Raw genomic sequence first — 461,373 nt, 5'->3', positions numbered from 1 at the left:
TAAAAATGTGAACGGTGACTAGGCGGTGACTGAAATAAACTCAAAACGATTGACATCAAATAATCCTTTATCCGTCAATTTAAGCGTTGGAATGACTGGAAGCGTTAAAAACGAAAGAGTTAAAAACGGATTAAAGTTGAGCTGTGGTGATAAGCATTCTAAGGCTTCATGAAGATGATGAAGCTCTTGAACCACTTCATCACATGAACGAGCGGTGATTAACCCTGCAATTTCAAGTGGAATTTGTGCCAAGACTTTTTGATCTTTAACAACAACAATTCCCCCTTTAATGGCTTCAAGCGTTTTAGCTGCAAACAGCATCTCTTCATCACTCACCCCACAGACAATTAAGTTATGTGAATCATGAGAAATCGTAGTCGCAATGGCTCCAGCTTGTAGTTTTAATCCTTTTAACATCCCAAGTCCAATATTTCCAGTGAAGTGATGACGTTCAATCACCGCTACCTTTAATAAATCGTGCTCGACTGATGAGTGAACTTGATCCGTCATGTTCAAATCCGTTAGTGCATACTGACGATGAATCGTTTCTAATTTATTAGGAATTAACTCAATGACATTTAAGACGTTACAATCTTTTGAAGAAATTTCGAAGGATGTAACGTTTAAATCCTTTGGTAAATGAACACTGTTTTCTACCATCATTGGAACTTGCATTGGGAGATCATCAATTAAAAGCTTATTTTCATGAACCACACAAGTTCCGTTTTTATATACCGCATGAATGTTAAACGTTTCTAAGTCATCAAGAAGAATAAAGTCGGCTATAAATCCAGGCGCAATCGCTCCTTTATGTTTCAGTTGATAACACTCTGCTGTATTTAACGTACTCATCTGGATGGCTGTTTCAATTTTCAATCCACTATGAACGGCTAACTTAATTGCTTGATCAATACTTCCCTCTTTAATTAGATCATCAATGTGCTTGTCATCAGTACAAAAACAAATTCGACGACTATTTGCAAGACTCGCCACTTGAATTAAATCTTTTAAATTTTTAGCGACGCTTCCTTCTCGCATTAAGACATACATTCCACGTCGTAATCGGTCAATCACTTCTTGGGCAGTATGACATTCATGATCGGTTAAAATTCCCGCTGTTAGATACGCATTTAATTGATTCAAATCAAATCCAGCCCCATGTCCATCAATTTGATGACCGAGTGTTGAAGCGTCTAATAATTTTTGTAACATGTCTTTCTCACCATTTAAAACGGCTGGAAAATTCATGACTTCTGCTAACCCAATTACTTTTTCATGATGATACAGTGGCTTTAAATCTTTAGCAAGTAATGTCGCTCCTGAGTGTTCAAACGTTGTTGCAGGAACACATGATGGAAGCATCACGTACATATCAAAGGGAATCTCTTTTGTTAAATGTAACATCAATTCAATCCCTTTAACCCCTAAAACATTAGCAATTTCATGCGGATCTGTAATCATTGATGTAATTCCATGCTTTAAAGCTTCTTTATAATACTCTCGTGGTGAAACAAGTGAGGATTCAATATGAGCGTGCGCATCAATTAAACCTGGGCAAATATACTTCCCTGTTCCATCGATTTCTTCCTTTCCACTATATGTTCCAATCCCAACAATATAGCCTGATTCAACAGCAACATCTGCCACAAAACGATCATTTTGAAAAACATCAATAATCGTGACATTCTTTATGACTAAAGATGGTTGTTGCTGATTTGATGCACATTCAATGCGCTTTTTTAACTCATTTAAATTCTCTTTCATCTTCCTCACCTCTTGAAGTTTTATATTATTCAATCATATCTTGCGGCAAAAGTCTACTATTTTATACTATTTTTTCTATTTTTCTAATTTGATTAGTTTGATTGGATAACATCAATGTTTTCAGTCAAGAAAATGATTACGGATGAACTCTAGTAAGATAACACCCTTGTTAATCAAATAAAAAATGTTAGACCAGTTCAACTGACCTAACATTTTGGTGCTAGTATAGTTTGATGAACACACTCTAGTTAAGTGTTTCTATACAATTCATGAAAAATATAACACTAAACTCTATACTCCCAAAGTTTGGATATGAACTAGAACGCCCTCTCTCTATTTGTTATAATAACTTTAGCTTTAAAAGAGGAGAGGTTTTATGAGAAAACTTAGTATTCAATTATTACTCATCGTTTTAGCTGGTTGTTGTTATGTAATCACTCGTTTTTACCCTATTGATCGAATGTTTATTGAAACGTCTTACTCGACCGGTTGGAATCAAGCATTCATTCAACGATTTAGTCAGCTCACAGGCCTCATTCCTTTTTCTTTGTTTGAATGTTTCATTTATTTGGCAGTATTGACTTTGCTAATTACCTTTCTTTATTATCTTTTCCAAATCATTCATCATCCTCATCAACGACTCACCTTATTCATTAAAGGTTTCCTTCAACTCATGACAGCTTTTTCAATCGGTTATCTCATCTTTCTTCTTTTTTGGGGAATGAATTATCATCGGGCTTCGTTAGAAACGAGGTTTTCTTTGAGCACGACGACACATTCAAAGGAAGAATTAATTGAACTTTATACTCATTTAATGGAGATGGCTAATGAAGTCCGCCCATTAGTTGATGAAAATGAGGATGGTGTTTTTAAAGCTTTCACTGATTATCGTGGTGTTTTTAAACGAGCTTCTTTGGGCTACGTGGAAGCTTCTAAAACTTATCCTGTTTTAAGCGGAAATTATGGAGACCCTAAACCTATCTTAGCGTCTAACTGGTTAAACTACACGAATATTACCGGTATTTACTCCCCGTTTACGGCAGAGGCTAATGTCAATATTGCAACTCCTGATTCAACGCTTCTTTTTACTACCATGCACGAAATGGCACATCAAAGAGGATATGCACATGAAAATGAAGCTAATTTCATTGCCTTTATCACGTGTCTTTCACACCCAGATGCCGATTTTATTTATGCTGGGTATTTATCAGCTTTAAGTTATACAAACGTTGCCCTCGCAAAGGTCGATCGTGAAATGCTAATTCAGTTAAATGAACAACTCGATGAATCCGTTCGACGCGACCTTCGTTACGTAACAGCCTTTTGGTCTCAGTATGAGGGAAAAGTTGAGGAAACCTTTCAATCAATGAATCAATCTTATTTAACCTTTAACGGCGTTTCAGATGGCATGCAAAGCTATGGACGTGTCGTTGATTTATTACTAGATTATTATCAGCCTATAAAATAACATAGGCAAAACAATAGAAATATGGTATTTTAAATTTAAGGAGGGATAGAATGAAGTGTGATGTATTTGGAAATGACTTACCTGGGGTATCGATTACACTCGATCAAGGAGAAAGTGTGTATACACAATCTGGCGGAATGGCTTGGATGGATGAGCAAATCAAAATGGAGACGAATTTAAAAGGCGGCCTCATGAAAGGCATCGGGCGTATGTTTTCGGGTGAGTCATTATTTATGGCAACCTATACTGCTACCGCACCGAATCAAGAAATTGTATTTGCTTCAACGTTTCCAGGTCAAATTTTAGAATTTGATCTTCACAAAGGAGAAGAATGGATTTGTCAAAAAAGTTCCTTTTTAGTCGGTGAACCAAGTATTCATTTAAATGTGGAATGGACTAAAAAGTTTTCTGCTGGATTATTTGGCGGTGAAGGATTCATTTTACAACGAATTAGTGGTGAAGGAAAAGTCTTTTTAGAAGCAGCGGGAAGTGTTGTGAAGCGTGAGTTAGCAGCGGGTGAGGTCATTAAAGTCGATACTGGAAATGTCGTTGCCTTTAATCGAAGTGTTCGATATGAAATTGAAACAGTCAAAGGCTTTAAAAATATTTTCTTCGGTGGCGAAGGATTATTTTTAACGAAACTAACCGGTCCAGGAACGGTTTATTTACAAACCTTAACGATGCAAAATGTAGCCACTCGATTAATTCCTTATATCCCAACAAGCGGAAACTAAAAAACTCATATCGTTTGACGAAAAAGATGACGGTGATCACTAACGACCGTCATCTTTTATTTTGTTTGACTACTTTTCGCCCAAGTCATTAAGTAGTCATAACACGAAATATAACAGTTATTTATAGGAAGTCGTTCATATGGATGATAATTTTTTACTGTGTTAAATCGCCTTAACCAGTCTGTTGTTTCCAAGATTCCTCTTTATAATCCCTATAGTGAGTCATTTTTTAACTGATTCTAAAAATTAATCATCTCTTTTTTGAAATTTTCTTCAATAAAAAAAGGCACAGTGGAGACATTCATCCACTCTGCCTTTTTAATTGTCTAATGAGATAAATGTCACAGTTTTATCAACGGTGTAACAAATCAACTGATTTATTAATCGTTCAAATGAGATAACTTCATCTTGAATTAATCGCTTTTGAGACGTTAACAAATTAAAAACCATTAATTGTTGCTCTGATAAATAATAGAGGTCATAGCCAATCACCAAAAAGTCTGTCGCGTTTAACTCATAACGACACATGATTTCATCACCATTTAACGTGATTACCTCACCGGTTTGTTCATCTAATGCAAAAACCATACCAGACTCGGCCACTAGTTTTTTTACAGTTACCTCTTCAATTGTTATAACATCTGTTGACTCATTTTTTGGTTGAATCATTAAATTTCCTGTTTGAGGATCTTTATAGTAGATAAACTGATGAGTTTCTAACGCTACATGACTCATGTGTTGTGGTGTTAGATTTTGGTTGAAACATTTAGATAAGTCAGCGATTTTCTCTTCAACTAACCCCAATCGATGACCATAGTTCTCTTTAACTTGTTCGACCTCAAGCAATCGTTCATAAGCGGATGACACCTGATCTAACTCCTGATGAAGTGACTGAATTTTTTGACTTCCTTTTTCAGATAGTTCGACAATCTCTTCTAATTGTACCATTTCCACTAATTCATCTAGATTTTGGCGTAATCCTTCCACTACATCTTTAAAGTTTAAAATGGTTGAGTCTAATGTTGCAAGGCGCTTCGCTGCTTTTTCAAACGTTTTAATTAAGTCTAAAAATTCAGGTTCCATACTCTCACCCTTTCAATTCATTTATGTTTTTTATCATTTGATCAATGACCTGCGTTTGTTTCATCAGATGAATCGAATATAGCTTATTAAATCGCCTTAACCAGGTGATTCGTTTGTCTTGCTGATAGACAAAGCTCAATACATCTTTCCCTTCTCGTTCAAATTCAGCTTGAATTTGACTATAAGGTAATCCTTGAAAAACTAAGGCCTTTAAATAATTTAGATGATCGTTTCCTTGTCGATAGCACTGAGCTGCTTTTTCATATTCTTTCAGCCTCATTAACTCATGTCCCGCTTCAACATGAAGTCCCGATTTATTTTTAATTAAAGCCTGACACCGAGCGATGTCATGAGTGGCCTCTTCTAACTGGGATAGCTCATACTCCCTAATTGCTTGTTCATAAAGTTCTCGACGTTCATACAGTTGGGCTTCCTTATAAAACTGATTATCCGTTGATAATTGACTAAGCTTTAATTCAGCCTCATCAAACGTGTCAAAATATAGAAATTCACTTTCTAATCGATCATATAATGACAGTGGCATCTTCTCTTCAACAAAACACAAATGATGACGAGCTCGTGTTAAAGCCACATAAAGTAAGTTAAAATAATAACGATACTGATTTTGAAACATGACCTCTTCATTTAAAATGGTTTCCCAAATCAAGTGATACTTACTCATGACGTTATAACAAATGATATAATCTTTTTCAATGCCTTTAATTTCTTCAACTGTAAAGACAGCCCCTTTTAACGGGGTTAATCGCTCAAAATTTTTCTTTTCTTCTTCATCAGGCACAACAATCGCCACATAATGACGATTTAAGCCGGTTTCAATAAATTTAACAAGCTCCTGAAACGATTTCGGATCAAAATAAAAAATCGGCGATTGCTCCCCACGAATCGGAACCTCATGATAATCATTTTTCTTATTCAAACCAAGTCGTTCAATGCGAAGATCCACGACTTGATTGGCTAAGTCAACGACTTCTTTCGTACTTCGGTAATTTTTAACAAGCTGATGTTTAATAAAATCAAGATGTGTATTAGACGTTTTTAAAATACTTTCAATTCTTCCGGTATGAAAATAAGTCGGGCGAATGGTTTGATTAATATCGCCTGTAAATAGCAAATGATTTCGATGACGCGCTAATCGAATTAAACAGTAAATTTGAATTTCTGTTAAGTCTTGAATTTCATCGGCAATGACAAAATCAAATAAAGAAATCTCTTGATTCATTAACTTTCTTAAAAAAAGACGTGCCAAATCATTTTCGTCAACTTTTCCTTCTTCTAGCAAAAAGCTTTGATAACGAAGGGTGAGTTCGTATAACAATTCACGCTCCGCAACGGTATATAGACAATACTGCTCGTCTAACTTTAAATAAATCTCTTTTGGAAGGATCGGATGATTGATGAGATAATCATCTAACCATTGATGCATCAATAAAACAGCTCGCAATTCATACTGATCTAAAAATCGACTTTTCGCCTCATATAGCTTTTCTGCGTGTAAAACTAAGATATTGTCTTCACGAGTTGCTAGTCCCTTTTTAACAATAATATCAACGACATCTGATGGAACTGAATGATTTGACAAATCAATGCGATAATCAATCCACTCTTTTGGAATCATCCCTTTGATAATCCCTCGAATTTCTTTAAAAATATCATAAATTCCAAGTCCAAGTTGTTTTAATAATAACGGTTGTCGTTCAATGATCCACGTTCGAAACACTTCAAAGCTAACCGTTTGATAGCTTGAGACTTCTTGTGATAAATAATCATTGAGATGATAAAATTGAACACGTCTACCAATCTCTTCTCCCTTGTATTCAGGGGATTCTTGAATAATTTTTTGAAATAGCTTTTTAGCGTCCTCGACTAAATAAGAAGAATACGTAAAATAAGCAATTTTAATTGGCTGAGTTGCTAAAAGAAAAGCCTTATGAATATTAATGGTCGTTTTCCCGCTTCCAGCACTTCCAAAAATAAACATGGGTGCATCCGTTGGAGCTAAGCATCGAAACTGTTCATCATTTAAATAGTAGATGGCTTTATCATCTCGCTCATCTAAAAGCTGTCCCATTGTTTCAACGTTGATGACGCGTGTGATGACTTCATTTGGATCATAATCAAAATTGATATATTGTTGATCGACATAATCATCAATGGACTCTTCCGTTGTCAAATATTCTTCTATCTGTTGATTCGTAACGCCGATCATTCGACCTTGCATCGATTGATCATCGTGATGACAATAGTCTAAAAATAAAATCGCTTGACGATATTCTGAACGCACACGATCCGTATCAAAGGTAAAAAGAATTCGATCGCCTTTATTAATACGAAGCTTAAAAATACGAAGACCATTTCGATTATGCTTGATTTCTCGAACCGACACACCCGCTCGCATGGCCGACATATTATATTTTGACGCTTCATATTCCTGAACAAACTGACTCATTTTTTGTAGGACAAAGGATTCTTTCCCTTGAGGGATGTGACTTAAAAACAATTCCGTGACTAATATCTTCATGTCATATCCCCTTTCTACATCATCTTATCTATATTTTATCAAATTAGACACTAAATGTATATGAAAACCGGTGCTTGCTAAAATCACTCGATTCACTTCTATCTTTTAGTTTTGAAGAAACGAAAAAAAAGATTCCTCTAATTGTAAAAAGGAATCTTTTTCATTTATGATTGAAAATCACTTAAAAATTCAAGTGAGCCACTTATAAGTTAATTATGAAGCATTTGAAACATCTGCGCTTGTTTCATTCCATTCTTCATGCTCATATAACTGATCTCTTTTTTGTAAATAAAAGTAAATTGCTACTAAAACAATTCCTTTAGCCACACTACTTAAAGTAATTGCCCACCAAACACCATTAATTCCTAAAAGCTGTGGTGTTGCAATCAAATACGCTAATGGAATGCGTGCCCCGGTTAAAATAATTCCAACAATGGATGGAATATAAGTTCGCCCAAGTCCATTAAATAATCCTTGTGTCGTAATTTCAATGCACATAAATAGCTGAGAATAGCCTAGAATTTTTAAATAATCCGTTCCTTGATGAATCGCTTCGTTTTCATTTAAAAAGAACTTGAAGATAGGTTGTCCTGCAAATACTAATAAAAGGGTAGTGATGACACCTAGACTAATCGCTAAACCAAGCGTCGTGCGATATCCTTTTTGAATTCGATGATATTGTTTCGCTCCATAATTTTGTCCAACAAACGTTCCTAAAGCCGTTGAAAATCCACCCGCTGTCATCCAAGAGATGGATTCAATTTGAGATCCTACTTTTTGAACAGCAATCGAAACCGGCCCATAGGCCGCCACTAAACGTCCAAGAACCATCGCAATAATGGTAAACGCGCCATTTTGGACTGCCCCTGGAAATCCGATTTTACATAACACTTTGATTGATTTCATGTCTGGCTTTTTAAACAAATTAACTTTTAAATAACTTAACTGACTTTTCATCATCACGGCGATAAAACAAGCCGTCACGACTACTTGTGCTCCCGCTGTTGCTAAAGCAGCACCTAAAACACCTAACGCAGGAATCGGTCCAAACCCTAAAATTAAAAGAGGGTCAAAAATAATATTAAAAATTAAACCAATCGTATTGATAATAAATGGGGTTTTACTATCTCCTGATCCATTAAAAATCGCCGTTAAAACCGGATTAATAAAATAAAATACCATGACATAGGCCATAATTTCTAAATAAGTATAAGACATCTGAATAATCTCAGCATCGCCTAAATTAAAGAAACTAATCAATGGTTTTTTTAAAAGTAATAAACCGATCATGTAAATGACAGCCAACAAAATATTAATTTGAATCGCACTTCGAATGTATTGTTTCGTATCATCTAGTTGTTTCGCTCCCGTTGACTGAGCGACTTTAATTTCAGCTCCAATCTTGGAAATCATAATAAAGGCCATCGCTAACCATGTAAAAAAACCAGCCGTCCCAACAGCAGCGACCGCTTTACTTCCCACTTTTCCAATCCAAATCATATCCGTTAAGTTATAAGCCATTTGGATAAAAGAAGTTCCCATAATCGGCATAGCTAACTTAACTAAATTTCTGATGATTGGCCCTTCCGTTAAACTAACTTTACGCCCCACTTTTCAACACTCCTTTCGTGATGATTAGTCCTGTCTAATCTTCTATCTTTACGGTCACCTTTATCGTCTATGACTCACTTTATTCGGTTGCCCAAATTTTCATTCCTTAAAATCGTCTCGCCCCGTTTTTTTCGTGGAACGTTCAAACAACTTATATAATTCAAACGATTGAGGCAATATATAGACGTAGCAAAAAAATTATGATTTTAAAAACGTTTAATCACTAACTCTTAATAACTTGTTTCTTGTGGTGTTTAGATTTTCTTGAACTAAAGCTTGTAAGTAGTTTCTTTAATCCATAAGAAAAGCTAGTGTCCAAAGATCACTAGCTTTACAATTGGTTGAGAAATTATAATTTAACAACGTTAGAAGCTTGAGCTCCGCGGTTTCCTTCAACGATTTCGAAAGAAACTTTTTGTCCTTCTTCTAAAGTTTTGAATCCTTCACCAGTAATTGCTGAGTAATGTACGAATACATCCTCTCCCCCCTCAACTGAGATGAATCCAAATCCTTTTTCTGCATTAAACCATTTAACTGTACCTGTATTCATAATAAATACCTCCGAAAAGAAATAAAAATTTTTTACTTAATACTATTTTGCTACCCACATCATTACCCTTAGTACTAACCCCAAGAAAATCTATTCGATTGCTTCTGTGAAATAAACCAAAAGAATTATTAAGTACATCTTTAATATATCACATTTTCAAAAAAACGCAACCTAATACTGTATATTTTTTCTTTAAAAAGTAATTTTTTCCATATGTTTTTATTAGTTACTTTAGATTTATCATAAAACCAATTCGTTGAGTAATAATTTCAAAAATTTTACAAAAATATTTGCAGTTCGTGTCATAACATGTTATATTAACAATCGTCAAATTTCGATTTTGAGTGACGCATGATTTGTTTTAATCAAGCAACTCACTCAAATCCTTCATATTAAACCGTGAATTCAAACTAAACATAGATTTAACTTCTTATGAGATGAAAAGGAGAGGACCGGATGAAACAAACACGAAAACCAACTCTATTTGAAGCACTGCTTCCCATCATATTTTTAATCATTATTTTAGTCTTATCACTAATGATTTTTCATGTGGATCCGCAGATTCCACTCTTATTAGCAACGGCATTCACTTCTATTTTAGGTGTTTATCGCCTTGGTCATAAGTGGTCAGACCTTGAAGATGGAATTATTGATACCATTAAGATCGCCATTCAAGCCATTTTAATTTTACTAATTGTCGGAAGTCTGATTGGAACATGGATTTTAGGCGGTGTCGTCCCTTCAATGATTTATTGGGGATTAAATATTCTTTCTCCTAAAATCTTTTTAGTCGCGACTTTACTGATTTGTTCGATTGTTTCGATTGCCACAGGTTCATCTTGGACCACAGCTGGAACAGTCGGAATTGCTTTATTAGGAATTGGACAAACGCTTGGTATTCCATTGCCTGTCGTTGCAGGTGCAATTATTTCGGGTGCTTATTTTGGTGATAAAATGTCTCCGCTATCTGATACGACGAACTTAGCACCAGCAATGGCGGGGGCAACGTTATTTGAACATATTAAACATATGATTTTCACCACTGCTCCAGCCTACCTCATTTCGATCATTTTATATGCAATTCTTGGGTTTAAATATGCTGGTCAATCATTAGACACAGCACAAATTGATATTATTAAAACGACCTTATCATCAAGCTTTCATACGTTATCACCTATTCTTTTACTTGCACCGATTAGTGTTATTACGATGGTTATTTTAAAAATTCCAGCCTTACCTGCCTTACTCACTGGAACGTTATTCGGTGGGGTATTAGCCATGATTTTTCAAGGGGCAAATTTAGGAGATGTCATGAATGCGATGCACTACGGTTTTGAATCTCACACTGGAGTTGTAGCGGTGGATGAATTATTAACACGCGGTGGTTTAAATAGTATGTTATGGACTGTATCGTTAGTCATCTGTGCTCTATCATTTGGTGGAGTTTTAGAAAAAACAGGTATCCTTGAAACGATCGCAACACAAATTTTACAATTTGCTAAAGGAACATTTGGCTTAGTCTTTGCAACCATTATCACGTGTATTTTTACCAATATTCTAACGGGAGATCAATATTTAGCGATTGTTATGCCAGGTCGTATGTACAAAGATGAATATGAGAAACGAAATTTAGCCGCTAAAAATTTATCACGTGCCATTGAAGATAGTGCCACTGTGACATCGCCTTTAATTCCTTGGACTACTTGTGGTTCGTATATGCTTGCAACACTTGGCGTTAATCCGATTAGCTTCTTACCTTTTGCGTTCTTTAATCTTTTATGTCCAGTCATTTCATTGATTTTAGCTGCAACGGGTTGGACGATGGAAAAACGTCACACTAACTCATAAAAAACTTTTCCTAAGTGAAACAACCATTGATCTTCAAGAGGCCACTGAAAAAGGAGCTTATTATTTATAAAATAATAGGCTCCTTTTTCCTTACTCTCTATCATATCCATTTTTTGTATGAGATTCAATAAACCTATCTGAAAGATCGCTTGTTTTTCTGTCACTAACTTCACTATTCTCTTCGTATTAACGACAAAAGCTGTTAAATAGGTCTGGATTTTCATGCCGAAAAGTCTCGCGAATTTACATGTTTGAAATCCGTGAGACTGTTTTAACTCGGCATTTTTCGCCTCAATTTTATAACGTTGTTTTTTCCTATCCTTAAATTCATTTGTCTTCTGATAGTCGATGGCTTTTTGATGAATGTCCGATTTAAGGGTCATGGAATAAGTTTTAGATTTTGCCCCGGGTTTATAGCACCCATCTCTTAAAGGACAATGCTTACATTTTTCTATTTCAAAGTAATAGGTTAAACTCTGATTCTTTTTTTGATTTTTCTTTCCCGTACGGGCTTTTCTGACACTTAAATGTCCAGCTGGACATCTCATTTGTCCCGCATCTTTATTATATTCAAATCCTTCAACTTCTCGTTTTCCACCATTTAAGACAATTGGATTTAACGGCGTTACAGCCGTTATATTTTCTTGCTCCATGTACCCTAAGTTCTCTTTACTTGAATAGGCGGCATCCGCTAAGACTTCTTTCACTTCTATCCCGTTCTTTTTTGATTTTTCAACCAATGTTTTCAAATACTTTCCATCACTGACTTCACCCGTGGTCACTTCAATCGCTGTCATGAGACGCTCCTCCGTGATGGCTAGATGTGTCTTATATCCGGCAAACGCCTCAGTTTTAGATTTATAACCCATTTTAGCTTCTGGATCTGAGACAGAAAGAATGGCTTGGTAGGTTCGATTTTTTAGGATATCTAACGCTTTTTCTCTCGCTTCTTGAATCTGTCTATTTTTATCTTGATAGCGATGAGAAAACTCTATTAATTCTTGAGTATAAATGACCTCTTCTTCAAGTGAAGCAGTGGAATGAAGCTTTGGAGGAACATGATCCTTCACCTCAGGAACGTAACGATAAAGTTGTTTTCGGATATTTTTAGAAACCTCTCTTAAATTCTCAATGGGAGTTTTAACTTTATACCGACTTCGTGTATGTGTGGCATCCATGATCAGTGTCTTTGATGGAATTAAGTTCTTTTGAATCGCTTGGTTAATCACTTCACCTAATAAATCCTCTAAGATGTCCTCCTGATTTAATCTCAGTTTTCTGAACTTAGTTAAGGAAGACGGATGCATGAGTGGATCTTCGGGGTCTAAATTCAAAAAGTATTTATAAGCCATATTGACTTGAGCCTCTTGAATGACACGCTCATCCGACAGATTGTAAAGCATTTTAAGGAATAATAACTTAAACATGACTTCAGGAGAATAGGCAGGACGTCCATAATCAATGGAATAACGATCACTTAGTAACGGTGTGACAAATGAAAAATCAATCTGTTCCTCGATTAAACGTAAGGGATGATTTTTGGGAACGATTTTATCGTATAAGGGATGTCCTTGAGAAAGATTTAAGGATAATTGTTCAAAGTCTTTAATCATGATGAGCCTCCAAAAATGTCAATGATAGTAAAATTATATCATGTATAAGAAAAACCACTGAGACAATTCTTGCTTCAGTGGTTTCCATTTATTGTGATGCGTTTTTCAGTGACCTCATCTTCAATGGTTGTTTTTTATTAAAAGAATGAAGCAACTATCATGACTTACATAATTTGCATGATGATCAAGAAAATCATAAAGCGGACAGAACATCTGTCCGCTTTATGACTCCCTAATCTAGTTCTTTCTTCTTTTTAATAGACTTCATTTTATTAATCACTTGACCGATCATGTATCCGATAATACCAAACATGAAATAAATCTTACCGTAAGAATACATTAAGTCTTGTGTGTCATCAGCCTGTAAACCGATAATGAATAACATGGTGGATAAAATAGACATTCCTAAAGATAGACCTATATTGATCCGATTTAAAGCACTGATAAGACCTTGGATTAAGATTAATAAAGGAAATAACGCGACTAATGAAACAGCCATTATTCCTTTCATATCTAATCCCACATTAAGTCCAAAAGAACTAACCCAAAGAATCGTTATTACTAATATATACAGCGTAGGAAATAAAACAATAGCCATCGTTTTCTTTGTCATCAACACTCCCCCTATGACATCATCATTTAATACCATTATACATCATTTACCAAAAATAACAATCGATTGATTGAAAGGATAACAATGTGTCAATGGATAAGACTCGCTTTAAACGTGCTAACCTAACTGTCGTTGACATCATCAAATTAATGCGACGTAGCAGTCTCATGATGAATCATAAAAACGTAGGACCCTCCTGACTATATTCGTCTAAAGATTCCTACGTTTCTTATCTATCGTTTAAGAGTGATTTATTTTCAAACACAAGCAACGGTTTAATCCATCAGTTGAACCGAAGGATTAAACAATGTAATTCCTGTATTTATTCCTTTAAACTCCCATCCTACCTTCAGATAACATGCTCCATTTGGCACAGGATAGGTCACACATACGCGTTTAAACTGTGGTGTCACTTCTGCCACCACATTATGAGAATATACATCCACACACACATCTGCTTCATTATAAAAAGCGACTTTATAATTAATTTCTTCTAGATCATTTCCACGAATCACTAAACCAACCGTTACTTTTTTAGCTTCATCACACGCTATTGTTTCCGTATAAACTAATCGCTCATACTCCTCCATATGAAAACTTAAACTAGCCACTTTATGTGATTCGATGACTGTTTCATCAAAATGTAAGTACTCGTTCGTTTTAAAATAACGTGGCTGTTCGTTTTCTCTTTCATGCCAGTTGCTATTTTTAATTTGATTTCCCTTCATTCTTACTCCTCCAATCCCCCTCATTTTATCGTTTTAAGTAAAGTTGATAAATATCCTCTTTAAAATCAAGTGGAAGCTCCTCTTTCACGTATATTTTTTCAACTTGAAATCCAAGCTTTAAATAAAGACAATAGGCACGTTCGTTACTTGAAAACACACTCAATCGAATGGTTTCAATGTTTCGTTGATCAAAACACGCTTTTATAAATGCCTTTAAAACATAACTACCAATGCCCTGTCCCCAAACGTTAGGTTGAAGCCCAATACTTAACCATGCTTCCGATTCGCTCTCATCAAAATCACTCAACGTAATAAAACCAACCCATGTCTGATTTGAAAAAATAGAATAATAACGCTCCGTTTGCATCTGTTCATATTCATCAAACCAGTGATTTAAATCGTTTAACGTCTGCTTATGTTCTTCTATCTCTCCGTAATGCTTAGTAAACAACGGATCCTGATATAACGCGCCTAACGATACTAAATCTTGACGCTTTAATGGTTGATAGTGAAGTTGATGTAAAGATTGAATTTGCTGCATGATAAATCTCCTTTAACGCCCTTTGAATAAAATAATTCTTAAATCTAAACAAATAAATACGGCAAGAATAATATCTAATACCCATAAAAGATAACTAAACAATAAAATAAATCCTGCTTTAAAAAAGTAGCATAAAAAAAATCGATAAATAACAATGGAAATTAAAATCCAAACGACTAACGCAACGGCTAAACTAATGGGACTCATGCACTTGTTAATGAGCTGAACATGAGTAAAAAATAAAAAATAAATGATTCCCGCGACGACAGCTCCGGTAAAAAGAAAATAAAATGTTCCCCACAACCACCCCGTATAACAAAATTGAACTAAGACCTGTGACACGAAAAAGAGTGAAAAAATACTGGCTAAACTTCCAAAAAGATAGCATTCTTTCACAACCTTTCGCCCTTTTCCTAAATTTTCATTCATAAACAATGCTAATATTCCGATGATCGGAAGAAGTAACGCTAATAATTCAAGCAATCCTATCCTAAATCGTAAGATTAATACACACAAAAAAGTGACTAAGAAGCAAAAAGCATTAATTATGCAATGAACCTGTAACACAAAATGCCTCTGATATTGGATTGGGCCCTTCATTCTCACCCGCCTCCCTTATTAATTCATCTATTACAATGTATTCTTCAGGTGACAAAAACATGAACGAAGATTCTCTCTATTATCAAACACATTTTGCTAAAAAAACAGTTAAGAAGCGTCGCTTTCTTAACTGTCAGTTTGATTATGATTTTTTACTTGCAACCACACCATAAATCGCTGCTAATGTGAGGAAGGCGACACTTCCATAGCTTATCGTTTTTTTATGTTGTTCACCAAAAAAGTATTTATCTCTTTCATCACATGCTTCTATTTTAAGGGTGATCTCATTTAGCAATTTAATTAATTCTAATTTCAATTCCTGAGGTAATTCATCTTTTTTTAACAACTTAATAATGGCCTTTGACACTTTGTAATAATATTTTTTCGTTTGCTTGCTCAGTTTTGACGTTTGTTTCACTGTTTTTTGATTCGTTTTAAGAACTTGTTTGGTTTGTTTCAGTAGTTTTGGAACTTTTTTCAACGCTAATTCGTTAGGATTTGAGTCTAGCTGTGAAATTAACGTTAATAAATCCATGTATGCTATTTCTTCTAAATTCGCTGAGGAATTCAAAGATTTGTCTTTTATTTCAGACTTTTGATAGCCAATTACTTTTTCCATCATCATCAAACATCCTTTATCATGAAAGATTTCTTTTTATTTTAGCACATTTTTCGTTTCATATGAGTCTCATGTTCTTTTTTTTGAATCCAATCAGATTTTTTTACATGTTTTAAAACATTTATCAAAATAATAACACATAGGAATCGCAGTACGAGATCAAAGTTTATGGTATAATTTAAAATGAGGTGTTACATATGAAACAATTAAAAATTTATTTCACATCGGATTTACACGGTTATATCTATCCAACCGATTATACCGATCGAACAGAAAAACCAATGGGACTTTTAAACATCCTGTCTCAGTATAAAAAAGATGGTAATACATTAATTATTGATGGTGGAGATACGATTCAAGGCTCGCCTTTTATGACATTTTTAAGTTCAGAGAACTTAGAAAAACATCCAATGGCGATGGTGATGAATGAAGGTGGTTACGATTACGTCACACTTGGAAATCACGAGTTTAATTATGGATACAACTATTTAAAATCTTATTTAACACATTTAAACGCTAAATGTTTATGTGCTAACGTTGTCGATAAAACAGGTGTTTTACCAATCGCATCTTCTGATATTAAAGTGATGGAAAATGGATTAAAAGTAGGAGTTATTGGATTTACGACTGACTTTATTCCAATTTGGGAAAAAGCCTATAATTTAACGAACTTTGAAGTCCGCGATACCTTTTCATCCATTCAAGCTTTACACGATGAGTTAAAATCTCAAGTTGATGTTTTAATTGGGATTTATCACGGAGGATTTGAGTACGATTTACAAACTCATGAACAATTAAGTTCTTCATCAGAAAATATCGCCTATAAGATTTGTAAAGAGTTACAATTTGATTTATTATTAACAGGACATCAACATGTTCCTTTACAAAATCAAACGTTATTTGGAACACATATCATTCAAACGCCACATAATGCAGCAAAATATGCTCAAGTGGAATTAACACAACATGACGATCAATCGATTACAGTGACTTCGTCATTAAATGCGGTGGACATTAATCCAGAACCTTCACTCTATCAAGCATTAATGCCACTTGAAGAGCGTATTCAAACATGGTTAGACTCTCCAGTTGGTTACTTAAATACCGAGTTACAACCAACTGAACGTATCGACATGGCGATTCACGGATCACTACTTGCCAACTTTATTAATCAAATTCAATTAGAAGTTTCTGAGGCTGATTTAGCATGTACGTCTTTTGCCAACTCGATTAAAGGCTTTAATACAAGCGTAACGGTTCGCGATATCGTCTCAACTTATGTTTATCCAAATACATTAGTCGTTTTAGAAGTAACAGGGCAAATTTTAAAACAAGCACTAGAAGTTTGTGCCTCATATATTCATTATGAAAATGGTGAAACTTCTGTTTCTCGTCGTTTCCTTCAGCCAAAAGTCTCTCATTATAACTACGACTTTTTCTCAAATGTGTTTTACACATTTGACTTAACGAAGCCAGTGGGTGAACGTGTGACGTCAATGGTCGTTAATAACCAAGAGGTCCAACCTGAGGATACGTATAGTTTAGTGATGAATAATTACCGTTCAAGTGGAGTTGGAGGTTATGACTTTTTACGTGGCTGCCCTGTCCTAAAAGAAATCCAAATTGAAATAACAGAAATTATTATTGATTACTTTAAGAAGCATCAACATGTGACAGTTGATGATCGTCAATTTATTTCAGTTATTAAATAAAATCTAAAAAAGCCATCATCTTTAAGATGGCTTTTTTAAACTTCACTTGATTGTCTTCACCGACTAAAGCCTTTTAAAAATTAATTTTGACACGTTTATGTTATTAATCTCTTCCCCTTATGAGATTTAACTTTAGAAAAAACACAAAATTAATGCTGTTTTATTAGTGTAAATTTATGTTTGTATGATACGATAAAAAGAAATTGGATTTTTTTGAAAGGAGTTCATTATGAATAAAAGATATCATCAGTATTTATTAGGGGGACTTTTCATCTTGATCGCTACGGTTATTCTCGTTTTATTTAATAAAAAATCTCCATCTGTTGAGCAAATTCCCGATACTTTAACGAAGCAACAACAGATTGATTTAACGTTGGGCGAGACCATCGAACAAGGTAACTATACCTTTAATAATCCCTATCTTATCCTTAATCCGTACGAATCGTCTCCTTTAACCGCCTTAATGGCCTTTAACACGGAAGACTTAGTCTCTGTTCGTGTAACGATTTTAGGAAAAGATGAGCACTCAACGTTTACACAAGATTTTGAGGCAGCTACTTCTCACCTCATTCCTATTTATGGGCTTTATCCAGATTCACTCAACGACATCATCGTGACGTTAAGTGATGGACAAACGAAAACGATTCAAATCAAAACGGATCCGTTACCAGAGGATCTCCCTTTACCTACGTCTATCAATGCAAATAAAGAGAAATTAAGTAACGATTTATACTTTTTCACGCCCTCTTCTGAAGGTTATACCGCTGCTTATGATGTGAATGGAGATGTGCGATGGTATTTAACGACTAAAAATGTTTGGGACATTAAACGCTTAAAGAATGGAAATTTATTACTAAGTTCTGATCGATTAATGGCTCCTCCTTATTACATGGCTGGATTAATGGAGATGGATTTATTAGGTAAGGTTTATACAGAGTACGTCTTTGAAGGTGGCTATCATCACGATGCGGTAGAATTACCAAACGGTAATTTATTAGTTGCCGCCAATAATCCAGCTAAAATGACCGTTGAAGACTATGTCATCGAACTTGATCGTTTGACGGGTGAGGTCGTTAAATCGTGGGATCTTTCCACTGTTCTTCCAACAGAGGCTGCTAAAAGCGAAAATTGGACGGAACACGACTGGTTTCACAACAATTCCGTTGACTTTGATGAAGAAAATCAAGCGATTATTTTATCAGGACGTCATCAAGATGCCGTCATTAGTATTGATTATGAAAGTGGGAAGCTAAATTGGATTGTCGGGGATCCGACGGGATGGCCTGAAGAGTTGTCCTCTTACTTTTTCACCCCAATTGGAGAAGACTTTGAATGGCAATGGTCACAACATTCCGCTAAAATGTTACCGAATCAAAACTTAGCGATCTTCGATAATGGAAACAATCGTTCAAAAGATCCTTATACGTACTTAAGTGCCAATGATAATTATTCAAGGGGTGTTATTTATCACTTAAATAAAGAAGAGATGACGATTGAGCAAATGTTTGAATTTGGAAAAGACGAAGGTTCTTCTTTTTACTCACCGTATGTTTCAGAAATTGATGATTTAGGAACGGATCACTATCTCATTCTCTCAGGTGGGATTGGAAGTTTAAATGGTGAGGCTTTAAATCAACCGGCTTATTTTTATGAAGATGCCACCCTTTCAAGTCGCATGATTGAAATGTTAGATGAAGAACGTCTCTTTGAAATGGAGTTACCCGCTCATTATTATCGTGCCTCTAAAATGAGCCTTTATCCTGAATCAACATCTTACTCCCTTGAACTTGGAAAACGTCTAGGTCATTTAGGAGAAACAAAAACACTACCTATCAAAGTAAATGGTTTATTCTTTAATGAAAATGAATTAAATGATACGTATCAAATCAACTTCACTCAAGAATCAGATCGTCTCATGATGACAGGAGCCTTTTATGAAGGGGATAAAGTTAAACTGATTTTAAATCGATTAGGTGATCAACGAGTGTACAGTGTTCGAATTACAACGACTCCTTATTCAGCAATGTGTATTGATTTGTTTAATCCTGATGCACTAACTGACGAAAATCAATTAATGATCACACAATTCATTAATGCTGAAGGGTTAAGTGGAACTTATGAACTTTATATTGAAATAAATAACGTTGTTTATCCAATTCATCAATCCGTCTCTTTTTAACCTCATCAAAAAGTCCTTTTCTAATAGAAAAGGACTTTTTCCTTGCTCTTTACCACAAAAAAGAGGAATTCAATGATTCATTGAATTCCTCTTTTAATTTAAATCGTTGTTTCTTTTGAAACGATGACTTCATGCTTTTTAGCACGTTTAGCTTTTTTACGAGAAATATTAATCAGTCGTAACATCCATTTAAAGCATTCGTTAAATAAGACAACCGTTGATCCTAAAGCAATGATTTTAACCCACATCATGAAACTTAACGGAACGGCATGGAAGAATCCACCTGCTAACTGAGTCACGGTGATTTGAATAATAAACGTGATAAATAAAATTAAAAGTGCCACTTTATTTTTAAAGAAATTCACGAAAATACTTACCAAACCAAATTCTCGACAATTTAAGGCGTTAAAAATGACTAAACTGACAAATAAACTGAAAATAACCGTTTGTTCTTCATTAGCACCCGCTGTCACATGCGTTAAATCTGCCCCTAAGAAGTTATACTCTAATTGACAAAGTAACACAATCATCATAAATAAACTATTCACTAAAATGGTTTGTAACATGAATCGATTAATAATATTTGCATTTTTCGAAATTGGTTTACGTTTCATGACTGCTTCACGAATTGGTTCTAATCCAAGAGCAAGCGCTGGAGGTCCATCCATAATAATATTCACCCACAGTAAGTGAATGGTTGTAAACGGTAAAGGATGATCCATAATCTGTGAAATAATTGTTAATAAAAAGGCGATCACGTTAACCGTTAACGTAAATTGTAAGTATCGTTGGAAGTTATTATAAATTCCACGTCCCCATTTAATGGCTTCAATAATCGTATTAAAACTATCATCTGTTAAAATAATATCCGCTGCATTACGACTCACTTCTGTTCCTGCAATTCCCATCGCAATCCCAACATCTGCTTTTGTTAAAGCTGGTGCATCGTTAATTCCATCTCCTGTAACGGCAACCACTTCACCATTTTTTTGAAGCGCTGAGACGATTCTCATTTTTGTATTTGGCATTGAACGTGCGACAATCGCAATATCCTTAATTTCTTTTCTAAGTTCGGCATCTGTTAAACTATCAATGTAACTTGCTTCAACGGCACGTTTACCTGCTGTTAAAATACCGATTTCTTTTCCGATGGCAATCGCCGTATGAATGTTATCACCCGTTAAAATTTTTGTTTCAATTCTTGCTCGACGTGCACATTCAATCGATTCTTTAACGCCTTCACGTAAAGGATCATTAATTCCAACAAATCCATGGAAAATAAACTGATTATCAAAGCGTTCTTTTCCGATAAACTCTTCTTTGCGATTTGTTTCTTGATAAGCAAAAGCAATAATACGCATCGCATCGGATTGTAACTCTTTCATTTTATTTAAAATGGCTTCTTCACGACTCTTAGTTAACGGGCGTACCTTTCCATCGACTAACTCCATTTTACACTGCTTCAAAATGACTTCAGGCGCACCTTTAGATAAAATGTGGTAATTCGTTTGGTGTTTCGTCACTGTTAACATAAACTTATTCGATGATGTAAATGGAAGTTGTCTTGCAATCGTCGCCTCTTCTCTAACTTGACGATAGCTTGGATTGTTTACCATCGAAATAATGGCCCCTTCTGTTGGGTTTCCGATGTAGTTATGATGCGTTCCATTAAACTCAACATCTGCTGAACTATTAATTAAACAGTTTTCAATAAATAATGGATAATTAGCGATGTCTTTAAATAACACTTCATGCCCATCGACAAACACTTTACCCACTTTCATCTTATTTTCTGTTAACGTTCCTGTTTTATCACTACAAATCACACTAATTGAACCGATCGTTTCACAAGCTTCTTTTTTGCGAATTAATACATTAATCTTCGCCATTTTTTGCATCGTCATGGCTAGTGTAATATTAATCATCGTTGGCAATCCTTCAGGAACCGCTGCTACAATTAACCCCACACAAACAACAAAGGCTGTTTTAATGCTTGGAAAGACAAAGTACATACTATCTAAAGAATGAACAAAACTATCCCAGCTTGTAAAATCAAGTTGAATATGACTATCTTTTAAAATTTGGATCAGCATATAGATAAAAAGCATCCCAGCAACTGCTGATGAAATAGAGGAAATTCGTTGTCCGAGCTTTCCTAACTTAATTTGTAATGGGGTCATCTCTTCTTCTTGATGTAATTCTTTTGCAATAGAACCCATTTCGGTTTCATCACCAATTTTAGTCACCTGCATTAAACCATAACCATTTCCTACTAATGTTCCTCCATATAGGATATGATCTTTCTCTTTTGTGACTTGATCAGCTTCTCCTGTTAACATATCTTCACGTAATTTAAGTTCAGTTGCCTCAAGGACCACTCCATCCGCTGGAACCATATCTCCAGTTTCTAAATACACTAAATCACGAGGAACGACTTCTGTTTTATGAATCACTTGTTTTCTTCCATCTCTAAGCACTTTAACAAGAATATCACCTGTCATCTTCTGTAACGATTCCGCTGCTTTTTTAGAGCGGCCTTCTGTCATACGACCGATGATAATTCCAAGTAAGACGGCCATACAGATTCCGACTCCATCTTGATATTCTCCTACTAAAAAGCTCATTCCACTCGCGATAATTAAGATCACCATCAGTGGTTCTTTAAAAACATCCAGTAATTCCAACCATAGGCCACGTTCTTTTGGCTTTGTGAATTCATTTGTTCCGTATTTCTCTTTTAATGCTTCGATTTCTTGCGGTTTAAGTCCTGTTTTCAAATTTGTAATTGTGATATTAGTTGATTCTGCTTCATTTGCCAAATGTTTAATGACCAACACCTTCTTTCTTTTTATTTTACAATCAACTCTATGCACTAAATTTTTAAAATAGAACTAAAAAAACTCCTCATTTGAAGGAGTTTTAATTTTTTTCTAAAAAATCAACAATTAACTGTTCAATCATCTCGGCCGCATATTTATTTTGATGCACCGTATCAATCGTTAAAGTTAGTCCCGCTTCTTGTGAAATTTCTTCCCATGACTTTCTTAAAATATAATGCTTAAAAGAAGGAATAAAGTACGCAAGCGGTGTTTTAACAACAGGTTTATGTGCTTTAGGCCGATGTCTTTCATAAAACTCAAGTTGTTTTTCATTTAACGGTAAATACGTAATGTTTTTTTCTCTTGCCACTTCTTGAATTTCTTGACTGTATTCAATGGCCGATTTAAAAGCAACGGAATGACGGTCTTCACTAATAAGGGGCAATGATAAAATCGCAAGCTTCGCTGTTGTTTTCATTTTTAACTCATCGATCAACGTTCTTAAATTTTGAATAAACCACTTTTCAGATGGTTTTTGAGGCAATTGTTTTTTGAGTTCAAAATGAAGTTCATTCGGTTTACTTAACTGAGCTAAAATATCGTTGGTTCCAATTAAAATAATAATATAATCTGGATGACAGTCAACAATCTCATCAATCCGTGATAAGACGTTGTAAACTAAATCGCCATTTACCCCAGCGTTAATAAAGTCATAGCCTTTACTTCCCATTTGAGCGGATAAATCATCAACAAAATTATGCGCCATCGTTCCTTTTGTATGGCTATCACCTAAACACGCCACAACTTTTCGCCCTATTGAAGGTTTTTGCTTAAACTTTTTAGGCGTATTTTTGGGTCGTTTACTAAACTCAAAAACAGTATAGCTACCAATTAAAAACGTGATGAGACTCAATAAAAATAAGATTATTTTTTGAATTTTTCTCACTTCAAACCTCCTATTAAACGCTTCTATCCTCTACTTGATGGGCTAAATTATCATCTGTTAGCTCATCGATCACCGTCTCTACCTCTTAGACTGTGCGTTTGTCTTTTATATTATAAACAATATTTTATGAAATGTGTCTTCTTCTCTTTCTTTAGTTAATAAAGGTTACCCTAATCTTCACTCTATTAGACATTCTTATTACTATTTAAAATAAATACATTCTATATATTATTTGTTTTCATTAGTCAGTCAAAACACTTTAACGGAAAGGAAATTCTACTTTTAAAACTTCTTATAACAGATCTTTAAATAAAAATAGGATACTAATATTAGCCTCCTATTTCATAGTATTTTTAAATTTTTCTATAACTGAAATAAATTGAATTAATGAGCTTAAATACCCAAATCAGTAAAGCTCTATTATAAATTATGGTTTATTTGATATTAATGACTGCATCTAAACATAAAGATAGAGCAATTTCAAATGAATCTCCACCCCATCCTCTTTCATCATAATTATGTATATCGGCTAATGTATCTGCTGTAAATAAAATTTGTCCAAATATTATGTTTCTAAATTCTGAGCAGGCAGCTAAAGAAGAACACTCCATTTCTACAACAGAACAGCCTTCGCTTCTTCTATATTCAACTTTATCTTTCGTCTCTCTGAAAAAGCCGTCCGTCGTCCATGTTAGGCACTCAATATAAGAATAATTATGTTTATTTAATGTCTGTTCAATCGCTTTTAACGCCATTGGATTTAACTCCACATATCTTGAAGGAGGCAAATAATGATATGAAGTTCCTTCATCTCTTAGAGCCTTTATTGGCACTAAAAACGTATTTTCTGGTATATCAATCAGGGCACCACATGATCCAGCGGATATGACTTCCTTAACTCCATAACTAATTAGCCAATCTAAAATTTGAGTTGCAGGGGCAGAACCAACAGGAGCTTGACATAAACAAATTTCATGCCCTTGGTAGTGAGTTAGATAGATAGGATAAACTTTAGTCGCTGATTCAAACTTCGCAACAATCTCACAATTATGTTTATTAGCATATTTATCAATATGATCACCTAAGAATGCAAATACCGCTTTTTTAGGTAATTGTAAATTTAATTTCTCATGATTAGGCATCAAAACTGAAAATTGACTATCATCGTATTCTAATATAGGTATTTCATTTTTTATAATTGCCATACTATCCTCCAATAGTTTTTTAATTTAATTTACATAATTTTACCATTTAATTAAATAAAAAACTATGATTTTTTACACCTTATATCTTTGTCTAACAAAACTTTAATTCTTCATTCATTAAACTCATGAATTTTTCCATTTTCTTCAACATACTGCATCTTTATTTATGATGGGTTCATCTACAACCTCAATAACCCCCATCGATAGACACGCATCTTTTATGAACCTATTAATATACTTATTAATTTATAAAATTTTCCAGTACTAGAAAATTGATGAATATCGATATATTTTTGTATTTTATATTTCTTATTGTCCAAAACTATAGTATCATTATACTTTGATAGCAAAAGCAAATTTTCATGATCTAGGAGGGATCTTATGTCTAACAAAACTACTGACCTAGGGAACGATGCAATTGGAAAACTCCTTTTCAAACTAGCAACTCCTGCTATTATTGCTCAACTAGTCAACGTTTTATATAATATTGTCGATCGTATCTTTATTGGCCGTTTACCTGAAGGTGATTTAGCGATGGCTGGGGTTGGAGTCGCCTTTCCAATCATCATGCTTATTTCAGCAACAAGTGCGTTAATTGGAATGGGTGGTGCTCCACTTGCTGCGATTAAAATGGGGAAACAGGATTATGACGGGGCTGAAAAAATTATTAGTAACGCCCTTTCAATGCTTGTCATTATTTCGGCTTTATTAATGACGGCTTTATTCATTTTTAAAGAACCTTTACTGTTAGCATTTGGAGCGAGTGAACAAACACTATCTTATGCGAATGATTATTTAGGAATTTATGTGTTAGGAACATTATTTGTTCAAATAGCTATTGGGATGAATCCTTTTATAAACACTCAAGGATTTGCTAAAATCGGAATGATGACTGTTATGGTCGGAGCCATTATTAACATTGTTCTTGATCCAATCCTTATTTTTGGATTTAACTTAGGTGTTAAGGGAGCTGCCTATGCCACAGTTGCCGCGCAACTTGTCTCTGCCATTTGGGTGCTTCGCTTCTTATTCGGTAAGAAGAGTACACTAAAAATTCGAAAAGAATTTTTAATTCCTGAAGCTAAAGTTGTTCTACCTATTTTGGCTCTTGGTGTTTCACCCTTTATTATGCAAGCCACTGAAAGTATTGTTTTAATTTCATTAAATAATCAACTTTCAAAATATGGTGGAGATTTAGCCGTGAGTGCCATGACAATTATTAGTAGTATTAACCAAATCATTTTACTACCTTTAATGGGACTCACATCAGGTGCACAGCCAATCATTAGTTACAACTATGGGGCTAAACAATATGATCGTGTCAAACAAACGTTTAAACTGTTATTAGTCGTTTGCTTAATTTATACGACAACGATGTGGGCTAGTTTAATGTTTATTCCTGAAGTCTTTGTTAATATCTTCAACGATAAACCAGAGCTTGTTGAAATTACCTCTCATAGTATTCGTATCTTCTTTGCAGGTATTTTTGTTTTAGGTGCACAAGTCGCTTGTCAACAAACATTCTTAGCGTTAGGTCAAGCAAAGATTTCATTAATTCTTGCCCTTTTACGTAAGATGATTTTATTAGTACCTTTAATCTTTATTTTACCAGCCACTTTAACTATGCTCATGACACAGCTAGATTTAGTTTTCTTAGCAGAACCTGTAGCAGATGTGTTAGCAGCTAGTACAACCGTTATTTGTTTCATCCTCTTCTATCGTAAAACATTCACTCACGTCATAAATGAAGACTAAAATATAATTCATAAAAAAACCGTTTAGTTTACATCAACTAAACGGTTTTTCCTTTTAACGAATGATCATAAACAAAAAATCCTAGATTATCTAGGATTTTTTTAATTAATGTGCTTTACCTTACAATCTGGACAAACACCTTTAAACGTCATTTCACACTTTGATACATCGACACCCGCTGCTTTTTCAACAATAGAACCAATACCTTGTAATTCTTCAATAAATAAATCATGTACTTCGCCACATTCTAAACATAAGAAGTGAAAATGATCATCTAATGTCCCATCAAAACGATCAGGATATCCTGGAATACTCACTTTTCGAATCATATTATGATCCGCCAGTTGAGATAAATTACGATAAACCGTTCCTAAACTTAAATTCGGATTATCTTTTTTTAACATCTCATAAATCGCATCCGCTGTTAAATGTAAGGGATTTTCTTTCACGCAGTTATAAATCATTTCTCGTTGTTTTGAATATTTCATATAAACCACCTACTTTACTCACTATATCTATTAATAATATAATAGTAATGATTACTAATTTAAGTATAGATGATTAACTCAAGAATGTCAATTAGTATGCTTTAACAACTATCAGTCAAATTTTGACTTTTTATTAACGATTCTTTCTGCTTTCTTGATAATTGTTTAATTTCATACTCACGACGACAAGCCTCTTGTCGAGTCTCATAATGTTTCGCATACTGTAACACAACAGGTCGACGCGTTCTTGTATATTTTGCCCCTTTTTTCGATTCATTATGTTCCCTCATTCGACGATCCAAATCAGTCGTATATCCTGTATAATACGTTTCATCTGAACATTTAACGATATAAACCCAATACATGTTTTTCTCCTCACACTCACTTCTTATCTACTATTGTACCAAGTGTTGAGCTTATCGACAAACTTTTAAATTTACCAATTGATGAGAACGAGAGTGATTTGATGTTTTTAATTAACTAACAATAATAGTCTCATTTGTTTGATAATTAGACTTGATCCATTTTTCACCTTGCTTGATGGAACTGATTTGGGGAATATTTCATCCATTTCCGAAGCAACTTTCAAAAACAATCAAAAAGGTTCAGGAAGTTATCTCGTTCGTCTTTCTACTTCATTTTTAGAACCAACTTTTAAAAATTTATCATCTTTTATCCCTCATTCCCTCATGAAAAACTTCTACTCTAACAATATCTCTTATTTGAAATACTAAAAAACTAGTCTTAATTAAGACTAGTTTAAAGATTTAATTTAAAAATATGTGATTATACACCTTTATAAAGAATGACATAATAGATGATGACTCCTAGTTGAAGCACAAGAAGTAGCGGGATGGTGATTTTAAATGACCAATGCTTCGTTTTATGACGGAATTGTTTCATTCCTGCATAAATCCCAAAGCTTCCAAAGCAAGCCGCACAAGTAAATAACGTTTTTTCACTAATTCGCCACTCTCCTAATCTTGACCGTCTTTTATCAATTCCCATCAAGCAAAAACCCAGTATATTAATAAAAACTAAATAAGCGATCCACATTAGTCATTCTCCACAACAAGGGAAGCAAATTGAAGCGGAATTATATTTACTAAATCGTGCGGATTCACTTCAATTTGCAATCCAATTTTACCACCACTTACAATAAATGAAGGAAGTGTTTGAGCACTTTCATCAATGACCGTTTGATAATTTTTCTTCATTCCAATCGGTGAACATCCACCTCGAACATACCCCGTTAATGCATTGATTTCACTCACTAAAATCATTTCAATCTTTTTCTCTTTGACGACTTTAGCTGCCTTTTTTAAATCTAATTCTTTCTCAACTGGAATCACAAACACGTAAATCGTTTGACTACTTCCTCGTGTCACTAACGTTTTAAACACCATCTCTTTACATCTTCCAATTTTTGAAGCGACTGTCACACCATCCATCGCTTCTTTCGCTTCATAAGTGTGTAGTTCATATGAAATTTTATGTTTATCTAACAAACGCATGGCATTTGTTTTTCCTTTTATCATAACGATTCCTCCTCATCTTTTGTTAAGTCTATTATACAATGAAACAATTTAAACAATCATCTCTTTTATGACACATAAAAAAATCCTCTTGTCTTCATCACAAGAGGATTTTTAACATTTCAGTTAAGCAAATGCCTTTTGATTCATACGCCACTCTTTGGCATACTCATCAAATAATTCATTGATCGCTCGACCAATTTTTTGATAATCTTCATCATCTAAATTAGCCAATGAGACACGAATCGACCATTCAGGACCTTCAAAGCCACTTCCGTTTAATAAAACGATACCGTAACGTTGAGATAAATCAAATAAAAAGTCTAATACGTGACGTTCTGTTTGTAAGTAATGAGCAAATGATTCGCCATACTTTAACTTCGCCCAAACTAATAAATCATATTTATTATAATACGCTGTATTTAATGAATTTTTAACAAATGGATAAGACTTTAATTCCTGATAAATTAACTGCTCACGACGACGACAAATCGCTTTTGTTTGTTCTTTATAGCGATTATCTTGGTCTAAACGTGCAAAAGCAGAAAAAATAGCCATTTGTACTTGTTGTGGCGTTGATAACCCTGCCGTGTGATTTAAAGCAACGTGACGACTATCTGCAACTAAACGATCAATAAATGAAATCGCCTCTGGAGTTGTCGTCAGTGCCTCATATCGACGATGTAACAACTCTTTTTCACAAGCTGGTAACTCGTTGATGAGCTCATTATATACATTATCTTTGGCTAAAGCAATGACACCTAAACGCCATCCAGTCACTCCAAAATATTTCGAGTAAGAATAAACCCCTAACGTATGGTATGGCATGGTCACCATTAACGATTTAAATCCATCACAAAACGTTCCATACACATCATCTGTGACAATCATTAACTTTGGATGATGATTCGTTACAATTTCTTTTAAATAATCTAATGATTCATCATTCATTGCCACAGCTGGTGGATTACTTGGATTAACGATACATGCCAGTTTAATCGATGGATCTTTTAATTTATCTAACTCTTCTTTTGGATATTGCCATGTTGGAACGCCCGCTTCATTCACTTCTGAGGCATGAATCCAAACAATTTCAAATTCATTTGAAGGTAAATTAGCAATTTCTACATATGGCGTGAAAATAGGAACAAATAAAGCGATTTTATCTTTTGGTTTTAAAATAAAATTTGCTTTTAATGAATCAAAGATACAACACATGGCTGCTGTTCCGCCTTCAACCGCAAATAAATCATGTGTAGACGTTTGAAAATCTCCTCCCATTTCATTTATTAAATAATCCTTCACCACTTGCTCGATATGAACTAACATTCGATCAGGAACAGGATAATTATCACCAATAATTCCATCGACTAATTCAAAAACCCATTCATCTTTATTAAAATGATGTTCTTTTATTCCATAGTCGATGATCTTTGCTAACAGCTCAATTCCCGGTGCCTCTGGGTGATTTTTTACATACGTTAAAAATCGGTCATAGATGCCAGCTTTTTGTGGCATTCCTGCTAAGTCTCCTTCACACCACGTTAACTGAGTTTCTTCAACTGCAAATTGACCTAACGTGAAAAAGGCTTGACGCGGTGTCGCCGCCGTCCAGTTTGGATTTCCACGTCCTGCATTTAACACTTGACGATTCGTTAACAATCTTGATCGTTCTGCAATCTTAATTAATTCATCTTTTAATTCAAATGGACTTAAGACTTTTACTTTTTCAATTAATTGTTTAATATCTGTTCGTTTCATCATTCTCTTCGTTGTCATACTTTTGTTACGCCCTTCTCTTTTAACTACCTATCCTTCCATACTTTCAAGAACGGATGTTTTCTTACTGACGATCAAAATCTTTAGTCAGCCTCTTTAATTTACCATAATCCTTCACTAAAACAAATAGTTTTGACCATTTATCTGACATTTTTCTTCATTTTCATAATAGCCCATAGTCTTTAGGTTCATGAACGAGGAAGCAATGATGACAATCTTATGTTTCATTTCTAACTTTCTTTCATCGTTTTAAAAATCTCGAGGATCCTAACCTAGCTCTTCATAAAAGAAAAGGAGGAATCGAGTTGATTCCTCCTTTTCATCCTTTTGTTACTCTGATCGAATTTTTTTAACAGCTAAACACTCAGCAAAACGCATCATGAGTTCATCCATATCAATGTCACATTCCTCAATTTTTAATCGACCTTCTACATAAAACAACGTATTTTTATAAACACGTTTCGGATCATTGACTGTAATATAACAGTCTTTTCCTAAGTAGTAAAACTGATCCAAATCATTATGTTCAATCAGACGTTTAAAAATCGGACGTTGCTTATGATCTTTTGTGAGTGTCGCGATCGGTAACACAACAACAAAAGGATAATTATCGTTATGATTATACTGATCTTTTTGAATAATAATACATGGGCGTAACTTAATACCTGTTACAACTTCAAGACTTTCTGACCGACGCCTTCCTGTTTCCGGCTCTGATTTTCCTTCAAATCCATCTAATCGCTCGATGATGCGGTATAAGTCTTCGTGCGTTTCATCTTTTTCAACAAACCGAAACGGTCTTCCCTGCGTATACGGTAAGGCGACGTAGAAGATTTTCCCACGATGAATATCTTTACTTTGAACAAGTCGAGGTAAATCCATGCTATTTATTCTTCTTTCTCAACTGCCTCTTCAAATTCTTTAACGCCTGAACGATTTTCTTCTAAATCTATGATATCAAATAGATTTTCTTCAAAGAATGCCGCAACGTCAAATTGTTGAAGAGGCGTTTTTCTGTGATTCCGTGTTGCTTGGGAAGACTTTGTTTCTCGTTTTTGTAACATCCCTTTATTCCATCCATCATTGCCTCGATTAACCATTTTCCTCACCTCGAATTAGAGATTTCGTAAGTTCTTATCCTACTTTAAGATAACTACAATCCTTGCTCTTTTGTATCTTATTCAAAGAATCCATTAGCATATATGCCATTGCCTAATTCATGAAGTTAAATTAACGTTGTCAGAATGAATATCGTTTTATGATAGTATATGAGTATTTTGACATGGCGTCTTTTCCTTTGTCACACTTGCTTTAAAATTTCTTTTTCATGACAACATAAAAACTCGTAGAACTATTATTCTACGAGTTTTTATGTTGTCTTGTCTTTTTTTCTAACCAAACGTAACTGATCCATCCAATGAGCAAGGTCAAACTCACTAACAAATAACGGATAACATCCTGCTTAATCAACGGTAAAACACCTTTTGTCACACCAACAGCTACCAGTCCGATTAAAACAAACTTTAAATATGGTTGGGGTTGTCGGCGATCATGATATAAAACAAGAAAAAAGAAACCAACTAATGTGATAAGATTTATAGCTTCTCTCATTTTAAGTCCACCTATGTTTTTTTCTTATTATATCATACTAGTGTGACTTTATCTCATGATGAATGACAACTTCCATCTAAAATTTCTATTTAGCACTTCTTTTAATTATTCAACCTCAAAAACAATCGATTCATATGGACGTAAATTTAAGCATCCTAGTTGAGTTGATGAGTCGTTATAATTTGATAGAACCACCTTTTTCACGTTCCATTTCGTTAAACAAATAATGGCTGGTTGTTCAAAGAAATTCGACACAATTAATAACTTTTTATCTTCATATGTTCTTAGGTAAGCATACACATTTGGATGGTGTTCATTTAAAAGTGTGTAATCACCATAAACAATCACATCTTTATACGAGCTAAAACGTCTTAATTCAATTAACTGACGATAATGATTAAATAAAGAATCTGAATCGTCCATTTGATTTTTTACATTAATCCACTTGTAATTTTCATTCACTTTAATCCATGGCGTCCCCGTTGTGAACCCAGCGTTTTCTTCATCACTCCACTGCATTGGTGTTCTGGCATTATCTCGTGAAGTGACATTAATATAACGTTTAATCAACTCTTCTGGATAATTTTCTTCTTTTAAACGTTTAATCTTTTCAAGCGTTGACACATCGCGGTAATCTTCTAGTTCATTATAATTGGCATTTGTCATTCCAATTTCTTCTCCGTTATAAATAAACGGTGTTCCCCACATCAGTAACAAAGAGGTCGCTAACATTTTTCCAGATTCTTTATGATAATGCGTGGGCTCCCCATACTGTGACATCACGCGTGGATGATCATGATTTAACCAGTATAATGGATTCCATGCTTGATGATAAAGACCTGATTGCCATTTTTTAAATACTTGTTTTAACTGGATTAAATTTGTTCGATTACTCCACGTTTCATCTAATGCATTAAAGCCATTATTGAGCCAACAATGATCAAACGTAAATACCATATCCAACTCTTTTGAGTCTTTAGCAGCATACTTTAAGGCATCCTCAATCCCAGCATCGCCTCCCACTTCTCCAACGGTGAAAATATCGTATTTCGAAAGAACTTTTTCATTTAATTCTTTTAAGTAAGTATGAACATTTGGAAGATTTGAAAACTTTGACCAATCTTCTTTATATTTTCCTGCACTATTCATCGTTGAGTCTGTAAACGTAAAGTCACGATCCAAGTGAGCCACCGCATCCACTCTAAATCCATCGATTCCAAGTTCTAACCACCACATAACCATTTTAAATAAATCAGCACGCATGTTTTCATTAGACCAGTTTAAATCAGGCATTTTCTTTGAAAAAATATGCATGTAATATTCATCTGTTTGTTCGTCTTTTTCCCAACATGATGGCGTAAAGAAGGAGGCCCAATTCGTTGGTTCCACTTCATTTCCAAAGGCATCTGACTTTCCTTTTTGCCAAATGTAATAATCACGATACGGATTATCTAACGACTGACGCGCTTCAACAAACCATGGATGCTCATCACTAGTATGATTTAAAACAAGATCCATAATAATCTTCATGCCTCGTTTTTTCGCTTCAGTTAATAATTCTTTAAACTCTTCAATCGTCCCAAATTCAGTCGCGATTTGATAGTAATCTGAAACATCGTATCCATTGTCATCCATTGGTGACTGATAAACTGGACATAACCAAAGAATATTAACCCCTAAATGAGCGAGATAATCTAACTTACTAATAATCCCTCTTAAATCCCCAATTCCATCCCCATTACTGTCGCAAAAGCTTTTTGGATAAATCTGATATGCGACTCCTTCTTTCCACCATTTACGTTCCATTGTACCCATGTTATTCATCCCCTCATGATCAACACTTAATCTAACCTTATTTTATCATAGCCCTCATGCCTGTTCTAACCTTTCCTGCCTGTAACCGATTCCACCTTATTCACTAATGGATTGTTATCATTTTTTAATTTAGAACGTCCCTTAATCTTGATCATCACGAAGCAAACGACCTTACCAAATTAAAATATAAATTCAAACAATCTTAAACCCCTTTAAGAAAGTGGTGAGTATTTTTCGCTCATTTGGTTGGCCTATCAACTTAGGCTATTTTTAACCCTTTTGAACTTTATTCTTTTTTTCACATTTTATACATGAAATCTGTATTTTTTTCGTTAGAATACTTAATTTATTACATTTTTTGCTAATTATTTGACATTTTTTTATTTTTTTCGTTTATCTTTGTTAAAAAAAACACAAAAAGGACTTACATTTTTAACCGTTTACTGTTAAAATATTGCTTGTCTTTTAGATACAAATTTAACCGTAGGGGGTACAAACATATGTTAAAAGGTAAACTTTTAATTGCATTAGCATCAGCAGTATTATTCTTAGGTGCGTGTTCAAACGGAGCTCCAAAAACTGAAGAGCCACAAACAAATCAATCAACAGAAGCTCAAAATGGTGAAGGATATACAGGAGCTTTAACTTATGAAACATTAGTTGATCCAACTGGAGAGTCAACAGATGTTGTTGCAATCTCAATGGAATTTGAAAATGGAAAACCTACTGGAGTAAATATCGATGTTTTAGTTGATGGAAAAACATCTAAAAAAGAAATGGCTGCTAACGGTGAATACGTAATGAGCCAAGCAGAAGGTGCATTACAATGGGATGCACAAATCGAAGCAGTAGAAACATTCTTAACAGAAAATAACTTCGATACAACAAAAATCAACCTTACTGATGAAGACGGACACACTGATACATTAACAGGTGTATCAATGAAAGTTGGTTCTTACGTACAATTAGTACAAGAATTAATGGATAAAGTAGCTGCTGGAGAAACTAACTTTGAATTCTCAGGAGTAAAAGAAACAACAACTGATGGTAACGTTATCGAAATCGTTTACTCTAACGGAACACCTGTTAACTTAAACATCGATGTTATCCAAGAAGATGGAACTTCAAAACGTGAAGCTTCTGAAGCTGGAACATATGACATGGGTGGAGAATTAGCTTGGCATGAGCAAATGGATTTATTAGAAGACTTCATCGTAGCTAACAACTTCGATTTAGGAAAAGTAACATTAACTGATGAAGATGGACACACTGATGCTGTAACTGGTGTATCAATCAAAGTTGGTTCATACTTACCATTAATCGAACAAGCATTAGAAAATAAATAATTCAACCAAAAAGATGTAGAGCCATTCTACATCTTTTTTATTATCTGATAAACTAAAGCATGGTCACTTCCAATCTTTAAACGACTTGATGCATTCTGATCAATAAAAAGCTCTCTCTATTGACTTAATCAAATAGAGAGAGCTCCCGTTAACCGACGAGATTATTTAGAATAAAAAGAATTCATCATCAGCTGTAGTTGAACATCCGCCATTGTTTTGGGAACAACAACCATTGTTACTTGCACTGCATCGACCATTAATATATCCTTGACGATATCCTTGTTGATAACCTTGTTGGCAACCTTTTTGGAATCCTTGTTTATATCCTTGTTGAGTTCCTTGTTGAACCCCTTGGCGATACCCTTGTTGACATCCTTGTTGGAACCCTTGGCGATAAGCGCCTCGACAGCAACATCCACCTGTATTACATGATGAACATGTTTGATTGCATGATGAAGTGCCTGTTCCATTTGTACTAGATGTTGATTGATTACCTGTTGCCGACGTAGTTGTTTGACCCACACGATAAACATTACCTGTGGCGAAAACATTACCTGTGGCAAGGACATCCCCACTCGTTACGATAGGTTGATTGTCACTACTTCCACAACGTCCACGTCTTCTTCCACATCCGTAATCTTCATCAGTTCCAAAATTATAGATTGAATTTGAATCAAAATTAGTAGTATTTGTATTATTACAGTTTCTATTACACATGTTTTTTTAGCTCCTTTGAGTATGTTAATTTTTCAACTACACTATACTTTATTCAAAGCCATCTTATTTGCATATGCTTTTATCCCAGTTTTAGTTTTATTTCCATCACTTAAAAAATAAGTAGTGTTTTGTCATATCTTTTGTTATAATGATTTAATAGTTAAAACTAATAAATCTAACGAGGTGATCGTTCTGATGACACAATCTCATCACTATGAAATGGAAAATGAAACAGTAAAATTAAAAGTTTATAATAAAAAAGGAAAAGAATTTACAGCTTTATTTGATTTAGAAGATCTTGATAAAGTGCAAGCCATCGACACATGGGTGGCACAATGGAGCAAAGAATTTAATACATACATTGTTCAAACAACGATTGAAGTGATTAAAAATGGGAAAAAACGTTATATTAGGCCAACCCTTCAATCTACTGTATTAGGGACAAGTCCAAATGCACCGATCCGCCATCTTAATGGTGATTTAATGGATAACCGTAAACAAAACTTAGAAATCTATAATCGTCGTCAAAAAAACGACTATGATATTTTAGAAAATGATGTCATTGCGATTCACTTAAAAGATCGTTACGGTAATTTAGTTAATAAAGCTTTAATTTCTGCTGAGGATCTTGATCGAGTAGTGACTGACGAATATACATGGGTTTGTCAGAAAAAAACAAATGGTCAACCTTATGCAATTGCTCATACAGAATCCGGACGTGTTTATTTAGATACCTATCTGACAAAGTGTGAACCAGGATTCCGTGTTCATCACATCAATAAAAATCCACTAGATAATCGTCGTCAAAATCTTGAAGTCAAAGCACTAGAAACGTCTGAAACAAATGAATAATTAAAAGAGGGGAATCTCAAAATGAGATTCCCCTCTTTTATCTGACAGCTACAAACAGTTGTAGCGGGACTTTTCTTATGAATGCAGATCAAATTCTACTTCAACTCCATAATGATCAGATACAATGTCTTTATTTTTGCCATTGAAAATAACATTTGATGATTTAACAGTCACAGGTTGATTCGTTAAAACAAGATCAATTCGTAAATCTCTTTTATTTTCAGACCATCCATCAATCTTTCCTACAACCGTTGACCCCTCATCTTTTGTTTTTGCTAATGTGTACGTATCAATTAAGCCTTTACTTAATATGTAGTCATACCCTTCTCCACGTACATTTGCATCATTATTAAAGTCTCCCATAATAATATTAAGCTGATCGGAATCTAAGTGAGCCACTAATTCATCGACTTGGCCTTTAAATGGTTCCTCTTCATCGTGATACCAGCCTAAGTGACAAGAATAAAACGTGATTGGCTGATTTTCATGCATAATTTCTAACCCAACAATACGACGAGTTCGGAAATGTTGAATATCTTGACTTTTTGTGACTAAAAAAGACTTCGCACTTTTAATCTCACCTTTTGTTAAAATAGCTAATCCTTCTTCATAAACATCGAATCCAATATGAGCAAGATCCCAAATAAATTGATAGTCATAAACACCCAACTTCATTAATTCACTCAATAAAACAACCGCGTAATTATCTTGTTTCACTTTCTCTTCTGTCGTTTCGTCGATTAATTGCATTACTTCTTGTAAAGCAATCACATCGTATTGTTTTTCTTTAATGACTTGTGCTAAATGTTTTATCTTTTCCATCTGATTTTCTTCTTGCCACGCATGACAGTTTAAAGTTAATACTTTCATTCTAATCTCCTATAGGCCTAAAATATCTTGAATTTCTGATTTTAACACGTCTGCTTTCGGTCCATAAATCGCTTGAATTCCGTTATCTTTAATAATTAATCCTAAAGCTCCTGTTGCTTTCCAATTTGGTTGATCAGATACACTTTCTGGATCCTTAACTGTAACACGTAAACGAGTCATACATGCATCTACATCTACAATATTTTCTGCCCCACCTAATAAGAAAATAATATCATTCGCTTGTTGAGTTCCAGCTCCAACTTTTACCGAAGCTCTCTCTTCTGTTGCTTCATCTTCCTCATTGTAATTTCCTAAACGCCCTGGTGTCGCAATTTTGAATTTTTTAATGGCAAAATTAAATAATCCAAAGTTTACAGCAAAGAATCCTAAGCAAGCTAAGACAAAGTTAATCATATCCCCTGTTAATCCGGCATTTGCCATTAATGGAATACGTGTCATAAACTCAATCATCCCAAAGCAGTGAATACGTAAATTAATTAGATCAGCTAACGCAAAAGCACATCCTGCTAAAATCGCATAAATTAAGTATAACACAGGTGAGATAAACATGAACATAAATTCTAATGGCTCAGATACCCCTGTTAAGAAAGTGGCTAAAGCTGCTGAAACAAACATTGATTTATAAGCTGATTTTTTCTCTTCATCAACGTTTTTAAACATAGCACACGCCGCTCCCATTAATGAAGCTGCTGATAAAATAACTTGACCGGCTTTAAAACGTGCTGGTGTGACTGAATTTAATAATGTATTGTACGCATCCATATCACCCGCAGCTTTTAAGTTATTTAAATCTGTTACCCAAGCTAACCATAATGATTCTTGTCCAGCTACAATTTGACCAGCATTTGATCCCGTTAAAATTTCATACGTTCCACCCAATTCGGTGTAGTTCATTGGGATGGTTAACATATGGTGAAGACCAAATGGTAATAATAAACGCTCTCCTGCTCCGAAAACAAACGGTGCTAAAATAGGTGCCGTATCTTGTGAAGTTGCAATCCATTGTCCAAAGCCATTTAATACTCCTTGTGCAAATGGCCAAATAATCGATAAGATTAAAGCTGTAACAACTGAACCTCCAATAACAACAAACGGGACGAAACGTTTTCCATTAAAGAACGCTAAAGCTTGTGGTAACTTATTGAAATTATAATATTTGTTGAATAATGAAGCTCCTAAAAATCCTGAAATAATCCCAACAAACACCCCCATGTTTAAAGCTGATGCCCCTAATACTTCTGTAAAGTAATCAGAAACGATCATGTCAGATCCAAACAATGACTGAACGGTTGCCGTTGAATCGGCTAACATCTCTGTTGAAACGCCAAAGATTGCTCCCGTAATACGGTTAATTAATAAAAATGCAATTAAGGCCGAGAATGCTCCACCTGCACGTTCTTTTGCCCATGACCCCCCGATTGCTACGGCAAATAGAACATGTAAGTTTCCAATAATAGCCCAACCGATGTCTTCCATAATGCGGGCGATTGTTGCGATAAGCGCCGCATCTCCAGACATTCCAACTAATTTTCCTAAAGAAATCATAATTCCCGCTGCTGGCATAACGGCAATAACGACCATTAACGCCTTCCCAAATTTTTGCCAGAAATCAAACGACATAAATCCTGGTTTTTTCATAACTATTTCCCTCCTATTGTTTTTATCTCATCATCACTTATCCTAAGCGATAAATGCGTGATTCAAATGGTTTTAATGTCAATTCACGAATGGATTCATGTTCATCCACTGAAATATTTGATAATAATAACTGATGACTAGATACAGATAAGTCATCTAACTCAATCCCCGTTTCTTTGTTCGTTAAGTTACATAAGATTAATACACGCTTGTGATCAAGTGTTCGTGTATAAGCATAAATATCCGTATGCTCCTCAAAGACTAAATCATAACTTCCATAAATAAAGACATCTTCTGATTTTCTTAAAGCAATCATCTCTTTATAGAAGTTTAAAATAGAATGAGGATCTTTTTCTTGAGCCTCAACATTAATGATTTCATAATTTGGATTCACAGCTAACCATGGGGTCCCCGTTGTAAATCCACCATTCGCTTCCTGACTCCATTGCATTGGCGTTCGACTATTCCCACGTGCTGTTGCCCAAATAATTTCCATAATATCGTCGTGCGCCATTCCTTGTTCAAGTTTAGAGTAATAAAGACCTGTACTTTGAACATCTTGATAATCTTCTACTTGATTGAATTTAACGTTTGTCATTCCGATTTCTTGTCCTTGATAAATGAATGGCGTTCCTTGCATCATGAAATACATCATTCCAAGGGCAGTTGCACTTTCTTTCCAGTAGTTTTGATCATCTCCAAGGGTTGAAACAATACGTGCTAAATCATGGTTTTCAATATATAAGGCATTCCATCCAACACCTTCTAAACCTTTTTGCCATTTAGTTAAGATTTTTTTTAATTCACTTAAATTAAGTCCTTGATTCCCTTGATCTTTCCACAAACCTAAATGTTCGAACTGAAAAACCATGTTAAACTTTCCTTCTTGTTCCCCTACCCATAAATGAGCATCCTCAACTTTTACGCCATTCGCTTCACCAACCGTCATAATGTCGTACTGATCAAAGGTATTTTTTTTCAAGTCATCTAATAACGTATGAATCCCTTCCACATTCATGTGTTTATCAAATGATGAAACATATTTTAATTCTTGTGGATTTGGCATATCTTTAAGTCCAGGTTCTTTTTTTATGTGGCTAATGGCATCGACGCGAAATCCATCAATCCCTTTATCTAACCACCAGTTGACCATATCATATAATGCTTGACGGACCTCTTCATTTTCCCAGTTTAAATCAGGTTGTTTTTTTGAGAAAAGATGCATGTAATATTGGTCTGTCGCTTCATCATATTCCCATGCTGAACCACTAAAAATACTTTCCCAGTTATTAGGTTCTTCTCCGTTTTTTCCATCACGCCAAATATACCAATCACGTTTTGGATTATCAAGTGACGATCGCGATTCAATGAACCATGGATGTTCATCACTTGTATGATTAATCACTAAGTCTGCAATTAACTTCATTCCACGTTTATGAACCTCAGCTAATAAGCGATCAAAGTCTTCCATCGTTCCAAACTCTTTCATAATATCTTGATAATCACTAATATCATAACCGCAGTCATCATTAGGTGATTTATAAAATGGACTCACCCAAATAACATCAATGCCTAATGATTTTAAGTAATCTAGTTTTAATATAATTCCGTTTAAATCCCCAATCCCATCTCCATTTGAATCCATAAAACTTCTTGGATAGATTTGATAAGCAACGGCCTCTTTCCACCAAACATGATTCATCTTTTCCGTCTCCTTTTTTTCTCATCCCGTTGTCTATAGTGATGAAATATCTTTTTAAAAGCGATTTCCATTACGTTTTTAAAAAAGTAATGCGTTTACTTTTTAATAAGTTGATTATATCGTTTTCATAATCTAAAAACAATGTGTAAACGATATGTAACCGGTATCTCATTATTCGACATTATATGTTTTTATGTATGATTTAACGCATCAATTAGTTGAAATTTTAACCCTTAACGCTTGTTTTCTTTTGATTCAGAGTTTTCAACTAATGAATAAATGATTCACTTTTCTTCTAAATCATGAAAACATTCTATCTTTAAATTATAGAAGAATGTTAGAGAACTAATTATACCCTCCATTAATATCCAAAAAAATGCAAAAAAAGATGTGATTAAAAGTTAATCACATCTTTTTAGAAATTATTCATATTTAAATAAAAATTCAATCGACAATCATCACGATCCACTATTATTTATCATTAACAAAATAATAACAGGGCGTTCCCTAGGCTAATTCACTTAGCTCTTAGCTTGAATGAAACAAACGATTTGTTACGTGATATCAATTAATTTGAGTTCATCTATTTAAAAGGTTGTTACCGTCCAGTCAATGGTATTGACTTTTTTCATCACATAATCAACAGCCATTTCAGGGTGAATCGTCTCTTCATGAGAAATTGTAATAATTGACATTGTTTGTGCTAATTTAACCGTTTCCAAAGTTGATAAGTCATTTAAATACGCATATCCAACACCTGCAATAAATGAATCACCTGCTCCAGTTACATTGACAACTTCTACACGATTTGGTTTCACGATTCCTTCTTCTTCACCTGTGCAGTAGTAAACGCCATCAGCGTCTAAGCTAATAAATACATGTTTAACTCCTAATGAAAGAAAATAGTGACCTGCTTTGCGAACATCATCAACCGATTTAATTTCAAATCCACATAATACCTCTGCTTCATGACGATTTGGTTTAACCGTATGAAAATATGGCATTAAGTGTTTAACATGTGCTGCTTTTGCAGCAGAAACAGGATCTAAAACAAATTTTGTTTTACCTTGATATTTTTTTACAATGTATTCAATAATATTTGGGTTATCTGCTCCAAAGAACATATATTCTGCCCCTTCAATAATTGAAGCTTTAGAATCAATAAACTCCTCAGTTAAATGATGATCCACATTAATATCTACAATGGCAGAAACCATTTCACCATTCTCATCTAAGATTGCAACATAGGTTGGGGTTGAAGCTCCTTCAACAACTAATGAATCTGACATATCAAAATTCATTGTTTTTGAATGTTCTAGAATACTTTTTCCTTTTTCGTCATTTCCTAACACTGAAATAAACTTTGTATTTGCACCGACACGTGCCATGTTTTCCGCAATGTTGCGACAAACTCCACCAAAAGATACTTTGACACGCCCTGGATTTGAGTCATGTGAGCGATAATTTGAAGCGGTAAATCCAAAAATATCGTAAATTGATATACCAAAGACTAAATTATATGCTTCTAGATTGTTTTTCATGCTTGTTAGCCTCTCCCTTTAGTTATAATGGTAGATCAAATGATCCGTACTTTATTCAGTCATTATATTACATTTTTCTACACCTGACAAGTCTTCTCATCTTGCTCCACTAAAAAACAAGCAACAACTATAGTTTGTCATTGCTTGGGGTTATTACATTTCGTAATCAACGACAATACGAGACGTTGCGGCAGGTTTTACAATTTCTGTCGCTGCTTTAACGTGTAGTGGATGATTTTGATAAAAATCTAACGCTTCTTTATCTGTCAACTCTGAGTATAAAACAACATCATAAGATGAGTCCGTTTGTAAAAAGTCAATTCCTACTTCTAGCTTAATTAAACCTTCAATTTGACCGTTTAAATCTTCTAATCCACGTTTAATCTGTTGCGCTGTTTCTTCTTTTGTTTGACCATTGATACCTTGAATTTTCCACATAACGATATGCTTAACCATCACGTACCTCCATTTTACTTTTCCTTTATTTTTATTTTACTGAAAATTTTCATATTATTCAATAGTTCGACAAATTTTGTAACGTTTTTTTAAATTTATTTTAAATAAATTGGATTTGAAATCGCATACTCAAATGATTCACTCGTCACTTCAAACACAACCCAGTGATACGCTGATAAATTTAATGTGACCGTCCCTATCGTTGGAACATTAGCAGCAAGCGGAATTTCTTCAATCACTTTACCATCAGCAATAATATTTAACTGTTGTAAATTTCCATGATTTGAAGCGATGAGATAAGAGATTTCGGCATCAACTACATTTTCTAATGTATCGCCAAAAGAAACATTATTCATCGTAATGTCCATGAGTGGACCATTTGTAATAAACACATGCCCTTGCTTAATTCCGTCTAAAATTCCTGTGATACTTTGCTCTTCGACTTTAATATAGTTTCTTGGATTTCCATTATACCATCCATCAGCCATCCACTCATTAAAGGTTTTGTTTTCACTGATTGAAGCCCCCATGCTACCTCCACTAATATCGTGATTATCAGAATTACCAAGTGCTGTGATTTTTACTCCTGATGATAATAAGTCAAACCATTTCTTTTTACTGATTTCATTATAACTAAATGAGGTCTCAACTCCGCTTTGATCAGACAAAGGCGGCATTGCACGTCCATTCCAAATTTCAATCGCATCAAATAAAGCCGCTTGTTCCCAATTTAAAAATTGACGTCCTGGATGATTAATTTGAACTAATCCCCCTTGCTCATGAATCATTGAAATCATTTTTTCTACATCATTTTTTGTTTCTAACTCTGTTATATCCAGTAACTCCGTTGTATTTAAAGCAACGTAATGACCTTGTTTAGTTGTAATTTCTTGTGAAGGAATGGCTATAAAATTAGAATCTTTAGCTAACGTCACCCATTCATCATTCCCACTTACCGTATTATGATCAGTTAATGCGCCACTATTTAAACCATTCGCCCGATTTGCATCAAACACTTCACTAATGGTGTTTCTTCCATCTGGACTAAATTGAGAATGTTGATGAAAATCGCCACTAATATATTGCTTGGCTCCCCAATCCATGATTCTTGCTAATGAAATAGATGTTAACGTTAACGGATTTTCATTTTGTACTTCAATGGGTAACTGTTTAATTTCATATTCATATCCTTTTGAAATCTCTAATGTATATCGTCCTTCATCTAATACAGCTTCAAAACTTCCTTCTTCATTACTTTGAATTCGTTTCACAATAGCTCCATCGGGATCAAAAAAACGTAACTGGGCGATCATCGGTTTTCCATGTTCATCCTCAATAACCCCCATCACCTCACCTTGTTTAAATTCAACCCACTGATTAACTAATTGATCACGCTCATTTAAAAACGGTTGAAGTTGGCATAAGGTCATTAATGAATAAAAAATTAAAAATGTATGTATCCAATACTTCATTCATATCACCTTTTAAGTTTAACATTCCACCCTAATTTACCCAGTTACTACTTCATTTATTCATTTATCCTCAAAAAAGCCATCTATTCTAATTAATAACACTTACTTAAAAATCATCATTTTAGAGAATAAACTCTATAACTAAAAAAACTTAGATCCATCGAAATCTAGGTTCTAAGTTTTTTATATTTTAACAACTAATCTAAAGACAGTTTTAAATCACCTAGCTTAATGAATCCTTTTTTATGTAGGATACGAACGCTTATCAAACTTATCAAAGCGGGAAGTATAAAATGTAAAATGATAACAGAGGGGATGGCTTGTGTTCCCATCACTGAAATCGTTTGAATCTGTCCAACTAGACCGCTTGTTCCCATGCCTGCGCCTAAACGATTACACTCCATCTTAAAAAAAGTAGTAGAAAGCATTCCGCATATGAAACTAGCAACTAGTGTAGGAATGATGATATACGGATTTTTTACCGCATTTCCAAACTGAATTTTTGACGTTCCGATGCCTTGTGAGAGCAGTCCATCTATCCCATTTTCATGATAGGAAATAACCGCAAATCCAACCATTGAACAAGCACATCCAACAACGGCTGATCCTCCTGCTAATCCTTCAAGACCTAACGCAACTGCTAAGGCTGCTGATGATATAGGTGACAAAATAACGAGACACATCACCATTGAGATGATAGCGCCCATATATAACGGTTGAAGTTGTGTGGCTTCATTAATAAACATCCCAATCATTTTTGTCACTTGGGTTATTACAGGTGAAAAAAAGATGCCAATCAGCCCACCAACGATTAAACAGCTCATTGGAACTAAGATGATATCGACCTTTGTTTTTCCAATCAATCGTTGCCCAATATATGCAGTGAATAAGGATGTTAAATAGGCACCGACTGGTTCACCAATACTTAAAACCATTTGCCCTTCTATTGATTGGATGGCTCCCGCTCCAATGACCGCTGTGACTAAACATGAAAAAAGAATCAGTGGTTTGACCTGAAGAGCCACCCCAACTCCTACGCCAATAGCGGGTGCCATTAAAACCTTTGCAAATTCACCTAACTGCTTTAAAAATGAAACATTGAATAACGTTCCCATTTGAATCAAAATGGTTCCGACTACTAACGTTGCTAATAATCCAGTTCCCATTCCATTTAATGTTTTAATCAACTGATTTCTCATATAATCCTCCTATTGTCAATACCTCTGTCTTGTCACGTAATCCTAAAAAAATTTCATGACTATGTCATGAAATTGATATTGATAAATTTACCATATTTTTTCTAATTATTCAATCACTCATAAATAAAATGCTGTTTCTTTAATGCAGTGACAATTTCCTCATACATCTTTTCGTCCTCAACTTCTAACGTATGATAATGAACCCCTTCGGTTAATAAAGATAACGGCTTGATTTCAGCTTGGCTCACTCGTTCAATAAATGATCGAACATCTTTTAAATAATTTAAGTTTAAAACTACTCGGATTTCTCCATAGATTGGATGTTCAACGATAACATCAAAAATCTTTCCACCGTACGATATAATTAACTCTAACTCGTTCTTTAGTTCATCGATTGACGATCCATGATGACAACAAATCGTTTTCAAAAGACCGGATGCGACTAGTTCTTGGATAAGATAACCAGTAGGAGTGGCTACAACTTGAATGCCTTTAGCACGTAATAATGCAATATCTTGTACGATGACTTGACGACTGACGCCATATTGTTTCGCAAGTTCACTTCCTTTAATCGGGTTTGATGTAGCCTTTAACGTTTCATAGATGGCTAGACGTCGTGCTTCTGAGTCCATCCTATCCTCTCCTCTCTTAAAATCTTTTCTTTATTTTAATCAAAACTAGCAAAGATGTCTACTCATGAATAAAAACTCAAGGATAACCTTGAGTTTTTTAATTAATTTAATTCATCTAAATAACTTGTTCCAATAGCAGGAATTTCTACACCAAAGTTTTGTGCTACGGTTGCTCCGATATTAGCAAATGATTTTCCAATCGCTAACTCGCCACCGTTTTGCATAGAAGGTGAGTACATGATAAGTGGAATGTATTCTCTCGTATGATCACTTCCTGCAGCCGTTGGATCATTTCCATGATCTGCTGAAATAATTAATAAATCATCAGCGTTCATTTGAGCTAATACCTCTCCTAATTGAACATCAAATTCCTCTAAACACTTGGCATAACCTAATGCATCACGTCTATGTCCATACATCGCATCAAAATCAACTAAGTTTAAAAAGGCTAATCCACTAAACTTACGTTTCATCACGTTTAATAGCTGATTCATTCCATCTTCGTTTGATTTAGTTAAGATTGAATCAGTGATTCCTTCACCTACATAAATATCATTAATTTTACCGATGGCAATGACTTCTTGATTAGCGTCCTTTAGTTCATTTAAAACGGTACGTCCAAATGGTTTTAACGCATAATCATGACGATTAGGTGTACGCTTAAACGCTCCTTGTTTTTCACCGATGAACGGACGTGCAATGATACGTCCTACTTTCCACTCATCTTTCATCGTGATTTCACGAGCGATTTTACAAATGTTCCATAACTCCTCTACTGGAATCACTTCCTCATGAGCCGCAATCTGTAACACAGAATCTGCTGACGTATATACAATCAGATCACCTGTTGCTAAGTGATGCTCTCCTAATTCATCTAAGATTTCTGTTCCAGAAGCGGATTTATTTCCAACGACTTTGCGTCCTGTGCGAGCTTCTAATTCATCAATTAATTCTTTAGGAAACCCAGTTTCTGTAAATGTTTGAAAAGGTTCTGTAATTTTTAGCCCCATGATCTCCCAGTGACCCGTCATGGTATCTTTTCCTGTCGATAATTCTTCACACTTTGTATAATATCCTTTTTCAGGCTTTATTGGCGCAACGCCTTCAATATCGGTTAAGTTTCCTAATCCAAGCTTTTGCATATTTGGCATGTTTAATCCGTTTGCCGCCTTTGCAATATGTTTTAATGTATTTGCCCCTAAATCATTATAGTCTTTCGCATCTGGTAATTCACCAGCACCAACAGAGTCCATAATGACTAAAAATATACGTTTATACTTCATATGCAACTTCCTTTCTAACGTACAAACTAATCCTTCATTAGTATTAATCATTAACGCTTACTTATTTATTATATTTCATTTTGTAAAACTTTGCGAGAAAAACCTTATTTTTCATTCCCCACTTGACCACTTCTTGGATGTGACAATTCAAACACACTGCGAAGATGTTCTTTACTAATGTGAGTATAAATTTGAGTGGTTGCAATATCTGAATGGCCTAGCATTTCTTGCACTAAACGTAAATCAACTCCATTTTCAATTAAGTGGGTGGCGAATGAGTGGCGAAGTTTATGAGGAGATAATTCCTTTTTAATGCCCGCTACTTGTGCTTGTTTTTTTAAAATTTTCCAAAATCCTTGTCGGGTCATCACGTCACCAAATCGATTTAAAAATAACGCATCATTTGCTTTTTTTAATAACTTCGGTCGCGCCACCGTTAAGTATAAGTCTAAAACATCAGCAGCTACCTCACCAATCGGAACCAGTCGCTCTTTATTTCCTTTTCCCTGACATTTAATAAATTGTCTAGATAAATGTAGATCCTCCATTTTGAGCGCTAGTAATTCGGAAACACGTAACCCTGAAGCATATAAAAGCTCAACCATCGCGTGATTCCTAATATCTCCCGGTGTCTCATGAGTAAAGCTTTCTAATAACGCATCGACCTCTTCTACACTTAAGATTTCCGGTAACTTACGTACCAACTTTGGACTTTCAATTAAGTCACAAGGATTTTTAAAACTCATTTTTTCAATCATTAAATATTCATGAAACGTTCGAATGGCAGATAAATGACGCGCCACAGATTTAGTATTTAATCCTTGTTCGTACAATTGAATAAGATATAACTGAATGTCTTCTCGCTCAATACCATCAACACGTTGGATACAATGTTTTTCCATAAATGATAAATAGCCTTTTAAATCGCGTTCATAATTTTCTTTCGTATTTAAACTCAATCCTCGATCGACCGTCAAATAGGTTAAAAAATAATCTAATTCGATTTGAAACTTCATGTTCTTCCTCCCTAAAAAAAGAGCTTCTACTTGAGTAGAAGCTCCTAAGCATTTTCTGATGATTGACACGATTGACACGTTCCATAAAAAGTGAGTTCATGATCCGTAACATCAAATCCATATTTTTGTTTGATAAAGACTTCGTAACTTTCTAACTCATCAGCAATTTCAATAATGCGATTACAGTTTGTACAAATTAAATGGTGATGAAAGTGATTTTGTTCATCTAAATCAATGACATCATAATAATTAATACCATCATTTTTAATTTTAACGGTACGAACAATTTTTAATTTCTCAAATAATTCAAGTGTTCGATAAATGGTTGCAATCCCAATGGAACTATCAATATGTCGAACTAAGTCATATAACGTTTCGGCAGAAAAGTGTTCATCTGAATGTTCGACGATAATGTTTAAAATTTGTTTGCGTTGCTTCGTTAATTTCGAGCCTGATTTAACAATCATAGCTTCATACTTTGAAAGTTGTGTCATGTTTTCACCATCTTGTTTATTGAATCTAAATTTAATTATATGTTTATTATAGCATTTCTGTTTCGAAATTAACATTGATTTGCAACGTGACCTTTGAGGTCGCATCAGACGATGTTGAAATGAAATCATCTGATGACTGTTCGACAGACTCCGATTGGCCTGCTTTTTCAAATTGATGATAGACCATCGGTTGGATGACATAAGTGATTCCTGAAGTAATTAATGTTAACATCATAATGATCACTAATTGATAAAAGTAGTATAGTAAATGTTTTTGTAAAATAGCCGTATTTTTTTTAAAGAAAATAATTTTAACAGCCATAATGACAAAACGTATCGTAAAATAGCCGCTTAAAATAGTCACCGCTAAAATAAGCAAGTATTGAAGTAACCATAAAAAACTAGTGAAAATAGCCTGCATCGGTGCTAATGTTTGAAAAATAAAAAACACATTAAATCCCGCTACCACACCTTTTAAGAAAACAAGAAATAAATTAACCACAACCCCAATAACAGTTAATCCTAATACCCACATGCTACCTTGATACATAAATTGCTTATAAAACAATTGATTAAATGACCACTGCGACTGATCAAAGGCATTAATATTTTCATTCACATAGTTTAACATAACACTTTGTGATGATTGCTCTAGTTTCATATAAAGTGAAGCCCCAATAATATCACCAATAATAACGAGTAATAGTAAGACATACATGACATATAAGACATAAGAGAACGATTTTTTGCGACGTTTTTGTGCGACCATGAGCACTCCCCCCTTCTTTTCAACCGTATGAAAAGAAAATGAGAATTATGCTAATCATGAATTAAATGATTTTAATTCATGCTCAATCACTCATCCACATCAACAACTTCTTTCAATCATAGTGCTTAATCCACAATTATTTTTTTAATTCTCGATTCTGTTGATGTCTTTTGTCAAGTTTAGTTTTTACCATTGATGATGAATAATTAAGTATTGAATGGCATAAATCGTTTTAAAGTCACAAATGCGACCTTCTTCGATTAACGTTAACGCTTCTTCTTTCGTGACATGATATAAGTTAATAAACTCATCTTCGTCTCCTGCAACTTCATAGTCTAATTTTTTTAAATTCGTCGCTAAGAAGTTTTCAATGTACTCATCACAAAAACCAGGAGAAGTTGCAAATCGACCAATCATCGTTAGTGTTTCACACGTATATCCCGTCTCTTCTTCTAACTCACGCTTTGCCGTCACAATCGTCGCTTCTCCCGGTTCAATTTTTCCAGCAGGGGTTTCAAGCGTGGCCTTTTTTACAGGATATCGATATTGCTCGACTAAAATTAATCGTTGATGTTCATCTAATGCGATTAAATTAACGCCACCTGGATGATGTACCACGACACGCTTCGCCTGTTTGTCATTTGGTAATTGAATGTCATCTTCAGTGACTTTTAAAAATGAATTTTTATAATATTCCTTCGTTGTTAATTGTTTTTCCTCTAACTGTTTCATCATTTTTTCTTTCCTTTCTGAATCCCTTTTTGAATGAGATGATTCCCGTGTTTTGTTTTAATTTTCTGAAGTGTTTGATTTAACTTCTCTTCCACAGCAAACGACTGATAGTTAAATAAATTCAGTTGCTGCGTGACTTTGTTAGTACTGACTAAGTTCGTCGTATTCACTCCAACTAAACGTAACGGTTGTCCCTCCCAATGTTCTTCAAACAACTCCTCAATAATGGAATAGAGTTCATCAACACGTTGAATTGGAATTTCAACGGTTTTACTTCGGGTGATTTGTTTGAATGTGTGATCTTTTAATTGAATACTAATCGTTTTAGCATATAATTGATATCTTTTTAAACGATTAGATGTTTTGATACACATTCGTTTAGCCTCTTTTTTAATTTCTTCATCAAAGCAATAGTCTTTCGTAAACGTCGTTGAATGACCAATACTTGATGGCACTTCGTACTTATTCGGATTAATAGGCGTTTGATCATTTCCTTTGCCATTTTCAATCCATTTTAAGCCATGTCGTCCGAAGAGCTGTTCAATTTTTTCTACTTCCTTATAATGTACTAAGTCTTCAATTGTATTTATGCCTAATTGCTTTAATTTCAGTGAAGAGGCTTTTCCAACACCAAACATCTCTTCAATCGGTAGGGGCCAAAGCACCGAAGGTAAATCTCGTTTTCGTAAAACGGTTATTCCATTTGGTTTTTTCATATCTGAAGCCATTTTTGCCAAAAATTTATTAGGTGCAATTCCAATACTACAACCGATTTTCAACTCATTTTGGATACGCATTTGAATTTGTTGCGCTAGTTTTACAGGATGAATTTGATGATAAAGATGTGTCACATCGACATATGCTTCATCAATAGAAGCCTTCTCGACTTGATCACTATACGTTTGCAACAACTCGATAAACTGTTGTGAAATTTTTCGATACAAATCAAAATTAGCGGGTACAACCACAAGTGATGGGCACTTTTTCTTCGCTTGCATGAGTGGCATGGCACTATGTACTCCAAATTGGCGAGCCACATAATTTGCTGTCGTCACAATTCCTCGTTTTGATGATTTTTCACCACTAATAGCTAACGGTAAGTTTTCTAATTCAGGGCGCAACGTGGTCTCACATGAGGCAAAAAAAGCGTTTAAATCAATATGGAATATAATTCTAAATATTGGCATTCCCAACGTTAAATCCTCTTCCTTTTTCAAAATATTTATATTATAATAGACTAAGTTACGGTATACATTATAGCAAACTTTGTCTATGAGGTGAATTTAATATGGCTAAAAAAGCACAACATAATTTAAATAAAATGAAAGGAACAAAGATCTTATTATTAATCTTAGCATTATCATTTGTACTCGTTCCATTAATTTCATTAATTATTAGTATCTTAAACTTAAAAAATATGCCTTTCTTTTAATATAAAAAAGATCATTTACTCGCGAGTAAATGATCTTTTTTTTATTTATGGTACAAAAACAAATGAAACTGGCGAAGACTCTACTTGTGCCTGCGACAGCGCCGTTACAGCATACGTATAAACCGTGTTTGGCTCTGCTTGTTCATCAGTGTACGTCTGAACGATCTCACCTGGCACACGTCCCATAACAGCTAAAATATAATCCGCATTTGAAAAGTCAATGCCTTCTGTATAACTTGCCTGTGGGATTCGGTAAATCACATAATATTGACTATTGTTGTCAGGTGCATCCTGAAACTGGACGAGACGACAATTGTCATCACAACGCGTCACGATTAAATTTTTAACGGGATAGGTTGGTCTCATTTGTAACCATGGACGAGGTGGAACTAGACTATAAGACGTAAAGACTTCCGTGTCTAATCGACGATTTGCCTCATTTAACGTTTGTTGTCCAGGTAAACTTTCTTCTTGAGGCAATAAGTTATGGTAAGTAAAGAATACAAAACCATCGTTATTTGAAAGTGTTCGAAGATAGCGAATTTCATCAATGATCTCATCAGGATTTTGCCAAGCTACATTCTGATAATCTTCATTGTATAAATAGATCCCAAGTCCCATGTACAGTTGAGTTCGTGAATTGGCCATGACTTGATTCCACCACGCCGCTACTTCTGCAAAAGAAGAAAGACGATCGGATAAAGACCAATAATTTTGAGGAACAATATAATCAATCCATTCCTCATCAACCCATAATTTTGAATTGACGTACTCACTTAGTGATGAAAGCTGAGCGGATGAAGTATTTGAACCAACACCACCTGTTTCCTCAGCAGATGCCCAAACACCAAATGGACTGATTCCAAATGCAATACTCTTTCCATTTTCCACATTATATTGACGAATGGTTTGAGATAATTGATAAATGAGTTGATTAATATTTTGTTCTCGCCAAGCATCAATATCTTGATTAGATTGACGATTCGCTTCATACGTTTGATAATCTGGACTTTCATCGGCAAAGCTAATCACCATTGGTTCACCATTCACTTCTGTTTCATACGAATACGGATAGAAATAGTCATCAAAATGAACTGCATCAATCGGATACTTTTTAACGACTTCTGTAACCGTTTGAATAATAAATTCTCGAACCTCAGGAACGCCTGGATCTAAATAAAGTTGGCGATTAAAATAATAAACCCAATCTGGATGTCGCCTTGCATAATGGGTATCTGTCAATGTATTTAATAGGCTTTCTTTTGTTGAGTTAGTACTCCCAGATGGCGTTAAGCGGAAAGGATTAAACCACGCATGAAACTCAATTCCCGCTAAGTGCGTTACATTAATCATCCAAGCTAACGGATCAAAGTCGCCCCAATTTGGTTTAACACCTTGTTGACCGGTTAAATAAACGCTCCAAGGATTGACACCTGATTCATAGAATGCATCGCCTTCAGGTCGAACTTGAAAAAAGATAGCATTTAAGGTCATCGCTTTACAGCTTCTAATAATTGCTAAAAATTCAGATTTAAATAACTCTACATTAAATCCATTTTCATAAACGGCAGTACTCGGAAAGTCATTGTTACGAACGGTGGTAATCCAAGTTCCTCGAAGTTCTTCCTTTTTAGGACTCAATGTTTTAGAAACCTCAACATTTTCTCCACCGACTGTTACGGGTTCATTTGTAAACGCATTAATCAATGTCTTTGAATCACCTGGCGAAACTCGTTGTCTTAAAGCAACTGTTTGAGGCACTGACTCTTTCGTCCTCAAATCTTCTGTTTCGTCTGTTTTCATCTGCCCACGCATCTGTTGGCAATATGGGCAGTTGCACGTCAGGGTATAGGTATGAATTTTATAATTTCCCATTTTTTATTAGATATCGACTATTGAAATTAACAGTCAATATCTCACCCTCCTCTCATCAACTCTTCAGTTTTTAACTTCGTGTTGTCGTCTTCTTTATACTGAATTAGTATATGAAAAAAGAATAAAGAGAGTGCCTATCAATCATCACCCAATGGATCAGTCGTTAAAAAAATATAAAAAGAGCATTGATAATCAATGCTCTAAAAATAGATTTATTTAAGATGCGACTTTATTTTTATGTTCTAAACGTAGTTTATCAGCAATCATAGCGATGAATTCAGAGTTTGTTGGTTTTGATTTTGACACACTTACTGTGTATCCGAAGATATTAGAAATAGCTTCAATATTTCCACGATTCCATGCTACTTCAATGGCATGACGAATGGCACGTTCTACACGTGATGCAGTTGTTTTATATTTTTTTGCAACATCTGGATATAACACTTTTGTAATTGAACCTAATAATTCAATATCGTTGTAAACCATATCGATTGATTCTCTTAAGTATAAATATCCTTTAATATGTGCAGGAACTCCCATTTCATGTAAGATATTTGTAATTTCTGATTCTAAATCAAATTCTTTGACCGCTGGACGACTTCCATATAAGTTATTCATTGGTCTTGATATTTCAGTTGCATCATAGCGCACGTTAATGTCGCGAATAATTTTTACAATTTTATTAATTTCAAAAGGTTTCATGATAAAATATGACGCTCCAAGCTCAGCAGCACGCATCATAATTTTTTCTTGATTAAACGCAGTAAACATAATAATATGTCGCGGACGTTTGTAAAGTGTTGGATTCTCTTTTAACTCCTCTAATACGCTTACCCCATCAAGATCTGGCATGACAACATCTAATAATAAAATATCAATTTCGCGTTGTCGTAATACCGATAAAACCTCATTACCATTTCCCGCCACTTCTACAACTTCCATGTCTTCTTGTAAGGAAATATACTCAGATAATACCGTTATTAATTCTTTATTGTCGTCAGCTAATAGAACTTTTAATTTATTCATTTTATGGCCCCCTAATTTTTCCGGTTATATATCTATTAAATTACACTTCCTTACATTTTTCAATAATTACTTCACAGTTTTTATGAGTTTATAATTTTTCATAAATTTATTCGACAAATATTTTTTATCGTGTTTTGTCTTTTATTTCAATCTATCTAAGAATACCTTCTACTTGTCTGATTATGTCGAAAAAACACAGATGCTATTTTAGGCTGCATCAGACTTGATTTTTGCTTGATGATAATCAATTCCTAACTCTTGTAACATCCACTCAATAAAGATTCCATATCCTGTTGTTGAATCATGAACAAGAACATGTGTAACCGCTCCAATAATTTTACCATCTTGAATAATTGGGCTTCCACTCATACCTTGAACGATTCCACCCGTTTCTTTTAATAAACGAGGATCGGTCACTTCATATTTAATTCCTTTAATGGATTTTTGAGTTTGAGGGCTAACTTCTGTAATGTTAATTTCAAAAGCTTCTACTTTATTTCCATTTAAAACAGTTAAAATTTGAGCAGGTCCTGTTTTAACTTCATTTGTATAAGCGATCGGTAATAATTGTTTATTGCTAAAAATATTTGAAGACATCACACCGTAAATTCCAAAGTTATTATTTTTTTCTAATGTTCCTAGATGTTCATCAAACATAATATCGGCTACTTTTTCACCTGGTTTTCCACTTGTTGCTTTACGAACGGAAATGACATTAGAATTAATAATTTCTCCATTTTTAACAGTTACTAATTCTTTAGTATCTTGATCAATAATTTCATGTCCTAAAGCACCATATTTATTTGAATTAGGGTCGATAAACGTTAACGTTCCAATTCCCGCTAATTTATCTCGTAAATATAGTCCTGTTGTCATCACACCATCTGTCGTTGTTACTGCGCGAACCGTAATGTGTGACGTTTTCCCTTGGCGACTAATCGTTAATATCACTTGTTTACTTTCTTGAGCTAATACCAATTGCTGTTTATACTCCTCTATCGTTGTTACTTTTTGATTATTGACAGCTAAAATTAAATCTCCTTTTAATACACCTGCTTCTTTGGCTGGGTTAATTGCACCTTCTGTTGTATTCACAAGGTAAGTATCTACGACAACTAATCCATCTGTTTGAATTTTAATTCCAATAGCATCACCACCAGGGATAAGCATATAACGATCAACATTTTGGCTTACTGGTGTCGACTCTTTATCTGAAAAATACGAAACTTCGTAAATTTTTCGTTTTTCATCAATCTGTAAAAGTTGTTCATTATTAGATTGTGCCCACGCATACTCTTGCGCAGGAGCGCCAATACTTAATAACGAGAAGACAAATATTAATATATTATGAACCAAAAAGCTTTTTTTATTAAATTTTTTATTCATATTGCGCCTCCTTTCAACTTTATTCGACACGAACTACAACATTATTATGGCTTTTTCGCTATCAAATATAGAAAAAAAAGAATTCCAATTTTTCTGTTTTACCAAACAAAAACTTGGAATTCTTCTTTTTATAGTTGTTGCAGGAGTTGTTTAGCATTTAATAACGCGGATTCAGTGATATTATCACTACTTAACATACGTGCTACTTCACAAACACGCTCATCCATCGTTAATTTTTTAACAGCTGTTACCGTTCGATTATTTTTTTCATATTTACTAACATGAATGTGATGATCAGCAAGTGATGCCACTTGTGGCAAATGAGTAATACAAAGAACTTGCTTTTGTTTAGCAATTTCTTTCATTTTTGACCCAATACTTGAAGCAATTTGACCACTCACACCTGTATCAATCTCATCGAAAATAATCGTTGAGACGTACTGTCCACGATTTAAAAGTGTTTTTAATGCGAGCATAATACGTGACAGCTCTCCACCTGATGCCACTTTGTTTAGTGGTTTCATTGGTTCACCTTTATTTGTACTTAATAAAAATTGAATGTCATAAATACCGTGAGTAGAAAAAATGGTGCTTAAAAGATCATCGGTTTTTAAACGATTAAACTCAATATCAAACTGTGCATTATACAGTTGTAAATCATGCAGTTCGGATACTAATTGTGTTTTAATTCGATTTGAAATCTCTACTCGTTTTTCATTTAAGCTTTCTCCAGCTTTAATTAGTTCACCGTGTGCTTTTTCTACCGCCTCATATAGCGACTGTTCATAGTGATCAGAATCTTCGATTTGATCCAGCTCAGTGACAATCTGTTCGTAATAATCAATAATTTCATTAATTTCTAAACGATATTTGCGTTTTAGCTGTTGTAATTCATTTAAGCGAGATTCAATCTCTTCAAGTTCATCTGGATAATAATTCAATTGATCCAGTTTAGAAGAGATAAAATCAATAAACTCCTCTAATCCGTAATAAATATCGCCCATCTGCGTGACAGCAGGTGTAATGCTTTCATCGATATTAGCTAGCGATTGCGTGGCATTATATGCTTGGTACAATCGTTCAACGGCTCCACCTTCGCAATTTAAATCATGTAAGATTTGTCCATATGTTTTATGCAGCTTATCTGAATTCACAATTAAGTGACGACGTTCTTCTAGTTCTTCAAGCTCGCCTTTTTTTAAATTAGCTTTTTCAATTTCATTTTTTTGAAATAAAATCAAATCTAGTCGTTTTTGTATTTCCTCAGCATTTTTCTTGAAGTTTAAATAAGACTGCTTGGCTTGATTAAAATTTTTCAACGCCTTTTGATAAGTGTCGTTCATTTGATGAACGGCTTCTGTTAAATCAAAATTATCAATTAACTGATAGTTATATTCATGATGAAATAAACGATGCGTATCATGTTGGACATGTATATCCACTAGATATTGTCCAATTTCTTTTAATTGATTAGCTGTAAGTAACTCACCATTTACGCGAATTTGTCCACTTCCAACACGCTTTATTGTTCGTTTAATTAATAACTGATTGTCAACAGGAATATTTTGTTCGAAAAGATAGGCTTTTAAAGGTTCATTGTGTTCAATCTCGAAAACACCTTCAATAACTGCCATCTCTTCATGGTGACGGATAAAGTCTGTAGATGCACGATCACCAATTAATAATGAAATCGCATCAATAATAATAGATTTTCCCGCTCCTGTTTCTCCTGTTAAAACTGTCATATTCTTATTTAAGTCTAATTCTAAAGATTCAATAATCGCCATGTTCTGAATTGACAAATGCGATAACATATTCATCACCTACTACAATTGATTATGTGCATCGCTTACGACTTGAATAATATCTTTTTCGTAAACGTTTGTTCGCATATTTTCATTATAGCCTATATGAACTAAAAATTCAATATTTCCTTCTCCACCTTTGATGGGTGAATAAGTTAATCCTAGCACACTTAATTCAAGCGCAGTAATAAAGTCAATAATGTCTTGAATAACTTTAGTATGAACTTTAGAGTCACGAACAATTCCTTTTTTACCAACTTGTTCTTTGCCCGCTTCAAATTGTGGTTTAATTAAAGCAACGATCTCTCCCTCTTTTTTCAATAATTGTTTTAAAACAGGGAAAATAATTTTTAAAGAGATGAATGAGACATCGATACATGCAAAATCAGGTGCTCCAAATTTTAGATCGTCTGGCGTCATGTAACGGAAATTTGTTCGTTCCATACAAACCACACGTTCATCTTGTCGCATTTTCCAATCTAATTGATTGTACCCAACATCGACAGCATACGATAATTTAGCACCATTTTGTAACGCACAATCCGTAAATCCACCGGTTGATGCCCCAATATCAATGATCGTTTTTTCTTTTAAATCAATATTAAACGTTTGAATGGCCTTTTCTAATTTAAATCCACCACGACTAACGTAAGGGCAAACATTTCCCTTTACCGTAATCGTTGATTCAACCGGAACTTTTTCTCCGGGTTTATCAATACGTTCTTGGTCTACTAACACTAGACCCGCCATAATCGCACGCTTTGCATTTTCACGCGAATTAAAATATCCTAACTGTGTTAATAACACATCTATACGTTCTTTTTTCATTTTACACCGACCTATTTTTTAATCACTTCTTTAATTTCTGCTTTGATGTCTTGAAGCGAAAGATGAAGTTCCTCAAGTACTTCTGGCACACTTCCGTGTTGGACGTAAAGATCAGGAATTCCCATTCGCTTCACCTCAACGACTTGATTCGTCTCGTTATAGTACTCTAAAATAGCTGTCCCTAATCCGCCAATAACGGCCGATTCTTCATAAACAATAAGCGGGACATTATAAGTTGCTAACTCATCTAAAAGCTTGTCATCTAGCGGTTTAATAAAACGAGCATTAATGACACCGACATCTAAACGTTCATCTTGACTTAATTGTTGTGCTAAGTTGACTAAGTCCTCTAAAATTGGCCCCATTGAAATAATATAGGCCATTGTTCCTGTTTTTAACGTTTGCCATGACCCGACTGGAATTAACTCAAATGAATCATAAGAAGCAACCATATCCGTGACCTCACCGCGAGGATATCGAATAGCGACCGGCCCATCGATTTGATAAGCTGTATACAGCAAATCATACGCTTCTTTTGCGTCTTTTGGCATCATGAGTGTCATATTAGGAATCGGACGTAACATAGGAATGTCATAAATTCCTTGATGGGTTTCTCCATCTGCTCCAACCACACCTGCACGATCGACTCCAAACACCACATTTAACTCTTGTCTGGCAACGTCATGATGAACTTGATCAAAGGCACGTTTAAAAAACGTCGAATAAATGGACACAAATGGTTTCATTCCTTGTGTTGCCATACCACCTGCCATCGTGACTGCATGCTCCTCAGCAATTCCAACATCGATTAAACGATTTGGATAAAGTCGTTGATATTCGTTTAAAGCTGAACCATTAATCATTGCTGGCGTAATGACTGCCACTTTTGAATCATGTTTCGTCAGTTCAATTAATCCGTTACAAATTAAATTACTCCAAGACACTTTATTTTCCTTTTGTGACGTGAAAACTTCTCCCGTTTCTTTATTAAACTTGCCAACACCATGCCACGTTCCAAGTTTATCTTGTTCAGCGTATGAGAACCCTTTTCCTTTAGTTGTTTTAACATGCACAATAACTGGCTTATCTGCTTTTTTAGCAAAATTTAAATTTTTAATCAGATCATCTAAGTTATGACCATCAACCGGTCCAAAGTATTTAAATCCCATGGCATCAAAAGGAATGTCTCCAATGACAAAGCGTTTTAAGCTTCCTTTCGCACGATACATCATGCGATTTAAAAAACTTTTATTTTTTAATATTTTTTTTAAGCAACGTTTCGTCGTTAAATAAGACTCATTGGTGCGAATACTTCCTAAGATGTTATGCATCGCACCGACATTTGGCGAAATAGCCATCTCATTGTCATTAATAATGACAATTAAACGTTTATTTGTATGACCGATATGATTTAATGCTTCATAAGCCATTCCACCTGTAAGGGACCCATCACCAATGACCGCCACCACATGATAATCTTCCTGACTTAAATCTCTGGCATATGCCATTCCAACGGCTGCAGAAATTGAAGTTGAGGCATGACCTGTTTCCCAACAATCATGCGCAGATTCCTTACGCTTAGGAAATCCAGATAGTCCTTTAAATTGTCTTAACGTTGAGAATTGATCTGCTCTTCCCGTTAATATTTTGTGAATATACACTTGATGTCCAACATCCCAAATAAACTTATCTTTTGGCGAATCAAATACTTTATGCATCGCCACTGTCAACTCTACTACCCCAAGATTTGATGAGACATGGCCTCCTGTTTTTGATAATGAATTAATCAAAAATGTTCTGATATCCTGACATAATACTTGCATTTCTGGAGTTGACAATTTTTTGATGAATGAAGGATCTTTAATTTTTTCGATGTCAAACATCTTTAATCACTCCAACCTTATGTTAAACATTTAACCTTTTTCATTGATAATAACAACTTTATCATATCATATTTCGACGTATTTTCCTATTAATTCCCTTTGCATCCATTTTCAAAAAAATAACAAAAGGCGATTATCTAACAATCGCCCCCTATGTTATGCTTGACGCTCTTTAATGTAATTGGCAATGGCTGCTAGTAACGAGGTGTCATTAGATAAGCGATCTAAAATCTCTAGTGCTTGCTTAATTTCATCCTCTAGCATTTGTTTGGCCATTTCTAAAGAAGTGAGAGAAACGTAAGTACTTTTACCGTTTTCTAAGTCACTCCCTACCTTCTTACCAATTAATTCACAATCCCCTTCAACATCTAAAATGTCATCTTTAATTTGAAATGCTAATCCGATATGTTTAGAAAACTGACGAAGCAACTCCACGACTTCTCCAGAAGCCTCTGCGATAATTGCCCCAGCAACAACTGAAAATTCAAGCAATCGTCCTGTTTTATTCGCATGAATTTCTTTTAACTGTTCAAGTGTAATTGTTGTATTTTCAGCGGCCATATCAAGCATCTGACCTGCTACCATTCCACTTGGCCCCGCTGCCTGTGCTAACATCCCGATCAGTGTTAAGCGTTGATGAGGCGTTAATTCCTGGTCACGACTCATCACTTCAAAGGCATGTGTCAATAAACTATCTCCAGCTAAAATAGCAGTTGCTTCCCCAAAAACAATATGATTAGTTGGCTTTCCACGTCTTAACTCATCATCATCCATCGCTGGTAAATCATCATGAATTAATGAATACGTATGAATCATTTCAAGCGCCGATGCTGTTTGGTATCCTTTTTTTGGATCAAGGCCTAGTGTCTCTAAAACAGCAAACAACAAAATAGGTCTTAATCGTTTTCCACCAACTGATAACGAGTAGATCATTGATTCTTTTAACTGATCCGGAATGGACTCATTTTGAATTAACTCTAACAAATATGCTTCAAATGGTGTTTTATGTTTGGCAATATATTGTGCTAACACTGATTACTCCCCCGATACCTCAAAATCAGTCGTTGCTCCTGATGGATCTACTAATTTAGCAACTTCGGACTCAATGTGTTGTAACTTTTGATGACATTCATTTGAAAGTGACATCCCTTGCTTATAAAGTTCAATCGAACGCTCTAGCGGTAAATTTCCTGCTTCTAACTGACGAACCACTTGTTCAAGTTGTTGTAATGCTTCGTCAAAGTTCATTTTGGATACACTCATTCAAATTCACCCCTTTGGTTAGTTTACCTTTGACACAATGTCTTCAACTGATGCTTTAATCGTTCCATCCTCTAAGACAACGGACACGGTTTGACCAACTGATAAATTGGCAACCGTTGTAATCATCTCTTGATTTTCATCAGTAACGACAGAGTATCCTTTTTTTAAGATTGATAATGGATTTAACATTTCAAGTTTAGTTAGTAAAACGTGATAATGTTGTTTTTGTTCAAGTAATCGTTGTGTCATACATCCTGACATCGTTTGAGTCAGTAAGGTGACGTGTTGTTTAGAACTTTCGACTTTACTCATCGGATTAAACTGACTTAACCGATGATGATGCGTCACTAATAACTCTTTGTGTCGATTGAGTTGATCTTGTAACACAAATTGTAACTTATCACTTAATTGATTTACATACATGAGTCGTTGCTCAAATAGTGCATGCGGATTTTTCATGATGTAATGCTCGGTTAATTGAAATAGTTTCGTCTTTTTTTGTTCAAACAACGTATTAAAGCTATGATTTAGCCGAACATTGAGTTGATTAAAATGAGCTAAGACATCCGGTAAGTTTGGAACAGCTAGTTCAGCTGCTGCTGTAGGCGTTGGCGCTCGATGATCGGCCACAAAATCAGCAATCGTAAAATCCGTTTCATGACCAACAGCTGATATAATCGGAATTTTTGATTCAAAAATGGCTCTAGCCACGCCTTCCTTATTGAATGCCCATAAGTCTTCAATCGATCCACCACCACGACCTACAATTAACGTATCCACCAAATTCATTTGATTGGCTTGCTTAATACAAGAAATAATCGAAGATTCCGCTTGCTCGCCTTGCACTAATGCGGGATAAACATAAACTTTAACAAGCGGGAAACGCCGTTTAATCGTCGATAAAATATCTCGAATAGCAGCTCCAGTTGGTGAAGTAATAACTCCTATGGCTTGCGGATATGTTGGAATAGGCTGCTTAAATCTTGCATCAAAAAGTCCCTCTGCACCTAAACGTTCTTTCATTTGAGTAAAAGCAACATAAAGATTTCCTACTCCATCTTCTGTCATTTCTTTGACATACATAGAATAAGAACCACCCGCTTCATAAACGGTGATATGGCCTTTGACAACCACTTGCATTCCCTCTGTTGGAACAAAGGTTAAATGTGAGGCGGCACTTGCAAACATAACCGCATTAATTTGTGCCTCATCATCTTTTAACGTGAAATAGATGTGACCTCGTGAATGGCGTTTAACATTTGACAATTCTCCTTTTAATAAGAGACCTTGTAAGTTTTTATCGTAATCAAATTTTAATTTAATATACTTCGTTAACGCCTTAACGGTTAAGGGCTGTCTTTCCTCCATATCTGCTCACATCCTACTATGCCATATTTTTACTAATTTGATCTAATACTTTATTGTTAAAGCTACGTGCTTTTCCATCTCCAGTATCTGAAAATTCTTTTGTTAATTCTAACGCTTCATCGATGACAATTTTAGTTGGTGTCTCTTGACAGAATTTCATTTCATAAGTTGCTAAACGTAAAATCGCTTTATCCACTTTGTTTAAGCGTGAGAAACTCCAACCTTTTAAGTTTTGATCAATGATTTGATCTAATTCTTCTTTATGTGTTAAAACACCATTCACTAATTCAAAGTAAAACTCATCTAATGTAAATTGACGTTCTACTTCTAAGATCTGATATGGTGTTACTTCTTCAGCCATTACTTCCATAGCTTCTTCTTTTAAACCTTCAACCATCCACTCAATATTTTCGATGGCTTCTTCTTTGGTCATCTGCCCCACTTCCATTTGATATAATGTTTGTACTGCAAATTGACGTAATACATGACGAATCACAAAAATCCCTCTTTCTATTCAAATCTTCTAAGCTGCTACAACTATATATAAAACGAAAAGTAATTCACTTGATGAGAACAACACTTCGCTTGTCAGTTTTTTAGCTACTAAGACAACCTATTGTAGCGTTAAAAGTTTTCTGATCTCAGACACTTATCGCTACTTATATATATTGTATACTATTTTTAAAGGTTTCAACTATATATGTTATCATATTTATGAAAAAATTGCGGAAAAAAATAAAAATAAACCACTTTCAGTGGTTTATTTTTTAATCAAAATCAATTGATACAACGTGAACGTAAATTTCTGATGTTTTTACAGAAGTCATATGATAAATCATTTGATGAATATTTCTTTGAATTTTTTCTGCTACTTCATTAATTGAATAGCCTGCTTTTATGCTGACATACACATCAATCACTAAACCGTTTGCATCAAATTCTACTTCAACACCATTACGATGTTTTTTACTATTAAAAGTATCGGCAATTGATTGTGAGATACTTTCAAACATTTTTGAAACCCCTTCAATTTCTGCTGTGGCGTTATGGGCAATCACTTCAAAAACTTGTGAATGAATTTCAATGTTCCCAATCTCTTGATTCGCTTCCTCAATTTTATAGTACTTTGACACAGCCATTTACAATCTCCTCCAATCGTATGCAACTATTATAATAATACTATAGTTTAAACGGTTGTGCAAATACTATCCCATTTATTAGATAAAAACTGTAAAAATATCTTTTAAAGCGAACCTCTCCTATGTTCTTCCGATTGACTTACTTCATCTTCACTTTCAATTGACATGAAATAAAACCTTCATTTCTTAACTAAAATAAAGGTGTTTAATTTTAAATTTTTTAAGCAAGCTAAACAAAAAGGATCGGTTCTATAATATTTGGTGTTGCTGATGAAGCAACGCTTTTTTCATGGCATAAAAAAAGAGACATCTCATCTCTATCCTGTTACAATGTTATCGACCAAGAAAACAATAGAAAGGATGGATTGAATGTCTCACTCATATTTTACTAGAAAATTTTTAACTATTAAAGATAAAAATATTACGTTCCAAGAAGATTATTTTGAAGAGGTGAAGCTTCATGGTGTGACTAGCTTCATTTTTAAAGGAATTTTATCTTATCAACCCACTCATTGCGAACACTGTGGCACACTATTTGATTCTAAATTTAAAAAGCATGGGTTCAAAACGTCTCGAATTGTCATTCCTAAAGTTTCACTCCATGATACTTATTTAGATTTAAAGAAACAGCGTTACTACTGTGGGCATTGTCAGTCGACGTTCACTCTAAAAACATCGATTGTTGAAAAAAATTGCTTCATCTCTTATCACACGAAACACGCCATTGCGTTAGAGGCTCAAAATAAGATTTCAGAGTCTGATATTGCCCGTCGTCATCAAGTCTCTCATTCCACTGTCAATCGTATCATTCACAGCTTCTATGAATCTCAATCATTAAATTTTAATTCCCTCCCAGAAAATCTTTGTTTTGATGAATTTAAATCGGTTAAATCTGCTCAGGGCCACATGTCCTTCATCTTTTGTGACGCTGATACCAAACAAATCATCGATATCATTGAAGATCGTCGCTTAAGCTCCCTTCAAACGTATTTTAAACGCTATACCAAAGAAGCACGTTCTCGTGTCAAACACATTGTCATTGATATGTATGCCCCTTATATCAGCTTAATTAAGGAGCTTTTTCCGCACGCGAAAATTGTCATTGATAAATTCCATCTCGTTCAACATATTTCTCGTGCGTTAAATAAAACAAGGATTCGATTCATGAAACAATTCAAAAAACACAGTCGTAAATTTAAACGTTACTGGCGCTTATTCTTAAAGTCCCACACGTTAATTAATACCACCACTTATCGCTCCGTTTACTGTTTCAAACAACCGATGCGAGAAATTGATATCCTAAACTTTTTACTTGATTTATCTCCTGAATTAAAAGCAACCTATGATCTTTATCAAGACTTACTCTTCGCTCTTCAAACCAAAAACTTCGAGCGATTCCATCACTTACTTCAAGCTAAATATCCTCTGATTTCTCCTGAATTCCAAACCGCTTTTCAAACGTTTAAAACGTACCAGTCTTATATTGAAAACACACTGACCACTTCGTATACCAATGGTCCCATTGAAGGGATTAACAATAAAATTAAAGTCATTAAACGAATCGCTTTTGGCTATCGAAGCTTTTACCATTGGGTCACCTACCATGCGGAGCATGTCTCCTCCACTAGTAGGGTAATTAAATCAAGAATTCTTATGACTCAAAATCTAACCAAACCTAAAGTAAAAATCCTAGCAGCATAGCCACTAGGATTTCAATTGAAGTCACTCATTGTAATAGGTTAAAAATTAATCAGCAACACTATTTGACAAAGAGCCAAAGGATCTTGATTCAACGTCTGATGACTTTTTAGAATCAAAATCCCTTTTTTTTTATTTTTGATGACGTTCGTAACGTTCTTTTATATAAAGTGCAATTGCGTCTTCATCATGATGACCGATGACACCTGTTGCGATCGCTTTAATTTCATCAACTGCATTAGCTGGTGCATAAGCCTCATCAGCAAACTCAAACATTGGTAAATCGTTTAAATTATCTCCAAATCCAATAATTTTTTCAAAATTAGCGTATTTCGCCAATGCTTTAATTCCGTTAGCTTTTGAAGCAGCTGCGCTATATAATTCCATGTATCCAAATCCTTCTTCACGCATCGCATAATAAGTCGCTGTAATTCCCTCCACTGATTGAACTTGACGATATGCTTCTTCAATTAAGTCTAATCGATCAAACACTAACATATTAACGATTTGATAATCTTCAACAATCGAGTTAAATTGTTCAATTTGTTCGAATTTTTTTAACGTTTTATCTTTACGTTGCTCATAAAAATTGGTTGAGACATGGTTATTCATTTGACGATAAAACACTGATAATTGGTCGTCTTTAATTCCATATACCATCGCTTCAAGCCCTAGCTCATCAAAAATCGTTAATGTTTTTTTAACCGCTTCTTTTTCTACATCAACGATTTCTAAATATTTTCTTTGTTTTAAATCATAGATTCCGACCCCATTCATGATCGTAATTGGCATACGGATATCTAATCCTTCTAATAACTCAATCACCGTCGCATGTGTACGAGCAGTCGCGACTGTAAACTGAACTCCTTTTTCAATTAAGTCATTAATAATCATTCGACTCTTCTCTGAAACTTTGCTTGACTTATTTAATAAAGTACCATCTAAATCCGAAACAAATAGCTCCATGTCCTCACCCTTCCTTCATGTTGTTATCTTTATTATAACAAAAAAAGACACAAAACGCTATGGTCAAAAACTCCTTAGCATTTTGTGTCTTTCTCATTTAAATTTAGCGTTTATTTGGGTTTTCTTGTGTTGCTAATTTATTTGTTGAAACCCACTCATTACTAAACTCTGTTTTTTGTTGATGATCGCTACTATTTCCAATAGCGGCTTGTCCTGCCCATTGATTATTAGTTTCTGTTTTTTCAGCTTTTTTATGATTTTTAGTTTTACAACTCATTATCATAACCTCACTTTCTTGTCGAATAACGACAATATTAGTATAAAACAATCCACTAAATTCATGCCTGACAGAAGCTACCTATTTCAATTTTTAAATCACTCGTGTTGATAAAAACACAATTGTACTCCTTTCGTTCGAATAACTTAAATGATTATAATTAAAGCTTCAATCGCTACTGCATCGAATCTAATGACAACTTAAGTTTAAGGTATGATGACTGATTTTAAGTGAGATTTGATACTACTTTTATACTATTTGACCCTCATAAAATCAAACAAACACATCGACATTAAAAGGATTACGCATAATAACCGTGAATTTTAATATAGCTTAACACACCATCTTTTTGAGAGAGTGGAAAATCTTTCAAGTCATACGTATGTTGGCACACTAAGTAGTCGATGATACGCCCATTTCGATCTAATACTTTTGATGTGACAATCATTGTATGAGTAATTTGACCATTGATGCGTTTTTGAACAAGATCGCCTAATTCCATGTCTTCATAGTCACAAAACGAGGCGTAAATTCCATAATTTTGCGTGTTCTTTTTATTATTACCAAGTAAATACGCTTCTAATGGTTCCGCAGCTGTCCACGATGGCGTTCTTGAATAATCACTATACCAATACCACTTCTTCGTGATGTCTTTGCCACTTTCATCAAACGGAATCTCCCCTGCATGTAAGCATTGAGAAATAAAATTTGTACAATCTCCACCATATTTTTCATAATCATGATAAATCGGATTGCGATCTAATGCCCACTTTCTGGCATAGTCAATCGCTTTTTGACGATTATATCGTTTTAATTGCATATTAATCACCTCTTTCTTTAATAAGATATTCGACTTCATCCTTATAAAGACATAAAAAAACGGTTCATTGAACCGTTTTTTGTGTGCTTATTTTGTTTTTGCTTGTTTTTTATATTCGTTAGCTTCACTTTCATTTGCCCAAACAAAGTGACCTGGTGTAATTTCTGTCCATGATGGTTTATCAACACTATAATCATGTTCATCTCCAGTATATACAATTAACTGTTTACTTTTTTCAAGTCGTGGATCAGGAATAGGAATCGCCGATAGTAACGACTTAGTATAAGGATGAAACGGATTTAAAAATAGTTCCTCAGCTTCTGCTAACTCAACAATACGTCCTTTATGAATAACAGCAATTCGATCTGAAATAAAACGAACAACCGATAAGTCATGGGCGATAAACAAATAAGTCAGCTCTCGTTCAGCTTGCAGTTTTTTGAGTAGATTTAAGACTTGAGCTCGAATAGAAACGTCAAGTGCAGAAATTGGCTCATCAGCAATAATAAATTCTGGTTCCATCACCATCGCACGGGCCATTCCGATGCGTTGACGTTGTCCGCCTGAAAATTCATGCGGATAACGCGTCGCATGCTCTGGCAATAATCCAACTGAAGTTAAAGCATCAACGACCTTTTGTCGACGATCTGCCTCATCTTTATAGAGATGGAAGTTAATCAATCCCTCAGAGATAATGTAATCGATCGTTGCTCGTTCATTCAAAGAAGCGGCTGGATCTTGAAACACCATTTGAATATTTTTCACGACATATTTATTCATGTCTCGTGAAAGCTTTCCATTAATTTTTTTTCCTTTATATAAGATTTCACCTTTAGAGGTTTCGTTAATGCGAATAATCGCACGACCAATCGTTGTCTTTCCTGATCCTGACTCCCCTACGAGTGAAAAGGTTTCTCCTTTATAAATGTCAAAATTGACATCCGAAACGGCAACGAAATCTTTAAATTTTATTTCCAAATCACGAACAGATAATAATACTTCACGTTCTTCAGCCATTAACTTGCACCTCCTTGTAATGATCCGTAAACTGAGACGAGTTTTTCATGTAAGTTTTGTAGTGGTTCTGGCATTTGGACTTGAGGTGCTCGTGGATCACGTAGCCAAGTTTTTGCAAAATGAGTCGGTGTAATTTCAAAGAAAGGAGGTTCTTCCTCAAAATCGATTTTCATGGCAAATTTATTTCGTGGTGCAAAGGCATCTCCTATAATTTCGTTATATAACGACGGAGGTGTTCCATCGATTGAGAAAAGTTCGGTTCCTTTTGTCCCTAATTGTGGAAGGGACGATAGTAAAGCCCATGTATAAGGATGCGCAGGTTCATAGAAGATTTCTTCTACCTCACCATATTCAATGATTTGTCCTGAATACATCACAACCACGCGATCTGCGACGTTTGCCACCACTCCTAAGTCATGAGTGATGTAAATCGTTGTGAATCCATACTCTTTTTGCAAATCTTTAATTAACTGTAAAATTTGTGCTTGAATGGTCACATCTAAAGCAGTCGTTGGTTCATCACAAATTAAAATTTGTGGACGACAAGCTAAGGCAATGGCAATCACAATTCGTTGACGCATTCCACCTGAGTATTGATGCGGATAATCTCCAAAACGTTTTTCGGCATCCGTGATTCCAACACGTTTCATAAGATCAATTGCCTTTTCTTTCGCTTCTTTTTTAGATAACTTTTGATGTTTTAAAATGACCTCAGCAATTTGAGAACCGATCGTTCGAACAGGATTTAGCGACGTCATAGGATCTTGAAAGACGGTTGCTATTTTAGCCCCTCGAATGCCTAACCAGTCACTATTCTTTTTCTTTGTGGCTAAGTTCTCACCTTCAAAAATAATCTCTCCATTTGTAATCATTCCATTAGATTCTAACATTCCAGTAAAAGATTTAATCAAAACTGATTTTCCTGAACCCGATTCGCCAACAATTGCCAGTGTTTCCCCTTTATATAAATCTAATGAGATGCGACGAATAGCATTTAAATAATGGTTATGAACTCTAAACTTAATTTCTAAATCACGAACTTTTAAGACAGTTTCTTTTTCACTCATCGTCTCACTCCCCTTCCTACATGTGAGTTCTTGGATCTGAGGCATCTGCTAATGCTTGACCAATTAAATAAAGTGATACGGTTACAACAGCTAAAGTTAAAACAGGTGCCCAAAATAAATGTGGGTATCCATTAAAGTAGTTTGAGTACTGATTAATCATACGCCCTAGTGATGGAATTGAAACATTTAATCCAATCTCTAAGAACGATAATGTTACTTCTGTTGAAATGGCTGCTGGAATTTCAAGTGAAACACTCGTCATCACAACCGATAAAAGATACGGTAAAATATTACGGGTCACTAATCGAAAAATTGGTGTTCCTAAACATTTTGACGCTAAGTTATACTCACGGTCACGAATGATCATGACTTGTGTACGAATAAAATACGCCGTTCCTAACCAACCTGTTAAACACATCGCGATAATTAATTGCCAAAATCCACGCCCAATCGCATAAAGTAAGACCGTCACCACTAAAATGTAAGGCACACTTGAAATAATATTATAAACTTCAAGCATAAACTTATCGATCGTTTTTGAAAATCCCCAAACTGATCCGACTAAGACACCAATCACTGTATTAATGGTCGTCACAATAAACCCAACCATTAAAGACGTTTTGGTTCCTGCCCAAACGACATCCCAAACTGAACTCCCTGAACCGTCTGTTCCATATGGAAACTGAGCTGAAATCCCTAAAAAGCGCATTTCAGGCTTATTAATATTTGGTAATACCATCGGATCATAGCCCGAAAAGGAAGGCTGAATAAAAGCAATTAGCGTTAACACAACAACGACAATTAATAAAAAGACAGTTAATTTATTTCCTAAAAACCCTCGTGCGACCGAACGCCAATACGAATAGGCAGGTGCTGCAATATGTTCAGATGCTGTTGCATCGTGTGTGACAAACTCAAATCTTGAATCACTCATGCTTAATGTCCCCCTTTCTCTTCTAAGCTGATACGTGGATCAACTAACGTTAATAACCAATCTCCAAGGAAGGTTGATAAAATACTTAAAACAGTAAAGATAAACGTTAAACCAACAACCATCGAGTTATTATAGATGGAAATAGAATCAGGTAAGATTTTCCCCATTCCAGGAATACTATAAACCCCCTCAGTAATCAATGCTCCTGAAATACATAAGATAACTGCTGCTGGAATTCCGTGAGCAATTGGTCCAATCGCATTTCTAAAAATATGTTTAAAGAAGATTTCATTTTCTGATAACCCTTTAGCACGAGCAAACTTCACATAATCCATCGTGCTTTGATCAATCATGTATCGGCGCATCCACATCATTCGACCCGCTACTGATCCTAACGTTAACGAGATGATTGGTAAGATATATGATCGATAATCATTCGCTCCAAGCATTGGAAACATTGATGGTAGTCCGAAATATTTTCCCCCGATAAAACGAACTAAAACAATGTAAGCTAATGCTGGGATGGCATTCATAAAGATAATATACCATTGACCTAACTTATCAATCCATTTTCCTTTATGGTTAGCCATTTGAATCCCAATAGGCAATCCAATAATATACGTTAATAACAGAGAAACAAGCCCCATCGAAAATGAAATGTGAATCATCGATGGATCACTTTTGATTGTTTCACAGTCGGCATAATGATCTGTAAAATTCTTTTGATCCATACTATCTAACGTCTCTTTATATTTACACGTATAGAAGTTTATTGACGATGATTTAACCTCTCCATTTGGCATCGTCACTTCTTGTTTCACTTTTTCTCCTTGAGAACTTGAAACAACTTCTAATACTTCTTGACCACTATAAGTTGGATATGACGTTCCTAAGTTTAGACGAATAAAATTTTGATGGATATAAGGAAAGCTTCCATTAAAATAAAGTAAATACTTACTTTCACATCCTGAACACATGAGTGCTGGACGTCCATTAAAATCTTTTCCAACATACACTTGACGCTCTAAATTTTCATTTTGAGTCTGAACTTTTCCTGGATAATCAATTTCGATTAAGTTCACCCACCAGTTGATTGCTCGACGTAAAACTGAAATTTCTTCAACCGCATAAGCTTGTCTTGATTGTTCAAAGAAGAAGGTTTCCCACCCTTGTTGCTGTTTTAACTCGATATAGTCCGACGTTTCCTTTGATTCAGGTAAAATACAGTTTGAATATTGCTCATTAGCCGTTCCATATAATCCTTTACAATAATCTTGAATCGTCTCATAATTTAAGTAACCCAACTTTTCCCATTGAACATATTTATAATTGGCATAATCGTCTGGCCTTTTTTGGATTTTTTCCACGTTGCTATCCAAAAAGAACACACGATCACGAGGGATAACTGAGTAAATTAATGTAAAAACAATCGTTAGCACCATAAATATCGAAAATAAGGATCTCAAAAATCGTTTAAACATATAGTGTTTCATGACTATTCCCCCTTTATTTTGATATACAAAAAGATTAGGGAAAGCCCCAATCTTTTTGTATATTTAAAGTCACACTTATTCCCCTAATTTACTTTCCCAATCTGCTTTTAGCGCTTCACGTTCTTCATTTGTTACGATACTATCAGATACTTGCATATATTTATATTTTGAATCTGATAATCCATAAGCTCCGTATAAGTTAGTATAAGGAACAACTTTTGAAACTGAGTAATTTCCACCTTGTGTGATGTATGGAATGAATAAGGCATTATCAAGTAAGTAAGCTTCTGCTTGTGCGTATAATTCAAAGCGTTTATCATTATCATCAATCACTGCTTCAGCCGCATCTTTTAATGCTTTAAATTCATATAATCCGATGGCTTCTTTAACCGCCGCATCTTCTCCAACTTCTGATCCTGTCCAGTTTAATCCTAAATATTTCAACATATCTCCACTATCTGGGTCCATGATATCGACGTATGTTTTTGGATCTCCGTAGTCTGGTCCCCAACCTGTTCCAATATAAAGATCGGTATTCATTGTGTCAGCTGTATTCATTGATGACATCGTCGTTGAGTCTGATAAAATGATATTTAACTTCACAAATCCATCTAAATTTGTTTCTAAGACATCAGCTAATGCTTGAGCAGCTTTTACGCCTTTTTCACTTTCACCATTTACAATAGCATCTAATTGAATTGGGAATTCAACACCTAAAGCTCCTAATTCCTCTTTTGCTTGATTTGCATATTGTAAAGCTAACTCTGGGTTATAATATGCAAGTTGTCCATCTGATAAATCAAATCCTTCTGGATACTCCGTTGGATTCGTTTGTGTTAACGCCTTAGAAACTAAGTCTCCGTATAATGTTCCTTCACTTGTTAACACGAAATCTGGTTGTGTTAATGTATTACGTAAACGTCCAAGTTTTAAATCTTCTCCCACGTATTGAGAGTTAACAGCCGAAATATCTGATGCATAGAAAATCGCTTTTCTAAACGCTGTGTTTTGTTTTGCTAAACTAGTATCTGCTTTTTGTTTATCTGTTTGTGGTGACACATCTTGAGTTTCATTTCCTGGTGCATGATAAATATTACGATCAAAAATCCATGAAATCCAAAATGTCGTTGATGTCGTACGGCTAATGTAAATCGCATCTCCGTATTTTTCTTTGGCCGTTTTATAAATAGCTGCGTTATCTGTATAAACAGGTGCCGCTGAATATTCACCTTTATCAAATCCATTGAATAAACTATCTGGATCTGATCCGTTATAGTAAACTAATTTTACTTTTGGAATGTACACGTGTTCAGCATCCCAATAGTTTTCATTAGCTGTATATTCAATCACTGATTTTGAAGCGTAGTTTGATAAAATGTAAGCCCCGTTGTAAAGAATTCCGTCTGCTGCGACTTCCCCAAATGAACAGTTCCCTGGATCTGGACTTCCTAATTTACATCCTTCTCCTTTACTTTCTAAGAATTCTTGATTCACTGGCATTAATGTTGAGTAAGTTGTTAACGTATGGAAATATGGTGTTGGTTCTTCAAGCGTATATTCAAGTGTATAATCATCAAGCGCTTTAATTCCAACTTCATCCCACTCAACTTCACCTTTTGTATAAGCGTCTAAGTTTTTAATTGTATACTGAACTAAATAAAGTGTTTGTGATTGGAATTCTGCTGCGTGGCGTAATCCAGCAACAAAGTCATGTGCCGTTACATCTGCATATTCTTCCCCTTCATCTGTAACCCATGTCGCTCCTTCACGAATCTTAAACGTAAATACCGTTGAATCGTCGTTTACTTCATAACTTTCAGCTAAAGCACCAACTAAGTTACCGTATTGATCATGCTCTAATAATCCATCCACAAAGTTTGAAGTATGTTCATTGTCAATAGCTTGGAATGAATAAAGGTAATCAAACGTATCTGGATCACTTGAGTACACATAGTTATAGTCGTTTCGATAAACGTCTGTACTTTCTGATCCTCCCTCATCTTGTGGTTTGTTTTCAGGCTCTTTTACTTCACTGTCATTACTACATCCCCCGACAGCAAGTAAACATGCTCCGGCTAACCATAAATGTTTCTTATTCATATCTGGTCCCTCCCTTTATCTCATCACCTGTTTGATGTGATGTTACGATGTATTATATTTCCATTTTTTGTAAAAGTAAATAGCGTTCTTCGATGAAATCGTTTTTAAATATTAAATTATGTTTTTTTTATGAACATTCCATGTATAAATCGTGTCTTAGTTTGTGATTATTAAGTCAACTACTTTTACTAATAGAAATTAAATGATTGTCTCTTATTTTATAATAGAGAGCATCTCATTTTTTCACCTTTTTTAGCAGATAATAAACCTTTTCATCTTCAAATCTTGAGTTTTTCTGATTTCAAATTACATTCCTTTTCTCCTGATGTAACGACTTTTGTATGATTTCTCGTTCTGTGATCGATCGAATTCAGTCAATGAATGATATCTTTAAAGCCAAACGTGTTCATTATTGAGCAGTTTATGAAGACATAACGTACGATGAAAACTTCTAGGTTTAAAGTTTTAGTCATCATTTTTAAACACGTTAAAAGATGGATGGTGTCTATTTATGTTAAATAAAAAAACCATAAAGAAAAAACTTCTTTATGATTTTTTTTGATTTGGCTGTGTTTTAAATAAATGTTGATGACTAAAACCAGTGGCCATATCAACGTCAATGGATGAATCGTTTCATGGCATCCACCTGACGTACATGTTTTTAGTTAAATATCAACACTCTTTTAAAACAGAGCCTTTGATTTAATCATTTTTAGTTTTATTTTTTATTAGCATTTGTTCGCCAACTTCAACTAAACGTTTCGTAATCATTCCACCAGCTTTTGCTGATAAAAAGGCGCGTTGTGCTTCTTGATCTAAATAATGATCCAGTGGAGCAAATTCCGAAGCAAATTCTACCTCTGATTTCTCATTTACTTTTCGATACGTTTGATGACTGTAATGTTTCATCATTAATCACCTCCACGTCTTTTATTATGTGCAAACAAAAATAACTCATGTTAAAAATTTAACATGAGTTATTCTGTCTCGCCCATTGATTTTAAGTTTTCAATTTCTGACTCTAATTGCTCCATTCGATTCATAAGTTTTTCTATCGTTTCTTGAAGTTTAATGATATGAAGCGCCCCATCTGTTGAACGTTCATTTCCATCTGCCTCATTTGTGTCTCGGGAAGACTTAGGTAAAACGTCCTCTTGTTGTGGAGCTTGATCCGAACCACTCACTGCTGATCCATTTTGTGAGCCTTGCTGAGTTTGTTGACAAAATGGATTATCCACATTAAAACTATCAGGGGTGAAATAACGCCCAGGACCTTGTTGATAATATTGTTGCTGTGCATTATAGGTTTCAATCGCTTGTCCTACAAGCTGTAACCAATTGCCGACCGCATTTTGTACATTAAATGGGAGTTCGTTTGCTATCACATTTCCAAGTAATTCACCAACAACGATAAACAACTCGGGATTTACATTTTGAAAGTCCATGTTATCACCACATCTTTATCATTTTCTCTACTTAGTTAAGATTACTTTATGATAAGAAGTGATCACATATGACTACTCACCCTCATTCTTTTTAAAACCGTTTCGTTTATTCAACCCCTAGTCGATTTAAAATATTTAAAAATGGTTCAATCTCTTTTTCACTTTCAAGTTTGACACCTGAACGATAAAACGTGACTGAAGGCGTCTCACTGATTTGAGCGTTTTGCTTCAACATTAGCTTTTCTAAGTGTGAAATTGTTCCTTTACTTCCATCAATAAGTTGAACCTCAGAAGAAAAAATCTTTTTAAATGAGTCTCGAAATAATGGAAAATGCGTACATCCTAAAACAACCGCCCCATACGTTTGAATGTCATAGTCATGAAGGGCCTGTTTTAAATACGGAAGAATCACCTCATCTGAAAATTGATCCGATTCAGCAAAACGGACCAAATCAGCTAACGGTAATAAATCGGTCTGATGATGTATATCTAACGTCGCAATCAGTTTCTTTAGCTTTTCTTCTTTTAGTGTGAGCGGTGTGGCAGTTACTAAAACACGTTGATCTTTATTGGAAACACACTCAATTGCCGGCTTCACCGCAGGTTCCATCCCGATAATTGGAATGTCATACATTTGTCGAAGTTCTGCCACCGCAATACTTGTCGCCGTATTACAAGCAATGACAATCATTTCTGCTCCTTCTTCAACTAAAAAATTAATCGCACGAAGCACATAGTCTCGAACTTCTTCTTTAGGTTTAGGCCCATAAGGGGCATGTAATGTATCTGCATAATATAAATATTCATGATTTGGCAAACGTTTCAGCGCTTCACTTAAAACCGTTAATCCACCAATTCCTGAATCAAAAAAACCAATTCTCATATTGACCTCCAAAACTTTTATCTAGATAAAAGTTTTTATAAAAAATAATTCTGATGTATGAGAATTATATCATGAAATCCTTTTGTTTGACTACCTATGAAAATAACGTAATCACAAACCGCTTCATGAATTTCAAATCACGAGGTCATCATTCATTTCTTCATGAAGTTTTTGCCTTTATTCATCTCTACGTTTTTCTTGATTCTAACGTCAGATTTTTATCTTTTAATCATCTTTTACTTGATGCTTCTTTGTTAACGATCTTTTCATCTTATTCTTTACTAAACTCTAGGTGCTTCACGATACTTGGAATTTTCTTTTTAGCTTGTTCAATCGCCTTTTGTCTTTCTTCTTCTGTTTCCCCTGTTCCATCCGCTAATAACTCTTCAAACTTTTTAATCCCCATAAACTTCATAATATCCTCGATGTATCTTAATCCTTTATTTAAAATGGGATTCATCATCCACATAACATTAGCCCCTGATGATTGGACATAAACAACGGTTCTTGGTTTATCATTTAACAATCCTTTTGGCATCGATAAAAGGCCATCAAACGTAATCGTTCTTCCGACTTGAACAATACAATCAATGTATTCTTTTAAAGGAGCGGGAAAAGATAAACTCCACATCGGAGCCGCAATCACAATCACATCAGCTTCTTTAAATTGATCGCATAGCTTCACAATTTGGTGAACTTCTTTTTGTTCTTTTGGCGGTAATTGTTCTAACGCTTCTTGGTGAATCATGCAGTTTCTTGACTCAAAATATTGATACTCTAATCTTGGAATATGTTCTTGATATAAATCTAATTCTTCTAGATGAAACTCGGGATAAACGGATTGAATTTCATTCACTAACGCACGACCAACAGTTCGACAAGTTGATTGTGTCTCAGGCTTAGAGTTTACAGTGATATACAGTAGTTTTTTCATGGTCACACCTCTACTTAATGATTGAATAAGTTACGTTAGCTAGTATGACCCACACTGCTTTATTTATGTCATTTGAATCAGCTCTCTCTTTTAATTAAGTCTTATTAAAACAAAAAATGAGATCTTTTTGATCTCATTTTTTAGGCTAAATTTCACTTCATTGTTTAACTCTCACTTATTGAAACTAGCTTCATCGTTTAGCAAAATGAAGCGTTATCTCGTTATGACTAAAAGAAATCATGACTGATGACGTCTTCTTAAAATTCGCCAGTCTAATTCGCCTTTATCAAGTGCGTTGACAAAAATTTCTGCTGACGCTAAATTCGTTGCAATTGGGACATAGTGAACATCACATAAACGAATTAAGGCTTGAATATCTGTTTCATGTGGCTGCGGCGTTAATGGGTCACGTAAGAAAATCACTAAATCAATATCTTCTGTTACGATCATCGCTCCAATTTGTTGATCACCGCCAAGCGGTCCTGATGCCAACTTACTCACTTTTAACTTCGTTCCAGCTTCAATTCGAGATCCCGTTGTTCCAGTCGTATATAATTCATGTTTTTTTAAAATGCGTTCATAAGCATAACAAAAATTAACCATTTGGTCTTTCATTCGATCGTGTGCAATTAGTGCAACATTTAATTTCAACATTTTCACCCTCGTTTCATTTTATCTTGTGACGGATTCTTGCGTCTTATTTCTTTTTCAACTAACAGTTGATCAAATTAAAGGTTTAATTCCCACTTTTCAATGGTCATTTCCACTTCCTCATCACTGATAAACTCAATGCCTTGAGCATCTAAACTTGAGTAAACCGTTGAAGTCATCGCATGAGCTCCGTTTTGAGCAAACAACTCGACTGAATAAGTATCCATAAGTAAACGGAGTGATAACTTACCATCGATTAATGAAACAGGCATTTCTCGATAGTTAAGACCTTCAATTCCGCTTCCACTTTGACGACGATCAAAGCTTAGGACCTCACGATCTTTTTCATAAAGGATTGTCGTTTCTTGTCCTTGACCTTTCATGACTTTTATTTCAAAACGCTTCGCTTGTTTTAAGTCAATGACCATTTCCATATCTAGATGACGACCTTCAATTCCCGCTAATGTTTTATGACCGTTAACAATCACCGAATCATGTCTAATATGCCCTGTTCGATACTTGTTAATTTCACGAACTGGCCATTGATACATCACATCGCCTTTAATCGTTAGCTCGCGTGGAATGGTCATTGATGTGACCCATCCGTATTGATCCGTTGGCATATTTTGATGCCAAGATTGCATCCATGCAATCATAATACGTCGACCATCTAAGCTTTCAGTCGTTTGTGGCGCATAAAAATCTAATCCATAATCAATCTCTTCCATGACACGACGCTCAAAATGAGCCGTCTCATAATTTAAATGTCCTAAACAATAAACCGTTGTGTTTGTATTTTTATGTCTGAATTCTTCAACTGGCACCCCTTGTGGTGACATAATTAAAACATCTTCTCCATCTAAATGAAAAAGATCTGGACATTCCCACATGTATCCAAATTCATGATTACTTTCTCCGACTAAACCGACATACGTCCAATCCATTAAATTTTCAGAACGATATAACAGCACTCGTGCACTATTTTCATCACTCTTACTTCCAAGGACACAATAATATGTTCCATCTTTTTTCCATATTTTCGGATCACGGAAGTCCGTTAAACTTGAACGCTCTGGCATTTGTTCAGTCTTAATGACAGGATTATGTTGATACTTTTGATAGTTAATACCATCTCCAACTGCTAAACATTGGACTTGACGAACAAACGATTCATCTTCAGGATTTGGATTCGTATGGCCTGTATACATTAAAATGTGTTTTCCATCGACTTCTAAGGCACTTCCTGAAAAACACCCACCTGTCTCATACGATTGATCCGGTGCCATTGCAACAGGTAAATACTCCCACTTAATTAAATCTCGACTTTTAACATGACCCCAGTGCATCGGTCCCCACTTCACATCATATGGGAAATATTGATAAAACAAATGATACTCCCCTTGATAAACAGAAAAACCATTTGGATCATTCATCCAACCTACTTCTGGCATATGATGAAATCTATTTCTTTCCTTTAACGAGATAATTTCATCTTTTTTACTTGCAACATATTCTCGTGCCTTTTTTAATTCATCACTTGTTTGCTGTAATAACTGTTCATTTGGAACAACCATTCTCATTTACACCCCTTTTTTAATTCCCTCAAAATCAAAACTACTCTCTTAAGTAAAGCGTTTTAGATACCACTCTATCATATAAAAGATTCTTCATTTTAGCAACTTTTTTATTAAATTTTTATCTTTTTTTACCAATCTTCTAGATGAATGAAGTACATCTTCTAATTTATAGCCGTTTAATTTTATTAATAAGTAGTAACCATCCTTTCGAACTATTTAAATCTTTTGATTAAATGTTTATTCATAACACATGACTTTAAAACAGATGGATGGTGTTTTAAATTCTCCAATCTCTTTGAAACCCACCTTTTCATACGTTTTAATCGCTCGGATATTAAAATTAGCAACAGTTAATCTAAACTTTTCACTCTTAAACTTTTTTTTGGCATGTTTCATTCCAATCTTAACAAAACTTGGTCCATATCCTTTGCCACATAATATGGGATTCATTCCTAAGCCAATATCCATGTAGGTTCGATCATCGTAAAATCCCTTTAATTTTCCAACGGATACTTGAGCCGATGTTCCATAACAGTAGAACCCAACAATTTGTTCACTAGGACTAATGACAGTATAGTATTGATCATGTAAAAACTCTTCGACACATTCCTGTGGTCCATCGAGGTTATACCAATCATACGGTTCGGTATATTGCCAAAACGCAATTTTCATCGCATCCTCTTCTTGCATTTTTCGTATTTTTAACTTCATTATCTCACTCCGTTTCATAAAAAAATCCAGTGATAAGATGATTCTTACACTGGATTATATGAAAAGATGTTACGTCGCATTAAACGAAACGGATGAATTTTAAAATTCTTTCAATCCGTTATTCATATTTACGTCATCTAAATCAGTTAATTAAAGAGTTGAAAGCAAAAATTTTTTCATTCTAAACAACGGTTTTAATAAAAATCTTATGACTAAAAGTACTTTCGTTGAATTTTTTTTGCTTACTTCACTTTTTAACATGCCCATCAGTTTTAAAAACTGACTGATTGCAATTATCGGTTATCTACCTTTTCTGGATATAAGTCATGATTCATTAAGCGGTACGCTGCCATTTCCTCATACTTCGTTCCTTTACGTCCATAGTTACAATAAGGATCGATACTGATTCCTCCGCGTGGTGTAAATTTCCCCCAAACTTCAATATATTTAGGATCCATTAATTTAATTAAATCTTTCATAATAATATTCATGCAATCTTCATGAAAATCTCCGTGATTACGGAAGCTAAATAAATAAAGTTTTAACGATTTACTTTCCACCATTTTTTCTCCCGGAATGTATGAAATATAAATCGTTGCAAAGTCTGGTTGCCCAGTAATTGGACAAAGACTTGTAAATTCTGGACAATTAAATTTAACAAAGTAATCATTATTCGGATGCTTATTATCAAATACTTCTAAAATATCTGGGTCATACGAATAAGTATAGGTTGTTCCTTGATTTCCTAATAACGTTACTGTTTTTAACTCATCTTGTGTGCGTCCTGCCATGTGATTAGTTCTCTCCTTTTTTAGCTAAATAGTTTTCAAGTCCACGTTGTCTTAAATGACACGCTGGACACGTTCCACAACCGTCACCTTTAATGCCGTTGTAGCAAGTTAACGTGTGCTCACGAATATAGTCAAGTTTTCCAAGAGCATCACTCATTTCCCATGTTTGAGCTTTATCAAGCCACATTAAAGGGGTATGAATCACAAAGTCATAATCCATGCTTAAGTTTAATGTGACATTTAACGATTTAATAAACACGTCACGACAATCTGGATAACCAGAAAAATCAGTTTCACAAACGCCTGTGACCAGATGGCGTGCCCCTTTGACTTTCGCTAACACACCTGCAAAGGTTAAAAATAACATGTTTCTTCCTTCTACAAAGGTCGAAGGTAATCCACCGTTTTCTCCTTCTTTAATCTCGATGTCATCACGTGTTAATGCATTAGGCGCTAATTGATTAAGAAGAGCCATATCTAAAATATGATGCTCCACACCAAACTCTTCACAAATCGCTTTTGCACAATCTAATTCATGACGATGTCGCTGATTATAATCAAACGTCACCGCAATGACTTCATCGAATTGTTCCATGGCCCAAAATAAACACGTGGTTGAATCTTGACCCCCACTAAAAACGACGACTGCTTTTTTATTCATCTTCATCACTCCTTATTTCATTAATAGAAGCATTTCTTGTCTTAAATTTGAATCCGTTTCAATTCGCTTCCCTTTATAAGTTACGGTTGTTGTCGATGAGTTTGGTTTTTTAATGCCTCTTGAAGTCATACAACTATGCTCACCTTGAATGAGAACAATAATGGCATCACTTTCTGTAATTTTTTCAACAATTTCGGCAATTTGCTCACCGATACGCTCTTGAAGTTGAAGTCGACGACCAACCATATCCGCGATCCTTGCCATCTTGCTTAAACCAATAATTTTTTCTTTTGGTAAGTAAGCTACACTCACTTTCATGTTATACATTAAGGCTAAATGATGCTCGCAGTAGCTGAAAATCGGAATGTCTCGAACAATGACAAAGTTATGATTCGACTGTTCGTCTGAAATTTCTTCTTCAAACGTTGTTCCGTACAAACTAGCGATTTCATCATTTGTTAATGTCATTCCGGCAAATACTTCTTCATACATTTTCGCTACTCGTTTAGGTGTCTCTTTTAATCCCTCACGATCCGGATCATCGCCTAGTGCGATTAAAATCTCACGAATACATGACTCAATCTTTTTAGTATCAATTTGACGATTCATCTTAAACTCCTCGCATTTCTTTTGGCCAAATATATTTGTGTAGTTGCAATTGTAAACGAACATCATTTAAGCAATGTTCTTTCATAAATTCAACAATTTCTTTTGGCTCAATGTTATCCGTGACAGGACTGAAATAAACTTGACATCGATCAATTAAATCATAACTTTTCATAATAGATAATGCCGTATGTAAATCTTCTGGTGCGGCGATGACAAATTTATAAACATCGTTTTGATCCACGGCCTTTAAATTTTCATGACACATCCTTGAACTCATTTTACTAGCTGGACATTTATAATCTAAAATAAAATGTAGCGAACGATTTTGATATTTTTCTTTTAACGCCGTAATATCAACTGATCCGTTTGTTTCAATGTGAACGACTAACTCCTGATCTTCAAGAAGCGCATCTAGTAATAATTCAATATTGGGCTGAATTAAAGGCTCTCCTCCCGTTAGTGTCACATTTTTAACATTCGTTTGTTTAATGTAACGATAAATCTCTTCAACACTCATTTGCTTAACGTTTGACGTCCCATCCCAAGAATAAGCCGTGTCACACCAACTGCATCTTAAGTTACAGTGAGAAAAACGAATAAACGTTGCTAACTCACCCGATGTTGGGCCTTCCCCATCAATCGAGACAAACGTTTCAATAATATTAAACATTACATCGCCTCCCTGTAAGTGCAGCTATTCGTTGGAGTCTCATATAACTCAACCTCTGTCACAGGGATTCCACGCTTTTTAATTTCATGATAAATATGACGTGACATTTCTTCTGCTGTTGGACGATATGGAACCATGAAGATATCAAATAATTTTCCCGATTCATTTAATTTATTGACCACACGACGTCCTTCTTCATTATCTTCGATCACTAACTTATGATCAAATAAGTCATGAATTTCTTTTAAAACAGCTTTGACATTCGAAAAGTCAGTCACCATTCCACGTAATTGCCCCTCTTCATGTAACGTTTCACTAGAGACCTTAACAACTAATCGATAGCGATGACCATGAATATTATTACACTTTCCTTCATACCCACTTAAGTAATGAGCCATATCAAATTGAATTTCACTTTTTAACGTAAACATACTTATTTCCTCCCTACAAAAAAAGCTTCTTTTATGAACATCACTAGACATACACAAAAGAAGCTTTTCTTTAGCAATAAAAAAAGGCGCAAAGGCGCCAATAGTTTCTTTATCTATACGAGCCTAGTTTTATTTAAAGACAGGATGGTCTGAATGAACTGTCTGATTTAATTTATAACCTTTATACCACAAATAGAATAAATTAGCAAGCCTATCTTCAAACAAAATTCTACATTTCTCTTATAACTATAAAAAAAGGAGGTTCTTTCGAACCTCATAAAACAGGGGATGATTTATAAATATTGGGATGAAAAGAGAGAATATTACGAAGTTTTTGGGGGAACTTCGTAAATATAAATTAGGGTAGTGTCTTGTTCTTCAAGACAGTTATTATTATGCCACAACGATCGCTACCCTTTGTGTTCTTTTTGTGTTAATTTGTCGAATCTTATCTTTTTTTATCTAATTGCTTCTCATGAAATAAAAAAAGGAGGTTCTTTCGAACCTCATAAAACAGGGGATGATTTATAAATATTGGGATGAAAAGAGAGAATATTACGAAGTTTTTTGGGGGAACTTCGTAAATATAAATTAGGGTAGTGTCTTGTTCTTCAAGACAGTTATTATTATGCCATAACGATCATTACCTTTTGTGTTCTTTTTGTGTTAATCTGTCGAATCTTATCTTTTTTTATCTAATTACTTCTCATGAAATAAAAAAAGGAGGTTCTTTCGAACCTCATAAAACAGGGGATGATTTATAAATATTGGGATGAAAAGAGAGAATATTACGAAGTTTTTTGGGGGAACTTCGTAAATATAAATTAGGGTAGTGTCTTGTTCTTCAAGACAGTTATTATTATGCCATAAAGATCATTACCCTTTGTGTTCTTTTGGTGTTAATTTGTCGAATCTTATCTTTTTTTGCTTATTTTAAAACCGATAAGTGACTTCGGCCCTCCTCTTCCCTATTCAATAGATGAAGCTAAGCAAACATCTGCAAATAATGGATAATGATCGGATGGAAATTGACCATTAATATGATCTTTAATAATCTTAGTGTGTTTCACTTCGTATTCTAAAGAAACAAAGATATAGTCTAAATGCATCCCTTTTTCGCGATCTTTAAATCGACTCATCGTTGCTTTATTATACATTGATCGATCATATTCTTGAACAGCGACAAAGCGTTGTTGATTAAATTGTCCTTGTAAAAAATCCTTAATCATTCGATGATTTGGATTCGCATTAAAATCACCCATTAAAATGATGGGAAGCTTTTCAATTTTTTGTTGTGCCTCAATATAACTTAAGATTTTTTTTAACCCATATTGACGCGCTGGTGATAAATAACAGTCTAAATGTGTGTTATACACTCGAACAACTTCCCCGTTTTCTAACTGAATTTTAGCTGTTGTACAAATTCGCGGAAAAATCGAATACCAAATAGAGCTTCCCATTTTATTCGGTTGATTAGATAACCAAAATGTTTCTTCCTCTAATATTTTATGACGCTTAGACACTAACAAATTATTATGTTCAACAAAAAATTTCTTGGTGCGTGGTTGACCAATCATATGATAATGAGTGAGCTGACTTTCTAAGTCTTGTCGCATTTTCAACGTCACTTCTTGCAAACCAATAATGTCACAGTCATAGTTATTCAAAATTTCATAAACGACTTCCTTTCGTCGACTCCAGCGATTTTTCCCATCAAAAACTGAATCTGAACGAAGATTAAACGTCATCACCTTCATCTACTCTCTCCCCTTTTAATTCGTTAAACCTTTCATTTTTTCTTTTTCTATTATATCACGGTTGATTCCATCTAAATTGTTTTTTTTACATCTATTCACATTAATTGATCTAAGTTATAAAAAAAGATTGCCTCAAAGGCAACCTTTTAAACAAATAAGACATATAAAAAGTGTGCAACGACTCCCGCACAAATTCCACCAATCGTGTGTGAAATAATTGCTTTACTACTTAATTTACGCACACCTAACGCATCCATCATTCCGACATGAGTACTTAAATAACCACTCCAACACATTCCCATTGCCGTAAAAACAGCAATATCATTTGGTGTAATAATATTTTCAGTAATAAAACGAGGAACTAACGACATAGCTGCTCCCACTGCACCAAGTGATGTCACAGGAAACGCAATGGCTTGAGCATCTGTAAATCCGAATAATGGATTTAAAATGAACATTAGTTTCTCTCCAAGGGCTGGAAGTAATCCAATTCCTTCATATGCCACACCTAAATACACAGCCTCTCCTGTCACAGGATCAGTTGAAGGACCAAATGTTAACAGCATGACAAAGGTACAAATAATTAAAACACCTGGGATAATAGACATTCCCATTTCAACCCCTGATTTTCCACCTTCAAGCATAGCATCTAGTACACGTTGAAAGATATTTCCATCACGAATTTCACGATGAGTTGTTAACTCGTGACTATGTGTTTCATCTGCTTCTTGTTGAGCGTGATTTGCGTAATATTTCTTTGTAAAACGTAGCATTAATCGTACACTGATAATACTTCCCACAACAGCTGCGACATTTCCAATGATCGCTGGTAGCATATACTCTTGACCCAGTGACATCATAAACGTTGTCACAATTAATCCCATTCCAAACGCGGTTCCTAAATTACAAAGAGCTGGAATTTGATAAGGTTTAAAAAACTTTTGGAATTCTTTATCTTTTGCAAACGAAATGATGGCTGGATTATCCGATAAGTACGTTGCGATTGCCCCGATAATACTTGCCCCTGGTAATCCATATAACGGTTTAACAAAGATAGATAACAATTTATTAATTAAAGCAATAACTCCAAATTCTGACAATAATGCACTTAAAGCTCCTGCTAAAACAGCAAGTGCCATAATAAAAAATACCGTATTTAATAATAAATCATGCGCCGTATTCATCATCACACTAAACATGATTCCGACACCCATTTGACGACCAATAAAGCCAAATACAACAACTAATATCCCTAAAAACACAAATGTCTCAAGGCTTACTGACTTGACTTTACGTTTTTCTTCATTCATGTCCTCGACTCCTTTTCCACTAAAGTAGATATATTCATTATATTGAAAATGAATGTTCCATTCAATGACGAAAATCGACACAATTTTTTCCATTTCCTGCTTATAAATAAAAAGATTTTGATTACCTGCTAAAAGCAACCAAATAAACTCAACCCATTAAAACTAAAATTTGCTGACTTAAAGATCCCATTTATCACTTAAAAATACGATTTTTATCACATTTTAGGTTAAAGAATAAATAAAATGATGCATACTATTAAAAAATGATTTTTTGGAGGTTATTATGAACGTTAAATCTTTTACGCTACTCTCTGCTTCAAGTCTAACCGTCATTCTTTTGACACTGTCTTTTTTACCGCACTCATCCTCTAATATTTTGATTGAAGATGAAGCCATCCGCTTAGATTCAACTCGTGTCAAAACGACTCCAATCGAATCGCTTTTTGATCATGAAACACCAACGATGGCTAATGCCACGTCTCAACTTCAGTTATTAACTAACGAACGTTTAACCATTGAGGATCAATTACAAACCCTTCAGGCACAATACGATCAATTAAAAGAACAACATGATATTTTAATGAATGAATTAAATCCTTATCTAACCTCTTTGTCTCAGCAAATTTTAGATCCACTAACCAAACTGAAACAGCAAGTTGAAAAACAATCCAAAAAGCATGCAGATGATTCAGTTTTTGAATCAAGTTTGTATGCGCTAAGTTTTGCAACGGATGCCATTGAACAATATATGACTAATCCAAATGAAGCGACCTACGAAACTTCTCTTCAAACAGCCTTTAAATTAATTGATCAAGAACTAAAAGAACAAGATACCTCAACTGTTTTTACACTTGCATCTAACGTTTTACAATCAGGCATTGATAAAGCCATTCTTCAAATCAGACTAAAAACCTCTAAACGTTTATTAGAAACATTTGAAACAAACTATGTCACAGTAAGCAATGATGAAACGAAGCAATTTAAAAAGACAAAGCAACAACAACTAGCCACTGAAGATGCATTGAACTTAACGGCTTTACAGCTGGATGAGGTTGCCTTACGTTTAAGCGGAATTCTTGATGAAATTGAACAAGTAACACAATAACCCTCCACTTAGTGGAGGGTTATTTTTAAATAAAGCGTAATGCTTTTAAGACGGCTTGCCCGACATTTTTTCCTTGTCCGATTAAAGGATAGGCATGAATATGAATTGCCGGATTTTGATTCATTTCAATGATCGCATAGTTTGATTGTTCATCTTCATAATCTTCAACAATCATATCCACGCCACAAATTGAAACATCCAATTGTTTCGTCGCTTCTACTGCAATGTTTTTAAAACGTTGTGGCATCAAATCCGTCATATCGACACTGTCGCCACCCGTACTAATATTCGAATTCTTTCGCAATTGAATCACTTCATTTTTGCTAGGAACATCATGAAGTGTTAACTGTTGTTCTTTTAAATGATGAAGTAAACTATCATCAATTTTAATTTTTTGAAGCGGTTTGTTATAGTCAGTCCCTCTTAAAGGATGCTTATTTTTATCATGAATCAACTGTTCAATCGTTTGAACACCGTCGCCAATGACATGAGCAGGGATTCGTTGTAAAACACCAATCACCTCTCCATTGATCACTAAAAAGCGATACTCATTTCCTCTTTGAAACTGTTCAATCACTACGCATGAATCATGCCCAAAGGCAATTTTTAACGCCTCAATCCATGATTTTTTTGATGTTAGCTTCTCCATCATCGTAATTCCTAGCCCGAAATTCGTACTTTTCGGCTTAATGACAAGATGCTTTCCTTTGTAACGTTCAAAGGCTTGTATCGCTGATTTTAACGTGGTAAACACTTCTCCTTTTGGAACGACAATGCCTTTTTCATGTAATATTTTTTTCGTTACGACCTTATTTTCCATCGCTAAAATCGTACTGTAAGAATCCAGTGCTGTTTTGGTCGCTTGCTGAACCACTTCTTCATGATTATTTTTCTTTAATCGAATGAAATTATCTTGTCTGTCTAAAATATCCACGCGAATGCCTTGCTTAATCGCTTCTTTGATTAAAATCTGTGTTGACAATTCTAAATCTTCAAATCCATATAATGAATATTCATTTTCTAAAATGGCGGCTTTATGAGCTTTAGCCAATTCAAGATTGGCACTAACATAATCACTTTTTGTCACTAATTGAACCATTTGAGCCGATAACGTTTGATCAGGATTTAAAATTTGATTCTGTTTTTGCTCTAAGATGCTTTCTAAACCAAGTGAAAACATCTCATTGATTTTTTTCATTTTAGTTAAAATATCCAGTGCCCATTCTGAAAATGAAACTCTTTCACTATTTCGTATCAATTTTAATTCATTCTGTAACCCATCCACAGCAACCAGGCGTTCATTTTCAGTCGCGTCTTTTTGCCAGTTCTCATCCTCTACTTCTTCTTCCTCTAGTAAGAATAAAATAAACAGATGTATAAACTGTAAATCCACTAAGGAAATGCCCGCAGGCTCAAAAGGATTTAAATCGATGGAGCGAATTTCAAGATATTCAATCCCTTCCTTCATTAAAGACTCCATCAAGTGATGAGAATCTTTAGCTTTTAGGCGAATCGGACTATAAAACTCTTTAAAACTTGCAATTTCTCCACTTTCAATATATTGATTTAATGACTGAACATAACGTTCAACATCTTGATAATCGACATAAATAGGGGTGTGATTTTGATAACCACAAGCGCTATTTCTAAATGAAACAGCCCCTGATCTTGTATAACTATGTGGCGCGACTTCTTTAGAGGATGTTTGACACTCGGTACAATAACTTTCATCAACAATCGGTGATGCGCCTAATAAATAAATTAACAACCAACGATGTCTAATATAATTACGCACGACTTTTAAATAAATCTGATCTTTAAACAAGCGATAATCTAAATCAGTGGTCTGATTTTTATAAAGCTTTTGAACTAATGTTTCTGAAAATGAAAAATTATAATGAAGTCCCGAAATCAATTGGCGTTTCCCACCGTATTTTTTAAGTAAATGTTGACGATAGTTCATCGCTACATTTCCCTCGAGGTTATCACTAAACATAGCAATTGGGATGTCTTGATCAGCTTCAATGGTACACGGCATCGATTGAGGCCATAAGTATTCCTCTTTTAATTCAGAAACAGTTAATTGATATAAGGCACATAAAAATTGATACACTTCTTCAACAGTTGAAAAGGTCGGTGTAATCATTTCGATTTGACTTTCTGAAAAATCAGTGGTGATAAAGGGGTGAGATAACTTATCACCAAATGCTTTTGGGTGTGGAGTTAACGCTAAATGTCCATCTGGTGTGACACGTAATCCTTCTCGTTCTATTCCGAAATTGGCTTGACGAATGTCCTCACTCTCTAGCTCATGCTTTAATTGTTGTAACATTTAAAATCCCTTCCTTTTCTTTTCGACGATAAACAGATAAAGCTACCACGCCTTTTAATAACATACTCACACTAATACTGATCCAAATGCCGTTTACACCAAAGCCTTGAATGAATAACCAAGCCATCGGAAGTCGTGCAGCTGTAAAAATGACACTAATCGTTGCTGGAATTTTAGGCATCCCTAATCCAACAAACACACCGTTACAAATGATTTCAACCGCCATAAACACCTGAGTTACGCCAACTATACGTAGATAATTGGCTGTTATTTTTATGGTCTCTTCTTCACGTACAAAACAGTGCGCCAATTGCTCTGGCACAACTAAAAAAACAACCGTCGTTATTAACGCATAAACGATTCCTATTCCCATTGCCACTCGAACGCCTTGTTTAATTCGTTCAAACGCTTTGGCACCAAAATTTTGTCCAACAAAGCTTGCAATGGCTCCATTTAAACCACCAATGACCATATAGGTGATCGATTCAATTTGTAATCCTATTTTTTGAGCGGCAATCGCCTCTGTTCCAAAGGTCGTAATCATCTTTGCTAACAAAATATTAACAACTGTAAATAAGACCCGCTGCGATGACATGGGAAACCCTAAGCGAATCATTTTAAAATAATCCTCTTTTTTATAGTTTGTTTGATAATCAAGCTCAAACAAGGTTCTTGATTTTAAATAAAAACAAATAGTCATCACGACGTTTGCAATCAATGTCGCTAATCCCGCTCCTAAAACCCCTAATTTAAAAAGATAAATAAAAATGGGATCTAAAATTAAATTTAAAATAACACCAATGGTACTAATTTTAAACGCCATTTTATTTTGTCCAAAACTATTATAGACACGGGTATACCAAAAATTAAAAAACGAGAAAACAAGCATCGGTGAACTCACCAGTAAATAGGCATATCCTTGAGCTTCAACCGCTTCATTTTGAACATTTAAAAATGAAATAAACGATTTTCCAACTAGTGCCGTAAATATTGCAAAAAACAAACCTACGATCAAATTCAAGCGAAACCCAACACTTAAATACTTTTTCTGAGCTTCAAAATCTTGACGCCCAATCGCATGTGACACTAAAATACCCGTACTAATGACGACACAAGCTTGAAGAGAATTCGCTATTCCAATTAAAAAGCTCGATGTTCCTATACTCGCGACCGCCTCACTTCCTAAAGCACCAACCAAAAGCATATCGACGAGATTATAAGTTAATTGTAAAACGGAACTTCCCATAATCGGTAACGCTAATGTCATTAAAACTGAGACGACACGCCCTTGTGTTAAATCCACTTTTTTCATGACGTCACCCCGATTATAAGTCATGATTTTGAATTCTTCGAACTAACTCCTCAACTTTAGCTTTAATCATATCGCGTGTTTCACGAAATGCTTCATCACTTTTTCCAGATGGATCTTCTAATCCCCAGTCTTCGCGATGTGAACAAGGTAAATGAGGACAGTTGACATTACATCCCATCGTAATCACAATATCCACTTCTGGAATTTCTTCTAAAAGTTTTGGACGTTGAGTCAGCTCCATATCCATTCCAATCTCTTTCATGATTCGTACAGCATCTTGATTAATCATCTCTCGCTGCTCAGTTCCAGCCGAATAGGATTCAAAAACATTTAATCCTAACACTTTTCCAAATGCCTCCGCCATTTGCGAGCGGCAAGAATTATGTACACAAACAAACGCTACTTTTTTCATTGAACAAACTCCATTCTTTTTTAATGTTGAAATTTTTCTAAATTAACTGCTTCAATTAACTGCCTAACAAATGGATAACGAATAAACACTTCATCAGGAATATAGTAATGAACCCACTGTCCTCGTTTGATCGATTGAATGAGTCCCACATTTTTTAACTTTATTAAGTGTTTGGACGTTGAAGACTGAGAAATATTTAATGCTGGCTCAATCTCACAGACGCATTTTGATCCATGAATTAACAAACACATAATTTGAAGTCGTTTCTCATCTGCTAATGCTTTTAACACATTAACATAACTCATGATTTCCTCCTTTTTCATATTCCAATACGAGAATATTCTTTCTCGGGAATATATTAACTTGAATTTTTTTCTTTGTCAATTCATATCCCTTATCTTTAACTTGTAACATTCTGCTTGAAGCTATACGACTGAGTGTAAAAAATGTCCACGTGATTATCCCCATAACTTATGCTATAATTAGTTGAATTATTTTAAAGTCGAGGAATTAATCATGCAAACATCGGATATTTTGAGTGGTTTTAATCAATATGGACCTCTCCTCATATTTATTATTTTGTTTTTAGAAAGCTTAAACTTAACCGGCATTCCTGCTATCATCATTTTACCAACCATTGGCTTTTTTATTAAAATGAGCGGTTCGAACTTTTTATTTATTTATCTCATAACCGTTCTTGGAAGTGTGAGCGGTTGTCTTCTTTATTATGTTGTCGCCATAAAATTCGGTCGTCCACTGTATGACTTCTTTTATCGTAAAATTCCTGCTACTCGACGTAGCCTAGAAAAAGCTAGTGAGTTAAGTGAACGTTACGGAGCCATGATGTGTTTTATTGGACGAATTTTGCCCACTGTTCGCACGTTCATTTCATTAATGTCTGGAATTTTTGCGATCCCTTTTAAAACATTCTCATTTTATTCGGCAGCAGGAATTGCCATTTGGAATTTTATGACACTCTTTATTGGTTATTTAGTTGCCCTTTACTCCTCATAAAGACACCATTAACTTATGGTGTTTTTTTCTTATATCTAAGTTAGAAGTGACACATCAGAATCTAGCGAATCATCTAGTCAACGATTGCTCAATTATTCATTTCAATTCAATCATCAATCATTATAAAAGATAAAACAAAGCCTGAATCATCCGTCATGATTCAGGCTTTTTGCTAATGTATCATTAATTTTCTAAAGCTTCTACTTCCTCTAAGTCTTCTAACGTCTGTAACGTTTCAACCATCTCAGCATCTTCTAATTCATCATTTAATGCAAGTGAAGGAAGTGTCTCTTCTTGGTGATCGTCAATCATCCCTTTTAAGTTAGCAATGCGCTCATTTATTGCTTTGACTTTTTCTTCAACTAACTGAATGGAATCAGAAAACTCAAAGTTCGTGATTGTTTCTTTTAGTTGCTCAACTTGTTCCTTACATGTCTCTTTAAACGATTGTTGATCAAAGCTTTGCACTTTTTCTTGTAGTTCCTCTACTTTTTCTAACAATTCAGCTTGTAATTCTTTTCCGTTTTTAGGTGTTAAAAACAATGCTGCCGCTCCACCCATTAAAGCACCTAATGTAAAAATGTAACGTTTCTTCATTAACTCATCATCCTCTTTTTTAATTTTCGCTTTTTTCTTTGATGTCGGATAAACGTAAAAATACGCCACCCCATTTTCAAACGTCCTTTCAGTTCATCCACCTTTAAACGGCTTTGAACTGATACGTCGTTTGGTAATTTTTTTAACTGTTCTGTGCTTTTAATGACTTCTAATGTTTGTCGATCAATGGTTGTTTTTAAACGATGTAACAAATAAATCGCACAAATCGTTATCATCACTAAGCAAGCAATTGAGGTTATCATTAACCAGTCGTGTAGTGTCAACCGTATCTGCCCCTTTTTCTTTAATCACTCTGTTTGTATTATAAACCCGATCAAAAAGGGATTCAATGATTTCATTACTTTCATTTCTATTTTTTACATTTTATTGAATTTATTACTATTAATGTGCAAAACTACTTCCAATTAATTTCCAGTTATAAAATACCAATGCAAAAAGAAAAAACATTAACTCAAATCCTTGTATAATTAAGTCTCGCACAACCAATTAACAAGGAGGAATTGAGTTAATGTTCATGGAAGGTATTATATCAGATTCTCATTCAATTTTCAAATTTTTAAAAGGGCTAGACTTAGACTTATTTCTATCGAAACCACAGTTTAGGCATCTTAACCATTTCCTAAATTTGATGATTAGTGAAACTTATACGGGCAAAATCTCTGCCGTTAAGCATTGTCATCGGACAACTTTTGGACGATTTTTAAATGATAGTTCCTGGGATGATGAGATGATTTCTAATCAAATTCAATCCTATCTTCTATCTTGCATTTACAATCGTTCACATCAAACAGGAAAACCTATTTACGTATTAGTAGATGATACAACATGTGTTAAAACTAAGCCCTCGTCACAGGCGACTTATCCTATTCAAGGATGTGGTTGGCACTACTCTCATCTTCATCATCAATACGTCTATGGCCATCAATTTGTTACCCTGATGCTTCAATGTGATGACGTCACCTTACCGTATCAAATCATTCCGTATGAGAAAGATAAACAGAGTAAAATTGAACTCGTTAAGGAGATTCTCACCACTTTACCTAAACCGCCTCATAAAGGATACATCCTAGCTGATAGTTGGTATACTTGTGAAACCTTATTCCAAATCGCTAATCAATTAGGCTTTTATTACTTAGGAGGAATCAAAACCAATCGAATCATTCTTCCGAAAGGCTATCGTCCGAAAGGGATTCAACTTAAATCATTTGCGAACACCTTATCCCTCAAAGATCTCGACTTAGTCACAGTTGGATCAGAGACCTATTATACTTATACATATGAGGGTCGAGTGAGAGGTGGCCATGTCGTCAAAATCATTTTGAGTTGGCCACAAAAGGCTCCACTTGAAGAAAAAGCCTTACGTTGTTTTATGAGTCATGATTTAAAATTGTCTGCTAAACAAATTCTTAAGCACTACACGAAACGTTGGCCCATTGAAATATTCTTTCGTGAAACGAAACAAAACTTTGGATTGGCTCGTTACCAAGTTCGAACATTAAAAGGGATTAAACGTTTGATGTTAATGATTCAATTCGTTTATCTGTATCTAAAGCGTGTAACTAAGACAGGGGATTGTATTGGCGAGAGTTTACGCGAATGCCAACGAAAACAAAAACAGGAATTAGTTAAGTTCATTTACATCAAAGCGCAAACCGGAGTAGGGTTAAATACCATTTTTGAAGAATTGAAAATTGCATAGAATCAGTGTATTTTCACCACATGGAAAATTTTTCTTAAAAACTGCACGTTAATAGTTTATTACTTAATGATGACATGCTGATATAAGCTAACATCAAAACAAAACCTCACCATTAGTCATCTTTTTCGGCAATATCCCTGACTTCATTTTACTTTCTGATTGTTCTTATGTTAAAATGAAACATAAATTCAACTAGGAGGCACAAAAATGAATCATGTGATAACTTTGTTAATGGTAACAATGGTTGGGGCAGTCATTGGTTGGATCACAAATATTTTCGCCATCAAACTTTTATTTCGTCCATTAACTCCAATTCGTATTCCTTTCACACCGTTTACGATCGTTGGTTTAATTCCTAAACGTCGAAATGAAATCGCAACAACAATTGCTGAAGTCGTTTCTCAAGAACTATTATCAGTGGATGATTTAATTAATGAAACGATCACTGATGAAGACTTACAACAAATTAAAGGCTATGTAAAAGAAAAAATTAAAGTCGTTATTGATGAAAAAACAGCTATGATTCCATTTCCTTTTAAAGGAATGATTCAAGGACCTGTTGAACAAATGATTGATCATGAAGTAGACCAAGGCTTAAACGAAGTCATGATTAATATCAAAGAGATGGTTAAAACGCGCTTAACAATTGAAGAACTCATTGAACGAAATATCAATGCACTTGATTTAGAAGAACTTGAACGACTTGTTCTAAAAATTGCGAAAAAAGAACTACGTCATATTGAATGGCTTGGCTTTTTCTTAGGTGGTATCATTGGTCTTATTCAAGGAATCCTTCTGATGTATATCTAAAAGGGGCTGTCTCAAAATAGATGGCCCTTGAATTAAAAATCTAAAAGATACAAAAAAAGGCAGTCCCATTCGAGACTGCTTTTTTGTATACTTTTTTTATGCGTAATCAAGAAAATATACATCAAGATTATACAACTTATTCAACTGGATATCAACTCTCTTTAACGATGGATATTCAAGTTTATATTCCACCTCATGATCCTGTACGTTTGCTTAATCAATTATTGGAGGGATTAGATGATAAAAAATTATTAAGCACTTACTCTGATAAAGGGAGAAATTCTGTCGTACCACCGGTGATCATGTTTAAGATTTTAATTTACGCGTACATGAATCGCTCTTTTTCTTCACGAGAAATTCAGCGACTTTGTCAACGGGATATTCATTTCATCTGGTTATTAAATGGATATCCAGCGCCTAGCCATCATACGATTAATCGATTTAGAAAACATCATTTAAGCGATGGTGTCATGGAAGATTTATTTGATCAATTCATTGAGTGTCTTCACACCTTAGATGAAATTCATTTTAAGAACCTATTTATTGATGGAACAAAAGTTGAAGCCAATGCCAATCGCTATTCGTTTATTTGGTTAAAATCAGTGACTAAAAATGAAGCGAAGCTCCAGGTCAAAATAGAAAAACTCCTTCAACAAGTGAATGACAGCTATCTCACTTCCTATTCATTTGATGTTAAGAATCCATTACCTGTGTTAGAGGCTTGTTTATTGAATTTAAAAGAAAAAGTCATCGAGCAATCTCTTGAATTTGTTTATGGGAAAGGGAAGCGAAAAACAGAGCTTCAACGTCAGATTGAAACACTTGAAGCATTCATAGAGAAACAAATCATTTACTTGGACTATCAAAAAATGATCGGTTCAACCCGCTCAAGTTGTTCAAAAACAGATCCGGATGCCACCTTCATGCGAATGAAAGAAGATCACATGAAAAATGGGCAACTCAAACCTGGGTATAATGTCCAGATTGGAGTTGAGGCCGAGTATATCGTAGGTGTGGGCGTTTTTCAGTCAGCTAACGATGTCCCCACACTCATTCCATTTTTAGATTCCCTGAAAGGTCGGCTTTCCAGAACGTTTAAACAAATCATTGCGGATGCTGGATATGAAAGTGAAGAAAATTATGCTTATTTGAAGGAAAACCATCAAAAAGGTTTCATTAAGCCCCTCAACTATGAAACCTCAAAAACAAGAAAATATAAAGCTCAACTGGGGAAACGAGAAAACATGACGTACGATGAACTCAACGATACCTATACGTGCGCAAATGGCAGAACGTTAAAACCGATCGAAGTTAAAATTCGAGAAAGTCAGACCGGTTATCGAAAAGAAGTCACGATTTATGAATGTGAAACCTGCCAAGAGTGTCCTTTGCGTTTAAAATGTACAAAAGCGAAAGAAGGAAACTCAAAACGATTGGAAGTGTCTAAAAAAATGCTTTCGCTAAGAACAGAGTCCCTTAAAAATATCCAAAGTGAAGAAGGGATTCTGTTAAGAAAGAATCGTTCGATTCAAGTCGAAGGTGCTTTTGGCGTGTTAAAACAAGATTATGGCTTCAGAAAATTTTTAACCCGTGGAAAAGTCCATGTCACAGTCGAACTATTGCTTCTATGTTTTGGATATAATGTGCAAAAATTACATAACAAAATTCAAAGCCATCGTTGCGGACAACAACTTCATCCAGGGAAAGTGGCTTAAAAAATCAGAATAGACTGTCATTTTGAAGGAAAGAAACGTCCTTCTTTTCGTCGTGCTTAAAATTAAGTCTAACCCATAAAATTAAATTTACAGACTGATTTTTTTACGATGAATAGCCAAAAAAAGGAGCATGTCGCTCCATGACTATAAAATTTTAGTCATTTTGATACAGCCCCTTTTATTTATCACGCGTTAAAAGATGTTTACTCTCTTTATTCATACTCTTTGACAATCCATTGATCATAAAAATCAATAATTTCTTTCATCACTGAAACATCTAATCGATAATCTAAGTCATATAAAACTTCATGATACATTCGGCGTATGTCTTGCGGCATTTCTCCTACTGACGGATAGTCTTCTTCAAATTGTTCACGAACTGTATCTAAAAGAGTTGGATTAATGACAATATCGTGCCCTCGATTTTGATAACTCATAAATTTAAAATGTTGAATCGATCCAAACAAATCAACAAATTTAGCGAAATTTTGTTGATAACTAACCACATCATCATCTTGACTATGCATAAATAAGACATGTGTCTTCGTTTGACTTAACGCGTCTAATCCATTTAATTGGACGTATTCACCAAACTTTAACCATTCATAAAGTTTTATATATGGCGTTAAAAGATGAGAGAGTTGACCTAAAATCGGTTCTTCCATAAAATTCATTAAATCCGCTGAATCATAAAATCCCGATCGTTCAACAATCGCTGTAATATCTTGATGTTTAGTTAAGACACTCATTGCCGCATATCCCCCTACCCCATGACCATATAACATAAGAGGTAAATCATCAAATGATTCCGAATCTTTAATATAATGAATAGCATAATCTAAATCAATAATGGCCTGTGGTAAGCCAACAATACTTCTTCCTTCACTTAAATCAGTTCCTGTTCCATCGAAAGCGAAAACAAGGTAGCCTTGTCTTGCCATATAATCAATTTCAGGTAAATACCGATTATGCCCAGCTTCAACTCCTGAAGAAATAATAATGATGCCTTTAGGTTGCAAGACTTCTACATTCTTATATAGGACACCTGCTAACATTTGATGATGATTGGATGAAAAAAAAGTTTGAGTCGCTTGTAACTGATCAAACTCCGCCACTTCGTATTTCAAATAGTCAGGTGTTTCTTGTCGACTTCCAAACCGATGCTCATACAGCATAAAACTCATCGCCATTGGAAGAAATAAAAAGATGGTCATTCCTATGAGCAAACTCATAAAAAGTCGCCTTTTTCGAAACTTCACCGTCATTCTCCTCCCTATTTTTCAATGATTACTTGCTTAGAGTATATGACACTGATTTTAAGTTATTCTATTAAAAACCATTCCCGCTCTTAACGACTCCCAAATTCCTTGTAAATGATAAAGTTTACCTCCCTTTCACCGTGAATTAGTCATCATTTTTCTTTAATCTCTACGTTCATGAGTAACCTTGTCGGTTAATCGATTAATGAAAATGATGATTCCTTAAATAAATTATCTAACGATTAAATCAGACTCTTTACAAATTCATTAACTTAAAAACAATAAAAGGTCACCGTGACCTTTTATTGTAAGAATGATCCTATTATTAAAAAATGGTAAATATTTAGATTAGCTTTCTTATCACTAGCTATTTAACAACAGTGAGATCACATCTCTGTAACAATAGAATGCTGACCTGAATTTTTATTAAGCCATATTTTTTATCCTTGTTTTCTTACTCCGTTAATGATTAAAATCTGTCGCATTATCTGGTAAAGAGTTCATTCGATGCAAGAACTGCTTGACTTTATCTCCTTGAGAATGATCGAAAGCATATCCTAAATAACTTCCAATTTCTTTTGCTAGTTTTTGTACAAACGGTTCAATAGAAAATAAGTTTTCCCAAACTGAATGAGGATTGATGATGGAACAGACACTGATATAGTCTAAGTACGTATGTTCTGGTAAATATCGCTTTAACCAACGTTTATGACGTCCTAAATCAACTTTCCAGTCATACTTAATACCGATTTTCCAGCTTAATAACGTGGTAATCTCTTGTAACAATTCTCCTTCATACATTCGGATGACTAATGGTATTTCATCTCGGTAAAGTGCTTTGGCCACTTCAATTTGATACCACCAAATATTATTTAATAACTCATGAAATTCTTCTTCGGTTGGTCGTTGAACATAATAGGCGCTATCATTCGGTTCATCAAGCGCATGAAGCAAATCATCTTTATCTAAAATGACTTTTGATAATGTTTCTTCGTAAATGACCGCCCATAACTGATGAAGCGAAATAAACTCTAGATCAAGTCTTACACCGTCTTTAAATTGAATTTGAAATAAATATGCGTAATCAGATAATACGCTTTTTCTACTAATGACAACTTCCCCTAAGTGATTCATCCAATTTGATTGATGAAGATAATCATAAAAAAAATTATCTTGAATAAATAATCGATAATGATAATCTCTTAATAAATCAATTGGAGCATGTTTGTTTAATCGTTGTCCTGTCTGAATCATCAGACGAATAGGTTCTTCTTGTTTCACAAACTGCAGAATCTGACTTTGAACTAAAGACGACGATCTCATTTTCATCATCGAATGTTGCTGATCGTGACTGAGACTATAAACAGAAAAAACCACCCCACCTATCATAATTTTTTCTTCAAGTGTCATTCCTAATCGCTGCACAAGATTCATCATTTTAAAGTCAAGTGCGTATAAACGAATAACTAACGTTTGAATTCTTAGAGTTCCAAAGGCATAATCCATGACTAACTTCAAACACTCTAAAACGACTTCCACACTTGTGTCCTCTATTTCCCAATCATAAACGATTTCAAATGTCATCAAATCTTTTAGTTGCTTTAATGCGATCGTCCCCACTGGTAATCTTGTTTCATCAAGAATGATTTCCCACTCTAAATATAATAAATGGGTTTGAGGTTGGATTAATAAATAAGGAGCATCCTCCCATTGTTGAATGGGGATATTGGTATGCTTCCCTTTAATCAAATGATACTGGCTTGTTTGTAAGTACATCTCTAACTCTCCAATTTTATCTTTATCTATTCCTATAAAAGCTATTTTATCGTGATTCGTACGAGCATTTATGTGTCAACGCTTAAAACAATTTTTACGTCTAAATAGTCTTTATTATCATTTTATGTTTATCTACAAAAAGTATACACTATCACCTTTTTTATTTTCCTCCCTTCTTTCAGATTGTTTTAAGACATTTATGCTAAAATAATGAAAAGAGGTGAAAGATATGAGAATACTATTAGTTGAAGATGAGGTTCGATTAGCGGATGTCATTGGACAAATTATGAAAAGCCAAAAATATACCGTTGATATTTTTAATGATGGCGATTCTGGTTTAGATTATGGTCTAAGTGGCATTTATGATCTCATTATTTTAGACGTCATGTTACCTAAACGAAATGGCTTTGACATTCTTAAAGAATTACGCCATCACAAAATCACAACCCCTGTCTTATTTTTAACCGCAAAAGATGAGATTAGCGATAAAGTCTACGGGCTTGATCTAGGTGCTGATGATTACCTAACGAAGCCCTTTGCCACCGAAGAACTACTCGCCCGTGTCCGTGCCCTGCTTCGCCGTCAAGGTGATGTGGTGACCGATGATTGTGTTCATTATGAAGAAACGGAACTTAATTTATCAACTCATGAACTTCGATGTCAGGAAAAGAAAGTACAACTTGGACTAAAAGAATTCAACATCTTATCTTGTTTAATGCATCATGGAAATCAAATTGTCACGAAAGAATTACTGATTGAAAAGGTTTGGGGGTATGACGCTGAGGTTGACTACAATAATGTTGAAGTTTATATTTCCTTTCTTCGAAAAAAACTTCAGTTTATCAACTCTTCGGTTAAAATTAAAACCGTTCGTGGAGTCGGATACTGCCTTGGAGTGAACTCCGATGATTAAAAAATTAAAACGTCGGTTTATTTGGATTAATTTATCCATTTTACTCACCATTTTCTTTGCCTTATTTGCTGGAACTTTTTATCTGATGTATCAAAGTGGAAAAACACAGGCCATTAAAGTAATGCAACAAATCGCTCAAACGGAAGGAAAAAATTATAATCTTCCTTATCGTGATTTAATGATGCCTCAATCGAAACACGATCCGATTCCTATTAATAAAAATTTATGGCGTGATAGTTTTACCATTATTTTAGATCAATCGAATCATCTCGTTCAAATGATTACTAATATTGATGAAAGTTCCGATTTAACAAGTTACGAATCATTAGTTGCTGATGTCCTCTCCTTAGAGAAAGACGAGGGAGTAATTTCATTCAATGATTTAAACTTACGTTATTTGATGCAAATTCATCCAAATGGAACAAAGATTCTTGTCTTTTTAGATCGATCATCAGAAATCGCAACCCTCTCACAACTGATTTTAGTGTTGGTTGCCATCGGTATCATTTCTATTATTATTTTATCGATTATTAGTTATTATTTAGCAACTTGGGCGATTCGACCAATTGCTTTAGCGTGGGAAAAACAGCAGCGATTTGTGGCAGATGCCTCACATGAATTAAAAACACCATTAACTGTCATTCAAACAACGACAGATGTTTTATTAGCGAATAAAGATCACACAATTATGAGTGAACAAAAATGGGTTGATTACATTAAATCAGAAACACAACGTATGTCTAAATTAGTGAGTGACTTACTGTACTTAGCCAAAGTTGATCGCCATGAAGCTTTAGTCAAGTCATCCTTTAATTTAAGTGAAGCGATTACACACGTGATTCTCCCTTTTGAATCCATTGTCTTTGAATCTTTGAAATCGTTAGAGATATCAATTGAACCCGACTTGATGTATGTTGGAGAAGAAGCTCGCATTCAACAAGTAGCCGTTATTTTACTAGATAACGCCCTTAAATATGCTCCTGTCGGTACAACGATTCACATTAGCCTTAAACGTCATCATTCGAGTTATCAACTTCAAATAAGTAATGAAGGAGAAGGAATTCCCCAAAAACATCTTGATAAAATTTTCGAACGTTTTTATCGTGTCGATGATTCTAGAGCTCGTGAAACGGGTGGCTATGGACTAGGCCTATCGATTGCAAAGTCTATTATTGATCAACATCACGGAAGCATTTCAGTGACAAGTGTTCTCAATGGACGAACAACATTCACCGTGACATTACCAACTAAATCCCAACGATTTTCACTTAAACATCTCATTCAAGAGCCCAATTAATGTATTGGGCTTTTTTTAATCATCTCGTTGGACTTTTAAATGAATTTTCGGTAAACTAATCAAAAAAAGGAGGAAAAACTAGTGTTAAAATTGATCTCTTGGAACGTGAATGGATTACGTGCTTGTGTTAAAAAAGGATTTTTAGATTTTTTCAATGACGTGGATGCAGATTTTTTCTGTGTTCAAGAAACAAAATTACAAGAAGGACAAATCGATTTAAAATTAGAAGGCTATTATCAATACTGGAATTATGCCGTTAAAAAAGGATATTCTGGAACTGCTATTTTTACTAAACATGAGCCATTATCCGTCGCTTATGGAATTGGAATGGAGGAACATGATCAAGAAGGACGTGTGATTACGCTTGAATATCCTCAGTTTTACTTAGTGACCGTTTATACGCCCAATTCACAAAATGAATTAGCTCGACTCGATTATCGCTTAAAATGGGAACAAGATTTTCGTTCTTATCTCACAGAACTTGAAAAACTAAACCCTGTCATTATTTGCGGTGATTTAAACGTCGCTCATCAAGCTATCGATTTAAAAAATCCTAAAACGAATACTAAAAATCCTGGATTCACACCTTCTGAGCGTGAGGAAATGACTCATCTTTTGGAGGCTGGGTTTATTGATACATTCCGTCATTTTTATCCGACTAAAGAAAACTGCTACTCTTGGTGGTCTTATCGTGCCAATGCTCGTTCAAAAAATGTGGGATGGCGCATTGACTATTTTATTGCATCAGCTAAGTTAAAAGATCAACTTGAGAGTGCACAAATTTATGCTGAAATTTTAGGATCGGATCATTGTCCAGTTGGATTAACCATTGATTTATAAAAAAAATTGACCATTCGTGCGGCATATAGTTTATCGTTAGCTATATGCCGTATCTCTTTTTTGTAAAAATAAGAAATCAAATCATCTCAAGCAAATAAGGCTCTGTCCATCTAATACAACTATTCCTTAACGCTTCTAAATCGTTCATTCATTCAAATTTTTTCTATTCTGTCCAATAAAAAAAGTCTCTATTCAAGACGTGATTGATTTAGATGTTTTAAGGTAAAAACGAGGAAGACACCCCCAATCAGTAAAAAACTGAATCCTTCTTTAAATGAATGAAGTACTTCCACTTCATTAAAACTCGGCAATGAAAGCTTCTGATTTTGATTGATAACAAAAAAGAGACAACCAAGTGCATTATTTAGACTATGTACTAAAATGGAAGCCCAAATATTTTTAAATTTAAGATATAAAGCGCCACATAAATATCCAAACACCGTTGCTCCAATAAAGTCGACTCCATGAAGAAGTCCAAAGCTAAGTGACATGGTTATTAAAGACCAAAAATCCGAAAAACGTTGAGATAACCGACTCAATATGACACCTCTAAATAACAGTTCTTCAAAAATAGGAACTAAAAAAGAGATCGTTAAACAGGCAAATAATCAATCGCTGTCATTCGTAAAACTTATAAGCGATTGATGAGATAGATTCATCGCTAACGATTTATTCACATAAAAAAGAAGACTTAAAACGACTGGATAACCACCTGAAGATATAAAATATTGCGTGACAAATACTAAAAGTCCACACCACAGGAATTCTTTATCTTTCAAGCCCTTTAGATTATACATCCATGCTTTATACCGATAACTTGAACAACTAATGACGTAACTAATCATGATCATATAACTAATAAAATTGATAAACCCACGATGACTGATTGAATGAATGAGCCATGATCATTAAATTCATCATGGACATCAACAATTGAATGAGACTACAAACGATGATTGTCCGCCAAGCTAACGTTTGAGAAAATTCTGTTTTCAATCTAATCCCCCCCCGCTTTCATCAAAATCTAAATTTATTACATAACACTAGCTTTGATGATGTGACGCGATCTCATCAAATACAAAAAACTATCCTTAATAAGGATAGTTAGCTAGCTTTATTTTTGGCCAAATTCGGTTTGATTAAATTGATGAAGTTTTAATAAGTGTCTAATTTGACATTGTAAATAATGACAATTATGACTAACTTCTAATATCATCTTAGCCGCATTTATGATAAAGATGATACTCCAAACACTGCTAAAAATAAGAATTTTAGAAGCTATTTTATAGCTATAAACAGTCGGTAATAGTAACGTTAAAACAAGCAATAACATTAATGCCCCGATTAAATACATATTGAATCGTAATCTTGCACTAATTCCAACTAATAAATTCAATGCATCACCCAATTTATGATTTCTCATTTCTAATAATCTAGTGGGAATGTTATTTCCTGAATTCATAAAGGCGTGTTTCATGTTTTTTGTCAAAGTTAATTGAATTAATAAATATTGACGAACGACTCCCACCACGATTCCCGTTATAATAATTAAGATCGTAATAAATATATATCCTTCAATGGTTGGACTTTTCATTAACAACGTCACTAATGAAAGAAGTGACAAAAAAGTTCCTAAATTAAAACCATCTAAAAAAGTCGAAAATGATTTAGGATTTTCCATATGACTTCCCTCCCTTTTTACATTTTTTTATTTTATCACCTCAAAAATGAATAACTTGTCTATCTCTGTCATCCATTCATAAATATCTTTGCCACTCACAGACTTTTATACTACAAAAATCACATTAAAACGACAACTAAACTTAATTAAGATTATCTAACTGCATATAAGAATGAACCATACCTAAACTATTATTCAACTGTATTAAATGATGTCTTTTAATCAGTAATTGAGTCTTTAGTTCCATTAAAAATGTTTTTAAGATGACACTTTACCTCTTGATTAATCTCCTCTTTCAAGATATCATTAAACCTAAGCTTTTACCGACAAAATATCTAACTAATAGACAAATTTAAATAAGGGGGATTTTCACGCATGTCTGTCATCACTAATTTTCAAGTTTATGACTTAGAAGAAACCATTATTTCAAGTGGCTATGCCATGATTGAAGAATATAATGAACAATATTGTTTAGAACAAATCAACACGTTAAAAGAAGCTTTAGCTTCTGATAACCGTCACTATACTCGTGTATTAAAGTTATTAAAGGCCCCTTTAAATAGTGGTCATTGCTCATTCGCTAAAGGGATTGTCGTTAATATGGATCTTACGTTTACAAATAAAGCATGGATTGAATTTCAACGTTATCACTTTGCCGATATCATTACAGGGATGAGCACAATGCACCGTATTAGTAAATTTAATTTAGAAGAGGCTTTTAACGAGTACACCGATCCAGTCATCATTGAGCGATTAAAAGAACTTCAATCCATCTATCATGAAACAAATGCTAAAGAGGATTATTTAAAGTTACTTTATTCAACACCAGCAGGATTAAAAATGACAGGTCGTGTAACGACGAATTATTTGCAACTGATGAACATTTGGTCACAGCGTCATACTCATCGATTACCAGAGTGGCGTCAATTTTGCGATGAGCTAATTGAAAAACTTCCATTATTCAAGGAATTTTTAATAGCAAATGGTCAACTAAAAGAAAATTAAATCAGTAAAAAACCTCGTATGATTGATACCCTATTAGAGTATTTTATACGAGGCTTTATTTTTCGCACTAATCTTTCATTTAAAATAAAAAGCTTGAAGTTAATGACTTCAAGCTTTTTATCTTCTTTTTTATTTATTAAGCTTCATGTCTTGGACGTTTTAAGAAGCCTAAAATAACAGCTCCAACAATCGATCCTACTAAGATTGCAACTAAATACATTGGCCAATTTCCTACGACTGGGAAAACGAAGATTCCACCATGTGGCGCTGGTAACGTACATCCAAAGATCATTGTTAATGCTCCCGCTACTGCTGCTCCTATCGCACATGAAGGAATGACTTTAAGTGGATCTGCCGCAGCAAATGGAATCGCACCTTCTGTAATAAATGAGGCTCCCATGACGTAATTGACTTTTCCTGAATCACGTTCTTGTGGTGTAAAACGATTTTTATAAAACGTTGTCGCTAATGCAATTGCAAGCGGTGGAACCATTCCACCTGCCATAACAGCTGCCATGACCATTTCGTTTCCTGATTGTAATGAAGCAATACCGAAAACGTAAGCTGCTTTATTAAATGGTCCACCCATATCGATTGACATCATAGCCGCTACAACAATTCCTAAAATGACAGCTGAGCTTGTTCCTAAACCATTTAAGAAATTAGTTAATCCGTTATTTAAATAGGCAACCGGAGGATTAACAACGAACGTCATCACCACTCCAACTAACAATGTTCCGAATAATGGATACAGTAGTACGGGTTTAATTCCCTCTAATGATGATGGTAAGAAACTAAAGACTTTACGTAATCCTAACACTAAGTAACCGGCAATGAATCCCGCTAGTAATGCTCCTAAAAATCCTGCTCCACCTGTGTTAGCTAAGAGTCCACCAACAAATCCAACGACCATTGCTGGGCGATCAGCAATACTAACGGCAATAAATCCCGCTAAAACCGGTAACAAAAAGCCAAACGCTGCATCTCCGATAGATTTAAAAAATGCGGCAAGTGGAGTATTCGATCCAAAGTTAGCTGGATTGATTGAACGATCATCAAATAAGAACGCAAGTGCGATTAAAATTCCACCTGCAACAACAAATGGTAACATATTAGAAACACCATTCATTAGATGTTTATATAATTGACGACCTAAACTTTCACTAACTTCTTCTTCTGTGTTTGCTGATCCTTCTGAACTATGATAAATAGGTGCATCTCCGTTAATGGCACGATTAATTAATTCCTCAGACTTATGAATTCCATCGGCAACTTTCGTTTGAATGACCTTTTTACCATTGAATCGAGCCATTTCTACTTTTTTATCTGCTGCAACGATAATCGCATCACAGTGTTCGATTTCTTCTTTAGTTAAAACATTTTTTGCTCCTGCTGAACCGTTCGTTTCAACCTTGATAGAAATTCCCATTTCAGCGCCTTTTTTATTTAACGCCTCTGCCGCCATAAACGTATGCGCAATTCCTGTTGGACAAGCCGTAACAGCTAGTACGCGTGGATATTTCGCATCTCCTCGTTTAGGTGCTTCATAAAACTCATCTGTTTGTGATTCTGTTTCTTCTTTAAACGCTTCTGTTTCTTTAGCGTCAATTAACGATAAAAACTCATCTACTGTATGAGCATTCATTAACTTCTTACGGAAATCTTCATCCATTAAAATAGTTGATAAACGTGATAACACTTCTAGATGAGTGTTATTAGCTCCATCCGGTGCTGCAATCATAAAGAATAAGTGAGCTAAACTACCGTCAAATGATTCATAATCCACACCCGCTTTACTAACTGCAGCTCCTAGACATGCTTTTTTCACTGCACTTGTTTTAGCATGTGGAATGGCAATTCCTTCACCAATTCCGGTTGTACTTTGCTCCTCACGAGCAATAATTCCTTTTTTATAGGCTTCCTTGTCACTTAAGTTCCCACTAGCATTTACTAAATCAACTAATTCATCAATCGCTGCTTTCTTATTGTCTGCTTTTAAATCCAAGCTAATTGACTGTCTGCTTAATAAGCCTGTAATTCTCATGGTTAGACCTCCATTTATAATTGATTAACATGAATCTCCGATACTAATTGATCAATATACTCACGTGTCGCCACATCACTTGAAAATGCCGTTGCACTTCCACTTGCAGCTCCTAAACGTAATGCCTCATCATAACGTCCTGTTTTTTGGTATCCTGCGATAAACCCAGCTACCATCGAATCTCCTGCCCCTACGGAGTTTTTCACCGTTCCTTTTGGAACATTACTGCGATAAACTTCCCCACTTTCAGTTAATAAAACTGCGCCTTCACCTCCCATTGAGATTAAGACATTTTTTGCCCCCATTTCTTTTAATCGCTCACCATAGTGAAGTAAATCCTCTAAGCTTGAAATGGTAACGTCAAACATTTCAGCAATTTCGTGATGATTAGGTTTAATTAAGAACGGATGATATTTTAACACATTTAATAATAAATTTTTTGTGGCATCTACGATGACTTTAATTTGCTTTTTCTCGATGTACTTCATGATTTGTTCATAAAAATCATCAGGAAGTGATGACGGGATACTTCCTGCTAACACAAGCGTATCTCCTGATTTTAGTTCATCTAGTTGACGATACAATGAATCAATCGCTTCTTGAGAAATGGTTGGACCTGCTCCATTAATTTCTGTTTCGTCTGTTTTAGTTTTTACTTTCATATTAATACGTGAATACCCTGAAGATAATGAAATAAAGTCGGTCTGAATTCCTTTTTCTTCTAAGCTTTGTTTTATAAACTCGCCTGTAAATCCACTCACAAATCCTAATGCTTTATTATCAATGTTGTGTTGATTTAAAATTTGTGAAACATTAATTCCTTTTCCTCCTGCATAAAAATTCTCTGTCGAGATACGGTTAACGGTTCCTTCAACTAATTGATCCATGTTAACAACATAGTCAATTGAAGGATTAAGTGTTACTGTATAAATCATTTTCTCACTACCTTCACTAATGTTTTATCTTGATATTGATTTAAATCTTCCTGGCGATTTGTGACGATGGTTGCTTCATCTATTTTTGCAAATCTAGTGAAACTTACCTCTCCAAATTTTGTTTCATCTACTAAAACAAAGACATCATTTGCCGCTTTGATCGCATTCTCTTTAATCATTGCTTCTTCTGGGTCAGGTGTCGTGAATCCATGTAAATAATGAACACCATTACTCCCCATAAAGCATTTATCAAATCGATAGCGTCCTAAAGTTGAAATGGCTTCATAGCCTACGACTGCTTTTGTTTTTGGTTTCACCTTACCACCTAACACAAAACAGGAGATGTTTTGGTTAATTAATGATTCAACATGAGATAAACCATTGGTCACCACAACAATGTCTTTATCTTTTAGATACTTAATCATCTCATACGTAGTTGTTCCTGAATCAAGATAAATACTATCACCATCTTCAACTAAAGAAGCCGCATACTTTGCAATTAAATCTTTTTCAGTCACGAACTCACTTGATTTATCGTGATAACTTTTTTCTATGAATTTATTTTGAACTGATACGGCGCCTCCATGGACACGCTTTAAATAATTCAGCTCCTCTAGATGATCTAAATCACGTCGAATCGTGGATTCTGATAAATTGAATTTTTCAACCAAATCAGCTACTCTGACCGATCCTTTTTGCTTTAGTTCGCTCACAATTCGTTGATGTCTTTCTTCTGTGATCAAAATTTCACCTCATATCATACTTTACCCAAATATTACTGTTTCTATTATTTTTAAAATATTATTTATGATGTTTTGATTACTTACAAGATCATTTTATTTCAAACGCTTACAAAAAGCAACCATTTTCAATCAAAATTCATTCAAAAACTTTCATTTTAATCACTTCATCTCAAACTTCCAATCAAAAAACCTTCAAAATCATTCATTTTAAAAAGTAATAACTGACCTTCTAACTCCATCATGTGTCTGAAAAAATTCATCTCTTGGCACAATAAAAAGACTTTGTAAAAGTGGATGACGTGTGCTTTACCCAATTGATACAAAGTCTAAATCTATCAATAATCTGATGATTGATCTTAAATTTCACGCGCAAAATAATATAAAGATCCATTTACTCCACAAAGACGCCAACCGTCTTTTCCAAGTTCGTTTAATCTCTCTTCTAATTGTTGATGAAGATCTGTGTATTCCGGATTTAGTGCTGATCTAATATCAATGTTTAATGTTTCTAATTTGTATTCGAATTTTTTCATGATTAGTAGCTCCTTTAATAGGTTTGATATCACATTATAAGAGCCACCTTAAAAAAATATTCCTAAATATTTAAATTTTTTCTAATGTTTTACTTCATTCATGCTGCGAGTGATAAAAATCGTGCTGTGTTACAGCAAGATTAATTTTCATGAGACTAATAACAAAAAAACCGTTTGGTTGTTTTCCAAACGGCATGATTCACTTCAATTAGCACTTTAGTGTGATGTTTTTATTCCTTTTATGCTTGAAATACTAAATCAAAACTAGATACTTTTTTATTGGCAGCCGCATGAGCTAATGCTGTTAATGTTTCATCAGTCATCGTTTCTAAGCGACCTTTAGATAAAACTTCCGCATTTGATAAAGAACACACAAATCGTGTATAAATTTGATCAACTACTGGAAATTTCACTTCTGTATCTTCACAAGATAAGATAATATTTTGACGATTTCCTCTAATTTTAACGGTTGCTGGACATTCATTAATATAGTTGATAAATTCTTTTTCTGTTCTCATGCTAGAAAACCCCTCTCATTTTTTATTTTTGTTTTCCTTGATGAGTTCATTATAGCATGTTGTGAATTTTTTAACAATAACTTTGTGAAAAAAAACTCAATGAAAGCTAATGAAAACGCAAACAAACTAATGAATAACCATAATTTATAAAGGTTTATCAAAAACAGACGTTATTTGAGGCTCTAATCTATTACATTCTTGTCATCTTTTGAGATGATTCTTCTAAATGTTGCAATAAAAAACTCTCTTGATGTCGTTCGTTTGATGTTTCAAACGAGGTATCGTCAAGAGAGTCTATTACGTTGATAAAATAGTCTTGGTTCAGCGTGCTTTTAACTGAGACATAAATATGAATTAATGATTAATTCATCTCCTTTGTCACAATATAATGAAGTTCCTCTTCGTTCATCTCATTTTTAATAATCTCAGTCTTAATTAAACCGCAATCGATCAGTTCTTTTAATCCAACCTCTAAGTCTTTTTTAGCTTCTTCAATTTGAGTTAATGCACCTAAAATATCGCTAACTTCTTCTGTAATTAAATAAATAAAGTAAATATAAATATTTTTGGCTGCGTCTGATAAATCCTTGCTTTCTAAAATATGTTGAGGAATATCCATTGTATTTTCATCGTAATAAAACTCAAAGTTTGTATAGTAATATGTTTTCATTTTGAATCCTTCCTTATCTAATCTAACTATGTCTAATTATACTAGACTTCTCTTTTTTCATCAAAATAATTTATGAATTCTTAAAATCAAACTCTTTTTTCATCCCGTTGATCTTTCCCTCTTTATTAACTCTTCATTTAAAAGAAGATGTCTAAGCAAATCGTGTTAAAAAAGAATTTCTCATGATTTGATGATGATTATGGATTTGACGGTTCATACTATTATTAACCAAATAGCTTACTTAAAATTTCATGATTAAAATGAATGATTTGTTAGAGCGTCAATTTTTTCTAAATGACTTTTAAATTCTTTTAATTAAACGCAACTCAACATCATCTTTTGCATATGATTAAGCATTACTACGGTTATAGGGAGGAGTCAGCATGATACAGATGATCAAACAAACAATAACTTACTTAAAGTGGGATTGGCCGACCCTTCTTTTATTTGAGCTTCTTCATAAACTTTTTGCACTTGTCGTCATCATTCCTTTATTTTTTTCCATTCTCACGTCTATGATGCTAAAAGCAGATTTAACTTATTTAAGCCCTTCTATCATTAATCGTTTTATTTTTTCTCCTTCTACTTTAATTTTAGGCCTTAGCATGATTTTGCTACTTGGATACTACTTTTTTTTCGAACTATCTGCCATCTTTTTGTATTATCAATCCGCCGTTTATAAGCAACACCTCTCTATTTTTTATCTCATTAAGCAGAGTGTTTTATCCTCTTTAAAAATTTTGCTACCTAAAAATCTTTTGCTTTTAATGGTACTAATTTTTTTCATTCCCGCTACAACCTTTAGTTTTAAAACGATTTGTTTAGATGGAGCTTCTATTACAGAATTTTTATTTGATTTTATTTATCAACGGGCTCCTTTACATCCACTGTATTTAATGTTCATTTTAATTCTTGAGGTTATTTTTATTCGACTGATCTTTATTCTTCCTTTATTTATTTATAAGAAACGATCATTCATGAAAGCCTGTCAAGAAAGTTTGAAATTGACCAAAGGATGTCCACGTTATTTAATTCCTTTACTAATTAGTTGGTCTTTATTCGCAGCGGTTATTTTTATGGTGATCTATGGTGTTTTAATTTTAGTCGTTGCCATTTTAACAAAGATCATGACGCCTTCATCAAAGGAACTCATGATTTTTTACGATGCATCCTTCACCATTAAAAATATACTTATTATCATTGTTCCTAGCTTCATGATTATTGGAAACTGTGGTTTTATTACAACGATCTATACCCTATTACCGTTTAATCACTTTGATGAATCCATTTCTTCTTATACCTCAAATCATCGTCATCCTATCTTAATTAGTTTAGCTATTTTAAGTTTATCATTATGTGTTGGAGAATTTATTAGTCCTGATAATTTATACAGTAAAAATGAGCATTTATCAGATGAGATTAAAATTATTGCTCATCGAGCATCCGCAACACAAGTGCCTGAAAATACGTTATCTGCCTTAGATTACGCCATCTTAAGTGGAGCGGATATGGCTGAAATTGATGTTCAACAAACGAAAGATGGTGAGTTAATTTTAATGCATGATTCCAATTTAAAACGAACCACTGGCTACGATAGTAAAGTAAGTGAGGCAACATTCGAACAAATAAGAGCCCTTGAAAGTGGAAGTTGGTTTTCAGATGAATTTTTAGGTGAGCCTATCCCGACGCTTGAGGATGTCCTTCAAAAAAGTAAGGGTGAAATCACACTGATGATTGAGATTAAAGCAAGTGATCACCCTGTTGATGTGGCACGTGATGTCATCAAACTGATTGAAAGCTACGAAATGGAAAAGCAGTGTATCGTTGGGGCGATGGATTATCGTGTCTTACAAGCCGTCAAAATGATGAATCCTCGAATCAAAACCGTCTATATTACCGCTCTTGCTTATGGTGATTATCAAGACCTTGAAGATGTTGATTATTACTCCATTGAGGCATCCTTTATTTCCTTTGCTTTAATTGATCAAATTCATCGATCAGGAAAACAAATCTATGCCTGGACCGTCAACAAAGATTCAACGATGCAATCCATGATTGCCATGCAAGTGGACGGAATTGTTACAGATGACCCTGTTTTACTACAAAGTCAACTTACTCAAATTAATGATCATTATGTTTCCTTCGTTGGGAATTTATTTTTTAGCAAACAATAACGTTCATCCAACTGATTTAAATTTACAATAATAGTAAAAAATCCTTATCTTCAAAGATAAGGATTTTTTGTCTATCGTTAAACTACTCATCATGCGAATGACTGAACAGATGCACAACCTTGATTGATAGATTCACTCACTGAAACAGCCTGTTTAAAGACGTAGCCCATTTGTTCATCATAAATCACCTTTAACCACAAGCCATCAGCTTCAATCACCTCAAATTTCGTATGAGATGGAATCATACTTAAAACTTCAGCAAATACTGACTTATCAGCTCGTAATTTCAAACTCGTCCATGTTTATTGATAGACGGGTATGTGGTGGACCAAAACTTTCACGATAAAACATCCTTTCTAATTTTATTTCCTTCCCATCTTATGATAAAATTCTCTTTTTAGTGTCGTCACCTCTTAAACTCGTTCGAATGACAAAATGGATTCATACTTCTTACCATTCTTTAATCTCGTTTTTTTAATGAATAATAACTGTCGTTTCATCTAAAATGTTGTCATAAACCCACTTCGCATGTTCAGGTGCTAATCGGATACAACCATGACTAAGTGCTTCATTTAATCGATCATCCGTCACTTTCATTCCTGTTGGATCATACAAAACAGAATGATAGTAATAGCCATTTTTTATGCGGGTGGCGTATTTGACTTGATATTGATCCGTTCCAAACGATGGCTTTCGTCCACTAATTTGAAAGGTTCCTGTAATCGTAGGAGTTGCAGCTGCTCCAATTGTACTTGGCCACTTGTAAAGTAAATTCCATGTTCCCTTTGTGCTTTCAAACACATACGTTTGTTTTGATCTTAAATCGGTAGTTAATAAATAAGGCGTCACACTCTTTATTTTATGGTCGTTCACGTATTTAGCCATATCATAGTAAAATAACGTGAGTTGATCCGCATTTATCTTTTGCCCGTCATCAGTTAAATATTGACTAAAAATATAACCAAGCTTGCCTTGATAAAAAACTTGACTCCAAAATCCTTCTTGCCCCACCCATTCAACTTCTTGATGCTTTTTAATTACTTTCATTGACTTTGAATCTTTTTTTGGCTGAGCGCGTAAATGAACTTGATTCGTCGTTACTTGAGTTTTTGACACCGCATCTTTAGACACATAACCGACTTGTTCTTTATAAGAAACTTCTAACCATTCATCATCCGTATCTAGCACTTCAAATCGTGAATAAGGTGGAATCACTGTTAAAATTTTTGCTATTTTAGAAGGCTCTTTTCTTAAATCCAAATGAACAATCGTATACTTATCATTCGTTTCTCTAACCTCTTCTTTACTCATTTTGAGTTCACCCCTTTACTCTATCTTTAAGTATCGTATGATAAAAAATGAGTAGAAGTGCCTAAGCAAAAAAAGATGATTTATAAAATTTAAAGTTAGCCTTCAAGACGTTTTAAGTGCTGATTAAAATGAATTTAAATACACGTTTAGAATAAAAAATCCTTCGTTTGACTAATATCCTTTCAAACGAAGACCTTCATATTCTAAAATGAGATAGATTATCTTATATAAAAATTTATCTCGATTCATGGCTAGCTAATAGTAACCTTTCAAACGTTTGACCCTGTTCATACTTTAAACTATAATCCTCTTTATATCTTGAATATAATTCAAATAGCTCTTTTGTCTCTTCTAAATGTGAATAAACTTTCCAATATCCTTTATAAAGATACGCCTTTCCTTCATGCTCAATAAAGCCAACGACATCTTCATAAGGATAGCCCAAAAAGAAGCCAATTTCGTGTGGAAATGTCTCATTGCTCATTAAACGATCTTTAAGATGGGATAAACAGACTTCCACACTGTTCATTTGATAGCCGATGTTTTCTAAAAAAGTTTTAATTTCAAGTTGATTTAATCGTTTTTCTAACTGTTTCTTTTCATAAACATAAACGAGCGCCCTTTTTTGACCATGTTTTAATACTTGAGCCACAAAATGCACTTGATCAAGGATTTGATTAACTTCTACTAACTCCTGTTGTAATTGATACTCTGAAAGATAAGGGTAACTAAATAAATTTGCGACTTTGATGCGAGCAAGTGCGGGAGCACAATGTTTTATCATATAAGGAATCATTTAACTTACCTCCTGATGAACATCAGTCCACTAAATCGTAACGTTTTAAAGAAATTTTCATAAACATTTGGTTTAACGAAAGAATAGTAACTGTTTAAAAATCAAAAGTCCATCTTTGCTGACCAATCCACCCTAGTGTATTGAGATTTGATTTTAATGTGTGAGATAAATCATGATTTTATACCATCCAAAAGGAATAAGCATTTCTCGTTATGCAAATGAAAAAAGGCAAACATTTCATGTTTGCCTTTTTATCAGTGTTATAAACTTTAACTAGTTATATGCTTTTTGTGCTTTTATTTTTTTACCTTTGATCGTTTTGGTTTTTAAGCCATCAATAACTGTCCAACCTTTTCCATTTAAAATATCAATGTAAGTGACTTGATCTTTAATATCAATAATTCCAATATCCTCTTTTTCTATCCCTTCAATGGATAAAATTGTTCCAACAAAATCAATCGCACGTAGTTTCTTTTTCTTTCCACCGTTTAAATAAATTTTCATAATTTCATTATTCGTGTCAGCGCGTTTTTGTAGACTTGCTTTTGGACGTTGTTTTAATTTTGTTAAAAAGGCAGCTTTTGCTTTTTCAACTTCTGTTGCCACAGGACGTTCCATCTCTGGTAATTCAAAACCAATGTATTTTTGAATTTGATCAAGCAACTTAGTCTCAAACGGCGTCACAAACGTAATCGCTTTTCCGACTTTCCCTGCACGTCCAACACGACCAATTCGATGAACGAAAGCTTCTTGATCATCTGGTAAATCAAAGTTAAATACATGTGTTAAATCACTAATATCAATTCCACGTGCAGCGACATCGGTTGCGATTAGAAATGCAAACTGTCCCATTTTGAAATTTCGCATGACTTCAAGGCGATCCTTTTGCTCCATTCCACCATGTAAACGATTCGTTGGATAACCTTTTGCCTTGAGTCCTTGATATAAAGCTTCGACTGCTTCTCGCGTCGAACAAAAAACAATACAACGATCCGGTGTTTCTACCGTTAATAAATCTTGTAATAAACGAACTTTTTCCTGCATACGAACTGAATATAACGCATGCTCAACTAAATCCGTGGCAATCGATTCAGATTCAATTTTAATTTCACTCGGATTTATTAAATAGCGATTCGCTAACTCTTTAATACGAGTTGGCATAGTAGCTGAAAATAATAAAGTTTGACGTGTTTGGGGTGTCATTTTTAAAATCATTTCAACTGTCTCGAAGAACCCCATATTTAACATTTCATCAGCTTCATCTAAAATAAGTGTGTTCATTTGTTTTAAACTCAACGTTCCACGCTCAAGATGATCAAGCACTCGACCAGGAGTTCCAACAACAATATGTGTCTTTTGTTTTAATTGTTGAGCTTGATCTTTAAATGGTGATTTCCCATAAACAGCAACCACCTTGAGTCGCTTAAAGCGTCCAATATGCATTAGTTCTTCTTGAATTTGAACAGCTAATTCACGTGTTGGCACTAAAATCAATGTTTGTGGTTTATTCTCTTCCCAATCCATTTGTTCACAAACAGGAATTCCATAAGAAGCTGTTTTTCCACTTCCTGTTTTGGATTGCACCACTAAATCTTCTTTATTTAAAACAGCCGGAATGACCTGTAACTGTACCTCTGTTGCTTCATGATATCCTAGTCCATCTAACGCTTTTAAAATATCAGGACTAAGGTTGAATTCATTAAATTTTGTCATGTTTCTACCTCTTTTAATTATGATTACCTTTTATTGTACCACTTCTTCAGCTTTTTGACGCTAAAACTTTATTTTCAACAAAAAAATCTCATGCGCCAACATGAGATATTAATTCTTATGACTGTTTTAGGCACTTGTCCTATTAAGTCATCTGTATTTCTACTATGATCGGATGAATTCATTATATCAACCTATGTATTAAAACACAAGCTTCAATAATTTCCATCCCTATCATTTGCTGAAGATATGAGTCGTAGATCGTAAATTTATTAAGTAAAAAAGATGCGTTAGCAAGTGAAAGAATAGCTCATTAAAAACGATTTGTTTTAATCAAATGAAAAAAGATAGTTCCTTTGGGAAACTATCTCTTCTCTTATTGAGCAACGCGTTCTAAAATATAATCACTGACTTCTTCTGGTTCAATCCCTAAAATCATCGAAAATTCTTCATTTAATAATTTTTTTGCTAAACTCATGACATCTTCATCATTTTTATTGATTTTTTTCATTGAAGATCCTTCTTTTTTATGATGATAAATACTTCTTATTAACGTAATTAATGATTCACAGTCCATTTTGTTAACCATCGAACGAAAGACAAGATTTCTTTCGCGAACATCATCGATCCAAAAAAGCTCATTAGATAAGATTTGTTCAATAAAGTTTTTCACGTCTTCTTTTGAATGTAATCTTCTTGCACTGACTTTTTGTGATTCCACAGGAATCATGATCGTCGTATGTTCCGTATAGATGGGATTTAAAACATAATAATCTTGAGGCTCATCCATTAAAAACTGTTCACTTTTAATATCCATTACTTGACAAACACCTGTTGTTCCATACATAATATAATCATTTATTTTAAACATAGTTAGACCGTCCTTTCAGAGAACTCATTTTCAACTGGACTGACGTTTTAAAATAGCTCACTATATCCTATTATACCACATTTTAGCGTTTATATGTGGTATAAATTTTGATTTTCAAAATTTAAGCCTTTATTCTCAAACTGGACATACAATTTTCTGTAAGTTTTATGATCCTCTAACCTCAGTAGGATCAACACTTTGACTGATAAATGCTTCATTAACATTTGCAGCCCATGATTAATAAATAATCTGTGTTATTGAGCATAAAAGTTCTCTTTTAGTATCTAACAGAGCTAATGAAATGGTTTCATCATCGTGATGGCCAATTGTTTCACTTGAACTAAATACCATTAAAAAATGGAGTGACTGACTTGATTGAGAAGCCGTCCTCCATTTTTAGTTTTATCATTTAATAATGACCTTTAATTAATCGTTCATTAATTTGTTCACTGATATCATTTCGTTTTTCATACACCCAGTCTAAATCAAAAGGAATGTCAAAATTTTTACAGAACGAATAATATAAATTAACTTTTTGATAATATGTTTCAAGGGCTTTTAAACTTTCTTCTTTAATAGCTGGTTTAGGTAATTCATCCACCTCTTGAATAAAATATTGCTCCACATAGCTTAGTAACATTGCCACAATTTCCTCGTTATGTACGTCAATTGGAAGTTTCATAATACGCCACTGTTCATGTTCACTAAGTTGATATCGCCTAATCTTATCTAAAATTAAAATATAGTCTCTAATATCCATTTTACGATACCATGGAACTTGTATAGGCGTGGTGCTCCAAAGCGCCAACTTTTCTTTTAGTGGCAGTCCTTCAATCTTTAAAATAGCTTCACTTGGTCCGATGACGGCTTCTTCAATTAACGGATCATCCATCTCTATTTTCTCCTTTAGAAACGAATAACCTTTTCCATAACTACAAACATATCCGACTTCATAAAGTCCTTTTCTACCGGCACGTCCTGCAATTTGTTTAACTTCTTGAGAAGTCAACCAACGTTCCTCTTCACCATCAAACTTTTGAAGATTCATAAAAATGATTCGTTGAATGGGTAAGTTCACTCCCATTCCAATGGCATCCGTTGACACTAAAATGATATTTTCATGCCCAGTAAAGTCATGATACTGCATCTTTCGTACTTCTGGGGGTAGGTCACCATAAATCACACTGGCTCGAATACCACTTTCACGATAAAACTTTGCTAATTCTAACACTTTTCGTTTAGAAAAAAGAATAAACGCATCTCCAACTTGAGCTTCACTTAATTTAAAGGGCTCCTTAACGATTTCAAGAGGCACCTGACGAACGTATTCGATCACCTCAAAATCATCTTCACAATCTTTTAAAATATCCATCAGTACTTCTTTTGAATTAAGTGCGCCACACAAATGAATTTCTTGGCATCTTAGACCAAGCAAGGCTCGTGTCCAAGCTGCTCCACGTTGAGAATCATCAATCATTTGTATTTCATCAATGACTGCCACTTCATACGTTTGATTAAGGTTTAGCTTCTCAATCGTTGAACTTTGATGAGTGGCACCTTCAATGAGCACTTCCTCTTCACCCGTTAACAAATGACACGGTACGCCTTCTTCATTTAAACGTTCGAAAATCTCTAACGCTAAAATTCTTAACGGTGCTAAATAGACACCACTTGTGCTTTGTTTTAATCGTTGAATAGCCTGATACGTTTTTCCTGTATTCGTCTGTCCTAAATGAAGATAAACTTTTCGTTTAATCGCTCTTGCCTCTTGATACTCATCTTTAGGATTTTGAGGAAAATGAGTTTGAAAGGCATCTGCCATTAGTGTTGGGATATGACTACTAACTAAGGCCGTTAAAATCCCAGAGGCTAAATACTCCACTTCAAATTGATCAACGATATCGTCAAATTCAAATTGTGTTTCATTTTTTTCATTATAGTCTTCTAATAATCGCCGTGAGATGTCATCTAATAGTTCCCGATAGTCTATCACTAAATCTTCATAACCTTTAATCGAACTTCCTTGCATCTGATGTAATTGCTTTAACTTTTTTCTAACAGATGCTTCGTGCGTCCAAAGATTACCGATTTTCGTATGTTTAATCACTTGTCTGATGCCTATTAATTGCTCTTTTAGCTGCTTAAACTCTCGATTATCTTTACGGTTTTTTTTCACTTTCATCACCTACTCATAGGATGAGCGAAATTTTTAAAAACATTTGTCGATTTAAGTCGTTTTTCAAATTTACTCCTTTATTTGATTACATCTTTTTCAACGAAAAAAAAGCTAACGTTCTTTTTTCGTTAGCTAATATTTTTTACTAATTTATCTTGAAATAACAACTTAATCAAATGAAGCCAGTTAAAGATCTATAATCATGGGTTGATATCACTTAACTTCATGCTTCATCCAAAAAGCATGATGTTTTTTGAAAAGATCATTTTTTTGAATACTTACACTAATAAAAAAATTTTACATTTAAGCTAAACGAATACTTCTTGGTGAGATCTGTTCTAATTTCAAAACTAAAAGAGAGGCAATCAGACATTTTAAGCCATCTCCCACTAAAAACGGTAAGACAGCTACTTTAAACGCTTGCACTACTGACAATTGCATAAGCCAAGTCATCCATAGAGTTCCCACTAAATAAATGATCGGCATCCCTACGAACGTTGTAATGACCAATACCTGCTTAAAATCATTTCCCATTTTTAATCGAAGCCAACTCATCACTGGCGCTGCTATTAAAAAAGCAAAAATAAATCCACCCGTTGGACCTAAGAGCTTGCCAACTCCTCCCATCCCTCCTGAAAAAACAGGAAATCCAAGTAATCCAATGAAAAGATATAATAACACCGTTAAAAATGCCTGGGTAGGAAGTAATACAAGGGAAATCACATTAATCATAATCGTTTGAGCGGTTACCATCGTGGGGGTAAAGGGTAACGGAAATGACAAATAGGCGGATATACATAATAATGTAATACAAATGGCTATCTTCGTTAATTCTTTTGTTTTCATTTTAATTCCTCACTTACCTAAATAAATGTTTTATCATGTCATAAACGTTAGAAACGACCAAAGCAGTCAATCAATAATCTAACTCTTAATGATGAAATCTATATCCATCGAATAGAAACTTCTCCTGAGTTTAAAATCATTTGTTCATTATTTTTTAATCGTACCACTAACTCTCCTTGTTCATTAATATCTTCAGCGAAAGCTTCATAAACGGTTTGATTTTTCGTAAACGTCACCCACTGTCCTAAAACATTTGATCGTGACTTATATTCTTCTAGTAGCTTCGAATCGTTAAGATTTGAAAGGAGTGAAAAGAGTTCATTTAGTAGATGAGCACACAGCTGATTACGCGTCAAATTTTTTGGATGTAATGAACCTGCTACTTCATTAATCTCTGATGGAAACTCAATGGTACAAACATTTAATCCAATTCCTATAATCATAAAATCTACCTGATTACTTTCAAAATCAGTGACAGCTTCTGTTAAAATTCCAGCAATTTTTTGTTGATCTAAATAAATATCATTAACCCATTTAATTTTTGGATGCTCATCAGTTAGTTTTTCAATCACCCGACAGATCGCCGTTGCGACGGTTGTTGTGACTTGAGTCGCTTGATTTAAATGAAGATTAGGTCTTAACACTACACTCATATAAATACCTGTTCCTTTAGGTGAATAAAATGTTCTTCCTAAACGACCACGTCCCTCAGTCTGCTCCTCAGCTAAAATAACCGTTCCATGAGGCGCACCCTTTAAAGCCTGTTGTTTGGCTTCCGTATTGGTCGAACTAATTCGCTGATAGACTTTAATCGGTAGTGGTTTCAATTCTTTATCTAAATAAGCATGAATTCCTTCTGAAGATAATAAGTCACAAGCGGGATTTAATTGATAACCTTTATTTACTATCGTATGAATTGGATAACCTTCCTCTTTGAGTTGGTGAATAGCTTTGCGTACTGCCGTTCGACTAGATGATAATTGGGTAGCTATTTCTTGTGCAGATAAATACTGCTCGCGATGTTTTTTGAGTAGCTTTAATACGTCACGTGTTAACCCCATGATTTTCCACCTCCTTTGGTCATCATCTTATCATCTCATTTTTTAGCTGTCAACTACTTTGATTATCAAAGCTAATAATTTAATAAATTGAATCTCTAGATAAACGCAAAAAAGCCGATGAAGGCCTTCATCGACTTTTTTTACAGCTACTAACTCATTAAATAAATCATGTTTCAAACCAACATGGCATTAATCATTACTAACTCATTTCTCTTTACCGTTTCTTCTAAACACCTGATTGATGTAATTAAATATGTTTTACCCTTAAATTAGGATATAGCCGTGAAATCATTTGAGTGAATACAACTTCTAACCAACTTTGTTTCTTTGAACGGCTCAAAATCATCCAAAAATCTTGACCAATGATCGCCAAGACGACTGGAACAACGATGACCAGTTTATGATAAAAAAATGCTTTTTCAAATTGACCATTCACTAAAGAAAAAAATGCACGGGTAAATCCACATCCAAAACAATCAACTTGAAAGAGATGATACCATATACAAAGACGACGACTTTCAATCCACTCTAAAGGTATCTGATACATAACGATAGCTAGGAATAAATAAAAAATAAATCGATAATATCTAAATCGCTTCATGAATTACTGAAGTGGTTGACCATTAGCATCTGTTGTAATGACACTTCCACAAAGAATTAAAATTCCTTCAATAAGCCCCCAAATTGCTACAGCAGCTGTTGCAATTCCACATGTGAAAATTCCTAACACGATACTTCAAACGAGCTGAATGACGGCTATAGTTGTATATCCTAAATAAAAGCGATGAATTCCAAAAGCTCCTAAGAAAATTCCTAATAAACCAGCCACGATTTTTGATTTAGCTTCTTTTGGTTGTTTTCTTAAATTTGTTCCACAACTCACACAAATATCAGCATTTTCATTCGTCTCCGATCCACAAACACCACAATAACTGTTTCCTTTCGTCGTTGCTACCCCACAGTGCGTACAGTAATCAGCATTTTCATTTAATTCTTTCCCACAATTTCGACAATACATAAACGATCGCCTCCCCTTTTAATTCTCTAACACTAACAGATTATTCATTTCTTTTGTAAAATATAACAAACAAAAAATCCTAGTGACTGAAACTAGGTCACTGAAAAACACATCACAATAAATGGAAACCACTGAAGCAAGAATTGTCTCAGTGGTTTTTCTTATACATGATATAATTTTACTATCATTGACATCTTTGGAGGATCACCATGATTAAAGACTTTGAACAATTATCATTAAATCTTTCTCAAGGACATCCTTATACGATAAAATTATTCCAAAAAATCACCCGTTACGTTTAATCCATGAACACATTGATTTTTCGTTTGTGACTCCACTACTCGGCGTGAACTATTCGATTGATTACGGAAGACCTGCCTACTCTCCTGAAGTCATGTTTAAGTTATTATTCCTTAAAATGCTTTACAATCTGTCGGATGAGCGTGTGATTCAAGAGGCTCAAGTCAATATGGCTTATAAATACTTTTTGAATTTAGACCCCGAAGATCCACTCATGCATCCCTCTTCATTAACTAAATTCAGAAAGTTAAGATTGAATCAAGAAGAAATTTTAGAGGAATTACTTCATGAAGTGGTGAGTCAGGCCATCGAAAAGGGATTCATTCAATCAAGGACACTGATCATGGATGCCACCCATACAAGAAGCCAATATGCCGTTAAAACACCGATTAAAATCTTAAGAGAAGTTTCTAAAACGATGCGCAAGCAGCTCTATCGTTATGCACCTGAACTCAAAGGCTTAGTTCCTCCTAAATTACCTTCGACAGCTTCACTTGAAGAAGAAATCACTGATACGCAGGAATTGATTCAGTTTTCAAGTCAATCTAGCCGTCAAAATATCAACATCCAAAAGGCGACAGAAAAGGCTTTAAATCTATTAAAAAATGAAACCTATCAAACGATTCTCTCTCTTTCAGATCCAGAAGCTAAAATGGGGTATAAGTCTAAAACTGAGGCGTTTGCCGGATATAAATCACATGTTGCCATCACTGAGGAGCGTCTCATTACGGCAATTGAAGTGACAACGGGTGAAGTTATGGAAAGTATTTAGAGACATTAGTAGAAAAATCAAAAAAGAACGGCATTGAAGTGAAAGAAGTCTTATACCTCTTTTAATTATTACTATCTTTTATTATATTACTTATTTGTCTTTTTGACGCCATTACTTAATTTTTATCAGATAGATTGTAATATTGTATGTGACCCATAAAAAAACTCATAAAGAAGTTACCACATCAAATTCTGAACATTATCGGATTAAAATAATAAAATTTGAGCATCAGCTACCTTCGTCTTCTCACTAGAAGATTCAAATCTCTTTTTATTCATATACTGACTCTGCACAGTTAGTTGGCGAAATTTTTCTGCGAGTGATTGATTTTTAGTGAATAAAGCTTTATTTCCTTCTATTAATTGTTGTTCAAGTTCTGTCATCCAAGTCGCCTACTTTGAAAAAGGTTTATCATTACAACTAGTATAAGTTATCATAAAAAAATAGAAATAAGAGATTTTCTCGAAAAAACCGCTTATTTCCATTAGTATAAGCAACCTGTTTTACATCTTGATTTTGTGGTCATTGTAAATTTTCATTTTCGATTCTAATATATAACAACATAAATCCGTCACGATCCTAGTATAAAGCTTTGTCTCAATCTTTTTTCTCCCACAAAATAAGAAGATAGTCTGATTAAACAAATCTAAATCATATTTATCAGTGAGGACATTAGTTAAACCCTCATTCCCACAACGCATATCGTTGTGGCGACAAACAATAGATCACCGACCATTTACGAAGTAAATACCTCCACCCATTAGTAGGGCTTAAAGATATTTTGAATCGTAGTAAAATTAACAAGCATACTTAAACAGCTCCATTAAAACTTCATCTAAAATATACTCTTATTTCCTCATTGTAAAACGTGACTTCAGTATCCTTAATTTTAAAGTAACAGGCAGGCATATCCTTACCGGTCGTAGATGCTGACTAAGACTTTAAATTAGGTTCACTCAATGTGACTGGAACTATAATAAGATTTTCTTTCATAAAAAATTGACCTCCTTATCTTTGATAACTACAGTATAGCTCAAAGTTAGAGGTCAAAACAGACATATTTATATGGCGTACTTTCGATTGAGGAAAAGCGTTTGCTTGTTATTCCAAAGTAGAAGCTGATTTAAAAGTTCCTGTTTATTTCGCAAATGCCTATTCGTCTTGGCAAAGAGGAAGTAATGAAGAGATTAATGAGGCAGAATGCCTCATTAATCATCGACTACAAAAATGTTTAGGGTGGAAAACTGCATAGATCACCTCCCCACGAAGTGGTATCCCTCTTTGATAGGAGTCGAGCTATTTCATGAGAAAGTGTCACAGTTGTATTAACAATTCGTTAGTCTAAAAAAATTAATCTTTAATTATTTCACTAAATCATATTTTACAAGATTTAGCGTTATCTCTTCATCGCTAAAAAATGAAATTCCCTCAGCATTTAAATCAGTAAAGATTAACATAGTCATTGCTTTATCACCATCATTAATAAATGTCTCAATACTTTGTTTATCTAAAATGAGCCTTAGTTTTAACAAACCATCTTTTAATGGTACTATTGCACTTTTTTCATTCAAAACAGCTCTTCTACAACCCGAAAATTTTCTATCCATTGTTAATAAGGATTTTTTCACATCGTATTTAATTTCAGTATAGCATACTTCATTTTGTGCGAGTTTAATTGAAAATTCATCACAGTTGATACTTGGTTTAAGGATAACTTCTAAATCAATTCTTCGTCCTTTAACAGCCTCAAATGTTTTATTACCTTTGAATGTAACATCTTTGTATTCAACCTTATTTTTTCGGTAATTTTCAATTTCTTTAACTGGGTTTTGAATTAATCGATTATTTATAACGTGTAGTTCTCTTGGTATACTCATTTGTCCAAACCATTCTCTACCTGGATTTTGTAAACCATTTGTGTCCCAATTTGCCATCCATCCTACCATAATCCGTCTTTGACTCTCAGTAAGAACAGATTGTGGAGCGTAGAAATCTAACCCATAATCAATTGCATGATTAATTTCTTCTTTAAAGATATTGTTCTCATTATCAAAATCACCGATTAAGCAAGCCGTTACATTCCCACCTCCATATTCATATCCTTGTGGTAAAACATCTTGTGGGCTAATTAATAATACACCTTTTTCATTCAACTCAAAGAAATCAGGACACTCCCACATTTTCCCTAGCCTATTTCCATTATAAGATAAAATATCTTCATATTTCCAATCAATTGCGTTTTTACTACTAAATAGAACAACTTGTCCACTACCATCTGCTGGTCTATTTCCTACTACGCATAAATAGCTACCATCTTCTTTTCTCCATATCTTAGGATCTCTAAAATCTACTTTACTACATCCTTCAGGTAGCATATCTGCTGTGATAACTGGATTATTTGGATGTTTTTTGTAATTAACACCATCTCCAATGGCAATACATTGTGTTTGAATATCGGTTTCCTCACCATTTGGAAGTTTTACTTTTTTCACACCTGTATACATAAGTAGGTGCTTACCATCATCTAACGTTACAGCACTTCCAGAAAAACATCCAAATTGATCATACTCTTGATCAGGTGCTAACGCCGTAGGCAGATACTCCCAATTAATCAAATCTTTACTTTTAGCATGTCCCCAATGCATCGGTCCCCATGAAGCACTATATGGGTGATATTGATAGAACATATGGTATTCATTATTATAAACACTAAATCCATTAGGGTCATTCATCCACCCAACTCGTGATGCTAAATGAAAGTCAGGTTTTTGTAGCTTAATTGCACCCTCATGATTCATCTCATACTCTCTAGCTTTATTTAAAATTATATTCATATTTGATATCCTCATTTCCCAGACATATTGAGATACGTTATTATCCTAATTATTCATAAGCTGCATCTAAATATTTTTGATGAATTTCTAAATATTCTTGTAGTCCATAAGCGTCTAAATCTTTCAGGTACTGACTCCACTCTTCATCAGTAACACCATTTTTAATCCAATCAGCTTTTTTAGTATTCATTAATTTTTCCAAATCAGTTTGAAGATTTGCTAAGCGTTTAGTATCTTCTTGATCCATAAAAACTACAGGATATACATATTCATGATTCATATCTGGTGTAAAGTACTCTTCAATCCACTCTAAACGATATTGTGCATCAGCTGGTGTAGTAACATAAACACCATAATACTCATCAAGAATAGCCAATGGGCCACCAACAGACTCAGCTTCACGAACTTCAACAGGTGATGCATCACCTAGAGGCGCATGTTGTAACATTTCTTCACCATCTGCATTTTTCCCTAATTCAAAGATATCAAACTCATCATCTTCACCATAAGTTCCCCAATTGTTTTGTGGAGATTGAAATGGATCATACATTTGATCTAAATATGCACATACTAATGCTGGATTTCCAGCTGCAGCTGTCACTACTGCACGCCCAACATCTACACCACTAGTAAATGAACCATTTTGAGCTGTTAAATTTGTCACATCAGCAGTTAGAACTGGTAATGGAACCCAATCATTAAGATTATCAATGTTTGCAATATCCCAACTAAAAGCAACTCCATAACGTCCTGATTTCCCTTTTGAGACATATGTAGACCAGTCTTGAGTAAACGCTTCTGCATCAATTAAACCTTGCTCATATAAAGAATGTAGCCATTGAATACCTTCTTTGTACCCCTCTTGTACAGCAGTACTAATGACTTCTAGATTATCTGTTACTGCAATATGTCTACTTTTATCTGGATCGCCGTATCCTTCCCCAAATCCATTAATTAATATTGAAGGATCTTGATCACCATCATTAATAATACAAGACATTGGAATAATATCTCCATCTATATTAAATTCTTTTTGTAAAGCTTCCGCATTATCTCTAAAGGCAATTAATATCTCTTCAAATTCCTCTACCGTTTCAGGTATTTCTAAATTTAAGAAATCAAGCCATTTTTGATTAATAAAACTCATATTTCCAACTGTTTGAATAGCTTTTTTCCCGCTACCTAATTGCTCAATCCAAGGTAGAGACCAAATATGTCCTTCTGAATCAGTAATCATAGTTCTATATTCTGGATATTTATTTAATATATTACTCAAGTTCGGCATATACGCTTCAATATAATCTTCTAATGGAAGAATAACTCCTTGTTGTGCGTATCTTAATAAATCACTTGTAGAAAATCCTGCATTCATTACAAAATCAGGTAATGTATTAACATCTGACATTGCTAATGTGATTTTATCTCCCCATTGATCTGATTGAATGGCTGTCCACTCCACCTCTACATTAGTAGCCTCCTGTAACCTTTTAAAAATTGTGCGGTTATTTGGATTAGATTCCGTATTAGCTGGAAACGTTGTCATTCCTTTGATAGTCGTCGTTTCTTGTAAAGGAAATTGCAGAGTTGCTACATCAACCTCTTGAAAATCCGTTTGACTTCTTAACTCTACTTTATTCCCACTACAACCGACTAAGGCTATAGATGACGCTAAAAAAAGACTAATTCCCTGCATAACTGTTCTACATTTCATTTTTTCCCCTCCATAAATTTTGTATTTTATATTACCCTTTAATCGATCCTAACATGATTTCTCCATCAAAATATTTTTGGAAAAATGGATACATCACAATTAAGGGTAAACTCGAAATAATAATTGTAGAATATTTTAATAACTCCGCTAGCTGAGCTCTTTCAGCCGTACTTTGTATATCTGAAATCATTCCAGACTCAGGTTGATTTTGAATTAATATCGAGCGCAATACAAGTTGTAATGGTTGCTTAGATGCATCATTTAAATAAATCATTGCATCAAAATAACTATTCCACATTCCAACAAATTGCCACAATGATAATACTGCAATAATTGGAAAACAAACTGGTAATAAGATTTTAAAGAAATAGACTAATTCATTAGCACCATCTACTTCTGCAGCTTCTCTTAACTCACTTGGAATACCTTTATAATACGTTCTAGCAATAATCATATTCCATACGCTAAAAGCCCCTGGCAAAATTATGGCCCAAATTGAATCTAATAATCCTAGATCACTTATTAATAAATATGTTGGAATTAATCCTCCCCCGAAAAACATTGTAATCATAAATATTAGATTAAAAATCTTTCTACCTTTAAAATCTTCTCTTGACATAGGATAAGCCGCTAGCAACGTCACTATAACCGAAATGACAGTAAATAACACTGAGTAAATAATAGCATTTTTAAATCCTGTCCAAATTGATGCATTATCAATTACCCTTTCATATGCTGTTAAGGTCCATTTACTGAAATCAAAAGTAATTCCTTGATTTTGTAAAGTTACTGGATCAACAAATGATGCAAAGATAATATATAATACAGGTACTATAATAGCTAATAAAAATAACCCCAATACCAAAAACGATAGCAGTAAAAATAACTTATCACTAACACATAGCTTATGAAATTTTTTTATCCTCTCCATACTATTCACCTACAATCCTTTTCCGTCATTCATTTTAGCAATAATTTTATTCACTAAAACTAATAAAATAATATTAATTACTGTATTAAATAATCCTACTGCTGTTGAGAATCCATAATCACCCTGTAGCAATCCGATTTTATAAACATATGTAGATATTATTTCAGAAGCTTGTAAGTTTAAATCTGTTTGCAGCGCATATGCTTTTTCAAAGCCGATACTCATAACATTTCCTGCTGCTAAGATAAATTGAATCACAACGATATCTTTAATCGCTGGCCATTCAACAGCCTTAATTTGTTGAAAAATATTAGCTCCATCGATAATCGCCGCTTCCTTCAACTCTTTACTTGCATTCGAAAGTGCAGCCGTGTACATAATCGAAGCCCATCCAGCAGTTTGCCAAATACCTGAGGCAATATAAATTGTACGAAATGCTGAGGGCATAGTCATAAAGTCTATATCTGTATTAAAGAATAAATTAAGCGGCCCATTTACTGATAATAATATTCGTATAATACCGCACAATACGATAACAGATATGAAATTAGGTAAATATAATACCAATTGAACTTTTTGTCTTATTTTAGAACTACTAATCCGATTTAATAGGAAAGCTAAGATAATAGGTACTGGGAACCCCCATAGTAGGCCATATATACTCAACTTTAAGGTATTAACTAGATATAAAATGAAATCTGGAGATTTCATAAATCTTATGAAGTGTTCAAAACCAACAAATTCACTTCCCAATATCCCCTTTATCGGATTATAATCTTGAAATGCAATTAATACCCCCCCCATTGGTAAATATTTAAATACCAATGTTAATAATAAAGCTGGTAAAAGAAATATCACATATAACTGCCAGTGGGATTTTATATATAATATTGTTTCTTTTGATCTACAACGCTTTTTCAGTTGTCTACCACGCTTTTTCACTTGGTTATTTCCCAAAACATGTGCGCTATTTTCCATGACTCTTCTCCTTTCTAAAATTAATTCACTCCACAATACTTTTACAAACGTAACACTACAACCGTTTACATTAGTATTTATATCAGTGTTTTTACACATTGTCAATAAACATTGTTATTTTTAACCAAAAAATATCCCAAATATTACATCTACAAAACCATTAATTGCACAAATCATCTTTTGTCGTTTGCACATTTTTTGTTACATTATAAAGCGAAAACATTGTGCAATTGACTATTTTTTATTCGTATATTATAATACTTATATATATTTCTATATTTTTCCGATACCCTATCATTCACTAAACCTAAATATATAAGTCCTTATAAGTTTTCATCACTGAGAAAATTTTAGCATGACAATGGTTGATCTTTCTGTCAAAAAAATTGATAGGATAAACCTGATTCTGAGATTATGAAATATATTTCACTACTTATATAAATATAAAAATCATTCTGATAAAAATATCAATATTAGAATGATAAAAATAAGGAGGATATATGTCAAATAGAGTAACAATTCAAGATATTGCTGATGCTTTAGGTATTTCTAGAAATACTGTTTCTAAAGCACTTAATAATACTGGAGTTATAGCAGAAGCAACTAGAGAAAAAGTTATGCAAAAAGCTATAGAAATGGGATATAAACAATTTTCAATCGCAGAATTTTCAAACTTTAATAATTTCAACGCTCTAGTTTCTAATTCTATAAAAAAAAGTGAAATCATTTTATTAACATCCACCTTCTTAAATAATTCACACTTTGCATCATTAATGCTTGATAAATTTCAACGTGAATTATCACAATTAAATTATACGCTTACAATCATCAGAGTTTTACCTGAAGAATTAAGCTCATTAAAACTTCCCTCTTCTTTTAACAAACATACTTGTGCTGGGATTATTTGTTTTGAAATGTTTGATAAAGATTATAATCATATGATTAGTAATTTAAATATCCCTATCTTATTCGTAGATTCACATGTTCTAACATCAAATCCTATTAATTCCGATTTTTTATATATGGAAAACACATCAGGAATTCAACAACTTATTTCAGAAATGGTTCATCGTGGCAAAAGAAAAATAGGTTTCATTGGAGAAATTAATCACTGTCAATCTTTCTATGAACGCTACCTAGCATTTCGTAATGGTCTATTGTTTCATAATATAGAGTATTATGATAAATTCTGTTTCACAAATCATAAGGTAGATAAATCGCTTCAAACACAAAGTTCATATTTGGAATACTTGCACAATTGCCTTGATAATTTAGATGAGTTACCTGATTTATTTATATGTGCAAATGATTTTATTGCATTAGATGTTATTAGCGTTTTAAAAATTAAAGGCTATAAGGTTCCCGATGATGTTCTTTTATGTGGATTTGATAATTCTCCTGAATCAAAGATTATATCTCCTCCACTAACAACTATTCATATCCACAGTCAAATAATGGGGGTTTGTGCTGCTGAACTACTATTTTCAAGAATTAAAGAACCTACTTTAAATTACCGTAAGATGTATACCGAAACAACACTCATACTTAGAGAATCAACAAATCACTAATGAGATTAAAAAGGAGAGATTTTTCATGGGTAATCTATTCGAGTATAACAGTCCTGTTTCAAAAGCACTCACAAACATCTGCTACAGTGCTTATTTAAATATTTTATGGTTTATATTTTCAATTCCTATCTTTACTATCGGAGCCTCAACGACAGCTTTATATAGTGTCTCACTAAAAATTGTTCGTAATGAAGAAGGTAATCTTACTAAAGATTTCATTAAATCTTTTAAACAAAATTTTAAACAAAGTACTTCTGTTTGGATAATTTTAACACTTTTAGGTACTCTTCTTTTAATTGATGGTTACATTTTATATCATAAAGGTCTAGATAATATTTTTTGGACCATCCTATTAGCCTCGTATTTCGTAGCTTGTGTAGCTTATCTTCTCATTAGCCTTTATATTTATCCATTAATTTCTAAATTTGAAAATAAAACACTCTATGTATTTAAAAATGCTTTAATAATTGGACTTCGTTTTTTAATATGTAGCTCTGTTATCACTTTCATTCATTTTATCATTATTTATACAATTATATTTATTTTCACACCACTTATTATCTTTGGCATGGGAATCACAGCATTAATTAGTTCTTATTTAATGTCTAATATTATACTTCAATGTGAACAGAAAACTAAAAGGCTTGACGAACAAAAACTAGTCTAGAAAATAAAGGAGAAATATATAAATGAGTGTGGAATTTAATAAATTAAGATATTTTTATGACTATTATAAATTTCATGTTTTAGCTATTATCCTACTACTATACTTCGTCATTAATATAACTCACGGCCTCCTATTTAGAAAAGATATCATTCTTAATATCGGTTTAGTTAATGTTAATTTAAGTGATCAAGCATCACTTGTTATAAGTGATAATTTTATTACTACTCTTACTATTGATGATGCTAAAGTACAACTTTACGATAATCTTTATATTAAAAATAATCCAACTGAAGAAGAATACGAAATCACCTATGCCTCACATTTAAAACTTCTAGCAACAATCAATGCTCAACAGTTAGACATAGTCATAATGGATGATTCTTCTCTAAATTATTTTAGTGAAAATGATTTCCTATATTCTCTGGATGAATTAAGTTCTAATAGTTCTCTACAAAACCACTTATTAACTATTGACGACACTTCCTCTGTTATCGAGATAACGAATAGCCCTTTAATGTCCAAATTTAATTTTAATGGGAATCTATATTTAGGAATAATTAAAAATTGTTCAAACAAAGATACTGTATTAACTTTTTTAAATTATTTATATCCTTAAATTTCTAACACTCTTTTTTTCAATCAGTATTTATCACTTGATATGAATTAAGAAGCGTATTAATAAGGTAATCTGGAACTTATGTCAAGGACATTTCAAAAAACCATGAGTTAAGCTACATTTGAAAGATGATTTCTGTCCCCCACAGGAGTCATCTTTTTTTAATTCCATTGATAACGTGCTATATTATGATACATCTTATATCGTTTGACTTCACATTTTACCTCATCTAATGTTTGGCATTCTTTAATAGGGATTCATCTTTGAAGTAATCAAAGAAAGATTCTTGTGGTGTATTATCCCAACAGTTTCCTTTTCGAGACATGGATTGACCTAATCCCTTTTTCTTTAATAGAGCTTGGAAGGTTAGGATGGTATCATGGCTCCTTGATCAGAGTGGATAAACGCTTCTGGATGAAGTGGGATTGGTTTATTCCTAAATAGTTTTTCAATGCTTTAAGTCCCCAATGGCATCCCTAAACTATCCGAAACATGATAAGATAAAATTTTAATGGTTGAGGCATCTAAAATAATCGATAGATAGTTCCATAATATAAATAAGTAATATCAGTGAGTAAGACTTTACCTGTTGTTTCTTCTCTAAATTCTCGATTTAAAAACGCGATGTTCTTCTATTGCTTTTAGTTGTTTTAAATAGGGTTTCCTTCGACGATGGGGACGGATAATTCTCTATCTTTTCATGATGCGTCTAATTCGTTTAAGGCTATAAACAATCCCCATTTCACCTTCTAATATCATTTTAATTTGAAGAGATCCTTTTTTGTATCCACGATGATTAAAAATGTTCAAAATAAGATCTCTAACCATTAAATCCACTTCTTCACATTTTAGTCGATTCTATTTTGCATCACCACTAAAATAGCGATAATAGCCTGAGCGTGAGACGTTTAAGGTATCACAAAAATAACCGATGACACCTTTTAAGTTAAAGTGTTCAATGACTTGTGTAATTAACTCATATTTCTGTGAAGGAGTGAGGGATTTAACTACTTTAGTCTCCCCCTCTCCATCAAATATACCTTTTTTAATAATTCATTCTCTGCTTCTAATAATTTAATTTTAGCTTCAAGCTTAGCTGTCTGCCCTTGAGCAGTTAACTCTCTATTTAAACGACGTGCCGAATTCATCGGAAGCGTATCTTTTAATCCAAATAATCCAGGTTTTTCATAAGCCAATTTCCAACTAAAAACAGCAGATCAAATCCGTTTCATGCCGATCATCTCAACATTAAATCCTGCTTGTTAAAAAAACATACGAGGAGTTTTGCCTTCATCTAGTTGTACAACTAATAAACGTTTAAATTCATCATGATAAATAATGGCTTTTTCAGATACCTTTTTAACATAAGGGTTTTTATTTAAAATGTTGATTTCTTTATCTGTAAACTTCTTTTGACTCATTCTCTTCATCATACTTCTCTCAAGTTAGACAGATTGTAATATTAAGTGCGACACATAAAAAAAGCTCATAAATAGGATCTTTGTTATAGAATGAAGTTACCACACCAAATTCTTAACAAGGAGATCTATTTATGAGTTATCACCATCTTAACACATTTGAACGTACACGTATAGAAGTTCTTTCAAAAATGGGCTACTGGGCGAGACAAATTGCCGAGCAATTAAATCGACATCATTCAACGATTGCTCGTGAACTGAAACGAAATACTCAAGAGACGTATCAGGCTGAGTTAGCTGATGAATTAGCTAGGCAACGTCGCTTAGTTTGTCATCGTAAAGAGTTGAGATCACAACAACTGATACAAATCATTCAAAAATATTTAAGGCTAACCTAGTCACCTGACCAAATTTCTAATACCGTTTTAAAGGGTGTTCTTTCATTTAAAACCATTTATCGTTGGATTTATGATGGAACCATTTTAAGTTGTTTAAGACAAAAAGGAAAGCGTCGAAAACCACGAGAAACACGTGGACGATTTAACATTGGAACCTCCATTCATCAACGTCCAAAAGACGTAAAAAGACGTGAAACGTTTGGGCTGGGTTCCCTGCCATTCATCGAAGATGAATAAATCCTCCACTGGTAGGGTATGGGGTATTGGATACCGTTGTTTCGAGTCGTGGTCAAAGTAAAGGTTGTTTAGTGACCTTTGTTGAACGTCAAACACGCTTTTATGTCGCCGTTAAAATAGAAAATCGCTCAGCAACAGAAATGTACCGAGCGATTAGTCAATTATATGAACTCTTTCCTAAAGACACCTTTAAAACTTATACCGTTGATCGTGGAAAAGAGTTTGCTTGTTATTCTAAAGTAGAAGCTAATTTAAAGGTTCCTGTTTACTTCGCAGATGCTTATTCATCTTGGTGCATAGGAAGTAATGAAAATGCCAATGGTCTTCTTCGAGAGTTTTTCCCGAAGAAGACAGATTTAGCACGAGTCAGTGACGAAGAGATTAATGAGGCACTTTTCCTCATTAATCATAGACCACGAAAATGTTTAGGTTGGAAAACTTCATGGGTCACCTACCCACAAAGTGGTATCCTCCTTTGGTAGGGAATCGAGCTATTTCATGAGAAACTGTCGCATTTGTATTGACAACTCGTCGTTTACTTAAATTTGCCCCACACTTTACACAAACATCAGCATTTTCATTTAATTCTTTCCCACAATTTCGACAATACATAAACGATCGCCTCCCCTTTTAATTCTCTAACACTAACAGATTATTCATTTCTTTTGTAAAATATAACAAACAAAAAATCCTAGTGACTGAAACTAGGATTTTTTGTTTGATTTACTTTGTTTTAGCTGTTAAATAATACGAATAAGATTGTACATTTTCTAACCAATCCTCACACAAAACGTCTTCATCTGAGATGGCTTCCCCATAAAAATAATATCCTTGCTGACTCATGCAGTAGTTATTGACATTATACTCACATGATCCACAATGAGCCTCTCGCTTTTTAGTCATTTTATCAACTCCTTTTTTATCGAACGAGAGTGAGGGTTTCACCAATGATAGCTGCCTTTGAATTAGCACCATGTCCAATATCCTCTGTTTTAACAATCGGTAATTGATCATTGTCAACAATCATACGAACTAAGTTGATTATATCAGGTTCATATTCTTTCTGTTGCATTTCTGTAAAATGGCCTAAAATTAAACCATTAATCTCTTCAAATATATGAAGTTGTTTATACTGATTTAAATAAGTCGCCATTTTTGCTACATCGCCACTGTAACTTTCTAATAATAAAAGTTTTCCTTTAAAGGATGGCATGTACTCTGTACCCGCTAACTTTAAGAAACAACGAATATTTCCACCGACTACTTCTCCTTGCATGCTTTCTCCTTGAATCCATTTCACATCCCATGTAAATAAATCTTTTTGGTTGTGAAAAAAAGTTTGATAAAACAGCTTTTGTTGATACTGAGCCAGTGGCCCAACTAAATGTCGGATTTGATAAAGATAAGTAGGGTGAGATGTTTTTTTATGTAACGCATTTAATACAACCGTTAAATCACTGTATCCAAAAAACGGCTTTGGGTGTCTTTTAATCATTTCATAATCTAAATAAGGTAACACTCCATTCGCTAAATCGCCACCTGAAACATCAAAAATAGCTTGAACTTGTTCATCTTGATAAAACTCCATAAGCATCTGCGCTTTTTCTTGATCCGTGGCATGATAAACTTGATGGATACGAAATAGTTTAGATGGCCACCTCACTTGTAATCCTAATTGATTTAAAGTAAGCTCTAGCTCCTTCATAACAGGGCGTTGACTTTCACTTAATCCATTAGAAAGGGCCACTATTCCTATGAATTGGTGTTGATTTAATATCATGACTTTTTTCACCTCAATTGGTTATCCTTCTAATTGACAACGTTCATGCTTTTTATTAAATGGGCTTAACATAATCGCTGTATTGAAAAGTCCTGGATAATGTTTACTTAAATAATTTAAATAATAACACCACTCATATGTTAAGTAACGATATAAGGCTGTCATATCTTGCTCTAAATGCAGGCGTTCACTTTCGTTTAAAGATGAGATATCACGAAGATCTAATTCTTCTTTCAAATGCATGATTAACATTAACATTTCAGTAAATGTTTCATGATCATGTAAACTTTCCGTTGTCATTAACGTAATTAATAAATTTTTCCCATCATGTAATAACTCTTTGAGTTGAATTAAATCGACTTTTTCTAAGGACACTTCATAGTGATACGTTGAGTTTAGTTGTTGAAGTCGTTTAAAATAGTCCTCATCCCAGATAGAAGGATCTTTAATACGTAACTTCTTACAAATTGAAACACGATCATCTTGCTCAACAAAGTAACCTAATAATTGTGTCCCAATTTCTGCATAGAACACTCCGACTAACATATTTAACTTCTCTTTTCCATGCTCTTTTTCACGTCGTTCGAGCATACGCTCTAAAATCATACTTGTAAAAAATACTTCCATTGGAATAAATGCAATATCCGCAACTAAGAAAATCATTGTATGATGAATATCTTTAAAAATTAAAACATGAATATAGTGTAAAATTAACGATAATAAAAGCAATCCTCCTCCAATGATAATATTATCTTTTACCCGCTTCTTCATAACTGGAATCAATCCTTTCTATTCATTTTATATGTCAATTTTTTATTATCTTATACCCTATCTTCCTTAATTATATCCAATTCGACTTTCTCTGACAATACGCTTTCATTCTCTTTGCTATTTCTAATGAAACAAAACTCACTCTTTTTGATACCACTTATACTTAGACGTTGATTGATGAGATGTTGACTTCTATTTTGGCTTTGTTTCATATTCATAAAGAGATCAACATAAAAGGAGCCTGCTCAACAGACAGGCTCCTTTTGCTATTAAATTACTTCATTAATTGACAAACGTTATTTGTAAATGCCACTGGATCTTCGATATCTAATCCTTCAATTAAACGGGCTTGATTGTATAACACGTCTGTAAATAAATCAAATTTTTCTTTATCTGTTTCATAAGCATTTTGTAACGATTTAAACACTTCGTGATTCACGTTAACCTCTAATACTTTATCTGCTTTCACTTGTTGTGCATTTGGCATCGCGTTTAATACTTTTTCCATCTCAATTGATAAATCCCCTTCATTTGCTAAGCAAACTGGATGAGATTTTAAACGACGGCTCGCACGTACTGATTTAACTTTTCCACTTAACGCTGTCGTCATTGTTTCAAATAATGTCGCAAACTCTTTCGTTGCTTCTTCATCTTGTGCATCTGTATCTAATCCTAAATCAGCGCTTGATACCGATTTAAATTCTTTATCTTGATATGACATTAACATCTTAATCGCAAATTCATCGATATCTTCTGTGAAGTATAAGATTTCATATCCTTTATCTAAAACTGCTTCTGATTGAGGTAACTTTTTAATACGATCAATTGATTCACCCACCGCATAGTAAATATGCGTTTGATCCTCTTTCATACGTGATACATATTCATCTAACGTTACTAATTTATCTTCGTGTGATGAAGCAAACATTAATAAATCTTGTAAAACGTCTTTATTTGCTCCAAAATCAGAGTAAACGCCATATTTTAATTGACGTCCAAATGATTGATAGAACGTTTCGTACTTCTCGCGATCATTTTTAATCATTTTCTCTAATTCATTTTTAATTTTTGTTTTAATGTTTTTAGCAATTAATTTTAATTGGCGGTCATGTTGTAAAATTTCACGTGAAATGTTTAATGATAAATCTTCTGAATCCACAATCCCTTTAACAAAGCTAAAGTAGTCTGGTAATAAATCTGAACATTTATTCATAATTAATACACCACTTGAATAAAGTTCTAATCCTTTTTCATACTCTGTTGTATAAAAATCGTATGGCATTTTTTCTGGAATGTATAAAATCGCATTGTAGCTTACCGTTCCATCGACACTTAAATGAACATGAGCTAATGGTTTGTCAAATCCAAAATGTTTTTCATTATAGAAGTTTTCATAATCTTCATCTGTTAATTCACGTTTATTTTTCTTCCAAATTGGAACCATACTATTTACTGTTTGTTCTTCAGTAATTTCTTCGTATTCATTTTCAGTACCTTCTTTTAATTGTGAACGTGTTAAGTCCATTTTAATTGGGTAACGAATGAAATCTGAATATTTTTTAATAATTGATTTTAATTTATAAACATCTAAATACTCATCGAAATTCTCATCTTCTGTATTTTCTTTCACTGTTAAGATGATGTCTGTTCCAACCGTCGCTTTTTCACATGGTTCAATCGTGTATCCATCAGCTCCGCAAGATTCCCATTTATAAGCTGTGTCTGATGTTAATGATTTTGTAATAACCGTTACTTTATCTGCAACTAAGAAAGCTGAATAAAATCCAACTCCGAATTGTCCGATAATGTCATGTCCATCTTCTAATTCTGTATCTTTTTTGAATTGTAATGAACCACTTTTTGCAATAACTCCTAAGTGCTCATCTAACTCTGCTTCAGTCATCCCAATTCCTGTATCTGAAATCGTAATTTGACGATTTGCTTCGTCCACTGACACTTTAATAAAATAGTCATCTGCATTGAATGTTAGATTAGAATCCGTTAAAGCTTTATAATAAAGTTTATCGATTGCATCACTTGCGTTTGAAATAAGCTCGCGTAAGAAAATTTCACGATGTGTGTAAATTGAGTTAATCATTAAGTCTAATAATCGCTTTGATTCAGCTTTAAATTGTTTCAACTTGATCGCTCCTCTGTTTTATCACTCGTTATAATAGAGTGCTAATATTTATATTTCATTTATATCACAACCCTAAATTAGTGTCAACTTTTTTCATGATTAAACCCTTTAAATTGAAGAAAATCGCATGTTTAACATGCGATTATTCTCCTAATTGACTTTCTTCAAACTTTTCGGCAAATCCAAATAATAGCTTATTAATAGGTTTCTTTAAAAAGATGGAAACTAACATAACCATGACCATATAGATCAACATAATGACGATATCTTTCATTAAAACAGTCACGACTACACCCCCGATGGCTTCGCGTGCAAATGAAATCGCATAAGTAAATGGTAAAAACGGATGAATCACTTGAAAAAATCTAGGCGTTAATTGAATAGGAAACGTTCCTCCTGATCCCGCGACTTGTAAAACAAGTAAAATAATTGAGATCACTTTCCCTACATTTCCAAATACAGAAACGAGTGAATAAATAATAAAAGTAAATGTGACACTCGTTAATAATGAACCAACGATAAATAGGGTTGGATTAACACAGTAAATGTTTAATAAGTATAAGTCGCCTAAAGCAATAATTAATCCTTGAATCAGTGCGATCGTGGCAAACAATAAAAATTTACCAAAGTACTCTTCAATTGGACGATAATTACCTAAAGCATGTACAGATAAGATAGAGATTAATAACGTGATTCCGACCCATTGAGCTAAAACACTGTAAAAAGGCGTCATCGCTGTACCATAGTTATGCATTGGAAAGATGGTCTCTTCGACTAAATCAACTGGTGAAGTCATAAAGTTTTGACGTTCAGTGACCGCCTCTTGTAAGATAGACAATACTTCTTTTAAATCTTGACTATTATTAATGTCACCAAGTTTTGAGGTGATTTCTTTGACCTTATCCTCTGCCTTTGGCAAACTAGAATTAACATACTCAATCGCATTAATTCCTTTATCTGCTCCTTCATAGGCTGTATTTAATAACGATTCAACCTCTGGAAGTTTATTTTGTGCTTCCTTTAACACTGTTAGTACATGATCAGCCGTCACATATGCCTCGTTAATCACTTCATTTAAAGCTGGCGTAATTGCTGTATCAAAACGGTTATAAATATCTTCCATAGTCGTGGATACATTAGTGAGTAGCGTTTCAACTTTATTTAATGCCGTTAAATCTGGTTCTCCTCCTTTAAGAAGACTTTCATACACTTGATTTAACACCACTTTGGCTTGATCGAGCTGATTAGATGTATCCGTTAGTTGGTTGATAACCTCATCTAATTTTCCGGCAGGAAACTTATTAAACGTCTCCAAAATCTTAACCAGTGACTGAATGAGCCCTTGGGTACTTTCTATTTTGCTAATTAAATTCGACACTAATTGTGGTGCTTGCTCAGTACCGTTTACAATCGCCTGTTTTAGCTCCTCTGTGTAAGTTAATAAGTCATTAGCAATAGATTGAACTAATGATATATCTTCTTTTAAGGTTGGCATAAAGTCTGCTAAAGACGATTTTGAAGTCTCAATGAAACTCTCTAACGAAGTCACCGTTGCTTGTGCTGACACAATGGTTTCACTAATGAGTGGTAAATCGGTTTGAATGGATGCAATTAAATCCTTTAACTGAATGCCACCTTGATGCGCAGTTTGAACCAATTCATTCATCTCATCAAACTTTGAAATTAACTCCTCTAGTTGATGATAAACTGTTGAAAGTTGAGGTAAAACTGTTTCTTGGATTTCTAAGCCAAGCTCTTTTCCACTTTCAAATAAAATTCCACTGACTGTTTCCACGATGGTTTTATTAATATTTTCTTGAACACCTGTTGCACCTTTACTCGTTAGTTTAGGAGCAATCGCATTAATTTTTTCATTGACGCGATAAATGATTTCACCCTTTTTTACCTCACTACTTACTAATGAGGTAATATCTTTTGAAAAGTTATCTGGAATGGTAATGGTTGCATAAAACTCTCCCTCTTCTAATGCTTTATCGCCCTCTTCTTCACTGACAAACTGCCATCCCATGAGGTCATTTTCTTTTAACTGATCAACCACCTCATCACCAATATTGATTTCACGATTATTAAACGTCGTTCCTTTATCGTTATTAATGACACCAATTTTAATTTGACTCGTTGCCTCTTGTCCATAGGGATCCCATGATGCCTTGATATTAAACCAAGCGTAAAGGGATGGTAAAATGCACAGTGCTAAAATGACAATCATCGCCGCATAGTTAGAAAAAATGCGTTTCAGATCGGTTTTATAAATGGTTAAAATATTTTTTATCATTTACTATCTCTTCCTTCTTTTACATCTTACTTGGTGACACATTCGCGACATTGACCTAAAAAAACGGTATGGCTTAAATCTAATTGAAAGCCAATTTCTTCACTAAAACTAGTCGCAATCATTTTTATTTCCTCGCAAGATAAATCTTGAACTTTTCCACATCTTTCACACTTTAAATGACAAGTCATTTCCGGTGTTTGCTCTTCAACGTATCGATAACAAGCCGTTGGACCACTTCCACGTAAATATTTTCTAATCGTTCCTTTTTCTAATAATAAGTTTAGATAGCGATAGACGGTCGACTTTCCTAACTGAATCCCATTTGACTGAAAGTGATGAATAATTTCTTCGGCTGTAATATGACGATTCCGATGGGTGACTAAGTAGTTTAAAATTAAACTTCTTTGCCTGGTTTGATATCCTTTTGACTGTGTCATTGTCTCACCTCATAACTTAAATTTGAAACTGAGTTTCAAATTATACGACATTCGTGTCAATTTGTCAACCTTTCAGACATTTAATGACAAAAAGGAGAAGGCTGCATTTTTAGGATACCTTCTCTGATTATTTTCATGCATAAAAAAAGAAGTAAGCCTCCTGACTTACTTCTTCATTTTACTTATTTAGATTCTACGACAATTAATGGCACTAACATTTCTTCTCGTGTTAATCCCGCATGTGTCGCTGTAAACTCAAACTTTTTCGTTTTAATCACTGGCATATAATCAAATAATTTTGTACTTGTTGCACAGGCAATAAAATCACCGATAAAATCAAGAGTCTTTTTATGTGGTTGACCTGGACCAAATAATCCTTTTTCAAGCGCTTCTTGGCGAGTTAATAAAATAAAATCGTCACTAAATAACTGATTAAAACGTTCTTTAAAGACATCTTTTAAATCTTCACGAATGAAAAATGACATTAAACGCCCCTCAATAAATGGCGGCATTAAAAAACAATCCATTAATTCTGGATACTCATTTAAATAAATCTTAGGTTCAACATCAATTAATCCATGATCGGCAGACACTAAAATTAACGTATCTTCCATCGTTTCTGATAATTGTTTTAATAAATCATTAATTTCTTGTAACTTTTCTTTTGTTTCTTTTGAGTAACATCCTGTTGAATGCATCGTTTTATCAGGATCTGTCCAATAAGCAAATACAAACTTTTCTTCATCTGTTTGACATAACTTTTCTACTTCTTTAAAGAAGCCTTTGGCATCATCTACACCTATTTTTTGATTTTTACCTCTATAGTTAATGTAGCTTGGTTCTACCATGTAGGCCTTCACTTCATGGTTAGTCGTTGCCTCCACTTGATCACAAACATGAGTATATCCCATTAATTCGTGACCGGCATGAGGAAACGCTAGCGCTTCTCCTGTATAACTATCTGTATTAATGAACGTATCAATACAACGACCGTATTCTTTAAAATACAACGACCATCCTAGCCATCCATGTTCAAATGGCGATTTTCCGCCATAATAGGCTGTCATAGCGGCTGTTGTCGTTGATGGAACAACAGATGTTAATTCAGCTTTAATCTGTTGATTTAAAAAGTCAGATGGTTTTAGGTTTTTTTCTAATGCATCTATCCCCATTCCATCAAAAACCATTAAGACAACATTTTTATACTTCTTACCTAATACTTCTTCAACTTCTGGTAAAGTCTGATGCCCAGTCTTAATACCATAGTAGTTCATGATGGTTGCCATTGTATTTAAAATACAACGTTCATAATTTGGATATATAATCGTCTTCATGTAATCACCTCTTTATTTCTTTTATATTATAAATCATTTCGTTATAGATTATCTACTGAGATAATTATTAATTTATTCCCAACTTCTTAGGCGATTGTTAATACCCTTTAACAAAGTTCTAATATACTATCATGTAACTGAATTACAAAGTGAAAGGATGTAGCAAATTATGAATCAAAATATGAGATGTCCAGGTAATGCCCCGGTTGTAGGAGGTACACCAATCATGGGTGGTGCTCCAATGGGATGTTCACCGATGCCAACTATACCACCAATGGGTCAATATGAAACTTGCTGTCAAGTTATTGAGCCAACTGTTACTTGCGTTCCGCAGCAACATCACTATCATCGTGTCGATCACGTCATTCCAGTAGTGGTTCGAAATGTCCACCATCACCATAATCAACATAGCTATGTTATTGATCGTCAAGAAACGGTTGAATCTTATCGTTATGACGAATATTTAGCAGGGCCATCTGTTGTCAATCAACCAACTGCTTATGCTCAACCCAGTGCTCAAGCACCTATGATGTCACCATCTAGCATGGGAAATCAACCAAACTCATACAATCAAATGGTGGGTCAACCAGCAGTTACCCAATCCTCATTTTCAACGAATCAAGCATCCATGATGAATCAATCGTTATATGATCAAATGATGTGTCAAGGTTTAATGTAGAGTGAGTGATCATGAAGACTAGTCGCTTGTGACTAGTCTTTTTTGATTTCATTTAACTTAAATGTCACCATCAAAAGATTATGATCGAAAACACTTATAAACGACATGAGTTTTTAAAAATTAAGAATTCATTGAAGATAAATAATAAAAATGACTAGCACTTGGCTAGTCATTTTTATTGAAGTGATTAGTCACCAATAATATCTAAAATGTAGTTTTTAAGAGTATTTGAGTTTCCACCGAAGATTGCTTGAACTCCACCTTTAACTTCCATAACTCCTGCCGCACCTAAAGCTTTTAAGCGATCTTTATCAACTTTAGAAGTATCTCCAACTTCAACACGTAAACGTGTAATACATGCATCTAAGTTCTCAATATTTTCTGCTCCACCTAATGCTTCTAATACTAATGGTGCTTTTTCTTTCCATTCATCAGTTCCAGCTGTAGCTGTTGTTGCTTCTGCAGATCCACCGTTACGTTCTTGGAAGTCTTTTTTAGAGAATAATTTTACTTCTTCGTTATCATCTTCACGACCTGGTGTTTTTAAGTTTAATTTTTTAATTAAGAAGCTAAATACAACGAAGTATAAAGCAAAGTAAACAACACCAACAACTAATACCCAGTACCAATGAGTCGCTACACCAGCTCCTGCAGGTAATAATCCGAATAAAACGAAGTCAATTAATCCACCAGAGAATGTCATCCCGATGAATACATCTAACATTGCCATTAACATGAATGATAATCCAGCAAATACAGCATGTACAACGAATAACACTGGTGCAACGAATAAGAATGTGAATTCTAATGGTTCAGTAATACCAGTTAAAATAGTTGTTAATGCAGCAGCTCCTAATAAACCACCCACAGCTTGACGTTTTTCAGGTTTAGCACATTTGTACATTGCTAAAGCCGCACCTGGTAAACCGAACATCATGAATGGGAATTTACCAGCTAAGAAACTTGTTGTTCCCATAACAATTTCATGCATTCTTTCTGAATCTAAACCTACTAAATCTCCCATTGAACCTAATTGAACGAAGTAAGCAGTGTTTGCTCCTTGAACAAGAACATCTTGTCCACCAATTAATAAGTTAGCCTCAACGAAAGATCCATACCAGAATGGTGTATAGAATACGTGGTGTAATCCGAATGGCACACATGAACGTTCAACTAATCCAAATAAGAATGAACCAAAAATTCCTGATGAATTAACAACATTTGCTAATGCTCCAATTCCATCTTGAACGAATGGCCAAACAAAGGCTAAAACCACACCAACTAATGCCATTACTAATGAAGTAATGATTGGTACGAAACGAGATCCTGCAAAGAATGATAATACAGGATGGAATTGAATGTTAAAGAATCTGTTATGTAACGCAGATGTTACCATCCCTGTAATAATCCCACCAAAAACTGACATATTTAACGTGAAGATTCCGACATTTGTTGTCACATAAGTTCCGTAATCTCCGACTTGATCAGGTGTAATCACACCTAATTTTGTCATTCCTAATCCTAATAAAGTCGAGATAACTTCATTCATGACAAAGAAACCAAATACAGCTGCTAATGCTGCTGTTGCTTTATCTTTTTTCGCTAATCCAGCTGCTACCCCAACTGCGAATAAAATAGGTAAGTTACCAAACACGATATTCCCGATATTATTCATAATCGTTAAAAGCGCTGTTAAGAACGCTGAATTATTAATTCCGTTAGCGATTGACTGATAAATAGCTGGTGCATCTGTCATTCCTGAAATTCCTAAAAATGCCCCACCAATTCCTAATAAAATCCCTGCAATAGGTAAAGCTGCAATTGGAAGCATTAACGCCTTACCTGTACGTTGTAAATACTTGAACATACAAATCGTCCTCCTATATAACTATAAACCATCTATAATTGATCTAACATGTGAATCCTTAATTGATCATAGGCTTCATTACGATTGTTATTATAATATAAATTTTCACAAATTAATACCCCTTCCAACAAATAGGTAACCGGTTACACAGTGTTTTTATGGTTTATTATTCCAATAATATGTGTTTTATGTCTTTTCTTATATCTTATTGACTTCCATTTTATTCATAAAATTTGAATCACATTAGACAGATCTTCCTGCAACAAACTATCTTTTTTCTTAGTTCTTATTTAAGTGATGCCACAAAATGTCTGGATGCGTATATCGCCCACCTAACTTTTTTTGTTGTTTAATCGTAATGGCTGATTTAGGACAATAATTCACACAAGCTAAACACGTATGACAGTTTTTTGTCCATTTTGGTTTTTGATCGACTTTTATACATCCTACTGGACAGATTCTTTCGCATATTTTACATGAAATACAATCTTCATTTACTTCAAAAGTTTTCATCTTTTTATCAACATTCTGTAATAAAGTAGACGCTATCTGAGTCACCCATCCTACTTGAACGCACTTATTAATATCAGATGTTTGTTTCATCTCTAACATCTCTTGATTCATTTTTTCAACTTGATGTTTGGCTTCATTCAATCGATCATGAATGTCTTGTCTTGATGATTTAAAACGATTATCTGGCATATGAATGGCATAAAAATGATGAAGCTTCCAGTTCTTAGCTTCTACTTCCTTCATCACTTGCTTCGCTACCTCACCATAGTGATGTCCATACGTCACCACCACGTCTAATTGATGAGGCATTTGATGTTTAAACGTTAGCTTTCTAATAAATTCGATAACTAACGGTGGTGCAGCAAAGTGATGAATTGGAAACACAAAAGTCAACTTCTCATCAGACGTTAAATCATATTCAAATTGTTGTTTTTGACTGGCTTGACTCATTGAAATGAGCGTTTCTGTTTGCTCTTGACTCATTTGTGTTGCGATAGATTGACTGTTTCCAGTTCCACTAAAGTAAAAAATCATCTGTTCTCACCCTTTCTCCTAAGTTTTTTTTAGATGATAAAATTTTTGGACTCTCATCATTATTACATAAAATAAACAAAAACAGGAATAATTTGAATAAAGAGGTGATTGGTATGTCAAATTCGTATGATAAAACATCTACGTATGAAGAACTAAAACAACTCTATGATCAACTACAGACTAATATCGAACAAACTGAAAAGTTATTAACGCATTTAACAGGAATAAAGGCAAGAAATTGTCTTCCACATAAGGCCCTTTATATTGATCGAATGCTCACTGAACAACATGAAAAATATCAACTGGATTTAAATAAAAGAGCGATTTTAAAGCAACAACTAAATATTTAAAAAGCATCAAACGTAACACTTTAGTTACGTTTGATGCTTTTTTTATCCTGCTAATACTTCATAAGACATGAGATTCTCTTTTCAATCATCACATAACCTCTACTTTTAGATGATTAATCTCTTGTAAAAATCCATGTCTTTTCATTTGATAAGTCTTCGTTAAACACATATCCTCCCTCGTTAAAGGCTTTCAGCTCATTCATGTCATGAATTTGATTCATTAAAATATAGCGTGCCATTTCACCACGTGCTCGCTTGGCGTACATGCCAATTACTTTGTACGCTTCGCCTTTTCGTTCTTTAAACTCAACCGTAATCACTTTATAATGTTTTTCTATTTGTTTAAAATCAATCGCCTTACTATATTCTTTAGAAGCTAAATTCAACAACACTTGATCCCCTGTTGTTTCTTTTAATTCACTTAAAAAGTAATCCGTTAACTCCCCTTTCCAGTAAGTATAAAGATCTTTTCCATGAAGTCCAGACCACGATAATCCCATCTCCAATCGATAAGGATTAATGAAATCAAATGGTCTTAAAACTCCATAAAGCCCCGATAAAATACGAAATGACTCATTAGAAAACTGTAGCGCCTCTTCATCTAAAGTCAATGAATCCAATCCTTTATAAGCCTCCCCTTCAAAAGCATGAATAGCAGGCATGGCTTGCTGATTTAACTGATAAAAGTTTTTAAATCGTTCCTCATTTATTTCTGCTAATGTATCAGACATTTTCATTAAAGTAGCCAACTCTTGCTTTGAATACTGCTGGAGTTGATTGACTAATTCCTTTGTTTTATCGGTAAAAAGAAGATGAGGTGATAAATTACAAGACTCTAATGTCATTGTCTTAAAGGTTTTAGCAGGAGACAGAATCATTAACATATTTAACACTTCCTCAAAACATTATTTTAATTAAGTATAATCTCATTTTATTTTGCTCAAACTTTTAACACAAAGTTTCATGATTATCTTATCATATTTCTTTACAATCTAACTTATCTATCACATAATAATTTTAAAGACTAACAAATTTTACAAAAAGGAAGTGACTACTATGAAATCTATCGTTTTAACGGAAGGAATGGAAGCTCCTGACTTTACGTTAATGGGATCAGATCATCAATTACACTCATTACGTGATTATCGCGGACGTAAAGTGATTTTATACTTTTATCCTCGTGATCATACACCTGGTTGTACGAACCAAGCAAAAGCCTTTCGAGATGCGATTGAATCATTTAAAGCACAAAATGCTGTCATCTTAGGAATTAGTCGTGACACAATTACAAGTCATGAAAAATTTACAACTAAACACGAATTACCCTTCTTATTACTTTCAGATACAGAAGAAACGGTTTGTAACCTATACGGTGTTTTAAAAGAAAAAAATATGTATGGTAAAAAAGCTATTGGGATCGAACGATCAACCTTTTTAATTGATGAAGCAGGAATCATTACAAAGATTTATCGTAAAGTTAAAGTAGCGGGACATATTGATGATGTTTTAGAAAACTGCTCATTATAATTCAAAAAAGTAGCTCACCTTTTGAAGATGAGCTACTTTTTTTATGTATACATTCGATCAATCACAATAATGCAGCGATAAGTGGGATGATCGGTTTGAATTTTATCAATGACTTCTTGTTTAATTTTTTCTTCGGTTAATTCCTTTGTTAGCTTTGATCCATCAATGACTAAGTCAAAAATTAAATTTTTATTGGGTTCGTGTCCAATAATTCTAAAGTCATGCATCGACATAATAACAGGATGTTGCTTAATAATTTGTTCAAGCTCTCCCTTCATCATTTTAATCTCTTCTGTTTCAATGCAAACCGGATCCATATGGATGACTAAATGAATGTTTAACTCCTCTGAAATTTGACGCTCCGCCTCGTCAATGATATCATGAATGGTCATTACATCAATATCCGCCGGAATTTCAGCATGAATGGAAGCAATAATTCGTCCGACTCCATAGTTATGAATCATTAAATCATGTGCTCCTGTAATATGATGATAAGATAATAATTTATTATAGATTTGACTGACTAATTCTTCATCAGGGGCTTCTCCAAGTAACGGACTGATTGTTTCTTTTACCAGTGTATAGCCTGCATATAAAATAAAACAAGCGACTAAAACGCCAGCATATCCATCAATTGGAAAACTCGTAAATCGAGCCACTAAAAAAGACAGTAATACCGTACTAGACGTAAAAACATCTCCTAGTGCATCGACTGACGCAGCTTTTAAAGCGTTAGAATTAATCGTTTCTCCCATCTGTTTATTAAAACGGCTTAACCAAAATTTAACCACAACTGAGATAGCCAATAAACCAAACGAAATCCATTCAAATGTCACATCACTTGGATTTAAGATTCGACTGATTGATGATTGAATAAATTGAACTCCCACTAACATGACCATAAAAGCAACAATTAATGCTGAAATATATTCAATACGCCCATGTCCATGTGGATGCTCTTTATCAGCTGGACGATTCGCTAATTTCACCCCAATGATCGTGACGACTGATGAAGCTGTATCTGAAAAGTTATTAAACGCATCGGCTGTGACAGCTATACTTCCAGCCAAAATTCCAACTGAAAATTTAATAATAAATAATAATAAGTTGGCAAGAATTCCGATTATTCCCGCGACATAAACATAGCGTTGTCTGACCATCTCGTTTTGAGCTTCGTCACTGTTTTTAATTAAATATTTAATTAACCATTTAGTAATCATGTATCATGACTCCAATCTATCTTACTTAAACTTAGTATCGCTATAATATCTTATCTTATTACATGGATTTTATCCAGTATTTAAGCTAAAATAAGTAAGTATGATTAATATTTACCAATAAAATAAATAATTTTCATGAAGATCAAATGACTGATTGCTCTTAGGAGGGGATTAAATGAGAAATTTCACCTATCAAAATGGAACTAAATTAATTTTTGGGAAAGACACTGAAAAATTAGTTGGTCACGAAATAGCCCAATATACAACGAAAGTTCTGCTTCATTATGGTGGAGGTTCGATCAAAAAAACTAAACTGTATGAGACGGTACTGACTTCGTTAAACAATGCAAACATCGAAGTGATTGAATTACCTGGGGTTCAACCAAATCCACGACTTTCACTTGTTCATGAAGGAATCAAGATGTGTCGAGAACAAAACATTACCTTTATTTTAGCTGTAGGTGGTGGAAGCGTCATTGACTCAGCGAAAGCCATCGCTGCTGGAGTTCCTTATGAGGGAGATGTTTGGGATTTATTCTGTGGCACACCAATTACAAAAGACTGTTTGCCAGTTGGAACGATTTTAACGATTCCCGCTGCAGGAAGTGAAACAAGTAGTGGATCAGTCATTACTAACGAAGAAAATGGTTTAAAACGTAGTTGCGGTCATTCAAGTATGCGCCCCGTCTTCTCTATTTTAAATCCTGAATTAACTTATACGTTACCGATGTATCAAACAGCATGCGGAATTGCTGATATGTTAGCACATGTTTTAGAACGTTATTTTACAAATGAACCTTCTGTTGATGTAACCGATCGCTTATGTGAAGCGACCATGAAAGCCATTATTAAAAACGGTAGACGTGTCATGAACGATCCGATGAATTATGACCTTCGTGCAGAGTTGATGTTAGCTGGTATGATTGCACACAATGGTAGTCTAGATGTGGGGCGTCTAGGTGATTGGGCAAGTCATGAACTAGAACATGAGCTAAGTGGACAATATGACATTGCTCATGGAGCGGGACTTGCGATTATCTTTCCAGCTTGGATGAAGTTTGTTTATAAGCATGATGTTCAACGATTTGCTCAATTTGGTCATCGTGTGTTTGACTTAGAGATTAACTTGAACAACTTAGAAGAAACAGCACTTCGTGCCATTGAATGTTTAGAACATTTCTTTAAAGAACTAAACTTACCCACTCGCTTTACAGAGGCTCACTTACCAACTGATGAGATCGAGTTATTAGCTCAAAAACTCGTTTCTCATTGTGAATCAGTCGGAAATTTCGTTAAGATTTATAAAGAAGATGCCTTAGCTATTTATCAATTAGCTCTTTAACAGATTTATCTACTAATTTAATCACGACTAAAAAGGTGTTCAAATTTGAACACCTTTTATCATGCCATTTTATCGTCATTAAACGGTTTATTTTAAACTTCAAGTCAATTCTCATCAAACGACTGCTACTAGTTGAATTTCTTTAAGACATACTGTCAGAGTTAGTTGTTTTCTTTGATAAGTGAGTAACTAAAAAATAAACAAAACGACCTATCACAAAACCACCGACTAATGCAAACGGAAGCCATTCTATGATTCCAATTAAGACTTGATTATAAAACACACTTATCCAATTAGACCAAAAATATGGTGACGAATGATTTGAAATATGCAAGTAAATACTTGATTCTCTACCTATAAACATCAAGTTGATCGCAAGAAATAAATAACAAGAAACGATGGAACTACTCCATGTTAATATACTTGCCACTACGGTCTTTCGTCTGGATTGTGACTGTTTTGATTCATACCAAGCGATTTTTAAGAGTGGAACTAACCATATTCCAAAGCATAAAACGGTTAGTGGTAGCGTCGATAGTCCTAGTTCTTGAACATAAGTTTGATAGTAAAAATCAAAAATACCAAAAATCACTCCTATGATTAAGTAAATGATCCCTCTTTTTTTCGTCATATCCCCTCTTTAATCATTGAATTAAGCTTTTCAGTTTGACCTTACTTATTATTATATAAGTTTACTAAAAACTAACAATAAAAATAAGATGCTTCATTTACCGGCATACTTTGGGTTAAATGACCTTGTTATCAATGAAACATGTGATGATTTATCATTTCATAGAATGTTCCTAGATTTTTGAAATTTCTTTTTGATCTTGAAAAAAATCATCTCTTCATGAGATTACATAAATCTTCCCTACTTCTATAAATATTAACATCTTTCTTCTGCTGATTGAATAAATTATACTAAACGGTTTCACTCATAGAAAGGAGGGAAAGAGACATGCTAATGTCCTTAAATCATGATTAACTTCCAGATTGATTATGCAGATGGAGCTCATCCCGACATTTTAGCCGCTTTAATGAAAGCTAATCAGATTCAAACCGAAGGTTATCAAACAGATGAATATTGTCAGCTTGCCAAACAATCGATTCAAAAGCATCTAAATGCGTTGGAATCTGAAATTTACTTTTTAGTTGGAGGAACGCAAACTAATTTAACCTTTATTTCTCATGCGCTTCGCCCTTATCAAGCGGTGCTATCCGCTTCGACTGGACATGTTGCAACGACTGAAACAGGAGCAATTGAAGCGACTGGACATAAAATCATTGAAATCATCAGTCAAGATGGGAAAATAAGCTTAAAGCAGCTTGAACAAACTTATAATAATTACGACGGCTTTCATAAGGTAGAACCTAAGTTGTTATATGTTTCAAACCCTACTGAACTTGGAACGCTTTATTCAAAAAAAGAGCTTGAAGCACTTTTTAATTTCTGCCATCAGCATGAGATGTATCTCTATTTAGATGGGGCCAGGTTAGGATCAGCGCTTGCCGCTTCTTCAAACACGATGAAGCTTTCAGATTATGCAAAATTGACAGATGCTTTTTATATCGGAGGAACAAAAAACGGCGCTCTTTTTGGAGAGGCTCTTGTCATTAACCATCCAAGTCTTCAACATCAATTTTATTTAAGCATGAAACAAAAAGGCGCACTTTTAGCTAAAGGGCGTTCACTTGGTATTCAATTCATTGAACTTTTCAGACAGAATCTTTACTTTACCATTGGTCAAGAAGCAAATGAAATGGCCCAGTTATTGAAAGAAGGGTTAAAAACTCTTAACTTCTCCTTTTTAGTAGAAACTGAAACCAATCAACTTTTTCCGATTTTACCTAATTCGCTAATTGATTATCTTCATCAACGATTTAATTTTTTAATTTGGCAAGCCTACGATGATACCCATTCTGTTGTCCGCTTCATTACCTCTTACGTGACAACGAAACAAGATGTTTATGAATTACTCAGTGCCATTATTCAATTTAAAGAAAAGAATGCTCTTCATTAACGAAGAACATTCTTTTTTTAATCGTGTCTTAAACATCCCATTTTATATAAGACCCAAACAATAAACAAAATAACGACGAGCATTCCAGCAAAGGGACTGCCGGTATACCAGCTTCCACGATTGATTGCCGTTAATGATTGCTGATTGGGCTGAGTTAGTTGTTGATTTAACTGAGTGACTTGTGATTGATTATTGTCTTGTTCTGTAAAAGATTGTATATTCATCATGTTTTTTTACGACATTTAAATAAACTCGTAAATTCACCTCTTCTCTAGCTTTTTTTGATGTGACTTTCAAAGTCTTTATAGTATATTCAACTAAAAATTAAACGGTTGCTTCTGATATAAAAACTCATGCTAAACGAAAAGCCAATGAATCTTTGAATAAAGACTCATTGGCTTTTTATCATTAACTTCTATTCTTTTGAGTGATCATAAGAACGAACTAATAAACGAACAAAGTTATAAGCGACAAATCCAATAATAATGGTTGTTACATAAAGTTGAATTCCTACAACTTCATGAATTAAACTTCCTAAGTGATTCATTCCTTGCGACGTTAAGTAAGCTGACATCTTAGTTGAAGCCACTAACCCAATCGCTAATGGGAACGTTAACGCTGCAAATCCAGGATGAAATTGAAACTTAAAGAACTTTGGAATATTAAATAAGATAAAGACTAATGTTGCAAACACAATTGTATACAATCCATAAACAACCATTGCCTGTGGGTTAGCAGAGACATTTAAGTAAGAAACCAAACATAAACTACTTGGTGCTAATAAAATCGCGGCTGTTTGTGCTAATGGGTCAGGTAAAGGACGACGTATCATACGAATTACCATAAATGGAATGAGAATTAAGAAAATCGCAATTCCATATCCAGTGATAACTTTTAATAAAGTCGTCATATTCATCGCTGTTCCTACAACGACAGAAACTAATAATCCATTATACGTCACAAACCAAGTCGGAACAAATGTTTCTTTTTGAACCCCCTTGATCACGTTACGATAAGTAAAGATTAAAATATGGATAGCATGTAAGATAAGTCCTACTAACCACACACTTTTTCCAATGAGCGGTGAATAAGTAAAGATGTAACTTCCTAAAATCATCGTTAGCATCGTAAAAGTCGCATATAAACTAGCTGGAATGACATTTTGATATTCCGTTTTAAATGTTTTAAAATGAACCGTAATCTTTAAAAACGCCGCTGTCCATACTAAACATCCGACTAGCATCGTGATATGTCTAATTCCTGAATACCCAAGCGTTGCATAAACGTTAGATAGTGTTGATAACCCAACCATTGTTGCTATCGCACCAACAGGCAAGTTTTCAATCTTTTGTAACAATTTCTTCATCAGTCATTTCTCTCCTCGTGTCAATTAATCGTTATAAGTAAATTGGCAGTTGTCTGTTAAATGGAAGAAGTCAGAATAATCGATATTAAAAATTGATTTCTCTACTTGAGAAATATTGATTTTTTCCCTAATTAACTGTGTTAACACACCGCTGTATGATAAATCTCCTTGAATAATCGCTCCATAGATGACTCCATCTTTATGAATAATCTTTTTATAATTTTGATATCCATCATCTTGAATTTCAATCTGATACGTTTCATCAGGAGCATCTGGTGTTCCAAGGGACATCGTTGGAATGTGTAAGAAATTCATCGTTGATTTACTCGCAAAGAAATCCGTTAATTCGCGTTTTTTCCCACACATATTAGCTGCTGCAATAATGGCTTCTTTAACCGCTGCTGGCCAGATTGGATTACGACCTGAAATATCTCCGGCACCGAATACTGACTCATCACTTGTGCGCCCGTATTCATCAAATAATAAACCAAAACGATCGCATTCAATTCCGCTACCTTCTAAGAACGCAACATTTGAGCGAACCCCCGTTGCCACAATTAAGAAATCACATTCGATTGTTAATCCATTTGATAAGACAAGTTCTTGAACCGCTCCAGCTTCATCAACAATCACTTCTTGAACCGCTGTATCGTAGTATTGCGTCACGCCTTCATTTGTAAACGCATCTTGATAAGTTTTAGCTGCACGCTTGTCTAATTGGATTGATAACATATGCCCTTTAAACTCAACTAATGTTAAGTTTTTACCGTAATGTAATAATCCCGTTAAGGCATCAATTCCAACAAGTCCAGCCCCCATGACAACAATATTTTTTGCATCTTTTGCCTTTTCTTTAATTTCAATAGCATCATCTAAATTTCTTAATCCGTAAACACCTTTTGCTTCTTTTAAATTTTTAACCGGTGGGAAAAATGTTGACGCTCCTGTTGCTAATAAAACTTTATCGTATGACACTTCACGTCCATCCGATAAGATTAAGACTTTTTGTTTAGGTTCAATTTTTTCAACTGAAACGCCTTTGATCCAATTAATTTGATTTTTTTCAATAAAACCATCTTCAACGAATTCTAATGCTTTAATGTCACGAATTCCTTCTAAATAGTGATGTAAAATACAACGTGAATAAATATATTCATCTTTTGAAATTAAAGTAATGTTTGCATCAGGATCCATTTCACGAATATATTTAACTCCGTTAATTCCTGCTGCTGAGGCACCAACTACTACATAATTCATCTTATTTTACCTCCTCAAGTGTAATAGCTTCCATTGGACAGTTAGCTACACATTGTGGCGTTTTTAAATCATGTGATGTACACATGTCACATTTCATAATATATTTTTGTTTTAAACGATCGGCTTTTAATACACCGTATGGACAAGCCATGATGCACATGTAACAACTTGCACATCGTGTTCCATCGTATTTGACATAACCTGTTTCTTTATCTTTAGACATAGCTCCTGTCATACAAGTGTAAACACATTCTGGTAAATCGCAATGACGACAAAAGATCGGTGAATTTTTTCCTTTACTATCTACTACGACACGGTTTCTTGAATCACAGCTTTCATGTGAGACAATACAAGCTGTGACGCAAGTTAAACAACTAATACATTTACTTCTATCAATCTTAATACGTTTCATATTAAGCCCCTTTCACTTTGTTGATTTGAACTGGTGTACTTTTATATGAAGGTTCTTTTGAATAAGCATCATAAACAGATGGTGTTAATGCATTGGTTTCAAGGTAGTGAATTGGCGCAAATAATTCATTGTAAGCCACTGTATCTGAAACCATCGCCATAAAACGACGAGTCACACCATTAATTGAGGTAATCTCCACTGTTTCTTGATGAGCAATTCCTAGATCTTTTGCTAACTCTTCGTTGATGTGAATATAAGCAACTGGTGAAACAGCATCATTTACATAAACAATCTCACGTGTACGAGTTTGAGTATGCCATTGACCAACCGTTCCTCGTCCAGTGTTTAACATATATGGGAATTCCTCACTTAACTGTAACGGATTTTCTGTCACTGCTTCAAAGATAAATTTTGCTTTTTCACTTGATGTATAATAACGTCCATCTTCGTATAAGCGACGCTCATCTTCTGTTAAAACATCACCTTCTTTAAATGGCCACTGAATTCCTTTTGAATCAACTAAGGCGTCATAATCAACACCTGTGATCTCACAAGGCATCCCTTTTGTACATTTTTTCATTTTTTCAAACACTTCTTTTGGTGTTTGCCATCCGTCTAATAACTCACCCATTCCTAACGCTTTTCCAACATTTAAAATAACATTGAAATCTGACATTTCATTTTCTTCCATTGGTAAAGCAGGACGTACAGCTGATAAACGACGCTCTGTATTAATTAATGTTCCTTCTTTTTTCGTTCCTGGAACAACTGGGAAGAACACACCGCAATCAGCAGAGCTATCTGTATCATCATAAATATCTTGAACAATGAATAACTCTAATTTTTCCATTGCTTCTTTAAAGGTTTCATTATTGATCCATGAATGACGTGGATTTGTACAAATAATCCATAACGCTTTAATTTCTCCAGCATTTATTTTTTCAATAATTGCATTATATGGTAAAGTTGGTTTAACTGGTAACCATGACTCATCGATTCCTAATGCCTCTGCCACTGCTTGACGACGAGCTGGATGATCATAATCGCCTCCTCCATATAATCCCGTTGTGTTACTAAATAAACGAGATCCCATGGCGTTACTTTGACCAGTAATTGAGTTTGCTCCTGTTCCTGGGCGTCCCATATTTCCTGTCATTAAGGCAATGTTAATAATAGCTTGTGCATTTCGAACTGCTTCATAACCTTGGTTAATTCCCATTGTCCACCAAAGTGAAACGGCTTTTCCTTCATGAATCATTGTTGCTAATTCCAACACTTGATCAGCCGTTAAGTTTGTTTTTTCTTCTACTTCATCTAATGTAAAGTCTTTGACGAATTCTTTAAACGATTCAAAGTTTTCTGTATGCTTTTCAATGTAATTTGCATCAATCCAATTGTTTTCAATTAAAACATTCGCTAACGTATAAAGAAGTGTTAAGTCTGATTTTGCTTTTAAGCGATAGAAATGATCAGCACGTTTAGCTGTCTCTGTATAACGTGGGTCAATCACAATGACTTTTTTCCCTTCGATTTGGTTTGCTTTAATACGTCCCCAAATAATTGGATGAGCAACAACTGGATTAGCCCCGATTAAAATAATTGTATCTGATAATTCAAAGTCGTTTAACGTATAAGGTGGCGCGTCAAATCCAAAACTTTGTTTATGTGCCACAACACTAGTTGCCATACATAAACGTGTATTTCCATCCACATTTGCTTTTAAGTAGTTACGCATGACATGTCCATATAACGACATCTCTTCTAACGTCATTTGTCCCGTACTAATTCCGGCAATACTTTCAGGTCCATATTGATCACGAATTTCATTTAATTTATTCGCTGTATACGTAAACGCCTCATCCCAAGACACGTATTCAAAGGTACCGTCTGCCTTTTTTAAACGTGGTAATGGATTTGGTTTATGAATTAAGTGTTGTTTATCTAAATTTAACCCTTTAATACATGAAAATCCTTTATTAACCGGATAATGTTTCGTTGGAATGACTTTTACGATTTTATCATCTTCTACCATATAATCTAAATTACAAGCTAACGCACAGTAATTACAAGTTGATTGTACTTTTTTCATAAGTATCTCCTTTCAAAAATAAAGCATAATTTTCACGACTTTAACTTTACATCAAGTGACTAGTGATCCGTCTTTTTAGATAACACCTAGCTCTTGAGCGTTTTATCATAAACGATATTGAGGCTTTCATCAAAATAACCAAGTTCTTTTTAATGTGCTTAGTGATGAGTTTAACGTGCTTTAAAGACGAAAAACTAAGCACTATGTATCCATATTAAGATTATTCACCTCTTTAGTTAAATAGAAGTTAGTTTTGAACGTAACGAATTCCGCTCCAATAAATATTATGCTTAACAATCGCTTCTTCACTTAAGTGAACATCTTGAAGTACCCATTTTTTAAACTCCATAAATCCTGTTCGATCAACAATATATCCAATATGTTCTTTTCCACCTGGAGCATCTTTAGCAATATATTCTGTGACATACTTATACGTATTTTGGATAATTTTAATAATACTCTCTTCATCAGCCCAAACAATAAAGTCTTCTCCTAATCGTGGATTTTTCTTACCTGTACGTCCCATAATTGCTAAACGATAGTATTTTTCTCGGCTGCGCGTCCAAGCAGCAGTTGGACAATTAATGACACATTCGCCACAACCAATACATTTTGAATGATCGCGCTCTACTTTATAGTTCACACCTTTTAATGCTCCTGTTGCTTTTTTCTTACACGCACGAACACAAGCTCCGCAAGACACACAACGATCTTTATCATATTGAGGTTTTGTCATTCCAATAATTCCAAAATCATGCATACGAGCCTTAATACAATCATTAGGGCATCCAGTTAAAGCAATTTTAAAGTGTAAATCATTTGGAAACACAGCCTTTTCAATACGCTTAGCAAAGTTCGTTGTATTGTAATTAGCAAATGGACAAACGTTATTTCCAATACAAGCTGACACGTTACGCGTTCCCGCAGCCGTATACCCTTTACCCGGAATTTCTTGATTGATCTCTAGTCCTTCAATAATCGGCTGTAATAATTCATTTACTTTTTCAATATCTTCAAATTTAATACCTGGAATTTCAAACCCTTGTCGAGTGGTGATATGTACTGCACCATTTCCATACGTATTTGCAATTTCATAAATTTTAAGTAATTGTTCTGCTTGAAGGGCTCCACCAGGTACTCTAATTCGAGAAGCGGTCACTCCACGATGTTTCGTCACACGAAACGCATTTTTCTTTAAAAGCTTAGTATTCACATCCATGATTTCACCCTCCTTAATCGATTAAATCTTTCCCTTTGGTATAGTTAAAAACAGGTCCTTCTAAGCAAATGTACGTATCATCAATCTTGCAATGACCACACTTACCAATTCCACAGCACATTTTACGTTCTTGAGAAATCCAAATATTTTGCTCTGCAATTCCACGTTTTAAAAATTCTTGAACGGTAAAATGCATCATCATTGGAGGGCCAACGACAATCACTTGTACGTCTTCTAAGTTCTTAATCGGTAAATCGGGAATAAACTTTGTGACTAAACCAACGTGTCCTTCATAACCCTCTTGTGCTTGATCAACTGTTAAAATAACTGTTGATGTTTCACTCCATCTAGCTAAATCTGATTTGAATAACACATCGTTTGGAGATTTAAATCCAGTAACTAAAGTAAATCCGTTTGAGCGACTTGGATCGTTAGCAAAGTAATCAACGACGCCACGAACTGGAGACAATCCTGTTCCTCCTGCCACTACAATTAGTTCTTTTCCTTCATAAAGACTCACGTCAAATCCATTTCCATAAGGTCCACGTAAAAATAAAGATTGACCTTTGTAATGATTGAAAATTTCATCGGTTACTTTTCCAACCTTACGGATCGTTAAATCCACATAATCTTCTCCAATTCCACTAACCGAAATAGGCGCTTCCCCATATTTAGGAATTGAGACTTCAAAAAATTGTCCTGGCTTTACGTCTCCCTCATAAGTCATTCGAAACGTATATTCAATGTCGGTATGTTGAATGATTTCTTTAATTGTTGATAAAAATGGAAGGTATTCATTCTTTGTCATTACTCCACCTCATCCATAGCTTTTCCTAATTTATTGATACAATTTGAAAACGAAATATATTCTGGACAAACATCATCGCAACGTCCACATCCTACACACATATGATATCCGTTACGTTTTTTAAAGTCATAAATTTTATGCATGACTTTAAAGCGCATTCGTTGTCCTTTATTTTCACGGAATTTATGACCTCCTGCCATATCCGTATAACCATCTACTTGACAAGACGCCCAAACACGTCGGCGTTCACCACATTTACGATTATCCTGATAGAAAATATCTTGCATCGTGAAACAAGTACACGTTGGACAAACAAAATTACAACGACCACAAGCAATACAACGCTCGCTATACTCTTCCCACATGTCAGAATAAATAATACGTAAATCCAGTTTTTCTGGAATATCGACATGAACAGCATTTTCAGTGACAAATTTAGGCGTCACCTCATGAGTCGACATATCTTTTAAGTCGGCATCTTTTAATAATTGCTCATCTTTAATCTTAAATGCAACCTGATCGGCTTCTAAATGAATATACGCATCATATTCATCGGTCTGATTTGTTTTCATATCCACACAAAAACAGCTATTAAAGCTTGTTTCGCATCCCATCACGATGAACTTTGCTTTTTCACGGAATTTTTTATAATAAATATCTTCAAATCCGTTTCTTAAATAAATTTCATCTAATCGACGAACTGCATGTAAATCACAGCTTCTTAAAAAGATTAATAGCTCTTGCTCATTCATTGAGGCCTCTTTTACTTCAGTTTCTGTAAAGAAAAACAATGTTTGAGTAATCGGCAATAAAACCTCTTTGTATGAGAAACTTGATTTTTCCTGAAATTCAATTTCCTCAACTTGTGTAATCGTTCCATAACGGACACGATCCGTATCAGAAAAGGTTCCTTCCCCCTTATACTTCTTCGGTGCGTAAATAACATACTTTTTGGCTAATTGATTTAATGTTTCATTAAACTTAGCTTTTGACATAATTAACCCCATTATAAAAGACCTCATTTCTTAAGTTCTTCACCATAATGAGGTCATTTTACTCTATTTTATTTTTTATTTCTGTGATAAAAATCACACATTTAATAAATTCGTGCATAAATACACAATAAATGTCGCATTTTGTCAAATGATATGCATTATCATTTGTTTTTATGATAATTCCCTAAAGCTTCAGGAGATTTAATCTTAATCTTCTTGCGCTCATATTGCACTAAATCGGCTTCTACTAATTTTTTTAAGGCACGAGAAACGGTCTCACGCTGAGCCCCGAGTAATTGAGAAAGATAGGACACGGTTAACGGAACATCAATAATATATTCGCCCTCCACTTCAACTCCATAATCATGATACAGTCGATAGAGTTTAGCGGCTAACTTTCGTTCCATCGCAATATTTGTTGGAGCATTTTTTAATTGTCTATAAGTTCTTCTTAACTTTGAACAAAACTGATCTAAAACGGCTTGAGCTAATTCAAAATCTTGTTCCATCATCGATAGAAATCGTTCTCTTGAGTAACTTAAAATCTCACATTTTTCAAAACAAATGCAATCAACGGCACTTGGTAATTGACTTTTTAAATGATCATTTAAAAGATGGCCCTGATCCAAAATAAAAATAACTCGCCCTTCACCCGACTCCCCTAATTTAGAAATCGATACCTTTCCATATAAAATAATATAGACTTGATCCACCATTTCTTTATCGCGAAAAATATAGCTCCCCTTTTTATATTGATTCACTTTCGCATACTTAACTAACTGTTGAACCGTCTCTTCTTTAACATTCGCAAATAAACTTAACTTTTGAATAGCTTCTCGACTCACAACTCCCATACTTAACACCTTCTTATTCATTAACTCTTCATTCAATTGTTTCTTTTCTATGATACAAAATTCTATCCTAATTTAAAATGTTTATTTTTATCAATTAGCGATTTAATAACACGTCTTTGTAACGAATTCAGATTTTTACTATGCTGTAAATATTATTTTATCCAAAATCATTAATAATAATATTTATAACTATCTTTCTAGTATAAAAACTTCCTCTTCACATATTAAAAATTTTATATAAAAAAGCGATTGTCGTCAGAAATCAACAATCGCTTTTTCAAGTTCCGTATCTTTATAAGATAATGAGAATTAAATAAATAAAAAATGAAATAGTGGAAATGATATGCCATCTAATATTTAATTTTTTATTTTTTATAGTTAGGCAACCTGTTCCTACAATGGCTAACATGATACACGAAAATCCGAAATACTTGAGAAAACTTTCCGTTCCGAATTTTACTACCGTCTCATATAACATTCCAACAGTTGCTAAACTCCCTAAAATAATGTGTAAGTTAACCGTTAATTTAGTCTTTTTCCCCAATGCTTTCGAAATATAATAAATGAGTAAAGCTGCAAAAAAACATCCGTGCGACAACAAAATAACACCTCCTTAACGTAATCCTTTTTCTTTTTTTATTACGGTTGTTACCGGTATGGTCTTAATTCTGAACATAAAATAATAAAATTTTATAATAACTAGCAGTACTAAAAAAATTCTCATATGTAAACTATTAACAAGAAAGAATGGAACGCAAAGCATCGCATCCGCTGTTAATAAGATGGTCCATTTTTGTTTTAACGTCATTTGACGGTTTTGCACAAAGTTTTCTAAATGCTTTTGATATAACTTCGTTGATTTAAACCAACAATCAAATCTCTCCGATCCTTTCACAAAACAAAATGAAGCTAATAACAAAAACGGAGTAGTGGGGAGTATTGGTAGAATGACTCCTACAATCCCAAATCCTAAGCAAATAAATCCACATATGACGAGTAACATCTTTGTTATTTTTTTCATTTTCTCACTCTTCCTTTCTTAATCAAACATGTGACGGAAAAACTCAAGAGGTGAATAAATTAAAATCCGTGGACCGGAAAATTTCATTACTTCTTTCACTTTATGCTTCATATCTTTTTTATAGCAATGGATAGGACATTTTTGACAGGTTGTTTTCTCATTTCCAAATTTACACAAGCTTAAACGTTTATGTGCATAATTTAATAGTTCCTGACATTCTTCACATAACCCTTCCGATTTATGTTGATGTTTTTTATGACAATATAACTCAATCATCAATTTAATAATCTTTTTTTCACGCTCAATTCTTTCTTTTGCCACCATATCCCTCCTATCAACGATAATCATTATCAATAAAAAGTTAAAATAAGGAGGATTAGAAGAATCTAATCCTCTCGTATTATTTTTTCAATACCAATTTTTGATTTTCTAATTTATAAATTTGATCACAGATAGCCGTTGTGGACTTACGATGCGAAATCATAACGATTGTCTTATTCTCATTGTAGTCTTTAATGGATTTCAAAATTGATCCTTCATTTAATGCATCTAAATTACTTGTTGGTTCGTCTAAAATTAAAACATCACCATTGTGTAAAAAAGCACGTGCTAATCCTAAACGTTGTTTTTCACCTGACGACACCATTCCACCTAATTCTCCTACTTTGGTTTCATAGCCATTCGGTAAGGTTTCAATGAAATCATGAATAGAGGCCTTTTTAGCTGCTTCAATGACTTCTTCTAACGTGGCATCAGATTTTCCAATTTTGATATTATTGTAAATCGTGTCATTAAATAAATAAGTTTCTTGACTGACTAATGTTTGCGTTGTACGAAGAGAACGCGTTGGAATCGTTGAAATATTAGTTCCATCAACTTCGATACGTCCTTTTTCAACATCAAAATAACGCATTAAAAGTTTGATAAATGTACTTTTTCCAATTCCACTCGGACCAATTAATGCTAACTTATCTCCTTTTTTTAGAGTTACAGAAGCTTGGTTAAAAATTGGGTTTTGTCCGTTTGGATAAGTAAACGTAACATCTGAGAATTTTAATTCATTCATTTCTAACAAACTCTCACCCGCTACTTCTAAGACTTGTGGTTCTTCATCTAATAGATTAAATAAACGCTGAGCACATGCAAAAGTGTGAGCTAACGTATTTGATAAATTACTTAACGCGACTACTGGTCCAAATGAGGAAGAAATAATAACTAGGGCAACTAAAACCAATGTTAAACTCAACTGTTTTGTTGTATAAAAATAAAATCCCATTCCAACAAAAACTAACATTGATGAAGTAATGATAACTCCTGTTAATCCTGTCACAAATCCCTCATGATCTTTAATTTTACGAACACTTTGATTCAGATGATTGGATTGTTCATTTAATGCTCTTAGACGATCTTCTCCTTGATTAAATAATAAAATTTCTTTTAGCCCACGTAATGAATCTAAAATATACTGATTGCTATTAGCAAAGGCTTCGCGATAACTGACACCGGCTGTTTTTACCAATATTGACGACAGGTATGGTACAACAACACCAACTAAAATAAAATATGCTGCTGAGACAATTCCATAAGCCGGATGAATTAGATATAAAATAATTGAAACAATACTATTAGTTAATAAAGCAATAGCAATCGGTGCAATCGTGTGCGCATAAAAGACTTCTAATAGTTCAATATCTGATGTAATTAACGAAATTAAGTTTCCTTTATCTTTTCCTTCTAACTTAGCTGGCGCTAATGTACGAAGTTTAGTAAAAATCTTATCACGTAAAAGATATAAAATTTTAAATGCAATATAATGTCCTGATAACTGCTCTCCATAGCGTAACAGTCCACGACTGACTGCACTTACAATCATGACGATAATTGCTGTTTGAAAGGTTACAAGGGTCGGCCCTTCAATCATTGTCCCAAGAGCAACAGCTGCAAAGCTTGCGATAGAAATAGCCGCTAAGAATCCCAAAACTCCCATGGTAATTGTAATAAACATAACTAAAATTAATGGCTTTAATTCCAAAATTAATCGCTTCATGATGCTAAATCCAGATTGACGTTGCATTATTCCACCTCCCTAATACGCTCTAATTGTTGTTGTTCTACTACCATATGGGCATAAGTTCCATTTAACTCCATTAATGTCTCATGTGATCCTGACTCAACTAACTCTCCTTGTTTAAACACATGAATCATTTTGGCACGTTTCACACTCGCTAAACGATGTGAAATCACCATAATAGTTTTTGTTTTTGATAAATCATAGATTGCTTCCCAAATGGCCTCTTCACTTTCAACATCAATGTTCGATGTCGCCTCATCAAATATAATGGCTTGGCGATTACCTAAAATGACACGAGCTAAAGCTAAACGTTGTTTTTGTCCACCTGAAAACGAACTTCCATTTTCAGATACTTCTGTATCTAATCCTCTTGGTAATGAAATAATGAAATCATATAATCGTGCTGTTTTTAAAGCAGCTTCTATTTCTTGATCCGTTGCATCTGATTTAGCCATTAATAAATTATCACGAATAGTTCCTTTAAAAATATGGCTATGTGCAGAAACTAATGACACGTGACGATAAAGCTCTTGTGGTTCAACCTCAGTTAAAGAAACACCATTTAGTGTAATTTCACCTTGACAAACTTTCTTTTGAGCTAATAATAACGATGCTAGTGTACTTTTTCCACTTCCACTCTCTCCAACAACTGCAGTTAATCCCCCTGGAGTTAAGTCAAATGAAATATTTTTTAACACTTCACGTTTACCATCGTAACTAAAATCGATATTTTTTATCTTAATCTCTAATTCATCTTTAGATGGAATCACTTTTAGATGATTAATCACATTTTCTTCTGTATCTAACAAAGCAAAAATACGATCAGAAGCAGCCATTCCATTCATCGCAATATGAAAATATGATCCTAATAAGCGCAAAGGAATAAAAAATTCTGACGATAGTAAGATAATAATAATTAAATCTCCCACTTGAAGATTTCCTGCTTTAAATTCATATAAAGCTACAATCGTTCCAATAGCTGATCCACCAAAAGCAATTAAGTCCATAATATTAATTGAATTTAGTTGCATACTCAACACTTTCATTGTAATACGACGAAAATTTTCTGCCTCTTCGTTCATTTCTATATGTTTTTGCTCATCTTGAGCGAATACTTTTAATGTTGTTAATCCTTGTAAATTTTCTAAAAACGTATCTCCTAAATTAGCATAGTTATTCCAGTATTCTTTTAAAATTCGCTTCGCTATTTTCATGATAGCAATGATTGATAGAGGAATTAAAGGAACACACAACATAAAAACTAAGGCGGCTTTCCATGAAATAAAAGAAATCACAACGAATAATGTTAAAGGTGCTAATAGCGAATAGAAAAACTGAGGAATGTACTTACCAAAATAAATCTCTAACTGTTCAATTCCTTCAATCGATAACTGCACCACTCCTGATGTTTTCTCAGTCTTTTGATACTCCATACCTAGGCGTAATAGTTTCTCATAAACGAATTGGCGTAATGTTGTACGTGCGTTTGCCGATGATTTATACGAAAAGACCCCATAATAATGGTGACTCACTAATTTAAAAATAAGTGTAAAAACTACAATCACGACACCTGTTGCTAGCGATAGATGCTGAGTTAACTGATAGGTTGACATGGCCTGCCATAACGATCCTGTTGTTAAATTTAAAATCTGCCCTGCTACCATTTGATTGATTAACTGCCCGATCAATAAAATAATGATAATGTTACAAACGATCCCGATCCAGCTACATAAGATTGTTAAACCCATATACTTTTTAGATTCATCACAAAGGTTGATGAGTCTTTTATTAATCATCATATTGACGTCAACTCCATTTCTTTTCAGTTTAAACTTGATAATCATTATCAACAACTATTTGTTAGTATAACATACCAATCATGATAATTTTTTAAGTATATTTGGATATTTTTATTTTCCTCTTCTTTTGACAACAAAAAAAAGTCTAATTCACGAATTAGACTTTAATCTAAACTTGCTTTAACAACATAACGTTCTTTCGTTGGACCAAAATAAATAAATGGATAACACGTCACCAGGGTTAATGTGGCTTTATTCTCTGATTCAAAAATATATGAATCATCAGGTTCTAAAATTGAAATATCCTCAACCGTATAATAAAAGACGCCTTTTGTTGTACGGACCATTAGTTTATCACCTAACTGAACCTCTTTTAATGACCATAAAAACTGTTCTCGGTGACCATAGATCAGACAATTCCCCATGTTTCCTGGTAAAGAGGACATCGGATCATGTCCTAACCCTTGTTCTAACTGCACCTCTTCAATTCCCTCAAGCAAAATAAGAGATTCGTTTAAAAACTCAATCCGACCGATGATTTCACCCGTTTCTACCAACGAAGACATGGATTGAGTGATGGAGTCATCCATCTTAAAAGCAACCCCGCCTTGAAGTAACTGAAAGTTTTTATAAGACTGTTGATTCATCTTCATCTCAAGCAATTTTAGTTGAGGAAAAGCAAAACAAACGAGTGAAATTAAAAAAATCAATCTTAATAAAATTAATCTATTTTTCTTCATGGCTCAATTGACGAACAACGACTACTCCAATACTCGATAACACTAATCCTAATCCTCCGATGAGATAAATCGGAGAAAAACCTGTGATTGGTAATGAATGCTTCTGTGTTGGTTCAATGGCTTGATGGGGAAAGCTAACCTCATACAAATCAATCGTCGTTGTATCAATTGTCACCACTTTATATTCATCGATCACATCAAAATTTTCTTGCGTCTTAAGAACTTTTAAGTTTAAAAGACCTGGAACGACTTCAATTAACACTTCTCCTTCAGCATTTGTGCGATAAATTCCAATCTGCTCTTCTTCACTATTATAAACGGCAACTTCTACATTCGCTAATCGTTCACTTGGATTAGCATCATTAAAAGCTATTACTTTAATGTAGCTAATCGCATCAGGATAACTTTGCGCGTAAGTTGACATGACTGATCCTTGTACTAATAACATTAAAAAACAAATCCATTTACTTAAGTGTTTCATTTCATCACCTTTTTATACGTAGATAAATATAGGTTTTACCATTTTCAAAAAATTATAACTGTTTAACGTTGGATTTTTTCTTTTTACTTTTTCCCCCGTTCTATTACTTTAAACATAATATGGTATAATAACCTCAAAGTCACGAAGGGGGAATTCAATCTATGCTTTCAGAAATCTTAATTAAAGATGTTTTAGATGAAGCTTTATCATTCGGTGCTGATTTTGCTGAAATCTATGTTGAACAAACACAATCGCAAGCCATTGATATGATCGGGGGAAAAGTTGATAAAGCCAATCGAGGAGAAGATTATGGAATTGGTATCCGCTTATTTCAAGGAACCAATTCAGTTTACGGTTATACAAATGATTCATCGCGTGAAAACTTATTAAAAACGGCACGTGAAATCGCCTCTGCACTTATGGGTGAAATGAGAACTCAACCGATTAATTTGACGCGTCAAAACATCATTACTCAACACCTTATTCAACAAGATTTAAATGATGTGCCAGCGTCACGACGAGTTGATAAGATGCGTCAAGTTAGTGAGATCATTAAAAATTATCATGAATCAATTACTCAAAGTTCTGTTGGTTTATCTGAAAAAAAACAACATGTCTTAATTGCCAATACTGAAGGAACGTTAGTGGAAGACACTCGTGTTTATACGCGTCTTTTCGTTCGAGCAGTAGCTTCAAACGGTCACGAAATGCAAACAGGTTCTCACGGACCAGGTGCACATCAAGGCTTTGAGTTTATTGAAGATTTAGATTTAAACTTCTATGCGAGTGACGCTGCTCGACAAGCGGTGACCATGCTAAACGCTGGTCTTTGTCCAAGTAAAAAAATGCCTGTCGTTATTGATAACGGATTTGGTGGAGTCATCTTTCACGAGGCCTGTGGCCATGGACTAGAAGCGAGTTCAGTCTCTAAAGGACTATCTGTTTTTTCTAATAAACTAGGTGAACAAATTGCTAATCCTTTAGTAACAGCTATTGATGATGGAACCATTCCAAACGCTTGGGGATCTCTGAATATTGATGATGAAGGAACACCAACACAGCGTAAAGTGTTAATTGAAAATGGAATTTTAAAAAGCTATATGATTGATAAATTAAATGGTCGTCGAATGAATATGCCATCAACGGGTTCTGGACGTCGTCAAAACTATCGTTTTGCACCCACTTCTCGAATGACGAATACTTTTATTGCAGAAGGGCCACATACTCGTGAAGAAATTATTGCTAATACCGAATATGGACTTTATGCTAAAAGTATGGGCGGGGGGTCAGTTAACCCAGGAACAGGCGATTTTAACTTTGCAGTGAATGAAGGATATATCATTCGAAATGGAAAAATTGCTGAACCCGTACGCGGCGCAACATTAATTGGAAACGGTCCAGCCATTTTACATCAAATTGATATGGTTGGAAAAAACTTAGCTCGTGCTCAAGGAATGTGTGGCGCTGCAAGTGGTTCGATTCCAACAGATGTTGGACAACCCATCTTACGTGTTAAAGAAATCACAGTCGGTGGAGCAAAGGGGGAATAAGGAATGATTAATTTTGATTTACTATTTGATGAAGGTAAAAAAGCTGGATTAACAGACATGGAAGTTTATGTCGTGAAAAACGATCAGTTTTCATGTAAAGTCTTTAAGCAAAATGTAGATGCCTATTCTGTTTCAAAAACACAGGGCTTATCATTTCGTGGAATCTATGATGGTAAGATGGGCTATACTTATACAGAAAAATGTGAAGATTCATCTATTCCATTTCTTATCTCAAGTGTTATAAATAATGCTTTACTAATTGAAAAAGAAGAAAATGAGACGCTTTACCCAGGTGATGAGCATTATGTTTCATTAAAGCTTTATAATGATTCATTTAATGAAGTGAGTGCTTTAGATAAAATTAACTTCTTAAAAGAAGTGGAAAAAGAATGTTTAGCTCTTGACCCTCGTGTTAAATCAGTGGATTACTGTTCATTTGCTAATGGAACAACGGAAGTTTCTCTTAAAAATACAAAAGGATTAGATCTTTTTGAACGCCAAAACTTCGCTTATAGCTATGTTAGTGTTTTAGTTTCTGAAAACGGAGAAAACAAAAATGATGGAGATTTTATCATCGGAACTGATTTCAGTCGATATACTCCAACATCTTTTGCAAAGAAAATCGTTAACAATGCTCTTTCACAACTAGGTTCAACGAAAGTAAAATCCGGAAGTTATCCGATTGTTTTAAAAAACTTAGTCGCTGGAGACATTTTACAAGCGATGAGTAACATTTTCTCAGCAGAAGCTGTTTTAAAAGATTTATCTCGTTTAAAAGATAAAATTGAAACAACGGTCGCTAGTTCTTTAGTTACTATTATTGATGATCCTCATTTAGAAGATGGAATGGGAAGTTCTTCATTTGACGGTGAAGGTGTCGCAACCGTTAAAAAAGAAGTCATTACAAATGGCGTTTTAAAAACTTACTTACATTCATTAACAACAGCTAGATCATTCAATGTCGCTCCAACTGGAAACGCCTCTCGTGCGAGTTTTAAAAGCTCTGTTAACATCTCCCCTAGCAACATGTACATCAAACCACAATCACTAAGTTTTAATGAGATCATTAAACAGGTCAATCATGGACTTTATATTACAGATGTTCAAGGATTACACGCTGGATTAAATGCTATCTCTGGTGACTTCTCGCTATCTGCTAATGGCTTTTTAATTGAAGATGGACAACTCACTAAACCTGTTCATGAAATGACCATCGCAGGGAACTTCTTTGATTTGTTACAATCGATTGTAGGAATTGGAAATGATCTTGATTTTGGTGCTTCTAATGTCGGTTCCCCAACGCTTTGGGTAAAATCTTTAACCGTAGCCGGGGAATAAATCCTCGTTTTTATAGCTAACTAACACTTTACTCTATCAACCATACCGTAGTTTGATTTAACTCATTAATCACAAAGATTCATCATAAAAAAGAAGGTCGTAACAGACAAGTTACGACCTTCTTTTTTAATCTCATATTAATTAACTATTATTTTGATTTTTCTTTTCGTTCATATCGCCAATATAAAAGAATAGCAACTAAACTAAAGAATGTTGGACCTGCAATCATCCATAAAGTTTTATCATAATCTCCAGTTGTAATCGGTTCGATAATTGAGAATGAGTTTGCAAAAGCAACGACAACTGTGACGATGATCGCAATCACAATTGCTAAACTTTTGTTCTTATAGATAACAAATGGTTTTTCAATTGAATCATTGCGCTTAAACGAAATGAATGCAATTGAGATAAATAAATATGGGATCGTCATCGCGACGTTTGTCATTAAAACTAATTTATCAAAGAATTTAGCCGCTGACTCTCCACCAAATGAAACAAGTAAAATTAAGACAATCGCAATAAACGCTTGTACTTTCATTGCATTAATAGGAAGACCATTTTTAGTTTCTGTTAATTTTTTTGGCCAAATCTTTTCAGGTGTTCCCTCAATTAATTGTTTTAATGGACTATATGATAACGTCATAAACGCTCCACTTAACGCTAAGAACATCGATAATCCAACAAAACGAGCCACCCAAGCTCCCATTTGAACAGCAACCACATCACTAAATCCAAGCGCATGTCCTAACTCATATCCTAGATTTTGCATAATGATATAAGCGACATTTCCATTATTAACGCCTGATGCTGATAAAACACTATCCCAATTTGTGAAAATTCCAATCATGAAAATTCCCACGACGTAACCTAAAGAAATAACTCCCGCTGCAATCAATAAACCTTTAGGGAATGTTTTAACTGGATTTTCTGTTTGATCAACTAATCCACCCACAACTTCCGTTCCACCAAACGCAAAGATTGCAAATGTTAAAAATGATAACATCGCTAGCATACTTTGATAATTAGCATTAGGAGACACTGTAAATGCTTCAGTCATACTTGAAATAGGTTGAGCTAATTGACCTTTATTTAAAATTAAAATGGTAATTCCACCAATTAGTAAAGCAACATTTAGTAAAGCAATAGCTGAACCACCAATTGATGTTACCTTTTTAATACTTTCTAATCCTTTTGAGATTAAGAAAAATACTAATAACAACCAAGCCACTCCTAGTAATCCAAGAACTTGTGTGCTAGATAAGCCTAAGATTCCCCATTGACTCGTTGTATCATGACCAAAAATCATATTTGATAATGGGATCCAGATTGTTGATGCGACATTAACCATCCAAATGATATATGACGCATACCACATAAAGATTCCTACAAAAGCGTAACGTGGTCCGACTGACTTCTCCATCCACGAGTAAATTCCACCTTTTTCATTTTTGTAAGCAGCTCCAAATTCTGCAATCATAAATGCAAAAGGAATGAAGAATGTAATAGCTGAGATGATATACCATGGAATTGCAGCATAACCCATCAAAAAGAATCCACGAGGCATGTTAGCAAATCCAAAGACAGATGTGAAAATCATCAAAATTAATGACACTAATGTTAATTTTCCTGTTGTACTTTTTGACATTCCTTTAACCTTCTCTCACTCTTGTAATAAGTTTTCTTTTAACCTCTGTCATGTTAATTTTTTTATCATAATTAACATTCCCAATAGGTATAATTTTATTCATACCAAAAATGAGCGAATTTTGTCAATAACAATGCTGTGTTTTTCGTCTTTTTTCATCCATTTTATTAAATTTGTTACGATAAACTATAATTGTAATCGTTAACATAAACGTTTCTAAGGAGATGAGAGGATGTTAGAACCGACCCCACTTTTTAAGCCTTATCAATTTGTTCAACAACTTGAGTTTAAAAACAAAGATATTCATCGATCAGATTTAGGGATTGATTACTTTGGATTCATTCAAACTAGCCGTGTTATTGAACGAACAACGATTGAATATGATGTTGTCTTTACTCAATCACCTGAACAACCGATTCTTGAATATTCACTACGCGCTTTACAAGAAGATGAAATTCGTGATTACTTAGCTCAAATTGCTAAATCACCAGATAAGTATTCTCAATTTATTCAATTACTAAATAGCGAACCTACATTAGAAAAATATCATCTTCATTAAAAATTCATCATCATTTAAATTAAATCGCTATAGATAAAAAGACAATGAAATTTTTTCATTGTCTTTTTATCGTTTAATGATATATTTCATCGCCATATGATCGATTCCGGCATCTTTAAAAACATCACCATATGCGATAAATCCTAACGTCTCATAAAATTTAATGGCTGTTAGCTGAGCATCTAACTGAATTTCAATCGCTTGAGTCTCTTCAGTAATATAATCCATGACCGCACTCATCATCTCTTTTCCAACGCCATGCCCTCGACATTCTTTTGTGACTGCCACACGGCCTATTTTTGCAACCTGATTGTCTTTTAAAATGATTCGCGCTGTTCCCATTGCCACCTCATTTTCATAAGCTACAAAAATAGGAACACAACCATCTAATTCATCTATCTCCTCATGAGCGGGTACGCCTTGTTCCCCCACAAACACATTGGTGCGAATTCTGAAGGCGTCTGCAAAATGTTTTTGATTTGTCGCTAAAATAACATTCATCGTTTCATTGCTATTACCTCTCCTTTGTAATAGCCTCTCCTTTCTCTTAGATTCATCATTTATGATCTCATGTATTTTTCATAATACGAAGTATAGCTACTATTAAAGTCTGCTAAACTTTCTTGATGAGTTAAATAATTCATTTGAGCGTTCTCAATAGCTGTATTCATCTTCGTCATCAACTCATCGAGCTTAGAAATCGTCGTCGTTTCATTTACTTCATTATAAAATAAAGCTTCTGCTTCATTTAAAGTGAGTAGGGACTCCACATACTCATTTAAACTCGCTTCATACTGCACATACTTTGTAACCAATTCCTCTGTGGCTTGTTTAATGGTTGGATCTTTGATTAAATTGATTTCTTCTGTTACCATCTGCTCATTTATCTGATTTTGCAAAATACACGTTTGATAGTCATTTAAGTACTTAGAACTTTCTTCAACGTTCTTTTTCCCTTCTTCAAGTAAAGGGGAAATATCCTCAAAAGAATCAAATCCTTTTTCGATGATTTCATTATAAATAGCCGTTTCCGTACTGATTAAATTCGTTAATGTTTCATTATTAATGTTACATGCATTCTGATTAGTAATTTGATGATTTAAATCACTAAAAAGTGCCTTTTGTTCTTGAGAACGACACCCACTTAACACAACAACCAACATGATAAATAGTATTTGAATCCATTGCTTCACCCTTGTCACTCCTTTAAATCATTTATCATCCATTAGTGTATCTTTGGGAGAATATTTCATACGTCATGCCGATTAAAACTGTAAATTTTTACTTAGTATAACTAAAAACATCATGATTAATGATCTAAATGACTTAAATTAAGATACCATTCTACTGAATTTATCATAACTTATAATAGGTCAATCACTATACTTAGTTTACGTATGATTTTAAAGGAGGGTTATTTATTATGCGCGAGGCTTTCGCTCCACCTCCTCCCTCTCCTACTGAACCTACTTCTAGCTTTATTCCAAATGAAAACGATATCGACCAAGGGTTAGGTCAAACTGAAGAAAAAGTAAATGCAAAAGATCGGGTTCCACCGGAATGTCCACCATTCTTACCTTTTTTACTTTCACTTGATCCTTATACTTTTGTGACACTCGGCTACCTTATCGCTATTTTTATCGCTATGGAAGCAAAACGTCCAGAAGAGCAAGAAGCCATTGGTAACTTTTTAGAGGTCATTGCAACTAATATCGAATATATTGCCGAGCAGGGATTTTATTTACAGGAGCTTGAGCAACGTCGTCAAGCAAAAATTGCGGAGATTGAAAAAAAAGAACTTCGCAATGAAATTAATGAGCTCAAACAAATAGTAGCCGAGCTTCAAGACCAAATTCTTTCTTCTTCAAGTGCGACAAGCTCATCACCTGAAACAAATGAAACAATCGTTGATAATACTGAATAAATAAAAGGCTCAAAGAACAACTACTCTTTAAGCCTTTTTTGTGATGAATGGGGAAATTTGATGAATAAGCATGATGAAGATCATAGCCAACAGACCACCACTCGTATCAATTAACACATCCATAAAGGTACAAGCACGACCTGGAACAAAGGATTGGTGAAATTCATCTGTACAAGCATATAAAAAAACAAACAAAATAGCGAGTGTCAATGCTTTTTTAAATGGTTGATAATCAATTAATACATTAAACATTAACCCATATAAAATAAAATATTCCGTAAAGTGAGCTCCTTTTCGAATGATTAACTGCAACTCTATTCCGAAAATTTCATGTGGAATAAAGGAAAAAATTGAAAGTAGCTGCTCAACTACTCCACTACTTTCAGACGATTGTTCTCCAGTCTGAGCAGAAAACAAAAAGATAATTATCGTCCAAGCCAATAAAGCAAACCATTTCAATCTTAATTTCATCTTTCATCCTCATAATGAGCCCCTCTAATTATCAAACTAGAGGGGCTATTTTTATTAATTGTAGTTTAAAATTGTTTCGCGAATGTCATCCCAGCGGAAGGCATCACGGATTCCATCTTCAATTGAATATTGAGCTTCCCAGTCAATTAACTGTTTAGCACGTTCACAGCTTGCATAAGCACCTGCTACATCTCCTGGACGTGGCTCAGTTTCAGTTTTGTTAACTTCACGACCTAATACTGATTCAAAAATTGATACTAACTCTTTTACTGTTACGCCGTTTCCTGTTCCTAAGTTAATAACTAAGTATGGATTCGCTGGATCTTCAGAGCGTTCAAATGCTTGATCAAAGTTCTCAATCGCTTTAACGTGTGCCATCGCTAAATCCCAAACGTGAATATAATCACGGATTCCTGAACCATCACGTGTTGGCCAATTAACTCCTGTAATATTAAAGATCGCTTCTTCACTTGAAGCTGCCTCTAATAATTTAGCTAATACGTGTGATGGGAACTGAACATGTGCCCCAGAACGTAATTTAGGATCTGCTCCAATTGGGTTGAAATAACGTAAAGCAATTCCATGCATTCCATAAGCTTGACAGAAGTCTTGTAAAATCATTTCCATCATATACTTTGTTCGAGCATATGGACTTGATGGTTTTAATGGTGCATCTTCCGTTACTTTAAATCCTGGAACCACATCGTATAATGAAGCCGATGATGAGAAGACAATATTTTTGCATCCTAAGTCATTTAAATTTTTAAATAATTCTAATGATTTAGCCACGTTTTCTGTGTAATAACCATATGGATTTTCCACTGAATCAGGAACGACAATTAAAGCTGCAAAGTGAATACAATGTTTAATCTCTGGATGATCCGTAAAGATTTGCTCTAAAACAGTTCGATCCGCAATATCTCCTTGATAAAAAATCTTTCCTTCTGTAAACTCTTTACGACCTGTTACTAATGAATCTAAGATAACTGGCGTATGTCCGTGATCTTCTAAAGCTGAAACAACTGTGCGTCCAATATATCCAGCTCCTCCGGTAACTAATACCTTCATATCCTTCATCCTTTCCTTTATTTCTAATTTCGTTCATTTAACATTCTACCCTAATTTCATGATTTAACCATTAAAGTAGTTACTATCACATAAATTTTAGCATAATTTGTCTATCAAAAAAACCGATTTTCGTCGTTTACATAAAAATTATTTCTTAATTCTTAAAAAATTTCCTTTTATTAGGTTAAGGCACGCCGCATTTAAACGTTTTTAGAATAAGATATCTTGTAACAAACAATAAGTGAGGTGATTACAAATGGCTACATACATCGACCAAGATCTTGGCGAACAATCTAATGATGCGAGTATAGATGTTTTACAATCACAGTATCAAGGTATTTTCGTTAAAGGATCAAACGGAATTACTATTAATCAGCAACAAGCACAAGCACTTCTCATCCTTCAAGTCTCTTTACAAGCTGCCTTAAGTGCACTTCTTATTGCATTTGATTTAGATGACGATGACGACGATGTTGTTGAGTTACAGTCTGTTATCCAATCAATTAAAGCAGCTCAAATACAAAATCAAAAAATTATTATTAAAGATAGTAATGGCATTAGCATTAATCAACAACAACTTCAAATTGATGCACTAATCCAATTAGCGCTTCAACTTCTTGCGCGTCTTGAAGCAAAATTTATTGAAATTTAATCATATCTTTAATCCCAATCGATCATAAGTGAGGTGAATCATTATGAGTTCTAGTTACTACCGCCCTGAATATCCTCATCAAAACCGTCCTCAACCAGATGGTCAACAAAATAATGAGGGTTCTATTACTAATTCCCAAACACAAACCCAAACACTTTTTATCAAAAAAAGTCATGGAATCACGCTCAATCAACAAGAAGCACAAGCCTTAATTGCCCTTCAAATTTCTTTACAAGCTGCTATTGAAGCAATTATTGCTGCTTTCGATGCTCAAGATAACGCCGATACAACTGACCTTCAACAACTGATTCAGCAATTAAAAGTGATACAATCTCAAAAAGAGATTATTGCTATTGAATGTTCGGGTGATCTTACCATCAATCAACAACAAATTCAAGTAGAATTGGTTGTCCAAGCGGTTATTCAGCTATTAGCAAAAATTTCTGCTAAAATCGTTGCTGCTTAATTAACGAACGATTTTTATCTAAAAACTTTCATTAGCGAATTAAAAAACACACGATTTTCTTTGGGTTAATAACTCCCATTCATCGTGTGTTTTCTTTTTCTATATTAGGATACATCTAGCCTTTAGTCATCATTAGCTTTGAGCTAACGGCATTTCAATCAAGATGAGATGACTATCTGTCTTTGCTTTTATTTCAATCAAATCTTCATAAATTTCTAACCCATCACGTGGGTTCATCTGTTCTTCATTTATTTGTGAGAGACCCTCTAATTGAATTAAGTAAGCTTGACGTCCCTCACAAACTTCAAAATGAAGCATTTTATCTGATTCTAAATGAGTCAACCAGACTTTAACCTCTTGATGAATTTTAAGAGGGGCATCATCTGTTGAAGCAGCTATTAAGTGCCACTTATTTTTATTGTTTTCTTGATTAAATGAAGCATACTTGATTGCTGGCATTAACGATTTTTGCTTTGGTGCCATCCAAATTTGAATCATGCGTACCGGTGTGTTTCCCCAGTTAAATTCACCATGTTCGATCAAGTTTCCTGCACACATATAATAAAAATCCCCTCGGTTGAGCGTTTTAATTTCAAACTGATGAGGCGTATGCGTCAAACTTCCCTCTAGAATATAAGTTAAAATTTCAACCTCTTTATGTTTATGTAAATCATGTCCACTCCCCGCATGTAAAATATCATCGTTAATGACGCGAAGAACACCAAATTTTTTTGAAGGCTGATGATAGTTTGCATTTGAAAAGTGAAATAAACTTTGAAGCCATGTATGATAAGCTGTTCCTAATTCTTTATGATCAACTTTTTTTATCATTGCTACTAACTCTCCTTCCCTTTTACTACCCGCTCCTTCCTATCCATGAATCAACCCTTTATTTATTCTATCATAGTTTAATTCTCATATTAGGTGTTAATTCAAGACAAATAAACCAAATATTTGGTACAAAAAAGTGATAGTTGAAACACTATCACTTTGGATATGACTTAATTAACTAAATATTCTTTATAGCGAATAAGTAATGTTCGTAACTTTCTCATCGCTTTAGCTTCAATTTGACGAATGCGTTCACGTGTTACGCCTTCAATTTCACCGATTTCTTCTAACGTTTTCTTTTCAGCTCCATTTAATCCAAATCGATGGGTAATGACAAATTGTTCACGTGGATTTAAACTTAAAATCATTTTATCCATATAAGCTTTTAAATCTTCATCCATCGCTTTCTTTTCTGGATTATCATACATTCTTGATCCACCTTGCGGTAATAACTCATTATCATTTGAAATTAAATCTTGCAATTCAGTATCTTCATCTTCTTTTGAAACGAATCCGTTTAACGATGTTGGTTTTAACATATACGTTTGAACGCGTTTAACTGCTTCATACTTTTCAACAGGAATATTTAATTCTCCGCATAAATCACTAACATCGATAGGCTCATCCCCTTGATCGGCTTTTTGTTCGTAGCGCATCACTTGATTAATCGATTCAAACATATGAACAGGAATGCGAATGGTAAATCCTTCATCCGCAATCGTTCTTGTCACCGCTTGCTTAATCCAATACGTCGCATACGTTGAAAAATTATTATCATAATTAAAATCAAATTTTTCGATGGCTTTCATTAATCCTTCTAATCCTACAGAAAATAAATCATCGTAGTCTAATTTGTGATGATAAAATTTAGTGTAACGACCAATAATTTTATGAACTAAATTTGTATTATTAAAAATTAACCATTCAAGCGCAGATTCATCGTTTTCAAGACGATATTTTTTTAAATACTCTAAGTTATATTGATAATCATTTGAATGCTTTCTCATTAAAAGGTTATGGGCACTACCGGATTCCGGGGTCATTGTTGATTTCTTACTTTTCGTATTCATTTTTCCATTACCCTCTCCCCTCTTTGAATCAGTCATCACAGTTTTTCTTTTTTTCTCACTGTTTTTTAGGTTAGCGACTTCTGTATGATTCATTCGATATCCCCTCTTTCTCATCGAACTGATTTTGCTCTTTAACGGTTGCTCATTTTCTTGATTTTTAGTTTCTTATTTATTTGCAATAACTCAAATATTAGAAACTGCTGTATGGTAAAAATTTTAGTTCGAATATTTGACTCATCTCATGATAAGATGTTCACCTTCTTTTACTAAACTTCCGACTACTGATAAGTAGATGATATCATTTGAATTTACTTTTTTTAAAGATTCTCTCTTGTTCGTCACTTCACTACCTCAAATTTAAAATGGCTGACCCATTCATGGCAAAAGATAGCTATTGCTTTTATCATTTCATCAGATTCTACCACTACTTTGCTATCATCTGATCACTAATAAAATTTCTTCATCTCATTTTATAAAAGCTTAAGTCCAAACCTCACTTTGATGCAAGTAACCAAACTTTCATCTACTATTAACCACTTGTTAAAATCATTCTATTTTTAATCAAACTGAAGGATTAACGTTAGGTTAACACTATTTCCATTTTGATTATATTAATTTTTCTTTATAATTATCACTTTTTCTCACATAATAATATCAAAATTCCAACTCAACATATGGAATTTTGAAAGGTGGAATGAACATGGGTAAAAATGAAATGGGTTCTCCTATGAACGCTTCAATGCAACAGGTAAAAAATAAATCAGATGTGGAATTTGGAACAGGTAATGTGGCCGATACACGTCTTGAAGTTAAAAAATCTTTACCAGAAGCTAAACGTTTCACTCAATCTTCAAAAGATCGCCGAAATAGTGAACAGTTATTAAAGCGATAATTAAGATCTTCCTATCCATCTTGGATAGGATTTTTTATTTCTTTGTATATTAGTACCATTTATAACCAATAATAAATTGAAAACTATATCTATATCCAATACGGGAGGAATTAATGATGCCATCAAACTCATTAAAATCTGCACGTCAACATATGACATTTTTCTTTTACTGCTCACTTTTGTTAGCTATCTTTTTTCTGTTTCAAATTCGATACACGTTAAATATTAGTTTTGCCAATTGGACGCTGTCACAATACGTTCTACTTTTTTTATTTTTTTCTTTTCTCACGATTTGCGGTTTAAAATATTATTCTTATTCTCGTGATTTAAAAATGGATCGTGTACGAATGGATTTAGAAGAGAAAAAGCTCAATCTTAAAAAAATGGCCATCCGTGAACAAGTCGCATCCATGAATCCTTATGATTTTGGTGAATTGGTTGCCGACTTATTTCGAATGAAAGGTTTTAAACGCATTTTTTTAACCCCACGTATGAATAAACATTTTTATGATATTGAAATGTATCTAGATGATCAAAAAATATTAGTCTCTTGTTTATTAAACGCGCTAGATTATCCCATTCCTCAGTCTTACTTAGATCGACTTCATTTAATGATGCGAAGTAATCAAATCGATCAAGGCGTTTTTGTGACACTTGGTCACTTTTCTAAGGAGTGTTATGAGTTTTCAGACGATAAACCCATTTATTTAATTAACGGAGACGAATTAATTGAAACATTAATTCACAGTTCAGACGATTAAGATTGTTTTTTCCTAAAATACTGCTGACAAAATAAAGACCACTGAATCTGATAATCTTCATGTGAGATGATAGGAAGATCGTTGATCGTAAGTTTTTGATTTCGTCGGCATAATTCGACGAAATCATCGATACAAGGTTCAAATTCATCAACATAAACAGATACCTCTTTAAATCCTAACAACTGTGCAACCTTTAACCGAGTATGACCATCAATGCAAACCCATTGTTTCCCCCTTTTAATAACTGAAACAATGACTTGTTCAGGTCGTTTAATCCACGTTAACAACTGGTTAAGCTTTTTTTCATTAATGTATAACTGACTCGGTTGAATACTTAAAAGATTTAATGATAAAATCTCTTTTTTAGGTTGATGATAAAGAACCTGCCTCTCTTTTGTTTCAATATGACTAATAAATCCACTATAAAATAAAAACTCTTCAATCACTACCTGCGGACAGTGGGCTGCTTTAGTATGTAAAATCGCCTGATGATGATTTATGATTTCAAACTCATATCTTAACGGCTGACTCTTCTCATCACTAAACAGCCAAAACGAAGTATTATGATTTTTTATTCCTTCATGTGTTTCAAGGCCATTATCTTCGCATCTTTCAACTCTCATTTCACTCCCCCTTAATGTACGTCATATACTAATGATATGAGTGATTCATCACTTTTTAATTTCTAATCATTAAAAAATATGTATTCTTTTTAAATGATTCCTTAAACAGAAATCACTTATTTGATTTTTTATCAATTTAATCTTATGCAAACTACTATGTTACCTATCTTCAAATTGGATTTAATCATTCCACCTCATTTTAAAGGAATGTACTAAATCCAGTTCATGACGAGTATTTTTGTGATTGAATACTGTTAGATTATCTTAGAAACTATTAAAAAATTGACTATTTTTGTGTGGATTAAAGCAAATTTTTACGAACGGATTATGTTTTTAGTAATGTCGCATAAACTATAATAGACTGATCATTTGTCGTAATAAAGGAGGGACAATGGATGTTCGAAGAATTAATTGAAAAAGCCACCCAAGTATTAAATCCTCGACAACTTTCTTCAACGGCTGAAGCAGGAAGTGTAGCTGCCGCCATTTTAACGAACAGTGGAAATATCTATACAGGTATTTGTATCGAAACCGCTTGTTCAATGGGATTTTGTGCTGAGCATGCCGCTGCCGCTGCGATGTTAACAGCAGGTGAAAGTCACATTGTGAAAATGGTAGCTATTAATAAACGTGGAAATATATTACCTCCTTGTGGTCGTTGTCGAGAATTCATTAGCCAATTAAATGATCACAATATTAAAGCGGAGGTCTTAATAAATCGTCAAAGAGCTGTCAAGCTCATCGATCTTCTTCCTTATGATTGGAGAGAAGCAAAATTTTCCGAAATTAAATAATTTTCATTGAGGCGCTCTTTATAAACAGGTGTGTGAGAGCATAAAAAAACTTGTAAGCCATAACTTACAAGTTTTTTTATGCCACTGATTTAATCAATGAGTTAAATTAGTTTTTTCATATCAAGAGGGAGTGGAACTTCAAATTTTAATGGTGCTTCCGTAATCGGATGAATCATTTCAATGCGTGAAGAGTGTAACGCCTGTCGTCTTAATGGTCCAACTTTAGCTGGTCCTCCATATAAGTGATCTCCTAACAGTGGATGCCCTAAATGACTCATGTGAACACGAATTTGATGCGTTCGTCCTGTTTTTAGTTCCAACTCAACAAGTGCGTACGTCTTAAATTGTTGTTTTAATTGATAATAAGTGAGCGCCGTGTCCCCATTTTTAGCCACACGTCGTCTAGCGCTATGATGACGATCTTTTCCAATCGGCGCATGAATCTTTCCTTTTTTTGTTGATAATCGTCCATTCACTAACCCTAAATACCAACGTTTAATCTTCTTTTCAGCTAACCAATGATCCATTAGACTATGTGCCAGATAATGCTTAGCAAAAATGATCCCACCGCTTGTATCCGTATCTAGTCGATGAATGTATCGAATGCGATGATGAATTTGATGTTCTTGATAATAATAAGCCACTCCATTTACTAGTGTGTTCATCCCCTCTTTTTGATCCGGATGTACCATTAATCCTGCGGGCTTATTAATAATGAGTAGATGATCATCTTCGTAAATAATATCTAATTTCATTTTTTGAGGCTTAAAATCGATTACTTCTTTTTCAAACACCGGGATGGCTAACTTATCCCCTATTTGTAAAACAGCGTTAAAATTAGCAATTTCTTTATTAAGTTTAACACGTTTATTCATATAAAGTTCATGAATTTTTTTTCGTGATAAGTGATAGTGTTGTAAAAATTCACGAACGGTTTGATTGGCTTGCTTTTGTTCAATCGTTATTATTAAATACTCGTCTTTACGAGTGACTTTCATAGGATCACCCTCATTACTTTTTAAATTGCTTAACGACTCCTACGACATCTTGTTTGAGATTAACTAATCCTAATCGTGATGAACGTGAGTCTAAACTATGATTTCGATTATCTCCCATGACAAAAAGAAATCCTTGATCAACCATAATATCAATTTTTTCATGATCATTCATAGGTTCTTTAAGATACGGCTCATGAATGCACACGCCATCAATAAAAAGCTTTCCTTTGTCAATGACCACATGTTCACCTGGTAGTCCAATCACACGTTTTAAAAAGAATTTATGTTGCTTTTTTTGATGAGCTTTAAAGGCGATTAAATCATGACGCCTTGGTTCACGCCGATGATACGTACGACAATCCAAAAGAATGGGTTGATTATTCGAAATCGTTGGGATCATCGATTCACCTCTTGCTAAAGCGATACGAACAAAACGGGAAATGAAATACCCGATCAATAAACTAGTTCCTAATTCAATGACATCATCTAATATCGTATTCTCTTCACTTGCCACACTCATTCAGCCTCCTTCATGAGTTCTTGTCTTATTATAACATACTCTTTCTCTCATGACCTTAAAACATTAAGCAACCTTACTTTGATGTAACCTTAAATCAAAATTTTTTATTGCTCAAATGATTCAAAAGATTGTATGAAACCACTAGTCCTTGTTTAATCTTCTTCATACACGTAAAATCTATTACCTCTGATCTATTTTAATCTCTCATTAAAACATAAACCGTTAGTTATATTTCTTAACGTTTTATGGTAAACTATACATAATTTCATCTAGCTTAAACATAATATATTGAATTGTTATTGGAGGATTGTCTTATGAAAACTGTTACGGATCGTTTCTTAAATTATGTGACTTATGATACTCAGTCTAACCCAAATTCACTAAGCACACCTTCTACTTCATCACAATTAGCATTTGGTGATGTATTAGTGGAAGAATTAAAAGAACTTGGATTAGAGGCAATTGAAAAAGATGAAAATGGTTATATCTATGCCACGCTTCCTGCAAATATCGATCAATCGATCCCAACGATTGCCTTTATTGCCCACATGGATACGAGTCCTGATTTTAGTGGTAAAGATGTTAAACCACAACTCGTTGATTATCAAGGTGGCGACATCATCTTAAACAAAGAGAAAAATATTATTTTATCTCCTACTGATTTTCCATCGTTAAATCAGTATGTTGGGCAAACATTAATTACAACGGATGGAACGACTTTACTTGGAGCAGATGATAAAGCAGGGATTGCTGAAATCATGACTGCCATTGATTACTTAACGAAACACCCTGAAATTCCACATGGTTGTCTTAAAGTGGCCTTTACACCTGATGAAGAAATCGGACGCGGAGCTGACAAATTCCAAGTTGAAAAATTTGGAGCAGATTTTGCTTATACGATGGACGGTGGCATTATTGGTGAGCTACAATATGAATCATTTAATGCAGCGGGAGCTAAAATCAAAGTCCATGGAAAAAGCGTACATCCTGGTGATGCTAAAGATAAAATGATTAATGCTGCTTTAATTGCCACTGAAATTGCAAGTATGTTCCCAAGACTTGAAACCCCACAACATACAGAAAATTACGAAGGATTTTATCACTTAACTGACATTAGTGGAAACTGTGAAGAGGCATTCTTAAACTTAATTATTCGTGACTTTGATACTGAACGCTTTGAGTCACGCAAACAATTTGTTGAAGATTTAATTAAAGAGTTTAATCAAAAATACCCATCAAACACAGTGGAGTTAGAACTGGTGGATCAATATTATAACATGCGTCTTCACATCGAAGATAAAATGCATATCGTTGATTTAGCAAAAAACGCCTTAATGGAAGTTGGTGTTACTCCTTTAATCGTACCTGTTCGCGGTGGAACAGATGGATCAAAACTATCTTTTATGGGATTACCAACACCAAATCTATTTACGGGTGGACATAATTTCCATGGAAAATTTGAATACATCCCTGTCCCATCTCTGGAAAAAGCAGTTGAAGTCATTGTTAAAATTGCTGAATTAGCTACTAAAAAAACTAGTCATTAAGACTAGTTTTTTCGTTTATCTGAAAATAGTAGCATAAGACTTTTAAACATAATTTTTATATCGAACCAGCATGTTTGATGTTCGATATAAAGAAGGTCAAATGCATATTTTTGATCCCACGTTAAAATCTGTTGATGATGTAATTGGCTCCAGTCCATCAGACCTGGTCGAACATCGTGTCGTTTCATCTCCAGCTCATTTGAGGTCGTTGATCGAATTAAAACAGGGCGTGGTCCAACTAAACTCATATCTCCTAATAAAACATTATAAAGTTCTGGTAAATGATCTAAATGATAAGTCGTTAAAAATCTCCCTAGTTTCGTTAAACGTTCATTAGGTAATAAAAATTGATGGCTGTGATCATGCGAATGCGCCATGGTTTTAAAGCGATATAGGGTAAACAACTTTTCATTCATTCCAGGGTATCGTTGTTTACTTAGGACAGGTGTACCGAGATTTAACCACACAAGGATGGCAATGATTAAATAAATAGGACTTAATAAGATGAGCATGATGCAAGAAATAACAATATCCATTAAACGTTTCATTTTTCTCCCTCCTTCATTGATAAAATTTTAACTCAAAACATTCTAAAAAGATGTTACAAACTTCCTTTTTATACTATTACTTTATGCGCAAGTCCCGTCTTTGTTCAAACGAAAAGGCAATCCAAACGGATTGCCTTTTTCATTAATTTCTAAATTGACTGTTATATAAATTAGCATAAAAACCATTGGCAGCTAGTAATGATTCATGATTTCCTTGCTCGATAATATCTCCTTGATTTAACACAAGAATTTGATCGGCACCTCGAATCGTACTTAAACGATGAGCAATGACAAACGTTGTTTTTCCTTCCATTAAACGTAGCATCGCCTTTTGAATTTCGGCTTCTGTTTTTGTATCAATGGAAGAAGTCGCTTCATCTAAAATTAAGATAGATGATTGAGATAAGACGGCTCGTGCAATCGCCAACAACTGACGCTGTCCTTGCGATAAATTACTTCCATTATCAGATAACACCGTGTCATATCCATCAGGTAATTGCATAATAAACTGATGAGCATTCGCCATTTTAGCAGCCTCAATAATTTCATCATTTGTTGCATCTAAACGTCCATAACGGATATTTTCACGGACCGTTTCTCCAAATAAATAAGTATCTTGAAGAACCATCGAAATATTACGTCGTAAACTACGGCGAGTCATCTGATTGATATTCACACCATCAATTAAAATCTCTCCTGAATCGATGTCATAAAACTTCGTTAATAAATTGATAATCGTTGTTTTCCCAGCTCCTGTTGGACCAACAATCGCAACCGTCTCTCCACGTCGTGCATGAATACAAGCGTCTTTTAAAATAGTTTTTCCTGTGTCATATGAGAATTTGACATGATTTAGAATGACATCTCCATCTAATTTCTCAATATCATACGCCCCTGCTTCATCTTGTTCAGGTGCTTCATCCATTACTTCAAAGACACGCTCAGCACCTGCTAAAGCTGATTGGATCGTATTAAAAATATTTAAGATTTCATTGATTGGACGAGTAAAGTTTCTCATATATAAAATAAACGTAAAGATCATTCCAACCGTAATACTTGATTGTAAAAGAGCTAAAACTCCTCCAACAACAGCGACCAATAAAAAGGTGAAGTTATTAATGAAGTTGTTAATAGGTCCCATGAAGCCCGATAAAGCTTGTGCCATAGTGGCACTTTTCGTTAAACGACGATTAATCGTTCCAAATTCTTTTTCTACAGCTTCTTCTTGTGAAAATAATAACACCGCTTTTTGACCTGACACGATTTCTTCAATATATCCATTTAACTTCCCTAAGTCTTGCTGCTGTTTAATGAAGAAAGGTTGTGTTTTTTTAACTAAAAAACGTGACGTTAAAAACATAAGCGGCATTGTGACTAATCCAACAAGTGTTAAGGTTGGGCTTAAAATAAACATGGCAATTAACATTCCAATAATGGTGATAATACCTGAAAACATTTGAGTAATGCTTTGTGAAAGTGTCATATTGATATTATCAACATCGTTCGTTAAACGACTCATTAAATCTCCACTAGAATGGGTATCAAAAAAGCGAAGTGGAAGTCCTTGCATCTTATCAAATAATTGACGACGAATTTCAGCCGTTGTTTCTTGCGCTAATTTAACCATGATCAAGTTTTGAGCATAAGTCGCTATCACACTAATGAGATAGACAGCTCCCATCAATAAACAAATCGCTTTTAAACCAGATAAGTTCCCCGGAATGATGTATTGATCAATCATCTCTCCATAATATTTCGTCGCTAACACACTCACTACTGTTGAAATAATGCAAAGAATAAAAACTAAGATGAGCGCATAAATACGATGATTTAAATAAGCAAGTAATCGCTTAATCGTTGATTTAGGATTTTTTAGCTTCTCTGCTTGATCAAAACGTCCATTTGGTCCTTTCCCCTGCGCTCCTGGACCTGGTCCCATTGGTTTATTCATGATCGATTGCCTCCTCTCCTAATTGTGAACTCGCAATACTACGATAGATTTCATTTGATTTTAATAACTCTTGATGCGTTCCAATTCCTGAAATTTCACCTTGATCCAGTACAATGATTTGATCGGCATCCATGACAGCTGAAATACGCTGAGCAATCATAATAACGGTGCTATCTTTCATTCGTGACTTAATGGCTTGCTGTAATTTACTTTCAGTGGCCATATCAAGAGCACTTGAAGAGTCGTCTAAAATTAAAATCTTAGGATTTCTAATTAACGTTCTTGCAATAGACACACGTTGTTTTTGACCACCTGATAAGTTTTTCCCACGTTGTTCAACAACCGTTTCATATTTATCTTCTTTAGCTTGAATAAACTCTAATGCCTGAGCATCACGAGCCGCCTCATCTAACTCAGTCTGACTCGCCTCATGATAACCAAATTTAAAGTTAGACGCAATGGTTCCAGAGAATAAAATACTCTCTTGTAAAACAACTCCAATCTGATCACGAAGTTCTGTTAGTGATAACTGTTTAACATTTTTTCCACCAATTAAAACTTCACCTTCACTAGCATCGTATAAACGTGGAATTAAACTAACAAGAGAACTTTTTCCTGATCCGGTTCCGCCAATGATTCCAACTTTTTGTCCTTGTTTAATATGAAATGAAATATCTTTTAGGACTTCTTCACTCTGCTCGTGATATTTAAATGACACGTGTTTAAACTCAATATCATAATTCGTTAAGTGATCCGGATTCATACACTCCTCAATACTTGAATGCGTATTAAAAACTTCATTAATACGATCAGCTGACGCTTTTGAACGTGAAAAGTTCATCGAAACCATAATTACCATCATGATTGACATCATAATTTGCGTTAAATAGTTAATAAACGCCATAATCTTTCCTGTTTCAAGTAATCCAGCTTGAGAAAGATGTCCTCCATACCAAAGCACTGCAATAATACTAAAGTTAACAACTAGCATCACGACAGGATTTAAAACAATCATCATTTTTTGAGCTAAAATACTTTGATTCATTAAGTCATCGTTGGCTTCATTGAAACGTTCTTTTTGTGTCTCTTCTATCGCAAACGCTTTGATCACACGAACACCTAATAAATTCTCACGCATGACGTTATTGACTTTATCAATTTTTTCTTGCATCGTCTTAAATAATGGAAATGATTTAGCCATGACAACTCCAACAAAGATTAAAATAATTGGGATGGCAACGACAAAGATAATCGATAATTGGTGACTCAACTGATACGCCATAAATAATCCACCCACACACAGTAATGGCGCACGCACTAAAAGACGAAGTGCCATCATCACCATCGTTTGAACTTGTGTAATATCATTTGTTAAACGAGTAATTAACGATGACGTTTTAAAATGATCTAACTCTAAAAACGACAACGATTGAATTTTTGCAAATAATCCATCTCTTAAACTTTGCCCAAGATTCACAGCGGCCATCGTTGAAAAGATCGAACACCCCACACCTCCAAGTAATCCTATAAAGGCATATAACATCATTTTAACTCCTGTCGCTAAGACGTAATGAATATCACCATTGGCAATTCCAATATCAACGATATTTGATAACATCGTCGGTAATGTTAAATCCATCGCAACCTCTAACATCATAAAAAGGGGGGCTAAAATCGCATATAAAATAGCTGATCCCTTTAAAAACTTTAATAATTTAAGCATCTGTTTGACTCTCCTTTCCTTTTAAGTTCTCAAAAATACGCTCTAAATACTGAATCAGATCTTCTTTTTCCTCTGAAGTAAATCCTTCTAGACATTGTTCATCAATCTCACTAAACACCATTTTTACTTTCTGCTTAGAGGCTCTTCCCGCTTCTGTCAAATACACATTCGTCATTCGTCGATCGTTTGAATTGATTTCACGATAAATGAGCCCACTCTTTTCTAAATGTCCTAATAAGCTGGTTGCCGTTGCCGGTTGAATATGACAATTTTTAGCTAAATCTTTTTGAGAACATCCATTATGATGATGTAAGTACTCTAACACTTTAGGCTGCCCTTCTGTTAACCCTAATTGTTGAAATCGTTGCTGACACGTTTTTTTATGCATTTTTGCCGTACGTATAAACACCCGATGTAATGATTTAGGACGTTTATCTTCCAACTCCTCCTTCATGCATAACCTCCTCCTCTTAAGCATTTAGATATCTAATTATTTAATATCTAAATATTTATCATACTTTAAAAATATTGTCAAATATCATCAAAAAAGAGGGTGACTCCTCTAGGTTATCACGCCTCTTGTTCTAAAATGACCCGTTACTCATTACGTTAGTTAAAAATTTAGCATGTTGCCATTCATATGGAAATAACGATAAATAGGTTGGTTCTATGTATCGATCATCAATCATAACAACAATTCCTTTATCTGTTTCTGTTCGAATGACGCGGCCAACTGCTTGCATCACTTTATTAAATCCTGGATAAACATAAGCAAATAAATAACCTTTATTAAACGTCTGTTCAAAATAAAGACGCCGTTGCTCTGTGAGCGGATTGATTTGTGGTAGCCCAACTCCTACAATAATAGAGCCAATGAGTCGATGGCCAACTAAGTCAATTCCTTCACTAAAAACACCACCTAAGACTGCAAAAGCAACCAGTGTTTGCTGTGGGTCCTCCTCAAAAGAAGACAAAAACAGATCACGTTCTGCTTCATTCATCTCTCGTTCTTGTTTTAACGTCACTTGTTGATCTCCAACTAATTGTTCATACGCTTCGTATACCATTTCAAGATAGTGATATGAAGGAAAGAAAACGAGATAGTTTCCTTTTTGTCTTTGAGTAACGTGATAAATGACTGAAATTAACGCTCCCACGGATTGATGTCGAAACTTAAATTTAGTAGAAATGCCGTGGTGAACATATAAACTCAAATGCTCACGTTCAAATGGAGAGGGAAGAAAAATTTGTTCGCATGATTCATCATGTAATAAAACGGTGTGATAATAACTCAACGGATGAAGCGTGGCTGAAAATAAAATACTTGAACGAACGCGTTCCATTCGTTCACTTAAATACAAGCTTGGATTTAAGCAAACAATGCTCACTTTAACATTTGCCCCATCACGTTCATATCGAAAACGAAAGCTATCATTATAAAAATCAGCAATACGTAAAAATTGATTTAGATCAAAATAAAGCGCCGTTAACTGAGGTTTATATTCTGTTTCAGGATAGTTGTATAAATACTTCTCTAGCACCTCTAATAGGCGTTTACTTTTATTTAACAATAACTGATCGATGTCTTTTTTAAACAAGTCATAACTGTTACTTTCTTCAAGCTCATGACCATACTCAATGAATTTTAATTTTAAAGCACCCAATGCCTTTCCTAGCGTTTGATTCCTTTTTTTAAATAGACGATGCATCTCCTCTATCACTGATTTGTTTAATGAGGCACTATACATCTCACACGCACGATCATATAAATTATGAGCCTCATCAATTAAAGCAATATGTGGGGACGGTTCATCAAAAAAGCGACGTAAATAAGCACGTGGATCAAACATATAATTATAATCTCCAATGACGGCATCACTAATCGATGCCATCGCCAGCGAATACTCAAATGGACAAACGCAATGCTTTTTAGCATAGTTTACGATTTGCTCTTTCGTATAAAGCATCTCCGATTCAAACAGATCTTTCGTTGCTACATTAATTCGATCAAAATATCCTTTTGCATAAGGACAGTAACTCGGGTCACATTTTACCTCATCCATTAGACAAATTTTTTCTTTTGCTGTTATGGTGGTTACTTTAGCATGCCATCCATTAGCTAAACATTTTTCAAAAGCTTTTTCAGCCACCCGGCGACCGATTGTCTTTGCCGTCAAGTAAAAAATCTTTTGTTCATGTTCATTCAACGCTTTAATACTTGGAAAAATCGTTCCCATTGTCTTTCCAATTCCAGTCGGAGCTCGCAAGAGCAGACGTTTTTTTTGTTTGACACACTGATACACTGCACCAGCCAACTCTCGTTGATAGGCTCGAAAATCTCCAAACGGAAACTGAAGTGTTTTCGCCGTTTTAAGTTTTAATTCCATGGAACGTAACAAAATAAAATACCATTCTAAGTAAACTTTCATGGTTTTATTGACAAATGGCTCAAGCATTTCTTTTGTATAAACTTGATCGAATGATCGTTGATTAATTCCGTCTAAATCACAATAAATGAGCCGAACGGTGATGTCTTCCCAATCTAAATGTTGGCACAGTAGTAAGTAAGCATAAAACTTTGCCTGTGCATAATGGGCGGGACGATCGTTTTCCTCAATCATTTCTAAACGACGCGTCGTTGATTTAATTTCTCCAACGATCCACCTTCCGTCTCGTTCAAGTAAAAGATCCATCCGTCCACTTAAATGAACCTCGTGTCCGTCTATGTTTAATACATGTTCTAAATAAACTTCACACTCTTCCTCTAAATAGTGCTCTTGAATGATTTGATGAGCTTTCGTCCCATACTGAGCACGATTAGCTTGAAAATATTCGAGATTTAAGTCGCCTTGTTGATAGACATAGCTCACCACTTCTTTGATCCCTTTACGAACCATCATCCTTTCACCCCATTTCCTATGTCATAAAATTGAATATAGCCATTCTTTTGCCAATAATAAAGACGAAGTTCGTCAGTCTGTTACCTCATTATAAAAGAAATTTTTTATTCTAGATAGATGATAATTCTTCCAATCATTTCAATATAAAAAAAGCGCCTCATAGGAAACTTTCTTCCTGTGAGGCGTCTCATTAACTAACGGCTTGAGTGACTCCAAACTGCTTCGCACGAGCTAACACACGATAAACATAATTTTGTTCCTCCGCTAGCTGTAACTTCATGCAAAGATTTTCATGTAATGAAGTAAACTCTTCAACAATTAAGTCTACAATTTCTTCAACGTTTTTATCTGATGTATGATGCTCCCACTGTTTAAGTTTTTCTTGTTGAGTGACACTTAATAACGAATCATTCCCCTCAAGATGTGCCCAATCAAGATAATGGTTTGGTTTATTTCCATTTTGAATCATCCACATCATCGCCACTAGCCAACGCATGACATCTAAACAGTGATCGACTTGATAAGCTTCATGACTTTGTAAACTTCGATAAAATTCATAGTACGTTGAGAAAAACTTCGTTCGCCAATCCTCTAAGTCTTCAAAACTAAAGTTATCTTTCATTTTTTCCGATTCCTTATTGATATATGCCATTAATCCATAGGTATCTTTTACAATCGTGACCTTCTTAAAATCTAGTGATGGTTGCAAAAACTTCGGATGATGAAAAGTGATAAATACTTTTAATAAATTTTCATAATGAACCGTCATGCTATTGGGTTGTTGTCGATTTTCTTCAAAAAAGAGGACCTTGCCAAACTTTGATGCTAACGCTCGTTTGTGCTTAATCATCTCCTGATAAAAAATCGGTTGAACCACAATATTTAGGTGAAGATTTAGATCATTACAGTAGTGATCCGTGTAAAAGATAGCCATCATATGTGATTGTTGTTTAAGTTCTTGTTTAATGACTTTTATCATATCTTCGCGTTCTAACTCTAGATGTAATTGATTTACAAAACATAAATCTCCCTGTCTCATCTCTTTCCCCTCCAGAACACCAACTTATGTCAATATTTGACATTATATCACATTTTCCTTAATTTGACTAGGCTACTGTCAGAACTTACGGCACAGAAAAGATGAATAATGAACTTCTCTTTTTAATGAACTGATCTCCTCAGTTTAAATGAAAATTACCCTGATGACTTTAACTCATCACTTCATCGCATGAATGATTTGATTCCTATTTATCACTAAAAAAAGATAGCCAATGGCTATCTCTTTTAATTAAACTAAGCGTGTCGTCCACTTTTCTCCATCCCAAATATCCGTGACAACATCACGATAGAATTCAGGCTCATGGGAAATTAGTAAAACACTTCCTTTATATTCTTTTAAAGCACGTTTTAATTCTTCTTTAGCGTCTACATCTAAGTGGTTGGTTGGCTCATCGAGAATTAAGACATTTGTTTCACGATTAATTAATTTAGCTAGACGAACTTTGGCTTGCTCTCCTCCACTTAAAACCATGACTTTACTTTCGATATGTTTTGTCGTTAATCCACATTTCGCTAAAGCCGCACGTGCTTCTCCTTGTGTTAAGTGAGGGAACTCATCCCAAAATTCTTGTAAACATGTTTTATCTTTTCCACCTTTGATTTCTTGCTCAAAGTATCCGATATGTAAATGTTCACCTAATTCAACACTTCCTGAAATTGCAGGAATTTCACCTAAGATACTACGTAATAACGTTGTTTTTCCGATTCCGTTCGCTCCACAAATCGCTATTTTTTGTCCACGCTCCATTGTTAAGTTAAGTGGCGCTGATAATGGTTCGTTGTACCCGATCACTAAATCTTTTGTTTCAAAAATGTAGCGACCTGACGTACGCGCTGTTTTAAAATTAAATTCTGGTTTTGGACGCTCAGCAGCTAACTCGATAATTTCCATTTTATCTAATTTCTTTTGACGTGACATCGCCATATTACGCGTTGACACACGCGCTTTATTACGTGCAACGAAATCTTTTAAATCAGCAATTTCTTGTTGTTGTTTTTTATAAGCTGACTCTAATTGAGCTTTCTTCGCTTCGTAAATACGAACAAAGTTATCGTAGTCACCTACATAACGATTTAACTCTTGATTCGCCATGTGATAAATTAAGTTAATAACACTATTTAAGAATGGAATATCATGTGAAATCAAGATAAAAGCATTTTCGTATTCTTGTAAGTAACGTGTTAGCCATGTAATATGAGCTTCATCTAAATGGTTGGTTGGCTCATCAAGTAATAAAATATCTGGTTTTTCAAGTAATAGTTTCGCTAATAAAACTTTTGAACGTTGTCCACCACTTAATTCAGTCACATCACGATCAAGTCCAATTTCTTGTAGCCCTAATCCTTTCGCTACCTCTTCAACTTTTGCATCAATCACGTAAAAATCATTATTTGATAAGATATCTTGAAGAACACCTACTTCTTCTAATAAAGCGTCCATTTCCTCCGGATCAACTTCTGCCATTTTCATATATAAATCATTGATTTTAGCTTCCATATCAAATAAATATTGAAACGCTGTTTTTAAAACGTCACGGATTGTCATTCCTTCTTGTAATGAAACGTGCTGATCTAAATAACCCACACGAACATTTCTTGACCATTCAACTTTTCCTTCATCTGGTACTAATTTACCCGTGATAATATTCATAAATGTTGACTTTCCTTCACCATTGGCTCCGATTAACCCAACATGTTCTCCTTTTAATAAACGGAACGATACATTTTCAAAAATCGCACGATCCCCAAACCCATGACTTAAGTTGGTTACGTTTAAAACACTCATTAATGGCTCTCCTTTCAAACATGAACAAGATTCATGTCGATTGAAATTTTTCTTCTTCGATTATATCTAACATTTGAATTAATGAAAAGAAAATTTTCATATTTTTCATCTGTTAATTTTCAACAGTGTGACCTTTTGATTTTAACTTTAACTGTTGTTCTCGAACAAAGAGCCATTTTTCATATTGTTGATCCCGCTGCTTCATCGTCACAATCTTATCACTTAACTGCATTCGCTTAAATTTCATCGGTGATAACCCATAGGGACTATAAGACTTTGTATACGGAATAATTCTTGAGATGGCATAACTTCCACCTGATGCATAAAGCGGAATAAAATACGCTTGGTCTAGCGCATAAGCCTCGGCATTAGCATAAAGTTGATAGCGCTTATCCATATTGCTTACTTCTAGGTTAGCCTGCTCTTTTAGTTCTTGATAAGTATACAGTCCAATTTCTTGTTTTAACTGTTTTTCTTCCTCACTTTGAACAACTCCTCGATTTAATCCGAAGCTTTTGAGTAAATCGCCTTGATCAGGATCTAAAATATCTAAGTAACTTTTAGGATCACCATAATCAGGAGACCATCCAACTGAAAAAACAAGATCTGTATTCATTAAGTCAGCCGTTTTTGAAGCCATCATATTTTCACGAGAACTCACAATCAAATTAACTAAGACTTCCCCTTCTAAATGTTGCTCAATACTTCCCTTTAAAGCTTGTGCACTTCGAAAGCTACTTTCACTTTCTCCATTGACAATGACATCTAAATAAATGGGAAACTGAACACCTTGTGCACTCAATGTATCTTTAGCCATTTTCAGTTGTTCTCTTGCCAGTTCAGGATTAAAAAATGCCATATGACCATCTTCAAGATTTAAGTCCTTAGAATATAAGGTTGGATTTAACTGTTGAAGTGCCGAGCTCACTAAATTTGCATAACTATTCCCTTCACTCGTTTGAACAAATGTTGGTTGCGTCAATGTATTTCGTAAAGAAATAGATTTTAACTCCTCACCCACCACCTGCATATTAATTGACTCGGTATCAATCGCTCGCATAATCGCACGACGAAATTCAGGATTTAAAATCGCTGCTTTTGTATCTTTTCTCTGTTGATTGTTTTTAGGTGAAACATCTTGATCCTCGTTGATTGGAGAATGATAAAGCTTTCGATTAAAAATAAATGTCGCGAAGGAAAGCGATCCGTTTGTATCCGTTACAAAGATGGAATCTCCATATTTTTGTTTTGCGATTTTAATAAGGGGCGGATTATTCACATCTAAAGGAGCAGAAATAATTTCTCCTCGATCAAACGCTAAAAATAACGTCGTAGGATCAGCTTGTTTCGAATAAATGAGTTTGACACGAGGAATATAGACCGACTCTTGATCCCAGTAATACGGATTAGCTTCGTATTCAATTATTGATTTTGACGTGAAGTTTTTTAAAAGATAAGCGCCATTATATAAGATTGAATCTGACTTAGCCACGCCAAATTGACACGTTGAATAATCAGGTTCTCCTAACCGACACCCAACACCTTTAGATTCTAAAAAGGCTTGATTAACAGGAAGTAAAATCGAATACGTCGTCATCGTCGGAAAGTAGGGAGTGGACTGATTTAACTCATATTCTAATGTATAGTCATCAATTGCCTTAACCCCGACTTCATCAAATGAAACCTCCCCATTAATGTACTCATCTAAGTTTTTAATAACCGATTGGACCAAATAAAGCGTTTGTGACTGAAAATCAGCGGCATGTTGAAGACCAGCTACAAAATCATGGGCCGTGACTTCTGCGTATTCTTCACCTTCATCCGTATACCACTTGACACCTTGTCGAAGGTGAAAGCGCCAAATCGTTGACTGCTCTCGCTCTTCCCAATCAGTTGCCATCGCACCGACGAGATTTCCATAACTATCATGTTCAATTAATCCGTCAATAAAGTTAGCAAAATGTTGCGAGTCAATCATTTTATACGTATAAAGATAATCAAATGTTTCAGGATCCATTCCATAAAAACCGATGTAATCATGTTTTTTAATCGTCTCCTCTTCAGCCTTCACTTGATTGACAACCATTCCTAAAAAAAGACTCATTACTAATAGACAACTCAATAACCAACGTTTCATTTCATCACCCTATCTTAAAAAAGTAAAAAGTAGCTCTTTGGCTACTCTTATTTTTCTACATTTTTTTTAAGACATACGGGCAATCACAATCTCTTTGCATTTTTATTAGTTATTTCATTTAAACTGATGCTTTTCTTCATCAAAAGTAATGACCCTCTACACGATAAGGGGTTCCATCCGTATGAGCAATCACATCAAAGATAACTTGTTCACTTAGCGTGAAATTTAAATCATCATCTTCTAGATAAACAGCTCCTCATGGCTAATGCATCTTGACTGCCTCTTTGTAATCTTTATAGAAACAGATAAGTTTTTCACATTTTTTCGCATAGTCTCTGGATCACTTCCGAAGGTCTCTCATTGATATGTTGAATAAATCCTTGAACAGCTTTTCTAATCTCATTTATATTTCTATAAAAGACGTTATGAATCACAGATTGTTTTAACCATTTCCATAATCCTTCAATTAAGTTTAATTCTGGACTATATGGTGGTAAAAAGATTAACCTTAATCTATTTTTGTGTTCGTTTAAAAAAGGTTGGATGAGTTTAGCGTGATGAATTCTTGCGTTATCTAAAATCATGACAATCTTTCCCGTTGGATATTGTTTGAGTACTTTTTTGAGGAATTCTAAAAAAATATCTGCTGTATAACGTTCTTCCTCCTGGACATAAACATGACCTGTCTCATAGTCAAGGATTCCTATTAATTTGACACTTTTATTATTTCCGTAAGTAGGAATAATCCGTTGTTTTCCTTTAGGAAACCAATTGTTGACTAATGATTGATAATCTCTGATAGAACTTTCATCTTGAAACAATAAATGATCAATCTCCCCACGAATCAAAATTTTTTAATTGTTCAAATTCCTGTTTAAATCCCTCTTGTTTTTCATGACTGGCTCTCGCTAAGGAGTAAGTCGGGCGTGTGTAGCTAAAACCTAAGCGTAACAACATGTCACGCATTCCACCTTTAGAGAATGAAATTCCAAAGGTTTGCTTCACCCAGATGCATAATAGCTTACAATCCCAAGTCATGTACGGTTCAATCCCAACATCAGCGGGCGTTTTATGGATGAGGGTATGGATTAACTCAGCTTCTTGCTCAGGTGAAAGTTTCTTCGGGCAGCCTGATTTTGGGCGTGGGTTTAATCCCTCAAGTCCATATTTTTTATAATTTCTAACATGTGTTCCGATGGTCTGAGCAGTAAAGGGAACTATCCTAGCGATTTCTACATTTTTATATCCTTGTAAGTGTAAATAGATGACTTGATAACGAGTATAAAGTTGTTTCGATGATGTTTCACGCATCGCTGTTTCAATTGATTTTAATTCTGTCTGATTCATAGTTGCCCCAATTTCTATCCTAAAATGTATGTTTAATATCTACTATTTTAACATACATTTTAACGAATTTTGACCTCAAGTATTTGAATTAAAAAACTATGAAATACATTTCTGTTTATATATTTATATGTTTGCGAAGAATGAGCCTTTTCCGAATCAATAATTAAATTGACCTCAGATTGCCCCATCACCTTAGATGAATATATGCTAATTCATTTGTATCTTTATCAAATACAAAAAGTGTGTGCTTTTCTATATTCACACAAGACAAATTTTGAAGATTTTGCTTGTGATTATTTCTTTTAGTTTGAATTCATTGTCTAAAAAAGATACCTACGACAAATAATAAAAGCAAGGATGTGATTAAATGAAGACTAAAAGAATGAATGTTCAGTGGATTAAATCAGTCACTATCTTGATAATGATCGTTACCATATATAAAATCATGAGCAATCTGGACGTGTATGGAATAGCTTGTTCTTTATTAGTCGTAGCGTTGATTTTATCGATTTCTTATGCGAGAAATCAAGCTCGAAAAGACATCGAAATGATGAAAAGCTCTAAGACTCGATCTTTACAGTTTGAATACATTCCACGAAAAACGAGAAGATTTAATGTTTTAAAATTGGAAGAATTAAGGGCAATGGATCCTTTCGCCTTTGAACGTTATGTAGCTAAAATTTTACAACTTCACGGCTTTTCTGGTGCTTATGCTACTCAAGAAGGTGGGGATGGGGGAAAAGATGTAATTTTCACGATTGACGGGAAGCTGTATTATTCTGAGTGTAAACGATTTGGAGCAAATAATTCGGTAGGAAGACCTATCGTACAAAAACTCGTCGGCTCCGCTTTGGCAGATAACGCTATTCCTTATGCAATATTTACGACGGGTCGCTTCACAAAAGAAGCTATTGAAGAGGCTAAGAAAACAGGAGTTAAATGTATCGGTCCTGTCCAACTTTTAGATATGATTGAGCGAGCAGAAAAGGCAGAAAGAGAGAAACAAGTAGAATCGACAGAATTAAATACAAGTGTTTCATCAAATTAAAAAGACACGCCCTTAAGGCATGTCTTTCAGTTTTGGAGTTGAAAAAGTAAATTTACATTGCTTTTTACAACTAAAAATGCAGAAGTTTTTGCAACACAAAAAGTAGGTAAAACCAATGGTTTAGCCTACTTTTTATTATTTTTACAATTAAGATTGTATTTGTTTTTACAGTTGTTAAACAATCGGTTATAAATCCTAAATTATTCACCATAAAAATGTAAAAAGCGTTGAGTCCTTAGTGGAATCAACGCTTTTTATCTATTTTTTATTTCACCTTTTAAGTGAAGCATTTTGCTATGAAAATAATCTCTCATTTGATATCGTTTTAATTGCTAAACCAAAACATATTTAAGGAGAGATTACTTTTTTATGATACATCAAGACCAACTTCATTTCAATAAAAAGATTAAATTTAATTTTAAAGGTGGAGATTTAACGTCGGATGCAGGACTTTTATTAATCCAAGAATTTATGCATCACGTGAAGTTTCCAGAACTATTGAAACAACATTTTCATTTAGAAACTGATCAAGCGATTCGAACTCATACGAATCATGAGCTTTGTCTTCAACAAATCTTTCAAACGATTGCCGGTTACCACTGCGCTGATGATGCGGATGAATTGCGAGTTGAACCTTTATTGACAACTTTGCTTGATAAGCCCTCGTTAGCTTCTCAACCAACTTTATCTCGTTTTACTCATCGATTGACGCAGGAAACAAGTAAGCAATTTGAACTCATCAATCAAAAACTCCTTTCGCAATTTTATCAAGTCGAAGCTCCTAATCATTTTATTTTTGATGTGGATTCCACTCATTTTCAGACCTATGGTCATCAATATGGGAATGCCTTTAATGCTCATTATCAAGCCCAAGGGTTTCATCCCCTCATGGTTTTTGATGGAATGACTGGAGACTGTTTAAAAGTTGAGCTTCGTGCGGGGAATGTCTATACTTCAAGGAATATCGTTTCTTTTATTGGTCCCTTATTATCACGCTATCAAAAGGAGTTTCCATCGAGCTATCGACTCGTTCGCGGAGATAGTGGATTTGCTCATAAAGAACTTTATAAGTTATGCGAAACGTTAAACACAAACTATGTGATCCGTTTAAAGGCAAATGCCACTCTCTATCGTTTAGCTAAAGAAGTAACGGATGTTTTTTTCGAAGAGTGTTCGCTTCAATATTCTCAACAATTCTATGGGGAGTTTGACTATCAGGCAAAGAGTTGGAATCACCCAAGACGTGTCATTGTTCAAGTGAGACGAAAAGCAGGTGAACTCATTCCCGATTATTTATTTTTAGTGACGAACATGGAAACAAGACCAGAGATGGTTGTTAGCCTATACGCTAAACGTGGGACGATGGAAAACTATATCAAAGAGTGTAAAAATGGATTTAGAATGGATAAAGTGAGTCATAAATACTGGATGACTAATGTCAACCGAATTCAACTCGTGGTGTTAGCCTACAATCTCATCAACGGATTCAGACGATTAACGTTACCTCATGAGTTTTCTAAGATGCAGATTGAAACCTTACGCACTAAACTCATTAAAATCGCTGCAAAACGAGTGAAACAATCACGAAGAATCGTGTTCAAACTCTGTAGTCACTATCCCTACAAAGAAATTTTTCATCACTGTTTAAAAACGATCCAGTTGATTCAGTTAGAGTAAGTGAGTGGATTCGTTCTTTGAAAACGAAATATTTTTTAGAGAAACACATCACCAAGGGGGGAGTCTACCCTTTTTTAGGGAGCTGGAGTATTAATTTACCCAAATTTAAGATCAAAACGATAAAAAGCTGTGGTTTAGGCTAAAATTTAGTCTACCCACAGCTTTGTTTGAATGATCATGAATAATTCAGGTAAATTTATTACCGTTTATTTTTTCTTGTAAAAGTTGATGTAAAACTGAATGTATTTTTAAACAAAAACCTAAATTATCATTGATACAACAATAAAAAATACGGCTACAAAATAGTCGTATTTTTTAATTACATTTAGTTGTGTAATTTTAAAACTTCCAATCCAAAACTGAAACTGTCGCCCTTAAGTACGTGTCTTTTTATCAATCTCATTTTCTCAATTCTCGTCTTTGTCCAAATATCCAACTAAGTAATATCCAATAGATCATCATATATTTTTTCACAGTAAGTTATGACAGTTTTAAAACATTGCTCATCTCATTTTGAATAACAACTATAAAAACTTCAAAGATAAAGTTTTTATAATCGCTTAGCTTTAGCTTGCTTCCAGCTAGGTAAAAGTTCCTCGACCAGTGCATAAAACTTAGCACTATGATTAGGTTGCAACAAATGACACAGTTCATGAACAACAACATACTCAACAAAAGCAGGTGATTGATGAATTAACTGCTTACTAAAGGTAATCGTTCCTCTAGTCGGTCGACAAACGCCCCACGTAGATGTCATTTGACGATATTTAGTTTCAATTGGTGCTATTCCTCTATCCTGAAAATAAGGCCAATAAGTCATCACATAGGTATGAATCATTTCTTGTAATTGAACAAACATCCAATTTTTAATCAAAAGTAATCTTTTTTCATCCGTGTATGATTGAGGGGCTGTTATCACTAACCCACCCTCTGTCCTTTCAATTAAAACTTTAGGTCCTACTTGATGTTTTATCTTTAAAGGATGACCGAAATATAAGATTTCATCTATTCCTAAATCAGTCGATGAATTTAAACTCGCTTCCACTTTTTTTAAAATCCACGACTTTTTTGCCTGAATAAACATTTCAATCGTTTGCAACTTTACATCAGGTGCCGCTGAAATTTCAATTTCTCCGTTTCGACGTACACGAAGATACATATTTTTAATGGGTTTACGAACGATTTTAATTTCTAAATCATCTAGCATTAACTTTTTTATACTCATCATTACTCTCCATCTCGTAGTGTTTTTTTGACATTATAACACAAAAAGAATAAATTAAAACATGCTCAACAGCGACTCTTAAAAGTAATCTGTCGATAAAGGGTTATTCTGTAAAATATTTGTTTTAAAATGGTGCGTTTATCTTAGCAGTTTTTAGTGAAACATGTTAAAATAAAAAAGTTATGTGAAAAATGTATAAAAAGAAGTCGGCTGTTATTTGAATACTGATCGACGACGATTTATTTAATGAAAGACAGGAGATTTACGATGTCAAAAAAAGCATTACTTACACTCTCACTTATTGGGACAACTCTTTACAGTCCCGATTTAATGAAGACAGTATTTGCAGAAACAGTTTCAGAAACAAATACACCGAGCGCTTTATTTGAGCGTTCATCAGTGAAAACTGCAACAACAACTGAAAATTTAAATTTGCGCGATAAGGCAAGCACGAGTGGAAAAGTTTTAGCAACGATTCCTAAAGGAAAGACTGTCACCTTACTATCTGATAGAAATGCGAATGGTTGGTATAAGGTAACCTATGATGGAAAAGTAGGCTATGCAAGCGGTGCTTATCTTCAAGAAAATCTATCGAATACAACCTCTCTTGGAAAAACAAAAGAAAATCTCAATTTACGACAACAAGCGAGCACAAATGGATCTATCTTAGCCATCATTCCAAAAGGAGAAACCATTAATCTTCTATCTGATAAAGATGTGAATGGTTGGTACAAAGTCAGCTATCTAGACAAAACAGGTTATGTTTATGGAGACTATATTACTAAATTAAATCAAGGATCTACTGGATCTAATAATCAAACGTCTTCATCTTCAACTCCAACAGAAGGTCAAACGACTGAAAACTTGAATCTACGCCTTCAAGCTAATACTAGCGGCTCAATTATCACAACCATTCCTAAAGGAACAACAGTTCAAGTATTAGCAGATAAAGATAGTAATGGCTGGTATAAAGTTAGCTACGCTGGAAAAACAGGTTATGTAAGTGGCTCTTATTTTAAAATTACCAAATATAGTTCAACAGAAGTAACTAAAAAAACAGGTTACGTTTATAACCTGAATGGCACTTTATTAAATGTTCGTCCGAAACCTTCAACTTCTGAGGCTCCAATTGGAACACTTGCTCAAGGAACCTCAGTTGTCATCGTTGGGGAAAGTGGAAATTGGTATCAAATCGAATTTAACAATAAAACAGCTTATGTTTCTAAAGATTATATTACCTTCACTGCTCCAACTCCTGAAGTCGTAAAGAAAACGGGTTATGTTTATAATCTTGATGGAACGTTATTAAATGTTCGTCCGAAACCTTCAACTTCTGAGGCTCCAATTGGAACACTTGCTCAAGGAACCTCAGTTGTCATCGTTGGGGAAAGTGGAAATTGGTATCAAATCGAATTTAACAATAAAACAGCTTATGTTTCTAAAGATTATATTACCTTCACTGCTCCAACTCCTGAAGTCGTAAAGAAAACGGGTTATGTTTATAATCTTGATGGAACGTTATTAAATGTTCGTCCAAAACCCTCAACATCTGAGGCTCCAATTGGGACACTGACTCAAGGAACTTCAGTTGTGATCGTTGGGGAAAGTGGAAATTGGTATCACATTGAATTCAATAATACAACGGCTTATGTCTCTAAAGATTATATTACCTTCACTGCCCCAACCCCTGAAGTCGTAAAGAAAACAGGTTATGTTTACAACCTTGACGGAGCTTTATTAAATGTTCGTCCGAAACCTTCAACGTCTGAAACTCCAATTGGAACACTGACTCAAGGAACTTCAGTTGTTATCACTGGAGAAACGGGTAATTGGTATCACATTGAATTCAATAATACAACGGCTTATGTCTCTAAAGATTATATTACCTTTACTGCTCCGACTCCTGAAGTCGTGAAGAAAACAGGTTACGTTTACAATCTTGATGGAGCTTTATTAAATGTTCGTCCAAAACCTTCAACTTCGGAAACTCCAATTGGAACACTAACTCAAGGAACTTCAGTTGTCATCGTGGGTGAAAGCGGGAATTGGTATCAAATCGAATTTAATAACACAACAGGGTATGTTTCTAAAGATTACATTACTTTCACTGCTCCGACTCCTGAAACAACAAAGCAAACAGGATATATTTACAATCTTAATGGAACGTTATTAAATGTTCGTCCAAAACCTTCAACTTCGGAAGCTGCTATTGGTAAATTATCTGAAGGAGAAACGGTTGTCATCATTGGAGAAACTGGGAATTGGTATGAGATCGAATATAACAATTCAACAGCTTATGTCTCTAAAGATTATGTAACCTTAACTGCTCCACAACTTCATCCAGATGCTAATATCGATTTCTCTAAAACGCCACGTACTGGAGTCGTTATTGATGGTATTTCCTCTTTAAATATCCGTCAAGCTCCGACGACGAATTCTTCAATTTTAGGAGCGTTAAAAAGTAAAGACGAAGTAACCGTGATCGGACGTGAAGGTAACTTCTACAAAATTAATTATCAAGGAACGGAAGCGTACGTTCATAAAGATTACGTAGGAATCAAAGCTTCTAGCACGACGATTAATGGACGTGTTAGCTATTTAACAACCCAATATAACTATACCTTATCGCAATTTGCACAAATTCAACAAAATCATACGTCTGGTACTCTTAGTACTATTATTAACTATTTAAATCCAAATCATACAATGCATTCAAACTATCTTCTTCAATTTTTAAGAATTGATCAATTTAGAAGTTTTAATGTCGATGGATTAAATAAGTTCCTTCAAAATAAAGGGGTGCTTCATAATCAAGCGCAAGCTATTTATGACGCTGCAAAATATTATAATATTGACCCGATCTTCTTAGTGTCTCAATCGATTCATGAAACGAACTGGGGAAGTAGTAATTTAGCAAAAGGAATTACGATTACGGATATTGCTGATGAAACAAAACCGATCAAAGATGCTAACGGAAAAGTGGTTGATTATGAACGTATTTTACTACCTGAACCAGTAACCGTTTATAACCTATTCGGAATTGGGGCTCAAGATCATGCGCCACGTTTACTTGGAACGACTTACGCTTATAAACGTGGATGGACAACACCAGAAAAAGCAATTTTTGGAGCAGCAGAATTTATTTCATTAAATTATATTAACTCTTCAAAATACGCTCAAAATACACCATTTAAAATTAAATATAATCATATCAGCGCTAATCAGTGGCATCAATATGCAACGACGCCTTGGTATGCTTACGAAATCGGTAAATATATGCATCAATTTGCCCATTTATATGACACTAATCAAGAATTTTTATTAGATATTCCAGTTTATAAATAGTTATAATAATCATTGATTAATGATGCCTAAAACAAAAAACCTCTAGCCGCTTATGTCGCTAGAGGTTTTTTAGTTATCCTATGATAAGTTGCTATCGTTTCGTCTCAACCGGTTGAATCCACACACCTGGATAATTGGCATGAGACAGTGTCTGCTGAACTTTTTTCGCTTCATTTAAGTCAGAATAAGATCCGCAAACCACTCGATAATATGTTTCCGTTTTTAAAGGCTCTGCTCGATCAACAACTTCATTTTTAGACTCACGTTCATAATTCATATTAAAAGCTTTACTTAAAGCAACAACAATCGCCTCAACATAAGCATCTTCCTGATTTAAGAACGTATATAAATCCCCTTCATTATCTAAATAAAACATTTCAATAATGTCACATGAAACGCCGCCTTTCCAGGCTTCTCGAATAATTCCATAATAGTCGGTATAGTTATAAGTTTGTCTAAATCTTAACGTGTTAGGATCGATATAACGTTCATAAAACTCACCTGTATAAGCTCTTGAAAAGATATTACGGAAATTATTTAATCGACTTAATTCTTCTTTTAAATAATATTCAAATCGTGCGCTATCTTCTCTTAATGGAACATAGATTTCTGATCCTTGATACTGCCCTGTTCCACCTGAACTATTAACATGAATACTGATAGCTAAATTGGGTTGTAATTCTGCAATTTGACGTCCTCTTGCAGAAGCGTTTCCGATATAAGTGTCATCTGTTCGTAACTGTGTGACTTTAAATCCAATTTGTCTTAAGCGTTGACTGACCTTGGTTGCTACTCGTAATGTTATATCTTTCTCATTATAGTAATTATAATGAGCACCTTTATCCCATCCACCATGACCTGCATCTACAACAATATACGGCATTTTTACCACTCCTCACTTCTAATTCAACTACCCTCTTATTGTATATGCCCCAATGGGCCAAACAGTATAGGCGCTATTCCTATTTAGAGGTGAAAGTAAAGTAATTTTAACCATCTTTTTCATTCAGAAATTAATAATCTGATAATGACTAGAACTCAACTCATTAGCACTTGTTTTACAATTCGTGAAAATAAAAAAAGCGGCAAATCTTTATCCGTGATTTGTCGCTTTTTGTTCTAATGTTGATGAAGAACGTGAACTAATCCTTGATCATATAACATTTTAATATGATCATCGTCTAATGAATAGTACACTACTTTTCCTTCTTTACGATAATTAACTAAGTGCGCTTGTCTTAAAACTCGTAACTGATGAGAAATAGCCGATTGTGTCATTTCAAGCAAACTAGCTAAGTCACAAACACACATCTCTGACTGAACGAGCGCCGAAAGAATACGAATTCGGGTTAAATCTCCCATCGCTTTATATAAATCTGATAATTTCAATAAATCATCATCACTTGGCATCTTCGCTTTAACTTTTTGAACGACATTTTCGTGAATGGCTTCTACGCTACACGCTTCCATTTTCTCACCTCGTTTAACCATTATGTGATGATTATATGCCTAACTAGACTAAAGTTCAAGAGTTAGAACTAAAATCGTCAATTTCTATCAAAGATTATAACGATTCTCGATCAAAAAGCCAGGACTTGACGATGGCTAAGTGTTCTCTTAATTCCCATTTGTAACGTTTATGAGAGGGCGATCTTGCTCCAATCATAATATGTTTAATCCCTATTCGCTTGGCTAAAAAAGATGTTCTAATACTATGAAAATCATTTGTAATAATTGCAATTTTTTCATCTGGTAATAACGGTTTAGACAAAAGTAAGTTTTCAAATGTATTATGAGCTTGATCCTCAAGGATAATTCGTTCGCTATCGATTCCATATTCTTCAATAAACACTTTTTGCATTAATTGAGCCTCAGCTAATAAAAATTCGCTTCCTTTTCCACCCGTCACCACTACCTTTAAATGTGGGTGTTTTTTTAGTAATTCTGCTCCTTTTTCTAATCGAGATCGAAGAGTTTGTGTCATTTCATTGGTTTTTAAGGTTGAACCTAAAATTAAAAGATAATTAATATCTGAAGGCAGTTGTTGTTTTAATGACTGATTCATTTTCACGTGCATTCCAACTAAATAAACAACTAATGTAGCAACTAATTCTACCATTCCTATCCCTCCCTCTTCACCTTCCTATTTCATCCTATGAGCTTTAGCCCAAAAATGTGTGAATTTCATCAGAGAAATTAGGACAATCGTCTATCTTTTGAAGATACTGCAGAGATAAATTCTTTTATAGATAAACGTCAGTATAAGAAGTTAATGACTAGTTCTCTTAGTCATAAAATCATGCTTAAAAAAACTTTTTTTCAAACTTAACGTAAAAATGATGACCAAATCAGAAAGCAAATCCAATTAAATACAAGTTCTTATCCAATAAAAAAACTCATAACAAGTTCCCAAGAAGGATCTAGTTATGAGTTATGTTTTAATGATCTAAAAAACGATAGTGGCAACAAGTTAATTTCTAATGCCTATCAACTTCATCTGATTGAACAAATGATTTTAAAATTCATAATGTGACTAAACACTATTCGCCCATTTTTTGATACTGTCTAACTAATGCTTCGGCACATTTAATTCCATCAATCCCAGCTGAAACAATTCCACCTGCAAATCCGGCTCCTTCACCTGATGGATACAATCCTTTGACAGTTAACGATTGTAACGTTTCGCTATCACGATCAATACGAACTGGTGATGATGAACGTGACTCAACTCCTGTCATCACAGCATCATTCATCGCAAATCCTTTTAACTTTCGATCAAAAGCTTTTAATCCATCTGCCATTGCTTCTGTAATATAATCAGGTAATAAGCGATTTAAGTTTGTTAACTTTACTCCTAATGCGTAAGATGGCTCTACCGATCCTAATTGTTTAGAAGCTTGTCCTTTTAAGAAATCACCGACTAATTGAGCAGGAGCTTTATAGTTACTTCCACCTAATCCAAACGCTTTTTCTTCTAAACGGCGTTGAAACTCCACACCTGCTAATGGATGATCCGAACCAAAATCTTCTGGGAACACTTGAACAAGAAGTGCACTATTTGCATTTTCTTGATCACGGGCATGTTCACTCATTCCATTCGTCACTAAGCGCCCTTTTTCAGAACTTGATGGAACAACAAGTCCTCCAGGACACATACAAAACGTATACACGCCACGACCATTTGAAGCTGTATGTGTTAAACGATATTCTGCCGCTCCTAATTTTTCATGTCCTGCAAACTCTTTATACTGTGCGACGTCAATTAATGATTGTGGATGCTCGACACGTACTCCAACCGCAAATGGTTTTGCTGTGAAATGAACCCCACTGTCATATAAATCATAAAACGTATCGCGAGCACTATGCCCAATAGCCACAATCACATGTTCTGTTTCAATGACTTCTTTCCCTTTAACTTTAACCCCTTTAATTTGACCGTTATCAATTAAAAAACCATTCGCTTGAGTATTAAAACGAACTTCTCCGCCTAATGAAATAATTTTTTCACGAATATTTTTAACGACTCCACGTAATAAGTCCGTTCCAACATGCGGATGTGCCATGTATAAAATATCTTCAGGTGCTCCCGCTTCCACCAATGCTTCTAATACTTTGCGACCTCGTAAATCTTTTACACGCGTCGTTAGCTTTCCATCTGAGAACGTTCCGGCCCCTCCTTCACCAAACTGAACGTTTGAGTTTGGATTAAGCTCTCCTTCAGTCCAAAACTTTTCAATCGAACGAACACGATCATCAACCGATTCTCCACGCTCTAAAACAATCGGACGATATCCCATTTCCGCTAAAATTAAAGCAGCAAACATTCCTGCTGGACCAAATCCAATGACAACCGGACGATGTTTCATTTTCTCAGAACCCATTTCTGGATATTGATAATCGATGGCTGGTGTCATCGAAACATTCGGTAATTTTTTAGCTAAAATTTTAGCTTCATCTTTAACGGAAATATCAACCGTATAGACAAAATCTAATTTTCCACGACGACGAGCATCGATTGATTGTTTGTAAATTCTATATTCTAATAAGTCACTTTCTTTTAACTTTAATTGTTTTAGTAATAATTCTTTTACTTTTTCAATTGGATCATCAATTGAAATCTTGATTTGAGATACTCGAATCATAACATCACTCACTTTCGTCTTATATTATAGCACAAAGCGACGCAAAATATCGTTTTGATGTTTGTTAATCAAAAAAAGTACGATTTCTAGTAAAAATCGTACTTCATTTTTCAATCTAACATTTAGTAAACGTTATAGATATTATCATATTGACTTGATTTTAAATAACCATTTTTAACATATTCATAAAAAACAAACATAGACATCGCATAAAGTGGAATGATATACACGATTAAAATTCCAAACGTTAACGATCCTAAAATAATCCATCCAATAAAACTTGATTGTAAAATAACTAATTCCCATTTATGGCCATTCATCATCTCACGACTACGTGTAATAGCCTCATCAATTCCAATCCCAGGATGATCATTCATAATAAACATGGCTTGCGAATAAGAATAAGCCTTAACAATCCCAGGAACAATGAACAGTAATGACCATAAAAAGAGATAAATATTTTTAACAAACACTAAACCAATAACAGCTCCTAGCTGATCAGTTGGAAAGAAGTCTTTTAAACTAAATTCTTGGCCACGACGAATTCGACGCATCACATCAATACTTCCATAAGAGACAATTGCCGTAATGGCTACTGGAAGCAACAATATTAAAAAGGGAATAAAACTTAAGACACTCGTCACGATCATACTTCCAATCATAATGATAACTGAACATAACGCAAATTTTAACCAAGCGCCTTTTTGCTGAAATTGCTCACGTGCCTGTAATTTAATCGTTCGACGCCACTCTATCTTTTGAAATAAGGCAATTATCACGACAATCAGTGGAATACTTCCACTAAAAAATAATCTCATATCATCACTCCGTTTTTCCTAAACTCTTATCTTCTATTCTACTTTCCTTTATCAAAAGTTTCAATACTTTTGTCGATAGATAGGTAGGTTTTAAATCCTTCATAGCGGAGTTAATAACTCTATTAAAACATTAGGATTACAATTTAGGAATCAATACTCAACTATTAGATAGCCGTATTCTTAAAACCATTATTTTTATACGAAAGAATTGATCGTAATTATCTAAAAAAACAACCCGTAGGTTGCTTTAAAGAGTGAATGTTTAATTATTTATCAAATAAGGACATAACCTCTTTTTGATTAGAAAGCGTCGTTTCATTAGTTGAAACACTAAACATGATACAATTATCCGCCATCATTGTATCATGTAATAAACCCATGACATTGTTTTGATAAACGATTTGGTGAACCGTTTCAGAGTTAGCTGTTACATAGGTACCTAATAGATCCCCTGAATCTGCCTCTTTGAACGAATAGTAATTATCATCTGAAGCGATTTCTTGGAGTGTGAGCTCTAAATTAATGGATTTCTGTACTTCGGTTAAAGTTAATGAGTGATCTTCTGCCATCTTCTCGCTAAGATTTAGGTAAGCGTTATAAAGATTAGATGATTCCTCACTTAACTTAGAAGTAATTGTTTTAAATTTATCCATATCAACGGTATTCAAAACGAGAGATGATGCCCCATTAGAAGATAAACTATGAGCTATCGCTAACGAGTCAGAGCTCTGGCTATTGGTGTACATAACGTCCGTTATTCCCTCTTGATCTTTTGGTTCTGAAACCATTAATTCTTCATTCTCATTGTGGAAGGTATAGATTTTTTGATTCCCATCAACTACTTCTTCGTGTGCATAATTTGATAACATTTCCGTCAACTCAGAACCTTTTAAGGATTGGGCTTCTGTCTTTTGTGCAATTTCGAAATAGGCATCTTTCAAAGATTCAATTTGAGCTGTTTCTTGTTTTGAACATCCCAACGTCATTAAGCAAATAAAGCTACTCAGAAAAAAAGATATTTTTTTCATTCATAATCCCCCCAATTATTGTTTTTGTCATATCATACCATAAAATACCTTTTATTAAATTTATGACTTAATCAAGTAATCATCCTTTATGTAACACATTGCCCGAATTTAAATCGTTATTCTTTAATTAATTTCAAATCCATTGAGAGAAGTTACTTAATCCTCACTGATTATGCCTTACTGATAGCGTGAAAATTCATTCTCCATCCACTCGCGATAATCATCTAAACGCCAATCATGACCGGTTTGTTTGGAACGAGTGAAACGCAAACGATAATTACGATGATGTGTTTTCCCTTTTTCTCCTTCAACGACCAATCCCTCCCGATTTAAGGTGTAATCGACTACACGAGCCGACAAACACACCACTACGGAAACTTCATTCATCGTGTCCAAAACAGACACTAAGCGAACCTCTGTAATGCGTTTTGTCTCAACATGAGGTGTCCAATTTTTTTGATCATACATTTCTAATTGAGATTGATGAAGCCTAAAGGGTTCAGGCGTTTCAACGTCTTTAACCGAGCGCATATCTCTTGAAGACCAAGCCTGTTGTACATTTAAGAAGATATCCTGTAATTTATTTAAAAAGTCATCTTCGTCAAAGTTTGGATCTATATCATATAGCCGCGCTAAGGCGATTCGAGTCTCATTTTTTTGTTGTTGATATTGGTTGAAACGTTTCAACAATCCCCGTCCTACTAAACCTCCTATCATTATTAATACGATAGGCGAATTTTGCGAACCATATCGTCTGCTATAGGGTCCCCGAGAATTTGGAAGATAAATAGTTCCCCCTCCACTACTACTGCTTCCTCCTCTGCTTGAACTACCGCCTGAAAATGTTCCTCCCACATCCGCTTGTGCAACCACTTGGCAGTATCCCATAACCAATGAAACAAGAATACCTAATACCATCCACCTTTTTTTCATATGACTTCCTCCTATTTCCTAACCCCAAAAATAACAGTAAGCTCTAAAGGAGACCATTTAATAGATCTTTGAATCTTTTTAGTTATTTTAATACCCGATTCTTAACTCATTTAAAATCTCTTTAGCCATCACTGTTATCATATATTCGCATTTAACGACTTTTAAATCCGTCCTGTTTACGTCTAAGCACAATTATATCACACGCTCACCGATTGAACTAGTGCTCGGGCATTATGCTGAATACTAAAACTAAAATTATCCCTCCCCCTTAATCGGAGAAATATATTATCACAAAGAGACACCATCTATTCCCAAAAGAATAGAAGAAGATGATTACCTAAGTTTTTAAAAATTTTCGTTAAATTTTAAGGTTACATTAAAAACTAAACTTTAACCTTACTATTATTGATATTAAAGAGCATTGTAAATTTAAATGAAGCTGTTGAATCTTAATTTTTCCTATAACAACAACTCTAACAGAACTTTAATTTTTTCATTTTAAAAAAAGAAATTCTCACCTTTAAGCGTATAGCATGTCAGGAGGTGAAAATCGTGCCAATCAAAACAAAACTCGTCTCGATTATTGAACGTGCTCAAGTATTAAAAGCTAGTGATATTCATTTCATTTTAAAAGATGATCAAATGCTTGTGCAATTTCGAACCGGCGTTTTAATGATTCCTCACGAAACAATATCCATATCTTTGTATCATCAATTACTGGCCTATATTAAATTTCAAGCAGCCCTAACGCTTACACATCCACGTCAACCACAATCAGGTCTTTTAAGACTTGAAACAACAGAGACGACTCATTTTGCCAGAGTCTCTATTTTACCAACGTCTCATTATCAAAGTCTTGTGTTACGTTTAATTAATCATCAACAAAAAAAGACACTCGATGAAATCCCTTATTTCATTCAAAATGCGGATGTCTTAAAAGATATGGCCGCCATGCAAGCCGGATTAATTTTAATTAGCGGCCCCACAGGAAGTGGAAAAACCACTACGACTTATGCTTTCATTGATTATCTAAAGCAACATCTAGGAAAAAGTATCGTCACCATTGAAGATCCGGTTGAATATCAACAACCTGATATTGTTCAAATGCAAGTAAATGAAAGTGTGGGCATGACATATGACGTTGGTATCAAGGAAATATTACGGCACGATCCGGATGTCATTATTATTGGTGAAATTCGCGATGTTCAAACTGCCCACCAAGCCTTACGGGCTGCTTTTACTGGACATCTAGTGATTTCAACCGTCCACGCTAAAAACGTCGTTGGAACCATCCATCGACTTCGTGATTTAGGACTTTCCGTTCAAGAACTTGAACAAGCGATTGTCGGAATTGTCAATCAACGTCTCATTCAAAAGGAAGATGAGCGCAAAGCGGTCTTTGAAATTTGCTTCGGTGAGCAGCTTGATGATTTATTTTCAAATCTTCATCAAGGGCATCTTGATTCACTACCCTATAAAACCATTGATGAGGAGTTATATCAATGTCATCACGTCAATTAAAAAGATATTGGACGTTAAGTGTTCAACACAAATTTCTATCCCGCTTCAGTCAACTCCTTGAACAAGGCTTTTCACTGGCTCAGGCTCTTGAAGTCATGGCTACACTTTTCAAACCAGAGGTAATTCAAGAGATGATTTTATGTTGTGCCCGCGGAATATCCTTTGCTAGCACACTTGAGAGTTGTCAGTTTGAAAAAAGAATCATTTATATCATCCGCTCTAGTGAAGAAGCAGGTTCTTTACTTCAAGGATTGAAAAAAGCTTCTGATTACAGTGAATACCAACTTAAAAGTAAACATGAATTAAATAAAAAACTACGTTATCCTTGCTTTTTATTCATCTTAATTATGATTATTTTGGCAGGCGTTTATTTCTTTTTCTTTCCTCAACTCGATCAATTTTATCAAAGCTTTAATCTTGAAGGAGATAAAAGCTTACTCAACCTCATTCTTTCTATGATTGGAGCCACACTTTTTCTCTTTTTAAGCATCTTTTTATTCATCTTTGTCGTTTTGAAATGGAATCACCCGATATTTCAAGCAAAAGTTAAGACGTTTTTATTTCACTGTCCACTTTTAAAATCATTACTTCAACGAATTTTCTCTTATTACTTTAGTAGTCAGTGGCTTGTCTTTTTAAATTGTGGGCTTCCGTTGAAAAAAAGTCTTTCACTCATGCAAGAATTTGAAGACATTTATCTTATCCAAACAATAATTGATGAATTTCAAAAACAATTAGAATTAGGTATTTCACTTGAAACTGTCATTGAAAAGAGTCCTTACTTTACACCCTATTTTAAGTTAATCATGAAGCATTCATTAGAAATTGGTCAAGTACCCGCTGAACTTAATCACTATACAAAAAACGAAATTATTAACCTTTCAAATGGACTTAATCAAGCCTTTAAAATCATTCAAACGACTTTTTTAATTCTCATCGGGATCATTATTTGTTTAATTTATCTCAGCCTATTACAACCCGTCTTTCAAATGACTGAACTTATTTAAATTTAGGAGGAATTCATTCATGAAAAAATTGACTAAAATGAACTCTAAAGGATTTACCTTAATTGAGATGATGATTGTTATGATCATTATTAGTATTTTAGTGTTACTTGTCATTCCAAACGCATCCAATATCTTAACAACAGCAAATACCGAAGGGTGTGAAGCGTTTAAAAAATCAGTGACAGCGACACAAACAGCAAATAAATTAATGGGTAAAGGTATTAATGAGGGGATATCTGTTGAAGATGGAAAGAAAGTTTGTGGAAATGATTATACCATTCCTAATTTTGAATGATGCGAATTAATGAAAAGGGCTTCACACTAATTGAGGCTTTAATTTCCTTGATTATTACAAGCATGATTTATTTAATTTTTGCCCCTTCGTTTATTAAATTATACGATTACATCAAACTCAACCAAGCGATTTCTGTTTTACAGTCAGACTTACATTATGTCAGGGAACACAATATGCTTCCACTTCAAAATCAAACCTTCTCTCTTCGAATTTATCATAACCAAAACTACTATGTCATTTTACAAAATGGTTCACAAATCAAAATAAAACGCGAACTACCTTCAGGAATTAAAATGCCTGCAAACATTACTTTAACAGATATTACCTTTAATGCTTTAGGTCATGTTGGGAGTGGAAAAACATTAGTCATCCAAAGTGAATACTTTAAAAAGAATCTTGTCTTTTCCATTGGAACAGGAGGAATTGATATTCGTAATGCAAAGTAATCAAAAAGGCTATATTTTAATCGAATGCTTAATAGGTATCATCCTTTTAACGACTGTCGGAATTAGTTTAATCCAAACGCTTCCTAAACTATTATCATTTGAACAACAACTTCACGTTGAACAAACCATTTATAATAAACTCTTTGAGCTCAAAGATCAAACACTTTTTTATGATCGTCGTTTTGAATTCCCCCTCACCTTTTATGAGCCTATTCATTATCAAGTCTTTGAAAAAAATCATCAATTATGTGCGACGTACCAAAGGGGGGATTCCTCTGTTCAAACACTTTGCTTTTAGTCTATCAAATCATGGATTTCTTCTCGTTGAACATCTTATCGCTATCTGCGTTATTTCAATCCTCATGATCACACTTACTCAGTTCATTCCCATGATTGATAACTTCCAAACTGACTTGGATCAGGCCACTTCTCAAGAACTAACTGCTCTAAGCACCCAACTACAAAAGGAAGCTAAATCTGCTACACATTTTTCAACAAATCAATCGACCCTTCAAGTTCATTTAGCAAATGGAACCGTTACTTCTTACAACGTTTCTAACCATCGCTTAATGAGACAAGTCGATGAAAAAGGTGGTGAAGTCGCTTTATATCACTGTGAAAAAATCGATATTCTCTTACATCAACCTCAGTGTGTTACTTTGAAACTTTATACCTCTAAAGATGAAACTTACGACATTTATCTTTCCTCTAGTTTATTTCCTTTAGAGGGGGAGGCATTAGATGAACAATGAAAAAGGCGTTATCATTCCACTAACCTTAGTTATTAGCTTAATGACCGCTACACTGTTACTTCACTTCGCAACTCGACTTGAAAATCAGGCCAAAACCTATGAACTAAAGCAACACTATTTACTTCTTACTCTTCTTGAAAAAGAATGTATCTCATTTATCGTCAATGAACTCAAAGACCCTAACTTTACTTCTAATCATGATTTTTCACCTAAAACAATCACTTTACATAATGGAACGACAGCGACCATTACTTACAAAAATGGCTATCAGAATCTTGATGTTACCTACAAATTTCTTTATAATGAATATCTAGGACAAGGAACTATTGACTATCATAAAAAACATCAAACATATTCTTTAAAGTAGAGGTGATCACCATGAAACCAATCGTCTTAATTGGGATGATGGGAAGTGGTAAAACAACCGTTGGAAAAACATTAGCGACTGAATTAAATTTACCTTGGGTTGATACAGATATTTATATTGAAGAAATGACTCATCAGACGATTTCATCTATTTTTGAACAACAAGGAGAAGCTTATTTTCGTGAGTGCGAAACAAAAGCTTTAAAGCAACTCATGGATCAATCAGGTGTGATTTCCACTGGAGGTGGAATCATTGTCCGTGAAGATAATCGCAAGCTACTTCACGAACAAACGCTTGTCATTTACTTAAAAACAACGATTCCGACTTTAATTCAAAGACTTGAAACCACTAATCGCCCGTTATTAAAAGGAGGAAATGTTGAACAAAAGTTAACCGATTTATTTGAAGCACGTGCAACTTTTTATGAAAACTGCGCTCACCTAACGGTTCAAACCGATGACTTAACTGTTCACGAAGTCGTTCATCAAATCAAACAGATGATAAAATAAAAAGAAGGGTTAAACCCTTCTTTTTATTTTAGTTATGAATCTATAACACTAAAAACGGATTACCTTTTGATTCTTCCTCAATCGTTGTACACTCTCCATGCCCTGGATAAACTAACGTATGGGGTGGTAAAGATAATAATTTTGTTCGAATACCTCTTACCAATTGATCATGATTTCCATAAATAAAATCTGTTCGCCCAATTGATCGTCTAAATAACGTATCTCCTGTAAATACAACCGCATCTGACTCAAAATAATAACACAGACTTCCCGGTGTATGACCTGGAACATGAAAAGCTTTAATCGTCGTATCTAAACACTCTATCACTTGTTCATCTGAAATAAAACGATAATCAAACGTATCATTTAAAACTAGACGTTCATAAATCATCGGTGATAAGTTAATCTCTGGATTTTCAAAGTATTCTTTTTCTTTTTTATGAGTATAAATAGGAACTTGATATTTCGTCACTAACTCATTAACTGCCCCAATATGATCAAAATGACCATGCGTTAATAAAACAGCTTCTAATTCTAATTTTTTTGTTCTTAAATACTGAATAATTTGATTAGCATTCGCCGCTGGATCGATGACGATTGCCTTCTTTTCATTTGAAACAATATAGCAAGTTGTTTGAACAGGACCTAATACTAACGGATAAACTTTCATCTTCATCACCTCTAACACGACTTAAAGCACCCTAAATAGGGTGCTTTGTTATTTAAACTGTTTTTGCTAAATAAGCTGAACCAACGATTCCAGCATCATTTCCTAATTCCGCTAAAACGAACTCTGTGTCACGAACGGCACTAAATGCAAATGATTGATAGTGTTTAACAATTGTATCGATTAAGATAGCTCCTGCTTTAGAAACTCCTCCACCAATAATGATTTTTTGTGGGTCAGTTGTTGCTGCTAAGTTAGCAGCTGCTAAACCGATATAGCGTCCTAATTGATCCACCATTTTTAATCCTACTGCATCTCCTGCTTTAGCTGCATCAAAAACATCTTTTGCTTCAATTTTTTCTAAGCTACGTAATGAAGAAGCTTCGTCATTTGCTGCTAAGTATTTTTCTGTTTCACGAACGATTCCTGTAGCTGATGCAACTGTTTCTAAGCATCCTTTTTTCCCACAGTTACATTGATTTCCATCTTCTAACACAACTGCTAAATGTCCAATTTCTCCACCAGCACCGTGAACACCAGCAACAACTTTACCGTCGACGATAACTCCGCCACCAACACCAGTTCCTAATGTAAACATAATCGCATCTTTTGAACCTGCAGCTGCTCCTAACCATAATTCACCTAATGCCGCAACGTTAGCGTCATTTCCAACCGCTACTGGAACTTGAACTAATGCTTCTAACTCTGATTTTACGTCACGAGTCCCCCATCCTAAGTTAACAGCTACTTGAACAACTCCGTTGTTATCAACTGGACCAGGAACCCCCACTCCAACACCTTCAATTTCATTCACTTGAATTCCTTTTTCTTCACATTTTGATTGAATTGTTGCAGCAATATCAGAAATAATATGATTTCCTTGATCCGCTTTATTTGTGACAATTTCCCATGACTCTAAAACTTCACCTTTCGATGAGAATAAACCACATTTAATTGTTGTACCCCCAACATCAATTCCAAATACATACTTTTTCATGTAAAACAATCCTCCTTATAACACTCTATCTAAATCGGGCAAATGAAATGATTCATTATTCCTCATCTTCGTTAATTATCTTTTTTATTTTATCATAATCTTTTTCTAATAAAAAGATGTAACCCCTTTAAATCTTAAATAGTCTAATACATTTTCCTTTTTAAAAAGGGCAAAAGACACTGTCAAACTGACAGTGTCTTTTATAAAAAATAAATTATTTAACAGTTGCTAAAGTTTCTTTTAAAACGTTAACAGATTTTGTTAATTTTTCGCGTTCAGATCCCGTAATATTTAATTCAAAGACTTCACGAACTCCATTACGGTTAATAATAGCAGGTACTCCTACGAATACGTCATTTTGACCATATTGACCATTTAAGTAAACAGAAACAGATAAGCTACTGTTCTCATCACTTAAGATTGCTTTAACGATACGAGCTAATGCCATCCCAATTCCGTAATATGTTGCGCGCTTACGCTCGATAATATGGTAAGCAGCATCACGTACATTAACATAAATTTGCTCTAAGTCTTCAAATTTGTATTGAGGATTATCTTTAATAATATCTAATAAAGGCATTACCCCAACTGTTGTATGAGACCATAATGGGAATTCAGTATCTCCGTGTTCTCCAACAATGTAACCGTGAACGTTACGTGGATCCACATTTAAGTATTTTCCGATTTCATAACGTAAACGTGCTGTATCTAATGTTGTCCCTGATCCAATAACACGATGACGTGGTAATCCTGATTCTTGCCAAGCAACGTAAGTTAAAACATCGACTGGGTTACTTGCTACAACAAGAATTCCGTTAAATCCAGATTTCATGATGTCACGTACAATTCCACGCATGATTTTTGCGTTTTTCTCAACTAGATCTAAACGAGTTTCCCCTGGTTGTTGATTAGCTCCAGCTGTGATAACAACGATATCAGCTGTTTTACAATCTTCATATGTTCCAGCCCAGATATCCATTTTATGTGGTGCGAATGGTAAACCATGACTTAAGTCCATTGCTTCCCCTTCAGCTTTTTCTTTGTTAACGTCGATTAAAACAAATTCCTCTAATCCACCTTGATTTAACATTGAATAAGCGAAACTCATTCCAACGAATCCAGTTCCTACTAAAACGACACGTCTAACTCCTGTTTGCATAATGGTCACCTCTAGTTTATAAATATATGTTTTTTTGACACATCTCCATAGTCTTCATCTTGATTTATTCAATCATTGAATCGTGATCAGATGGCTATGTGTCCTTATTTCAATTTCAATTATATACCATAATAAAATTTTTCACAAACAATATGACTCGAAAAATGTAAAAAAACACTTTCATAACCTTGAAAGTGTAATCATTGTAATTTAAATACTAAAAGTCAGTATTTTAAAAAGGTATTTAGCCTTTAAATGATAAATTTATAGTCAATTTTGATTAGGTGACTCCTTTAATCGTTAAAACTTTTCGATCACTGATCTTTATCGATTAACTTTTTATTGATGTTATTTGATAAACACTGCATTTCTTTTTTTGAACCAAATTGATCTTTGTTATTTGAGCAAGTTGAAAATAGATAGAAAGGTATAAAAAAAATCCTGTTGGATAACAGGATTTATAAAAAGGAAGTATTCCTTATTTTTTCTCGCGATGAGCAGTTGATTTACGGCAACGTGGGCAGTATTTATTCATCTCAAGACGTTCTGGGTTATTACGTTTATTTTTTTTAGAAATGTAGTTTTCTTCACCGCAAACTGTACATTTTAATGTAAGATTTACTCGCACTAAAATCCCTCCAATCTAATAACAACTTCTACATTATAGCATGAGAGAGTATAAAAAACAAAGTTTTTTTTATCATTTTGTACTATAAAGTAATTCTTTGTTGTTTAATATGATGTGTAAAAATTATAACAAATGCTGCTGCGTAGCTCAAGTGTTATTTTTAACTAAACGACACTCTTATTGCTAAAAATAAGAGTAAGATCGTGATTCCTTTTAATAGGATAACTATTTTTACCTTTATTATGCATAAAATCTAATTTTTTCTTATTCTATTCTTCCTGACTGACTGGAATTGTCGAATCAGCATTTTCTGTTTCTGTTTTTTCAGCTTCTGCTCGTTCCTTTTTCAAGTCAAAATAAGCTTGCATTGAACGTTGACCAATATTTAATGAAATTGGATGTGATTGAGTCGTTAATTCACCTTGAGGAACAACAACGGAAATTGCAATCTCTGGGCTATCTGCTGGAGCATAGGCAATAAGGGTACGATTATGCACTTCTATTAACTCACCATTACTATCTCTCATGTACTTTCCTTCTTCATCACGTGCATACTCTTCTGCCGTTCCTGTTTTTCCAGCTGGATTATAGGTTGCTTTTGCAAACACCGAATACCCGGTTCCGTTACTTGATTGTAGGGCGCCTACAAAACCTTTTTTCACCTGTTCTAAGTGTTTTTCATTAAGATCGACAACATTTAATAGTCTTGGTGTAAACCCTTCGAGCAATTGTTTTCCATCGACCTCCTCATTAGAAGGTAAGTAAATTTCTTTCACTAATGTCGGGGCAAAACGTTTACCATTTGTTGCAATGGTTGAGCCATATTGAACAAGTTGCATCGTGGTGTAAATATCAGCTTGACCGATCGAAAAGTCAAGTAATTTTCCTGAGGTGCGTTGAGATTCAATCAGTCCTGTTGATTCATTTGGTAAATCGATTCCTGTTGCAACCCCTAAACCAAACTGGTTAAAGAACGAACGATAATAATCAAAGACATCTAAATCTAAAACGAGTGGCATTCCAGCGTAATAATTAACGCCTCCTGCTAATGACATCGTTTGCTTAAAAAAGTAGACGTTACTTGATTGCGTTAACGCTGTAATATCATTAATGTTCCCCATAACCTTCCAAGAACCTTTGATTAATCCACCTTTAAATGACATTTTTTCATCCAAACGAACTTGCCCAAGCGTTGTTGCATTTGCATTATATCCAGCAAGGAGGGTAGCACCTTTTACAACCGATCCCATCGTAAAAGAGTTTTGGAATGTTCCTAATGAATTATCAGTAAAGACATACTCTTTCTTCTCGTCATCCCATTCAATAATACGTCCAGTCATTGCTAAGATTTCTCCTGTATTAGGATTAGTCATAACAATATACGCTTCACGTAAATACTTAGTCGTAGATGAATTCTTTTTAGCACTGAGCATTTCTTCTTCTACAATTTGATTGACAGCTGCTTGTAAATCAGCATCAATCGTTAGTACCATCTCATATCCACGTTGTCCTTCATAGATTTCATCATAGCTTGAAACCTCATTTTCCTTTGTTAAAACGTATTGAGACTTATATCCTCGAAGTAAATCTTCATAATAATATTCTAACTGAGATAGCCCTACACGATCATTGGATTGATAATCATGCGCAAGATAATATCCTGATGATGTTGCAGGAAGTCCTTGTTCATAAGTTGAGACCCTCCCGTAGATAGGATGCCACTGGGCAACACTTGGATACGTTCGGTTCCAGTCAACATCTGTATTAACACCTGGCATCTCTTCAAGGTGCTCATTAACAACGGCAATTTCTTCTTCAGTTGCCCCTTGTTTAACAATATTTGAGGTTAAATTGGTTCCTTTATTCATTTTAATAAAGATAGCGTGTGTTTCTTTGTCATGATCTGTTAACTGATTTAAGTGTTCTTCCGTAATTCGGCTAAGTTGAAGTTGATAATAGGCATCATTGTCCGAAGCTAATTCTTTTTGTTCCTGCTCCGTTAATAAGGCTTTTGCGTCTTCGGGAAATATTTCAATGTAAAGGTCCTTTAAATCTCGGGACGTTAATTTATCAAATTCTACCTCAATTAAATCGGCTAATTTTCCAGCGATTTCTTTCATCTCTGATGAACTAACTCCTGAATATAATTGATAGGTAATCGTATTAACCGCCTGATTATCCACTAAGACCGCACGATTTCGATCATAAATCACCCCTCGAGGCACATTTTTTTGTAACGCAATGGTTGAGGTCCGATCGATGAATGCTTGATAATCCGACGAATAGGTCACTTGAATCGCATATAGTCGAAAAATAACCACTAAAAATAAAATGAGGCAAACTGCCTTTAATACATTTATTCTAAAAACTAATGATTTAATTAGCTTTAATAACTTATCTAGCATGATTCTACACCTTTCCACTCTAACTTCTCACCTATTATATCACACTTCAAAAGGAGCAAATTGAATTTTTTATGTAAAAACTACTCTTATTATGTCAATTTTATAACAAGATGTTGCGTTAAAATGAATTTATTTCATCACGCTTCATTTGATTACTACTTATTTTAAACTTCTTCCAAAATTTAAGCCTAAAGTTAGCTATTCCATTTATGAACGCTTCCTTGTCTTTTCTTTGCAGAAAAGACAAAAAAAGCTGGCTTAAAATAATAAACCAGCTTTTTGTTTATTTATTTAGTGCTTCTTCATAACGATGTTCAACTTCATCCCAGTTAATCACATCAAAAATGGCACTTACATACTCAGGGCGACGATTTTGATATTTTAAGTAGTAAGCATGTTCCCAAACATCAATATTTAATAATGGTTGATAACCTGTGCTTAAAGGTGATTCTTGATTTGGAGCTTTAATGATTTGTAATTCTTTTTTATCATTTAAAACTAACCAACCGTAACCTGAACCAAATTGTCCAACAGCTGCTTCACTTAATAATTGCTTCATTCGATCAAAGCTACCAAAGGCTTTATTGATCTCTTCTGCTAATTTTCCGTGTGGTGCCCCACCACCATTTGGAGAAAGGCTACAGAAGTATAAATTATGGTTAACATACCCTCCCCCTTGATTAATAACATCTTGACGGATGTCTGCTGGAATCGTTTCTGGTTGACTTAAAATCTCTTCAATACTTTTCCCCTCGAAAAACGATGGATATCGTTTAACTAAATCATTTAATTTATCAAGATATGCTTTATGATGCTTTGTATGATGAATTTCTACCGTTTGTGTATCGATAATTGGCTCAAGTGCATTATAAGCATAAGGTAATGATGGTAAAGTGTAACCTGTCATAGTAATCCGCTCCTTTAATTCGGGTATTATAGTTGAAACCCCTCAAAATTATTATATAATTAAAGACGGGTATATATGCCCTTGTCGCATTTTATTACAAAATAAGCTAAATTGTGGGGTGAAAGATCGATGTCAAACATAACACATCGTACCAATACAAAACGTGTTAAAGTTGGGAATTTATATATTGGTGGTGCTAACGAAGTCATTATTCAAAGTATGACCACAACAAAAACACATGATATTGAAGGAACAGTCGAACAAATTAATCGTCTAGCTGAAGCTGGATGTCAACTCGTTCGTGTCGCTTGTTTAGATGAAACGGATGCAGCAGCTTTAAAGGAAATTAAATCAAAAATTTCGATTCCTTTAGTCGTTGATATTCATTTTGATTATCGCTTAGCACTAAAGGCTATTGAAGCAGGTGTTGATAAAATCCGTATCAATCCAGGAAATATTGGTAATGTTGAAAAAGTTCGTCAAGTCGTGGAGGCAGCTAAGGCTAACCAAGTCGCTATTCGTATTGGAGTGAACGCTGGTTCACTTGAAAAACATATTTTACAAAAATACAAAAAACCAACACCTGAAGGAATGGTTGAAAGTGCAAAATTCCATGTGCAAATTTTAGAAGAGCTTGGATTTGAAGACATCATTATTTCTTTAAAAGCGTCAGATACTGAGTTAGCGATTAAAGCTTACGAATTAGCTGCTCAAACATTTAAATATCCACTACACTTAGGAATTACAGAAGCGGGAACTGTGTTCTCAGGAACGATTAAAAGTGCAATTGGTCTTGGAATTTTATTAAATCAAGGCATTGGAAATACGATGCGCGTCTCATTAAGTGCCGATCCGGTAGAAGAAATTAAAGTCGCTCGTGAAATTTTAAAAAACTTTGGTTTAATTAAAAATGCTGCAACCTTAATTTCATGTCCAACATGCGGACGTATTCAATATAACCTGATTCCATTAGCACAACGTGTAGAAGATTATTTAACAACTATTCCACACGATATTCATGTCGCAGTCATGGGATGTGCAGTCAACGGTCCAGGAGAAGCTAAAAATGCTGATATTGGAATTGCTGGTGGTCGTGGTGAAGGATTACTAATTAAAAACGGAGAAATCATTCGTAAAGTACCTGAAGATCAAATGTTTGATACACTGGTTGAAGAAATTCAATTACTAATTAAAGAACGCGAGTCAAAAGAAAAACGAGAAGATTAATGTTCTCGTTTTTTATATTATGTACCATCAAATTGCTAACTTAACAACATGAACTTTTTTCAGAAAGCTTATTGCACATTTTTTCAATCATCACTTACTTCATTCATGACCATAACTCCCATAAAATCCTCTTTTTTTCTATCCGTAACCGGTGTATTTGAAAAAGTTACTCATTTTTTAGAACGTTTTACCATAGAATTCATAGTATAAGTGAGTACCGCTCATGATTGCAAAAGGGGGAATCGCTATGTATGAGCTACTGAAAGCAACCTTAATGCAACTTACCATTGAAGAGCTAAACTTATTAAATGTTAAAAATGACTTACGAATCGATTCTAACGATTTAGAGTGCTTTCATCATCTTTTAAGTCATCACTGGGATGAAGTGATGGACGAAAGTTCTTTATCTTTAAAACCCGACCAATTATGCACACACCTTAATTCATCTAATATATCTAAGTACAACGAACTCATTACGTCGATTAAACGTAATGTCATTTTTAATAAAAAATAACCATCTTAATAGATGGTTATTTTTATTATAGACGACCTAAAATACGCTCTAAATTTTGAGGATTAAACTCCCCTTTTTTAAACATTTCAATTTCTTGTTTATAAGGTGGGACCTTATCTTTTGAATCTTCTCCTACACTAACATAAGGGGTTTCTAAAATCTTAGGAACGTCTTTAAAATCTTCATGATACATAATGTATTTTAAAGCTTCGAACCCGATTTCCCCAAAACCGATATTTTCATGACGATCTTTTTTAGCACCACTTATATTTTTACTGTCGTTAATATGAAACGCAGATATTTGTTTTTTTCCAATTAAACGATCAAAAGACTCTAAAATGCCACCAAAATCATTCACAATGTCGTACCCTGCATCATGAACGTGACAAGTATCAAAACAAACGCGTAGCTTATCGTTATGAGTAACGTGATCAAAAATATAGGCTAACTCTTCGAAGCTACGTCCAACTTCCGTTCCTTTTCCGGCCATTGTTTCTAAAGCAACCGTGATGTTTGTATCTTTAGTTAAGACGGTGTTTAATCCTTCTACAATCTTTTGAAGTCCCGCTTCTGCTCCAGCACCAACATGAGCCCCTGGATGAAGTACTAAAGTATAGGCACGAAGTGCTTCTGAACGTTCGATTTCTTTTGCTAAAAACTCAACAGCTAACTCAAATGTTTCTGGCTTAACCGTATTAGCTAAGTTAATAATGTATGGCGCATGAACAACAATATCTGAAAGTCCATGTTCATTCATATACTTCCAACCTGCTTCAATATTTAACTCCTCAATCGGTTTTCGACGCGTGTTTTGTGGCGCACCTGTATAAATCATAAATGTATTTGCTCCATAAGAAGCCGCTTCTTTCGCAGCTCCTAGTAGCATCTCTTTTCCTGCCATTCCAACATGAGACCCAATCTTTAACATCACTTCTCACCTAGCTTTCAATTATTTACGTTTACGACGCTCTTGACGCTTCACTTGCTCCATTTGAGCTTTCATTTTCTTTTTATAACCTGGTGTTACTTTTTTCGGTTTACGAACTTTTGATTTAGCAATTTGATCAATTTCATTTTCTTTTTTCACACGTTTTTGACGTGAATTACGTGCATTAACTGATACTAACTCACCATTTTTAACTTCACGATAGTTAAAAGTAATTCCACGTTCTTCTAATTGTTGTAAGATTTCTTCATCTGATGAATCGTATAAAGTAATCGCGATTCCATCATAATTTCCACGTGCGGTACGCCCAACACGATGAATGTAAAACTCTAGATCTTGAGGAAGTTCGTAGTTAATAACATGACTAACCCCTTCAATATCAATTCCGCGTGCCGCAATATCCGTTGCTACAATGTATTGGAATTCTAAGTTACGAATACGTTGCATCATTTGACGACGTTGACGTGGTGTTAAATCCCCATGAATTTGTCCCACACGGAATCCTTGTGAAAGTAAGGCATTTGAAACTTCTGTCGCATGTTGTTTTGTATTAACAAAGATAATTGCTAAATATGGATTTAAGGCTTTTAAAATGTTAGCCACAATATTCACACGACTACGGTGCTTCGTTGGATATAAAATATGTTCAATCTTCACCGCTGTTTGTTGACGAGGTTGAATATGAACATGTGTTGGAGCTGCCATATATTTTTTCAAAAATGGCTTTAATGCTTGAGGAATTGTTGCAGAGAACACCATCATTTGTAGGTCACGCCCCATTGTTCCTGCAATTTGATCGATATCTGTTAAGAATCCTGTTTCAAGCGTCATATCAGCTTCATCCACCACAAACATTTTAGCTGTGTGAACTAATAAAACACGTTCATTAATCGCTAAGTCTTTAATTCGCCCTGGTGTTCCAATAACAATTTGTGGTTGTGTTCCTAATTTCTCAATTGTTTTATGTTTATCCGTTCCACCTACGTAACGGCCAATTTTAATTGGTTTATCACAAAATGATGCTAATTGCATCGCTACATTATAAATTTGTTCAGCTAACTCACGAGTTGGCGTTGTAATGACCGCTTGAACTTGATGTAACTCTTCATCTAATCCCTCAAAAATAGGAATTAAGAAAGCATGCGTTTTCCCGCTTCCTGTTTGAGATTGTCCAATAATATCTTTTCTCTTTAATGCTAAAGGCATAACCTCTTCTTGGATTTGTGTTAAAGTTTCAAAATGTAAATCAGCAACTGCTGCTTTTAAATATGGTTTTATATTTAAATCTTGAAAACGTACAGACATGAATACCACTCCTTCAATGGTTAGTATAACTAACTTTATCAAACTTAACGACATCATTCTCGTTATTTTTGCAAATTCCTTTTGACGCACAAATTCTATCTTACCAAATATCAGTGACCAAATTCAACCTCTATTCTTTATTATTAGGAGATAATCGCCGAAATATGATATAATAGTTCCAAAATAGAAACAGAGGTGAGTTCATTGAAAGTTATTAAAATCGCTCCTCGTGGGTACTGCCAAGGTGTCATCAGTGCCTTAAATATTGTGCAAGATGCCGCACTTGATCCCTCATTACCTCGTCCCATTTATGTGTTAGGGATGATTGTTCATAACGAACATATTACTAAAGCCATTGATCAGTTAGGAGTTATTACTCTTGATAATAAATCAAAAACACGTGATGAATTACTCGATCAAATCGAGAGTGGAACGGTTATTTTTACCGCTCACGGTATTTCACCAAAGGTTAAACAAAAAGCGATGAACAAAGGATTAACCATTATCGATGCCAGCTGTAAAGATGTCATTAAAACGCATACGTTAATGAAAGAACATATCGATGCCGGTTATGATGTGATTTACATCGGTAAAAAAGGTCATCCCGAAACAGAAGGTTCTCTTGGTGTTGATGCTCATCATATTCACTTAATCTCTAAAATAGATGATTTAGAACACTTACATCTGACGAATGATAAAATTATTATTACTAATCAAACCACCATGAGTTTATGGGATGTATATTCATTATCGCAAAAAATCCAAGAAAAATTCCCAAAAGCGCAATTTATTAAAGAAATTTGTAATGCAACTCAAGTTCGTCAAGAAGCAGTCGCTAGCCAAGCAGGTGAAGCTGATTTAACGCTTGTAGTTGGAGATCCACATAGTAATAATACCGCACGTTTATCACAAATCTCATTAGAACGTGCCAATACCCCATCATATCGTATTGCATCAGTGGAAGATATTAACCTTGAGTGGTTAAACGGTATTGAAACAGTTGCAGTTACAGCAGGGGCTTCTACCCCAACTCCAATTACGAAAGAAGTCATTGACTTTTTAGAAGCCTATGATAAAAATGATCCAAGTACTTGGGATCAAACATCTCGTATTACTTCTGATAAAGTTTTATTTAAACGCAAATAAAATCCAGGAATCCTGGATTTTTTTTATAATGAATGACTTGCAAACGTAACCCAATCATTTTTATAAAAACATAAACTCATAAATAAATCTCCTTGTTAAGAATTTGATGTGATAACGTCACTGTTTAACAAAGATTTTATTTATGAGCTTTTTTATGTGTCACACTTAAGATTCAAAAACAACAAACAGTGATTAAAACTAACTTATTTTTAGATCATTACAACTTTTTTTCTTGGTGAAAATAAGGCATTAAAAAATCCAGATTCATTCTGGATTTTTTATAACGGCTTTTCAAAATGTTGATAATCTTTTAAGCTCGTCCAATCTCCTCCCCACGTCCAACCATAACGTTTAAACAACTGATATACTGCATCATTTTTTTTTATGAGACCAAGTACACATTGATCACGATCAACATAGTCTTTCCCGTTTACCGGTAAAACTAACTCTTCTTTTACATAGGGATTTACTTTAGGATTTAAGTCAATCGCAAGTCCATACGCATGGTATGATAATTTCTTACCATCTGTCATATAGCGAAAATTAAAGGCACTACTATTGTTATCTTCCATTGATAACGTATCCGAACCGTCATAACAACTCATCACTTTCATCTTCTCGATAGGATATCCCATTAAGTAAAGTTCTTTAAAAATTTCAAGCACTTCATCTGCTAGACTCGCATTGACAATTAACTCTCCTACATGAACGAATCCATCATATCCATGATGTAAAACCGTCAAATATTTTAACTCCTCATATGAAATAATCGTTGAATCGAGTGGAACTTGTTGCTCAAGTTGATCCCCATATTTCTCAACTAATGAAATAGCTCGAAAACACCCCATTTCAATTCCCTCCTTCTCTTGTATACTAACGAAAGGATCAACTAAACACATGAGATTTGACTTGTCATTCAACTGATAAACTGTCTGTAAGCTAAGCATGACCTCAATCATCATCTAGATCCCACCTTCCTACTTACAGTTTACAACAAATGCTTTGAAATTATGTCAACTGCGTCAGATAATCCGTTTAAATAAGTGGACTAAACCTCTTACGACTCATGTTATTGTCACTAAATCGGTTGATTTCTATATTAAACCTTCCTTGTGACACTCAGTTTCTTCGTGATGAGTTAGTAACCGAAAAACTATTAAATGATTATTTTTTGAGGTGTTTTTATATAAAAACCACAACTCCTATCAAAGAGTTGTGGTTTTTTAATGACGCTACTATTGACGATTCACTTACTGAATAGCTGGAATGATTATCGTGACTTCTTGCTGATTGCTTAACCCATTAAATTGATAAACAGGTTGATAATATCCTTTTGAGTCTTTTTCATATTGTAAAGTGATCTCCTTAATCTCAATTGGATCGTCAAGACTTAAATTTTTAATATAACGATGATGAATCTTTCCTTCTATTAACTGTAAATATGCTTCTTGTTCAGATAAAAGGTTCACCTTTTTGAATTGATAAAACGGCGTCATCTCGTGATGAATCGATTCAATTTTCTTATCTTTCGTTAACGTACAGCGAATGATCCCATCCATGTACACACCGTCTAATTCACTTAAGTTCGCCTCTATGAGATAATCCCCATCTCCTGCATCTACAAAGGTCGTCTCTTTAGGCAACTGAACGCCATAGGACTCTAAAATTTCGGCTACTTCTTCTAGTGAAAATCCACTTTGCACTGGATGTTCCGACTGAGTCCAGTCATGAAACCAAATCTCTAACCCTGAAAAATATACCCAAATAGAATGACTTTGATCGGATGAATAATAAATGATAGCTTCATCATATGGATTTGTTTGACTTTCATCAACGGTTGCCCCAACATAAGAAAACCATTCATTAGCAACCTGTAATGTTTCTTCTTTTGTTCCAACTTTTGATGCATATACCATTACTTCATCGCGATCAGTCGATAAGGTTATCTCATCATTTAACATAATCGTTGGCATTTTCACCTGGTAAACAGGAGTACTACTTAAATTTCCAAACTCTTGTTTATGATACGTATAAAAAATAAAACTAAACAAAGTCACCGTCATAACTAATGGAAGCTGTCGCACTATAGTTCGAATCAGCGATGGCTTATGACCTTTAAACCACTGATAACCAAATGAGCATAAACTAAACATCCCATAACCAATCATACATCCGACGGTGTTATTAATTAAATCATCTATTTCAAAAATCCCTCTTTGAGTTAAAAACTGAACACTTTCAATGAGTAAAGTAAAAAGAAAACCAATTAAATAAGTAACCCACGCTTTTCGAAAAAATCCTCCGAAAAACGGAAGTAAAAAACCAAGCGGAATAAACATGAAGATATTTAAAATAATGTTTCGCCACTCAATAATGGAAAAATTATTCCACGCCTCTTTGTAAGAGCTAAATGGATGCCAATGAATTTGAGCTTCATAGTAAGCCCCTCTTCCTAAAGTAGCTCCTAGCACGACAAACAAATAGCAAGTAAAGATAACAGCTAATAATAACATTTTTTTAGATAAGCGTTTATCTCCCTTCATTGCTTTTTTATAGATAAAGACGTATGCTAAAAGAAAACATAGTCCGATTCCTCCAACTAAAATGAGCGCTTGAAATAAATATGCCTGTCCCATGCCAATAATTTCTGAAAGCCTCATCCTTTCACCCCTAATGTTACAATTTCAACTTTTTTCCATTATAACATAACAAAATTTTCATTTAAATAAAAAAAAACAAAATTCCAAATACCTAAAACGCTATATATCAGAAAACATAAAAGAGCTTAGAACAATGTCTAAGCTCTTTTTCATTGATTATTTGAATTGATCCGCCTGTGTTAAAAACTGCTCTGCCTTAGTTAAATAAGCAGATGCAATCAGTTTAAAATCTAACTGTAAGTCTTGACTTAAGCCAATTAAATCTTTATATAAAGCGACATTATGCCACTGTAAGCATTGGAAAGCACGCCATAAGTATAAACGTCTAAATTCTTGGACTTCAGGTTCACGCCCTAAGTAAATCGGTAAGAATTTTAAAGCTAACTCGAATTCTTTATTTCCGACACATGCTACATCATACATCGGATCATTATTCCCTGTAAACTCCCAATCTAATAAATAGGTTTGGTCTCCTTCCACTACCATATTTGAAATTTGGCTATCATTATGACAAATAACTTTTGGAAATTGATCTAAAAATTCACGCTGGCTTAAAAATAATTCTTTTAAAGTAAAATATTTTTTTTCATGTTGATACGAGAAATCAGTCACTAATTTTTCATAGGCAGTTAATCGATCATATGGTCGATAATCATCGTGGGCATTTAATCCTGACTCGTGTAAAACATGCAATACTTTAGCAACTTCTTCTAAATAAGGCTCCGGATTTTCAACCTCACTTAAAGGAGTTCCCTCTACAAATTTTGAAATTTTATATCCCGTTTGGGTATCAAAATAAATCATTTCATTATTCAGTTTTAGCTCGTCAACAATCTCAATGTTTGCTAACTCTTCCTCACGATTAACGAACATTTCTGCATTCTTTCCTGGAATACGAAAGGTATACTTTTCAGCACGGATCTCAATAACATACATTAGATTTGACATTCCCCCCATTAATCGGTAATCAATCTTTACCTCGTCTTCATAAACCCCTAATGCTTGAGCTGTAACAGATTTTATAATATTTTCCATAACTCTCACTCCTAAACGTAATAATTTGCTCTTATTATATCATAAAATTTCATAAAATAAACCACTCAATCAATACAGTTTTTAAAAATTGTATGGTTGTTTCGAATTGTATCGATACAATATAAATTAATATTTCAATAGGATACATAGTAATTTCTTATCGATAAACTAAAGTATTGGAGATTTTTAAAAGCCAACTTCTTTTTGACTCTCATGGCTAATTTAATACATAGTTGATAAAAAAAACGATATTGATCGCTCTTTTCATTACCTCTCTTTTAAATGTTTGATTTAGTTGAGATTGCATCTTTTTACAGCATTAGCACGAGACTTCTTTTAAAGGAATAGTTCAATTTAAGTAATGAAAACTAAAAAAGCCAGAGCAAAATGCTCTGGCTAGCTAACCTTTATTAATGGGCCCATTAACAAAGTATTATTCTTCAGTTTTAACTACTTCGCGTCCTTTGTAAGTTCCGCAAGTTCCGCATACACGGTGAGATAATTTCATTTCTCCACATTGTGGGCAAGCTACCATACCTGGTACTTCTAATTTGAAGTGAGTACGACGTTTACGCTTTGCAGTTTTAGATGTTCTTCTTTGTGGTACAGCCATTTTGACACCTCCTAGTTATCTTGAGTATCATTTAGCAATTTTGATAAAACTGCTAATCGTGGATCGACTTTTGGAGCAGCTTCTGATTCCTCAAAATCTTCTTCCGTTTCAAATTCGATTCCTTTTTTCTTCATTTCTTCGTAAGCACCTTCTTTTACAACACGTAAAGGTTTTTGTAGCAAAATATTTTGCCAAATAACCGGTGCAAGTTCAACAGTTGTTCCAGTTACAAGATATTCATCTTCTGCTTCATCATATAAATCCGCATCTAAAACAAACACTTCAACAGAGTCATATTCAAATGGGTATTCTACATCATCAAGCGTTAAGGCACAAGCTAATGTCATTGTTCCTTCCATATGAAGGTTAAACATAACTTTTTTACCTTGAAGTTGTCCTGTTCCTGTCACTTTAACTTTTGACAATTTACGAATTTCATCATGTGCGTTCACAATGTCTGAAAAATCAACTAATTCGTCAATTTCAAACACTTTTGAACCTTGTTTTATCAGTTGAGCAATCGCCCATTTCATCACAATCACCTCTAATTGCAACAGACTACATTATACATACTTTTTATTACATTGTCAACAAGTCAGTTGATAATATTCAACAAAAAGACGTGTAATCTTATTTATTTTTTTATCTTTCAGTTCACAACTGACTCTTTCTTTAATATAACCAACACGGATATTAATATCGATGCATCTTTGATATAATAATAAATAGGAAGGTGATACGATGAAAGCAACAGGTTTAATTGTCGAGTATAATCCATTTCATAACGGTCATTTATATCATCTAACTCAAAGCGTAAAGCAATCAAATGCAGATGTTTTAATTGTTGTTATGAGCGGACACTTTACTCAACGTGGTGAACCAACGATCCTTAACAAATGGGATCGCACTAAAATGGCACTCGCTAACGGTGCTGACCTTGTGGTCGAACTTCCTTATGCTTATAGTTGCCAACATGCTGACCTCTTTGCTAAAGGAGCCGTCTCTATTTTAACACATTTACACGTAAATGAATTAATTTTTGGTAGTGAAAGTGGAAATATTGACGAATTAATAGAGCTTGAAGCCATAACAAGTGAAAATAACTTTCAAAAAACGATTCATAAATGGGTTCAAACAGGACTTAGTTTACCGATGGCGCATGCCAAAGCATTAGAAGAATTCAACTTAAAACCTGAACTTGGAACAAGTCCTAATAATACACTTGGTCTTTATTATCTTCGTGCCATTCGTGAATTAAACAGTTCTATTCGACCAGATACATTAATACGAATTCATAGTGATTATCGAGACGTCATTCCTACACATGATCAAATTTCAAGTGCTACCTCAATTCGTAATCTTCGTGAACAAGGTGAAGATTTTACAGCGTTTGTTCCTAAAAATGTGCAAGAAATATTAATGAATCATTACAATCAGACAAAGACTTATCATTCTTGGGAAACTTACTTTCCTTTCCTCAAACAAAAAATTTTGACCATGACACCTAAACATTTGGCTCAGTTTCACGATGTTGAAGAAGGAATTGAAAATCGTCTATATTCGGCAATGATCAAAAGTACATCCTTTGAAGCGTTTATTGAAGCTGTAAAAACAAAACGCTACACTCGAACTCGTATTCAACGAATTTGTGCTAATATTTTAACGCACACGACTAAAGAATTCATTCAAGAATTACAACTTTCAACTGGTGCACCGTATATTCGATTACTTGGAGCGACTTCTACTGGTAAAAAGTATTTAAAACATATTAAAAAAGAAGTATGCGTTCCTATTTACAGTAAATTCGATGCAAAAGGACATCCGATGCTAAAACATGAACAAGGCGTGACAGGCGCTTATAGTTGTATTTTACCCGAACCACATTGTACGCATTTAAATATTTCAGAGTTTTCAAATTTCCCATTACATTTTGAGCGTTAACGACCCCCTTACTCTTATTTTTGGTGTATAATGAGCACATAGTAATCCGTTATGATAAAGGAGATTAGTAGTATGACTTTAAAAGATCAAATTAAACGAGAGATCGAACAATTAGTCGATCCAAGTACAAATAAAACATTAGGTGAACAAAACAGTATTCGTCACTTAGTCGTCGATGAAGAAGAGTCGGTGGTGACTGCTATTCTTGCCATCGGTTTAACAAAAGGACCTGAAGAAAAAACATTATCTCGTCAATTAGCTAAATTAATTAAAATTGACCATAAATTCCGTGGCATTAAAATTCAATTCGAGGAACTTCCTCATGAAGTAGATGAGTCAGATAATCAAAAGAAACCTATTTACATCGCGGTTACCTCTGGTAAAGGTGGTGTTGGAAAATCGACTGTTACGGCTAACTTAGCCGTGTCATTAACACGTCTTGGTAAAAAAGTAGGAATTATTGATGCCGATATTTATGGTCCAAGTATTCCTCATCTTTTTGAAATGAAAAAAGAAGGGTTCCAAATGGCTGAAAACAATAAAATTTATCCACCAGTTGCCTTTAATATTCCTATCATTTCAACCGAATTTTTCTTAGAAGATGATCAACCCTTAATGTGGCGTGGACCGATGTTAAATCGTATGTTAAATCATTTCTTTAACGACGTAGAGTGGGATTCAGATATCGAGTTCATGTTAATTGACTTACCACCTGGAACAGGTGATGTGGCCATCGATATTCAAAAACTAATTCCTGAAGCTCATGTTATTGTTGTGACAACACCTCATCCAACCGCTTCTCATATTGCTGTTAAATCAGGATATATGGCTAAAACATTAAAACATAACATCTTAGGTGTTGTTGAAAACATGTCTTATTACACAAATCCTGTTAGCGGTGCTCATGAGGCGATCTTCGGTTCTGGTGGCGGTGACTTAGTTGCTTCTCAACTAGGTGTCGATTTATTAACTGCTTTACCAATTGGACAACCTCAAAATTCGCATTCCATTTTCTCATTAGAAGAGGAAATTGGATTAGCTTACTTAGGATTAGCAAATAAAGTATTAAAAGCACTTAAATAAATGAAAAAGAAGCAAAATCACAGATTTTGCTTCTTTTTTTACTTTTTATCTATATAAAAATCAAAATTTTCTATATGGTGAAAAATAATTCACATGATAGAATGAAGCATACATGACAAAAACTTTAAGAGGTGTTTTATGAAGAACTATCAATCTGCTAAAAAATTAACACAATTGCGGCTTTCTTCTGCATTTCACTTACATCCTGGCATCATCATCCGTGATAAACGACTTCATCTTAACCTAACTTTAAATGAAGTTTCAGCAACGATTTGCGACCCCTCAACTTTATCTAAAATCGAAAAGGGAGAATATAAAGTAAATGCTTCTCTTTTATCAAAACTATTTAAAAAATTAGATCTTAAAGTAGTTGATACTTGGGATGTGACTGATTGGTTGGAACCCTTTCGCATCCGATTTTATCAGTATGACTTTTCATGCTTTCATGAATTAAAAGATAAACTCCCTCTTTATTATCAACAAAACTTAATTCAACTAGGTTTTCTAAGTTTTCACGAAAACTTTCAATCGTTTAAAGAACAGTCCGACGTCTTACAAAAGATGTGTGAATTTATGTCACTTCATGAGTTGCAGTTTTATTTTTATCTACTTGGTCGTTACTATGAAAAAATTTATGAAGGAGAATTAAGTCAAAATTACTATCAACTGTCTTACACGATTGCAAAAGAACTCCAACTCTGTGATCCGCTACTTTATCTTTCATTAGCTAGTTACTACTCGATGAAAAACAATTCCTTTAAAGCTTGTCATTTTACCAATTTAGCATTAGCACAATTTAAATCTTATTATGCGATTAAATATATGATTGACTGTGAGTTACTTCTTTGCCACGAATACATTAAAAAAGATTTACTCTCTCAAGCTCATCCTTTATTAAAAAAACTAAAAACACGATTAAACTATTCAGATCCTTATCACCAATCTCCAAAACTTTATACCATTTACGGACATTACTATGTGTCTTTACACGAGTATGAGAAAGCTGAAAACACGTACTTAAAGGCGATAAAAGAACACGCTATTCCATCACAACCTCTCTTATCCCTGATTCAACTTTATGAAACTTCCAATCAAATGATTAAGCTTAAAAAATTATTATATCAACTAAAGCAGCACAATTTTGATTTTAATCATCCCAAACACTTAAAATATCAATACTATTATCATTTAACTCATCATCCCAATTCGGATATCTTTCGAATTTTTCTACTTAAAAAGGCGCTCCCCTTAGCAAAAAAACAACATGATACAGAAAGTATTCATTTATTTTCTAAACAACTAGTTAAATTTTATCAACAGAATCGAAAATATAAAGAAGCTTTAAATGTCTTTTTACAACTTTATGAGACATCATAAACTTTTTTATTCTGGGGCAAAAACGACAAAATAAACTTTGTAAGCATTATATAATTAGTTTACCTCCATCGTAATAGATTGGCTTGAAAGTGAGGGATATAATGAAAGAATTATACATTCAGTACAGTTATTCTTATGAGCAATGGGGAGTGTATGATCCAGACATCGAAGAGTTTATTCATTATCATCCATCAATCAAGGAAGTTGTAACATATGCCTATGAATTAGCATCACTAATTAAACCGTGTCAAGTTAATTTGATTCCTCAATATCTATTAACGAGTTACACTATTTGCTGTTGTTACTAACTACATCGTCTGGATAAATAAAAGAGCTGTTTCGCTTTCGAAACAGCTCTTTTTATTGATAATTAGACTTTAATTTGACCTTTCACTTGATCAAGCAATCTATCAACTCTCGCTAAACTAAACAAGCTAAAAGTATACCTATGCCATCTAGCTTATCAAATGAATAAATTTTCTACTAAGAGGAATGTTAAATCGTATTTCAGTAATATATAAAAAAGATTGTATCCAAATGATCAATGATCACTTGAAATACAATCTTTTGTTTCTATTATTTTGTTTGATTTTGTTCTGATTGGCTATCATCTTGTTCTTTAGTTGTCGCAATCTCAACCATATCAGAAGCCATACTTTTCATTTCATCAGCTACATCTGATGCAACAAATTTAGCGTCATCTCCTAAACTTGCAACTGCTGTTTTGACTTCTTTGAAAACTTCTTTTGTGTTTTCTTTAACGGCATCAATAACAATAGTGAAGTTTTCTTCTAAATCTTCTTGTACTAATTGAGCTTCATCTTTGAAGTTTTCTTTTGCTTCCTCTAATCTTACAGCCATTTCATTTAACTTCGCCTTAATTTCATTGACCTTTGTTTCTAAATCAGCTTTTGAAGATTCTAGATCAAAATTATTAATGGCATCTTTAATTTCATCTAACTTATTTACAAAAGCTTCTTTAACGTCTTCAACTTCAACGTCTTTTAGTTTTGTTTGAATGTCATCTGCTTTTTTTAATAACTCTTTTTGCATCTCTTTACCTGATTTAGGTGTTAATAATGCAACCGCAGCAGCTCCTAAAGCAGCTCCTAAAACAAATACATTTCTCTTCTTCATAAAAAAACCACCTTTCATTCTAATATATTATATCTTACCCATTTTAATGCATCCTATAAGTCATTGAAAATGGTTATCTCACTTTTATCGACGTACTCGATTCACTAAAGAAAGAGCCTTAAAAATTCCTTGTCCATTTGAAACAGCTTCTGTGACATATTCTTCAACAACCTTTGTTTTTTCCTGAACATTTTCAACGATCTTTGAGCTTTCATTAACTAATGTTGTTGATTCATTTAATAAACGAATAAATGATTTTAACGTAAAAACCAGATAAATGGTCAGGACAATTAAACAAGCAATTGCTGTTAAAATTAATAAGTCTGATAATGTGAATGTTAAAGTTATACCATTTGCTAATACAAGCATCTTTCCCCTATCCTTTCGCTATTCTCCTAAGCTTCTGAGCGCCAAGGTAATCGTGTGTATGCATCTTCATATTTTTTAATATCTCCTGCTCCCATAAAGACCACAACAGCGGTTGGATATTGATGCAATTGATCCACTGTCTCTTTTGTAATAAAGTGACCACTATGGCATTTATCAATTAATGTTTGAATATTAACCGTTCCAGCACTTTCGCGTGCAGATCCAAAGATTTCTGTTAAATAAATATGATCTGCTAAATTTAAGCTTTCAGCAAACTCATTAATAAAAGCAGCAGTACGTGTAAACGTGTGTGGTTGGAATACAGCAACCAATTCACGATCCGGATATTTTTGACGAACTGCTTTTAATGTGACAGCAATTTCAGTTGGATGATGCGCATAATCATCAATAATAACTTGTTCGTGGTAATTTTTTTGTGCAAAGCGACGCTTAACACCTTCAAATAGTTTTAAATCTTTTTCTACGATTGATGGTTCTAATCCTTCTAAATAACAAACGGCAATCACAGCTAAACTATTTAAAATCATATGATCCCCGAAGAATGGTGTGACAAAGGTATGATAGAATTTCCCATTAATTAAAACATCAAATGTTGTTCCTTCAGACGTTTTTAACACATTAGTAGCAACCACATGATTTGATGGTTCAAATCCATAAGTCATAATTTTAGACGAGGCTTTTAATTTCTTAACTTCTTTATCGTCTCCACAAGCAATAACCATTTTTTTACACTGACTAACAAACGTATCAAAAGCATCTAATACATCATCAATATCTTTAAAGTAGTCTGGATGATCATGTTCAATATTCGTAATAATAGAATAATCTGGATGATAAGCTAAGAAGTGACGTTGATATTCACACGCCTCAAAAACAAAATATTCACTATCTTCTACACCCTTACCTGTTCCATCACCAATTAAATAAGAAGTTGGACGGTTTAATCGTAAAACATGTGATAATAAACCAGTTGTTGTCGTTTTCCCATGCGTTCCCGAGATAGCGATTGAAGTGAATCCTCCTGCTAAACTTCCTAAAAAATCATGATATCGAACACATTTTGCACCGATTTCTTTTGCTTGAATGACCTCAATATGATCATCTTTAAAGGCATTTCCGATAATAACTGTCATATCTGAATCCATTTTAGATTTTCCAAATGGATATAATGTCATCCCTTTAGCTTCTAGTCCAATTTGAGTAAACAATGTTTCCTCAATATCTGATCCTTGAACCTCATGTCCCATATCGTATAAAATATGTGCTAATGCACTCATCCCTGAACCTTTTATTCCAATGAGATGATATTTTTCACTCATTCTGAATCGTCTCCTATCTCGTACTATTATTTCTATAATATTATATCATTTATCGCCTATTTGGAAACCGCCTTTTGGTCATTATCAGACTCAAAAGGCGGTTTCATTAATTAATATGTAATTTTTAAAATCGAGTTAGATCTTTTAAAGCTTCAAACTCTTCTCGTGAAATTAAAATTTCTCGTTGTTTTTGAGCACCTTGTGGCTCTCCAATCCATCCATTCATTTCAAGAGTATCAATGATGCGCGCTGCACGATTAAAACCAATTCGCAATCTCGTTTGAAGCGAGGAAACAGTTGCATGACCACGTTCAAAAATAAAATTCATCGCATCATTTAATAACGGATCAGTATCTGTTTGAATGGATGAAGTTCCTCTTTGAAAAACTTCATCAGAAATTAAATATTTTGGTTTTCCTTGTTTTTTGACAAAGTCAACTACAGCATCAATCTCTTCACTTGAAATATAGGCTCCTTGAACCCGCTTAACTTTAGCGCCACTTGAAGACCATAACATATCACCTTGACCTAGCAAGTTTTGTGCACCTGTTTCATCTAAAATGACACGTGAATCATTAGCCTGGGCGACAGCAAAAGCGATTCGGCTTGGAATATTAGACTTAATCGTTCCTGTAATGACATCAACCGTTGGTCGTTGAGTCGCCACAATTAAGTGAATTCCCGCTGCACGCGCTTTTTGAGTAATACGCATAATACAGTCTTCAACTTCTTGAGCAGAAACCATCATTAAATCCGCTAACTCATCGATAACAATTAAAATATACGGTAACTTCTCATAGCTCATTTCAAACTCATGACGTCGGTCATTGAATGATTTAATGTCTCGAACCCCGTTTGCAGCAAATAATTCATAGCGGCGTTCCATCTCATCAACTGCCCATTTTAATCCTTGAGCAGCTTTTCGTTCATCACAAATAACTGGCGTAATTAAATGAGGAATATTGTTATATGGTGCTAACTCAACGCGTTTTGGATCAACAAGCATTAAACGAACATCCTCAGGACTTGATTTACATAATAAACTAACAAGTAGTGTATTAATACAAACACTTTTTCCTGATCCTGTTTGCCCTGCAATTAAACCATGTGGCATGGTCGCAATATCGGCATAAACAGGTTGCCCTGAAACATCTTGTCCAAGTCCAATACATAAAGGACTATCGTGCATTCTAAACTCAGCCTTTGATAAAATTTCCTTTAAATAAACCATTCGACGCGTTGGATTCGGGATTTCTACACCAATCGTATTTTTTCCTGGAATGGGCTCAATTCTCAATTCTTCCACTGATAAACTCAGTTTTAAATCATCTGATAAGCCAATAATTTTATTTAATTTCGTACCTGATTCAGGTTGAATTTCAATCTGTGTTACCGTTGGTCCTTGAGTATAATCTCCTGTTAATCGAACTTTAACTCCAAAATCGGCAAAAGTCTGTTCTAAGATTTCCATTTTACTCACGATCCACTCTTCATTATTCACTTCAGAATGTTGTGGTTCTTTTAATAAATCAACATTAGCTGTTTCATAATAGGTAACGACTTCTTCCTCTTCTTCCACTTGAATTTGCTCTAGTACTTCATCACAAAAATTTTCATCATCAGCTATATCAAATGAGAGATCAAACGCTTCATCTAAATCATCATCTTCAATCTGACTTGCATTGTCTTGAGTTATTGTGCTTTCCTCTTGATGTTCAGATATTAATTGATCAAATAAAGATGGCTTAGTCTCCTCTTCTTGTAATAAGCTTAACACATCATCAAGTTCTAACGATTGATGATTTTGTTCTTCATTGTCTCTTAAAATGGTATCAAAAACTGAAGAGACTTTCTCTTCTTCATCAAGTAACGCTAACACATCGTCAACTTCTAATTCATTTGTTTGTGCCTTGATTTGCTCGTTTTCAAAGCATTCTTTCTGATGATTGATATTTTTTTCATCAGACTTTGATTCATTCATTGAATCTTGGACTGATTCCTCGTCGTTTGTTATCACTGGATTTTGTGTTGAATCTTCTTCCGATTCTTCTTGTGACTTATTAATTGTCTCAACAATTGTCACTGCTAGTTCCTTTACTTCACTAACAATCTCGCTTAATCGATCTTCTCTTTTTTCTACCTCTAATTCATTTGAAGCGGCTAAAGTATCAGATGAATGAGTAATCTCTTCCTCATGTTTTACGATGAAATTTTGCGTTTGATTTGATACTGATGAATCAACTGTTGTTTCATTGACTTCCAATTCATTAACATCATTCTCAATTGTAGAACTGGGACAGATTGATGGTTCATTCTCCTTAGCCTCTAACATTTGATCAAATACCTCATTTAAATCTGACGCCATTTGATTTTCTTGATTGCTAAGTGACGTTTGAATTTGAGCAGTTTCTTGTACGTTTTCATCACTTAACTCATCTACTAGCGAGGCTGTTGAAAGTTCATATTGTCCATGAGCTAAGTGTACCCTTTTAGGTTGAGTCACTCGACGCCCACTAATCGGTGATACAAACTCGACCGGTCGATACCCCGTTAAATTTAAAGATGAATTCGAACGAGATGTGTTTGTTTTAGAAACAGTAACACTTTGACGTTCTTTTTTTACATTTACCTCTGGGCTTAAAACGGCCTGAGGAGGATTCACACTCGGTTTAGCAATTGAAGGTTCCACCGGTTGAATCACGACTGGTATTTCTTTTTTTGAGACGGGTTTAGGTGTCGGTGAAACTTCTACTTCATCCCCAAACCCCACTTTCTCAATATCAAAAATTTTACGTTTTTTCATATTGTCACACCCTAAATTACCCAAATGTTTACTCTTAATTATACATGAAAAAGTTCTTTTTTCACAAGAAGGTAAAAAAAAATCGTCATGAAAATATGACGATTCTTTAAAAATGAATAATTAAGCTAATGATTCGATAAAAGATTCAATTTGTTGACGTGTTTTACGTTCTTTATTAACAAAACGTCCCACTTCTTTTCCACCTTTAAAGGCAACAAAGCTTGGAATTCCAAAAATCTCTAACTCTACACATAAATCCATTAAGTGATCACGATTAATTGAATAAAACTTATAGTCACTATATTTTTCGATAATACTTGGCATAAATGGTTTAATGACCATACAATCTGGACACCAGTTAGCTGTAAATAAAATGATTACATCTTCATTTTCAATAATCTCGCGGTATTGCTCTACACTTGTAATGTCTTTCATCATTGTTCCTCCTTAGTTGGCTTCAGATTCGCCATCAGAAGCCATTTCATTTCGTTTTTCACTACTAAAATCAAACTCTATGATTTCTTTACTTTCCTCTGATGACAGCTGCCCCTCTAATGTTGTCTCCTCATCAGACTGGTCTTCACTCTCTGTTGAAGATGAATTTTCATTAATAGATATGATTTTTGAGTGATCAGATGAATCTAATGTTTCATCTGTCGTCATAGCCGATGATGTTTCTACACCGACTTCTTTTTTCGTCAATTCAGTTCCAACTGAATGTGACTCATAAACTTCAACCGTACGACCAACCATTAACATATTATATGCTAAATAAGGCGCTTCTTCATAATCAATAATAGCTGATAACTTAGTTCCATCAACAAAAACAGTGAGTAAATACTTTTCTGTCATTTTAACTAATTGAACAAAACCATTTTGTCCATCTTGATTAAAGTTTTGATAGAAAACCTCTTCACCAGCAGCTTTGTTCTCATCACGTAGTAAATAATAAGTCTCAGGATCTTGTCCTACAACATTATATTGATTATTATAATGCATAATAACTTCATTATCCTTATACTTAATGATATCGTTCACACCAATTGACCAACGATATTGGAATTGTCTTGGAATATGATATGCAATGGTTCCATTTTTAGTATTTACTTCTTGCCCCTCATAAGTAAATGCGGCATTAATACTCTCTTGCATTTTATTAGCGAATGTAGCTTCTGTAATTTTGGGTTGAGCCATCCAGATTAATCCTGCACTTAACCCTACAATAACAACCCCACTAAAAAGAGTTGTAACACGATTCATTAAACGTAAATCACTAGCATTTGCTTTCTTGATTAATAGTGACTCATCCGTCACAGAATTATATTTCGTCTTTTTAATTTGATGATTAATTTGATTTAGTTTTAATTTATTTTTAATATTTAATGCGTGTAATTTACGCTTAGATGACTTTGTCAAGTTGATGAAATGTTGTTTCATACTGTTTGATGCCGGTTTCATTTCTTCTGAGAGTTTCGATATATCTCGTGTTTTTTTCGACAAAAAATCGCCTCCTTATAGTATAAATCTACTCTATTATACCACAGGAAGCGATTGTAACCAAATTTTTTATTTTCGACACGATTGCTTGGCATACTGATATTGTCCCCATAACAGGCGAACAATGTGACTGAAATTCTCTTGACGATTAAAAAAGTCAGCCGTTAAAATGCCGATGGCTCCTTCGTTTGATCGAACATTTTGTCGCTTAGAATATGCATCAATGACATCCCCTAATTCCTGACCTGCTTCAAGAGGAGCAATCAACTCAATGGGTAGTGGTAGCCTAGTTCCACCTGCATAAAAACATTGATGATCACTAGTTTTTAAAACACCCCAATTGACTAAATATAGCTGATTATTTAAATATTCAACACCCGCTTCTAAACCAATTCCTATTTCTCCAAATGCTAAACAAGCCTCGGCACGATGACTAGCACCCGCTACTGTTTCAGCATCACTAAAGGGTTGGTTAGAAACGCCACTCGGGGCGTCTACACCAATGACCTCACACCCTATTTCACTTAAAACATCCTTAACCGCATTAATTTTTACTCGATTAGTTGAACCTACAATAACTTTCATCCATTTACCCCTTATATCCTTTTACTCTTGCGTCTGAAATTGTGCTTCTAATCGATAAATTGGTTGTCCTTTTGCACTAAATTTTTGTTCGTACTCTGTCATGACATTCCATTCTAAGTCTTCTCGTTGATGTAAATCAAGAGCAACATCACGTAATGCCATTCCATATTCAGTGACACTCACTAATGAATATTCAAATAATAAACGATTATCTGTTTTAAAACAAACATATCCATTTGGAATGGTAATATGTTCATATAACTTTAAGAAGTTTTCGTGTGTTAAACGACGCTTCGCATGACGTGGTTTTGGCCATGGATCTGAGAAGTTTAAATAAACACCTTCCACTTCATTTTCAGCAAAAATGTCTGTTAACTCTTGAGCATCGATTTTTAATAATTTTAAGTTTGGTAACTCTCCTGCTTCTAACACTTTTTCAAGCGCGCGTACCATGACTGAATCGAATTTTTCAATTCCAATAAAGTTTAGATGGGGATTTTTCTGCGCCATTCCAATAATAAATTGACCTTTTCCCATTCCAACTTCAATATATAAAGGTTGTTCCTTTTCAAATACCGATTGCCATTTTCCTTTTAATGCTTGTGCATCAGGAATAACAATCTCAGGGTGAGCTGCAATTGTTTCCGCTGCACCTTTTACTTTTCTTAAACGCATATGATCACCGCTGCCTTTCTCCTATGTCTAAACTAAAACCTTTTCTGCAGATTTTATGATTTTATGATCTTTTTTTACACGACTGTTATTGTATCATAACTTTAATAAATTGTGAATGAGAGCCCAAGTCCTCATTTCTTGATAAAAAAATCCTCTTTTTCAGAGGATTTCTTATTATTTAAAGGGTAGTGATGTCATGAAAAGTGTCCCAAATGGACGATTAGGACCATACTCATGATGAAAATCTGATCCTGTCGTTGCTATTAAGTGATACTTTGCCACTAACCCATCGATTAATTGATAATCTTCTTCTTTGTGATCGGGATGATACTTTTCGATTCCATCTAAACCAACAGCCACAAGTTGAGGGATTAAGTCATACGTTTTAGATTGTCCAGGATGAGCCATCACCGCTATTCCATGATCGGCCTTAATGGCTTTAACCGCATCCTCTGCACTCACATACGTAATCACACGATCACAAAGTCCACCCTTTTTAAATAACGGTTTAAGTTCTTCCCTTTGATAACCTTTACTTGTTAAGACATCAAAAATATGTTGTTTATACCACGCGGTTGAATCTTTTGCTTTTTTAGCTACCTCATTCATTGTGAGAGGATAGCCAGCTTCAATTAGTTGTTGTACTTGCCATTTTGTATTCGCATCTCGACGCTTATTAACTGGGTCTACTAATGCCTTAATGTGCGTTCCCTCTAAATCAAAGTTATATCCAAGAATATGAGTTTTCTTTTGATGTTTAAAGTCATAGGCACTAATCTCAATTCCCGGAATCACGTGAACGCCTATTTGTTTACCAAGCTCAATTGCCTCTTTTAATCCAACTAACGTATCATGATTCGTGATTGCTACATGAGTTAATCCCCGTTGTTTAGCTAATAATAAAGTCTCTTTAGTACTTAACGAACTATCTGAAATAGATGTATGAACATGTAAATCAACTCTCATTTTAAATACACCTCACTTTCTTATCAATTGTTTTTAATTTAATGTGTTGTCTCTTCTTTTAAACAAGCTAATTCTTCTTCTGTCAATTCACGATATTCACCTAATGCCAGTGTTTCGTCTAATTGTAAAGAACCAATGGCTAAACGTTTTAAATAAACCACCTTGCATCCTACACTAGCAAACATTCGCTTAACCTGATGAAACTTACCTTCGGTAATACAAATTTCTACTGCTGTTAAATCATTAACTGGGCCTATCACGTTTAACTTTGCTGGTTTCGTGATAAATGACTCATTATTTCCATCTAAAATTTCTACACCTACTTCTAATTGTTTGATTGAAGAAGCGGTTAATTCACCACTAATATGTGCCACATAACGTTTGAATACATCTTTTTTAGGTGAAATAATCTCGTGAGCCAGTTTTCCATCATTCGTTAAAAGAACTAGACCTTCTGTGTCACGATCCAAACGTCCCGCAGGTGCAACATCAAACATTAAGTAATCCTCATCTAACAAATCGATAACGGTGCGATAATCACGATCACGTGTTGCACTTAAACAGTTTTGAGGTTTGTTCATCATTAAGTAAACAAACTCACGATATTCAACTTGTTCATCAAAAACGGTCACCACTTGTTGACTCAAATCTACTTTTTGCTTAGCATCTTTGACGATCACGCCATCGACTTTAACCACTTTCGATTTTAATAATTTTTTTACTTCTGTTCGTGTTCCATATCCCGTATGAGCTAATAATTTATCTAAACGCAACGTTTGTTCCTCCAATTTTCTTTAAAACTTTTTAAACAAAAATATCATAACATAATCAGGGCACCTTTCATAGTATATAGTAGCAATAGAAAGGAGGGCTTCGCCCATGTTTAGCAAACTAAAAAAACAAAAGTCGAAAACGCCTATTGATGAGATGGAGCAATTTTATTTAAATCAATTTTTAAATAATACCAAAAACCCTCCCCAAGGCCATAATGGTATGTCTCCACTTGGACCAAGCGTTAATCAAATGATGGGACCTAATACAAGTGCGGGTCCTCAATTTCAAGGTCGAAATGGTGCAATGCCGTCAATAGGAGGACTTAATCCCATGATGAATAATAATTTCAATCCTGCTCAAATGCCTATGGTAAATCATAATATGAATACCAATCCCCCCTCAATGATGAATCAGCCTTATCCTGCAATGAATCAAAACCCTAATTTCAATCCGTCGATGAACAATTATCCAAACCCTAACTACGGTCCAATGACAGACTTTAACTTTCCGCAACCTCAACCTATGAATAACGCAAACACTCCATATCCGATGATGAACAATAATTCGAATTATAATCAAGCACCTATGATGAATAATGGTGGAAACCCTTATCCGAATGCATTAGGAAATCAAGCGTTCAATCCAAATGCTATGGCTCCTTATCCTTCTTCCATGCCATCTAATAACTATCCACAAAACCAGACTCCAGCCTATGGACCTAATTCTAGTTCTTATCCGATGACAACGGATCATTATCATTCGTCTCAATATCCCTCTTTAATTAATGAAAACTTAAGTGGAAGCATTGGTGAAGAACCAGCTAGTAACGAACTATTTCCTGGGCAATTTTCGTTTAATGATTTTTCGCGTATCACTCAACCTCAAGATCAACTTCCAAACTTAACACCATCTTTTAACGATTTAGCAACTACTCATGCATTATCAAATCAAGATTTACGCCCTAATCCTACCAATCCTTATTCAGCGGGCAGTGATGTTCAAAAAAACATTCAACAAAACACGTCTAGCACTCCATATAATCTTCCCTCTTTAACACCAACTAATACTGTGGGAACAACTAATCCAAGTATTCCAACTTATTCAGTCGATCCAGCTCTTTCTTCTGGAGCTTCCCTAGTTCCATCTCCACAGGGATATAATATCAATCCAACCAATTCTCCTGCTAACTATCCGATGATAAATGATAACGCTAATGATCCAGTGGATATGAAAAACAAGGTCGCTAATATTAATATTCGCTTACGTAAAGTTGAAAGTTATCTTGGATTTAGACCTGAAACAACCATTTAAAAAAGTCGCCATTTGGCGACTTTTTTATTCGTAAAACTGTGGACCGACTTCATTTTTATACTGTTTTAAAATGCTTTGTTTGTAGAGTTCATTAACTTCTTTTTCAATCGCTTCTTTTTGATCGAGTGTCAATAAATGCTCAATATCACCAATCATCTCGTATACAATTTCTAAAGCAGCGTCATAATCAATCAAACCTTCTTTTTGAGCAAGAACATCCACTGTGCTGATGACTGCTTCGTCTTCTTCGACATAATCAGATAACCATAGCTTCACATGGTCGGTTAACTTCATGGCTTGAGGGACAAGCACTGAAAGATTTTGTTGTGCTTGAGAGGTTAACTGAACATTCGTTCTGAGACCTCCAATAAATAAAAAGCAGATCACACTAATTCCTAATAGACAACGAGTTAATGCACGCTTCATCCCATCACCTTCAACTCATCTAGTTATATAGGGATAGTATGAACTTAGCGACGACGAAGTATGCGTTCTTTTAGTTGTTTAGGAGAAAATTTCACCCCGAATAAAGCATGAATTAAATCAAAATACCAAGCTAAACCAAAGTACACGACAATTCCAACAAATCCAGAAATGGCAACATAAACATAAGATAATAAATGATGTTTATCATAGTCGATCACTAGGTTTAAGCCTGATTTTACAATCATAACAACTAGTGCCATCATTCCTGTAAAAACAAAAATTGCAACTAAACGACGAAGCAACTGTGACAATTTAAATCCTGTTTGACGTTTAATAATGATTAAACTCATCGTCATACAGAATGTATAAGCAATCATCGTCGCTAATGTCGCTCCATCTGTTTTAAAAATAGGAATTAACAACACATTCCCAATATATTTAATCACTAATGATGTTGCTAAGAAGATAATACCGTACCACTGCTTACCAATTCCTTGTAAAATAGCCGTAATAATACTATAAAGTGCCATGAATAGTCCAAGTAGTGAACCTAATCTAAAAATCTCACCACCCATTTGATTATATCCAGGGATGTTTGAATTAAAGAACATAATATAAATAGGTTCTGATAATAAAGCCATTCCAACAACAGCAGGAACCGTAATAAAACATGTTAATTGAATCGCTAGAACTAAGTTTTTACGAACTGCTTTTAAATTTCCAGACGTTAAATGATGTGTTAGTTCTGGAATTAATGGTTGTCCAAAAGAGATTGCAAATGAAACAGGAATCATAATGATTTTATACAATGATCCTGCATACATTCCATATGAATCCTCAACCAAGACTCCGTCCATTCCACTTAAAAGCATATAATGGTTATATGTTGTTTGATCGACAATTTGAAATAAATTAGTCGCTAACCCTAAGATGGCAAAAGGAATAGCATAAGAAATTAACTCAGCAAAAAGATTTCCGTAATTTCTTGGTTCATGAGGAACCGACTGCTTTAACAATTCGTTATATTGTTTAACGTTTTTAATCCAGAAATAATATAAAATTAAAAATGCAGTAATTCCCGCTAAAAAGGCTGAAAACACTGAAAATCCAACCGCCTGTTTTGTCGTTCCACCTTGAAAATTAATAATATAGTAAGATCCAGCTAAAATAAAAATAATACGTACAACTTGCTCCACAAACTGCGACACAGAGGTAGGAACCATGTTTTGATTTCCTTGAAAGAATCCCCTGAAAATAGCCATAACTGGAATAATTAATAAAGCAAAACTAATCGTTTGAATCGCCATCGTGACATCTTCGACCGTATTAGCCAGTGCCTCTTCTCCACCTAAAACGACTTGAGCATACCACGGTGCTAAATTATACATCGTTAAAAATCCGATGAATCCCAAAGCTATCATGAACCAAATAGCATATCTAAACATTTTTCTTGCCGTATCGTATTCTCCCGCTGCATTATATTTTGAGACGAATTTTGCAATTCCAACGGGAATTCCAAGTGTTGATAAACTAATAAATAGTGCATATGGCGTATATGCGTAATTATAAAGCGCCATTCCTGATGTTCCAACTAGTTGTTGAAACGGGATCACATAGAGAATTCCAAGAAACTTGGTGGCAAACATACTAATACTTAAAATCATTGCCCCCTTTAAGAAACGATTCCCCATATCTTCAACCTACTTTCTTTTCTTAACACCGCTTCTTCATGCGGTTTCATCTTACTATTTTACTATAAGTGAACAAACTTTCCAAATAAATTTCAAAATTGACAAGAGATGTCTATTGATCTTTTAAATGAAAAGAACTTTGATTCTTATTTTAATTTACATCTAATTTAATAAAAATCTTTAGAATGATATAACGTTTTTAGTATATGTGGTTCGTTTAAAAAATATCAATCAATAAAAGAATGCATAACTTTAGCTAATGGTGAGAAACTATAACGAAAGAAAATTTATGAGGTGATACTGATGAACTTTGATTTAAGAAAAGCAGTTATGGCAAATCTTGATGATTCAAACTACGATGAAATTCGTGAAACAATTATTGACGCAATCGAATCAGGTGAGGAAAAAACGCTTCCTGGACTTGGAGTCATTTTTGAAATTCTTTGGAATGGAAGTAACGATTCTGAAAAAGAAACGATTGTCTCACGTGTCACTGAGTGCTTAAAACCTAAAGCGTCATAACAAAAAAGTAGAGATCCTTCTCTACTTTTTTTATTGCCGATTATCTTGTTATGAAGTCATTTTTTAATATTATATATTATAGAAAGATTTTTATTATTCATTGGATAAAAAACTATACGCTAAATGTTATCTTTTTACATTATGTTTTAACGACTACTTTATTCTCTCTATCCATAACTAACCCTTTATCTCAATTCATGATGATTGAAGTATAAATACTCTTTCATCACCTCATTAACAAATACCGACATTCTAACGTTTAAAATATAATAAAAGCGTTTATATTAATCAATTATTAACCGTAATGATTAAGGATTTTAACGATTTAATGAAAACCTTTAAATAGAAGGTGAATTTTTACTTTGAATCTGTATAATAATTATTTGTAGCTACCTCTACTAATTTTTTCTAATTGATTTTATACAGTATCATTGCTACAATGACAAGTGGACTATTTTTAGATTCACATTATGGTAATAATTGTAAATCAAACTCTTTGAGTCCACTCAAACTCATAGAGCATTTATTTATGGGGGTTAGACATGAAAGAATTTTCGAAAAAGTATTTATATAATTATTATTTTCTATGTGTGGCAGCTGCTTTCCTGATCAATTTTTTAATTGAATGTTTTAGCCGTCACTCTATCCTGGCTGCATTTCAATATTTGATGGAGTCACCGATTGTATTTATCTACAATGTATTACTCATCCTAGTTACCTTATCGATTGTTTTCTTAGTTAGACGTAAAGTTTTTGTCTTTACAACCATTTCAATCATTTGGTTAGCTGGTGGAATTACAAACGGAATTGTATTAAATAATCGTGTTACACCATTTACAGCTAACGAATTAAAATTAATTTCATCAACATTTGATATTTTAGAAAAGTATTTCACTAAATTTGAAATGGGTTTAATTATTGTTGGAATTTTAATTGCAATCGTTGGTGTGATCATTTCATTCTTTAAAGCACCTAAATCAAGAAATAAGGTCAACTATAAAAAGTCCGTTCCTTTATTTGGAGCAATTGTCCTAAGCTTCATTCTTTTAACGCAAGGGGCATTAAAAGCAAACATTATTTCTGACTACTTTGGAAATGTTGCCTTTGCCTACTTAGATTATGGTTTCCCTTATTGCTTTACTAATACATTATTAAATACAGGAATTAAACGTCCAATTAATTACACAGAAGCAACGATGAATGACTTAGCACAAACTTTAGTTCAAAATAATGAATCTTCTGAATTGGATAATTCAAACTTAGTTGCAAGTAATGACAATACGTTAGTTCCTCAAAAACAAGCACCAAACATTATCATGCTTCAATTAGAATCATTCTTTGATCCAACTTATATGAAAGACTTAGAATTCTCAGCCGATCCAATTCCTAACTTTAGAAAGTTAAAAGAAGAGTTTTCGTCTGGATTTTTACGTGTTCCTTCCGTAGGAGCCGGAACAGCTAATACAGAATTTGAAATCATTACCGGAATGAATCTTGAGTTCTTCGGTGCGGGTGAGTATCCGTACAAAACAATCTTACGAAAAACAACAGCTGAAAGTCTTAACTTCAACTTAAAAGATTTAGGTTATTCGACACATGCCATTCATAATAATAAAGGGACATTCTATACTCGCCAAAAAGTATTTAAAATGTTAGGGTTTGATACGTTCACATCAATTGAATATATGAATGTTGAAGAAACAACGCCTCTAGGTTGGGCAAAAGATAAATACTTAACTAAATCAATATTAGATGCATTAAATTCAACAGAAACTCAAGACTTTATTTACACGATTTCTGTTCAAGGACACGGTGACTATCCATCAACTCCTGTTGAAAATCACTCAAAGATTACGCTGTCTGGGTTAGAAGACGCAGAAAGATTAACTTCATTTGAGTATTATGTCAATGAAATTCATGAAATGGATCAATTCATTGGTGAATTAACTCATGCTCTATCATTAATGAATGAAGATATTGTCCTTGTGATGTATGGCGATCATCTACCAACGCTTGGAATTGAAGATGCAGAGCTTTCAAATGGAGATATTTTCCAAACAGAATACATCGTTTGGAACAACTTTGGCTTAGAAAAACAAGACACAGATGTTGAAGCTTATCAATTAGGAGCTCATGTGTTAAACCAATTAGATATTCACCATGGAACGTTAGTTAACTATCATCAACAATATCAAGAATCATCGGATTATTTAGATAACTTAAAACTATTACAGTACGATATGCTTTATGGTGAACAGTATATTTACGATGGAATCAATCCATACGAACCAACTAAACTACAAATGGGAGTTAATGAAATTCTAATTTCTGAGGTCTTTAATGATGAGGAAGGCAACTTAATTATTAAAGGCCAAAACTTCACAAACTATAGTCGCGTTAAAATTAATGATTCAGCTTACGAGACGACTTATATCGATTCTAATACACTAAAAGTCTCTGATTATGTTTTAGAAGAAACAGATACTTTTGCCATTCAACAAGTCACAGTTACGAATCATGTTTTAAGTACTTCAGCTAAATTTAGCTTAATTCAAGAAGAAGATCCAATGTATGATAAAGGATTTGAAGAAGGCTACATGGCAGGTTATCAAGCAGCTATCGAAGCACTTAAACAACAAACAGGTGAAATCATCGAATAATTAATTGACAGTCCCCCACCATCAATCGATGGTGGGGTTTTTATTATTATGTAATATCTTAAACAAAGATAACACAAGCAGAAAGCTAATGTCTTTTCAATGTTAACTCCCACAATGAATAACAACTGGACCCTTACGTCAGTCTTATATGAACCATTAACGTCTAACAGCTTGATTTAGGAAGTCAATAAAACATGACTTCACTATTATCCTCTCTCCTTAGAGCGGGGTACAGATTAGACAGGAAATGAAGCTCCCCCCTCCTTCACCTCAAGGATTAAAAGTTGAAAAATAAAAAAGGACGATGTCTAATTCATCGTCCTTTTTAGCTATTTATAACATTTTAAATTTATAGAATAATGCCCCAAAGAATGGTTGTCGTAATGGTAATTGCTAAACCTATTAATGATTCATATGGGATTAATTTTAAACGTTCATTAATAGATACGTTTGTAGCTCCTGCTGTTGAATGGAAGAATGATCCATGAGGTAGATGATCCAGAACTGTTGCCCCAGCATGTACCATTGCGGCTCCACCTAGTGCAGAAACGCCAGCTGCCATAATTGCAGGTCCAAATGTTGCAGAAGCAATTGTTGTTCCTGCTGTCGTTGAGGCTGTTGCTGCCCCCATTAAAATTCCAGCGATTGGTGCTAATAAAAATTCAGGAATACTTAAGCTACTTAAAAGAGCAATTGTATCAACTTGTACTGTTGAGGCTTTTATAATTCCGGCAACCGCACCTGTTCCGACTAATAAAACAGCTACAGGCATCATTTTAGCCAATCCAAATGTCATATATTCATTAATCTGTTTAACTTTACCACAAGCAATCACACCAATTAATCCTCCAACTGGTAGTGCAATTAATGGATCAACTGTTATTCCAGCTAAAGGGCGTAAGGCTAATAAAATAATCGCTACAAGCGGTCCTAAAATAGCTGCAAAAAAGCTTGGTAAATCTTCTTGCTTATGTTGTTCTACAACTTCTTTGACTTTCTCACCTTTGTTAACTAGTAATTTAACAAGAAATACTGTAACAACTAGCCCAACTAGTGCTCCCACAACGTTAGCTCCCATTAAGCTTGATAATTCAACTCCAAAGTTCTCAGAAGCTGCAATCGTATTTGGGTTAGGTGATACGACATTTCCGCATTTTCCTCCACCAATCATAGCAAGTAAGACAGCAATTTTTGAATAATTTAGTTTTTTACCTAAAGCTAATGCAATCGGAGCAACAGTAATAACAGAAATATCGACAAATACCCCTGATGCAGTTAAAATCATTGTCGCTAAAGCTAATGCAAATAACGCATGCTTTTCCCCTAATAGTTTGACAATTTGATCGGCAATCTTAGCAGCAGAACCCGTTTGAATTAACACTCCAGCTAAAACCCCTGATGTAATAATTCGAATAATTGATGGCATCATTTCCTTTGATCCATTAATCATGATGTTAACCGTCTCAGTTAACCCTGCCCCACCAACTATTCCACCGATTAAAGCACCTAAAATTAAACTATAAGCGGGATGAATTTTTTTAATAATTAGAAATATTGAAACGCCTAGTCCTAATAAGGCACCGAATGTTGTAATTTGTAAATCCATCTTATCTCTCCTACTTCTTTATTTGTTCACAACTTGAATTAAATTAAAGATTTGTTGCGTCGTTTGTTTCATATTCTCAGCTGCAACTTCTTTATTCATCGCTTCCTCTAATGACATTGCTCCATTTACAATTGAAAAATAAGCATCGATTCCTTCTGCATGACAAGCTGTTGCTTCTTTTGTTACCGATCCAGCGACACCAATAACTTTACACCCATGTTTTTTAGCTAATTTAGCAACACCAATTGGAGCCTTCCCCATTGCTGTTTGATGATCTAAACGCCCTTCACCTGTTAACACAAAATCTGCTCCTTTAAGAGCTTCTTCTAACTTTGTTTCCTCTAAAATAATTTGAACCCCTGATTGTAACGTTCCGTTTAAAAAGGCAGTGAATGCAAATCCTAATCCACCTGCAGCTCCCGCTCCAGGTAAAGTAGCAAAGTCTTTTCCTTTATAATTTTCTACCACGTGAGCAAAATGGCGTAGTCCTTCATCAAGTTGTTCAACCATCTGTGGAGTGGCTCCTTTTTGTGGACCGTAAACATGTGCAGCACCCTCTGATCCATATAAAGGATTGTTCACATCACATGCGATTTTAAATTCGCATGACTTTAACTCTGATAATACATTTGAATCATCAATTGAGACAATTTGACTCAATCCTTGTCCACCTTGCTCGACCTCTTCACCTTTTTGATTTAAAAATTTATATCCTAATGCCATGAGCATTCCAATTCCAGCATCATTAGTTGCCGATCCACCAATTCCGATAATGAATTTTTTACATCCTGCTTCCACACACGCTTTAATCATTTCTCCTACTCCATAAGTAGTCGTGACTAATGGATTACGCTTATCAGCGGGTACTTGAGGAAGTCCTGCTGCTTGTGCCATTTCAATCACAGCCACTTCGTCAATCATCCCGTACTGAGCTTCGACAGGTTCATAAATAGGTCCTGTTACTGTTAATGAATTCATCGTTCCATTCATTCCACAAACTAACGCTTCAGTCGTTCCTTCTCCTCCATCTGCTAACGGTTTGACAATAACCGTTGCCTCTTTGTTTGCTGCTAAAATTCCTGCCTTAGCAGCTTCTCCAGCTTCAATTGAACTTAAACTTCCTTTTAATGAGTCAATGACAACAACGACTTTCATTTAATATACTCCTTTACTTAACCCTTACTAGAATTTTTTTTCAATAAACCTTCTTTTAAATTCATTCAAAAAACACTCTAATAAACCTCAACATTTGATAGGGATTTCTTTAGTGCGAGCGTTATTATAACATCTTAACTTTTATTTGTATACCTCTTTTTAATCAGATTTAAGATTAAATGAATAACGATTTCAATATGTTTGGTAATATTTATTTTTATATCTATATTTTGTTACTTATTATTAATTTTATGCCTTAAAAAGTAAAAAGCGGTCAATTGACCGCTTAAATTTAAGTTTTTGAAATTGTAATCATTAACTCTCCACTAAATGGAAAATCTTGATTTTGATTATGAAAAAGAATTTTAATCTCATCTTTTAAAAACTCTGTGAGCTCTAATTCGTTGGTTTTTGCATCATAATCAATCGACTTTGGAATTAAGGTGACAATTGAAGGAACAGTTCCGTCAATATCAACTAATTGATCTTTTAGTCTAAAACGATTTGCTTTAAAATTCATTGGAGTCGTCCACTCAATGAATTGATTTTCAACACTAATGATGGGAATTTTTTTTAGTCCATAAATCGAACTAATTTGATTTCCTTGTGCTAATAACGCAAGTAAGTGAGGAAGCTGCATCACGGGCGCTAATGTTTTAACGTGATTATTCATAATGCTTAAGGCTTCTAATCCTGTTAAATTAATTAGCGGTTTTAAGTCCTCAATTTGATTATCATTCAAGTCTAAAAACTGAAGATGCTTCATTTTACTTAACGGCTCAATACTGTGTATTTGATTTCGATTGGCAAATAGCATACATAAATGCTTAAGTCCAACAAGTGGTGTCAAATCTTTGATCTGATTGTCATTAATATTAAGTTGATATAATAGCGATAAGTGCTTTAGGGGTTGGAGCGATTGAATTCGATTTTCATCTAAATATAATACTTCAAGATTAATGAGTGATTTTATAATATTTAGATTGGAAATGCCTACTCGCATCATTGAGAGTAAAGATAATTGTTTCATAAAACGTAATTCTTCAAAACTTTGAAGCGGGTTATTATCTAAAAACAAAGTAACTAACTTTTTTAACTTTGTTAACGGCCACAAGCTTTCAATTTTATTATGACTAATATTTAAACTTTGAAGATTTTTAAGTGAACTAAGTGCTTTTAAATCTTGAATCTGATTATTCATGACACTGAGTTGCTCTAAGTTTTGTAACTCTCGCAACGGCCTTAAATCAGCAATTTGATTTTCATTTAGATATAATCCTGTTAGATTGATTGCATAATTGATCCCAGTCAAATCTTTAATTTCTTTTTGTTCTAAGTATACGGCTCCCTTTAAACTAGTAAGCTGAGCTTCTGTAATATCTTGATCAGCTGGTTGCTTAAAATATATTTCATTTAAAGCTGCTTTTAATTTTTCATCTCTTATAACATTGGTCAACAGTATCACGTCTTTCTTTTTTGAAACAAGTTTATTTTTTGCTGTTAATATGACCAGGATACTATATAAGATATTCTCTATTTATTTAACTGACACGTGAAACAACACGAAAAAAGCTTTACCTCTTAAGAAGTAAAGCTTTTGTTCTTATTTATAGGTACTTGTATCAATGTATTCGTTATAAACGACATTTCCATTAACATCATAACCAACTAAATACGTTTGATATTTTTTACCTGATTCAATTGTTTTAACACTTGGTTTGTAATTAATGCCTTTTAATGCATCTTCATTAGACCAAAACTCAATCGTTAGCGTACCATTTTGTGTATAGGCATTAATGTAAATAGGATAATCTAATGTATTAACGAATTTAAAATCAATTAAATCTTCTGCCATAGTCGCATCTAATCCAGCAGGAACATACCCCACTTGTAGACTATGATTTCTTCGTTCTGTTGGCATAATTCCAGCATGTAACACAGTATTATACAACGTCGAAGAAACCTGGCATATTCCTCCTCCTATTCCATCAACAGGTTGAGAATTAACAAAGATTGTGGCATTTAAATAACCATTTGATGCAACGACTGGCGAAACTTTTTTAGTATATGAAAACTCCTCACCTGGCATCAATAACGTTCGATTAATTTTTGACGTTGCTAATTCTACATTTTTAGATCGCGCAATACCAGTTGGAAATGACGAACTATACGTAGAAATTTTAGAATTAACCGATTTTAATAGCTCTGGATCTTTTGATCGCTTGTCAATGATTCCTTCAGCTGTAACAGTTATCGTTTCTTTTGACTGTTCATCTAATGCTGTTTTGATTTCATTAATAATTGCTTTAGTATCAATTGAGTAACCATCTCGACCTTCTCCTACTTCGAAATTCCCACTCGATACCATCTTAAACGTCGCTTCTTCTTTTTCGACATAAACTTCATCAGCAATTGACTGAATCCACTCTTCAACTAATGCTTCATCATAACTATATGTAATGGTATATTCGACTAAAGGCGCTTCTTTAATTCGCTCAGCTTGTTCAAAAATGTTTAAATCTTTTCCGATTGAAAAAATTTCATTTGCTAGTTCATTAATATCTTCACTAATAGAAATCCCTAAATCTTTTAGTGTCTTAGAAAAAGTTTGATCATTAACAACGACTTCAATCGCTTGATTTTCGAAACCATCGATTTCTTCTTTTAAGCGCTCAGTTAACTGACCTTTTGAAATTTCTGATACGTCTTGATCATTGACCTTAATATTAGGAAGTGTCATCTCTTGATAGGATAAAACCAACTCTTTTGCTTGATAGTACTTATATGTTTGTACCCCACCAAATACTAATCCGGCTACTGCAATGACAATAGCTCCTCCAATTAATACTTTTTTCTTTGTACTCATAACATGTCCCCTTTAAATAAAAATCAAAGTCTCTCTTACCAACCTTTTTTATCCCATGTTAATCATACCATAATGTTATATATTTTAAATAATATTTAGTTTTTTGGATTAATTTTCTTAAAATTCGACATCTCTTTCTTCTTTTACTTGAACCAAGTAATTAACATGTTCACCGGAAGCTGTTTCAAAGCTGATCAGATAGTCTCCTTCACCAGCATAGCTATAATAACTAAAACAATTTTGTTCACTATTTGGCTTCAAATAAACTAACTGACAAATCATTTCGTTATTAACAACTGGCTCGTAAAGAATATGAGGACTATTTGCATAATTTCCTAAGTTATATGCAATAGTTGCCTCTGCTAAACTCTGTTGCTTTAAAGCTGTTTCGTGATAAAAAACCGTTGGAGAAATTAGCGGGTTTAAGGTTTGCATCATTAAAAATTCCTGCATTAAATAACGATAATTAAAATGAAGAACTAATGCTTTTTTTACTTTTTCATAACGATCTTCAACGACCTCATACCCTGTTAATGTCACTTGCCAGAGTAAATCATTATTACTCCCCGCTAGAAATACTAATGGATCTCCTAGCGCATAAACTTCACTTGTTTCATAATCCTCTCGATTTACTTCGTCTAAAATTAATAATCGTTGAGAATTAATGTCTGTTTCATGAACAATTACTGTTGACTTTTTATTACATCCGCACAAACATATGACTACCACAAAAATCATCACAAACCGCTTCATCTATCCCATCCTTTTTCCCTTTATCACTAATTTTTTATCACGTTACTTTTTCGCCTCGTTATCCACTTCATTAAAAACAATACATAACTCTTATTTCTATCCATTTAACGGTTAGCATTAAGTTTAAACTAACACCACGGTAGCCAAACATAAAACTGCATTTTTCGGGCTATCTATTCCTCCCAGATGCATGATGATCACTGACCAAAACAAGTCTAGGTGGATATACATTAAAGGCATTTTTTAATGACAAGCTAAACAAATGATTTTACATTAAGACTACCATTAAACTCCTTCATCTGACAATAAAAAAGTATGGCTTTTCTTTATTTTAGTTAAAGAATCATCATTTTAAACAGCACTACTTTAAAATCGTCTCCTACAAACCAAAAAGTGGTCCTTTTAACATTTTACTCGTCATCATACTCTTTCTCTTTTATTTGTATCTAGCTAAATCTTCAAGACAGGGTTCTGGATTAAAAGTCGTTTAGCTTCACTTTAATAAGAAAGCAAAAAAAATGGCCTTTCGGCCATTTCTTAATATCCTTGTTCCATTAATGCTTGTACTTTTTCATCTTTTACCGTGACACCATTTGCTTTTAATTCTTGAATTTTTTCTTTAAATTGTGGTAAGTATCTTTCATGAGCAACAAGCATTTCATCTAATAACTCTTGCGCTACTTTTCCACCAATGATTTGTGGGTTTAATAAGAAGGCTTGTAGTGCTAAGCCATAATCTCCAGTAATGGCAGCTTTAATTGTACATTCTTCCATTGCTTTCATGACTTGAAGCCATCCTTTTTCAGCACTATCAAGTGGTCCCCAAGCAACTGGCATTGCACCTTTACCGGTAATATAGCTCGTCACTTCTACAACACTATCCGAAGGTAAATCAGGTAATGATCCGTTATTTTGTGTAGAAACAACCATTGGAAGTCCTTTGTCATTATAAATAGCGTTAATGCATTCACAAGCGGCATCACTATAATAAGTTCCTCCACGTTGAGTTAATTGCTCTGGTTTATAATTTAAATCTTTATCTTTGTATAATTCGAACAATTCGGCTTCTGTCTTTTTAACTTGCTCACCTCTTGTTCCAATGCCATGATACTCTTCTAATCCATGTTTTAACATTTCATCTTGTAAATAATAATAGCGATGATATCCACATGGAATTAACTTCATTTGTTCAAGTTGTTCTTTTAAGAAATTAACTTTAAAGATATTAGCTGGTGTTCCATCATCTTTTGTATACATGGCATCAATAATATCCATTGTCACATCTTTTCCAGATCGATCAGTTACTTTATGCCAGTGGAAGTGATTTAATCCAGCAAATTGATAAATTAAATCTTCTTCTTTAACCTCTAACATTTCAGGTTCTTTCATCATGGAATTGATAGGAACATTACATAGTCCGATACATTTTTTCCATCCTCCATGCTTGATAATTGCCTCTGTCACCATTCCACTTGGATTAGTGAAGTTAATTAACCATGCATTTGGACATAACTCTTTCATATCTTCCACAATATCTAAAATCACTGGAATAGTACGTAAGGCTTTAAAGATTCCCCCAGCACCATTTGTTTCTTGTCCTAACATACCATGAGAAAATGGAATGCGTTCGTCTTTAATACGTGCATTTAACAAACCAACGCGAAATTGTGTCGTAACAAAATCAGCATCTTTTAATGCTTCTTTACGATCAAGTGTTAAATGAACTTTAACGTCATAAGGAGAAGCATCCCACATACGTTGTGCCATTTCTCCGACAATCGCTAACTTCTCTTTTCCTTCTTCAATATCTACTAACCAAAACTCGCGAATTGGTAACTCTTCATAACGTTTAATAAATCCTTCCATTAATTCTGGAGTATAACTACTTCCCCCACCAATGGTTACAATTTTAATCCCCTCTTTTTGCATTAAGCATCTCTCCTTCAATCGTTGATTACATAGCTAATATAACCTATCTCCTATGAAAATGAAAGAGCTTTAATTATTTTTAAAATACTGTTTCAAACTTTTTTTGAAATCGGTATTATTTTTTAAAACAATATTTCATTTCACTTATGTTATAATTTTTTTAGGTGATGAAAATGTTGATTGAAGAGAAGATGGAGACCATTAAATTATCCAATAATGAAGAACTTGTTAAAACATATATTAAAACATATCCCGAAACGCTTAAAGCCTTAACCACACGAGAACTTGCTGAGTTAATCTATACATCCCCAAGTACTCTGGTCCGCTTTTCAAAAAAACTAGGCTTTACGGGGTGGAATGAATTTAGAGATGCTTACTTAAAAGAATACGATTATTTAACTAGTCATTTTACTAAAATCAATGCCAATATGCCGTTTACTGCTCATGATACAATGGTTTCCATTGCGAATAAAATTATTTCATTAAAACAAGAAACGTTAGAAGATACGAAGCAATTAATTAATACAGAGGCATTAAAAAAAGCGACTGAGCTTATCATCAATAGTAATAGCATTAAAATGTTTGGATCGAATAATATCATTTATGAACTTTCTGAATTTCAATTTAAGATGTCTCGAATTAATCGTGATGTTTTTTTTACAGGCTTGCAGGGGGAACAGCATCATTTTGCTAATCGATGTAAGCCCACCGATGTGGCGATCATTGTTTCTTACACAGGCGAATCGTCGTATCTATTAAAAATCGTTCAACAACTACGCTCACAAAACATTCCTATTATCGCGGTTACGAGTGTCGGTAATAATCGCTTATCACACTTGGCATCGATTACATTACATGTCACGACACGAGAAAAAGCTTATGGTAAAATCGGAGCGTTCTCATCTTTAGAATCGATTCGTTGTGTGCTTGATATTTTATATTCCTGTGTCTTTGCCAAGGACTATCAAAAGAACTTAACTTATAAAAAAAGCGTTGCCAAAAAACTTGAAACGGCTCGAAAATCATCTAATCAAATTATTAAAGATGAATAAAACCACCCATTTTAAAAAGGGTGGTTTTTGATTTTTATTCGGCTACTTCTTCATCATTTGACACTTCTGAATCATTATCGGTCACTGTCTCTTGTGTTTGATCATCAACTAATTCTTCATTTTCGATGTCTTGTTCAACCAGTTCTTCATTTGTTTGTTCTTCAGTTGATGCTTCTTCATCTAATGATGGTTCATTTGACATCGTTTCATCTTCTAATGACGTTGCCTCTTCAGATGGATTAATTACATTCTCGGTTTGAGATAATTCATTTTCAGGTAAAACAGCTTCTGATGAATTCACTTCGTTTGCTGATGTGAATAAACCTTTGATCCAGTCAAATAAGTGACTAAAGAAGTCGCTCATCCAATCTCCGATTTTTTCTAAAAGCCCAGATTCCTGTAGCTTAATTCCCGCTTCTTTTAAACTTTCAGAGATGCTATTTCCGATGTTTTGCATCGTATCTTTAATATCATTATATTCGATGTCTAAGTCATTTACATCTTCCATTAAACTTTGAACACGCGCTTGGGTTTCTTCACTTAATTCCACTCCGTAATTATTCGTGACATTAATAATGATTTGCCCAATTTGAGTTGAATTTGGTGAATCTTTAATGACTTGTTCTTTGATATCATTGATAATTCCTGACGCAATCGTTGATGAGTCACCTTTATCCGTGATTTCATTTTCTTCATCGTTTAAGATTTCATCAGCAATTTCTAATGTTGTATCGATTTCTTCTTGTGCCACAACTTTATTTTCTTCTGATAAGCTTTCTCCCATAATTTCTTCAGCACCTGCTAAAATTCCAGCTAACGCTGATTCCCCTGTTACCATGAAAGGAGCCGATACAATGACTTCACAGTTTAAAATTCCTGAAGTGATCAATGCATTCGTAAACATTTCATTTGTCACTAAACTTACATTTTTAGAGTTAACTTGAACGCCACCTTCACTCGTTAACTTGACATAAGCAGATGAATACCAACCACCTGTGTAGTTGTCTAACGCATTTGGAGCTAAACCTAGTTGCTTAATCGCTGTTTCATTATCGACATAAATAGCTTTCATATCATCTGAAACTCCGAAATACTCTCTTAAATTAGCTTCCTCATTTTTAGTTAAACTTGAACCAAATGATAAAATTTCTCCTTGGCGATATTCTCCACTAAATGATCGCTTAGCAAAAGCAGTCGTTGGCATGGTTAATCCCACAACAATCGCTAAAGCTAAGACAACTTTTTTTATCCAATTTCTTTGTAACATCTTAGATTTCCTCCTACTTCTCCTATTTTAGAAATCATATGACCGCTTTGTCTTTTACCAAAGCTAATGGTATTTTACCATGTTTTCATGGATTAGAATACATAAAATTATTCGACCCAATCTTGCCGACTCACCTATAAGTACTCATTAAATGTCACGATAAAAGCCTCTCATGACTGAGAGGCTTTTTACTTATGCTAAATCTTCACCATTCGTTTCAATAACTTTTTTATACCAATCGTAAGATTTCTTTTTCGAACGTTTTAATGTTCCATTTCCGTCATTATCTTTATCTACATAGATAAATCCATAACGTTTTTTCATTTCTCCAGTTCCTGCACTCACTAAATCAATGCATCCCCAAGTGGTGTAACCAAGTAAGTCAACGCCATCTAACTCAACCGCATCTTTCATCGTTTTAATATGTTGGCGAAGATAGTCGATACGATAATCATCTTCTACGTAACCAGACTCATCTGGAATATCAACAGCCCCTAATCCATTCTCAACAATAAATAATGGTTTTTGATAGCGATCATATAAGGCATTCATCGTAATACGTAATCCAAGTGGATCAATTTGCCATCCCCATTCACTTGCGTCTAAATAAGGATTTTTCAACGTTGCAAAGACATTACCTTCTGTTGTTTTATTAACTTCAGGATCAGCACTTGTTAAGCGTGAAGAATAATATGAGAATGAGATAAAATCAACCGTATGATTTTTTAATATTTCCACATCACCTTCAACAAATGGGATTTGAACCCCTTCACGCTCTAATTGTTTTAAAGCATACGCCGGATACTCACCGCGTGATTGAACATCAATGAAGAAATAATTTTCGCGATCTTTTTCAATTGATTTCCAAACATCAGCAGGATGACAAGTGTTGGCATACGTATTTCCTGCCGCTAACATACATCCAATTTTAAACTCTGGATTGATTTCATGACCAACTTTTGTTGCTAATGCACTCGCTACTAATTCATGATGAGCAGCTGTGTATTTAATTTGCTGTTTATTTTCTCCCTCTTCAAAGTATAATCCCGCTCCCATGAATGGGAAATGTAACAGCATATTAATCTCATTAAAAGTAAGCCAATATTTTACTTTATGTTGATATCGTTTAAAAATCGCTTCACAATATCTCACATAATGATCGACCATTTCACGACTTCTCCATCCCCCAATGGTTTCAATTAAGTGCATTGGTACATCAAAATGGCAAATCGTTACGAGTGGTTCAATGCCATACTTTAGACATTCATCAAATAAGTCTTCATAAAATTTTAATCCCTCTTCATTTGGTTCTAATTCATCCCCTTTTGGAAAGATGCGTGTCCATGCGATTGATAAACGATAACATTTAAATCCCATTCCAGCAAGTAATGCAATATCCTCTTTGTAGTGATGATACATATCAATTGCCTCATGACTTGGATAGTAATGATCGTCATCGCATGCAAACATTTTCATCTCACCTGAACCAACCGCAAAACGATCACGTCCAGCCGGAACAACATCCACGTTTGCTAATCCACGTCCTCCTTCTAAATAAGCTCCTTCACATTGGTTAGCAGCTGTTGCTCCTCCCCATAAAAAATCGTCTCTAAATGCCATAACTATTTCCCCCCTATTAGCTTTTCATTCTAAATTTTACCATGTATTAATTTTCAGTCATAGTGAAAGCAGTAGAAGACCACAAAATGAGGATCTATAAACGATGAGTTATAGATCCTTATAAAGTTACATCATTACTTTTTCTTACAGCAAAGATGAATCTATGTTTGTTTCATTTACATGATTATTTTCCTGCTTTTTCAGCCTCAAGATTCATTTTATCAATTTTTCTAATGAATGGAAGATAAGCAAAGAATGATAGAATTAAGATGACAGCTTGTAATACAGCAGCTCTCCATCCTCCGATGATGAATCCTGAAACGATTGGTGGTGTTGTCCAAGGAACAGAGATGGCCGAGAATAAAGGAACTAATCCTGTTGCTAGAGCAAAATATGTGATAATTCCTGAAAGAACAGGCATTCCGATAAATGGGATAGCTAAGAAAGGATTCATAACAATTGGTGTACCGAATAAAATAGGTTCATTAATGTTAAAGAGTCCCGGTACTCCTCCTAATTTTCCTAATTCTTTACATTGCTGAGACTTAGCAAAGAAAATCATATATGTTACTAATCCAAGAGTTAATCCAGATCCTGTAACTGTGATGAATTGATCGATAAATTGTCCTGTTACAATATGTCCACCATTTTCAATAGTTAAAGCCATTCCTGAGTCTAAAATCGCTTGATTTGCCAATGCATTAGCTTGAAGAAGAGATCCCATAATTCCACCGACAATCGTTGCACCATGAACACCAAACCACCATAAGAAAGGAGTTAAGAATGTCATCATAATAACTCCACCTAAAGAATCTGTCATTCCTTGTAGTGGTGATTGAATAACGGAATAAATAGCTTCAATAAATGTTGTATCTAAAACAAACTTGAAGAAAGCATAAACAAGTGTTGCCCCTGTAATAATAGCAAAACCAGGAATTAACGCCGTAAATGAGTTCGCTACCCCTTCAGGTACTCCAGCTGGCATCTTAATGCGAATATCATGTTTCATAAACCATGAATAAACCCATCCAACAATTAAGCCAATTAGAATAGCTGTAATCATCCCTTGACCAGCTGTCCATGTTTTATCAATGATGTTACTTACAATTTCTCCACTTTCAGAAACCACAAAAGAGTTTGTTGTGATAAGAAATACGACAACCCCTAATACTCCAGCATTTAACCCTTGATATCCTTCTTTTTTAACATACTCATAGGCAATTCCCATAACCCCGATTAGTGCGACAATATTGAATGTCGCTCCATTTACTTGATTTAATGGATCCATCCATCCCATTGAAGTCAACCAATCAACTACCGCTTTAATCGGAAAGTTGGCAAGTAATAAAAAGATAGAACCAATGATTGTTAACGGCATGGTATACAATAATCCATCCTTTAACGCAACAACACCTTTTAAACTAACGAACTTCATAATAATAGGTACCACTTTGTTACTGAAAAACTCTTGCATGACAATTCCCCCTCTCAGGTTTTACTTTAAATTTAAAGCAAACTCTAATACTTTCTCACCATTCATCATTCCATAGTCAACCATTGGAATAACTGCAACTGGAATATTTTTAGGCTTGCAAATTTGCTCTGCTGCTTTTAATCGATATCCCACTTGTGGTCCTAATAAAGCAATATCGCAATCCTCTGTTTCTTTATCCATTTGTGATTCTGGATAAGCGACAATTTGTACGTCAAGTCCTTTTTTATCTGCTGCTTCTAACATTTTTTTTACTAACATACTTGTTGACATCCCCGCTGCACAAAATAATTTAATTTTTAACATGTTCATTTCCTCCTCATTAATTATTAAATTTATCATGATAAAGTTCGATAAATTCCTCTGCTACAATTTTCAAAGTCTCCGTTGTCATCAGCTGATCTTCAGCATGCATTAGTAATAAGCTAAATTCTGATTTTTCACCCGCTGCCTCTTTTTGAATCAGTGATGCATGAGCATGGTGACCTTCAACAAATACTTTAGCACCTTCTACCATTAATTCATTGGCTACTTCAATATTTCCTTTTTTCGCTTCCTGAATCGCTTCTACATATAAACTGCGAGCGGTTCCGACTGCTGAGATAATTTGAAAGCTAATTAATTCATTACCATTCATTCTCTTTTGCCCCCTTTTTCTTATCGTTGTTTCGTTCTTACATGATTATTATAGCAAACGCTTACATTTTTGACTATACTTAAGCCTCCTTAAGAAACAGATAACGATTTCTGTGATTTGTTACATAAAAAAAACAACTAGATAAATGGCTCATAAACATAAAAAAAGCCCATGATTTCATGGGCTTTTTCACATAATATCTTATTGACTTAAAAGGAATTGAACCTTCTTTCCTAGTTTTTCTAAAATATAAAGCACGGGTACTTGTGTCGTTAAGTCTACCTCAAGATTTTCCCGATCAACTGGCACATAATAACTTAACGTCACATCTGACATTTTAGCAATGGTACTCGTTTCACTATTAGTAATAGCGACAATAGCACAGTTAAAACTAGTAAATCGTTTTAATTGTTCAATGGTTTGAGTTGTTTCTCCAGAAACTGAAAGCGCAATAATTACAGATGCATCATAGTATCCTGACGGAACGGGATAATACGGATCATCGATATGTTGAGCTAGTTTCCCAACACTTGAAAAATACCTCGCACCATATTTAGCTAGCACGCCTGAATTACCGATACCGGTTAGAATAATTTTTTGAGAATAATATAATAAGCTGGCGACTTCATCAAGTTTTTTATTAAACTCATCCGACTCGGTTCGTTTGAAAAAATCTAGTAAAATTCCTAAGTCTCCTATTTTAACTTGACTTGGTTTTTGATTCAAATACATTTTATACTTCAATTTAAATTCTGAATAACCATTACAGCCAACTTTTTTGCAAAAACGTAAAACAGTGGTTGTTGAAACATGTGCAGCTTCGGCTAAATCTCTGATTTTCATCTCAATCACATGATCTTGATGCCTAATAATATAGTTATAAACTTCTAATTCTAATTCATTTAATGACTTAATCTCCTGATAGCTAAACATCTTTCCCCCTCCACACCTGATAAACAAGTGGTTCATATGATTTCCAATCATCACTATCGGCTATTTATAACTTTCTTTTAATTATATCAGTAAAGTGCTTTCATTTGAACTTTAATTGTTAAGTCTGATAAAAAACTACATGAGTATTTCTTCTACTTAAAATATTTTTTTATTCATTCCCTCGTATATCGTTACATTCTATCGAAATTCAAAAGAAAAAGCCTCTTAAATTAAGAGGCTTTTGAATGAATTATAATTTTAAATGAGCTAAGGCATCAGCAAGTGCTGAATTCATCGGTTCGGCACTTTTTTCTTGTTCACGTAGATATTTTTGAACATCACGCTTACTTCCTTGCTTTTTCTGTTCCTGTTTACGTTTATTATACGTACTCAGCTTTTCTCGATGTCCACATACACAGGCAAACATTCGATTCTCCCCTTCACCGCGAAGCTCTAGTTTTTTATGACATTTTGGACAACGTGAATTCGTGACTTGAGAGATTTTTTTTCGTGTTCCACATTCACGATCTTGGCAAACAAGCATTTTTCCACGCTTTCCATTCACAGCTAACATCGGCTTTCCGCATTCTGGACACTTGGTTGTCGTGAGATTATCATGCTTGTAGCTCGCTTCACTATTTTTTATTTCTGCCACAACCACTTCAGCATATTGACGCATTTGATTGACAAACGTCTGACGATTTAATTTTCCACTAGCAATGTCACTTAACTTTTGTTCCCACTCACCCGTCAATTCTGGTGATTTTAAATCAGCTGGTGCAAGTTCTAATAATTGCCTTCCCTTTGACGTTAAGTGAATCTCTTGTCCTCGCTTTTCAATCATAAAACTATTAAATAATTTCTCAATAATATCCGCTCTTGTTGCCACGGTTCCAAGTCCACCAGTCTCGTTTAACGTTTTTACCAATTCTTTTGAAGCCCCATTCATAAATCGAACTGGATTTTCCATCGCAGATAATAATGTTCCTTCATTAAAATAGGCTGGAGGTTGTGTTTTTCCTGTCGTTTGAACGATTGTTGTGATTGGCAAGACTGCTCCTTCATCAAGAGAAGGTAATAGTTGATGATCATCAGACGCTTCATCATCATTTGTATAAATAGCTTTAAATCCAAGCGAGATGACTCGTTTTCCTTTCGCTACAAAGGTCTCGTTTCCTATTTTACCCGTTAAATTTGTTTGCTCATAAACAAATGGTTTAGATAAAACTGCTAAGAAACGTTTGACCACTAAGTCAAAAATCTTACGCTCTTTATCACTTAAATCACTTAATAGTACCGTTTGTTCCGTTGAAATAATCGCATGATGATCACTCACCTTTTTATCATCTACAAAGGATTTATTCGTAACAATCTTTGATTTTAATAATTGATTAGCTACTCCTCGATAAGGTCCAATAGCGATTGCTTTCAAACGCTCAGGTAACGTCTCTACAAGATCGGATGAAAGATAACGTGAATCGGTACGCGGATAAGTTAAAACTTTATGATGCTCATATAACTTTTGCATAATAGATAATGTTTCTTTAGCTGAAAAGCCATACCTTTTATTGGCATCACGTTGTAATTCTGTTAAATCATAAAGTCCTGGTGCATACATTTTTTTCTCGGTTTTCACCACTTTTTTAACGTGTAGCGTTTCTCCTTGCAATGATTTCATTAATTGCTCGATATAAGTTTGATTAAATGTTTTTATATCTTTTGACTTTTGATCTTGCCAGGTCCATTTAATCCCTTCTGTTATAGCAGTTAATCCATAATAAGATTTAGGTTTAAACTGTTTAATTTCTTCTTCGCGTTTCGCAATCATAGCAAGTGTTGGTGTTTGCACCCGTCCACAAGAAAGTTGCGCATTGTGTTTGGTCGTTAAAGCACGTGTCGCATTCATTCCTACAATCCAATCAGCTTCTGATCGCGCAATCGCTGATGAATAAAGCGCCTCGTATTTTCGTCCATCCTTTAAGTTCTTAAATCCTTCTTGAATGGCTTTATCTGTCACAGATGAAATCCATAAACGTTTAATTGGCTTTTTGACGGAAACTTTATCAATAATCCAGCGTGCGACTAATTCTCCCTCACGACCTGCATCAGTGGCAATAATGATTTCAGTTACATCTTGACGTAACATCTGTGATTTAACGACTTTAAATTGTTTCGCTGTCTTTGGAATGACGACTAACTTAAACTCATTAGGAAGCATCGGTAAATCTGAAAGCTCCCATGATTTATATTTTGAATCATAAGCCTCCGGGTCAGCCAGTGTCACTAAATGACCAAGCGCCCAAGTGACGATATAATCTTTTCCTTCTAAATAACCGTTACCTTGTTTTGTACAATTTAAGACGCGTGCAATATCACGTCCAACGGATGGTTTTTCAGCTAACACTAATCGTTTGCTCATTTTTAACATCCTTCCTTTATCTAAATTCTTATTCATTGTATCACTTCCAACTAAAAAAGACTATGCTCTGTCATTTTTTTCAAAATCACTTATTTATGATATAATGATAGAAAAATAAGGGAGGATTTATTATGAAACGATATTTACTAGGGGGACTATTTTTACTATTAGCCATTTTAATGTTTTGCTTTTATTGTATTACACCATTTCCAATGACTGACCAGATCACGATAAACTATCCAGATTCATTCATGATTACAAAAGAAAATAGCTATGAAACGCAAGTTAAAAATGAATGTTCTGCCTTTTCTAGTGCCTATGTTCTTCGTCACTTTGGAGAGAATCAAAACGGTCTCTCTCTTTATGAGAAATTTAACTATAAATTACCCTTTTCAGGCTATGTCTTACCTAAAGGGATCTTAGATTATTTTAACTCGACGTCTTATCAAGTCACGATGTATACCGGGACTTTTGAAACGTTAAAAACTCAACTGACAAAAGGAACACCTATCATCGTCTTAGTGGGAAATCACTTAAAGTGGCAACATTATATGACACTCATTGGATACGATGATAATCGTCAGGAAGTCTACTTCTTTGATTCTTTACGTGAAACAGATGAGAATGACTTATTACCAGGAAATCGTACCCTAAGCACCGATTATTTTTTAGATCTTTGGGATAACGGTCTTCCAGTTTTTAACCACTTATACTTTGTCATTGAAAAAAGGTAATCCTTAAAAAAGAAAAGGATTACCTTTTTGCTGTTCGTCTTCTTGTTGATCAAATAAAAATTGTCTTTTTTGCTCTTTATCATACGCTAACAAGCAAATCAGTCCAATTAAAACAACTAAAATCACACAAAGAATTAATGAAACTTGAATTAACAAAACATCATTCACAACCATCCATCCTTTATCATCAAGTTAACCTTAATATGTAAAATAATCAATTAATTATACGTCAATGAACACATGTTATGATATTTCTTCATAGGCTATTCTAGCGATAAAAAGTTGAGGTGATACTGATGAATAATCTAACCCGAAAACAGATTGGGAATCGTACAATATTTATAACGATTGTTGTAAATATTCTATTATCTCTAATTAAATTAATGGCTGGTTTTATCGGTCATAGTACTTCCATGATTTCAGATGGGGTTCATTCAATTTCTGATGTCATCAGTTCAATTGGCGTTTTTATTGGATTTAAAATTTCTCAAAAACCAGCTGATTTTGAACATCCTTACGGTCATGAAAAATTTGAAGCGATCCTTAGTAAAGTACTCGCTTTTATCTTATTTATGACAGGATTATCTATTGGATTTTCTGCGATTCAAACCATTATTTCAAATAGTTATATCAAACCTCAAATGATCGCCATTTGGGCCGCAATCTTATCTATTGTCATCAAAGAATGGATGTATCATTATACTCTTCGACGAGCTAAGAAAATTGAATCTACCGCTTTAGCAGCCGATGCATGGCACCATCGAAGTGATGCTTTATCTTCAATTGGAGCCTTAGTCGGGATTATAGGGGCTCGTCTTGGATATCCTATTTTAGATCCACTAGCTGCCATTGTCATAACAGTGATCATTTTAAAAGTGGCTATTGATATCTTTATTGAGGCCACTAATCAAGTAATTGATAAATCGGCGAATCCTGAGATCATTAAAGAAATTACACAATACATTCAATCAGTAGAAGGAGTCTTAGCGATTGATTGTTTAAAAACGAGAATTCATTCCAATCGGATTTATGTTGACTTAGAAATTTCAGTTGATCCTACTCTTACCTTAATTGAGGCACATGCCATTGCTGAAACGGTTCACTACCAACTTGAGCACCACCTTCACAAAATCAAACATTGTACTGTACACGTCAACCCGCTTCATCTACCAGGAGATGCTCCTCATAAGTACCACCATACTCATAATGAGTAGGCTCTATCATGACTCATAAGTAGGTTATTAAAGAAGGAGATTCATTCCTTCTTTTTTTCTTAATTAAACGGTTTTGCCTCGTCAAACCTCTATCCTACTATAATGATAAATTCCACTTTCTTTTATAAATAAGGCACATAAAAAGAGCTGATTACTAAATAATCTGGAACCTATGTCAAGGACATTAAAAAAAACATGAATTATGCGGCATCTAAAAGATGATTTCTGTATCCTACAGGAGTCATCTTTTTTAAATTCCACTGATATCGAGCTGTATTATGGTACATCATATAGCGTTTAATTTCGCGTTTTAACTCTTCTAAGTTCTGGCATTCTTTAAGTAAGGCTTCATCTTTAAAATGCCCAAAGAATGATTCTTGGGGGGCATTATCCCAACAATTTCCCTTTCTGGACATGGATTGTCCTAATCCTTTTTTCTTTAATAAGTTTTGGAACGTTGGACTGGTGTAATGGGCCCCTTGATCGGAGTGAATAAAAGCTTCTGGATGAAGGGGAATTCGTTTATTCCTAAATAATTTTTCAATCGTCTCTGTCACAAGTGGCATTTTAAGATGATCTGAAATATGATAAGATAAAATTTCATTCGTAGAACCATCTAAAATCGTGGATAAGTAAGCTAATTGCCCCTTTCCGTAATAAACATAAGTAATATCGGTCAATAACACTTTACCAGGAACCTCTTGTCGGAATTCGCGATTTAAACGATTAGGAACGACTCGGTGTTCTTCTGTCGCTTTAACTATTTTTTTATAGGGATTTTTTTTGCGATGTGGGCAGATGATATCGAACTTTCTCATGATACGTCTAATTCGTTTCAGACTATAAATAATGCCCATTTCATTCTCTAATGTCATCTTAATTTGACGAGAACCTTTTTTATAACCACGTCGATGGAATACATTTAAGATAACATCACGAACCTTTAAGTCATCCTCTTCACGTTTCAATCGATGATATTTAGCTGATTCACTGAAATAACGATAATACCCTGAACGAGAGACGTTTAGGGTATCACAAAAATAGTGAATAACGCCAGTTAAGTTAAAGCGTTCAATCACTTGGCGAATTAACTCATATTTTTGAGCAGTCGTCAGGGACTTAACTACTTGAGTAACCCCCTTTCCATCAAATAGACCTTTTTTAACCATTCATTCTCGGCCTCTAATAACTTCATTTTAGCTTCGAGTTTAGCCGTCTTTTCTTTGTCTGTTAAAGCTCTATTTAACCGTCTTCCAGAGTTCGTTTGACGGGTATCTTTCAATCCTAATATGCCTGACATTCGATAAGCCTTCTTCCAACGTGAAGCAGCCGCTTCAATCCGTTTCATTCCTATGATGTCAACATCAAATCCTGCTTGTTCAAAGATCATTCGCGGTGTTTTTGATTCAGCGATTTGTAGAACGACTAACTGTTTAAATTCATCACTGTAAGTGATTGATTTTTCTGATACTTTTTTAACATAAGGGTTTTTATTTAAAATCTTAATCTCTTTTTCAGTAAATGTTTTTTGACTCATTCTCTTCACCATTCTTCTCTAAAGTTGTCTTTATTCTATTATAAAATAAAAGAACCTATAAGCTCACACTTTTTTTAAGTGTCTAGCTTATAGGTTCTATTTTAAAATGTAACAGCTCTTTTTATTCTCTTAACTAAAACTATCTATTGCTGAACTGGAAACATATAATAAGGCATCGACATGGTCATTGGACGATCTGCCACTGGCATCGGGTAACTCGCTACCCCGGATTGCCCCCCTTGATAGGGTAGCCCTTGATAAGGCATCATTTGAGGCTGATACGTCGGTTGTTGATTATAAACAGGTTGCGATGGAATGGTATAAACATTATGCGTTTCCTTAATCGGTTGCTTTTGTTTCATCCATTCATCAAAGTCTGGATAAAGTTCTTCATCTTCATTTGATGTGCTTGATGTGATGATTTGCTTTTGTCCTTGTTGGTTTTGTACTTGAGCTGCCTGTGGTCCATTGTATCCATAAGGAGCATAGCCATAAGGCATTGGAGCTTGATAAGGAATTGGTTGGGGCACGGGTTGAGGATAAACAGGTTGCGGATAAACAGGTTGCGGTGCTGCTTGAGCATTTTTAGAGCCAAACGTGTTAGCTAAAAAGGCACCTGCTAAACCTCCAACAATAAAGGATCCAATTCCTCCAAAGCCACCATCACCACCCCAATGACCTGGACCTGGTCCACAGTTACCACCTGGTCCGCATCCACCACCATCAAAAAAGCCGTCATCAAATCCCCGATAACCTCTCATTAAATTATATGGATTTTTTCTATAGGAACGTGGCCAATACATAAATTCACTCCCTTCATGGAACATTTCTTTTATATTATATCCACCTACTCATCAAGTGGTGTTTAAAATGTATAAGAAAAAGGCTAAAGATTGCTTTAGCCTTTACTTTTTCAAACTAAACTTCATTGCTTCATCCACCGTCTCAAATACTTTTTCCGCGCACTGTTTGATTTCATCACATGCTTCAGGTAACGTATAGCCATGGAACGTTTCAAACATTGGAACGTCATTAAAACTATCTCCTATACAGTATACTTGATCAGGATTAATATGATGTAGCTTCGCAACATAGTCAACTCCTGTCGCTTTTGATAATCCTTTAGCTGAAATATCAACATGTCTTAAATTAGAATAAGCCACAATCTCATCGCCAAATTCTTGATTCATTTTTTTAGCAAACTCGATGGCCTGTTCGTGACTTTTCATTTTAATCGAAATTTGTACAACTGGTTGTTTTAACGACTCTTCAAGCGTCAGATTATATTCTTTAAAGAAAAGTTTGAATAGCTTAAATAAATAAAATGTTTTGTGACTCCATTTAAAAGTCGTTTGATAATGCCCGTAAATGCCGTCCGTAATTTCATACTGTAACAGTTCTTCTGCTTGAATGACTTTAACAATTTTTCTTGCGACTGATTCTTCAATTGCTTGTTGAAATAAAATCTCACCATCTTTTGAAACGATAATTCCACCGTTTAACCCGACAATATAATCATAAACGATGCCATGTAGCCATTCTTCTAATCGTATTAATGAAATCGATCGCCCTGTTGCAAAAACAAACAAATGACCTTCTTTTTGCCATTTCTTTGTCATCTTAATATTCTTCTTTAAATCTAGTTGCCCCTTTAACGTATGCTTCCAATATGTTCCGTCGTAATCTGATGCGAATAATTTCATTACTCTCTTCACCCACATTCCTTTTTTCTTTAGTTTTAGTCTACTTGAAAACCTCACAAAGGACAAGCCCTTTAATTGTCAAAAAATAACTTCTCTTTCTTAATCAAACGAGCTTTATTTATTTGTGCTTTCTTTTAATTCACTTGGACAGAAATGACTTAATGAGTTTCCTTTATTTTAAATCAAGCATCGGTCAATAAACTTCCTAACATATCATCTACTCCATTTTTAACTTAAAAGAAAAATATAGTTTTTGAAGTTTTATCTTCTATTTTTAGGCAAATATCATCAAAACTAGCATATATTAGTATAGAGTTTATATTCATCGATTAAATGATGATTAAGGGAGATTGATTAGAATGGCTAATGTTAAGTTTAATGGGAATACGTTTTATGTTCCTTCAGACAAGATGGTTGTTTGTATTAAAGATGATTGTGAGGTTCATTATGATTCTTCATTGACATCTGAAGCAACTTCCTCTGTCACTAAAGGACAAGTCTTTTCCGTTTTAGCTCAAAGAAATAAGATGTATAAAATTAAACTAGGATGGATCAATGAAGAAGCTGCTGAAATCTTATTAGAACCTAGCAATGAAATCACAGACTTAGCAGAGCCTTTTGTTGTAAAAGTAATTGTTAATACTCCGGTTTTCACTGAACCTTCTACTAAATCTCATATAACAACTTTATTACGTATTGGTGATTTACAACAAATCGTTGGTGAATCAGAAGATTTCTTCAAACTAGAACACGGGGGATTTATTGAAAAAAGAGGTTGCCGACGTTATTAATTGTTAAGTCCGATATCAAATCGGACTTTTTTATCTCACAAAACATCAGTCCAATTCATTTTAATTTAATGAATACAAATCACAAAAAAGCTAATACTTAATTGAAATTTCTTCTTAATCTAATAAAACTAATTTAATTTCTGTTAACTCCTTTCACAACTTTAATTACTGAGATCTGTTTAATGCTATTATTTATGACTTACCTGTTAAGTTATTCTTAATGCCTCTTGGTTAAGATATGAACCGTGTTTCACTACAAATAAAATTAGGTTTCTTATTAGATGAAATAATCCTCTTCAAAATAGTAAAAAAGGCTACGTTACGATAGCCTTACTTCAATAATTTTTTAATATCTTCTTCAATTTTTGATGGTTTAACGGTTGGAGCATAGCGTCTAATCACGTTCCCATGACGATCAATTAAAAACTTTGTAAAATTCCATTTAATTTCTGAACTAAATACCCCTTTTGCCTCTTGTTTTAAAAATTGATACAACGGGTGCGCATTAGCTCCATTCACTTGAATTTTTTCAAACATCGTAAATGTAACTCCGTAATTCAACTGACAAAATTCATGGATTTCCTCATTAGTTCCTGAATCTTGTTTCGCAAATTGATTGCAAGGAAAACCTAAAATTTCTAATCCTTCTGCATGATAATTTTGATATAGTTCCTCTAACTCTTTAAACTGGGGTGTTAATCCACACTTACTCGCGGTATTGACAACTAAAATAACATTTCCTTTATATTGCTCCATTTTAACGACTTGACCATTCATCTTTTTAACTTCTAATTCATAAAATTTCATTTTATTTTCTCCTTTAATTTTTCAAAACTTAATTTAAAAACTGTATTTAAAACGTAAAAATGCTAGACCTAGTGGACCTTAGGCTAGCACTTTTACTTTCTCATATATTGAATAATGACACTCTCCCTTTTTAATAAATAGACGACTCATTCAAGGTTTGAAATAGTATATTAAAAATACCGCTCCCCCTTCTCTAAATACTGATTGTCTTTATTAAAACTAACATCCTTCTTACTGTAATAAGGATAATAGTGAATCTCTTTTTTATCTAACTATTAAAACTAGTCGTTAGATAAGCATAACAAGATGCTTGAGTTTTAATCATTTAATGGGTTCCCTTTTCAACTTCCTTAGTCCATTTTAGTGTCGACGATATTCACTAGCCACCGTGACAACAATAGCTAAAGCTAAATAACTCAAAATGTAAATCCATGCCGTTTGACTTAAAAATAAAAATAAGATTAAAAAATAGGATGTTGATGTCAAAATGACAGATACTAATAAGCTTCCACCATAAATAGCAACTAACATTCCTTGAATTAAATATAAAAATGGAAATAAAGCTAATATCGGAACATAAATTTGGCTACGATCCATGACTGTTTCAGCTAAAAATTCCCCACTCAATAAGACGATAACCGGTAAACATGCAACCAAATATCTTATCCAATGTTTCATCCCCTATCCCTCCTTCACTTAGACCTTCTATCTAGTTTATCTTATGTGATCGCCTATGGATTGGTTAGTCTTTTTAAACAAATCCTCATGATTTTAAACCTCTCTTTTACTTCTTTATTTCCCGCTTATTAAATATCCTAATAAAAAAGATGATCTCTTAAATTGAGAATCATCCTTTTTATTTATTGAATCACGAAGTGAAACATAACCGCTACGACTAATCCAATCGTCACCATATTTCTAATCATATCGCCTGCACTCATGCGTTCTTCATACTTATATTCGATTTTTCGTTGCACCTACCTGACACTCTCCCTTAATATTCTTTTACCCATCCTTATATGAAAGAGACTTTGAATCATCCTTTCATCTCACCTACAATTATACTCTAAAAACTACATTTTCCAACAAAAAAATGATTTTTCATCATGACTTTAAGCCCTTTTAAAGAAAATCATTATTTTTAATCCTAGTACCTGCTTTCGTTAGACGTAATGTTTAAAACAAGAGGATATGGATCTCCATTAAAAATGTCATTTAGAAATGATGATTTCTTTCTAAATGACATTAACAAATTTAAAAACCTGATTCTCTATTTCATCCATACTTCAGATGTATGATATTCTACTTGCTCAATTGCGGCTTCTTTTATCCACTCATCTAATTGTGCTTTAGAAAAATAGTACTCATCATCAACTTTAAAATACGGAAACATGACACCTGAAAAAACACCGTCTTTTTCCAAGGTTCTTCTTTCAATATTGATCATTCGAATGATTTGCTCTTCTGATAATCGAAGATAATCGGCTGCTTCATCAATTCGTAACACTTGATGACTTTCCTTTGTCTCAATTGAAGGCAGATTAATCGTCACCGGTAACTTCAGCGCAATTATCGATGAACCAACCACGATTGTACAAGCAAGAATGATAATCGAATTCGCTAATCCTTTATTATTATTCATCTTTATTCTCCTCTTATTTTCATTAACTCACATCATCCTCTATTAAAGTCTATTATTCAGCGTAACATCTTATAACAAAGACGACTGCTATCATTGTATGCTTATCATTAAAGCTTTGAACGTTCATTCAAAGCGCCTTAATCTGATTTAAAGTACTTTAATCATTTCTTTTAATCCAATTTATTTACTAAATACGTAAGGCCAGATTCATTTTATTTACGTAAAATAAATCTGGCCTTATATCTATTACCAAAGTCACTTGAAACTAAAAGACTGAAACTCATTTTTTTGAATTCGTTCTTGATACTGAGTTGGATTTTCCCCACAAAACTTTTTAAAGACGCGATTAAAATACAGCTGATCATGAATTCCTACTAACTGTGCCACTTCTTTTATCATAATATTTGGAGTTTTTAATAACTCTTTAGCTTTATAGACTCGTAATTCATTAATGTAACTATTAATTGTTTTTTTAGTCTCCCGCTTAAACAAGCGACTTAAATAAGCTTCATGTAAACAAGCTTGAATCGCCAATTGTTGAAGCGTAATTCGCTCTTGATAATGCTCATGAATATAATTTAAAACTGTTTGAATCTCCGTTCGATAATGGGAAAAATTTAAGGTTGGATGGATTGCTAAAAACTCCTTTGACGAGCTGTATTGACCTAATACTTTACACTGCTTTAACTTTGAAATAGAGTCAACTATAAAACGTTTAGAAATTTGTAAATCAGCTTCAATATTCTTTCTAATCTTCTGAATCAAGTGAAGCCAATCATCCATTAATTCATGATTTTTAAGTTGTGTAGATTCATAAATGATGATGAGTATTTTATCATTAATTAAACGAACCATATCATAATCGTAGTTTCTTAAATATCGCTTCATCAGACACTCGATCTTAATGAACGGCTGTGAATCAATTGCATTAAAAAATCTCAGTTCAAACAGGCTAAACTGTGGGTCGAAAAGCTGATAAAGTTTAGTATAATGATTTAATTCATCATCGCTATAATAAACTTTTCCTGTAAGAATAGCCATTAAAAAGGTTTGACGTCCTAATCTAAAATTCTCTGATTTTCTTTGTTCTATCTGCTGCTTTTGTAACTCTTTAAAAACGTGATTGATGACTAAGAGGACCTCTTCTTCAGTCACACTGTTTTTAAGATAATCATCTAGTCCCCACTTTAACATTTGATTGATCATTTCATAATCATCTTGCTGACTGATTATCATGACTTTTGTGTCATATCCTCTTTGCTTAACTTCTTCGACTAAGCTTAAATCATAAGAGATACTGATTAAAAGTAAATCGATTGACTGCTTGTTCATGACTTCCATTGCGTCAAGTTCATTTTTACACGTTGCTACAATCTCAAAATCACACACTCTCGAGTTTAAAAGATTTTCTAAATTCACATGAACAACTTGTTCATCATCGACAATTAAGATCTTTAACAAAGGATATTCCCCCTAGTTCATTTTGTTTCACTATCTTAATGATGACTACCGTTCCTTCATGACAGTGACTAACATTCATTGATGCTCCACATCGTAGATGTTAAACATCGATAGACATTGTTAATCACACTTATCTTCTATTTGCTTTGATGGTGATTTCCCCTTACGCAGCCTATTTATCATGTAATAAATCAACCATCTACCCAATCATCATCTATTTATTTCTTTTTCATTATAACATTAAATAAAAACGCTTTCTATAAAGTTTTACATAATATTTTCATTTTTAAAACAATAATAGTCAACTAATTACTAAAAAAGAAGTTGTATTTAATGGCATACAACTTCTTTTTTGATTCATGACACGTTATAAAAATTTTCTAACTCTTCCCTCATAATCAATTAATTTAACTTCTTATTTCTTAAAAAAAGTTAGGAATTCCTTAATCATCTAATTTTTTACTAACTGAACAAATGCTTCTTTGTTTTCATTCATCCATGACCATTGATCAACTAATTTTAAAATTTGCTTTCGTAAATACTCTGTTTTTCCGGCAATTTCCGAGGAAATATCACATCGATAACGGGTAATAAAATGTAAAACAACGTCTAATCGACGTAATAAAATTAATGAGGGTAAATATATCATTTCTTCATTCGTTAGTTCTACACTACCTCTTAAGCCTTCCATAAAGGCTTCGAGTTTAGGCCAAATTTCATCTTTTCCTTCGTACAGTATTTCTGATAAACAAATAGCAATTTCCATCACACGTAAATCTTTTGTCACAAACTCAAAATCTAAAATACGTGAAATCATTCCCTGATCATTCATCAATAAATTAGAGGAATTAATGTCTCCATGAATCAGTTGTTTTGGTAATTTAGCTAACTCGTCTCTAATCTGTTTCCATTCAACGTAACACGCTTCTACGATCTTCAACTCATCACGTAAATCTTTAAACGCTTCATCAGGCATCTGACAAAAAGCCTCGATTTCATGATTAGGATAGGCTTTATCTAATTCATAGTAAGGTAAATAACCTTGCTTTTCGTTTTCTAATTTTGATAATGCCTGACTCAATCGTCCAACCATTTCGCCATAATTCTTATACTGTTCTAATCGCTCTAATTTTAAGTTAACACCTTCTTGATATTCAAATAATACAGCTAGCTGACCATGGTAGTTAACAACATATTCTCCTTTTATGGTTGGAACTAATACAGGAACGGGCACACCCTTAATCCTACTTAAAACCTTTTGTTCAACCTTGACTAACGCTTCATCATTATGATTTTGATAAATTCTTAAGACATACTTTTTTTCATTCCATTCAATGAACCGAGTTAAGTTATTCATTCCACTCGCTCCCTGATGAATTTGACAGTCTCCCTCAAAATAATACTTTAAAACCTCTCTCATCTCATTAACATTCATCGTCATTCCTCCTAAAACAAACTTTATTATAGCACATAAAAAATCACTAGTTAAACTAGTGATTTTTAGTTATAAGATTTTATCTAAAAACTCTTTTGTACGTGTGTGTGTTGGTTGAGTAAATAACGCTTCAGGCGTTGTATCTTCAAGAACTTGGCCTTGATCAATGAAAATAGCACGTGTTGCTACATTTCTAGCAAAATTCATTTCATGAGTTACAATAACCATCGTCATGCCACTTTCACCTAATTCTTTCATGACTTCTAAAACCTCTTTAACCATTTCAGGATCAAGTGCTGATGTTGGTTCATCAAATAACATTAACTTAGGATTTAATGCTAATGAACGTGCAATAGCCACACGTTGTTTTTGTCCCCCTGATAATTTAGCAGGATACATATCGATTTTATCCGCTAATCCAACGCGTGTCAGTAAATCTAAAGCAATTTGACGAGCAGACTTTTCATCTAGCTTTTTTAATAATTTTAAAGCTAACGTAATATTCTCTCCGACCGTTTTATTTGGAAAGAGATTAAAATTTTGAAAGACCATTCCAATGTGTTCACGAATTTCATTTAAATTTGTTTTAGGATTTAATAAATCAGTTCCTTCAAATATAACTTGTCCTTCTTCCGGAACTTCTAATAAATTCATACAACGCAATAAAGTTGATTTCCCTGAACCTGATGGGCCAATAATGGTAACAATCTCACCTTCTTTGATTTCTAAATCAATTGATTTTAAAATTTGTTTTCCATTAAAGAATTTTGATAATTGATGAATTTTAAGCATCTTGATTTAGTCTCCTTTCAAACATTGATACTAGCTTTGAACAAAGTGAGGTTAAAATAAAGTAGATGATAGCGGCAACGATGTAAACCCCAAATGCATTAAATGTTGCTGCCGTCACTTTATCTGCATTGTACATTAAATCAGCTAGTCCAATAACTGAAACAATGGCTGATTCCTTAATAATTACAACAAACTCATTCCCTAGTGCAGGTAAGATATTTTTAATCGCTTGTGGTAGGATAATGTGCTTTAACGTTTGTTTTTCACTTAACCCAAGTGAACGTCCCGCTTCCATTTGACCTTTATCAACCGCTTGAATTCCGGCTCTAAAGATTTCAGCGACATAAGCTCCTGAATTAATAGCTAATGCAATAGCGCCAACAATAAACTCTGCTGAGATAGGTCCGACTGGCTTAAGACGAATATGAAACAACTGTGGAATCCCAAACCAAAAAATAAATAACTGAATCATTAAAGGCGTTCCTCGGAAAAAGGCAATATAAACATCTGCTAATTTGTTAAATCCTTTTCCAAGGATTCCTTTATTATTAAATCTTGTAATAGAAATTAACACTCCAATTAATGTTCCAAAAATAACTGTTAAAAGGGCTAATAGGATAGTCATTCCTGATCCCTTTAAAAACATTGGATAATAATCTGTAATAAAATCAAACATCTCTTCACCTACTTTAATTCATATTCTTTATTTATTCATTAGCAAGTTTCATCGCTTCTTCTAACATGCGATCTAATGTTCCATCTGATTTTAATGAAGCAATTAACGTATTAACTTTTGCGACTAATTCTTCAGATCCTTTAGGCAGAGCGACTGCCATTGATTCTTCTGATTTCACGACAATTCCAGATACGACAACATTATCAAATTCTTCAGCATAACGATTAGCAATATCTTTTCCTAAAATAACCGCATCCACATTTCCGTTACTTAACTCTAACGCGATTGATTGTGTCGTCGCTAACTCTTTAACTTCTGATGTAAAAGAAGCTGCGATTGGTGTTTGAATACTTCCTAACTGTGTTCCGATTTTAATATCTTTTAAGTCAGCTTCTGTTTGATAATTAGTCGCTTCTGATTCTCTAACTAAAACAGCATTTTCTCCTGTGTGATAAAAATCTGAAAAATCAACTTGTTTTAGACGTTCTTCATTTGGACTCATTCCTGAGATTACCATATCTAACTGTCCAGATTGTAGTGCCCCTACTAATCCTCCAAAATCCATATTTTTTAATTCAACATCGACCCCTAATTCCTCAGCAATTTTTTCAGCTAACATGACGTCAAATCCAACTAACATTTCTTTTCCATCTACCATTTTAAAGAACTCAAATGGCGGATAGTCTCCTGATAATCCAACTAATAAAGTTCCCTCATCTTGAATATCCTCGACCGTAATCCCCTCTTGACCACAACCAACAACCCCAACTAACATGAGTAATAAAACCATTAATAATTTTTTCATTATTTTCTCCTCCTCGATTTCTCTTACATTTGATTTTCCTTTTTCGACAAATAAAAAGACCGCCTCTTTTACATTAAGAGGCGATCTTTAAACCGCGGTACCACTCTTATTGATACAAGTTTTTGAATCGATCAAAGTGAGTATGTTTATAAAAAAAGTCATCTCTTATAAACATAAGAGACGACCTATTGACCGCGTTACCACTCTAATTGATACAAATAATCTTGCATCCACTCTGCTCAATAAGGGGAGTACCCAATTATCATACTCTATACCATTGTATATTTGTGATAATCTCCATAGAAGGGCGTTTCACACATAAGAACTGGCTAGACTCACACCAACACTAGCTCGCTTAACAGTTGAATTTATGGCTACTTTCTTCGTCAAAGGATTTATTCAAATCAAATTGTTATTTACATTTTAAGGTAACTCCTATTAAAAATCAAGAGCTTTTATTAAAAATATTTTTTAAAAATTGATTATCTTTCAGGCCTGTTTTAAAGTAATGTTGATATTAATAAAATTTTTCTAAAAGTAAAAGCGACCGTTATATTTTATCGGACACTTTTTATTATGCTGTTATTCTTTCATTAAGTTCTACATTAACTGAATAATTATTCTAACCATTATCCTCTCTTCTATCAGTTGCTTGGATAAATAGTGATTAGCATCATGTTAGATTGTAATACCGCTGTAGGCTCCCTCTAAGAAAACATGATAAAAATAGAAACAAATCCTGCAAAAAGTGCTGTTAAAAATAGGATAACACTATCTATTTTGTTCTTATGATAACATTCCCATCCATTTATAGCATTTAATAGAGCTAATATAAGAAGCATAATAGAAGTATTGTTTTGATACCCCATTATTACTGATACCGCTGTAACAATTTGAAAAAAAACTAATAATAGTTTTATATATTTCAATACAATCCTCTCCCTTCACTCTGTTGTTAATCATATTATAAATCTTTATCTAAAAATTAACAATTTATTATTATACAAAAGCGGCAGTGCGTGTTCTAATGGAAGCAACCGAACAATCTGTGTAATTAGCTTGGGATAGAACATAGGATTTTTTTATCTTGATAGACTCACGCTCGAATTTAAAAAGTTCAATAACTTGAACAAATATAAATAGTTATGTCAGTGTTAGGTAGACACTCCATTAAAATTACTCATAAACCATTTCAATCGACCATGAAGCGAATGATGCGAAAATTTTGTATTATCAACACCTATTTAAAACAGAACCTATCTTTTTATTTTACACCCTAAGAAATCGTTATTTACAATAATGAAAAGCGCAATTATTTTTAGCTCATTGACGTCTGTTATCAATCACTCATTTCAGTTTCTTTCGTATCCACCCATGCTTCATAAGTTTGTTTTAATTGCTGTAAATCAAGCGTTATCAGCTGCTCAATCAGTTGTTTTTTGAGCGTTTGATCTTCATAACGACTCATAATGAGTTGTCTCATTTCTCCTAGAAGATTAACATATTCAACATAAGTGTCATCATATTTTTCTTCTAACTCTTCTTTAATCTTTTTTGCTAAGACCGGACTCTTTCCTCCCGTTGAAACACTTAACAGTAAATCTCCTCGTTTCACAAACGAGGGAACGGTATAATTTGATAATGCGAGCTGATCAACGACGTTCACTAATTTTTTATGACGATGACAGTACTCTCCAATTTGTTGATTAATTTCTGAATGATTTGTAGCTGCTACAACGATATCACTATTTTCAATATACTTTTTTTGATAGACATCATGAATTAACTTAACATTTTTCAGTTCATAAAACTCATCGATAAATTTAGGTGCTACAACAGTGACTGCTTTATTAAATTGAATAAAGTTTTGACACTTTCGGTAAGCTACTTTTCCTCCACCAATAATCACAATCTCAAAGTGATCTAACGCTAGATTAATAGGATACAACATAAGGCTTCCTCTTTCTCATTAAAAAAGATCGATGACAATGTATTGTCATCCATCTTTTTTTATTTTGTTTGATGAATCATTTTAGCTAAGTCTTTAGCAAAATAAGTGATAATAATATCCGCTCCCGCTCGCTTAATTGAGAGAACCGATTCATAAATCGCTCCTTCTGCTAAAATTCCATTTTTAACGGCTGATTTTAGCATCGCATATTCACCACTCACATTATAAGCAGCTAGTGGTAAGCCAAACTCATCTTTTACACGTCGAATGACATCTAAGTAAGAAAGGGCCGGCTTTACCATTAAGATATCTGCTCCTTCTAAAACATCTAACTCAGCTTCAATTAATGCTTCATTTGTATTGGCTGGGTCCATTTGATATGTCTTACGATCGCCAAAGGCAGGCGATGAATTTGCCGCTTCGCGGAATGGCCCATAAAAGGTAGATGCATATTTAACACTGTAAGACATAATTCCAACATTCTCAAATCCTGCTTGATCTAATCCCATTCGTAAAGCTTTAATACGCCCATCCATCATATCTGAAGGAGCTACCATGTCTGCTCCAGCTTTTGCATGACTGATTGCAATTTTAGTTAAATAATCTAAGGTTACATCATTTTTAACGTATCCCTCTTCATTCAAAATTCCACAATGTCCATGACTCGTATACTCACACATACAAACATCGGTAATAACGTTCATGTTTGGATCAATTTGTTTAATCTGACGAATGGCACGTTGAATAATTCCGTCTTCATTGAAGCCTTCACTTCCACACTCATCTTTTTCGTGATCATGAGGAACGCCAAATAAAATGACATGCTCAATTCCTAATGCATTTAACTCTTTAATCTCTGGTTCTAGTCTATCGATTGAAAAATGATAAACATCTGGTAAAGATGAAATCTCACGTTTAATGCCTTCTCCTTCTACAATAAATAATGGATAAATAAAATCTTCTACATTTAATCGTGTTTCTCTTACTAAGTTACGAATCGCTTGATTGACTCTTAATCGACGGGGTCTTCTTAACATTGTATTTTCCTCCAAACTAATCAGCTATCATGACATCTAAAAGACCATCAATGGTTGCTTGTTTTGCTTCTTTATAAACGGTTAAACCAGCCTCACATAAGGCCGAAGACGTTACAGGCCCAATTGAAATTAACTCGCTCTGTTTTAATTGATTTAAATTTTCATTTCCAATCAGTCGAACAAAGTTTTTAACACTTGAAGAACTTGCAAATGTAATATAGTCCACTTTTTCGTGCGTCAAAATCTCTAAAAGTTCCGTTTTTTGATTGAAATCAATGACGCTTTCATACGTATGAATTTCATGTACTGAACAGATTTCTTTTAGCTGAGTCACTAAAAAATCTCTTGCATTTTTAGCACGCGGAATCAAAATGTTATCTTGGGGTGTTAAGTGTGGCGCTAGTGTTTCATATAATGACTCTGACACAAATTCTTTTGGAATAAAATCAGCACGAATCCCTCTAACTTTCATTGCTTTTGCAGTTGAACTTCCAATCGCACAAATTTTTAAGTGAGCTAATGCACGAGCGTCTAATCCTAATTCATCTAATTGATTAAAGAAAATATCAGCTGCATTTTGGCTCGTTAACACTAAGTAAGTATATTTATTTAATTGTTGAATCGCTTCTTGTAATTCTTTATTTGATTGAAACTTTTCAATCTTAATGGTAGGAATTTCGATTGGGTTTCCACCTAAATCACTGATTTTTTCAACGAGCGAACTATTTTGTGTTCGACTTCTTGTGACCATAATATTTTTCCCAAATAGCGGTTTATTTTCAAAGAAGTTGAGCGTTTCTCGAAGATTCACCACTGATCCGACAACAATTAATGTCGGTGGCTTGATTTCTTCTTTTTGAGCAACTTCATATACTTCTTCTAATGTTGAAACAATAACTTTTTGACTGAAATAAGTGGCCCAACTAATTAAAGCAACGGGTGTTTTTTTACACTTACCTTCTTTGATTAACTGTTCACTAATTTGCTTTAAGTTTGAAACTCCCATTAAAAAAACTAACGTTCCATTAACATGGGCTAAAGCATTCCAGTTTAAATCTGAATTACTTTTATCATCGGCTCTTAAATGACCTGTCACCACATGAAAAGAAGACGCATAATCGCGGTGAGTAATTGGAATTCCAGCATAACAAAGCCCTCCAATCGCTGAAGTAATCCCTGGAACCACTTCAAATTCGATTCCTTTTTCTCTTAACGCCTCCCCTTCTTCTCCTCCTCGACCAAATACATAGGGATCGCCACCTTTTAATCGTGTCACTATTTTTCCCAAAGCTGCCTGCTCAACGATGACACGATTAATCTCTTCTTGAGAGAGCGTATGCTGATTAGATGCTTTTCCAACATAAATGAACTCACAAGTAGGCTTTGCCTCCTTTAAATAATTCTTATTGACCAAACGATCATAGACAATGACGTCGGCTACTTGAATACACTCTAATCCCTTTAAAGTTAGTAATTTATAATCTCCTGGTCCTGCACCTACTAGATAGACTTTACCCTTCATAACTTTCATACTCCTTTAACACAAGCTGTGCTAGTTCAATTCCTAAATCGATTGGAGATTCCACACTACCTTCTAATGTTTTAATAATCAGTTGACTTCCCTCTTCATTTCCGTAAAGCCCCGTTAATTTAAGCTGATGCCCAACTACTTCACAGTATGCTCCCATTGGAACGTGACAACTTCCATTAACTCCAAGTAAAAATCCTCTTTCTGCTTGAACTTGAACTTCTGTGATGACATCTTTGATACTATCAACTAATTGTTGGATAGTGACATCATTTTCTCTAATTTCAATGGCTAGCGCTCCTTGAGCAGGAGCAGGAAGCATTTGTTCAATCGGTAAATAGCAAGTGATATAATCCGTCATCTTAGCTCTCACTAATCCAGCGGCTGCTAATACAATTCCATCTAAATTTTCTTCTTCTATTTTTTTAATTCTCGTATCAATGTTTCCACGAATCGGAACGACGTTTAAATCAGGCCTTAATTTTAATAATTGATATTTTCGACGCTTACTTCCTGTTCCAATTTTCGCACCAACCGGTAACTCTTCAAGACTTTTATACGGTTGTCTCAAAATTAAAGCATCTCTTGGGTCTTCTCTTTTAGGTGTTCCAGCAAACTTAAGCCCGATAGGTAAAGATGATGGCATGTCTTTCATACTATGAACCGCTATATCGATTTGACCATCCATCAATTGCTGCTCAATTTCCTTAACAAATAATCCTTTATCACCGATTTTATCTAACGAAACATTTTGAATTAAATCACCTTTAGTCTTGATAATCTTAATCTCAAACTCAATCATCGGATGCTTTTTCTTTAACTCTTGAATGACCCAATTCGTCTGGGTCAAAGCTAATTTACTTCCTCTTGTACCGACAACTACTTTCATCTTTATCTCCTTATCTTCCATTAATTTAATCTCAGTATACATGAAGTGAAACATTCCTTCTATTCATTCAGTTGCTTATTTATTCCTTCACGAACCGATTGAACAAATAATGCCTGAATTTTTGGATTTTCACCAAGTGCTTTTAAATGAACTTTTACATTAAATCCTTCTTTTTCTAAAATTGCTTTCCAAGAAGATGGACTCTCACTCATTAGATCTTTAACCACGTGATAACCTGCTACTAACATGAGTGGAACTAAATGAATGGCTGTCACATCAGTCATCTGAAGTTTTTTAATAACATCAGTTAATGTCATTTCACCTTCAAGCACTGCAATATAGATGTTTAACCCTTGCTTATTTAAATAAGATTCCAACCTTTTATAACATTCGTTAGAGTTTTTTAATGACCCATGACCGACTAACAAAATGACTTCGTTAGCATAGCTAGTCGGGATTTGATCTTTTATCGCTTCAGCCACCTCATCATTTCTTTCATTTGAAGCTAATAAAGGGGTACCTAAAAAAAGATATTTAAATCTGTCACGATAACGCTCTACTTGTTTTGCCAACTCATCAAATTCCTTCCCATGAATCATATATAACGGTTGAACAATAACCTCATCATAACATTTTTGAGATAATTGATCTAACACCTGCATAGGCGTTTGAATATCAATTCCCTCTTTCATTCTTATTTTCTCAATAATCTTTTTAGATGTATAAGCGCTATATATCTCATAATCATGGAATGTTTGCTTAATCTTTGTCTCACATGCCTCAATCGTTTTTTTTCTTGTTTCTTTGTAACTTGTTCCAAAACTAACAACTAAAATTGCTTTTTTCATGATTCCCCTCCTAAATTCTTTAATAACAAATCAACTATTGTAGTTATGGCTGATTGATTATAAAAAGAATTACATCCTCTCTTAGCAACTAAAAAATGAACCTAGCCAAGGGCTAGGTTCTATCTATAAATCATGCGCTACTTTTAAAGCTTCATAATTTGCCTTAATCGTTTGTTCTATATCTTCATCCGTATGAGCATTAGATAGGAACATTGCTTCATATTGACTAGGACCTATTAGAATTCCTTGTTTGAGTAATTGTGCAAAGTACTTATTAAATTTTTCAATGTCACATGTTTTAGCATCATCGTAACTTTCTACTGGACCTTTCGTAAAGAATAAACAAACTAATGATCCTGCTCGTGTGACGGTATAATCTAATCCTAACTTTTCTAAGTTTTGTTTAAATCCCTCTTCAAGCTTTTTAGCTTTTCGATCTAGTTCCGTATAGATGTTCGGATTATCTCTTAAAATTTCTAAGTTCTTTTTCCCCATGTACATCGCTAAAGGATTTCCTGATAATGTTCCTGCCTGATAAACAGGACCAACCGGTGAAACCATGTCCATAATTTCTTTTTTTCCACCATAAGCTCCAACAGGTAAGCCAGCCCCTATAATTTTTCCAAAGCAAACCATGTCAGGTTTTACGCCAAAATAATCCGGAGAGCTATGATAACTAATTCTAAATCCTGTAATAACCTCATCAAAAATTAAAACAGCACCATACGCTGTACATACTTCCCTTAATAATTCAATAAACTCTTGTTTTCCTTTAACTAATCCCATATTTCCTGAGATTGTTTCAACAATCACCGCTGCAATTTCATCTCCTTGAGCTTTAAAAATTTGTCTAACCGCATCTAAATCATTATATCGGCAAACTAACGTATGTTTAACAACATCATCAGGCACTCCTGGACTAGTCGGTACACCATAAGTAATGGTTCCAGAACCTGATTGAACTAATAAAGCATCTGAATGACCATGATAACACCCTTCAAATTTTAAAATTTTATTTCTTCCTGTATATCCTCTGGCCACACGTAATGCACTCATCGTCGCTTCCGTTCCCGAGTTAACCATGCGAACTTGATCAATGGCAGGATAAGCTTCAACAATCATTTTAGCCATCTCTACTTCAATTTGAGTCGGAACTCCGTAACTTGTTCCCTTTTGAATGATTTCATCTATTCCAATACTTAACTCTTTAGGTGAGTGCCCAAGCATTAATGGCCCCCATGAACAAATATAATCAATATATTCATTTCCATCTACATCGTAAATTTTACTTCCTTTGGCATGATCAACAAAGATAGGCGTTAATCCAACCGATTTGAAGGCTCGAACAGGACTATTCACACCACCTGGAATGTATTTCGTTGCCTCATGATAAATTTGTTCTGATTTTGTAGTGATCATGATTAAACCTCCAATCATTAAATCTCAAATAATTCTTCAATTAGTTTAATATATTCTTCCCTTTTTCCTTGATCCTTAATTTGTTTTAAGTTTACAATAGGTTCCCTAATGAGTCGTTTTAAAGCATTTTCCATCATTCGATCTATCAATTTTTGTTCTCGTAAACCTAAGTCTAATTTTTTAAATAAATAATCTAACGAATCCTTCTTAATTTCTAGACACTTCTCGTTTAACGATTGAATAGTGGGATCGATGTCTGCGGTATCTAGCCAAGTTAAAAACTCATTTATTCTATCTTCAATAATCGTATGTGCAGCGTGAGCTAATTCGGCACGTTTACTATCATTTTCATCATGTATTTTCTTTAAATCATCTATATCGTAAAGCTCAACATAATCTAATAATTTAATTTGAGAATCAATATCTCGTGGTAAAGCCATATCCATCATATAAAGTGGGCTCTGAATAGGAGGCATATCCTCATAGCAAATAATAGTATGGGGAGCAGACGTAGCACTAATGACAATATCAACGTTTTCTAAAACGTCATATCGCTTTTCATATTCAATAGGAATAATATTCTCAACTTCATTTGCAATATGAGTCACTTTTCCGTGACTTCGATTTGAAAGATAGATCTTTGAAATCTGTTCTTCTTGAAGATAAGTCATTGCTAGCTTACTCATTTTCCCACAACCAATAACTAAGGCACGTTTATCTTTTAAAGAACCTATTTTTTCTTTTAGAAGCTTTACTCCTATATAGGCAATAGATAAGGGTTGTTCAGAAATTTTAGTGGTACTTTTGATTTCCTTAGCAGTGGTAATAGCTTCTCGAAAAAGTTTATTAAAAAATTTCTTACTAGCCCCTAATTGCATTGAAAACTCATGTGCTCTCTTCACTTGACCTAAAATTTGATCCTCTCCAAGTACCATAGAATCTAACCCTGCAGTCACTTTATATAGATGATAAATAACGTCATATCCGATTTTATGAAATAAATATTGATCAACTTCTTCATGATTAAAAAACTGTTTATAATAGTTAGAAATGAACTCGAACTTCTCTTCAATACTCTCTGTATAAATATAAATTTCACTTCGATTACAGGTAGATAGGATGACAACTTCACTTATACCGTTATCGAGCAAAGTATTAATAGCCTCTATCTTTTTAGTATCGGTGAACGATACTTTTTCTCGCACACTAATGGGTGCCAAATGATGATTGATTCCAATTACTCCTATCTCCATACCTAACCTCCAATAAAACAGTTATTCTTATCTTAATATAGTATACCTTAGTTCAAGTTCATTTGTAAATTTACATCTATCGAAACAGACATGTTTTTAAATAATTGTAACTCCTTCTATTATAATTCATCTTTTTAATAAACAAATAAACTACTATTTCATTAAAATAAAAAAAGACGCTTAGCGTCCTAAAGTATTTATATTGAGTTAAAAATATAAAAAAAGCACCCTAGCGGTGCATTATCATCAATTGGAGCGGGTGAAGAGAATCGAACTCTCACAGTCAGCTTGGAAGGCTGAAGTTCTACCATTAAACTACACCCGCATGGCGCCCCAACTAGGACTCGAACCTAGGACCCCTTGATTAACAGTCAAGTGCTCTAACCAACTGAGCTATTGAGGCATTTATTCGGCCCAGCGACGTCCTACTCTCGCACTTGCGTACTACCCTCGGCGCTAAGGAGCTTAACTGCTGTGTTCGGTATGGGAACAGGTGTGCCCTCCTTGCCATCATCACTAGACCTCTGAAAGATTCGTTAATCTTCCAAAACTAGATATCTTCTTCAGTTTCGTTGGTTAAGTCCTCGATCGATTAGTATCAGTCCGCTCCATGTGTCACCACACTTCCACTCCTGACCTATCCACCTCGTCGTCTTCAAGGGATCTTACTTCTTTCGAATGGGAAATCTCATCTTGAGGGGGGCTTCACGCTTAGATGCTTTCAGCGTTTATCCCGTCCACACGTAGCTACCCAGCGATGCTCCTGGCAGAACAACTGGTACACCAGCGGTGTGTCCATCCCGGTCCTCTCGTACTAAGGACAGCTCCTCTCAAATTTCCTACGCCCACGACGGATAGGGACCGAACTGTCTCACGACGTTCTGAACCCAGCTCGCGTACCGCTTTAATGGGCGAACAGCCCAACCCTTGGGACCGACTACAGCCCCAGGATGCGATGAGCCGACATCGAGGTGCCAAACCTCCCCGTCGATGTGAACTCTTGGGGGAGATCAGCCTGTTATCCCCGGGGTAGCTTTTATCCGTTGAGCGACGGCCCTTCCATTCGGTACCGCCGGATCACTAAGCCCGACTTTCGTCCCTGCTCGACTTGTAGGTCTCGCAGTCAAGCTCCCTTCTGCCTTTACACTCTTCGAATGATTTCCAACCATTCTGAGGGAACCTTTGGGCGCCTCCGTTACTCTTTGGGAGGCGACCGCCCCAGTCAAACTGCCCACCTGACACTGTTCCCTGACCCGATGAGGGCCACGGGTTAGAACCCCAGTAACACAAGGGTAGTATCCCAACAGCGACTCCACCAAGACTGGCGTCCTGGTTTCTTCGTCTCCTACCTATCCTGTACATGTGCCACCAGTGCTCAATATCAAGCTACAGTAAAGCTCCACGGGGTCTTTCCGTCCTGTCGCGGGTAACCTGCATCTTCACAGGTACTATGATTTCACCGAGTCTCTTGTTGAGACAGCGCCCAGATCGTTACGCCTTTCGTGCGGGTCGGAACTTACCCGACAAGGAATTTCGCTACCTTAGGACCGTTATAGTTACGGCCGCCGTTTACTGGGGCTTCAATTCAAAGCTTCGCTTGCGCTAACCTCTCCTCTTAACCTTCCAGCACCGGGCAGGCGTCAGCCCCTATACATCACCTTGCGGTTTAGCAGAGACCTGTGTTTTTGATAAACAGTCGCCTGGGCCTATTCACTGCGGCTTGCTTTCACAAGCACCCCTTCTCCCGAAGTTACGGGGTCATTTTGCCGAGTTCCTTAACAAGAGTTCTCTCGCTCATCTTAGGATTCTCTCCTCGCCTACCTGTGTCGGTTATCGGTACGGGCACTTACTAAATTAACCCTAGAAGCTTTTCTTGGAAGCGTGACGTCAGTTGACTTCGCCTATTGGCTTCGGCATCACAGCTCAATGTTATGCCATGCGGATTTGCCTACATGACCACCTCACTGCTTACACGTGAATCCATTCACACGCTCAACTTAGCCTTCTCCGTCACTCCATCAGTTTAATAAGTGGTACAGGAATATCAACCTGTTGTCCATCGGCTACGCCTTTCGGCCTCACCTTAGGTCCCGACTTACCCAGGGCGGACGAGCCTTCCCCTGGAAACCTTAGGCTTTCGATGGATAGGATTCTCACCTATCTTTCGCTACTCACACCGGCATTCTCACTTCTAACCGCTCCACAGCTCCTTCCGGTACTGCTTCTCCGCTGTTAGAACGCTCTCCTACCACTGACTCTAAAGTCAATCCGCAGCTTCGGCGGTCCGTTTAGCCCCGGTACATTTTCGGCGCAGAGTCACTCGACTAGTGAGCTATTACGCACTCTTTAAAGGATGGCTGCTTCTAAGCCAACCTCCTAGTTGTCTGTGCATCTCCACATCCTTTTCCACTTAACGGACACTTGGGGGCCTTAGCTGGCGGTCTGGGCTCTTTCCCTTTTGACCATGGACCTTATCACCCACAGTCTGACTCCCGATGATATCTATCTGGCATTCGGAGTTTGATTGAGATCAGTACCCCGAGGTGGGGCCATCACCCATTCAGTGCTCTACCTCCAGTAGACTTAACATCGAGGCTAGCCCTAAAGCTATTTCGGAGAGAACCAGCTATATCCGTGTTCGATTGGAATTTCACCCCTAGCCACAAGTCATCCAAGCACTTTTCAACGTGCCCTGGTTCGGCCCTCCAGTCAGTGTTACCTGACCTTCAGCCTGCTCATGGCTAGCTCACACGGTTTCGGGTCTACAACATCGTACTCATCGCCCTATTCAGACTCGCTTTCGCTACGGCTCCGCATCTTCTGCTTAACCTCGCACGATATCGTAACTCGCCGGTTCATTCTACAAAAGGCACGCCATCACCCATGAACGGGCTCTGACTAGTTGTAGGCACACGGTTTCAGGTTCTCTTTCACTCCCCTTCCGGGGTTCTTTTCACCTTTCCCTCACGGTACTGGTTCACTATCGGTCACTAGGTAGTATTTAGCCTTACGAGATGGTCCTCGTTGATTCCGACGGGATTCCACGTGTCCCGCCGTACTCAGGATTCCTTCCATGCATTTCACAATTTCACCTACGGGACTCTCACCCCCTACGGTTGGCCTTCCCAGACCATTCGGCTATCATGATTTGTCAATTCTGAAGGTCCTACAACCCCGGACAAGTCCGGTTTGGGCTCTTCCCACTTCGCTCGCCGCTACTACGGGAATCGATCTTTCTTTCTTTTCCTCCAGGTACTTAGATGTTTCAGTTCCCTGGGTCTGTCTCCAATCTGGCTATGTATTCACCAGATGGTGCTAGCGTATCACCACTAGCGGGTTTCCCCATTCGGATATCCCCGGATCAATGCTCACTTACAGCTCCCCGAGGCGTTTCGCCGTTTGTCGCGTCCTTCGTCGACTCCTAGTGCCAAGGCATCCTCCGTGCGCCCTTATTCACTTAACCTATTTTAAATCTATTGATTGTTTCTTCTGAATGAAGATATCTAGTTTTCAAAGATCAACCTTGGAAGAAATTCTTCCAAAACTAAACAGAACGTCGCTTTCTCCATAGAAAGGAGGTGATCCATCCCCACCTTCCGGTAGGGATACCTTGTTACGACTTCACCCCAATCATCTACCCCACCTTAGGCAGCTCCCTCCTTGCGGTTAGGCCACTGACTTCGGGTGTTGTAAACTCTCGTGGTGTGACGGGCGGTGTGTACAAGACCCGGGAACGTATTCACCGCGACATTCTGATTCGCGATTACTAGCGATTCCAACTTCATGTAGGCGAGTTGCAGCCTACAATCCGAACTGAGATTGGCTTTATGAGGTTTGCTCCACGTCACCGCTTCGCTTCTCTTTGTACCAACCATTGTAGCACGTGTGTAGCCCAGGTCATAAGGGGCATGATGATTTGACGTCATCCCCACCTTCCTCCAGTTTGTCACTGGCAGTCTCGTTAGAGTCCCCAACTGAATGCTGGCAACTAACGACAGGGGTTGCGCTCGTTGCGGGACTTAACCCAACATCTCACGACACGAGCTGACGACAACCATGCACCACCTGTATCCATTGTCCCCGAAGGGAAAATCCTATCTCTAGGACGGTCAACGGTATGTCAAGACCTGGTAAGGTTCTTCGCGTTGCTTCGAATTAAACCACATGCTCCACCGCTTGTGCGGGTCCCCGTCAATTCCTTTGAGTTTCAGTCTTGCGACCGTACTCCCCAGGCGGAGTGCTTAATGCGTTAACTTCAGCACTGAGGTTCGACCCCCAACACTTAGCACTCATCGTTTACGGCGTGGACTACCAGGGTATCTAATCCTGTTTGCTCCCCACGCTTTCGCGCCTCAGTGTCAGTTACAGACCAGGAAGCCGCCTTCGCCACTGGTGTTCCTCCATATCTCTACGCATTTCACCGCTACACATGGAATTCCACTTCCCTCTTCTGCACTCAAGTTGACCAGTTTCCAATGACCCTCCACGGTTAAGCCGTGGGCTTTCACATCAGACTTAATCAACCACCTGCGCGCTCTTTACGCCCAATAATTCCGGATAACGCTCGCCACCTACGTATTACCGCGGCTGCTGGCACGTAGTTAGCCGTGGCTTTCTCATAAGGTACCGTCACACTCTAGCCATTTCCTACTAAAGTCGTTCTTCCCTTATAACAGAATTTTACAACCCGAAGGCCTTCATCATTCACGCGGCGTTGCTCGGTCAGGCTTTCGCCCATTGCCGAAGATTCCCTACTGCTGCCTCCCGTAGGAGTCTGGGCCGTGTCTCAGTCCCAGTGTGGCCGTTCACCCTCTCAGGTCGGCTACGCATCGTCGCCTTGGTAGGCCGTTACCCTACCAACTAGCTAATGCGCCGCAGGCTCATCCATCAGCGGTGCCAGGAGCACCTTTAAACTTTCGTCCTATCCGGTATTAGCGATCGTTTCCAATCGTTGTCCCCGTCTGATGGGCAGATGACCTACGTGTTACTCACCCGTTCGCCGCTCACCACCGAAGTGGTTCGCTCGACTTGCATGTATTAGGCACGCCGCCAGCGTTCATCCTGAGCCAGGATCAAACTCTCCATATTAAATGTTTGTTTTTATCCTAAGCTTCTGTTCGAAACTTTATCTTAAAAGTAAATGTTTCTTGACGTTCTGTTTAGTTTTCAAAGAACTTCTCATCACCTTGTTTTGGCGACTTTATTAGTTTATCATGTCTCACTTCTTCTGTCAAACACTTTTTAAACTTTTTTATGGCGCGCCCAAGAGGAGTCGAACCCCTAACCTTTTGATCCGTAGTCAAACGCTCTATCCAATTGAGCTATGGGCGCTAGTCATTTTCTTGACGTCATTTATATTATCATGCGTGTCGAGTATTGTCAAACACTTTTTATTATTTTTTTAAAAAAAGTTAGCATTTCACTGCAAATCACATTTGACAATTATATTATTAACACATTTTTATATCTTATACTTTATTTTCTATTTTTTCTAAAAAAAGAACTCTAAGATGATTATCCTAGAGTTCTTTTTGAATTAATAAGAATCAAAATTGATTTTTATTCTCTTCTTATGTTGTGATCCCGCTGCAAATGCAATCGTTCGAATAGCATTTGCAATATTTCCTTGTTTACCAATAACACGTCCTAAATCTTCTTCATTGACCATGACTTGAAATAAAATGTATTCTGCCTCACTCGGAAATTCTTTGACGCGCAGATCATCTGGATGGTTGATAAGCGGGCGAATCAAATTTTCAATTAATGAAATATAGTTCACCGATGCCTCCATCATTACTTAGCGTATTTTTCGTTATGGAATTTAGTCATAATTCCTTCAGCTGAGAATAAAGCACGAACTGTATCAGTTGGTTGAGCTCCGTTACGTAACCATTTCATTGCTAATTCTTCGTTGATTGAAACGATAGCTGGTTGAGCAACTGGGTTGTATGTCCCGATTACTTCGATGAAACGTCCGTCACGTGGACTAGTTGCATTAGATGCTACGATACGATAGAAAGGTTTTTTCTTAGAACCCATACGAGTTAAACGTAATTTTACCATTATATATTCCTCCAATTATGTTCATTTTAAACTGTTAAGTATTTTCCCTTAACACGACATTTACTATTATAACAACATAAAAAAATAGTGTCAAGTTTTTTTACTTAACACTATTCATTTTATTTAACGGCTTCTAACACCTCAGGTCCAACCTCGATTCTTTGAATGCCTTGAAGGTTTTTTATTTTAGCTATGACCTGATCTTTTTGTTTTTCATTAACATATAGGCAAACATAGTTCATCTTTTTAGAGATATAAACAACGTGCCCAAACTGTGATAATTTTTGTTGGATACCCGATTTCCTTGTATAAACAATAATCTGAATGCGTCTTTGATCCAATTTCTTTTCCTCCTAAAGCTTAACGTGAACAATTCCCGCTACCACATCCACATGATTTAGTCTTTGTTTTAACGGTTACTTCTACTGCTTGAGAAATATAGTTTGATATTTCATCTAGAATGGATTGAATTTCTTTTTCACAGGCTTTAAATTCTTTTACACTAGCATTTTGATACAAGTTAGATTTTGTATCAATGAGTCGTTGAGATACTTCTTTATAATCTGGATGATACTTTCCACCATATCGTTCAACATCTGCATAAAGTTCTTTTGCTTTCTCAAATTCATTTATTAATTGAATAATCTCTTGATTATGATTCATTTCGTGTTGTAATTTTTTATACATTTGAAAAACTGGAAGTGATAATATTTCATCACCGATTGCTTCACATAATTCGATATAATCTGTATTATTTAGCACTTTAATCACCGTCTTTCATTATAACATAATCGAAGTATGTTAGCTAATGAATTATTAGCTGTCATTCGTTTCTTTTTAACTTCTAATTCAAAGGCATAATAAAAACGTCTAAATACTTAGACGTTTTTATTATGCCCACTTTACCAAATCCTCTAATGATTGCTCTACTATTTCACTTATTTACTATTAATCATTCTTAACATAAACTGTGCCATATTAAGTCGTTGTTCAAATTTTTGAAGACGTGTCGGCTGTGATTGTTTTTTTATAGCTTCCACTTCATTTACAAAATCTTGATATTTTTCAGGATTTCGATTTAACTCCTTATACCATAAGGGGTACATTCGAATATAATCTCTTTGCTCAACGTTATTAACAATCTGATAGATAATTTCCATTTTCTCATCTCCTAATCATCGAATTTAGAGAATAGTCCAGGAAATGATTGCCTTTGACTTGCCGCTGCACCTAAACCAGCTCCAGCTGATCCACCACTCCCCCCTTGGAAGGTTTGGAAAATCTGTATGAATTTTTGTACGGTTCCCATCGTTTGTTGAACTTTATTCATGTCCATTTTTTGAAGATATTGAAAAGCTTGCGTCATCATTTCTGTTGCATTAAGTGTACTATTAGCAGTTGTTGTTTTTGGATCTGCATCTGTTGTTGTCTCACCGTTTATATTTGTAGCTAATGGTGTTGAGATCTCTGTTTCAGTTGGAACACTTTTATATTTCTCCCACTGACTATCTTCTTCACCATATAAATACCATTCTTCATAGATTGATTGCCACGTTGCTTTTCCATTTCGAACATCGTGCTTTAGTCCAGGATATTTACGTACGAATTGTTTAAATCCATCTAATTCGCTATCCACTTTCTCTCACCTCACTACACTTCATCACTATTATATTATACTAACGTACAACATTTAGGTGACTGTCTATTTAATTACTCATAGGAAGATGTTTTTCCTCTTACTATTAATATATGAAAAAAGCCTTTATTTGTGATAAAGGCTTTTAAAATTTATGATTTTGGAAACGGAACAACTTTCGTTTTTAATAATTGCTTTTTTTGTTCACGCATTTTTTTCTGCTGAGCAATCATTTCCATTCTAACATTTAAATAGATTCCAACTCCTAAAAATAATGAAACTAAACTCGATCCTCCATAACTAATAAACGGAAGAGTTACCCCTGTTAATGGAAGGGCACCACTAGCTCCACCTAAGTTAATGATGGGTTGAACAAAAAAGATTGTTCCAACTCCGACGCTAACAAGGGCAGCAAACATGTCTTGACATTTGGCAGCCGTTAAAAAGCAACGAATTCCAATGACAAAATAAGCAATCATGATCACTAATATCATCCAGACTCCTAATTCTTCAGCTATAATCGTTGAAATCATATCATTATGTGGTTCTAAAACGTATCCATATTTTTGAGTACTATTCCCAACTCCTACTCCAGATAAACCACCGAGAGCAATGGCTGTATACCCCATGACATTTTGAAACCCTTTATCATGGGTAAATGGATCGTCTAACCACATTGAGAAGCGTTCAGCTTGATAAGGGAAAGCTTTGATCATCACAAAAATACCCGTAATTAAGATCATAATCCCAACATAAACTAGTGGACGATAGGCCTTATATTTCACTCCTGTAGCTAAAAACATAATTAATCCAATAAACCCAAGAATTAAGGCAGACCCAAAGTCAGGCTGAAGTAAGACTAATAGCGTACATAAACCAAAATAACAAATAACAAAAACAAAACTCTGAAAAAACAAATTCAAGTTAATATCTTTAAGGCTATTTAAATAATACATCTTTTTATCGATACTTTTAGACACTAACCAAGCGATAGCCAAAATCATTCCGATTTTAACGAACTCAGCAGGTTGAAGTTTAAATGATCCAATCTGAAACCAACTGTTTACATCTGAATCTGCTGATCCTTTTGCAAATAAAAGAGTCACCAATAATATCAACGGACATCCAATGACCGCTAAAAAACTTAAGTTTTTTAACATCCGATAAGGCATGATAATGATGACCCCCATAGCACCTATTCCCGCTACTGCCATGATCAACGTTTTGATAAAGAAATTGGTTGGGTCATTCTTTACCCCATTATAAATAGAGATACTTGTAATACTATAAATCATGAGTAATCCAATCCCAAATAAAAAACAAACTAAAACTAATGTTAATTTATCAAGTCCAGATAAGCGTTCGAAAAAGTCACTTGTATAGTTTTTTAAGACTTGAAGTGGCGTTTTTTTTACTCTTCTTACTTTCAAACTCATCTACCTCTCCTCCTAAGCCATCAACAAATTTAATGTAACTATTATTTTACCATGATTACGTTTTTAAAAAAACTTTATCTTTTGTCATTAACTGGTTATTTGACATGAACCAATTTAGTAGCTAGACGTATAATACATTGTAATCAGGAATGAGGGAGGGATATACGATGTACAACTACGGAACAGGATGTAACTATAACTACGGAGGATATATTAGTGGGTATGGTTATGGTGGCTACGCACCTGTTACTTATCAAATGCCTATTACAAACGGTAAAAGATACAATATCGCTCTAATCCTCGTATTATTCATTCTATTAGCCATCATCGGATGTTGTTGTGGATTCAGTGGCAACAATAGTGGATGCAGTTATGGATGCTAACCATCCTTTCTAAACTGATTGAATTACTCAAAATGATTAATAAAATCATTAACCATTTTGAAAATAGTACGTATGATATATTGAGGTAATCATCTAAAGGAGGAAATTTATATGTATAATTATGGATACAATTGCTACACACCTTGTTACGGAACTGGATACACTGGTGGTTCTAGTTGCGGTGGCGGAAGCGGATTCGCTTTCATCTTAGTATTATTCATCTTATTAGCTATCATTTGTAGTTGTGGTGGATTTGGATTCGGTGGTAACAGCGGAGGTTGCGGTTGCGGCTGCTAATTCACCCGATCTGCTGGATGTGATGGAACGTAGTAGAAAAAAGGCTCTCAGTTGAGCAATGTCACTTAGTTAAGTGATATTGGAGATTTAAGAGACATCGTAAAATCAATTTTGATTTCACGATGTCTTTTTTCTATTGATTAATCGTTGAAAATTCTTATTTTAGGCATGCCTAAAAAGCAGATCGTCTCATCTGCTTTTTCACACGTTTAAATTTTGGTTAGGCCACTCGATAAGTAAAACTTACACTTGGTTTAACTTTAGTTTTCCGTTCATCACGACGGCCTTTTCGAATCGGTAATATGTTTTTTTGAATCAGCTCTTCAACAGGTATCTTTGAAGACTTAAAAAACTGACAACAGATGTGAATGGCAACGGTGAAATTCACCTGATAATCATGCTTCCGTTCCTTCTTAACTAAAACAACATTTAATGTAATCATCTCACAAAAGTTATACATCGTTAGTTTTGCGAATATTTCTTGTTCTATAAATGTAGGTTTCTTTGCATGAAGGTTAATTAAACCTATCGCATATTTTAGCTCTCTAAATGAGGTTTCAATCCCCCATCTCATGGCGTATATTTCCTTTAATGCTTCCTTTGAAAATTCATCTGGTTCTAAGTTGGTAATCAGTGTTTCGTAGGTATCTTCTGTTAGTTTGAATCGGACAACACGGAATGAAAGCTTATAAAATTGAGTCTCTTTCAAGTCAAAATGATCAAATCTTGCATTATTGGGTAAAAACTTATAATGATGTGGATTTGATTTCACTTCATTTGTTTGCTTTCGAGTTAAGGTTAAATGAATGGTGGTATCAAATTCATCACTATCGGGTAAATCCAGAGAGGAAACAATACTTTTACTTTTAATATCTTTTACTCGTATCACATAATTCCAGCCTTTTTCTTCAAGATGAGCGAAGGTATTGTAGCTTTCATAACCTCGATCAGCAACAAGAATCACAGGATCTTTAAGTGGAGAGTTGCCGACCATTTCAATCAGTGCTTGTCGTTCATTTAATTCACGAATCGGTTGAATTTGTGCATCGATATATAATCGATTCATTAAATCATAAAGTGCATTCAGATGAAGGGAGTTATAGCCCTTTTTAGCCGTTGAAGATTTAATGTACGTTTTTTCATCATCAGGATTATGTGCAATATTAAACGTTGAGCCATCAATAGCGAGAAGTCGATATCCTCGAAAGTATTTATACTGATCGTATGAGGCAGTAAACTGTTGAAATAAATGTTTAAATGCATCCGGTCGTATTTTACTACGTTGTTGGATAAAAGCAGAGGTAGATGTCGTCTTAATATCATAATTGAAATAAGTCATTAACTCTGTATAAAGGCTATTACCATTCATGGCGAGAATAAGGTTCATCATACATTCAAATGAAAGTTTACGATGTCGAGTAAAATCTTTCTTTGGATTTTGGACAAAGTCCTTTGGGTTACTACTCATCTTCTTAATAATATGAATGAGTTTTTGCTTGATCTTGGTTGAATACTTAGCCATGTGATAGCCTCCTTAAATAGATATATTTAAGGGGCTACGCCACAGATTTGAGCTTCTATGTCAAGCTTTTTTTGTAAAAAAAAGAGAGGTGTACAAATTGTACACCTCTCTTGGAAAGCTTTGGGTCATCAGTTTGTTAACTTAATGACATTGCTCAGTTGAGAGTCTTTTTATTTTTTATACTTAAATAAATCTATATTTTTTCTTTAAATTCATTAACCATCTTCTAGTCTTTTGCGTATAATATCTTGAAGTTAAGAAATGAAAGGGGAATTCAAAATGTATAATTATGGATATAATGGATACAACGGATACAATTGCTATACACCATGTGCTCCTGTAGCACCTGTTGCCACTAACACTGGTGGTTGGGGTGGAGGATTAGCCTTCATCTTAGTATTATTCATCTTATTAGCTATCATCTGCGGTTGCGGTGGTGGATTTGGTGGAAGTAGCTGCGGTGGATATGGTAACGACTGCGGTTGCGGCTGCTAATTAAAAGGTTAAGTTAAGCGATTCCTAGTGAATCGCTTACTTTAAGTCTATGGGTCATAATTTATATCGATTGATTCAAAATAAACTAACGTTTTTTCCTCTTTTACGTATGATATAGTGAGCCTTAAAATAAAAAAGGAGGAATAACTCATGTATTATAACGGTGTAGGTTACGGATACGGTCAACCATGCGTACCAGTCGTTCCAGTTGCTGCAGGATACGGAGGCGGATGTGGTGGAGGTTTCGGTGGATGTTGCTGTGCCTTTATTTTAATCGTCTTTATCTTAATCATTGTCTGTGGTTGCGGTTGTTGCGGTGGAGGCTTCGGCGGTTGCGGTGGCTTTGGTGGTTGCGGCGGCTACGGTAGTTACTAAACGCTACGCATGAATCAAACAGATCACTTAAAATGTTCATAGACTAATTACTTTCTTCTGAAATGATGAACGTAATGAGTAAATAAACGTATGATATATTAGGCTTTAAAACAAGGAGGTATTTCAAATGAGATGTGGAGAAAATAGTTGGGGTAGTGGATTTGCATTTATCCTAGTACTCTTTATTTTATTAGTGATTATCGGATGCTGTTGTTGCAACTAAGCAATAGCCGATTTTACTAGTACGATAGATAAAATGAACGGAGATGTTATTCTTGATGAATAGCATCTCTTTTATTTATATCATCTTTTAAACTATAAAAACTTAAGACAACTCCTCCATCAAAAAAAAACATGAATCTTGATCATCCATTGTCATCATTCATTTTTATTCAAAGAGATCAGTTGAAATGCATCTTTTTGAGAAAGTTTTTAAATCCGACTGGCGATGACGACTTTTTTTATCTTCATTTTAAAGTTAATCTTTGACTAAGATTACTGCAAAATAGTCAGTACTAGTTCTATCCTATCTAGATACTTTTATTTTCCTTTTTGTCTGATTAGCCAAATAACTATTTGTTTGTTATAATAAGATGTATGTTAGAATGGAGGGTTCTTAATGATTACTATGAAAGACATTATCCGTGAGGGTCATCCAACATTAGCAAAAGTAGCTACTGAGGTGTCTATTCCATTAAGTAAAGAAGACGTTAAGTTAATGAAAGACATGGTACAATTTATCATTAATAGTCAAACACCTGAGATCGCTGAAAAATACCAATTACGTGAAAGTGTTGGTTTAGCAGCACCTCAGTTAAACTTAGATAAACGTATTATTGCAGTTCATACTGAAGATGAAAAAGGGAAGCTTTATTCAATCGCATTAGCTAATCCTAAAATCATCAGTTATTCAGAAGAAATGACTTATCTTCCAATGGGTGAAGGATGTTTATCTGTTGATCGCGAAGTAGAAGGTCTTGTTCCACGTTATCGTCGTATTACAGTTCAGGGATACAATGTAAAAGGTCAATTAATTAAAATCCGTTTACGTGATTATGTATCAATTGTTTTCCAACATGAAATTGATCATTTAAATGGTCATTTATTTACGGATCGCATCAACAAAGAAAAGCCATTAGCACCAATTCCTAATGCCAAACCATTAGAATTTTAAAAAGACCGAGAGTGATTCTCGGTCTTTTTTTAATGAATACGTGATGATTGATGGGTATATAAAGAAATTAACTTTTTTTGGGCATTTTGATCTTGCCCTAATGAAACAGCTTTTTCATAGGACTCGATGGCATGATATTCGTCACTTAAATAGTTTTCATAAATCATTCCTAAATTATAATACAGCTCTCCGGCATATTTGATTGGTGATTTTTTTCCTTGAATTCGAGCGTCAGCTTTTAAATAATATCGTTTAGCTAACTGATAGTCTGATAAATGATAAAAGTATAAATGACCAATGTTCACGTATGTACTTGGCGTTTCATCATCTACTTCTAAAACACGTAAATAATAATCAAGGGCCACTAAATAATCTTTGACTATTTCTACATTTAAATATGCTAAAGCATTTAAAGCTAAAAGGTTATTCGGATTAATCTCTAACACTCGTTCATAGTAATGTAAGGCTTTTTTATAATCATTTAATTCAAAGTCGTACATGTTGGCTATTTCTAACACTAACCCTTCCTCTTCATTAAAGTAAGCAAGCGCTGAAACAAGAACCTCTACTGCACTTTTTGAATCATGTAGATTATGAGCATAAAGAGAACGTAATCCTTGATAAGAGACAAGTGAATACGGATCGATTTCAATGGCTTTACGATAATAAGAAGCAGCTTCATCATAAGCTTGAAAATAATGTCTTAATACATGGGCATAGTTATGACAAACGAGTGGATTATCTGAATCTAATTCTAATGCTTTTTCATAAGCTTCTTTGGCTTCATCATATCGTTCGGCTCGAACGTAGGCATCCGCTAAATTGGCCAACGCGGTAGCGGGATTCGTTGATAAGGCGACAGATTTTTCAAAGTACGGAATAGCTGACTGGGCATCATTCTTATATTTAATAAATAAACAGCCTAGATTATTTAAATTACGCGCATGATTAGGTTCCAGTTCTAAGACGCGTTGACTACAACTAAATGCTCGTTCTACATCATGGTTTAAATCAATACATAATTCGGCTAAGTTAATATAAGCATCGACATAGTTTGAATCCAACTCAATCGCTTTTTCATAACATGACATAGCTTCTAGTGGCTGATCTAAAAATTGTTCGTATAAAATAGCTAAATTAAAATATAGTGTCGATGAGTTTTCATGATAGTCAATCGCTTGCTTATAATACTTTTCTGCGCGGTGATAGTCTTGATAAGATTCAATCGCAATAATGGCTAATGCATTATAAACAGCTGCTAGATTTTTTTTACGATTTAATTGTTCAAGCAATAATGATTCAGCTTCTTCAAATCGTTGCTCATCTAATAATTGTTCAATGTATTCAATTGGAGTAGGTTCTGCTGAGATACTCATGTTGAATCACCCTCCTCTTTCCTTATTATAAGTTTTTTAAAATAATCCTAGTTTCTCACAAGCATAATAAATGCCATCTTCATCGATTGGCTTTGTTATAAAATCAGCATGTGCTTTCACTGCATCGCTAGCATTTCCCATCGCTACCCCTATATCGGCTAGTTGTAACATTTCAATATCATTGTAGCCATCCCCAAAAGCAACGATCTGCTCCGGCTTTTCAGAAAGATGCTGAACCAATTGTTTAATTCCTTCTGCTTTTGAACCATTCACAGGAACGATATCTGCTCCAAAACTGATCCAAGGCACAAAACGTAAATGCTGCTCATATTTCTCAGCTAGAGGTTTAAAGTTTTCTGTAAAAAACCACGCTTGTAAAATAGATTCTTCTTTGTGCAAGTCAGGTAAAATTTCTGGCATCTCAATCGAAACACGTTTAAACGATTCTTGAACTGCCTCATCTGATCCTGTGACTGTTGATCGAGTGGCCGTTAATAACCCCACGGCTTGATCCATTGCTTTAGCTTCCTCAATTAAACTTTCAATCACTTCCGTTGGAATAGCATTTTCATAAATTACTTCGCCTTGATGCATAATATGTTGCCCATTAGCTGTTACAAATGTATTAAAAGGTAATTGTCTAATACGCTCATCAACTAAAAATAAAGCTCGTCCCGTAGCGACTGCTAGTTCATGTCCCGCTTCTTTTAATTTTTGAATGGCCACAATCGTACTACTCGGAATTTCATTAATATCACTTTGTAAGATGGTTCCATCGATATCAAATAAAATTAAACTTTTCTTCATCTTCCCTCACGTCCTTCATGTTAGTATGTCAAGTTTTTGTACTATTTCATTCATAATAGTAAATTTATTACAGAATTTCAAGTCCTAATCTGTTATATTGCAGCGATGTAATGGTATAATAAGTAATGTTGGTTGTAGACTTTAATAAGATTTTGATTTAAAGATAATTTTTTCGACCTTTTGTCAATCTCATGTTATAATGTTAGCAGGATGTCCAAAATAAGTTAAGGACCAGAGACGTTTAAAGGATTATGTAATTTGCGTAAAAATGGATTAATTTTTTTAAGAAACAACAATAAAAATGAAATGAGAGGGCGTGTACTATGAGTCAACGTAAAAAGAACTCTCACTTTAAACCAAACGAGGTTGCTGTCTTTGCACTTGGTGGTTTAGGTGAAGTCGGAAAAAATATGTATTGCGTGCAATATAAAGATGAGATTTGTGTCATTGATGCGGGAATCAAGTTCCCAGAAGATTATTTATTAGGAGTCGATTATGTTATTCCTGATTATCAATACTTAGTTGAGAATCAAGATAAAATTGTCGGTTTATTTATTACCCACGGCCATGAAGATCATATCGGTGGGATTCCATTTTTACTACGCCAATTAAAATTACCTAAAATCTACGCTGGAAAATTAGCTATTGGGCTGATTAAGAATAAATTAGAAGAGCGTAAATTATTACGCCAAGCCAACATTGTAGAATTCAATTCTGAAACGGTCATTAAATCAAAACACTTTACGTTTGAATTCTTCCGTACAAATCACAGTATCCCAGATTCTTATGGAATTGCGATTAAAACACCGCAAGGAACAATCGTTCATACAGGAGACTTTAAATTCGACTTTACACCAATTGGTCCGCCTGCTGATTATGCCAAAATGGCACGCCTAGGTCAAGAGGGTGTATTATGTCTGTTATCTGATAGTACAAATAGTGAATTACCTATTTTTACAATCTCAGAACGTCGTGTCGGTGAAAATTTAAGTGATACATTTAAACGTATTAAAGGACGTATTATTATCGCGACGTTTGCTTCAAACGTTCATCGTGTACAACAAATTGTAGAAGCCTGTGTGGCAACTAATCGAAAAATTGCAATCTTTGGACGCAGTATGGAAGCGACGATTAAAATTGGATTAGAGTATGGTTACATCCGTTGCCCTGAAGATACTTTTATTTCAGCTAATGAAATTAAACATCTTCCTCAAGAAGAAGTGACAATCTTATGTACCGGTTCACAAGGAGAGCCATTGGCAGCTCTTTCTCGTATTGCAAACGGAACTCATCGTCAAATTCAAATCATTCCAGGCGATACAGTGATCTTCTCATCTTCACCGATTCCAGGAAATGCGTTAAGCGTTGGACGTACGATTAATGCTTTATACCGTGCAGGAGCTGACGTGATTACTCACAGTCCTTTAACGGATATTCATACGTCGGGTCATGCTGGACAAGAAGAGTTAAAGTTAATGTTAAGTTTAATGAAACCAAAATACTTCTTACCTATTCATGGTGAGTATCGTATGTTAAGTGTTCATGCTCAACTTGGAGTGCAGTGCGGGGTTCGTGAAGAAAATTGTTTCGTTATTAATAACGGTGATGTTTTAGCCTTTAATCAAAACGGAGCTCGTTTAGCAGGTCGTGTGCCTAGTGGGACGATCTATACGGATAATAGCGGTATTGGTGATGTTGGAACAGAAATTATTCGCGATCGTAAAATCTTATCTGAAGATGGTTTAGTGATTGTTGCTGTTTCGATTAAACGCTCTGAAAAACGTTTATTAAATGGACCTAATGTCGTTTCTCGTGGATTCGTTTATATGAAAGAATCTGAAGATTTAATTAAAAATACAGAAATCGCAGTTCGCGAAGTGGTATTACATAAGTTACAAACTTCTAAAAACTTCTCAGCTGAAGAATTAAAGTCAGCGATCTGTGATGTCGTTTCACCATTCTTATTTAATAAAACACAACGTCGTCCAATGATTTTACCAATCATCATGGAGATTTAATCAAAAGCTCTCATCAATCGATGAGAGCTTTTTTATTGATCTTATAAAAAGCGTTGCTCAGTTTAGCAGCGCTACTTTATTTTACTTCTGAGTAATATTCATTTTAACCACTGAAATAGCCGTATAGTTTGCCACTTGCTTCTCATAGTTATCTAGTGTTATAGCCGTTGATCCACCTGTTGTGTAAGCAGCTAAAACGATCTCTTGACCTAACTCTCCTCCATACTGATCAATCGCTACACGTTGTTCGAAATTAATAGCTGGTAGTTCTGTTTTAGTCATTTTATATTCTGGATTTCTTTCATCTGTTGTTTTTTCATGATCTACTTCTGCAATCGAAATAATTGATTTAACATCATCTTGTCCAATATTTAAGATTAAATGGACAATTGAGTTTTTTGTCATTGAATCCGTTGTATAGGTTGGAACTTCAATTGTTTCAACTAATTCACCGTTTTCATATTGTTCTACTGTCAAATTAACATCATAAGCTGATCCTGTTGGTAAAACCATTGAAGCAACTGTACTTTGTTCTGGTCCATAATCAGCTGATTCTAATAATAACCCGATGACTCCTGAAACTTGCTGATTCACAATTTTGACATCACCTTCGGGTAAGTTTGTTGATTGACATCCTACTAATCCGATAGCGACTGCAACAGCTGACATCATTAAACCTATTTTTTTAACTTTCATCTATCTATCCCTCACTTGAATTTTAATTTAATTTTAGATAATGAAGAAAGTATATCATAAATGACCGCTTTTGATACTATTTTTAATGTTTAAATTCTATTTTTCATCTTTTTTCTACAATCTCTTTGTCGTTTGATAAAAATTTTTACATTTTATCAAAACACGCTCTAATTTTTTATCATTTTTCTTATCAAACTAAAACGTGATAATTCGTTACTCTGCTTCTTTACATATAGAATAGCCTAATCATAAAAAAGTCCATCTCATCTGATGAGATAGACCTTTAACAAGTTGCTCACGTCACGACTTTTTTATAGGATGTCACTAAGTCATCACGCAAGACTAACTATTAAGTAACTTTTTTGATTGTTTTAAATCGTTAAGATTATCTAAGCTCTTTTGATTTTTAGAACAATTCAGGGCTACTTGATGAACATAGGAAAGAAGCCCTTGATTCGATTTAATTGGTAACTTGCACAGTACTTGATTCATCAGATAGGCGATTAATAAACCAATCACCGCTCCCATTCCATTGCAAATGATGTCATTCATATCAAAGAAGATATCTATTGGTTTTAACGTTAGCAATAAAATCAACTGAACAAATTCAAAACTTAAGGCTAAAAGAATAGATAACACTAATCTTTCCGTGAATTTAGTATTAATAAAATATTGAATCCCTACTCCAATAGGCACAGTTAAGAGCACATTTCCAATGAGTTGAACTCGACTTAAATGAGATAAATTAATACTTAAATTTATATTATTATAAATACTAAACTCAGGTAGATCAGCTATGACAAATGAGAAAATAGCAAGCTCGATAGCTTTATTAATATAAATAATGGCTAGTAATGATAAAAGATAATAAGCTAATGGTCGTTTACCAACTATTCCATTAACTATAAATAAAACTGAAACTAAAATAGTGATTGGTACATAAAATAAATATCCATAAGTATACATCGTTTTTTCTCCTCTTCATCATAAAGTCAACTAATGTCTTATAAGATGATTATAAATGATTGGTAAAAAAAGTTAAATATTTTGTAACTATTCAGCCACCAAGTAAATGAATTCCATTCCTTGGTGTTTTTGTTAATGATATGTAGCTCTCGTGAATAACTTACCTATTTGTAAGATTTACGTTATAATATCCTTACTATTCCAACTTTAGAAGAAGGTGTCATCTCATGTCAGAATCTGAAATCATCAAAGTTTATCAGGAGGGGATTCAATCCGTTATTAGTTTAGTTCAAGGACTTTCCACTCAAATCTCTGAGTTATCTCAGACTGTTTCAGATTTAGATGCTCGCCTTAAGAAACTTGAAAAACAATCAAATCAAACCAGTCAAAATAGTAGCTTACCTCCGTCAACCGATGGTTTTAAAAAGACAAAAAGTTTGCGTCAACCTTCAAATAAAAAACCGGGTGGTCAAGTCGGACATCAAGGTTCAACCTTAAAAATGATAAAAGATCCGGATCATGTCGTCACACATCATCCGAAAACTTGCCAAGGGTGTGGGTGTTGTTTAGAAAACGTTGAACCTCAAAAAACGATTCGACGTCAAGTTTTTGATTTACCGAGCTTAAGGCTTCAAGTGACTGAGCATCAATCCCAAATTAAAGTATGTCCTAACTGTCACTTTAAAAATGAAGGACTATTTCCGAAACATGTCACACAACCGACACAATATGGGCCACATTTAACAAGTGTATTAACTTATTTCAGTCACTATCAATTGATTCCTTTCAACCGTCTGAAACAATTGACTCAAGATATTTTCAAAGCGACCATCAGCCAAGGAACACTGGTGAATATGACGAAACGATGTGATGAGTTATTAGAAACGACTGAAGCCTCAATCAAAGAAAATCTTTTGGCATCAAATCATCTTCATTTAGATGAAACAGGCTGTTATGTCAATGGAAAGAGACACTGGCTTCACGTGACTTCAAATCAAAAATTCACGCATTACTTTGTTCATGAAAAGCGTGGCTCTCAAGCCATTGAAGCCAATGGCATTCTTCCCTCTTTCAAAGGAACCGTCATCCATGACCATTGGACCCCGTATTTTAAATATGATGATTGTACGCATGCTTTATGTAACGTTCATCATTTAAGAGAGTTTAAAGGAATCATCGATTTTGAGAACCAACAGTGGGCAAAAAACATGACGAAATTATTACTTGAAGCTAAAACTTATTCAGAAGAGACGGAATATCCTTTACCCTTATCTAAAATACAGGAGTTTGAGAAACGATACCAACAAATCATCGAAGAGGGTTACCGTGAGAATCCTTTAAAACTGCATGAAAAGAATACGGATTCCGTTCGATTACTCAATCGTTTATCGAAACGACAAGAAGAAGTATTAGAATTTCTGTATCAAGTTGAAGTTCCGTTTGATAATAATTTAGCTGAGCGTGATGTCCGAATGACTAAAACTAAACAAAAAATATCCGGATGTTTCCGAACAGAAAAAGGTGCTCATTGTTTCGCCCGAATCAGAGGTTTCATCTCTACTTGTCAAAAGCAAGGATTAAATATTATCGAAAGTATTGAAACCATTTTAATGGGAAATACGATTCAATTTTCATAACATTCACAAGGAGTACTTCACTAAATGAGCACTCCTTTTTGTGATACTCTTTTCTACTAGGCTGAATAGTTACAATATTTTTTATCATTTATCAAAAAACTAGCTCAATAATCGGACACGAGTGTATTGCTAATTTAACTGTTTTTATCGAGACTCTAAAACCGGTACTTTTTAAATAATCTACCCTACAAAAAAAGAAGAAATCTTTCCATCAGATTTCTTCTTTTTCTATTTCATTTATATTTGATTATCCCGTCAGGGATCTTTTTAACTATGTAACAACCAGTGATCAAACTCACTAATATCTTTATTTTCTCCAATCACTAACAACACATCGCCCTCTTTAATTTCCGTATTAGCTTGTGGTACGACGATGTTATAATTGCGTTTAATAGCGGCAATATTAATGCCAAAACGCTGAGGAATATTTAGATCAATTAAGGTTTGACCTATGATTGGTCCCGCTGCAAGCAATTCAACAATACTATAAGTATCCGATAACACTAAATAATCTAGAACAAAGTCTGATAAGATTTGATGTGCTAAACGTTTCCCCGTATCTTTTTCTGGTTGAATAACAGAATCGGCTCCAATTTTTAAAATAACTTTTTTATGATAATCATTCACAACTTTAACTGTAACTTTATTCACGCCAATTTCTTTTAATAATAAAACAGTTAAAATACTGGCCTGAATATTTTGCCCAATCCCCACAATGACATGGTCAATATTACGAATTCCGATACTTCTTAATGCTTCTTCATCTGTTGAATCTAGAATAATGGCCTGTGTTGCGATGTTGACATATTTTTTAATGACTTCCTCATTATTATCAATCGCTAAAACGTCTGCCCCTTGTCGTGCTAACTCTTCGACGACACTTCCTCCAAATTGCCCACATCCGATAACGGCAAATGTTGTATCTTTCTTGTCCATAACAAATCCCTCTTTATTATTGGTCGCACCTAAACGTATTAGATGCTTACCTCATATTTGATCATGAATTGATCATTATTTGTTCTAGATAATTTTAACATGATTAATTAGATTTTTCTATGTTATTATGATGGAGTTTTTTCATTTTTTCTGTTGTGGTCTGTTATAATAAGACTTGAGGTGATAATATGAAAGAACCATTTATTTTGAAAGAAAATTTACTATTTTTAGACTCATGGATGAAACAAAATGATCATTTAATCGCAGGTTTTACCACTATTAAAGGGGGAACTTCAACAGGAGCGTTTGAGGGCTTAAATATTGCTTATCATGTTGGCGATGATGCACAGGCCGTTTTAAAAAATCGTGAATTAGTCGCTGAATCTATTGAAATGCCTCTTGAGCAGTGGGTGTTTGCAGAGCAATTACATACTACAAAGGTTCATCACGTAACAAGCGCTGATTTAGGAGCAGGTGTTCATAGTTTTGAATCAGGAATTAAAGCAACTGACGGATTATACACAAAAGAAAAAGGCGTTGTTTTAGCAACCTTTTATGCAGACTGTACGCCTCTTTATTTTTACGCTCCAAAACATGAATTAATTGGTGTTGCTCATGCGGGATGGCGAGGAACGGTAGACGGAATGATGCATGAAATGCTAAAAACACTAAAAGAAGTGGAACAAATTGATCCGAAAGACATTTTAGTAGCGATTGGTCCTTGCATCGGACGTGATGCTTATCGTGTCGATGATACGGTAATTAATGAAGTTAAAAAATCTTCTATTAAAGGCATCGAAGAAACATTCATTGAATTAGGTGGTGGACAATACAAATTTGATCCGAAACTATTAAATTATAAACAGGCACTACATGATGGCGTACCGGCAGAAAATATTTTAGTGACATCATACTGTACTTATACTGATTCAGATTTATTCTACAGTTTTAGAAAAAATAATCAAACCGGTCGTATGATGAACTTTATGTGTTTAAACAAATAAAATGAAAAGACCAAACATCACGTGAGATTTAACGTCTTCATTTAGAAGCGTTAAAGACACAAAAATCGTTTGGTCTTTTTTCTATTCTCGCTAGAATAGCCGATAAAAACTAGTTAAGAATTTTTTTCTTTCTAAGAACGGCATTATAAATCTAAACTCTTTTATCTTTTAAAAAGCATACTGAATTAGACTTTTATTTAAGTAAATATTAACTAGGTGCATTTAATCAGCATCAATAACCCATCTGATTCGGTTTTTAAAAGCCTTATTCAGTTACGATAAAAATAACTGTATCTGTTGAATCTTTCTCAATCGAAATATTCTGAGGTTCATTATTTTCTTCAAAATCGAAGAAAAAATATTGACTTGTGTACTCGCTATCATCATCCGTTACTACTTGCAACTTAAATTTGCTATATGGAGCTTTTAAATTCACTCTATCACCTGATTTTAGGGCTTTATTATCAGCATTGATCAGATTTAGTGATTCATCTTCTGCATGAAAGGTGATACTTTTTAAACTTTGATCCGTATGATTTGTAATACTTAAATTGTGATTATAATCATCCGCTTTTTGAGAACATCCTGAAATAAAGATAACAAATGAAAGTAATACAAATAACATTGAAAATATACTTCTTCTTTTCATCTAATTAACTCCTTTTATCTTTTTCTATAATATACCATATATTATAGACATAAACCTTAACTAATATGAGAATACCATAGAACTTCTTACGATTTGAATATATCTCTTAACAGTAAAATCTATCATCTACTGCAAAAATTATAATTACTTTTCACGATCATAGAATTATCTTGAGATTTCTTTCGTTGCTTTTCATCAAAAAAGATAGCTCTTGCTAATTGAGCTATCTTTTTAATCGTTACCGTATAATAATTGATAATTAGCCATTTGTCTTACTTCCGATAGTTCATCGTCTGTTTTCATGTAATCAATTAAGCTTGGACTAAGCTTTGTTGAAATTTTAATATCCTCTAGTGCAGCTTCCTTATCATGTAACAGGGCATAACAACACGCACGATTATAATAAAGAACAGAAACTTCAGGATTATATTTAATTCCCTCCGTATAAATCGCAATGCTTTCTTGATAATCTTTAAATTCTTCTTTATATAAAATAGCTAAGTTCAAGTAAGTAAATGAATAGTCCGGATTACTTTGAAGTGATTTACGATAATAACGAATCGCCTCTTTAATTTGCCCGAGCTTTCGACACGCAACCCCTAGATTAAATAAAGCCATGTAATCGGATGGATCGACTTGGTGAGCCCGATAAAAATAATGATAAGCTTTTAAGTTTTTATCTTCTGATTCATAAATACAACCTAAATTAATATAAGCGTAATAGTAGCTTGGATCAATTTCAATTGTTTTTTCATAATGATAAATCGCCTCAGTATTTTGACCCAATTCATCATAGATATTAGCTAGGAAAAAATGAGCTGATTCATAATTAGGGTCTAACTCGATTGTCTTTTGATAATAATAAATCGCTTTATCATAATCTTCATTATCATCATAAATCGTTGCTAACCCATAATATGAGGTTGGAAACTCTGGATCAATTTTCGCCATCTCATAAAAGAGTTGAATCGCCTTTGATGGTTCCTCAACTTCATCATATAAAAAAGCTAAATCAAGCATTAAATCTAAGTCTTCTGTTCCAAAAGGTGTTTGGTAGGCATTAATAAAATGTTCTAATGCTTTTGAAAGATTTCCAATTTCTAAATAATGAGCTGCTACTGTTTTTTGATTTAAATAATATTGGTAAGTTTGTTCTTGCATTCGCCCCCCTACCTTTCTTTATTAGCGACTAAATTTTTTTGTTATTAACGTCTTGCCAGTTCCCACTTCCATATAAGCAACCTCTAATTCATGAGGAGCAATCGTAAGTATGACATAGGTTTTTTCTTTTGTATTTCGTGGTAAAAGAACACTTCCTGGATTTAAGAACAGAATTCCCTCATTCATTTCTGCTCCAATACAATGAGAATGACCGTAACAAACAATGGTCGCTCCTAATTCTAAAGCCTTATAATATAGACGTTGCATTGAGTATTTAACATCATACTGATGACCATGCGTCATCAGTAACGTGTCATTGTCATTTAGTTTTTCAAGTCGATCGAATGGAAAATTTTTATCAAAATCACAATTTCCACGAACGGTTAAATAGCCTTGAATTTCTGGTTGATGACTCATTAGCTGAGAATCACCACAATGAATAAACAAATCTGCTTGAGTTAAGTGACGCTCTCGAATTTGTTTTAAGCTTTTAGTATCTGCATGACTATCACTAACAACTACAATTTTCATAGCTTATAACCCCTACATGAATGTCATTAAAACTTCTTTTAATTTCATAAAGGCATCCGCACGATGGCTTAACACATTCTTTTTACTTTTTGGAATTTGTGCCATTGTTTTTTCAAGCTCTGGGAGATAAAAAATTGGATCATATCCAAATCCTTCATTTCCAATGCATTGTGTTAGAATCTGACCTTCACAAGTTCCACGGACCACGCATTCCTGTCCTTCAGGTGTGACTAAAGCTAACGCACACACAAAGCGAGCCGTACGCTTTTCTTCTGGAACGCCTTCTAATTCATGTAAAACTTTATGAATATTGGCTTGATCATCGCGACTTTCTCCTGCATAACGGGCACTGTACACCCCTGGGCGTCCATCTAGAGCATCCACTTCTAATCCTGAATCATCTGCGATTACGACTTGATTAAATTGTTTAGCAATTGAACGTGCTTTAATTAAGGCATTTTCTTCAAATGTCTGTCCATCTTCAACAATGTCATCAATCGCTTCAAAATCTAATAAAGATTTAACCGCAATCTGATATTGGCTAAAAATATGTTCAAATTCTTTTGCTTTACCGGCATTTTTAGTTGCAATGATAACTTCTTTCATTCCATTTGACTCCTTAGCTTATTTGTTTTTGCATCTCAATTAATTGAGTAATTCCTTGACTTGCAACATCAAGCATTTCAAGTAACTGTGCATGCGAATACGTCGCTTCTTCACCTGTTCCTTGAATTTCAACGAATTGACCACTTTCTGTCATGATCACATTCATGTCCACTTCAGCTTTTGAGTCTTCTTCATAGTTTAAGTCTAAAATCACTTCACCGTCAGAAATTCCAACTGAAATAGCTGCGACATACTCTTTTAATGGAGACTCTGATAACGTTCCATCTGCCACTAATTTATCAAAGGCTAGTTTCATTGCAACCATTGCACCCGTAATAGAGGCCGTACGCGTTCCACCATCTGCTTGAATCACATCACAGTCGATCCAAATCGTACGTTCTCCTAATTTTTCTAAATCAACAGCTGCTCGAAGTGAACGTCCAATTAAGCGTTGAATTTCCATCGTACGTCCACTTAACTTTCCACGAGATGCTTCACGAATATTTCTTGTATTCGTCGCACGTGGTAACATTGAGTACTCAGCTGTAATCCACCCTTTGCCTTGGCCACGCATAAAAGGTGGTAACTTATGTTCAATCGTTGCTGTACAAATAACTTTAGTGTTTCCAAATGACACTAATACAGCACCTTCAGGATGAGTTATATAATGAGGAATAAATTCTACTTTTCTTAGTTCGTTGTTTTTTCGTTCGTTTGCTCTCATGTCTATCACCTTGCTTCTTATCTGATTAAAACGTACATCCTCTATTATAACATAATCTCATTTTATTGTGCTTCAATTAACGTACTGTCTTCAAAATCAAATCGACTCGTTGGAACAGCAATTGAGTGATTTGCATCATCCATGACTTTAATATTCCCATCAATAGAAACAGAAACCATTTCAATGTCATCTAATTCCGTTAATGTCATCACTAATTGGTTTAACATCGTTGATGAGACTTTTGTTTGTTGACTATCATAGTATAACTCAGAACTAAAATTTAATGAAACTAATCCTTCACTAATGACAGGATCATTTAATAACATCGTTTCATGATTAAAAACTGTCACATAATTTTCATGATTTGTTGGCCCTTGAATTAAAGCATTAACCGCATAAGTAACTGGATCCACTGATGAAGAAATTAAACGAGTCACTGGAACAAGCATTCCATTTTTTGTGTCATCTGTCATAAAATAAAGCGTTACTAATTGTGTGTCATCCAGATTCATGGCATCTAATTCTAAATTGATTCCCATTGAACGATCTAATCCGCGGCTAACTGGAAGAGAGCCATTTAAATTAGACACAGCTTCTCCATCAATTTCAAATTTTACTTTATCAACATCAGTTAACTCTGTATACGTCCATACAAGTGATGATAAAACATCTTGTTCCTCACTTGTTGTATAATCTAAAAACTCTGGTGAAACATTTAACGTTAATACCCCATCTTCTAGGCGATAATCATTTAATTTTGTCATTGGTGAAACTAAAGAAGTCGTTCCAACAGGTAATTGATTTGATTTCGTTGTGAAAATCTCAAAAATTGCTTGAATTGGATCATTTGCTTCATCTTTTGGGACAAAAGTTTTAACTAAATTATCTGATTCATGTAACGCGTAAATCGTATAGCAGTCTTCAGTTGAATAAACGCTTTGTTCTTGCATCGGTTGTTCGCTCATTGTATCTACTAAATTTCTAGCTGCAGGATCTTCTGTTCGAGTAGCATAATAAATAAACAACATTGCAAGGACTGGTAATGTTAATTTTTTCATCCATTTTGTTTGCATCTGTTCTCACCTCTTCTAAAATATATAGCTACTATATGAAGAGATAAAAAAAAAGATAACCTTTATCGTATGTTCTCTAAAGACTCGTGAATAGATGTCAATTATATGAATCATTCGATAAAAGTAATCTCTTTTCTGTCAGATTTAACGGTTATTCATCAGATTTTGATAATTTTCTTTAAATGGATAGGTTTCGTTCGATAAAATAATCGATTTAAACTTATAAAAAATGTTATGTAAAACGAGCGCATCCACAATGGCGTCATGAATTTGCGTTCCAGTAAAAATTTCATAGCTTTTAATGGCATTATAAAGACCAATATCTTGACCAATCTGATAATACTGACGATGAACCCGCTGCAGATCAATGAGTTGATGGCAGTCAAATAACGGCTCTACATTATTGACTAAGTAAGAATTTTCTAAAATGAATCCATCCGAAACACCCCAAACTAAAAAGATTGGATTATATCGGGCAATGACTTCTTTAATGTAATAATAAAAATCTTGATAACTCATTGCACAAGTAATCGCAGATTCCTTAATCTTTAAAAATTCTTGTGTTTTTTCTGAAATAACCGGAAATAAAGTTGGTTTCACATAGGCGGACATTTTTTCCACTAGATTTCCTTCAGCATCGGCAATAATTAATCCAAATTGAATAATTTCAGGTTGGAACTTTATCCCTCTATATTCTGGCCCACTCATGGAAAACTCTAAATCTAAAAAGGCATAATAACTAGAATCGATTAAGTATTCTAGTGTCTGTCTAAGTTCATTTTTGATGACTTGAGGATTTTCCACCTTTTTACGATTTTCCATTTTAATTGATGTAATGGCGTAATAAGTTGACTTTCCTAATTTGAATTCTACTGGATTATAAGTAAACTGAAGAAAATCTCCTGGTTTAAATTGATGTTTAATAATATTAAGATATTTATCCGTAATATAAAAGTGAATTAATTGTCCCCCTGTATGTAATGACACACGAGGAATTGATAAATTGAGCGATTGAATTTTTCCTTTTAACTCTTTGGACTTTTGTTGGATTAATTCTAAACCTGTAATCTTATTTTTCCCATTTAAGCTATATTGCACGGACTGTCCTAACATGGATGACGATACCGTTAGCTTAGGGTCATAGGTAAACCATGTCTCATTCATTAAGATTTTACGTTCTTCTAAGTTTATTTTTAAAATCACACCGGTATGTCCGAGCATTATAACCACTTCCATTAAACAGTTTCATCATAACTAAATGATGGTTTTAATTTTTTAAAATTTTGAGGAATTAATCTTTATACCTTCATTAATAGAAACAAAAAGATCATTCATCATTTAATAGGCATCTTAGTTTATCAATAGCTGACATTCTAAGACAAACGCACGTCTAGCTAAACACTTTTTTTAACTTAAAACCCATCTAGACTTATATATAGAGCGAAATATCTTTCACCTTTTTAAAAAATTTGAGTGATTGTCTCTTTTAAATCGAACGACTAACGATCGTACTACTAAAGGTTTTTCCACAATGAAAAACGAATCGCTACTTATATATATTATTATAATACACTTTCTTTCTTTAATCTACTCGCACATTATTTTTTTCCTATCCAATCAGTACTCTTTCGTTTGTCTTCTTTTGAATAACGTGGCATTTCGTTACAAGAATAAAAAACCACCTTAAAGGTGGTAGTTTTTTATAATTTAATGACACCCAATCTTAAAAGCTCAATAATGGCCTGTGAGCGTCCTTTGACGTTAAGTTTTAAGATGACATTCGAAATATGATTTCGAACTGTTTTTTCACTGATTTTCAACTCCTCAGCAATCTCAGCTGTTGTCATATTATGGACAAGTAAGTCGAAAATCTCTTGTTCTCGCTTCGTTAAAATTGACTGACCTTTGTTCAACCTTTCTACCCCCTATCTTTTGAGGTAGTCATTATCCTCGTTGATACGCCATGATTGATGCCGCATCTAATATATCTTATGTTGCTGATAATGATTAGTACCAGTCAATCCGTTAAAAATACATGATTCTTACTGCTTTTTTTGAAGTTCTTCTTGGATAAATTCTTTCACTCGTTTGATGATTTCAGGAGGAAATCCAAGTCGAATATAAGATGTTTCATCCGCTTCAAGCATCTTTTCAAGAGAACCAAAATTTTGGATCAATAAGCGTTTTCGTTTAGGTCCGACACCTGGTATTTCATCTAAAATCGAAGTTAATTGACGATTTTGAGACGTTTGATGATGAAAACTTAAAACAAAGCGGTGAACCTCATCTTGAATTCGTGTTAATAAAGCAAACACATTCGCTCGTCCCTTTTTCTTTAAATCAATCTCTTCCATATCTCGACCATCTAACAAAAAGGATGTTCGGTGCTTATCATCTTTTACAAGCCCAACGACTGGAATAGACATATTTAATGATTGTAAAACTTCCATCGCTACATTAATTTGACCTTTTCCTCCATCAATAACAATTAAATCTGGTGCTGGTAAATTTTCATTTAACACTTTAAAGTAGCGTCGGTAAATGACTTCTTTCATCGCTTGGTAGTCATCACCTTCTGAAGTCGTTGTAATCTTATATTTACGATATTCTTTTTTATCTGGACGACCATCCGTAAACACAACCATAGCTGAAACAGTGTCCATTCCTTGATGATGAGAGTTATCAAATGCTTCAATACGATGAGGCGTTGGTATACTTAATAGTTCTCCTAATTTTTCAACAGCTTTTAAAGTACGTTCCTCTTGTTTTTCAATGAGTTGTAACTTTTCATTAAGCGCCATTTCAGCATTTTTCATCGCTAAATCGACAAGTTCTTTCTTCTCTCCTTGTTTAGGAACGATGATTTTAACCTCATCCAGTAACTGTGATAATAGCTCGTGATCGAGTGTCGCAGGAATAAAGATTTCTTTTGGTTTTAAGGCATTATGACTTTGGTAAAAGCGTCCGATAAACGTCAGCACTGCCTCTTCTACATCGTCTATTCCATCAAAGATAGAGACTTCACGCTCAATGACTTTTCCTTGACGAATAAAGAACACTTGGACACAAACTAATCCATTCATTTCATAGTATCCAAAAACGTCACGATCAACAAAATCATTTAACGTCATTTTTTGTTTTTCAACCGTCGCCTCAATATGAAAAATGAGATCACGATATTCTTTGGCACGTTCAAATTCTAGATTTTCTGCCGCCTCCTCCATGCGTTTGACCAAATTTTTTTTTACATTTGAATAATCACCTTTTAAGAAGCGGGAAATTTGCTCAATGTAAGGTTTATAATCTTGAGTTTTAATGTCATGTTCACAAGGCCCAAGACACTGATGAATATGATAGTAAAGACAGACTTTTTTAGGAATGGTGTGACATTTTCTTAAAGGATACAACTTATTCAGCAATCGTATCGTTTCATTAGCTGCTGTTGCATTAGGATACGGTCCAAAATATTTACCACCATCCTTTTTAATTTTACGTGTAATGACTAATCTCGGATGCGTTTCATTAGTGATCTTAATGAATGGATAATGCTTATCATCCGTTAACATAATATTATATTTAGGGTCATATTTTTTAATCAAGTTCAATTCTAAAACTAAAGCCTCTAATTCACTCGAAGTAATAATATATTCAAAGTCAACGATCTCTCTCACTAAACGTGCTGTTTTCCCATTATGTGAACCTGTGAAATATGATTTGACGCGATTTCTTAAACGTTTAGCTTTTCCAACATAAATCACTTGTCCCTTAGCATCTTTCATTAAATAACAACCCGGATTCATCGGTAATAACGATAACTTATCTTTTAATAATTGATTCAACGACTTCACCTCTCACTTCTTTTCTAACTTTTTATTTTACAATAAAAAATCCTAGTCTATCGTTTAAAAACGAAGATTTCTAGGATTAGTTTGGCTCATTGCCCTTCTCATTATTTCATATTATAAGATAAAAAAACACGCTCTTCTTGATCGTTCACTAAAAGATAAGTGACTTGATCATTTTTGTAAATTTTCTTAATTGAATCATATAGTTTGACTTTATATTCTTTTCGTCCTTGTCCATCTTCGATGATATCATAATATAATTTTAATTTCCCATCTTCGATCACAAGCTCGTAAATATTATACTTTTGATTTCCTTGTGGAATCGCTACGATGACTTGATCATCAACTTCACGTTTAACATTTTTATAAAATCCCTCTAAAGATGCGAGGTTAATAATTTCTTGTTCTGTTTGAATGACATGGCCATCTACTTCACCTTGCACCATATCATAGGTCCCCTGTGCGCTTACTTGTAAATTTAAGTTCGCTTTACATACATATCCCCCAACTAAAACGAAGAAAACAAAAGCTACTAGACTAATACTTATTTTTTTCATCAAATCCCACCATCCATTTTGTCACTTATGGTGTTATTTTATCATCTTTTTCCTGTCGAAAACAATAAAATGCTCGTTTTTTTATTGGAATCTTAGTAAATTTTTGTTTAAAATCAAATCTGAATAATACAACTCTTGTTCCGCCACTTCCTCTAACTTCTCACAGTAGCTTCGATCCACTTCTTCTCCTGAATCTGAGCGAAGACAAATAGAATTGGTATATCGATAATCACTTCCTATAACCGCCCCATCTCGAAAGATAACAATCTCTCGTCGGTTCGTAGAAAATAAATCGTGTCCAAAACTAATCGACTCATTTACATCTAATCCAAGTAAATTTAAAAGCGTTGGTTTAACATCGATTTGTCCTGATAGATTTGAAAAAATACGACCTTCTTTTTGATTGGGAAGATGAATTAGGAAAGGAACTCGTTGTAAATCTAGATGATGATTAAGTGATATTTCCTCTTCTTGAAGTAATTGGGCTAATGCATCATAGTAACTTTCTGATATTCCATAATGATCGCCATACATGACAATCATCGTATTTTCATAAAGGGGACTCTCTTTTAAATCAGTGATAAATTGTTTGAGTGCTTCATCAAGATAACGAACTGTCGTAATGTATCGATTCACAATATCGCTACTTGTTTCTCCTAATGAATTATAGCGATACTCATCTGGTAACTCAAATGGATAATGATTCGTTAACGTTAATAATTTTGCATAAAACGGTGAAGGTAGCTCCTTTAAATAGTTCAATGTTTGATCAAAAAACGCTTCATCGGTTAGCCCCCAGCCAAAACTATTTTCGTCCGTTAAATGATAAAATGTTTCATCGTAAAACTGATCAAATCCTAACGAGACATACATTTCATCACGATTCCAAAATTCAGGTTCATTCGCGTGAAAAACAGCTGTATAATATCCATGCTCCTTTAAAATAGAGGCTAGGCTTTCGTAATGATTGTTTGATTTAGCAAAGAAAGCGGCCCCACGATCCGCAGCATATAAAGAGTTTTCAGTTATAAATTCAGCATCTGATGTTTTTCCCTGTGCTGTTTGTTGATAAAAATTATCAAAATAATAACATTCTTGAATAAATTCATTTAAAAACGGAGTCAATTCTTCTCCATTAATCTCTAACCCTAAAGCGAACGTTTGTAAAGACTCGAGTGAGATAATAATCACATTTTGATCTTTAGCGATAGCAAACATCTCAGCATTTGGTTCTATTTGATTTGATTTAAGATAATGATTAACTTCAATAAGTTCATTACTATCGGCTAATGCATAGTCAATAGGATTAGTTATCGTTAAATAAAGATCATATAGACCATACTGATAAACCCCTAATGTTTTGACCATCGCTTCACGATTATAGGTAAATTTTAAAATAGGTAAGCCACTAAAATAGGTACAACTAAATGTCATCACATAAGCACCAATCATCGTGATTACATATTTTTTAAAAAAAGAAGTTTTGCAAACAGATTCATCTTTTAATCGATGTTTTGCGATTAATAAAATAGGTAAGTTAATGATTAAAAATAAAACCTTCAGATCAAATAAATTAACGACACTACTTCCAAGTCCCCCTGTATTATCGGTTTGAAGTAAAATCGGTAAGGTCATAATATCATCATAAAATTTATAAAATAATGTGTTAGCGATCATGACGATTGAAAATAGTGAAGATATCCCAATCACTACCCATGATTGTTTAGATTCCTTTACGAAATAAGTGAAACTATAAAACAATAAGATTGACCCAAGAGAATTAATAAGAATGAGTAATTCTTCAATGGCTGATGCCAAAGATAGACGAAAAAAGAACTTGTACATGATATAAGTTTGAATCCAAGTAATCAAAATAGCCAGTAATAGTAGTTTATGATTTTTATTTAGTTTCATTATTAATCTCCCCTTCTTCTACTTAATAAATCTACCATAATTTACTACACTGTCAACAATTATTGAGACTAAAGCATATGATTTTCAATTCATGATAGTTGAACGTGTTTAAAATCAAATCATTGATGTAAAAAAAGAGAGTTCATTACGAACTCTCTTTTTTGATCAGATCTTACATTTTACCTTGACGACGTAAATCTGCTAACATCATATCAATTTTATTACCATATTCGATTGATTCATCAATTTCAAAAATTAAATCTGGAACTTTTCGTGTCGATAAACGTTTCCCTAGCTCACTACGAATAAATCCTTTAGCACGTAATAAAGCTTTTGTCGCTGCTTCACGACGATTTTCTCCGCCTAAAACAGAGTAATAAATTTTACAGAATGATAAGTCACTTGTTACTTCTGCTCCAGTTACTGTAATAAATCCTACTTTTGTATCTTTAATTTCATTCATGATGATATCTGTTACATCACGTTCAATTTGCTTTGAAAGTTTTTGTACTCGAATCTGTGACATTTCAATCACCCTTTTTTTATATAATTCCGATTAATTAAGCGCGTTTAACTTCTTCCATAACATAAGCTTCAATGACATCGCCTTCTTTAATATCATTGTAGCGCTCAATTGTAATACCACATTCATAACCGTAGTTTACTTCTTTAACTTCGTCTTTGAATCGTTTTAATGATCCTAATTCACCTTCAAAGACTACGATTCCATCACGGATCACACGTACACTTGCATTACGTGATACTGAACCATCTGTTACATAACATCCAGCAATTGTACCAACTTTTGATACTTTGAATGTTTGACGAACTTCTAACTGTCCAGTTACTTTTTCTTCATAGATTGGATCTAACATCCCTTTCATTGCCGCTTCAATCTCTTCAATCGCTTTATAAATGATTGAGTGTAAACGGATGTCTACACCTTCATTAGCAGCTTGTTGACGCGTTGTTGATGATGGACGCACGTTAAATCCGATAATGATTGCTCCTGAAGCAGCAGCTAATGTAACGTCTGTTTCAGTAATTGTTCCAACTGATGCACGAATAATGTTAATTTTTACACCTTCAACATCAATTTTTTGTAATGATCCGCTTAAGGCTTCGACTGAACCTTGAACGTCACCTTTAATGATAACATTTAATTCTTTCATTTCTCCTTCTTGGATTTGAGAGAATAAGTCATCTAATGACACAGCTTTACCAGGTTTGTTTCCTAACTCACGTGCATTTGCTGTACGTTGATCAGCTACTTGACGAGCTTCTTTCTCAGTTGGGAATACCATGAAACGATCTCCTGCTTGAGGAACATCGTTTAAACCTGTAATTTCAATTGGAGTTGATGGTCCAGCTGCTTCAATACGTTGATTTAAATCATTTACCATCGCACGTACACGACCATGTGTATTACCAACAACGATCGCATCTCCAATACGTAATGTTCCGTTTTCAACTAATAAAGTTGCAACCGGTCCACGTCCTTTGTCTAATTTAGCTTCAATGACTGTTCCTGTTGCTAAACGTTTAGGGTTAGCTTTGTATTCATTCATTTCAGAAACTAAGTTAATCATTTCTAATAAATCATCAATACCTTCTCCTTGTAAGGCAGATAACTTAACGTAGATTGTATCTCCACCCCAGTCTTCAGGTACTAATGAAAACTCAAGTAATTCTTGCATGACGCGCTCTGGATTTGCTGTTGGCTTATCCATTTTATTGATAGCAACGATAATTGGAACACCTGCAGCTTTAGCATGATCGATTGCTTCTTTTGTTTGTGGCATAACTCCATCATCAGAAGCAACAACAAGAACACAAATATCAGTAACTTGAGCACCACGTGCACGCATTGATGTAAAGGCAGCATGTCCTGGTGTATCTAAGAACGTGATGACATTTCCACCGTGATTTACTTGGTAAGCACCGATGTGTTGTGTAATTCCTCCCGCTTCTCCTGTTACAACGCGAGAGTTACGGATGGCATCTAATAATGTTGTTTTTCCGTGGTCAACGTGCCCCATGATTGTAACAACTGGAGGACGTTTCTCTAAATCTTCTTCAGAGTCTTCAAGCACGATTTTTTCAAACTCTGTTACGTCTGTGAAGATTTTATCTTTCACTTCAAATCCAGCTTCTTCAGCTAATAATTCAACTGTTTCACGATCTAATGTTTGGTTGACTGTTGCCATCATTCCAAGCATTAATAATTGCTTAACAATTTCCCCTGTTGATTTTTCAAGACGTTCTGCTAAATCACCTACTGTTAATTCGTCACTATAGTAAACGATTTTTGCATCTTTGTCTTCTTTAACTGGGACATTGGCAATACGATCGTTTTTATCGTTTTTAGTTTTCTTTTGATTAGCTTTTTTCTTTTTCGTGATTTTAGGACGTTTTACTTCCACATAATCATCGTATTTAAATAATTCCTCTGTATCGTTTGTTGAGTCCTTTTCATTGCTTACTTGTGACTCTATTTTAGTTTCTTCATTTTTAAATTTTTTATCTAACATCAATATAACATCGTCTCCTAACACTGACATGTGACTTTTAACTGAGAGGTTGTTGTCATCTAAAAACTGCAACACCTCTTTACTAGAAAGATTTAATTGTTTTGCATATTCATGTACCCTCATTTCGTCACCTCACTCATCAATGCATTTAAGCATTGATTTTATTTTTTAAGGCCTTTGCAAAATTAGGATCGGTAATTCCTACCACTTTTCTAAAATCTTTTCCTAATGCACGACCTAATTCATCACTACCTGCTTTTTGTACCCATTCGATACCATAAAATTTACATTTATCTGTGACTTTTTTTAGAGTATTAGCTCCTGTGTCTTCTGCTAAAATGACCAAGTGAACTTTTTTGCTTTGGATAGCACCTACAACTAATTGTTCACCTGTAATAACCGCACCGGCACTTAAGGCTAACCCTAAAAAATTCAACCATTGTTGATTCATTTTTATCACCTATTTCATCTGCTTCTGTGCTAATTGCTGTAACTCCTCATAAATAGCTTCAGGAACTTCGACTTCTAGATGACGACTTAAAACATTTTTCTTTTTAGCTAATGCAACGACTTCAGGTGTTAAATGTAAATAGACTCCACGACCATTCTTTTTACCTGTTGGATCAACAGATACTTCACCTTCAGTTCCACGAACAATACGAATTAATTCTTTTTTCGGTTTTTGTTCGCCTGTAATTACACATTTACGCATAGGGATTTTCTTTTGTTTCATACAACGACCTCCTTGCGTGTTTTTTCTTATAATTCAATTCCTAAATTTTCAGCTTCTGATTCTGGTTTAATATCAATTTTCCATCCTGTTAATTGAGCTGCTAAACGAGCATTTTGTCCACGTTTACCAATCGCTAATGATAATTGATTATCTGGAACTAAAACAACTGTTGCTTTTTTCGCCTCGTCAACCACTACTTTTGTTACTTGAGCCGGACTTAAGGCATTGGCAACTAATACTTCAGGATCTTTTGAGAATTGAATGATATCGATTTTCTCACCATTTAATTCGTCTACAATGTTTTGAACACGTTGTCCTGATGGTCCAACACATGCTCCTACTGGATCTACGTTTGGATCTTCTGAAGCCACACAAATTTTTGTACGATCTCCCGCATCACGAGCCACTGACATAATTTCCACTGTTCCATCATAAATTTCCGGAACTTCTAATTCAAATAAACGTTTGATTAAGTTTGGATCTTTACGAGACACGTAAACAACTGGTCCTTTATTTTTCGACTCAATTTTGCTGATATAAACTTTAATACGTGAATTTGGTTTAATTTCCTCTGGATTCATAATTTCACGAATTGGTAATAAAGCTTCAATTTTTCCTAAGTCAACAAATACATGTTTTCCATCGTCTTTTACAACAATACCAGTCACGATTTCACCTTCGCGATCTTTAAACTCTTGGAATAAGTTATCGCGCTCAGCTTGACGAATGCGTTGTTTTACAACTTGTTTAGCTGTTTGTGTAGCGATACGTCCAAAATCCTTTGGTGTAACTTCAAAGTTAATAATATCCCCTTCTTCATAATGAGGGTTAATACGCATTGCTTCTGCTAAACTGATTTGTTCTTGTGGACGTGTCACATCTTCAGTTACTGTTTTTTGTTGATATAATTTTACTGTTCCTGTATGTTCATTAATTTCAACTTTAACATTTGTTGCTTGATTGAAATTTTTCTTATAAGCACTAATTAATGCATGTTCAAATGCTTCAATAATAATATCTTTTGAGATACCTTTTTCTTTTTCAAGTAATTCTAGAGCGGCAAAAAACTCCTTCGTGTTCATCCTTATATATCCTCCTTAAAACTTAATCGCAAGTCGAACCTTAGATGCCATATCATAAGGAATTTCAACTGTTTTTTTGCGAGTTTTAACTAAAATTTCAAGTGTCATTAGATCATCTTCGAATTTTGTTAAATATCCTTCAAATTCTTTTTGGTTATCAATTGCTTTATATGTTCTAACATTTATATAAGCACCAATAGATTGGGCAACAGCTTCCTTTGTCTTTAACGGACGCTCGGCACCAGGTGATGAAACCTCTAACATGTATTCGTCTTCAATATAGTCATGTTGATCTAATTTTTCACTTAATGCTTCAGCAATAGTGGCACATTGATCAATATCAATTCCTTCTGGTGTGTCAACGTATACACGCAAGAAGAAAACTTGTCCTTCTTTCACGTACTCAACATCAACTAGTTCAACTTGAGCAGCATCACAAATTGGTTTTACTAATTCTTCTGTTTTAGATACGATATTTGACATTAGGATTTCACCTCTTTCAAACATTTTAACCATAATACAAAAGAGTGGGAGGTCCCACTCTTACACGAAATACTATGTGTCACTATTTTAACACAATTTGACTAATGAGTAAAGTCATTCATGAATAATTGTGCTCTTCCAGTATTTTTATCTCGGGATACATCCTCTTTATTATAGGCGAAAACGGTACATTATAATACTACCTGCGATCGAAACATTTAAAGATTCAATATTTTCTGTCATTTCAATAAAGATATTTTGATCCGTTTGAGTTAATAATTCTGATGAAACACCTTGACCTTCATTTCCTAGAATAACTGCCATCTTTGACGCGTCTTCAATTTCTCCTAATGGTGATCCATTTTCAAGACTCGTTCCATAAACTTTAACACCTTTAGATTGTAGTGTTGTCACATAATCTTTTAATGAATGCATTTCAATTGGGATTTTAAAAATAGCTCCTTGTGTTGAACGGATAACTTTTTCATTATAAACATCCACACATCCTTCTCCTAAGACCACACCATCAAAACCAAAGGCAACTGCACTACGAAGTAAAGTTCCTAAGTTTCCTGGATCTTGAATACGATCTAAAAGTAATAAACGATGGTCTTTTTCAATCGTTTTTGCTTTCATTTCGCAAACAGCCATGATTGGTTGTGGCGTTTCGGTTGACGCAATTTGTGTAAATAAATTTTCTTTTAAAATATATGTCGGTTTCATTGTATTAAAAATCGGATTTAAATGAACCGTTGATCCTTCTTTCACAAGAATTTCTTTTACAACATTAGAAGCCATTGCTTCTGATACTAGATGTTCACCTTCAACAATAAATTCACTTGATTGATATCGATATTTTTTTTGTTTTAATTTAGTCCATTTTTTTATTTTAGGATTATTGCTTGATTCAATTAACATTTCATCACCTATAAATTATTTTAGAGTTCTTCTTTACTATACACTATTTTGTTTTTCTCCACCTCAAATTTTTTTATTTTTTTGTGTATTATTTTGTCGAATTAGCACAAATTATAGTTGTCAGGAGGTGATTAACATGGCAAACCGTAATAAATTAGTTGTCCCAGGTGCTCAAAACGCAATTGACCAAATGAAAGCTGAGATTGCAAACGAATTTGGTGTGACACTTGGAGCTGATACAACAGCTCGTCAAAATGGTTCTGTTGGTGGCGAAATTACGAAACGATTAGTTTCAATGGCTCAACAACAAATCAGCGGATCTCAATCAACTGAAAAATAAAAATTATTAATTATTTAAATTAGTAGATAATCTCTACAAACTTAAACGATAAAAAAGCGAATTCGCAAGACAACATGTAATATTAAATAAAGTTGTTATCTAATACTCTTTATTTTTTTAAAAAATATTTTCTTCATGTATGATTTTGTCGAATTAGCGCAAATTATAGTTGTCAGGAGGTGACGATTATGACAAACCAATCATCAAATCATAATAAATTAGTTGTTCCTGGTGCGGAACATGCTATTAATCAAATGAAAGCTGAAATTGCAAATGAATTCGGTGTACAACTTGGTGCAGATGCAACAGCTCGTCAAAATGGTTCTGTTGGTGGCGAAATCACTAAACGATTAGTGGCAATGGCTCAACAACAATTAGGTTCAAAATAAGAAGTAAATAAATAGTTTAAACTTCACCTTGTACAACATTTCCTATTCAGGATAAGTTATGCTTGATCTTTATATTAGGAAATCTAGGAGGTCACATCATGGCATCACGAAATAAATTAATTGTGCCAGGTGCTCAACAAGCGATTGATCAATTAAAAGTTGAACTCGCAAATGAACTTGGTGTTAACTTCGGCCGTAAAGCAACAGCTGAAGAAAACGGAGCAATCGGTGGGGCTATTACTAAACGCCTCATTGAACAAGCCAAAAGAAATTTAACGAAGTAATTTTCTATACTTTGTAACAGCGTTTAACATTTTACATTCTACCTAAAAGGTACCAATGTCAGGAGGTAATAATATGTCTAGTCGTAATAAATTAGTTGTCCCTGGTGCTCAAAATGCAATTGATCAAATGAAATATGAAATTGCTCGAGAATTTGGTGTTGAATTAGGACCTGATACGTCTGCACGTAAAAATGGTTCTGTTGGTGGCGAAATTACTAAGCGTCTAGTTGCAATGGCTCAACAAGAATTAAGTGGAAAATCTGAGAAATAAATAAATTATTTAGCTTCTAAATAGATTCAAACCACTTATTAAAAAGATAAAATTACCAAATACTTTTTGGAATTGATTTATCTAAAAAGGGTATTCTAATAACTGTCAGGAGGTGACTAATATGTCTAACAATACAAACAACAATAAATTACTTGTTCCTGGTTCTGAACAAGCTATCGATCAAATGAAAGCTGAGATCGCTAACGAATTTGGTGTTAAACTTGGTGCTGAAGCAACAGCTCGTCAAAACGGTTCTGTTGGTGGTGAAATCACTAAACGTTTAGTACGTCAAGCTCAACAACAAATGAGTGGATCACAACAACATCAAGAATAATTAATGGATTGTCCTTTCATGTAATACCTATAACAATGAATGTGAGGGAATATCATGAATACAAATCCGCCAACTATGAGTGAATGGCACTAAATCATCATAAATTTATGATAAATGAGGTGTTTCCGTTGGATTGGTTTAAGCATTAAATCATAACTAAGTTTCATTAACAGTTGTTAATCAAATGAGGTGTTTCCGTTGGATAGATTTAAGCATTAAATCATTACTGAGTTTTATTAGCTATCGTTAATCAAATGAGGTGTTTCCATTGGATTTAATTAGCTCATAATAAATGAAGTAGCACTTCGGTGCTACTTTTTTTGTCGTTTTTTATGATGTTAAAGAATAAAATGATAACTTAAAACAGATTCTGATGTTAGAAAATATTTATCGAATTTTTAAAAAAAAGCACTCTGTCTAAAAGGACAGAGTGCTTCATGACTCAATGAATGCGTGTGTGTAGGTTTGTGTTACAGTGTTTAATTATTTTACTTCTCCGTAAAATGCATTTAAGTATAATTGTTTAATGTCTTCAATTAATGGATAGCGTGGGTTAGCAGGTGTACATTGATCATCGAATGCTTCAACCGCTAATTCATCAACAGCAGCTAAGAAATCAGCTTCTGATACTCCACACTCTTGAATACTCATTGGAATATTGATTTCTGCTTTTAATTCATTAATTTTGTTAATTAATGCTTCTACTTTTTCTTCATTTGTTTTTCCGCTTAATCCTACATACTCAGCAGCTTTTGCATAGCGTTCAATAGCTTGAGGTGTTTCATATTGTGGGAAAGTTCCTTGTTTGAATGGTGCATCAGTTGCATTATATTTAATAACTTCATTAATTAATAAAGCATTTGCAGTTCCGTGAGGAATATGGAACTTAGCTCCTAATTTATGTGCCATTGAGTGACATAATCCTAACATTGCATTTGAGAATGCCATCCCTGCCATACATGAAGCGTTAGCCATTTTTTCTTTTGCAACTTTTGCTTCTGATCCACCATGATAAGATTCTGGTAAGTAATCAAATACTAATTTAGCAGACTCTAATGATAATGGAATTGTGTACTCAGTTGCCACTGTCGCTACTAATGATTCTAAGGCATGTGTTAAGACGTCAATTCCTGAAGCAGCACATAATCCTTTTGGCATTGATAACATTAAGACTGGGTCAACAATCGCCATTGTTGGTGTTAATTCGTAGTCAGCTAATGGATACTTAATTCCTGTTTCATCATCTGTGATAACGGCAAATGGTGTTACCTCAGAACCTGTACCTGCTGAAGTTGCAATACATACTAAGCTAGCTTTTTTACCCATTTGTGGGAAGCGATAAATACGTTTACGAACATCCATAAAGCGCATTGCTAAGTCTTGGAAATTAGTTTCTGGGTGTTCATATAATACCCACATAATTTTAGCTGCATCCATTGCTGATCCTCCACCTAATGCAATGATAACATCTGGTTGGAAGTTAGCCATAGCTTCTGCACCTTTTTTAGCATCTGATAATAATGGATCTGGATGAACATCTGTGAACATTGTATATTGAATACCATAACGATCTAATTCATCCGTTACTTGTTTTGTATATCCTAAATCGAATAACACTTTATCTGTTACGATAAATGCTCGTTTTTTACCATCAAAATTTAAATCTTCTAATGCAACTGGTAAACATCCGAATTTATAATAAACTTTTGCTGGCACTTTAAACCAAAGCATATTCTCTCTCCTTTTAGCAACCGTCTTAATATTAATTAAGTGTTTTGGTCCAACGTTTTCTGATACAGAGTTATTCCCCCAAGAACCACAACCTAATGTTAATGATGGTGCTAACGCGAAGTTGAATAAGTCTCCGATTCCTCCGTGTGCAGTTGGTTGATTAATTAAGAATGTTGTTGTACGCATACGAGAAGCCATTGCTTGAATATCAGCTTCTGCACGTAACTCGTCAGCATAGATCGCTGATGTATGTCCTAATCCGCTGTGGTTAACTAATGTTTCAGCCATCTCTACCGCTTCAGCATGATTTGATGACTTATACATTGCTAATACAACTGATAACTTTTCATGAGCAAATGGCTCTTCTAATGAAGTATCTGTTACTTCTCCGATTAAGACTTTTGTATCTTTTGGAACTTCAAATCCTGCTAATTCAGCAATTTTCCATGCAGGTTGTCCAACAATCTTAGCATTTAATGCACCATTTACAATGATTGTTTCACGAACAGCATCTAACTGTTGTGGATTTAATAATAAAGCTCCGCGTTTTTTAAGCTCAGCTTTTACCTCATTATAAATTGACTCATCAACAATGATTGACTGTTCTGATGCACAGATCACACCGTAGTCAAATGTTTTTGATAATAATAATGAGTTAACTGCCATTGGAATATTACATGTTTTATGGAAGATAACTGGTGTATTTCCTGCCCCTACCCCAATTGCTGGTGTTCCTGAAGAATATGCCGCCTTAACCATTCCTGGTCCACCTGTTGCTAAAATTAAATCAACTTCACGCATTACTGTATTTGTTAACTCAATGCTAGGCTCATCGATCCAAGCAATTAATCCTTTAGGTGCTCCCGCTGCTTCAATTGTTTCACGAATCACTTGTGCTGTGTAGTTTGTACAATTTTTAGCACGTGGATGAGCTGAAATGACAATTGCATTACGAGTTTTAATCGCCATTAAACATTTAAAACATGCTGTTGATGTTGGGTTTGTTGTTGGAATGACTGCACCAATAACCCCCACTGGTTCAGCCACTTTTTGAATCCCAAATGATAAATCTTCTGATAACACACCACATGTTTTTTCATTACGATATTTATTATAAATGTATTCTGAAGCATAGTGGTTTTTAATAACTTTATCTTCTACTAATCCCATTCCTGTTTCTTCTACTGCCATTTGAGCTAATGGAATACGTAAGTTATTAATCGCCATTGCTGCTTTATAGAATAACTCATCAACTTGTTCTTGTGTAAATTTAGCAAACTCACGTTGAGCTGCACGCATTGTCTCAAGAGTTGACATTAACTCCTCAACATTTTAACTTTATTTGTCATTCCGACTCCTCCTCAAGATTGTGAATTGATTCACTTACTTACAAGATTATTATATTACATTGTGAATTATTTGTCTAATGAAAACGTACTGAAAACGTTTATAATTTCACAAATTAGTAAATTTTACAACGTTGAACATGTTGTCTGTTCATTCTATTAATGATTAGGTGTAAGTATGATAAACTAAATCATCTCCTTTCATTTAATTCATTTAGTACACTCTTTTATTTTTGATTAAGCACAAAAAAAGCTGAAGAACATGTTCTTCAGCTTTTTAGCTTCTATCTATCAAATGAAGATAGGATATATACACTGGTATTGATTTATGGACTAACCCATAAACCTATTATGATCACTCGTTAACTAGACGATTACTATTTTAAATCTAATATTATTTATTAGAATAAGTCGTTTAATGCACAAGCTGTATTTTCTTCTAACTCAATGATTTCACCTGCACGAACAGTGATGATTTCTGTGTTATCAATACACTTTTGTACTAATGATTCAAAATCAAAGTTTTGCTCAAATTCAATACATTTTTCTAATGATGGATTAGTTGCAGGATGTTCTGGAACAAAGACCGTACAACAATCTTCATATGGGCGAATTGAAATATCATATGTATCAATTTTTTTAGCAATATCAATAATTTCATTTTTATCAAGTGTTGCAACCGGACGAATAATTGGCATATTAGTTACGGCATTAATCGCATACATACTTGCTAAAGTTTGTGAAGCAACTTGTCCTAAGCTTTCTCCGTTTGCTAAAACTAAAATATCACGTTTTTTAGCAATTCCTTCAGCAATACGATACATCATACGACGCATCACAGTCATTGTGTAGCTACTTGGAATATTCTCGTAAATTGCTGTTTGTAATTCTGTAAATGGAACCACATGAACAGCAATTGAGTCTACGGGTGCGTAATGCGCATTTTTCTCCATTAAATCTAACACTTTTTGTTTTGAGCGAATTGATGTATAAGGAGGTGAGGCAAAGTGAATCGCTTCGATTTCAACTCCTCGTTTTTGCATTAAATATCCCGCTACAGGGCTATCAATTCCTCCTGAAATCATTAATAATCCTTTTCCACTAATTCCAACTGGGAAACCACCAAGACCTTTAATATGTTGCGCCATAATAAATGTTCCTTCACGACGAACCTCAACAAATACGGTCATATCAGGATTATGAACATCTACACTTAAATGATCGGTATTAATTAATAAGTGCGCTCCTACTCCACGTGAAATCTCACCGGATTTCATTGGGAATTGTTTATCAGATCGCTTTGTTTCCACTTTAAACGTTGTTGGAACTTTTGGTTGCTCATTGATAATATCTAAAGCTAATGCTTTAATCGCATCAATTTCATTTTCACAACGAGCTGCTAAACTATAAGATTGTAATCCAAATACTTTATCTAATTGCTCTGTCACTAATTCTGGTGCTGTTCCATTTAAAATAATATAGAAACGATCACGTGTCACTTCATAAGTTAAGTTTTCAAGTCCACGTAATTTGCGACGAATTATTTTATGCAAAGCATTTTTAAAATATTTACGATTCTTTCCTTTAATCGATAATTCACCATAACGGACTAAAATACGGTCATAAATCATTTCATCATTTCCTTCCTCGATAACCTGCTGCGAATTTTACTGTTAGTGTTTTAACTGAGCGACTACAATCTTTAAAGCTTTAATTAAGGAGTCCACGTCGTCCTTAGTTGATAAGTTTGAAAAGCTCACTCGAACACTCTCTTGAGCAACGTCTTCACTAATTCCTAAAGCTAATAAGATACGTGAAGCTGCTGCTGATTTTGATGAACATGCTGATTTAGCAGAAATATAGACGTCATATTCTTCAAGTGCATGAACGAGTGTTTCACCTTTGATTGGAACTGCTGCAAAGTTAATGATGTATGGGGTTTGATGTTCATGATGACTATTAATCACAATCCCATCGATTTGCTTTAATTCTTGCATCGTATACTCATACAATTTTTTAACATGATTATAGTTTTGTTGCAATGGTTCAACAGCTAAACGTAATGCTTTAGCTAATGCAACCGCACCTGCTACATTGATCGTTCCTGAGCGAAGACCATACATTTGATGTCCACCTGTAATTTCAGGATTTAAAGTTAAGTATTGATTCACAATTAAAGCACCTGAACCTTTTAACCCATGAAATTTATGAGCTGACAACGAAAGTAAATCAACATTCATTTTATCAATATCAACAGGAATTTTCCCTACACTTTGAACGGCATCAACATGAAATTTGACTTTTGGATATTTTTTTAATAATTGACCAATTTCATAGACAGGGAAGATCATTCCTGTTTCATTATTTACATGCATAAATGAAATTAAAATCGTCTCTTCGCAAATTGCTTCTTGAACCTGTCTGATTATTTCCTGATTACTACCTTTGACGTCGATATAAGTAATACGGAATCCTTCATCTTCTAATTCCTCTAATGTTTCATGAACAGAAGCATGCTCTACAGGGGTTGTAATAATGTGTCGTCCACGATTTTTGTAAGCATGGCACAATCCACGAATTGCCAAGTTATTACTCTCAGTTGCTCCGGATGTAAATATAACCTTATGTTGTTTAGCATTTAATAGTGACAAAACTTGCTTTTCGGACTGAATTAGTAGTTGTTCAGCGCGAGCACCAAATGCATGTAGTGAACTTGGATTACCCCAGAAATTCTCATTCACTTTGACAAATGCATTTAAAACTTCCGGATCAACAGGAGTGGTCGCACTATTATCTAAATAAATCATTTTAATTCTCCTTCCGACATAAACATCTCAGATCCATTTTAAACTTTTAACTCTTTTAGACTCTTTTCGACTAAGAGGTATTAACTTCATTGACTATGAAAGTTGTTGCTTTAATATCGTTTCGACATTATACCACATTAAAGCTATAATCTCAAATCGCAATGATTTTCTGAGTTTATGACGTAGAAAATGGTCGTTTTATGATTTGCTTACACTATAAAGTATGAACCTCATCATCAAATTGCTAAAAAAAGATAGTTTTTAATAACAAATTAATTCTGACATTCTTATTATATTATGCACCAAATTCATTTCACATCATTTAATCGCTAAAATAAATATTTTTTAATCCATAAAAAAGCTGTCCATAAGAATTTTTAAGTTCCGGACAGCTTGTTCATTATAATAAATAACAGTCTAATTGCTGTTTAAATTGATCGTATGTTAAATCAAATCGTGGTCCTTCTATTTCTTTTAAGAGCTCCTTCATTCGCTCAATCACCGTCCCGTAGTTACCTTGACGGAACTGATCTTCGGCAATCGTTAAATCAACAACATACATTCCTTCGCGTGCGATGTAGCGATGCGCATAAATCATTAAACGCTCTGCTAACTTAACTTGTTGGATTTCAATTTCTACACGCTCTGATAAAGCTTGAATAGATTCTTGTGCCAATGTTAATTGCTCATCAATATCTGCAATATTAATAGGTAATTGACCAATGGTTTCAAATAGCACTTGAACAGAAAAGTTAGCACGTTTAATGAGCTCCTTAACTGTTTCATCCTCAACAGGTAAATTAGCTTGGTGATACATTCCTTTTAAGTGATTAAATGTTTTTAATAAATATAAAGCACGCTGACGGCATTCCTTCTCACCTGCGTAAAGACTTTCGATTTCTCCATCAAACACATAAAGATGATCTTTAATTTCTTTTAGTTGTTGGTTAATTGAAGAAATTTCACGTGATAAAACCGAGTTAGCACTTTGGTGTTCATCTCTTTTTCCGATTAAGTATGTTAGTTCATTGCTAACAATTTGAATCTCGTTTAATAAAAAGTTAAACTGACTCTCTTCCTCTTCTGGTAATCGATAATTACCTTTAATATTTTCGTATTGCTCACTTAATTTTTCACTATGTTCTTTTAAATCTTGCATTAAATCTTTTGTTTGCGCGAACGTTTCTTTTAAGACCTCTTGAAGTTCGTATTCTTTTTTCATATATTCAATCATCTGTTTGGCATTATCATGAATTTCAACCAGTGTCTCTTCAATTTTAGAAAATTCAAATCGCTTCATCCAATTTGGAATATCCTCTAACTGTTGACGATAAACGGAGATGGTTTCTTTAATCTGAAGATGTTTTAAATAAACACCTGATTCAGCAATTGAATCATGACTTTTTAAAACTTCACGTAATAGAGGCTTCGTTTCTTTTTCAATGGTTTCTTTATAAAGTGGTGTTCGGTCAAATAAGTTAATAATGATCTCAATTTGTGTTTTAATAAGTTCTAATGTCTCATCCGCTAAATCATAATTACAGTCTTCCATACACTCATTAAACTTTAAGAAAAAGACATCTACATCCTTAAATAAGGTCTTCATCTCCTCTTTTAAATCTAGATATTGCTCTTCTTCACTCTCATATCGTAACTTTAATCCTTCAAACTGTTCTTTTAATCCAATGACATTTGAACGACTACGCTCTTCTGATTTTTTTAATGACTTTATTTCTTCTAATAATTGAGTCACGTCTTCACTTAATGACTCTAGTGTTTCTTTCAACTCTTCTAGTAGTTGATCGGCTTCACTAAAATTTTTATTAGCAACTAGCTCCTCTGCATAAATGATTTGCTCCGTGACGGTAATAAAATCGGATTCTAATTTTCCCCAGCGTCTTTCCCATTGTTGAACCAACTTTACAATTCGCTCACTCTTTTTTGTACTACGTAATTTCGCTAATTCAAATGGAACGGTTTGATTAGAAATCTCATGCTTTAAAGCATCAAGTTCATCGATTTTAGCATAGTACTGTTTCTTTTTTGATATGATAATGACTGAGTAGATTAACACGATAGCTAAGACCGCAATCATCACTATTAAAATTAGTAATTTGAAATCTCCCATAGTATCCTCCCATCACGTTTAGTTAAACAATTTTTTCATCTTATAATAATATCATAATTTGATAAAAAATCCTAATGTTTCTATGTTTTTCTAATCATTTTTGCTATAATGAGTGGAAACTATTTTAGTAATTAAAGGGGGATCAATATGTTTCATCAAACGATGTATCAAGGAACATTAACTGAAAATTATGAAACGGTCTTATTGCAATTAAAAGGATTAACGGATGGAGAGTCAGATTTAATTGCCAATTTATCAAATGCAGCTGCTTTGTTAAATCATTTTTTAGACGACATTAACTGGGTCGGATTTTATTTAGCCAAAGGTCAAGAACTTGTTCTCGGTCCTTTTCAAGGATTACCGGCATGTATTCGTATTCCATTTCATAAAGGAGTATGCGGTCATGCAGCCACAACAAAGCAAACAGTAGTCGTATCAAATGTTCACGAGTTTCCTGGACATATTGCCTGTGATGAAGCAACTAACTCAGAAATCGTCATCCCACTTATCAAAGACGATCAGTTAATTGGTGTTTTAGATATTGATAGTCCTGTGCTCAATCGTTTTAGTGAAATGGATAAAAAATATTTAGAACAGTTTGTTCAAATTCTTATAAACACCATGAATTAATCTAAATTTAAATTTAATTATTGGAAAATGTTTAGAAGTCGGATTTTTTGTTGACAATATAGTAGAATGTTGATATTATACTTGAGTGCGTATATGAAAGGCAGCTTTTTATCAGACTATAACGCATAGATTAAACCTCAATATCGCTCGAGATATTGATGGCATATCGTATAACCTTTTGGCTGCAAAGGCGAGGATATGAGATTTTAATCTATCCTATAGTTCAGGTAAAGTTTCTCCTTTTTTGATATGCAAAATCAATTACTTAAAAATTAAAAGGAGGTCATAGCATGGCTCGTTATACTGGACCAAGCTGGAAAATTTCTCGTCGTTTAGGATACTCTATCTTAGAAAACGGAAAAGAATTACAAAAACGCCCTTATGCACCTGGGCAACACGGACAAGCTCGTAAAAAAATCTCTGAATACGGATTACAATTACAAGAGAAACAAAAATTACGTCATGCATACGGAATGACTGAGCGTCAATTCCGTCGTACATACGATCGTGCTGGTAAATTACAAGGTAAACATGGTGAGAACTTCTTATACTTATTAGAATCTCGTCTTGATAACTTAGTATACCGTTTAGGATTAGCTAACACTCGTCGTCAAGCACGTCAGTTAGTTAACCACGGACATATCTTAGTAGATGGACAACGCGTTGATATCCCATCTTACTCAGTAAAACCAGGACAAACTATCAGCGTTCGTGAAAAATCAGCTAACTTAGCTATCATCAAAGCTGCTTTAGAAGGAACTGTACACCGTCCAGACTTCGTATCATTCGATGAAGCAACTATGACAGGAACTTTCGTACGTTTACCAGAACGTTCAGAAGTATTCGCTGACATCCACGAAAACTTAATCGTAGAGTTCTACAGCCGTTAATCTTTAATGGCAATAAAAAGGCTTCGGATTTTCCGAAGTCTTTTTTGTTTTTGTTCATCGCATATTTAATTCTGATCCAAACCACCCTAATACTGTTCAATGTATTTCAAATCAAACGCTTCTAACTATCAATAATTTCTGATAGATGATCTAATACTTGAATCATCCCTTGAACTCTTTTACTTAATACAACCCCCTCTTTCGTTACATAGTAAAATAAGCGCTGAAGTTCATAGGTCGGATCTTCTAAATAATGAATACCTTTAAATTCTTGTTTTTTCATTAATGTTGACGTGAATGTTACGCTTGATCGCTGTCTTAATGTTTCCTTAACTAAATAATTACTTCCAAGAACAATTTGATAGTTAGGAACAATATGAAATTGTTCTAAGAAAAAATCAGTCATCAATCTAGTTCCTGATCCACTCTCTCTTAAAAGCCATGTTTGTTCACAAAAAAATTGACGATATTGCTCAACCTTAGATGGCAAAGTTAGAGTGTCACTATATGCAATTTGCAAACGATCACAATAAAATGATTGGCGATTTAAGTTTAATAACAACTCATCTGTTTCAATTAACCCTATCTCAAGTTCTAATTGATCGACTTTCTCCATAATCGAATGACTATTTTCAATCATCACTTCAAATGTCAACTCGGGATATAACTTAGATAAATGAGATAGAATTTCAGGAAGTAAATACTCCCCGATTGTTAAACTAGCTCCAATTTTTAACGTTCCTTGAACCGTTTCACGTTGACTTTTTATTTCAATCATCATCTCATCATAGGCATGAACAACTTTTTTTGCTCGTTGATATAATAGCTCTCCATCTGGCGTTAATAAGAAGTTTTTTTGCTTATTAGAACGTAAAATTAATTTTGTATTCAACTGTTGTTCTAACCCTGAAATATGCATACTAACAGCAGGTTGAGATAAGTTCAATTTTCTTGCTGCTTTAGTAAAGTTTTGATTTTCTACGACCTGAATAAACGATTTTAATTCATCAATCATATCAGACACCTCTATTATAATTATTACTAATCGCTATTATTATAACAATTAATTTTACTTATGATAATAACTATTATATACTTATCATATAAACTGAAGAAGAAGGAGTACTCGAATGAAAACACGAAATTTTATACAACAAAAACTTATTAATTTTAAAGATATCTTTCCTGGTCTAGTTGTTTGTGTCCTGATCGGGTTGATTTCTAAATATCTTGGAACATTTGTTCCAACACTTGGTGGGGCAACCATTGCTATCTTACTTGGGCTATTATTAGGAAATACACTTTTAACTAATCCAAAACTTTATAAAGGAATTCGCTTCTCTGAATCAAACTTACTGTCTTATTCGATCGTTTTATTAGGGGGGACATTAAGTTATCAAGTTATTTTAGAATTAGGAGTTGGCGGTGTTAGCTTCATTGTTTTACAGATGTTTTTAACGATTGTTTTTTGTTTAATTGTCGGTAAAAAATTAGGATTCACAGAAGACTTCCGTCTATTAATGGCTTCAGGAAATGCTGTTTGTGGTTCTTCTGCCATCGGAGCAACTGCTCCAGTCATTAAAGCTAATGAAGTCGATAAATCCATTACGATTACATTAGTTAACTTAACAGGAACAGTTTTAATGATGGTTTTACCATTCTTAACAAATTTACTTTATCAAGATGAAACCATTCAATCATCAGCTTTAATCGGTGGAACGCTTCAATCAGTGGGGCAAGTCGTAGGAAGTGCCTCTATGGTAAATCATGATGTGTTACAATACGCCACAATTTTTAAAATTGTACGAATCATTTTCTTAGTATTTGTTATTTTAGCATTTGCTAAGCTTAAAAAAGATGAAGAAAATCATGATGCAGAACTTCATCATGAAAAACCACAAGCTAAAATTAAAATTCCATGGTATGTTAAAGGATTTTTCTTAATGTGTTTCCTATTTAGTATCGGCTTTATTAGTACAGAAGTTTCTGCTGGATTTAAACAAGTAAGTAACTATCTTGAAATCTTTGCTTTAGCGGGAATCGGAATGAGTGTTAAGTTTAAAGATTTAGTGAAAGCTGGATTAAAAAGTGGAATCTACTGCTTATCTATTGGAGTGGCTCAAATTATCTTTGCAATCGTATTAATTTCTATCTTATTATAATTTAACTAAATAAATCTTTAAAAATAAAAGAGAGAACCTCCTTAATGTGTTCTCTCTTTTATACTAGTGACGTGAGCCGATTATCAATTTAAGTAAAAAGAAGATCTGATTAGATCTTCTTTTTTTATTAAACGTGTTTAATTAAGAAATATTTTTTCTTACCACGGCGAATAACAGTAAATTTACCACCGATTGCTTGTGCTTTAGATACCATGAATTCTAAATCGTTCACTTTTTCTCCATTAATAGAAATAGAGTTATTATTGATAAATTCACGTGATTCACGTTTTGAGCTAGCTGCTTTAGCAGTGATAAGTGCATCTACTAAGTTAAGATCTTCTGCTAATTCAACTGAAGGAACATCTTTAAATCCAACTTCAATTTCATCAGCTGTTAATTCTGATAAGTTTCCACTGAATAAAGCTTGCGTAATTTTTAAGGCTTGCTCGTAAGCTTCTTGACCATGAACAATTGTTACGACTTCTTTAGCTAATGTTTTTTGTGCTAATCGTTCATGTGGAGCTTCTTTGAACGCAACTTCAATAGCATCGATTTCTTCTTTTGATAAGAATGTGAAATATTTTAAGAATTTAATAACATCTTCATCAGCTGTATTAATTAAGAATTGATACATTTCATAAGGCGTAGTTTTCTTACGATCTAACCAAATAGCCCCACCTGCCGTTTTTCCGAACTTTGTTCCATCAGCCTTTGTTACTAATGGCATTGTTAATCCAACTGCCTTTGCTTCATGACCGATTGTTTTACGAATTAACTCTAATCCTGATGTAATATTACCCCATTGATCTGATCCACCAATTTGTAAAACACAGTTTCTCGTTTCAAATAAATGTTTGAAGTCCATTCCTTGTAAAATCGTATATGAGAATTCAGTAAACGTCATTCCATGATCTAAACGTGAACAAACCGTATCTTTTGCTAAAATGTAATTAATATTGAAGTACTTACCAAAATCACGTAAGAATTCAATCATACTTAAATTTGATGTCCAGTCGTAGTTGTTTACTAATTCAGCTGAATTTGATTGATCACCAAACTCCATAAATTGTGATAGTTGTCGTTTAATACTTTCAGACCATTTAATAACTGTTTCATGGCTATTCTCTTGACGCTCTGCTGAACGACCTGTTGGATCTCCAATTAATCCTGTTGCTCCACCTACTAATGGTAATGGTTTATGACCTGCCATTTGGAAACGTTTTAATGTTAAGATTGGTAATAATGATCCGATATGTAAGCTATCTGCCGTTGGGTCAAACCCGCAGTATAATGTAATTTTTCCTTCTTCCATTAAAGCGTCTAATGCTTCTAAATCCGTGCAGTCATTAATTAACCCACGCCACTCTAATTCTTTTAAGAATTCATTTTTCATTAGTTTCACCTCGTTTAATTTCATTCGTTAAATATTTAAGATTTAAAAAACCAACTTCCCATTATCCATTCAATTTCATGATTAAGTATAAATTACATAAGTTTTGATTCACCATAAATTCTTCATCTTCGTGATAAATAGAATCTAGCGAATCCATAAAAAAACCTTCATTTTATCTAAAAAGATAAAATGAAGGGACGAAAATTCGCGGTACCACCCAACTTGTTAAATCTATGCTTTAACCACTTAATTTGATAACGGTAAAGACCGGTTCATAAGAACATGCTCCAAGAGTGTAATTCATGATTATATCTGCCCTAGTTCTCACCAACCACTAAGTCTCTGATTTTGCTATCTATAATCACTACTTAATTCTTTTCATTGCACTATTATTGATGCTTGGATTATAACAAATTGTGTAGGTTGCTGTCAACCTTATTTCGTTGTATTACGCCAAACAAATGAATGAGGTAACGTAATTTGTGTTTCCGTAACTTCCTCTTCTTTCATTAACTTTGTTAATAAGCGCATTGCAACGGCTCCAATATCATATGTTGGAATATTAATTGTACTTAACTGTGGACGTGACATAATTGCATATTTTGTATTTTGGAATCCGATAATTTCTAATTCATCTGGAACACTAATTCCATGTTCAATTGCAGCATTCATAAACATAACTGCCACTGAGTCACGAACCGCTAATGCAGCATCTGGTGCTTGATTATTAGCAAAGAAATCTTTAAATGAATCTAAAGAATTTTCAAACTTATTGTATAATCCTAAAATGCGTGGCTCAAGTCCAGCTTCTTCAATGGCACGACGATATCCTTGTTCTTTTAAATCATTCATCGCATAGTATGAATTTGAAGTAATGAACGCAATATCTTTGTTTCCATTTTCAATTAATTTTTTAGTTGCTTCATATGCCGCTAATTCGTAATCAATTAAAACAGCTGGTAGACGCCCTTCTAAATCTTTAACTGATAATAATACCGTTGGAACTGTATCGTTTGCTAAACGCTCGATTTCTTCCTCACTAATTTTATCAGCCATCATTAAAACACCATCTACTTGAGAGGCGATCATATTTTGCCAAACATTTGTTGCAATATCATTTTCATTATGAGTTACATTTAAGAACACTGAATAACGATATTTATCAGCGATATCTGCTACCCCATCGATCATCTCTGATACAGATGCACGTGAACAAGTTGGAACAATTAATCCAACGTTTGTTGAACGACGACTAGCTAATCCACGCGCGATTGCATTAGGACGATATCCTAACTCATTGATGGCTGCTAAAACTCGCTCACGAGTTTTAGGTTTTACTTTTTCTGGATTATTTAAAACGCGAGACACTGTTGCTAATGATACATCAGCTACACGTGCGACATCATAAATTGTCACCTTTGACATAAAATCAACTCCTAAACGCAAAAAAAATTTCCTGTATCTATCTATCATTTCAACTTGCAAAGTACGACTCTGCAAGCGTTAACACCTACATAATCTCCGATACAACCTTCATTTTATCGAAAATAAATTAATTTATCAATAACTTCATGAAAATTTACATTTTTAAACCGCTTGCTTTTCATGATTAACTCTATTATAGACAAGAAAAGGTTGGTTTATTCTATTTGAATAATTTTTTCAAAAAAACATCAAATTATTCCAAAGTGGTCAATTATCATCTGAGTGAATGATGATTAGATGGATTTTAGTTCAATCTGTACGCTTTGAAATATTTGAACTTATCTCTAACAAAATAGATAGACATAATAATCATGGATAATCCTTTTAGTTTCTCTCGCGAGTTGATTCCCAAAAATGTTTGAAATGTTAGCCCTACTAGTCTTGTTGTTGACTATTATCTTCTTGTAATTTAACACTAACCTTAAAAATCTCTTTAAAGATATGAACCATCATTTCATCTGTCATTGGTCCTTCATTGATTTGCTTTAACTTTTCTATAATTTGTTCTTCACGAACTGGATCATATTTTTTTAATCCTTGTTTATCTTTCTCAACTCCAACAGCCTCCACTAATTGAGTACGTTGATTTAATAAATGTAGCAATTGGACATTAATTTCATCGATTTGATCTCTTAGTTGTTTTAAGTTCATATTTGTCATGTTTTCACCTCATCTTAATTTTTTACTTGAACGTATTATTGGCTAACAGTTTGTTAAAAAGGGAACAAGCTTTAATACTTGCTCCCCTTTCAATTATCCGCGTAAAACAGCGTTGTGCTCTTCTGTTAAAGCATTTAATACTTTTTGATGTGTTGGTTGTAAATCTTCATCTGTTAATGTTTTTTCGCGATCTAAGTAATAAAGTGAAATCGCCACAGATTTCTTACCTTCTTCGACACCTTTACCTTCGTAGATATCGAAGACTTCAACTGTTTGTAATAAGTGATTTGCAGCGTTTTTAATCGTTTGAACTAATTGATCTGCTAACACTTCACGATCAACGACTAACGCAATGTCACGTGTCATTCCTGGATGTTTTGGTACTATTTCATAAGCCGGTTTTGAACTTTCTAGTCCGAATAAGACATCTAATGATAATTCAAATACGTATGTTTCATGTAAGTCTAATTCACGTTGTAATTCTGGATGTACTTGTCCGACTACTCCGACTAAAACATCATTCACATAAATCATGGCCGTACGTCCTGGATGGAACTCTTTGTATTCATCAGCGATAACTGGACGATAAGTGACATTTAAATGACCCATCTCAGTTAAAACAGCATCAACATAACCTTTTGCGACATAGAAGTCTACTTTTTCAACTTTTGCTTGCCATTTATTAGTGATCATTTTTCCTGTCACTGCACCTGAAATTTTTGTTTCTTCTGTATATGTTCCATCAACTTGACCATAAACTTTTCCAATTTCATAAATAGCAACATTCTCAATTGTGCGTGCGTTATTATAACGAACCACTTCTAATAATTGAGGAATCGTTGATTGACGTAAATTTGAACGATCTTCACTCATAGGCATCGCTAATTTGACTAATTCTTTTTTATTAGCTGGAATTGATAAAAATTGCTGTGCTTTTTCAGCGCTTGTTAATGAATACGTAATCACTTGTGTTAAACCACAAGCCATTAAAGTTTGGTGTGCTTTATTACGCATTAATTGGATTGGTTTATATCCACCTTTAATATCTGTTGAAGGTAGAGTCGTTGGAATATTATCATAACCGTAAATACGTCCCGCTTCCTCAATTAAATCTTCAACAATTGTAATATCTAATCGACGAGATGGCACATGTACCGTAAACACATCGTCCGTTAAATCATATGTAAAGTTTAAACGAGTCCAAACATTTGCTACTTCTTCATTACTCATAGCTGTTCCTAAAACTGAATTAATTTTTTCAGCTGTAATAGAAATGCTAACTGGTTCAACTGTTAACTCGTCGAATGAAACGACTCCTTCACAAACTTGCCCATTAGCTAATTCAGTCAATAACTGAGCAGCACGATCAAGAGCTAATGCTGTACGATTTGGATCGATTCCTTTTTCAAAACGTGCTGATGATTCAGAGCGTAATCCTAAACGAGTCGATGCTTTACGAACAGATAAACGATCAAATAACGCTGATTCTAATAAGACGTTTACTGTTTGATCCGTAACCTCTGTTGCTTCTCCTCCCATGACACCTGCGATTGCAATTGGCTTCTCACCGTCTGTTACGATGATGTCTCCTTCAGCTAACTCGCGATTTTGACCATCTAATGTTTTAATTGTTTCACCAGCCACTGCTTCACGAACAACGATTTCTTTAGAAGCAATCGTATCGTAATCGAAGGCATGTAACGGTTGTCCCATTTCTAACATGACATAGTTCGTAATGTCAACGACATTGTTTTTAGGTCGCATTCCTGCCGCAATTAAATAGGCTTGTAACCATTGTGGAGATTCTTTGATTTCAACATTTTTTACAACTCTTGATAAGTATAACGGTGCTTTCTCAGTTTTTGAGCTAACTTTAATTAAATCTTTCGCTGATTCTTGAACTTCTGCCACTGTTACCTCTTTGAAGTTCACATCGCGTGATAAAATAGCTGCCACTTCATAAGCTACCCCATACATTGATAAACAGTCCATACGATTTGGAGTTAATCCAAGTTCAATCACTGTATCATAAAACTTTAAGTATTCTAATGCGTCCATTCCAACTGGAGCATCTTCAGCACATACGAAAATTCCGTCTGCATACGCTTGAGGTACTAATTTTTGTTCAATTCCTAATTCTTTTAATGAACAGCACATTCCATTTGAAACTTCACCACGTAATTTGGACTTTTTAATTTTGAAGTTTCCTGGTAACACAGCTCCTGGTTTTGCAACGATAACTTTTTGCCCAGCTGCAATATTTTTTGCTCCACAAACGATTTGTAATACGCCTTCTTCTCCACCAACATTAATTTGGCAAACAGATAATTTATCAGCGTTTGGATGTTGAATACACTCTTCAACATATCCAATAACGACGTTTGTTGCATCTGATAAAATATTAACTGATTCAACTTCAATTCCTGTTCTTGTGATTTTTTCTGCTAATTCTTTTGGATCAATGTCACTTAAATCAATATATTGACTCAACCAGTTGACTGAAACTAACATCTATACGACCTCCTATTTTTACTTAAACTGATTAATAAATCTTAAATCATTTGTATAGAAATTACGGATATCTTCAATCCCATATTTAAGCATGGCAATACGTTCTGCTCCGATTCCAAAAGCAAATCCTTGATATGTTTTAGAATCAAATCCAGACATCTCTAAAACGTTTGGATGCACCATCCCTGCACCTAAAATTTCAATCCATCCTGTTCCTTTACAGATGTTACATCCACATCCTGAACATTTTGAACATGTCACGTCTACTTCAACTGATGGTTCAGTAAATGGGAAGAATGATGGACGTAAACGAATTTCACGATCTTCACCAAACATTTTGCGAGCTAATTCTAATAACGTTCCTTTTAAGTCTGCCATTGTAATATCTGTATCAATAACTAATCCTTCGATTTGTGTAAATTGATGAGAGTGAGTCGCATCATCATCATCACGACGGTATACTTTACCTGGACAAATAATTTTGATTGGTCCTTTACCTTTAGCAGCTTCTAAGACACGTGCTTGAACAGGAGAAGTATGCGTACGTAATAACGACTCTTCTGTAATATAGAATGAATCTTGCATATCACGTGCTGGGTGTCCTTTAGGCAAGTTTAAAAGTTCGAAGTTGTAATGATCCCACTCAACTTCTGGACCTTCTTCAACTGTATACCCCATCGAAATGAATAATGATTCTAATTCATTTGTTACGGCTTGTAATGGATGTACGACTCCAATATGATTTGTTCGACCTGGTAATGTCACATCAATCGTTTCATTTTCTAATTGTTTTTGAATCGCTAAAGCTTCTAATTCTGTCTTTTTACTTTCAATCGCTTGTGAAATAGCCGTTTTCACTTCATTTGAAACTTGACCAGCACTTTTACGTTCCTCTGGTGCCATGTCTTTCATATTTTTCATCACTTCTTGAATGGGACCTTTTTTCCCAAGGTATTTTACGCGAAGATCATTTAATTCTTTTAAATCAGTGGTAGTTGCTACTTCTGATAAAGCTTCGACTTGTAATTGTTTTAATCGATCTAGCATCTTAATTCCTCCAAACTATTAAATTAAAAAATAAAAAAACGTCCTTAAAAAAGGACGTTTCACACGCGGTACCACCTTTATTGCTAAGTCAAAAGACTTAACCTCTTAAACGAATAACGGCCGTAACCGGATGTGATTAGCATCACTCGTAAGGTGAATTCATAAGTTTAACTATAAGAATGCTTCCAGTCTCAGACATCCTCTCCCTAAATAGCAAAATCCTTATTACTACGCCTTATTCAACGTTTTTTTATTTTTTCTTATCTCTATTATATACATTCTAATAAAAATATACAATATTTTATGACATTTAGTCATTTTTTAAACTGACTACACGAATTGGAAAGGTTCCGTGCTTAACGTTGAAGCGATCGCCACTTCACCCATTAAATCATTTAATAACTGAGTGACATGCTGTTTCATAATACATTCCGCATGGTGTCCTACATCTAAAACATTTAATCCCATCTCTAATGCATCTTGTGCATCATGAAATCCAACGTCACCTGTAATAAATAAGTCTGCTTTTTTAGCTTTAACAGGACCGATGTAACTTGATCCACTTCCACCAATAACGGCAACTGTTTTAATTTTTTTATTTAAGTTTCCAACGAAACGAGCATGTGAAAGATTTAATGACTGTTTGACGTGTTTAATGTATTCAGCAGCTTCCATCGGTTGTTCTAGTTGTCCAATACGTCCTAGTCCATATTGTTCATTTGGCATCGTAACGTTTAATTGATAAACATCATAAGCCATCTCTTCATAAGGATGAACCACTCTAATCTTTTCAATCACTTGATGAAGATTCGCTGTTTTAACTACGCCTTCAATTTTCATTTCATCTACATATTCAATTTCTCCAACTTGCCCAATGAAAGGTTGACTATCTGGTAAAGGTTTAAATGCCCCTGTGCCCGAAGTGGTAAATGTACAGTGTGAGTAAGCACCAATTTGTCCAACTCCCACTTCTCCCATAACTTCACGAACAACATCTAGATGTGTAGCGGGAACATAAATAATAAGTTTTGAATATTCCTCACGTTTAGTCGGAATCAAAGGTTTCGTATGAATTAATCCTAATGCATGAGCTAAACAATCATTCATCCCGTTTTTAGCAATATCAAAATTAGTATGCATAGAATAAACACAAATATCGTTCTTAATACATAGCTCTACGATTTTACCTTTTGGAGTATTCGTATTAATTGAAGCGAGTGGATGATATATAAATGGATGATGAGCAACAATTAAATTTGCTCCCAATTCAATCGCTTCTTCTACGACAGCCTGTGTGACATCAAGCGTCACTAAAACTTTTGTTAGCGGACGATTAACATTTCCAATATGTAAGCCAATCGGATCTTTATCATAAGCTAAATGTTTAGGAAATAACGTCTCTAACTGTTTAATGATATCTGAAATCGTAAGAACCATTTTATAACACCTCTTTTAATAAAGCCTGACGTTGTTTTAAACTTTCAACTCTTGGGTGATCAGTCGGTAATTGTTCAATAATCGATTGATTCTTCATAAACTCTTTACTCCATTTAGCATGGAAGATTTCATTGGTCTGATCTAATCGTAAAACTGGACCAAATTCAATATCTAATTCATTATAATTCATTGAGTGCTCAACGGGTACCGCAACAATGATCTCATAAAACTTACCTTCATCTAAGACAATCTTTTCATCAATGATGTTAAATTGATGTTGAGAAAGCCAATCACGTAATACATTCGCATCGATATTAGGTTGTAATACGAGTCGTTCAAATGATCGCGTTAACAATAAATTTTCTTCTAAAATTGAAACAATTAGCTTACCGCCCATTCCAGCAATAACAACGCCTTCAACTTCTGAAGGATGAAGCACTGTTAATCCTGGGCCTAATCTTGTTTCAATTTGCTCAGTTAAACCATATCGCTGAATCGTTGTTTTAGCTGCTTCTAATGGACCTTTTCCAATGTCTGCAGCAATGGCTTTTTTTAATTTTCCATTTAAAATACCTACACAAGGTAGGTAGGCATGATCTGTTCCAACATCCGCTACTGTTTGTAGCGGTGTTAGAGCATTTAAACAAGTTTGTAAACGTAATGATAATTCATAATTCATCTGATTAAGTCCTATTCTTCCATGAAGTCTTTTAAACGTCGACTACGAGATGGGTGGCGTAACTTACGTAATGCTTTAGCCTCGATCTGACGGATACGCTCACGAGTAACACCGAATTCTTTTCCTACTTCTTCAAGTGTTCGTGTACGTCCATCTTCTAAACCAAAACGTAAACGTAAAACACGTTCTTCTCTATCAGTCAATGTTTCTAACACATCATCTAATTCTTTTTTAAGCATTTCATTTGAAGCAAATTCAGATGGTGATAAAGCATCTGCATCTGGAATAAAATCTCCTAAATGTGAATCGTCTTCTTCTCCAACTGGTGATTCTAATGAAACAGGCTCTTGAGAGATTTTTAAGATTTCACGTACTTTTTCAGGTGAGATTCCCATTTTTTCAGAAATTTCTTCAGGTAATGGTTCACGTCCTAATTCCTGAACTAATTGGCGTTGAATACGAACTAATTTGTTAATCGTTTCAACCATATGAACTGGGATACGAATCGTACGCGCTTGGTCTGCAATCGCACGCGTAATCGCTTGGCGAATCCACCACGTTGCATAAGTTGAAAACTTAAATCCTTTACGGTAGTCGAATTTTTCCACCGCTTTAATAAGTCCCATATTTCCTTCTTGAATTAAATCTAAGAATAACATTCCGCGTCCAACGTGACGTTTTGCAATACTAACAACTAAACGTAAGTTAGCTTCTACTAGACGTTTTTTAGCATACTCACCTTCATGAATAACGCGGCGTGATTCTTCATCACTTAATTCTGTAATCCCAATTAAAAATTCATTTCCATCATTAGCTTCTCCAGCATCTTTGATTAATGATTCAATACGTTCTAATAACTCAGTTGGAAGTGGTTCATTACGACGACGTAGTTCTAAAATTTCAGCTGAAATATCTCCACGTTCAATCTTTTTCGCGAAGTTAATTTCTTCTTGACTAGATAGTAATTCAACACGTCCAATTTCTTTTAAATACATTCGAACTGGATCATTAATTTTAAATTGCGATGTAAATTCGAAGTCATCGAATTTTTCTTCTAAATCAACTTCATCTTCAGCGTTAAAATCAGCCGGAATTGCATCCTCATTATCTTCTGTGTCGAAATCAGGTAAGATTAAAACTGTATCGTCTTCTTCAGTTGTCTCTTCTGGTTCAACAATTTTTTCAGATTTAACAATATTAATTCCTTCTGCATCATATAAGTCTAAAAATGAACTGATCATTTCTGGATCTAATTGAACTTGTTCAAAATTATTATTGATTTCATCATATGTTAAATAACCACGTTTTTTTCCTAGTTTAATTAATTGGTTATTGATTTCTAAAATCTTTTTTTCATCAAGTACCGGATTTGACATAAAACCACTCCTTCTACTTCCCAAACTGCTGTTTGAGTTGATTTACTTTACCTAGTAATTCCAATTTTTCGCGATCTAATGTTGCTTCACTAATTTGTTTTTTTAACTGTTCCATTTGAACCTTATAAACATATTCTTTGACGACAGAAATTAAATCATGAATCACCTCTTCGCTTGCAAGAGGTGGGAGTGATTCGCATTCAAATATAATATCTGTAATTGGTTTTACTAATGCCTCATCAATCCAATTTAAGAAATATTGTAAATTCATCGTTTCATGCGTCGTATAATAATCTAAGATATACAACACAATGTTACGACGTATCGGATCATTCAAATAACCATTTAGCTCTTTTTCTACCTGTAAAGCGACACGTCTTTCCTTTAACATGTAGTGAATTAACATTTTTTCAGAACGTTCGTATTTAGTATCTCGCAATTGTCTTGCATGTATTTGTCGGTTTCCGTTTTTATTGTTGTTCATATTGGAATTTTTATACACTTGACTTTTGCTACTATTGAACTCCTGTAAAATACTTTGCTCACCTATTGAAATATCATACGCCAATTTCTTTAAAATTAGCTCTTGTAGCGTGTGGCTTTGCAGCGTATAGGCAAAATGATAAATTTGACGTTTGAATTGTTCGCGATGACTCACAAACTCTAAATTAAACTGTCTTTTAATGTAACGATATTGATAGTCAATAGCTGGAATGGCTTGATCAATTAATTTAGAAAAAGCCTCTTTTCCATATGTCTTTATAAATTCATCTGGATCCATTTTATTTGGAATTTCAACAACACTAATTGAAAAGTTTTGTGCCATTAAAATAGGAATTGCTTTATTTGCCGCAGCTAGTCCCGCTTTGTCCCCATCAAAACATAAAATAATTTGATCCGTTAAGCGACGAAGTTCACGGCTATGATCTTCCGTTAACGCAGTTCCCATCGTGGCAACTGATTCAACAAATCCTGCTTCAACAGCAGAAATAACGTCTAAAAATCCTTCAAACAATAACACACGGTTATGTCGACGAATCGCAAGCTTAGCGTCATTTAAGTGATAAATTAATTTCCCCTTTTGAAAAATGGTTGATTCAGGTGAGTTAACATACTTTCCTAAGTTCGTATCCCCTTCTAAAAACACACGACCACTAAATCCAACCACATGTCCTACTTTATCAAAGATTGGAAACATGATTCGTGATTTAAATCGATCATAATATTGTCCTTGATGTTCATTGAGAAGTCCTAAATTCACGGCCACTTCTAATGAATATCGATTATTTGCTAAGGTTTTAACTAAAGCATCCGAATAAGAAGGTGCAAGCCCGATTCCAAACTTAGCAATGGTTTCATCACTCATTCCACGATCATGTAAATAAGCTAACGCCATTTTTCCTTCTTTCGTATGATTTAAATAATAATGATAAAACCCTTTAGCAAACTCCAAAATATCAAATTCATTTTTAAACTTAGCATCTTGAATGGATTCATCAGACTGTAAAACAATATCTGTTTCAATTCCGGCACGTTTAGCCAGCTTTAAAACCGCTTGAGGATATGAAATAGCTTCGATTGAAGAGACGAACGAAACAACGTTTCCTCCTTCTCCACAACCAAAACACTTATAAATCCCTTTATCAGGTGAAACAACAAAAGAGGGAGTATTTTCCCCATGGAAAGGACATAAACCCTTATAGTTCTTTCCTGCTTTACTCAATTGTACATAGTCACTAATTACATCAACGACGTCACTTTTTTGTATAACCTGATCAAATAACTCTTGTGGAATTCGGCCTCTTCCCATGGAATTCACCCTCTTCCTATCTATTTTAGTCTTTCAAAATTCAACTCTAATTAATCATCTTAAAATTGAATTTTTGAAGTAATATAATCAACTAATTCATCAATTGCCACACGCTCTTGTTCCATTGTGTCACGATGACGAACCGTTACTTTTTTATCTTCTAATGAATCATAGTCAAATGTCACACAGAATGGTGTTCCGATCGCATCTTGACGACGATAACGTTTACCAATTGTTCCCGCTTCATCGTAGTCAACCATCATATGTTTTGATAACTCAGCAAATACTTCTAACGATTGCTCGTTTAACTTTTTAACTAATGGTAAAACAGCTACTTTATATGGTGCTAAAGCTGGATGGAATTTTAATACTTCACGTGTTTCTCCATTTTCTAATGTTTCTTCTTCATAAGCATCAACTAAGAATGCTAATGTTACACGATCAGCTCCAACTGATGGTTCAATACAATATGGAACATATTTTTCATTTGTTGTTGGATCTTGATATTCAAAGTTTGCTCCCGATTCAGCCATATGTGCTTTTAAGTCAAAGTCTGTACGGTTAGCAACTCCCCATAACTCTCCCCAACCAAATGGGAATTTATATTCGATATCTGATGTTCCATTACTATAATGGCTTAATTCTTCTGGTGAATGCTCACGTTGGCGAATATGGTCTGGGTTCATTCCTAAGTTTACTAACCAATTCCAGCAATATTGTTTCCAGAATTCATACCATTGTCCATCCTCACCTGGTTTACAGAAGAATTCTAACTCCATTTGTTCGAATTCACGTGTACGGAATGTAAAGTTTCCTGGTGTGATTTCGTTACGGAATGATTTTCCGATTTGTCCAATACCAAATGGAACTTTTTTACGACTTGTACGTTGAACATTTTTAAAGTTAACAAAAATTCCTTGTGCTGTTTCTGGGCGTAAATAAACAGCTGATTTATCATCTGAAACAACACCCATATGTGTTTTAAACATTAATTCAAATTGACGGATATCTGTAAAGTCATGCGCCCCACACTCTGGACAAGCAATGTTATGCTCACGAATATAAGCCATCATTTGCTCTTCTGTCCATCCATCAGCAACAATGTCATCTCCATGATCTTCAATTAACTTATCTGCTCGATGGCGGCTTTTACATTCTTTACAGTCCATTAAAGGATCACTAAATCCACCAACGTGCCCTGATGCAACCCAAGTTTGAGGATTCATTAAGATAGCACTGTCTAATCCTACGTTATATGGTGATTCTTGAATGAATTTTTTCCACCAAGCTTTTTTAACGTTATTTTTTAACTCAACACCTAATGGTCCATAATCCCAAGTATTAGCTAACCCACCGTAAATTTCGCTTCCTTGGTAAACAAAACCTTGTGTTTTACACATGTTTACGATTTTTTCCATTGTTACTTGACTCATGTCAACACTCCTTTACTTAACAAACTTTTAGTTCGTGAACATAGAGAAAATAAAAACTCCCATACCTATGCCACGAGCATAGGGACGAGAGTTATTCCCGCGGTTCCACCCTATTTGTAAAGTTCATCACTTTACCACTTTGTTAACTATGCTCAGAAGTTCCCTTCCTTAAGATCTTGAAACCTGGCTTCCACCTTCCCAGACTCGCTATCATTCAAATACTCTAAAGTACTACTCTTCGTCTTCACATAAATATTGCATTATACTACTACTATTATATTATATCAATACTTAAAACACAATATACAAAAACATGAAAAACACCGACGAAAAAATGAAATTTTTATAAAAATATCATCATTTTAATTGACTTTCTGTCCTATCTTGTCACCAACTCTAACTAGATATGTATGTCCTTTGACACATTAAGATAAAAAAAGAGCCCCTCGGCTCTTTTTTATAATTCTTTAATAAATTTTTTAGTTTTCAGATGCAAGCCCGCATACGAGTCATAATAAGCATCTAAGAATTGCTCAATCGGTAGAAGCAACTCTTTTTCAAGTTCAATCTCAGGCAAGTGATCAATATCCACTTTGTATAGAGCTCTAACGATGGGAATTAGCGAGGCGTCAACAACAATCGGTTCTTGTGGTAAATAACATTTAGCACAAACCAATCCGCCTTGACGAACACTTAATGTTACAATGTGCTCAGTGCTTTGACAAACAGCACAACAATCCATGATTGGAGCAATTCCAATGAGAGGCATGAGTTTTAATTGAAAAATAAGGCTTAGTAAATAAGCTGAGTATCCTTGATCAGCTGCTTCTAAAAAATTCTTTAGCATTCGATAGATATAAGAGCTAAACTCTGACTCTGACATGCCTTTTAATATTAATTCAATCATGAAATAAAAGTAAGTCATATTTTCATAATCTAATTTTAGATTTAAGTAATAATCAATAACATCTCCACTATAAACATAATAGAGATTGCTATTTGCGTTAGTTGAGGGTTTTAAATTAAAATGTGCACAGGTCAGCGGCTGAACAAGTGCACTTTTTTTTGTATTAATTTTATTGGCATTTTGTACAAAAACACCAATAACCCCCTGATTCTCAGTCAGAACTTTAATAATTTTATGATGTTCACCATAATTAAAGCTCTTCAATATAATTCCTTCAACCTCAATTGCCACGCCATTACTCCTCCTCTGTAACTTTAGCAGGCTTTACATCAGCAATCTCCTCTGAGAACTCAGTATTAGAATTGTCTACTGTTAACTTATGTTCTGACTCCTTCATTAACAGATAGTGATCAATTTTTCCTGTACGTTTAAAGACTTCCCATTCTAGACTATTCATGTATTATCCCTTCTTACTAGCTACGCTTTTATTTTTGCCCCTGTAACTAGTATGTCTCGGAAACGAAAATCTATGAGAGCTTATTACATTTTTGTCTTAAAAAGTCGAATTAATATTCTTTTTCACTGTATCCAAAGTCATTTAAGTACAATTTTTTATTACGCCAATCTTTTTGAACCTTTACCCATAACTCAAGGTAAATTTTTGTTCCTAATAATTTGACGATATCTTTACGAGCTAATGTTCCGATGTCTTTTAGCATCTTCCCACCTTTACCAATTAAAATTCCCTTTTGTGATGGACGTTCTACAACAATGGTAGCCATGACATCGATCACATTTTTACCTTCTACTTTTTCAATTTTATCAATGACAACAGCCACTGAATGTGGAACTTCTTCATGAGTTAAGTGTAACACTTTTTCACGAATTAATTCTGAAATGATAAAGCGTTCAGGATGATCGGTAATGTGGTCAGAAGGATAAAACTGCGGCCCTTCAGGAAGTTCTTCCTTAATAACTTCAAGTAACGTTTCGATATTTTCACCTGTTTTTGCAGAAATCGGAATAATTCCAGCAAATTCATGCTCTTCTTTAAATGCAGCAATAACAGCTAATAAATCTTCTTTCGTAATTAAATCAATTTTATTAATGACTAAAAAGACCGGTTGTTTAACTGCTTTTAAATGTTCTAAAATAAAACGATCTCCACGTCCTAATTTTTCTGTTGCATTAACCATAAACATCACGGCATCAACTTCATTTAACGTTCCGATTGCTAAATCGGTCATGAATTTTCCTAACTCATGTTTTGGTTTATGAATTCCTGGCGTGTCGATAAAAATTGTTTGTGTATCGTGATCAGTAATAACCCCTTGAATCTTATTACGAGTCGTTTGAGGCTTATCACTCATGATTGCGATTTTTTTTCCTAATACTTTATTTAAAAATGTCGATTTTCCAACATTAGGGCGTCCAATAATTGAAACAAATCCTGATTTGAATGTTGCATGATTCATTATAAATCCTCCGATGTGAATGAATATGGTAATAAGTCTGCGACGGTATATGTTTTAACTTCATCTTTGTTACTTAATAAAATAACTTGGGCATCTTGTGGCATTAATTCACTGATGACTTGACGACATGCTCCACATGGAGAAATTGGACGATCCGTGTTTGCAACAACGGCGATAGCCTCAAAGTCTTCACGACGATAACCTTTTGAAAAAGCAGTAAATAACGCTGAACGTTCAGCACAGTTTGTTAATCCGTATGAAGCATTTTCAACATTGGCTCCATTAATGATACTACCATCTTTTAACTTTAAAGCTGCCCCAACTGGGAATTTTGAATATGGAACATAGGCATTTTTATAAGCTTCTTTTGCTGCTGTAATTAAATCTGCGTACTTTTCTTTCATTAACTCTTCACCTACTAATTAAAAATATATGGAAGAAAAATAACTCCCCCAATAATAACCGCGATAATTGACGCGATCAAAACCGCTCCAGCGGCAACATCCTTTGCAATTTTGGCGTAAACATGATAATCAGACGTAACTAAATCCACCGTTCGTTCAATCGCTGTATTCACCATCTCTAAGCTAATCACTTGAGCACTAATTAATAAAATAGCGAGAAACTCTAATTTACTGATACCAAAATAAAGGCCACCTAAAACAGCAACCAATAATGCTGTATAGTGGACCTTTATATTACGCCCTATTACAAAAGATGTCAAGATGCCAAAAAAGGCATGTTTAAAAGATTTAATTAATGCTTTAACGGAATGTGCTTCTTTAACGTCGAATTCCGAGCGCATTTAAGACATCCTCCTGTTTACCAAACATGACTTTCTCTTCTTCAGGCTCTAAATGATCATAGCCTAATAAGTGTAAACATCCATGAACAGCTAAGAAACTTAACTCACGTTCAAAAGAATGACCAAATCGTTCAGCTTGTTCACGTGTTCTAGGTAATGAAATAAATACATCTCCAAGCATTCGTGGCATTGGAATCCCTTGAATTTTAATTTCTCCTGGCATTTCATCTTCAATCGCAAATGTTATCACATCTGTTACTGCGTCTTTTTGTCGATAAGTGGCATTAATTTCTCGAATTTGTTCATTATCAACAAAGATAAAACTACACTCTAACATTTCATTTGCTAATTGTTCTTGTTTAATGGTCTCATGAACCACTTTTGTGATCATTGCTTCGTATGATTCAACTGATTCGTTTGTTTGATTATAAAATTGAATATCTACTCCCATATGTGTTGCTCCTTTTTATTCACCTGTCTTTTCATAGCTTTCAATAATTTTTTGAACTAGCGTATGACGAACGACATCAACTGTTTCAAATTGAACAAATTCAATTCCTTTAACACCATGTAAAATTTCCTTTGCATGTTTTAATCCTGATTTAACTGGTTTTGGTAAATCAATTTGCGTTTCATCACCTGTTACCACCATTTTTGAGTTAAATCCTAAACGTGTTAAAAACATTTTCATTTGTTGTTTCGTTGTATTTTGTGCTTCATCTAAAATAATATAAGCATCTTCAAGGGTACGACCTCGCATATAAGCTAGCGGTGCAATTTCAATGATTCCACGTTCAATCATTTTTTCTGTTTGCTCAAGTCCGAGTACATCATATAATGCATCGTATAATGGGCGTAAGTATGGATCAACCTTTTCTTTTAAATCTCCAGGTAAGAATCCTAAATTTTCTCCCGCTTCTACAACAGGACGTGTCAAAATGATTTTACGAACGATGTTTTTCTTAAGTAACGCCACACCGATAACGACAGCTAAATACGTTTTACCTGTTCCAGCAGGTCCCATTCCAAACACAAGATCATTATCTTGAATTTTTCGATAATAGTCTTTTTGATTGAATGTTTTCGCATAAATTGTTTTTCCTTGCACCGTTTTAATGATTTTATAGCGTTCATCAAATAAAGACTCTAACTCTTTTAAACGATGTTGCTCGTTCATTTTTATCGCATATAGTACATCACGCTCGGTAATTTCTTTACCTTTTCGGTGTAAGTCAACAAGTGCTAGTAAGACTTCGCGAATAATTTCAGCTTTTTTCTCGTCACCAAATACATATAACTGATCACCTCTAAGTGAGATGTCAACATGATAGTAATCTTCAAAAATTTTTAAATGCTTATCATGGTGACCAACAACTGAAATAGTTTCATCGATTGTTTCAAACACTGCTGGTATTTTAATAGGGTCTTTACTCATAATTCAGCTCCTCTAATAGGCAATATTTTCGTATATCGTCAGATGACACTTAAAAATAAATTGTGTCTCTGTCTCTTCTTCTGTTATTATCTCCAAATTTTTTATGATAAACTCACCATCTGTTTGTTCTTTAAAAGAATTTTTAACAAGTGTCAGAAGATTTGCTTTTAATTCATCAGAAGTGTTTACTTTTATTATATCACTTTTTTCATAATATTGCTTTTTTTCTAAATAAAGGGGCGATTCTTTCATGAAAAATAGCGGATTATACTGTTTGTTAACCTCTTCATATTTTTCATAAGGCAACTCTTTGGTCGGAAATGTAAATTCCATTCCACCTAAATGTAAAACATAAGCGGTTTGTTTATTAGCAGTATATCCTTCTTCCACATAACTTTTTTCTGCTGTGATAGTTGCTTCATACCAAGTATCCGCCCAAACTTCTCCTTTAGCAGTATCGTCAATTGGAATAATTTCTGTCGTATATGGTTGTTCAACATAACAAGTGACTAATGGATCGCCTGCTTTAACCACTTGGTTTTGCTCAACTAAGACTCGGCAACTTGAAACTTTATAATTTTTAATCAGTCCTGAACGCTTGGCATATAGTGTATCCGTATAGCCGTCTAAGTTATCTCTTTCATCAACAGGTGTATTGTAAACCTCAACGATAACATCAGTTCCTTTACGATAAACATTAATCCAAACATACTCATTATAGTAATCACTAAGCTCTGATTTTATATCTGAAAGATCACTCTTTAAAAAGTAAAAAGGGCCAACTTGTTTAAAGTGTGGTTCTAATAAAGACTCTAAAACTTCTTGTTCCTGAGTGTTTAAGTTTCCATCGACACGATAACCAATCGTGTGATTATTCATTAAAATCATCAAGAAACAAGTTAATACAGCAATTGGAACAATCACCTTTAATAATGAAGGGTAAATCGATAGTTCTAATACGATAGGATATTGCATTTCTAGCTCTTTGGCTACATCCTTACGGATTGTAACCAAATAGCCATCTGAATGTTTTTTAATTCCATAAATCATAATTTTTTGTTGTCTGAGTTGGGTGACTTCTCGCATAGAAGGCACTAAAATTTGAACTTTTGCAATGAAGATACTTAACCATTTGTTATTCATTCTTATCACCGACTATTTCTATTTTTTTTATGCTATCACTTTCAATTCTAATGACTAAATCACCGTACTCTTTAATCCGCAAATTAACCCCTAAAATCATATATTTATGATCAGGGGTCTTTAAAATACAAGACTCCTCTGTGAAATGTTCTACCGTACAACGATCATTTACAATGACGGTTTTATTTTGTATGAGCTGAATAAGCGGATAATTCAAAGCTTGCTTAAAGATTAATGATTCAACTTTATTAACCATTTCCATTTTATCACCATCATTTTTGTCTTTACTCTTCATATACTCATAAGATTGTATGAGTCAACACTTATGAATATGAATATTTCCTTAAGAATGCTTCTCATAATTTTAAAATAACAATAAAAAGTTATCTAATCGACACTTACTAGTACCTAAAAGCCAATAAAAAAATCGATTCTCATAAGAGAATCGATTTTTTTATTCGGTATCTTCAATCATAAATTTAAGAACAGGTGAATCAACCATATTTGTTCCCACTGAATTTAAATCAACAGGTTTTAATAACGCTGTATTGAGCTTAGTTGTTCCATCCATCGTGACAATGGAGATGTCTTGTTTAGGTGAAACTTTTAAACAATCAACAAATTGATGAGGATTTGATTTAATAGCTTTGATTCCTAAACATCCTTTTTTATTACGCGTCGATAAGGCAATATCTTTTACCTTTAATTTTTTAACATTTCCGCGTTGCGTTACAAATAATAACTCATCATTAACAGATGCCAAAATAACTTTAATTAATTCGTCATCAGCCCCAATTTGAATTCCCTTGATTCCCATCGCTTTAAGTCCGGTTGGAGTAATTTCATCATCACTGAATTTTAACAGATATCCTTTTTTAGTAACCATGATCACATCATTCATAAATGTACAACGGATGACAGACATTAATTCATCATCTTCTTTGACTGACATCGCAACCATTGCCCGATGATAACGTGAAACTTCAAAATCACTTAAACGCGTCTTTTTAATCATTCCGTTTTTAGTCGTGAAGAAGAAATACTCTTCTGTTTTAAAATCAGAAACAGCATAAACTGCAATAATTTTTTCTTCTGAGTCAATGGTAACTAGGTTTGAAACGTGCTGACCAATATCTTTCCATTTAAAATCTGGTAGTTTATAGACTGGCAAGTAGATAAAACTTCCTCTATTTGTAAACATCACCAACGTTTGTAATGTATCTAATTGAAGTTTAGCTACTAATTCGTCTCCATCTTTCATCGCTGGGATATCTGATTTCGTCGCGTTATATGAACGTAAACTTGTACGTTTAACATATCCATCCTTTGTAACGGCCACCATGACATCTTCTTTAACGATCATATCCGTTTCGTCAATTTTAATTTCTTGAATATGTTTTTCAATGACACTACGACGTGGTGTTTCAAACTGTTTCTTCACTGATTTTAACTCATTTTGAATCACTTTTAATAGGTTAGTTTCACTACTTAGAATTGACATTAAGCGCTCGATCGTTTCATTTAATTCTTCGTTTTCCTTTTCAAGCGCTGTGACATCGGTATTTGTTAAGCGATATAGCTGTAACATGACGATTGCTTCCGCTTGACGCTCACTAAAATCAAACGCTTGAATTAAATTTTTCTTAGCATCTGACTTATCTTTTGATTGACGAATGATTCGAACCACTTCGTCTAGTACAGATACCATTTTAATTAATCCTTCAACAATATGTTGACGTTCACGTGCTTTTTTCAGTTCAAAATTTGAACGGTTAGTCACAACTTCTTTTTGATGTTGAATGTAAGCATCTATTAACTCTAATAACCCCATTAATAACGGACGTTTGTTGTAAATAGCGACCATATTAATGTTATATGAAATCTGCAAATCAGTATTTTTAAATAAGTAATTTAATACCGTTTCTGACTTAACATCTTTTTTCAATTCGATAACAACACGTAATCCATTTCGATCCGTCTCATCGCGAACTTCCATAATTCCTTCAACTTTTTTATCAATGCGAAGATCATCAATCTTTTTAACTAAGTTAGCCTTATTGACTTCATATGGAATTTCAGTGACAACAATTTGCTCACGTCCACCACGAATCGGTTCAATTTCAGTTTTTGAGCGAACAACGATACGCCCTTTTCCTGTGGTATATGCTTTTTTAATCTCTTGTTCCCCTTGAATAATAGCACCTGTTGGAAAATCAGGTCCTTGAACAAACGTTAAAACATCATCTAATCCACATTGTTTATGATTCATTCGATAAATAACAGCATCAATGATTTCACCTAAGTTGTGTGGTGGAATATCTGTGGCATATCCCGCTGAAATCCCAGTTGCACCATTCACTAATAAATTAGGGAAAAAGGCAGGTAAAACCGTTGGTTCTGTCATTGAATCATCAAAGTTTGGAATAAAATCAACTAAATTTTTTTCAATGTCTTTTAATAATAACCCAGAAATCGCTGATAAACGAGCCTCTGTATAACGCATCGCAGCAGCGGGATCTCCATCGATACTCCCGTTGTTTCCATGCATTTGAACAAGTGGATCTCTAACTTTCCAATCTTGAGATAAACGTACCATCGCATCGTAAACCGAAGTATCTCCATGCGGATGATAGTTACCAATTACATTACCAACCGTTTTAGCTGATTTACGGAATGGTTTTTCATATGTGTTTCCTTCTTTATACATCGCATATAAAATACGACGTTGAACGGGTTTTAGTCCATCTCGCACATCTGGTAATGCACGATCTTGAATAATATATTTTGAGTAACGTCCAAAACGATCACCCATAATGTCTTCTAAACGCATGACTTGCACACGTTCTTGGGTAGCTTTGTCCATCTATTACACCCTCTCTATATCATAATCATCTTCCATGGTAAAGTCGACATTTTGCTCAATCCATTCACGACGTGGTTCAACTTTATCTCCCATGAGTGTCGTCACTCGGTGATCAGCATCTGCAGCATCTTCAATGGTTACTTGAATTAATGTGCGCGTTTCAGGATTCATAGTCGTATCCCATAACTGGTCAGCGTTCATCTCACCAAGACCTTTATAACGTTGAAGGGTATAACCTTTTCCAACCTTAGAAATAACTTCACCTAACTCTTCATCTGTCCATGCATATTCAATAACCTGTTTTTTACCTTGTCCCTTTGAAACTTTATAAAGTGGCGGTAACGCAATATAAACTTTCCCTGCCTCTACTAGTTCCTTCATGTAGCGGAAGAAGAACGTCAGTAATAACACTTGAATATGAGCACCATCTGTATCGGCATCGGTCATGATAATGATTTTATCGTAGTTGACATCATTTAATTCAAAGTTTGGACCCACACCTGCACCAATGGTATAAATCATTGTATTAATTTCTTCGTTTTTAAAGATATCTTCGATCTTAGCTTTTTCCGTATTAATGACTTTTCCTCGTAACGGAAGAATCGCTTGAAAGGCACGATTACGACCTAGTTTTGCTGATCCACCCGCTGAATCCCCTTCGACTAAAAACAGTTCGTTTTTTTGAGGATTTTTTGTTTGAGCAGGTGTTAACTTTCCTGATAAATTCGTTTCTTTTTTCTTTTTTGTTTTACCTGTACGTGCCTCTTCACGTGCTTTACGTGCTGCTTCGCGTGCTTGTGCCGCTTTCAACGCTTTTTTAACTAACTGCGTCGCTACCGCACCATTTTCCTCAAAGAAGAACGTTAATTTCTCAGCAATTACGTTATCCACTGCTGAACGAGCTTCTTGTGTCCCAAGCTTTGCCTTTGTTTGACCTTCAAATTGCAATAAAGCTTCTGGAATACGAACAGATACAATTGCTGATAATCCTTCACGAATATCAGCACCTTCTAAATTTTTATCTTTTTCTTTCAGTAATCCATTACGACGAGCATAATCGTTAAAAATACGCGTTAAAACAGCTTTTGCACCTGTTTCATGCGTCCCACCATCTTTGGTACGAACATTATTAACAAAAGATAAAATATTTTCTGAATAACTCGCTGAATATTGAAACGCAAAATCAACTTCAATTTCTTGACTTTCCCCTTCAAAATAAACCACTTCGTGTAACGTATCTTTACCTTCGTTTAAATAACTAACAAATGACTTAATTCCATCTTCATAATAAAAGGATTCTTCTTTATCATTACGTAAGTCAATAAGTTCAATTTTAAGTCCTTTTAATAAAAACGCAGATTCGCGTAAACGTTCACTTAATATATCAAAAGAATAGACCGTTGTCGAAAAAATTTCTGGATCTGGCTTAAATGTGACTAATGTTCCTGTTTCTTTAGTCTTTCCTATCACCTCTAACCCAGTAACAGGATGGCCTCCTTTTTCAAAACGTTGACGATAAATGACTCCATCACGTTTGATTGTCACTTCTAACCATTCAGATAAGGCGTTGACAACACTAGCCCCTACACCGTGTAACCCACCTGACGTTTTATAACCACCTGTACCAAACTTTCCACCAGCATGTAAGACCGTATAAATAACTTCTGGAGTTGGTTTTCCAGACTTATGCATTCCTGTTGGAATTCCACGCCCACTGTCTTGGACACTAATACTATTATTTTCATGAATAGTAACTTTTATATGATTACCGTATCCGGCTAAAACTTCATCAATAGCATTATCAACAATTTCATAAACGAGATGATGTAATCCTCGACTATCTGTCGAACCAATATACATCCCAGGTCTTTTGCGTACTGCTTCTAATCCTTCAAGTACCTGTATCGAATCTTCGTTATAATTTAAGTGCGTCGACATGATGACACTCCTTTCTCTTTCCATTATCTCATTTTAAAAGATTTTAACGCAGAATAAAAGATATTATTTTTATAAATTACGAACTGATGTTTTTATTTCCGTACAAAATAAAAGTATTATACATTAATTAGATTACGAATTACACCGTGAAATATGTCGAAAATTAAGTTTTTTATTTTTTTTTTGTAATTTCACCTAATATCTTTCTCCTATATGCTATAATATTTCTACAAAAAAGGAGGATTTACATGATAAATATAGCTTTAATCATTATAGCCTATTTATTAGGATCATTCCCTTCTGCATTAGTCATTGGGAAAACATTTTATCAAAAAGATATTCGTAACTATGGATCTGGAAACCTAGGAAGCACAAATGCATTTCGTATTTTAGGTAAAAAAGGTGGATCAATTGTTTTTATTCTAGACATTTTAAAAGGGGGACTAGCCTTCTTAATCGCTAGTTATGGCGGAGCGACTATTTCACCTTTATTTATTGCTGTCTTTGCTTTAGTCGGTCATATTTATCCAATTTTCGCTAATTTCAAAGGTGGAAAAGCAGTTGCTACAAGTGCAGGGATTATATTATTTTACTCTCCACTACTGTTTTTGACACTCTTTGTTATTTTCGTTATTACTCTTAAGATTTGGAAAATGGTATCTTTATCATCAACGATCATTTCTATTGCTGCTGTTATTATTATATGGTGTGGACCTTATGACTTAACTGCACGAGTAATGCTTTCAATCTTTGCTGCACTTATTATTGTGAAGCATATTCCAAATTATAAACGTATTTTAAACGGAACAGAGAATAAAGTTTCATTCTTCTAAGAAGAAATCTTTCAGGGGGGAGCCAAATGAAAGCAACTACTTTTTCAACAACATCAACTGAAACAAAAATGCTTTATGATCGAATTACAAAAATAAAAGCTGAATTACATGAGTTAGTTAAAAATTTTGGGATGGTTCATGAATTAACCGTTGCTAAAAGCCAGGAACTTGACGTTGTTGTTAATGAATATATGACACACAAACATCAATTATAATAAAAAGAGCCGTTTCGGCTCTTTTTATTTGTCTTCATTTTAATAAGAAAGAGCCTAATCATTAATGATGTTAATTAGCTATCAAAAGTTTTAAAAAAGAAAAAGCATTAAATGACTTTTGATCACTTCAATGCTTTACTAGTTCTTACTTCATATTTTGGTTAATTTGTTTCATTACTTGGTTAATTTGTTTTTGAGAAGGTGTGCGTCCCATTTGCATCATCATTGTACGAACCACTTCTTCATTGATAGGTGGATTTTTTTGTAAATATTTTTTTAATTGACGTTGGGCAACAAAAAATCCAACAACGGCTCCTACTAATAAGGCGATAATAATCCATAACCAGAATAACCAGTTCGTTAACATATCTATTTCCTCCAAACATATTTTACTATTCAATAGACCACTATTATATTCAATTTATACTAGATTATGGTCAATCTGTCAAGTGATTATAGGCGAAACCCCTACCCTGACACACACTATTTGATAACGTTTTTAAATTAAAATGATGATCTTTATAAAAGCACAAATGTTTTTCGTCATTGGATACCAACTTCATTCATTAATGACTTTAATAGTTAAATAGTCATGTAGCTGAAAGTTTTTTAAGCGTGAAAAATCTATCATCACTCTTATTTTTAGTTAACACGAAATAACTATACACGCTTCGCGGCTAAATGACTTTTTTAATACCTAAATAATAAAAAGATTGTTTCCAAAAGGGAAACAATCTTTAAGTTAATTATTACATTCCTTTATATAAAGAAACAACGTTTTCTACCGTAAATCCGTAAGCTTCAATCACTTGGTTAGCTGGTGCTGAAGCTCCAAATCGGTCAATCCCTAAAATAACACCATCGAATCCAACATATTTATGCCATCCATATGTTGCTCCCATTTCAATTGATAAACGTTTTGTTACTGATTTTGGAAGAACTGAATCGCGATACTCTTTTGTTTGCTTTTCAAATAAGTCCATTGAAGGCATACTTACAACACGAACATAAATTCCTTCTTGAGCTAATGCTTCTTGAGCGGCAACAGCTAAATTCACTTCAGATCCTGTTGCAATCAAAATTCCATCCATCTCACCTTGTGCTTCACTAACGACATATGCCCCTTTGCTAACACCTTCATATGAAGTATTAGCCATTGTTGTTAAGTTTTGACGAGTTAAAACTAAAGCAGTTGGTGTTGATTTTGACTCAACAGCTAAACGCCAAGCTGCTGCCGTTTCATTCGCATCTGCTGGACGGATGACTGAGAAGTTTGGAATCGTACGTAACATAGCTAATTGCTCGATTGGTTCGTGAGTTGGTCCATCTTCTCCAACCGCAATTGAATCGTGTGTTAAGACGTAAGTGACTGGTAATCCCATTAACGCGGCCATACGCATTGCCGGTTTTAAGTAATCACAGAATACGAAGAATGTTCCTCCAAAGACACGTACTCCACCATGTAACATCATTCCGTTTAAAATTGAAGCCATAGCGAATTCACGAACACCAAAATAGATATTACGACCATCTGGTGTTACTTTTGAGAAATCTCCACCATTTTTAATATTTGTTTTATTAGAATGCGAAAGATCCGCTGATCCTCCTAAAAAGTAAGGAATAACAGAGGCAATCGCGTTAATTGCTTCATTGTTTGTATCACGTGTTGCTTGTGAATGTCCAATTTCATATGAAGGCATCACGTCAGCTAAATCAACCATTAATTCATTGTTCATAGCTTTCGTTAATTCTTCAGCTAATTCCGGATATTCTTTTGAATAACGTGCAAATAATTCATCCCATTGTTTGTTGGCTTCTTGTCCACGAGATTTAATTGTTTCTTCAAAATGTGTATACACCTCTGTTGGAACAGTAAATGGTTCATGTGTCCATCCATATTGAGTTTTTGCATGCGCACTATCTTCTTCACCTAATGGGGCTCCATGAACAGCGTTTGTTCCTTGAAGTTTTGACCCATATCCAATCACTGTTTTAACTTCAATGATTGATGGCTTATCTGTTGTTTGTTTTGCACACTCAATTGCCGCATTAATTGCCTCAATATCTGTTCCGTCTTCTACACGTTGAACATGCCATCCATAAGATTCATAACGTTTTAATACATCTTCTGTAAAACTTTGTGTTAAATCACCATCTAAACAGATATCATTTGAGTCGTATAAAACAACCACTTTTCCTAATCCTAAATGTCCTGCTAATGATGACGCTTCGCTTGTGACACCTTCCATTAAGTCACCATCACCACAAATAACAAAGTTATAATGATCAACTAATGGATATCCTTCCTTATTATAGCGACTAGCTAAAAACTTCTCAGCTAATGCCATTCCGACTGCCATTGGAATTCCTTGACCTAAAGGACCACTTGTTGCATCAACCCCGTCTGTGTGCCCGAACTCAGGATGTCCTGGTGTTTTAGAATCCCACTGACGAAATTGTTTAATGTCATCCATACTCACATTATATCCTGATAAATGTAATAATGAATAAAGTAACATTGATCCATGTCCTGCTGCTAATACAAAACGGTCACGATTAAACCAACTACTGTTTGTTGGATTAACAGTCATATGTTTTGTAAATAAAGTATAAGCCATTGGTGCTGCCCCTAATACAACCCCTGGATGACCCGAATTTGCCTTGTTAATGGCATCAATACCTAATGTACGAATTGCATTAATTGATTGTAATGAGATGTTATTTTCCACGTTATTGACCTCCTTTTATACCATCTATATCATACCCTTTTGTCGAAAATTTTACAATATTTTAGAAAAAAAAGTTCTTATTCTTCATTTTATTGGTAAAATTTTTTCTATATGGAAACAGAAATATATTTCATCATTTTATAGCAGGATTAGTTAGGAATTCTTTTTAATACTAAGACAGACTATAGTCCAGCTAAAAGTTTTTACGATATGAAAAACTTATCTGGACTTATATATAACTGATTAAAAATATAAAATGACATTTTTCTTATTTTAACGTCAAATACCTTTTATTTCTTACTTGTTTCGTCAATTAGGATTACAGATTCGGATCGAATATGTTATAATTATTCCGTACTTTTTTAGGGAGGTAGTTAGTATGCCACGTAAAATTTTAGATACTTGTATTGCTTGCGGTTCATGTGCTGCTGAATGTCCAGTAGAATGTATTTCTGATGGAGATATCTACGTGATCGATGCAGATGTATGTATCGACTGCTGCGCTTGTGAAGCTGTTTGTCCAACAGATTCAATCGTAGAAGCTTAATAAAATAGTAAAAAAGACCTTTTCTTAGTTGAAAAGGTCTTTTTTATTTTAATGAATTTCTTCAGATTTTCGCTTAGCCTGAATTTGCTTTAATTTCTCAGGTGTTACGTCTTCACCGTTTGGATCAATGACTTTAACATTCTCAATTGTATTTTTCATACTTTCTCTAAATGTCATTAAATATTCTTCACGTAAGACTTGTTGTTCTTTCAACTCTTCATCCGTGATTGTTCCAAGTTTTTTCTTTTTAGCTAATTCATTGAGACGATTTAATTTATCTGCTGTTAACATGTCGTTACCTCCATTAATGATTCCTCATTAATATACCAAATTTCATTTCAATTGATAAGCAATAACTTCTAAAAAAGGAATAATTGCTTGAGGCTTAAAACTTTCTAACAACATACTTAAGTCAACAAAACATAATCCTAGTAATCCAATTCCAAAAAAATAAATCCCAATTAAACAACGATATGAATAAATGGTTAAACAAATTTTATTAAACATCTTAATCCCTCTTTTTTTAAAACAAATGTTCGATTTACAGAAATATTATATTAGAACATTTGTTCGTTGTCAATAAAAAGAACGAATGTTTGCTTTCATAACCATTTACTGATATAATTAACTTATTAAACGGAAGGAGGTTAGAAAACATGAAACCGATCACCAAACGCCAACAGGCCATTCTTGATTTCATTAAAGAAGAGGTTGATAAACGTGGGTATCCACCTAGTGTTCGTGAAATCGGATTAGCTGTTGGACTTTCATCAACAGCATCTGTACACAATCAGTTAAATCAACTTGAAAAAAAGGGACTAATTCGAAAAGATAAGTCAACAACACGAGGAATTGTTATTTTGTCGCCTGAATCTAAAGAAGAACAAACGAAACAAAATTCAAATGTCATTGAATTAAAATCGGTAATTAATGTTCCGGTCATTGGTAAAGTAACAGCAGGAACGCCTATTGAAGCGATTGAAAATCCTGACGATTTCTTTCCTCTTCCGACACATTTAATCCCAACTAATCAGCAAGTATTTATGCTAAATGTTCGTGGTGATTCTATGATCAATGCTGGAATTCATGATGGCGATCAAATCATCGTCCAACAACAGCAAGATGCTTTAAATGGTGACATTGTCGTTGCTATGTTAGCTGAAGATCATGAAGTTACTGTGAAGCGTTTCTTTAAAGAAGCCAATTACATTCGTTTACAACCTGAAAATGATTTACTAGAACCTATTATTGCTAAAGATGTTACCATCGTTGGTAAAGTTATTGGCCTATTTAGAACGATGCATTAATTTTATTTTTTGTCTATAAAAGATATAGGATTAAAAAATCCTATATCTTTTTTCTTTTTAAACACAATATTCATTTTTCTATGTTTTAACTTCATCTTCTGAAAAATCAATCAAATTTATTCCACTTTTAGATCTAAAATATACGCTGTTTAACGTTTTAAACAGATAACTGCTTATTAATCATGAAATCTCAAATTGACAAATACTTCAAAACAATATAAAATCGGTTTAATATTAAATCGACTTTATAAAGGAGAGACGTCTATGGCTAATTTAGATTTTATTTATCAACGAAAAAGTATAAGAAAATTTAAAGATACACCAATCCCTAAACAAGATATTCTTGAGCTTTTAAAAGCAGCTACTTATGCACCCTCACCAAAACACCAACAAAACTGGCATTTTGTCATCTTACAAAATAAAAAACTGATTCATGAAATGGCAGATCTAGTGACAAAAAGTCATCAAACCATTGGTAATCTAGCTAAAAATGAAAGAGATTATACTAGACATATGAGTGTCATCAATTACTATACTTGCTTTAAAGACGCACCTGTTGTTATCTTGGTTTATGGTTGTGAGTATAAGATGATTGAATATAAAATTTTAAAAGAAAACGATGCTCCTCAAGAAATATTAGACGTTTTAGTTTCTCCTCAATCTGGTGCTCAAGCTATTGGTGCTGCCGTTGAAAACTTTTTATTGGCTGCCTCTGAAATGGGATATGGAACTTGCTATATGACAGGTCCTACTCATGCAAAAAAAGACATTGAAGCCTTAATTGGATTTGAAAAAGAAGGTTATGAGTTAATGTCTATGATTTCATTAGGTGTCCCTGAAGAGAAAACCCCTCCTCAACCTGCGCGTAAACCATTAGAAGACGTCATTACCTTTATTGATTAAATAACTGCTAAATATAATTAAAAGGGCTATCTTATTAGAAGATAGCCCTTTTAATATTCTCTTGAAATTCAATTGAACCATTTCAAGTTATAAAACTCTAGCAAAAAATTTTCAAATGCTTTTATTGATTCTTAACACATGTTAAGACCTCTTGAACCGTTTGATTAAAGTCATTAACATTCACATCAAACCAAGTCACATCCATCTGATTATTAAACCACGTATACTGACGTTTAGCATAACGACGTGAATTACGCTTAATTAACTCTTTACTCTCCTCTAAAGAAATTAAACCTTTAAAGTAGTCGTAAAGTTCTTTATATCCTATGGCACGAATAGACTGAGCACTTTCAGGAATATTTTGATCAAATAAAGCTTTCACTTCTTCAACAAGCCCCTGTTCATACATCACATCCACTCGCCTATTAATTCGATCATACAAAGCCCTGCGGTCATCTGTTAACCCAATCAAACACGCATCATAGATCATCTGATGTTCTTGGCGTTCAATCATCTCTGATTTTTTAACTCCTGATGTTTCATAAATTTCAAGCGCACGAATCACACGCTTTCGATTGTTTGGATGAATCTCTTTAGCACCCGCCTCATCAACAGCAGCTAATTTAGCATGTAATTCTTCGTTTGTTAGATGACCATACTTCTTTTCATCTACTTCTTTTGACTCAGATTCACCCGCAAATTCGTAGTCATATAAAACACTTTTAATATAAAGACCTGTTCCTCCTACAATAATCGGAAGTTTTCCACGAGATTGAATCTCAGCAATTTTCGCACGAACCGTTTGTTGAAAAGCTGCCACAGAATAAGACTCATCCGGATTTTTTTCATCAATCAGATGATGAATAATTCCTTGTCGTTCCTCTAATGTAGCTTTTGCGGTTCCAATATCCATTCCACGATAAATTTGCATGGAATCCCCACTAATAATTTCACCATTTAGTTGTTTGGCTAATTCAATACTCATCTTTGTCTTTCCAACTGCTGTTGGTCCAACGATACATAACACATTCATCTTATTCACCTACATCACACGTTTAAACAATTTTTCAATTTCATGTTTTGTCATTTTGACAATGATCGGACGTCCGTGCGGACAAGTATATGGCTGTTCACAATCACAAAGACTTTGTAATAATTCTTTGATTTCATACTCATTAATGTATTGATTGGCTTTAATTGAACCTTTACAACTCATCATAATAGCCACCGATTCACGTAACTTTCCAATATCAACTTTATTATCTAAAATAATTTGATTTAAAATCGTTTCAACGATTAACTTTGCATCTAATTTCTGTGCCCAAATCGGAACGGAACGAACAACAACCGATTGACCACCAAACTCTTCAATCTCAAATCCAAATTCCATTAAAGAAGGTAACGCCTCTTTTAAAAGTAATAACTCATTCGTTGAATACTTTAAAACTAATGGAATGAGTAACTCAAAATTATCTGAATTTACATCTGCTAATAAGCGATAGTTTTTTTCATATTGAACACGTTCCATGGCCGCATGTTGATCAACAATAAATAATCCCTCTTGATTCTGTGCTAATAAATACGTCCCATGAAGTTGACCAATATAATAAAGCTCTAAAGTGGTTTCCTTCTTTTGAGTTGGGGCAACTAGTTTAAGTTCATCTTTTTCCTCTTGTTTAAACGTAACCTCTCTATCATGGTCATTAAGATTGTTCTCGTTTACCTTTATCACTTCTTGACTTTCTCTTATCTCTTCAACGAGTGGTGTCGTCGACTTTAAGAGCGTGGATTCTTTTTCAAATGACGACGAGATGATTGGTTTGGTTAACTGGTTAGAGACCTGAAAGCTTAACGTTTCTTGAACAGGTTTAATAACTTCTTTAGTTCTTTCAATTGACAATTCCGTTTGGGGGATGTAGTCAATTGTTTTTAACACCTTTTTTATTTCTGTATAAATAAAGGTTTTTAACCTTTCTTCTTGCGAAAAACGGACTTCTAGTTTAGCTGGATGAACATTAACGTCCACTAAAATCGGATCTAGTTTTAAATTGAGAACCACAATGGGATATTTATCTTTAGGAAGAAGCGTATGATAAGCTTCTAAAATGGAACGCGTTAAATTATAGTTTCGAATCGCACGACCATTTACAATCAGTGTCACATAATTTCGAGAGGCTCGATTTATAATCGGATCACTAATAAAACCGGATATTTCATAGCCATCACTTTGCGCTGAAAAAGGTAGCATTTTTTTGCAATATCAAACCCATAAACGTTAGAAATCACACTTTGTAAATTATTTTGTCCATTCGTTTGAAAGAGTAATCGTTGATTATTAAATAATTTAAACGAAATCTCAGGATATGAAAGAGCAATCTTATTAATATAATCCGTAATATGACTTAATTCTGTATTTAATGATTTAATATGTTTTAATCGAGCAGGCGTATTAAAAAATAGATGATTGACTTCCATCTCTGTTCCTTTACGCATCACACCGGGCTTAGAGGATAAGACTTCTCCACCTTTAATGTTTAGATGAAGTCCACTTTTCATTCCATCTGACGTCTTCACATGAACATCTGAAACTGAAGCAATCGAAGGAAGTGCTTCTCCTCTAAATCCTAATGTTTGAATTCGAAAAATATCGTACTGTGTTTTAACCTTACTAGTGGCATGACGTTCAAAGGCAAGATGAGCGTCTTCTTCACTCATCCCCTCACCATTATCGATGACTTTAATTTGACGAACCCCAGAATCTTGTAAATGAATTTCAATACTTGTACTTTTGGCATCAATCGCATTCTCAAGCAACTCTTTAACGACTGAAGCGGGACGTTCAATTACTTCTCCCGCTGCAATCATATTGGCTAATTGCTCACTCATACGCATTATTTTCCCCATAAGTCACCTACTTTCTTTGATTCATCTTCACCTTTAACTCATACATCATATTCATCGCCTGCATCGGCGTTAATTGATATAAATCAATTTGATCCAGCTCATTAATAATATCTTCATATGGATTGACATATTCTACTTTTACTTCTGTCTTAGGTGCTACCTTTTTCTTCGCTTCGGCTACTTCAAATAATGATAACTGACCTTGCTCTCCTTCTAAAACTGGCTCTGTTTTAATGATCGGCTCAGATGAAGTGAGAACTGATCGGTCTTCCTCTTTGACAGCCGTTTCTAATGACGTTTGAATGGTAGTTTTATCTTTTTCTAAAACATCTAATAACTGTTTAGCACGAGCAATAAGACTAGATGGGAGCTTCGCAATCTCAGCCACATGAATTCCATAACTTTTATCTGATGGTCCTTCCATCAATTTATGCATAAAAATAAGTTGTCCTTCATGCTCTTCAGCACGAACATGACGATTTTCTAAGTGATCACACTTTTCTTCAAGTTGGGTTAATTCATGATAATGCGTTGAAAATAATGTTTTAGCTCCTACTTTATCATGGACATATTCAATAATAGATTGAGCTAACGCCATTCCATCAAACGTTGCTGTCCCTCGTCCAATTTCATCAAGTAAGATCAAACTATCCTTTGTCGCATGTTCTAAGGCATAGTTGGTTTCCATCATCTCAACCATAAATGTACTATGACCCGAAACTAAATCATCGGCCGCTCCAATTCGTGTGAAGATTTGATCAAAAATAGGAACATTAGCAGAACTTGCTGGCACATAACATCCAATTTGAGCCATAATTGAAATCAGCGCTAATTGACGCATATACGTTGATTTTCCGGACATATTTGGGCCTGTAATTAATAAAATTGATAAATCCTCTGGCATGATGCAGTCATTTTCAACATACTGCGTTCCTTTTAATACCTTTTCAACTACTGGATGACGACCATCTTTAATTTCAATGACATGATGATGATTTAACATTGGACGGACGTAACGATGTTCTTCGCTCACTGTTGCAAATGATTGTAAAACATCAAAATAAGCCATAACTTTTGCAATTTGCTGAATTTTAGGAATTTCATTCTTCACCATTTGACGTAATTCAGTAAATAATTCATATTCTAATTGGATTGATTTTTCTTCCGCATTTAAAATAAGATTCTCTTTTTCTTTTAGCTCCTCTGTTATAAAGCGTTCCGCATTTACTAACGTTTGTTTACGCTCATATCCCGCATCATCTGGGATTAAGTGTAAGTTAGCTTTACTAATTTCAATATAGTAACCAAATACTTTGTTATACTTAATCTTTAAAGAACGAATCCCTGTTTTTTCACGCTCAGCCGCTTCTAACGCTAAAATCCATTCCTTTCCATGCGTGACGATGTAGCGATATTCATCTAACGTTTCATGATAGCCATCTTTAATAATGCCACCTTCCTTAATATTAATTGGGGGATTTTCAACAATGGCCTTTTCTAAAATAGACGTAATGTGAGAGCAATCAACTAGCTTATTTAGTTGATGATCGATCGATGGCATGGCTAATTGATTCAATAAAGCTTTAATGTGTGGAATTTGATTAAGCGAGGAATGAAGTTGCAATAAATCACGAGCATTGGCATTTCCAAAGGCAATTCGACCCGCTAAGCGTTCTAAATCATACACTTCATCTAAATGACGTTTTAATTCTTCTTTGATCATAAAATCATTCATAAATGCTTGAACTACATCTAGGCGCTCATTAATTAATGGTTCACTAATCGATGGGCGTTCAATCCATTGCTTAAGTAAACGACTTCCCATCGCTGTTTTTGTTTTATCTAATAGCCAAAGTAAAGAACCTTGACGAGACTTTGAACGAATGGTTTCTGTTAATTCTAAATTTCGACGTGAATTGTAATCAATACTTAAATAATCTTCGTTTTTAGTTAAGCTAATCGGTTGTAAATGTCCGAGTGCACTTTTTTGTGTACGAACTAAGTAGCTTACTAATCGACCAAATGCTTGTTTTAAATAATCATCATTTATTTCATCAACTAAAAGTTGATATTCAATTGGAATGAGACACTCTTCTTCGTATGATAAAACAATTTGTCTTAGGGCACGTAAATTATCAAACATGGCTGTCTCTATTTCTGAACCAATAACAATTTCCTTACAACCTAAGCTAATAAGTTCTCCAATTAGAACTTGATTTTCTTTTGGTAGACGCATCGCATAGTTTTCTCCCGTTGATAAATCACTATAAGCAACTGCATAGGCATCTTCAAAAGCAACAATTGATAAAATAAAGTTATTTTCTTTTTCATTTAAAGCCGTTTGATTCATGACTGTTCCTGGCGTTAATAAGCGCACAACTTCACGACGGACAACCCCTTTGGCACTCGCCGGATCTTCAACCTGTTCACAAACCGCCACTTTATATCCACGTTCAATTAAACGATTAATATAATTTTCTGCCGAATGATGAGGAACCCCACACATCGGAACGCGTTCTTCTGCTCCCGCTTCACGTCCAGTTAATGCAATTTCTAACTCCTTGGCAGCTAACTGTGCATCTTCAAAAAATAATTCATAAAAATCACCTAGTCTAAAAAAGACAAAAGCATCTTGATAATTTTCCTTGATAGTCAAATATTGCTGCATCATGGGTGTGTATTTAGACTTATCTCGCATGATCAAAACTCCTTTTTTATTTACATGGTTTTATTATAGCATAAAGTGTCGATTTAAGAACGGTTCTAGCGATGGATTACAAACATTTCAATTTCTTCTATGATAGGCGAAACTAACCTTTTTTAATCAGACTAGTTGTGACTTAATGTCTTCTTCGTGTCACTCTTTTTATGACCAACATTAAAGAATGTCAGCCTGATTCATATCTAATCGATTATTTTCCCGGAAATAAAAATAGCCTCTTAATCAGAAACACTTAAGTCTCAGCACCCGCCTAGTATTTCATGTATAAAAACTATTCCTATCATCTAGGGAGGTTCTTACCTTGTTATTGAATTTGTCTTCTCACTGATGAGAAAAACTACATTGAGAAATTTAGCCCATAAAAAAAGAATAAGGCATGACTGCCTTATTCTCCTCTAAAAGGTGAATTTTTCAAGAAATTTGGATTAATTTGTTGGTCGATTTCATCTTCATCATCGTCGTCACTATCCATATCACTTTCGACTGGACCTAAGATTGAAACGCGCATTTTTGTTTCTCCAATGACCTCAACCACAATTTCAAATTCTACCTCAACCACAATTTCTCCATCTTCAATTCGAGCGTCTACACAAGTTGGTTGTTGAATTGTTCTTGCGATCACTTCATCACCTTCGTATAGGCAATCACGAATTGTACGATGAACATTAACTTGGTCATCATATTCAATTGTTTGACGAGCTACTTCTGTTTGCGTATTGTCAGCAAATGAATACCAAACGTTAATGTCATAAACACCTTTTACAGCAACAGAATTATCACATTTTCTTGCTCCGAATTTATGATTAATAATCCAGCAACCTAAAATACTATCTGCTGGACTTCTCAAATCATTAAGAGGCGATGTGATTTTAAATCTTTTTTTACCTTTTCCAATTACAGCTTTAGTTACAATTTCACGAATATCATTCATCCTAATACCTCCTCACTGATACTATATTCAGCTCTTGACCTATTTGATACTTAATTAAATGACTTTATGAGATTTCATTCGAGAAAAAAATCCTACCTTCTCGTGAAGCTCTCCGACATCCATCACCCATTCATGTCTCATTATGTAAAATTAAAAAACATCTTAGCTATTCACTAAGATGTTTATTAACCTTATATTGTATGATATGAGTCATAGTTAAAAAGAGTTCATTTAACTCAATTTGAGTTTGAATATATTCATTAAACAGTGGATTATCATAAAGCTTGGCTTCAATAGCTTTTAACTCAGCCTCTTTTTGTGAAGAAGCATTCGTTTTTCCATAGTACTCTAGTTTAATCAACTCTTTTTGCTTTTGAATATAGTCATCGTATAATCCCAAAAGTTTATCATTTTGATGAACCTTTTGGGTTAGCTGACGATAACGCTCTAAAACAGGATCCGTTGATAGTTTCTCTTTTAACTTTTCAAAAGAAGGTAAATTAGTTTGTTTGTTCATCGTTAACCATCTCTCCAGCTAAATGCCATGTTTTAGCTTCGGTGATTTTAACTTTAACGATTTGCCCAATTTTCGTTTCATCGCCTTTAAAGTTAACTAATTTGTTATGGCGTGTATATCCAGCTAACATCGTATCATCGTTTTTACTTGTTCCTTCAACTAATACATCGACGACTGTTCCTTCAAAACGTTTATTTCCGTTGCGGAACCCTCGATTAATTGCTTCATTTAAACGATTTAAACGATCTTTTTTATCTGCTTCTGGTACATTGTCTTCCATACGTGCAGCTGGTGTTCCTTCACGTGGTGAGAAGATGAATGTGAAGGCTCCTTCGTATCCAACCTCTTCTACTAATGATAATGTATCTTGGAATTGCTCTTCTGTTTCACCTGGGAATCCAACAATAATATCTGTTGTAATAGATACCCCTGGAATCGCTTCTTTAAGATCACGAACTAATTGTAAATACATTTCACGTGTATATTTACGATTCATACGCTTTAATACGTCATTATTTCCAGATTGAACTGGTAAATGAATGTGCTCCATTAAGTTTCCACGTTTTGCTAATGCTTGAATTGTTTTTTCATCAAAATCACGTGGGTGTGATGTCGTAAAACGAATACGAGGAATATCAATTTTATGTAAATCGTCTAATAAATCACCGAATGTGTACTCACGATCTTTAAAATCTTTTCCGTATGCATTAACGTTTTGTCCTAATAACGTAACCTCTTGATATCCTTCAGCTGCTAAATGCTTAATTTCTGCAATAATATCTTCTGGCATACGGCTACGCTCTTTTCCGCGTGTATACGGTACAATACAGTATGTACAGAACTCATCGCATCCATACATAATATTAACCCATGCTTTAATACTTCCTTGACGTGTACGAGGCATGTTTTCAACGATCTCACCTTCTTGAGACCATACTTCAATTACACGTTCTTTCCCCATTAATGCATTATGAATATATTCTGGTAAGCGATAAATATTATGTGTACCAAAGACTAAATCAACATGTTGATATTTCTCCATAATTTGATTAACTACTTTTTCTTCTTGTGACATACAACCACATACCCCTAAGATTAAGTCAGGGTTCGTACGTTTTAAACTCTTTAATCGACCTAATTCACCAAAAACACGATTTTCGGCATTCTCACGAATTGCACATGTATTTAAAATAATTAAATCTGCTTCCTCGTGTGAAGTTGCTTTTGTATAACCTAACTCTTCCGCAATCCCAATAATAGCTTCTGAATCATGTTCATTCATTTGGCAACCATAAGTTTGGATTAAATATTTTTTACCTTTTCCAATGTTTTTAATTGAATCTTCAATCGCAAAATCACGGTGAACGTTCGCTTGCTCACGGCTACGTTTACGTGCACTATTAATACTTGGACGTTGGAAATAGCGACTATAATCTTTTTCAGCTTTTGGCTGATTAGCTTGCATTGTTAATTCTTTTTGTTGTTCATTCATCCTTATCACCTATATCTTAAAGCTTTAATTATCAACTACATTCTCTATGTGACAAAACACGAGTCACTTGCTCTATTATACATTAGATTATATAGAATAATCAACTCATGTCCATCTCACTTCAAGACTATGGAGTTAAAAGGATTTGATTAAAAAAGCTAGTGCCTAACTAAGCACTAGCCTTTTCTTATTAAAAAACTATTGTCTTGACTCAACAATAAGCTTGATTGCCGTACGCTCTTCACCATCAATTAAAATATCGGTAAACGCCGGAATACAAATTAAATCTTTCCCTGTTGGTGCCACATATCCTCTAGCAATGGCGATAGCTTTCACTGCTTGATTTAATGCTCCTGCTCCAATTGCCTGAATCTCTACAAGTCCTCTTTCACGAAATGCATTCGCTAAAGCACCTGCAACTGAATTAGGATTAGATTTTGATGATACTTTTAATACTTCCATACTAGTCCCCCTCTTTTGTGTTTTACATAGTAAGTCTATGCTCCCCCATCCTAATACATGACTAAATTTTATAAAGTTGATTCTTTCTTCAAATTAATGCGTTGAATTGAAGAGGCTTTTCCTGTCTTTTCATTAACATCAACTAAAACGGCATTTAATTGTGCTGATCCTTGTTCTAATGCATTAAAACGTATCGGTAATCCTGTTATAAATTTATTAATCACGTTTTCACGTTCAACTCCAATAACACCATCTAATGGACCTGTCATTCCAACATCTGTAATATATGCTGTCCCTTTAGCTAAAACACGTTCATCTGCTGTTGGAACGTGAGTATGTGTTCCAACGACTGCACTTACTCGTCCATCTAAGAAATAACCCATTGCGATTTTTTCACTTGTTGCCTCAGCATGAAAATCTACAAAAATAATATTAGTACGTTTTTTAGCTTCCTCAACTAATTCATCTATTTTTTCAAATGGACAATTAATCATTGGCATAAACGTACGTCCTTGTATCGAAATGACAGCCACTTCATATGAGTTAAATTTGACAAAAGTTAATCCTTTCCCTGGATTAGATGTTGGGAAATTAGCCGGACGAACTAACTTATCTGTCTCATCAATAAAATCAAAGATTGAGCGATTATCCCACGTGTGATTCCCTAGTGTCACCACATTAACTCCTTGTTCTAATAAAAACTTATAATATTTTTCATTAATTCCTTTTCCATGAGAAATATTTTCTCCATTTGCAATAATAAAGTGTGGTTTATAAGTTTCTTTTATTTTAGGTAATTGCTCTTGAATGATTTCACGTCCTAGCGATCCGTAAATATCTCCTATAAATAAAATTTTCATTCTATCAGCCTTTCTAGTCGTTCCTTTAATAAGTTTTATAAATTTAGTATACATATTAAAGAGCTATTAATGTCAACACATTAATAGCTCTTTAATCCATTAATTGAATTGAATATTTTAGCGTGCCGTTTCTACCGCACGAGTTTCACGAATGACTGTGATTTTAATATTTCCTGGATACTCAAGTTCATTTTCAATCGTTTGGCGAATTTCACGTGCCACGCGATGAGCTTGAACATCATCAAGTTGTTCAGGAATAACTGCTACACGAACTTCACGTCCTGCTTGGATAGCAAAGGCTTTTTCAACCCCTTCAAATCGACAAGCAATATTTTCTAATTGCTCTAAACGTTTGACATAGTTTTCTAATGATTCACTACGTGCACCTGGTCTTGCTGCTGAAAGGGTATCGGCAGCAGCAACAATAACAGCGATTAAACTTTGTGGTTCACGATCACCATGGTGTGAAGCAATTCCATCAATAACGACTGGATGCTCACGATAACGTGTCGCTAACTCAATTCCAATTTCTACGTGGCTTCCTTCCACTTCATGGTCGACAGCTTTTCCGATGTCATGTAAAAGCCCAGCACGTTTAGCTAACTTCACATCTTCTCCGAGTTCTGCCGCGATAATTCCAGATAGGAAAGCAACTTCCATCGAATGTCTTAATACATTTTGACCATAACTTGTTCGATAATTTAAACGCCCTAAAATTTTCATTAAGTCTGGATGTACTTTTCCAATTCCTACTTCAAATACAGCATTTTCACCATATTCTCGAACACGTAAATCAACTTCACGGCGTGTTTTTTCTACAATTTCCTCAATACGCGCTGGATGAATTCGACCATCCTGCACTAACGTTTCAAGAGTAATACGTGCTACTTCACGTCTGATTGGATCAAAGCACGATAAAACGACAGCTTCAGGTGTATCATCAATGATTAAATCAACCCCCGTTAACGATTCAATCGTACGAATGTTACGCCCTTCACGACCAATAATACGTCCTTTCATTTCATCACTTGGTAAGTTGACTACATTGACACTGTAATCACTTGTTTGCTCCGATGCATATTTTTGAATAGCTAAGACAATTAATTCTTTTGCTTTTTTATCTGCTTCTAAGCGTGCTTTTTCTTCTTCTTCCTTAATGTACTTAGCCACTTCATGAGACATTTCATCCTCAACTCGTCTAAAAATAATATCACGAGCTTCTTCTGTTGTTAATCCAGAAATTTCAACTAATTTTTGTCGTTGTCCTTCTAAAGTTTCTTCCACTTTGCTTTCAAGTTCTTTTAGTTCGAGTTGTTTTTCGGCGATAGCTTCATCTTTTTTCTCAAGAGCAATTTCGCGCTTCTCTAGGTTTAAAATACGACGATCGATCGTCTCTTCACGTTGTACTAGACGCTCTTCTAAACGTACAAGTTCTGTCTTTTTTTCCTTAATGTCACGTTCTGCATCAACTTTAAGTCTTTGGACTTCTTCTTTCGTTTCTAAAAGTGCTTCTTTCTTTTTCGATTCAGCTTCTTTTTCAGCTTTTGAGATTATATGTGTTGCTGTTTGTTGCGCTCTCTCTAACTCAGCTTCATACACTTTCATTCTCATAAAATACCCAATAACTAACCCTATCCCTACTAGCAAAATGGAGATGATGATTTCTAATAACACACGTCCACCTCCAATTATTTGATATACAATTATCCGCCATAGATCTATTAACGGTTCTATAGTTTGAAGATAATTAGTATTATGATATAATACTACATTCTTTATTTTAATATTATTGTAATAACATGTCAAGAATTCCACTACAATCTAAAAAAAAGTGTCTCAGTTTTACCTGAGACACTCTTTTATTCTTCTTCTAACATCATTGGTTCATGTTCTGTTGTAGAGATGTTTAATTCAGCACGAATTAAATCAGCAATTTCTTCCATAATAAATGGATTTTCTTTTAAGAACAATTTCGCATTTTCGCGACCTTGTCCCATTTTCTCACCGTTATATGAATACCAAGATCCACTTTTTTCAATGATATTGTGTTCAACCGCAAGGTCTAAAATCTCACCTTGTTTTGAAACACCCTCACCATACATCACATCTACTTCAACTGCTTTAAATGGTGGGGCAACTTTATTCTTAACAACTTTAATTTTCGCCACATTCCCTACAATATCTGTTCCTAATTTAATCGTTTCTCCACGACGAACTTCAAGACGAATTGTTGAATAGAATTTTAACGCACGTCCACCTGGTGTGACTTCAGGATTTCCAAACATAACCCCAACTTTTTCACGAACTTGGTTAATAAAGATCGCAATCGTCTTTGTTGTATTAATAGCACCTGATAATTTACGTAACGCTTGTGACATTAAGCGGGCTTGTAACCCAACGTGTGAGTCACCCATCTCACCTTCAATTTCAGCACGTGGAACAAGTGCAGCAACTGAATCGACAACTAAAATATCAATAGCTCCACTTCGAACTAAAGCCTCAGCAATTTCAAGCGCTTGCTCACCTGTATCAGGTTGTGAAACTAACAATTCATCCGTATCAACACCTAGTTTAGCAGCATAAGCAGGATCTAAGGCATGTTCTGCATCAATAAACGCTGCTGTTCCACCCGCTTTTTGTACTTCGGCAATCGCGTGTAAGGCAAATGTTGTTTTCCCTGAACTTTCTGGTCCGTAGATTTCGATGACACGTCCACGTGGATAACCACCTACACCTAGTGCGGCATCTAACGCTAATGATCCAGATGAAACGACTTCAATACGTGTATCTGTTTTTTCACCTAGTTTCATAACTGAACCTTTACCGTATTGCTTTTCAATACTTTTTAAAGCTTGCATTAAAGCGGCTTCACGATTGTTACTCATATTGTTTATCCTCCAATTTCATATATTTATCTAACATTAACATACCCATTTTATCGTCAATTTCCTCGAATTAATTTTAATAATAAACGATATTTTATTTAAAAGCAATAAAAAAGCGAACAAATTTTCGCTTTTTTATTTGGCACCATCAAAAATATTCATATTTTTATAAATATATTCAACACCTGAAGCTACCGTTAAAACAACGGCTAAGGCAACAAATACTCGATCAACCGGCCAATTAAATAACTCAAATGGATAATTTAATAATAATAAAGTCGATATCATAATAAATTGCACAACTGTTTTAATTTTACCCAGCCATCCCGCTGCAATGACAACACCTTTCGCAGCTGCAATCGTTCTAAATCCTGTCACAATAAATTCACGAGCTAAAATAACGAATACCACCCAAGCAGAAATTAAACCATTCTCAAGTAAAATTAATAACGCAGCTGTTACTAATAATTTATCCGCTAATGGATCCATAAATTTTCCGAAATCAGTGATTAAGTTATATTTACGAGCGATGTATCCATCAATGAAGTCAGTAATTGCAGCTAGTAAAAAAATAACTAATCCTAAAAGATTGGCATAAGGAATTAAGTAACTATTAACCGATACTGTATTCATCATTAAGTTAGGAATATAAAAACAAACAATAAAAAATGGAATTAAAATAATACGTAATAAAGTTAGCTTATTTGCTAAGTTCATTTTCTCTCACCTACTCAGTTTTAATATTAATTTTGATATATTGATGTGGAGTTGTTGGTTCAAATTCAACATCCTCATCATTCACTGTAATTTTAATAGCTGTGGCATCGCCAACATTAAAATCTAATGTCCCAAACTGATCACTTGTGATCGTTTGCTCAAATACTCCACCTGCTTGATAAGTCTCTCCTGCAATCAAACTTTGTCCATCTAATGTCACACTTAACCAACAAGGTGCTATAAAATCAAGCTTTAATGCGGCTTCACTTTCGTTAGTGACTAAATCAAACACGATCTCTTTAGCATCTTGTGAAACTTTTGAAATAGTTGTGACTGATTGTTTTTGATTTGATTCTAGTTCATCCTCTACAGTTTGTTGAGGTAAGGCATTTGGTGTCGGATCATTTGAGGTCGAATCATTAGCGTCTCCTACTAGATTTGAGGAGTTTGGATTTTGAATGACATGATTATTTCCTTCATCGGAACTGACGTTATTAATGATATCAATTACATAAAAAACACCTAAACCAATGACTAAAACAGCACATACGATTCCAGCAAGACGGCTCAAATTACGATTACGCTTTTGAACTTTTTGTTTTTGAACCTTTACTTCAACCTCTTGTTGGATTTGTGTTCCATAAAATCGCTGATATAACTCTTCGACATTTAATGATAAGTATGTCGCATATTTTTTAATATACATTTTCAAATAAAACGTATCAAATCGATCAAAGTTTCCACTTTCAATATTTTTCAAATGTTGAATTGGAACTCCAATTTTTTCAGATACATCTTCTAAATCAAGATGGCGTTGTTGACGTTCTTCACGTAAATAATTCGCTAACTGTTCATTATTTTCTTTATTTGAAAAATTCATTTCAGCACCTCCCATAAACATCCATTCAACAAAACTAAACTAATAATAGCATACCTATATTTAATAAAAAAGTAAAGAGAGGCATTTTTTTACATAGCCATCTGAGTTTTTTACTTCTTATTGTTTTAAATTCACTATCAATCATTCATAGGTTTCGTTATTTCAACTAAAACATACATCATCACTAACATATTAATGAAAAAAGCACAACTCATTTGTTGTGCTCTAAGTTTTAATTTTAATGCATAAATAGCAATCTGTAAGCCATGTTCTGTACCGTTGTACTCAAGCGGATGCCTCCTTGTACTCAGGTGGTAATTATCTGTCTGTAGAGTTAAACTCTACCTCCCATATGCGTTCATTTCCGCTTTAGGAGTGCCCCTACCAAATTTGGGTTTCTCACTCGTGGGGTTTACCCGTTCCACGTCTCTCGTTTCCAATCGACATCGTCACTGTGGCACTTTTAAAGGTACTTATACCATATCTTTCGACTTAGGTATGTTCCCAGCCGTCAACTAATCATATTAGTTGCCCTAACTTATTGTTTCGTTAGGCACGAACACTACAATCATCTCAGATTGTGTGAGCATGGACTTTCCTCACCATCATAAATGACAGTGCAATTACCCAACTGCTATCGGAATAATATTATCACAAAAAACAATAAAAAAGTCAAATGTAAATAATAACCATTTTGATTAATAATGTATGAATTCGTGGTGAAACATTATGAAAGATTAGCTTTTTTTCCTATTTTTTGATAAGATATACACTTAGGAGGTGTATAATCCTATGATCAACTATCCTCATAAAAAGAAAATAACACTTACTAGTGAAAAATCGATTTCATTTGGAAAACGAGGAATGTCTTTTGAGGATGATTTAACTAAATCAAATGAACATTATTTAGCAGCGAATAAAGCTGTCATTCACAAAAAGCCAACTCCTGTTCAAATCGTTAAAGTCCATTATCCTAAACGAGCCGCTGCAGTTATTACTGAGGCGTACTTTAGAACCCCATCAACAACAGATTTTAATGGGATCTTTAAAGGACATTATATTGATTTTGAAGCAAAAGAAACTTCAAACGCAACGATTTTTCCTTTACAAAACTTACATGAACATCAAGTCAATCATATGATTGAGGTTAAGAAACATGGTGGAATTACATTTCTCCTCGTTAAGTTTTCTAAATTTAATGAAATTTATTTGTTACCTTGTGAAAACCTTGCACAGTTTTGGCAAGAATATAAATTAGGTAATAGACGCTCGATTAAGCGTGAAGAATTTGCACAGTATGGAACATTAATTCCTGAAGGTGCCTTTCCAAGAATCGATTACTTAAAAGTGGTTGAAGAACTTTTCTTATAATCGTAAAGGCGGTGACTTAGATGCAGAAGAATAGTAGTAAAAAATTTGCTCTCACCCTGCTCCAAGCTATTGGAACTATTTTTAAATCATTCCTATTAGTTGGGCTACTAGGGGGAATCGCAGCAATGATGATTGGGAGCTTCATCATTTTAAAAACAATAGAAACAGCTCCTGAGCTTGATATTTCAAAAATTTATGCAACGGAATCAACAATCATCTATGATAAAGACGGAAATATCATTGATGAACTTGGAATTCAAAAACGCGAGTGGGTCTCTTATGATGAAATCTCTCCTGTCTTAATCGATGCCATTGTTGCAGTCGAAGATTCAAAATTTTATGAACATGCAGGTGCTGATTGGCCACGCTTCATCGTTGCACTCTTTGCAAACTTAAAATCTGGAGATTTTGATCAAGGAGCAAGTACATTAACGCAACAGTTAATTAAACAAACTCACTTAACTAGTGAAAAATCAATTGATCGTAAGATTAAGGAATTATACTTATCTATCCAAATTGAAAAAGTGCTAACAAAAGAACAAATCATTGAGGCTTATTTAAACTATTCTCCATTTGGAGGTAGCATCAACGGGATTCAAAAAGCTGCTGAATATTATTTTGGTACAACAGCAAGTGATTTAACGCTTTCTCAGGCTGCAACATTAGCAGGACTCGTTCAATCACCAAATAGATACCGTCCAGATTTTTATCCGGATGCAGCTGAAAAACGCCGTGATACCGTATTAAAATTAATGGTCAAACACGGATATATCACAGAAGAGTTAGCAACACTAGCGGCTGCTGAACCAATTACCGACTTATTAGTCTATACAGAATCTGAAACAACAGATAAAACAAAATATCAATCGTATATTGACGCTGTTTTAAGCGAGGTTGAAGAAAAGTATGGTTTAGATCCTTATGCCGGATTACAAATTTATACGAACATGGACCCTGCTGCTCAGTCATTAGTTTACGACATTCAAAATACGAAGGATTACGTGAACTGGTCAAGTACTGATTTAAATACAGGAAATGACATTCAATCAGGTATTGTCTTTTTAGATACTGAAACGGGACAAGTTCGAGCAATTGGTGGTGGAGCAAACGAAACCGGTGCTGTTCGAACGAAAAACTTTGCAACGCAACTTCAACGTCAACCTGGTTCAACGGCAAAACCAATCTTTGCTTACGGGCCAGCTATTGAATATTTAAAATGGGGAACAGGAACAACCGTTGATGATGAGTTATATGCTTATCAAGATGGAAATATTGTTCACAACTATAACCATATGTATCAAGGGCGTATGACAATTCGATACGCATTAAATAAATCATTGAATGTTCCAGCCGTTAAAGCGTTTAATGCTGCCGGATCAGATAATGTTAAAACATTTGCTGAAGGTCTTGGATTTGACTTTGGAGATGACCCACTATATGAGGCAAGTGCAATCGGTGGAGTCGAGTACGGTTTTTCACCTTTATTAATGGCTGCTGCCTATGCTTCATTTGGAAATGGCGGAATTTATAATGAACCTATTACCATTGAAAAAATTGTGACAAGTGATGGAATGGTAATTAATGCTGAACAAGAGTCACATCGCGCCATGAGCGAAGAGACAGCCTATTTAATGACCGAAATGCTTCACTCTGTTATGACTGATGGAACAGGAACAAGCGCCAATGTAGGTGGAATGTATTTATCAGGAAAAACAGGAACAACCAATCTTTCTCCACAAGATCGTGAATCTTATGGTTATCCATCAAATGCCATCCGTGACTCATGGTTTGTCGGATTTTCTAATTATTACACGGCAGCTATTTGGACTGGATTTGATAAAAATAATGAGGGATACATTACTCAACGCACTCAATCCTATCCTTGGGTCGTGTTTAAAACATTAATGTCTCGCTTAAATCCATCAGGTTATGTTGAACCAACTCGTCCAAGCAGTATTCAATCATATAGTATTGAGCTTGAAAGTGGAACTAAAGATGGTGAAGTTCAAAGTCCATCACAGTTTACACCGAGTCAATATATCGGAAGTGAGTTATTTATTAAAGGCTATGGACCAAGCGGTGTCTCAACTCGTTTCCAACAGTTAGATACACCACAAAACTTTACTGGATCATATAATGGTTCTAACTTAAGTTTCTCTTGGGATCATGTTAAAGGCTATACGTTAACAGAATCGGAAATTAATTCTAAAATTAGTTACGCTGCTAACTTAGCGACAAATGCAACAAAAATTAGTCAAATCACGCCTCCAAATCCATCTGAGTCCCAACTTCGCATGATGTTAAAACAAATTCAGACGATTGGACAAACAATCTATGATATTTTTGCAACAGATTATGCAGGAAATGAAGTTTTAATTGGATCAACAACGGATAATTCGTTCAGTACTGATGTTACAATCGGTGAAATGTCTAAATACAGTGATTTCTATGTTCGAGCTCGTTATGAAAAATCAGGAGCACTAACAAGTAACAACTCGAAAGCAATTACAGTAGACTGTGATAACTGTTCAAAACCAGTAGAAATTCCAAATATGAAGGAATGGACGAAACAGCAAGTCGAAGATTGGGCTTCATCAAACGGTGTGACGGTTTCATACACCGAAAAACCAACCACTGAAGTCGCAAATGGCTTAGTTGTCTCTACATCACCAGCAAGTGGAACATTACTTCCTGGAGAAACATTAACAGTTACGCTTGCATCAGCAAAATTAACTGTACCAAATTTCAAAAATGAAGCGGACTTCATTAGTCAGTATCAAGCTTGGGCTTCATTAAATTCAATCACTGTCTCAGTTGTTGAAGAATATCATGAAACGATTCCAAGTGGTGGATTTATCGGTTCTAATCCAGGTATCGGTTCATCTATCACACCAGGATCAACGTTAACTATTACAATTTCAAAAGGCTCTTCAGGTAATATCTCTTCACCAGAAAACACACCTGATTCTGATCAAGAAAACGATGAAGATTAGGAAAAGAATGAAGATTAGGAAAAGAATGAAGAATAATATTTCAAAATAAAATTTATCTCAAAACCTTAGTGAGACGTTCTCACTAAGGTTTTTTTTATATCCTACTCCTTTATCGATGAAAAAAAGAACTCATCAAGTGATGAATTCTTTTTTATATTTTCTTTTTAAGTAGACGTTTACCTTCTTTACAAGAAGAAAATAACGGACACGTTTCACACTTAGGATTTTTTGCTGTACAGTGATAGCGTCCAAAAAAGATCATTAAATGATGGGATTTTGACCATCTCTCTTCTGGGATTAAACGCATTAACTTATGTTCAACGTCTAAAACGGTATCGTCTCCTTTAGCAAATCCTAATCGTTTAGAGATGCGATCGACATGTGTGTCGACCGCAATACGTGGAACGTTAAATCCAACAGATAAAACCACATTCGCCGTCTTTCGTCCAACACCTGGTAGCTTGACTAACTTCTCAAATTCATTCGGTACAACACCTTTATAGTCTTCTAGAAGCATTTTACATAATGCTTGAATATTTTTAGCTTTGCTACGATAAAGCCCAATCGTCTTCAAATCTTGTTCGAGCTGTTCAAGCTCAACAGCTAAATAATCATTTGGTGTTTTATATTTTTCAAACAATGTCTGAGTCAATTTATTGACACTTTTATCTGTCGTCTGTGCTGATAATAAGACGGCTAATACTAGTTCAAATTCATTTCCAAAATTTAATTCACAATGTGCATCAGGAAATAATTCTTCCATGACATCGATCATCTCAGCTGCTTTTTTCTTTGATATCATGATGTTCTCCTTCGTTAATTATTTATTCATTCATCCAATCATAGTAGAAATTAGGATCAACAACCGGTGCTTGTGCCGATGTTGTAGCTGCCGTTTGTTTACGTTGACGAAAAGCAATTAACTGACGTTTTGCTTCTTCAATCGTTGTAATATTTTTCTTTTTCCATTCTAGTAAAATCTTATCAATGTAACGAATAGATTTAATTTGATAAGAATTCATTTCTTGAATCGCTAATTTGATTAAATCCCCATTAAAGTTATCTTCTGTCATCCATAAATGAATGGTCTCAATATCAAGTGGACTTAAAATTCCAAATTCTTGCTCAATCATTTTGAAAATTTCTTCTCGTTGAGTCGACTGTGATTGATTTTTCTTTTGTTTTAAATGTTTATTTATTTTTTCAAATAACGGTAAAATAGAGTATTCTTCAAATCTTTTACCCTCAGTGTCAGTTTGACTAGTTACTGAAACATATTGACGTTCGACAAGGCTAATAAATAACAATGAACAACTCGCATCATCTATCGTCATATGAGTCGAAATATCCGCAAATGTCCAATCTCCTGGTTTAGTTTGAATTAAGCGAGCTAATAAAACTAAGAACACATATTCTTGTTCATTTAATCCTAATTCACTATAAATGGTTAACAATAACGTATTAAAATCTAATAAATTATTTTTCCATAATTCATACATTTGAATCTCTCCTAGTTGATAACGAATTGTAGTACGATGTCACCACTTTGAGCGTCCACGATGACATACTCTTCTCCACGAGTTGATGAAATTTCAACTTCGTAGACTGGTTTTTCATCATATATTCCTAAATAATAATGCGTCACCGTTCCTTGATGTGAAGCTAATGCGTGTTTAACGGCTTGTTGTGCTGTCATTAGATCCGTCACTGGGTAACTATACTCAACAATATCATCTTTAATGAAATAATAGTATTCTAGGTCAGTTGTTAGAAGGACCTTAGCGACATAATAAGATTCCATTCCGCTGTACTCTGAAATTTCTAGTACTTGGTCAACCTCTGGTAATTTTGCTAATGATTTTTGATAAGTCATTAAGTGCTTATTCTGCTGTAAAACGTATGAGGCAAGCATAATAAGCACTGAAGCAATGATGACCATGATAAACAAAATAATTCGCCTTAATCTTTTATTCTTTTTTTTCATCTTTAACTCCTTGTTCATAGGCTTTAATAAATTCAATAATCGCACTTTTTTCGTTAACGAGTTGATTCATTACAATCTCATATTCTATCATCTCTACTAATTGTTGAATCCATCGACCTTTCGGTCGATCAATTAGTGTCGTTATTGTTTTTACATTGATTGCTAAATCTTTGCGACTTTGAATCGGTAACATATATGTTTTATAATGTATCTGCTTTTGATTTAAGAAACAAATGAGTTCATGATATAATTGCGCCCACTCTTCTTTATATTGATATAAAAAATACGGCATCGGTGTCTTGTTAGCTATCGCTTGAGATAAAACACTAATGCATTTTCTTTCCTCACGAGAAAATGGCCAGCTCATTAAATACGAATTGAGCTCCTCTAATGACAAACTAGCTAGTGTGAAAAGTAAAATGGGATGAGTTAATAAGTTAAAATTATATCCTTGGTAGGACGATAACGTGCTTAATCCGGGTAAATAATTTAACAGTCCAATATCATATAGATAACTCATGGCGTCTTGCCTAAAATCACCTTGAATAACGCCCTCTAATTCCTTTTTCACACGCTCTTTTGAAATATTTTCAATCAAAGAATTAACTTGTTTCATTCCTTCTAATGTCTTTTGATCTAAATTAAAACCTAACTTAGATACAAAGCGAATCCCACGTAATATGCGAAGAGGATCTTCGGTAAATCTTTTCGTGGAATCTCCTACACACTTTAAACAACGTGACTTTAAATCAACTAACCCGTTCATCGGATCATGAAGATATCCTTCACTATCTTGCGCGATTGCATTAATCGTAAAATCACGACGTTTTAAATCCTCTGCTAATGAAGATGTAAAGTGAATTTCATTTGGATGACGATAATCACTGTATCCTGTTTCTACGCGAAATGTCGTTACTTCAACGGGAAATTGATCCATCATCACAGTGACCGTTCCATGAGCTAATCCTGTGGCAATCGTTTTTTCAAATAAAGACATAACGACATTTGGTGTGGCCGACGTTGTAATATCAACATCATAAATTGATCGTCCAAGTAACTGATCACGCACCATTCCACCCACAAAATATGCTTCATATCCCGCTTCATTTAATGTTTTGAGAACCTTTTTCCCAACTGTCAGTAACTTCATCTGCAACACTCCGTCTTTAAATTATACTCTTCTTATTATACTTAACATTAAAGCGGATAATCAACTCATAGCCTACTTTTATCATAAAAAAAGCCTTCAATCGAAGGCTTAATCAATTAAATGTTGTAATCCATACACAAGCTCCTGTAACTCCTCAACTTTTCTAATCGCAAGGATAATTCCTGCTTCAAATGAATGTCTGGTGTTTGATTGATGAATCAATTCAAGAATTTGAAACTCATCACTAACTAACACTTGATGTTTAGCTAAAACACCTGGCATACGAATACTATGAATATGAGTTGTTTCTAGTTCACGTTTTAGTGCACAATCAAGTGTGTTAGCTATATAAGTTGCAGTTCCAGAAGGTTGATCCTTTTTATTAACGTGATGATACTCTACAATCTCAAAACTTTTAAAATAACGAGAACAAATCTCCGTAAATTTATTAATTAAAATGGCTCCAATTGAAAAATTAGGAGCTATGACTCCTTTACCACCATATTGCTTTGCAACTTCTTTTAAATAATCAACGTCTTCTTTGTTAAATCCCGTCGTTCCAATCACAATGGCTTTTCCTGCTTTCAACATCTTTTCTGATGCTTTCTTTGCGAATGTATAAACTGTAAAGTCAACGTACACATCAAACTCCACTTCTCGTAACACTTTATCAATATCGTTATAAATGGGAATTTCCCCATCTAATTTTTCTAATTCACTAATTCCCGCTACTAACTCTATTCCTTCTTCTGATTTCAAAGCTTCCGCTAGAAAGCTTCCCATCTGACCTTCAAGACCACCAAGAACAATCCGTTTCATTATATCACTCCTACATTTCCTATTATTTCTATATATGAACAGAAATAAAACCTGCATCTCTCACGAAACACTCAATAGTTGATCGTTGTGCCGTGAATGGCTGACGATAGTCTAGTTAAAAGTTTTTCACGATGTAAAAAACTTATCTGGACTTTATAGTTTATTTTATTTTAAGTTTCAATAAACGTGATATAATAATATATAAAATGGAAAAAACATAGGAGGTTTGTCGTGTCAAAAAAATTAATCAAACAATTAGGTTTAATTGCTCTTGGAACAGCTTTTATGGCATTTGGTATTATTAACTTTGCTGTAACTAATCATATGGCTGAAGGGGGATTTACAGGTGTAACCATTATCTTATATCATCTATTTGGAATTAGCACAGGAATTAGTAATTTACTGTTAAATATTCCAATGCTAATCATTGGTTACCGCCAATTTAGCAAAAAAGGATTTTGGTTAACCATTTATGGAACAGTGATGTTATCGATCTTTTTAAGTTTATTTGAAATGCTTGGACATTTAATTCCTCCATTACCAAACGATATGATTATTGCTTCACTTGGAATGGGTGTTTTAGTTGGAACAGGACTTGGACTTATTTTTAATGCAGGTGGAACAACTGGTGGTGTTGACATTATCGCTAAAATTGTAAAAGATAAAATCGGAATCCCTATGGCACGTACGATGTTTGCCTTTGATGCGATTGTCATCGGAATTTCTATGATTATTTTCTTATCGTTTACAAACGCTATCTATACAATTATCGGGTTATACATTGCTGCTCAAATCATTGATCGATTCCAAGCGGGATTCCGTGCTGGACAAGAAGTTTTAATTATTTCAGATAAATTTGAGCAAATTGCTGATGCCATTCATCATCAAATGAATCGCGGGGCAACCTTTATTCATGGAATGGGATCATATAATAAAAATAATAAAACAATTATTCTAACCATTATTAATAAACGTGAGCTAAATCCTTTAAAAGAAATTATTTATGAAATTGACCCACAAGCGTTCGTCAGTGTGAGTCATGTCTATGAAACACTAGGAGAAGGATTTACCTTTGATTCTAATGGAATTCCTTACTTTGACTAAAAGCGACTAAAAACTTAGTCGCTTTTTTTATAAATCTTCAACTCTTCTCTATTTTATTATACACTTTTTAATACTTATAAAATAAAATTTATTCTAACAACGTTATCAGTTTCATTTGACTTAACTGCCGATTGGCAGAAAAACTTTAATTTATAAATGATAAAAAAGTCATCAATCCCTAAAAGATTGATGACTTTTTATTAATCACGATTACGTGAATTAAAGATCATAACTAAACGTAATAACTCAGCAATAGCCACAACTGTTCCTGCAACATAAGTTAAGGCAGCTGCCGTTAAGACTTTACGTGCACCTGTTTTTTCAGTTTGATCATATAAAATATTCATTTCTGATAACTGTGCAACAGCACGAGTTGAGGCATTAAATTCAACTGGTAATGTGATGACTTGGAATAAAACCGTCACACCTACCATGATGATTCCTAAAAATAAAAATCCTGTACTTTGAGCAAATAATCCAATTAAAATAGCTAAGTATCCAAACTTATTGGCAAAGTTAACAATAGGAAATAAAGCTGAACGGAATTGAAGCGGTGCATAAGCGTTAGCATGTTGAATCGCATGTCCACATTCATGAGCAGCTACCGCTAACGCTGCAATTGATGTTCCATGATAAATATCTCGAGATAAACGAACTGTTTTTCGAGTTGGGTCATAATGGTCGCTTAAGCGTCCACCTACCTCTGTTAAATGAACATGCTGTAATCCATTACGATCTAAGATACGACGCGCCACATCGGCTCCTGTTAATCCTGATGATGCACGAACACGTAAGTATTGATTAAACGTTGATGATAAATAACCTTGCGCAAGCATTGGCACAATAAGTGCGATTAATAAATAAATGATATAAGAAGAATCATATCTCATTCCATATCCACCGTAATAACCATATCCATATAAGAACATTGTTTAATCACCTCTAATAAATCTTATTAAAATTTATTATACACCTTTTTAAATCTTTTAACGTTATTTTATAAAACGTTTTTTCAACTTTACACAACTATTCCATTAAATTATCTAAAAGTTCTCGAGCTGGCGTTAAACTCGAATCAAGACTTAAGATTTTCTCAAGTGTCTGAACAGCTTCTTCACGGCGACCTTCCTCCATCAAAAACTGAGCATAATCGAATAAGAAATCAACACTATCGCCATAATTCATCAATGCCTTCTCAAAACTAGCCGCTGCCTCATCATAATCTTCTAACTCTAAAAATGCAATCGCTAAATCCCAATCAAATCGACTATCAAACAATCCATTTTCTTCGTAATGCTTAATATTTTGAACAACCTCTTCAAAATCCTCTAATGCTAAACAAATACGATTACTACGTAGTGCTGATTCTAAGTCTTCTGGATCTAAGTTTAATGCCTCGTAGTAAGCATCTCGAGCATTTTCTAAATCTTTTAATTTTTCTAATGCCGCTCCTTTTAAGAAGTGTAACTCAGCGTTAAATTCATTATGTGTGATTCCTTCTTGAACCATTTCAAGTGCTTTTTCAACGTCTTCTTCTTTTAAATAAATTTTTGCAAGTAATGGATAGATCGTATCATACGTTGGATCTAATTCTTTTAAGTCATGAAAAACATGTTTAGCTAATGACTCATCGCCTACCTGATAAGCAAGGAATCCTTTATTAAACAATTGATCCGTATTCAGTTTACCAAAATATTTTTCTGATAAACTAAACTGTTCTAATGCTTTTTCAAATTCTCCAACGTGACTATAACAAGTCGCTAAACGATCATACACATTAATCTCAGCATTTAATCCACACTCAATTAAATCTAAGTATAAATTTAATGCTTTTTCAAATTCTCCAATGTGATGATAAAATTCGGCATAAGCTAATTTAATTAAATCATTTTGCGGTTCTAACGCTAATGCTTTTTTCAATTTATCTTCTGCTACTTCAAATAAACCTTGTGCAATATACATATCGGCTTCTAGTAAAAGAATGCTTGCGTTTGTCTCTTCATCTGCACCGGATAATAAATCTAATGCTTTTTCATCTTCAGCTAAATCCAAATATAAATCAGCTAAAAAAGTTTTTAAATTCACTTCATTTGGATATTTCACTAATAACGGCTCTACTAATTCAATAGCCTTTGATACATGTGCCATCGCGGCGAAAATTTGAGCAATAATGAAAACTTCATCATCATTTGCATCAAACGCAAAGTGTTGCATCTGTTCCATCACTTCTTCAGTTAATTGCCCCTTCTCATATAACTCAATAAAATATTCAATTGACATCTAATACACCTCTATCTTCTTTATAAAAAAGTCATTTATCTGTTTAAGATACTTTATCTAATAAATGATTTAAGTGATCTAAAAATTCTGGATACGAAATGGCCATGGCTTCAACATCTTTAATCAATAATGGTTCATCGATTAATAAAGATGCAACACACAACATCATGGCAATCCGATGATCTTTATAACTAGCAACTGGCGCGGCTTTAAAAGTACCCATAGGAGTTCCAGTAATAATCATCCCATCAGATGTACTTTTTATATTAGCTCCAATCGCCTTTAACTGTTCAACCGTCACATCGATGCGATTTGTTTCTTTAACTTTTAATTCTTCAGCATTTTTAATGACGGTGATTCCATTGGCACGAGTAGCAAGTAAAGCTAAAATAGGAATTTCATCAATTAATCGAGGAATTAAATTACCTTCAATCGTCGTTGAAACTAAATCCTTTGTATATTTCACACGAATATCGGCAACGAGCTCTTTTCCAAAGTAACGCTCATTCGTCAAAGTCAGATTCCCTCTCATTGCCTGAATGACATCAATAAGTCCTGAACGAGTTGGATTAATTCCTACGTTTTCAATCGTCACGTCACTTCCAGGTACCATTAATGCAGCGACGATAAAAAAAGCCGCGGATGAAATATCACCCGGAACATAAATATCTCCTGGTGTGACAGGGCGTTGTGGTCCGTTGATTGAAATCACTTGGTTCACTTTATTATAGACAATTTGAAAATCTTCAAACATCTTTTCCGTATGATCGCGCGTTTCAATCGGCTCATGAATCACTGTCGTTTTATTAGCTAACATTCCCGCTAACATAATAGCAGATTTAACTTGAGCACTTGCAACAGGAAGTTCATAAGTGATTCCCACTAACGATTGACCCGTAATAGTTGCTGGTAACGTCGAATCATTGGTTAATTCAATTTGTGCTCCCATTTGGGAAAGGGGCTGTGTCACACGTTTCATCGGGCGTTTAGATAAGGATTCATCTCCTATTAATGTAAGGGTTGTCGATAAGTTAGATAAAACCCCCATTAATAAACGAGCAGTGGTTCCAGAATTTCCGGCATCTAAAATCGTCTCATCGTAGTTAAAAGCATCCATTCCGGGACTCGTAATGATTAATTCATTATCTTGAAGCTCAGATTGAACACCAAATTGATTGAAAATTTTCAATGTACTCAAACAATCCTCACCAAGTAATGGATCGTGAATGACCGTTTTCCCTTTTGCTAAACTACTTAAAATAATGGCACGATGAGTAATTGATTTATCTCCTGATACTTTAATCGTTCCTTTTAATGACATCTTTTCACCTCTTCTTTCAATTCCTTTAAAATAATTGATTTATTTTTCAAATCATAAATATATGGCATGAAGGAATGAATCTTCTTCATTAAGTCAACATTGGAATCCTATTAAAATCTCTTCATCTCTTGACGATACTGCCCGACTGCTTCAATTAAGTTAGACATTTGATTCGATTGAAATTCTTCTAAAATTTCTTTCGCTAATTCATAGGCTAGCACTGATTCTAGTACCACTCCAGCAGCAGGAACCACACAGCTATCTGAACGTTCAATCATACTTTCACAGACCTCTTTTGTTTCAATATGAACAGAATTTAATGGTTGATATAACGTTGGAATCGGCTTAATCATCGCCTGAATAACAATCGGCATTCCATTAGTCATTCCCCCTTCAAAACCTCCATAATGATTACTCATTCGGGTAAACTGTTGATCATAAACAATTTGATCATGAACCTGACTTCCAAACTCAGAACTTGCCATCATCGCATCACCAAAATAAACGCCCTTAACCGACTGGACCCCCATAAAAGCGGCTGCAAGTTTAGCGTCTAACTTACGATCAAATTGAACATAACTTCCTAAACCAACTGGTACATTTTCAGCAATGACTTGAACAATTCCACCGACTGAATCTCCCTTTTGCTTGGCCTCGTCAATATGTTGGCACATTTGAATAGAAATAGATTCATCAACGCAACGAACAGGAGAATGAGTGAGATTTTCTTTAATCAAAGCGATCGTATCAGGATAATTGGATACGTTTACTTTACCGATTTGTAAAACATGAGAAATGACTTCTATATCTAGTGCTTTTAAAATTTGCTTAGCTACTGCCCCAACGGCTACACGAATAGCTGTTTCACGCGCTGATGAGCGTTCTAATACATTCCTTAAATCACGATGACCATACTTCATCGCACCGACTAAATCAGCATGTCCTGGTCTTGGAACTTTTTTTATCTCATAATCACAATCCGTCACTGGTTCAATCGCCATGACCTGTCCCCAGTTTTTATTATCTTTATTCTTAATGACTAAGGTAATGGGAGAACCTAACGTGATTCCGTGGCGTACACCACTAGTGATTTGAACTTGATCAGTTTCAATCTTCATTCGATCACCACGACCATATCCTTGTTGACGAATCGCTAATTCCTCATTAATCATTTCCGCTGTTAAAGCAAGACCGGCAGGTACCCCCTCAATAATGGCCGTTAATTGTGGACCATGCGATTCTCCACTACTTAAATAACGCATCTGACTACTCCTATCCTTTAATTAAATTTAAAACTTCTTGGCGCATGGCTAAATCTTCTTTAAAAATTCCTGTACTATAAATTGTTTTTGTTACGGCTCCAGTTTTTTTAATTCCTCGCATCACCATGCACATATGCTCAGCCTCAATCACAACCATTACTCCTTTAGAGTTAATAGCGCTTGAAATCGTATCACCAATTTGTTTTCCCATACGTTCTTGAAGTTGTGGTCGACGCGAAATAACATCAGTCACTCGTGCTATTTTACTTAATCCGACTACTTCATTATTAGCTGGATAATATGCGACATGAACTTTCCCGAAAAAAGGAAGTAAGTGATGTTCACACATCGAGTGAAACACGATATCTTGCACTAGTACATACTGATCATATTCTTCACTAAAATAGACCTGTAAATGTTTAGCCGGGTCTTCTTGTAAACCTCTAAACACTTCTTCATACATACGTGCTACACGAGCAGGTGTATCAGATAATCCTTCACGATCGGGATTCTCTCCAACAGCTTCTAAAATCATTCTGACTGCTGTTTCAATTTTATTTTTATCGATTGACATATTATCACCTTTTTTTGCGCTTAAATTCGACATTTGGTATATATGCTATTTTACCATAATCTATCTATAAACCAACAACGTATTTCACCTTTTTACAGTTAAGGATATGAGGTACAAATTCTTATCTTTAAGACATTTTTACATTTCAGAAGCTCTGTAAAATTAAGACTAAGAATTCCTGTTCTAAGGAGCAAAGCTCTAATAGAATAATGAATTAAAAATTTTTAAAGATTGCATTTATTTTGGAATTAAAACTGTTTACTTTTTTTCTTCTTATAACTTCATGTCAACTAATCAATGGTCTCCTAAGATTAGTCTTTCAAATTTAGTTTTTACCAAATAGTTAATCTTATCAATCAATAATAAAAAAGCATAGAAGCAGGATGATCACTTCTATGCTTTTATCATTTATTTAAACATGGACTGATATAACTCGACGTAACGATGAGCTGATGATTCCCATGAATAATCCCCCATCATTCCTGTCGTCATTAACTGTTGCCAAATCTCAGGCTTCTCATGATAATAATTTAATGCTCGACGAATGGTATATAACATGTCATGAGCGTTGTAGTTTGTAAAACTAAATCCATTTCCTTCACCTGTTTCTTCATTGTACGCATGAACCGTATCATTTAATCCCCCTGTTTCACGTACAATTGGAACCGCTCCATAGCGAAGTGAAATTAATTGTGATAATCCGCAAGGTTCATATAAGGACGGCATTAAGAACATATCACTTGCACCATATACAAGGTTAGCAAGCTGACCATTGTATCCTAGATAAATGCCTACTTGTTTTGGATACTTATCACGAATCCACTGGAAGTATTGCTCATATTTAGCTTCACCTGATCCAAGTAAAAAGAATTGAACATGATTATAAATCAACAACTCTTCTAAAATGTGAGTAATTAAATCTAACCCTTTTTGTGAGTCTAATCGTGTAACAACGCCAATTAATGGAATGTCACGATTAACCTCTAACCCAAAGCGACGCTGTAATTCTTCTTTATTTTTACCTTTTAGCGTTAATGTCTCAATCGTATAAGGAGAAGCAAGTGCTGTATCAACCTCCGGATCAAAAAGATCAACGTCAATTCCATTTACAATTCCACTTAAATCAGCCTCACGCATTTTTAAAATATGATTTAAATTTTCCCCATAAAAATCTGTTAAAATTTCTTTTGCATATGTCTCACTAACTGTCGTTACTTTATTCGCATACTGAATTCCTAGTTGCATATAATTTATATTTATATCATCAAATCGATAACCTAAATGTCGAACCGCATGAGAAGTAAACTGTCCTTGGAATCTTAAATTATGAATCGTATAAACGGTTCTTGTTTTGTAATAAAATGGATCTGCATAATAGCGTTGATCCATAAAGAATGGAATTAAGCCTGTTTGCCAATCATTTGCATGAATAATATCCGGTTGGAAATTAATATTTTTAAGTAATCGAAGCGTAATCTCACAAAACATTGCAAATTGATAATCCCGATCTTCGCATTCATAAATAGAATGACGATTAGAAAAAAGAGGTTCAAACATTAAATAATATTTAACACCTTCTAATTCCACACAGTTAATCCAAAAAAGTTTTCCCATGACATCTACATTTGTGACCCAGTAGGCATTTTTTAATAATCCTTCTGGAATTTGCTTGTATCCTGGTAAAATAACACGAACGTCATGACCTTGCTTAACTAATGCTTTTGGAAGGGCATAAGCAACATCAGCTAGCCCTCCTGTTTTAATGAATGGATAAACTTCAGATGCAACAAACGCAATTTTCATGCCTAGGCCCCCTTCGCAGGATACACCGTGCTACCACATGAAATAATTTGATCATTAAAGTCGGATTCACAAACGTGTGGAAAAATTCGGACATTACGTTCAATAATTGTTCCCTCTGGAATTTGCACACCTTTTCCAATCACATTTAGTCCACTTGATAAGACTTTTGGATTATCTTGGTTTGCACAAACGACTGTACCACGCCCGATAATACTTCCTTTTTTAATCACACAATCTTTATCAATAATAGCACCATCAATGACACATCCCTCTTCAATAATTGTATCATTCATAATAATACTATTACGGACAATTGCATTTGGATGAATATGAACACCTGGGCTAATCACACACTTTGTGACAGATCCTGCAATAATTGAACCGTTAGAAATTAAACTTTGGCATACTTGAGCTTTTGAACCAAATTTAGCAGTTGGTTTTTCTTCACTTTTCGTATGAATAATCCAGTCTTTATCATACATATCTAATCGAATTTTGTCGACCGTTGTTGTTAACTCTAAGTTAGCTTCTAAGTATGATTCATATGTCCCAACATCTTTCCAGTAATCTTTGAAGCGATAAGAATAAACATTTCCGTATGAAATTAAGTGAGGAATGACATCATTTCCAAAATCTAATCCTACTTTTTTCAAGTATTGTAATGTATTAATTAATACATCTGTTTTAAATACATAAATCCCCATTGATGCTAAATTGCTTTTTGGTTCTGCTGGTTTCTCAGCAAACTCGATAATACGTCCATTTTCATCATCTGTTAAAATTCCAAATCGTGACGCATCTTCCCACTCTACTTCTTGAGCGCAAACGGTTACATCTGCACCCGTTTGAATATGTTGTTGAATAAGTGGACGATAATCCATTTTATAAATATGATCTCCTGATAAAATTAAAACATTATCTGGATTTTTACGTTTAATAAAGCTAATGTTTTGTAAGATTGCATCCGCTGTTCCTGTATACCATTGATCAGATGAGTGACCTTCGCATGGCTGTAATAATGTAACTCCTGTGTTTTTACGATCAAAATCCCAAGCTTGACCTAAACCAATATGCTCATTTAATGATAATGGTAAATATTGAGTTAAAATCCCAATATCGTATATTTCCGAATTTGAACAGTTGCTCAATACGAAATCTATAATTCTAAATTTCCCCGCAAATGGAACACTTGGTTTTGCTCTTCCTAGCGATAAAATATCAAGTCGTGATCCACGTCCACCTGCTAAAATCATAGCTAAAGTTTTCATTAAAAAATCCCCCATTTCTTCCCTTTTAAAGCTGCATTGATTGAATTTAAACAATACATTCTTTAATATCCTAATACTATCATGACATAATTGGTATTTTTATCATCTTTTGTCATACAAATTATAAAAATCTAAATTTATAGTAACCCATTACATACACCCTTATTGTGTAAGCGTTTTATTTATGTTTAATATAGATTATTTTTAGTACTTGTTGTTTATTGTCATTCTTTCGAATTCAACTTTAACATAAAGCATATAAAAAAACGGTTCTATAATATTTGGTGTTGCTGATGAAAGAACGCCTCTTTTTATGGCATAAAAAAAGAGACATCCCGTCTCCGTCCTGTTACAATGTTATCGGCTAAAAAACAATAGAAAGGATGGATTGGATGTCTCACTCCTATTTTACTAGAAAACTCTTAAATATTAAAGACAAACAGATCACCTTTGAAGAAGATTATTTTGAAGAGGTGAAGCTTCATGGTGTGACTAGCTTCATTTTTAAAGGCATTTTATCTTATCAACCCACTCATTGCGAACACTGTGGGACACTATTTGATTCAAAGTTCAAAAAACATGGGTTTAAAACCTCTCGAATTGTCATTCCTAAAGTTTCACTCCATGATACTTATTTAGTTTTAAAGAAACAACGTTACTACTGTGGGCATTGCCAATCTACCTTCACTCTAAAAACATCGATTGTTGAAAAGAACTGCTTCATTTCTTACCACACCAAACATGCCATTGCGTTAGAAGCACAAAATAAAATCTCGGAGTCAGATATTTCCCGTCGTCATCAAGTCTCTCATTCAACTGTGAATCGCATCATCCATAGCTTTTATGAGTCACAAAACTTAAACTTTAATTTTTTGCCTGAAAACCTTTGTTTTGATGAGTTTAAATCCGTTAAATCTGCCCAGGGGCATATGTCCTTTATCTTTTGCGATGCCGATACGAAACAAATCATTGATATCATTGAAGATCGACGTTTAAGTTCCCTTCAAACCTATTTTAAACGATATACCCAAGAAGCACGTTCTCGTGTCAAACATATTGTCATTGATATGTACGCCCCTTATATCAGCTTAATTAAGGAGCTTTTTCCTCAGGCCAAAATTGTCCTCGATCCATTCCATCTCGTTCAACATATTTCTCGTGCGTTAAATAAAACAAGGATTCGATTCATGAAACAATTCAAAAAACACAGTCGTAAATTTAAACGTTACTGGCGCTTATTCTTAAAGTCCCACACGTTAATTAATACCACCACTTATCGCTCCGTTTACTGTTTCAAACAACCGATGCGAGAAATTGATATCCTAAACTTTTTACTTGATTTATCTCCTGAATTAAAAGCAACCTATGATCTTTATCAAGACTTACTCTTCGCTCTTCAAACCAAAAACTTAGAGCGATTCCATCACTTACTTCAAGCTAAATATCCTCTGATTTCTCCTGAATTCCAAACCGCTTTTCAAACGTTTAAAACGTACCAGTCTTATATTGAAAACACACTGACCACTTCGTATACCAATGGTCCCATTGAAGGGATTAACAATAAAATTAAGGTCATTAAACGAATCGCTTTTGGCTATCGTAGTTTCTACCATTTTAAATCAAGAATTCTTATCACTCAAAACCTAACCAAACCCAAAGTAAAAATCCTAGCAGCTTAGCCACTAGGATTTCGATTTAAGTCACTCATTGTAATAGGTTAAAAATTAATCAGCAACACTATTTGACAAAGAGCCAAAAAAACTTATCGGCTTTAACCGATAAGTTTTTTATATTATGCTAATTCGTTTTCTTCTACAACTTCAACTTCATCAGAGAAATCTAATGCAGCCATACGTTGTAATTGGCGGAAACGACGTTGTGCATCACGACGGTTCGCTTCTAATAACTCTTCAGCTTGCTCTGGGTTAATTTTTGTAACTTGAGCATAACGAGCTTCACTCATTAAGAAGTCTTTATATTTATCCCAGTTTGGTGCTTTAGAATCCATTTGTAATGGGTTTTTACCTACTTCTAATAATTTTGGATCGAAGCGATATGTTGGCCAATATCCGCACTCAGTTGCTAATTTAGCTTGGCTCATTGAGTTAGCTAATCCACCTTTGATTCCGTGAGCAATACATGGTGAATAAGCAATGACAATTGATGGACCTTCATGTTTTTCAGCTTCCATTAAAGCTTTAATAACTTGTGCTTGATTTGCTCCATGAGAAACTTGAGCAACATAAACGTGTCCATAAGACATCGCAATGGCAGCTAAGTCTTTCTTCTTACCAGTTTTTCCTGCTGCTGTAAACTTAGCGATTGATGCAGCACGTGAAGATTTAGAAGATTGTCCACCTGTATTTGAGTAAACCTCAGTATCTAATACTAAGATGTTAACATCTTCATTGTTAGCAATAACATGGTCTAATCCACCGTAACCGATGTCATATGCCCATCCGTCACCACCGATGATCCAGTTTGATTGTTTAACAATGTAATCTTTTAAGTCTAAGATTTCTTTAACGTTATTATTATCTGAGTTTGCAATAGCAACTTCTAATTGTGGCGCTAAAGCTTTTGTTAATTCTCCACTATGACGGTTTTCTAACCATTTAGTAAATAATCCAGCTAATTCAGCATCAACTGTCTCCATATTTTCTTCCATTACGATTCCAATACGGTTACGTAATGTTTCAGCTGCAATATGCATACCAAATCCAAACTCTGCATTATCTTCAAATAATGAGTTTGCCCATGCTGGTCCTTTTCCTTCGGCATTTGTTGTATATGGTGTCGCTGGGAATGATCCACCATAAATTGAAGAACATCCAGTGGCATTTGCAATTGTCATACGATCTCCGAATAAACGAGTTAATAATGAGATATATGGAGTTTCTCCACATCCTGCACATGCTCCTGAGAATTCGAATAATGGTTGAGCAAATTGTGAACCTTTAACTGTTGTTTTAGGCATTAAATCATCTTTATATGTTACTTTATTGAAGAAGTATTCTGCACGTTCAACTTGTCCCTCTTCAACTTCCTCAGAAATTGGTACCATGACTAAGGCTTTATTTCCTTTTTTACCTGGACAGATATGAGCACATACTTCACATCCTGTACAGTCTAATGTTGATACTTGGATGCGATACTCTAATCCATCTAATCCCTTACCAATTGCTTTTAATGTACGTGTTCCTTCTGGAGCTTGTTCTTTCTCAGTTTCAGTTACTAAGAATGGACGAATAACTGCATGAGGACATACGTAAGCACATTGGTTACATTGAATACAGTTTTCTTCAATCCATTTTGGAACGAAGTTAGCAATTCCACGTTTTTCATATGCAGCTGTCCCATTTGGCATTGTTCCATCTGCATAATCAACGAATGCTGAAACTGGTAATGAATCACCTTCACTACGATTAATGACATCAGCAATTGTTTCAACGAAATGAGGACGTGTTTCATCCACTTGTACTTCTTCTTCTGGTAAGTTTGCCCATGCTGGATCAACTGCTACTTCAGTTAATCCTTCAGCACCTTTATCAATCGCTGCGAAGTTCATTGCGATGATTGCTTCACCTTTACGAGAATATAATTTCTCAACGTATTTTTTCATCAATTCTTGAGCACGTTCGTATGGCATGATTTGCTCATTTAATTTAAAGAATGCGGATTGCATAATCGTATTTGTACGACGTCCTAATCCGATTTCTTTAGCTAATGTAACGGCATCGATAATATATAATTTAGCATTTTTCTCTGCTAATTGTTTTTTGAAGCTATTTGGCATATGACTAATAACTTCTTCTGCTGTATGAACTGTATTTAATAAGAACGTTCCACCTTGACGTAATCCACTGATCATATCGTATTTTCCAATATATGAATCCGTTGAACATGAAACGAAGTTTGGTGTTGATACTAAATATGGCGCACGAATGACATCTTTACCAAAACGTAAGTTAGAACGTGTTAATCCACCAGATTTTTTAGAATCATATGCGAAGTAAGCTTGTGCATATAAATCTGTATTTTCACCAATGATTTTAATTGTATTTTTATTGGCACCGATTGTTCCATCAGATCCTAATCCGAAGAATAATGCCTCTGTTACATCATCATTTAATACCATGACTTCTTTATTGACTGGTAATGATTTAAATGTCACGTCATCAACGATTCCTACAGTAAAGTCATGTTTCATATCTCCTGCTAAGTTATCGTATACGGCAATGATGTGTGATGGTGTTGTATCTTTAGATGATAATCCGAAACGTCCACCTACGATACGTGGTGAGTTTTCACGTCCATGGAAAATTGAACGCACATCTAAACATAATGGTTCACTATCTGCCCCTGGTTCTTTTGTACGATCTAATACTGCAATACGCTCTACTGTTGATGGTAAAACATTAAAGAAGTACTCTGAACTAAATGGACGATATAAATGAACCGTAATAACCCCGATTTTACGTCCTTCATTTTGAATTAAGTAATCCACTGTTTCTTTAATTGTTTCTGTAATTGACCCCATAGCAACGATAATATCTGTTGCATCTTCTGCCCCATAATACATAAATGGTTTATATTCGCGTCCTGTAATCTTTGTGATTTCGTCCATGTAATCAGCAACGATTTTAGGAACTGCGTCATAATATTTATTTGAAACTTCACGCGCTTGGAAGTAAACATCATCATTTTGTGCTGAACCACGAGTCACTGGATGATTTGGATTAATGGCACGTGCACGGAACTCACGCACTTTATCGTAATCTAATAATTTTCCTAAGTGCTCATAATCCATGACTTCAACTTTTTGAATTTCATGTGATGTACGGAATCCATCAAAGAAGTGTAAGAATGGAATGCTTGATTTAATCGCTGCTAAGTGAGCTACCCCACCTAAGTCCATAACTTCTTGAACTGAGCTCGTTGCTAACATCGCAAATCCTGTTTGACGAGCTGCATAAATATCTTGGTGATCCCCGAAAATTGATAATGATTGTGCAGCGATAGAACGTGCAGAAACGTGAATAACTCCCGGTAATAATTCACCTGCAATTTTATACATATTTGGAACTTTTAATAATAACCCCTGTGATGCTGTATACGTTGTCGTTAATGCACCTGCTTGTAAAGAACCGTGTACTGTTCCAGCAGCTCCTGCCTCTGATTGCATCTCAACTAATTTTACAGGTGCACCAAATAAGTTTTTCTTACCTTGTGATGCCCATAAATCTGTATATTCTGCCATTGGTGTTGATGGGGTAATTGGATAAATCCCCGCTACTTCTGTAAATGCATAAGCCACGTGTGCTGCTGCTTGACATCCGTCCATTGATTGGAATACTTTAGACATAACATTAACCTCCCTGATTAAATCCTACTCAATAGAAATACTTTCATTATACTATACCTAATTTTTTAGAACAATGATAGTAAAATGCTTTTATAACTATTTTTAGTATTTTTTAACATTATAACCATAAATTTATGAATTATCATTCTCTCCTCCGAAAGAACTAATAACCTGATTGTAAATCGATCCATTTCATAGCTGTATATAGTAAATTAAGCTAATTTAGATCGTTACTTCATTTGTACATCATTAGTATACCTAATCTTTTTAAACTCTTAAAGATATATGCTTTTATTTTTAAACATTATAATCTTTTTATTTAAAATACATTTTTATGGCTTCATCATTCGTTCTTGGTAGGATAGTATTGATCGTATTTGTTTTTTTTACAATAGATTATATGTGAAAACTCATGAGCTTTATTCCTATTCCGTTTATTAAGAAATGATTCATCCTCGTCTTTGATGATAGTTTTTTATGAGATGAATTTTTTATCTATCGTTCAATCTAACTAATGTTTTATCACTTGTCACGAGAAGTAAGATTAATGATAATACATCTCCCCATGCATCCTATCATTGAATACTAACTTTAAAAGCTAGTCTAAGTTTAAATTGCTATTCGCCAAAACCCTGTAAAATAAAACATTATGATCAAAAATCTCATCTCATGTGCTGCTTCTTAAATCGCATATGTCTTTAGAGCCATATTTGAAACTCAACTTAACATCATATGAATGTATTTTATTTTTATTCTTTCATTATCAGCTTATTTTAAACAAATGTTACAAAGAACGTAACCACATCCATCTTTTTATTGCCGATTTCATTCGTTCATTTCATCTATCCCCCCTTCACTTCTAAAGCCATTTTATTTATATATATGTGGTATACTTTAACCACTGACCAAGATATCTTTGAGCAATCACATAGGCTAAGCCTTCGTCTTTAACGTGATAAAACCTTGATTTCACAGGTGATTGACTGCTTAAACTAATCCTTATAAAAAATAGCTTTTCATAACACTCTAAATTCATATAAACGGATTTTCTTGATATCCCTTATTACTCAATCTTTCCCCTCGATACTTACTTTCAGTGTGAATTGTTCATATGAGTTACAGTAAAATAAAAAAAGGACCCCAAGGTCCTTTTTCACTCTATCTTGACAAGCTATTTTAACACTTTACTTATCCATCTTTTACACTATAGCAGTAACAGCCATTTAATGATTCAGATTATCTTAGAATCCGAAGCTACCACGACAGCAGCATGAGATCACCACTAATAAAATAAATAAAACTAAAATAAATGAACAATTATTTCCACACATAATAACTCGCTCCTTAATAAATATTATATTTCTCTTTTTAAACAAAAGAGTTTAACAAAAAGATAACTTACTTAATTATTTATTAGCATGCTCCGAAGCCATTTCCACAGCAACATGCGATGATTACTAATAAGATAAATAATACTAGAATGAATGAACAATTATTTCCAAACATAGTCTCAACTCCTTTCTAACCTTTCACTCAGTTTCCTGAGCTAATATATCCTATGAATTTTTGAAGATTTGGTTTATGTTTTTACTGAAATTCCACAAAAACCTACCAAAAAAATGTTGTGACAAAATTTGAAAAATGATATGATAAAAAACGTTAAATCAAACCAAAAAGAGGATGTGAAAGTGATGAAAAAGTACTTCCTAGCAACAGCTGCACTTGTATCAACACTAATGCTTGGTGCCTGTTCAAATAAAGAAGAAATCGGTATCAACTTAACTAATGGAAATGATAAATTTATTACATCTGATGTTGAAGACGTAACTAAACAAGAAGTATTTAATGCTATGGTAGCTGACGCTGGCCTAACAGCTATTTTAGATTTAGTAGATTACGATATTTTATCAAAAGAATATGAAATTGATACAACAAAAATTGATACAGCCCTTGAAACCTATCATACACTATATACCGACGAAGAATCATTCGAAAGTTTCTTAACTAGTCAAGGGTTTGAAAGTGAAGATGAATTACGCCAATATTTAGAATTAAACTTATATCGTGAAGCTGCTGCACGCGCAGCTGTCTCAGTAACAGATGAAGAAATTCAAGCGGCATACGATGAAAAATATGCAACAGAAGAGTCTGAAGAAGCAGAAGGAACAGATTCTGAGGAAACTGAATCAACAGAAGCGGAAGAAACAGAAGAGATTCCAACTTTAGATGAAGTGAAAGATGAATTAAAAGAAGAATTAATTCAAGAAAAATTAACAGATGAATTTATCGTTTCAACTTTAGCGGCTGAACGTGAAAAAGCTGGTTTTGTTCTTTTAAATGATTATTTAGAAGCTCAATACAAAGAAGTATCTTCAACTTATGAAGAAGTAAAAGAAACAAGTGACTCAGTGGTAGCTAAAACAAATGAAGCGGAATATACAGCTGAGCAATTATATCAAGAATTAGTAAATGCTTATGGATTATCAAACGGAGTTTCATTAGTGGATACAAAGATTTTAGAAAAGAAATTCTCTGTTGATGAAGATGCAATCAAAGAATTAATTGATGAGTTTAAAGTTCAATTAGGAACAAACTATTACGCTTTTATGCAACAATACGGTTTAAACACAGATGAAGAAATTTATGATTACTTCAAATTAGCTCAACTACAAGATGCTGCATTTGCTTTAGAATATCCAATTACAGATGATCAACTTCAAGCAGCTTATGAAGCTTATCAAGCAAAACTTAAAGCTCGCCACATTTTAGTAGAAGATGAAGAAACAGCAAAGGAAATTATCGCTAAATTAGATGAAGCTGAAGATAAAGAAGCGACATTTAAAGAGTTAGCTGCTGAGTATGGTACTGATTCAACAGCATCTAATGGTGGTGACTTAGGAGCATTTGGTGAAGGTGAAATGGTTTCTGAATTTGAAGAAGGAACTAAAGCGTTAGAAGTAAACACGTATACGAAAGAACCTGTTAAATCACAATTTGGTTATCATGTCATTTATCGCTATGACGATGCTCGAACTTTCGATGAAATGAAAGAAGAATTAGAAAGTGAATTACGCTCTGAGGAATATACACAATTACGTTTAGAAACGATCTTAATCAAATATCGTTCAGAAGCAAACTTTAAATTTACAGATGAATTATTACAAAAACGTTATGAAACAATTGTAAAAAACATCGAAGAGTCAGCTGCTAAAGAAGAAGCTGAAACAACAGAAGAAGCTGAAACAACAGAAGAAGCTGAAACAACAGAATAACGAAAAAGAGTTAACAACTGATTAATAGTTGTTAACTCTTTTTTCTATGCCATGTAAAAAGGCGTTGCTTGATAGCAACACCAAATATTATGGAATTAAAATTAATCATGATGATAAAAGCGACGATGATCAAGCATTGGAATTCGATCACTCATTTGACCCGCTTCACAGTGTCGAAGTGCCACTTCAATAGCTGTCATTTTAGCTGATACCACATCTAAATAATGTAGTAATTCAGCCTCGATAATCATCGGTTCCTTAGGAGAACCCCACTCTAGCTTTCCGTGATGAGAAATAACCATATGTTTTAAAAACAAGACCTCTTCGCCACTATAACCTAATTCTTTAGAGACATCATCAATCATCGAAACCATCATATTAATATGCCCAATCATTAAGCCTTCTAACGTATATTCTGTTTTAATACAATTTTCATAACTCATTTCAAATAATTTTCCCATGTCATGAAGAATAATTCCTGCGTAAAGCAAATCACGATTAACCATCGGATATAAATCACAATAAGCAGATCCCATTTTTAGCATTTCATAAACGTGTTGGGCTAATCCAGACATAAATGCATGATGCATACGACTAGCAGCGGGATGAACATAAAATTCTTCTTCATATTTATTTAAAAAATAGTTTACAATTTCTCGATAATAACCTGGATTCATTTCGTCTAAGAAGGTAGAAAGAGATGCTTTTAATGCTTCTTTCTCAAATCTTGATGATTCAACATACTGAGAGTAATCGACTTCTCCTTCAACTAAACTGACAGCCTCAATATTAATTTGTTTTTGAGTATTATATAGCTGTACTAATCCTTTTACCGTGACCACTTGACCTGCCTGAAATAATTCTAACTCATCTGGCTTTACACTCCACTTGTTTGCAAATACTGATCCTGTTTGATCAACAAATTCAAATTTTAAATACGGTTTTTGGGCAGTTGTACGACCGACATTCACTGATTTAATCATAACCGTTAAGGTCACCACTTCTTTAACTTTTAAATCTTTAATTTGCATGTGTATCACCTATTTCTAAACTTTCAACGAGCGTTTCGATTTTTTTAGTTGCATATGTTTTATAAGAATCAATATATGTTTTTAAGTCTTTAGGATTATGAACAGACGTTCCGATTAAATATTTACTTGAAGCACCAACTCCAAGTCCTAAAATATTTTGTGCTTCTTCCATGATTAAAATATTATAAATACTTTCCTGTCCTAATTTAGAATAACCGATATTCTCCATATTACCAGAGATATTTTTCTGACGATACAAATAATATGGGACATAATCATTTTGTGCTGCAAATTCATAGGTCATTTGTCCCATTTCTTGTAATTCTTCTTTTGAAGCAGTTGTATATAATCCACGATTTTGTGTAATTTTTGAACTACGTTTAAATGCTAACATATGAATCGTTAACGATTCCGGTTGCAGTTTTTTGATTTGTGATAAACTATACGCTAGCTCGTCTTTTCCTTCATTAGGCAATCCTACAATTAGATCCATATTAATATTATCAAATCCATGCTGTTTAGCTAAGTTATATTTTTCAATGACGTCATCAACGGTATGATGGCGACCAATTTCATCTAATGTTTTTTGATGAAATGATTGTGGATTAATACTAATACGATGAATATTATAACGTTTTAATAGTTCTAGTTTTTCTACCGTAATCGTATCTGGTCGTCCCGCTTCAACTGTTATTTCACGGACCTCTTTATCATTTGCAAGATGAGAATAAACGGTGATTAATAACTTCTCAAATTGTTCTACAGATAAAGTCGTAGCCGTTCCACCTCCAAAGTAAATAGAGGTCACTTTTAACCGCCTTTCTTTAACAAACCCACCTACCAATTTAATTTCTTCAATCAATGCTTCTAAAAACGGATCGACCCACTTTTTAAACGGCCCATGAGCGTACGCAGGAAACGTACAATAAGCACAACGTGTCGGACAAAATGGAATCCCAATATAAAGACTGATTTCATTTTGAATCGTATATAAATCCGGAATGACCTTTAATTGATGATTAGCAACTTCTAATAATAAATCAATTTTTTCATCTGACACTAAATACTCATTTTGCATATAAGCTTTAATTTCTTCATCGGTATAGCCACGCTTTTTCATTCCGTGAACAAGCTTTGTTGGACGCATTCCATTTAAAAGTCCCCAAGATTGAACACGACCTGTTTCGCGCTGTAATAATAATAAATAAGCGGCTAAATAAGCATACTTACGTGTTTTTGATTCATTCACCTCAAGTTGACGTTTAATCACTTGAGTATCCTCACCTAGTGTTGCGGTCACAATTAAATGATCCTCACAAATCTCCTCTTTAAACTCAAAGATTAAATCAAACGATTCTGCCTGATTAATTGTAGAAGAGTTAAAAAATGTTTGATTCAACACTTGCATTGAATGAAGGATTAACTCGTCTAAAACCCCTTCAACTTTAATATGAACAACTTCTGCCATGATGTGCACTCCATTTCTCAACAAAAACTCCTTAGATCTGCTAAGGAGTTTTTTTATCTACTTTTATCAATGTTTAATCCACTCATTACAATAATCCTCTTCTTCTACATAGTCTAAGCATTACTTAACTAAAATCATCGTACAAAGCGGTGCCATCGTTAATTCACCGTCCACTTTCATCAACGATTCTGTTCCACTTTGATTTTCATTCGCAATGAGACTGAAATCATTTGTAACAATTGGAATATTTACTTCATGATTTTGAGTATTAAAAAAGACATGAATTTCATCCCATTCTCCATACTCTTTAACATTTTTCAAAGTATATTCTATCACAGAATGATGATGTTGAAAAATACGAAGATGTTTTTTTACAAGAATTGCATTCGAGAAACGAAACGCTTTGTGTGCTTTACGAATAGCAATATACCCTTTAATGAGATTGATGCTTTTTTGATGCTGATAAACCTCATCCCATTTTATCGCGTTGATGTCATCTAAGGAATTATAACTATTTTCAATGCCTTGTTTACTTCTAAAAAATTCTTGTCCGCAATGAATAAGTGGAATTCCTTGAGCTAAAATGACCATCGCAGTCGCTAAAATTTGTCTTTTTTGTCGAGTTTGTTCATCTTCATCCGTATTAGATAGCAACATTCGATCCCACAACGTATGATTATCGTGACACTCTACGTAATTAATACTTTGAGAAGGAGTATAAAACATATCCATTTCACCTTCATTTAACCCGCAGCTTCCCGCTAATAACAACTTACTGACATTAGCATAACCAAAATTACCTAACGCTAAACCACGATCTCTATGGTTAAACGTATGACCTTTTATACTATCTCTAAATTTATCATTAAAATGTCCAATGTGAGGTAACTTATAAGCATTAAATTTAGCTGCTTTTTGCTCTTGTGGTAGTGGTGTGTTCATGTTCCACCCTTCTCCATATAAAATAATACTAGGGTGTAGCTCATCACAAAGTTGACGCACTTCATTCATCGTATCAACATCGATAATTCCCATTAAATCAAAACGAAATCCATCAATTCCATACTCTTCAATCCAAAACTTGATAGAATCTAAAATATATTTTCTCACCATGGATCGTTCAGTCGCTAAGTCATTTCCACATCCTGTCCCATTTGAAGGCATTCCTTGATAATCATAGCGATAAAAGTAAGTCGGTACCATTGAATCAAAAGGAAACGTTCGTCGTTCATAAACATGATTATAGACCACATCCATAATGACACCAAGCCCCGCTTCATGTAACGTATTAATCATAATTCTTAGTTCATTAATTCGAGAATAAGGATCTTGTGGGTTTAAAGCATAACTTCCCTCTGGAACATTATATTGAACAGGGTTATAACCCCAATTATAAGAAGATTCCGATTTCGTTTCATCAATCCCCTCAAAGTCAAAAATAGGAAGTAACTGAACATGCGTCACACCTAACTCTTTCAAGTATTCGATTCCATAAGTCTGTCCTGTTAATTCATCCCTCATTCCTTCCGTTAACCCAAGAAATTTCCCTCGATGATTAATTTTTGACGAGGAATCTATTGTAAAATCTCTAATACTTAACTCATATATAATCGCATCGGTTGGTTGAGCTAACTTTAACCTTAAATCTTGTTTAATTTGAATACACTTAAACGGATCAATGACCACACTATACTCTGCATTAACAGTTGAAGCCATCGCGTAAGGATCAATCGTTTCTTGATGAACTAAATTATTGACAATTTCATATCGATATCGCAATCCTTCTAAATCTTGATGAATGGTTAATTCCCATATTCCCTTTGATTGTCGATTCATTCGACGGAAGTGAGTGACATCATCTTCATAAAGAATCAATTGAACTTGCGTAGCTGTTGGAGCCCATAGTTTAAAACGGGTCATTTCTTTACTGTAGGTTGGACCTAAATCATCCCCATCATAATAAAAACGTTTATCAAATGCTTCTGTTCTAGCAATATATCCCAAAAACAAATAACTAGCATTTTGATAACAATCTATGACTTGGTATTCAGTCCCTACTTCTACAAATCCTTGAATTGAAAGTGTATATTTTATCTCATTACCAAAATCTATTTTTTCTTCAACTTTTAATTCAAACATTTCTAATGTTTTTGTGTTAACTAGTTTAAATGGTGCTATCTCTCCGCCGTAATAACTCTTTGGTGCCAAAATAGTAATCTTATTATACTCATCTAAATAGGATGAATATCTACCCTGTAGCGTTACCAACAGTCATCCCTCCTTCATTTAAAAGCATGACTTGATCTTTAGATTCTTATTTATTATGTTAGACTAGGAGATTAAATTAACAACGATCATGATATTTTTACAATAAATGTACAATATCTCTTTATATTATATACTGGCCCTCTTAATCGGTTAACCTTTATTCCTAATTTCAAAAAGATGCTAGGTGACGAAATAAGACAAAAAAACATATCTCTATTGACATTTTGTCATATTTTTTATATTATGTATACAGTTTCAAATGTAAGGGTTAATCAATTGAAGTCTGTAGGAGGAGTATTATGAACAAAATTAATTTTAAAAACTATTTCGTTAGAATCTTATTCTTCTTAGTTGGATGCTTCATTATCCAATTAGGAGTTGCATTCTTTATTAAATCAAATACAGGAGTCGATTCATTTACAATCTTTATGCAAGGGTTATCAAACCTATTAAACATTACGGTTGGACAAGCTAATATTTTAGTGATGGGAATTGTCTTTGTCGGGATGTTAATCTTTACACGTGAGTATATTCGCTTAGGAACATTCTTAGCTGTTATTACAGCAGGACCATTCTTAGATCTTATTAATATGTCACTTAATAATTTAGGAATTGACTCATTACCGTTAGTTGTTCGTTTACTTATCGTAGCTGTAAGCTGTGTTGTCATTGCGATTGGATTCTCTATCTTAAAATCAGCTGAATTAAGTGTCGCACCAACGGATCAACTTCCATTAATTATCGTTGATAAAACAAACTGGCAATATAAATGGGTTCGTATCGGTCTTGATATTACTTTCATCGTGATCGGGTTCTCATTAGGTGGGGTTCTTGGTCTTGGAACAATCATTACGACACTTTTAATTGGACCTTGTATCCAATCTTTCCTTCCAATTATCGAAAAAAAAGCAGCTCAAATTATTCCTAACTAATTTGACTGTTTAATAAATCTTTCTTTTAAAATGATTAACTAACTTTTAAAGGATGGGCCATAATGGCCCATCATCATTTCTCTGATGAAAGATTATTCCATTATTCCTATGAGTTATATTCGAAAAAGCAACTGAGTTTCAGTTGCTTTTTTATTTATCATAAAGTATAAAAACGCAAGCGTATGAAATTTAATCTTTAACTTACCGGGGAGTGTCTTAGATCCACTCGACCAATTAAAATCTAACTTAAACCCTATTAGATACTTATCATCCCCATTTACTGTTTATGACACTAATTATTAATTACTTATGTTTTTTCGGTTAAACTATGATATGATTAGATGAATACAACTATGAAAGGTATGTCATTATGAATTTCAAAGAATTAGGTATTAGTGAACCATTTGTTCAAATTTTAAAAAAATCAGGGATTATTCATCCCACTCCTATTCAAACACAATGTATTCCATTAATTAAAGAATTTAAAGATGTTATTGCAGAGGCTCAAACAGGAACAGGAAAAACATTAGCTTTCTTGTTACCTTTATTTGAAATGATTTCTCCTGAAATCAATGCCACGCAAGCACTTATTATTACGCCTACACGTGAATTAGCACTTCAAATTACTGAAGAGGCTAATAAATTAGCTACTGTTAAATCTATTAACGTTTTAGCGGCTTATGGAGGGCGAAACATTGGCTCTCAGTTAAATAAATTAAAAGGAACCATTCACCTTATTATCGCCACTCCTGGTCGCCTCATTGATCATCTTGAGCGTGGAACGATTAATTTAAATCAAACTAAAACAGTTGTTATTGATGAAGCCGACCAAATGTTATTAATGGGATTTAGAAATGAAGTCGACCAAATTCTAAGTATGACGCCAAGAAACCGTCAAACGCTATGCTTCTCTGCCACGATGACACCTAATGTCAAAAAATTAGCCTACCGCTATACTTACGCGCCTGTTAATGTCTCAATCGAACCAAAAAAAGTGACGATTGATAATATTCATCAAGAAGTGATTGAGACAACCGACCGCTGGAAGGCAGATACACTTTGTCAAGTGCTTGAAGAAGATCAACCTTTTTTAGCGATCATCTTCGCTCGAACGAAACGTCGTGCAGACGATTTATTTTTAAAAATGAAAAAACGAGGATTTAATGTGCAAGTGATTCATAGTGATATTGCACAAAATAAACGTGAACGTATTCTAAAATCATTCCGCGATGCAGACTTACAATATTTAATCGCGACGGATGTCGCTTCCCGAGGGCTTGATATTAGTGGTGTTACCCATATTTATAATTATGATGTTCCAGAAACACCTGAAATTTATATTCATCGAATCGGTCGTACAGGACGCGCAGGAGATGATGGATATACGTGTATGTTTGTCGCACCAAAAGATTGTGTAGAATTTAATATGATTGAACGTAAACTTCGTCGTAATCTTCCTAAACGTCAATTAAAAGAAGAACTACGTAAAACAAAATAAAAGAAGATCATCAAATTTGATGATCTTCTTTTATTTTATAGCTCCCATTTTGTTAATGTCACGTGACCTGTTCCTTTTAATGATAACTTTTTATCTAATTCTTTATTGTAGATACGTGAAGTGAATACTTCCTCTCCATCATTTAAATAAATTTCTAAGATAGAGTGATCTGAATAAATACGAACATTTGAAAGATTGCTTAGCTCAACTTGACGTTTGTCACGCCCATAACCACTTTCTCCTAAAGCTAATGTGAAAACGCCGTCTTTCCATGATAAGTTGCAATCTTCACGGAATAAAATTTCAAATGCTGTTGTTTCTTTAAAATCTAAGTTTAATTCATATGTATCGTCTTCAAATAATTCAAAAACTGGTTGCTCATCTAATGCAATATTTTCAATCACTGTTTCAGTTTGACGCATCGCCTTTAATTCTTCTACTGGTACCTGATAAATCTTTTCACCTTTTAAAACAAGCTCACGCGGTAATGTTAAGCAGTGTTGCCATCCTTTTTCAATCGTTGGATTCACATGTTCAACTGCATCTGGAACGCCAGCCCATCCATACATGATGATACGTCCATCATGATTTTTAAACGTTTGTGGTGCATAAAAGTCAAAACCACGATCTAACTCATCAAATTCACCTAATGATAAAACTTGTTTCGATTCATCAAATGATCCAATTGCATATCCACTTTGATAAACGTTATGATACTTAAATCCTTTGGCATCCATTCCTTGAGGAGAGAACATGAAAACATCTTTTCCTTCTAGTTTAAACGTATCTGGGCACTCCCACATATATCCCATATCGTCTAATCCACCAGCAGGAACACTTAATAACTCCCAATCTGTTAAGTTTGTTGATTGATAAAGTATGACGTATCCTTTATCATCGACTGAACGTGCACCTAATACCATGTAGAACGTTCCGTCTTCTTCCCACACCTTTGGATCACGAACATGTAATCCCATATTTTTAGGATAGTCTTCATTTGTTAATAAAACTTTCTTTTCAGAGAAGTTAAATCCATCTGTTGATTTAACCATAATTACATTTTGTTCACGCCCTGTTAAAATGTAATCATAATCTCCTTTATGTTTAACATTTCCTGTATAAAACAGATACATCTCATCATTATGAATTAATGCTGATCCTGAATAAACACCATCAACATCAGCTGCAATATCAGGAGATAGGGCAACTTCATGCTCTGTCCAGTTGACCATATCTGGTGACGTGTAGTGTCCCCAAAATTTTAATCCACCTTTAGCATCTAGTGGTGAATATTGATAAAACACATGATATAACCCTTTAAAATAACATAATCCATTTGGATCATTAATCCACCCTATTGGTGCCATCAGGTGAAACTTATTACGCCATCTATCTTCATTAACGATCGGTAATTGCTTGGCTTTTTCAGCAGCAATTTGATCAATAAACTGTTGCATTGTCATCATGTTTAGATCCTCCTCAAATTATCGATTCATCATTTCGATAACTGCATCTTTTGTAGGTAAAGCTGCAATTGCACCTTTTTTAGACACTGTTAATGCCGCTGTTGCTGCACTGAATGTCATCATTTCAGTGACTTTTGCTTCATCTAATTGAACTAACTCGTCTAATGTATTAACGGCTTGAGCCACTTGATATAAGAATGATCCAATATATGAATCTCCTGCTCCTGTTGTATCCTCAGCTTTTACTGTAAATGATGGAACAGTCACAACACGTTCTTTTGTGATAAAGTCTGATCCATTTGTTCCTTTTGTATAAATAACAACTTCTACATTTCCAACAAATAATGATTTTAATGCTTCTTGCTCATCTTTAATTCCAGTAATGAATTCTAACTCTTCATCACTAATTTTAACGATATTTGATAATGGTAAAAATTCTAAAATCGCCTGACGACAAGCTTCCGCTGACTCCCATAATGGTAAACGAACATTAGGATCAAAACTAATGATTCCGTTATGTTTTGTCGCATATTCAATCGCTTTTTTATGAGCTTGTTTAATTGGAGCATCAATTAAACTCACTGAACAGAAGTGTAAGATTGACCCATTTTTAAAATCTTCTTCGTGAATTTCGTCTTCCCCTAATAACATATCGGCACTTGGGTTACGATAGAATGAAAAGTCACGCTCTCCGTCTTCTTTTAAAGAAACGAATGCTAAAGCAGTATTCGCTTGATTTGTACGTCCTACACGCGAAACATCAACACCTAGTGGCTTCACTTCTTCTAAGATAGCATCTCCAAATCCATCAACCCCCAGCTTTGTTAACATTTGTGCTTTTCCACCTAGTTTAGCAACTGCTGCCGCTACATTTAAAGGCGCTCCACCTGGGACACGTAAAAATCCCTCCACGTCTTTTAAAGCAATCCCCTTTTGTTGTGGAATGAAATCGATTAATGCTTCTCCAATTGAAATAACTTTTTTCATGATACCGTTCTCCTTTTTTCTATAATACGCAAAAATGAATAACGGAAAGATGATCGATCCATTATTCATTTTTGATGTTTATTTAATTAGTCTTCTTTAATTCCAAGAATATATGTAGCAATGAATGCTCCAACAACTGCAATTGCCATTGCGATTAAATAATTCATCGTTGTTCCTGTTTTAGCGATTGCTAAGGCTGGAAGTCCTGTTACTCCAACTGCTGTAAAGACAACTTTAGAGAATACGATATACGCTCCACCTAAAGCCCCACCAATAGCAGCTCCGATGAATGGACGACCATATTTCATATTAACTCCGAAAATCGCTGCTTCAGTCACACCAAATAAACAGCTAATAGCAGATGGTAAAGCAATGGCTTTTGTTTTTGCATTTTTAGTTAAGAAATAAACAGCTAAAGCAGCTCCACCTTGTGCCACATTTGCCATTGACCAGATTGGTAATAATGAGTTAAATCCAGTGTTTCCAATTAACTCTAATTCAACCGCATGGAAGCTGTGGTGAATTCCTGTAATAACGATTGATGAATATGATCCACCTAATAATAATCCTGCAAAAATACCAAAGTTATTTAAGGCATAAGTAAAGAATGTCGAAATAGCTGAACCAACTGTGTTTGCAATCGGACCAATAACAACTAATGCTAAAAATCCTGTTAATAATACTGTAATTAAAGGTGTTAATAAAATATCTAACATTTTTGGTACCACTTTACGTGTGTACTTTTCAATGTATGACATAACAAAGATGACAATTAAGATAGGTAAAACTGTTCCTTGATATCCAAGTAAAGGCATATCAATTAATCCTAATACATTAACAGTTTCATATCCTGTTCCTGATGTCCAAGCATTTTGTAAAGCAGGGTGAATCATGATTCCCCCGATTGTTGCTGCTAAGTACGGATTACATTTGAATTGTTTTGCTGCCGAAATCGCAATTAAAATCGGTAAGAAGTTAAATGCTGCAGATGAGAACATGTCTAATAACATGAACCACCATTCTCCTGTTAAGTGACCTAATCCAATTTTATCAACAACTCCTAAAATTCCCATTAATAAACCAGCAGCTACGATAGCAGGAATAATTGGAACGAAGATGTTCGATAACATACGACAGAAACGTTGGAATGGATTTAATTTTTCCATTGCTGCATCTTTAACATCAGCTGTACTCATTTCTTGAATTCCAGCAAGTGAAGCTAATTCAGCATAAACGCGATTAACAGTTCCTTGTCCAATGATAATTTGGAATTGTCCCGCTGTTGAGAACACACCTTTAACAACGTCCATTTTTTCAATTTCAGCTTTATTTACTTTTGATTCATCGTTTAAAACTAAACGTAAACGTGTCGCACAGTGTGCAGCACTAGCCACATTATCTTTTCCACCAATGGCTTCAAGAATAACCTTAGCTACTTCAGAATAGTTCGTATTTGCCATAAGATCTAATCCTCCTATTTTCTATTTCAACCCTCTATTATATTGATTCTTTAACAAGGCAATATAACTTTGTTGGATCATATAAATAATAATTAAATTTTACAATGTTATTATTTCCTATGTTTGCTTAACTATAATCAGAAACCTATTAAACCTTTATGCGAGAACGTTCCCACACAGAAGAAAAAAATAAAGGAGCGCTTTCTTTAAAGGTAAAATAAAATTCCTAATTTTTAGGATCAGCTTGTCGAATCTTGAGGGAACGTTCCCACAATTCATAAAAAATAATAACCTTCTTGTCGAAGATTATTATACACTACGCCGTTCCATAAGTCTATAGTTAAAAATAAAATTGCTTTCACAATTTTTAGAACTTAACTTTCCTGCCTTAATCATCTCGGTTAATAACTTAGCACTTTTAGCTCCCATTGTTTGAAAATGATAATGAATCGTTGTTAACGGAGGCGACATATAAGCTGAAATTTTAATATCACCTAATCCCATGACTGCTACATCTTTAGGAATTTGATAGTTATTTTCGTTTAAATATTCCATACATCCGATCGCTAAGTTATCCGTTACTGCAAAGATAGCCGTTGGAGGATGTGGTAAATTCATTAACTTTTCAGTTAAACAAAAGGCACTTTCATGACTAAAGTCACCAATTTGAATGTATTCTTCTTTTATCTGAATTTGATGTTCCTTTAAAGCATCTAGATAACCTTTTTTACGATCAATTCCGACTGCCTCATCGTACTCACCTACTCCAATAAATCCAATGGATTGATGACCTTTATTAATTAAATAATGAATGGCATCCTTAGCGGCATGATAATCATCATGAATAATACAAGGATAGTGTTTTACTTTTTGAGCAATCACAACAATGGGAATGCTTAATTGATCAAATAATTCGTAATGTTTCGGCGTCACTTCAGTTGCCATAAAGATAATTCCATCGACTTGATTTTTAAAAACCTTTAAATAATCCATTTCTTTTTCAATAGATAAGTTAGTATTCCCAATTAAGACTTCATATCCTACTTCGCTTAATTCATTAGTAATTCCCTCAATGACACGTGCAGCTGTTTCCGTACTAATTTTAGGAACAATCACTCCAATTAAATTAGTTTTTTGTAGCCGCATGGCTTGAGCTTGACGCTTTGGAACAAATCCAGTTTCTTCAATGACTTTTTTTATTTTCTCACGAGCTTCTTCACTTACATAACCATTATTTAAGTATCTAGAGACGGTTGATTTAGAAACTCCTGCCAAATCTGCAATTTTAATTATATTCATACGACCACCTTCTTGCTATCAGTTTATCATAATGATTTTATTCGTGCAATCTATCAAAAATGGGTACCCTCGTTAAGAGACGACATATGATATTTTGTATACTTTTTATCTCAGCTAAGGAGGAATCATATGTCTAATTTAATACCAGAAGATCCTCATTCAGTCACACCTTTTAACTTTTTTAACTTATTTAATCAGATGGAAAACCTCATGGTAAATACCTTTCAATCTACTCTTTTACCGATGAATAATACATCATTTACCGATCAAGGTAGCGAATATGTCTTTACACTGACACTTCCAAATCTTAAACGTGAACACATTCAACTTGCTGTTGAAAATCAACATTTAATTTTAACAGTAAAGCAAGTCATTCAAACTCATGAAGAGATTGGCCAATCTTATCAAGCTCATTCATTTTCACAAAGTTTTAACCTTTACGATGTCGATGCTGATCAAATTACAGCTCATTTAAACAACGATACTTTAACGATCAAACTTCCTAAACAAGAAGCAATTGTTGTTAATCATCGTGTCATTAACATTTTATAAACAAAGAAGCCATTTGAAACTATTGCTAATCACTAACTCTCTTACCTTAATAATAAAAAAATGAGACAAAAAGTCTCATTTTTTTATTCTACATATTATCTACAAGTCCAAATTGGCTTTCTATCTCAGAATCAAAGAAATTTATCCCCTAACAAAAAGAACATATCAATTTGTTTTATAAACATTAATGATATAAACTCCCTAAGCCTATAACATCTATTTTTATCGCTCTGTTAGTTCATCCTTTATTCACCGTATAGTCCTGTTGATAAATATCTTTCACCTGTATCTGGGCAAATAACAACAATTCGTTTTCCTTTATTTTCTTCACGTTTAGCGAGCATACTAGCCGCATAAACAGCAGCTCCTGAAGAAACACCAACGAGTAAACCTTCGGTTTGTGCTAATTGACGTGAAGTTTCAATCGCGTCTTCATTCGATACCGTTACAATTTCATCAATGATTTCTTGATTTAAAATAGTTGGAACAAATCCAGCTCCAATCCCTTGAATTTTATGTGATCCCGCTACACCTTTTGATAAAATTGGTGAATTTTCCGGTTCAACGGCTATGATTTTTACGTCTGGATTATATTCCTTTAAGACTTCTCCCACTCCTGTAATCGTTCCACCTGTTCCGATTCCTGCTACAAAAATATCCACTTGACCATCTGTATCATCCCAAATTTCAACGGCTGTTGTTAATCGATGAATCGTTGGATTAGCTGGATTATCAAATTGTTTAAGCATAACAGCATTTTCATTTTCTTTGCATAACTCTTCTGCTTTGGCTATGGCACCTTTCATTCCTAAAGCACCTTCGGTTAAAACAAGTTCTGCTCCTAAAGCTTGAAGTAAGCTACGACGCTCAACACTCATCGTCTCCGGCATCACTAAAATCAATCTATAACCGCTAGATGCAGCAATAAAGGCTAACCCAATTCCAGTATTTCCGCTCGTTGCCTCAACAATCACCGAATCCTTTGTTAAAAGATTTTTATTTTCTGCATCCTTAATCATGCCGTACGCAATTCGATCTTTAACGCTACCTGCTGGATTAAAAAATTCTAGTTTAGCTATAATCTCAGCATCATACCCTATCTTACTTTTATAATTGTTTAATGACAACAACGGTGTGTTCCCAATCAAATCCATTAAATGACTTGCAATATATCCCATACTTTCCCTCCTTCAACTAATAATTAATATATGACTTATTTACCTAATACATGAGTCAATCATCAATTGTTTTACATTTATAACATGAATTTTGTATCATCTTTAAATGAATGATTTTCTTTTTCTATAACATCTCATCATGATCTTATATTCACTCACTTTAAACATTTATCATTTAGATACACGCTTCTTTAAAATTTAAGAAAATCTTAAGATTTGATGAACAAGAATCTTAAGATTTAATCATTATAATGAAGTGAGTCTAGTGTTGCTGATAAACAGTTTAACTTCGATCAAACCTTTTGAATATGATGATGTATCCTTTTCTTTACCATTTATTAAGAATCAGTTTCATTACGAATGAAGCAGTAATATGTTATAATATAATTCATATTCAAAAAAATGGTAAACACTTATCTGCTTCATGAACGCTTCATCTGTCTTATAAGTAGCGACTTTTAAAAAGCTACTTATGAGGAGTTGAAAACTCAAATCTTAAAATCATAGCGATGATTTTATCATTAATATCCATTAAGTCATTTAAAAGGAGCGAACGATGAATAGCAAATCAAAACAATGGCTAAGTCTATTTTTTATGGCCTGCCTCATGCTTATCACGAGTTATTTTATTTTTAAAGATCAGTCACTTTCTAATCTGATTGAAATCGTAAAAAACGTCAATCCTTTCTATATTATATTAGGATTATGTATGATGTTTCTTTTTGTTGGCTGTGAGGCGATGAATACTTTTTCTATTTTACGTGCGCTTGGTCAAAAAGTTTCTTATTTAAAATGTCTTGGTTTTGCCTTTGTTGGATTTTACTTTAGTTCAATTACTCCCTCTTCTAGCGGGGGGCAACCTGCACAAATGTTTTATATGACCAAGGCTAACATCAACCTTTCATATTCTTCATTAAATCTGTTAATTATTACTGTGATTTATCAGATTGTGATGATGCTTTATGGCGGGGTTATGTTTCTTTTAAATCATGAATTTATCTTAACAAATGCTCATGGAATCAAATATTTTTTAATGTTTAGTGTCACGATTAATGTCTTATTAACTGTTGCCATTTTACTAGCCATGTTTTCAAAAAAGTTTATCTATCAACTTATTCATCATGTCACGAAGTGGTTAGCAGCTTTGCATTTATTAAAAGATGTCAATCGCACACGTGAACAGTTAGAATTATTAGTTCAAGAATATACGAAAGGGGCAGAATACATTAAAACACAACCGCTTCTTATGTCAAAAATTTTACTCACAACCACTATTCAGTTAACAGCTAGCTATTTGGTGCCTTACTTCGTCTACAAGGCCTTCTATTTAGATGAGTATACATTGCTCCAAATTCTTTCACTTCAATCATTAGTATCACTAGCCGTCTCTTCCATTCCTTTACCTGGAGCAGTCGGAGCGTCAGAAAATGCATTTATGAGTACCTTTAAGTTATTCTTTGCAAGTAATCTCATTATTCCAGCCATGCTTTTATGTCGCGGAATTAGCTTTTATGCTTTTTTAGTGATCAGCGGAATGATTTCAATGATTGTTCATTTCACCTTAACAAAAGAACAAAAACCATCCTCTAAACCGATGATTTCTATCTAAAAACATTATTCCTATTCATAGATTCTCTCACTTTTTAATTAACGGATGTATAAAAAACGTCATGAGCCGATATTATTCGCCCATGACGTTTTTTTGATCGATCGTTTGTTTAAGATTAATAAAAAAGACGATTAATCCAATACTTAGCAAAATGTGCCCGATTCCTGAAATCCCTGCAATAGATGCATTAAGACCTTTAGACAGTTGTTCTCCATTAATTTGTAAGAATCCACGAACAGCCATCATCATAACTGTCAACGATAACCCCACGTTATAAAAAATAAAAAAGACATTAAAGTACTTTTGTTTACTTAAGTTTAATGTCACTTCTAAAGCTAAGACGATTAAGAAAAACATCATACCTAATGTAAATAAATGCGTATGTAATAATGATAAGTTCGTCTGTCCTGTAAATCCTGACAGTTTCGTATATTCACGATAAACAACCCCAACGACTAAGGCTAGAACCGTATAAATAAACGCAGTATTTGATAACTTTTTTAACATCATCTCTCATCTCCTCTTTTATTAACAGGAGATATTTTACATCCACTGATAAGATAAGTCAAACAAGATGCTTCATTTAATTAAAGGATGATTGAGATGTCAGATTGACAGCGTGGACAGATGGGTTCACGAATTAAACAATTCACTCTACCACTTTGTCTTTCAACTAAGCGCTCATGACAAGTTGGGCAATAAGTATGCGTATCGATCTCCGCTACATTTCCGATATAAACATAATTCAAATAATTTCTAGCCATTTGAGCTGCCTGCTTCATGACTTCAATATTGGTTTCTTCATTTTTCATTTTGTACCGAGGGAAATAGCGACTTAAATGAAGTGGAATATCTTTATTAACCGTTGCTAAAAACTTTGAAATTTCCTCTACTTCCTTTAATGCATCAAACGCATCTGTCACGAGTAAGGTCGTCACTTCTATATGAACGTGTTCATTTGCTAACTTAATCGTTTCTAAAACAGAATCTAATTTTGCTCCGCAAATTTTTTTATAGTATGAATTCGAATATGCTTTTAAATCGATATTCATCGCATCTACATAAGGTAACAGTTTAAATAACGGTTCCTGATTAATATAGCCATTTGTCACGACGACTACACTCGTTTCCTGATTTAGATGCTTTAACGTCTTGGCTGTTTCATAAACGTACTCATACCACATCATGGGCTCATTATACGTATAAGCAACTCCTGCATTATTCTCAACCCTATCAATGATTGCTTTCAATTGTTCAATCGATAGAACCTCACTTTTAGCGCGTTGTTGTGAAATTTTGTGATTTTGACAAAAATCACATGTCATATTACATCCAAAGCTTCCTAATGAAACGATATTTTTTCCCGGTTTAAAATGATAAAGTGGTTTTTTCTCAATAGGATCTACCGCAGCTGACGTCACTTCGGCATAGTTAATAGCGATTAGCTCATGATCTAAGACGGTACGAACTCGACAAATCCCTGTTTTGCCTTCTGAAATCAGACATTGATGAGGACAAACAAGACACTGGATTTGATCACCCTTTCGCTTAAAAAAAGAAACAGGATAATTCATCTCTAATCACCTTCTGTGTAACGAATGACTTCAAATTTTTGAATCTCAAACTCACCATCGGGATTTATTCCTGCTTTTTGACAAGCAATGGCTACTTGATCTTGAACTGTATAAATTCCTTCTAAGTTAGGTAATAAGACGCCTTTTTTCAATCCTTTACTCACGATAATCCCGTAACGTTTAGGGTCAAGTTCTTCTATCACGGCTTTAGTTGGAGAAAGTAAAAGATCAACTGAAATGTCAAGAGATTTTAGTTCTTCATAATCAACTGGTAAAAAGCGAGGATCTTCTGTTGCCGCAGCAATCGCATTTCGGATAATTTCCGATGCTACGCAATCAGTCGTTGGAAAAATAGTCCCAATACATCCTCTAAGTTGTCCATCTTTTTTTAAGGAAACAAAAACGCCATGCCGATGTGCGACCATAATTTCTGGTAACTCTTCTTTAGCAATCATCGTTTTCGTTTGTGTAAAGTAATCTTCTAAACATCTTCTCGCTAACTCAACATACGGATTTGTCTGATGAGATAACACTTTTTTCATAGGCTTCTCACTTCTTCCTATATATTTTAATGCTTTTGTCCCATTTCCTTTGACATGAAATCTAATGATTCCATATCCGACACCAAATGGACTTTGATAAGACAGAACTTCTCCTCGAATTTCCTTTCCATCTAAAGTACCTAAAAGAATTTTAGTCGAACGTAGACCACATTCTGCCGCTTCTTTAATGAGTTCTGTATCCATATTAAAAATCTCTAACGGTTGATCAGATGAAAGTTTTTGCAAAAACTGACGATCGAACTCCTCACCATAAGGTGAATACGCGTACGGTCCACTTTCGCTTAATTTATGAGATAAATCACCACTTGCAATGACAACAAATTGCCGGTTCAGTTGTTTAGCTACTTGATCAAGTAAAATACCAAATCGATATAGTTCACTATCATCTAAAGGTGCATAGGTGATGTGAACTAACTTATAATCAGTGTAGTACTTATTAATAAAATATAATGGAACTAAGGCCCCGTGATCTAGTTCAAATGGACGGCCGTAGGCTTTTAATACTTCACGATTCACCTCTAAGACTGGTAATCGCTGTTCTTGTGCTAACTGAACTAATAGTTGATTAAATTCACTATCTAAAAGTGCTTGAACACTTAGATCATAACATTGAAAACGTCGAAAATCTCCACTAATTGCTTCACCACTAGACACTGAAATGACATCTGAAAACATCGGACCGTGAGGGGTAATCATAATAATGGTCTCAGGCTTAATACTAGCAATTTCTTGCGCCACCTCATGAAAAGTCAAACTTGTTTCATATAATCTCAGTTCCTCGCCCTTACCGATATTTGGAACAATAATTGGAGGATGAGGCATTAAATAATAACCTTCCAAAACTCCACCTCATTTCTATTTCATCTCTAGTAGTTTATATCGGTTTACTTTTCATATTCATGACTTAACGAGATATCACCCGTTTTTTACGATAAACTTTGAATCTATGATTCATATTTGATTTTCTGACTGTAACCTGGTGAAAAATCGTTTCATTTCTAACAAATAAAAAAGCTGTTGAATGAAATCATTCAGCAGCTTTCTTATAATAGTCCTCCACATTTAATACAACTAGTAGCAAATCCTCCATTTTCCATTCCACAATTAGGACAAATTGTAGAGACGATTGTTTCTCGCTCATCATCTAATCTTTGACCACATGTCGGACAATACGTTGACTCAACTAGGATCTCTGTTTTACATTTTTGACATCGCTTAATTCCCTTTAATTCTTCTACCATCGTTTCATAGCGATTAATCGTTTGTAAACATCCACCAATTCCTTGACATATATCTACAAATACCGAATCAGGTTCTTCTTTATACATTTCATAATATAATTGCCCGAGCTTCATATATAACTTCTTTAATTTTTTTTCCTCATCAGTCATCTGAGCATTGATTTTAGCAATTTCCGCAAGATCTTTTGTTTTTTTCATCGCTTCTTGGCTGGTCTGAGTTACTTTTTTCCCTAATTCCTCAAAAAATGAATTCATAGACTTCCCCCTATTTCAAGTTCTTTAATTGATTTACTTCATTATATTCGTGCAGGATTTTGTTATGTCTTCTTTAACAAAATCTCTTTTATAAAGTAAATACTTAATTAGTAATGAAATTTCTTTTTTAATTCATGAATCATTTGACGATCGGCAAAGAAGAATAAACCAACACAGGTAATAATAGTATAGTAACTTCCAATAAGAGCAACTGTTCGAAATTCAATGATATGAAAATAAATAAACACTAATAAAACGATACCAATGACTCCAAAGATTAATTGATAGATTACTAAATCCGTAAATCGCTTCGTATCAAATAAAATCATGAGCGTGATAGCGGTTGTTCCAATCACCAAAGCGACAGGAAGAATAAATGCTAAAGACCACCCACTATAGCCTAACAAATAATCAACCACGATGGCTAAAACAGATCCTCCTAAAACGTGCATTAACAGATTAGGACCAATATTTCGTTTCACTCTCGATCCTAAAATGGCACTAATGGTTGCGTAAATCGTAGCAGCTGTAATAATAAAAACCCAAGTCCATTGAAACTCTTGAAAAAATCCACTGACAAATGAAAAAGAAATAACAACAATAGCTAAAAAGATAATAAACTTTTTCAATGAAAAGCGACGCTTTTTAGCAAAACGTTCAGGATAATCACGGTCAATTTCAATTTCAATCAAATCCAATAACTGTCCACAAAGCGGACAATGATTTAATTTATTTTGGACGTTCATTTCGCATTTAGAACAATATTTCATGGTTAAATTCCTCATTACATGAGATTGTAATATCAATCCCGTATTTTTTTAAGAAGCGGAAAAAATATCTTTGAATATCAGTTTCCTCTAAAGAAGATGTAAATGTTAAGACGAACTGATCATTGCAAGAAATAACCCCACATCGAATAGGTTGATGAGGTGTCACTGGAATCATGACACGCATGTCTTTCACATATAAACTCATCAATTCAGGTAAGACAATACGTCCGAAATTTGACAACGTCGTTGTCACTCCTTTATCTGCCTCATGATAAATGTGACGCATCACTTTATTTTTAATCGCTAGCGGGACAAAACGAATGAACATATTTTGCTGAGCGCTGACATTGTCATTTATTTTACGCTCAATCACCTCCGGCTGTTGTCCTTCAGCTAATTGATTTGAAACCTCTTGTAAAAGATCCTCAAAAGTTAAATTAACACGAGGAGTGATTGTCACATTGACATTTGAAAAAAAGTTTCTTAATGTATGCGATCCAAATCGTCCTCTTAAATCAATGGGCACGGTGACTGTAATCGGATGCAAATCTTGATTAAACTTATAGTTTTGTTCATAAATTGCATAAATTAAGACAGCACATAAAAAACTTGAAACGGTTACTTCATATTGCTTCACAATCGCAACCACGGATTTGGCTGACATGATGCCGTGAATAACTTTTAATTCTTGAGGTCTTTTTTTTATGCCTGTTATTTTATATGCTGTCGTTGTCTGCGGTATAACTTTTGATGCCAACTCACATTTCACCTTTAAAAAACTGTCTTCCTCCATAGCGGATAAAGAAGCATCATTTGTTTTTTCAAGTAAAGATTCTATCATTGTTTCTGGATGCAGACGTTTAAGATAATGATATAAAATAACTTTTAAAAATTGTACTGCTCCACTTCCATCTGCAAGTGCGTGAAAAACTTCCAAGTGAATCATGTTTTGATAGTAAGTCATATTAAATAGGTAATTATTATTTGTAAACTTTGTCATTTTAGAACAAGGATAGGTATATTCTTTTCGAATTCTTGGCTTTTGTAAGTTCATATCGAAATAATACCAGAAGAATCCACTTCTTAAACGCACACTGAACGTTGGCATTTCTACAAGTGCTGCCTTTACTGCTTGAGATAAAAATTCGGCTTGGATCTCATCAGTCATTTTGACTGAAATTCGAAATACATTTGTTGCCTTTGAACTGGATACGAGTGCGTATAGCTTTGCAACATTATCTAATTTACTCCAGTAAAAAGTTTGAAAATTATCATTCATGCGTCATCTTCCTTATCGTCCTACTCTTAAAGGTAAACTTCTACTCACTTTATCATACACTAATCCCCTATTGAAATCCAGCCATTACATGAAAACGATAGCTGTCTATTTCATAAATGATGATGAAACAACTCTTTATTTAAGTAAAAAAGTCGGAACTCCAATTTCCTTGGAAATAAAATTATTCGTTTAATTGTTGATTGATGTGTATAAAAAGTCGATAAAAGGACTTTTTTCCCTTTCTTTTCTAGCGTTAGTCGATTCTTTGATGTGTCTTGTTAATAATAACGTTTCCTTAGCTCGTGTCATTGCAACATAAAATAAACGACATTCTTCTGCTGGATTACTTCCGATAAATTCAAGAGGAAACGAGTTTCGGTTTAAAAATGGGATAATGACATGATCAAACTCCAACCCTTTTGATTGATGAACAGTAATGACAGCTAACTGATTTTTATCTCTCATCACTTTATCAAATTCACTACTTGATAAAGATAAATGATCAAATAATCTAGTCCATAACTCCCACATTAACATTTGAGGATATTCTGTCAGTTGTTGCTGTTCCATTTGTTTTAAATAAGAAATGGCTTCATGAAGCTTGATCATTTCAACTTCATCCTCACACCATGGTTGTTTTTCTATGATCTGAAACTGTTCAATTAAGGTTAATAAAAACTCTGATGGTTTTTTCTCATTCATCCACTGTTTAATTTGATCTAACTGTTTAATCATTGGAATTAACGTTTTCTCATAATAAGAGATGACATTTTTTCGTTGTTCATGATACATCATCAAACGCGGAATACTTTTTAGCAGTACATCTTTAGTCGCTAAGATATCATCCATTGCATTATGTGTCGGTTCGTGACTGACACCGATAAACGCACTCACTGTATCTAACTTATGATTTTGAAGATCGGGATATAAACGTCGAACAATATCTAATGTATCATAAAATCTAATTTCTTCATCAAAATGTAAGCCAATACGATGCATATGTGATCGAACAATTTTTAAATCATATAAAACATTATGTCCGACTAAAATGGTTCCCTTACTAAATGCTAAAAATTCTTTAAAAACATCTTCTGCTTCTTGACCATTGAGTTGTAAAAATTCATCAGTAAATCCATGAACTGAAGCAGATTCACCAACCGATTTTGAAGGTTTGATAAAACGTTCAAATGATTGAACAAACTCTCCTTCTTTTAATTCAATGGCTGCGATTTGAATGACTTCATCCGTTGTGACATCAAGCCCCGTTGACTCCACATCAAAAATGATCACTCGACCAGATTCCAGTTGTTGTTTTAATAAACCATAAGGTTCTTCATACTCATAGGACTGCTTTAAAAATAGATCATTTAGTCGCATGTCATAAGAATGATATCGTTTTAAATAGGGCGAACTACTCATTGTTTTTAAATCAATTGATTCAAATAATAGCGGTAAAAAACGTTGTAATGAGACGGAATCTAATGGATTCAAAAAAAATCGAACAATGGCTAATAGATCCTTTAAACTTTTTCTTTTAAATAAAGACAATTGATCAATTAAATAACATGAAATCCCCTCAGCATTTAAGAAATTCGCAATTTCAGTATTTTGACGATTCGTTCTTGTTAAAATAACCGTCCGGTTAAGCTCTTCTTTTCGATAATGTTTTAAATGATCCGCAATAAAATCCATTTCTTCTTGTTTAGTGCCAGCTTCAAAAAATACAGGACGTTTTCCTAATATCTCACTTGCGGACTCAATACATTTAGGTGAAAGAATCGGATTAATTAATCCAGCGCGTTTTCCATTTTCTAAGTAATTTGCGCTCATTTGAACAAGTTGTTTCGTCGAACGATAATTAAGCGATAATTCCAAACAAAGTGGATTAAAATCTTCTATGATTTTTGAGCGAATTAAAACAGGATCAGAATCTCTCCATTCATAAATCGTCTGATTAAAATCCCCAAAAGCGCTGAAGTTTGAATTTGATGCTATTTTTTGAATGAGTTGATACTCTATTAAGCTAGTATCTTGTACTTCATCTACAACGACAATCTCAAACTTCAATTGCCATCTCGCCAAACGAGCAGGATGAGTTAAGCACTCACTTGCATATAACAATAAATCATTAAAATCTAAAAGCTTTTGTTCTTGCAAGTGACGTTGATATTGGCGATACAACCACCATCCATGCTCACATAAATAGTTCAGTGTATCACTTCCATTTCTTTGATTTTTTACTGATTGATAAAAACGTAAGGCAAATTTTGATTCATGAAATGAGTTAAGTAATGACTCATCTAATTCCCTTTTATCAATTTGATAAATTTTTAAGGCTTGAACATATTCATATGCTTTTTCTACTGAAACCCCTTGATCCCCAATTAACTGCTTAATCACAAATCTCGCATCTTCTTCATCAATAATCATAAAATCATTAGATAACTTATCCAGTTCTTTGACTTCTTCTTTAATCATTTGATAACAAAGACTATGAAACGTTTTTACACAAACTTCTTTTCCTTGAGGCCCGACTATTTTTATGATTCGATCTTTTAATTCATGACAAGCTTTATTTGTAAAAGTTAAACATAAAATTTGATGAGGTTTGATTCCCTGTTCAATAAATCGAGCAATTCGTAAAGCAATTACGTTCGTTTTCCCTGTTCCCGCTGGAGCCATCACTAAAAGAGATTGAGATAAGCTTTCTACAACTTGTCGTTGAGCTTCATTCAAACATTCAAAGGCTTCACTTAACTTCATTTCACTCACTCCTTTTCCATAATTTTACTAAGTTAATCCAAACAAATATTCGAAACTTTAGGGTATAATATTGGAATATAAGACATTTTTCGACATCTATGAATGATTAGGAGGACTTATCAATGACTGCCGCTACTCATCAACGCGGAGGCCTGCTTTGTGGCCTTATTACTCATCAACTTTTTATTGCACCGTTATATTCTAACGCGAACACTTTCTCTAAACTTTTTATTATTACGCTTTATTGTGTTGCGACAACAATCGGATCACTATTACCTGACATTGATATGCGAAGTTCTCAAATTGGAAAACTTTTTCCTTTTCCATCCAAATTTATTGCATCTCACTTCAAACATCGAACGATTACGCATAGTCTTTTATCTATTGCCTTTTTCTTTATCTTAATGTCCTTCGCTCCCTTATTAAACGTTGGACAAGAGTTTTATATTATTTTAGTCTGTGGCTTAATGGTCGGTCATACCTCTCACATTGTACTAGACTTATTTACTCATCAAGGCGTATGTCTCTTTTACCCTTGTAAAACAAAAATTAAATTAGCTAACTTTAAAACAGGTGCGAAAGGTGAACGCTTCATTAATCATGCCCTTTTAATTAGTACCGTTCTTTACTTCTTATATGAAACCTATACTGTTATGGTTTACGCCTTTCAACCATAATAAAAACCATGATTAAATGGTTTTTATTTTTCAATTGGATACTTTAAAGCATTCTTTTCTAACTTTTCAAAAATAATTTGTTTAGCATTCACTCCTAATATATCCACCATTTGTAGGCAATAAATTAAAACATCGGCTAATTCTTCATTCACATGAGTAAAATCAGTTTCTTGATTCCATTGAAAACATTCTAGTAATTCTGCCGCTTCAATGGAAATAGATTTTGCTAAGTTTTCAGGTGTATGATATGGCTTCCAGCCACGTTCATCTCGAAATTTTAAAATTTTGTTCATCGTTTCTTGCATGATTGATCCTCTTTTCTAAATCTTAAATATTGACTTTTTATCTCTTTAACATCATGAGATACAAATGATGATTTTATTAATAGAACGACAGCAGTGCATGCCCTCATGTAATCTTATCTTAGTCAATCGATAACTTAAATACTAAAATAAATCATCATTTATTTTATCATATATCAGGCAACTAGATACACGACCTTCCTTTTTATTCTTTATCTCATATGATATTAAAGAGAACTTTCAAGCTAGGATGATATCTATATGAAACGATGCAAAAATAAACCTACTCTCATGAACCAACTGAAACATGAATGGTGCGAATTAGACTTATTTTCTAAATCAGGCTTAATAATCAGTGTGCTACTATTAGTCGAATTAATCTTTACCATCTTTTTTGAACCAATGACACATCGAGCCTCTATTACAGCTACTTTTAGCACCAGTCTTTCTAGTATTTTAGGATATATTATTGGAATGAATATTCCACACCCTACTAAAGATCAAACTAATTCTCAAATAGATAAATCGACAGAAACTGAGGAAAACGAAACACTACCAATACCTAAGACTGAATTTCTCTTACAAAAAGAGCCACCTTACTTAAGAGGAGCTTATATTCGTATCGTATTCGCAACCTTTGTTTGTATTACCTGTTTAATTACCTTGTTTGTTGCTAATCTAACGAATCATGTAACAAATAATGATGGAATTACACAGCTCGGTCATCTTGTTTCTACAACCATTGGTTTCTTAATTTCAGGAATTAGTCATCATCGTTAAGGCCTTAATCTTTTGAGGTCTTTTTTTGATTCTTCATTCCACGACTTAATAGCTTAAAAAATGACTGACCAACTAACTTTTGATACCAGGCAACTTGACTTCCTTCATAGTATACAGCATCCAGCCAGCGGTGTTCTTTCCAATAAGATTGATCACGAGGAAGGGCATAAAAAGCTAATGCTTTTTGAACTTGAAAAGTAATCACCTGATTCATATCAGGTTTCCAAGGTCTTTGTTGATGAATTGCTTGAATAAAAGCTTCAAGCTCTTTTTCAGTCACCCCAACATCCCAACTTCGCACCGTTCTAAAAATTTCACCACAGCTTCGACATCCCCAAAAAGTAGAAACTTTATTGAGATAAGTTAAAACATCTTTGGCGTATCCCCCTGCGGTAGTTGTCATGAGCAATATAGGCTTTCCTACTAAAGCTGGGCGATGATACCAGCGACAAGTTCGATCAATGAATCGCTTAAGCTGTCCGCTAACACCTGCCATATAAACGGGTGAAGTTAAAATTAATCCATCTGCTTCCTGCATTCGATTTAAGACGTCTGTGACCTCATCTTTTACGGGACACTTGTCCGTTAAAATACAGGCATCACATCCGCGACAATCTCTAATATTTAAATCTGCTAAATGAACAATTTCTAGCTCAATTTCAGCATCTTTTAGTAACTGTCGCGTTGACTCAATGAGCTTATAAGTATTCTTTTTTCTTCCACTACTTGAAATGGCAATCACTTTTTTCATTCAATCACCTCACTTATCTTCTCTCACCACCATTAATAATAAAGGTGGATAGGAAACATCATCATAAAAAGAAGTAGCGACTGATTTTCATCTATTCATTTACACAATCTTAAATGTATGTTTTCATCGCTCTATATGAATGATATGTGAGATGTTTATTAATTTAATCCTTACTTTCAAAAATCAAACTTATTTTTTCTGCTATTAAGGGAACATCTCTTCTATTTGAGATTTCAAGTTTCAATCATTTCCCAAAGTCTTTATGAAATATAAAAAAACTTATCTGTCAGTTTTCAGATAAGTTTTTTTGTCCATAATAATGGCAGAATTCAATTTTTTTGAATTAAGGTAAATTAGCACAATAAAAAATTTCATACGAAGAACTCCTCTTATTTAACAAAACATCTTTATGCTATGAAAAACAGATGACGTTCACCTTAGATAATAATTCCATTACAGTGATCAATCTCATGTTGAATAATTTGTGCCACAAAACCAGTAAATGTTCCTGTCTGTTTCTTAAACTCTTTATTTAAGTACTCTACAACAATGGTTTCATAACGAGTCGTTTGTCTAACACCAGTTAACGATAAACAGCTTTCCTCAGTCACATAACTTTTTTCTTGTTTTAAGATGACTGGGTTAATCATTGGAACAATCATCTCACCAATCGCAAATACGATGATACGCTTTTTGATGCCGATCATATTTGCAGCCATTCCTACGCAACCATCAAGATTAGCTCTTAACGTATCCATTAAATCTTCAACCACGCCTAAATCTGCTGGTGTCGCTGGTTCCGATTTTTCAGCTAAAAATAAAACATCTTTTATAATTGGTCTAATCATCTTATCTTAGCACTCCTTTAATATCTTTTAGCGTAACCACAACGTTTACAAAGTTCTTCAACCGCACAGCGACGTGAAAAGCCTTCATAAATATTTTGGGCACGTTCACTGTCTAAAATCTGTTGAAGTGGGGTGTTGTAAATATTTCCAAGCGGGATTTTTCCCTCACTATCTAAACAACAAGGAACAACTGTTCCATCTGCTTGAATACCGATGTGATCCCTTAATCCATAACAAAACATCTTTTCACTAATGATTTCTCGATCGAGCGTTGGCCATTCAAATTTTTCTGCCATATTAAGAAAGACTCGATCTTTAATTTTAACATTATGAGTCTGTTGCAAGGTTTCACTTAAGCAAACATCTAAATCAAAGGCTTGCTCAATCAAACGTAAAATTTGTTGATTTAATGAATTTTTGGCTTCTAGTTCCTCTGTACTCATATTCCATAAACGAAGATTACAGTACACGGGTTTAACGGCCTGAATACGTTCAATAAAATTAGCGATTTTTAATAAATAATCTTCTAATGTTTCGTTATTTTGATTAGCTTCAAACGAATGAATGGAGAAGTTAATTTGTCTTAAGGCAGGTGCGTTCATTAACACATCTTCTACTTTATCAATTAAAGTTCCATTTGTTGTTAAATTCACTTGCATTCCCGCTTCATGACTTAATTGTAAGAAGCGTCCTAGTCTTGGGTTTAAAAAAGGTTCCCCTAGTAGGTGAAAATACAAATATTTAGTATACGGTTTAACTTCATTTAATATATGAATGAAATCTGATTCTGTCATAACTCGTCCCTGACGCCCAAGTGTTGCACTTGGACAAAAGTCACACTTTAAGTTACAGCGATTTGTGATTTCAATATATACCTTCTTAAATCGAGGCATGTTTAAAACCTCCTTTTTCTTTAACTCCTCTTCATTTTAACATATGTTTGAAGAACAAGACAAAGTGAAGAATCTATAAATCTGATTTCTTCGACAAAACCACTCTCAATTTGATAAAATTCCTTCCTAAAAATACTACTATGTATCAATACAAGTAAAATTGACATTCATCCTAACACATCAAGGGATTGTGTAGTCTGCCATACGAATTGTAATAGACAATAAAAGGCAAACTATTATTTAGTTAAACATTTTTGTAATATAAAAATAATCTGTTCTTATCTATTCATCTTACTTAAAAGGAGCATTCATATGAAAATCGGTTTAGTTTTAGAAGGTGGCGGTATGCGAGGCCTATATACAAGTGGCGTCTTAGACTACTTTCTCGATCATCAAATTTCTGTTAACTATGTAATTGGAGTTTCAGCGGGTGCTTGTAACGGAATCTCCTATTTATCTAACCAAAAAGGACGAAGCTATCGAGTTAATACCAATTACATTAGCGATAAACGCTATCTCAGTTTATCTAACTTTATTAAAACGAAATCTTTATTCGGTTTAGATTTTATCTTTGATGTCATTCCCCATGAGCTCGATGTATTCGATTATGAAACTTTTTTAAACTCTCCCATTGAGTATAAATTAGGAGTAACCGATGTTTTAACAGGCCGTCCTGTTTACTTTGATAAAACACATCTTGATCACGACAGCACAATTTTAAAAGCCTCTTCATCTATTCCAGTCTTCTCCCCTATTATTGAATATCAAAACGGATTATATTTAGATGGCGGTGCGACCGATTCTATTCCGGTGAAACAGGCACTAGCAGATGGATGTGATCATGTCATTATCGTCTTAACTCGTGATCGAAGTTATATCAAAAAACCAGAAAGCTTTCGATTAATCTATTCTAACGTATTAAAAAAATATCCAAATTTAATTAAAGCACTCGATAATCGACACGTGACATATAATGACACACTTAAATTCATTAAAGAACTCGAGCAACAACAAAAAGCAACGGTGATCGCCCCCACTTCTCCATTAGAAATTGGTCGATTCGAAAAAAATATTAATAAACTTAAAAATATTTACGAACTAGGTTATCTTGATGCTTCTAAAGTAATGGATTCCTTTAAACACTAAAAGGATTGAAAAGTGATCTTTTCAATCCTTTTATCTGTTCATAAAAACATCATGATTAAAAACGCTATAACGAATGGACTAAACGATTTAAAATAAAATCTTTACTAATTCCATGTTCTAATGCATAAGTATATGCCTCTAGTTTCGTATCAAATGATTTAATATGTAAAACATTCATTGGGTAGTATGCTTGCTGATAAGCGTCATCAAAAATATCTAATACACTTAAAATCATAAAGGTATGCGTCATCGCCTCGGACAAATCATCATAATTAATAGCATCAAAGTCTATAACATCACTTAACTGCTCAATGAGGTGCGCCATATGAATATCGATTTGTTCACTCTCCATTCGATCATTTGATAATTCCATGATCTGAACTAACTCGTCAATATTTCGCTGAATTTCTTTAATAATTGCAGAGACCGAAACGGCTTGTAAGATAGTTGCTGGATGAGTTAGTTGTGAAATCAAGCTTTCTAAAATACCGTAATTATTATCAAAACGTTTATATAAATCTAAAAAATCATAATATTCTTGCCGACTTAAGATACAATTCGCTATTTTTATGAATTCATTTCCCTTACTTTCGCATAGTTCACAATAATCAAGCATCTCATTTGCTGCTTTAATTAATGAGATAGCTCCATCGTCTGTCATCCATTCATCCTCAACTATCGCCATCATCTCATCTCCCTACCCCAATTCATTTCTTTAACTGACAACCTCTCAACTTTGAGTGACTAATATTACAGTTTATGAACGAAAGAATAAAAAAATGACACATTATAACAAAAAAGGAACCCTCTTTTATGGGTCCTTTCGTTAAATTTTAAAAGCGACAATGACAGATGGATTAAGATCTTGGCGATACAATGTCACATAATAGTATTCATCATCTTGTGAAGTAGCCGGAATTAACCTCTCACCAAATTGAACAGCTTTTTTATAATCGACTCGGACTTGCTTGATTGTGACTCCTTTTGGTAAGTATTCCATTGCTATCGCAACATACTGACTATTATTCACATGTCCGTTTGTATCGATTTGATATTGATGAATTTGAATGGATTCTAAGTAAGTTTGATCAGTTGGTACTTTAATTTTTCTTGGTAAATACTCCATCTCCCATTTGGGTTCAATTGGATATTTTTCTAACTCTTCTTCTGTTAGTCTCACAAAACTTTCAGTCTTAGGATTAAAAAAGCATCCACATAAGTTAGCGTAAGCAAGCACGCGATCATCCTTATCAAATAAAACGTAGTTTCGATAACCAAACATTCCTTTACATCCATAAATTAATGTTCCTACTTTAATTTCTTCACCTAATACAGGCATGCGATTAATTTCAATTTGCCATGATAACATATAAAAAGCCAAGTCGTGACTCATGAAATAGTCAGCACCAAGCCCAATATCTTCTAGATGAAAAGTACTACAGTCTTGAAAATAATTAATTAAATGATGAAGTGTTAAATGGCCATCCTCTCCAATTTCACTAAATCTAATACGCCCTGTTAATTGATACAACTTTACCACCTCTTGACTCTATTATAAACTAAGTAGCACCTTTTCCCCAATAAAAAAAGCATTATCTTGCGATAAAGCTTTTTTATTATTCACTGATTCTTCTGTAAGAGTCAATTCCATGATAAACACTAACCCCTTGTTGACTTAGTGCATTTAATAAATCTTTTGCTTCTTCAATATAATGACAGTTCACTTTTTTCACTTCACCATTTTCAAAGACAAGTGTTACTGTTTTTAAATAGTTTAAATGCATCGATTCCATTTGCTTAAAATCATGAAAGTTGATATACGCCGCTTTTAGTAACTGTCTAGGTTGAATACAAGCCTCTCCCTCAAGAACAATAACATATTGACTTGTCATAATTAAATGACGATTTTCATAGACAAGTTCCTCATCATTTAAATACTGAAGAGCTACTTCAATTGAGAGATTTGATGTCGTTGGATGAGAGGTGACTAACTTCACATCATTGGCTAACAGAAATTGCTTAAACTGATGAAATGATTTAATTGCACTTGAAAAAATAGAAATATTGATCATCACTAAAATACCGATTCCCAAGATTAATAAATATTCTTCAATCCTACCATAATAAATAGAACGAAGCATCATATGTTTGGAATGACTTAAAAAAGTTCCATATCCAAGACAAACAGTAATAAAACTTAAAACAAGGCCATACCCAAAATAACTTAACCCACTTCTAATAAAACTATTTTTAATGTACTGCCTTAATTCGACACTCTTCATTTCTTGCATAGTGCATTCCCCCAGTTAATAGATTAAACTCCATGGCTGACGATGAGCTGATTCATCCATATGATCAAGATTTGTATCGTTTACGCTAAACAAAGATGATATTAAATATCCAATAAATAGACCTATTAAGATGATGATAACCCCTCTCTTTTTCATTTCGTTCACTTCCTTTTCAAAAAGTAATTCAGTGACTTACTACATTATATGTCTTTCATTCAAAATTATATTTAAAGCGCTTACTAAAGGATCAAAAAAAGACTTAGTAATAAAAGTTACTAAGTCTTTATGAGATGAATATTAATTAACGAATGAGAGGTTAATTTAATTAAGCATTTTGTTTTGCTTTATAGTCTTCTAATGCTTGAATAGCTAAAATATATCCAAATTCACCAAATCCACATAATTGTCCAATACATGCTGGAGCTGTTACTGATTTATGACGGAACTCTTCACGTGCATGAACATTTGAAATATGAACTTCAACTGTTGGAACTCCTGCAGCAGCCTTAATTGCATCATGGATCGCATAGCTGTAATGAGTGTGTGCTCCTGGATTAATGATCACTCCATCATAGTTTTCAAAGTATGCTTTTTGGAACCACTCAATAATTTGTCCTTCATAGTTACTTTGAAGAACTTCAATTTCATGCCCGCGTTTTGTTCCTTCTTCTTTAATATATTCTACGATATCAGCATAGTTTCGGCTTCCGTAAATTCCTTTTTCACGAATTCCAACCATGTTTAAGTTTGGACCATTTAATACTAAGATTTTCATCGTATTCGTCTCCTCTTATTTTAAATTTAAAACTTCTTTGATGTGATCGATTGGCATCTCTTGTCCTGTCCATAATTTGAAAGCAGCTGCTCCTTGGAATAACATCATTCCTAATCCGTTTAATGTCGGACAACCAACGCTTTCTGCTAATTCTAATAAAGCTGTTTTAGCTGGGCTGTAAACAACATCACAAACGATTAATTCAGGACGTAACATTGAAGCATCTTTAATGTATGTTTGACCTTCTAATGGTTTCATACCTACACCTGTTGCATTAATGAACATGTAGCTATCTGCCATTTGTTTACGTAATTCTTCTGTATCAGCTAAATCGTATAATGTTGCTTTACAGTTCGTTTTTTCATTGATATCTTTAACTGTTTGTTTAGCACGTTCAAAACAAGCATCTTGAATATTAAAAATAGCTAACTCTGCTACTCCATCTAATGCTGCTTGAATTTGAATCGCTGTTCCAGCACCACCGCAACCAACGATTGTTACTTTTTTACCGATTGGATCAAATCCTGCATCTGCAACAGATGTCATGAATCCAACACCATCTGTAATGTGTCCTGTTAAAACACCATTATCATTTACAATGGTATTAACCGCACCGCAAAGTTCTGCTGCTGGTGATAATTTATCTAAATATTTGTGAACAACTGTTTTGTTTGGCATTGAAACGTTGCATCCGCGTACGTTCATTGCACGGAATCCTTTAATTGTATCTTCTAATTGCTCATTACCTACTTCAAACGCTAAATAAGCATAATCTAATCCTAATTTAGCAAATGCCGCATTGTGCATTTTAGGTGAACTACTATGTCGAATAGGTGTTGCAATTAACCCAATTAATTCTGTATGACCTGTAATACGTGGTTCCATTTCCTTCACTCCTCAAATTGACTTTGTTAATAATTTCATTATAAAACCGATTATTTAATTAATCTAGTAGACATTTTCGTGTTTATTAATAGAAATCATCTATAGATTAATCATTTTTTCACAAAAAATCGATCCTCGATTTTCTTATATATAGAAAGTCTAAATTCATTTTAAATCAAGTAAGTGAATCAACTGTTTTATCACCCATAATTTCACTATTGACATCTTCAAGATGTAAGGGTATAGTAATTAACTATCTAAATACATTTTTTTTCACAAACTTCTATTCCGATCTTAAAGTCAAGGACATATAGAGTATTTAGAAAGTAGAAAAATAAGATTATTTAATGGTAGAAATACCGATTAACACGAGGAGAAAGAACATGAGAGCAAAGAATCATACTAAAAAAACTCATCATTTAGCCATCAAAATGACAGCTGCCTTAGTCATGGGATTAATTGCTGGTATTGGATTTTTGTTTTTAAGAGAAAAGCTACTTTTATCTAACCAAGAAGGCATTTGGAATATGATTTATCAACTGTTATTTGAAGATATTAGTACAGAAGCAGGAAGTGATGCGTTCGGTTTATTTTATATCATTGGTCAACTCTTTTTGAATGCGATGCAACTGATTATTATTCCAATGGTTTTTACTTCGATTGCATTAGCGATGTGCCGAATTTCTGATACAAAAAAACTAGGACGTATTGCCTATAAAACCGTTTTAGGATTTTTATTTACTTCAATTGCTGCTTTGATTTGCGCTGGTTTAGTTGGATTAATAGCTAATCATCTTGGTTGGTTCACATCAACAGCTATTGGTGATGTGACAACTCAATCTGGAAGTACTGGAACTAACCCCCTACTGATCATCTTAAACGCTGTTCCAAATAATATTACTTCTGTTTTATCAAGTAATGGGAATGTTTTAGCAGTTGTCTTTTTAGCCGTTGTGACGGGACTATGCTTTAATCATTTAGGAGATCAAATTAAAGTTTTTAAAAGGTTATTAGAAGAAGTTAATCAAATGGTCACTGTCTTTTTAACTTTTTTAATTACTAAGTTTGGTCCATTAGCTGTTTTTGTGCTTATTACACGTACCTTTGCTATTTATGGTATTGAGCATTTAAAACCTGCTTTAGCCTATATGGGGACTGTCTTTTTAGTAAGCCTCCCATTTTTAATCTTTGGTTATTCTATTTATATCTTTTTATTTACTCGTTTAAATCCTATTTATTTCATTAAAAAGATGGGAAAGGTTGCTTTATTTGCTTTCTCAATGAATTCATCGGCATCTACCTTACCGTTAAATCAACAAACGGTGACAAAAGAACTTGGGGTATCAGATGAATTAACGTCATTTATCCTACCTTTAGGTATGACGATTAATATGAATGGTACAGCTATTTATCAGATCATTGCCACTATCTTCATTGCTTCAAGTGCAGGGTATGAAGTAACATTAGGAAGTATTCTTATGATTTCAGTGTTGGCCTTAATTTCATCCGTCGGAACTCCTGCCGCTCCTGGTTCAGGAACGGTCATCTTATTTACTATTTTAACAGCAATGGGTTACTCGAATGAAATGACAATTCTAACGTATTCCTTAATTTTAGCGATTAATCGCCCAATCGAAATGGTGACTACCTCACTTAATGTAGTGGGTGATGCCGCAACAGCCGTAGTCGTTGCTAAATCAGAAGGATGCTTAGACGAATCAATCTACTACACTGAATCTGAAAAACTATCTATTAATTAATAAAAGAGGTCTTTAATTAGACCTCTTTTTTGATTCTCATTAAACTCATTAATTTTCATTGTTATACTTCATAAATCATTGTAATTGTAATAACTTATTACTTGTACTCCTTGTAAACTTTAATCACAGAACTGATTTCATTCTAATTCTCAACGTACAAAAAGTGACATTTTTCACTCTTTTTTTCAAAAATACTTGACTCATCTTCAAGAACAATGTATATTTAATCACTAGTAGGAACCCTTTAAGATTGCTCATGAGAAGTAATTAAGGAAAAATATAGTCGTTATATCATACTAATCGATCAACCAAAACATCGCTTAGTAATATTGCTGTATTCATTTATGCCTTAAGTTCGTGAAATCAATGGGACTTAAGGCTTTTTTTCATCTTATACAAGTTGTTTCATAAGATGAGGTGATTGGGTCCTAACATCTATGAAAAGAGGAGAGACTTACTCAATGACTAAAAAACAAAATAACAATCGTTTAGCCATTCATATGGTAATTGCACTTATTGGTGGTTTAGTAACAGGATCATTATTCTTACTATTACGTGAAAATTTATTAACGTCAGGGAATACGGATCTTTGGGCAACGATCAATAAAATCTTATTTCAAGATATCAGTGCCGAAGGAGCTCAAGATGCAATAGGAATCTTTTATATCTTAGGACAATTATTCTTAAACTCAATGCAGTTAGTTATTGTTCCAATGGTATTTACTTCAATCGCTTTAGCGATGTGTCGTATCTCTGATACTAAAACATTAGGACGATTATCATATAAAACAATTGGTGGATTTTTAGGAACATCATTTTTCGCTTTAATTCTAGCTGGAATCGTTGGGTTATTTGCTAATAAAATGGGATTATTCAATGTTAATATTAATAACATTACAGCACAAACGGGTTCAACAGGTTCAAATCCATTATTAATCTTTGTCAATGCGATCCCTAATAACATTACATCTGTTTTTTCAACAAATGGAAGTATCTTATCTATTGTCTTTTTAGCCGTTGTTACAGGACTATCAATTAACCATTTAGGAAAAGAAATTTTAGTTTTAAAAAAGCTACTAGAAGATATTAATAAAATTATCACTGTCTTTTTAACATTCTTAATTACTAAATTCGGACCATTCGCTATTTTTATTTTATTAACTCGTACATTTGCTATCTATGGTGTTGAACATTTAAAACCTGCGTTAGCTTATGTAATTACTGTCGTTATCACGTTATTAGTATTCTTAATCTTTGGATATGCCTTATTTATTTTTGTAACAACACGTTTAAATCCAATGCCGTTTGTTAAGAAAATTGGAAAAGTTGCCATGTTTGGATTCTCAACGTCTTCTTCCGCAGCAACATTACCGTTAAATACTAAAACAACTGTTGATGAGCTAGGGGTTAATAATGAGATTGCCTCATTTATTTTACCTCTTGGTATGACGATCAATATGAACGGAACAGCTATTATGCAAGTGATTGCCGCTATTTTCATTGCCTCAAGTGCCGGATATGACGTCACATTTGGAAGTATTTCATTAATTGCTATTTTAGCTTTAATTGCTTCAATCGGAACGCCAGCTGCACCTGGTGCTGGAGCTGTCATCTTATTTACTGTGTTATCTGGTATGGGGTATCAAAATGATGCAGCCGTTCTTGCATACTCGTTAATTTTAGCTATTAACCGTCCAGTTGAAATGTTAGTCACAGCATTAAACGTAGTTGGAGACTCTGCAACAGCTGTTGTTGTAGCTAAATCAGAAAATTGCTTAGATGAACAAGTTTATTTCCAAGAAACAAAATAATCTTTATTAGACACTCAATCAGAGTGTCTTTTTTTATTCAACCGTTTCATTCATTGATTAACTGTTTGTCACAATAAATTAAATAAAAAGCGTAAAACTTAAGGTTCTACGCTTTTTTACTTCGCCACTCTTCTAATAAGATAACTGCATCTTCGACATATGAAGTACACAGCTTTTCATAACGTTGATGGTGTTTACAATTTAACAATTGATCACACATAAGAGAACTGTTTTTTACTTCAAATGTTTTTGCCAAATCATGAATACTTTGATAGCATGACTTTCTTGAATCATTTTGTATCGTATCACCGTCTG

The 461,373-nt window shown here is 34.3% G+C and carries 430 protein-coding genes, 3 tRNA genes, 3 rRNA genes, 1 other RNA gene, 4 pseudogenes and 4 other annotated features (1 of these 445 running past the window's edge); of the genes and pseudogenes, 102 read left to right on the top strand and 339 right to left on the bottom strand.

Translation table 11 applies throughout. The features are described 5' to 3' along the window. Positions 1-18 precede the first annotated feature (18 nt). Entirely contained in the window at positions 19-1,764 is a 1,746-nt protein-coding gene (gene ade / locus JRC48_RS02740; protein WP_235070345.1) for an adenine deaminase, read from the bottom strand. Between the two features lie 376 nt (positions 1,765-2,140). Here ade and JRC48_RS02735 point away from each other — a divergent pair, with 376 nt between their 5' ends. Further along, a complete protein-coding gene (locus JRC48_RS02735) occupies positions 2,141-3,232 on the top strand; it encodes a DUF3810 domain-containing protein (protein WP_235070344.1) in 1,092 nt (363 codons plus the stop codon). 50 nt (positions 3,233-3,282) lie between these two features. Continuing rightward, on the top strand, positions 3,283-3,966 hold the full coding sequence (locus JRC48_RS02730; RefSeq protein WP_235070343.1) for a TIGR00266 family protein: 684 nt from the start codon (positions 3,283-3,285) through the stop codon (positions 3,964-3,966). 318 nt (positions 3,967-4,284) lie between these two features. On the opposite strand, the gene JRC48_RS02725 is transcribed toward JRC48_RS02730, so the two are convergent. The 4 genes from JRC48_RS02725 to JRC48_RS02710 all read right to left on the bottom strand — a co-directional run bounded on the left by JRC48_RS02725 (position 4,285) and on the right by JRC48_RS02710 (position 9,749). Further along, entirely contained in the window at positions 4,285-5,049 is a 765-nt protein-coding gene (locus tag JRC48_RS02725; protein WP_235070342.1) for a hypothetical protein, read from the bottom strand. 4 nt (positions 5,050-5,053) lie between these two features. Continuing rightward, the gene (locus JRC48_RS02720) at positions 5,054-7,588 is read right to left on the bottom strand and encodes a UvrD-helicase domain-containing protein (protein ID WP_235070341.1); all 2,535 of its coding nucleotides are present in this window, start codon (positions 7,586-7,588) and stop codon (positions 5,054-5,056) included. 213 nt (positions 7,589-7,801) lie between these two features. Further along, complete coding sequence (locus JRC48_RS02715; protein ID WP_235070340.1) at positions 7,802-9,199, bottom strand: MATE family efflux transporter; 1,398 nt, start codon at positions 9,197-9,199, stop codon at positions 7,802-7,804. A 349-nt stretch (positions 9,200-9,548) separates the two neighbouring features. Continuing rightward, entirely contained in the window at positions 9,549-9,749 is a 201-nt protein-coding gene (locus tag JRC48_RS02710; protein WP_235070339.1) for a cold-shock protein, read from the bottom strand. 456 nt (positions 9,750-10,205) lie between these two features. On the opposite strand from JRC48_RS02710, the gene nhaC reads away from it, so the two are divergent. Next, positions 10,206-11,597 (top strand): Na+/H+ antiporter NhaC, encoded by a 1,392-nt coding sequence (nhaC, locus tag JRC48_RS02705; protein WP_235070338.1) that lies wholly within the window; start codon positions 10,206-10,208, stop codon positions 11,595-11,597. Here the strand turns inward: nhaC and JRC48_RS02700 are convergent. From JRC48_RS02700 to JRC48_RS02675, 6 genes are all read right to left on the bottom strand, one after another. Then, positions 11,582-13,210: an IS1182 family transposase gene (locus JRC48_RS02700; protein WP_235070337.1), complete on the bottom strand. Its 1,629-nt coding sequence runs from the start codon at positions 13,208-13,210 to the stop codon at positions 11,582-11,584. The two genes, nhaC and JRC48_RS02700, sit on opposite strands and share 16 nt — an antisense overlap. 232 nt (positions 13,211-13,442) lie before the next feature. Next, entirely contained in the window at positions 13,443-13,823 is a 381-nt protein-coding gene (locus JRC48_RS02695) for a hypothetical protein (protein WP_235070336.1), read from the bottom strand. A 275-nt stretch (positions 13,824-14,098) separates the two neighbouring features. Then, the gene (locus JRC48_RS02690; protein WP_235070335.1) at positions 14,099-14,551 is read right to left on the bottom strand and encodes a hypothetical protein; all 453 of its coding nucleotides are present in this window, start codon (positions 14,549-14,551) and stop codon (positions 14,099-14,101) included. A 25-nt stretch (positions 14,552-14,576) separates the two neighbouring features. Further along, positions 14,577-15,092: a GNAT family N-acetyltransferase gene (locus JRC48_RS02685; RefSeq protein WP_235070334.1), complete on the bottom strand. Its 516-nt coding sequence runs from the start codon at positions 15,090-15,092 to the stop codon at positions 14,577-14,579. A gap of 12 nt (positions 15,093-15,104) precedes the next feature. Then, complete coding sequence (locus JRC48_RS02680; RefSeq protein WP_235070333.1) at positions 15,105-15,575, bottom strand: hypothetical protein; 471 nt, start codon at positions 15,573-15,575, stop codon at positions 15,105-15,107. A 259-nt stretch (positions 15,576-15,834) separates the two neighbouring features. Beyond that, positions 15,835-16,314 carry a hypothetical protein gene (locus JRC48_RS02675; RefSeq protein WP_235070332.1) on the bottom strand — a complete coding sequence of 160 codons (480 nt, stop codon included), beginning with the start codon at positions 16,312-16,314 and terminating at the stop codon, positions 15,835-15,837. A 194-nt stretch (positions 16,315-16,508) separates the two neighbouring features. On the opposite strand from JRC48_RS02675, the gene JRC48_RS02670 reads away from it, so the two are divergent. Next, complete coding sequence (locus JRC48_RS02670) at positions 16,509-18,023, top strand: bifunctional UDP-sugar hydrolase/5'-nucleotidase (protein ID WP_235070331.1); 1,515 nt, start codon at positions 16,509-16,511, stop codon at positions 18,021-18,023. A gap of 229 nt (positions 18,024-18,252) precedes the next feature. Continuing rightward, positions 18,253-20,202, top strand: a complete 1,950-nt coding sequence (locus JRC48_RS02665) for an aryl-sulfate sulfotransferase (RefSeq protein ID WP_235070330.1) — start codon at positions 18,253-18,255, stop codon at positions 20,200-20,202. 98 nt (positions 20,203-20,300) lie between these two features. On the opposite strand, the gene JRC48_RS02660 is transcribed toward JRC48_RS02665, so the two are convergent. The 3 genes from JRC48_RS02660 to JRC48_RS02650 all read right to left on the bottom strand — a co-directional run bounded on the left by JRC48_RS02660 (position 20,301) and on the right by JRC48_RS02650 (position 25,172). Next, complete coding sequence (locus JRC48_RS02660; protein ID WP_235070329.1) at positions 20,301-23,021, bottom strand: calcium-translocating P-type ATPase, PMCA-type; 2,721 nt, start codon at positions 23,019-23,021, stop codon at positions 20,301-20,303. 100 nt (positions 23,022-23,121) lie between these two features. Further along, a complete protein-coding gene (locus tag JRC48_RS02655) occupies positions 23,122-23,967 on the bottom strand; it encodes a GDSL-type esterase/lipase family protein (RefSeq protein ID WP_235070328.1) in 846 nt (281 codons plus the stop codon). Positions 23,968-24,401: 434 nt separating this feature from the next. Then, on the bottom strand, positions 24,402-25,172 hold the full coding sequence (locus JRC48_RS02650; protein ID WP_235070327.1) for a nucleoside phosphorylase: 771 nt from the start codon (positions 25,170-25,172) through the stop codon (positions 24,402-24,404). Positions 25,173-25,553: 381 nt separating this feature from the next. Here JRC48_RS02650 and JRC48_RS02645 point away from each other — a divergent pair, with 381 nt between their 5' ends. Further along, positions 25,554-26,927, top strand: coding sequence for an MATE family efflux transporter (locus JRC48_RS02645; protein WP_235070326.1), 1,374 nt, complete (start codon positions 25,554-25,556; stop codon positions 26,925-26,927). Between the two features lie 101 nt (positions 26,928-27,028). On the opposite strand, the gene JRC48_RS02640 is transcribed toward JRC48_RS02645, so the two are convergent. From JRC48_RS02640 to JRC48_RS02600, 9 genes are all read right to left on the bottom strand, one after another. After that, positions 27,029-27,415 (bottom strand): Fur family transcriptional regulator, encoded by a 387-nt coding sequence (locus tag JRC48_RS02640; protein ID WP_235070325.1) that lies wholly within the window; start codon positions 27,413-27,415, stop codon positions 27,029-27,031. A gap of 101 nt (positions 27,416-27,516) precedes the next feature. Then, entirely contained in the window at positions 27,517-27,780 is a 264-nt protein-coding gene (locus JRC48_RS02635) for a GIY-YIG nuclease family protein (RefSeq protein WP_235070324.1), read from the bottom strand. 421 nt (positions 27,781-28,201) lie between these two features. Next, entirely contained in the window at positions 28,202-28,471 is a 270-nt protein-coding gene (locus tag JRC48_RS02630; protein ID WP_235070323.1) for a DUF1294 domain-containing protein, read from the bottom strand. After that, positions 28,471-28,953 carry a Cys-tRNA(Pro) deacylase gene (ybaK, locus tag JRC48_RS02625; RefSeq protein ID WP_235070322.1) on the bottom strand — a complete coding sequence of 161 codons (483 nt, stop codon included), beginning with the start codon at positions 28,951-28,953 and terminating at the stop codon, positions 28,471-28,473. Before ybaK ends, JRC48_RS02630 begins: the two co-directional genes overlap by 1 nt. 123 nt (positions 28,954-29,076) lie before the next feature. Beyond that, positions 29,077-30,729, bottom strand: a complete 1,653-nt coding sequence (aspD, locus tag JRC48_RS02620; protein WP_235070321.1) for an aspartate 4-decarboxylase — start codon at positions 30,727-30,729, stop codon at positions 29,077-29,079. Between the two features lie 330 nt (positions 30,730-31,059). Then, positions 31,060-31,611, bottom strand: coding sequence for a type II toxin-antitoxin system PemK/MazF family toxin (locus JRC48_RS02615; protein WP_235070320.1), 552 nt, complete (start codon positions 31,609-31,611; stop codon positions 31,060-31,062). Positions 31,612-31,616: 5 nt separating this feature from the next. Beyond that, positions 31,617-31,829, bottom strand: coding sequence for a hypothetical protein (locus JRC48_RS02610; RefSeq protein WP_235070319.1), 213 nt, complete (start codon positions 31,827-31,829; stop codon positions 31,617-31,619). Positions 31,830-32,088: 259 nt separating this feature from the next. After that, positions 32,089-32,340, bottom strand: a complete 252-nt coding sequence (locus JRC48_RS02605; RefSeq protein WP_235070318.1) for a hypothetical protein — start codon at positions 32,338-32,340, stop codon at positions 32,089-32,091. A 105-nt stretch (positions 32,341-32,445) separates the two neighbouring features. Further along, a complete protein-coding gene (locus JRC48_RS02600) occupies positions 32,446-34,155 on the bottom strand; it encodes an alpha-glucosidase (protein WP_235070317.1) in 1,710 nt (569 codons plus the stop codon). Between the two features lie 500 nt (positions 34,156-34,655). Here JRC48_RS02600 and JRC48_RS02595 point away from each other — a divergent pair, with 500 nt between their 5' ends. Beyond that, a complete protein-coding gene (locus tag JRC48_RS02595) occupies positions 34,656-35,501 on the top strand; it encodes a hypothetical protein (RefSeq protein ID WP_235070316.1) in 846 nt (281 codons plus the stop codon). A gap of 165 nt (positions 35,502-35,666) precedes the next feature. Here the strand turns inward: JRC48_RS02595 and JRC48_RS02590 are convergent, their stop codons facing one another. After that, a complete protein-coding gene (locus JRC48_RS02590; RefSeq protein ID WP_235070315.1) occupies positions 35,667-36,218 on the bottom strand; it encodes a Yae1 family protein in 552 nt (183 codons plus the stop codon). A 195-nt stretch (positions 36,219-36,413) separates the two neighbouring features. Here JRC48_RS02590 and JRC48_RS02585 point away from each other — a divergent pair, with 195 nt between their 5' ends. After that, on the top strand, positions 36,414-37,070 hold the full coding sequence (locus JRC48_RS02585; protein WP_235070314.1) for a hypothetical protein: 657 nt from the start codon (positions 36,414-36,416) through the stop codon (positions 37,068-37,070). Positions 37,071-37,145: 75 nt separating this feature from the next. Here the strand turns inward: JRC48_RS02585 and JRC48_RS02580 are convergent, their stop codons facing one another. The 14 genes from JRC48_RS02580 to JRC48_RS02515 all read right to left on the bottom strand — a co-directional run bounded on the left by JRC48_RS02580 (position 37,146) and on the right by JRC48_RS02515 (position 52,082). Next, entirely contained in the window at positions 37,146-37,940 is a 795-nt protein-coding gene (locus JRC48_RS02580; protein ID WP_235070313.1) for an endonuclease/exonuclease/phosphatase family protein, read from the bottom strand. Positions 37,941-37,949: 9 nt separating this feature from the next. Next, positions 37,950-39,599, bottom strand: coding sequence for a PTS transporter subunit IIBC (locus JRC48_RS02575; RefSeq protein ID WP_235070312.1), 1,650 nt, complete (start codon positions 39,597-39,599; stop codon positions 37,950-37,952). Positions 39,600-39,636: 37 nt separating this feature from the next. Then, complete coding sequence (locus JRC48_RS02570; protein ID WP_235070311.1) at positions 39,637-41,301, bottom strand: alpha-glucosidase; 1,665 nt, start codon at positions 41,299-41,301, stop codon at positions 39,637-39,639. Between the two features lie 587 nt (positions 41,302-41,888). After that, positions 41,889-42,842 (bottom strand): carbohydrate kinase family protein, encoded by a 954-nt coding sequence (locus tag JRC48_RS02565; RefSeq protein ID WP_235070310.1) that lies wholly within the window; start codon positions 42,840-42,842, stop codon positions 41,889-41,891. A 153-nt stretch (positions 42,843-42,995) separates the two neighbouring features. Beyond that, on the bottom strand, positions 42,996-43,298 hold the full coding sequence (locus JRC48_RS02560; protein WP_235070309.1) for a Dabb family protein: 303 nt from the start codon (positions 43,296-43,298) through the stop codon (positions 42,996-42,998). Positions 43,299-43,393: 95 nt separating this feature from the next. Beyond that, on the bottom strand, positions 43,394-44,770 hold the full coding sequence (locus JRC48_RS02555) for a CehA/McbA family metallohydrolase (RefSeq protein ID WP_235070308.1): 1,377 nt from the start codon (positions 44,768-44,770) through the stop codon (positions 43,394-43,396). Between the two features lie 197 nt (positions 44,771-44,967). Continuing rightward, a complete protein-coding gene (locus JRC48_RS02550) occupies positions 44,968-45,969 on the bottom strand; it encodes a PTS transporter subunit IIC (protein ID WP_235070307.1) in 1,002 nt (333 codons plus the stop codon). Between the two features lie 113 nt (positions 45,970-46,082). Beyond that, positions 46,083-46,601 carry a transcription repressor NadR gene (locus tag JRC48_RS02545; protein ID WP_235070306.1) on the bottom strand — a complete coding sequence of 173 codons (519 nt, stop codon included), beginning with the start codon at positions 46,599-46,601 and terminating at the stop codon, positions 46,083-46,085. Between the two features lie 101 nt (positions 46,602-46,702). Next, complete coding sequence (deoB, locus tag JRC48_RS02540) at positions 46,703-47,884, bottom strand: phosphopentomutase (protein WP_255703623.1); 1,182 nt, start codon at positions 47,882-47,884, stop codon at positions 46,703-46,705. Positions 47,885-47,988: 104 nt separating this feature from the next. Further along, on the bottom strand, positions 47,989-48,900 hold the full coding sequence (gene xerD, locus JRC48_RS02535; RefSeq protein ID WP_235070305.1) for a site-specific tyrosine recombinase XerD: 912 nt from the start codon (positions 48,898-48,900) through the stop codon (positions 47,989-47,991). A 44-nt stretch (positions 48,901-48,944) separates the two neighbouring features. Beyond that, on the bottom strand, positions 48,945-49,394 hold the full coding sequence (locus JRC48_RS02530) for a Fur family transcriptional regulator (protein WP_235070304.1): 450 nt from the start codon (positions 49,392-49,394) through the stop codon (positions 48,945-48,947). Between the two features lie 46 nt (positions 49,395-49,440). Next, positions 49,441-50,163, bottom strand: a complete 723-nt coding sequence (locus tag JRC48_RS02525; protein WP_235070303.1) for a stage II sporulation protein M — start codon at positions 50,161-50,163, stop codon at positions 49,441-49,443. A 186-nt stretch (positions 50,164-50,349) separates the two neighbouring features. Continuing rightward, the gene (locus JRC48_RS02520) at positions 50,350-50,895 is read right to left on the bottom strand and encodes an NUDIX hydrolase (RefSeq protein WP_235070302.1); all 546 of its coding nucleotides are present in this window, start codon (positions 50,893-50,895) and stop codon (positions 50,350-50,352) included. Next, positions 50,895-52,082, bottom strand: coding sequence for a DNA polymerase IV (locus JRC48_RS02515; protein WP_235070979.1), 1,188 nt, complete (start codon positions 52,080-52,082; stop codon positions 50,895-50,897). Before JRC48_RS02515 ends, JRC48_RS02520 begins: the two co-directional genes overlap by 1 nt. A 101-nt stretch (positions 52,083-52,183) precedes the next feature. Between JRC48_RS02515 and JRC48_RS02510 the strand changes: the two genes are divergently transcribed. Then, a complete protein-coding gene (locus tag JRC48_RS02510; RefSeq protein WP_235070301.1) occupies positions 52,184-52,327 on the top strand; it encodes a hypothetical protein in 144 nt (47 codons plus the stop codon). 45 nt (positions 52,328-52,372) lie between these two features. Here JRC48_RS02510 and JRC48_RS02505 read toward each other — a convergent pair whose 3' ends face one another. From JRC48_RS02505 to JRC48_RS02455, 11 genes are all read right to left on the bottom strand, one after another. Beyond that, positions 52,373-54,130, bottom strand: coding sequence for a glycoside hydrolase family 10 protein (locus JRC48_RS02505; RefSeq protein ID WP_235070300.1), 1,758 nt, complete (start codon positions 54,128-54,130; stop codon positions 52,373-52,375). Between the two features lie 288 nt (positions 54,131-54,418). Then, positions 54,419-55,228: a sporulation transcription factor Spo0A gene (gene spo0A, locus JRC48_RS02500; RefSeq protein WP_235070299.1), complete on the bottom strand. Its 810-nt coding sequence runs from the start codon at positions 55,226-55,228 to the stop codon at positions 54,419-54,421. Between the two features lie 207 nt (positions 55,229-55,435). After that, positions 55,436-56,614: a SpoIVB peptidase gene (gene spoIVB, locus JRC48_RS02495; RefSeq protein ID WP_235070298.1), complete on the bottom strand. Its 1,179-nt coding sequence runs from the start codon at positions 56,612-56,614 to the stop codon at positions 55,436-55,438. A 128-nt stretch (positions 56,615-56,742) separates the two neighbouring features. Beyond that, positions 56,743-58,428, bottom strand: coding sequence for a DNA repair protein RecN (gene recN / locus JRC48_RS02490; RefSeq protein WP_235070297.1), 1,686 nt, complete (start codon positions 58,426-58,428; stop codon positions 56,743-56,745). Positions 58,429-58,440: 12 nt separating this feature from the next. Then, positions 58,441-59,247 carry a TlyA family RNA methyltransferase gene (locus JRC48_RS02485; RefSeq protein ID WP_235070296.1) on the bottom strand — a complete coding sequence of 269 codons (807 nt, stop codon included), beginning with the start codon at positions 59,245-59,247 and terminating at the stop codon, positions 58,441-58,443. A gap of 11 nt (positions 59,248-59,258) precedes the next feature. After that, positions 59,259-61,130: a 1-deoxy-D-xylulose-5-phosphate synthase gene (gene dxs, locus JRC48_RS02480; RefSeq protein WP_235070295.1), complete on the bottom strand. Its 1,872-nt coding sequence runs from the start codon at positions 61,128-61,130 to the stop codon at positions 59,259-59,261. 156 nt (positions 61,131-61,286) lie between these two features. Continuing rightward, positions 61,287-62,162, bottom strand: coding sequence for a polyprenyl synthetase family protein (locus JRC48_RS02475; RefSeq protein ID WP_235070294.1), 876 nt, complete (start codon positions 62,160-62,162; stop codon positions 61,287-61,289). Positions 62,163-62,165: 3 nt separating this feature from the next. After that, positions 62,166-62,393 carry an exodeoxyribonuclease VII small subunit gene (gene xseB, locus JRC48_RS02470; RefSeq protein WP_235070293.1) on the bottom strand — a complete coding sequence of 76 codons (228 nt, stop codon included), beginning with the start codon at positions 62,391-62,393 and terminating at the stop codon, positions 62,166-62,168. An 18-nt stretch (positions 62,394-62,411) separates the two neighbouring features. Continuing rightward, complete coding sequence (xseA, locus tag JRC48_RS02465; RefSeq protein ID WP_235070292.1) at positions 62,412-63,761, bottom strand: exodeoxyribonuclease VII large subunit; 1,350 nt, start codon at positions 63,759-63,761, stop codon at positions 62,412-62,414. Positions 63,762-63,777: 16 nt separating this feature from the next. Then, positions 63,778-64,257: a transcription antitermination factor NusB gene (gene nusB, locus JRC48_RS02460; RefSeq protein WP_235070291.1), complete on the bottom strand. Its 480-nt coding sequence runs from the start codon at positions 64,255-64,257 to the stop codon at positions 63,778-63,780. 271 nt (positions 64,258-64,528) lie between these two features. Beyond that, complete coding sequence (locus JRC48_RS02455) at positions 64,529-64,900, bottom strand: Asp23/Gls24 family envelope stress response protein (protein ID WP_235070290.1); 372 nt, start codon at positions 64,898-64,900, stop codon at positions 64,529-64,531. A gap of 369 nt (positions 64,901-65,269) precedes the next feature. Here JRC48_RS02455 and JRC48_RS02450 point away from each other — a divergent pair, with 369 nt between their 5' ends. After that, entirely contained in the window at positions 65,270-66,601 is a 1,332-nt protein-coding gene (locus tag JRC48_RS02450; RefSeq protein ID WP_235070289.1) for an ISL3 family transposase, read from the top strand. Positions 66,602-66,730: 129 nt separating this feature from the next. Here the strand turns inward: JRC48_RS02450 and JRC48_RS02445 are convergent, their stop codons facing one another. The 22 genes from JRC48_RS02445 to JRC48_RS02340 all read right to left on the bottom strand — a co-directional run bounded on the left by JRC48_RS02445 (position 66,731) and on the right by JRC48_RS02340 (position 87,702). Beyond that, entirely contained in the window at positions 66,731-67,564 is an 834-nt protein-coding gene (locus JRC48_RS02445) for an HAD family hydrolase (protein ID WP_235070288.1), read from the bottom strand. A 103-nt stretch (positions 67,565-67,667) separates the two neighbouring features. Continuing rightward, positions 67,668-67,841 carry a hypothetical protein gene (locus JRC48_RS02440; protein ID WP_235070287.1) on the bottom strand — a complete coding sequence of 58 codons (174 nt, stop codon included), beginning with the start codon at positions 67,839-67,841 and terminating at the stop codon, positions 67,668-67,670. A gap of 301 nt (positions 67,842-68,142) precedes the next feature. After that, positions 68,143-68,661 carry an amidase domain-containing protein gene (locus tag JRC48_RS02435; RefSeq protein WP_235070286.1) on the bottom strand — a complete coding sequence of 173 codons (519 nt, stop codon included), beginning with the start codon at positions 68,659-68,661 and terminating at the stop codon, positions 68,143-68,145. Between the two features lie 87 nt (positions 68,662-68,748). Then, entirely contained in the window at positions 68,749-69,678 is a 930-nt protein-coding gene (locus tag JRC48_RS02430; protein WP_235070285.1) for an ATP-binding cassette domain-containing protein, read from the bottom strand. Next, complete coding sequence (locus JRC48_RS02425; protein ID WP_235070284.1) at positions 69,678-70,745, bottom strand: ABC transporter ATP-binding protein; 1,068 nt, start codon at positions 70,743-70,745, stop codon at positions 69,678-69,680. The genes JRC48_RS02430 and JRC48_RS02425 overlap by 1 nt, the downstream gene beginning before the upstream one ends. A 16-nt stretch (positions 70,746-70,761) precedes the next feature. Further along, positions 70,762-71,679, bottom strand: a complete 918-nt coding sequence (locus tag JRC48_RS02420) for an ABC transporter permease (protein ID WP_235070283.1) — start codon at positions 71,677-71,679, stop codon at positions 70,762-70,764. Between the two features lie 2 nt (positions 71,680-71,681). After that, on the bottom strand, positions 71,682-73,172 hold the full coding sequence (locus tag JRC48_RS02415) for an ABC transporter permease (RefSeq protein ID WP_235070282.1): 1,491 nt from the start codon (positions 73,170-73,172) through the stop codon (positions 71,682-71,684). Positions 73,173-73,247: 75 nt separating this feature from the next. Next, positions 73,248-75,272, bottom strand: a complete 2,025-nt coding sequence (locus JRC48_RS02410) for a peptide ABC transporter substrate-binding protein (protein WP_235070281.1) — start codon at positions 75,270-75,272, stop codon at positions 73,248-73,250. A 702-nt stretch (positions 75,273-75,974) separates the two neighbouring features. Next, on the bottom strand, positions 75,975-76,181 hold the full coding sequence (locus JRC48_RS02405; RefSeq protein WP_235070280.1) for a spore protein A: 207 nt from the start codon (positions 76,179-76,181) through the stop codon (positions 75,975-75,977). 68 nt (positions 76,182-76,249) lie between these two features. Next, entirely contained in the window at positions 76,250-76,717 is a 468-nt protein-coding gene (locus tag JRC48_RS02400; RefSeq protein WP_235070279.1) for a hypothetical protein, read from the bottom strand. Between the two features lie 106 nt (positions 76,718-76,823). Next, positions 76,824-77,600: a glutamate racemase gene (gene murI / locus JRC48_RS02395; protein WP_235070278.1), complete on the bottom strand. Its 777-nt coding sequence runs from the start codon at positions 77,598-77,600 to the stop codon at positions 76,824-76,826. 271 nt (positions 77,601-77,871) lie between these two features. Then, positions 77,872-78,534 (bottom strand): FMN-dependent NADH-azoreductase, encoded by a 663-nt coding sequence (locus JRC48_RS02390; RefSeq protein ID WP_235070277.1) that lies wholly within the window; start codon positions 78,532-78,534, stop codon positions 77,872-77,874. Positions 78,535-78,771: 237 nt separating this feature from the next. Beyond that, complete coding sequence (locus JRC48_RS02385) at positions 78,772-79,188, bottom strand: methylglyoxal synthase (protein WP_235070276.1); 417 nt, start codon at positions 79,186-79,188, stop codon at positions 78,772-78,774. 74 nt (positions 79,189-79,262) lie between these two features. Next, positions 79,263-80,765 carry a glycoside hydrolase family 32 protein gene (locus JRC48_RS02380; RefSeq protein WP_235070275.1) on the bottom strand — a complete coding sequence of 501 codons (1,503 nt, stop codon included), beginning with the start codon at positions 80,763-80,765 and terminating at the stop codon, positions 79,263-79,265. 234 nt (positions 80,766-80,999) lie between these two features. Then, positions 81,000-81,473, bottom strand: a complete 474-nt coding sequence (locus tag JRC48_RS02375) for a GNAT family N-acetyltransferase (protein WP_235070274.1) — start codon at positions 81,471-81,473, stop codon at positions 81,000-81,002. 293 nt (positions 81,474-81,766) lie between these two features. Further along, positions 81,767-82,264 (bottom strand): preQ(1) synthase, encoded by a 498-nt coding sequence (queF, locus tag JRC48_RS02370; RefSeq protein WP_235070273.1) that lies wholly within the window; start codon positions 82,262-82,264, stop codon positions 81,767-81,769. Between the two features lie 4 nt (positions 82,265-82,268). Then, a complete protein-coding gene (queC, locus tag JRC48_RS02365) occupies positions 82,269-82,925 on the bottom strand; it encodes a 7-cyano-7-deazaguanine synthase QueC (RefSeq protein WP_255703621.1) in 657 nt (218 codons plus the stop codon). Between the two features lie 12 nt (positions 82,926-82,937). Next, positions 82,938-83,534: a GTP cyclohydrolase I FolE gene (gene folE / locus JRC48_RS02360; protein WP_235070271.1), complete on the bottom strand. Its 597-nt coding sequence runs from the start codon at positions 83,532-83,534 to the stop codon at positions 82,938-82,940. Between the two features lies 1 nt (position 83,535). Beyond that, positions 83,536-84,204, bottom strand: coding sequence for a putative 7-carboxy-7-deazaguanine synthase QueE (gene queE / locus JRC48_RS02355; protein WP_235070270.1), 669 nt, complete (start codon positions 84,202-84,204; stop codon positions 83,536-83,538). Then, on the bottom strand, positions 84,204-84,635 hold the full coding sequence (queD, locus tag JRC48_RS02350; protein ID WP_235070269.1) for a 6-carboxytetrahydropterin synthase QueD: 432 nt from the start codon (positions 84,633-84,635) through the stop codon (positions 84,204-84,206). Before queD ends, queE begins: the two co-directional genes overlap by 1 nt. Before the next feature lie 968 nt (positions 84,636-85,603). Then, positions 85,604-86,392: an endonuclease/exonuclease/phosphatase family protein gene (locus tag JRC48_RS02345; RefSeq protein WP_235070268.1), complete on the bottom strand. Its 789-nt coding sequence runs from the start codon at positions 86,390-86,392 to the stop codon at positions 85,604-85,606. Positions 86,393-86,538: 146 nt separating this feature from the next. Beyond that, a complete protein-coding gene (locus tag JRC48_RS02340; RefSeq protein ID WP_235070267.1) occupies positions 86,539-87,702 on the bottom strand; it encodes a hypothetical protein in 1,164 nt (387 codons plus the stop codon). Positions 87,703-87,985: 283 nt separating this feature from the next. Here JRC48_RS02340 and JRC48_RS02335 point away from each other — a divergent pair, with 283 nt between their 5' ends. After that, the gene (locus tag JRC48_RS02335) at positions 87,986-88,807 is read left to right on the top strand and encodes a hypothetical protein (RefSeq protein ID WP_235070266.1); all 822 of its coding nucleotides are present in this window, start codon (positions 87,986-87,988) and stop codon (positions 88,805-88,807) included. A 25-nt stretch (positions 88,808-88,832) separates the two neighbouring features. Here the strand turns inward: JRC48_RS02335 and gshAB are convergent, their stop codons facing one another. Genes gshAB through JRC48_RS02315 form a run of 4 tightly spaced genes read right to left on the bottom strand, consistent with a single transcriptional unit; the run spans position 88,833 to position 93,168 of the window. Next, complete coding sequence (gene gshAB / locus JRC48_RS02330) at positions 88,833-91,139, bottom strand: bifunctional glutamate--cysteine ligase GshA/glutathione synthetase GshB (protein WP_235070265.1); 2,307 nt, start codon at positions 91,137-91,139, stop codon at positions 88,833-88,835. Then, the gene (locus tag JRC48_RS02325; RefSeq protein WP_235070264.1) at positions 91,117-92,451 is read right to left on the bottom strand and encodes an MATE family efflux transporter; all 1,335 of its coding nucleotides are present in this window, start codon (positions 92,449-92,451) and stop codon (positions 91,117-91,119) included. The genes gshAB and JRC48_RS02325 overlap by 23 nt, the downstream gene beginning before the upstream one ends. Before the next feature lie 13 nt (positions 92,452-92,464). Beyond that, a complete protein-coding gene (locus tag JRC48_RS02320) occupies positions 92,465-92,863 on the bottom strand; it encodes an arsenate reductase ArsC (protein WP_235070263.1) in 399 nt (132 codons plus the stop codon). Positions 92,864-92,883: 20 nt separating this feature from the next. After that, positions 92,884-93,168, bottom strand: coding sequence for a metalloregulator ArsR/SmtB family transcription factor (locus JRC48_RS02315; protein ID WP_235070262.1), 285 nt, complete (start codon positions 93,166-93,168; stop codon positions 92,884-92,886). 211 nt (positions 93,169-93,379) lie between these two features. Between JRC48_RS02315 and JRC48_RS02310 the strand changes: the two genes are divergently transcribed. Continuing rightward, on the top strand, positions 93,380-93,877 hold the full coding sequence (locus JRC48_RS02310; RefSeq protein WP_235070261.1) for a DedA family protein: 498 nt from the start codon (positions 93,380-93,382) through the stop codon (positions 93,875-93,877). A 183-nt stretch (positions 93,878-94,060) separates the two neighbouring features. Here the strand turns inward: JRC48_RS02310 and JRC48_RS02305 are convergent, their stop codons facing one another. Both JRC48_RS02305 and JRC48_RS02300 read right to left on the bottom strand, forming a co-directional pair. Continuing rightward, positions 94,061-94,474, bottom strand: coding sequence for a YtxH domain-containing protein (locus tag JRC48_RS02305; protein WP_235070260.1), 414 nt, complete (start codon positions 94,472-94,474; stop codon positions 94,061-94,063). Further along, entirely contained in the window at positions 94,474-94,758 is a 285-nt protein-coding gene (locus JRC48_RS02300; protein WP_235070259.1) for a hypothetical protein, read from the bottom strand. The genes JRC48_RS02305 and JRC48_RS02300 overlap by 1 nt, the downstream gene beginning before the upstream one ends. A gap of 245 nt (positions 94,759-95,003) precedes the next feature. On the opposite strand from JRC48_RS02300, the gene JRC48_RS02295 reads away from it, so the two are divergent. From JRC48_RS02295 to JRC48_RS02285, 3 genes are all read left to right on the top strand, one after another. Then, positions 95,004-96,194, top strand: coding sequence for a transposase (locus JRC48_RS02295; protein ID WP_235069807.1), 1,191 nt, complete (start codon positions 95,004-95,006; stop codon positions 96,192-96,194). Positions 96,195-96,401: 207 nt separating this feature from the next. Beyond that, the gene (locus JRC48_RS02290; protein WP_235070258.1) at positions 96,402-97,004 is read left to right on the top strand and encodes a DUF445 domain-containing protein; all 603 of its coding nucleotides are present in this window, start codon (positions 96,402-96,404) and stop codon (positions 97,002-97,004) included. 98 nt (positions 97,005-97,102) lie between these two features. Next, on the top strand, positions 97,103-98,719 hold the full coding sequence (locus tag JRC48_RS02285; protein WP_235070257.1) for an IS1182 family transposase: 1,617 nt from the start codon (positions 97,103-97,105) through the stop codon (positions 98,717-98,719). Between the two features lie 212 nt (positions 98,720-98,931). Here the strand turns inward: JRC48_RS02285 and JRC48_RS02280 are convergent, their stop codons facing one another. Both JRC48_RS02280 and JRC48_RS02275 read right to left on the bottom strand, forming a co-directional pair. Then, on the bottom strand, positions 98,932-99,984 hold the full coding sequence (locus JRC48_RS02280) for a S9 family peptidase (RefSeq protein ID WP_235070256.1): 1,053 nt from the start codon (positions 99,982-99,984) through the stop codon (positions 98,932-98,934). 456 nt (positions 99,985-100,440) lie between these two features. Continuing rightward, positions 100,441-101,754: an aminoglycoside 6-adenylyltransferase gene (locus JRC48_RS02275; RefSeq protein WP_235070255.1), complete on the bottom strand. Its 1,314-nt coding sequence runs from the start codon at positions 101,752-101,754 to the stop codon at positions 100,441-100,443. Between the two features lie 229 nt (positions 101,755-101,983). Between JRC48_RS02275 and JRC48_RS02270 the strand changes: the two genes are divergently transcribed. The 3 genes from JRC48_RS02270 (at position 101,984) to JRC48_RS02260 (ending at position 104,804) form a co-directional block, all read left to right on the top strand. After that, positions 101,984-102,667 carry a response regulator transcription factor gene (locus JRC48_RS02270; protein ID WP_235070254.1) on the top strand — a complete coding sequence of 228 codons (684 nt, stop codon included), beginning with the start codon at positions 101,984-101,986 and terminating at the stop codon, positions 102,665-102,667. Next, complete coding sequence (locus JRC48_RS02265) at positions 102,660-103,964, top strand: cell wall metabolism sensor histidine kinase WalK (protein ID WP_235070253.1); 1,305 nt, start codon at positions 102,660-102,662, stop codon at positions 103,962-103,964. The genes JRC48_RS02270 and JRC48_RS02265 overlap by 8 nt, the downstream gene beginning before the upstream one ends. A gap of 81 nt (positions 103,965-104,045) precedes the next feature. After that, complete coding sequence (locus tag JRC48_RS02260) at positions 104,046-104,804, top strand: exodeoxyribonuclease III (RefSeq protein ID WP_235070252.1); 759 nt, start codon at positions 104,046-104,048, stop codon at positions 104,802-104,804. 188 nt (positions 104,805-104,992) lie between these two features. Here the strand turns inward: JRC48_RS02260 and JRC48_RS02255 are convergent, their stop codons facing one another. The 3 genes from JRC48_RS02255 to JRC48_RS02245 form a co-directional block, all read right to left on the bottom strand. Continuing rightward, positions 104,993-105,364, bottom strand: coding sequence for a CPBP family intramembrane glutamic endopeptidase (locus JRC48_RS02255; protein WP_304941334.1), 372 nt, complete (start codon positions 105,362-105,364; stop codon positions 104,993-104,995). 295 nt (positions 105,365-105,659) lie between these two features. After that, positions 105,660-105,800 carry a hypothetical protein gene (locus JRC48_RS02250; protein WP_235070251.1) on the bottom strand — a complete coding sequence of 47 codons (141 nt, stop codon included), beginning with the start codon at positions 105,798-105,800 and terminating at the stop codon, positions 105,660-105,662. Positions 105,801-105,918: 118 nt separating this feature from the next. Continuing rightward, complete coding sequence (locus JRC48_RS02245) at positions 105,919-106,485, bottom strand: hypothetical protein (protein WP_235070250.1); 567 nt, start codon at positions 106,483-106,485, stop codon at positions 105,919-105,921. Positions 106,486-106,860: 375 nt separating this feature from the next. Here JRC48_RS02245 and JRC48_RS02240 point away from each other — a divergent pair, with 375 nt between their 5' ends. Beyond that, a complete protein-coding gene (locus JRC48_RS02240; RefSeq protein ID WP_235070249.1) occupies positions 106,861-107,490 on the top strand; it encodes a hypothetical protein in 630 nt (209 codons plus the stop codon). Between the two features lie 136 nt (positions 107,491-107,626). Here JRC48_RS02240 and JRC48_RS02235 read toward each other — a convergent pair whose 3' ends face one another. The 6 genes from JRC48_RS02235 to JRC48_RS02210 all read right to left on the bottom strand — a co-directional run bounded on the left by JRC48_RS02235 (position 107,627) and on the right by JRC48_RS02210 (position 112,933). Next, positions 107,627-109,534, bottom strand: a complete 1,908-nt coding sequence (locus JRC48_RS02235) for a fructose-specific PTS transporter subunit EIIC (protein ID WP_235070248.1) — start codon at positions 109,532-109,534, stop codon at positions 107,627-107,629. Between the two features lie 14 nt (positions 109,535-109,548). Continuing rightward, positions 109,549-110,469: a 1-phosphofructokinase gene (gene pfkB / locus JRC48_RS02230; RefSeq protein WP_235070247.1), complete on the bottom strand. Its 921-nt coding sequence runs from the start codon at positions 110,467-110,469 to the stop codon at positions 109,549-109,551. Next, a complete protein-coding gene (locus tag JRC48_RS02225; RefSeq protein ID WP_235070246.1) occupies positions 110,466-111,212 on the bottom strand; it encodes a DeoR/GlpR family DNA-binding transcription regulator in 747 nt (248 codons plus the stop codon). Before JRC48_RS02225 ends, pfkB begins: the two co-directional genes overlap by 4 nt. A 356-nt stretch (positions 111,213-111,568) precedes the next feature. After that, positions 111,569-111,745 (bottom strand): hypothetical protein, encoded by a 177-nt coding sequence (locus tag JRC48_RS02220; protein ID WP_235070245.1) that lies wholly within the window; start codon positions 111,743-111,745, stop codon positions 111,569-111,571. Positions 111,746-111,984: 239 nt separating this feature from the next. Continuing rightward, positions 111,985-112,263 (bottom strand): hypothetical protein, encoded by a 279-nt coding sequence (locus JRC48_RS02215; RefSeq protein WP_235070244.1) that lies wholly within the window; start codon positions 112,261-112,263, stop codon positions 111,985-111,987. Positions 112,264-112,624: 361 nt separating this feature from the next. After that, positions 112,625-112,933, bottom strand: a complete 309-nt coding sequence (locus JRC48_RS02210; RefSeq protein ID WP_235070243.1) for a hypothetical protein — start codon at positions 112,931-112,933, stop codon at positions 112,625-112,627. 383 nt (positions 112,934-113,316) lie between these two features. Here JRC48_RS02210 and JRC48_RS02205 point away from each other — a divergent pair, with 383 nt between their 5' ends. Next, positions 113,317-115,107 (top strand): glycerophosphodiester phosphodiesterase, encoded by a 1,791-nt coding sequence (locus JRC48_RS02205; RefSeq protein ID WP_235070242.1) that lies wholly within the window; start codon positions 113,317-113,319, stop codon positions 115,105-115,107. A gap of 89 nt (positions 115,108-115,196) precedes the next feature. On the opposite strand, the gene JRC48_RS02200 is transcribed toward JRC48_RS02205, so the two are convergent. From JRC48_RS02200 to JRC48_RS02155, 11 genes are all read right to left on the bottom strand, one after another. Next, a complete protein-coding gene (locus tag JRC48_RS02200) occupies positions 115,197-115,397 on the bottom strand; it encodes an SH3 domain-containing protein (RefSeq protein WP_235070241.1) in 201 nt (66 codons plus the stop codon). A gap of 184 nt (positions 115,398-115,581) precedes the next feature. Beyond that, positions 115,582-116,418 carry an SH3 domain-containing protein gene (locus JRC48_RS02195; protein ID WP_235070240.1) on the bottom strand — a complete coding sequence of 279 codons (837 nt, stop codon included), beginning with the start codon at positions 116,416-116,418 and terminating at the stop codon, positions 115,582-115,584. Between the two features lie 235 nt (positions 116,419-116,653). After that, positions 116,654-117,214: a DUF3793 family protein gene (locus JRC48_RS02190; protein ID WP_235070239.1), complete on the bottom strand. Its 561-nt coding sequence runs from the start codon at positions 117,212-117,214 to the stop codon at positions 116,654-116,656. Positions 117,215-117,487: 273 nt separating this feature from the next. Continuing rightward, complete coding sequence (locus JRC48_RS02185; RefSeq protein WP_235070238.1) at positions 117,488-118,927, bottom strand: DEAD/DEAH box helicase; 1,440 nt, start codon at positions 118,925-118,927, stop codon at positions 117,488-117,490. Between the two features lie 373 nt (positions 118,928-119,300). After that, positions 119,301-119,795, bottom strand: coding sequence for a CarD family transcriptional regulator (locus JRC48_RS02180; RefSeq protein WP_235070237.1), 495 nt, complete (start codon positions 119,793-119,795; stop codon positions 119,301-119,303). Between the two features lie 409 nt (positions 119,796-120,204). After that, on the bottom strand, positions 120,205-121,977 hold the full coding sequence (locus JRC48_RS02175; protein WP_235070236.1) for a helicase-related protein: 1,773 nt from the start codon (positions 121,975-121,977) through the stop codon (positions 120,205-120,207). A 297-nt stretch (positions 121,978-122,274) separates the two neighbouring features. Next, positions 122,275-122,817 (bottom strand): biotin transporter BioY, encoded by a 543-nt coding sequence (locus JRC48_RS02170; RefSeq protein WP_235070235.1) that lies wholly within the window; start codon positions 122,815-122,817, stop codon positions 122,275-122,277. Positions 122,818-122,915: 98 nt separating this feature from the next. After that, a complete protein-coding gene (locus JRC48_RS02165) occupies positions 122,916-123,878 on the bottom strand; it encodes a biotin--[acetyl-CoA-carboxylase] ligase (RefSeq protein WP_235070234.1) in 963 nt (320 codons plus the stop codon). 247 nt (positions 123,879-124,125) lie between these two features. Then, positions 124,126-124,479, bottom strand: coding sequence for a DUF2752 domain-containing protein (locus JRC48_RS02160; RefSeq protein ID WP_235070233.1), 354 nt, complete (start codon positions 124,477-124,479; stop codon positions 124,126-124,128). Positions 124,480-124,482: 3 nt separating this feature from the next. Next, positions 124,483-124,608, bottom strand: coding sequence for a hypothetical protein (locus JRC48_RS12665; RefSeq protein ID WP_255703619.1), 126 nt, complete (start codon positions 124,606-124,608; stop codon positions 124,483-124,485). A 6-nt stretch (positions 124,609-124,614) separates the two neighbouring features. After that, entirely contained in the window at positions 124,615-124,896 is a 282-nt protein-coding gene (locus JRC48_RS02155; RefSeq protein ID WP_235070232.1) for a TM2 domain-containing protein, read from the bottom strand. 346 nt (positions 124,897-125,242) lie between these two features. Between JRC48_RS02155 and JRC48_RS02150 the strand changes: the two genes are divergently transcribed. Then, positions 125,243-125,968, top strand: a complete 726-nt coding sequence (locus JRC48_RS02150) for a transposase (protein WP_235070231.1) — start codon at positions 125,243-125,245, stop codon at positions 125,966-125,968. Positions 125,969-126,174: 206 nt separating this feature from the next. Here the strand turns inward: JRC48_RS02150 and JRC48_RS02145 are convergent, their stop codons facing one another. The 6 genes from JRC48_RS02145 to JRC48_RS02120 form a co-directional block, all read right to left on the bottom strand. Continuing rightward, a complete protein-coding gene (locus JRC48_RS02145) occupies positions 126,175-126,351 on the bottom strand; it encodes a hypothetical protein (protein WP_235070230.1) in 177 nt (58 codons plus the stop codon). Positions 126,352-126,471: 120 nt separating this feature from the next. Further along, complete coding sequence (locus JRC48_RS12740) at positions 126,472-126,669, bottom strand: hypothetical protein (protein ID WP_370630382.1); 198 nt, start codon at positions 126,667-126,669, stop codon at positions 126,472-126,474. Between the two features lie 660 nt (positions 126,670-127,329). Beyond that, on the bottom strand, positions 127,330-128,802 hold the full coding sequence (locus JRC48_RS02135) for a glycoside hydrolase family 32 protein (protein ID WP_235070229.1): 1,473 nt from the start codon (positions 128,800-128,802) through the stop codon (positions 127,330-127,332). 49 nt (positions 128,803-128,851) lie between these two features. Then, positions 128,852-130,513: an extracellular solute-binding protein gene (locus JRC48_RS02130; RefSeq protein ID WP_235070228.1), complete on the bottom strand. Its 1,662-nt coding sequence runs from the start codon at positions 130,511-130,513 to the stop codon at positions 128,852-128,854. Positions 130,514-130,544: 31 nt separating this feature from the next. After that, positions 130,545-131,444: a carbohydrate ABC transporter permease gene (locus tag JRC48_RS02125; RefSeq protein ID WP_055305903.1), complete on the bottom strand. Its 900-nt coding sequence runs from the start codon at positions 131,442-131,444 to the stop codon at positions 130,545-130,547. Positions 131,445-131,453: 9 nt separating this feature from the next. After that, complete coding sequence (locus tag JRC48_RS02120; RefSeq protein WP_235070227.1) at positions 131,454-132,422, bottom strand: sugar ABC transporter permease; 969 nt, start codon at positions 132,420-132,422, stop codon at positions 131,454-131,456. A gap of 500 nt (positions 132,423-132,922) precedes the next feature. Between JRC48_RS02120 and JRC48_RS02115 the strand changes: the two genes are divergently transcribed. The 3 genes from JRC48_RS02115 to JRC48_RS02105 are packed head-to-tail and all read left to right on the top strand — an operon-like array spanning position 132,923 to position 135,273. Further along, entirely contained in the window at positions 132,923-133,990 is a 1,068-nt protein-coding gene (locus JRC48_RS02115) for a LacI family DNA-binding transcriptional regulator (RefSeq protein ID WP_235070226.1), read from the top strand. A gap of 25 nt (positions 133,991-134,015) precedes the next feature. After that, on the top strand, positions 134,016-134,657 hold the full coding sequence (locus JRC48_RS02110) for a YesL family protein (RefSeq protein ID WP_235070225.1): 642 nt from the start codon (positions 134,016-134,018) through the stop codon (positions 134,655-134,657). 22 nt (positions 134,658-134,679) lie between these two features. Next, entirely contained in the window at positions 134,680-135,273 is a 594-nt protein-coding gene (locus tag JRC48_RS02105; protein ID WP_235070224.1) for a hypothetical protein, read from the top strand. A gap of 161 nt (positions 135,274-135,434) precedes the next feature. Here the strand turns inward: JRC48_RS02105 and JRC48_RS02100 are convergent. Beyond that, a pseudogene (locus JRC48_RS02100) lies at positions 135,435-136,703 on the bottom strand (IS3 family transposase). A 122-nt stretch (positions 136,704-136,825) separates the two neighbouring features. On the opposite strand from JRC48_RS02100, the pseudogene JRC48_RS02095 reads away from it, so the two are divergent. Continuing rightward, positions 136,826-137,808, top strand: a pseudogene (locus JRC48_RS02095) (IS30 family transposase). Here the strand turns inward: JRC48_RS02095 and JRC48_RS12735 are convergent. The 8 genes from JRC48_RS12735 to JRC48_RS02060 all read right to left on the bottom strand — a co-directional run bounded on the left by JRC48_RS12735 (position 137,774) and on the right by JRC48_RS02060 (position 146,084). After that, positions 137,774-137,938, bottom strand: a complete 165-nt coding sequence (locus JRC48_RS12735; RefSeq protein WP_370630381.1) for a zinc-ribbon domain-containing protein — start codon at positions 137,936-137,938, stop codon at positions 137,774-137,776. The pseudogene JRC48_RS02095 and the gene JRC48_RS12735 overlap by 35 nt on opposite strands. Positions 137,939-138,049: 111 nt before the next feature. Beyond that, on the bottom strand, positions 138,050-138,229 hold the full coding sequence (locus tag JRC48_RS02090) for a hypothetical protein (protein WP_235070223.1): 180 nt from the start codon (positions 138,227-138,229) through the stop codon (positions 138,050-138,052). A gap of 16 nt (positions 138,230-138,245) precedes the next feature. Further along, positions 138,246-139,106, bottom strand: a complete 861-nt coding sequence (locus JRC48_RS02085) for a S66 peptidase family protein (protein WP_235070222.1) — start codon at positions 139,104-139,106, stop codon at positions 138,246-138,248. A gap of 21 nt (positions 139,107-139,127) precedes the next feature. Continuing rightward, a complete protein-coding gene (locus JRC48_RS02080; protein ID WP_235070221.1) occupies positions 139,128-139,877 on the bottom strand; it encodes a hypothetical protein in 750 nt (249 codons plus the stop codon). Positions 139,878-140,151: 274 nt separating this feature from the next. Next, entirely contained in the window at positions 140,152-141,975 is a 1,824-nt protein-coding gene (gene htpG / locus JRC48_RS02075) for a molecular chaperone HtpG (protein WP_235070977.1), read from the bottom strand. 184 nt (positions 141,976-142,159) lie between these two features. Continuing rightward, positions 142,160-144,313, bottom strand: coding sequence for a YhgE/Pip domain-containing protein (locus tag JRC48_RS02070; RefSeq protein ID WP_235070220.1), 2,154 nt, complete (start codon positions 144,311-144,313; stop codon positions 142,160-142,162). A gap of 26 nt (positions 144,314-144,339) precedes the next feature. Then, positions 144,340-144,750, bottom strand: a complete 411-nt coding sequence (locus tag JRC48_RS02065; protein WP_235070219.1) for a Fur family transcriptional regulator — start codon at positions 144,748-144,750, stop codon at positions 144,340-144,342. 182 nt (positions 144,751-144,932) lie between these two features. Next, on the bottom strand, positions 144,933-146,084 hold the full coding sequence (locus tag JRC48_RS02060; protein ID WP_235070218.1) for an alkaline phosphatase family protein: 1,152 nt from the start codon (positions 146,082-146,084) through the stop codon (positions 144,933-144,935). A 169-nt stretch (positions 146,085-146,253) separates the two neighbouring features. Between JRC48_RS02060 and JRC48_RS02055 the strand changes: the two genes are divergently transcribed. Continuing rightward, positions 146,254-146,763, top strand: coding sequence for a hypothetical protein (locus tag JRC48_RS02055; protein ID WP_235070217.1), 510 nt, complete (start codon positions 146,254-146,256; stop codon positions 146,761-146,763). Positions 146,764-146,950: 187 nt separating this feature from the next. Here JRC48_RS02055 and JRC48_RS02050 read toward each other — a convergent pair whose 3' ends face one another. Continuing rightward, positions 146,951-148,630 carry a PTS transporter subunit EIIC gene (locus JRC48_RS02050; protein WP_235070216.1) on the bottom strand — a complete coding sequence of 560 codons (1,680 nt, stop codon included), beginning with the start codon at positions 148,628-148,630 and terminating at the stop codon, positions 146,951-146,953. A gap of 279 nt (positions 148,631-148,909) precedes the next feature. Further along, positions 148,910-149,677: an EFR1 family ferrodoxin gene (locus tag JRC48_RS02045; RefSeq protein WP_235070215.1), complete on the bottom strand. Its 768-nt coding sequence runs from the start codon at positions 149,675-149,677 to the stop codon at positions 148,910-148,912. Positions 149,678-149,790: 113 nt separating this feature from the next. Here JRC48_RS02045 and JRC48_RS02040 point away from each other — a divergent pair, with 113 nt between their 5' ends. Then, entirely contained in the window at positions 149,791-150,027 is a 237-nt protein-coding gene (locus tag JRC48_RS02040) for a hypothetical protein (protein ID WP_235070214.1), read from the top strand. A 113-nt stretch (positions 150,028-150,140) separates the two neighbouring features. On the opposite strand, the gene yaaA is transcribed toward JRC48_RS02040, so the two are convergent. Continuing rightward, complete coding sequence (gene yaaA, locus JRC48_RS02035; RefSeq protein ID WP_235070213.1) at positions 150,141-150,911, bottom strand: peroxide stress protein YaaA; 771 nt, start codon at positions 150,909-150,911, stop codon at positions 150,141-150,143. A 172-nt stretch (positions 150,912-151,083) separates the two neighbouring features. On the opposite strand from yaaA, the gene bcp reads away from it, so the two are divergent. Then, on the top strand, positions 151,084-151,554 hold the full coding sequence (bcp, locus tag JRC48_RS02030) for a thioredoxin-dependent thiol peroxidase (protein ID WP_235070212.1): 471 nt from the start codon (positions 151,084-151,086) through the stop codon (positions 151,552-151,554). Positions 151,555-151,595: 41 nt separating this feature from the next. On the opposite strand, the gene JRC48_RS02025 is transcribed toward bcp, so the two are convergent. Beyond that, complete coding sequence (locus JRC48_RS02025; protein ID WP_235070211.1) at positions 151,596-152,774, bottom strand: cation diffusion facilitator family transporter; 1,179 nt, start codon at positions 152,772-152,774, stop codon at positions 151,596-151,598. 175 nt (positions 152,775-152,949) lie between these two features. Here JRC48_RS02025 and JRC48_RS02020 point away from each other — a divergent pair, with 175 nt between their 5' ends. Further along, positions 152,950-154,116, top strand: a complete 1,167-nt coding sequence (locus JRC48_RS02020) for an iron-containing alcohol dehydrogenase (RefSeq protein ID WP_235070210.1) — start codon at positions 152,950-152,952, stop codon at positions 154,114-154,116. A gap of 142 nt (positions 154,117-154,258) precedes the next feature. On the opposite strand, the gene JRC48_RS02015 is transcribed toward JRC48_RS02020, so the two are convergent. Beyond that, positions 154,259-154,747 (bottom strand): hypothetical protein, encoded by a 489-nt coding sequence (locus JRC48_RS02015; RefSeq protein ID WP_235070209.1) that lies wholly within the window; start codon positions 154,745-154,747, stop codon positions 154,259-154,261. A gap of 346 nt (positions 154,748-155,093) precedes the next feature. Between JRC48_RS02015 and JRC48_RS02010 the strand changes: the two genes are divergently transcribed. Continuing rightward, the gene (locus JRC48_RS02010) at positions 155,094-156,137 is read left to right on the top strand and encodes a low specificity L-threonine aldolase (RefSeq protein ID WP_235070208.1); all 1,044 of its coding nucleotides are present in this window, start codon (positions 155,094-155,096) and stop codon (positions 156,135-156,137) included. A gap of 17 nt (positions 156,138-156,154) precedes the next feature. On the opposite strand, the gene JRC48_RS02005 is transcribed toward JRC48_RS02010, so the two are convergent. The 16 genes from JRC48_RS02005 to JRC48_RS01930 form a co-directional block, all read right to left on the bottom strand. Beyond that, positions 156,155-156,364 (bottom strand): hypothetical protein, encoded by a 210-nt coding sequence (locus JRC48_RS02005; protein WP_235070207.1) that lies wholly within the window; start codon positions 156,362-156,364, stop codon positions 156,155-156,157. Positions 156,365-156,552: 188 nt separating this feature from the next. After that, positions 156,553-157,503, bottom strand: a complete 951-nt coding sequence (locus tag JRC48_RS02000) for a TDT family transporter (RefSeq protein WP_235070206.1) — start codon at positions 157,501-157,503, stop codon at positions 156,553-156,555. Positions 157,504-157,527: 24 nt separating this feature from the next. After that, a complete protein-coding gene (locus tag JRC48_RS01995) occupies positions 157,528-158,760 on the bottom strand; it encodes an NAD(P)/FAD-dependent oxidoreductase (RefSeq protein ID WP_235070205.1) in 1,233 nt (410 codons plus the stop codon). 1 nt (position 158,761) lies between these two features. Next, on the bottom strand, positions 158,762-159,172 hold the full coding sequence (locus tag JRC48_RS01990; protein ID WP_235070204.1) for a 4Fe-4S dicluster domain-containing protein: 411 nt from the start codon (positions 159,170-159,172) through the stop codon (positions 158,762-158,764). Position 159,173: 1 nt separating this feature from the next. Continuing rightward, positions 159,174-161,261, bottom strand: coding sequence for a molybdopterin oxidoreductase family protein (locus JRC48_RS01985; RefSeq protein WP_235070203.1), 2,088 nt, complete (start codon positions 161,259-161,261; stop codon positions 159,174-159,176). A 247-nt stretch (positions 161,262-161,508) separates the two neighbouring features. Further along, positions 161,509-162,480 carry a sulfite reductase subunit C gene (gene asrC / locus JRC48_RS01980; RefSeq protein ID WP_235070202.1) on the bottom strand — a complete coding sequence of 324 codons (972 nt, stop codon included), beginning with the start codon at positions 162,478-162,480 and terminating at the stop codon, positions 161,509-161,511. A 13-nt stretch (positions 162,481-162,493) separates the two neighbouring features. Beyond that, positions 162,494-163,288 (bottom strand): anaerobic sulfite reductase subunit AsrB, encoded by a 795-nt coding sequence (gene asrB / locus JRC48_RS01975; RefSeq protein ID WP_235070201.1) that lies wholly within the window; start codon positions 163,286-163,288, stop codon positions 162,494-162,496. Then, positions 163,288-164,295 (bottom strand): anaerobic sulfite reductase subunit AsrA, encoded by a 1,008-nt coding sequence (gene asrA / locus JRC48_RS01970; protein WP_235070200.1) that lies wholly within the window; start codon positions 164,293-164,295, stop codon positions 163,288-163,290. The genes asrB and asrA overlap by 1 nt, the downstream gene beginning before the upstream one ends. Positions 164,296-164,444: 149 nt before the next feature. After that, entirely contained in the window at positions 164,445-165,137 is a 693-nt protein-coding gene (locus tag JRC48_RS01965) for a Crp/Fnr family transcriptional regulator (RefSeq protein WP_235070199.1), read from the bottom strand. A 292-nt stretch (positions 165,138-165,429) separates the two neighbouring features. After that, positions 165,430-165,738, bottom strand: a complete 309-nt coding sequence (locus JRC48_RS01960) for a hypothetical protein (protein WP_235070198.1) — start codon at positions 165,736-165,738, stop codon at positions 165,430-165,432. A 12-nt stretch (positions 165,739-165,750) separates the two neighbouring features. Continuing rightward, positions 165,751-166,158, bottom strand: a complete 408-nt coding sequence (locus JRC48_RS01955; RefSeq protein WP_235070197.1) for a YbaN family protein — start codon at positions 166,156-166,158, stop codon at positions 165,751-165,753. 18 nt (positions 166,159-166,176) lie between these two features. Further along, entirely contained in the window at positions 166,177-166,482 is a 306-nt protein-coding gene (locus tag JRC48_RS01950; RefSeq protein ID WP_235070976.1) for a nitrous oxide-stimulated promoter family protein, read from the bottom strand. Positions 166,483-166,558: 76 nt separating this feature from the next. Next, on the bottom strand, positions 166,559-168,232 hold the full coding sequence (gene cydC / locus JRC48_RS01945) for a thiol reductant ABC exporter subunit CydC (protein WP_235070196.1): 1,674 nt from the start codon (positions 168,230-168,232) through the stop codon (positions 166,559-166,561). Next, entirely contained in the window at positions 168,232-170,028 is a 1,797-nt protein-coding gene (locus JRC48_RS01940; RefSeq protein WP_235070195.1) for an ABC transporter ATP-binding protein/permease, read from the bottom strand. The genes cydC and JRC48_RS01940 overlap by 1 nt, the downstream gene beginning before the upstream one ends. 164 nt (positions 170,029-170,192) lie before the next feature. Further along, positions 170,193-170,675 (bottom strand): class D sortase, encoded by a 483-nt coding sequence (locus JRC48_RS01935; protein WP_235070194.1) that lies wholly within the window; start codon positions 170,673-170,675, stop codon positions 170,193-170,195. 79 nt (positions 170,676-170,754) lie between these two features. Further along, the gene (locus JRC48_RS01930) at positions 170,755-171,249 is read right to left on the bottom strand and encodes a hypothetical protein (protein ID WP_235070193.1); all 495 of its coding nucleotides are present in this window, start codon (positions 171,247-171,249) and stop codon (positions 170,755-170,757) included. 161 nt (positions 171,250-171,410) lie between these two features. On the opposite strand from JRC48_RS01930, the gene JRC48_RS01925 reads away from it, so the two are divergent. Then, on the top strand, positions 171,411-172,799 hold the full coding sequence (locus JRC48_RS01925; RefSeq protein ID WP_235070192.1) for a TldD/PmbA family protein: 1,389 nt from the start codon (positions 171,411-171,413) through the stop codon (positions 172,797-172,799). 3 nt (positions 172,800-172,802) lie between these two features. Further along, positions 172,803-174,137 (top strand): TldD/PmbA family protein, encoded by a 1,335-nt coding sequence (locus tag JRC48_RS01920; RefSeq protein WP_235070191.1) that lies wholly within the window; start codon positions 172,803-172,805, stop codon positions 174,135-174,137. A gap of 148 nt (positions 174,138-174,285) precedes the next feature. Here JRC48_RS01920 and yjeM read toward each other — a convergent pair whose 3' ends face one another. Then, positions 174,286-175,782 carry a glutamate/gamma-aminobutyrate family transporter YjeM gene (yjeM, locus tag JRC48_RS01915; RefSeq protein ID WP_235070190.1) on the bottom strand — a complete coding sequence of 499 codons (1,497 nt, stop codon included), beginning with the start codon at positions 175,780-175,782 and terminating at the stop codon, positions 174,286-174,288. 232 nt (positions 175,783-176,014) lie between these two features. Between yjeM and JRC48_RS01910 the strand changes: the two genes are divergently transcribed. Beyond that, complete coding sequence (locus JRC48_RS01910) at positions 176,015-176,341, top strand: hypothetical protein (protein ID WP_235070189.1); 327 nt, start codon at positions 176,015-176,017, stop codon at positions 176,339-176,341. 66 nt (positions 176,342-176,407) lie between these two features. On the opposite strand, the gene JRC48_RS01905 is transcribed toward JRC48_RS01910, so the two are convergent. Next, the gene (locus JRC48_RS01905) at positions 176,408-176,842 is read right to left on the bottom strand and encodes a GNAT family N-acetyltransferase (RefSeq protein ID WP_235070188.1); all 435 of its coding nucleotides are present in this window, start codon (positions 176,840-176,842) and stop codon (positions 176,408-176,410) included. Positions 176,843-176,901: 59 nt separating this feature from the next. After that, complete coding sequence (locus tag JRC48_RS01900) at positions 176,902-177,534, bottom strand: YkyA family protein (RefSeq protein WP_235070187.1); 633 nt, start codon at positions 177,532-177,534, stop codon at positions 176,902-176,904. A gap of 230 nt (positions 177,535-177,764) precedes the next feature. Between JRC48_RS01900 and JRC48_RS01895 the strand changes: the two genes are divergently transcribed. Next, a complete protein-coding gene (locus JRC48_RS01895) occupies positions 177,765-178,265 on the top strand; it encodes a hypothetical protein (protein ID WP_235070186.1) in 501 nt (166 codons plus the stop codon). Positions 178,266-178,292: 27 nt separating this feature from the next. Here the strand turns inward: JRC48_RS01895 and JRC48_RS01890 are convergent, their stop codons facing one another. Together JRC48_RS01890 and galE are read right to left on the bottom strand one after the other, a co-directional pair. Beyond that, positions 178,293-178,736 carry a VanZ family protein gene (locus JRC48_RS01890; protein ID WP_235070185.1) on the bottom strand — a complete coding sequence of 148 codons (444 nt, stop codon included), beginning with the start codon at positions 178,734-178,736 and terminating at the stop codon, positions 178,293-178,295. A gap of 54 nt (positions 178,737-178,790) precedes the next feature. Then, the gene (gene galE, locus JRC48_RS01885) at positions 178,791-179,804 is read right to left on the bottom strand and encodes a UDP-glucose 4-epimerase GalE (protein WP_235070184.1); all 1,014 of its coding nucleotides are present in this window, start codon (positions 179,802-179,804) and stop codon (positions 178,791-178,793) included. A gap of 256 nt (positions 179,805-180,060) precedes the next feature. Between galE and JRC48_RS01880 the strand changes: the two genes are divergently transcribed. Together JRC48_RS01880 and JRC48_RS01875 are read left to right on the top strand one after the other, a co-directional pair. Beyond that, complete coding sequence (locus JRC48_RS01880) at positions 180,061-180,456, top strand: spore coat protein (protein ID WP_235070183.1); 396 nt, start codon at positions 180,061-180,063, stop codon at positions 180,454-180,456. Between the two features lie 43 nt (positions 180,457-180,499). Next, entirely contained in the window at positions 180,500-180,922 is a 423-nt protein-coding gene (locus tag JRC48_RS01875) for a spore coat protein (protein WP_235070182.1), read from the top strand. Between the two features lie 132 nt (positions 180,923-181,054). Here the strand turns inward: JRC48_RS01875 and JRC48_RS01870 are convergent, their stop codons facing one another. Beyond that, positions 181,055-181,753 (bottom strand): pirin family protein, encoded by a 699-nt coding sequence (locus tag JRC48_RS01870; protein ID WP_235070181.1) that lies wholly within the window; start codon positions 181,751-181,753, stop codon positions 181,055-181,057. Between the two features lie 170 nt (positions 181,754-181,923). Continuing rightward, entirely contained in the window at positions 181,924-182,916 is a 993-nt protein-coding gene (locus JRC48_RS01865; protein ID WP_235070180.1) for an RNA polymerase sigma factor RpoD/SigA, read from the bottom strand. Between the two features lie 607 nt (positions 182,917-183,523). Here JRC48_RS01865 and JRC48_RS01860 point away from each other — a divergent pair. Further along, positions 183,524-183,715, top strand: coding sequence for a hypothetical protein (locus JRC48_RS01860; RefSeq protein WP_235070179.1), 192 nt, complete (start codon positions 183,524-183,526; stop codon positions 183,713-183,715). A gap of 116 nt (positions 183,716-183,831) precedes the next feature. After that, positions 183,832-184,476, top strand: a complete 645-nt coding sequence (locus JRC48_RS01855; protein ID WP_235070178.1) for a restriction endonuclease — start codon at positions 183,832-183,834, stop codon at positions 184,474-184,476. Here JRC48_RS01855 and JRC48_RS01850 read toward each other — a convergent pair. Further along, on the bottom strand, positions 184,473-185,099 hold the full coding sequence (locus JRC48_RS01850; protein ID WP_235070177.1) for a ParB N-terminal domain-containing protein: 627 nt from the start codon (positions 185,097-185,099) through the stop codon (positions 184,473-184,475). The two genes, JRC48_RS01855 and JRC48_RS01850, sit on opposite strands and share 4 nt — an antisense overlap. 395 nt (positions 185,100-185,494) lie before the next feature. Between JRC48_RS01850 and JRC48_RS01845 the strand changes: the two genes are divergently transcribed. Beyond that, a complete protein-coding gene (locus tag JRC48_RS01845) occupies positions 185,495-185,893 on the top strand; it encodes a cytidine deaminase (RefSeq protein ID WP_235070176.1) in 399 nt (132 codons plus the stop codon). Positions 185,894-185,994: 101 nt separating this feature from the next. Here JRC48_RS01845 and JRC48_RS01840 read toward each other — a convergent pair whose 3' ends face one another. Together JRC48_RS01840 and lepB are read right to left on the bottom strand one after the other, a co-directional pair. Further along, on the bottom strand, positions 185,995-186,891 hold the full coding sequence (locus tag JRC48_RS01840; protein WP_235070175.1) for an RluA family pseudouridine synthase: 897 nt from the start codon (positions 186,889-186,891) through the stop codon (positions 185,995-185,997). 13 nt (positions 186,892-186,904) lie between these two features. Then, a complete protein-coding gene (gene lepB, locus JRC48_RS01835; protein ID WP_235070174.1) occupies positions 186,905-187,411 on the bottom strand; it encodes a signal peptidase I in 507 nt (168 codons plus the stop codon). Positions 187,412-187,725: 314 nt separating this feature from the next. Here lepB and pepT point away from each other — a divergent pair, with 314 nt between their 5' ends. Continuing rightward, on the top strand, positions 187,726-188,958 hold the full coding sequence (gene pepT, locus JRC48_RS01830; protein ID WP_235070173.1) for a peptidase T: 1,233 nt from the start codon (positions 187,726-187,728) through the stop codon (positions 188,956-188,958). Positions 188,959-188,960: 2 nt separating this feature from the next. Here pepT and JRC48_RS01825 read toward each other — a convergent pair whose 3' ends face one another. The 9 genes from JRC48_RS01825 to JRC48_RS01785 all read right to left on the bottom strand — a co-directional run bounded on the left by JRC48_RS01825 (position 188,961) and on the right by JRC48_RS01785 (position 202,409). After that, positions 188,961-189,506 (bottom strand): sugar transferase, encoded by a 546-nt coding sequence (locus tag JRC48_RS01825; RefSeq protein WP_235070172.1) that lies wholly within the window; start codon positions 189,504-189,506, stop codon positions 188,961-188,963. Positions 189,507-189,648: 142 nt separating this feature from the next. Further along, positions 189,649-191,457, bottom strand: coding sequence for an ABC transporter ATP-binding protein (locus JRC48_RS01820; RefSeq protein WP_235070171.1), 1,809 nt, complete (start codon positions 191,455-191,457; stop codon positions 189,649-189,651). After that, the gene (locus JRC48_RS01815) at positions 191,450-193,180 is read right to left on the bottom strand and encodes an ABC transporter ATP-binding protein (protein ID WP_235070170.1); all 1,731 of its coding nucleotides are present in this window, start codon (positions 193,178-193,180) and stop codon (positions 191,450-191,452) included. Before JRC48_RS01815 ends, JRC48_RS01820 begins: the two co-directional genes overlap by 8 nt. Further along, positions 193,173-193,634, bottom strand: a complete 462-nt coding sequence (locus JRC48_RS01810) for a MarR family winged helix-turn-helix transcriptional regulator (protein WP_235070169.1) — start codon at positions 193,632-193,634, stop codon at positions 193,173-193,175. The genes JRC48_RS01815 and JRC48_RS01810 overlap by 8 nt, the downstream gene beginning before the upstream one ends. 130 nt (positions 193,635-193,764) lie before the next feature. Then, positions 193,765-196,080: a helicase C-terminal domain-containing protein gene (locus tag JRC48_RS01805; protein ID WP_235070168.1), complete on the bottom strand. Its 2,316-nt coding sequence runs from the start codon at positions 196,078-196,080 to the stop codon at positions 193,765-193,767. Between the two features lie 190 nt (positions 196,081-196,270). After that, on the bottom strand, positions 196,271-197,119 hold the full coding sequence (locus JRC48_RS01800) for a hypothetical protein (RefSeq protein WP_235070167.1): 849 nt from the start codon (positions 197,117-197,119) through the stop codon (positions 196,271-196,273). A 249-nt stretch (positions 197,120-197,368) separates the two neighbouring features. After that, complete coding sequence (locus JRC48_RS01795) at positions 197,369-198,925, bottom strand: ABC-F family ATP-binding cassette domain-containing protein (RefSeq protein ID WP_235070166.1); 1,557 nt, start codon at positions 198,923-198,925, stop codon at positions 197,369-197,371. A gap of 112 nt (positions 198,926-199,037) precedes the next feature. Continuing rightward, complete coding sequence (locus tag JRC48_RS01790) at positions 199,038-201,062, bottom strand: peptide ABC transporter substrate-binding protein (RefSeq protein WP_235070165.1); 2,025 nt, start codon at positions 201,060-201,062, stop codon at positions 199,038-199,040. A 314-nt stretch (positions 201,063-201,376) separates the two neighbouring features. Further along, a protein-coding gene (locus JRC48_RS01785; protein ID WP_235070164.1) for an IS630 family transposase occupies positions 201,377-202,409 on the bottom strand; the annotation gives its coding sequence in 2 pieces (ribosomal slippage) (positions 201,377-201,910 and positions 201,912-202,409; 1,032 coding nt in all). Positions 202,410-202,776: 367 nt separating this feature from the next. Here JRC48_RS01785 and JRC48_RS01780 point away from each other — a divergent pair. Both JRC48_RS01780 and JRC48_RS01775 read left to right on the top strand, forming a co-directional pair. Beyond that, positions 202,777-203,457, top strand: a complete 681-nt coding sequence (locus JRC48_RS01780; RefSeq protein ID WP_235070163.1) for a restriction endonuclease — start codon at positions 202,777-202,779, stop codon at positions 203,455-203,457. Positions 203,458-203,826: 369 nt separating this feature from the next. Continuing rightward, positions 203,827-205,134 carry an IS1380 family transposase gene (locus JRC48_RS01775; protein WP_235069129.1) on the top strand — a complete coding sequence of 436 codons (1,308 nt, stop codon included), beginning with the start codon at positions 203,827-203,829 and terminating at the stop codon, positions 205,132-205,134. A gap of 550 nt (positions 205,135-205,684) precedes the next feature. On the opposite strand, the gene JRC48_RS01770 is transcribed toward JRC48_RS01775, so the two are convergent. After that, a complete protein-coding gene (locus tag JRC48_RS01770) occupies positions 205,685-206,359 on the bottom strand; it encodes a M48 family metallopeptidase (protein ID WP_235070162.1) in 675 nt (224 codons plus the stop codon). A 267-nt stretch (positions 206,360-206,626) separates the two neighbouring features. On the opposite strand from JRC48_RS01770, the gene JRC48_RS01765 reads away from it, so the two are divergent. Beyond that, on the top strand, positions 206,627-209,704 hold the full coding sequence (locus tag JRC48_RS01765) for an SH3 domain-containing protein (RefSeq protein ID WP_235070161.1): 3,078 nt from the start codon (positions 206,627-206,629) through the stop codon (positions 209,702-209,704). 91 nt (positions 209,705-209,795) lie between these two features. On the opposite strand, the gene JRC48_RS01760 is transcribed toward JRC48_RS01765, so the two are convergent. The 7 genes from JRC48_RS01760 to JRC48_RS01730 all read right to left on the bottom strand — a co-directional run bounded on the left by JRC48_RS01760 (position 209,796) and on the right by JRC48_RS01730 (position 216,625). After that, on the bottom strand, positions 209,796-210,587 hold the full coding sequence (locus JRC48_RS01760) for an N-acetylmuramoyl-L-alanine amidase (RefSeq protein ID WP_235070160.1): 792 nt from the start codon (positions 210,585-210,587) through the stop codon (positions 209,796-209,798). 236 nt (positions 210,588-210,823) lie between these two features. After that, the gene (locus JRC48_RS01755) at positions 210,824-211,195 is read right to left on the bottom strand and encodes a metalloregulator ArsR/SmtB family transcription factor (protein ID WP_235070159.1); all 372 of its coding nucleotides are present in this window, start codon (positions 211,193-211,195) and stop codon (positions 210,824-210,826) included. A 73-nt stretch (positions 211,196-211,268) separates the two neighbouring features. Then, the gene (locus JRC48_RS01750; RefSeq protein ID WP_235070158.1) at positions 211,269-211,823 is read right to left on the bottom strand and encodes a YdcF family protein; all 555 of its coding nucleotides are present in this window, start codon (positions 211,821-211,823) and stop codon (positions 211,269-211,271) included. 421 nt (positions 211,824-212,244) lie between these two features. After that, positions 212,245-213,846, bottom strand: coding sequence for an NAD(P)/FAD-dependent oxidoreductase (locus tag JRC48_RS01745; RefSeq protein WP_235070157.1), 1,602 nt, complete (start codon positions 213,844-213,846; stop codon positions 212,245-212,247). Between the two features lie 122 nt (positions 213,847-213,968). After that, positions 213,969-214,664 (bottom strand): DUF975 family protein, encoded by a 696-nt coding sequence (locus JRC48_RS01740; protein WP_235070156.1) that lies wholly within the window; start codon positions 214,662-214,664, stop codon positions 213,969-213,971. A gap of 266 nt (positions 214,665-214,930) precedes the next feature. Next, complete coding sequence (locus JRC48_RS01735) at positions 214,931-215,692, bottom strand: hypothetical protein (RefSeq protein WP_235070155.1); 762 nt, start codon at positions 215,690-215,692, stop codon at positions 214,931-214,933. Positions 215,693-215,869: 177 nt separating this feature from the next. Continuing rightward, on the bottom strand, positions 215,870-216,625 hold the full coding sequence (locus JRC48_RS01730; protein WP_235070154.1) for a Tim44-like domain-containing protein: 756 nt from the start codon (positions 216,623-216,625) through the stop codon (positions 215,870-215,872). A gap of 552 nt (positions 216,626-217,177) precedes the next feature. Here JRC48_RS01730 and comGA point away from each other — a divergent pair. The 9 genes and pseudogenes from comGA (at position 217,178) to JRC48_RS01690 (ending at position 221,522) form a co-directional block, all read left to right on the top strand. Continuing rightward, positions 217,178-218,146 carry a competence type IV pilus ATPase ComGA gene (comGA, locus tag JRC48_RS01725; protein WP_235070153.1) on the top strand — a complete coding sequence of 323 codons (969 nt, stop codon included), beginning with the start codon at positions 217,178-217,180 and terminating at the stop codon, positions 218,144-218,146. Then, entirely contained in the window at positions 218,128-219,153 is a 1,026-nt protein-coding gene (locus JRC48_RS01720) for a type II secretion system F family protein (RefSeq protein ID WP_235070152.1), read from the top strand. The genes comGA and JRC48_RS01720 overlap by 19 nt, the downstream gene beginning before the upstream one ends. 19 nt (positions 219,154-219,172) lie before the next feature. Further along, positions 219,173-219,448 carry a prepilin-type N-terminal cleavage/methylation domain-containing protein gene (locus tag JRC48_RS12705; RefSeq protein ID WP_304941324.1) on the top strand — a complete coding sequence of 92 codons (276 nt, stop codon included), beginning with the start codon at positions 219,173-219,175 and terminating at the stop codon, positions 219,446-219,448. After that, positions 219,445-219,489 (top strand): annotated as a pseudogene (locus JRC48_RS12730) (hypothetical protein); the annotation flags it as partial. The gene JRC48_RS12705 and the pseudogene JRC48_RS12730, both read left to right, overlap by 4 nt. A 21-nt stretch (positions 219,490-219,510) precedes the next feature. Continuing rightward, the gene (locus JRC48_RS01710; protein WP_235070151.1) at positions 219,511-219,894 is read left to right on the top strand and encodes a type II secretion system protein; all 384 of its coding nucleotides are present in this window, start codon (positions 219,511-219,513) and stop codon (positions 219,892-219,894) included. Next, positions 219,884-220,192, top strand: a complete 309-nt coding sequence (locus JRC48_RS01705; protein ID WP_235070150.1) for a type II secretion system protein — start codon at positions 219,884-219,886, stop codon at positions 220,190-220,192. Before JRC48_RS01710 ends, JRC48_RS01705 begins: the two co-directional genes overlap by 11 nt. 91 nt (positions 220,193-220,283) lie before the next feature. Continuing rightward, positions 220,284-220,646: a ComGF family competence protein gene (locus tag JRC48_RS01700; RefSeq protein WP_235070149.1), complete on the top strand. Its 363-nt coding sequence runs from the start codon at positions 220,284-220,286 to the stop codon at positions 220,644-220,646. Continuing rightward, a complete protein-coding gene (locus JRC48_RS01695; RefSeq protein ID WP_235070148.1) occupies positions 220,636-221,013 on the top strand; it encodes a hypothetical protein in 378 nt (125 codons plus the stop codon). The genes JRC48_RS01700 and JRC48_RS01695 overlap by 11 nt, the downstream gene beginning before the upstream one ends. A gap of 11 nt (positions 221,014-221,024) precedes the next feature. Next, the gene (locus JRC48_RS01690) at positions 221,025-221,522 is read left to right on the top strand and encodes a shikimate kinase (protein WP_235070147.1); all 498 of its coding nucleotides are present in this window, start codon (positions 221,025-221,027) and stop codon (positions 221,520-221,522) included. 40 nt (positions 221,523-221,562) lie between these two features. Here JRC48_RS01690 and JRC48_RS01685 read toward each other — a convergent pair whose 3' ends face one another. The 6 genes from JRC48_RS01685 to JRC48_RS01660 all read right to left on the bottom strand — a co-directional run bounded on the left by JRC48_RS01685 (position 221,563) and on the right by JRC48_RS01660 (position 228,285). Then, complete coding sequence (locus tag JRC48_RS01685) at positions 221,563-222,192, bottom strand: MBL fold metallo-hydrolase (protein ID WP_235070146.1); 630 nt, start codon at positions 222,190-222,192, stop codon at positions 221,563-221,565. A gap of 52 nt (positions 222,193-222,244) precedes the next feature. Beyond that, a complete protein-coding gene (locus tag JRC48_RS01680) occupies positions 222,245-223,186 on the bottom strand; it encodes an ROK family glucokinase (RefSeq protein WP_235070145.1) in 942 nt (313 codons plus the stop codon). 214 nt (positions 223,187-223,400) lie between these two features. Then, entirely contained in the window at positions 223,401-224,345 is a 945-nt protein-coding gene (locus tag JRC48_RS01675; protein WP_235070144.1) for an L-lactate dehydrogenase, read from the bottom strand. Positions 224,346-224,823: 478 nt separating this feature from the next. Then, a complete protein-coding gene (rpmG, locus tag JRC48_RS01670; RefSeq protein ID WP_055242559.1) occupies positions 224,824-224,973 on the bottom strand; it encodes a 50S ribosomal protein L33 in 150 nt (49 codons plus the stop codon). Between the two features lie 269 nt (positions 224,974-225,242). Further along, on the bottom strand, positions 225,243-227,378 hold the full coding sequence (locus tag JRC48_RS01665) for a penicillin-binding protein 2 (RefSeq protein ID WP_235070143.1): 2,136 nt from the start codon (positions 227,376-227,378) through the stop codon (positions 225,243-225,245). A 283-nt stretch (positions 227,379-227,661) separates the two neighbouring features. After that, positions 227,662-228,285: a superoxide dismutase gene (locus tag JRC48_RS01660; RefSeq protein WP_235070142.1), complete on the bottom strand. Its 624-nt coding sequence runs from the start codon at positions 228,283-228,285 to the stop codon at positions 227,662-227,664. Positions 228,286-228,414: 129 nt separating this feature from the next. Here JRC48_RS01660 and ispG point away from each other — a divergent pair, with 129 nt between their 5' ends. Then, positions 228,415-229,512, top strand: a complete 1,098-nt coding sequence (gene ispG / locus JRC48_RS01655) for a flavodoxin-dependent (E)-4-hydroxy-3-methylbut-2-enyl-diphosphate synthase (RefSeq protein ID WP_235070141.1) — start codon at positions 228,415-228,417, stop codon at positions 229,510-229,512. A gap of 223 nt (positions 229,513-229,735) precedes the next feature. Continuing rightward, the gene (locus JRC48_RS01650) at positions 229,736-230,026 is read left to right on the top strand and encodes a hypothetical protein (RefSeq protein WP_235070140.1); all 291 of its coding nucleotides are present in this window, start codon (positions 229,736-229,738) and stop codon (positions 230,024-230,026) included. A gap of 25 nt (positions 230,027-230,051) precedes the next feature. Here JRC48_RS01650 and JRC48_RS01645 read toward each other — a convergent pair whose 3' ends face one another. Further along, on the bottom strand, positions 230,052-230,954 hold the full coding sequence (locus JRC48_RS01645) for a deoxyribonuclease IV (RefSeq protein WP_235070139.1): 903 nt from the start codon (positions 230,952-230,954) through the stop codon (positions 230,052-230,054). 21 nt (positions 230,955-230,975) lie between these two features. After that, on the bottom strand, positions 230,976-232,277 hold the full coding sequence (locus JRC48_RS01640) for a DEAD/DEAH box helicase (protein ID WP_235070138.1): 1,302 nt from the start codon (positions 232,275-232,277) through the stop codon (positions 230,976-230,978). 195 nt (positions 232,278-232,472) lie between these two features. Between JRC48_RS01640 and JRC48_RS01635 the strand changes: the two genes are divergently transcribed. Next, positions 232,473-233,423, top strand: coding sequence for a 4-hydroxy-3-methylbut-2-enyl diphosphate reductase (locus tag JRC48_RS01635; RefSeq protein WP_370630379.1), 951 nt, complete (start codon positions 232,473-232,475; stop codon positions 233,421-233,423). Between the two features lie 278 nt (positions 233,424-233,701). On the opposite strand, the gene JRC48_RS01630 is transcribed toward JRC48_RS01635, so the two are convergent. From JRC48_RS01630 to JRC48_RS01610, 5 genes are all read right to left on the bottom strand, one after another. Beyond that, the gene (locus JRC48_RS01630; protein ID WP_235070136.1) at positions 233,702-234,385 is read right to left on the bottom strand and encodes a M15 family metallopeptidase; all 684 of its coding nucleotides are present in this window, start codon (positions 234,383-234,385) and stop codon (positions 233,702-233,704) included. Between the two features lie 288 nt (positions 234,386-234,673). After that, entirely contained in the window at positions 234,674-236,083 is a 1,410-nt protein-coding gene (locus tag JRC48_RS01625; protein WP_235070135.1) for a VanZ family protein, read from the bottom strand. Positions 236,084-236,239: 156 nt separating this feature from the next. Further along, positions 236,240-237,118: a choline/ethanolamine kinase family protein gene (locus JRC48_RS01620; RefSeq protein ID WP_235070134.1), complete on the bottom strand. Its 879-nt coding sequence runs from the start codon at positions 237,116-237,118 to the stop codon at positions 236,240-236,242. A gap of 433 nt (positions 237,119-237,551) precedes the next feature. Further along, on the bottom strand, positions 237,552-237,731 hold the full coding sequence (gene rpmF, locus JRC48_RS01615; RefSeq protein ID WP_006783624.1) for a 50S ribosomal protein L32: 180 nt from the start codon (positions 237,729-237,731) through the stop codon (positions 237,552-237,554). Between the two features lie 11 nt (positions 237,732-237,742). Then, the gene (locus JRC48_RS01610) at positions 237,743-238,264 is read right to left on the bottom strand and encodes a DUF177 domain-containing protein (RefSeq protein ID WP_235070133.1); all 522 of its coding nucleotides are present in this window, start codon (positions 238,262-238,264) and stop codon (positions 237,743-237,745) included. Positions 238,265-238,472: 208 nt separating this feature from the next. On the opposite strand from JRC48_RS01610, the gene JRC48_RS01605 reads away from it, so the two are divergent. The 4 genes from JRC48_RS01605 (at position 238,473) to JRC48_RS01590 (ending at position 242,440) form a co-directional block, all read left to right on the top strand. Next, a complete protein-coding gene (locus JRC48_RS01605; protein WP_235070132.1) occupies positions 238,473-239,672 on the top strand; it encodes a nucleotidyltransferase in 1,200 nt (399 codons plus the stop codon). A 72-nt stretch (positions 239,673-239,744) separates the two neighbouring features. Beyond that, positions 239,745-240,755 (top strand): Mrp/NBP35 family ATP-binding protein, encoded by a 1,011-nt coding sequence (locus tag JRC48_RS01600; RefSeq protein WP_235070131.1) that lies wholly within the window; start codon positions 239,745-239,747, stop codon positions 240,753-240,755. A gap of 138 nt (positions 240,756-240,893) precedes the next feature. Beyond that, entirely contained in the window at positions 240,894-242,132 is a 1,239-nt protein-coding gene (locus JRC48_RS01595; RefSeq protein WP_235070130.1) for a helix-turn-helix transcriptional regulator, read from the top strand. A gap of 101 nt (positions 242,133-242,233) precedes the next feature. After that, positions 242,234-242,440 (top strand): hypothetical protein, encoded by a 207-nt coding sequence (locus JRC48_RS01590; protein ID WP_235070129.1) that lies wholly within the window; start codon positions 242,234-242,236, stop codon positions 242,438-242,440. A gap of 268 nt (positions 242,441-242,708) precedes the next feature. On the opposite strand, the gene JRC48_RS01585 is transcribed toward JRC48_RS01590, so the two are convergent. From JRC48_RS01585 to JRC48_RS01540, 10 genes are all read right to left on the bottom strand, one after another. Beyond that, on the bottom strand, positions 242,709-243,269 hold the full coding sequence (locus JRC48_RS01585; RefSeq protein WP_235070128.1) for a YtxH domain-containing protein: 561 nt from the start codon (positions 243,267-243,269) through the stop codon (positions 242,709-242,711). Between the two features lie 84 nt (positions 243,270-243,353). Beyond that, positions 243,354-243,638 (bottom strand): hypothetical protein, encoded by a 285-nt coding sequence (locus tag JRC48_RS01580; protein ID WP_235070127.1) that lies wholly within the window; start codon positions 243,636-243,638, stop codon positions 243,354-243,356. 26 nt (positions 243,639-243,664) lie between these two features. After that, entirely contained in the window at positions 243,665-244,978 is a 1,314-nt protein-coding gene (gene murC, locus JRC48_RS01575) for a UDP-N-acetylmuramate--L-alanine ligase (RefSeq protein WP_235070126.1), read from the bottom strand. A gap of 124 nt (positions 244,979-245,102) precedes the next feature. After that, positions 245,103-247,781: a DNA translocase FtsK gene (locus tag JRC48_RS01570; protein ID WP_235070125.1), complete on the bottom strand. Its 2,679-nt coding sequence runs from the start codon at positions 247,779-247,781 to the stop codon at positions 245,103-245,105. Positions 247,782-247,901: 120 nt separating this feature from the next. Beyond that, positions 247,902-248,216, bottom strand: coding sequence for a thioredoxin family protein (locus JRC48_RS01565; RefSeq protein ID WP_235070124.1), 315 nt, complete (start codon positions 248,214-248,216; stop codon positions 247,902-247,904). 12 nt (positions 248,217-248,228) lie between these two features. Beyond that, entirely contained in the window at positions 248,229-249,281 is a 1,053-nt protein-coding gene (locus JRC48_RS01560; protein ID WP_235070123.1) for a hypothetical protein, read from the bottom strand. A 66-nt stretch (positions 249,282-249,347) separates the two neighbouring features. Next, on the bottom strand, positions 249,348-249,863 hold the full coding sequence (locus JRC48_RS01555; protein WP_235070122.1) for a DUF84 family protein: 516 nt from the start codon (positions 249,861-249,863) through the stop codon (positions 249,348-249,350). 21 nt (positions 249,864-249,884) lie between these two features. Beyond that, positions 249,885-250,538, bottom strand: coding sequence for a tRNA (guanosine(46)-N7)-methyltransferase TrmB (gene trmB, locus JRC48_RS01550; RefSeq protein ID WP_235070121.1), 654 nt, complete (start codon positions 250,536-250,538; stop codon positions 249,885-249,887). Between the two features lie 174 nt (positions 250,539-250,712). Continuing rightward, positions 250,713-251,504 (bottom strand): PHP domain-containing protein, encoded by a 792-nt coding sequence (locus tag JRC48_RS01545; protein ID WP_235070120.1) that lies wholly within the window; start codon positions 251,502-251,504, stop codon positions 250,713-250,715. A gap of 38 nt (positions 251,505-251,542) precedes the next feature. Beyond that, a complete protein-coding gene (locus JRC48_RS01540; protein WP_235070119.1) occupies positions 251,543-252,277 on the bottom strand; it encodes a pseudouridine synthase in 735 nt (244 codons plus the stop codon). A gap of 106 nt (positions 252,278-252,383) precedes the next feature. Here JRC48_RS01540 and JRC48_RS01535 point away from each other — a divergent pair, with 106 nt between their 5' ends. Then, positions 252,384-253,589 (top strand): hypothetical protein, encoded by a 1,206-nt coding sequence (locus JRC48_RS01535; RefSeq protein ID WP_235070118.1) that lies wholly within the window; start codon positions 252,384-252,386, stop codon positions 253,587-253,589. Between the two features lie 24 nt (positions 253,590-253,613). Here JRC48_RS01535 and JRC48_RS01530 read toward each other — a convergent pair whose 3' ends face one another. Both JRC48_RS01530 and JRC48_RS01525 read right to left on the bottom strand, forming a co-directional pair. Beyond that, a complete protein-coding gene (locus JRC48_RS01530) occupies positions 253,614-254,015 on the bottom strand; it encodes a hypothetical protein (protein WP_235070117.1) in 402 nt (133 codons plus the stop codon). 44 nt (positions 254,016-254,059) lie between these two features. After that, complete coding sequence (locus JRC48_RS01525; protein WP_235070116.1) at positions 254,060-255,706, bottom strand: polysaccharide biosynthesis protein; 1,647 nt, start codon at positions 255,704-255,706, stop codon at positions 254,060-254,062. 303 nt (positions 255,707-256,009) lie between these two features. On the opposite strand from JRC48_RS01525, the gene sspI reads away from it, so the two are divergent. After that, complete coding sequence (gene sspI, locus JRC48_RS01520; RefSeq protein WP_235070115.1) at positions 256,010-256,228, top strand: small acid-soluble spore protein SspI; 219 nt, start codon at positions 256,010-256,012, stop codon at positions 256,226-256,228. 542 nt (positions 256,229-256,770) lie between these two features. Beyond that, the gene (locus tag JRC48_RS01515; RefSeq protein WP_235070114.1) at positions 256,771-258,888 is read left to right on the top strand and encodes an LTA synthase family protein; all 2,118 of its coding nucleotides are present in this window, start codon (positions 256,771-256,773) and stop codon (positions 258,886-258,888) included. 349 nt (positions 258,889-259,237) lie between these two features. Here the strand turns inward: JRC48_RS01515 and JRC48_RS01510 are convergent, their stop codons facing one another. The 6 genes from JRC48_RS01510 to JRC48_RS01485 all read right to left on the bottom strand — a co-directional run bounded on the left by JRC48_RS01510 (position 259,238) and on the right by JRC48_RS01485 (position 267,197). After that, complete coding sequence (locus JRC48_RS01510; RefSeq protein ID WP_235070113.1) at positions 259,238-260,494, bottom strand: GntP family permease; 1,257 nt, start codon at positions 260,492-260,494, stop codon at positions 259,238-259,240. Positions 260,495-260,512: 18 nt separating this feature from the next. Next, positions 260,513-261,649 (bottom strand): glycerate kinase, encoded by a 1,137-nt coding sequence (locus JRC48_RS01505; RefSeq protein ID WP_235070112.1) that lies wholly within the window; start codon positions 261,647-261,649, stop codon positions 260,513-260,515. Positions 261,650-261,941: 292 nt separating this feature from the next. After that, positions 261,942-263,105, bottom strand: coding sequence for a leucine-rich repeat domain-containing protein (locus JRC48_RS01500; protein ID WP_235070111.1), 1,164 nt, complete (start codon positions 263,103-263,105; stop codon positions 261,942-261,944). Between the two features lie 147 nt (positions 263,106-263,252). Then, a complete protein-coding gene (locus JRC48_RS01495; RefSeq protein ID WP_235070110.1) occupies positions 263,253-264,515 on the bottom strand; it encodes a VanW family protein in 1,263 nt (420 codons plus the stop codon). A 117-nt stretch (positions 264,516-264,632) separates the two neighbouring features. Further along, complete coding sequence (locus JRC48_RS01490; protein ID WP_235070109.1) at positions 264,633-265,268, bottom strand: hypothetical protein; 636 nt, start codon at positions 265,266-265,268, stop codon at positions 264,633-264,635. A gap of 537 nt (positions 265,269-265,805) precedes the next feature. After that, positions 265,806-267,197, bottom strand: a complete 1,392-nt coding sequence (locus JRC48_RS01485) for a 6-phospho-beta-glucosidase (RefSeq protein WP_235070108.1) — start codon at positions 267,195-267,197, stop codon at positions 265,806-265,808. A gap of 173 nt (positions 267,198-267,370) precedes the next feature. Between JRC48_RS01485 and JRC48_RS01480 the strand changes: the two genes are divergently transcribed. After that, on the top strand, positions 267,371-268,249 hold the full coding sequence (locus JRC48_RS01480; protein ID WP_235070107.1) for a MurR/RpiR family transcriptional regulator: 879 nt from the start codon (positions 267,371-267,373) through the stop codon (positions 268,247-268,249). A gap of 34 nt (positions 268,250-268,283) precedes the next feature. Here the strand turns inward: JRC48_RS01480 and JRC48_RS01475 are convergent, their stop codons facing one another. From JRC48_RS01475 to JRC48_RS01445, 7 genes are all read right to left on the bottom strand, one after another. Beyond that, positions 268,284-269,516: a DUF1002 domain-containing protein gene (locus tag JRC48_RS01475; protein WP_235070106.1), complete on the bottom strand. Its 1,233-nt coding sequence runs from the start codon at positions 269,514-269,516 to the stop codon at positions 268,284-268,286. A gap of 192 nt (positions 269,517-269,708) precedes the next feature. Beyond that, positions 269,709-271,136 carry a 6-phospho-beta-glucosidase gene (locus tag JRC48_RS01470; protein ID WP_235070105.1) on the bottom strand — a complete coding sequence of 476 codons (1,428 nt, stop codon included), beginning with the start codon at positions 271,134-271,136 and terminating at the stop codon, positions 269,709-269,711. 184 nt (positions 271,137-271,320) lie between these two features. After that, positions 271,321-272,610, bottom strand: coding sequence for a PTS sugar transporter subunit IIC (locus JRC48_RS01465; RefSeq protein ID WP_235070104.1), 1,290 nt, complete (start codon positions 272,608-272,610; stop codon positions 271,321-271,323). Between the two features lie 21 nt (positions 272,611-272,631). Then, positions 272,632-272,934, bottom strand: coding sequence for a PTS sugar transporter subunit IIB (locus JRC48_RS01460; protein WP_235070103.1), 303 nt, complete (start codon positions 272,932-272,934; stop codon positions 272,632-272,634). A gap of 16 nt (positions 272,935-272,950) precedes the next feature. Continuing rightward, on the bottom strand, positions 272,951-273,265 hold the full coding sequence (locus JRC48_RS01455) for a PTS lactose/cellobiose transporter subunit IIA (protein ID WP_235070102.1): 315 nt from the start codon (positions 273,263-273,265) through the stop codon (positions 272,951-272,953). A gap of 201 nt (positions 273,266-273,466) precedes the next feature. Further along, positions 273,467-274,198 (bottom strand): MurR/RpiR family transcriptional regulator, encoded by a 732-nt coding sequence (locus JRC48_RS01450; protein ID WP_235070101.1) that lies wholly within the window; start codon positions 274,196-274,198, stop codon positions 273,467-273,469. Positions 274,199-274,448: 250 nt separating this feature from the next. Next, positions 274,449-276,617: a DNA topoisomerase 3 gene (locus tag JRC48_RS01445; RefSeq protein WP_235070100.1), complete on the bottom strand. Its 2,169-nt coding sequence runs from the start codon at positions 276,615-276,617 to the stop codon at positions 274,449-274,451. 131 nt (positions 276,618-276,748) lie between these two features. Between JRC48_RS01445 and JRC48_RS01440 the strand changes: the two genes are divergently transcribed. After that, positions 276,749-277,351, top strand: a complete 603-nt coding sequence (locus JRC48_RS01440; RefSeq protein ID WP_235070099.1) for a C39 family peptidase — start codon at positions 276,749-276,751, stop codon at positions 277,349-277,351. Positions 277,352-277,354: 3 nt separating this feature from the next. Here the strand turns inward: JRC48_RS01440 and JRC48_RS01435 are convergent, their stop codons facing one another. Further along, positions 277,355-277,519 (bottom strand): hypothetical protein, encoded by a 165-nt coding sequence (locus JRC48_RS01435; protein ID WP_235070098.1) that lies wholly within the window; start codon positions 277,517-277,519, stop codon positions 277,355-277,357. Between the two features lie 128 nt (positions 277,520-277,647). On the opposite strand from JRC48_RS01435, the gene JRC48_RS01430 reads away from it, so the two are divergent. Further along, entirely contained in the window at positions 277,648-278,565 is a 918-nt protein-coding gene (locus JRC48_RS01430; protein WP_235070097.1) for a cation diffusion facilitator family transporter, read from the top strand. 200 nt (positions 278,566-278,765) lie between these two features. Here JRC48_RS01430 and JRC48_RS01425 read toward each other — a convergent pair. From JRC48_RS01425 to JRC48_RS01415, 3 genes are all read right to left on the bottom strand, one after another. Further along, positions 278,766-280,102 (bottom strand): IS3 family transposase gene (locus JRC48_RS01425; protein ID WP_235070096.1). Its coding sequence is split into 2 segments (ribosomal slippage): positions 278,766-279,712 and positions 279,712-280,102, totalling 1,338 coding nucleotides; the frame shifts between segments, so codons are not numbered across the junction. A gap of 143 nt (positions 280,103-280,245) precedes the next feature. After that, complete coding sequence (locus tag JRC48_RS01420) at positions 280,246-280,905, bottom strand: hypothetical protein (protein WP_235070095.1); 660 nt, start codon at positions 280,903-280,905, stop codon at positions 280,246-280,248. Between the two features lie 102 nt (positions 280,906-281,007). Further along, positions 281,008-281,805, bottom strand: coding sequence for an HAD-IIB family hydrolase (locus tag JRC48_RS01415; RefSeq protein ID WP_235070094.1), 798 nt, complete (start codon positions 281,803-281,805; stop codon positions 281,008-281,010). Positions 281,806-282,164: 359 nt separating this feature from the next. On the opposite strand from JRC48_RS01415, the gene JRC48_RS01410 reads away from it, so the two are divergent. Beyond that, positions 282,165-282,596, top strand: coding sequence for a hypothetical protein (locus tag JRC48_RS01410; protein WP_235070093.1), 432 nt, complete (start codon positions 282,165-282,167; stop codon positions 282,594-282,596). Positions 282,597-282,926: 330 nt separating this feature from the next. Here JRC48_RS01410 and JRC48_RS01405 read toward each other — a convergent pair whose 3' ends face one another. The 28 genes from JRC48_RS01405 to JRC48_RS01270 form a co-directional block, all read right to left on the bottom strand. Then, positions 282,927-283,403, bottom strand: a complete 477-nt coding sequence (locus JRC48_RS01405; protein WP_235070092.1) for a glutathione peroxidase — start codon at positions 283,401-283,403, stop codon at positions 282,927-282,929. A 360-nt stretch (positions 283,404-283,763) separates the two neighbouring features. Beyond that, positions 283,764-284,081, bottom strand: a complete 318-nt coding sequence (locus tag JRC48_RS01400; protein WP_235070091.1) for a hypothetical protein — start codon at positions 284,079-284,081, stop codon at positions 283,764-283,766. A 592-nt stretch (positions 284,082-284,673) separates the two neighbouring features. Further along, positions 284,674-285,045, bottom strand: a complete 372-nt coding sequence (locus tag JRC48_RS01395) for a helix-turn-helix domain-containing protein (protein ID WP_235070090.1) — start codon at positions 285,043-285,045, stop codon at positions 284,674-284,676. Positions 285,046-285,300: 255 nt separating this feature from the next. Then, positions 285,301-286,506 carry a helix-turn-helix domain-containing protein gene (locus JRC48_RS01390; protein ID WP_235070089.1) on the bottom strand — a complete coding sequence of 402 codons (1,206 nt, stop codon included), beginning with the start codon at positions 286,504-286,506 and terminating at the stop codon, positions 285,301-285,303. 451 nt (positions 286,507-286,957) lie between these two features. Then, positions 286,958-287,941, bottom strand: a complete 984-nt coding sequence (locus tag JRC48_RS01385; protein WP_235070088.1) for a phosphotransferase enzyme family protein — start codon at positions 287,939-287,941, stop codon at positions 286,958-286,960. A gap of 69 nt (positions 287,942-288,010) precedes the next feature. After that, positions 288,011-288,733: an amino acid ABC transporter ATP-binding protein gene (locus tag JRC48_RS01380; RefSeq protein WP_235070087.1), complete on the bottom strand. Its 723-nt coding sequence runs from the start codon at positions 288,731-288,733 to the stop codon at positions 288,011-288,013. After that, positions 288,726-289,409, bottom strand: a complete 684-nt coding sequence (locus tag JRC48_RS01375) for an amino acid ABC transporter permease (protein WP_235070086.1) — start codon at positions 289,407-289,409, stop codon at positions 288,726-288,728. The genes JRC48_RS01380 and JRC48_RS01375 overlap by 8 nt, the downstream gene beginning before the upstream one ends. A 31-nt stretch (positions 289,410-289,440) precedes the next feature. Beyond that, a complete protein-coding gene (locus JRC48_RS01370; RefSeq protein ID WP_235070085.1) occupies positions 289,441-290,214 on the bottom strand; it encodes a transporter substrate-binding domain-containing protein in 774 nt (257 codons plus the stop codon). A gap of 173 nt (positions 290,215-290,387) precedes the next feature. Continuing rightward, positions 290,388-290,613 (bottom strand) — a binding site (T-box leader). A gap of 940 nt (positions 290,614-291,553) precedes the next feature. Then, positions 291,554-292,165 carry a bifunctional precorrin-2 dehydrogenase/sirohydrochlorin ferrochelatase gene (locus tag JRC48_RS01365; protein WP_235070084.1) on the bottom strand — a complete coding sequence of 204 codons (612 nt, stop codon included), beginning with the start codon at positions 292,163-292,165 and terminating at the stop codon, positions 291,554-291,556. Positions 292,166-292,224: 59 nt separating this feature from the next. Further along, on the bottom strand, positions 292,225-293,202 hold the full coding sequence (gene hemB, locus JRC48_RS01360) for a porphobilinogen synthase (RefSeq protein WP_235070083.1): 978 nt from the start codon (positions 293,200-293,202) through the stop codon (positions 292,225-292,227). A gap of 16 nt (positions 293,203-293,218) precedes the next feature. Beyond that, positions 293,219-294,724: a uroporphyrinogen-III C-methyltransferase gene (gene cobA / locus JRC48_RS01355; protein WP_235070082.1), complete on the bottom strand. Its 1,506-nt coding sequence runs from the start codon at positions 294,722-294,724 to the stop codon at positions 293,219-293,221. Further along, positions 294,714-295,619: a hydroxymethylbilane synthase gene (hemC, locus tag JRC48_RS01350; protein WP_235070081.1), complete on the bottom strand. Its 906-nt coding sequence runs from the start codon at positions 295,617-295,619 to the stop codon at positions 294,714-294,716. The genes cobA and hemC overlap by 11 nt, the downstream gene beginning before the upstream one ends. Before the next feature lie 59 nt (positions 295,620-295,678). Next, on the bottom strand, positions 295,679-296,467 hold the full coding sequence (locus tag JRC48_RS01345; protein WP_235070080.1) for a sirohydrochlorin cobaltochelatase: 789 nt from the start codon (positions 296,465-296,467) through the stop codon (positions 295,679-295,681). Positions 296,468-296,590: 123 nt separating this feature from the next. Continuing rightward, the gene (hemL, locus tag JRC48_RS01340; RefSeq protein WP_235070079.1) at positions 296,591-297,886 is read right to left on the bottom strand and encodes a glutamate-1-semialdehyde 2,1-aminomutase; all 1,296 of its coding nucleotides are present in this window, start codon (positions 297,884-297,886) and stop codon (positions 296,591-296,593) included. A 17-nt stretch (positions 297,887-297,903) separates the two neighbouring features. After that, positions 297,904-299,139: a glutamyl-tRNA reductase gene (hemA, locus tag JRC48_RS01335; protein WP_235070078.1), complete on the bottom strand. Its 1,236-nt coding sequence runs from the start codon at positions 299,137-299,139 to the stop codon at positions 297,904-297,906. A gap of 251 nt (positions 299,140-299,390) precedes the next feature. After that, a tRNA-Gly gene (locus JRC48_RS01330) sits at positions 299,391-299,464 on the bottom strand. A gap of 1 nt (position 299,465) precedes the next feature. Beyond that, a tRNA-Asn gene (locus JRC48_RS01325) sits at positions 299,466-299,542 on the bottom strand. A 9-nt stretch (positions 299,543-299,551) separates the two neighbouring features. Next, positions 299,552-299,660 (bottom strand): 5S ribosomal RNA (gene rrf / locus JRC48_RS01320). A 51-nt stretch (positions 299,661-299,711) separates the two neighbouring features. After that, a 23S ribosomal RNA gene (locus tag JRC48_RS01315) occupies positions 299,712-302,602 on the bottom strand. A 108-nt stretch (positions 302,603-302,710) separates the two neighbouring features. Beyond that, positions 302,711-304,227, bottom strand: a 16S ribosomal RNA gene (locus JRC48_RS01310). Together the 16S, 23S and 5S rRNA genes with 3 tRNA genes alongside form the textbook arrangement of a ribosomal RNA operon. A gap of 166 nt (positions 304,228-304,393) precedes the next feature. After that, a tRNA-Arg gene (locus tag JRC48_RS01305) sits at positions 304,394-304,470 on the bottom strand. A 205-nt stretch (positions 304,471-304,675) separates the two neighbouring features. After that, a complete protein-coding gene (locus tag JRC48_RS01300) occupies positions 304,676-304,918 on the bottom strand; it encodes a KH domain-containing protein (protein ID WP_235070077.1) in 243 nt (80 codons plus the stop codon). 14 nt (positions 304,919-304,932) lie between these two features. Continuing rightward, entirely contained in the window at positions 304,933-305,202 is a 270-nt protein-coding gene (gene rpsP, locus JRC48_RS01295) for a 30S ribosomal protein S16 (RefSeq protein WP_370630378.1), read from the bottom strand. Between the two features lie 119 nt (positions 305,203-305,321). Beyond that, positions 305,322-305,543: a DUF2129 domain-containing protein gene (locus JRC48_RS01290; protein WP_235070076.1), complete on the bottom strand. Its 222-nt coding sequence runs from the start codon at positions 305,541-305,543 to the stop codon at positions 305,322-305,324. 19 nt (positions 305,544-305,562) lie between these two features. After that, positions 305,563-305,964 carry a YlbF family regulator gene (locus JRC48_RS01285; protein ID WP_235070075.1) on the bottom strand — a complete coding sequence of 134 codons (402 nt, stop codon included), beginning with the start codon at positions 305,962-305,964 and terminating at the stop codon, positions 305,563-305,565. Positions 305,965-306,140: 176 nt separating this feature from the next. Further along, the gene (locus JRC48_RS01280; protein WP_235070074.1) at positions 306,141-306,362 is read right to left on the bottom strand and encodes a YlbE-like family protein; all 222 of its coding nucleotides are present in this window, start codon (positions 306,360-306,362) and stop codon (positions 306,141-306,143) included. A gap of 11 nt (positions 306,363-306,373) precedes the next feature. Next, positions 306,374-306,838 carry a YlbD family protein gene (locus tag JRC48_RS01275; RefSeq protein ID WP_235070073.1) on the bottom strand — a complete coding sequence of 155 codons (465 nt, stop codon included), beginning with the start codon at positions 306,836-306,838 and terminating at the stop codon, positions 306,374-306,376. A 152-nt stretch (positions 306,839-306,990) separates the two neighbouring features. Next, positions 306,991-308,274, bottom strand: coding sequence for an FtsW/RodA/SpoVE family cell cycle protein (locus JRC48_RS01270; RefSeq protein WP_235070072.1), 1,284 nt, complete (start codon positions 308,272-308,274; stop codon positions 306,991-306,993). Between the two features lie 167 nt (positions 308,275-308,441). Here JRC48_RS01270 and JRC48_RS01265 point away from each other — a divergent pair, with 167 nt between their 5' ends. Together JRC48_RS01265 and JRC48_RS01260 are read left to right on the top strand one after the other, a co-directional pair. Beyond that, positions 308,442-308,657, top strand: coding sequence for a sporulation protein YjcZ (locus tag JRC48_RS01265; protein ID WP_235070071.1), 216 nt, complete (start codon positions 308,442-308,444; stop codon positions 308,655-308,657). Between the two features lie 111 nt (positions 308,658-308,768). Next, positions 308,769-308,954, top strand: a complete 186-nt coding sequence (locus tag JRC48_RS01260; protein ID WP_235070070.1) for a YjcZ family sporulation protein — start codon at positions 308,769-308,771, stop codon at positions 308,952-308,954. A 220-nt stretch (positions 308,955-309,174) separates the two neighbouring features. Here JRC48_RS01260 and JRC48_RS01255 read toward each other — a convergent pair whose 3' ends face one another. Further along, positions 309,175-310,476: an IS4 family transposase gene (locus JRC48_RS01255; RefSeq protein WP_235070069.1), complete on the bottom strand. Its 1,302-nt coding sequence runs from the start codon at positions 310,474-310,476 to the stop codon at positions 309,175-309,177. 279 nt (positions 310,477-310,755) lie between these two features. Here JRC48_RS01255 and JRC48_RS01250 point away from each other — a divergent pair, with 279 nt between their 5' ends. The 4 genes from JRC48_RS01250 to def all read left to right on the top strand — a co-directional run bounded on the left by JRC48_RS01250 (position 310,756) and on the right by def (position 312,520). Continuing rightward, entirely contained in the window at positions 310,756-310,971 is a 216-nt protein-coding gene (locus JRC48_RS01250) for a sporulation protein YjcZ (protein WP_235070068.1), read from the top strand. A gap of 150 nt (positions 310,972-311,121) precedes the next feature. Further along, a complete protein-coding gene (locus tag JRC48_RS01245; protein WP_235070067.1) occupies positions 311,122-311,346 on the top strand; it encodes a hypothetical protein in 225 nt (74 codons plus the stop codon). 127 nt (positions 311,347-311,473) lie between these two features. Next, positions 311,474-311,569 carry a YjcZ family sporulation protein gene (locus JRC48_RS01240; protein WP_235070066.1) on the top strand — a complete coding sequence of 32 codons (96 nt, stop codon included), beginning with the start codon at positions 311,474-311,476 and terminating at the stop codon, positions 311,567-311,569. Positions 311,570-311,965: 396 nt separating this feature from the next. Further along, positions 311,966-312,520, top strand: coding sequence for a peptide deformylase (gene def / locus JRC48_RS01235; RefSeq protein ID WP_235070065.1), 555 nt, complete (start codon positions 311,966-311,968; stop codon positions 312,518-312,520). 29 nt (positions 312,521-312,549) lie between these two features. Here def and JRC48_RS01230 read toward each other — a convergent pair whose 3' ends face one another. Continuing rightward, complete coding sequence (locus JRC48_RS01230) at positions 312,550-313,896, bottom strand: tetratricopeptide repeat protein (protein WP_235070064.1); 1,347 nt, start codon at positions 313,894-313,896, stop codon at positions 312,550-312,552. A 36-nt stretch (positions 313,897-313,932) separates the two neighbouring features. Next, on the bottom strand, positions 313,933-314,703 hold the full coding sequence (locus JRC48_RS01225; protein WP_235070063.1) for a Cof-type HAD-IIB family hydrolase: 771 nt from the start codon (positions 314,701-314,703) through the stop codon (positions 313,933-313,935). 323 nt (positions 314,704-315,026) lie between these two features. Here JRC48_RS01225 and rnjA point away from each other — a divergent pair, with 323 nt between their 5' ends. Continuing rightward, the gene (gene rnjA / locus JRC48_RS01220; RefSeq protein ID WP_235070062.1) at positions 315,027-316,721 is read left to right on the top strand and encodes a ribonuclease J1; all 1,695 of its coding nucleotides are present in this window, start codon (positions 315,027-315,029) and stop codon (positions 316,719-316,721) included. Between the two features lie 81 nt (positions 316,722-316,802). Here the strand turns inward: rnjA and JRC48_RS01215 are convergent, their stop codons facing one another. Together JRC48_RS01215 and JRC48_RS01210 are read right to left on the bottom strand one after the other, a co-directional pair. Continuing rightward, a complete protein-coding gene (locus tag JRC48_RS01215) occupies positions 316,803-317,417 on the bottom strand; it encodes a hypothetical protein (protein ID WP_235070061.1) in 615 nt (204 codons plus the stop codon). 342 nt (positions 317,418-317,759) lie between these two features. Further along, positions 317,760-318,383 (bottom strand): VanZ family protein, encoded by a 624-nt coding sequence (locus tag JRC48_RS01210; protein ID WP_235070060.1) that lies wholly within the window; start codon positions 318,381-318,383, stop codon positions 317,760-317,762. 227 nt (positions 318,384-318,610) lie between these two features. On the opposite strand from JRC48_RS01210, the gene JRC48_RS01205 reads away from it, so the two are divergent. Continuing rightward, on the top strand, positions 318,611-320,020 hold the full coding sequence (locus tag JRC48_RS01205) for an IS66 family transposase (protein WP_235069119.1): 1,410 nt from the start codon (positions 318,611-318,613) through the stop codon (positions 320,018-320,020). Between the two features lie 267 nt (positions 320,021-320,287). Here the strand turns inward: JRC48_RS01205 and JRC48_RS01200 are convergent, their stop codons facing one another. Next, positions 320,288-320,956, bottom strand: coding sequence for a TrkA family potassium uptake protein (locus tag JRC48_RS01200; protein WP_235070059.1), 669 nt, complete (start codon positions 320,954-320,956; stop codon positions 320,288-320,290). A gap of 188 nt (positions 320,957-321,144) precedes the next feature. Between JRC48_RS01200 and pgeF the strand changes: the two genes are divergently transcribed. After that, positions 321,145-321,960, top strand: coding sequence for a peptidoglycan editing factor PgeF (gene pgeF, locus JRC48_RS01195; RefSeq protein WP_235070058.1), 816 nt, complete (start codon positions 321,145-321,147; stop codon positions 321,958-321,960). Positions 321,961-322,225: 265 nt separating this feature from the next. On the opposite strand, the gene JRC48_RS01190 is transcribed toward pgeF, so the two are convergent. From JRC48_RS01190 to JRC48_RS01105, 18 genes are all read right to left on the bottom strand, one after another. Beyond that, positions 322,226-322,609, bottom strand: a complete 384-nt coding sequence (locus JRC48_RS01190) for a hypothetical protein (protein WP_235070057.1) — start codon at positions 322,607-322,609, stop codon at positions 322,226-322,228. A gap of 231 nt (positions 322,610-322,840) precedes the next feature. Further along, positions 322,841-323,770, bottom strand: coding sequence for a lipopolysaccharide assembly protein LapB (locus JRC48_RS01185; protein WP_235070056.1), 930 nt, complete (start codon positions 323,768-323,770; stop codon positions 322,841-322,843). A gap of 21 nt (positions 323,771-323,791) precedes the next feature. Further along, entirely contained in the window at positions 323,792-324,301 is a 510-nt protein-coding gene (locus tag JRC48_RS01180; RefSeq protein ID WP_235070055.1) for a metallophosphoesterase family protein, read from the bottom strand. Positions 324,302-324,313: 12 nt separating this feature from the next. Next, positions 324,314-324,907: an XTP/dITP diphosphatase gene (locus JRC48_RS01175; RefSeq protein WP_235070054.1), complete on the bottom strand. Its 594-nt coding sequence runs from the start codon at positions 324,905-324,907 to the stop codon at positions 324,314-324,316. Positions 324,908-324,920: 13 nt separating this feature from the next. Continuing rightward, positions 324,921-325,631: a ribonuclease PH gene (gene rph / locus JRC48_RS01170; protein WP_235070053.1), complete on the bottom strand. Its 711-nt coding sequence runs from the start codon at positions 325,629-325,631 to the stop codon at positions 324,921-324,923. Between the two features lie 62 nt (positions 325,632-325,693). Continuing rightward, positions 325,694-326,704: a GerMN domain-containing protein gene (locus JRC48_RS01165; RefSeq protein WP_235070052.1), complete on the bottom strand. Its 1,011-nt coding sequence runs from the start codon at positions 326,702-326,704 to the stop codon at positions 325,694-325,696. A gap of 144 nt (positions 326,705-326,848) precedes the next feature. Beyond that, on the bottom strand, positions 326,849-327,940 hold the full coding sequence (locus JRC48_RS01160) for an exonuclease domain-containing protein (protein WP_235070051.1): 1,092 nt from the start codon (positions 327,938-327,940) through the stop codon (positions 326,849-326,851). A gap of 464 nt (positions 327,941-328,404) precedes the next feature. Further along, the gene (locus JRC48_RS01155) at positions 328,405-328,617 is read right to left on the bottom strand and encodes a LuxR C-terminal-related transcriptional regulator (protein WP_235070050.1); all 213 of its coding nucleotides are present in this window, start codon (positions 328,615-328,617) and stop codon (positions 328,405-328,407) included. A 129-nt stretch (positions 328,618-328,746) separates the two neighbouring features. Continuing rightward, complete coding sequence (uvrC, locus tag JRC48_RS01150; RefSeq protein ID WP_235070049.1) at positions 328,747-330,543, bottom strand: excinuclease ABC subunit UvrC; 1,797 nt, start codon at positions 330,541-330,543, stop codon at positions 328,747-328,749. A gap of 110 nt (positions 330,544-330,653) precedes the next feature. Then, entirely contained in the window at positions 330,654-331,106 is a 453-nt protein-coding gene (locus JRC48_RS01145; protein WP_235070048.1) for a hypothetical protein, read from the bottom strand. Between the two features lie 81 nt (positions 331,107-331,187). Then, positions 331,188-333,020, bottom strand: coding sequence for an LTA synthase family protein (locus JRC48_RS01140; protein WP_235070047.1), 1,833 nt, complete (start codon positions 333,018-333,020; stop codon positions 331,188-331,190). A 172-nt stretch (positions 333,021-333,192) separates the two neighbouring features. After that, positions 333,193-333,546, bottom strand: a complete 354-nt coding sequence (rbfA, locus tag JRC48_RS01135) for a 30S ribosome-binding factor RbfA (protein ID WP_235070046.1) — start codon at positions 333,544-333,546, stop codon at positions 333,193-333,195. A 34-nt stretch (positions 333,547-333,580) separates the two neighbouring features. Beyond that, entirely contained in the window at positions 333,581-335,674 is a 2,094-nt protein-coding gene (gene infB, locus JRC48_RS01130; protein WP_235070045.1) for a translation initiation factor IF-2, read from the bottom strand. A gap of 25 nt (positions 335,675-335,699) precedes the next feature. Further along, complete coding sequence (locus JRC48_RS01125) at positions 335,700-336,002, bottom strand: ribosomal L7Ae/L30e/S12e/Gadd45 family protein (RefSeq protein WP_235070044.1); 303 nt, start codon at positions 336,000-336,002, stop codon at positions 335,700-335,702. Between the two features lie 9 nt (positions 336,003-336,011). Continuing rightward, positions 336,012-336,284, bottom strand: coding sequence for an RNase P modulator RnpM (gene rnpM, locus JRC48_RS01120; RefSeq protein WP_235070043.1), 273 nt, complete (start codon positions 336,282-336,284; stop codon positions 336,012-336,014). Positions 336,285-336,310: 26 nt separating this feature from the next. Next, complete coding sequence (nusA, locus tag JRC48_RS01115; RefSeq protein WP_235070042.1) at positions 336,311-337,366, bottom strand: transcription termination factor NusA; 1,056 nt, start codon at positions 337,364-337,366, stop codon at positions 336,311-336,313. Positions 337,367-337,381: 15 nt separating this feature from the next. Beyond that, positions 337,382-337,849 carry a ribosome maturation factor RimP gene (gene rimP / locus JRC48_RS01110; RefSeq protein WP_235070041.1) on the bottom strand — a complete coding sequence of 156 codons (468 nt, stop codon included), beginning with the start codon at positions 337,847-337,849 and terminating at the stop codon, positions 337,382-337,384. Positions 337,850-338,020: 171 nt separating this feature from the next. Next, complete coding sequence (locus tag JRC48_RS01105; protein ID WP_235070040.1) at positions 338,021-338,767, bottom strand: RNA methyltransferase; 747 nt, start codon at positions 338,765-338,767, stop codon at positions 338,021-338,023. A gap of 136 nt (positions 338,768-338,903) precedes the next feature. On the opposite strand from JRC48_RS01105, the gene JRC48_RS01100 reads away from it, so the two are divergent. The 5 genes from JRC48_RS01100 (at position 338,904) to JRC48_RS01080 (ending at position 340,385) form a co-directional block, all read left to right on the top strand. Then, positions 338,904-339,107, top strand: a complete 204-nt coding sequence (locus tag JRC48_RS01100; protein WP_235070039.1) for an alpha/beta-type small acid-soluble spore protein — start codon at positions 338,904-338,906, stop codon at positions 339,105-339,107. A 188-nt stretch (positions 339,108-339,295) separates the two neighbouring features. Continuing rightward, positions 339,296-339,496, top strand: a complete 201-nt coding sequence (locus JRC48_RS01095) for an alpha/beta-type small acid-soluble spore protein (RefSeq protein ID WP_235070038.1) — start codon at positions 339,296-339,298, stop codon at positions 339,494-339,496. A gap of 98 nt (positions 339,497-339,594) precedes the next feature. After that, entirely contained in the window at positions 339,595-339,780 is a 186-nt protein-coding gene (locus tag JRC48_RS01090; RefSeq protein ID WP_235070037.1) for an alpha/beta-type small acid-soluble spore protein, read from the top strand. 73 nt (positions 339,781-339,853) lie between these two features. Then, entirely contained in the window at positions 339,854-340,051 is a 198-nt protein-coding gene (locus JRC48_RS01085) for an alpha/beta-type small acid-soluble spore protein (protein WP_235070036.1), read from the top strand. A 121-nt stretch (positions 340,052-340,172) separates the two neighbouring features. Beyond that, positions 340,173-340,385 (top strand): alpha/beta-type small acid-soluble spore protein, encoded by a 213-nt coding sequence (locus JRC48_RS01080; protein ID WP_235070035.1) that lies wholly within the window; start codon positions 340,173-340,175, stop codon positions 340,383-340,385. A 483-nt stretch (positions 340,386-340,868) separates the two neighbouring features. On the opposite strand, the gene adhE is transcribed toward JRC48_RS01080, so the two are convergent. The 4 genes from adhE to JRC48_RS01060 form a co-directional block, all read right to left on the bottom strand. Continuing rightward, positions 340,869-343,433 (bottom strand): bifunctional acetaldehyde-CoA/alcohol dehydrogenase, encoded by a 2,565-nt coding sequence (adhE, locus tag JRC48_RS01075; protein ID WP_235070034.1) that lies wholly within the window; start codon positions 343,431-343,433, stop codon positions 340,869-340,871. A 430-nt stretch (positions 343,434-343,863) separates the two neighbouring features. Next, positions 343,864-345,093, bottom strand: coding sequence for a tRNA uracil 4-sulfurtransferase ThiI (gene thiI / locus JRC48_RS01070; RefSeq protein WP_235070033.1), 1,230 nt, complete (start codon positions 345,091-345,093; stop codon positions 343,864-343,866). Between the two features lie 42 nt (positions 345,094-345,135). Then, positions 345,136-346,269, bottom strand: coding sequence for a cysteine desulfurase family protein (locus tag JRC48_RS01065; RefSeq protein WP_235070032.1), 1,134 nt, complete (start codon positions 346,267-346,269; stop codon positions 345,136-345,138). A gap of 400 nt (positions 346,270-346,669) precedes the next feature. Next, positions 346,670-348,397: a septation ring formation regulator EzrA gene (locus JRC48_RS01060; protein ID WP_235070031.1), complete on the bottom strand. Its 1,728-nt coding sequence runs from the start codon at positions 348,395-348,397 to the stop codon at positions 346,670-346,672. Positions 348,398-348,544: 147 nt separating this feature from the next. On the opposite strand from JRC48_RS01060, the gene JRC48_RS01055 reads away from it, so the two are divergent. Beyond that, positions 348,545-349,027, top strand: a complete 483-nt coding sequence (locus JRC48_RS01055; RefSeq protein WP_235070030.1) for a GAF domain-containing protein — start codon at positions 348,545-348,547, stop codon at positions 349,025-349,027. Positions 349,028-349,317: 290 nt separating this feature from the next. Next, the gene (rpsD, locus tag JRC48_RS01050; RefSeq protein WP_055241189.1) at positions 349,318-349,917 is read left to right on the top strand and encodes a 30S ribosomal protein S4; all 600 of its coding nucleotides are present in this window, start codon (positions 349,318-349,320) and stop codon (positions 349,915-349,917) included. A gap of 121 nt (positions 349,918-350,038) precedes the next feature. Here the strand turns inward: rpsD and JRC48_RS01045 are convergent, their stop codons facing one another. Next, positions 350,039-350,932 (bottom strand): LysR family transcriptional regulator, encoded by an 894-nt coding sequence (locus tag JRC48_RS01045; RefSeq protein ID WP_235070029.1) that lies wholly within the window; start codon positions 350,930-350,932, stop codon positions 350,039-350,041. A gap of 115 nt (positions 350,933-351,047) precedes the next feature. On the opposite strand from JRC48_RS01045, the gene JRC48_RS01040 reads away from it, so the two are divergent. Continuing rightward, on the top strand, positions 351,048-352,079 hold the full coding sequence (locus tag JRC48_RS01040; protein WP_235070028.1) for a YeiH family protein: 1,032 nt from the start codon (positions 351,048-351,050) through the stop codon (positions 352,077-352,079). Positions 352,080-352,206: 127 nt separating this feature from the next. Here JRC48_RS01040 and tyrS read toward each other — a convergent pair whose 3' ends face one another. The 21 genes from tyrS to parE form a co-directional block, all read right to left on the bottom strand. Beyond that, the gene (tyrS, locus tag JRC48_RS01035) at positions 352,207-353,472 is read right to left on the bottom strand and encodes a tyrosine--tRNA ligase (protein WP_235070027.1); all 1,266 of its coding nucleotides are present in this window, start codon (positions 353,470-353,472) and stop codon (positions 352,207-352,209) included. A 190-nt stretch (positions 353,473-353,662) separates the two neighbouring features. Beyond that, positions 353,663-353,863, bottom strand: a binding site (T-box leader). A gap of 44 nt (positions 353,864-353,907) precedes the next feature. Continuing rightward, positions 353,908-354,897, bottom strand: coding sequence for a substrate-binding domain-containing protein (locus JRC48_RS01030; RefSeq protein ID WP_235070026.1), 990 nt, complete (start codon positions 354,895-354,897; stop codon positions 353,908-353,910). A 435-nt stretch (positions 354,898-355,332) separates the two neighbouring features. Continuing rightward, a complete protein-coding gene (locus JRC48_RS01025) occupies positions 355,333-355,617 on the bottom strand; it encodes a chorismate mutase (RefSeq protein ID WP_235070025.1) in 285 nt (94 codons plus the stop codon). A 93-nt stretch (positions 355,618-355,710) separates the two neighbouring features. Beyond that, entirely contained in the window at positions 355,711-358,128 is a 2,418-nt protein-coding gene (gene pheT, locus JRC48_RS01020) for a phenylalanine--tRNA ligase subunit beta (RefSeq protein ID WP_235070024.1), read from the bottom strand. An 18-nt stretch (positions 358,129-358,146) separates the two neighbouring features. Beyond that, complete coding sequence (gene pheS / locus JRC48_RS01015) at positions 358,147-359,175, bottom strand: phenylalanine--tRNA ligase subunit alpha (protein WP_235070023.1); 1,029 nt, start codon at positions 359,173-359,175, stop codon at positions 358,147-358,149. 47 nt (positions 359,176-359,222) lie between these two features. After that, positions 359,223-359,427: a binding site (T-box leader), on the bottom strand. Positions 359,428-359,505: 78 nt separating this feature from the next. Further along, positions 359,506-360,612 (bottom strand): Nif3-like dinuclear metal center hexameric protein, encoded by a 1,107-nt coding sequence (locus JRC48_RS01010; protein WP_235070022.1) that lies wholly within the window; start codon positions 360,610-360,612, stop codon positions 359,506-359,508. A 1-nt stretch (position 360,613) separates the two neighbouring features. Then, a complete protein-coding gene (locus JRC48_RS01005) occupies positions 360,614-361,291 on the bottom strand; it encodes a class I SAM-dependent methyltransferase (protein ID WP_235070021.1) in 678 nt (225 codons plus the stop codon). 11 nt (positions 361,292-361,302) lie between these two features. Further along, positions 361,303-362,667 (bottom strand): RNA polymerase sigma factor RpoD, encoded by a 1,365-nt coding sequence (rpoD, locus tag JRC48_RS01000; RefSeq protein ID WP_235070020.1) that lies wholly within the window; start codon positions 362,665-362,667, stop codon positions 361,303-361,305. A gap of 13 nt (positions 362,668-362,680) precedes the next feature. Further along, entirely contained in the window at positions 362,681-364,477 is a 1,797-nt protein-coding gene (gene dnaG / locus JRC48_RS00995; RefSeq protein ID WP_235070019.1) for a DNA primase, read from the bottom strand. A gap of 59 nt (positions 364,478-364,536) precedes the next feature. Then, the gene (locus tag JRC48_RS00990) at positions 364,537-365,910 is read right to left on the bottom strand and encodes a glycine--tRNA ligase (RefSeq protein WP_235070018.1); all 1,374 of its coding nucleotides are present in this window, start codon (positions 365,908-365,910) and stop codon (positions 364,537-364,539) included. Between the two features lie 77 nt (positions 365,911-365,987). Then, positions 365,988-366,164: a binding site (T-box leader), on the bottom strand. Positions 366,165-366,367: 203 nt separating this feature from the next. Beyond that, positions 366,368-367,108, bottom strand: a complete 741-nt coding sequence (gene recO / locus JRC48_RS00985) for a DNA repair protein RecO (protein ID WP_235070017.1) — start codon at positions 367,106-367,108, stop codon at positions 366,368-366,370. A 4-nt stretch (positions 367,109-367,112) separates the two neighbouring features. Beyond that, positions 367,113-367,274, bottom strand: a complete 162-nt coding sequence (locus JRC48_RS00980) for a YqzL family protein (protein WP_235070016.1) — start codon at positions 367,272-367,274, stop codon at positions 367,113-367,115. A 109-nt stretch (positions 367,275-367,383) separates the two neighbouring features. Continuing rightward, positions 367,384-368,292, bottom strand: a complete 909-nt coding sequence (gene era / locus JRC48_RS00975) for a GTPase Era (protein WP_235070015.1) — start codon at positions 368,290-368,292, stop codon at positions 367,384-367,386. Further along, the gene (cdd, locus tag JRC48_RS00970; RefSeq protein WP_235070014.1) at positions 368,292-368,696 is read right to left on the bottom strand and encodes a cytidine deaminase; all 405 of its coding nucleotides are present in this window, start codon (positions 368,694-368,696) and stop codon (positions 368,292-368,294) included. The genes era and cdd overlap by 1 nt, the downstream gene beginning before the upstream one ends. Positions 368,697-368,710: 14 nt before the next feature. After that, positions 368,711-369,097: a diacylglycerol kinase family protein gene (locus JRC48_RS00965; RefSeq protein WP_235070013.1), complete on the bottom strand. Its 387-nt coding sequence runs from the start codon at positions 369,095-369,097 to the stop codon at positions 368,711-368,713. Next, positions 369,075-369,548, bottom strand: a complete 474-nt coding sequence (gene ybeY / locus JRC48_RS00960; protein WP_235070012.1) for an rRNA maturation RNase YbeY — start codon at positions 369,546-369,548, stop codon at positions 369,075-369,077. Before ybeY ends, JRC48_RS00965 begins: the two co-directional genes overlap by 23 nt. A 15-nt stretch (positions 369,549-369,563) precedes the next feature. Continuing rightward, a complete protein-coding gene (locus tag JRC48_RS00955) occupies positions 369,564-370,532 on the bottom strand; it encodes a PhoH family protein (protein ID WP_235070011.1) in 969 nt (322 codons plus the stop codon). 12 nt (positions 370,533-370,544) lie between these two features. Beyond that, positions 370,545-371,675: a sporulation protein YqfD gene (locus tag JRC48_RS00950; protein WP_235070010.1), complete on the bottom strand. Its 1,131-nt coding sequence runs from the start codon at positions 371,673-371,675 to the stop codon at positions 370,545-370,547. Beyond that, positions 371,668-371,937 carry a YabP/YqfC family sporulation protein gene (locus JRC48_RS00945; RefSeq protein ID WP_235070009.1) on the bottom strand — a complete coding sequence of 90 codons (270 nt, stop codon included), beginning with the start codon at positions 371,935-371,937 and terminating at the stop codon, positions 371,668-371,670. Before JRC48_RS00945 ends, JRC48_RS00950 begins: the two co-directional genes overlap by 8 nt. A gap of 192 nt (positions 371,938-372,129) precedes the next feature. Next, complete coding sequence (gene parC, locus JRC48_RS00940) at positions 372,130-374,538, bottom strand: DNA topoisomerase IV subunit A (RefSeq protein WP_235070008.1); 2,409 nt, start codon at positions 374,536-374,538, stop codon at positions 372,130-372,132. A 3-nt stretch (positions 374,539-374,541) separates the two neighbouring features. Continuing rightward, positions 374,542-376,476, bottom strand: coding sequence for a DNA topoisomerase IV subunit B (gene parE, locus JRC48_RS00935; RefSeq protein WP_304941323.1), 1,935 nt, complete (start codon positions 376,474-376,476; stop codon positions 374,542-374,544). Between the two features lie 248 nt (positions 376,477-376,724). On the opposite strand from parE, the gene plsY reads away from it, so the two are divergent. Together plsY and JRC48_RS00925 are read left to right on the top strand one after the other, a co-directional pair. Continuing rightward, positions 376,725-377,309, top strand: a complete 585-nt coding sequence (gene plsY / locus JRC48_RS00930; RefSeq protein WP_235070006.1) for a glycerol-3-phosphate 1-O-acyltransferase PlsY — start codon at positions 376,725-376,727, stop codon at positions 377,307-377,309. A 26-nt stretch (positions 377,310-377,335) separates the two neighbouring features. Beyond that, on the top strand, positions 377,336-377,524 hold the full coding sequence (locus JRC48_RS00925; protein WP_235070005.1) for an aspartyl-phosphate phosphatase Spo0E family protein: 189 nt from the start codon (positions 377,336-377,338) through the stop codon (positions 377,522-377,524). 145 nt (positions 377,525-377,669) lie between these two features. Here the strand turns inward: JRC48_RS00925 and JRC48_RS00920 are convergent, their stop codons facing one another. Next, entirely contained in the window at positions 377,670-377,891 is a 222-nt protein-coding gene (locus tag JRC48_RS00920; protein ID WP_235070004.1) for a YneF family protein, read from the bottom strand. A gap of 382 nt (positions 377,892-378,273) precedes the next feature. Further along, complete coding sequence (gene tkt, locus JRC48_RS00915; RefSeq protein ID WP_235070003.1) at positions 378,274-380,253, bottom strand: transketolase; 1,980 nt, start codon at positions 380,251-380,253, stop codon at positions 378,274-378,276. Positions 380,254-380,632: 379 nt separating this feature from the next. Here tkt and JRC48_RS00910 point away from each other — a divergent pair, with 379 nt between their 5' ends. Beyond that, positions 380,633-380,800, top strand: a complete 168-nt coding sequence (locus JRC48_RS00910; RefSeq protein WP_235070002.1) for a DUF362 domain-containing protein — start codon at positions 380,633-380,635, stop codon at positions 380,798-380,800. Between the two features lie 48 nt (positions 380,801-380,848). Here JRC48_RS00910 and JRC48_RS00905 read toward each other — a convergent pair whose 3' ends face one another. Further along, positions 380,849-381,091: a DUF896 domain-containing protein gene (locus JRC48_RS00905; RefSeq protein ID WP_235070001.1), complete on the bottom strand. Its 243-nt coding sequence runs from the start codon at positions 381,089-381,091 to the stop codon at positions 380,849-380,851. A 42-nt stretch (positions 381,092-381,133) separates the two neighbouring features. Beyond that, positions 381,134-381,307 (bottom strand): hypothetical protein, encoded by a 174-nt coding sequence (locus JRC48_RS00900; protein WP_235070000.1) that lies wholly within the window; start codon positions 381,305-381,307, stop codon positions 381,134-381,136. A gap of 149 nt (positions 381,308-381,456) precedes the next feature. Here JRC48_RS00900 and lexA point away from each other — a divergent pair, with 149 nt between their 5' ends. Both lexA and JRC48_RS00890 read left to right on the top strand, forming a co-directional pair. Next, positions 381,457-382,107: a transcriptional repressor LexA gene (gene lexA / locus JRC48_RS00895; RefSeq protein ID WP_235069999.1), complete on the top strand. Its 651-nt coding sequence runs from the start codon at positions 381,457-381,459 to the stop codon at positions 382,105-382,107. A 264-nt stretch (positions 382,108-382,371) separates the two neighbouring features. Continuing rightward, positions 382,372-383,010: a nitroreductase family protein gene (locus tag JRC48_RS00890; protein ID WP_235069998.1), complete on the top strand. Its 639-nt coding sequence runs from the start codon at positions 382,372-382,374 to the stop codon at positions 383,008-383,010. Positions 383,011-383,131: 121 nt separating this feature from the next. Here the strand turns inward: JRC48_RS00890 and miaA are convergent, their stop codons facing one another. The 13 genes and pseudogenes from miaA to rnpB all read right to left on the bottom strand — a co-directional run bounded on the left by miaA (position 383,132) and on the right by rnpB (position 398,015). Next, positions 383,132-384,043 carry a tRNA (adenosine(37)-N6)-dimethylallyltransferase MiaA gene (miaA, locus tag JRC48_RS00885; protein ID WP_235070974.1) on the bottom strand — a complete coding sequence of 304 codons (912 nt, stop codon included), beginning with the start codon at positions 384,041-384,043 and terminating at the stop codon, positions 383,132-383,134. Between the two features lie 9 nt (positions 384,044-384,052). Further along, positions 384,053-385,875, bottom strand: a pseudogene (gene mutL, locus JRC48_RS00880) (DNA mismatch repair endonuclease MutL). A 46-nt stretch (positions 385,876-385,921) separates the two neighbouring features. Then, on the bottom strand, positions 385,922-388,612 hold the full coding sequence (gene mutS / locus JRC48_RS00875) for a DNA mismatch repair protein MutS (protein WP_235069997.1): 2,691 nt from the start codon (positions 388,610-388,612) through the stop codon (positions 385,922-385,924). Between the two features lie 409 nt (positions 388,613-389,021). Further along, complete coding sequence (gene cotE / locus JRC48_RS00870) at positions 389,022-389,567, bottom strand: outer spore coat protein CotE (RefSeq protein WP_235069996.1); 546 nt, start codon at positions 389,565-389,567, stop codon at positions 389,022-389,024. 166 nt (positions 389,568-389,733) lie between these two features. Beyond that, positions 389,734-390,084 carry a YlbF family regulator gene (locus JRC48_RS00865; protein WP_235069995.1) on the bottom strand — a complete coding sequence of 117 codons (351 nt, stop codon included), beginning with the start codon at positions 390,082-390,084 and terminating at the stop codon, positions 389,734-389,736. Then, on the bottom strand, positions 390,068-391,576 hold the full coding sequence (gene miaB, locus JRC48_RS00860) for a tRNA (N6-isopentenyl adenosine(37)-C2)-methylthiotransferase MiaB (protein WP_235069994.1): 1,509 nt from the start codon (positions 391,574-391,576) through the stop codon (positions 390,068-390,070). The genes JRC48_RS00865 and miaB overlap by 17 nt, the downstream gene beginning before the upstream one ends. Positions 391,577-391,774: 198 nt before the next feature. Further along, a complete protein-coding gene (locus JRC48_RS00855; protein WP_006785428.1) occupies positions 391,775-392,038 on the bottom strand; it encodes a stage V sporulation protein S in 264 nt (87 codons plus the stop codon). 68 nt (positions 392,039-392,106) lie between these two features. Then, positions 392,107-392,898, bottom strand: a complete 792-nt coding sequence (locus JRC48_RS00850; protein ID WP_235069993.1) for a TIGR00282 family metallophosphoesterase — start codon at positions 392,896-392,898, stop codon at positions 392,107-392,109. A gap of 117 nt (positions 392,899-393,015) precedes the next feature. Further along, entirely contained in the window at positions 393,016-394,509 is a 1,494-nt protein-coding gene (rny, locus tag JRC48_RS00845; RefSeq protein ID WP_255703629.1) for a ribonuclease Y, read from the bottom strand. Positions 394,510-394,757: 248 nt separating this feature from the next. After that, positions 394,758-395,783, bottom strand: a complete 1,026-nt coding sequence (gene recA / locus JRC48_RS00840; RefSeq protein WP_235069991.1) for a recombinase RecA — start codon at positions 395,781-395,783, stop codon at positions 394,758-394,760. 135 nt (positions 395,784-395,918) lie between these two features. Then, positions 395,919-396,500, bottom strand: coding sequence for a CDP-diacylglycerol--glycerol-3-phosphate 3-phosphatidyltransferase (gene pgsA / locus JRC48_RS00835; protein ID WP_235069990.1), 582 nt, complete (start codon positions 396,498-396,500; stop codon positions 395,919-395,921). A 10-nt stretch (positions 396,501-396,510) separates the two neighbouring features. Continuing rightward, on the bottom strand, positions 396,511-397,380 hold the full coding sequence (locus JRC48_RS00830; RefSeq protein WP_235069989.1) for a RodZ domain-containing protein: 870 nt from the start codon (positions 397,378-397,380) through the stop codon (positions 396,511-396,513). 255 nt (positions 397,381-397,635) lie between these two features. Further along, positions 397,636-398,015: RNase P RNA component class B (gene rnpB / locus JRC48_RS00825), an RNA gene on the bottom strand. 157 nt (positions 398,016-398,172) lie between these two features. Here rnpB and recU point away from each other — a divergent pair. Then, a complete protein-coding gene (gene recU, locus JRC48_RS00820) occupies positions 398,173-398,751 on the top strand; it encodes a Holliday junction resolvase RecU (RefSeq protein WP_235069988.1) in 579 nt (192 codons plus the stop codon). A gap of 20 nt (positions 398,752-398,771) precedes the next feature. Beyond that, positions 398,772-401,744: a transglycosylase domain-containing protein gene (locus JRC48_RS00815; protein WP_235069987.1), complete on the top strand. Its 2,973-nt coding sequence runs from the start codon at positions 398,772-398,774 to the stop codon at positions 401,742-401,744. 151 nt (positions 401,745-401,895) lie between these two features. Here the strand turns inward: JRC48_RS00815 and nth are convergent, their stop codons facing one another. The 5 genes from nth to dapB all read right to left on the bottom strand — a co-directional run bounded on the left by nth (position 401,896) and on the right by dapB (position 405,697). Further along, entirely contained in the window at positions 401,896-402,546 is a 651-nt protein-coding gene (gene nth / locus JRC48_RS00810; RefSeq protein WP_235069986.1) for an endonuclease III, read from the bottom strand. Between the two features lie 22 nt (positions 402,547-402,568). Beyond that, on the bottom strand, positions 402,569-403,243 hold the full coding sequence (locus JRC48_RS00805) for a DnaD domain-containing protein (RefSeq protein ID WP_235069985.1): 675 nt from the start codon (positions 403,241-403,243) through the stop codon (positions 402,569-402,571). An 11-nt stretch (positions 403,244-403,254) separates the two neighbouring features. Further along, positions 403,255-403,728 (bottom strand): PepSY domain-containing protein, encoded by a 474-nt coding sequence (locus JRC48_RS00800; RefSeq protein ID WP_235069984.1) that lies wholly within the window; start codon positions 403,726-403,728, stop codon positions 403,255-403,257. Then, positions 403,712-404,878, bottom strand: a complete 1,167-nt coding sequence (locus JRC48_RS00795; protein WP_235069983.1) for a CCA tRNA nucleotidyltransferase — start codon at positions 404,876-404,878, stop codon at positions 403,712-403,714. The genes JRC48_RS00800 and JRC48_RS00795 overlap by 17 nt, the downstream gene beginning before the upstream one ends. A gap of 108 nt (positions 404,879-404,986) precedes the next feature. Continuing rightward, positions 404,987-405,697 (bottom strand): 4-hydroxy-tetrahydrodipicolinate reductase, encoded by a 711-nt coding sequence (gene dapB / locus JRC48_RS00790; protein ID WP_235069982.1) that lies wholly within the window; start codon positions 405,695-405,697, stop codon positions 404,987-404,989. Positions 405,698-405,928: 231 nt separating this feature from the next. Here dapB and JRC48_RS00785 point away from each other — a divergent pair, with 231 nt between their 5' ends. Continuing rightward, positions 405,929-406,801, top strand: coding sequence for a YitT family protein (locus JRC48_RS00785; protein ID WP_235069981.1), 873 nt, complete (start codon positions 405,929-405,931; stop codon positions 406,799-406,801). A 200-nt stretch (positions 406,802-407,001) separates the two neighbouring features. On the opposite strand, the gene JRC48_RS00780 is transcribed toward JRC48_RS00785, so the two are convergent. The 7 genes from JRC48_RS00780 to JRC48_RS00750 form a co-directional block, all read right to left on the bottom strand. Next, the gene (locus JRC48_RS00780; protein WP_235069980.1) at positions 407,002-407,730 is read right to left on the bottom strand and encodes a zinc metallopeptidase; all 729 of its coding nucleotides are present in this window, start codon (positions 407,728-407,730) and stop codon (positions 407,002-407,004) included. Positions 407,731-407,827: 97 nt separating this feature from the next. Continuing rightward, positions 407,828-409,081 carry a tetratricopeptide repeat protein gene (locus tag JRC48_RS00775; protein ID WP_235069979.1) on the bottom strand — a complete coding sequence of 418 codons (1,254 nt, stop codon included), beginning with the start codon at positions 409,079-409,081 and terminating at the stop codon, positions 407,828-407,830. A 43-nt stretch (positions 409,082-409,124) separates the two neighbouring features. Beyond that, a complete protein-coding gene (gene aroA / locus JRC48_RS00770) occupies positions 409,125-410,402 on the bottom strand; it encodes a 3-phosphoshikimate 1-carboxyvinyltransferase (protein WP_235069978.1) in 1,278 nt (425 codons plus the stop codon). Positions 410,403-410,512: 110 nt separating this feature from the next. Then, positions 410,513-411,664 (bottom strand): chorismate synthase, encoded by a 1,152-nt coding sequence (aroC, locus tag JRC48_RS00765; protein WP_235069977.1) that lies wholly within the window; start codon positions 411,662-411,664, stop codon positions 410,513-410,515. A gap of 10 nt (positions 411,665-411,674) precedes the next feature. After that, positions 411,675-412,238, bottom strand: a complete 564-nt coding sequence (gene folE / locus JRC48_RS00760; protein ID WP_235069976.1) for a GTP cyclohydrolase I FolE — start codon at positions 412,236-412,238, stop codon at positions 411,675-411,677. A 408-nt stretch (positions 412,239-412,646) separates the two neighbouring features. Then, positions 412,647-414,041: a glycogen synthase gene (locus tag JRC48_RS00755; protein WP_235069975.1), complete on the bottom strand. Its 1,395-nt coding sequence runs from the start codon at positions 414,039-414,041 to the stop codon at positions 412,647-412,649. Positions 414,042-414,043: 2 nt separating this feature from the next. Continuing rightward, positions 414,044-415,309 carry a glucose-1-phosphate adenylyltransferase family protein gene (locus JRC48_RS00750; protein ID WP_235069974.1) on the bottom strand — a complete coding sequence of 422 codons (1,266 nt, stop codon included), beginning with the start codon at positions 415,307-415,309 and terminating at the stop codon, positions 414,044-414,046. 392 nt (positions 415,310-415,701) lie between these two features. Here JRC48_RS00750 and JRC48_RS00745 point away from each other — a divergent pair, with 392 nt between their 5' ends. Next, entirely contained in the window at positions 415,702-416,988 is a 1,287-nt protein-coding gene (locus JRC48_RS00745; protein ID WP_235069973.1) for an ISL3 family transposase, read from the top strand. A gap of 113 nt (positions 416,989-417,101) precedes the next feature. On the opposite strand, the gene nifJ is transcribed toward JRC48_RS00745, so the two are convergent. Both nifJ and yjcZ read right to left on the bottom strand, forming a co-directional pair. Continuing rightward, complete coding sequence (nifJ, locus tag JRC48_RS00740) at positions 417,102-420,674, bottom strand: pyruvate:ferredoxin (flavodoxin) oxidoreductase (protein WP_235069972.1); 3,573 nt, start codon at positions 420,672-420,674, stop codon at positions 417,102-417,104. 1,413 nt (positions 420,675-422,087) lie between these two features. Next, complete coding sequence (gene yjcZ, locus JRC48_RS00735) at positions 422,088-422,180, bottom strand: sporulation protein YjcZ (protein WP_235069971.1); 93 nt, start codon at positions 422,178-422,180, stop codon at positions 422,088-422,090. 185 nt (positions 422,181-422,365) lie between these two features. Here yjcZ and JRC48_RS00730 point away from each other — a divergent pair, with 185 nt between their 5' ends. After that, positions 422,366-423,946 (top strand): peptidylprolyl isomerase, encoded by a 1,581-nt coding sequence (locus tag JRC48_RS00730; protein WP_235069970.1) that lies wholly within the window; start codon positions 422,366-422,368, stop codon positions 423,944-423,946. 101 nt (positions 423,947-424,047) lie between these two features. On the opposite strand, the gene JRC48_RS00725 is transcribed toward JRC48_RS00730, so the two are convergent. The 3 genes from JRC48_RS00725 to pulA all read right to left on the bottom strand — a co-directional run bounded on the left by JRC48_RS00725 (position 424,048) and on the right by pulA (position 428,713). Beyond that, complete coding sequence (locus JRC48_RS00725) at positions 424,048-424,977, bottom strand: 3'-5' exoribonuclease YhaM family protein (protein ID WP_235069969.1); 930 nt, start codon at positions 424,975-424,977, stop codon at positions 424,048-424,050. Continuing rightward, positions 424,967-426,445, bottom strand: coding sequence for a coproporphyrinogen dehydrogenase HemZ (gene hemZ / locus JRC48_RS00720; protein WP_235069968.1), 1,479 nt, complete (start codon positions 426,443-426,445; stop codon positions 424,967-424,969). Before hemZ ends, JRC48_RS00725 begins: the two co-directional genes overlap by 11 nt. 120 nt (positions 426,446-426,565) lie before the next feature. Continuing rightward, positions 426,566-428,713: a type I pullulanase gene (gene pulA, locus JRC48_RS00715; RefSeq protein WP_235069967.1), complete on the bottom strand. Its 2,148-nt coding sequence runs from the start codon at positions 428,711-428,713 to the stop codon at positions 426,566-426,568. Between the two features lie 299 nt (positions 428,714-429,012). Here pulA and JRC48_RS00710 point away from each other — a divergent pair, with 299 nt between their 5' ends. Both JRC48_RS00710 and JRC48_RS00705 read left to right on the top strand, forming a co-directional pair. Continuing rightward, positions 429,013-429,645, top strand: coding sequence for a YitT family protein (locus tag JRC48_RS00710; RefSeq protein ID WP_235069966.1), 633 nt, complete (start codon positions 429,013-429,015; stop codon positions 429,643-429,645). A gap of 370 nt (positions 429,646-430,015) precedes the next feature. Next, positions 430,016-431,143, top strand: a complete 1,128-nt coding sequence (locus JRC48_RS00705; RefSeq protein ID WP_235069965.1) for a DEAD/DEAH box helicase — start codon at positions 430,016-430,018, stop codon at positions 431,141-431,143. A gap of 35 nt (positions 431,144-431,178) precedes the next feature. On the opposite strand, the gene JRC48_RS00700 is transcribed toward JRC48_RS00705, so the two are convergent. The 4 genes from JRC48_RS00700 to JRC48_RS00685 all read right to left on the bottom strand — a co-directional run bounded on the left by JRC48_RS00700 (position 431,179) and on the right by JRC48_RS00685 (position 436,355). Further along, positions 431,179-432,609 (bottom strand): glycoside hydrolase family 32 protein, encoded by a 1,431-nt coding sequence (locus tag JRC48_RS00700; RefSeq protein WP_235069964.1) that lies wholly within the window; start codon positions 432,607-432,609, stop codon positions 431,179-431,181. A gap of 18 nt (positions 432,610-432,627) precedes the next feature. After that, positions 432,628-433,596, bottom strand: coding sequence for a carbohydrate kinase (locus tag JRC48_RS00695; RefSeq protein ID WP_235069963.1), 969 nt, complete (start codon positions 433,594-433,596; stop codon positions 432,628-432,630). Positions 433,597-433,682: 86 nt separating this feature from the next. Then, on the bottom strand, positions 433,683-435,056 hold the full coding sequence (locus JRC48_RS00690) for a sucrose-specific PTS transporter subunit IIBC (protein ID WP_235069962.1): 1,374 nt from the start codon (positions 435,054-435,056) through the stop codon (positions 433,683-433,685). A gap of 309 nt (positions 435,057-435,365) precedes the next feature. Further along, on the bottom strand, positions 435,366-436,355 hold the full coding sequence (locus JRC48_RS00685) for a LacI family DNA-binding transcriptional regulator (RefSeq protein ID WP_235069961.1): 990 nt from the start codon (positions 436,353-436,355) through the stop codon (positions 435,366-435,368). Positions 436,356-436,484: 129 nt separating this feature from the next. On the opposite strand from JRC48_RS00685, the gene JRC48_RS00680 reads away from it, so the two are divergent. Beyond that, entirely contained in the window at positions 436,485-436,907 is a 423-nt protein-coding gene (locus JRC48_RS00680; RefSeq protein WP_235069960.1) for an Hsp20/alpha crystallin family protein, read from the top strand. A gap of 245 nt (positions 436,908-437,152) precedes the next feature. Here JRC48_RS00680 and cysK read toward each other — a convergent pair whose 3' ends face one another. After that, positions 437,153-438,085 (bottom strand): cysteine synthase A, encoded by a 933-nt coding sequence (gene cysK, locus JRC48_RS00675; RefSeq protein WP_235069959.1) that lies wholly within the window; start codon positions 438,083-438,085, stop codon positions 437,153-437,155. A gap of 556 nt (positions 438,086-438,641) precedes the next feature. Between cysK and JRC48_RS00670 the strand changes: the two genes are divergently transcribed. Beyond that, positions 438,642-439,694: a lysylphosphatidylglycerol synthase transmembrane domain-containing protein gene (locus JRC48_RS00670; RefSeq protein ID WP_235069958.1), complete on the top strand. Its 1,053-nt coding sequence runs from the start codon at positions 438,642-438,644 to the stop codon at positions 439,692-439,694. Positions 439,695-439,766: 72 nt separating this feature from the next. On the opposite strand, the gene JRC48_RS00665 is transcribed toward JRC48_RS00670, so the two are convergent. The 7 genes from JRC48_RS00665 to JRC48_RS00635 all read right to left on the bottom strand — a co-directional run bounded on the left by JRC48_RS00665 (position 439,767) and on the right by JRC48_RS00635 (position 448,139). Then, a complete protein-coding gene (locus tag JRC48_RS00665; RefSeq protein WP_235069957.1) occupies positions 439,767-440,201 on the bottom strand; it encodes a DUF2871 domain-containing protein in 435 nt (144 codons plus the stop codon). Positions 440,202-440,281: 80 nt separating this feature from the next. Beyond that, a complete protein-coding gene (gene amrS, locus JRC48_RS00660; RefSeq protein WP_235069956.1) occupies positions 440,282-441,268 on the bottom strand; it encodes an AmmeMemoRadiSam system radical SAM enzyme in 987 nt (328 codons plus the stop codon). A gap of 2 nt (positions 441,269-441,270) precedes the next feature. Continuing rightward, the gene (amrA, locus tag JRC48_RS00655; RefSeq protein WP_235069955.1) at positions 441,271-442,671 is read right to left on the bottom strand and encodes an AmmeMemoRadiSam system protein A; all 1,401 of its coding nucleotides are present in this window, start codon (positions 442,669-442,671) and stop codon (positions 441,271-441,273) included. A 203-nt stretch (positions 442,672-442,874) separates the two neighbouring features. Then, positions 442,875-443,327 (bottom strand): zinc ribbon domain-containing protein, encoded by a 453-nt coding sequence (locus tag JRC48_RS00650; RefSeq protein WP_235069954.1) that lies wholly within the window; start codon positions 443,325-443,327, stop codon positions 442,875-442,877. A gap of 107 nt (positions 443,328-443,434) precedes the next feature. Beyond that, the gene (locus tag JRC48_RS00645; protein ID WP_235069953.1) at positions 443,435-444,097 is read right to left on the bottom strand and encodes a DUF6320 domain-containing protein; all 663 of its coding nucleotides are present in this window, start codon (positions 444,095-444,097) and stop codon (positions 443,435-443,437) included. Beyond that, on the bottom strand, positions 444,081-445,376 hold the full coding sequence (locus JRC48_RS00640; RefSeq protein ID WP_235069952.1) for a hypothetical protein: 1,296 nt from the start codon (positions 445,374-445,376) through the stop codon (positions 444,081-444,083). Before JRC48_RS00640 ends, JRC48_RS00645 begins: the two co-directional genes overlap by 17 nt. 189 nt (positions 445,377-445,565) lie before the next feature. Next, positions 445,566-448,139 carry an ATP-dependent helicase gene (locus JRC48_RS00635; RefSeq protein WP_235069951.1) on the bottom strand — a complete coding sequence of 858 codons (2,574 nt, stop codon included), beginning with the start codon at positions 448,137-448,139 and terminating at the stop codon, positions 445,566-445,568. A 122-nt stretch (positions 448,140-448,261) separates the two neighbouring features. On the opposite strand from JRC48_RS00635, the gene JRC48_RS00630 reads away from it, so the two are divergent. Then, a complete protein-coding gene (locus tag JRC48_RS00630; protein ID WP_235069950.1) occupies positions 448,262-448,816 on the top strand; it encodes a metal-dependent hydrolase in 555 nt (184 codons plus the stop codon). Positions 448,817-448,839: 23 nt separating this feature from the next. On the opposite strand, the gene JRC48_RS00625 is transcribed toward JRC48_RS00630, so the two are convergent. After that, positions 448,840-449,121: a nucleotide pyrophosphohydrolase gene (locus tag JRC48_RS00625; protein WP_235069949.1), complete on the bottom strand. Its 282-nt coding sequence runs from the start codon at positions 449,119-449,121 to the stop codon at positions 448,840-448,842. A gap of 258 nt (positions 449,122-449,379) precedes the next feature. On the opposite strand from JRC48_RS00625, the gene JRC48_RS00620 reads away from it, so the two are divergent. Continuing rightward, on the top strand, positions 449,380-449,898 hold the full coding sequence (locus JRC48_RS00620) for a hypothetical protein (RefSeq protein WP_235069948.1): 519 nt from the start codon (positions 449,380-449,382) through the stop codon (positions 449,896-449,898). 4 nt (positions 449,899-449,902) lie between these two features. On the opposite strand, the gene JRC48_RS00615 is transcribed toward JRC48_RS00620, so the two are convergent. The 3 genes from JRC48_RS00615 to JRC48_RS00605 all read right to left on the bottom strand — a co-directional run bounded on the left by JRC48_RS00615 (position 449,903) and on the right by JRC48_RS00605 (position 452,390). Next, positions 449,903-450,649: a flavodoxin family protein gene (locus JRC48_RS00615; RefSeq protein WP_235069947.1), complete on the bottom strand. Its 747-nt coding sequence runs from the start codon at positions 450,647-450,649 to the stop codon at positions 449,903-449,905. Between the two features lie 437 nt (positions 450,650-451,086). Continuing rightward, a complete protein-coding gene (locus JRC48_RS00610; protein ID WP_235069946.1) occupies positions 451,087-451,497 on the bottom strand; it encodes a peptide deformylase in 411 nt (136 codons plus the stop codon). 17 nt (positions 451,498-451,514) lie between these two features. Then, positions 451,515-452,390 carry a radical SAM/SPASM domain-containing protein gene (locus JRC48_RS00605; RefSeq protein ID WP_235069945.1) on the bottom strand — a complete coding sequence of 292 codons (876 nt, stop codon included), beginning with the start codon at positions 452,388-452,390 and terminating at the stop codon, positions 451,515-451,517. A 312-nt stretch (positions 452,391-452,702) separates the two neighbouring features. Here JRC48_RS00605 and JRC48_RS00600 point away from each other — a divergent pair, with 312 nt between their 5' ends. Beyond that, positions 452,703-453,536, top strand: coding sequence for a patatin family protein (locus JRC48_RS00600; protein WP_235069944.1), 834 nt, complete (start codon positions 452,703-452,705; stop codon positions 453,534-453,536). Between the two features lie 64 nt (positions 453,537-453,600). Here JRC48_RS00600 and JRC48_RS00595 read toward each other — a convergent pair whose 3' ends face one another. The 6 genes from JRC48_RS00595 to JRC48_RS00570 form a co-directional block, all read right to left on the bottom strand. After that, positions 453,601-454,221, bottom strand: coding sequence for a hypothetical protein (locus JRC48_RS00595; protein ID WP_235069943.1), 621 nt, complete (start codon positions 454,219-454,221; stop codon positions 453,601-453,603). Between the two features lie 141 nt (positions 454,222-454,362). Next, the gene (locus tag JRC48_RS00590) at positions 454,363-455,067 is read right to left on the bottom strand and encodes an acyl-[acyl-carrier-protein] thioesterase (RefSeq protein ID WP_235069942.1); all 705 of its coding nucleotides are present in this window, start codon (positions 455,065-455,067) and stop codon (positions 454,363-454,365) included. 85 nt (positions 455,068-455,152) lie between these two features. Then, positions 455,153-455,827, bottom strand: a complete 675-nt coding sequence (locus tag JRC48_RS00585) for a hypothetical protein (RefSeq protein ID WP_235069941.1) — start codon at positions 455,825-455,827, stop codon at positions 455,153-455,155. Positions 455,828-455,842: 15 nt separating this feature from the next. After that, entirely contained in the window at positions 455,843-455,983 is a 141-nt protein-coding gene (locus JRC48_RS00580; RefSeq protein WP_235069940.1) for a hypothetical protein, read from the bottom strand. A gap of 169 nt (positions 455,984-456,152) precedes the next feature. Then, positions 456,153-456,602: a type II 3-dehydroquinate dehydratase gene (gene aroQ / locus JRC48_RS00575; RefSeq protein ID WP_235069939.1), complete on the bottom strand. Its 450-nt coding sequence runs from the start codon at positions 456,600-456,602 to the stop codon at positions 456,153-456,155. 15 nt (positions 456,603-456,617) lie between these two features. Further along, positions 456,618-457,487 (bottom strand): shikimate dehydrogenase, encoded by an 870-nt coding sequence (locus JRC48_RS00570; RefSeq protein WP_235069938.1) that lies wholly within the window; start codon positions 457,485-457,487, stop codon positions 456,618-456,620. Positions 457,488-457,870: 383 nt separating this feature from the next. On the opposite strand from JRC48_RS00570, the gene JRC48_RS00565 reads away from it, so the two are divergent. Both JRC48_RS00565 and JRC48_RS00560 read left to right on the top strand, forming a co-directional pair. Next, positions 457,871-459,247 (top strand): dicarboxylate/amino acid:cation symporter, encoded by a 1,377-nt coding sequence (locus JRC48_RS00565; protein ID WP_235069937.1) that lies wholly within the window; start codon positions 457,871-457,873, stop codon positions 459,245-459,247. A 461-nt stretch (positions 459,248-459,708) separates the two neighbouring features. After that, positions 459,709-461,058: a dicarboxylate/amino acid:cation symporter gene (locus tag JRC48_RS00560; RefSeq protein WP_235069936.1), complete on the top strand. Its 1,350-nt coding sequence runs from the start codon at positions 459,709-459,711 to the stop codon at positions 461,056-461,058. A 106-nt stretch (positions 461,059-461,164) separates the two neighbouring features. Here the strand turns inward: JRC48_RS00560 and JRC48_RS00555 are convergent, their stop codons facing one another. Beyond that, a protein-coding gene (locus tag JRC48_RS00555; protein ID WP_235069935.1) for a C-GCAxxG-C-C family protein crosses the window boundary here: on the bottom strand, positions 461,165-461,373 show its 3' portion. The gene runs 208 nt beyond the window's last position; only the last 209 of its 417 coding nucleotides appear in the window; its start codon lies off the right edge, out of view — the gene reads right to left on this strand; its stop codon occupies positions 461,165-461,167.

Origin of the sequence: Turicibacter sp. TJ11, assembly GCF_021497505.1 — a bacterium.
Classification (GTDB): domain Bacteria; phylum Bacillota_I; class Bacilli_A; order MOL361; family Turicibacteraceae; genus Turicibacter.
Note: the sequence above shows the minus strand (reverse complement) of the source record. Positions and strands in the feature narration are given on the sequence as shown.

Bases quoted from the DNA above. Each gene is read 5' to 3' on its own strand.
- ade (WP_235070345.1), bottom strand. From the start codon at position 1,764: ATGAAAGAGAATTTAAATGAGTTAAAAAAGCGCATTGAATGTGCATCA.
- JRC48_RS02735 (WP_235070344.1), top strand. From the start codon at position 2,141: ATGAGAAAACTTAGTATTCAATTATTACTCATCGTTTTAGCTGGTTGT.
- JRC48_RS02730 (WP_235070343.1), top strand. From the start codon at position 3,283: ATGAAGTGTGATGTATTTGGAAATGACTTACCTGGGGTATCGATTACA.
- JRC48_RS02725 (WP_235070342.1), bottom strand. From the start codon at position 5,049: ATGGAACCTGAATTTTTAGACTTAATTAAAACGTTTGAAAAAGCAGCG.
- JRC48_RS02720 (WP_235070341.1), bottom strand. From the start codon at position 7,588: ATGAAGATATTAGTCACGGAATTGTTTTTAAGTCACATCCCTCAAGGG.
- JRC48_RS02710 (WP_235070339.1), bottom strand. From the start codon at position 9,749: ATGAATACAGGTACAGTTAAATGGTTTAATGCAGAAAAAGGATTTGGA.
- nhaC (WP_235070338.1), top strand. From the start codon at position 10,206: ATGAAACAAACACGAAAACCAACTCTATTTGAAGCACTGCTTCCCATC.
- JRC48_RS02700 (WP_235070337.1), bottom strand. From the start codon at position 13,210: ATGATTAAAGACTTTGAACAATTATCCTTAAATCTTTCTCAAGGACAT.
- JRC48_RS02695 (WP_235070336.1), bottom strand. From the start codon at position 13,823: ATGACAAAGAAAACGATGGCTATTGTTTTATTTCCTACGCTGTATATA.
- JRC48_RS02690 (WP_235070335.1), bottom strand. From the start codon at position 14,551: ATGAAGGGAAATCAAATTAAAAATAGCAACTGGCATGAAAGAGAAAAC.
- JRC48_RS02685 (WP_235070334.1), bottom strand. From the start codon at position 15,092: ATGCAGCAAATTCAATCTTTACATCAACTTCACTATCAACCATTAAAG.
- JRC48_RS02675 (WP_235070332.1), bottom strand. From the start codon at position 16,314: ATGATGGAAAAAGTAATTGGCTATCAAAAGTCTGAAATAAAAGACAAA.
- JRC48_RS02670 (WP_235070331.1), top strand. From the start codon at position 16,509: ATGAAACAATTAAAAATTTATTTCACATCGGATTTACACGGTTATATC.
- JRC48_RS02665 (WP_235070330.1), top strand. From the start codon at position 18,253: ATGAATAAAAGATATCATCAGTATTTATTAGGGGGACTTTTCATCTTG.
- JRC48_RS02650 (WP_235070327.1), bottom strand. From the start codon at position 25,172: ATGGCAATTATAAAAAATGAAATACCTATATTAGAATACGATGATAGT.
- JRC48_RS02645 (WP_235070326.1), top strand. From the start codon at position 25,554: ATGTCTAACAAAACTACTGACCTAGGGAACGATGCAATTGGAAAACTC.
- JRC48_RS02640 (WP_235070325.1), bottom strand. From the start codon at position 27,415: ATGAAATATTCAAAACAACGAGAAATGATTTATAACTGCGTGAAAGAA.
- JRC48_RS02635 (WP_235070324.1), bottom strand. From the start codon at position 27,780: ATGTATTGGGTTTATATCGTTAAATGTTCAGATGAAACGTATTATACA.
- JRC48_RS02630 (WP_235070323.1), bottom strand. From the start codon at position 28,471: ATGTGGATCGCTTATTTAGTTTTTATTAATATACTGGGTTTTTGCTTG.
- ybaK (WP_235070322.1), bottom strand. From the start codon at position 28,953: ATGATAAAAGGAAAAACAAATGCCATGCGTTTGTTAGATAAACATAAA.
- aspD (WP_235070321.1), bottom strand. From the start codon at position 30,729: ATGACAACGAAGAGAATGATGAAACGAACAGATATTAAACAATTAATT.
- JRC48_RS02615 (WP_235070320.1), bottom strand. From the start codon at position 31,611: ATGGATTTACCTCGACTTGTTCAAAGTAAAGATATTCATCGTGGGAAA.
- JRC48_RS02610 (WP_235070319.1), bottom strand. From the start codon at position 31,829: ATGGTTAATCGAGGCAATGATGGATGGAATAAAGGGATGTTACAAAAA.
- JRC48_RS02605 (WP_235070318.1), bottom strand. From the start codon at position 32,340: ATGAGAGAAGCTATAAATCTTATCACATTAGTTGGTTTCTTTTTTCTT.
- JRC48_RS02600 (WP_235070317.1), bottom strand. From the start codon at position 34,155: ATGGGTACAATGGAACGTAAATGGTGGAAAGAAGGAGTCGCATATCAG.
- JRC48_RS02595 (WP_235070316.1), top strand. From the start codon at position 34,656: ATGTTAAAAGGTAAACTTTTAATTGCATTAGCATCAGCAGTATTATTC.
- JRC48_RS02590 (WP_235070315.1), bottom strand. From the start codon at position 36,218: ATGTGTAATAGAAACTGTAATAATACAAATACTACTAATTTTGATTCA.
- JRC48_RS02585 (WP_235070314.1), top strand. From the start codon at position 36,414: ATGACACAATCTCATCACTATGAAATGGAAAATGAAACAGTAAAATTA.
- JRC48_RS02580 (WP_235070313.1), bottom strand. From the start codon at position 37,940: ATGAAAGTATTAACTTTAAACTGTCATGCGTGGCAAGAAGAAAATCAG.
- JRC48_RS02575 (WP_235070312.1), bottom strand. From the start codon at position 39,599: ATGAAAAAACCAGGATTTATGTCGTTTGATTTCTGGCAAAAATTTGGG.
- JRC48_RS02570 (WP_235070311.1), bottom strand. From the start codon at position 41,301: ATGAATCATGTTTGGTGGAAAGAGGCCGTTGCTTATCAAATCTATCCA.
- JRC48_RS02565 (WP_235070310.1), bottom strand. From the start codon at position 42,842: ATGAAAAACAATCTAGAAGCATATAATTTAGTCTTTGGTATATCAATT.
- JRC48_RS02560 (WP_235070309.1), bottom strand. From the start codon at position 43,298: ATGGTTAAGCATATCGTTATGTGGAAAATTCAAGGTATCAATGGTCAA.
- JRC48_RS02555 (WP_235070308.1), bottom strand. From the start codon at position 44,770: ATGAAGTATTGGATACATACATTTTTAATTTTTTATTCATTAATGACC.
- JRC48_RS02550 (WP_235070307.1), bottom strand. From the start codon at position 45,969: ATGAGAAATCAGTTGATTAAAACATTAAATGGAATGGGAACTGGATTA.
- JRC48_RS02545 (WP_235070306.1), bottom strand. From the start codon at position 46,601: ATGGACTCAGAAGCACGACGTCTAGCCATCTATGAAACGTTAAAGGCT.
- deoB (WP_255703623.1), bottom strand. From the start codon at position 47,884: ATGAAGTATAAACGTATATTTTTAGTCATTATGGACTCTGTTGGTGCT.
- xerD (WP_235070305.1), bottom strand. From the start codon at position 48,900: ATGAAGTTTCAAATCGAATTAGATTATTTTTTAACCTATTTGACGGTC.
- JRC48_RS02530 (WP_235070304.1), bottom strand. From the start codon at position 49,394: ATGACACAACTTTCAAAGTATGAAGCTATGATTGTTAAATCAGGCTCG.
- JRC48_RS02525 (WP_235070303.1), bottom strand. From the start codon at position 50,163: ATGGTCGCACAAAAACGTCGCAAAAAATCGTTCTCTTATGTCTTATAT.
- JRC48_RS02520 (WP_235070302.1), bottom strand. From the start codon at position 50,895: ATGAAACAGTTAGAGGAAAAACAATTAACAACGAAGGAATATTATAAA.
- JRC48_RS02515 (WP_235070979.1), bottom strand. From the start codon at position 52,082: ATGCCAATATTTAGAATTATATTCCATATTGATTTAAACGCTTTTTTT.
- JRC48_RS02510 (WP_235070301.1), top strand. From the start codon at position 52,184: ATGGCTAAAAAAGCACAACATAATTTAAATAAAATGAAAGGAACAAAG.
- JRC48_RS02505 (WP_235070300.1), bottom strand. From the start codon at position 54,130: ATGAAAACAGACGAAACAGAAGATTTGAGGACGAAAGAGTCAGTGCCT.
- spo0A (WP_235070299.1), bottom strand. From the start codon at position 55,228: ATGAATAAATTAAAAGTTCTATTAGCTGACGACAATAAAGAATTAATA.
- spoIVB (WP_235070298.1), bottom strand. From the start codon at position 56,614: ATGAATAAAAAATTTAATAAAAAAAGCTTTTTGGTTCATAATATATTA.
- recN (WP_235070297.1), bottom strand. From the start codon at position 58,428: ATGTTATCGCATTTGTCAATTCAGAACATGGCGATTATTGAATCTTTA.
- JRC48_RS02485 (WP_235070296.1), bottom strand. From the start codon at position 59,247: ATGAAAAAAGAACGTATAGATGTGTTATTAACACAGTTAGGATATTTT.
- dxs (WP_235070295.1), bottom strand. From the start codon at position 61,130: ATGTTTGACATCGAAAAAATTAAAGATCCTTCATTCATCAAAAAATTG.
- xseB (WP_235070293.1), bottom strand. From the start codon at position 62,393: ATGAGTGTATCCAAAATGAACTTTGACGAAGCATTACAACAACTTGAA.
- xseA (WP_235070292.1), bottom strand. From the start codon at position 63,761: ATGGAGGAAAGACAGCCCTTAACCGTTAAGGCGTTAACGAAGTATATT.
- JRC48_RS02455 (WP_235070290.1), bottom strand. From the start codon at position 64,900: ATGGCTGTGTCAAAGTACTATAAAATTGAGGAAGCGAATCAAGAGATT.
- JRC48_RS02450 (WP_235070289.1), top strand. From the start codon at position 65,270: ATGTCTCACTCATATTTTACTAGAAAATTTTTAACTATTAAAGATAAA.
- JRC48_RS02445 (WP_235070288.1), bottom strand. From the start codon at position 67,564: ATGGAGCTATTTGTTTCGGATTTAGATGGTACTTTATTAAATAAGTCA.
- JRC48_RS02440 (WP_235070287.1), bottom strand. From the start codon at position 67,841: ATGAGTTGTAAAACTAAAAATCATAAAAAAGCTGAAAAAACAGAAACT.
- JRC48_RS02435 (WP_235070286.1), bottom strand. From the start codon at position 68,661: ATGCAATTAAAACGATATAATCGTCAAAAAGCGATTGACTATGCCAGA.
- JRC48_RS02430 (WP_235070285.1), bottom strand. From the start codon at position 69,678: ATGGCTGAAGAACGTGAAGTATTATTATCTGTTCGTGATTTGGAAATA.
- JRC48_RS02425 (WP_235070284.1), bottom strand. From the start codon at position 70,745: ATGAGTGAAAAAGAAACTGTCTTAAAAGTTCGTGATTTAGAAATTAAG.
- JRC48_RS02420 (WP_235070283.1), bottom strand. From the start codon at position 71,679: ATGAGTGATTCAAGATTTGAGTTTGTCACACACGATGCAACAGCATCT.
- JRC48_RS02415 (WP_235070282.1), bottom strand. From the start codon at position 73,172: ATGAAACACTATATGTTTAAACGATTTTTGAGATCCTTATTTTCGATA.
- JRC48_RS02410 (WP_235070281.1), bottom strand. From the start codon at position 75,272: ATGAATAAGAAACATTTATGGTTAGCCGGAGCATGTTTACTTGCTGTC.
- JRC48_RS02405 (WP_235070280.1), bottom strand. From the start codon at position 76,181: ATGAAACATTACAGTCATCAAACGTATCGAAAAGTAAATGAGAAATCA.
- JRC48_RS02400 (WP_235070279.1), bottom strand. From the start codon at position 76,717: ATGGACTTTCAAAATGTAAATCCCGAGTTGTTTATCGTTGTTGGTGAA.
- murI (WP_235070278.1), bottom strand. From the start codon at position 77,600: ATGAGAATTGGTTTTTTTGATTCAGGAATTGGTGGATTAACGGTTTTA.
- JRC48_RS02390 (WP_235070277.1), bottom strand. From the start codon at position 78,534: ATGAAAAAACTACTGTATATCACTGTAAACTCTAAGCCTGAGACACAA.
- JRC48_RS02385 (WP_235070276.1), bottom strand. From the start codon at position 79,188: ATGTTGAAATTAAATGTTGCACTAATTGCACACGATCGAATGAAAGAC.
- JRC48_RS02380 (WP_235070275.1), bottom strand. From the start codon at position 80,765: ATGAGAATGGTTGTTCCAAATGAACAGTTATTACAGCAAACAAGTGAT.
- JRC48_RS02375 (WP_235070274.1), bottom strand. From the start codon at position 81,473: ATGAAGTTAAAAATACGAAAAATGCAAGAAGAGGATGCGATGAAAATT.
- queF (WP_235070273.1), bottom strand. From the start codon at position 82,264: ATGGCAGGACGCACACAAGATGAGTTAAAAACAGTAACGTTATTAGGA.
- queC (WP_255703621.1), bottom strand. From the start codon at position 82,925: ATGAATAAAAAAGCAGTCGTCGTTTTTAGTGGGGGTCAAGATTCAACC.
- folE (WP_235070271.1), bottom strand. From the start codon at position 83,534: ATGAATCGTCAAATTGATACTAAAAAGATTGAGTCATGTATTCGTGAG.
- queE (WP_235070270.1), bottom strand. From the start codon at position 84,204: ATGTTTAATATTATTGAAACGTTTGTCTCGATTGATGGGGAAGGCCCA.
- queD (WP_235070269.1), bottom strand. From the start codon at position 84,635: ATGTTTACGTTAAAAAGTGAAATTCAATTTGATATGGCTCATTACTTA.
- JRC48_RS02345 (WP_235070268.1), bottom strand. From the start codon at position 86,392: ATGAAGGTGATGACGTTTAATCTTCGTTCAGATTCAGTTTTTGATGGG.
- JRC48_RS02340 (WP_235070267.1), bottom strand. From the start codon at position 87,702: ATGAATGAAGAAAAACGTAAAGTCAAGTCAGTAAGCCTTGAGACATTT.
- JRC48_RS02335 (WP_235070266.1), top strand. From the start codon at position 87,986: ATGAACGTTAAATCTTTTACGCTACTCTCTGCTTCAAGTCTAACCGTC.
- gshAB (WP_235070265.1), bottom strand. From the start codon at position 91,139: ATGTTACAACAATTAAAGCATGAGCTAGAGAGTGAGGACATTCGTCAA.
- JRC48_RS02325 (WP_235070264.1), bottom strand. From the start codon at position 92,451: ATGAAAAAAGTGGATTTAACACAAGGGCGTGTCGTCTCAGTTTTAATG.
- JRC48_RS02320 (WP_235070263.1), bottom strand. From the start codon at position 92,863: ATGAAAAAAGTAGCGTTTGTTTGTGTACATAATTCTTGCCGCTCGCAA.
- JRC48_RS02315 (WP_235070262.1), bottom strand. From the start codon at position 93,168: ATGAGTTATGTTAATGTGTTAAAAGCATTAGCAGATGAGAAACGACTT.
- JRC48_RS02310 (WP_235070261.1), top strand. From the start codon at position 93,380: ATGCAAACATCGGATATTTTGAGTGGTTTTAATCAATATGGACCTCTC.
- JRC48_RS02305 (WP_235070260.1), bottom strand. From the start codon at position 94,474: ATGAAGAAACGTTACATTTTTACATTAGGTGCTTTAATGGGTGGAGCG.
- JRC48_RS02295 (WP_235069807.1), top strand. From the start codon at position 95,004: ATGTTCATGGAAGGTATTATATCAGATTCTCATTCAATTTTCAAATTT.
- JRC48_RS02290 (WP_235070258.1), top strand. From the start codon at position 96,402: ATGAATCATGTGATAACTTTGTTAATGGTAACAATGGTTGGGGCAGTC.
- JRC48_RS02285 (WP_235070257.1), top strand. From the start codon at position 97,103: ATGCGTAATCAAGAAAATATACATCAAGATTATACAACTTATTCAACT.
- JRC48_RS02280 (WP_235070256.1), bottom strand. From the start codon at position 99,984: ATGACGGTGAAGTTTCGAAAAAGGCGACTTTTTATGAGTTTGCTCATA.
- JRC48_RS02275 (WP_235070255.1), bottom strand. From the start codon at position 101,754: ATGTACTTACAAACAAGCCAGTATCATTTGATTAAAGGGAAGCATACC.
- JRC48_RS02270 (WP_235070254.1), top strand. From the start codon at position 101,984: ATGAGAATACTATTAGTTGAAGATGAGGTTCGATTAGCGGATGTCATT.
- JRC48_RS02265 (WP_235070253.1), top strand. From the start codon at position 102,660: ATGATTAAAAAATTAAAACGTCGGTTTATTTGGATTAATTTATCCATT.
- JRC48_RS02245 (WP_235070250.1), bottom strand. From the start codon at position 106,485: ATGGAAAATCCTAAATCATTTTCGACTTTTTTAGATGGTTTTAATTTA.
- JRC48_RS02240 (WP_235070249.1), top strand. From the start codon at position 106,861: ATGTCTGTCATCACTAATTTTCAAGTTTATGACTTAGAAGAAACCATT.
- JRC48_RS02235 (WP_235070248.1), bottom strand. From the start codon at position 109,534: ATGAGAATTACAGGCTTATTAAGCAGACAGTCAATTAGCTTGGATTTA.
- pfkB (WP_235070247.1), bottom strand. From the start codon at position 110,469: ATGATTTATACAGTAACACTTAATCCTTCAATTGACTATGTTGTTAAC.
- JRC48_RS02220 (WP_235070245.1), bottom strand. From the start codon at position 111,745: ATGAAAAAATTCGAATACAAATTAGAAACATTAAACATTGATATTAGA.
- JRC48_RS02215 (WP_235070244.1), bottom strand. From the start codon at position 112,263: ATGAGAACAGAAAAAGAATTTATCAACTATATTAATGAATGTCCAGCA.
- JRC48_RS02210 (WP_235070243.1), bottom strand. From the start codon at position 112,933: ATGAAAACATATTACTATACAAACTTTGAGTTTTATTACGATGAAAAT.
- JRC48_RS02205 (WP_235070242.1), top strand. From the start codon at position 113,317: ATGATACAGATGATCAAACAAACAATAACTTACTTAAAGTGGGATTGG.
- JRC48_RS02195 (WP_235070240.1), bottom strand. From the start codon at position 116,418: ATGAGTAAAGAAGAGGTTAGAGAAACGAATGATAAGTATACGATTGTT.
- JRC48_RS02190 (WP_235070239.1), bottom strand. From the start codon at position 117,214: ATGATTCCTTATATGATAAAACATTGTGCTCCCGCACTTGCTCGCATC.
- JRC48_RS02185 (WP_235070238.1), bottom strand. From the start codon at position 118,927: ATGACAAAATTTAATGAATTCAACCTTAGTCCTGATATTTTAAAAGCG.
- JRC48_RS02180 (WP_235070237.1), bottom strand. From the start codon at position 119,795: ATGTTTAAAATAAATGATTATATTATGTATGGAACAACAGGTGTTTGT.
- JRC48_RS02175 (WP_235070236.1), bottom strand. From the start codon at position 121,977: ATGAAAGTGAAAAAAAACCGTAAAGATAATCGAGAGTTTAAGCAGCTA.
- JRC48_RS02170 (WP_235070235.1), bottom strand. From the start codon at position 122,817: ATGAAAACAAAAGAATTAACGAAGATAGCCATTTGTATTACATTATTA.
- JRC48_RS02165 (WP_235070234.1), bottom strand. From the start codon at position 123,878: ATGGGGTTAACACGTGACGTATTAAAGCTACTCAAAAAACATCGCGAG.
- JRC48_RS02160 (WP_235070233.1), bottom strand. From the start codon at position 124,479: ATGAAGCGATTTAGATATTATCGATTTATTTTTTATTTATTCCTAGCT.
- JRC48_RS02155 (WP_235070232.1), bottom strand. From the start codon at position 124,896: ATGTATTGTCGAAATTGTGGGAAAGAATTAAATGAAAATGCTGATTAC.
- JRC48_RS02145 (WP_235070230.1), bottom strand. From the start codon at position 126,351: ATGACAGAACTTGAACAACAATTAATAGAAGGAAATAAAGCTTTATTC.
- JRC48_RS12740 (WP_370630382.1), bottom strand. From the start codon at position 126,669: ATGCGTTGTGGGAATGAGGGTTTAACTAATGTCCTCACTGATAAATAT.
- JRC48_RS02135 (WP_235070229.1), bottom strand. From the start codon at position 128,802: ATGAATATAATTTTAAATAAAGCTAGAGAGTATGAGATGAATCATGAG.
- JRC48_RS02130 (WP_235070228.1), bottom strand. From the start codon at position 130,513: ATGAAATGTAGAACAGTTATGCAGGGAATTAGTCTTTTTTTAGCGTCA.
- JRC48_RS02125 (WP_055305903.1), bottom strand. From the start codon at position 131,444: ATGGAGAGGATAAAAAAATTTCATAAGCTATGTGTTAGTGATAAGTTA.
- JRC48_RS02120 (WP_235070227.1), bottom strand. From the start codon at position 132,422: ATGGAAAATAGCGCACATGTTTTGGGAAATAACCAAGTGAAAAAGCGT.
- JRC48_RS02115 (WP_235070226.1), top strand. From the start codon at position 132,923: ATGTCAAATAGAGTAACAATTCAAGATATTGCTGATGCTTTAGGTATT.
- JRC48_RS02110 (WP_235070225.1), top strand. From the start codon at position 134,016: ATGGGTAATCTATTCGAGTATAACAGTCCTGTTTCAAAAGCACTCACA.
- JRC48_RS02105 (WP_235070224.1), top strand. From the start codon at position 134,680: ATGAGTGTGGAATTTAATAAATTAAGATATTTTTATGACTATTATAAA.
- JRC48_RS12735 (WP_370630381.1), bottom strand. From the start codon at position 137,938: ATGTATTGTCGAAATTGTGGGAAAGAATTAAATGAAAATGCTGATGTT.
- JRC48_RS02090 (WP_235070223.1), bottom strand. From the start codon at position 138,229: ATGACTAAAAAGCGAGAGGCTCATTGTGGATCATGTGAGTATAATGTC.
- JRC48_RS02085 (WP_235070222.1), bottom strand. From the start codon at position 139,106: ATGATATTAAATCAACACCAATTCATAGGAATAGTGGCCCTTTCTAAT.
- JRC48_RS02080 (WP_235070221.1), bottom strand. From the start codon at position 139,877: ATGAAGAAGCGGGTAAAAGATAATATTATCATTGGAGGAGGATTGCTT.
- htpG (WP_235070977.1), bottom strand. From the start codon at position 141,975: ATGATTAACTCAATTTACACACATCGTGAAATTTTCTTACGCGAGCTT.
- JRC48_RS02070 (WP_235070220.1), bottom strand. From the start codon at position 144,313: ATGATAAAAAATATTTTAACCATTTATAAAACCGATCTGAAACGCATT.
- JRC48_RS02065 (WP_235070219.1), bottom strand. From the start codon at position 144,750: ATGACACAGTCAAAAGGATATCAAACCAGGCAAAGAAGTTTAATTTTA.
- JRC48_RS02060 (WP_235070218.1), bottom strand. From the start codon at position 146,084: ATGAAGACGATTATATATCCAAATTATGAACGTTGTATTTTAAATACA.
- JRC48_RS02055 (WP_235070217.1), top strand. From the start codon at position 146,254: ATGAATCAAAATATGAGATGTCCAGGTAATGCCCCGGTTGTAGGAGGT.
- JRC48_RS02050 (WP_235070216.1), bottom strand. From the start codon at position 148,630: ATGTTCAAGTATTTACAACGTACAGGTAAGGCGTTAATGCTTCCAATT.
- JRC48_RS02045 (WP_235070215.1), bottom strand. From the start codon at position 149,677: ATGATTTTTTACTTTAGTGGAACTGGAAACAGTCAATCTATCGCAACA.
- JRC48_RS02040 (WP_235070214.1), top strand. From the start codon at position 149,791: ATGTCAAATTCGTATGATAAAACATCTACGTATGAAGAACTAAAACAA.
- yaaA (WP_235070213.1), bottom strand. From the start codon at position 150,911: ATGTTAATGATTCTGTCTCCTGCTAAAACCTTTAAGACAATGACATTA.
- bcp (WP_235070212.1), top strand. From the start codon at position 151,084: ATGAAATCTATCGTTTTAACGGAAGGAATGGAAGCTCCTGACTTTACG.
- JRC48_RS02025 (WP_235070211.1), bottom strand. From the start codon at position 152,774: ATGATTACTAAATGGTTAATTAAATATTTAATTAAAAACAGTGACGAA.
- JRC48_RS02020 (WP_235070210.1), top strand. From the start codon at position 152,950: ATGAGAAATTTCACCTATCAAAATGGAACTAAATTAATTTTTGGGAAA.
- JRC48_RS02015 (WP_235070209.1), bottom strand. From the start codon at position 154,747: ATGACGAAAAAAAGAGGGATCATTTACTTAATCATAGGAGTGATTTTT.
- JRC48_RS02010 (WP_235070208.1), top strand. From the start codon at position 155,094: ATGATTAACTTCCAGATTGATTATGCAGATGGAGCTCATCCCGACATT.
- JRC48_RS02005 (WP_235070207.1), bottom strand. From the start codon at position 156,364: ATGATGAATATACAATCTTTTACAGAACAAGACAATAATCAATCACAA.
- JRC48_RS02000 (WP_235070206.1), bottom strand. From the start codon at position 157,503: ATGAAGAAATTGTTACAAAAGATTGAAAACTTGCCTGTTGGTGCGATA.
- JRC48_RS01995 (WP_235070205.1), bottom strand. From the start codon at position 158,760: ATGAATTATGTAGTAGTTGGTGCCTCAGCAGCAGGAATTAACGGAGTT.
- JRC48_RS01990 (WP_235070204.1), bottom strand. From the start codon at position 159,172: ATGAAACGTATTAAGATTGATAGAAGTAAATGTATTAGTTGTTTAACT.
- JRC48_RS01985 (WP_235070203.1), bottom strand. From the start codon at position 161,261: ATGAAAAAAGTACAATCAACTTGTAATTACTGTGCGTTAGCTTGTAAT.
- asrC (WP_235070202.1), bottom strand. From the start codon at position 162,480: ATGGATGTGAATACTAAGCTTTTAAAGAAAAATGCGTTTCGTGTGACG.
- asrB (WP_235070201.1), bottom strand. From the start codon at position 163,288: ATGACAAAGAATGAATACCTTCCATTTTTATCAACAATTAAAGAAATC.
- asrA (WP_235070200.1), bottom strand. From the start codon at position 164,295: ATGGGGTTAATTATGTCAAAAGCTAAGTTTAATGAAACATTAAATCAA.
- JRC48_RS01965 (WP_235070199.1), bottom strand. From the start codon at position 165,137: ATGGGAGTTGTGAGTCGAGAAGCTATTCAAAAGTTAAGTTTATTTGCG.
- JRC48_RS01955 (WP_235070197.1), bottom strand. From the start codon at position 166,158: ATGAAAAAAATAACAAAGATGTTACTCGTCATATGTGGATTTATTTGC.
- JRC48_RS01950 (WP_235070976.1), bottom strand. From the start codon at position 166,482: ATGGTGGCAAAAGAAAGAATTGAGCGTGAAAAAAAGATTATTAAATTG.
- cydC (WP_235070196.1), bottom strand. From the start codon at position 168,232: ATGCAACGTCAATCTGGATTTAGCATCATGAAGCGATTAATTTTGGAA.
- JRC48_RS01940 (WP_235070195.1), bottom strand. From the start codon at position 170,028: ATGATGATTAATAAAAGACTCATCAACCTTTGTGATGAATCTAAAAAG.
- JRC48_RS01935 (WP_235070194.1), bottom strand. From the start codon at position 170,675: ATGAATCAACAGTCTTATAAAAACTTTCAGTTACTTCAAGGCGGGGTT.
- JRC48_RS01930 (WP_235070193.1), bottom strand. From the start codon at position 171,249: ATGAAACACTTAAGTAAATGGATTTGTTTTTTAATGTTATTAGTACAA.
- JRC48_RS01925 (WP_235070192.1), top strand. From the start codon at position 171,411: ATGCTTTCAGAAATCTTAATTAAAGATGTTTTAGATGAAGCTTTATCA.
- JRC48_RS01920 (WP_235070191.1), top strand. From the start codon at position 172,803: ATGATTAATTTTGATTTACTATTTGATGAAGGTAAAAAAGCTGGATTA.
- yjeM (WP_235070190.1), bottom strand. From the start codon at position 175,782: ATGTCAAAAAGTACAACAGGAAAATTAACATTAGTGTCATTAATTTTG.
- JRC48_RS01910 (WP_235070189.1), top strand. From the start codon at position 176,015: ATGTTAGAACCGACCCCACTTTTTAAGCCTTATCAATTTGTTCAACAA.
- JRC48_RS01905 (WP_235070188.1), bottom strand. From the start codon at position 176,842: ATGAATGTTATTTTAGCGACAAATCAAAAACATTTTGCAGACGCCTTC.
- JRC48_RS01895 (WP_235070186.1), top strand. From the start codon at position 177,765: ATGCGCGAGGCTTTCGCTCCACCTCCTCCCTCTCCTACTGAACCTACT.
- JRC48_RS01890 (WP_235070185.1), bottom strand. From the start codon at position 178,736: ATGAAATTAAGATTGAAATGGTTTGCTTTATTGGCTTGGACGATAATT.
- galE (WP_235070184.1), bottom strand. From the start codon at position 179,804: ATGAAGGTATTAGTTACCGGAGGAGCTGGATATATTGGACGCACAGTT.
- JRC48_RS01880 (WP_235070183.1), top strand. From the start codon at position 180,061: ATGGCTACATACATCGACCAAGATCTTGGCGAACAATCTAATGATGCG.
- JRC48_RS01875 (WP_235070182.1), top strand. From the start codon at position 180,500: ATGAGTTCTAGTTACTACCGCCCTGAATATCCTCATCAAAACCGTCCT.
- JRC48_RS01870 (WP_235070181.1), bottom strand. From the start codon at position 181,753: ATGATAAAAAAAGTTGATCATAAAGAATTAGGAACAGCTTATCATACA.
- JRC48_RS01865 (WP_235070180.1), bottom strand. From the start codon at position 182,916: ATGAATCATACAGAAGTCGCTAACCTAAAAAACAGTGAGAAAAAAAGA.
- JRC48_RS01860 (WP_235070179.1), top strand. From the start codon at position 183,524: ATGGGTAAAAATGAAATGGGTTCTCCTATGAACGCTTCAATGCAACAG.
- JRC48_RS01855 (WP_235070178.1), top strand. From the start codon at position 183,832: ATGCCATCAAACTCATTAAAATCTGCACGTCAACATATGACATTTTTC.
- JRC48_RS01850 (WP_235070177.1), bottom strand. From the start codon at position 185,099: ATGAGAGTTGAAAGATGCGAAGATAATGGCCTTGAAACACATGAAGGA.
- JRC48_RS01845 (WP_235070176.1), top strand. From the start codon at position 185,495: ATGTTCGAAGAATTAATTGAAAAAGCCACCCAAGTATTAAATCCTCGA.
- JRC48_RS01840 (WP_235070175.1), bottom strand. From the start codon at position 186,891: ATGAAAGTCACTCGTAAAGACGAGTATTTAATAATAACGATTGAACAA.
- lepB (WP_235070174.1), bottom strand. From the start codon at position 187,411: ATGAGTGTGGCAAGTGAAGAGAATACGATATTAGATGATGTCATTGAA.
- pepT (WP_235070173.1), top strand. From the start codon at position 187,726: ATGAAAACTGTTACGGATCGTTTCTTAAATTATGTGACTTATGATACT.
- JRC48_RS01825 (WP_235070172.1), bottom strand. From the start codon at position 189,506: ATGAAACGTTTAATGGATATTGTTATTTCTTGCATCATGCTCATCTTA.
- JRC48_RS01820 (WP_235070171.1), bottom strand. From the start codon at position 191,457: ATGAATAAACCAATGGGACCAGGTCCAGGAGCGCAGGGGAAAGGACCA.
- JRC48_RS01815 (WP_235070170.1), bottom strand. From the start codon at position 193,180: ATGCTTAAATTATTAAAGTTTTTAAAGGGATCAGCTATTTTATATGCG.
- JRC48_RS01810 (WP_235070169.1), bottom strand. From the start codon at position 193,634: ATGAAGGAGGAGTTGGAAGATAAACGTCCTAAATCATTACATCGGGTG.
- JRC48_RS01805 (WP_235070168.1), bottom strand. From the start codon at position 196,080: ATGATGGTTCGTAAAGGGATCAAAGAAGTGGTGAGCTATGTCTATCAA.
- JRC48_RS01800 (WP_235070167.1), bottom strand. From the start codon at position 197,119: ATGAGACAGGGAGATTTATGTTTTGTAAATCAATTACATCTAGAGTTA.
- JRC48_RS01795 (WP_235070166.1), bottom strand. From the start codon at position 198,925: ATGAGTGTTTTAAACGTAACCAACTTAAGTCATGGGTTTGGGGATCGT.
- JRC48_RS01790 (WP_235070165.1), bottom strand. From the start codon at position 201,062: ATGAAACGTTGGTTATTGAGTTGTCTATTAGTAATGAGTCTTTTTTTA.
- JRC48_RS01780 (WP_235070163.1), top strand. From the start codon at position 202,777: ATGAAGACTAAAAGAATGAATGTTCAGTGGATTAAATCAGTCACTATC.
- JRC48_RS01775 (WP_235069129.1), top strand. From the start codon at position 203,827: ATGATACATCAAGACCAACTTCATTTCAATAAAAAGATTAAATTTAAT.
- JRC48_RS01770 (WP_235070162.1), bottom strand. From the start codon at position 206,359: ATGAGTATAAAAAAGTTAATGCTAGATGATTTAGAAATTAAAATCGTT.
- JRC48_RS01765 (WP_235070161.1), top strand. From the start codon at position 206,627: ATGTCAAAAAAAGCATTACTTACACTCTCACTTATTGGGACAACTCTT.
- JRC48_RS01760 (WP_235070160.1), bottom strand. From the start codon at position 210,587: ATGCCGTATATTGTTGTAGATGCAGGTCATGGTGGATGGGATAAAGGT.
- JRC48_RS01755 (WP_235070159.1), bottom strand. From the start codon at position 211,195: ATGGTTAAACGAGGTGAGAAAATGGAAGCGTGTAGCGTAGAAGCCATT.
- JRC48_RS01750 (WP_235070158.1), bottom strand. From the start codon at position 211,823: ATGGTAGAATTAGTTGCTACATTAGTTGTTTATTTAGTTGGAATGCAC.
- JRC48_RS01745 (WP_235070157.1), bottom strand. From the start codon at position 213,846: ATGATTCGAGTATCTCAAATCAAGATTTCAATTGATGATCCAATTGAA.
- JRC48_RS01740 (WP_235070156.1), bottom strand. From the start codon at position 214,664: ATGAGATTATTTTTTAGTGGAAGTATTCCACTGATTGTCGTGATAATT.
- JRC48_RS01735 (WP_235070155.1), bottom strand. From the start codon at position 215,692: ATGAAAAAAATATCTTTTTTTCTGAGTAGCTTTATTTGCTTAATGACG.
- JRC48_RS01730 (WP_235070154.1), bottom strand. From the start codon at position 216,625: ATGAAAAAAAGGTGGATGGTATTAGGTATTCTTGTTTCATTGGTTATG.
- JRC48_RS01720 (WP_235070152.1), top strand. From the start codon at position 218,128: ATGTCATCACGTCAATTAAAAAGATATTGGACGTTAAGTGTTCAACAC.
- JRC48_RS12705 (WP_304941324.1), top strand. From the start codon at position 219,173: ATGAAAAAATTGACTAAAATGAACTCTAAAGGATTTACCTTAATTGAG.
- JRC48_RS01710 (WP_235070151.1), top strand. From the start codon at position 219,511: ATGATTTATTTAATTTTTGCCCCTTCGTTTATTAAATTATACGATTAC.
- JRC48_RS01705 (WP_235070150.1), top strand. From the start codon at position 219,884: ATGCAAAGTAATCAAAAAGGCTATATTTTAATCGAATGCTTAATAGGT.
- JRC48_RS01700 (WP_235070149.1), top strand. From the start codon at position 220,284: ATGATTGATAACTTCCAAACTGACTTGGATCAGGCCACTTCTCAAGAA.
- JRC48_RS01695 (WP_235070148.1), top strand. From the start codon at position 220,636: ATGAACAATGAAAAAGGCGTTATCATTCCACTAACCTTAGTTATTAGC.
- JRC48_RS01690 (WP_235070147.1), top strand. From the start codon at position 221,025: ATGAAACCAATCGTCTTAATTGGGATGATGGGAAGTGGTAAAACAACC.
- JRC48_RS01685 (WP_235070146.1), bottom strand. From the start codon at position 222,192: ATGAAAGTTTATCCGTTAGTATTAGGTCCTGTTCAAACAACTTGCTAT.
- JRC48_RS01680 (WP_235070145.1), bottom strand. From the start codon at position 223,186: ATGAAAAAGTATGTATTTGGAATTGATGTTGGGGGTACAACAATTAAA.
- JRC48_RS01675 (WP_235070144.1), bottom strand. From the start codon at position 224,345: ATGCAAACAGGAGTTAGACGTGTCGTTTTAGTAGGAACTGGATTCGTT.
- JRC48_RS01665 (WP_235070143.1), bottom strand. From the start codon at position 227,378: ATGCTAGATAAGTTATTAAAGCTAATTAAATCATTAGTTTTTAGAATA.
- JRC48_RS01660 (WP_235070142.1), bottom strand. From the start codon at position 228,285: ATGACAGGTTACACTTTACCATCATTACCTTATGCTTATAATGCACTT.
- ispG (WP_235070141.1), top strand. From the start codon at position 228,415: ATGTCAAACATAACACATCGTACCAATACAAAACGTGTTAAAGTTGGG.
- JRC48_RS01650 (WP_235070140.1), top strand. From the start codon at position 229,736: ATGATTGCAAAAGGGGGAATCGCTATGTATGAGCTACTGAAAGCAACC.
- JRC48_RS01645 (WP_235070139.1), bottom strand. From the start codon at position 230,954: ATGTTAAAGATTGGGTCTCATGTTGGAATGGCAGGAAAAGAGATGCTA.
- JRC48_RS01640 (WP_235070138.1), bottom strand. From the start codon at position 232,277: ATGTCTGTACGTTTTCAAGATTTAAATATAAAACCATATTTAAAAGCA.
- JRC48_RS01630 (WP_235070136.1), bottom strand. From the start codon at position 234,385: ATGATGATTGAGGTCATGCTTAGCTTACAGACAGTTTATCAGTTGAAT.
- JRC48_RS01625 (WP_235070135.1), bottom strand. From the start codon at position 236,083: ATGAGGCTTTCAGAAATTATTGGCATGGGACAGGCATATTTATTTCAA.
- JRC48_RS01620 (WP_235070134.1), bottom strand. From the start codon at position 237,118: ATGGAAAATATTATAAAATCTGTTACAGCTCAAGCATTAGGGGTTTAT.
- rpmF (WP_006783624.1), bottom strand. From the start codon at position 237,731: ATGGCTGTACCACAAAGAAGAACATCTAAAACTGCAAAGCGTAAACGT.
- JRC48_RS01610 (WP_235070133.1), bottom strand. From the start codon at position 238,264: ATGAAATGGGCGATTGCTCAACTGATAAAACAAGGTTCAAAAGTGTTT.
- JRC48_RS01605 (WP_235070132.1), top strand. From the start codon at position 238,473: ATGAAAGCAACAGGTTTAATTGTCGAGTATAATCCATTTCATAACGGT.
- JRC48_RS01600 (WP_235070131.1), top strand. From the start codon at position 239,745: ATGACTTTAAAAGATCAAATTAAACGAGAGATCGAACAATTAGTCGAT.
- JRC48_RS01595 (WP_235070130.1), top strand. From the start codon at position 240,894: ATGAAGAACTATCAATCTGCTAAAAAATTAACACAATTGCGGCTTTCT.
- JRC48_RS01590 (WP_235070129.1), top strand. From the start codon at position 242,234: ATGAAAGAATTATACATTCAGTACAGTTATTCTTATGAGCAATGGGGA.
- JRC48_RS01585 (WP_235070128.1), bottom strand. From the start codon at position 243,269: ATGAAGAAGAGAAATGTATTTGTTTTAGGAGCTGCTTTAGGAGCTGCT.
- JRC48_RS01580 (WP_235070127.1), bottom strand. From the start codon at position 243,638: ATGCTTGTATTAGCAAATGGTATAACTTTAACATTCACATTATCAGAC.
- murC (WP_235070126.1), bottom strand. From the start codon at position 244,978: ATGAGTGAAAAATATCATCTCATTGGAATAAAAGGTTCAGGGATGAGT.
- JRC48_RS01570 (WP_235070125.1), bottom strand. From the start codon at position 247,781: ATGAAAAAACGTAAAATTTTTGATATTGAGAAAGTGGGGTTTGGGGAT.
- JRC48_RS01565 (WP_235070124.1), bottom strand. From the start codon at position 248,216: ATGAAAGACATTACAAGTGTAGAGCAATACCGCGAGATTATTGAAAAT.
- JRC48_RS01555 (WP_235070122.1), bottom strand. From the start codon at position 249,863: ATGAAAGTTATTGTAGGTTCAACTAATCGAGTAAAAATTAATGCGGTT.
- trmB (WP_235070121.1), bottom strand. From the start codon at position 250,538: ATGCGTTTAAGAAAAGTAAAAGGTGCAGCGGAAACAATTGCAGCTCAC.
- JRC48_RS01545 (WP_235070120.1), bottom strand. From the start codon at position 251,504: ATGAGAGTTGATTTACATGTTCATACATCTATTTCAGATAGTTCGTTA.
- JRC48_RS01535 (WP_235070118.1), top strand. From the start codon at position 252,384: ATGTTTAGCAAACTAAAAAAACAAAAGTCGAAAACGCCTATTGATGAG.
- JRC48_RS01530 (WP_235070117.1), bottom strand. From the start codon at position 254,015: ATGAAGCGTGCATTAACTCGTTGTCTATTAGGAATTAGTGTGATCTGC.
- JRC48_RS01525 (WP_235070116.1), bottom strand. From the start codon at position 255,706: ATGGGGAATCGTTTCTTAAAGGGGGCAATGATTTTAAGTATTAGTATG.
- sspI (WP_235070115.1), top strand. From the start codon at position 256,010: ATGAACTTTGATTTAAGAAAAGCAGTTATGGCAAATCTTGATGATTCA.
- JRC48_RS01515 (WP_235070114.1), top strand. From the start codon at position 256,771: ATGAAAGAATTTTCGAAAAAGTATTTATATAATTATTATTTTCTATGT.
- JRC48_RS01510 (WP_235070113.1), bottom strand. From the start codon at position 260,494: ATGGATTTACAAATTACAACATTCGGTGCCTTATTAGGACTAGGCGTT.
- JRC48_RS01505 (WP_235070112.1), bottom strand. From the start codon at position 261,649: ATGAAAGTCGTTGTTGTCATTGACTCATTAAAAGGAAGTTTAAGTTCA.
- JRC48_RS01495 (WP_235070110.1), bottom strand. From the start codon at position 264,515: ATGAGTACAAAGAAAAAAGTATTAATTGGAGGAGCTATTGTCATTGCA.
- JRC48_RS01490 (WP_235070109.1), bottom strand. From the start codon at position 265,268: ATGAAGCGGTTTGTGATGATTTTTGTGGTAGTCATATGTTTGTGCGGA.
- JRC48_RS01485 (WP_235070108.1), bottom strand. From the start codon at position 267,197: ATGCAAAAAGAGGGGATTAAAATTGTAACCATTGGTGGGGGAAGTAGT.
- JRC48_RS01480 (WP_235070107.1), top strand. From the start codon at position 267,371: ATGTTGATTGAAGAGAAGATGGAGACCATTAAATTATCCAATAATGAA.
- JRC48_RS01475 (WP_235070106.1), bottom strand. From the start codon at position 269,516: ATGTTACAAAGAAATTGGATAAAAAAAGTTGTCTTAGCTTTAGCGATT.
- JRC48_RS01470 (WP_235070105.1), bottom strand. From the start codon at position 271,136: ATGGCATTTAGAGACGATTTTTTATGGGGAGGAGCAACAGCTGCTAAC.
- JRC48_RS01465 (WP_235070104.1), bottom strand. From the start codon at position 272,610: ATGCAAGAGTTTTTCAGTAACAAAGTGGTACCTATTATTATGAAGTTC.
- JRC48_RS01460 (WP_235070103.1), bottom strand. From the start codon at position 272,934: ATGTTAAAAATTAAATTATTTTGTGCAGCGGGGATGTCAACAAGTATG.
- JRC48_RS01455 (WP_235070102.1), bottom strand. From the start codon at position 273,265: ATGAATGGTAATGAATTAATTAGCTTTCAAATTATCTCAGCAGTCGGA.
- JRC48_RS01450 (WP_235070101.1), bottom strand. From the start codon at position 274,198: ATGTTTAGCTATCAGGAGATTAAGTCATTAAATGAATTAGAATTAGAA.
- JRC48_RS01445 (WP_235070100.1), bottom strand. From the start codon at position 276,617: ATGAGCAAACGATTAGTGTTAGCTGAAAAACCATCCGTTGGACGTGAT.
- JRC48_RS01440 (WP_235070099.1), top strand. From the start codon at position 276,749: ATGAAACGATATTTACTAGGGGGACTATTTTTACTATTAGCCATTTTA.
- JRC48_RS01430 (WP_235070097.1), top strand. From the start codon at position 277,648: ATGAATAATCTAACCCGAAAACAGATTGGGAATCGTACAATATTTATA.
- JRC48_RS01420 (WP_235070095.1), bottom strand. From the start codon at position 280,905: ATGTATTGGCCACGTTCCTATAGAAAAAATCCATATAATTTAATGAGA.
- JRC48_RS01415 (WP_235070094.1), bottom strand. From the start codon at position 281,805: ATGAAATTATTCGCATCAGATTACGACGGAACATATTGGAAGCATACG.
- JRC48_RS01410 (WP_235070093.1), top strand. From the start codon at position 282,165: ATGGCTAATGTTAAGTTTAATGGGAATACGTTTTATGTTCCTTCAGAC.
- JRC48_RS01405 (WP_235070092.1), bottom strand. From the start codon at position 283,403: ATGAAATTTTATGAATTAGAAGTTAAAAAGATGAATGGTCAAGTCGTT.
- JRC48_RS01400 (WP_235070091.1), bottom strand. From the start codon at position 284,081: ATGAAACATTGGATAAGATATTTGGTTGCATGTTTACCGGTTATCGTC.
- JRC48_RS01395 (WP_235070090.1), bottom strand. From the start codon at position 285,045: ATGAATAATAATAAAGGATTAGCGAATTCGATTATCATTCTTGCTTGT.
- JRC48_RS01385 (WP_235070088.1), bottom strand. From the start codon at position 287,941: ATGAATGTTAATGAGATGAGAGAGGTTTTAAAGTATTATTTTGAGGGA.
- JRC48_RS01380 (WP_235070087.1), bottom strand. From the start codon at position 288,733: ATGCTTAAAATTCATCAATTATCAAAATTCTTTAATGGAAAACAAATT.
- JRC48_RS01375 (WP_235070086.1), bottom strand. From the start codon at position 289,409: ATGTTTGATTTTATTACAGATTATTATCCAATGTTTTTAAAGGGATCA.
- JRC48_RS01370 (WP_235070085.1), bottom strand. From the start codon at position 290,214: ATGAAAAAATTATTAATGGTTTTATTACTCATGTTAGTTGGGGTTGTT.
- JRC48_RS01365 (WP_235070084.1), bottom strand. From the start codon at position 292,165: ATGTTGTATCCTATTAATCTAGCGTTAGATCACTTTGAGATTGTGATT.
- hemB (WP_235070083.1), bottom strand. From the start codon at position 293,202: ATGTTAAGAAGACCCCGTCGATTAAGAGTCAATCAAGCGATTCGTAAC.
- cobA (WP_235070082.1), bottom strand. From the start codon at position 294,724: ATGAAGGGTAAAGTCTATCTAGTAGGTGCAGGACCAGGAGATTATAAA.
- hemC (WP_235070081.1), bottom strand. From the start codon at position 295,619: ATGAAAGTAGTTGTCGGTACAAGAGGAAGTAAATTAGCTTTGACCCAG.
- JRC48_RS01345 (WP_235070080.1), bottom strand. From the start codon at position 296,467: ATGAAAAAAGCAATTTTAGTTGTTAGTTTTGGAACAAGTTACAAAGAA.
- hemL (WP_235070079.1), bottom strand. From the start codon at position 297,886: ATGATCACTACAAAATCAGAACAAATTTATCATGAGGCAACGAAATAC.
- hemA (WP_235070078.1), bottom strand. From the start codon at position 299,139: ATGGAGATAGGAGTAATTGGAATCAATCATCATTTGGCACCCATTAGT.
- rpsP (WP_370630378.1), bottom strand. From the start codon at position 305,202: ATGGTAAAATTACGTTTAACTCGTATGGGTTCTAAGAAAAAACCTTTC.
- JRC48_RS01280 (WP_235070074.1), bottom strand. From the start codon at position 306,362: ATGGAAATTATCTATCAGATTGTTAATAACGTTGAGCAAAGAGATTAT.
- JRC48_RS01270 (WP_235070072.1), bottom strand. From the start codon at position 308,274: ATGAGTTTGAAAGTAAGAAGAGTAAAAAAAACGCCACTTCAAGTCTTA.
- JRC48_RS01265 (WP_235070071.1), top strand. From the start codon at position 308,442: ATGTACAACTACGGAACAGGATGTAACTATAACTACGGAGGATATATT.
- JRC48_RS01260 (WP_235070070.1), top strand. From the start codon at position 308,769: ATGTATAATTATGGATACAATTGCTACACACCTTGTTACGGAACTGGA.
- JRC48_RS01255 (WP_235070069.1), bottom strand. From the start codon at position 310,476: ATGGCTAAGTATTCAACCAAGATCAAGCAAAAACTCATTCATATTATT.
- JRC48_RS01250 (WP_235070068.1), top strand. From the start codon at position 310,756: ATGTATAATTATGGATATAATGGATACAACGGATACAATTGCTATACA.
- JRC48_RS01245 (WP_235070067.1), top strand. From the start codon at position 311,122: ATGTATTATAACGGTGTAGGTTACGGATACGGTCAACCATGCGTACCA.
- JRC48_RS01240 (WP_235070066.1), top strand. From the start codon at position 311,474: ATGAGATGTGGAGAAAATAGTTGGGGTAGTGGATTTGCATTTATCCTA.
- def (WP_235070065.1), top strand. From the start codon at position 311,966: ATGATTACTATGAAAGACATTATCCGTGAGGGTCATCCAACATTAGCA.
- JRC48_RS01230 (WP_235070064.1), bottom strand. From the start codon at position 313,896: ATGAGTATCTCAGCAGAACCTACTCCAATTGAATACATTGAACAATTA.
- JRC48_RS01225 (WP_235070063.1), bottom strand. From the start codon at position 314,703: ATGAAGAAAAGTTTAATTTTATTTGATATCGATGGAACCATCTTACAA.
- rnjA (WP_235070062.1), top strand. From the start codon at position 315,027: ATGAGTCAACGTAAAAAGAACTCTCACTTTAAACCAAACGAGGTTGCT.
- JRC48_RS01215 (WP_235070061.1), bottom strand. From the start codon at position 317,417: ATGAAAGTTAAAAAAATAGGTTTAATGATGTCAGCTGTTGCAGTCGCT.
- JRC48_RS01210 (WP_235070060.1), bottom strand. From the start codon at position 318,383: ATGTATACTTATGGATATTTATTTTATGTACCAATCACTATTTTAGTT.
- JRC48_RS01205 (WP_235069119.1), top strand. From the start codon at position 318,611: ATGTCAGAATCTGAAATCATCAAAGTTTATCAGGAGGGGATTCAATCC.
- JRC48_RS01200 (WP_235070059.1), bottom strand. From the start codon at position 320,956: ATGGACAAGAAAGATACAACATTTGCCGTTATCGGATGTGGGCAATTT.
- pgeF (WP_235070058.1), top strand. From the start codon at position 321,145: ATGAAAGAACCATTTATTTTGAAAGAAAATTTACTATTTTTAGACTCA.
- JRC48_RS01190 (WP_235070057.1), bottom strand. From the start codon at position 322,609: ATGAAAAGAAGAAGTATATTTTCAATGTTATTTGTATTACTTTCATTT.
- JRC48_RS01185 (WP_235070056.1), bottom strand. From the start codon at position 323,770: ATGCAAGAACAAACTTACCAATATTATTTAAATCAAAAAACAGTAGCA.
- JRC48_RS01180 (WP_235070055.1), bottom strand. From the start codon at position 324,301: ATGAAAATTGTAGTTGTTAGTGATAGTCATGCAGATACTAAAAGCTTA.
- JRC48_RS01175 (WP_235070054.1), bottom strand. From the start codon at position 324,907: ATGAAAGAAGTTATCATTGCAACTAAAAATGCCGGTAAAGCAAAAGAA.
- rph (WP_235070053.1), bottom strand. From the start codon at position 325,631: ATGAGAGCAAACGAACGAAAAAACAACGAACTAAGAAAAGTAGAATTT.
- JRC48_RS01165 (WP_235070052.1), bottom strand. From the start codon at position 326,704: ATGCAAACAAAATGGATGAAAAAATTAACATTACCAGTCCTTGCAATG.
- JRC48_RS01160 (WP_235070051.1), bottom strand. From the start codon at position 327,940: ATGGAAGTGGTTATAATGCTCGGACATACCGGTGTGATTTTAAAAATA.
- JRC48_RS01145 (WP_235070048.1), bottom strand. From the start codon at position 331,106: ATGAAAAAAATAAGTATTAGTCTAGTAGCTTTTGTTTTCTTCGTTTTA.
- JRC48_RS01140 (WP_235070047.1), bottom strand. From the start codon at position 333,020: ATGAAACTAAATAAAAATCATAAACTACTATTACTGGCTATTTTGATT.
- rbfA (WP_235070046.1), bottom strand. From the start codon at position 333,546: ATGTCACAGATTCGAGTACAAAAACTTTCAAAGCAAATTGAACGTGAT.
- infB (WP_235070045.1), bottom strand. From the start codon at position 335,674: ATGAGGGTACATGAATATGCAAAACAATTAAATCTTTCTAGTAAAGAG.
- JRC48_RS01125 (WP_235070044.1), bottom strand. From the start codon at position 336,002: ATGAATCAACAATGGTTGAATTTTTTAGGGTTAGCCTTAAGTGCCGGT.
- rnpM (WP_235070043.1), bottom strand. From the start codon at position 336,284: ATGAAACAAAAGAAAATCCCTATGCGTAAATGTGTAATTACAGGCGAA.
- nusA (WP_235070042.1), bottom strand. From the start codon at position 337,366: ATGAACACGAAGGAGTTTTTTGCCGCTCTAGAATTACTTGAAAAAGAA.
- rimP (WP_235070041.1), bottom strand. From the start codon at position 337,849: ATGTCAAATATCGTATCTAAAACAGAAGAATTAGTAAAACCAATTTGT.
- JRC48_RS01105 (WP_235070040.1), bottom strand. From the start codon at position 338,767: ATGTTAATTGAATCAAGCAATAATCCTAAAATAAAAAAATGGACTAAA.
- JRC48_RS01100 (WP_235070039.1), top strand. From the start codon at position 338,904: ATGGCAAACCGTAATAAATTAGTTGTCCCAGGTGCTCAAAACGCAATT.
- JRC48_RS01095 (WP_235070038.1), top strand. From the start codon at position 339,296: ATGACAAACCAATCATCAAATCATAATAAATTAGTTGTTCCTGGTGCG.
- JRC48_RS01090 (WP_235070037.1), top strand. From the start codon at position 339,595: ATGGCATCACGAAATAAATTAATTGTGCCAGGTGCTCAACAAGCGATT.
- JRC48_RS01085 (WP_235070036.1), top strand. From the start codon at position 339,854: ATGTCTAGTCGTAATAAATTAGTTGTCCCTGGTGCTCAAAATGCAATT.
- JRC48_RS01080 (WP_235070035.1), top strand. From the start codon at position 340,173: ATGTCTAACAATACAAACAACAATAAATTACTTGTTCCTGGTTCTGAA.
- adhE (WP_235070034.1), bottom strand. From the start codon at position 343,433: ATGTCAACTCTTGAGACAATGCGTGCAGCTCAACGTGAGTTTGCTAAA.
- thiI (WP_235070033.1), bottom strand. From the start codon at position 345,093: ATGATTTATGACCGTATTTTAGTCCGTTATGGTGAATTATCGATTAAA.
- JRC48_RS01065 (WP_235070032.1), bottom strand. From the start codon at position 346,269: ATGATTTATTTAGATAATAGTGCGACCACTCCTGTTGATCCGGAAGTT.
- JRC48_RS01060 (WP_235070031.1), bottom strand. From the start codon at position 348,397: ATGGGAGATTTCAAATTACTAATTTTAATAGTGATGATTGCGGTCTTA.
- JRC48_RS01055 (WP_235070030.1), top strand. From the start codon at position 348,545: ATGTTTCATCAAACGATGTATCAAGGAACATTAACTGAAAATTATGAA.
- rpsD (WP_055241189.1), top strand. From the start codon at position 349,318: ATGGCTCGTTATACTGGACCAAGCTGGAAAATTTCTCGTCGTTTAGGA.
- JRC48_RS01045 (WP_235070029.1), bottom strand. From the start codon at position 350,932: ATGATTGATGAATTAAAATCGTTTATTCAGGTCGTAGAAAATCAAAAC.
- JRC48_RS01040 (WP_235070028.1), top strand. From the start codon at position 351,048: ATGAAAACACGAAATTTTATACAACAAAAACTTATTAATTTTAAAGAT.
- tyrS (WP_235070027.1), bottom strand. From the start codon at position 353,472: ATGAAAAATGAATTCTTAAAAGAATTAGAGTGGCGTGGGTTAATTAAT.
- JRC48_RS01030 (WP_235070026.1), bottom strand. From the start codon at position 354,897: ATGTCAAAGGTGACAATTTATGATGTCGCACGTGTAGCTGATGTATCA.
- JRC48_RS01025 (WP_235070025.1), bottom strand. From the start codon at position 355,617: ATGACAAATATGAACTTAAAACAACTAAGAGATCAAATCGATGAAATT.
- pheT (WP_235070024.1), bottom strand. From the start codon at position 358,128: ATGTTAGTTTCAGTCAACTGGTTGAGTCAATATATTGATTTAAGTGAC.
- pheS (WP_235070023.1), bottom strand. From the start codon at position 359,175: ATGCTAGATCGATTAAAACAATTACAAGTCGAAGCTTTATCAGAAGTA.
- JRC48_RS01010 (WP_235070022.1), bottom strand. From the start codon at position 360,612: ATGGTTCTTACGATTTCAGATATCATTAAACAGTTAGAGACGTTATTT.
- JRC48_RS01005 (WP_235070021.1), bottom strand. From the start codon at position 361,291: ATGAATTATGAATTATCATTACGTTTACAAACTTGTTTAAATGCTCTA.
- rpoD (WP_235070020.1), bottom strand. From the start codon at position 362,667: ATGTCAAATCCGGTACTTGATGAAAAAAAGATTTTAGAAATCAATAAC.
- dnaG (WP_235070019.1), bottom strand. From the start codon at position 364,477: ATGGGAAGAGGCCGAATTCCACAAGAGTTATTTGATCAGGTTATACAA.
- JRC48_RS00990 (WP_235070018.1), bottom strand. From the start codon at position 365,910: ATGAGTCAAGTAACAATGGAAAAAATCGTAAACATGTGTAAAACACAA.
- JRC48_RS00980 (WP_235070016.1), bottom strand. From the start codon at position 367,274: ATGAATAGTCTAGAATGGGAAGTCTTTAAACGTACAGGAAAAATTGAT.
- era (WP_235070015.1), bottom strand. From the start codon at position 368,292: ATGAATCATGCAACATTCAAATCAGGATTTGTTTCAATTATTGGACGC.
- cdd (WP_235070014.1), bottom strand. From the start codon at position 368,696: ATGAAAGAAAAGTACGCAGATTTAATTACAGCAGCAAAAGAAGCTTAT.
- JRC48_RS00965 (WP_235070013.1), bottom strand. From the start codon at position 369,097: ATGCGCTCGGAATTCGACGTTAAAGAAGCACATTCCGTTAAAGCATTA.
- ybeY (WP_235070012.1), bottom strand. From the start codon at position 369,548: ATGGGAGTAGATATTCAATTTTATAATCAAACAAACGAATCAGTTGAA.
- JRC48_RS00955 (WP_235070011.1), bottom strand. From the start codon at position 370,532: ATGAGTAAAGACCCTATTAAAATACCAGCAGTGTTTGAAACAATCGAT.
- JRC48_RS00950 (WP_235070010.1), bottom strand. From the start codon at position 371,675: ATGAATAACAAATGGTTAAGTATCTTCATTGCAAAAGTTCAAATTTTA.
- JRC48_RS00945 (WP_235070009.1), bottom strand. From the start codon at position 371,937: ATGGAAATGGTTAATAAAGTTGAATCATTAATCTTTAAGCAAGCTTTG.
- parC (WP_235070008.1), bottom strand. From the start codon at position 374,538: ATGGACAAAGCTACCCAAGAACGTGTGCAAGTCATGCGTTTAGAAGAC.
- parE (WP_304941323.1), bottom strand. From the start codon at position 376,476: ATGTCGACGCACTTAAATTATAACGAAGATTCGATACAGGTACTTGAA.
- plsY (WP_235070006.1), top strand. From the start codon at position 376,725: ATGATAAATATAGCTTTAATCATTATAGCCTATTTATTAGGATCATTC.
- JRC48_RS00925 (WP_235070005.1), top strand. From the start codon at position 377,336: ATGAAAGCAACTACTTTTTCAACAACATCAACTGAAACAAAAATGCTT.
- JRC48_RS00920 (WP_235070004.1), bottom strand. From the start codon at position 377,891: ATGTTAACGAACTGGTTATTCTGGTTATGGATTATTATCGCCTTATTA.
- JRC48_RS00910 (WP_235070002.1), top strand. From the start codon at position 380,633: ATGCCACGTAAAATTTTAGATACTTGTATTGCTTGCGGTTCATGTGCT.
- JRC48_RS00905 (WP_235070001.1), bottom strand. From the start codon at position 381,091: ATGTTAACAGCAGATAAATTAAATCGTCTCAATGAATTAGCTAAAAAG.
- JRC48_RS00900 (WP_235070000.1), bottom strand. From the start codon at position 381,307: ATGTTTAATAAAATTTGTTTAACCATTTATTCATATCGTTGTTTAATT.
- lexA (WP_235069999.1), top strand. From the start codon at position 381,457: ATGAAACCGATCACCAAACGCCAACAGGCCATTCTTGATTTCATTAAA.
- JRC48_RS00890 (WP_235069998.1), top strand. From the start codon at position 382,372: ATGGCTAATTTAGATTTTATTTATCAACGAAAAAGTATAAGAAAATTT.
- miaA (WP_235070974.1), bottom strand. From the start codon at position 384,043: ATGAATGTGTTATGTATCGTTGGACCAACAGCAGTTGGAAAGACAAAG.
- mutS (WP_235069997.1), bottom strand. From the start codon at position 388,612: ATGCGAGATAAGTCTAAATACACACCCATGATGCAGCAATATTTGACT.
- cotE (WP_235069996.1), bottom strand. From the start codon at position 389,567: ATGAATGATATTCGTGAAATTGTAACTAAAGCTGTAATTGGAAAAGGT.
- JRC48_RS00865 (WP_235069995.1), bottom strand. From the start codon at position 390,084: ATGAACAAACAAACTAATTTACCTTCTTTTGAAAAGTTAAAAGAGAAA.
- miaB (WP_235069994.1), bottom strand. From the start codon at position 391,576: ATGAATGAACAACAAAAAGAATTAACAATGCAAGCTAATCAGCCAAAA.
- JRC48_RS00855 (WP_006785428.1), bottom strand. From the start codon at position 392,038: ATGGAAGTATTAAAAGTATCATCAAAATCTAATCCTAATTCAGTTGCA.
- JRC48_RS00850 (WP_235069993.1), bottom strand. From the start codon at position 392,898: ATGAAAATTTTATTTATAGGAGATATTTACGGATCGCTAGGACGTGAA.
- rny (WP_255703629.1), bottom strand. From the start codon at position 394,509: ATGAGAATGAAAGTGTATGAAGCTGAGTTAGAGAGAGCGCAACAAACA.
- recA (WP_235069991.1), bottom strand. From the start codon at position 395,783: ATGAGTAACAATCGTGAAGCCGCTTTAATGCAAGCTTTAAAAAGTATT.
- pgsA (WP_235069990.1), bottom strand. From the start codon at position 396,500: ATGAACTTAGCAAATAAGCTAACTTTATTACGTATTATTTTAATTCCA.
- JRC48_RS00830 (WP_235069989.1), bottom strand. From the start codon at position 397,380: ATGAATTTTTCAAATAAAGAAAATAATGAACAGTTAGCGAATTATTTA.
- recU (WP_235069988.1), top strand. From the start codon at position 398,173: ATGATCAACTATCCTCATAAAAAGAAAATAACACTTACTAGTGAAAAA.
- JRC48_RS00815 (WP_235069987.1), top strand. From the start codon at position 398,772: ATGCAGAAGAATAGTAGTAAAAAATTTGCTCTCACCCTGCTCCAAGCT.
- nth (WP_235069986.1), bottom strand. From the start codon at position 402,546: ATGATATCAAAGAAAAAAGCAGCTGAGATGATCGATGTCATGGAAGAA.
- JRC48_RS00805 (WP_235069985.1), bottom strand. From the start codon at position 403,243: ATGTATGAATTATGGAAAAATAATTTATTAGATTTTAATACGTTATTG.
- JRC48_RS00800 (WP_235069984.1), bottom strand. From the start codon at position 403,728: ATGAAAAAAAAGAATAAAAGATTAAGGCGAATTATTTTGTTTATCATG.
- JRC48_RS00795 (WP_235069983.1), bottom strand. From the start codon at position 404,878: ATGAAGTTACTGACAGTTGGGAAAAAGGTTCTCAAAACATTAAATGAA.
- dapB (WP_235069982.1), bottom strand. From the start codon at position 405,697: ATGAAACGGATTGTTCTTGGTGGTCTTGAAGGTCAGATGGGAAGCTTT.
- JRC48_RS00780 (WP_235069980.1), bottom strand. From the start codon at position 407,730: ATGTTCTTATATGGATATGGTTATTACGGTGGATATGGAATGAGATAT.
- JRC48_RS00775 (WP_235069979.1), bottom strand. From the start codon at position 409,081: ATGTCAATTGAATATTTTATTGAGTTATATGAGAAGGGGCAATTAACT.
- aroA (WP_235069978.1), bottom strand. From the start codon at position 410,402: ATGTCATTAAAAGGAACGATTAAAGTATCAGGAGATAAATCAATTACT.
- aroC (WP_235069977.1), bottom strand. From the start codon at position 411,664: ATGCGTTATTTAAGTAGTGGAGAATCGCATGGTCCACAATTAACGGCC.
- folE (WP_235069976.1), bottom strand. From the start codon at position 412,238: ATGTCAATCGATAAAAATAAAATTGAAACAGCAGTCAGAATGATTTTA.
- JRC48_RS00755 (WP_235069975.1), bottom strand. From the start codon at position 414,041: ATGAAAATTGCGTTTGTTGCATCTGAAGTTTATCCATTCATTAAAACA.
- JRC48_RS00750 (WP_235069974.1), bottom strand. From the start codon at position 415,309: ATGAAAACTTTAGCTATGATTTTAGCAGGTGGACGTGGATCACGACTT.
- JRC48_RS00745 (WP_235069973.1), top strand. From the start codon at position 415,702: ATGTCTCACTCCTATTTTACTAGAAAACTCTTAAATATTAAAGACAAA.
- nifJ (WP_235069972.1), bottom strand. From the start codon at position 420,674: ATGTCTAAAGTATTCCAATCAATGGACGGATGTCAAGCAGCAGCACAC.
- yjcZ (WP_235069971.1), bottom strand. From the start codon at position 422,180: ATGTTTGGAAATAATTGTTCATTCATTCTAGTATTATTTATCTTATTA.
- JRC48_RS00730 (WP_235069970.1), top strand. From the start codon at position 422,366: ATGAAAAAGTACTTCCTAGCAACAGCTGCACTTGTATCAACACTAATG.
- JRC48_RS00725 (WP_235069969.1), bottom strand. From the start codon at position 424,977: ATGCAAATTAAAGATTTAAAAGTTAAAGAAGTGGTGACCTTAACGGTT.
- hemZ (WP_235069968.1), bottom strand. From the start codon at position 426,445: ATGGCAGAAGTTGTTCATATTAAAGTTGAAGGGGTTTTAGACGAGTTA.
- JRC48_RS00710 (WP_235069966.1), top strand. From the start codon at position 429,013: ATGAACAAAATTAATTTTAAAAACTATTTCGTTAGAATCTTATTCTTC.
- JRC48_RS00705 (WP_235069965.1), top strand. From the start codon at position 430,016: ATGAATTTCAAAGAATTAGGTATTAGTGAACCATTTGTTCAAATTTTA.
- JRC48_RS00700 (WP_235069964.1), bottom strand. From the start codon at position 432,609: ATGATGACAATGCAACAGTTTATTGATCAAATTGCTGCTGAAAAAGCC.
- JRC48_RS00695 (WP_235069963.1), bottom strand. From the start codon at position 433,596: ATGAAAAAAGTTATTTCAATTGGAGAAGCATTAATCGATTTCATTCCA.
- JRC48_RS00690 (WP_235069962.1), bottom strand. From the start codon at position 435,056: ATGGCAAATACGAACTATTCTGAAGTAGCTAAGGTTATTCTTGAAGCC.
- JRC48_RS00685 (WP_235069961.1), bottom strand. From the start codon at position 436,355: ATGAATATAATTAAAATTGCAGATTTGGCAGGAGTTTCTAAATCAACC.
- JRC48_RS00680 (WP_235069960.1), top strand. From the start codon at position 436,485: ATGTCTAATTTAATACCAGAAGATCCTCATTCAGTCACACCTTTTAAC.
- cysK (WP_235069959.1), bottom strand. From the start codon at position 438,085: ATGGGATATATTGCAAGTCATTTAATGGATTTGATTGGGAACACACCG.
- JRC48_RS00670 (WP_235069958.1), top strand. From the start codon at position 438,642: ATGAATAGCAAATCAAAACAATGGCTAAGTCTATTTTTTATGGCCTGC.
- JRC48_RS00665 (WP_235069957.1), bottom strand. From the start codon at position 440,201: ATGTTAAAAAAGTTATCAAATACTGCGTTTATTTATACGGTTCTAGCC.
- amrS (WP_235069956.1), bottom strand. From the start codon at position 441,268: ATGAATTATCCTGTTTCTTTTTTTAAGCGAAAGGGTGATCAAATCCAG.
- JRC48_RS00650 (WP_235069954.1), bottom strand. From the start codon at position 443,327: ATGAATTCATTTTTTGAGGAATTAGGGAAAAAAGTAACTCAGACCAGC.
- JRC48_RS00645 (WP_235069953.1), bottom strand. From the start codon at position 444,097: ATGAAATATTGTTCTAAATGCGAAATGAACGTCCAAAATAAATTAAAT.
- JRC48_RS00640 (WP_235069952.1), bottom strand. From the start codon at position 445,376: ATGAATGATAATTTTCAAACTTTTTACTGGAGTAAATTAGATAATGTT.
- JRC48_RS00635 (WP_235069951.1), bottom strand. From the start codon at position 448,139: ATGAAGTTAAGTGAAGCCTTTGAATGTTTGAATGAAGCTCAACGACAA.
- JRC48_RS00630 (WP_235069950.1), top strand. From the start codon at position 448,262: ATGACTGCCGCTACTCATCAACGCGGAGGCCTGCTTTGTGGCCTTATT.
- JRC48_RS00625 (WP_235069949.1), bottom strand. From the start codon at position 449,121: ATGCAAGAAACGATGAACAAAATTTTAAAATTTCGAGATGAACGTGGC.
- JRC48_RS00620 (WP_235069948.1), top strand. From the start codon at position 449,380: ATGAAACGATGCAAAAATAAACCTACTCTCATGAACCAACTGAAACAT.
- JRC48_RS00615 (WP_235069947.1), bottom strand. From the start codon at position 450,649: ATGAAAAAAGTGATTGCCATTTCAAGTAGTGGAAGAAAAAAGAATACT.
- JRC48_RS00610 (WP_235069946.1), bottom strand. From the start codon at position 451,497: ATGATTAGACCAATTATAAAAGATGTTTTATTTTTAGCTGAAAAATCG.
- JRC48_RS00605 (WP_235069945.1), bottom strand. From the start codon at position 452,390: ATGCCTCGATTTAAGAAGGTATATATTGAAATCACAAATCGCTGTAAC.
- JRC48_RS00600 (WP_235069944.1), top strand. From the start codon at position 452,703: ATGAAAATCGGTTTAGTTTTAGAAGGTGGCGGTATGCGAGGCCTATAT.
- JRC48_RS00595 (WP_235069943.1), bottom strand. From the start codon at position 454,221: ATGGCGATAGTTGAGGATGAATGGATGACAGACGATGGAGCTATCTCA.
- JRC48_RS00585 (WP_235069941.1), bottom strand. From the start codon at position 455,827: ATGCAAGAAATGAAGAGTGTCGAATTAAGGCAGTACATTAAAAATAGT.
- JRC48_RS00580 (WP_235069940.1), bottom strand. From the start codon at position 455,983: ATGAAAAAGAGAGGGGTTATCATCATCTTAATAGGTCTATTTATTGGA.
- aroQ (WP_235069939.1), bottom strand. From the start codon at position 456,602: ATGAAAATCTTAGTATTAAATGGTCCAAACTTAAACATGGTTGGAATT.
- JRC48_RS00570 (WP_235069938.1), bottom strand. From the start codon at position 457,487: ATGGAACCACGTATTACAGGTCATACAGAATTAATTGGGTTAATTGCA.
- JRC48_RS00565 (WP_235069937.1), top strand. From the start codon at position 457,871: ATGAGAGCAAAGAATCATACTAAAAAAACTCATCATTTAGCCATCAAA.
- JRC48_RS00560 (WP_235069936.1), top strand. From the start codon at position 459,709: ATGACTAAAAAACAAAATAACAATCGTTTAGCCATTCATATGGTAATT.